Origin of the sequence: Solibacillus isronensis (assembly GCF_900168685.1) — a bacterium.
In the GTDB taxonomy this organism is placed as follows: Bacteria; Bacillota; Bacilli; order Bacillales_A; family Planococcaceae; genus Solibacillus; species Solibacillus isronensis_A.
The window spans coordinates 1,095,761-1,557,133 of the sequence record NZ_FVZN01000014.1 but is presented as its reverse complement, the minus strand read 5'-3'; the positions used below and the strand labels follow the sequence as shown (position 1 = coordinate 1,557,133).

The window sequence follows — 461,373 nt, the reverse complement described above, 5'->3', positions numbered from 1 at the left end:
TGGTGATGCATCAGCGCATATTCCAAACCCAGGTGACCGTCCAACTTATGCGCCAACTGCTCAAGTAGCATGGCAGCAAGGTGAAACTGCAGGTTACAATATTTTTGCACAAATTAAAGGTGCTGACCTGAAAGAATTCAAATTTACTAACTCAGGTACTTTAGGTTCTTTAGGCCGCAAAGACGGTATTGCTACAGTTGGGGCAAACAATACTCAATTAGTAGGTTTACCAGCATCATTAATGAAAGAAGCTTCAAATATCCGCTATATGACTCATATTAAAGCGTTATTTGGCCTAGCATATTAATTAGTTAAGACATACCCGAAAGTCACTTTCTTTCGGGTATGTCTTTTTATTTTTGCAAAAAACAACAAATTTTAACAAATAACTATTATAATGGTAGTAAATGTCGAGAAAGAGGTGTAAAGATGAAAGATTTTGATACATCGAATTCTTTGTTTATTTTAAATGAACAGCAACTCGAACAATTTAAACAGCTTGAACATTACGACTACTTTTTCCATTTAATCCGCCATGACTTTGCACATTTATCTTTCGCAAAATACAATGTAAGCGATGTTTGGGTTTACTTTTATTTTGAAGAAGAGCCGGTCATCAATTCAGAGCATGCGCTCATTTTTCTGCTTCGTAATTTTATATTGAATGAAGTACTTATCAGTACAAAATTTAAACGACTGAAAAAAGCAACAGTCGGATCATTTACTAAAGCATTAATGGCTTCGGTAATGACCGTCAATCTATTTTTAGATTATTTGCGTGAAGTACTCGAAACATTACCAAAAGAACAATATGATCTATATATGAAGTTTGAAAACAGTTCTAAGCAATTATTTAATGGCCGCTTTTATGAATACGAACATTACCCCAAAAAACTCGTCCAAATCGAAACAACAATTATAAAAAGTTTGCGTGATTACCTGGCAGACAACGAAACGAAATATGCTGACAGTAAACAAAAAGTCATTCGTTTTATGGACCAATTTTCAATTATTAAACGAGAGCTGTACGAACCGTTATCTTTGAAAAATTAGGAGGTGAATAAAACGATGGGGAAGCAACTTAAGTCATTGCAGCTTGACCATTATCGTTCACAAACATTTTCATCAATCGATGCACATTATGAGGCATATACAGCAATGTTTGAATCATTAGTAGAAGAGGGAAATATCGAAAAGGTGAAGGACTTTCTTCGATTTGATAGTGAGCCTTTTATTTTATCCAATAGCAATTTAAAGATTTTGCAATTGTTATTGGACGCAGAACAGCATATCAAACAAAATCTTAAAGGGTGTTTAGCAAGCCTCTATTTGGTCATTGGACATTGCTATTATTTCAGTATTGATTTTGAACAGGCAAAAAAATACTACCGACTTGCGAGCAGTTTCGCATTGGAAGATGAAAATCTCTCATTACTGTCAGTTGCAATGAATAATTATTATGCAACACAAATGGATGAATTACCAAAGGATATCTTTTGGGATATTAGTAAGATTCCAGCTGTCTTTTTAAAGATGGGAAACCCGGAAGATGAAAGGTTCATGCTCGTCCGTTTTATCACTCATATTGAATTGTCCCTGCAGATAGGGAAAGTGGAGTATGCAAAAAAGTTATTTAATGACTATTTTAAAGAGTACCCGTTTGAAAAGTTTTCCCGTATAGATTTGCATGTCCGTGTACTTAGAGGGAAGTTTCTTTTTGAAAATGGCCGATATGAATGTGCAATAGAAGTACTTCATGAGGTGCTCCTTCTGTGTATGAAAGCTAACAGCCATAAAGATTTAGTGCAGGAATGCTATAAGTTTATTACCCAATCATATAAGCTGATAAATGAAGAAACTCTTCTAAAAAAGATGGAGCAGTACCAAGCGCGTTTTTACCGCAAAATTGAAACAGATAAACGCTATATGGAAAAATATATTAAAACGTCAACAACCAACGAATTTGAATTGGACAAAAGTTTTATATCGCCATTACAGCAGTTTCAGCTCGCGGGTACATATCTATTAAAATCGACAAAAGATACGGGGTATACGCTCGTGCTAGTTGATTGTAAAGTGGTGGAGAATGAAAAAGAGAAGTTAAATGAAATAATCCATTTAATCAATGAAGAAATGATGGAAGAGATGAAAGAGGTCATCATTACGAGTACGCGCCTTGATGAATCAACAATCGGCTATATTATTCAGCTATCAGAAGAATGTACCGATACATTGTGCGCAAAGGTTTTCTATAAAATCCGTGAACATTACCCGAAAAACGAAAGCGTGCTGGAGGCCATCTATTTTGCATCGGTAAATAATAAAGAAAACAAATTACCGAGCTACCAAAAATGCCTCGATTTAGCGTATGCGTATATTTATTATGAAATTTACAAATAAGATTTAACTGTAAAATACGAAATATTCTAAAAATTACTTTCGTATTTGAATGACTACCTATAAAATAAGAGTAGTACATCAAGGAGGTAATGCCATGTTAGTGAAACAAAGATATGTAAAGAAAAAAGATGTAAGTTATGTGAAAGAGACGGATCCTATCAAAGACGTACTCGGTCAGTTAAATGACAACGGCTACAGATGCATCCCGGTATTGGACGAAGCGGGTGAAAAATTCGTCGGAAATATTTATAAAGTCGAAGTACTCGAATATAAATTAAAAGAAGGCGACATGAAAGCCCCGGTTAAAGCACTTACTCAAGAACCGGATGCATTCGTCCACGAAAACAGTTCATTTTTTGAAGTATTCCATTCAATTAAACAATTGCCTTATTTGGCCGTTGTTGATACGAAAGGGAATTTTGCCGGCATTTTACCTCATTCGAAAGTATTTGAGCTGCTGGAAGAGGCGTGGGGCTACCGTACAGGAAGCTGTGCCATTACAATTGCATTGCCTGACACGGACGGCATTTTAATTAGAGTCCTGACTGCGGTTAAAAAGGTGTGGCCACTGCATTGTGTGTTCTCTCTTGATGATGATACGACTTATTTGCGTCGAGTGGTTATTACGCTTGCAAAAGGTGCGAAACAATCAACAGTGGACGAGCTGGAGGCAGCCATCTTAAAACAAGGTGCCCGCATTATTGATTTGGAAGTATTTGATAAAGAAAACTTTTAGTTATAAAGCGATTCGTTCAATAGAGCGAATCGCTTTTTCTACTGCAATAAAATAAAATTAATACTAAATTTTTTGTAATCTTATATCAATACTTAATGCATGTCTATACAGTCTGTTTTCTGCATACGGATTCGAAGTTATTATCAATTTTCCGTTGTCGAAACTTAGAACTTGTTCCTTCTTTGCAACTACCTCGAAAAAATCTACTAAATAGTATTTAAACCCATCTCCTTCTTTATAGCACCAAACTTCATCGGCTTTTAATGGATGAAGTCCTATCTCATTCAGAAAATTTTCTACAAATTCATTTATCTTAATTGTTTCCGCATAAAACATACAATCCTTGCAATCACAATGGCCGGTAGATCCAACTGTTGGTCTATTTTTATAAAGCAGTTCGTTTAGTTGTTTAACGTTCATAGAGCACTCACTTCTTCCTCTTAGCTAAATTGATTGGTTAATATAAATGATAGTTTATAGAGAAACTAATCTCAATGAATCAGTTGATTTAATTGTGTACTAATACAGAAATCGAAAAAATTAAGAGGGTTTTGCCAATTTATAGCGAAATGTATGTAAAAAGGGGATTTGCTGAAAGGAGAACTATAATGTTTATCCAAATAAATGAGGAAAAAATAGAATTCACTAAAATAGAGATAATTGTACTAGAACAGGGAATTACCGACTTATATGAGAGTTTTGATAAAAAAACGCTTGGTGAACTTACGAAACAAAAGAAATATGAGCATTTAAAAGACTTTGTTAACGAGCAAAAACACTTAAAGGATATGCCGGCCGGTGCAGCGATAAAAGCGCTAAAAAAAGACGGGAATCATTTTTACAGGCAGTTTTTGAATAACTACGGTGATCTAATATACTCCCGTTTTGTCGTCAGCGGTGATGAGAATTTATTGAAACAACGGGGTGTTTATACGATTATTGCAAATAATGAACTGAAATTTTGCGGTGTATGTGCAAGAACATTTAAAGAGCGCTTTAATCAGCATATTGGCAATATATATGCAAAAGGTTGCTATCGGGATGGAACGTCTACCCATTGCCATGTGAACGCGAAAATAACACAGCTTTTGCCGGCAAGCGATGTGCATTTTGCAATCTATCCGATGGAGAACGAAAAAGCGATGAATAAACTGAAGAATTCGATTGTCAAACGTTTCGAACCTGAATGGAATTTACGGTCCAACAGAGAAGTATTCGAGTTAACATCGTCATTATAAATAATTCTGCCTAAATCTTGATAGATAAAGGCAGAATTTTTTCATTTTACTACATTTTTCCGGTTTCATTTTCGACAAAAAGTGGGAATAGTAAGTGAAAAAAGTAGGTGATGATCATGCAGGCAGCATTAAAACATTACAGGCAAACACACAGCGAATACAAATGGCTGCATTTTTTGGCGGCTGTCGTATTAGTCTTCACATCCGTATTCTGGTTCGTACTTCCATACTTCATGATTAATTACGGAAAATATACGACAAATGTATTCCAGCAATCTTTGTTGTTAATTGCCTTGTATACAGTACCTTCCATCGTTGTAACATTGCATTGCTGGTTTATTAACTTTAAAGCAGCACTTCGATGGAAAAAAAGCTATCCTAAGGAATGTGTATGGCGCTGGTCGATAAAATTCCAACTCATTACTATTTCCATAGTAGTCTTATTTACCTCAGTTATTTATTCCAGTCTTTTTATTATTGATATGATTCGATAATAAAATCATCCTTCTTTCTCAAATGTGCAAAAGTGCCTTTCTATGTATAAAAAAGGAGCAATTATTTTCAAATACTAATAACGCGGCACTTTCGCACATTTATCTTTCACATTATTCCCAAAACACTGACAAAAAATATTCATTTAAAAAAGCAAGTAATGTATGGGGAAATTTGGTACGATGAAGGTATCAATGTTAAGGAGAATGAAGCAGCATGAATACAGATTTAAATATCCTTTTAGCGTTCGGTGCCGGGTTTTTAAGTTTTATTTCACCATGTACGCTACCGCTCTATCCTGCATTTTTATCCTACATAACCGGTATGACACTCGATGAGCTGAAAACCGAAAAAGGGATGATGCAAAAACGCGCAATTTTACATACTTTATTTTTCCTGCTTGGGTTTTCGATTATATTTATCGCTATCGGATTTGGAACATCATTAGCGAAAGATTTCTTTTTCCAGTACCAGGATTTACTGCGTCAAGTCGGCGCTATTTTAATTGTCGCATTCGGTTTAATGATTGTCGGCCTTCTGCAGATTGACTTTTTAATGAAAGACCGCAAATTTCAGTTCAAAAACAGACCATCCGGTTATTTCGGTTCGATGCTGATCGGTCTTGCTTTTGCAGCGGGATGGACACCTTGTACAGGTCCGATACTGGCAGCAATTATTACGCTTGGCGGAACGAATCCCGATTCGGCAATGTGGTATATGGTCGCATACTACTTAGGTTTTGCAATACCATTCTTTACATTGTCATTCTTCATTTCACGAATGAACTGGATTCGCAAGCATAGCCAAAAAATTATAGTGGTTGGCGGCTATATTATGATCGCAGTCGGCATTTTATTATTCTTTGACGGGTTGACTTACATTATTAATATTCTCTTGCCGATTTTCGATGGTTTTAAAGGATTCTAACAGTTCCCTGCTTATAAAGACCGTGCTATACTAAGGGTAGAAACATAAGTGAAAAAGTGTGCATGATCCATTCTGTTATCTTGTTTACACGATAATTATTCGTTCATGCAAGAGGAGGAATATGATGTTCGACAGTATACCTTCTCACTATTTATTAATTGGTTCGACGATTATGGCAGTCATAATGGGCTCTTTCGTAATGTTCATAAGACTGCGTGCACAAAAAAAGCCGGTCTCCACGAAAAAAATACTCATTCCGCCTTTTGCGATGTCAACAGGCGCGCTGATGTTTATTTTTGAGGAGTTTCGTGTAGCGCCAATTCAAATAGTAGAAGCGGCCGCGCTAGGCTTGTTATTTTCATCTGTATTAATCTTAACGTCGAAGTTCGAAGTGCGAGACGGCGCAATTTATATGAAGCAATCTAAAGCATTTCCATTCATATTAGTGGGATTATTAGTACTACGTATTATTCTGAAATTAATATTTGCCGAAACATTCGATGTCGGTGAGCTTGCAGGTATGTTCTTCATCTTGGCATTCTCGATGATTTTGCCGTGGCGAATCGGTATGCTTATTAAATATAAGAAGCTTGAAAAATCGCATATTGTCGCATAGAAAAGACTGTCTCTAAAAGTTTTATACTTTTAAAGACAGTCTTTTTTCGTCTATGCCTCAAATAAATGATCATAATTCGTCGTATCAATTTTCATTTCATCGAGTTTTTTACGCAAAAACTTATGGTCGCGTTTTGGCGAAGCAATAATATAGCCACGAATAATTAAGTCCAGGTCAATTTTTGAGGCACGCTCATTCAGTGCAATTTCACCGATTTTACCGGCAATCTTTTCTTTGGCAACTTGGCGGAATAGCTCTGGTACAGGACTGACAAGCTCGGTAAGTAATTGTTTTTCATCTTCACCCCAAAGATGAAGCGTTTTATCTAAGTATATGTTTTGCCAATCTAGATCCGATTTTCCGTCCTGTTTCGGCAGGGCCTTCAAAAACTTGCGGAACATAAAAAAGCCGCCAATCCCCATAAGCGAAATCAATACTACAACCCAAAATAGAATAAACCATAAAAACCAGCCATCTAAGCCCACAATGTTCACCTCATTACTAAAGATTGTTTCTGAAATTTGTTCTACTAAACTACTGGTGATAAACCTCATTATTGTCTATTATATAAGGTTTTGTAAAATTTTTCATCGTAATTGTCCCTTTTTTCGGTAAATCATGACATATATAGGGCAAGGAGGTGATAAACATGAACGAATTCGGATTTTTATCTGCAACATTGACAGTATTTTATCAGACAGGCCTTGATGAATTTAACGAGCCGATTATTAAAAGTTCCACATACCGTAACTTGGAAAGAAATGCGACAGCACAGCAATTATACACTGTTGCAACAACAATCGTCGGCTTAACAGATTACGATTATATCGAATCTGTGAAAACGCAGAAAGACAGTGTTACAGCTTAATAAACCTTAACTATGAAATGGAGGTGATTCCATGGCACAAGTTTTACAATTAACATTTGCCAACATTGCAGGGAATACGATGACGATCAATATTAATGATCCGAAGCCGAATTTAACGGAAGCTGAAGTGAATGCTGCGATGCAAACAATTATTGATCAGGCAGTGTTCTCGAAGGACGGATTTTTGTACAATGTGAAAAAATCAGCACGTATCGTTGAGCGTAATGTCACAGCGATTGAACTGAACAGCTAATAGCAAGGCCGGTGAAGTGTGATGCTTTGCCGGCTTTTTCAAATGAAAAAAGGAGGGATTTTAATGGACCAGTGGATAGCGATTCTTCAGGAAGTAACATTTCCGATCTTTATATCATTTTATTTACTGTATCGGATAGAAACAAAGCTTGAAGCGATTCATACAGCACTCGTATCCTTACATCATCCTGCAGACAGAGCATGAAAAACTCTTCACAATGTTGACACACATCCTTTCTTCCGATAACTATTGAGAATATACTAAATATTGGGTAAGATGAGAGTAATGTTCAAAGAGTGGAGAGAGAGAAATGAAAACGAAAAAAATAGTATTCGCACTTATGCTCTTGGCAGCAACTGTTCTTACAGCATGCAGCAATTATCAGTTTAAACCGACGACCAACTTTGAAATTAGCGGGTTTACGATGACCGATCACCGAAACAATGAAGTGACATTGGAAAGCCTAAAAGGGGAACCATGGCTGGCAATGTTCATCTTTACAAGCTGTACAACCATTTGCTCGCCAATGACAATGAATATGACCCGTGTGCAGGACCACCTTGAGAAAAAAGGGCTGGAAGATTATAAAATTGTCGCGTTTTCAGTAGATCCGGACTACGACACACCGGAGCGTTTGATGGAATATTTATCACGCCATACACCGGTAGACGAATCAAAATGGCATATGCTGACAGGGTACGATCAAAAATTTATCGAGCAATTTGGCAGAAACTCATTTAAAACACCTGTCCAGTCAATTGAAGGAAACGACCAAGTTATCCACGCTGATACATTTTTCCTAGTTGACGAAAAAGGAATCGCCGTGAAAAACTATTCAGGTTATGGCACGGGAGAAGACGGTGTTCCATATGAAACGATTGCTAGTGATATGGAAGCACTCATTGACGAACGTCTAAAATAATAGTGAAATGTATGATTAACTTGCGAAAAAAGTATAGCTGCTTTTTAAGCAAGTTTTTTTGTGGAATGAGGAGTTTTCTAATAAAAATTATAATGTGCTAATAAACCTGGAAATTTTCTAATAAGTTGCGGATCTTCTAATAAAGAAGCGAGATATGCTAATATCAGTTCCTGATTAGCTAATAAACACGCCAACTTTTCTAATATCACCTGCAAAAGTGCTAATATAAATAAATTTCTTCTAATAAAAAGCACAATGGTATCAACCGAAATTGTTTCAATCCATAAATTGAGAAAGCAATAAATAAAAAGAATTTTCAAAACTCAAATTCTATGATATAGTATACGAAATTACATACTGTGTAAGTTACGGTGCTTGTGAGAACAAGCTGAAAAGGGAAACCAGTGAAAGTCTGGTGCTGTCCCGCAACTGTAAATCGGAGTTCGTGATATTCAACCACTGTCTATTGATGGGAAGGATCACAAGAACGTTGATGATGAGCCAGGAGACCTGCCGGAAACTAGTACACGCCAATACCTACGTGGAAATAGGTGGTGATTTTGTGCGAAAGTGAGACAACATCCTTTGATAAAACAAAGGTTTCTTTTGTCAATCTCTTAAACATTCACACCCCTCTTTCATTTGGAAAGAGGGGTTTTGGTTTTTATGTAACAAATTTAAGGAGGAATTGTTTATGAAAACAGCAGTAATTGGCTACCCGTATATTGGACAGAATCGTGAATGGAAGCGTATAACAGAGGCATTTTGGAAAGAACGATTAACTTTGGAAAGTTATAAGCAGGAAATGAAAAACTTACGTATCGCTCAACTTCAGCAGCAACAGGATTTAGGGCTGGATATTTTAACAGTAGGAGATTTTACATATTATGACCGCATGCTTGACTTAGCCGTTATGTTTAATATGATTCCATCAAGATACGATCACCTATCCATTCACCATCATTTAACAGCGTATTTTGCAATGGCGCGCGGTGCTGAAAATGTGGTGGCATGTGAAATGACGAAATGGTTCAACACGAATTATCACTATATTGTACCGGAATACGAGGGACAGCAACTGGCATTGCAACACAATGTTTACGCGAAATATATTCAGGAGGCAATCGAAGTATTCGGCACAATCCCTCGTGTGACTATTATCGGTCCTTTTACCTTTTATAAACTTACAAAAGGTGTAGGTGACGCACAAAAACAACACTATATTCAGCAGCTGGTGAATGTGTATAAAGAGTTGCTTCAGTCGTTGGAAGCAAGCGGTGCAACTTCGATCCAGCTTGAAGAACCAAGCCTTACAAAAGACCTTACTTCCGAAGATATTGCATTAGTTCAGCATTTCTATCATCAAGTATTAAAAGGGCTGACTGTTGAAACGATCTGCACAACATATTTTGAAGCGTTATCCGACTATGAAACATTGATTAATTTGCCTGTTGATGGCTTTGGACTGGACTTTGTTCATGGGAAAATTGAAAATATAGCATCGTTAAAAAAATTTGCTTTCCCGAAAGATAAAGTTTTATATGCCGGAATTATTAATGGTCGGGATATATGGAGAGCCGATTTGCAGAAGCAGTTGGCACTAGTAGCGGAAATACGTTCCTATGTACCATTTTCACCAATACATCTACAAACCTCGTGCAGCCTTCAGCATGTGCCAGTTACAACAGCGGGAGAGGATGGAATTATGCCAGAGCTGCAAAATGCTTTAGCATTCGCCAATGAAAAAATAACGGAACTGCAAATGATTAAAGGGAAGATACTTCACCTGGAAGTTCCTCATAACCAGGCTTTTTTAGAAAGCGAAAAAGCAATTCGCACTTTGTCACTGCATGAATCAAGACAAAAGGAAGCTATTCATGCACAAGTAAACGCATTAACACCGGAAGCATTTAAACGAGCAGAGAACTACAACAAGCGTAGTAAGCTACAACGTGCCTTTTTACAGTTACCTGACTATCCTACAACAACAATCGGGAGTTTCCCGCAATCCGCAGAAGTTAAGAAAAACCGTAGTTTATGGCGTAAAGGAGAAATTACAACAAGAGATTATGAAGCATTCAACGCGAACGAAACCGCACGTTGGATTTCGATTCAGGAGCAACTTGGCCTAGATGTTCTCGTCCATGGAGAATTTGAGCGAACAGACATGGTCGAATTTTTTGGTGAAAAATTAAATGGCTTTGCGTTTACGAAAAACGGATGGGTAGTTTCGTACGGATCGCGCTGTGTAAAACCGCCAATTATTTACGGAGATGTTGAATGGAAAGAACCTATGACAGTAAAGGAAGTAAGTGCAGCACAATCACTTACGGAAAAGCCGGTCAAAGGGATGTTGACGGGACCCGTTACAATATTGAACTGGTCATTTGTAAGAGATGATTTAGCACGCTCAGAAGTAGCTTATCAAATCGGTTTGGCACTGAGAGAAGAAGTAAGGGCACTTGAAAATGCGGGAATCAATATTATTCAAGTAGACGAACCTGCCTTGAAAGAAGGTATGCCAATACGTAAAAGTCTGCATAAGTCTTATATCGATGCGAGTGTAGCCGCATTTAAATTAGCGACAAGCGGTGTGCGTGAAACGACCCAGATTCATACACATATGTGTTATTGTGAATTTAACGATTTTATCGATGTAATAGAATCATTGGATGCGGATGTGATTTCAATTGAAACGTCACGAAGTCACGGTGAGCTGATAAAAGTACTAAAAGAAACACCATATGGACTTGGAATTGGCTTAGGTGTATATGATATTCATAGCCCGCGTATTCCAACTGTGGAAGAAATGGCAACCATTATAGAAAACAGTAAAAAAGTAATCGCAAAAGAACAATTTTGGATCAATCCCGATTGTGGCCTGAAAACTCGTACGGAACAAGAGACCATTGCATCATTGAAAAATATGGTGGCCGCAAAAGAGCGACTAAAACAGTTGAATTAGGGGCGGTTACTATGAGACGAATGAAAAGAAATTACAACCCTGTGTTTTTGACAGCTATAATGAATGGCTTTACAGAAAGTTATTCAAAAAGCCTTAAAGAGTTACGTGATGAGCTGATAGCGACATACCCAGCGGATGCAAAGGAGATTCAAAAAGCATATTATTTTGTAAAAGCAGAGTTAGTAGGATGAAAGAATTTTTTATAAACAAATAGAAAATACAATGCCCATTGCAATATGCAATGGGCTATTTGTAATCGTGATATCGAATTAAAAAGTCCCTTTAAATTTCTCGGGCTTTACGACATAGCCTTCAATAATAAACCCGCAATCGGTACATATAAGGTACTCAATATTGCATCCTAAACTTAATTTATTAACAGGTGACATAACACTGTACCCGCTATGTTTTCCTCTACCTAATTCAGTTGCACCACATTTTGGGCAATTACTTACATTTTGCGTTTGATTCATTTTCACCATTCCTTCAGTTCTTTATTACCGGTTGACATATGAGCGTTAATTCAATAAAAACACTTGTATGATCGCTAAAAACAAACCACAAATTACAGGGGAAATATTCAGAAATAAATATCCGTTTGATTGACTCGTGCATTTTTCAAAAGGGTCTTTTGTTGGAGAACCCAGGTAGCGAATGAACCTCTGAAAAGTTGACTGTTTTTGCGCGAGTTTTGTTACGGGTATGTCAATTTTATAAGAATCAAGTATATTGGTAAGCTCTTTTTCTTTTTTAAATTCCTCGTTCATGGTGGAAATCCTCCTTTAGTTTGGCTTTTAAAGCCTTTATAGCATGATGCAGCCGTGATTTCACCGTTCCGACCGGGATATCTAAAATTAAGGAGATATCTTCCTGCGGTAAATCTTCATAAAATGCAAGCAAAATTACTGCTCGCTGTTTATCCGGCAAGTTGGAAATCGCCTGTTGAATGACCAGTGTGTCCTCAGCTTGCAGTGTCTTTTTCTGAATGGGTACAAGAAATGGCATGAGTGTTTGCCATCGCTTACGTCGGTTCAGCTTATTTATCATAAGACGGTAGGCAATCTGAAATAAGAAGGACTTTACCTTACCTCGGTGCTGATCATACTGAAATTTTTTCGTTTGCAGCACTTCAAAGCTGTCGTGAACAATATCAACGCTCAATTGCTCATCTTTTGTATAGCGGTACAAAAAACAGTACAGTGGCTCCTGCAATTGAGCGTAAAGCTGTGCCAATGCTTCTTTATCGCCAATTTGAAAAGCTGTCATCAGCTCTTCATTGCTCGCCATCATAAATGTCACCAAAGCGGGCTTTAATACTTTTTAGTGCAAATGATATACGCATAACTAAATAAACAACCATTACAATAACCCATGCCTGCGCCTGGTTTGTAAAAAACTGAACATAAGGATTTACAATTGTTTTGCCAAATGAAAGTAATATGTTCAAAGCTTGCACACAGACGATTGTGTAAACAGCTAGAATTAAAGTAACTGCATCAAATACATTCCAGCGCAAAAAGATAGTTGTCTTAGCATAATTGATCTTCTTGTTTTCCCTTACAATATGTTTTCTGAAAAAAGGAATTAAAATTGAAAATAAAACTAACATCTCAACCGCAACAGCAATTAACGAAACTTTAAAACCGGTGCCCATATCCATTACTCCTCACCTCGTTGAATTTTGAATTATTCCGATTAATTTTTTATGCTTTCAATGACTATACAAACAGGAGGTGAGAAAGGTTCAAAAAAATTATAAAATAATTATTCCGTAACAATTTCCGGTTCTTGTATTTTTTGCTCATTCATTTCCTGTAATCGTTTCGTATATTTCTGTATAACAACACTAATGTAAAAGAACATCCCCGTTAAAATACCGGAAAACACCCAACTTGCTACTCTTTTATAAATCAGCATATCCCCATAGCTGTCAATTCCGTATTTCCGTAGCAGAAAGACCGTAATTCCTGCCATAACAAGTCCTCGAACAATGAATACAAGCTGGATCAGCTGAAACCATCCGAAAATCCCCTTTTGAAAGAATAATGTTTTACTGTCCTTTCGTGCATAGCCTTGCAAATACGCAAAATCAATTGCAACATACAAAGGAAAAGGCTTTTTTATAATAAATAAAATTACATAGAGAAATGTGTAAAAAAGTCCTAAATAAACATTATTCCAAATCATTTGCTCTGCTGAACCTGACAATAAATCTACCGTAGTACCTATAAGCATCGAGCCTAAAATAAACAAGCCCGTCACATTAAACTGCCGATCTTTTGCAAAGCGGTAAACAGTATAAATTATCCCGGGAACAGTGGACAGCAGCATCGCGACATAGTCACCAAAAGGCTCTCGTCCAAACTTCCATATTGCATAGGGTAAAGCTGCATAAAACAGTAGATCTAGTAAGATAAGATATTTATTCGACTGTGAATTATTCGCCATGAAAGCCTCCATTATCATTAAAAAAGGTATTTGTTTTTTTATATTATCGAAGATTATCCGACGCTATATTTTATAGAAATAAAACCTGAAAAAAGCAACCAAGCAAATGAAAGACACTTAAAATCAGCTTGCAATAACTCCTTTCTATTCACTGTAATATTATGTATATTCTTCTACGTATTACCTTTAGTAAAGTTTCAAAATTTTAATTTAATAGAGGGGTAGAGGGAAAAGGATTGAGTGAACAAAAAGTAAGTAGGTGCTAAAATACTATTAGCTTTTTAAAATATTTATGTTACAATAACTTTCAAATAAAATAATTTCCTTCGGGGTCGGGTGAAATTCCCAATCGACGGTGATGAGTTTATCTCTAAGCCCGTGAGCCACTTTATGTGTGCAGGATTTTGGTGCAAATCCAAAGCCGACAGTTATAGTCTGGATGGGAGAAGGAATGGCAACACATTTTTAAAAATTTGATTTTAAATGTGATTTTTTGCTATACACTTTTCCTGTCGCGCCTTTGTGACGGGATTTTTTATTTTATTGAAAAAAATAATTTCCTTCGGGGTCGGGTGAAATTCCCAATCGACGGTGATGAGTTTAACTCTAAGCCCGTGAGCCACTTTTGTGTGCAGGATTTGGTGCAAGTCCAAAGCCGACAGTTATAGTCTGGATGGGAGAAGGAAGCAATGTCAGTAGTTTTTTGAAAAATAACTTCAAAAAGCTTATTTGATGATGCTCAATTTTCCTCTCATCGAACTCCGAATTCAATCGGGGTTCTTTTTTAATTTTAAAAAGAGGTGAGCAGGATGTTTACAGGAATCATTGAAGAACTAGGGACGGTTGAAACGATCAGCCAGTCCACACAAGCGATGGAACTAGCCATTCGCGCAAACAAAATTCTAGAGGATGTTCAACTCGGGGACAGCATTGCCGTTAACGGTGTCTGTCTAACAGTGAAACAATTCTCTCCATCCGTATTTTTAGCGGATGTTATGCCGGAAACCGTCAAAGCAACGAGCCTCCAGCAATTAGCAGCAGGTATGCCTGTCAATCTGGAACGGGCAATGTCGGCGAATGGTCGTTTCGGCGGGCATATTGTTTCGGGCCATGTTGATGGAATTGCAACAATTCAACGTAAAAGACCCGTCGCCAATGCAGTTTATATTGATCTGGCGATGGAAAAGCATTTGATTGCTGAATGTATTAAAAAAGGCTCAATTACAGTGGACGGCACGAGTTTAACAATTTTTGATGTGACAGACACATTCATTACCATTTCCTTAATCCCTCATACGTATGAACAGACTGTATTAGGCTCTAAAAAGCCGGGAGATGTTGTGAATATTGAAACAGATCTAATCGGAAAATATGTAAAAAAACATTTACAAAATCAAACAGAAAGTACAATTACTATGGACTTTTTGCAACGTACAGGATTTTAAAGGAGTGGTGACAAAATGAATACAATTGAAGAAGCAATTCATGCATTGAAAAACGGTGAGGTTATTATTGTGTCTGATGACGAGAACCGTGAAAATGAAGGAGATTTTCTAGTTTTAGGAGAATTCGCTACACCGGAAAATATTAATTTCATGGCGCTTTATGGAAGAGGGTTAATTTGCACACCGATTTCATCTGCAATTGCAGAAAAGCTTTCCCTTCATCCAATGGTGCAAAGCAATACCGATACATATCAAACTGCTTTTACGATTAGTATCGATCATATCCATACAACAACAGGTATAAGCGCATTTGAGCGTTCTAAAACAATGTTAGCATTACTGGATCCTGCAACAAAACCGGAGCATTTTCATCGTCCGGGCCATGTGTTCCCGCTCATTGCAAAACAGGGAGGCGTGTTGGAGCGCCGCGGTCATACGGAAGCAGGCGTTGATCTGGCGAAGCTATGCGGTTCGAATAAAGTAGCAGTCATCTGTGAAATTATGAACGAAGATGGTTCAATGGCCCGCATGCCGCAGCTCGAAAAGATAGCACAAAAACATAACCTGAAATTTATTACAATCGAAGACTTAGTTCAATATATAAAATTAACTACCGTATTGGTATAAAAAGGAGCAATTAAAATGGGAAAAACATTTGAAGCACAATTAGTCGGAACAGATTTAAAAATCGGAATTGTCGTAGGGCGTTTCAATGAATTTATTAATGATAAATTATTAAGTGGTGCAATTGACGGTTTAAAACGTCATGGTGTTGACGAAGCAAACATTGATACAGCATGGGTTCCAGGTGCTTTTGAAGTACCGTTTGTAGCGAAAAAAATGGCTGAAACAAATAATTATGATGCAGTTATCGGTTTAGGTACGGTCATTCGCGGGTCTACAACACATTATGATTATGTATGTAACGAAGCAGCAAAGGGAATTGCAAAAGCGGGCCTGGATACTGGAGTTCCGGTAATTTTCGGTATTGTTACAACTGAAAATATCGAACAGGCAATTGAACGTGCTGGTACGAAAGCAGGCAATAAAGGCTACGACAGCGCAATGTCTGCAATTGAAATGGCAAACTTGAATAAAATGTTTTAATAAAAATAGTGTTCGCCACTCCAAAATTTTGGAGTGGTTTTTTCTTTACGTTCAATAACAAGTTTACAAATTATTTCCTGTAGATTACTATTACGTTATACGATATATCGCGTGACATAATAGTTGGAGGAATGAATATGTCTTATAATGGTGGACCGATGACTGAAGCAATGTATTACGTATTATTGACGTTAATGCGTCCAAATCATGGTTATCAGTTAATGCAATCCATTACAGAAGTATCAAAAGGCCGTTTAACAATGGGGCCCGGAACGTTATATGGCGTCCTGTCACGAATGCAAAAAGACGGGTTAATCGCTTTGGCAAAAGACGATGGGCGGAGAAAAATATATGAAATAACGAAAGAAGGCGAGCATGCATTAAGAATAGAATATGCTCGTCTAAAATCTCTAATTTTCGACAGCAGTATATTAGAGGAGGGAAACGATGACTAAAATAGTGCGCAAAATACGACCAACCAACTACTGGCGAATTGGAGAGCACGAAAACTGGTTTTCGGATATGTCGTTACAGGGTCTCCACCTTCATAAAATGGGAACTAATTTAGCCCATTTTAAAAAAGGGGAGCCGAAGCGGATTGAATACCGGATTGAAGTGACAGACAGGAAATTAATTACCTATGAGCAAATTGATCTGTACGAGGAAAACGGCTGGAAGTATGTCACAAGCTATCAATGGTTTCATGTTTTCTCTTCGCCAACTGAAGAAAATGCACCCGAAATCCATACAGATCCTGCAGAACAGGCATTTACGTTACAGCGGCTAAGTAAAAAACTCGTATTTAATTTAGTATGTTTTTCTCTAGGAATAGCCCTCATTCTGGGGATGCTTATGGCGATGTGGTTTTTGGATGGAACACCGGTCTTACGGTTAGTCGAGGGATATGTCGTTCAGCAAAGTATCCTTACACTTGTCTATATTCACTATGTTTTTTACGCGATACGAACTATATTGGCGATTAAAGAATTGAAAGAAAGTTTAAAAGAAGGCAAAGCCATCAATCACCACGCCCCCTGGAAAAAAAGTTTGCGGAAAAATAGTGCGATTTCGGTTGTCCTTATAGGAATTATTCTTTTAAGCGGCTTACTGCCATTTTACCAATTGAAAAAGATGGATAGCTATACACTGCCAACGAATGACGAAAACTTGCCGTTTGTCCGTTTAGCCGATATCGAACAAAATCCACAGCTAACAAGGGATAAATCTTATAGAGATGAAGTCGATTGGGCGAACCGCTATACAACAAATTGGAGTATCTTTGCACCCGTGCAGTTTGAAACGGACGAAAATGGAATAATTAAGGATGAAATGTGGTTGGATAAAAGTGGTACATACTCACCGAGCGTTTCTACTGAAATATACAATTTAACATTTCAGGCGTTCGCTAAACCATTGCTGTCTGACTTGATGGAGTGGCATACATACGGTGATGAAAGGGAAAGTTTCATAGAAAGGAAACACCCTGGCTTTGATCATCTTATTACTCGCGAGGATGAAGATTGGAAACAATTAGTTGCATCAAAAGATAAAGTGGTCATGTATATACGTTATTACGGATATGCAGAGATGGATGTGATAGTGGAAAATGCAGCTCAAAAAATAATGCTGCTTGCCGATAGTTAGTTCCGAGCGGCGGTGTAAAAGGCAATCCTGCAGGGTGGGGTTGCCTTTTTGCTGTGTATAATTTCAATTTTTTTATTGCGTCAGGGAATGCGGGAATGGTTTCATGGTCCTAATTATTTATTTACAAACATTCCCTACTATTCTATTGTTAGGTCAGACATATGAGGAGGGAGAGCGATGAAAGAAATAGTACGAAGAATAAGGCCAGGCCAATATTGGCGTATCAAGGAACATGAAAGCTGGTTTTCAGATATGTCCGAGCAAGGGCTGCATTTTTATGAGATGGGCACATATTTTGCCAAGTTTAAAAAAGGTGATCGTAAAAGAATGGATTACCGGCTGGAACTGGCAAAAAATAAATATATATCGAATGAAAAAATTCAGTTATACGAAGAAAGCGGCTGGGACTATATTGCGAGTGACCGCAATTTTCACGTATTTGCAGCACCGACTGAACGTAAAGCAACTGAACCTCCAATAGATCGAGAAGAGCAAATCTCAATAGCAAAAAAAGATTTTAATAAAGCATTAATTAATTTTATAGTTAATTTAATTGTAATTATTGTAATCACTACGGTCTTCGTTAAAACTATTGAAAACGGAAATATTACTGTTTTGCAACTGATAGATGGATATATACTTACCCCGTTGTTAGTATTATTTGTTAGTTTCATACAAATAATTCCGATAGGTAAAAGTTTATTTGGAATCAATCGTTTGCGGTATGAACTTAAGGCTGGGCTACTAGACAATCAACAAAAACCATGGGAAAACTTTTACTGGTCAAGTATAATCTTCAATTTCTTATTATTAGTAATTACATTAACTATTGTGTTTATACCGATTTACCAAATTTGGAGTATGAAAACAAGCTCTTTACCAGAAGAAGATACAGGGCTGCCAATTGTCCGTCTTGCTTCAATTGAAAATCAGCCGCATCTTAAAAGGAAGCCATTTTACTTCGAAGGCGAGGATTTGGGAAGCACCTACTCATCACAGTGGAATATTTTTGCTTCTGTACAATATGATTCAACAGAAATGGGTGTTATTCAGGAAGGGGAATGGTACGATCCAAATCATGCATATCAACCATCAATCTCATCGGAAGTTTATAAGCTGCGGTTCCATTCCCATGTTAGCTCATTAGTTAATGAGTTAATAATCAAGCATACATATGGAAGTGAACCTGCAAGTTTTAAAGAAAGAAAACACACAGCTTTTGATCGTCTGCTGATTCGGGATAATTCTTTCCATAAAGATTTCCTTTTTGTAAAGGGTCGATCCGTCATGTATATCAATTATAAGGGTCAGGTTGAAGAGGATGTAATCATAGAGAAAGCTGCTGAGAAAATGGCATTGCTTGCTGACGATTGAAGGAGTCGCTAGTAATATTCTAATAAAAATGTAAATCATCTAATATCGATTTGACATCTTCTAATAAGTTGCCGGTTTTCTAATATATAAGGCAATTGTTCTAATAATGCTCTTAGAAGTTCAAATAAACATTCGGAAAATGCTAATAACCTGTTGAAGTTTTCTAATAAATATAAAATTCTTCTAATAAAATCAGTCACCGGTCATATCATCAGAATGCATACAAGTAACGCCACACTAGTAATCCATTAAACTTAAAATTCCCCTAGCTTCATTTGGATGAACATGTTACCATATTTAAAAATTCAGAAAATGAAGGTGAGTAAATGGAGAATCTTGTGTTCTTTATCATTGCGTGTGTACTTCTGATTGTATTGCCGGGTCCTGATACAGCGATCGTTACGAAAAATACGATTGTTAATGGACAAAAGGGCGGATTTCAAACAATGGTCGGCTCTTGCGCGGGATTAACTGTCCATACAATTGCAGCAGTTGCGGGGCTATCGGCGATTATCGTGAAATCAGCCGTGGCATTTACAGTGCTGAAGTACGTTGGAGCAGCCTATTTATGCTATTTGGGTATAAAAACATTGATGAGCATGCGTGCTAAAAAGGCAGATATAGAGGAAATGACGGACATTCCGGAAATTGAAGCTAAAGGCAATTCGTATTTTAAGCAAGGACTCATTACGAATATTACAAACCCTAAAGTAGCAGTATTTTTCCTGACATTTTTACCGCAATTCCTATCAAAAGGCGCAGAACCGTTTTGGCCATTTTTGACGATGGGGATCATCTATATTGTCTTAACATTTATTTGGTTTGCGCTCTATGTATTTTTATTAAACAAAATCCGCAATTTTATGAAAAAACCTGCTACACAATCCGTAATCGAAACGTTGACTGGAGCTGTTCTTATCGGTTTTGGAATCAAACTTGCATTTGAAAAGCAGACTTAAAAATAACTTTGCTTAATCCACATTATCTTTAAACGCAATAGCTCATTTACAGCTTATTCTTTTTTAAAGAAGGGTATAGTTCCCTAATTCTAGAAAAAAGGATGATGAGAAATGGGCTTGTATATTACAATGTGGATAGCCATGATCGCTGTAATCGTAGTAAATGCGCTATCCAATACACTGCCGTTAAACGGGCAAACGGCATCAGAAATTACGAATCGATTAGAAGTATTATTTACGCCAGCAGGCTACGTATTTTCCATTTGGTCGTTAATTTATGTACTGCTTGTCATATGGCTGATTACGATATACCGCAAAGTGAAAGACAATCGTTTCAAAGGAAAAGTAGGTATTTTATTTATCATTAGCTGTATATTTAATATTGCTTGGCTGTTCAGCTGGCATTATGAACAGTTTATACTATCCATTATCGTAATGTCCTTTTTGTTATTTACACTCATTGCGATTTACCTGCAGTATAAAAACACGGAAAAAGGTCTTTCAGAACGTTTTCCGTTTTCATTTTACTTAGCATGGATATCCGTCGCGACAATCGCTAATGTAAGCTATGTGTTAAAACATCATGGAGTCGATTTGGGGATTTCAGAGGTGATCGGATCACTCGTACTTGTCGGGGTTGCGGTCATTCTCGGTTATATGGCCGTTGCTGTTTCAAAAGATATTTTCTTTACACTCGTCATCGTTTGGGCACTAATCGGTATTGCTGTAAAAACAGATGAACCAACAATGCAGAACGGTACAATTGCGTTAACAGTAATATTAATTATTGCGGCGCTCATTCGCTATATGCGTATGAAGACAAAAAGGCTTGCCTAATGAATAAGGGTTGTAGTATTAGTCGGAAATGACTTTTACTACAACCCTTTATTTTATGACGTTATTTAAAAAACACTATCGACATAAAGCCCATGTAAAAACATAATGCCAGCGCAAAAGTCATGGCAGCCGATACAACGACCGGCAGCTGTTTAATATAACTTACGATGACAAGACCGATGAACAATGCAGTCAACAGGAAAAATCCTAACCCAATCCCCGTCATTTGTAAATATCCGCGCATGCCGGCTTCAATCGAGCTACGGTAGAACATTTCAAAAAACGGCGAGATTTCCTGCACATAAAAACTCGGTGGCTGTTGTTCACTATAGAGCGCGGTGATGAATAAAATCAATACGAGCAATACTGTTTCGATTCTTACCCACGTACGCGGTTCAAATAATGGCTTGTCCATTTTTAGTTTAATGAGCAGACTGTTTGCTAAAATAATAACAGTCAAAGGTACGAGCAGAACATGCTTAATGAATAAAAACTGTCCATAATTGCTCGACCAGCTTGTCACATAGCCAGGTACGATTGTGTCAGTCATAAGGACACCTGTTAATGCAACAGACGTAAAAGCTACGAGCGCAACAGGGGAGAACCATTTCAAAAAGGCGTCCCAGTTTTGCGCATCTTTTGAGAAAAAGCTCATTAGAATTAAAATGCCGAGCCATACACTGACAGCAAGGAGATGAACAAAATCCAGTACCGATCCGACAATGCCTGTCATCGAACTCGCATGACTAATATAGCCAATTGCCGCCATAAAGGCGATTAAAATAAAAATTGACATGACCGCTATAAGCTTCGAAGGTTTTTTCATAAACTGGCGAATCATTATAAGCAAAATAATCGTAAAGCCAGTGACCGCAAGCCAAGAATGACCAACTTTAAATTTCATAAGGAGCATGCCCAATGATTCGACGAAGCCGAACTGCGGTGTCAAAATTGTCAGCAATTGAATATTCGGTACAAATGTGACAACCGGCAATATGACCGCATTACCAATAAGCCACTTGGCTGAAATATCAATTTTCGGACGAACTGTTTCAGGGACACAGTATAAGATAAATGTCCCCATAAGAAGAGCTAAACTAATATAGAGCAAAAATTGACTGAAAATTGTCAATGCCATCATTTTGTATTTTTCCGTCTAGCAATAGTAAAAATACTTACTATTATAATAAGAAGTAAAATGGCTCCAACAATGTATAGTAATGTATTGTTTGATGTTTCTTCCTCATCTGCCGCAGTCGTTTCAGCTGCTTCATTTTGAACCGTTTCGTTTACTTCCGCTTGCTCTTCATTATCTTCTGTAACTTCTTGTTCGACCGGTTCTTCTGCTACAGGTGCATCAACCGTAAAGGAAAATTGTCCTGACAATGGGTGGCCGTCTGCACTAATACTATTCCACTCAACTGTATAGTCATCATTTGGTAATGGAGTATCAAAAGTACCTGTTAATACACCATCGACTAAATCCATCGAAACTGTTTCTATTTCATCGCCGTTACCCGACATGACTTTAAATGTACTGCCGACTTCAACTTTCCCGGCGTATGTAAGTTCGATCGACTGCAATGGTTCAGTTACAACTGCTCCATCCTCGGGGTTAGTTGTGTCTAAATACGTATGTGCTGCTGCGTTCGGTACTGCTATGAATAATGCAGCAAGAATCGATAATAATATTGTTCTCATATTAATATGATTCTCCTTTCATATGTTTTTTTACTCAAATCATATTGTAGCCGAACAATAAAACAAATGCACTGTTTCCGCTTTTTAAACTCGAGTAAATCCAAGTAAGAGAGAATTATTATGCTATAATATTGTCACAAATGAAAAGGGGATCAACATGCAACATTTTGTAGAGGATATTTATTTAAAAGGACATAAAGGGGCCGTTCTGCTTTTACATAGTTTTACGAGCAATGCGAAAGAGATGCACTATTTGGCGAAAATGCTTCATAGTAAAGGGTATACGAGCTACGCGCCAAATCTGGCAGGGCACGGAGCATCACCGGAACAATTATTTGCAAGTTCTATGGAACACGTATGGGAACATAGCAGACAAGCTGTACAATTTTTAATCGATGAAAAATATGAAGCGATTACGGTAATTGGCCAGTCATTAGGTGGTGTACTAGGAATAAGACTGGCAAATGAATTTCTTGAAGTGAAGGCGTTATGTATTATTTCTTCACCAGTATTGGAGCGGCCTGTGGAAGGTTTGGAACAACGTGTTGTCTATTATTCCAAAAGGTATTTACAAAATAGAGGAAGTTCTGAACAGGAACTGCAAAAGTTTTTAGACGATCACTTTCCAAGACCTGCTGAAAAAATGATTGCGCTGCAGCAGTTTATCGTTGAAACAGGCAAACAGCTACATTTGCTGAAACAGCCGCTATTCTTGGCAAAAGGTATGCAGGACGAACCGGTTTTCCATCAAAGCATTGACCTGATTGAAAAGACTGCCATTAGTAACGTCATTACGAAAAAACACTACGGCAACAGCGGTCACCTTATTACATTAGGAAAAGAACGCCAATTACTGGCTGAAGATATTATTCGCTTTATCGAAGGAAAAGAAAAAGGAACTGTCTAACTTTAGACAGTTCCCCGTGTTATTCTTCTTCGTTGTTAAACCATAGTGGGTCATTATCATCAACATCGCCATTATAATTAATAAAAATCTCTTCGCCGGCTTCAATATCTTTATAAGCAAAGAAATCGAATGTTTCGTTGTCGAAATTAATTTCATAAGTGGCATTCGGCTCATATGAATGATTAAATAGCATTCCGTAGCCTAATAAGATTGCAGAGCGTCCAATGCCAAATTCAAACGCATAATCCGCAAGATTTGTTTTTTCAATATGTTCATGCTGCTCGTTTGGATAGCTTAGTACCGGTGCTTGGTGGAATAACGTTCCTTTAGGAATTGCATTAATCGCAAAAATGCCGCGATTATATTCCCCATCACTTATCGGAGAATTTTTTACTTCGATCATATTTTTCGCCTTCTAACTTTTAAGATTCTTTCCTACTGTAACATGTATTATAGAAGAAAGGTTGTTTTATTACTTATTTACATAAATAATTCATTGGAAGGGTGAAGTTCATGCAAAAACTGCATTTTGAAAGAGCATGGGATAAAACGATTTCAGCTCAGGACCGATTATTAATCGAGCAAGCTTTTCATCAAACAAAAGAACAGGATGAGTGTATTTCCTGTTACATAATTCGTACGGCCATCAATCATAAAAAACAGCTGCTTATTATAACGCTAATTCATAACCGGACAGATCAGCAACTTAATTTCCGTAATAGGGAAGTAAGTATTATAACAGAAGCGGGGAAATTTACTCAAAATTTTACAATTGATGCACTGGAAATTCCTCCATATTGTTCAATGCCGTGGACTTTCATTTTCGACGAAAGTATTAATTTTCAATTCACAGAAATAAAACAGATGGATATTGAAATATAATGGAATTGAGGTGAAGGAATCGATGCATGAAATGAATGCAGGAATTTGGCTCACATTCGTAACCCCTATCTTTTTAGTCAGTACGTTATATTTTACACTGTCATTTTTACAGCACTTGAAAGTCGACAATGATCGATTAATGACACAATCGAAGTGGGGTGCAGTCATCTCACTGGCGATTGCATTAATTGTACCCGCGATTTATCAAATTGTTGTTTATTATCAAGTCATGCATTAGTAACCATACTAAAAACCAAAAAACCGCTATGGAAAGGTGCTGCACCCCAAAAGTTAGAGTAAAAACTAACTTTTTGGGGTGATTTTTTTATGGCTAAATATAGTGAAGAATTTAAATGGAGCGTTGTGCAAGAGTATTTAGAAGGTTCATTAGGGATGAAATTAGTTTCGAAAAAATACGGACTTTCTGATCATTCTATAGTCAGACGTTGGGTACGTGCTTACAAAGCGTTTGGACGTAAAGGATTAGCTGTTAAGAAAAAGAAGACGATTTATTCTGTTCAATTCAAAGTGGATGTATTACACTTTATGAAACAAACAGGTGCTTCTTATCAAGAGACGGCGATTCAATTTAGGATGAATAACCCGAGTGTAATTGCCAATTGGAACAGTAAATTTCTTAAAGAAGGGATAGAGGGCCTGCAAGAAAAAGCAAAGGGGCGCCCATCTATGTCTAAAAAAACAAAAACAACATCAATTAAAAAAGAAAAAGAAATGTCACGTGAGGAGCAGTTGGAGCGTGAAAATGAACTGCTTCGATTGGAGGTCGCCTATTTAAAAAAGTTGAAAGCTTTTCGAGAGAACCCGGATGCCTTCCTCGAAAAGCACAAGCAGTGATTGCCTTTGAACTCAAAGAAGAAGGATTCCGATTAAAAGATGTATTGAAGCGTGTCGATTTACCAGAAGCAACGTATCATTATCACATGAAACAAATGGCGAAAGCAGATCCAGATCAAGCTTTGAAAACGTTGATAATAGAGCTGTTTGAGGAACATGAAGGTCGTTATGGCTATCGTCGAATTCACTCACAGCTAAAGGCGAAAGATTATACGATTAATCACAAAAAAGTGCAAAGAATTATGCGGGATTTGAATTTGAAATGCGAGAAATTTGGACGTAAATCACGTTATAAATCTTATAAAGGCACTGTTGGAAAAATCGCAAAAAACCGATTAAACCGACGTTTCTATACGCCATACGCCCTTCAAAAACTAGTGACTGACGTAACTGAATTTAAATGTACAAATGGTGAGAAACTTTATTTGAGTCCCCTAATGGATTTATATAATGGAGAAATTATCGGTTTCAGTATGTCCAAGAGGCCGACGCTTGAATTCGTCATGAAATCACTGGAACAAGCGCTCCCAATCATTCAAGAACGAGCTGAATATCGTACAACAATTCACTCAGATCAAGGCTGGCATTATCAACATAAATCATGGGTCAAAACCTTAAAGCAGAACAAGATTTTCCAAAGCATGTCTCGTAAAGCAACGTGTGCAGACAATGCCGCAATGGAGAACTTCTTTGGCTTATTAAAACAGGAAATGTATTACGGGGAAGAATTAGTCTCCTACGAAGTGTTACAAAAGAGAATTGAGCAATATATCGATTACTACAACAATGATCGAATTAAACAAAAACTGGCCGGCATGAGCCCGATAAAATATCGGACACATGCCAGCCAATTAGCTGCATAATAAAAACTCTAACTTTAAGGGGTCACTACCGGCACTGACCTAAATTAATGAGACAAATAAAAACACCTTTCGTTGAAAAACGGGTATTAAACCTAGTAAATCAACGTGGAGGTGTTTTTTCTATGGGTACAAGAGTAAGCTATCCAGCAGAAGTGAAAATGAAAGCAATCGAAATGAAGCTGTCAGGAATTCCTGCAAAGCAAATAATGGATGAATTGAATATTAAAAATGTTAGTCAATTAAAAACATGGATGAAATGGTATAAAACTGGCGAAATATATCGACTTCATCAGCCGGTGGGGAAACAATATTCTTTCGGAAAAGGGCCTGAGTTTGATTCAGAGGAATCCCGTTTACAGGCTGAAAATCGTTATTTAAAACAGCAAGTGGAAGTGCTAAAAAAGTACAAGGAATTGGAAAGGAAGTGGTTGGACAAGCATTTGTAGAAGTAGTAGAGGCACTTAGAGGCCAAATTTCTATACAAAGAATCTGTGAATTAATGGGTGTGGCAAGGGCCACGTATTATCGTTGGAGAAAACAAAAAGGTGCGCAAACGACAAAAGAAAAACGAGATCAAGATGTTGGTGAAAAATGTGCAGCACATAAATATCGGTATGGTTATCGTAAAATCGCAAGTTTCTTTCCGGATTTAGCCGAGAAAACGGTTCAAAAAATCATGCAAAAATATAATTGGTCGTGTCGTGTTAAAGTGAAGAAACGTAAGCGTACGGGGCAACCAACAAGTATAGCACCGAATCATTTAGAGCGTGATTTCCACGCTACTGAGCCACTTCAAAAGCTCGTAACCGATATTACTTACTTGCCTTTTGGTCAATCGATGTTATATCTTTCAAGTATTATGGACTTATACAACGGCGAAATTATTGCGTACACAATTGGAACGACACAGGATACACAATTCGTAGTGGACACATTGAGTCAAGTAGAAGGAATCTCAAGTGAGGCAATTCTTCATAGCGATCAAGGGTCGGTCTATACATCTTACGAATATCAAAAACAAGTAAAAGAAAAAGGAATTACCATGAGCATGTCCCGTAAAGGCACGCCAGCTGATAATTCCCCAATCGAAACGTTTCACTCCTCGCTAAAGTCCGAAACGTTCTATCTCGACGGAATCCACAGCACAACGAATGCATGTGTGATTCGAATCGTCGAAGAGTATATAAACTATTATAACAATATCCGTATTCAAACGAAACTAAACAACCAGTCGCCGGTGCAATACCGTCAACTGGCTGTTTAGAAGGTGTTTTCTTACTGTCTCAAAAAAGGCAGTCAGTGCCACCAAATAGTGGTTTTTTCTTTTTCCAACTTCTAATTTTCCCTATAAATCACATAATTAATTTGTAAGTAAATACAAATAAATACGGTTTTTTACGTTAATTCGCTAAAAGCATACTATTCCAGTATGAATTGTTCAAATTGACTATTGACTTTAAATAAATGCATCTGTAAACTAACGAATTAAGAATACTGAATTGCAAGAAAATTCTATAACTAGTAAAGGAGAGTTGTTATGGGAGCAGTTGCACATATTGATGAAATCGCGGAAAAGCTTGCCGAACAGTTTGAACAAACAGCTGTAGAAAGAGATAAAATTGGAGGAAATGCTAAATTTGAGCGAGATCTAATACGTGAAAGCGGACTTTTGAAACTTTTAATTCCGACAGAATACGGTGGTTTAGGCGGGAATTGGCATGATGTGTTTCAAGTCGTTCGGACAATAGCACGTGCGGATAGTTCACTGGCACATGTTATTGGCTATCATTTTATCAATCTCGTTACACCGCATTTATGTGGGTCACAAGAGCAGAAAGAATTTTATTACCGTGAAACGGCAAAACATAATTATTTTTGGGGAAATGCGTTCAACCCGGTGGCTATTCAACTGAAGGCAGAAAAAACAACAACAGGCTATGTGTTGAACGGTGTAAAAACGTTCTGTTCTGGCAGTGTCGATTCAGATGTATTATTAGTATCGGCGTTAGTGGAAGGACAGGATGAGCCTTTATTGGTCGTTATTCCTAGTAAACGGATAGGTGTAGATATAAAAGGTGATTGGGATAATATGGGCCAACGCCAAACAGACAGTGGAACAATTTTTTTCAGCGATGTGGAAGTACATGATGAAGAAGTGTTGCAGCAAGGCTTTTACGCTAGCGAATTTTCACAGCTGCGTCTGAATATCGCTACATTTATTTTAAACCATGTCTATTTAGGAATTTCAGAAGGTGCTCTTCAATCAGCGCTTACATATACAAGAGAACAAACTAGACCGCGCGACATTACACAGACTTCGGCGATTGAAGATCCGATTATCCAACATCATTACGGCAAGTTTTATGTACAGGTTGAGGCAGCGAATCTAGTTGTAAAAAAAGCGGATCAATTATTACAGGAGCTTTGGAATGAACCTGAAAAAATCACTCCTAAGCATCGCAGTAATCTTGATGATGCACTGCAAACAGCTAAAATCTTTACAACGCAAGCAGGGCTCGATATTACATCAAAAATTTTCGAAGTAATGGGCAGCCGCGCTACTGCAGGCCGTTATGGGTTTGACCGCTATTGGCGTAATTTGCGGACAATGACATTGCATGTTCCGGTTGATACGTCGATCCAATCATTAGGTAGAAAATTTCTGTTAGGAGAGTGAGTACATGGTTCAATTATTGGAACGTCCAGTGCCACAACAAAAACCTATATCTACGGAAGATCGTACCGAGAAGAAAACGAAGATTAAAGTCCAGAATATCGATTTCAGTTATGATGCGACAACAAAAATTTTAAATAATATTCAGCTTGAAGTGCAAGATGGCGAGTTTCTCGTATTTATGGGACCTTCCGGATGCGGTAAAAGCACATTGCTCAGAATGATGGCAGGGCTTGAACCATTTTCAACTGGCAATATCGAAATAAACGGCAAATCCGTAAAGGAAACTCACCCTGACTGCGGTGTCGTTTTCCAGGATTATTCCTTATTTCCTTGGCTGACGGCACAGGCGAATGTCATGCTTGCATTAAAACAGCGGAATAAAAAAATGCCGAAAAAAGAACTGGCACATATCGCGGAGCAATATTTGACACTTGTCCATTTAGGGCATGCCGTAAAAAAATATCCTGGGCAAATGTCCGGTGGGATGAAACAACGTGCAGCCATTGCACGAGCATTAAGCTACGGTTCGGACTTACTGCTCATGGATGAACCATTTGGCGCTTTGGATCCTGTTACACGTATTCAACTGCAGGATCTGCTTGTTCAAATTAGTGCCGAGCAAAAACGCACAGTCGTGTTTGTTACACATGATGTTGACGAAGCCATTTATTTGGCGGACCGGATTGTCATCTTTGCTCCGGGAAAAAACGGTGCGGTAACGAAAAGCATCCAAGTACCGATTGAGAAAAAAGGGACTGATCGTCAAAAACTATTTGAAAACAAGGAATTCCGTGCGTTTCGTGAATCCCTTTTAAATGAAATGAATGAACAGATCGTCAATAGTTTAAAAACGGAAATAGCAGATGGAGCAGGAATATAGGAGGATCGTTAAATGAAAAAAACAAATCAGAAATGGATCGCTTCCCTCGCACTAACAGTAGGTTTACTTGCTGCATGCGGAGATGATGAACAAATTTCAAAAGGGGCAGCCTCTGACGACTATGAAATCACGGTTGGTTTAAGTCAGTCTGCTGGTGGAACACTTGTCGACATCGCTCATCAGGAAGGCTATTTTGAAGAAGAAAATATTTCAGTCAATCGTGTTGGCTTTGCAAACTCGGCAGACGGACTGAATGCACTGCAGGCGGGGAAAATTGATGTCGGGTTAACATTCGGTACAGCAGGCCCATTAACATTTATCGCAAACGGTTCGGATTTCTCCATTATCGGTGGACATCTGGAAGGCGGACACCCGATTTTAACAAAAAATGAAAACGCAGGGCAATATACTTCACTAGAAAGCTATAAAGGAAAAAAAGTAGGAACTATCAGGATCTTTACATCGGATATCGTTTTCCGTTCTGCGCTTGAAGATGCAGGTATCGACTGGAAAAATGATCTGGAAATCGTTGAATTCAAAACAGGCAGTATGTTGCTCGAAGCGGTAGCGTCAGGAAAAGTGGACGTTGCAGTATCAGCGAACTCATTCTACGCACAGGCGGTAGATATGGGGCTAGAAGCAGTTGCATGGAGCAATGATTTACAGGAAGGGCATGTATGCTGCCGTGTCGTAACACGTTCGGAATTATTGGCGGAAGAAGATGGGGAAGCGTATAAACGTTTCTTAAAGGCACTTATTCGCGCGGAACGTAAAAAGATTGAAGATCCTCAATCAGCAGTAACTGCTGCCAAAGAGTATATGAAAGTGGATGAAAAAGTAATTGATACGATTGTAAACGACAGCCACTCGAATTATTCTTCTGATCCAAGCAGGGAGAAAGTAGTTCAAATGTGGGAGCAGATGAAAGAAATCGGCTATGTTGAAAATGTGGATGATATTGATGTAAACGAATATGTAAATATCGATCTATACGAAAAAGCATTAAATGAACTAATCGAACAATATCCGGATGATGCATATTACAAAGATCAGCTCGTTCGATTTAATGAACAAAACATTTAAGGGGTGGGATGGAATGCTCACATTTTTTAAACGCTATAATCTTACTATTTTGATAGGAATTATATTTATTGTAGTTTGGGCACTTGTCACAAAATATGCGACATGGATTAATCCGGTAATATTCCCGCAGCCGCTAACGGTTATTGAATCCTTTTCCGCAAAAATCGGTGAACTTTTAACCGGTGTTGTGAGTTCAATGAAACTACTAATACCAGGGTTCTTCGGAGCTTTGGTGACAGGAATTGTAGGCGGTCTGTTTTTCGGATTGAACAAACGGTCACGTGAAATATTAATGCCTTACTTTCATGCATTAAGTCCGATTCCGCCAACATTGTTCATTCCATATGTCATTGCAATTTTACCGACTTTCCAAACGGCCTCGATGTCCCTAATTTTTATCGGCGCATTTTGGCCAGTGTTTTTAGGAACAATCCATGGTGTCCTGCTGATCGAAAAGCATTATCTTGACAATGCGAAATCTCTTGGTTTAAAAGGACCGACGTTTTTACTGAAAGTCGTGTTACCCGCAAGTGCACCACATATTTTAAGTGGTGCGAGTACATCACTCGGTATGAGCTTCCTGATCTTAACGATCGCCGAAATGTTCGGTGCTTCATCAGGAATGGGCTTTTTCATCCAGTATTACAGTGACTTCTCACAATATCATTACGTGCTTGCAGGCATCATTTTCAACAGTATTATCATTGTCGCAGTCATGATTGCATTTGAAAAACTGAAAAAACGCCTGCTGTTCTGGACAAATTTAAAGGCAGATGGCAAATGAAAAAACTTTTACTTATAGTACTTCTGCTTGCCGGCTGTAGCGCCCAAGCGAATGAAACGCTGGATGTAACATTAAACGCCAGTAAATTTGAGCTCGAAGCATTCGAACCTGTAACAATCACAGCAACCGTAATGTATAACGGTGAACCGATTCAAGACGATGTGGAAATCGAATTCGAACTGATCAATCCAAACGGGAATTCTATTGGTTCCGTGAAGCCGGATGCTAGCGGGGACGGGAAGTATACGATTGATACGAGCTTTGACGGTACCGGCACTTATAAAGTAATTTCCCATGTCAGCTATGGTGAACTGCATGAAATGCCGGAAATCGAGGTGAAGCTAAAATGAAAAAATGGATACAGTTATCATTAGTCGCTGTTCTAATTGTTGCACTAAGCTATGCCATTATTTCAAATACGTCCAAACAGAAGGCAGCAGCAAAAACCGAGGAAATTGTGCTTCAATCAACTTCCGGTAAGCAATTTGCCATTCCGGAAAAAGGCAGCTACATTCTTAATTTCTGGGCAACCTACTGCCCCCCGTGCGAAAGGGAAATGCCCGCCTTAAAAGCGGCGTATGAAACACTTCAGTCTCACAACATTGAGCTCTATGCAGTCAATGTGGAAGAACCGACAAGGCTGGTCAATCAATATTTAGCGAAATTCGATTTGCCGTTCCCGATTCTTTTAGATCGTCAAGGGCAGCTGAAAGAAAACTATGAAATTTTAACATTGCCGACGACGTTATTTTTACAAGATGGAAAAGTTGTACACACCGTAAAAGGTGAACTGACAGAACAGGAATTGCTTACACTTACTCAAAAATTTCTTTATTAAAGGAGAATCTTTCATATGACATTTATAAATCAGGAAACAATCGCTCTCCATACAGGTCAAACAGTTGATCCGGTAACACGCTCACGTGCAGTTCCGCTGTATCAGACAACTTCATATGTTTTTGATGACACGGAACATGCAGCAAACTTATTTAAATTGCAGGAAAGCGGCTATTTATATTCGCGAAATGCCAATCCGACAAATGCTGTATTTGAAGAACGTCTAGCTGCACTGGAGGGCGGTGTCGGAGGATTTGCGGTCGCTTCAGGGCAGGCGGCGATCTTAATTGCCATTCTGACTGTGGCACAGGCAGGCGATGAAATTGTAGCAACAAATGCTCTTTATGGCGGTACGTATACAATGTTCTCTAAAACATTGCCTCGCTTCGGTGTAACAGTACGCTTTGTCGAAGGATCTGACTTACAGGAAGTTGAAGCAGCAATCAATGACAAAACACGTGCCGTATTCACTGAAACTATCGGCAATCCGAGCTTGCAAATTGCAGATATTGAAGGATTGGCTCAAGTAGCCCATCGTCATGATGTACCGCTTATTGTCGATAATACATTTGCGACACCTTACTTATCGAAGCCGATTGAGTTTGGAGCTGATATTGTTGTACATTCCACAACGAAATTTATCGGCGGCCATGGCACGTCTCTAGGTGGCGCGATTATTGATGGCGGGAAATTTGAGTGGAAAGCGCCTCGATTCACGAGCTTCGTTGAACCGAATGAATTAATCGGCAACCGTTCATTTGTGGAAGCAGCTGGAGAAAAAGCATTCATTACGAAGGCACGCTTTGAGCTAGGGCATGATTTAGGTGCAACATTATCACCGTTCAATGCATGGCTTTTCATTCAAGGTCTTGAATCTCTGGCAGTGCGCGTTCGTCAGCATGTTGTGAACGCACAGGCAGTTGCAGAATATTTAGCGGAGCATGATTTAGTGGAATGGGTAAATTATCCGACACTACCTGGTAATGACCCAAGCAATTTAGTAGAGAAGTATTTACCAAAAGGAGCGGGGTCAATATTCAGCTTTGGTATCAAGGGCGGACTAGAGGCAGCAAAGGCATTTATTAATAATGTTCAGCTTCTTTCACATGTTGCCAATGTTGGCGACTCGAAGTCACTTGTCATTCATCCGGCAAGTACATCACATTCAAGACTATCACCGGAACAGCAATTGGCAAGTGGTGTAACACCTGGTCTGATCCGTTTATCAATTGGTTTGGAAGATATTGAAGATATTAAAAACGACTTGGCACAAAGCTTGCAAAAAGCTGCCGAAGTTGCTCAAATAACAAAATAACAGGGGGATTTAAAAATGGCGATTGCAGTTGTAGTAAATGATGAAGGTATTGTAACACCGATTGTGGAAGGAACGATTTTACGTATTATTCAACAGGATCATTCTGTAGAAGATTTGCGTAATCCGGCACTTGATTTAACAGAAGGACGCCGTGGCGCAACATTACGTAAAGCAATTGAGCTGGGAGCGACAACTTTTGTTGCACCGCCAGAAACTTTCTGCGAATTATCTTACAAAAAAGCAAAGGAAGAGCAAATTTCATTTATTAACATTCCGGCAAATCAATCTTTTGCACAGGTGTCAGAACAGTTGAAATCAGGCACAATTCAACAATCCAACGAATTACCGGCTGATGAAGTAGTAGCAAGTGCACCGGTTACAAAATAAGGAGGAATTAAAATGACAAAAGTAGAGTTTATTACAATGGCGCCAACTTCTGGCGATAGTGAATATGTGGGGAACCAAACGTCAAATAAAGGTGCACAGACATGGTCAGGTGTCGGTGTTGATTCGGATCGTGAACCTTCTGTAGATTATATTACAAAAGTTGCCCAGGCTGCCGAAAAAGCAGGCTTCTCGACATTATTGTTACCGATTGGCGGAAGCTGTGTTGATTCATTGGTTGCTGCATCGCATTTGACTGCACATACGAAGACATTGAATTACCTGATTGCAGTTCGACCTGGGTCTACTGCGCCTACACAACTGGCAAAACAGTATTCATCAGTCAACTACTGGACGAATAACCGTGTATTTGTCAATGTCGTAACAGGCGGTGCGCCAAAAGAACTTGAAAATGACGGGGACTTCTTATCACATACAGATCGTTACAAGCGTACACGTGAGTATATTGAAATTTTAAAACGCCTGTTTAACGGGGAAACGTTTGATTATAATGGCGAGTTCTACACATTAAAAGGAGCGAATTTACCATTGCCTGTTAAAAATGCACCTCCGATTTTCTTCGGTGGTTCATCACCGATTGCAAAAGAAGTTGCAACAGATGTGGCTGATGTCTACATGCTTTGGGGCGAAACATTGGAAACGACAAAAGAAGAGCTGGAAACAGTTGTTAAACTGGCAAAAGAAAAAAATCGCGATCTTTCATACAGTGTTTCATTCCAGGTTGTATTGGGTGAAACAGAAGAAGCTGCGTTTGAAAACGCGAACAAAATTATTAGCCAAGTCGACCCGGAAGTATTGGAAGCAAAACATGCCAATACAGTAAGCAACGGAGCAGTAGGTGTAAGCCGCCTTCATCAGTTGATGCTTGAGTCAAAAGACAATAACTTCGTAATCGCACCGAATATTTGGGCAGGGTTAACACAAGTGTTGTCGGGTAACTCGATTGCGCTTGTCGGTACGCCACAGCAGGTAGCTGAGCGCATCGTGGAGTTCGTTGATTTAGGCTTCGACAAAGTGTTGTTACGCGGTTTCCCGCATTTGGAAGTAATTGAAGAGATTGGCGAAAAGGTCATTCCACTTGTTCATGAAATATTGGCTAAACGCGAAGAGCAGTTAGTGTAGGAGGTACGCAAAATGACGAAAAAACAAATGAAATTAGGCGTCTTTTTAATGGGTACAGGGCATCATATCGCTTCATGGCGTCATCCGGATGCACAGGCTGACGCAAGCGAGAATGTCGAGTTTTTTAAAGAGGTTGCTGTAAAAGCGGAGCAAGGGAAATTAGATATGCTGTTTTTAAGTGATGGTTTATCCTTTAATGAGCTTTCACACCCGGCAGAACAAGTTCGCTTTGAACCACTTACATTACTAAGTGTCTTATCAACAGTGACTAAAAATATCGGTTTAACAGCTACTGCCTCAACAACATACAATGAGCCATTTCATATCGCGCGTAAGTTTTCATCGCTTGACCATTTAAGCGGCGGACGTGCTGCATGGAATATTGTAACTAGTTACTATTCGGCAGAAGCGAGCAACTTTAACCAGGATAAGCATCTGGATCATTCTTTACGCTATGAACGGGCAGATGAATTTGTCGAAGTAGTAAAAGGATTATGGGATTCTTATGAAGATGATGCATTGGCACGCAATAAACAGACGGGTGAATATATTACAAAAGGCAAGCTGCACACTTTAAACCATAAAGGTGAGTATTACGCAGTACGCGGCCCGTTAAATTCATCTCGTCCTCCTCAAGGAAGACCGGTTTTAGTGCAGGCTGGATCATCGGAATCAGGTACAACACTTGCGGCACAACAAGCGGATGTTATCTTTACAGCACAGCAAACGCTTGAAGACGCACAACAATTTTATAAAAAATTGAAAGACAAGGCAGTTGCTGCAGGACGTGACCGCGATGATATTAAAATCATGCCGGGTGTATCGATTTACGTGGCGGAAACAAAAGAAAAGGCCTATGCCAAATATGAGGAACTGCAACAGCTGATTACACCGGAAATTGGTCTGGACTTTTTAGCAGACTATTTAGGTGTTGATCTGTCACAACATGACTTGGATGGCCCATTGCCGAAAGACATTCCTCCGACAAACGGTAACCGTAGCCGTCAGCAGCTGATTATCGAACTGGCGGAACGTGAAAATCTGACTATTCGTGAGCTATATTTACGTATTGCCGGTTCACGTGGTCATCGCATTATTTTTGGTTCACCTAGTGAAATAGCCGATCAGTTAATAGAATGGGTAGATCAGGAAGCTGCAGATGGCTTTAACTTAATGCCTCCGTATTTCCCGGGTGGCTTTACCGATTTTATTGATTTAGTTATTCCGGAGCTTCAAAAGCGCGGGGTATTCCGTACAGAATATGAAGGTAAGACACTACGTGAAAATTTAGGGCTAAAACAAGTCCCATCCCGTTATACTTTACAAAATATTTAGGAGGTGTGAATCATGACAAAAGCGATTTTAATTAATGGTGGAAACAGTGTGGCATCCCGATTAACAGGCGTTCAGCAATCAATTGAATCATTGCTAGAGCAACAGGGCATTTCGTATGAAACAATTCAGGTTCATCAGTTGCCTGCAGAAGATTTAATTACTGCAAACTATGCAAGTGAAGCAATTGCTGAAGAAATTGTCAAAGTAGGGGCGGCCGATATTGTATTTTTCCTGACACCGATCTATAAAGGTTCCTATACAGGCATTTTGAAAACATTCATCGATTTACTGCCGCAAAAAGGACTGGAAAACAAAATTGTCGTACCAGTTGCTATCGGCGGGTCAATCGCACACTTATTGGCACTGGAATATTCATTGAAGCCGGTACTATCGATTCTAGGGGCGACAACAATTTCAAGTCCAATTTATATCGTTGATTCACAAGTAACAAAAACTGACAATGGCTTTACATTGGAAGAAGCAGCGAAAGAACGCATCGAAAAGGTGTGGGAAAGTGTTGCACCCAAAAGTAAAGTAACTGTATAAAATGAACCTCGCAAATGGAGTCACTCCTTTTGCGGGGGTTTTTTATTGAATGAATAACCCTCACTAATTGTCATTTTATAAGATAACTGCTTTTCATTTACCGTAAAACAGGGAATACTCTCAGTGGATTGAGCTATTAAAAAAGGAGAGGATTCTATGAATTATAAAAAGGTTACAATTGCAGGAAGCGGTGTTTTAGGTAGTCAAATTGCATTCCAATCCGCATTTTTCGGATTTGAAGTAAGTGTTTATGATATTAATGAGGAGGCAATTACTAAGGCAAAACAGCGTATGGCTACATTAAAAACAACATATGGCCAATATTTTCAAGACGTTGACCGTGCTGAAAAAGCGTCCGGCAGTCTTCAGTATTACACTGATTTAGCAGAAGCAACAAAAGATGCAGATATTGTAATCGAAGCAGTGCCGGAACGAATAGAAATCAAACAGAAATTTTATGAAAACCTGGGGAAAGTGGCACCTGAAAAAACAGTCTTTGCTTCCAATTCCTCAACATTATTACCAAGCCAATTTGCTGAGTTTACTGGCCGTCCGGAAAAGTTCCTGGCATTACACTTTGCGAATTCTATTTGGCAAAACAATACGGCGGAAGTAATGGGACATCCCGGAACAGATATGCAGTATGTTGAACAAGTGGCAGATTTTGCACGTAATATCGGCATGATTCCGTTTGTGCTGAAAAAAGAGCAGCCTGGTTATATTCTTAATTCATTATTAGTACCGTTTTTATCTGCGGCAATGGAGCTTTGGGTGAAAGATATTGCAGATCCGCAAACAATCGATAAAAACTGGATGGTTTCAACAGGATCGCCACGCGGACCATTTGCAATATACGATATCGTAGGAATGGAAACACCATATAATTTAAACTTAATGCGCGCAGAGCACGATCCGGCAGCAAAATTAGTCGCAGAAAAAATTAAACACGAAATGATTGATCAAGGTAAAATGGGCGTTTCAACAGGCGAAGGTTTCTACAAATACCCAAATCCTGCCTATATGGATCCTGATTTTTTAAAATCGAATTAATACTAAACGTACGATACCACCTAATTCTAACCCGTGAAGGAATATATGCTTCACGGGTTTTTTATTGAAATAAGTGTATGCTGATTTTGCTTAGGCAATATCGCAAAAACCCATCCATTTCATTCAAAGAAATGGATGGGTTACCTGTTATCTCGCTGTATATTTTTTAATCGCCGGGATGATTTCATTACCGATCAGTTCGATATTTTTCATTACTTTATCAAAAGGCACACCGCCAAAATCGATTTGGGCCATGAAGCGCTGCATGCCAAACAATTCGTATTGGTACAGCATCTTTTCGATAATTTGGTTCGGACTGCCAACCATGAGTGCATCTTCCACTTGCGGTGCCTGTTCCACCTGCCAGCGCGGATAGCCTTGACCTCGAATCGCCTGGAACCCGCCGCTTAAATGCGGATGCATCCCATCAACCGCTTCTTTTTCCGTTTCCGCAACATAAAACAGACTCGTTGTTGCAATCGGTAAAGACGTTGCATCAAAACCACTGCGATCTGCTGCTTCGCGGTATGCATCAACTGAAGCTTTAAAGTTTATCGAAGGTCCACCTAAAGTTGTCAGCATCATTGGAATACCCATATAACCGGCTTTAATCGCACTTCCGGGAGGACCGCCAACAGCCCGCCAAATCGGAATCGAACCATTTAACGGCTGAGGTAAAATATGTGCATCCTTTAAAGCTGGACGAAATTTCCCATTATAATTTACTACCGAATTGTCATTCAACTGTTTTAACAGGGCGAGTTTTTCCTCAAAAATTTCCTCATAGTCACGTAGACTAACCCCGAACAGTTCATGTGCGCCAACCCGGGAGCCTCGTCCTGCAACGATTTCTGCACGGCCATTGGAAATTAAATCGATTGTCGCAAAATCCTCGTAAACACGGACTGGATCCGCAACGCTTAACACCGTGGCAGAGCTTGCCAGTTTAATGCTTTTCGTTGCCTGTGCAATTGCACCAAGGACGACTGAATGAGCCTGGGTTGTGAAATATTGCTGATGACTTTCGCCGACTGCAAATACATCAATTCCTGCCTGTTCTGCCAATTGGCTCGCTTCGATGATTTCCTGAAGGCGCTGCTGGGCAGAAATGCGTGACCCTGTTAAAGAATTCGGAATATGGTCACCTAACGTATATAGTCCAAACTCCATCCCATTTTTTTCATTGATTCGATATTGTTCCATAATCATTGCCCCCTTATAAAATAGGCTTCAATTTTGCTGTAATTTCTTCACGCTGTTGTTCTAAAAAATCCGGTAAATCCAATTGTTCACCGAGCGAGTCCACATCACCATCGCGTAAAAAGCCGGGTCCATCTGTCGCAATTTCAAACAAGATGCCATTGGATTCACGGAAATATAGGCTTTTAAAATAGAAGCGGTCGACAATACCCGAGGACAAAAAACCTCGTGCTTTTACTTGCTCATCCCAATACGCCAGTTCTTCCTCATTTTTCACGCGGATAGCCAAATGGTGAATGCTGCCGCGGCCAGGTTTTTCCGATGGTCCGTCCTGTTCGACAATGTATATTTCCCCAAACATTTCATCATTGATCGATTGGAGGAGGGCAGACGTTTCATTTTGAGTTTTCAATTCATATCCAAAGATTTCTGTTAATGTTCGAACCAGTTTTCCTTTATTTTTCACGGTTATTTCAACAGTGCCCATCCCTTGTATTTGATGTTCGACCGGAACCGGGGATTTTTCATATGTCTCCCAATGTCCCACTCTCGTATTTGGTGCAGCTATAAGTGCCAAACGTAAACCTTCCTCATCTTCAAAAAGGAGGGCAGGGCGACCGGCAAACGATGTAATGCCATCATGTTTAACGGCAAACTCATCCAGACGTTTTGCCCAATACTGCAGGCTATCGACGCTTGGTACGATCAAACCGATTTTTGTAATGGCATTTGTGCCTCGGTGAGTGCGTCCAACTAAAGGAATCTCGAAAAATGAAAGCTCTGTACCCGGACTGCCTGTTTTATCACCATAAAAGAGGTGGTACATTGCTGTATCATCCTGATTGACCGTCACTTTAACACGGCGTAATCCTAAAATATCACGGTAAAATTTGTTGTTTTGTTGGGCATTCTTCGTAATCATCGAAATATGATGATGTCCTGGAATTGTATACATGTTTATTCCTCCAATAATTATTTGCTGCGCTGTTTCTTCGTTGAACAACATTTCAACGAAAAGGCGACTGAATAAGATTTTCTTAAACATTACTTTACTACTCTACTGATACGACGACAAGAATAATATCTCGAATTCAAAATAAATAATAATTGTAACTATTTTCCTTTTTCAACGTCTATAGGTAAAGGAAATCAAATTACTAATCATTAAAGAAGGAGATATTATGAAAAAACTACTTGCAACAGGATTATTGCTTTTCTTGGCAGGATGTCAAAACAACGAACAAGCCGGGACAATTGAACAACAGGAAAAAGATCCTGTACAAACTGATCGTGTCATTGATCACAATGGTCAGGTAGAGAATTTGGAGTTATTGCATCAGTTTTTAAAAGATACCGATGAAAATAAACAAACGTCATTGGAGATGACGCGCTATACGATTGAGGGGGCGCCAATTTACTGGAAAGTTGAATTTGAAGAAGGGCAATATAATATCGTAGTCGATAACCGGGAAGATAATTTTGGAAGTAAAAATATTGAAAATTATAAATGTGATAAATTAAGTAAAGATGTTACGGGTTCTTTAACTGATTATAATTTTGAATCATGTGAAGGTGGCTATGAAATCAACTTATTATCGGTAATAAGTGAATAAACATATAACAAGAGGCCGACAAATTCCTTTTCAGGAGATTTTGTCGGCCTTCACATTATTATATGTTATTGGCAATTTCCAATGCCTGTGTAAAGTCTTCAATCAGATCATCTTCATTTTCCAAACCGACTGAAAAGCGCAGCAAACCATCAGTAATTCCGCGTTTTGCACGTTCTTCAGGTTCCATCGCTGCATGACTCATTTTGGCAGGGTACGATAAGATCGATTCAACACCGCCAAGACTAACCGCAAATACCGGAATTTTCATCGCTTCCACAAAAGCTTTTGCAATCTCATAATTCGGTAAACTAAACGATAATACCGCACCTGCTGAAGTTGCCTGTGCAGCATGAATTTCAAATCCTGGGTGAGTAGGGAGGCCAGGATAATATACTTTTTCCACTAACGGATGTGCATGTAAAAATTGTGCGATGCGCATTGCAACACGTGATTCCTCGTTAAAACGTACTGCCGTCGTCTTCATGTTTTGAATTAGTGTGTAGCAATCCTGTACACCGAGAACAGAACCGAATGAATTTTGAACAAAATAAATTTCATTGCCCAGTACTTCATCTTTTGTTACTACAAGGCCAGCTACTATATCGGAATGCCCTGATAAAAATTTCGTAGCTGAATGAATAACAACATCAACACCTAATTCAAGCGGTTTTTGATGCAGTGGTGTCATGAATGTATTGTCTAAAAACGTAAGTGCACCGTATTGTTTTGCAATTTCAACTACACCACGAATATCTGTGATTCCTAATGTAGGATTCGAAGGTGTTTCCATATAAATTAATTTTGTTTCCGGACGTACAGCTGCTTTTACTGCTTCAGTATCGGTAAAGTCAACAAATGTATGGGTAATACCATAGCGCGGCAATACTTTTGTAACGAAACGGTACGTCCCACCATAAACATCTTCGGTAATAACGATATGGTCGCCTGCAGATAAAATCATAAAGCAAGCAGATACAGCTGCCATACCTGTGGCAAATGCAAACCCTCGATTACCGCCTTCAAGTTCGGCAATCGCTTTTTCCAATGCCGCACGTGTCGGGTTTCCCGAACGAGCATAATCGTATTCGCCAAATTCATCGATCGATTCCTGATGGAAAGTCGATGATAAATACATCGGTACGTTTACTGCACCTTTTTTATCGGCATAGCCTTCACGGATCGCGCCATGAACTAATGCTGTTTCAATGCGGTTTGTCATGCAAATTCACCTCGTAACGAATCGAAAACTTGTTTTAAGTCTGCGATTAAATCTTCTGCTTCTTCAATACCTACTGAGAAACGAAGTAATCGGTCACAAACACCTCGTGCAACACGTTCCTCATATGGCATATCGGCATGTGTTTGAGTAGCAGGGTAAGTAATAAAGCTCTCCACGCCGCCAAGACTTTCTGCAAATGTGATCAGTTTGATACCTTTTAAAAATGGGTTGACCATTGACGAATCTTTCACACGGAAAGACAGCATACCACCTTTTCCTGTATACAGTACATCTGTCACAAGAGGTTCATCAGCCAAGTATTCCGCCACTTTTTTTGCATTTGCATCATGCTGCTTTAATCGTAAATGCAATGTTTTCAGCCCGCGAATCAGCAGCCATGAATCCATCGGTGAAAGCACCATCCCAATGCCGTTATGATAGAATGCTAACTTCTCACATAATTCAGAACCTTTTGCAACGACTAGACCCGCCAATACATCATTATGTCCGCCAATATATTTTGTTGCACTATGTAAAACAATGTGTGCACCTAATTCAAGAGGACGCTGGAAAAAAGGAGTGTAGAAAGTATTGTCTACAATTAGCAATAAGTTGTGTTTTTTTGCCAAAGCCGCATATTCCACAAGATCGATTTCCTGCATTAACGGATTTGTTGGAGTTTCGATAAACAATGCTTTCGTATTTTCATTGATTAAACTTTCAACTTCTTCCACATTAGTAAACGGATTATAAACCGGTTTAATATTATAGTTTTCCGCAAATGTTTTGAATAGACGATATGTTCCGCCATATAAATCTTCTGGAACAATTAATTCATCGTTCGGTTTAAATAATGACATGACAAGTTGTACTGCCGCCATTCCAGAACTGCAGGCAAATCCAGCATCCCCGTTTTCCAAGTCTGCGATTCCTTGTTCGAGGATTGTACGAGTAGGATTTTTTGTACGTGTATAATCATAGCCTGTCGATTCACCAATGCCTGTATGCTGATAAGCTGTCGACATATAGATCGGCGGATTGATCGCACCTGTTTTGGCATCACTTAAATTTCCGAGCTGTACTAATTTTGTTTCAATTGAACGTTGTGACATGAATACACTTCCTTACATGAATTTGCTAAACATTTCGAATGAATCGAGTATTACATCAATTTATCATGAACAGGTGAAAGGGACAATAGGAGAAACGAGTATTAAGTAGAATAGGGGAATAATTGAATTAAAAAATAAAAAATCCTAGAATACATTTGATTTGTAGACTAGGATCAGATAATTTTATTTAGATTGCTCGTTTTTTAATAAATCACGAATTTCTTTTAACAATTCTTCTTTAGCATCCAGTTCCGGTGTCGGTGCTTCCGCAACTTGCGCTTCTTTTTTACGATTTAGTTTTGTCAGTAATCGTAAAGCCATAAAAATAGCAAATGCGATAATAATGAAATCGATAATCGATTGAACAAATACGCCCAGTGCAACTTGTGCTTCACCCGATCCAAACTTCCATTCGTTTGTCAGATCAATTCCGCCTGTAAGCATACCGACAAGCGGCATAATAATATTTTCAACCAATGATGTAACAATTTTACCGAATGCTGCACCAATAACAACTGCAACCGCTAAATCGATAACATTGCCCTTCATTGCAAATTCTTTAAAGTCTTTCCACATAATATAGCAACTCCTCATATCTTTATTAAACAATGTTTAATTTTATACATTGATAATCTAATTTTCAACAGTGAAAATTACCTGCTTTTTTAGTAGAATGAAAGTTAACAACATTATTTCGTCTTAAAGATTGGTGGCTTATATGGCAAAAAGCAAGAAAAAGAACCCTTTACTCTCCCCGAAAACTAAATTATTATTAATAATTTTGCTTATCCCCATCACTTTAACAGTTTATATTGTAGCTTATTTCAGCTGGCAGCAATTTCGTGGTTGGCCATTTACTGATAAAACAGTGTATCAGCAAATCCAGGAACAATTTGATTTGGAAATTCCAATTGAATATATCCCTGTCTATGTCGCAGCCGAACAAAAATACGGTGTCCCGTGGACGCTTTTGGCAGCGCATCACCGCGTAGAAACCCGTTTTTCCACAATGAAAACTCTTATTTCACCGGTTGGAGCAGAAGGCCATTTTCAGTTCATGCCTTGTACTTTTGTAGGCTGGCAACATCCTTCGTGCAAAGATTTAGGGCAGGGGGAAATTCCGGATCATGATAAAACGAATCCAGCAATTATAAAAAAATATGGCGGGTATGGGGTAGATGCAAATGGAGATGGTGTAGCTGATCCGTTTGATATTGAAGATGCCGTATTCAGCGCAGCCAAATTTTTATCCATTGCCGGTGTAAATGACGGGCAATTGAAAAAAGCGATTTTTCAATATAATCATAGTGATGAATATGTGGAAGACATTTTATACTACTATAAGATGTACCGAGATTACGGCAATCAGTTGAAACAATTTGCTCTTAACGAGGACAATTAAAAAAAAGTGTGACGTTATGTCACACTTTTTGCTGATTATTCTAGATGCAGATTTACAATTAAGTCGCTTTATGCATTGAGCGCATGATAAAGCTTACGATAAAGATTAAAACAATGGCACCGATTAATGCGGGGAATACATAGAAATCAGAAACTTTCCAGCCCCAGTTCCCTAAAATCATGCTACCGATCCATGATCCGACAATACCTGCAATAATGTTACCGATAATACCACCCGGTACGTCTTTACCTAAAATGACACCCGCTAACCAACCTAGAATACCTCCGATAATTAAAAACCAAATGAAACTCATCATACTGTCCAACTCCTTTGTTTAAAATTATTGAATAATAATTGCATCTAGTTATTTATTTCCTATCATGCAGAAGCTTAAACATTTTTTTAACTGGAAGTTTTTAAGCAGATCCCGAAATTATGGAAGTAATATTACTTTATATAGAATAGTAATTTGGTTGTTTTTATTTTATATAATTGATGCACCTAAACATGATTTTAAATGACCAAGTGCCCATTTATGACCGATTTCATTAAAACTTGCAACGGCATGTTCTGGAATTGTAATTTTATAGCCTAAATTATAGCTGTCCACCGCGGTATGCAAAATGCAAATATCAGTACATACTCCAACAAGTATAACTTCTTCCACATTGCGTTCACGAAGTAAAATATCCAAATTTGTACCTGCAAAAGCGCTATATCGGGTTTTATCAAATGAAATAACACGATCCTGATAAGTTTCATATAGCTCTTTTACTGAACCATAACGTTCACGGCCTTTAGTTCCTACAATATTATGGGGCGGAAATAATTTTGATTCAGGATGATATGGATCGTTTTCCACATGTAAATCGTTAGCGAATACGATTACATCATTTTGTTCAATAAACTGTTCTATTAAAGTACTAATATTTTTTTCTATTGCCTGTCCCGGTTTATCGCAAGTTAATTTTCCATCATCCGCTACAAAATCATACGTGTAATCAATTACGATTAAAGCTTTTTTCATTCGTCTTTCACTCCTTTTTAAGTTGTAACGTTATTATGCCATGGTTACTGAAAAAATGTAGGTAAAATCACTGATTAAATATTCTAAATATTTTGATTTTTAATGTTTGATGATGTATAGTTAGGTTATCAAATAAATGGGGTGATTAATATGGATATGGCAATAAAGAAGAAGCTGGACCGTCAAGGGTTAATTTTTGTAGGAATCCACAGTTTAATCATTTTGAATTTTGCTATTGAATTATTATTACTCTAATAGATTACGATACTTAATAGAATCTAGCCTGAATAGGCGCTAGGTTCTTTTTTATGGAGAAAAAGATTCGCGGTCAATAAATATGTACAAAAAATTTTAAAAATTCACTTTTTGTAAAAAGTGTGACGAAAGAGTAAAAAGGCAACATCAATGAGGATGAAAGCGATTGCAATAATTTCAAACTTTTTGAATTGTATAAAAAATTCAAAAAATAGTGTTGACGTTCTAGTTCATTTCGTACTATGATAACAACAATTTAGTACACCACATCACTCAAGCGACATTCTGATGTGAGCTTACAAGGTGTAAAACATTCGATACTTTCTGATTATAAAATTTCGAATATTCGAACTTTATATGAAAAATCGAACATATAAAAAAACAGCTAGAGTAAAAGCATTACGTTGAGGGGCGTTTAAAATGAGAAGTGACATGATTAAAATGGGAGTCGACCGAGCTCCACACCGTAGTCTTTTATACGCTACAGGTAAAGTAAAGGCGAGAGATTTAGAAAAGCCATTTATCGGTGTATGTAATTCTTATATTGATATTATTCCAGGCCATGTCCATTTGCGAGAATTCGCGGACGTAGTAAAAGAGGCCATTATTGAAGCAGGCGGAATTCCATTTGAATTCAATACAATAGGAGTCGATGACGGAATTGCAATGGGTCATATCGGGATGCGCTATTCATTGCCATCACGTGAAATTATTGCCGATTCAGCTGAAACGGTAATTAACGCACACTGGTTTGACGGAGTGTTCTACATACCAAACTGTGACAAAATTACACCCGGTATGTTAATGGCAGCTGTTCGTACTAATGTACCTTCAGTATTCGTATCAGGAGGACCAATGGAAGCGGGTACTTCTTCTTCAGGTAAAACATTATCATTAACGAGTGTTTTTGAAGGGGTCGGTGCACATAAAGCAGGTACGATGACAGCTGAAGAGCTCCTTGATATCGAGAACAATGCATGTCCAACATGCGGGTCTTGTTCGGGAATGTTCACAGCTAACTCAATGAACTGTTTGATGGAAATGCTAGGCTTAGCATTACCGGGTAACGGTACAATCGTTGCAACAAGCGAAAAACGTAAAGAATTAATTTACGAAGCAGCGAAACATTTAGTACGCATGATTAAAGAAGATGTAAAACCACGTGACATTGTTACAAAAGAAGCGATTGATGATGCATTTGCTCTTGATATGGCAATGGGCGGATCTACAAATACAGTGCTTCATACACTGGCAATCGCCAATGAAGCAGAAATTGACTACAACATTGAAGACATTAATAAAGTAGCAGAACGTGTTCCTTACATTGCAAAAATTATGCCGGCATCGGACATCTCGATGAATGACATTGCAAAAGCTGGCGGTGTTCAGGCGATTATTAATGAATTAACAAAAATTCCAGGGGCAATTCACCCTGACAGACCTACAATCGCAGGTGTTTCTATGCGAGAGCTTGTGAAAGATTATGAAATTACTAATGATCGTGTCATTCGCACAAAGGATAATCCATATAGTGCTGTAGGAGGACTTTCCGTATTATTCGGAAATATTGCCCCTGAAGGCTCGGTAATTAAAGTAGGAGCGGTTGATCCTTCGATTAAAACATTCACAGGCGAAGCGATTGTATTCGACTCACAGGAAGAAGCACAGCAGGCAATTGATGACGGCCGAGTACGAGAAGGACATGTAGTTGTCATTCGTTATGAAGGTCCAAAAGGCGGTCCGGGTATGCCGGAAATGCTGGCACCTACTTCTGCTATCCAAGGGCGTGGGCTAGGAACGAAAGTCGCACTCATTACAGATGGCCGTTTCTCAGGTGCATCACGCGGTATTTCAATCGGCCATATTTCTCCTGAAGCTGCTGAAGGCGGGCCGATCGCACTAGTCGAAAATGGCGATACAATTATTATTGATTTGCCAAGCAGAACAATCAATTTACAAGTTTCCGACGAACTTCTTGCAGAGCGTCGTCAAAACCTAAAACCATTTGAACCAAAAATTAAGCGCGGCTGGTTGGCACGTTACTCTGCTTTAGTAACAAATGCTTCCCAGGGCGGCGTAATGAAAATATAATCTGAATACTTTAAAACGTTGATGAGGTTAAAGGATATAGAGTCTTGTATCTACCAGAGAGCCGGTATTGGTGGAAGCCGGCGATACAACTATATCCGACATCCCCTCGGAGTGAGCTATTAAACGCATTCGCCATTAGATAGCTCCGGGCATATTCGAATTGCTCGTTATTAATGAACCGTTCTCTTTGTTTAGTTGCACAAATTTCCTAATGGGAATTTTGAAATAAAGGGGCTCAGGCGGTTCGCGAGGTAACTAGGTGGACACTGTTTCTTTTTAGAAGCACATGTTCATCCATGTTATAAATGAGGGTGGTACCATGAAAAGTCTTTTTCATCCCTACGTAAGAGGTTTTCTTTTGCGTGCGGAGATAAAGGCTTTTTCTTTTTATCAATTTATAAAAATGATTAACCATATAAAGTTTTGAAAAAGGAAGGAGAAATTACTATGAGTGCAAACGTTTCAGTAAATCAAGAAATCGAAAAGCCCGAAGAACAACAAGTAACAAAACCGAGAGACGGTGCGGATATTTTAGTGCAGGCACTGCATGAACAAGATGTTGATATTATTTTCGGTTATCCGGGTGGGGCAGTATTACAAATTTATGATGCTCTTTACCGTAATCCGATTCGTCACATTCTGACACGCCACGAACAAGGTGCGATCCATGCGGCAGAAGGATATGCACGTGTTATGAATAAACCGGGTGTAGTAATTGCAACATCAGGACCGGGAGCGACAAACCTCGTAACAGGTATTGCCGATGCGATGATCGACTCGATTCCGTTAGTTATTTTTACAGGGCAGGTTGCGACATCCGTAATCGGTACAGATGCTTTTCAGGAAGCGGACATTATGGGGATTACAACACCGATCACAAAACATAACTATCAGGTGCAGGACGTAGCGGATATCCCTCGTATCGTAAAAGAGGCATTCCATATTGCCAATACAGGACGTAAAGGACCGGTTGTCATTGACTTCCCGAAAAATATCTCACAAACAGTATTCCTGGATGAAATTAAAGCTCCGGAAGATATTTATTTACCGGGTTATCAGCCGACAACAAAACCGAATTATCTTCAAATCCAAAAGGCAATTCAAGCATTAAGTTTAGCTAGAAAACCTTTAGTGCTGGCAGGTGCCGGAGTATTATTCGCAGATGCACGCGAACAATTGACAGAATTTATTGAAAAATATAATTTACCGGTTATTAATACACTGCTTGGTTTAGGCAGCATTCACGGACAGCATAAACAATTCTACGGAATGGCTGGGATGCATGGATATGCAACTGCGAATGACGCGATTACAAAATGCGACTTATTAATCAATATCGGTGCACGCTTTGATGACCGATTAACAGGAAATTTAGCAACATTTGCACCGAACGCTACGATCATCCATATCGATATCGACCCGGCAGAAATCGGAAAAAATGTACCAACTGATATTCCGATTGTTGCGGATGCAAAAGAAGCATTATTTGCACTGTTGAAAAAAGACTTCCAAGGACCGGATACGACAGAATGGATCCATTACTTAAATGATAGCCGTGATAAATATCCGCTTTGGTATGAAGAAGATGGAGAAGAAGTATTACCGCAGCAAGCAATTGAGATCCTTCATAAATTGACGGACGGAGAAGCGATTATCACAACGGATGTTGGACAGCATCAAATGTGGGCAGCCCAATACTATCATTTAAATAATCCGCATAACTGGGTAACATCAGGCGGTTTAGGAACGATGGGCTTCGGTTTCCCGGCAGCGATTGGTGCACAGTTTGCGAAACCGGAGAAGAAAGTTATTTCGATTGTAGGAGATGCAGGTTTCCAAATGACAAACCAAGAGCTTGCATTACTAAAAGAGTTTAACTTACCAGTAAAAGTAGTAATCCTTAACAACAGCTGTTTAGGAATGGTACGTCAATGGCAGGAAACATTCTATGATGAGCGTTATTCACAGAGCTTAATGCCTATCCAGCCGGACTTCGTAAAACTTGCCGATGCATATGGCATTAAAGGCTACCGCATTGACAATTTATCAGAAGCAGAAGCAATCTTTGATGAAGCGATCAATTCTGATGAACCGGTTGTTATTGACTGCCGAGTGAAGCAACTTGTGAGCGTATTCCCAATGGTTGCGCCTGGTAAAGGATTACATGAAATGATTGGAGTGAAGAAGCCATGAAGCGAGTGCTGACAGTAACAGTAATTAACCAAAGCGGCGTATTGAACCGAGTGACTGGCTTATTAATGAAACGTCAATTCAATATTGAATCGATTACAGTAGGTCATACGGAGCAGCCGAATTTTTCGAAAATGACGTTTATCGTCCATGTGGAAGATGAGAATAAAATCGAACAATTAATCAAACAGCTTTCGAAACAAATTGATGTATTAAAAGTAAACGATATTACTGAAAAAGCAATCGTTCTTCGTGAGCTGGCGCTTATTAAAGTAGTTTCACCGCCAAACTTGCGCCTGGAAATGAATGCAATCGTTGAGCCATTCCGTCCGCAAGTTGTCGATACATCAAAAAATGTCGTGACATATGAAGTAGTTGGTCACCCGGAAAAAATCGATGCATTTATCGAGTTACTTCGTCCATATGGCATTAAAGAGTTAACACGTACAGGTGCAACAGCAGCTATCCGTGAAGCACAAAAAATCGAAAGCCCGCAATTATCGATTTTAAAATAAGCAAACGGCAAATATTATGTCAAAGATGGATCCGTTGTATGTAGTGGAGGTGGCGACTCCTAGGGGATAAGCACGAGGGAGAGAAAGGAACAAAAACTAAGAGCGACACGTCCTGTGGCAACGTTTTTGTGACCAACATCGTGTTGGCCTCGTGCCCCTGGAAAGCGTCCACCGCAACGGAATACAACATTACTCAATTGGTTTTAAACAGGGTGGAGGATGTCATCTGAAGCCCGAATTACAAATAAAAAAACATTCAATTAATTGGAGGAAATGAAAATGTCAAAAATGTATTATGAAAACGAAATTAACGAGCAAGTATTACAAGGTAAAAAAATCGCGATTATCGGTTATGGTTCACAAGGCCATGCTCATGCGCTTAACTTAAAAGAATCAGGTTTTGATGTAGTAGTAGGTATCCGTCCAGGTAAATCATATGATGCAGCAAAAGAAGATGGCGTAGAAGTTAAATCAGTAGCAGAAGCTGCTGCAGAAGCGGATGTAATCCAAATCTTACTTCCGGATGAGCGTCAAAAAGCAGTATACGAAGCTGAAATCGCACCACATTTAACACCAGGTAAAGCGTTAATGTTCGCACACGGTTTCAACGTACACTTTGGTCAAATTCAACCACCAGCAGATGTAGACGTATTCCTAGTAGCTCCAAAAGGCCCAGGTCACTTAGTACGTCGTCAATTCACTGAAGGCGCTGGCGTACCAGGATTATTCGCAATCCACCAAGATGCGACAGGTCAAGCTCGTGATTTAGCTCTTGCATACGGTAAAGGAATCGGTTCAGCACGTGGCGGATTACTTGAAACAACATTTGCTGAAGAAACAGTTACTGACTTATTCGGTGAGCAAGCAGTACTTTGCGGTGGTACAACTGAACTTGTTAAAGCAGGTTTCGAAACATTAGTTGAAGCAGGTTACCAACCAGAATTAGCTTACTTTGAAACATTACACGAACTTAAATTAATCGTTGACTTAATGTTTGAAGGCGGTATGGCAACAATGCGCTACTCAATTTCTGATACTGCAGAGTGGGGCGATTATGTTTCAGGTCCACGTATTATCGACGCATCAGTAAAAGCTCGTATGAAAGATGTATTAACTGATATCCAAGACGGTACATTTGCGAAACGCTGGATCGCTGAAAACGAAAACGGTCGTCCTGAATATACAAAATTCAAAGAAGCTGGCGCAAACCACCAAATCGAAGAAGTTGGCGAAAAATTACGTGCTATGATGCCATTCATCAACCAAGGAAAACAAAAGGTAACAGTGAAATAATATGAGAAAAATTGACATTTTTGATACAACATTGCGCGATGGAGAACAATCGGCTGGTATTAACTTAAATACAGCAGAGAAAGTAGAAATCGCAAAACAACTAGAGCGTTTAGGTGTCACAATTATTGAGGCGGGATTCCCTGCCTCATCTCCAGGTGACTTGGAGGCGGTATCGTTAATCGCAAAAACGGTGAAGAATTCAATCGTCACAGGTTTAGCACGTGCTGTGAAAAGCGATATCGATGCAGTTTGGGAAGCAATTCGCCATGCTGAGCAGCCACATGTTCATACGTTTATCGCAACAAGCCCGATTCATATGGAATATAAGCTTAAGAAAAATCCAGATGAAGTAATTGAGCAAGCTGTCACTGCGGTAAAGTATGCAAAGGAAAAATTCTCACTTGTAGAATTTTCTGCAGAAGATGGTTTCCGTTCAGACAAAGAATTTTTAGTTCGTATTTGCCAGGAAGTTATTAAAGCTGGTGCAACAACGATTAATATTCCAGACACAGTTGGTTATGCATCACCGGAAGAATACGGCGCTTTATTCCGTTATTTACGTGAAAACGTGATCGGGGCAGAAAAAATAAAATTCTCTGCTCATTGTCATGACGATTTAGGAATGGCAGTTGCAAACTCATTGGCAGCCATCGAAAACGGTGCAGATCAAGTAGAATGTACGATTAACGGTCTAGGTGAACGTGCAGGAAATGCCGCATTAGAAGAAATCGGTGTTGCCCTACATATTCGTAAAGACTTCTACGGTGTTGAAACTGGCTTGAACTTAAAAGAAATAAAACGTACATCACAGATGGTAAGCCGTTTAACAAACGTAGTCATTCAACCGAACAAAGCTGTTGTCGGTAAAAATGCATTCGCACATGAATCGGGTATTCACCAGGATGGTGTACTGAAAAACCCTGAAACATATGAAATCATTTCACCGGCACTGATCGGCGAAGACGATATTCCGTTAGTTTTAGGAAAACACTCAGGCCGCGCAGCATTCCGTGACCGTGCCGAAACAATGGGCTTCCAGCTGTCGGATGAAAAACTGAACAAAGCTTTCGCTGAGTTCAAAAAATTAGCGGACCGCAAAAAAGAAGTAACAGAAGAAGATTTAACAACGATTTTAACTGAGCAGCAAGTTTCAATAGAAGATGTTCCGTTATTTGAACTTAAATCGGTTCAAGTTCAATACGGTACAGAAAATATTCCAACAGCTACTGCATCAGTTATGACACCTGATGGCGAGTTGAAAACAATCGCCTCAACAGGATCAGGTTCAGTCGAAGCCATTTTTAATACACTTGAACAGCTTGTTGGAGGTAAAGTCAATATTTTGGACTACCGAGTACAATCAGTCGGTAAAGGACGCGATGCACTTGGAGAAGCGGTCATTAATTTAAAATATAACGGCTATACATCAACAGGACGTGACTCAGCACAAGATGTGCTGGAAGCAAGCGCAAAAGCGTATTTAAATGCAGTAAACAGACAATTGATCCAGCAGCAAGTACGCGATAAACAAGAAGTTACGGTTTAATAGAATAAAAAGGTTGTTCCTGTAAAGGAAAACAACTAGCAAGCTCATTATAAGAATAATAGCGCCATCTTAATTGGTGGCGCTTCTACATCAAGTTACTTCACGTAGAAAGAAAGGTGTTTTACAAATGGAAAAGAAAATTACAGTACTACCAGGTGACGGCATTGGTCCAGAAGTTGTTGCAAGTGCAGTAAAAGTATTACAAGTAATCGGGAAACGTTTTAACCATACATTTCATTTAAACTATGCTTCAATCGGCGGAGCTGCAATTGACCAGTACAATAATCCATTACCGGAAGAGACAATTGCGATGTGTGAAGCAAGTGATGCCATTTTATTAGGTGCAGTAGGTGGTCCGAAATGGGATAACAACCCGCCAGCATTGCGTCCGGAAAAAGGTTTACTAAAAATCCGCAAGCACTTTGATTTATTTGCGAATTTACGCCCTGTGAAAGCATTCCCAAGTTTACTTGCATCTTCTCCATTAAAGCGTGAAGTTGCGGAAAATGTAGACTTAATGATCGTCCGTGAATTAACAGGAGGGCTATACTTCGGAGAGCCACGTAAGAAAACAGATGCAGGTGCTATTGATACATGTGTGTATTCCCGTGAAGAAATCGAACGTATTGTTGAAAATGCATTCGAATTAGCACGTTTACGCCGTGGAAAACTTTGCTCGGTAGATAAAGCAAATGTACTGGATACATCCCGTTTATGGCGTGAAATTGTAGAAGAAAAGAAAAAGCAGTACCCAGATGTAGAAACAGAACACAACTTAGTTGACTCAGTGGCGATGAAACTGATTACTAACCCGGGTCATTATGATGTCATTGTTACAGAAAACTTATTCGGCGACATTTTAAGTGATGAAGCTTCTGTTATTACGGGTTCACTTGGTGTATTACCTTCTGCATCAATTCGCGGCGATAATTTTGGACTTTATGAGCCTGTACATGGTTCAGCTCCTGAAATTGCAGGTCAAGGTGTTGCGAACCCGGCAGCAACAATTCTTTCAGTAGCAATGATGCTTCAGTATTCATTCGGCTTAAAAGAAGAAGCTGCAGAAATCGAACGTGCTGTTGCAGCCGTATTCGAAGATGGCTATTATACAGCCGATTTAGCTCAGGAACATACACGTACATTATCAACAGAGGAATGGACAGAAAAAGTACTAAACGAAATCGATGCAAGCTTCGTTTCAGACAGCATTATGATTTCATATAACTAATTTCAATCGAAAGAAAACTGTTGATGGTTTTGAATATCAACACTATATATGGTTAAGGAACGGTGAGAACTATGGGGAAAAATATTATTGAAAAAGTGTGGGAACAGCATGTCGTACATCGTGAAGAAGGAAAGCCGGACTTACTTTATATCGACCTGCATTTAATTCATGAAGTAACAAGTCCTCAAGCATTCGAAGGACTACGCCTGGCAGGACGGAAAGTGCGTCGTACAGATCTATCGTTCGCAACAATGGATCATAACGTACCTACAAAAAACCTGCCGACGATTAACGATCCAATCGCAAAAAAACAAATTATGACACTTGCTGAAAATGCAAAAGAGTTCGGCATCGAATTAGCGGATATCGGTCATCCGGATCAAGGGATTGTTCACGTTATTGGACCGGAATTAGGTCTTACACAACCTGGTAAAACAATTGTTTGCGGTGATTCACATACAGCAACTCACGGTGCATTCGGCGCAATCGCATTCGGAATCGGTACTTCGGAAGTAGAACATGTACTTTCGACACAAACATTATGGCAATTAAAGCCGCCAACAATGGAAATCCGTGTTAACGGTGAACTTGGTATTGGGGTAACAGCAAAAGATATCATTTTAGCAATCATTGCAAAATGGGGAATCGGTGTCGGTACAGGACATATCGTAGAGTATACAGGTGAAGCAATCCGCAAGCTTTCTATGGAAGAGCGTATGACAATCTGTAATATGTCAATTGAAGCAGGAGCAAAAGCAGGCCTGATTTCACCGGATGAAACGACAGTTGAATTTTTACGCGGTCGCCGTCATGTTCCTCAAGGTGAAAAATTTGAGGAAGCGGCAAAATACTGGTTAAGTCTTGCTTCTGATGCTGATGCAACATATGATGTTGTTCTTGAAATCGACGCTCAGGAAATTGAACCGATTGTAACTTGGGGTACAAATCCAGCGATGGGTGTCGGCGTTTCGAAAACAGTTCCTACTGCTGCTGATTATGACAATGAAACGGATAGATCTGCATTAAACAAAGCACTGAAATATATGGATTTACAAGAAGGCCAAAAAATTACGGATATTGAAATTCAACATGTATTTATCGGATCTTGTACGAACTCCCGTATTAATGACTTACGTGCAGCTGCTGAAATTGTAAAAGGCGAAAAGCTTGCACCGGGTGTAAAAGGGATTGTAGTTCCTGGTTCTTGGTCGACAAAACGCCAGGCAGAAGAAGAAGGGCTACATCAAATTTTCCTTGATGCCGGTTTTGAATGGCGCGAATCAGGCTGTTCTGCTTGCTTAGGGATGAATGAAGATGTTATTCCAGCGGGTGAGCGTTGTGCTTCAACATCTAACCGTAACTTTGAAGGACGTCAAGGTGCAGGTGCCCGAACACATCTTGTATCACCAGCGATGGCAGCAGCTGCTGCAATTCACGGACGTTTTGTCGATGTTCGTAAGCTACAAAAGCAGGAAGCATAAGGAGAGATCAGCATGAAACCGATTAATATTGTAAATAGCATCTATGCACCACTTGACCGTAAAAACGTCGATACAGACCAGATCATTTCGAAAGAATTTTTAAAGCGTATTGAGCGTACTGGTTTCGGACAATTTGTATTTTACCATTGGCGATTTGATAAAGAAGGAAATCCAGTCGAGGATTTTGTATTAAATAAACCGGAATATAATGGAGCGGAAATTTTGGTGGCCCAAGATAATTTTGGCTGTGGTTCTTCACGTGAGCATGCACCGTGGGCAATACTGGATTATGGCTTCCGTGTTGTGATCGCACCAAGCTTCGCGGATATTTTCCATAACAACTGCTTCAAAAATGGAATTTTACCGATTAAGCTGAATGAAGCCGAATGTGATGAGCTTTTAGAAAAAGGCCTCGCTAATGCTCAGGCGATTGAAGTAAATTTAGAGAAACAAACTGTCACAACCGGTTATGGTAAAACATATTCCTTTACGATAGATCCATATTATAAACAGATGCTGTTAAATGGCTGGGATGAAATTTCGTTGACATTCCAATACGAAGAACAAATCGCGGCATTTGAGAAAAACCGCATTGCCTATTAAACGAAGACTCACTTCGAATGGTCCTATTGACTGTTTGAAGTGAGTTTTTTTGAGGAGAAGGAAAAGTTTAAACATATAAGGAAAGCCAATTTGGAAACGATCAACACTTGCATTAAATTTGAGGCGAGCCGTGTTTTTCTGATATATTTTCTCGTCTTCTATGAATTATATTTCAAATATTGGGCAATCTAATAATAATATTTTTATAAATGATTGGAGAATATATATGTCTTCTGCAGAAACCGTTAAGTGGATCACCGAACAGCTCGCGAATACGAACGAATTAACGAAGAAGACCTTAGAAGATGAAGGAAAACATGCTTTGCTATTTTATATCAAGCCATTGATTAATATGGAATTGCTACAGCAAGTCATTATTAAACCCTTTTTCGAAATGACGACAGAAACAAAATTTATCCAATATTTGAAGGCATTGCCGCAGTACCAGGAAAGCAGTTCTAAAGAACAGCTGCAAATGGAATTATTAAGCGGGAATATGCTCATTGTTATTCAAAATGAATATTATTTGCTGGATTTGAAATTTTCCACAAACGATCAGGTGAATACAACATCCGTGGAAATGACAATCCATGGCTCGCAACTCGCGCTTAGCGACAATCTCGCAACAAATATAAATATCATTCGTACGAATTATCATCAGCAATCTTTGTATGTGGAATATTTAGTTTTAGGAGAAGTCAATCAGCAAAAGCTCGCCATTATTTACGATCAGGAAAAAGTAAATAAAAAGGTATTAAAGGCGATTCAGGAAAGACTCCAGAAAATTGATAAACGACTCATAACCTCTACAACGCAATTGAATAATTTTTTGAATAATAGACGTATCTCGTTATTTCCTCATATGATTATGACGGAACGACCCGACCGCATCGCATATAATCTTTCAGGCGGCAAAGTTGTCCTGCTATTGGATGCAAATCCTCAAGCACTTGCAGCACCAGTGTATTTTTTCGATTTTATGACGACAATGGAGGACAATTACCACACATTTTTTATTTCTTTTTTTTTAAGAATGCTTCGCTATATCGGGTTAATCATTAGTCTGCTTTTGCCGGGCCTATATATTGGCATTACATCATTTGCACCGGAAGTATTCAGAACGGAACTGGCACTGACAATCGCCGGCAGTAGAATTGGGGTTCCATTTTCATCATTCATAGAAGTGCTGTTTATGCTCCTTTTTATGGAAATGCTATTAGAAGCAAGTATTCGGCTCCCGAAAGCTGTAAGTGCTACTGCCACTACTGTAGGCGGATTAATTTTAGGTACTGCCGTAACAGAGGCATCACTTGCATCAAATGTCATGGTTATCCTAGTTTCCGCTGTAGCGATCTCAACCTTTGTCATACCGGTAAATGAAATGGCGTTTGCAATTCGTATAGTACGACTATTTTTTATCATTACGACAACGATCTTTGGATTAGCAGGATTAACACTTGGCTTATTTGCATTTATTATGTATTTAGTAAGTATTGACAGCTTTGGAGAACCATATCTAAAAATTTCCCCTTCAAAAACGAGCAAGGGAAAATCAGGAGGAAATACATGAGTCGATTTTATTACTACTTAATATTGATTAATATGGTGGCGAATATTATCGCTTCTGTCCCTGCAATTCTTCTCCATTCCCATAAGGATGGGGCGGTTTCTTCGATGATTCTGGGGGCAATAGCAGGCGTCGTTCTTGTGACGATATATACACGCTTTTTTATTTCCTTTCCCGGAATGACGTTGCCTGAACTACTGCAAAAAACAACATCCAAATGGTTTTACTTGCCGTTCGTTTTCTCGCTTGCTGTCCTATGGTTTACAGCAGGCTTAATTACGTTAATAACCTTTACATTTCTTCTTATCCGTTTCTTGACGCCGGAAATGCCCATTATTCAAATTTGCCTGACGATTATTTTGGCGGTCATCTTTGGCTGTGTTATGAAAACAGAGCGTGTTTTCTATACAATTGAAGTAATAATACTCATAACATGCCCACTAATTCTTTTAATCTTTTTTAAAGCGTACAGTGCCCAAAATTTAAATTGGGATTTTGTAAAGGAAGCTGCTTTATATATCAATCAAATGCCTAATTTTCATTCATTTTCCGCCTGCTTTTTTTTATTTTTGGGGGCGGCCAATCTGTTTGTTTTCAATCGCTTTTTTACAGGGAAACAGACTTTTGGCTTTAAGCAAATTATGATACTTGTGTTCATATCGATTGCGACTTTATTTACAACATACTTTATCCCAATAGGCTTCAATGGTTTTGAAAATATTGATGAGCTTGTTTATCCGTGGATTATGACAACTGACTCGTTAAGGATGGATTTTTTTGTAATTGAGCGTGTACTATTTATTTTCCTGCTGTTTTATTTGGGCATCGCTTTTTTAAGCATTCTTATCCATTGGCATGCAGCGATGGAATTTTTGAAATTCGTCTTTAAGCTGGAAAAAATAAAATATAAAGGAAAGATTGTTGGCACTTTACTTCCAATACCGTTTTTCATCGTTATTTCTTTAGTAATAGTGCGTAAAATAAATGAATATCAGCTACACCATTACACGAAGTATTTTTATAACATATTAGTATTTATATTCCCTATAATGGTCGTTCTATTTTTCTTTATAAAAAGGAGGATGAAAAATGCCGAATCCCTTTATAAAAACTAAATTCGCCATTATACTCTTTTTTTTCAGCCTCTTTTTTTTGACAGGATGTGCATTCAAAGATATTGATAAAAGTGTATTTGTCGCTATGATTGCAATTGACAAATCAGATGAAGAGGATAAGCCTTATAAAATAACGTTGAAGCTTTATGAACCAACCGGCTCCTTTAAAGAAGCGACACAGCCTGGCTATTCGTATCTCACACAAACAGGTGAAACTTTATCTGAAGCAATCCGCATCTTACAATCATACTCCGATAAGGAACTTGAATTTGGCCACTCCAAACTAATTATTATTGGTGAAGAGCTGCTGAAAGAGGATAGAAGTAAAGAAATATTGGACTTTTTGTTAAGAAGACCGGATATACAAATGATTTCCTGGATAGCTGTTGGCAAACCGAGTGCAGAAGAAGTAATCAAAATAATTCCGCAAGGGGAAACAGTCGCATACCCGGAACTTTTCAATTATTTTGATCATAATGGAACGACAAGTCAATATATTGTTACAACCTATTTATTTGATTTTAGAAGAAATATGGAAGAGCGCGGAATTGATACAGTTGTTCCAATCATCAAAGTTAGTGAGGAAGGGAAACATTTTGAAATTAATAAATCGTTGGTATTAGCGGACAAAAAGGAACCATTTGAACTCGATTATTTAAATACTGCGATATTTAATATGTTAACGGAAGAAACGAAACATGCAGATTTTCTTATAAAAAGAGATGATGAACATTTTATCGCAAGAATTGATACAATCAAACCAGATTATAAAGTAAACATCAAAAAATCCGAAAACATCGAATTGGAACTGAAAGTCGGTTTATACGGCTATATATCTGAATCCAAAAAACCGCTATTAAATCGAGATTTGCCCAAATACAATAAACTATTGAAGGAAGAGGGCGAGGAGATAATCACTGAATTTATTACAAAAATGATAGAAGAGGGTTATGATCCGCTTGGATTTGGAATTGATTATAAAGGGAAAGTACTTCACAACCGACGCATGAGTGACACGGAATGGGAAGAGGCATATAAAAATGCGCAAATAAAAGTGACGGTAGCACCCGGTCTAAAAAGTACTGGGACGATCCAATAGGGAATGGTTGTGCTAAATTTGCTCAGCAAAAAATCGATTGTTTTGCCAAAAAGCGACAATCGATTTTTCTTTTAAAACAAGTCTGCATAAACTATTTTTATCAAAATTTTTACATATTGTTAAATTGCCACCCAATGTCCTTTAGACACTTCGACAAGCTTCGTATTATCCACATCAAAACGATTAGAAATAAGTTCTTCTTCTGACATTACACGACGGTTCTTCTGTTTCTCAATCACTGGATCTGGAATGGGTATCGAATCAAGCAACATTTTCGTATACGGATGCTGCGGATTTGCATAAAGCTCTTCACTTTCGGCTAACTCGACAATTTTCCCTCCATACATTACAGCAACCCGGTCACTTATATGCTTCACCATCGATAAATCATGGGCAATAAATAAATACGTTAATCCGAGTCGCTGCTGCAAATTTTTTAACAATTCCACAACTTGCTTTTGAATAGAAACATCCAATGCAGATAATGGCTCATCACAGACGATAAACTGTGGTTCAACGGCAAGGGCACGTGCAATTCCAATTCGTTGGCGCTGACCGCCGCTAAATTCATGCGGATAGCGAAGTGCATGCTCCTTTTTCAAACCAACAAGTTCCAACAATTCTTCTACTCGTGACCGGCGCGCTTCCTTGGAAGGGGACAGTTTGTGGACATCCAATGCTTCTCCTATAATATCCAGCACTTTTTTTCTAGGGTTTAAACTTGAATATGGATCCTGGAAGATTATTTGCATATGACGACGCATACTTTTCAGTTCGCTTTTCGTTAATCGACTAACGGGTACGCCTTTGTAAAGCACTTCACCGTCCGTTGGCTCATGTAGCTGCAGCAGTGTACGGCCGGTTGTTGATTTTCCGGACCCTGATTCACCAACAAGCCCTAACGTTTCACCCGGGAAAATTTGAAAAGATAAATCGTTCACTGCTTTTAATACATTGCCTTTTGCCAATTCGAAATGTTTGGATATATTTTTAACTTCGACTAAAGGTACATTAATATTCAAATCAGGCGATAAGTTTGGTAGTTCTTTCGGCTGCTTCGGTTCATGAAGCTTTGGTAAAGCTTTTAACAGTCGTTTCGTATAAGGATGCCGCGGATTAGCAAAAATCTCTTCCGTTGTACCTTGTTCAACAACCTCGCCTTCCTTCATGACAACAACCCGGTCGCACATTCCCGCTACGACACCTAAATCATGAGTAATCAATATAATAGATGTACCAAATCGCTGCTGCATATCCTTCATTATCGATAAAATTTGAGCTTGAATTGTAACGTCAAGCGCTGTTGTCGGTTCATCGGCAATAAGAAGGGAAGGATTACATGCTAATGCCATTGCGATCATTACTCGCTGTCGCATTCCGCCACTAAATTCATGAGGGTACTGATTATACCGTTCTTCGCTATTTTTTATTCCGACTAATTTTAGTAGTTCAATTGTTTTTAAATATGCTTCTTTTTTTGAAAGCCCCTGATGCTTTATAATACCTTCCGCAATTTGGTCTCCAATACGAATAGTAGGATTCGTAGAGGTCATCGGGTCCTGGAAAATCATACTAATGTCTTTTCCTCGGATCGCTTCCATTTGATTTTCCGTTTGGGTAATTAGATTTTTCCCTTGGAATTCAATCGTTCCATCTTTTAAAAACGAAGGAGGGGAAGGAAGTAAACGCATAATTGAACGGGCCGTTACACTTTTTCCACTACCGGATTCTCCTACAATTCCGACTGTTTCACCTTCATTTACATGAAAACTTACGCCTTTAACGGCTTCAAATTCCTGCTCTCCAGTTATAAAAGATACACGTAAATCCCTTACTTGAAGCAACTTTTTGCTCATAAAATGCTCATCCTTTATTAAAAATAAAATAATTTCATTGACTTCTGAATGTTCGTTCTACATAATACATTACTATACAGGTAGGGATTATACAATATTAAAAGTGTGAAGATTCTTTACACAGTATTAAGGTGGAGAGAATTGGTAGGAAAGGAGCTGCTTTAGTTACATGCAGCATTTATTTTTTGAAAGCTTTCAAAAAAATGCTTCGAAAAAAAGTTATTATTTTGCTTTCGTGCTGCTCGGTCTTTTCGTACACATTTTTACAATTCCGTTCTATTTAGTAAATCGATCTAAATCAACGTATGCGGAAAAAGCTATGAATGTGAAGAGACAATTAATAGAAGACGAGAAAGTATTCGAATGGCATAAGCAATATGAAGTAGAGGAACGGACAAAAGCTCAGTTTTTCAATCAAAAAGTCGATGAGCAAACGATCATTCAAGCTGCGAAAGCGCTTGCTCAGCAAAAGTTGGAGCGTGAAGTAGAAAAAAGACTTGCAGCAAATGGAGTAGTGGAAAACTCCTATAAAAATTATTTTAGTACACTATTAAAACGTCCTAACTTTTTACTGATTACGATAATTCCTGGTATTTTGATGTATTCTTTACTACTCATAACGAGTAATCCATTTGCTCGCTTTATTTTTGAGCGCTTATTACAAAGTGTGTTCGTTATCATCGGGGTGGCGACACTCGTGTTTACGATTTTGTATATTTCACCGTTTGACCCCGCCCGCAATTTGCTTGGGGTGGAGGCAACACCTGCACAAGTCGAAAACTTTAATAAGCTATACGGGTTGGATCAGCCTTATTTAGTGCAGCTTTGGCATTCACTGTCAGGTCTGTTCACATTCGATCTAGGGACATCTTTTGCCGGAAAGGAAGATGTCACGCAAAGCATATTAAACAAATTTCCGGTAACACTTGAAATCGCAATGTTTTCATTATTGATGGCGATTGCCATTGCAATTCCGGTCGGTATTGTATCGGCAGTACGTCCGAATTCATTTATCGATTATGTATTCATGTTAATCGCGTTAATCGGTTTATCGATTCCAAGTTTCTGGCAAGGGCTGATTTTTATTTTGACGTTCTCGCTTGAATTAAAGTGGTTCCCTGCGACGTATAATCCGAGCAATTGGATGTCGATCGTTCTGCCGATTGTTGTTCTCGGAACATCGATAACTGCATCGATTGCCCGTATGACAAGATCAAGTATGCTGGAAGTGATCCATGAAGATTATATTATTACAGCAAAAGCAAAAGGGTTAAGTGAAAGGAAAGTAATTACTAAGCACGCAATCCGAAATGCGATGATTCCGATTATTACTGTTATTGGACTGTTGTTTGGTGGAATGCTCGGCGGTGCGGCAGTAACGGAGAAAGTATTTAATATTAGCGGTATCGGAAGTTATATTGTCGACAAGCAGTTTATTCCGGATATTCCGGCAATTTTGGGTGGGGTTGTTTATATTGCAATCACCATTTCCATTGTGAACATGCTGATCGATATTTTATACGCTTTCTTTGACCCGAGAATTCGTTCGAAAATGAAAAAATCTTAGGAGAGGGTAACGACGTGAAATTTATATCAGACGTAAAACTGCTGTTGAAAATAACACAAGAGTATGTAAATGCACAGTTTACCATTGCTTTTTCTGCGATTTTTTCATTGCTGTTTTTACTTTATAGTTTTAATTTTTCAGAAGGTGTATGGCGTCCATATATAGTTGTATTTTTTGCGATTTATATTGGTACTACGATATACGTATGGCTCACATCACTGCTCATTAAGAAGGATTTAGCGAAGCATCGGGAACTGACAAAGCGTACACGTCTTCTTGGTATCCCGTTGATCCTTACGATTTTTGTAGGGAATGTATTTGCTGCTGGGTTCGGTTTTATGCTCGCATCGAAAAACAAAACGGCAGAATATACTTTTGCGGTTTATGCTTTTATGACGCAAATATTCATTATCCTGATTTCGGGATTAAATTTGTTCAAACCATATGTAGTGGATACATTTGTTCTTGCAATGGGCGGGTTTATCCTTTTGGCATTGCTGTATTTAGCAGCTGCTGTTTTAATCGCAAAGTTTGTTACGGTTGATACAGCGCCTAAATGGATGCTGCCGCTTGGAATTTTTCTGCTAATCCCAACATTGACAGGCAATTTCTTCTCGCTGTTACTTGGGATTACGTTAATTCGTAAAGCGCGAAATGCAGATCCGTCCGCAGTAGAGAAATGGCAAAAAACGTGGAATAAGATCCTGCGTAATACGATGGCGGTATTTGGTCTGTTTTTCATCGTTTTCATGTTCAGTTTATCGGTTGTCAGCTCATGGACATTCGATTATGACTTTGCGGTTGAAAACAATTATGCGGTATTGCTGCAGACACCGACACTTGAATATCCGTTAGGTACCGATAATTTCGGCAGGGATTTATTTTCCCGCATTGTGTTCGGTGCGCAAATTTCATTAATCGTTGGTTTTTGTGCAACAATCATCCCGGCAATAATTGGCGGGGCGCTCGGTGCGATTTCTGGCTATTACGGAAAAAATACCGACAATATTATTATGCGTGCACTGGATATTTTATATGCAATTCCAGGAATTCTGCTGGCAATTGCAATCATTGCCGCATTTGGCGCAAATACGACAAATTTAATCATCGCATTAAGTGTCGGCGCTATTCCGACTTATGCGCGGACAATGCGGGCAAATGTACTGCAGATTTCAAACTATGAATTTGTTGAATCAGCCCGCGCATTAGGGGCAAATGACCGCTCGATTATTTTCAAGCATATCGTTCCAAATGCGTTGGCACCTATGATTGTCAAAGCAACATTAACAATCGGAGGAGCCGTTATTTCAACTAGTAGTTTAAGCTTCCTCGGATTAGGTATTGAACCGCATATACCGGAGTGGGGCAATATTTTAAAAGTTGGAAGCACGTATTTAGAGTCACATTCATATTTAGCGATTTTCCCGGGGCTATGTATTATGCTGCTCGTTTTATCGTTTAACTTTTTCGGCGATGGACTGCGTGACGCATTGGACCCAAAATCTAATTAACTTTTTGGAGGAATTTTTCATGAATAAAAAATTATTTACGTTAGCATCAACAGCAACAGTGGCAGCAGTAGCATTAGCAGGCTGTGTCGAAACAAAATCGGATGTAAAAGAAAATGATTCAGCAACTACTGAAACAGCTGGGGCAAAGCCAGTCATCGAATTACTTGGTATGGCTTCTTCAGAGCAGGACATGAATATTGTGCGTGACCAATTAGTGAAGAACGGTTTCGATGTGAAACTGAATATCCAGCCGGATTACGGTTCATTTACAGCACAGCAAGATGCGGGCAACTTTGACATTGCCATTTCAAGCTGGACGACTGTAACGGGTAACCCGGACTATGCAGTACACGGCTTATTCAAAACAGGTGGGGACTACAGCCGTACTTCAGATGAAACAGTCGATAAATTAATCGATGAAGCGAGTACATTAACAGGTGATGAAGCAAAGGAAAAATATAAAGAGCTTGAACAAGCTTTAGTATTCGACAATGCCTATATTGCACCATTATATATTTCTCAAAAATTCCAAGGTATTTATAAAGCGGAAGTTAATCCGGATACAGTACGTCTGCCAAAATCACGTGCTCAGGCATGGGAGACAATTTCATTCAATGAAGAAGGTAAAAATGCATCAGAAACATTGGTACTTCACCAAGCGTTGGCATCATTGACTTCTCTTGACCCGGTTAAAGCAAACGATGGCTCGATCAATACATTAAACACGAATATGTACGTTCGTTTAGTGAATTTATCAGATACGGATGAAGTCGTATCAGATGGCTCACTTTCTTACGACCATGCAATTGCTGAAAACAATGAAGAATATTATTTCGTACTGCGCGATGATATTAACTTCGCAAAAGTGGAAGGCGAAAAAGCAGTTGATACAGGTGATCTAGTATCAGCAGAAGATGTTGTATTCTCATTAAACCGTGCAAAAGATGAAACTTCGGTACCGGATCACCGCACATATTCAATCCATGAAAATATTGATACAGTGGAAATCGTATCAGATATTACATCATTGGAATCAGTGAAAACAGCAGATGGCAAGTCTGTTTTAGAAGAATTATCGGATGAGCTGCCAGCAGCGATTTCTGAAGTAGTGACAGATGAAAAAGATGTAGACAATGCAGCAGGGAAATACCAAGTTGTTAAATTGACAACACCAAATCCTTTCCCGCAAGTATTAAACTACTTAGCGCACCAATCTGGCGGTATTGTATCTGAAGCTGCGGTAACTGCAGTGAACACATTTGATGTAGCAAGCTATGACCCGAACACGGATATCGCTTACGGTGATCAATCGACTGTTACAGAAGGCGCAAGCTATGCAAACCATTTAGCAGCATCAGGCCCATATATTTTAGTGAAGAAAAATGACTATGAAGCAACATTCGTGAAAAACCCTGCATACCAGGCGGGAACTGAAAACGAGCCAAAAATTGAAAACATCAGCGTTCGTTTCATCCAGGATAATGACAGTGCACTATCAGCATTGCGTAATGGTGAAATCCACGTATTACAATCAGTTCCTGAAACGAAAACAGATGTAGTTGAAGGCGATGAAAACTTAGAATTAAAAACAGCTGACAGCAATGCCGTTTCATACTTATTGTTCAATACAAGCGGTCGTGAAACTGCGAAATCTGCAGACTTACGTAAAGCAGTTCTTCACTCAATCAATCAAGAAGAGTTCATCAGCTACTACCAAGGTAAGAAAAAGCCGGCTGTATCAACAGTTTCACCTTTAATTGACACAGGTTTAAAACTGGAAGCAGACAGCGCAAAAGTAAAAGAGTTCTTAAAAGCATATAACGAATCAAAATAACATTAAAAACCGAAGCAGCCTATGAAAGTTGCTTCGGTTTATTTTTTTAACGGATGTTAAATGATTATGAAACTTGCGGGGATAAATAACCGACTTGCAATATGTGTTCAAACGCTTCTTTTTTAACGGGTTTGGAAAATAGATAACCTTGAATTACATCACAGTCATTTTTCTTTAGAAATTTGAGCTGTTCAAACTCTTCCACACCTTCAGCGACCACATTCATCTCCAGCGACTTCGCTAAATTCAATGTAGCACAAATAATGCCGTTATCTACTTTGTCCTCGTTATTAATATTATCTATAAATATTTTATCGATTTTAATTTTATTCGGTTTAAACTTTCGAATCGAAGCTAAAGATGCATAGCCGGTACCAAAATCGTCAACCGCAATCCGAATTCCGAGGTCTTTTAAGCTTTGAATCGTTGAATATACACTCGATTCTATATTCAGCAATGTATCTTCTGTAATTTCGAATTCCAAATAGAACGGATCAATCCCGAAACGCTCCAATTGTGTTTTCACATGTTGATACAACCCTTTTTTCATAAATCGGATAGGAGGGATATTTATTGCTATCGGAATGATTGGCAGTCCTTTTTCTTTCCATTCTTTAAGAAGCTGGCAAACCTTTTCAATCACCCAGTCAGTAATCCCGTTGATCATATGGTTTTCTTCCGCCAATGGAATAAATTCTCCAGGGGAGACTAATCCCCATTCTTTATGGTTCCAGCGAATTAACGCTTCAGCTCCGCAAAGAGAACCATTGCCTGTTTCCACTTGCGGCTGGAAATGCAACTCAAATTCCTCATTTGAAATAGCTTTTCGCATATCACGATCCAAAGCATACTTTTTATAAGTAGATATATCTCCTTCATCAGATGAAAGCTGATAAGTACTTTTCCCTTCCTTTTTAGCTTTATAAAGTGCAGTGTGAGCATTTTTCAAAAGGGTCAATTTTTCCTTGCCTTCCTCGGGATAGAAAGTAATGCCGATACTAGTCGAGATATTTAACTCGTAATCCTGAATGGTGAACGGTTCTCTAATTTTTTTGATGACCGTTTTGGCGTATTGAAGCACTTCTTTTTTATTTACGAAATTTTTTATTATCATAATAAAATCATTGCTGCTTAAACGTGCAAGATAGCTGTCTTTAGGCATTATTTTTTCAAGCCGGTCTGCAATAAATTTTAATGTTTCATTCCCGATAAAATAACCGAGTGAATCATTGATGATATTAAAGCGGTCCAGGTCGAAATAAAGAATGGCAAATGGATCATCACTTTCGCACATGTCATCCAATTTTTTAAATAGACTTTGCTGATTTGGCAGACCTGTAAGATTATCAAAGTTGGATAAGTAATTTATTTTATGTTCTTTTTCTATTTCATAAGTAATATCCGTGACTAACCCGAATATATTCGTTATTTGGCCGTGATTATCAAGCCGGGGTACAACTTCTTCAAGCAGCCACTTTGTATTACCGTTTCCGGAATTAATCCGATAAATCCACTGGAAACTTTCACCGTTCATCATTTTCTTTTTACCGTTTTCCAACTCTGGAAGATGCACGGGCTGGATCATGTTATACCAGGCTTTTGAATCCTCATATAGGGTAGAGAGGGGAATCTCCAATATTTCTTCCAATCCTTTTGAAGCGAAAAGGAATTTACCACCTATTTTTTCACGCATCCAAATTCCTGATGTGAGAGTATCAAAAATTGACTTATATTCTTCGTTCTGCTCGATCAGCTGTTTTTTTAGCAATGTTTGATATGTTTCATCTTTAATAATTCCGAAGATTTTAGCTGGTTTTCCTTCTTCAGCAAACACTTCAGCATGTACTTTGAAATGTTTTAATTCTTTTGTTTTCCTATGATAAACCCGAACTTTATGCGTATAATGTTCGCCGTCACTAATGGATTTCTTTAAATATTGTAAAGATATATTCAAATCTTCAGGATGTATTTGCTTGAACGGCTCATCAATACTTATATATTTTTGATCATCAATTCCGAACATATTGTAAAAATTTTTTGAACAGATCAGTTTATCTTCATTGAAATAATATTCCCAGCTTCCGATTTCTGCTATTTGCTGAGCATAGTTCAAGTGGTTTTCCCATAGCATCAGTTCCTGTTTCATCACAGCTTTATCTGTATTATCGGTAACGATCAAGTAAACACCGACAACATCTTCTTCGATGATTATCGGAATGAAAGTCAGATCGAGAAATAATGTTTTATTAAGATTATTATTAATTTCAATACTACATTTTTCAGCATGGCCTTGTAATGCTTTATTAAATGTATTTTCAAGTATATCTACGTTTTCACCATACAAAAACTGTTGAAAATCCTCGTGATTTACTACCGGCTTACCGAGTAAAGCTTGGAGTTTTTTATTATTGGAAGAAAGTACTTTACCGAATTTAGATAATACAATAACAATATTCGGATGATTATTCGTAAGAGATGTAAAATAATTGAAAAAGTCTATATTCACTTCTTGATTGAGATTTCGACCTGAAAATAATTGATTGAATTTTTGATAGTTCATATCATTTTCCATTAATTTTTCCACCATCCCTCTATAAAATCCATTTCATTGATCCGTAAGTGTTCATAACACCAATTTGTTAATCGAATTTTACACTATATGATAAAAAATTACTATTTTCGATATTATAATATATTTAATCATAAAATTTGACGAAAATGTAGGTAATATGAGTATTTAATAAAAATTGGAAAAACATACAACAACTAGGTATTTCGTGCTAAACTGATTGTACAGTTTACAAAAGGAAGGTAGTTTATACGTATGAAAAAAACAACAAAATATATGGCACTTTTTACAATACCGGCTATCATCATTACTGCACCTGCAGACATAGATGCTGCAAATGATTGGCAAGTTGAAAATACGGAAAATCTCATAGATCAGATTAATCCATTTAGCTCTACATACGAATATTATTTAAATGAGGCAAGAAATGCTTATTATTTATTATCGGATTATCAGCAGAACCAAGTCCGCAATTCGACAACACTTTTATATTATTTAGGAAGTAATAATGATCATCAATACGTGCTGACGACGTTTACAAATAAAATGGCTGCCATCACTGCACGAAACAGTTCTTTTTTGCGAGATATAGAGGAAGCAAATCGCTATTACCATTCATTGACGACTTCTCAGCAAGCGGTAATCCCAAATTATTTATACTTACAGCTTCAAAATTATATGGAAAACATGGCAAAAATGAAAGCAGTACAACTTAAACTTGAACAATTATCACTACAGGACAGCAATTATGTTTACAATTATGAAACTACCATGCAGGCATATCAATTACTGCCATATGATTTTCGAATGTTGATAACACCACTTATGAATGAGAAAAAGCTTGAGTATGAGACTTATTATTCTCCAACAAACAATCGTTCAATCGCACAGCAAGTAATAAATGAAATTTCTAAATTGTCGACAAGCTCCACAATGGAACAAGTAGCATCCGTACGTGTAAAGTACAATGGATTAACTACTTTACAGCAAAACTTTGTCTCTAATTACCATGATTTACTGTATATCGAAGAAGTACTGCGCAATACATCTTATGGCTGGGACCCTTATTATGAGGATGAAAAAGGCAAGCCAAGCGAATATCCGACAAATATAGAAGTTACAAACAAAGGTCAAATGTACACGGTAGTAATGCCTGTTTCCAAAATGAATCGTTATACAAACACGAAAATAACCGTTTCAGATACTATTACACTATCAATCCCTAATAAAGCTGTGCGCAAAACAAATAATGATGACGTTTTGACAATGACAATTGAAGAAATGAATGAAGAATCCATTCTGTTTACGGCAAATATGTATGATGAAAGCTTTGAATTTTCTTCCTATATTGATATAGAAGTAAAAGGCTTGCCTTCATCAGCAACAATTGTTCGTTTGCATGACGGAGGGGAGTATATAGCAACACCATATAGAAAGATAGCAAATAAATTTATAATAAAAACGAAAACATCCGCACAATTCACAGCTACAAATAGTCGAGTGCAATTTTTTGATATTCATACAGATGGACATCGGTACGAAATTGAGCAGTTGGCGAAACGTAAAATCGTATCAGGAGTAGAGAATGGATTATACAAACCAAATGCTAAAGTCACATTAGCACAATATGCTGCTATGATTGCTCGTTCGATGAATATAACTTCAAGTGAAAGTTCTACATATCAAGATGTCCATGGCAAGTGGTATGAAAGCTCTATAGAGTCTCTGTTGGAAGCGGGTATACTCGAGCAACCAAACTCAAATTATTTTAATGCTGAAAAAGTTGTAACACGCAAAGAAGCGGCTGTTTTATCAATACGATTGCTTCAATATGCAGGAATCAACATTTCAGATCCTGTTTTAAATAAAATTCCATTTACCGATTTTAAACAGCTTTCAACAGCTGACAGTTATTTTGTTGCCGCCGCATATGAATTAGGGATATTTGGTGGTAAGGAAAATGGCCAATTTGATCCGAATGGAAAATTGACGCGTTCACAAATGGCAAAAGTATTATACAAAACATTACAGATCGCAAAGATGATTTAATTTGAACGACAAATTACAGTAGATAGGACATTTAAAAAGCCGTTTTTCTCTGAGAGATAAACGGCTGTTATACTGGGCAGAAAGAAAGGTGCTTATAAAATTTCAGCTTCTGTCCCAACCTTTTTTATTGTGCTACTCGACGGTATTCTTTTATTGTCCCATCTGCAAATTTAATTTCTATTTCCACTTCAAAAAAGCTGTCTGGTTGTTCGAATTTTTGCAGTACTTCATCAATTACTTCATCATCTGGTGTATCCTTATCGAATGTGAAGCCTTCGAAAATCGGAACCAATTTGTTCGTTGCTTCATTACCTTCTAATTTTGTTTTGTTAACTTCATCTTCAATTTGGGCTTCCGCTCGAGATGCTTCATTTTCATAACTCACTTCATAACTTTTATCATCCGCATACTGGATATCCAAATCAAAGTGAGTAAAGTTAAATGGGGCATCAGTTGTTTCTGTTACAGTACTTGTCTGATTCATTGTATTTTGTTCTGTCGGTGCATTTTCAGGCAAATTGGTTGCTTCTTCGCTGTCACCACAGCCTACTAACAATGCAGTTGTACTTAATGCGCAAATTAATGCAAATTTCTTCATGAATGTAAACCACCTTTCTTGTAACTACTGTTAAAATACCCGATAAATCAAAAATTAATCAGCTTAATATTATTTTGTAAAATATAGTTATTTTTGTTTATGTCATATTATCTATAGCGAAGAATTAGTACAGCAATAGAAAATAAAATAGGTACACCAATCAATAATTTAAATGCCAAAATATTCTATATTTAAATAAATTTATGTTACACTTATCACGTGAAATAGATTTTAATGGAAAATGGCCTTTCGATAAATTTCTCCATTGTCTTTCCAATTTATTTCATAAAACCTATTGGAAATGAATTTCTGATGCAGGAGGATGTTTGAATGAAAAAGATGACTAAAACCGTTTTGGCTACAACATTGGGGACTACATTGATGCTAACATCGATTATGCCTGCCGTTAAAGCTGATGAAGTAACACCGGATATAAGCAGCTGGGCACTCGGTACATTAAATGAAGGTGAGAAATACGGAATTTTCCCGATTGAATGGTACTATGATGGCTTCCGTACAGCAATTACGACGGAGCGTTTAGATTCATTAATTAAACTCACTGAACAAAAAATTGCAGGTTTAAATTTGGATAAAAATGAAAGATTCAAGCCAGTCGCGATAAAAGGTGATGGTACACGAGGCGATGTTATTAACCGTCTTTATAATATTGCCGGACAATACAAATTAGATACAGTTGAAGATGCTGTTACATATATGCAGAAACATAAAATTTTACAAGGTTCGGAAAAAGGCTTGATGCTCGATCAAAAAGCAACAACACAACATGCGGTAATTTTTGCCGTACGACTAATCCAGAATACTTTTGAACAGGCAAATGCCGGTGCGAAAGGTGTTGCATGGGTAGTGGAAGATGAAGATACAAAAGTGTATATGCTTGGGTCTATTCATGTAGGAACACCGGAAATGTACCCGATGCATAAAAAGTTAACAAAAGCCTTTGAAGAGTCGGACGGCCTTTTCGTTGAGGCAAACTTATTAGATCCTACCGGTATGGATTATTATATTGAAAAGGCAATGTTTAATGATGGACGTACGATTAAAGATGTTGTAAGTGAAGACACATATGCGAAACTTCAAAAGGTTGCAGAACAGCTTGAAATGCCGATAGAAGAGCTGGAAATGCAAAAGCCATGGCTGCTTTCAAATAATTTTTCGTCGATGATGATGGATGGGGCATTTGGTTTAACAGCAGAAGAAATGGCGATGCATGGAGTAGATATGCAGTTTTTATTAACAGCTTACTTACAGCAAAAACCTATTTATGAGCTGGAAGGTATCAATGCACAAGTTGATATGTTTGAAGCATTATCGCCAGAAGCACAGGAAGAATCGTTAGTAGCCGCTCTCGACGGTATTTTGGAACCTACTGAACAGTCTGAGGAAGATGTTCAGTTAATGGCAGATTGGTTCACGAATTGGGTCAAAGGTGATGTAGAAAAGTTTGCGGAAAGCTTAACAGAAATGGAAGGGGACACATCTGAGTTCAATCAGATGCTTTTCGGTAAACGTGATGCAGAAATGGCCGCAAAGCTTGTGTGTGTATTGGAAGAACAAAAAGGGACATTCTTTGTCGTTGTCGGCGCGGGTCACTTTTTAGTTGATAAAAATATCCGCTATCACTTAGAAGAAAGCGGTTATGAAGTAAAACCATTTTATCAATAAATTAAAAGCGCATGGAGCTGGTTACGAAAGTAACTGGTCCATGCGTTTTATTTTTGCGAATTACATAAAAAATGTAAATTATGATTGTAATAAATTAAGCAAAGGTCTGCCGGCAACTATAAACCATCGATTAGAAACTATCAACATTATTTTCGAGTAATAGAATTAATAATGTAAAACGAGATTTCCTTAGTGTATTTTCAGATAAATTTAATAAGAAGAATTGCATTAATTCTCTCAAGTTGTAAAAATATGTTGAATTTTCAAGTCATAATAGTGTACCCTTGTTGAAAATGATTATCATTCGCATAGTAATGAATAATATAAGGGGTGAGAAGAATTCAAACGAACGATTTAATAAAATTTTTCGCTAACTCAGCGATTCAATATGCAGATTTATTTGTAACAAGTTTAGCTCCTAATGTACATGATCACAATCGTAATACAGCACCATGTTTAAATGGACTCGTTATTACTCTGTCGGGTAGCGCAAATTTTTCACTTAATGGGGAAGTATACGCGATACATAAAGGGGTAATCCTTCATGCCGGACCTAATATGGCGATTGATATTAAAGTTACAAGTAAGGAACCATGGCATTATACGGTACTGCATTATAAAATGTTAAACCGTCCTTTTTCAATGGATATAGGCCATTTTGAAATCGCTACTGGTCATCATCATAAAATGGATTATTTCGTCCATCAATTAATCCATTTCGAAAAAATACCTGGTGATATGAACCGGCTGAAATGTAAATCTCTGTTCCTGCAGTTGGTGGAATTCATCGTTATTTGCGCAAAAATGCAAACTTCAAACAATGTAGTGGACCAGGCGATTACATATATGACTGAACATTATAATTTACCTATTACAATAGCAGAAATCGCGGAGGAGCTAGAGTGTGATCGTCGTCGATTTGCCTATTTGTTTGATAAGCAAATCGGCATGTCACCAATACAGTTTTTAACGGAGATCCGATTAAAAAAATCCCGGGAATTACTGCGTACGACATCAATTCCGATTAAGGAAATTGCTGAACTAATCGGTTATCAGGATGCATTCTACTTTTGCCGAGTATTTAAAAAGCAATATCATATGACACCGACAAATTTCCGAAAGCAATATTTAACTGTTTGAGCAAAAATCCATTCCTTTTGCAAAAAACTCTATGTACGTAAAAACAGCCGTTTGATATCATCGACATTGTAAATAAAATGATAATGATAATCGTTATCAATAAAACGAGGAGGAAAGAATAATGAAAAAATATCGTACATTAATTAGTGCAGGGACAATTGCATTAATGCTTGCTGCATGCAATGCAAATGAAGAGGTGGATTCGTCATCTGCAGCTGAATCAGAAAATAAAACAGAACAAGTTACAAATGACGAAAAAGCTGTTGCAGATGAAGCAACAGTACAAAAAATAACTTATTTAGAGCACGACTATGAAGTGCCTGCAAAAGTAGAAACAATTATTGCAGCAAGTCTGGAAGCGATGGAAGATGCAGCAGTACTTGGTGTAAAGCCTGCTGGTGTTATTTCTATGGACGGTAAGACAATTCCTAAATACTTGGAGTCAGATTTAGCAGGAGCAACTGTTGTCGGTTCAAAAAAAGAACCAAGCACAGAGGCAATGCTTTCTTTAAACCCTGATGTAATTGTAGGAACGAGCAAGTGGGATGAAGCACAAATGTCGAATTACAACAAAATAGCAACGACATTCCCTTATTCTCATATTTCTATAAACTGGAAAGAGAATTTATTATTATTTGGCCAATTAGCTGGCAAAGAATCAGAAGCACAGAAAGCACTGGATGACTATGATAAGCAATTGGCCATTACGAAAGAATCGATTGCCAACAGTGAGCTGAAAGATAAAAAGGTTGTAATCATCCGAGTAAGAGGCGGGTTGTCGGTCTATCCTGCAGGAGTATATTTAAACCCTTCTGTTTATGAAGATTTTGGCTTTACCGTACCGGAAGAATTGAATTCAATCGAAGCACAAACAACGATTACATATGAAACATTGGCAGAGTGGAACCCGGATATGATTTTCCTTCAATTTGCTGGTGATGAAAATAAGGATACTCCTGAATTATTGCAGGAGATTTTAGATAATCCGATATTTAACAGTACAACTGCTGCTAAAACAAATAATGTGCATGTTAATCTAATTGATGCAATGGCACAGGGAGGGACAGCTTGGTCAAAAATTACCTTCCTGAAAGCATTTAATGAGAACGTATTAAAATAATTACGAATTATTCATTAGACAGCTTCAGAGAAGTTAGAACAGACTGTACAATATTTCTGTGAAAGGGCTGTGCCGGAAAGGTTTTCCGGGCAGCCTATTTCTTTTATTCAATAAAAGGAGGCCTATAGTTTTGAATTTTTCATATCGGCATTTCATTTTATTTTCAGCAATAATGCCAATTCTGATTGTTGTTGTGACACTCATGTCGATTTCGATGGGTACAAAATCAATCGCGCTTGAAACGATTATTGATGCATTTATCCGTTACGACAAAGAAAATATCGATCACCAAATCATATGGTCTGGTCGGGTACCAAGAGCGCTCGCTGTATTATTTGTCGGTGCATTTTTAGCAACAGCAGGTGCTATTATGCAAGGGGTTACACGAAATTTTCTTGCGTCTCCATCAATAATGGGCGTAACGGACGGCTCAGCTTTTTTCATTACGATGGCCTTTGTTTTCTTGCCAGGGATTTCAAGTTTTAATTTAGTCCTCCTTTCAATGCTAGGTTCACTTTTTGGCGGTGCACTTGTATTCGGTTTCGCATCTTTAATTAAAAATGGGCTATCTCCGGTAAGATTGGCAATTATCGGAACGGTAATCGGTACGTTCATCAGCAGTATCGGAACGGCGATCGCAATGTATCATCAAATTTCACAAACGATAACAATGTGGTACAACTCAAAAGTACATATGGTAGAAATGGAATTAATCTATTTATGTGTTCTAATTGGTATGATTGGACTATTACTGGCCATTTCATTGGCACGCGCTGTGACAATTACAGCACTTGGCGAAGATGTTGCGGTCGGCTTAGGTCAGAACACAAGAATAATAAAGGTATTGAGCATGTTAGCTGTTGCTATATTGACGGGGACTGCTGTAGCTCTTGTCGGGAAAATCGCTTTTGTAGGACTAGTCGTCCCTCATATTGTAAGAATGGTTATGGGCGTCGACTACCGTGTAATTATTCCTTGTTCGGCTGTAATGGGTGCCTTTTTCCTTGCAGGCTGTGATCTCGTAAGCCGTTACATCAATTTTCCGTTTGAAACACCGATTGGAGTAGTAACTGCACTAATCGGGGTACCGTTTTTCTTATATTTAATTCGACGTAAAGGCGGGGAAAAATATGCCGCTTAAAAAAACAAAATGGCTGTTTATAATTGGCACACTGTTTTTCATGCTTCTATTAGCAATGTATATCCATTTAACAAGCGGCGCGTTTACGATGACGACACCGGAAGTATTTAAGACTTTACTGCGGATTGATTCGACAGAACAATTTGATTTAGTCATATTTGATTTTAGGTTGCCCCGAATAATTACGGCAGCACTTGTCGGTATGGGCCTTGCAATGGCTGGTGTTGTGCTTCAGGGGATTACAAAAAATGCGCTTGCTGATCCGGGAATTATCGGAATTAACGCAGGTGCAGGCTGTGCAATTGTCATTTTTATGTTTTTCTTCCATATCGAGCTCATTGATGTCGAAATTAACAGCCTTATAAAAATATTAATTGTTCCGATTTTTGGTTTTGTAGGAGGAGCAATAGCTGCAGCAATTATATTGGTCATTTCATATAAACATGGACGAATGGATATGCAAAGGCTGATATTAACAGGGATTGCGATTAACACCGGCTTTAGTGCGGTTACTTTATTCTGGTCATTGAAAATGGATGAAGGGGATTATCAGGCGGCCGCTATTTGGATGAATGGATCCATTTATAATTCCAACTGGTATTTCGTTGTTGCAATGATGCCATGGCTGATTATTTTAGGTATTTATATTTACCGGAAAGCCTATTTGCTCGACTACTTTCAATTGGAGGAAGAGACGATTACTAGTCTTGGAATTAGTATTGAAAAGGAAAAAATTAAACTAATGCTTGCAAGTGTCGGACTTGTCAGTGCCTGTGTTTCCGTTTCAGGAAGCATAGGGTTCATTGGATTAATGGCACCGCATATTGCAAGACAGCTAGTCGGAATTCATCATCGCTATATGATGCCGGTAAGCCTTTTTATAGGGGCAGTATTGCTTGTGTTTTCAGATTATGTAGCAAAAACGGTCTTTTCACCTGTAGAACTCTCTGTCGGGATAGTCGTATCGCTTGTCGGGATTCCTTATTTCCTTTATTTACTTATCAAATCGAAAGGGTGAGATATATTGTATGCATTTGAAGTAGAAAGCTTAACGACAGGTTATGAGAATACAAGAATTATCGAAAATTTAAATGTTCGCATTCAAACAGGTAAGATTACAACGATTATCGGACCTAATGGATGCGGTAAATCTACTTTATTAAAAACAATCGGCCGGATTTTAAAAAAGGAATGTGGCGAAATTTTTCTGCAGGATGAAAACATGAATACGATGTCTACTAAGGAAATCGCAAAAAAACTGGCATTACTCGTACAGTCTCCGGCAGCACCGGGACAGCTGAAAGTACATGAGCTTATTTCGTATGGACGCTATCCTCACCGGAAAAATGTTGGACGCCTTACAAAAGAAGACAACGAAAAAATTAATTGGGCTATGGAAGTCACAAACACTTTGGAGTTCCAAAACCGTGAAATCGCAGCACTTTCAGGTGGGCAACGGCAGCGTGTGTGGCTGGCGATGGCTTTGGCGCAAGAAACCGATATTTTACTGCTGGATGAACCGACGACATACTTGGATATGGCACATCAACTGGAAGTGCTTGAAATTGTTCAGCAACTCAATAGAACGTTTGGCTGTACGATAATTATGGTGCTCCATGATTTGAACCATGCTGCAAGATTTTCAGATGAACTGATCGCTATGAAAAAGGGGGAAGTGCTTCATACAGGCACTCCTAAACAAATAATGAAAGCCGACATACTAAAAAGTGTTTTCCAGATTGACGCTAAGATTATGATTGATCAGGAACATCAGGTACCCGTCTGTTTTTCATATAATTTAATGAAATAGGTGAATTTAATGCAATCAAAGTACAATGGCTATTCCTATATTGTGGACATTTACGCACCGAATGAAATCCCTCCGGCAGAAGGGTTTCCGGTAATCATCGTGTTGGATGGAACACGCTACAGTAAACTGATGTATGAAACAATGTCAATGCAGTTGCGAAATAGGAAAAAAACATTGGTTGATCCTGCAATTATTGTTGGTATCGGCCATGATGAAAAGGATATTCCAAAACAGCGATTTTATGATTTCACGGCACCGGCAGTTCATTATCATTTTCCTGTTCGCAGGGGGAAAGTGATGCAGGAGCTTCCGGCTGGAGGAGCAGTACAATTAATGGATTTTATTTTGCAGCAAATTGTACCGATGCTTCAGGAAAAATATGCAGTTCACGATCAGAAAATATCACTGTATGGACACTCGTTAGGCGGATTATTTGTATTGTGGAGTTATTTAATTTATCCGGACAGCTTTTATAAATATGTAGCTTTAAGCCCATCGATTTGGTGGAATGATCATGAGCTTTTTCGGACAATTCAACAAGTGGAAAATCCTATTGAAGCACCTATATTCATAGGAGTCGGAGGGAAAGAGGGCGATATGGTTGATGATGCGCAGAAATTTGTTGCAATGGCTTCTGAGAAATGGACTAACTGTGAATTTTATATAGCAGAAAGCGAAAATCACGCATCTGTCATTCCGACTACAATGAGCCGGGTTCTACGATTTTTAAGATCAGATGACTAAGCAGGTGGAACAAACGGCTGTTTTATAACTAAATAAACTACGGTTGAATTCTTTAGCTCTACTTCAAATTGATAAAAATCGCCCTTTTACTGTTAAATAAAAGGGCGATTTTTAGTATGGAATGTTTTAAGACGGAGACAATTGCACCGAATGTTTTTATGTAGATATTTAAGGGAATAGATGACTATCACGCTTCAATCATCGTTAGCTACATGGATACAGTAGGAGGAATGGAAAATGGAAAACAAAGAATCTGAAACAAACAAAAAATCATATAACCGCTTACCTGATGAACGTAAAGACGAGAAAGTAGAAAAATTTGATGAAACGAATCACGTAAATGTACAAAACGAATCAATGAAAGATGATTTATTGCTTAAAACAAACAAAGAATCGTTTAACCGTTTACCGGATGAGCGTGATGATAAGAAAATGGATAACTATAATGAACGCAGTCATGTCGAAGGAAACGAGGAAAAAAAAAGCCTAGAAACGAATAAAGAATCGTATAACCGCTTACCGGATGAGCGTGATGAAGCAAAAATGAAAGACTATAATGAACGCAGCCATGTAGAAGATAACATGAAACAGAATCAAACTGTTGAGTCGGTGAAAGAATCATATAACCGTTTGCCGGATGAACGTAATGATGAAGAGATGAAATCTTATAATGAACGCAGTCATGTAGAAGGTAATCAACAACAAGAAACAAATGTTGAAACCGAGAAAGAATCGTATAACCGTATACCTGACGAGCCAGTTCAGGAAACATCCGTACATGAAAAATATAAAAGTAATAACAAATAAATTTATACGTAAAAAAGCATCGAATTAAAAATCGATGCTTTTTTGTTTAACTTCTAAGTTGATACCAGCTGAAAAGCATAGCGATTAAACTGATGCCCAATAATATCCCGCCAATAACAAGGGATGCATTGGCATAACTCGTTTTTATAAATATGTATTCATTTGTATCTGACATACCCCCAAGAGAGTGTATCCAAATTGAGCCAAATGAATTGGCAATTCTTCCGTTAAAAATAATTAATAGTAGTCCAATGAGCGCAAATATGCTGCTTAATTTAAGCAAATCCGAATTTTTGGTTGAGTTTTTCATGTTATGCCTCCACTGTAGGTGTTCGATATGTGTTTATAATGTCGATTAATTGCGGAAATTGTTCAACGGTATGATGAGCTTTTTTTATTTCTTCAAGTTGGGCGAAATCAAAGTTAACTGCAATGGCTATTAAATTGTTATCAGTCGCTGCGTTAATATCGGATGCGCGGTCACCAACGACAAAACCGTTGACTATATCCTGTTCTTTTTTTATTCGTTCAACAAGATGGGATTTATTTTTTGATGGAATTATATCAATACTATAGCATCCCTTTATCCAACGTTCTAAATTATAAGTAGATATAATTGCTTGTAAATAAGGCGTTTCGCCATTACTTGCAATAAATAATGGGTAAGATTCACTCAATGATTGAAGTGTCGGCAATACGTTTTCATAAAGGGCACCGTTTCCTTGTCGGATTTCTTCAATAAGTGCAGCCTGAAAATAATGATTGCTCTTTTCACGAATTTTATCGGAATGATCGGGACATAACGATTTCCAAACAACATTAAGAGGGACACCCATTATTTCTCGGTATTTCTCAATAGGTGTAGCACCTGACCATAGATTATTTTGACGTAAATACTCAAATGTACGCTCGAGCGCCGGTTCTAAAATAAGATTTGTTTGAAATAAAGTGCCATCCATATCAAAAATAATTGCTGTTTGCATTATCATCACCTCGTATTAATTGTATAGCCAAATGTTTCACCGTTTTTTAAATTGAGTTCGTGCCCATTAATAACGACAATCTCATCGGTCAGCCATTGAATATTTGCTTCTTCGGCATGCTTTTCATAATAAATCTGCTTTTTAAATCCAAAAGGACCATCGAGTTCTCCTCGGACACCAAACGATCCCATCGCCCCTGCATCAAAAGCATAGAAATCCAAAGTATAACCCATCTTTGGTGAAAAGGATGTTAACAGATGTTCTGTACCGCCAAATGAATAGACAACGATTTTTAATGCGAAAAATAAAATAATGATCGATGTAAATACAATGGAGGTTGTATTCACAACAAAGGTAACCGCTTTTTTTAAGCGTGATAATTGTTTATATTCCTGAAGTAACGTATATATAATTAGCACAAAAAGAAGAGCGACAACGATAAGTGTTGTATAGGAAAACGTCCATAAAGTAGTTCGCATTAAATAAAAGCAAACTCCGATAAAGGCAAGACATAAACTGAAGATCATAATGGCAGACCAAAAATTCCGCAAAAAAGCACCTCTCAATAAACTGGAAAATAATGTTTTAACATTTGACGCTGATAAAAATAGAAAGTTGCAAGAAAAAAACAGCCGTTTCCAAAATAGCTACGGCTGTTCATTAATAATTATTGTGCTGGGTTTAATTCAAGTTCCACTTTAATCTTAATATCTTTACCTACTAATACGCCGCCTGTTTCAAGTGCTGCATTCCATGTAAGGCCGAATTCTTCACGGTCAATTTTTGTTTCCGCTTCAAAACCATAAACTTCAACACCCCATGGGTTTGTTCCTTTACCGCCATATTCCACATCAAATACTGCCGGTTTTGTTACATCTTTAATCGTCAAATCGCCTGAAACTTTATAATCGTCACCATCTTTTGTGATGTTTGTCGAATTAAACTTAATGTCAGGGAATTGCTCAATATCAAAGAATTCCGCTGATTTTAAGTGGTTGTCACGATCTTCATTGCTTGTATTAATACTTGTTGTATCGATAGTAATATCAATTTTTGCCGATGTTAAATCTTCTAAATTATCAACTTCTACATCCGCTGAGTAATTAGTAAACTGACCTTTTACTTTCGACACCATCATATGCTTGACTTCAAAACCAATTGTTGAGTGTGCCTGATCGATTTGCCATTTTGCCATGATAAATTCCTCCCAACTATTATGAAACTCAAGAAATTCTTTACCTTGAATTCGAGATAAATTTACCATATCAGGGTAAAGGTGTCAATTAAAATATAAGACTATTTAAATAATTCTAACATTTTACAATGCGTTAATTTTCCATCATCAATTTAGCGATAACTTCATCAAAACCGTCATTCCGTTTTAGTAATTCATCGATGACGAGTTTTTGGCGTTCTTTCGAATGACCTTGGCTCAATTTTGCAGCAGCTTCAATTGTGCTTATTCGTAATTTGAACGGCACAATACCTTTCAATAAGCCGGTCATATATTTGGAGTCGACATCATTTACATCATAGGAGCTATTTGGAGTTTCATACTTCTCAATTAAATGGTGAAGAGATCTTCGGATTTCTTCCTCATCCTCCATCATTTCGACAAGACCCTTTACATGGACAGATACATAATTCCATGTTGGTACTGAATCTTTTGTTTCGTACCAGGAAGAGGAGATATAGCTATGAGGTCCATTAAAAACTGCGAGCACCTGTTGATCGAGAATATCTTTCCACTGTGTGTTGGCACGTGCAAAATGACCATATAGAAACTTTCCATCTTCACTTAAATAGAGCGGTAAATGAGTAGCTTCCGGTACCCCTTGATGAATAGAAACAACTGTCGCAAAACTATATTCTTTAATAATCTGACGAATCTTTTGCTCATCTGTTAACTGATACTGCTTTGGAATGTACATCGTTTTCCCTCACAAATGTTTTGTCATAATAAAATCGATTTGTTCTTCTTCACCCATGAAAAATGAATGGGAGCCTGTTTTTTCAAAGCCCGCTTTTTCATAAAATGCAATGGCATTCATATTTTTTTCCCATACACCGAGCCAAATTTTGTTTTTATTCATTTCATTAGCCAGTTTGATCGCTTCATTTATCAATACTTTCCCTAAACCGAGTTTCTGAAAACGGCTTAGAATATAAATTCGCTCTACTTCAAGTGCATCCGGCCCTAATTGTTCGGACTGGGCTTCATCTATATTAACTTTTAAATAACCTGCAAGCTCTTCATTTACATACAGTAACTTAAATAGTGAGTGTTTATTTTCAAGCTCAGCTGTCAGTTTTACTGCTGAAAAAGCTGTGTTCAAATACGTTGTCATACTTTCCTCGCTATTTTGCTCATGAAATGTTTCGTAAAATGTATCGCGGCTGATTGTTTGTAAAGTTTCTAAATTTTCAATGGTACATTGTATTAGTTGAATGTTCATTATAATTACTCCTTAATAAATGTGTTTTTTCTATGCTTACATTTTCCCAATCTTTTAAAGAGAAGTAAACCGATACTTTGGTAAAAAATAGTTGAAAACTGTATTGACAAAACATTCTATCTATTGTTATAGTTGGATTAACTAATGGAGAAAGATGGTGATGAATATGACTAAATTACATGAGATTGAATCAATGCAATTATGCTTGTCATATGACATTCGCCACAAAAGTGCCTTCTAATATAGAAGAGTCACGCTCCTTTACTGTGCGTATGAAACCTTATGACGGGCAAAATTGCTGGTCATAAGGTTTTTTTGTTTGCCTGAAAAACAAAAATACTATCATACGCCATTAGGAGGCAATTCCATTGAATTTACAACAATTAGGTTTTACAGCATTTTTTGATACACAACTACAAACATTAACGATTGATATGACAACAAAGCTTGTTGGACGCGTCATACTCGAACATAAACATTCTTACCGTGTCCTGACAGAACAGGGCGAATATTTGGCAACGGTATCCGGAAATTTTGCATACCACGCCTTTTCAAGAAAAGATTACCCGGCTGTTGGCGATTTTGTCGTTATTGAACAAATGCCGGGAGAAGAGCGTGCCATAATTCATCATTTATTTGATCGAAAATCCAAATTCACAAGAAAAATGGCAGGTCTAGAAGTCGATGAACAAATCGTGGCAACAAATGTTGATCTCATTTTACTTGGTATGAGTTTAAATGATGACTTCAATATACGCCGTTTGGAACGCTATTTAGTAGCTGCATGGGATTCAGGGGCAACACCGGTTATCGTATTAACAAAAGCGGATTTATGTGAGGATGTTACGCCGTTTTTAAAAGAAATTGAATCGGTTGCTTTCGGTGTGGATATTTTGACGGTGAGTGCGCAGACAGGTGAAGGAATGGTTTCATTACATGCGTTGTTAACTGAAGGGAAAACTGCGGCATTACTCGGTTCTTCCGGTGCAGGGAAGTCAACACTTACGAACGCTTTATTAAACACAGAACAAATGAAAGTGTCCACAATCCGTGAAGATGATGCAAAAGGCCGCCATACGACGACACACCGGGAACTTGTTGTTCTACCATCCGGTGCTTGCCTGATTGACACTCCAGGAATGCGGGAGTTGCAGCTATGGGATCAGGGGGACAGTCTAAATGCAAGTTTTTCCGATATTGAACAGCTTACGGAAAACTGCAGATTCCGCGATTGTAAGCATAAAAATGAACCCGGTTGTGCTGTATTGCAGGCAGTTGAAGAAGGAGCACTTGAGGCTGCAAGGTTAACGAGTTTCTATAAACTGCAGCGGGAACTTGCCTATATCGAGAAAAAGGCGAATACGGATGCCCAGCTTGCGGAAAAACGTAAATGGAAGCAAATATCAAAAAGCATAAAGAAAATGAGATAATTTATAAGTAGATGCACAATTTTTGTGCATCTGCTTTTTTATGTAATTAGGAACTTTGTACAGTCATTGATTGTTAGGAAGATTGAGCTATAATAAGTGGAGTGAATGGATTACAGCGTTATTATTTTATTGTTGTTTAACATAGTCGAACCGGATGAAGATTAGTAAAAAAAGTATTTAAAGTATTATCGCTTACTTATCAGGTAAGCGGTATTTTCGTTTTCAATGTAATTACATTCCTCACCCGAAAAGTGAATAGATTCCTTTAAAATATGCATTTCTATGTCTTAAATGCATATTTACAGGGAATAGTAAAATAGTAGAAAAAACTAGTAATTTATAACATTTAATAGTTGTTTTCTCTTAATAATTAAAAATGAAAAGAGATGAATTTCATGACAGTCACTGGTATCTTAACCGTCACCTTATTTGCATTGAACATATTGTTTGCCCTCGTATTAATATTCATCAGCCGAAAAAGCGCTTCATCAACATGGGCATGGTTATTCGTGCTCTTTTTCTTACCAGTTTTTGGTTTTATTTTATATTTACTATTAGGTCGAAATTTACAGAAGAAACATTTTGTAAGGTGGCATGCGGTACAGCAGGAGGAAACACTGGAAATATTCCAGGATCAAAAAAATGCGTTGGAAGAGGGAACATACGAATTTCCGAATGCCATTACTAAAAAGCATGCACCATTAATTAAAATGAACGTTGATTATAACCATTCATTATTGAGTTCGAAAAATGATGTCAAAATACTTTCGGAAGGGAAAGAAAAATTCCGTTCGGTCATTGAAGATATCGAAAATGCAAAACAGACCATTCATATTCAATACTATATCTATAAAATGGATGATGTCGGGAAAAGTATTTTTAATGCGCTCGTTAAAAAAGCAAAAGAAGGCATTGAAGTACAGATGATGTACGATGATTTAGGTTCGCGTACATTACGCAAAAAGGATCTGAAAAAATTAACGGATGCCGGTGGGCAGGTGGAAGCATATTTTTCATCGTATTTTAAGCTGTTTAATCCACGTATAAATTTTCGTAATCATCGGAAACTCATTATTATTGACGGGAGAGTCGGATATATCGGCGGGTTTAATGTCGGGAACGAATATGCCTGTTTGGATGATGAAATCGGGTATTGGCGCGATACGCATTTGAGAATCGAAGGCAATTCTGTCTATAACATGCAGGCACATTTTCTATTTGACTGGTATCAGGCAAGAAAAGAAGAGCTGACTGAAATCGAACAAAGATACTTCCCGACGTTTACGGTTGATGCAGACACACCTGTTCAAATTGTGTCGAGTGGCCCTGATACGGATTTTGAATCGATTAAAAACAGCTATATCCGGATGATTTTAAGTGCCAAAAAGTATGTTTATATTCAATCGCCATATTTTGTACCGGACGAACCATTTATGCATGCGGTTCAAATTGCTGCTTCTTCAGGTGTTGATGTGCGCATTATGACACCCGAAGTAACCGATCATGCTTTTGTATATGGAGCCAATTCAGCATACAGCGGTGACTTGTTGGAAGTTGGCGGTCGGGTATACCGTTATAAAAAAGGTTTCCTTCATGCAAAAATGATTGTAATTGACGATGAAGTGGCGACAATTGGAACGGCCAATATCGATGTTCGAAGTTTTAGCCTGAATTTTGAAATTAACGCCATTCTATATGATGCTAAATTGGCTATACAATGCAGAGAGCTGTTTGAAGCAGATATTAAGGACAGTTTTGAATTAACGAAGGAGCAATATGAAAAACGCAAAACTTGGACGAAAATACGAGAATCCATTTCGCGGTTATTATCACCAATTTTATAATGCTGGAGCTAGCCGATAAGACAGGCTAGCTTTTTTATTTCTAAAACCGAAATATTTTCGAGCATTTTAACTTATTTTTTAGTAAAATAAGAATTGAAATATAATTCAGAAAGTAGGTAATAGAATGGTGAATGTTAAATATCCTGAAGTTTGGGATTTAGATGTGTTTTTCCCTGGTGGTAGTGCTTCTCCACAATTAATCGAGCATATTGAAAGTTTGACTCCTAAACTAGAAGTATTAAAAGAGAAGATCGACAAATTTGAAGTTCCACAAAATAGTGATGCTGCACTAGAAATCCAATCGATATTGGAAAGCATTAAAGAAGTGATGCTCCACATTTCTCAGGCAGGGGCGGTGCTGTCTTGCTTAACTGCGCAAGACACGACTGATCGTGATGCATTATTGTTGCAAGGCCAATTATCCGGTATTGCGGCAAATTCATCGCCAATCTTAGAAAGTTTCAATCAAAAATTGGGTAAAATTGAACAGTCAACTTTCGAAGCATTATTGCAGACAGAAGAATTGGCGCAATTCGAATTTATCTTAACGGAATGGCGCGAAAAATCGAAAGAATCATTATCCGAAGAAGAAGAAGCGCTAATTTCAGCTTTAGGTGTTGATGGGTACAGTTCTTGGGGCCAACTTTATAACATGTTGATCGGCGATATTAAAGTGGAAGTAGAAGTGGATGGCGAAAAGAAACTATTGTCAGTTGGACAAGCGAACAATTTAAGTTCACATAAAGACCGCACAGTGCGAAAAGCGGCATTTGAAGCATTGGAAAAAGTATTTACAGAACGTGAAGAGTTCTTTGCAAAAACATTGAATCATTTAGCAGGTTTCCGTTTAGCCGTTTATAAAAAGCGCGGCTGGTACTCAGTAACAAAAGAGCCGCTTCAAATTAACCGTATGAAGCAGGAAACAATCGATGCGATGTGGGGTGCCATTACATCTCGTAAGGCGACATTTGCAGGTTATTTACAGCATAAAGCAAATCTATTAGGTACAGAACAATTGGACTGGTTTGACTTTGACGCACCGGTTACGGATTCATCAGCAACTATGTCTTACCAGGAGGGTGCCGAGTTCATCTTAAAACATTTCGGCCGTTTTGGTTCGGAAATGGAAAGCTTTGCACGTACAGCATTTGAAGACGGGTGGATCGAAGCAGAAGACCGTGATAATAAACGTCCTGGCGGTTTCTGTACAGGAATGCCATTATCAGAGCAATCTCGTATATTCATGACATACTCCGGCTCGATGTCAAATGTTTCGACATTGGCACATGAACTGGGACATGCTTTCCATTCATATGCACTGCGTCCGGTACATCCGTTGAACCGCCGCTATGCAATGAATGTTGCTGAAACAGCTTCAACGTTTGCAGAAATGATTGTTGCAGATGCAGCAGTTGAAGAAGCAACAACTGAACAAGAAAAGATTGCATTACTGGAAGATAAAATTCAACGTTCTGTTGCCTTCTTTATGAATATCCATGCGCGTTACTTATTTGAAACTCGTTTTTATGATGAGCGCAAAAAAGGCATTGTATCAACGAAACGCTTGAACGAACTTATGGAAGAAGCTCAAATTGAAGCACATGCAGGAGGATTAGGTGAAACACATCCGCACTTCTGGGCATCTAAAATGCACTTCTATATTACAGGTGTACCGTTCTATAACTTCCCGTACACATTCGGTTATCTGTTCTCATTAAGCATTTACGCGAAAGCAAAAGAAGAAGGTAAGGGCTTCGAAGAGAAGTATATGGCTCTGTTGCGTGACACAGCTATCATGACAGTCGAAGAATTGGCAATGAAGCATTTAGGTGAAGACATTACGAAAGAAGATTTCTGGTTAAAAGGAATCGCACTTTGTGAAAAAGATGTTGAGGAATTTATTGCGTTAACATCTAAATAGGTTGCAAAAAGGGGCTGTGAAAAAACAGCCCCTTTTTTATATCCTATTATAATATCAATAAACTTATAGCGGTTTTTTGTGCAGCGTAAAACCTACTGTATCCGCATCACGTATAGTAATCGTATACGTACCGCTTACTTGATCGTGCTTTACATCAATATTGTCCAATCCTTTATCATAACGGAAAAGAATTTCGCCTTCAGCCGATTTATAGACGACATGCAAATCATCGCGTTTCACTTCAAATGTAGGCGTAAAGTCTGGATTGCGGTCAGTGAATTCATTGATAAACAATTTGGCACCTTGTTCAACAAAATCTTCCCGATTCTCCGGTGGGGCAATCGCTTCATAAATATTATGGACCGATGCGTCGAGCTCAATATATTTACCGTGTTCAAATTCCTCGTCAATTGCTCTTTGAAGTTGGGGAGTCTGCTCTTCGTTAAGTGATTCCGCAATTTTCTCATATAACTCCTTCATGAGCATTTTTGTTTTCTTTTTGTCTGATGCAATCGGAGTAGCCTGCAAGAAAGTTTCCATAAAAAACTTCGCCGGTTCGCCATCCGATTGCTTATCCAGTACATAAATATTTTCTTCGAGCGGATCATAATTCATTCGAATGAGTGCACATTTTTGTACACGACTGGATGCATCAGGCAAAATATTTTCGATCGTTTTCAAATGCAATGTTTCCAAATCAATCTGTACTGCATCTTTTGGATCCAGCTTTAACAGAAGAATATAATCTTCGCCAATAAGTTCAATATGCGCGACAAATACCGAACCGTTACTGTTCGATACCGTTTGCATAATTTGATACAGTTTATTTGATAAATCATTGGCCAGTGATAAGAAGTGTGTGTCATCAGGATATTCTACATAACGGTTCATTTTCGTCAAAATATCATTATCACGGTCTAAAAATTTACATGCAACAGATTTCGGGCTATTCATCGTCGCATCTATGTAGGATTCAAAAAACTGATTGTACACTTCAGATTGGAGTGCGGATAAATCCATTGTTTCACTTGCGGACACAAAACGGCTTTGCTGCATATCCAGCAATGTAACAGCCATCCGTTTCATTTGGATTGATAATGTTGTTTCAACTTCATTCATCTTTACATAACTCCTTTTAAATTCCGATTTTTAAAGTATAGCGGACATTATGAATTTTTGCACGGGCTCAAACTTAGTTTACAAACGCGAATATATGTGTTATGATAGTTTTTGTGCTATTTTAGATAGTGCTATAAATGAATTGGCATTTCTGCTAGTGTTTTTGAAGATACTTATTCACACTGGCGCAAGCTTCAGGGCTGCAAGGACATAGTAGCAGGTTGGGACTATGTTGCTTAAGTTAGAAGAGATTAGTAGAATTTTACCGCGGTTAAAACTGGAGTTGTGCACTCCGAATAAATATAAATTCCCCGGATGATCGGGTTGAGACTTTCATTTATTTATAAATCTATCTATTAAATACTAAAGGGGTCCCCAACATTTGGGGGCCCCTTGTCCAATTCTCAGAATAAAAACCATCCAAATCGGTTTGGATGGCACATTAAAAAAAGTAATAAATGAACAAGGTGAACCGAAAATAACTTTCCACGGTCTGCACTATACTCATGCAACAATTCAATCCCAGCTTTTAATAAAATATCTCAAAATTTGAATGCACAAAAGTATGCATAAATTTATTAGGGATATAGTAGTGACAATAATTTCCATTCACATTATGATTAGTGTGAAGGGAGGAATAGTTATGAGTTTAATTTTACGTTTGAGTAATGGTGAAAAGATAGAGATGAAAGCCAGTCTTAAGGAATTTGAAGAAATGTATTTACAAGATGACGGTCGCTTTCATTCTGGTTATATAAGATTCGTGTTATATGAGGGGAAAGAAGAGCAATCAGAATTAATATTTACAAACCACATTGTTTCTATAGAAGAAGTTAAGTGATTCTCAAAGTCATATCCAAACGGGTGTGGCTTTTTATGATCACTCAAACATTGAAAGGCGGTGAATACATGACAATTGATGATACGCGAGATAAATTAAATGCTGTTCATCGTCCGATGAAGAATAAGAGATACCCTAGAAATATGATGAATAAAGGATTCTAGGGCGTATTGATGCTGCTTAGTGCATAATAAAGTTATTAGTCCGTGAAGCATAAAGAAGTCATATACCCAAGCATTAGTAATAATCCAAGACCCATAACAATGTCCATTTTTTAAAACCTCCCTTAATATAACCTACAATATCTTCCTTTTTTATTGTACAATGTTTACAATAAAGATGAAACTATTTGTTATAATATTCGTATATATAAGTAAGAGCGTTTTAAAATTATACATAATAAAAGTGGGTGATAGACTTGAAGAAATGGATTTACAAATCTCTCGTTGTTTCTGTCGCGTTATTATCGTTTGGTTTAATTACACCAAAACATGAAATTTGGGCGAATTTTGATGAAGATCGTCATGGCAAATCGGTATTGGATCGTCCAAGCGACAACCATATTTCAGCTGCCTATCAGTTGGATGATATTATCGTTGATGAAAAACCGCTGCCAACTACGGATGACTTTGTGTCTGCTGCAAAAGAACAATCATACATAAAATTTGGAACAAAAGTCGGACCGGTTATTGAACAACAATTCGAAACGGATATTTTTCCGAAAATCGAAGAGGCTATTGCAATGACAGTGGAACGAGTTGGCGATGAAAAACTGCGTAACTTAACGGTTTCCGAAAAACCAAGTGGTGATTACTCGGAAAAAATCTTCCACATTGTGGACAGTAAATCAAAAACTGACGTAATCCGTTTCCATGTACGAACAGAGAACCGTCCTTTTGATGGCTACTACTATAATTTCCACTATCATACGTTTGAAGACAACTACTCAAAGCATTACGACCTTGGCGAAATTTACTGGAGCAAAAACACACCGCCTAAATGGTTATCATAGCAAGATGCGGCACCCGCCTAATGGTCGGGTGTTTTTTTGTGTACACTAATATTTCTCACAATACTAGCTTCTCAAAACTATGCTTTCCATCCATTACCAAAAGAAATCTAAGGGACAAAAGCTTAAATAGTCTCCGATTGGCCAACCTTTAATTTAAGGAGTGGTAATCTTGGAAAACAGATTTTTCTTAGGTTTATTTAATGGCCTGATTTTAAGTATTATTTTATGGACGTCTATTTTCGGATGGATAAAAATAATAGCTGGGTTATTATAAGTAGGAAAAAATATGCGAAGAGATGAGCTTTTTACTTAATCCCAAGATAAAGTTCTGAATAAGCTAAAAAGACCAGGTACTCATTACTGAGCCTGGTCTTTTGCTTTTGAATTATTTCTGAATTACTTCTCGTTATTGTTGTTATTGTTGTTTTTGTTTTTTTGCTTTGCGTATTCTGAGAAATCAGCTTCTTTCCCAGCTTCCATATTATAATTCGGTCTGTTTGTTGCTCTTGTATGAGTAACGGTTGCATTGTCCTCTTCATCAAGGTTTTTCATTAACAACGGAATGCATGCAAGACCGGCAAGACCGACAAGTGCATAAACAATTCGTGATAATCCGGCAGTTTGTCCGCCAAATAAAGATGCGACTAAATCAAATTTGAAAAAGCCGATAAGTCCCCAGTTAATTGCTCCAATAATTACAAGTACGAGGGCAATTCTATATAATGCTCCCATTTAAAACATCTCCTTTATTTTAGATAAAGAAGTTCATTCGGTATGTAAAAAACACATACTAAAGAAATTCAAGTATCTATTTCTGCTCGTATTTTTCCCGGGAACCGTTTGTTTATACTTCTTTTTTTAAAAAGAAAATGTATCAAAATACGAATAAAAATGTCCCTGTGAAAATAAAAATAATTAAAAATAGGAATTAATATCTGTCTCAACGAAGTAGAAAATATATAGTTCTGATTTCGTAATAAATAAAGCAAAAGTTATTTATTTAACGTTGGTAATAGAGTATCCGGCGATTTATCATAATATTACTAAACGGCTGGAAAAAGAACCTTTATTTTTTTGAGTAATTTACAAAAAATTTAAAAATTAAAGGTGAATTTTTATGTAACTCGAGGTATAATATTTGTATACTATAGTAAAAAGGAGGACTGCCGATGATAACCGGTCAGTTAGGGCGAGCATTCCAATTAGCGGAAAAACATAAGCTCGACGTAAATACAATTTTGGAATTAACAAAAATTATTGCGAAAGAAGTAAATGGTACTCAAAAAATTGAGGACAAAATTTTACTGCAAATGATTCAAATTCTGGAAAACAACAAAACAATTCTTAGGGAGGCAACATAAAAATTGACGCAAACTATTGAGCTATACGATGACTTAGACACATTTGACTAAAGGCGCTACTCAGCAGACGAAATACGAGTAGCGCCTTTTATTGTGCAATTTTTTATACATATTGTTTTATTTGAATCATTAGTAAATATTCGCTTAGTAGGCTTTTAGAGCGATTTTAAAGATTCACGTGTTTTTCTCAACATAAGTCTATATAATAAACGGAGAACATTCTTTAGGAGTGAAAATATTGGCACATGCAGATCATACATACTTAAATTTATTGCAATATATTTTGGACAACGGTACCGATAAATCTGACCGTACAGGAACAGGGACACGCAGCGTATTCGGCTATCAGATGCGCTTTAATTTACAGGATGGTTTTCCGCTTCTAACGACTAAGCGCGTACCATTCAAGCTCGTAGCTAGCGAACTACTATGGTTTATTAAAGGCGATACGAATATCCGCTATTTACTTCAGAACAATAACCATATTTGGGATGAATGGGCATTTAAAAAGTGGGTAGAATCAGAAGAGTACAGCGGACCTGATATGAGTGACTTTGGACGACGCTCCCTTATTGATGAAGCGTTTAATCAACAGTATCAAAAAGAGCTTTCTTCATTTTGTGAACGCGTATTACATGATGATGAATTTGCTTCAAAATACGGAGATTTGGGTAATGTTTACGGAAAGCAGTGGCGTAATTGGACAACTTCAGAAGGTGAATCGATTGATCAGTTACAGGATGCAATCGATTTAATTAAACATAATCCGGATTCGCGTCGTATTATCGTGAATGCATGGAACCCTGAAGACGTGATTGATGCAGGGGGAAAGGGCAGTAAGGCGGCCTTACCGCCATGTCACGTGATGTTCCAGTTTTACGTAGCTGACGGGAAATTGAGCTGTATGCTTACACAGCGCAGCGCAGATACATTTTTAGGGGTGCCTTTCAACATTGCGAGCTATGCATTGCTGACGCATTTAATTGCCCATGAATGTGGACTTGAAGTAGGCGAGTTTGTGCATAGCATGGCAGATACCCATATTTATTCAAACCATTTTGAACAAGTAAAAGAACAGCTTACACGTGAGCCGAAGCAATTGCCGATTTTAAAGTTAAACCAAGAAAAGCAATCGATCTTTGATTTTGAAATGGAAGATATTTCGTTGGAAGGCTATCATCCGCATCCAACAATTAAAGCACCGATTGCGGTATAGAGGGGGATATCAATGATTTCATTAATCGTTGCGCATGATGAAAACCGGGTCATTGGCTATCAAAATAATCTGCCGTGGTATTTACCGGGTGATTTGAAATATTTTAAAGAAATGACAATGGGCAAACCGATGATTATGGGCCGTAAAACATACGATTCAATTGGACGACCTTTGCCGGGACGCCGAAATATTGTCATTACAAGAAATGAAGACTTTACAGCAGAAGGAATTGAAGTGGTACGAAGCCTGGAAGAAGCTTTGGCGCTTGTTGAAGGGGAAAAAGAAGTGATGATCATTGGTGGTGCTCAAATATTTGAGCAGTCGATGACGATTGCCGATCGTTTATATATTACGTTCATCAACCATAGTTTTAAAGGGGACACTTATTTCCCATCATATGATGACTGGAAGAAGGTCTCATGTCTCGAGCCAATCGAGGCAGAAGACGGATATACGTTCCAGTACTGTATTTATGAAAAATAGCTGTTAAAAAAGGACTTGCTGAATCAATTTTTCAGCAGGTCCTTAACTTTTTATATTAAATAAATATATACACAAGCCACCATACATCCACAGCCTGCAATGACGAACAAATGCCAAATTGCATGATTGTACGGAAGGCGTGTCCACGCATAAAAAATTGCACCAAATGTAAATAGCAGCCCGCCAATAAGCATGAGCATAAAACCATCAAACGTTAAATATTCATATAATGGTTGGATGGCGAAAATGATAAGCCAGCCCATGAAAATATAAAGCATCAATGATAATTTTTCGAATCGATGAATGAACAAACATTTGAACACAACACCTAATATAGCAATAAACCAAATAATGCACAGCATGACAATGCCCGTCACACCCCCGATTGCTACAAGTAAAAACGGGGTATAAGTACCAGCAATCAATATATATATTGAAGAATGGTCCAGTATAGAAAAGAACCGTTTATATTTTTCCGGAACACTATGTAATAATGTCGACATTAAAAAAAGTAAAATCAAAGATGAGCCAAATATAGCATAGGAAGTAATATGTACTGCGGTGCCGTTTACTGCTGAATGAATAATTAATAGTATACAAGCAGGTATGCTGATGGCAAGTCCGATACCATGCGTTATGGCATTCCAAAGTTCTTCTTTCCAGTTTTTATAGTCAAATGCGTCTAAATTGTGCATGAGTCATCACGCTCCTTTATATTAGTATAATTCTTATTCAAAATATTCGTGATAGATGGATGTCATGATGTTATACTGCTATATGTCATATGAAAATAGTGATAAACTGGGTCATTCTTCAATGACAAATGTCATATTGGTAAACAAATATGATTTCTTTATAATAGTAAGGAAGATAGAAAAAGGATGTGTTTTCTTTGAGTCAAATTCATATCGTAACAGATTCAACTTGCGATTTAACAGACGCGGAAATTCAGGAACATGGAATTCATGTAGTACCACTAACAGTTCAAATTGATGATAAAACGTATACAGATCGTGTAAATTTGCAACCGGATACATTTATTAAATTATTAAAAACAGCAAAAGAACTTCCGAAAAGTTCTCAACCGTCTCCTGGTGTATTTAAAGAATTATATGACGAGCTTGGAAAAGATGGTTCAAAAATTATATCAATTCATATGACAGGGAGTATGAGCGGTACATATCAGTCAGCCAATCAAGCTTCTCAAATGACTGATTCTGATGTAACTGTCATTGATTCGCGTTATATTGCTTTTGGGTTGGCATTCCAGCTTCGTGAAGCAATCCGTCTACGTAATGCAGGTGCTACAGTGGAGGAAATTGTTGCAGGTGTGAATCGTGTACGTGAAAACACACGTCTTTTTGTTGCATTGGACACATTGGAGAACATGGTAAAAGGCGGCCGAATCGGAAAAGGTAAGGCAGTCGTAAGTTCTTTATTGAACATTAAGCCAGTTGGTCACTTAGATATTGGGGAAGTGACAATTTGTGCAAAACCGCGCAGCTATAAGCAAGTGGTGAAATATTTAATGAGTGAATTTGAAAAAGATACTCAAGGTAAAAAAGTGGCAGGTGTAGCCATCTCTCATGCGAATGCAATGGATACATTAGTGAATCCGTTGATCGAACAGGTAAAAGCAACAGGCTATACAGGACAAGTTGAAGTTGCCTATACTTCACCGGTTATTAGTACACATACAGGTGAAGGTGCAATCGGCTTTATTTATTATACAGAATAGTTAAAAAGTAATTCTAAAGAATCTAAACTTTAGAATTACTTTTTTTATAAAATGAAAAAATATTTTCTGATATATCACTATTTTTATAGGCAAATCATTCCTAAAGGTGGGGAAAATATTTTATAATGGAATAACAAAATAAAAAGGGGGAAGTTGCATGTGGCGGTTAGTACTCACATCATTAGCTGTCATTTTCTTGTCCGCATGCTCCGTTACAATTGACCCAAAAATAGAAGAAGCACAACAATCCGACAATTCATCCAATGAGAATAATGATTTGTCCATATCAGAAGAAGAAGCAGAAAACGAAGAAACAATTAATACGAGCTTTTTTGATATTATAAATGATGTATTTCAACTAGACTGGTCTGATCGTAAGGAAGAAGATGCACAATCGGTTTTTTATTTAGCATTAGGTGATTCGCTTACGCGTGGTGTTGGAGACGAAACCCAGGATTATGGCTATACGATACGTCTGCAGCAGGAGCTGGAAAAATGGCCGATGGTAGAGGAAGTGGAACTCGATAATCGAGGTAAAAATGGTAGACGCAGTGACCAGCTGTTAAGTCTACTAGAACGTGGTCACTATGAAGAGGAACTGCAAAAAGCAAATCTGATTACGATTACGCTTGGCGGTAATGATGTAATGAAAATAGTTAAAAAGAATTTGTTTTCAATGAAAAAGTCTATGTTTGATAAAGAATTGCCCCGATTTGCTGAGCGCTACGAGCAAGTCATTGCAGAAATTCGTAAAGTAAATCCTGATGTGCCAATTATTTTAGTTGGATTTTATAATCCCTTTTCAATCGTAGTCGATGAGATTACACCTTTTGATCCGATTATTTCGGAATGGAATGATGAAATCGAAAAGCTTGCTGCCACAGATGAAAATGCGTGTTTCGTATCTGTAGAGGATTTATTTGTCTCAAATGAGGATATGGTATATCATGTAGACTTCTTTCATCCGAATAGCACAGGATATGATCGTATGACAAAACGCATCATTGAAACAATGCAACAATGTGATATTGAGCAGATGTCAGACGGTTTATTAGGATTTGAGGAGTGAGAAGATGAACAAATGGAAAGTCGCATTTTTATTATTGGCTGGAGCAGTACTCATAACATTTGCCACATTGCTCTATTTAATAACTGCTGACGTTAAACAAGCAACAGGACAGCCACCACTCCCTGTTGAGGGCAATATATTGACTGTGGAAACGACAGCTAAAGAATTTGAAGCAATTGCAAAACAATACTTATCGGAAGCTATGAACCAGTCACCGGTTCCGGTAGAGCTCACAGTGGATGATAAAATTTATTTATACAGTACTTTAACTGTTTTTAATATCGATTTGCCGATTCAGATGGATTTCATTCCAGTTGTAAATAACGGTAATATTACACTGAGTCAAGAAGCTGTCCACGTCGGCAAAGTAAATATTCCTCCGAAAACCGTCCTGAAAATGATTGATGATGCGGTTAATTTTCCAAATTGGATTACGGTGAAACCAAATGACGAAGAAATTTATGTGGATCTGTCACGAATAAATATCGCAAGTGGTTCCAGAGTGCGGGCGAAGGAAATTGATTTACCAAATGATAAAATAGAGTTGGAAGTAGTTATTCCAAACCAGACGAAGTAAAATAGGAGGTAATTTTAATGGCATATGAAAAAGCGACATTTGCAGGGGGCTGCTTCTGGTGTATGGTAAAGCCGTTTGATCAACAGCCCGGTATTATAGAAGTCGTTTCCGGTTATACAGGCGGGCATGTTGAAAACCCGACATACGAGCAAGTATGCAGTGAAACAACGGGCCATCTTGAGGCAGTACAAATTACGTTTGATCCTGAAATTTATCCATACGAAAAACTGGTTGAACTTTATTGGACACTGATCGATCCTACAGATGCGGGCGGTCAATTTTATGATCGCGGCGAATCATACACTACGGCGATTTTTTACCATGATGAAGTCCAAAAGCAGATTGCAGAATTATCCAAGGCCAAACTGGAGGCAAGCGGAAAATTTAAATCACCGATTGCCGTTAAAATTCTGGAAGCAAAGCCATTTTACGCGGCAGAAGATTATCATCAGCAGTACTATAAGAAGAACCCGGCACATTACGAACGCTATTCGGTTGGTTCAGGGCGTGCAGGATTTATTGAAAAATACTGGGGGGCGAAATAAATGAATAAAGAGCAACGTTTAAAAGAGTTAACAGAAATGCAGTATCATGTTACACAAAACCAAGGAACGGAACCTCCATTCCGCAATGAATACAATGACGTTTTCGAAGATGGTATTTATGTGGATATCGTTTCAGGAAAGCCTCTTTTCAGCTCAAAAGACAAATATGATGCAGGGTGTGGCTGGCCATCATTTTCAAAACCGATTGAACAAGTAGAGGTAACTGAGCATTTTGATACGTCGCACGGTATGCGTCGTGTGGAAGTCCGCAGTAAAACAGCCGATTCCCATTTAGGGCACGTATTTCCGGATGGTCCGCAAGAATTGGGCGGATTGCGATACTGCATCAATTCAGCAGCATTGCGCTTCATTCCGGTTGAGAACCTTGAAAAAGAAGGTTACGGTGAATATAAATCATTGTTTGAATAATAAAAACTCGCTTATGGAATATCCCATAAGCGAGTTTTTTTATATTAGATTTTAAATTCATTGACAACACTTCGCAGGTGATCTGCTTGTGAAGCCAGTTCCACGGCCGATGCATTGATTTCTTCCATGGAAGCAGAACCTTTAGATGCGGCAGCTGCACTGCGTTCCGTATTGACAGCAGTATTGTCTGCAATTGCGGCAACATGTACGAACGAAGTTGTGACACCGTGACTATTATTTAAAGTCTGTTCAATCTGAACAACCATCTGTGTTAAAATATCAGATGTTCTTTCTGTTTGCAGTAATATATTTTGTAAAGAATGAGTCGTCTCATTCGTCACTTCCACACCACGAATTACTTTTTCTACCCCTGTGTGGTTTTGCTCGATAATGGACTTGACCTCTGTTTGAATAGATCCAACTATTGCCGAAACTTCTTTTGCTGCCTTTTGGGATTGTTCGGCAAGTTTACGAACTTCAGCCGCAACAACTGCAAACCCTCGTCCATGTTCACCGGCGCGAGCAGCCTCGATTGCCGCATTTAAAGCAAGTAAGTTAGTTTGTTCGGCAATCGCTGTAATTGTACTAATAATCGAAGTAATATTTTTTGATTTTTCCCCTAATTTTTCAACCGTGTCAGAAGTAGTTGCCATTGTTTCCTCAATTTCAAGCATGACAATTGATGAATGGTTTACCGATCTGCTTCCTTGATGAGCGGCTGCTTTCATTTCAGATGCAGCTTGCTGAACTTCTAGTGCTTTTTCGTCTAATACATGCATCGATTGTTCCAATTTCTGCATTTCATTACCTGCACTCCCGATACTGTTTAAAATTTCACTGCTATCGCTTGCGATGTTCATCGTAGAATCAGCAATGAAATCAATTGTGCGAGCGTTTTCATCTGCAAGGGCCATTAATTCCTGCGAACTTCCGGATACATTATCGGCAAGATTTGAAACGCGTTTAACCAATGCAGAAATCGAGTCGATTAAAATATTCGTGGAATCTCCTATAATAGAAAATTCGTCCTTTGTTTTAACGTTTACACGGCGTGTTAAGTCACCGCCAGCCTGGGCAATATCCAGAATTGATTCGTTGATCTTTTTCGTATTTCTTCGGATTGACTTCGATAATATATAACCTAATGAAATTGTTAAAATAACAGCAACTCCTGTTAAGGCAGAAATCATTATTTTAGAGGCGAATGCAAACTGTTCCAAGTCTGAAATAGTTTTTTCATTGCGCTGTTCAAGTATTTGAATCAGTTTGCCTGTATTTTCATCAATATAACCTTTGAAGTTTTGGCTTCCGCTATTTGCGAAAAGTCTAGCGGCATTTTCATAGCCATATTTTTGACGGATTTCAATAGTCGATTTAGAATAGGATAAATAATTAGCGTAAAACTGTTGGATTAACCCGACGATTTTAAGCTCTTCCTCCTGATTTTTAAATGACGTTTCAACGGATGTTAAATTTGTATGTATTCGTTCCTTTGTCTCTTCATATAATTGAAGAAATTTTTCGTCGCCTGTAATTAAGTAAGTTTGTTCATGGCTTGAAAGCTTCGCAATATCGGAAGCTAAATTATTAATATGCATTTGCTGCTTTAAATTTTCTGCTGCAAATTCTCGCAAGTTATTTTCCAAGTTTGTTATATTAATATACGACAAAATTTGCATAGAGATAATAATTGCCATTAGAATAGTGAAAGTAATTAATATTTTCCCTCGTATTAGGTGAAAGAAGTGAAGTAGGGCTTTCGGTTTAATAGGAGTTTTCCTTTGTTTTTCTTTTTTAGGTTTAGTTTTTTTGCTATTTCGCAAATAATTCACCACTTTCTGAAAAATCAATATTTAACTATTTTACTACAAGAATGGGGAATTTACACTATATATTGTGAAAAAATGTATAAAGGAGGGGAAATTTTGAAAAAATCATTTTATCATTTTGCACTAACATTTCGAGGGGGAGAGTGGTCGGACGAAAAGGTACGTTTTGCCGAAAGTATGTTTCTCGATCACGCTTTTCCAAAAATGTCCGACAGCTTTGATGAACTTACGAATTATATTGAATTTCAATCCGATGAATATATGACAATAGGTGCCTTTGACCAATTATGGAACCTGTATGAAAATAAATTTTCAGTATAAGCAATGTTTTGCATGCAATACGCCAGATGGGGTATAGTGAAATTAGATGCGCCTTTCGTAAAAAAAATCGTTATTTTGTCCAAATATTGTTTTTTATGCAAATTTTTTTGTGATGCAAGACGTCTAACGATTGAATGTTTATACGAAAACGTTTACAATTTAAAAGAATTATGATGAAAAGAGGTTTTTTGATGAGCGTTCATATTAATGCCAAAAAAGGCGACATTGCAGAAATTGTATTATTACCAGGAGATCCATTACGTGCAAAATATATTGCCGAAACATTTTTAGAAGATGTTGTACAATATAACGAAGTACGTAATATTCTTGGATACACAGGTACGTATAAAGGAAAGCGCGTTTCTGTACAAGGGACAGGCATGGGTGTACCTTCAATTTCAATTTATGCGACTGAATTAATGCAAGAATACGGTGTACAAAAACTAATCCGTGTAGGTACTTGTGGTGCGATTCAAAAAGACGTGAAAGTACGTGACGTTATTATTGCACAAACATCATCTACAGACTCAAACATGAATCGAGTTGTTTTCGGCGGTACAATCGACTATGCACCAACTGCAGACTTCGATCTATTACTAAAAGCTTACAACGCTGCTAAAGAAGCGAACTTAAACGTACGTGTAGGAAATATCTTCACTGCGGATATGTTCTATTCTGATGAAGCACAAAACGAAAAATTAGCGCAATATGGCGTATTAGCTGTTGAAATGGAAACATCAGCACTATACACATTAGCAGCGAAATTCGGTCGTCAAGCTTTAACAGTACTAACAGTATCTGACCACATCTTAACAGGTGAAGTAACTTCATCTGAAGAGCGTCAAACTACGTTCAATGACATGATGGTTATTGCGTTAGAAGCGGCTATTCAAGACTAATTACAAAATCATAAGCACTTAATAGGTCAACTTGCGCTTATTAAGTGCTTTTTTTATTTGCAGAAACTTTAATCTTGTTTGTAATCCACCAAGGAAACAGAAAATGTTTTTAATTAGTATAAAAAACGTCATCTTACGAATAGTAAAATGAAGCACGTAACCGGCTTGGATAATCATTTAGATAACGAGTAGCAAAAACATATCATACAATTATGATGTGTTTTTATTTTTGTAATAAGGCGTATAAAATTTCAAAAATTTTCTTAGCGGATGTTTGGCATATCGAATTTGTGATATGGGCAAACTGAGATACCGACAATTTTAAAGCACATAAAATGACGGCCAAAAAAGTTAAAAGGAGTGAGGGGATGAGTCAGGAAGTAGCGAAGAAATTTATTGATCGAATCTCAAGCACAGTGGATCCGTTAGCGAATATTGTCACGGTTAGTCTGTTTTGTGAAAATGCCATTAACCATTTGATTCAGGAAAAGCTGCCGAAAGTACGAAGCTTCAAGGATCAGACAACTTATATCCCGATGGCGAGCTCCAATTACAGCACAAAAGTATATTCTGTTTATGCATTAGGCTTAATTGAACAAAAATTGTTCGAAAACTTATGGTTGCTGAATTATTGGCGCAACAAAGCTGCACATAATATTAGTGTAGATATTAAAGCTTTGCCGATGAATTTTCACATTTTTGATAACAACCTCAAAATCGAAAAAGACATGAATGAAAACGAAATTGTCATCGGGATTGCCCTTTGCACGTACAAGGAATTGCATGTGTTCTTAAATGAACAATACGGTATTAAGTTAAATTGGTGAAGAATAAAAAGTGTCTATGCCTGTAGACACTTTTTATTTTATCCGTCATTTCTAAAAAAATGCACTCTATCCATACAATTTTTTCAATCCATAATAAAATTTATTTAATCTTATTTCCCTATATAAGATATTAATACACCAAATTAGGGTATGGATAGGAGAAGTTTATCTAGGAAGGGTTGAAATCATTTGAAAAAACGATACTTATTCGCGATGTCTACATTATCAATAGCACTAGTTGCAGGATGCGGAGATACTGCAGAACCGGTTGAAGGTACAGATAGCGAAGCCAATTTAACATTACAGCAAGTATATGAGAATGCCATGCAGCGCCAGCAAAATTTGAAAAGTGTTCATGCGGAAACAAAGATGGATCAGGTGACGAGCTTCGTGATGGATGGTCAGACGATGGAAATGACAAGCAACTCAAATTTGGCGATGGATATTCAACAAAATCCGATGGCGATGTATTCAAAAGGAACAGTTGAGATGGATATGGGCGATGATCAAATGGAAATGCCGATCGAAATGTATATGACGGAACAAGACGGTTTTTACTTATATAATGGCGATTCGAATGAATGGCTGAAAATGCCTGATGAACAATATGAACAACTTTTAGCGCAAACAGGTGCCCAGGCAGATGCGTCAGAGCAACTCGAACAGCTTGAACAATTTATCGAAGATTTCAGCTTTGAACAGGATGATGAGAATTATTTGTTGACGCTGAACATTGAAGGGGACCAGTTCAAGCAGTTCATACTTTCACAAATGGGTGCTAGCTTAGGTGAATCAGTGGAGATGAATGGTGAAATTCTTGAAAATATGTCATTTGAAGATTCACAATATAATATTGTAGTAGCGAAAGATACGTTTGATATAAAAGAAATGGATATGGATCTGAAAATCATCACAAATATTGAAGGTCAGGAAACAACGATTGAAAATGATGCGAACATTGTCTATTCGAAATTTGATGAAGTAAAAGAGATCAATATACCGAATGAAGTTTTAAACGAAGCTAAAACTGAATAACAATTCAAGCAGCGAGGCCGCTTTATGGCGGAATTCGCTGCTTTTTTCTATTTAATATGAAATGAAATAAAAAAATTGACGTCTATCCTTTTCTAGTCGCTTGTAAACTGATATTATTGGTATAGTGTGACATCAGACAGTGTAAAAATGAGAGTGGTGAAATTGAAATGGATGAACAAAAAAGAGATGAGGATCAAAACGGTTTAAACGAAGAGCAAATTACAAAGCCGGCAGGGAAATATTTACGAATGAAACCATTTGCATTCATAATGGTCATTTTCCTGACAATTTTATGTACAGCCGGTTTAACAATTTTTGCATTAACATTCGGTGAAAAGAAAGTTGTGGAAGTAAAGGAACCGGTGGAACGGGCGGAATTTAAAAAACTTTATGATGCGTATGATGCACTTCAGCAAAAATATTATGAAGACGTAAATGAGGAAGAAGTGGTATATGGTGCAATCAACGGAATGTTTGATGCATTGGGAGACCCTTATTCTGATTATTTGAATAAAGATGAGGCAAGTTCATTTAATGAAAGCCTGTCTTCAAGTTTTCAAGGAATTGGCGCGGAAATCCAAGAACGAAATGGATATATAATGATTGTTTCCCCAATCAAAAATACACCTGCAGAAAAAGCCGGTTTACAACCGAAAGATATGGTACTGGCAGTTGACGGGAAAAGCGTCAAAGGCATGAGCTCTACAGAAGCTGTGTTATTGATTCGCGGTGAAAAAGGTTCTGAAGTCACTCTGACGATTCAACGCGGGGATGCTGAAAGCTTTGATATGACAATCGTGCGTGATGATATTCCTGTAGAAACTGTATATGGTGATATTGATGAAGAAGGAATTGCACACTTCCAAATTACCTCTTTCAGCGAAAAAACAGCAGTGGAACTTGAAAAGCTGCTAATTGAATATGAAAAGCAAGGGATGAAAGGGATTGTTTTAGATGTACGCCAAAATCCAGGCGGCTATTTAAAGGCGGCAATCGATATTTCTAACTTGTTTGTTGAAGAAGGAAAAACAATCGTTCAAATTCAAGAAAGAGATGAAGCGCCACAAATCGTAGCTGCGGACAATCGTTCTAAATATAATCTTCCCATAACAGTATTAATCGATGAAGGAAGTGCTTCTGCTTCTGAAATTTTGGCAGGTGCACTAAAAGAATCTGCGGGAGCCCAAATCGTTGGATTAAACTCCTTTGGTAAAGGGACAATGCAGGAAATCATTTATATGGAAGACGGAGCAAACTTGAAGTTCACAACAGGCAAATGGTTAACTCCAGACGGTAACTGGGTGAATGAAAAAGGAATTGCACCGGATGTGAAAGTTGACTATCCGGATTATGCTTCATTACCATATATCGATCCGAGCCAGCAATATGAACAGGATGCCAATCATGCGTCAATTAAAACAGCTGAGCGTATTCTGGAAGTATTGGGATATGAGCCAGGTGAAGTCGATACAAAATTTGATGAAGAGACTGAAGCTGCAATAAAAGCATATCAACAAGATAATGAATTAGAAGTAACAGGTATTTTAACAGGTAATACAACATATGCCTTAATGGATGCCATTAGCGAAAAGCTGAAAACAGAAGATCCACAAATTTTAAAGGCGAAAGAATTACTGGAAATTAAGCCTGAAGAATCAACAAACGAATAAAAAATGCGGGCTGGCAAAAAGTGCAGAAACACTTTATTGTCAGCCCATTATTATAGGAAGTGGAAATATGAAGGATGTATATTTATTTAGCGGATTTTTAGGGAGCGGGAAAACGTCCATGTTAACCGACGTCATTCGTCAATTGAAAGAAGCCAATTTGAAGCCTGCTGTTATTATGAACGAATTAGGCAAGCTGCCATTCGATTCACAGGCGGTGGAACAGGATGTACCGTTGAAGGAAATGTTGGAAGGCTGTATTTGCTGCAGCGGAGCGGAAAAAACAGAAGCACAAATTCAATCGCTTTTACACGATCAGGATTTTGATGTACTTATAATAGAAACAACCGGGGCTGCACACCCTGTGGAAGCACTGGACGCCGTCTATTCGCCTCTATTTGCAGATAAGTTAAATATTAAAGGAATTGTGACGGTGGCGGACAGTCGGTTATGGTTAGACCGATCAAGCCTTACTCCGCAAGTTCGATCTCTATTTATGGAGCAAATTCGTCATGCCCATCTTTTATTGGCCAATAAAACGGACTTGCTTACGGAATCGGAACAAGCGCAAGTTGTTTATGAACTGCAAGGGTTTAATTCAAATGCCTTTATCCTTCAGACGACAAATGGTCGTGTTCCGTTAAAGTTATTGCAAAATATGCAGTCAACTGCTCGTATATCAAAAGACGATATCGTAACAGCCCGTATTGGTGAAAGCTTTAATTTAGGCTCACGACTCGTTCGATTTGATACAAGCTTTACACAAGAACAGTTTGAAAACTGGGTGCGCTCATTACCTGATACAGTTTACCGTATGAAAGGCTACGTTCCGATTGAGGGAATCAAAAATCCGATGCTGTTCCAATATGCTTATGGAATGGTCCAATGGCTGCCGGAATATATAAAAATGGAACCGAACTTAGTCATCATTGGTGAAAACATTAAAAATCTAGAAATTATCTCTCTATCATAATTCGTCAATAGCTTTTCATATGAAATGTATGAGGAAATTGGATAAATTTATCGCAAATTACGAATAAAATATAAGATTTTAAGGCTAATAATTTGGTAGATGGATAGTTTACCAATTTATAGGCCTTTTTTTCTTCGATTTTTCAGTTACGATGAAGTCACGAAAGGAGGCGTACAAAATGAAAAAATTAATTCTACCATTTTGTGCAGTAATACTTTTTGCAACTCAAGCACCCGTTGCGAATGCAAGTTCAAATGCAACTGAAGGGGGCAAATCAACAGCAACTTCAAATCACATTCAATTAGCGAATGACTATAATATAAAACTTAACAATTTCTATAAATTTGTAAAAACGACACCTCAAAATTGGACAGGTATTAAAAAACCAGCTTCAACAGAAGTAAACAAAGAGACTACTAAAGAGGCTGATAAAGAAGTTATTAAGGAAACAAACAAAGAGGTTAGCAAGGAAGTAGAAAAAGAGCCAACAAATGTTGTAAACAACGAAACTCCAAAAGCTCCTACAACGTCACAAACACCTGCTACACAATCTAAAACTGATCAGGCACCAGCTCAAGAACAAAAAGAAACGACAGCTACTGATCAAATCTTAGCGATCGAAGAAAAAGTTGTTGCATTAACGAACGCAGAACGTGCTAAAAACGGTTTAAGTGCATTACAAATCGACCGCCCATTAATGGCAGCAGCACGTGAGAAATCTCAAGATATGAAAGATAAAAACTACTTCTCGCATACATCACCAACATTCGGCAGCCCGTTTGACCGTTTGAAAGCATTAGGTATTGCTTATAAATCTGCCGGTGAAAACATCGCCAAAGGTCAAAAATCACCTGAAGAGGTTGTACAAGCATGGATGAATTCAGAAGGTCACCGAGCAAATATTTTAAATAAAGACTTCACTCATATTGGCGTAGGCTATGTGCAGGGCGGTAATATTTGGACACAACAATTTATTAAAAAATAATTTGCTGATGCTATCCTTTTCGCAATGAAGAGGGTAGTTTTTTTGGTTATTTAGTTATTGATTGAATTCTTGAAACAATAAAAATACTTTTATCGAATATTTATTATTTCTTTTGGCCTTTATAATTTTATATGCGAAAACACCCATTTTTAGAGAAATGCTTTATAAAGTGCTAAAATGTGCTACAATATACGGTATACTTTTAAAAGCCTTTTAAAAAAAGGTGTAGAAATCGACGGAATAGAAGTGATAATAAGTAAAATCATTTTTTTAGAATAATAAAATTAGAACAAATAAGAATATTAAAAATGAACTATTAAAAAGCATTGAAAATAAAATATCACATCAAATAAATAAGATATTTATCGAAGCATGTTGAAATGTCATGTTGCATAAAATAGATGCAATGACAATTGCTTTGTTAGGAGAAATTTATGAACGAAAAAACAATTATTTTAACAGGCGGGGGTACGGCCGGTCACGTATCACTAAATGAAGCGATTATTCCTTCATTACAGGAAGCGGGGTATAATGTCCATTATATAGGCTCTCATGATGGGATTGAAAAGGAACTTATAACAAACGCTTTTCCTTCATTACCATATCACAGTATCTCGAGCGGAAAGCTGCGTCGTTACTTTTCAGTACAGAATTTTACAGATCCGTTTAAAGTAATGGCAGGGGTTACACAAGCCTTTTCGATAATCAAAAAAATTAAACCGACTGTCATCTTTTCTAAAGGCGGATTTGTTTCAGTGCCTGTCGTTATTGCGGCAAAGTTGGCAAATATTCCGGTGGTTGTCCATGAATCGGACGTGACGCCTGGATTAGCGAATAAAATTTCATTGCCGTTCGCGTCCCATATCTTTACGGTTTTTAAAGAAACGATGAAACATTTACCGAACGATAAATCGACTTGCACAGGCTCGATCATTCGTCAGCAACTATTTGAAGGAAATCGTGAACGTGGCTTGGCATTATGTGGCTTCACAACAGAAAAAAAAGTTCTGCTTGTCATGGGTGGCAGTTTAGGGTCAGTCATTATTAATGATGCGCTTCGTGAAAATTTGCCTGTACTACTTGAAAAATATCAGATTATCCATTTATGCGGTAAAGGAAACGCCGACAAAAAACTTGAAAATCTGCAAGGCTACTCTCAGTTTGAATATGTGACGACAGAATTGCCTGATTTACTGTATGCTACAGATTTTGTTGTATCGCGAGCAGGTTCAAACTCGATTTTTGAATTTTTAGCATTGCATAAGCCGATGTTGCTCATTCCTCTTTCTGCTGCAAAAAGTCGTGGAGATCAGATTTTAAATGCCAACTTATTTAAAAAACAAGGCTTTGCACAAGTATTGGACGAGGAAAAATTGACAAAAGAATCACTCATGCAAGCGATTCAAAAGCTTGAAGAGAAAGCGGAAGAAATGATCGACCATATGCTTGAAGTCGAACATCCGAAAACACCGAAAGAAATGGTTGCCTTAATTACTCAATATGAAAAATAATAAATAGAAAAGGGGTTACCTAAAAGTTCATACTTTTAAGGTAGCCCCTTGTTTTGTTTAAGGAATATTTTTGACGCCTCTTACATATAAGCGTAAAGAAGGTTATCACGTCACTAGTGAAAATTTCCTTTTTACATTGCCTGTTCTTCTGTTTCCTCGTGCGTATTTGCAGTTGTTAAATAGAACAGATCCTTTGGAATTTTAAAAAGACGGAATTTATTTACGCCTTGATTAATTTCTGTGAAAAGAGATGGATTTGATTCCGCAGCATCTACTACATAAGGTAATTTTAATGCTGCTGCTTGTGAGCGTGCATTTTCTTCCCGGATGCGTAAGAAAACTGTATGGAAATCATAATCGAAAAATAGTTCATTTAAAAACGCTAATTTCGCTTTCTGATTATAACCGATGCCTTGATATGGCTTGCCGATCCATGTTCCTAAAAAGCCGGCGCCATCTTGGATATCAAAAATACTGATTGTTCCGATTGGGGCACCCCAATCATCTACAATTGTACGTGAAATCGTTAATCCGTTTTGTTCTTCTTCTATTAATTGTTTAGTCATAAATAAATACTCTTCAGCTGAAGTCGCTTTCTGACGTACGAATGGAAACACAGACGGATGACGTAATAATTCGTATAATTCTGCTGTTTCATGAAGTTCTCTTTGTTTTAACATGTGAAACGCCTCCTTTTAAGAAGAAAATGGTAGAGCCTGTTGTTAAAGAAATGGTGCAAATAATCTTCTGATGCTAAAAGGTTCTTTATCATAAGGCAGTAGTCATTTCGAGCTTGATCTTACCTAAAAGAATTTGACGTTAAACTATTATGCATAATTCGTATGTCTCGCTCTATCCTAGACAATTAATAACAATATCGAAATAAGAAATATATCTACAGTTTATTATAATATATTCTCTTGACGCAACTTTCAAGCTCGAAAAAAACATTTTTTTCTGCTAAAAGTCGATATATTCAGAAAAGTGCGTAAATAAAAACTATTAATGACAAGATGAATTTTTTAAAAGTATAATATAATAAAATAAGAGAGAACGCGGAGGCACAAAATATGAATATCCAACTTACAAAAGTTCATGGTTCTGGAAATACATTTTATTTATACGAAGCATTATATGATGAACAATTTAATTTTGTGAATATCACAAAACAATTATGTCAACCATCAAATAATGGTGGTGCAGATGGCTTATTATTGGTGCTTCCTTCTTCTGTTGCAGATGCAAAAATGCGCGTTATCAATGCAGACGGATCGGAAGCTTCGATGTGCGGGAATGGATTGCGCTGCGTCGCACGTTATGTCTGTGAAAAATTAAATGTTAATGAAGCGGTTATCGAAACAATGCATGCCTGTTTGAAAGTGAAACGAGAGGATTCCATTTTTGAACAGCTTCCTACATACTCTGTAGAAATTTCGCCCGTTTCATTTGAGTTATCATCATTACCAATGAAGGTAGATAACAAAAAACAATTGCGCCATGAAATTATACCTGCTTTCTCAGAAGAAATTCCTTTTACTGCGATTTCTGTACCGAACCCGCATTTAATCGGAATCGTTGATAAAAAATATATCGAAAATACGAGACACCAACAACAGCTCGCATCCTATTTGAACAGCGAAAATGAATATTGCCCTGATGGGGTAAATGTCAGCTATGTCCAGCCATTATCGCCTAATGAAATATTTGTCCGAACTTATGAGCGGGGTGTAGGCTTTACAAATGCTTGTGGTACTGCAATGACTGCTTCTGCACTAATAGCCTCTATTGAAGGTTTCGTTACGAATAGTAAAGTAACCGTCTATAACCCAGGTGGCTTTGTTCAATGTGAAGTTTCAACTAATGAAGGAAGCTGGGAATTAGCACTTATCGGAAATGCCACGGTATTAGGGGAATATGAGTTTGAAATTCATGACGAAAAAATACAGTTGGTTCATGTTCAGCCATCTGAAGAACAAATCCAATATGAGAAATGCAAACTTTTTGTGAATGATAAAATAGAAAGCTTTCTGTAAAGATCAGTAAAGTAGGGGGACAAGGATAATGAGTTCCATTTTTTCAATGGATCTATTGAATTTGTTATTCAAAAATAGTAATGATGCTGTGTTCTTTATGGAAAAAATAGATGAGAAGTATCGTTATATTTTTGTCAATGATGCTGCAGTAAAATTAATTAATACGAATCCTTGCGGCAAAACGATCGAACAGGTAATCCCGTCCCATATGGCAAAAACGATTATTCACCATTACGACTTAACAATCGAACAAAATAAACAAGTTGAATTTGAAGATTTCACTTATGAAAGAATGAACGTTCGAAAACAAAGAACGACAACTATTCCAGTAGTACAAGACGGGAAAAATTATATTTTGGCAATGACAAAAGAAGTATCGATGAGTCTTGATTTAGAAGATAAATATTTATTTATGCGGTCCTTATTTTCTAATTCATTTTTATCAACGATATTAATTTCTAATGACCTGCAATTGCTAGAAGCAAACACAAAATTTATGGATGAGTTTAATATTCAAGTAGAAGATGCGTCCCGTACAAGTATATTAGACATGCCTTTTTTAAAAAGAAAAATGGCCAAAAAATTAAAAAGCTATTTGAAACGTGCCCAGCTTGGGGAAAATGTTCAATCAAAAATGCTGTTCTTTATCGATAAACATAATGAACAGCGATGTTTTACTGCTTCTTTTTCCTCGCTGACAAGCAACGGAGAAAATATTGCCGTATTTATTATATTGCAAGAAATAACAGAGTTTATAAAACAAGGACAGGCTTTACGTACCGCATCGCACGGCCTGGAAATGTTCAAAAACGCGATCAATTCATTTGCAGACGTAATTTTTACAGATGCTGACGGAAATATAATAGATGTAAATGAAAGAGTTGTTAAAAATACAGGCTTTACCCATGAGGAACTAATCGGTATGCCACACCATTTTCTTCATTCGACGTATCACCCTGATACAACTTTAATGAGTAATTGGCAAAAAGTCAGTAAAGAAGAAATTTGGCGTGATGAAGTGTGCAACCGTAAAAAGAATGGCGAGATTTATTGGGTGGACTCAACTATGATTCCTTTGAAAAATGAACTAGGGGATGTTGAGCAGTTTTTAATGGTTCAATATAATATTTCATCTGAAAAGCAATTAATGTCCGAACTATATATAATTGAACGTAATTTCAGAGCAATTACTGAAAATACGAATGATTTTATCGTCGTAACAGACCGTTTCGGCAAAATTAAATACGCTTCACCTTCCTATTCAAGGAAACTTGGCTATCGGGAAGATGAGCTGATAGGTGTACCGTACGATCGATTGCTGAAGCCAGAAAGTGTCCAACTGTGGCATGAAGCATTGAACCCGGAAACGGTTGATATAGTAGAAGAACAGAAAATAGAATTGCTTTTATATAAAAAAGATAATAGCACGATATGGACGGAAGGGAATTATACGCTAACGTTCGATCTGGCAAATCATGAAATTACGGAAATTGTTATGGTTTCAAGAGAAATTACCGAGCGCAAGCAGCTGGAAGATAAATTAACATATTTAGCGTATCATGATAGCCTGACACAGCTAGGTAATCGCCGGAAACTGTACAAGGACTTTCCGCTGCTTAAGACCGAAGCGGACGAAACAGGCACTTGCCTGGCGATTTTATATCTAGACGGTGACAACTTTAAACAAGTAAATGATTTATATGGTCATGATGTAGGGGATGAGTTTTTAATTCAATTCGGGAAATCGCTCGTTCGCAGTGTGCGGAATGAAGACCTTGTTATAAGGTTGGGTGGAGACGAATTTTTAATTGTTTTAACAGGGCTGTCCTTTTATGAAAAAGAACGCTCTGTTCAACTAGCTCATATAATGGACAGGATCAAAGAAAATCTGCAAATCGGATGGATGATTAGAGCGGCTCATTTTTCACCTACTGCCTCGATGGGTCTATCAATTTATCCACAGCACAGTTTAAGTTTGGATGTGCTAATCGATTTGGCAGATCAGGCATTATATAAGGCGAAACAATCTTCCAATTAGCACGTTCTTCATATCCAAATATCACTTGCAAGAATACGGAAATTTACTCCGTATTCTTTTTTTATTGTAAAATACAAATGGTACACTATTGAATAGATATTGTTGATAGAGAGGGAAGCTGATGAACCAAAAGATTCTAATAATAGAAGATGAAAAAAATATTGCACGTTTCCTTGAACTGGAGCTTAAGCATGAGCAATTTGAAACTGTAGTTGCATATGATGGGAGGACTGGTCTGGAATTGGCGGAAAGTGAACAATTCGACTGTATTTTACTCGATGTCATGCTGCCTCAATTAAACGGGATAGAAGTATGTAGGAGAATCCGAAAAACAAGCGATGTACCGATTCTGTTAATTACTGCACGGGATGAAGTCATGGATCGTGTTTCAGGATTGGATGCAGGAGCGGATGATTATATTGTGAAGCCATTTGCGATAGAGGAACTACTAGCACGGATCCGTTCGATTTTGAGGAGAGTACAGCATACTCAAAAATCTAAACAACTCATTTTAAGAGACTTGGAAATCGATGTGCATGCATATGAAGTAATATTTGAAAATAATAAAATTGAGCTTACACGAAAAGAATTCGATTTATTGAAGCTGCTTGTGGAGAACAGAAATCATGTATGTACACGTGAGCGTATTTTAGAAACAGTTTGGGGATTCGATTCAGAGGTAGAAACTAATGTAGTCGATGTATATATTCGCCATTTACGTTCAAAACTGCAAACAGAAAATACTCCGTACATTGAAACTGTACGTGGTGTTGGATATGTGATGCGCGGGTGAGGATGATGAAAAACAAATTACTGAACCTTTCATTAAAATCAAAGTGGATGCTTGCAGTTGGTGTCACGATTTTTGTAAGCTATGCCCTTATATCTGTTGTACTGTATATCGCATTGCAAACATGGCTGATTCATAATGAAGAAAAAAATGCATTGCGAACGGTTGATGATATGACAACCTACTTCGAATCACAAGGGAACACTGTTACAGTACAGGCACTTCAAAACAACACCGCATTGATGAAGGCCATTTTAAACCAAGAACAAACTGTACGGGTTTTTAATCTGGATGGTATTGAGGTAATGCGGATCAATGATGCTGCGCCGGCTGCACAACTGCCAAAAAATCAAAATTATTTCTCAACAATGATTGAAAAGCAGACGATTTCAGGATCTGAAAGCTATGTGATCCACAGAGTCGTCCAAATCGGACAATTTCAAGGGATTATGCAACTGATTCACCCGTTAGCAGCATTTCAGTCGATGATGAATTATATTTTGACGACAATTTTTATTATTGGTTTCGGGGCTATTTTATTTTCGGTTATGATCAGCTATTACTTAGCGAATATGCTTATGAAACCGCTTGTCCAATTAAGGGACGCAATGAGTTTTGTCAGAAAAAACGGGTTTACTGCACAACCTAAATTTGATTATTCGGCAAAAGATGAAATTGGCGATTTACTTCATATGTATCGTACTTTAATGAATGAACTTGAAATTTCATTTACAAAGCAGCAGCAATTTGTCGCAGACGCCTCGCATGAATTGCGAACACCGATTCAAGTTATTGAAGGTCATTTATCATTAATTAAACGTTGGGGTAAGGATGAACCGGAAGTAATGGAAGAATCATTAAACACTTCATTAACCGAAATCGCGCGAATGAGGAAAATGATTGAAGAGCTATTGCAATTGGCAAGAAGGGAACAAGCGGATGAACAGGCTTCTGCTGATATAGAACAAGTATACGAACAAGTAAAAGAAGAATTATTGCAACTGTATACTAACGCTGAGTTTCACCTGACTGTTAATGGGGATAAAACGGCTGCTTCCATTACCGAACATGCTCTAGCGCAAATCTTTAGAAATATTTTAAGTAATAGTATACGATATAATAGCAATGTTCCAAATCTTCATGTAACAATCGATTATAACGAATTACAGTCGCCTATTTCAGTTACGATAGAAGACAATGGTATCGGTATTTCTGAACAGCATTTACCACATATTTTCGACCGGTTTTACCGGGTGGATGCATCCCGAACAAATAAAGTTGCAGGTACTGGCCTAGGGTTAAGTATTACGAAAATGCTCGCTGATAAATATGAAGTGGAAATTGATGTCGAAAGTAAATTACAGAAAGGTACCTTTTTTTACCTTAAACTTCTTAAAAAATGAATAATTTTAGTCAATCTAATTACTATTTCAATAGTTCACGAAAAAAATTGCTTAATTTGATAAAAAGAGTTGTATTTTTTGTGAAGAGTAGTAAGATTGAGATGGAAAAAATGTTCTTCCGCCGTTTATAAATGTGCTTTTAGTCCATGTGGAAGAATGATAAAATATTATTTGCTTTGTTTTGGTAGATAAAAAGAGGGTACTTAATTTATCTACTTACAAAAGAAGGTAATTTTTGTATTGTGATATACAATATTATACCTTTTTAAGTAAATTATTGGAACAGCCATAAGGCAAAATTTGGAGGTTATTTTCATGTCGAACAATGTATTACCTGCAGGTTCTCCATGGTCAGCGTTTTCTGGTCCTAACTTAGGTTATGTATTAGAGCAGTATGACTTATTCCTGCAATCTCCTGAAGAAGTGGAACCGGAACTAGTAGAATTATTCCAAGCTTACGGTGGTCCTGTTTTTGCAGATGGTCAACAACCGGTTGCAACAGCAGCAGTAACAGGTACTGGAGACTACAAAAAAGTATTAGCCGCAGTTAAGTTAGCAGAATCAATTCGTGAATACGGCCATTTAGCAGCAGACTTATACCCATTAAAAAATCGTCAATTAGATACTTCACGCATTGAAGAAAGCGTATTCAATTTAACAGCAGCAGATTTACAAGCTATCCCTGCATCAGTATTTTTTGCAAATGTTCCTGCAGGTGTTACAAACGGTAAGGAAGCAATTGATTATTTAAAATCTGTTTATACAGATAAAATCGGTGTGGAAGTTGCACATTTACAAAATGCGGAAGAACGTGCTTGGATCGAAGCTCAAGTTGAAGGCGGAACATTCAAAACAACGTTATCTGCTGAAGAAAAGAAAGCAGTATTAGAGCGTTTAACACGCATTGAAAACTTTGAAAAATTCATTCATAAAACATTTGTTGGTCAAAAACGTTTCTCTGGAGAAGGTTTAGACACTCAAATCATTTTATTAGATGAAATTATCAAATCATCTGAAGCTAAAGGTGTAAAAAACGTTCGTATTGGTATGGCTCACCGTGGTCGTTTGAACGTATTAACTCACGTATTAAATAAACCATACGATATGATGTTCTCTGATTTCGCCCACGTTTCTAACGATCTTTTCTTCCCTGAAGATGGTAAATTAGAAATTACAAAAGGCTGGACTGGCGACGTTAAGTATCATATGGGTGCATCTTACACTCATGATTCTGGATTGAACGTTAAATTAGCCTACAACCCGTCTCACTTAGAAGTAGGGAACCCGCTTGTAATCGGTTCTGTACGTGCAGCTCAAGATGATGTATCAGCAGCAGGTGTTGCTAAACATGATCCATCAAATGCATTTGGTATCATCCTGCACGGTGACGCGGCATTCGCTGGTCAAGGGATTGTAACTGAAGGCTTCAACTTCTCTCAAACAGAAGGATTCACAACAGGTGGTACAGTTCAAATTATCGCAAACAACATGATCGGTTTCACAACTGAGTTACATGATTCACGTTCATCTAATTATTCATCTGACCCTGCAAAAGGCTATGATATACCTGTTATTCATGTAAACGCTGACAGCCCTGAAACAGTGGCAGCTGTTGGTCGCTTTGTAGCGGAATACCGTGCGAAGTTCAAAAAGGATATCGTAATCGACTTAATCGGTTACCGCCGTTACGGTCATAACGAAACTGATGATCCAACAGTAACAAACCCTGAAACATATAAATTAGTTGCAAAACATGAACCAATTCGTGCATTGTATGGTGCAGAATTAGCTGAAGCTGGTATTTTATCTGCTGATGAAGTAAAAGCTTTAGATGCTGCTATTTATGCGGAAATGCAAGCGGCGTATGATCATGTAAAAGAAATGGCTGAAAAAGACGAGCATTTAACGCCTAATATGCCGGAAGAACTAAAAATCGAATTCCCTGAAATCGATACTAAAGTAGATGCTGAGCGTCTGGCTAAAGTAAATGAAGATCTACTTGTATTTGCAGATGGTTTCGAACCGCAAAACAAGTTAGGTAAAATTTTAGCAAAACGGCGTGATGCATTCGCTGATGGTAAAATCGACTGGGGTCATGCTGAAACATTAGCATATGCAACAATCACACAAGATGGCACACCGGTTCGTTTCACTGGTCAAGATGCACAGCGTGGTACGTTCTCTCAACGTCACTTAGTATTACATGATAAAAACAATGGTTCTGAATTCACACCATTACATCACATTGAAGGTGCAAAAGCATCATTCACAGTTTACAACTCACCACTTACAGAAGCAGGTGTAGTAGGCTTTGAATACGGGTACAATTTAGAAAACCAAAATGTACTATCTGTATGGGAAGCACAATTCGGTGACTTTGCAAACATGGCGCAAGTAATGTTTGATAACTTCATCTCAAGTGCCCGCGCTAAATGGGGTCAAAAATCTGGATTCGTACTTCTTTTACCACATGGTTATGAAGGTCAAGGTCCGGAACACTCATCAAGCCGTATGGAACGATTCCTGCAATTATCTGCAGAAAATAACTGGTTCGTAGCAAACTGTTCAAATGCAGGCAACTACTACCACTTATTACGCCGTCAAGCTGCATTATTAGGTACAGAAGGTGTACGTCCATTAGTAGTGGTTTCTCCAAAATCACTTTTACGTCACCCACTTGCTGCAGCTACTGCTGAACAACTTGCAACTGGTCGCTTCCAGGAAGTAATCGAGCAAGAAGGTTTAGGCAAAAATACAGAAGCGGTTGAAAAAGTAGTACTTGGTACTGGTAAAGTTATGATCGATTTAGCAGAACGCGTGAAAGACGGCGAAGGGCTTGATCACTTACACATCATCCGTGTTGAACAAATTTATCCATTCCCTGCACAACAAGTGAAAGATATTATCGCTCGTTTCCCGAATGTTAAAGAAATCGTTTGGGTACAGGAAGAACCGAAAAACCAAGGTTCATGGACATATGTTCTTGAAACATTATATGATATCGCAGAAGGCAAAAAAGTTCGCTATGTAGGACGTCCTGCAATGAGCTCAACTTCTGAAGGCGATGGCGATTCACATAAAGCTGCACAAGCTAAATTAGTGAACGAAGCACTTGAAAAGTAATAAATGATTTGTTTAAAAAGAGCTGCTTCTATTTAAAATAGAAGTGGCTTGCTATACAATGAATGTGTAGCGTAATTAAAGGAGGATATGAACGTGGCTGAAATTAAAGTCCCTGAATTAGCAGAATCAATTACTGAAGGTACAATTGCCCAGTGGGTGAAAAAAGTTGGAGATCGCGTAGAAAAAGGCGAATTCATCGTTGAGTTAGAAACTGATAAAGTTAATGCTGAAATCATCTCTGAAGAAGCAGGTGTTTTAAAACAAATTTTAGCTGAAGAAGGCGATACTGTACTAGTAGGACAAGTAATCGCAGTAGTTGAAGCAGGCGAAGGCGCAGCACCTGCACCAGCTGCAAAAGAAGAAGCACCAGCAGCTCCGGCTCCAGCAAAAGAAGAAGCTCCTAAAGCAGCAGCACCTGCACCAGTTGCAGTTGAAGAAACTTCAGGTGAGCGTGTAATCGCTTCACCGGCAGCTCGTAAATTAGCTCGTGAAAAAGGCATCGACTTAGCAGCAATTTCACCTGTTGACCCACAAGGTCGCGTACGTGTACAAGACGTTGCAGCACATGGTACAGCACCGGCGGCTCCTGCAGCACAATCTGCTCAAGCTCCAGCTGGTAATGGTCCAATGATCTTTACACCAGCAGCTGATACAGACCGTGTTACAGTTGAAAAAATGAGCCGTCGTCGTCAAACAATTGCAAAACGTTTATTAGAAGTAAAACAATCAACTGCAATGTTAACTACTTTCAATGAAATTGATATGACGAACATTATGGCATTACGTAAACGTAAACAAGATGAGTTCGTGAAAGCTAACGATATTAAATTAGGCTTCATGTCATTCTTCACAAAAGCTGTAGTAGCAGCATTAAAGAAATATCCATATGTAAATGCACAAATTAACGGTGATGAAATTCACTTAAACAACTTCTTCGATATCGGTATTGCTGTATCAACTGAAGAAGGTTTAGTAGTACCAGTTGTTCGTGATGCAAATGCGAAAAACTTTGCTGAAATCGAGAAAAACATTGCAGAATTAGCTGGTAAAGCACGCGACAAAAAATTAGGCTTAAACGACATGGCTGGCGGATCATTCACAATCACTAACGGTGGTGTATTCGGTTCATTAATGTCAACACCAATCATGAACGGTACTCAAGCTGGTATTTTAGGTATGCACTCAATCGTAAACCGTCCAGTAGCTGTTAATGGTGAAGTTCAAATTCGTCCAATGATGTATGTAGCATTATCATACGACCACCGTATTATCGATGGTAAAGATTCTGTTGGCTTCTTAAAAACAGTTAAAGAAATGATCGAAAACCCAGAAGATTTATTATTAAATTCTTAATAGTATATACTCTACTAATGCGCAATACTTTACGTATTGCGCATTTACTTTTTTTACCGTTAAATTTCAGAAAAATGAGTGTTGACGGAAATGTCGCAATAATGTAATATAAACATATCAATTTCATATCAAAACCTCACACTCTCGTGAGGTAGAGGCGCGATACTTAACAGTTTTATATGGAGCCATGAGCTGGCTGTGAAATATAAGAGAAGGAAATATCGCCGAAGTGTTGTAAACGCTCAATTTTACAATGCTGGGTCTGCAGTGAATAATTGCAGAACTGTCTCAATCATCTATATCCCTGATGGTTGAGTTGTGCTATCTCAAAATGGGAACTGTAGAGGATTCGGGCTAATTATAATTTAAACGACCTAAAGTTCTTCTTTTAGGTCGTTTTTTGCATATATAACGCCCGAAATTTAACAAATAAGGAGAGAATTTCTATGAAAAAGAGACTATTAATTTTGCTGACTGCCATGACAATGCTATTGCTAGCAGCTTGTGGTTCAAGCGATGAAGGTACTACAAGCAGTTCTGATTCAGACAAAAAAGTGATTAAAATCGGTATGGAAGCAGCGTATGCGCCTTTTAACTGGTCACAAAAAGACGATGCCAATGGCGGAATTCAAATTTCAGGTTCAAAGGAATATGCAGCAGGCTATGATGTGGAAATTGCGAAAAAAATTGCAGAAGGTCTGGACATGGAATTACAAATTGTTAAAACAGACTGGGATGGCTTAATTCCATCATTACAATCAGGTGCGATTGATCTAGTAATCGCTGGTATGTCACCAATGCCTGAACGTAAGGAAGTAATTGATTTCACAGAGAATTATTACACAAGTGACTATGTCATTGTTGTAAAAGAAGACGGCCCATATGCTAATGCAACTTCATTATCTGACTTTGCAGGTGCAAAAATTACAGGTCAGCAAGCGACAACACACTATGATGTAATCGATCAAATCGAAGGTGTTCAAAAACAAGTAGCGGCAACTGATTTTGGTGCAATGCGCGTGCAATTGCAGTCAGGCGCAATTGATGGATATGTTTCAGAACGTCCGGAAGGTATCTCTGCTGAAATGGCACTGAATAATATTAAATACATCGTACCTGAGCCAAACTTTGAAGCAGACGAAGCGTCAACAGCTGTAGCAGTAGGTTTGAAAAAGGGTTCAGATTTACGTGAACAAATTAACAAAGTTTTAGCTGAAATTTCGGAAGAAGAGCGTCAACAGTTAATGGAAGACGCAATTGCAAATCAACCAGCAGCACAATAATCGTGTAGCATTAACAGTTTTAATGAGGTTGTCTTGCCGGCAAACGGAAGACAACCTTTTTCTATTAAAATTATGGTTTCATACATAAATAGTAGAAACAAAGAAAGAAATGGAGGACAAGGCGATGGCATTTTTAGAATCATCATGGAACTTGTTTACGGACAACTGGGATTTATTTGTACGCGGAGCTTGGACTGCACTTCTCCTGGCAATTATCGGGACAATTTGTGGAACACTAATCGGATTTTTCATCGGAATTATGCACACAATTCCACAACGCAAGAAAAATATTAAATCAGCTATTCTGAAAGTCATTAATTTTATTTTAACGGCTTATGTGGAAATTTTCAGAGGTACGCCAATGATGGTACAGGCGATGGTCGTATTTTACGGTCTTGTCTATTTAGGAATCGATATTGACCGCTTTTTAGCAGCTTCCATCGTAATTAGTTTAAACACAGGTGCCTACATGGCTGAATATGTGCGTGGGGGTATCGTATCGATTGATAAAGGCCAATTTGAGGCTGCACAAGCTATTGGAATGAATCACCTGCAAACGATGATCCATATTGTTCTGCCGCAAGTTGCACGCAATATTTTACCTGCAACAGGGAACCAGTTCGTAATGAATATTAAAGATTCATCTGTATTAAGTGTTATTTCGGTAGTGGAGCTGTTCTTCACTGCGAATTCGATTGCGGGCAGTAACTATAAATATATTGAAGCGTTCTTTATCGCAACGGTATTATACTTTATTATGACATTTACTGTAACTCGTTTCTTACTGTTGTTCGAGAAAAAGATGGACGGACCGTCTTCATATAAAGTAGAGCTCATTACAGGCAACAAGCTAGATAAGGATGGTGAATAAAATGACAGTTGTAATTGATATTAACCATTTAAATAAAAAATTCGGCGATCATGAAGTATTGAAAGATGTCAATTTCCAAGTAAACAAAGGGGAAGTCGTAACATTAATCGGTTCTTCAGGTTCCGGGAAGTCAACACTGTTACGCTGTATTAATTTACTGGAAACTCCAACTGCAGGGGAAATCATCTACAATGGTGAAAATATTTTAAATGACGGTCATCAAATTGAAAAGTATCGTACGCATTTAGGTATGGTATTCCAGCAGTTCAATTTGTTCAATAATTTGGATGTTCTAAATAACTGTATTGTTGGCCAAATCAAAGTGTTAAAGCGATCAAAAGATGAAGCAGAACGGAATGCGATGAAATATTTGGAGCTTGTCGGAATGAGCGCTTATAAAAATGCGAAACCGAAACATTTATCCGGTGGACAGAAACAACGTGTCGCAATCGCACGTGCACTAGCGATGGATCCGGATGTAATGCTGTTCGATGAACCGACATCAGCACTTGATCCTGAAATGGTAGGGGAAGTATTAAAGGTAATGCGCCATCTGGCAGATCAAGGGAATACGATGCTGATCGTGACACATGAAATGGAGTTTGCCAAGGAAGTATCGGACCGAATTGTTTTCATGGATAAAGGGGTTATCGTTGAGGAAGGCCCTCCGGAACAATTGCTAGTAAACCCAAAACACGACCGGACAAAAGAGTTCCTGAAACGAACACTACGGTAATAGATAAAAGTGAGTGTGAAGTTGCAGTACTGTTGGATAAGAAGAATTCCGTTACTAAGAAATAACGGATGTTTTGAAAATTGATTGGAATGAAGGGCGACTCCAGCGGGAACAGCACGACGCCTGAGACTACAGGCTCAGGCCGTGCCCGCGGAAAGCGTCCCGAAATGGAAATCAATTTTCAACGCTCAGCAAAAAAAGCTATTTTTTCTCTCAGAGAAAAATAGCTTTTTTGGGTTATGTGCCCCTTATTTTCGTGAGTTCCATTCGCTTATTAAAATAAATACAATTGCAAAAGCAATTACAATTGCGAAAAACCACATCGGAAGACTACCAAATGCCATAAATTCCACCTCTGTTTGTGAGTTTAACATGGAAAAGTTGTTCTATCAAATATAGGAAACAGCGATAAATTAAAACTAATTTGATGAGGTAGGCTTCTATGTGTTTATATTAGAAGCAAGAAAAGTCGATTTTTACTACAACGCGCTTTCCACTGGCAGGAAAATCATATAAAATAGGAGAGTATCGATATTAGCTAAAAGTGAGGGAACAACATGCTACATTTAAATTGGAAAGATGCACCGACAATTCGCACAGTAAAATGTGTACATACAGATGCATCGAAATATTTAGTATCAAACGTATTAACAGTAGGCAAAGAATATGAAGTGAAAAATGAAACTGAAGAATTCATCTTTGTAATCGACAACACAGGTGAAGTTGGCGGATTCTATAAAGAATACTTCGCTTAAAAATTAAAGGTGTGCGAAAAGTCATAATGGCTTTTCTCACACCTTTTTTATTTCTGTTCTAATATCGTATGCTCGATTTCATGGCGCTTTTCGTCTGTCTGTACATGTACACGTAATGTATCTTCAATATCGTGCAGCAATTGCATCTGGGTTTGTTTAAACCGGTCAATATCACTATGGGATAATGCTGGTCGATTCGCTGCTTTTTTGGACACTTCAAGCATCTTGCCGTTTTTACGCATCAATTGTTCCGATGCATCCATTAAACGTTGCTGAGACCGTATCGCACGTCGCTGATTGTTCATATTTAATAACATCGCTATTTGAGACTGCCATAAAGGGATGGTCGTCATAATCGAACTTTGAATTTTTTCGATTAACATTTGATTCGTTTGCTGAATCATCCGGATTTGAGGTGCATATTGTATTGCCACTTCACGCGATAATTCAAGATCATACATACGGCGATCAATCCACTCGATTTGCATTTCAATATCTTTCAATTCATGCTGTTTAAACGGATTGTGTCCATCTATAATTTCTTTTTGCAGTGCAGGTAAGACAACATCTCGCATATGCTGTTTTTTAATTTCCAGTGTGGCAATATAAACATTGATTTCCTGGAAATAATCTTCATTGATTGCATAGAGTTTATTTAAAAACTGGTAATCGTTTAATAAAGCATTTTGGTTATATTCCAGTTGGATGCTTAAGCGATCAATGCGTTTACTCAACTTATTGTAATGGGTCATAATTTCTTGAATAGACTGTGTGGAACGACTGAACAGTTTAGCAAAAAAACCTTTTTCCTGTTCAATTAATGCATCCGGGTCAATCATCTCCAAATGCTGCATTAAATCGGATAAAACTTCACCGACTTTCCGTACATCTTTGCGCTGAATATACTGCAGCATCTGGGTCGTGAATTTTTTCAGTGCTTCTTGTGCAGGTAAACCAAATGCCAGAACCGTTTCGTAATTTTTCGGCTCTAAATTTTGGGCTAATTGCAGGGCCCGTTGTTTCATATCATTTGATAATGATGCGAAAAGCGGTGAGGCTGCATTTTTTGCAACATTCACCGCAAACTGTTCCTTACTTACTTGCAAGTCAACATTTTCACTCGCTGTAAAGGCATCAAATGGATTATTGGTCATATTCATTGTTACTCACCGCCGATTTTTAATCGATCTTTACGCTTTTCATTCGACAATTTTGCAAAGTCGAGTTCGATTTTTAAGTTTTCGATATCCGAAGATAAAGCACTTTTCAAATCTGATTCCATCGTAATTTGTAGCTCTTTTAAAGTTCTGCGCGTATCTTCCAACGCTAAGTGCACTTCCGTACCGGGCACTTGTTCTTTTGTCAGTAACGTGTATTTATCAGAAAGCTGAACGGCTGACGGTAAGTGTGCATAGAAGAAATCTTCCACTGCATAAAACTTGTGCGGGTTTGTCTGCACAATATTGATAATGCGTTTTGCTAGTTTTGACATTTCATTTATTTGCTTAAAAGAACGTACCGAACGCACTCTGACATACTGCTGATTTAATGCCTGAATATGTGAACGGGCCTGTTTTAATTGTGCTTCGATTAAATTGTATTCCGATTTTGAAAGCCCAACTTTTTTACTTTGTGTCGTTTTTTGAATGGCGTATGTTACTTTATTACTGATGAAATATGCTGCTGCTCCAAGAGGTAATGCCAGCATCGTTGTTATGCCGGTAAAATTAACAAACGTAAGTGTAGCCGCTGTCGAAAAAACTAATACATTAATTAGATGTCGTGTTAGAAAATTTATAGGACCAAGCATTGTCATACCTCCTTTACTCGATACTATTGATACGTATGAAACGTAAAAAAGTTTCAATATTACTTACTTTATTGCAGAAAAATCAGCGGAATTAATTATTTCAAACCACGTATTTCATAAGAAATTGTAATGGCGGCTTTTCATTAATCGTAACAAGTTTTGGCTCTATTAAAAAGTAAAAAGATTTGAAAAGCTGAACAATTATTATGATTTCCATTCTTCCCCTAATTATAATGAGCATTATTAGACATCGCGGACAAAAGTGTTTAAAATATAGAGAAAGAAAGGATAATGTATATGTATAAAATTATTTATATGAAGGCAGATTATGAGCCTTGGTGGCAATTTGACGGTTGGGAAGAGTATATCGTATCAAGGGAGCAATATGATACAGAGCATCAATTCCAAATGGCATTGAATCATTTGCTTGCTCAATTTCGCAACAAATATGAGTTTGAAGCACATAAAAATGAACGATTTTATGCATTTTGGTCAGAGGATGAATGTGAATTTTGTGAAGCCTGTGATGATGATGCCCAAATTTATCATGGCATTATTGTATTAACGCCAGAAGCGATTACACAATAACTACATTTGATTGAAAATTTGCTTAATTTGCCAAATGGTAATTGACAGTCATAATTATGATATATATACTATATTTAACAATTGAAAGATTGACCGAATACAATGGCTTCACATATTACAAACAGTAATCGAGTTAGTGGATCGGTACTCTTGTAATATGTGTTTTTTTATTTGGTTTTTTAATTGTTAACTTTTATTTTTGGAGGTATTTATTGATGAAACAAGGTACAGTAAAATGGTTTAACTCAGAAAAAGGTTTTGGCTTCATCGAAGTAGAAGGGGAAAACGATGTATTCGTACACTTCTCTGCAATTCAAGGTGAAGGTTTCAAAACATTGGAAGAAGGACAACAAGTGGAATTCGAAGTGGTAGATGGCAACCGCGGACCACAAGCATCTAATGTAATCAAACTATAAAAGTACAAATTCCGAAGCTGCGTATCATTGTACGCAGCTTTTTCTTTGCTATTACACATATTTGAATAGAATGCTATAATTTGGAAGAAGTATAAGGGAGGTTGCGATATCGATACGAAAAGTACATAATACAGTTGCTAACAATAATAGGACGTTAAAATGGGGAACAATTATTATATTAATATTGGCCAGTTTATTCGTACTGTTATACGTGCAAAAACAAAGAGAGCAGTCAGACAAACAAGTGAACGCACTGGCGGATAGTGAAAGTAATTTCAGATCGATAAGCGAAACATATTTAAAAATACATCAATATGAGCTTTTTTATCGGGACAATTGGATTCGCTCAAAAGAAGCTGTAAAATCTTCTGCATTAAGTGAAGCAATATCTAAATTTACGCTTATCGATTATTTACAGCAGCAAAATATTACACTAAGTGATGAAAAGCGCCAAATTCAGCTGAAAATATTAGATGAGCAGATTACATATGATATGCAAAATCCACTATTGAAACTGTATTTTGAAAAGATGTTCCAAGAGCTTGATATTAGCAAACAGGACTATATCGAGGAATATTTACTTGTTAATAAAGAACATGATATTTTATACAGGGAGATGCATGATACTGGTAAAGGCTTGGTTTTGGATGAATGGGGCACTTCAAGCTATCCGGTTAGTGACCAGGAAGAACTGTATACAAAAAAGATGGGAATATCATTCGATTACCTTGAATATTTAGCAGAAAGCGAATTCGTCCATATCGAGCCTTCGATTACTGATTTGGAATTGCCTTTTACAGTGGATTCTTATCATTTCAAGTTCGCTAAAACTCGGGAGGGGGGTATTGTTCTAACCTCAAGAGATTTTAATATAATGGGTTTAACAGATGAACAGAATACCTTAATTCACGAAGTTAGTGAAAAAAATAACCTGCAGGAGTTGGCGCGGTATAATTTCAGTCAATATAAAGAAGCTTTGCAGCAAGAAGCGGCATTAGGAAATGAAAATGCACCGGTTTCAAACGAACTGCTGGAACTATTCATTGTCGTGGAGCGGAGTTTGGATATGGAGCTTGATGAAGTGGCAAATTATCAGTTCGGTAAAATACCTTCATATGACAACAACCAGCTGCGGAGACATAAAGATATTACATTACAGTTGTATGAGTATGAAAATTATTATTTAGATGAGAACGTTCCTGGTAAATCCTATGCTTACCGAATCGCCAATGAAGAAGTAGGGGCGATGTATGGTTTATTAAATTATTTGAAACAGGATTTTGAAGTTGAATTAGATGAAGCAGCACGTTCAAATGCACGATTACAGCTTGAAAAGTCGCTAGATGAGCAAATGAAAAATCCTTATTTTAAAAAGTATATGGATGATATACTCCAGACATTTGATATACCATTATCCACGTATATAGATGATTATTTATTATTGAAAGAAGAATATAAACTTCTTTTACAGTTAATGAAAGATCAAAATATCGGTCTTGATCATAAAGGTCGATATAATAAAGGCTGGATCGAAGCGCGCTACAGAATGGCTGCAGATTTTACATGGGAAGATAAATTTGAGAAAATGTGGTCGATGGATGATGAAGAAATTGTGGAACCACTCGAGCCGCAGCCTGATTTATCATTTCCTTTACCGGTTTATACACCACAAATAGGTATAAATAAAGAAGGACAATATGCTTTCACTTCTATATCAACGCTTCCGTTTTATTTAACCGATGAACTGCAAACATTATTTGATTTACTTGCCGAAACGTATGATTTACCGGTCCTTTCCCGTTATTCAATCACACAATATATAGACAAACTGGATCAATTAAAGGCTGATGAAACAAAGAAAAAGCAATTGCTTGAAATTCTCGACATTTATAAAAATACGATTATCGAATAAGTTTCCAAATAAAAAGAAGGAGTGCAGAATAGCTGCCTCCTTCTTTTCGTTTATTAGCTTAAGCCTTGTGCATCTTTCCACTCTAGATACTCATCATATGTTAATGGTTTATCTAAAATAGAACCGTCTTCACGGATTTCGATTACTCGGTTTGCGATTGTTTGAATGAATTGGTGGTCATGTGATGTAAAGATCATCGCACCTTTGAAGCGGATTAAGCCTTCATTCAATGCTTGGATTGACTCAAGGTCCAAGTGGTTTGTTGGCTCATCCAATAATAATACGTTCGAGTTTGAAAGCATCATTTTAGAAAGCATACAGCGCACTTTTTCACCACCGGATAATACAGACGGAGATTTCTTCACTTCTTCACCAGAGAACAGCATACGGCCTAAGAAACCACGTAGGAACGATTCTGTTTCATCTTCAGGAGAATAAGGGCGTAACCATTCAACTAATGACTTTTCGTTACCGCCGAAGTATTGGTCATGATCCATTTCAAAGTAGCTTTGAGATGTTGTTACACCCCATTTGTATGTGCCGGCATCAGCTTTTTGACGATCCATTAAGATATCCATTAATGCTGATTTTGCATTCGGAGAACCTAAAAGGATGATTTTATCTTCTTTGTTCATAGAGAAGCGGATATCTTTGAATAAAATTTCGCCATCTTGTGAAGCTGTTAAGCCATCGACTGTTAATACGTCATTCCCGATTTCACGACCAGCTTGGAAGTTAATGAACGGGTACTTACGGCTTGATGGACGGATGTCATCCAGCTCAATTTTATCAAGCATTTTTTTACGAGAAGTTGCTTGAGAAGATTTCGATGCGTTTGCAGAGAAACGTGCAACGAATTCTTTTAATTCTTTAATTTTTTCTTCTTTTTTCTTGTTTTGGTCTGCCATCATTTTTTGAGCTAATTGACTAGACTCATACCAGAAATCGTAGTTCCCGACATAAAGCTGAATTTTACCGAAGTCTAAGTCTGCGATATGTGTACATACTTTATTTAAGAAGTGACGGTCATGGGATACAACAATTACTGTATTCTCAAAGTTAATTAAAAACTCTTCCAGCCATTTAATCGCTTTTAAGTCCAAGTGGTTGGTAGGCTCATCCAGCAGTAATACATCCGGTTTACCGAATAAAGCTTGCGCTAATAATACTTTTACTTTGTCAGAACCTTCTAAGTCAGCCATCATCAAGTAATGCATGTCATCGCCGATACCTAGACCGTTTAAAAGAGTGGCAGCATCAGATTCTGCTTCCCAACCGTTCATGTCAGCGAATTCGCCTTCAAGTTCAGCGGCACGCATACCATCTTCATCTGTCATTTCCGGTTTCATGTAGATTGCGTCTTTTTCAGCTTTTACTTCCCAAAGACGTTTGTTACCCATTACAACTGTATCTAATACGTTGAATTCATCGTATTCGAAGTGGTTTTGCTTTAATACTGAAAGACGCTCATCTTTACCCATTGATACGTGGCCTTCTTGTGCCTCAATATCACCAGATAAAATTTTTAAGAATGTCGATTTACCAGCACCGTTTGCTCCAATAAGACCATAACAGTTACCTGGTGTGAATTTAATATTTACATCGTCAAATAATTTACGGTCACCATAACGTAGACCTACACCTGATACTTGAATCATGCAAGTACCTCCTTGAATTGTTTCTTTGTATTTTCGATTGCTTAAAAAAGAGAATTCTCTTTTGCACACAATGTTTCTATTATAGCATGTCTTATTGTTAAATTAAATAACAGCGCATCGGAAATAAACGAATCTTATAAAGCAGAATCATTTAGTTGTCACACATTTTTAGTCCGTTTTACTATCGAGTTATTAAAAGAGAAACGAGGAACGAATATGAAGCAATTATCAAAATGGAAATCTATTTTCATTATTTTTTCCATTATACTTGTTTCCATCAATTTGCGTCCGGCCATTACTTCTGTAGGTCCGATTTTATCGACAATTAGGGAAGCTTTACAAGTTTCAAGTACCCATATGAGTTTACTGACATCGATCCCGGTATTTTGTATGGGTTTATTTGCACCTCTGGCCGTTCCAATACAAAAAAAATACGGTTATCGCTGGTCGGTAACAATTTTAACTGCGTTAATCGGTCTTGCTACGGCGGCAAGAATCCTAATTTCGAATTATAGTGCACTTGTAGTAACGAGTTTTTTGGCAGGTTTTGCCATCGCTATTATTAGTCCGATTATAAACGCCTATATAAAAGAAATATTTCCGACAAAAATGGAACCGGTTATTGGAGTCTATTCCTTTGCGATGGGTTTTGGGGCTACGTTAAGTGCTGGGTTCACAGCCATTATTTATAAAACTTTTAATGGGAATTGGGCACTGGCATTAGGAATTTGGGGTATTTTGGCTATTTTAGCGATGATCAGCTGGTTCACAACAGTAAAAGATTCCGGTGTTGCGTCCATCACAAGTCTTCAAACCGAAAAAAAACGGAACCCTTGGAAAAATAAAGTAGCATGGTCGATCCTTTTATACTTCGGTTTCCAAACATCGCTGTTCTTCAGTTTGACGACATGGCTGACATCCGTAGCGTTGGAACAGGGGATGCCATTGTTAACGGCGGGTTCTGTTTTGACATTGATGACAATCGTTCAGTTAGTAGGTAATTTACTCATTCCGTCTCTCATTAACCGTTATCCTAATCGAATCATTTGGCTGCATAGTTTAATTATGATTGGATTGGTCGGTTCGGCCGTATTCTTTATCAATGAGACTTGGGCAATCTGGATCAGCGCGGTTGTATTCGGTTTTGTTCTAAGCGGATTATTCCCGATCGGGTTAATGCTACCTTTAGATGAAGCAAAAAACAAAGCCGAAGCAAACGAATGGAGCTCCATGGTATTGTCGGGCGGTTTTATGATGAGTGCAATCGTCCCGCTTATCATTGGGATTGTGTATGATGTGACCGGTACTCATTACGTTACGAAGTGGATTATCGTCATATTATTCGCTTTTATGTCACTTTCGATCATTGGAATGCAAAGACAAAAGAAATCAGTATAATGGGAGGAGTGTCTGAATCCGTTCAGTCACTCCTTTTTTTAAAGTCGCGTTAGTTTACATAATCTTGTTATGGTAAAGTAGAAAAAAAAAATGGTTTTATTAGAAAATATCGGGGAGTTATTAGAACAATTAGAGGAGATATTAGAAGAATTTAAGAAGAAATTAGAATAAAGCGTTCAACTCACTGCTTTTAACTGAGGGTTCGTTAAGGGAGTATTACGCATTGGATTTTATTAGAACAACCTAGAGCTTTATTAGAAAATGTCTTGATGATATTAGAACATCAAGAGGGGATATTTGAACTTCCTTAATACATATTAGAACATTACCAGGATATATTAGAAAATCAGAATTTTATTAGAATAAATAAAATGATATTAAAACATTTCCAATTATATATAGAAAATACAACAATGATACCGCCTTATCTCTCATAAGAGAAGACAATAGGGAATAGCCCCTTTGAAATACTATTGATTCAATCGTACATATTATCCGACACTACATTATAAAAATTTTACTACCAAATAAAGCTCATAAGAAATAAAGGAACCCAACAAATAATGCAAATAAATTGTTTGCCTATTTAGAAAGGGTTCTATTTTTATATGTCGAAAATATTGGAAATAGGGGACATAAGCTTATCAGTTAATATAAACAGTTCTATAAATATATTATGTAAACTAAACTTTCTTTTACGAACTTTTATTTGCATGTATAATAAAGAAATTGAAGTTATTGAGGAGGGATTATGATTTCACTAGCATTACAACATTTAAAAACAAATTTTGGGTATGACTCTTTCCGTCCTGGTCAAACCCAAATTATCGATAATGTATTAAATAACAACGATACGCTTGTAATTATGCCGACAGGTGGCGGTAAATCCCTTTGCTATCAGATTCCAGCACTGTGTATGGAAGGTACGACACTTGTTATTTCACCATTGATCTCCCTTATGAAAGACCAGGTAGATATGCTTGTATCCAGCGGAATTTCAGCGGCTTATATTAATAGTTCGCTAAACTATGAAGAAGTGCAGGATGTGATGTATGGTGTTCAAAGCGGTAAAATTAAATTGCTTTATATCGCACCGGAACGACTGGAGAATGAGCGTTTTTGTATGGAACTATCTCAAATAAATGTGCCACTATTGGCAATTGATGAAGCACATTGTATATCACAGTGGGGGCATGATTTTCGTCCAAGTTACCGTTCAATACAGCAACTGCTGCATTTATGGAAAAAGAAACCGACCGTTATTGCATTGACAGCAACGGCTACTGAAGAGGTAAGTGCAGACATTCAACAGCTTCTTTCCATTGAAAAAGAAAATTCATTCATTACCGGATTCGCACGTGAAAATTTATCATTTTCAGTTTTACTTGGAGAAAACAAAGAAGCTTATATAAAAAAATATGTGAAAGCAAATGAAAATGAAGCAGGGATTATTTACGCAGCCACTCGAAAATCAGTCGAATCCGTCTATGAAATGCTGAACAAAGCCGGTTTTGCAGTAGCAAAATATCATGGTGGTATGTTTGAAGAAGACCGTACATATGAACAAAATCGCTTTTTAAATGATGAAGTTCAAATAATGGTCGCTACTAATGCATTCGGAATGGGGATTAATAAAACAAATGTACGCTATGTGCTTCATTACAATATGCCTCGTAATATGGAAAGCTATTATCAGGAGGCGGGCCGTGCAGGGCGTGATGGACTGGATAGTGAGTGTATATTGCTTTACAGCTCTTCCGACGAACAAACACAGCGTTTCTTAATAGATCAGGCACAAGATCGCTCTCGAATTCCTTTTGAACTGCAAAAGCTTCATGCGATGATCGATTACTGTCATACAGAGCGCTGTTTACAAAGTTATATCATTGAATATTTTGGAGATGAGGCGGGACAAGATTGCGGCAGATGTGCGAATTGCACAGATAACCGTCCACAGCTGGATGTAACAACTGATGCACAGAAAGTATTGTCCTGTATTGTAAGAATGGGGCAAAAATTCGGTAAACAATTAACCGCTTCAGTATTGGCTGGTTCGCGCAGTAAGAAAGTACTTGAATTCAATTTCCAAAAGTTGCCGACATACGGCATTTTACGTGCAATGAATGCGAAAGAGATTGCCAGTTTCATCGAGTTTTTAATTTCAGAAAAGCTGATTGTCGTAAATAATGGACAGTTTCCGACGTTGTCCATTTCTGATGAAGGTAAAGAAGTACTGCTTGGTCAAAAACAGGTGTTGCGTAAAGAAGCACGTATTATTGAATCAACAGTAGAGCCAAACGATCCTCTATTTGAAATTCTTCGTAAAATACGGAAAGAAATTGCCGATCGTGAGAAAGTTCCACCTTTTGTTGTTTTCTCAGATAAATCTTTAAAAGATATGTGTGTCCGTAAACCTAAAAACAGTACACAATTTTTAGAGGTAAGCGGTGTAGGGGAGAGCAAACTAGAAAAATACGGTAAAACTTTTATTGAGGCGATTATTGCAAATTCATAATGTATTGTTAAATAATTACAAGGTTGACGATTGCTCGAAATTAAACTTTTCATAATTATTTTAAAGATATCCAGTTTATTCTAAAAAACACTTTTTAACGAATAAATTCAATTTACTCATTAAATTTGCTATCTCACTATACTAAAGGAATGTATTGCCAAGCGCAGTACATTCTTTTTTAACTATTTTACGGTTTAAATCATTAAACTTTAAGTTAAGATATTGTAAAAATTCTGTATTCATAGTTTAATAAGAATATTCAGTTAAGAAGTGTAGGTGAAATATTGAATATACTAGGAGAACGCATCAAAAAGCTGAGGAAACAGAAAAAATTAACTCAAACCGAGTTAGTAGGTGAACGTTTAACGAAAGGTATGCTAAGTTTAATTGAGAACGGTAAAGCACAGCCTTCAATGGAGAGTCTCCGTTTTATTGCCAAAAGATTAAATGTCGATGTCGATTATCTGCTGGATGACGGGACACTCACAATGCTTAGAAACTTGTATACTACAATCGAAGAAGATGTAGAGCGTAGAAAACTTATACGCGACCCTAAAGAGCTCCAATCACTTACGATTAAAATAATCGAAAAAATTGAACCTTATTTATCGGAAATTCAAGGCACGAACTATGAACAAATTCGTTTAAGAGAAGTTTATTTTTTAATGAATCGTACAATTAACAAGGCCAAATCACTCGACGAATATTGGAAGTTTATCGATCAGTACGAAGAAATCCATGCATATAGTCGAATGCTTCGTTGTTATTTTTATTTATGCCAGGCTGCGATCGACCAGCGTAACTACAATGAAACATTAGCTATTTTAAAGCAAGGAGAAAAACGTATCGAACCATATGAGCTGATGATGGATCCGATGGTAATCCTTGATTTGTACTATAATTTAACGATTTCCTATTCAGCAGCTGATGATACGAAAATGTCTGAACACTATTTACAAAAGGCCTTAAACATGGCAAAAAAGAAGCAAATATTTTATCGTATGGACCGCTTTTATCATTTGTTGTTTATTCAATCGATTGCGAAAGAGGATATTAACAAGAGTAAAGAGTACATAGAAAAATTAATGCTTTTATCAGAGTTTGCTGACGATCCATCGATATCGGTACGCTATTTATACAGCAAGCTGCATTATATGAACATTGTTGAAAAGAAATACGCACAAATCGTTCCGGAAATTGAACTTTATAAATCAAAACTGCAGGATTACTTATTTTTATTTAAAAATCCTATCTTCATCGGTGAAGAAATGTATGCGGAATTTAAATTGCAAAACTATTCTAAAGCACTCCAAATCGGTACTGCTTTAACCATTCCTGACTACTTACACCATCCCATTGATTTAGCTAAATATTATCAGTTCTTTGCTGTACGGGCATTAGCTTCTTACTATGAAAAAGATGAAGTTGCCGCAAAACGTGATATCATTTTCGCGAAAAATGGCGTTGAAGACTTTCCTGAGACGATTTACAAAAAATTTATTTACAAAGCTTTCAATGAAATTTTCATTTAACTTTAACAACACTATAAAAAAACGTACCGCTCGAAATATCGAATGGTACGTTTTTTATTATATTGAAAGATTAGCTTTCTTTCCAGTGAGCATCAAGAAACTCATCGCGCCCGGATTTGGCACGGTCTTCTTTATAATGTGTTTCTTCTTTTTTGTAATAATCTTGATGGTAGTCTTCTGCTGGCCAAAAAGTTTCTGCCTGTTTAATTTCAGTTACGATCGGCTTTTTAAAACGTCCGCTTTCCGCCAAATTTTTCTTCGACTGCAATGCAGCCGCATACTGTTCATCGCTATGCGTAAAAATCACTGTTTTGTATGATTCTCCACGATCGTGGAACTGTCCGCCAGCATCTGTCGGATCAATTTGCATCCAGTATATATCCAATAGTTTTTCATAGCTGAAAATCTCCGGGTTAAATTCAATCTCGACAACTTCCACATGTCCAGAGTCTCCACGCTTTACATCTTCATATGTAGGGTTTTCCACATGTCCACCCATATAACCGCTCGTTACTTTTTCGATGCCATCCCATTGATCAAATGGTTTGACCATACACCAAAAACAACCACCTGCAAATGTTGCCTTTTCCATTTTGAATCACTCCTCATAAACCAGTAAACATATTCAACGAGTACTTTACCTGAATAAAGCAGTTAAATATGCTGTATTCTAACATGGATAAGAATGACATTCAATTTATTAATCTTTTAATAGCATATAATATTCTGTCGCGTAATAAAAATAAAGAAAAAAGATATGCTGACATTTGATTAGTTAGGAAGAAAAAGTGCATAAAATGGTATACTATAAGTAATTTGCAACTAAATTTAATGTAAATCGTCTAAACTTCACAGAAATAGAAAGGAAGTTGTAGGAATGGAAGAACAGACGCGTCAAACACGCTATCGGAAGAAAAAAATGCGTAAAGGCCGGGTAATATTCGTGGTTGTATTTCTTTTACTTTTAAGTGTAATTGGATATAGCTATGTACAATATAATAAGGGGAAGGATTTGGCTAGCGATAAAAAAATTGAAGTAGAGGGTTTTGAACCAGATGATAATCATCCGACTATAGAAAATTACTTAGTCTTAGGTGTTGATACTCGAGGTGAAGAAAAATCGCGTTCCGATACGATGATGCTGCTTTCCTGGAACAGAAAAACGAATGATATGAAGCTCGTATCATTTATGCGCGATATTTATGCGGACATCCCTGGATATCAATCATATAAACTAAATACGGCCTATTATTTAGGTGGGGTTCCGTTACTTCAGGAAACGTTAAATAATATGTTCGATATACCAATTCACCATTATGCCATGATTGATTTTAAAAGCTTTGAAACACTAATTGATATATTAGCTCCAAACGGTATTGAGATGGATGTTGAAAAAGATATGGGCGGATTAATCTATGTGGAACTTAAAAAAGGCCTTCAAAACCTGAACGGTAAAGAACTGCTCGGTTATGCCCGTTTCCGTGGTGATGCTGAAGGTGATTTTGGACGTGTAGCACGTCAGCAAAAAGTAATTGAAGCTTTAAAGGATCAGCTATTTTCACCGAAAAACGTAGCGAATATTCCTAAATTCATCGGTGCTACTCAGGGTTACATTACGACAGATTTAACAAGCAAAGACCAGCTGACAACTGCATTAAAAGCCGTGTCTGGCGGGGAAATCAATGTTGAAAAAATGACGATTCCAGCAGAAGGTACTTACAAAATTAACAACTACCGACATGCTGGGGAAGTACTGGAAATCGATGTGGCAAAAAATTCGCAAATTTTACATGATTTTTTAAATTTAAACGAGTAAGCGTTATATGTCCATTGGTTATTCATGCTAAAATAAAGTATAAATTAAATATTGTTGAAATATTGAGGTGGTCTTTTGGAGAGAAAAAATGAAATGAATAAAATGAATTCATTACCCCAGGAAACGTCTAAATTTTTCTCTTCTAAATTTATTCGATTTTTAGGTGGTAAAAATTTATTATTCTTATTAGTGATCATCTTATTAGTTGGCTGTACGGTATTCGTGTACGATAAAATTTCCTTTATATTCGAGCCGTTACATGTATTATTTGAAGTCATCATATTACCTGGTGTACTAGGGGTCATCTTGTTTTACTTATTACGCCCGCCATTGAAGCTATTAGTGAGATGGAAAGTGCCGCGCGCATTGGCGATTCTAATTTTGTATATTATAGTAATTGCTTTGATCACTTTACTTGTGTTACTTGTTTTTCCGTTTTTACGTGATCAGTTTACTAACTTAGTACAAGAATTCCCAGTAGTTTTAATGGCCCTTGCAAATGATTTATTAGCATTTTTAAATAACTCTCATTTCAGCGAGTATTTTGAAAAAATTAACTTTGACTACAATCAGATTTTAACGGACTTTACAGATAGTTTTATTACAACGGTGAAAGTAACTTTAGGTAGTTTAGCCACTGGTGTAGCTACTGGTATAACAGGCTTCCTATCAACAGTTACAGGCATCATTTTATCGCTGGTCATTGTGCCGTTTATCACATTTTATTTATTATATGAAGGCGACAAAATGCCGCGCTTCATCTTACTCCTATTCCCGCCACGTATGCGTGAGCGAATTGGAGATGTATTGCACGATATGGACAAGCAAATTAGCTCCTACATACAAGGCCAGATTTTAGTATCGTTTTGTATTGGTGTCATGATGACAATCGGCTTTTTAATTATCGGAATGCCATATGCTTTATTACTTGGCTTCCTCGCAATGATCACAAGTGTTGTTCCATATTTGGGACCAGCCATTGCAGCGACACCTGCCGCAATTATCGCGATTGTGAATTCACCATGGCTGTTAGTAAAGTTAGCTATTGTATGGACAATTGTACAATTAATCGAAGGGAAGTTTATTTCCCCTCAAATTATGGGTAAATCATTAAGTATCCATCCTATTACGATTATTTTTGTATTATTAACAGCTGGTTCTTTATTTGGAGTTCCAGGTGTCGTGCTAGGTATTCCTGGTTATGCTTTAATAAAAGTTCTCATTTCACATACGTATCGACTCTTTAAAGAACGCTACAATCGTTTCCAGTCAGACGAGACGAACCTGTATGAAGAATTGAAATAAGATTAAACAGGAAATTGTAAAGATGGGGTATGTTAAAAGCGTAAACTTTTAACATGCTCCCTTTTTAGGTTCTATAATATTTGTTGGGGTATTCAAACAATTTCACAACTAAAAAAAGCACAAAATCACACTTTTTTATATACTTGAATTGTCGAGAAACAAGCAATAGAAAGGTGATTTGTGCTGTATGAATTTTAACATGAATATCCCAGGATTAAAAGATGTAGAAATTACAAAAATTGAAGAGTTAGAGATGGGTATGGCAATTTCGATTGAACTTCCCCGTCAGGCACATCAATGCCCAGCCTGCCAACAATGGACTACGAAAGTACATGATTACCGGATTCAAAAAATTAAGCACTTAAAATGGTTTGAGCGAATGACCGTAATCTTTTATAAGCGCCGTCGTTATGCATGCGGTTGTGGAAAGCGCTTCGCTGAAAAAGCATCCTTTATTGAGCGGTATCAGCGTTTTACAAAAGAAGCGAATCAAGCGTTAAGCATTCGCGCAATTAAAGCGAAGACATTTAAAGAAGCAGCGGAGGTTACGGGTACCTCTAGCACAACCGTAATTCGTCGCTTTAAGAAAATGGTGCATAAAGAAATGGTCCAAGGTGTTCAATTGCCGAAAGCGATTGCGATTGATGAATATAAAGGCGATACCGACGCAGGAAAATATCAATTAATTATAGCGAATGCCGAAACCAAAGAACCGATCGATATTTTGCCAAACCGCCGAAAAGAAACGATTAAAGATTATTTGAAGCGTTACGGAAGTGAAGTGGAAATCGTGGTGATGGATATGAGCCCTTCCTTTAAATCAGCGGTCCGCCAGTCTTTAGGTAGACCGGTCATTGTGGCAGATCGCTTTCATTACTGTCGTTATATTTATTGGGCACTAGATTCGGTTCGTCGAGAAGTTCAAAAGGACTGGCACGAATACGACCGGAAAAAGTGTAAAAGAATGCGGCATGTGCTCTATAAACGTCCAGAAAAGCTGAAAGAAACGGATCAATTTTATTTAACCCGCTATACAGAGATGTCTCCTATTTTAAAAGCAGCGTATCATCTAAAACAAAGCTACTGTGAATGGTTTGATCAGGCAAAAAAAGAAACCGATGTATCAAAGATTAAAGAGGGACTATTTCAGTTCTACAAACAAGTTGAAGAATCAGGGATTCCTGCATTTAAACGTGCGATTCAGACATTTAAAAATTGGCAGACAGAAATCTTAAATAGCTTTACATTTGGTTATTCAAATGGCTTCTTAGAAGGCATTAATAATAAAACAAAAGTGATGAAACGGAATGCATATGGATTCAGACGTTTCGATCACTTTAAGGCAAAGATTTTATTAAATTTGAAGTATAAAAATTTGGGTGGTCATGTGGGATGAAATCTGTTTAGAATAATTTCACCCCAACATTTGATTTAGAACCCCTTTTTAAAATCTTTTACCAATTACATATTTAAATGGAGGAGTATACATGTTAAGCAAATGGCTAACATCACTAGAAGAGAATGGCGTAAAGGTTGAGACTGTCATTGAAAAGACAGAGCTTGTAGAAGGGGACATATTAAACGGGTCCGTTTATGTGACAAACCTTACTGAAGACGAAGAGGATAAAATCGATTACATTTCATTATTAGTTCTTTGTGAAGAATTGGATGGCGAATTAACAATCGTCGGGAAACACTCGTTTCAGCTAGTGGGTGGGATCCGATCAAAAGATGGCGAAATTATTCCATTTGAGATTATTCCAGATGAGCGCTGGGTATGCGGAAAAGATGAGCAGCTCATTTTGCAAACGACCGTTGTATTTTTAGATGGAGTCGCTATCGAAGAGCAAGGTGTTATTTCATATAGCGCCATTGAATAAAAGAAAAGGCGTTGCTGATACTTACATACAGCAACGCCTTTTTATTTATAGTTTTATTGTGGATAGTCGTTTAACGGCTTCCTGGAGCTTTTCAACCGGCTGCACTAATGCGAGACGCATATAGCCTTCACCGGCTGTGCCAAACACCGTACCCGGCACCATAACGACACCAGTTTGTTCGATTGCTTTATAGGCAAAGTCGATACATTTTATATCATAAGGATATTTTGCCCAAACAAACATCCCGCCATCACTCGGCGCAACTTCCCAGCCGATTGATGTTAAGCCTTCCATAAGTGTTTTATGACGGACAGAGAAGGTTTCTCTCAGTACACTCGTAACTTGCTCGGCATTATCCAACGCTAAAGCAGCTACTTGCTGAATCGGTTCGAAAATACCAAAATCCAAGTTCGACTTCAGCTGTTTCATAATCCCGACTAATTGTGCATTTCCAACTATGTAGGCAATACGAGTACCAGCAAGACTGAAGCTTTTCGATAAAGAGTTAATTTCCAGACCGACTTCCTTCGCACCTGGTGTCGCAAGGAAGCTGATTGGCGCATCTCCTTTAAAGTAAAATTCGGAATAGGCCGCATCATGCAGAACGATAATATTATACTTTTTCGCGAATGCCACAACTTCTTCAAAATACGCGATTGATGGCATGGCTGGTACCGGGTTACCCGGCAAGTTTAAAATTAGTAATTTTGCTTTTTGGCGAATCTCTTCCGGAATGGCTGTTAAATCCGGCAAATACTGATTTTCCTTTGTTAGTGGCATATAGTAAGGTGTTGCACCTGCCAAATGTATCCCTGCATCATATGCGACATATGCCGGGTTTGTCGTAAGTACGACATCTCCAGGATCGCAGAACGCTACTGGGAGATGGACTAAACCTTCCTGTGAGCCAATTGTTTGGACAACTTCAGTTTCCGGATCTAACTCAACATTGTTTACTCGTTTATAATAGCGACATACCGCTTCATTGAATGTTTGAATACCCGTTAAAGTATAGCCGTAAGAAGACGAGAGTGCCGTAAGCTCAGACATTTTTTGGCGTAAAGTCTCTGCCGGAGCAATATCAGGGCTCCCAAGGCTTAAATCAATGAGTTCCGTTCCTTTTTGCTCTTGCAATTTAGCATGTTTTTTTAAGTCCCCAAATATAGCCGGCACAAATAAGGACATTTTTTTAGACGGTTGGATATTCAATCTTTAACACTCCTTAAAACTTTCAATTGTAAGCACCATTTTATCATACACATCACGTATAATGGGGATGAAATCAGAAAAGAGAATTAATTCACTACATAAAGCACGAAACCGTAGTGGAATAGCAATATAAGTACTGGAAAATATTATTCCTAGGAAAATAAATGATTACGAGGTGTAGGATGAAAATCTATTCATTAAGCGGGCCAAGCGGTACAGGGAAGAGTACGAGTGCTTTACAATTTGCGCATGACAATGAAATTGAGGCCATCATTGACGACGGTATATTGATCGTAAACGGTGAAAAAGTCGCGGGGACATCCGCCAAATTTGAAAAAAACACATTAAAAGCAGTGCGCCGCGCTATTTTGGATGATGACATACATAAAGCGGAAATACTGGAGGCGATTAGCTCCCATGAGGTGAAATCCATTTTACTGATCGGCACATCCGACAAAATGACGAAAAGAATTGCAGCTCGGTTACAGTTTGGGGAAATAGATGAGTTTCACTATGTTCATAATATCCGAACGGAAAAGGAAATTCGCATTGCCAAGTACGTGCGGGAAATTCAGGGCAAACATGTTATGCCTGTTCCATACCGCCAAGTAGAACAGAACTTTTTCAAACGCCTTGTTCAGCGCGGAAAGGAAATTTTCTCTTCTTCACAAGTTAAACTCGGAGAAACGACGATCGTACAGCCGGATTTCCACCAAAATAGTGTGTATATTTCTCGGAATGTATTTAACGATGTGTTGGACCATGTACTTGAAAAACAGGATAAACTGGCAAAATTCGAAATAGCCAATATCCAAACAGATGGCGTACCGCAAATGACAATAGGGCTTTATTTAAAGTCACCTGTTTCCTATGTTGTGCCGGATTATCTATATGAACTTCAGAAGGAAATTTCAGAGGAATTTTCCTTGCATTTCGGTATTGAACCCGAAACGATCCATGTGCAAATAAAAGGAATTAAGTGAATGGTAACAACAGGAGCTGACAAGTATATGTCAGCTCTTTATATAGGAAATATTGTATAATAATTAAGTAGTTTCTATTTTTAGATGATTAAGTATATTCTAATTATTAAGTACTGGTTGGACCAAATCATTTAAAGGTTCACGATTATAGTAAGGGGGAAATGAAGTGAATTACATTGAACAGTTACAGCAAATTTTATCACAGGAGCAAGTGACAACAAATGAAGTGTTACGTACACAACACGGGAAAGATGAGTCTTATCATGAACCACATTTACCGGATGTTGTTGTCTACCCGAAAACTGCACAGGAAGTAAGCGAAATTGTAGCACTTGCAAATGAACAGCGAATTCCAGTAGTGCCTTTTGGTCTTGGTACAAGCCTAGAAGGTCATGTGATTCCATATGAAGGCGGAATCTCTTTGGATTTATCGCTGATGAATGCCGTATTAGAAGTACGACCGGAGGATTTTCTTGTAAAAGTCCAACCAGGTGTAACGCGCAGCCAGCTGAATAAAGAATTAAAAAAATACGGTTTGTTCTTTTCTGTTGATCCGGGTGCCGATGCGACATTAGGCGGTATGGCTGCAACGAATGCGAGTGGAACTACTTCTGTACGCTACGGCATTATGCGTGACCAAGTCCGTGATTTAGAAGTCGTTTTAGCAAATGGGGATGTAATCCATACTGGGGGATTGGCCGCGAAATCTTCTTCAGGCTATCACTTGAATGGTTTGATGGTCGGTTCCGAGGGGACACTTGGGGTCATTACTGAATTGACATTGCGGGTTTTCGGGATTCCGGAAAGAATTGTTGCGGGCCGTGCGACATTTGAGACGATCCAGCAAGCAGTCGATGCTGTTGTTTCATTGAAACAAGCCGGAATACCAATGGCCCGTATGGAACTTGTCGATAAACAAAGTATTGAAAAAGTAAACTTTGCTTCCGGAACAAATTTCCCTGAGACTCCAACGCTATTTTTAGAATTTCATGGGAATGAAGCAGGTTTGCAGTCAGACGTTGTTTTTGCGACAGAATTATTGAACGACAATGGCTGTATCGAGCTGGCTTTTGAACAGGATGAACGTGCGCGCAATCATTTATGGGAGCTTCGTCATAATATGGCTTATACATATATTCATTCCGCACCAGGGAAAAAGCTGATGTCTACAGATGTTGTTGTACCAATCAATTCATTGCCGGACGCTATTCAAAACTCCCGTGAAAAAATTGAAAGCATGCAGATTGATGCGGGTATTGTCGGACATGTAGGAGACGGCAATTATCATATATTGCTGATGGTAGATATGGACAGTAAAGAAGAGATTGCGAGAGCAAAAGAACTGAATGAACATGTCGTTGAATACGCCCTGTCACTTGGAGGTACTTGTACGGGAGAACATGGTGTTGGTTATGGTAAGAAAAAGTATCAGCAACAAGAACACGGACTTGCTTATTTGTGGATGAAAGAGATAAAACGTATATTTGATCCGAACAACATTATGAATCCAGGCAAAATTTTTCTTGATTAGGTTCTGTTGAAATATAGCCGTTTGTCGAAAATCGCTTTATTTATAGAACTTAAATATAAAACAACTGATTACAAGGAATTCAACAGCATTTGACAAGCGTCCTGTGAAAAACAGTTCAAACGACTTTGTATGTTCTGCACGAATAAGATCGAATCCTGTAATTTTAATTTGCATGAAAAAAACTGCCCCGCGCAAAGGAGGCAGTTTTTTTATTGTTTTGGAAGCTGTCTTGTGAAAACAGGCTGACGTTTTTCAACAAATGCACGAACACCTTCAGAAAAGTCTGTTTCGGAAACAAACGGTGTTGATCCTTCCCATAAAGCAGGGGCTGAATCCACACATTCCTTAACCGAACGTTTTACTGCTAATAAAGAGTCCGGTGACATACCGGCAACAAGCTTACCCATACGGATTGCAAAACGGTTCAGATCTTTTTCGGCAACTAAATAATTGAGCATTCCGGCTTTAAACGCTTCTTCTGCTTTATACATGCGTCCTGTGAATACAAAATCCTTCGTTGCGGAAGGTCCGACCAAATCGACTAAACGCTTGGCGAATTTATTATTCAATGTAATGCCAAGCTTACCGACCGGGATCCCCATTTTCGCTTTGTCCGAGCCGATACGAATATCACATGCAAGGGCAAGCTCCAGTCCAGCGCCCATTGCCGGTCCGTTAATGACACCGATTACCGGAATCGGCAAGTTTTCGATTGTCGAAATCGTTCTCTCCATATGCACGAAAGCTTCTTCCGCTTTTTCCAGCGAAATCGAATTAAATTCTTTAATATCCGAACCTGCTGTAAAGTTCTCGGCGGAACCGCGTAATAACAGTACTTTGTTTTTAGGATTTTCCAATGTGCGCAATGCGATTTTTGCAAGCTGATCCCACATATTCGCCGTTAATGCATTTTTAAGCTGCGGACGATGAATCGTAATAATGGCGAGCCCCGCAGTTTCCTGATATATGATTTTCGCTTCTTCCGCTTCAAGTCTTGTCGTACGTACTTGCATTTATGGTCCCCCTTAACTATGTATACATAGTCATTATAGACGAAAAAATATACAATAACATGCATTCCGGGCGGTTCAAGTAAATATATCGAATATTCAGCAATTTCATGTATGAAATCCATGTAATTCTTACCACTTCGCATGTTACAATATAAAGAAAGGGGCGAAAAATGTGGAAGAAATCCAACCGTATGTTAAAGCGTTTACAGCTTACTTGAAGTCATTAAATAAATCCTTTCATACGTCGAAACAATATACATTGGACGCAAAGCAATTCGCGGAAATCATTCAGCATGAGGATCAGATTAATGAAGCATTACAACTTTATTCAAAAACGATTCAGGAAAAGTATCCTTCGTTCAATTCGGTCAACCGCAAATTCGCATCCATTCGCCATTTCCTTACTTTCTTACAGCTGCGCGGTGTGATTTCCGTATATAACGAAGAAATCATTGCTCCGTTAACAAAGCAGGAAACGGAACTGAATGTGCTAAAGGAAAAGCAATTTAATCGGGCATTAGCCTATTGGCCGAAACAATATGAAATTGCCTTGAATGAGGAACATGAATGGCTTGCATTACGCAATACTGTCATTGTGTTTACCGTTGCGGAGCTTGGTATTAAACCAGCAGAGCTTGTGCGGATGGAATGGAAGCATATCCATGCCGAAAAGCGTGAAATTATTGTACTGGCTTCTAAAAGTTACCGAGTTTTACAGTGTTCAAAAAAACTACTCGAACTGCTAGAAGACTATAAACGCCATACAATTGAATTCATGCCGCTAACGGAGCATTCACCGTATGTTTGGCTAGGTGTCGGTAATAAAATGGGGGAGCCGGTCACCGTCAAAACGATTGAACGGATTTTTAAAGCGATGTCCGAACAGCTCCATTTTAAAGTGACCGCTACCAATATGCGCTACCACGCAATTCAAAAACTATTAACAAAAAAAGAGGATCCGAAAGTTTTGTACGAGCAGTTCGGCTATGCGAGAAAAGGCGTCCTGCTTGAACGAGAACAACGATTCCCGAAAAACGGCTAGTATATACTATGATTGATGAAAGATTGAGAGGGAACATGATGGCAATTTCAATGATGGAAGCATATACGATAGAATTACTGAAAACTTATCCTTATACATTCGAACAAGTAAAACACTTTATTGAAAATGATGAACTTCATTTATTAACAGATACTTATGATATAGATCCAGAGAGTTTAAAAATCTTATTGAATGAAAATGCTGAAGAGATGGAACAGGCTTTTGCAGGGCACTATAAGGTGAAATTTGTAACGATCAATGGTTTGAAAAACTTGCTGCGCATGCGTTTTCAAATATCCGATAACCAGTACGAATTGTTGCCTGAAGGGAACGGTCTGCAATCGTTACAAGTCGATCCAATCACTGAACAGCAAATTCGCGGAATGCTTTCTTCAAACTGGAAAGTCGAGCGTAACGGGGAACTGATTACATTATTTGTCTAGTTAATATAAAAAAGGGATACGGGAACAGTCAATCGACTAACCCCATATCCCTTTTATCGTTGTCGTCGCCTGTTTATTTTCCCGTAATAGCTAATTGAATATTTATAAACTTGGTTTAAAATAAGCAGTGCCAGCGTCAATAAGCCGATAACCATCAGTATAAGTGCGATCCATTCAAAGAAAGTGAAACTAAAAATTTCGGAAATTTTAAATGGCTCTGCCAGCATTTCAATGACCAGGTTCATTCCGTATATACCGGAAATCATACTGAATATCGTTAAAATAAAAATCAGTTTATTTAACCGGTCTGTTGAACGGTCTTCCTGGATACGGTATAGTTCTTCAAGCGTTTCTTTCGTCTCGCGGTAAAGTCCGTCAATACGGAATACTTTCCTGAAATAATGCGAGATTTCCTTCCCCTCTGTACGTGCCGATACCTCTGTAAAATAATACCTCGATGCAAACTTCGTAATCTGTTCAATTAACTCCTTTACAATATCCTTATCTTTTGAAAATTTCAATTCACTATGTTCGAATACGAGCTTTAACAACATCAGCTTATAAAAATAGTGAATAAGCAGTGTGTAGTAAGAGACTGAGTGAAAGCTGTTTAAATTCTTATACATGCTTTTGTCATCTACGGATGATAGGTGAATATGGCCTTGCAATGTTGTAATAATATGAAATTTTGGTGCCCATCTTTCGTAGCAATGTTCCTCAACAAAGCGTTTGATATACTCCTCATTTGTACTCGAAATATAAGGACCCCCTTTGCTATCCCGACCATTTAATTGTCCTGCTCGATACAGTAAATATTCATCAATTTCTTCGTCTTCTCCCATATGGAAAAAAGCACTGACATACATACGCTCATCTTCGAAAAATGGTATTTTGCTTATGTTTTTGTGTATGGATGAATAATCAACAAAATAATTTTCCAAAAACGGGGCGATTTTTTTTAATAATAATTCATCTGTATTGTTAAAGACAAAATTGTCGTAATATATTTCCGTACCAAGCTCTTCTTCAATTTTTGGCCGCAACACTCTAAAGAAATGACCGAATGATAACGCGGCATTCATATCCACATCATCTGCCAATTGAATTCTCAATGCTAAAATCCCAATACCAAATGGACACAGATTAATATCCGCGCTTAATAACGTAAATGGAATTTCATCGAATGCCGTCTTCATTTTTCCTTCGCAATGGATTTTTTTCGAGTAGCGGTTGAAGTTTCGTACGGAAATTTCGTCATTCAATAATTTCTCTTCCATGAAAGGATAAAAGAATTGCGTTAACAATTGGGGGGAAACTTTAATATCGGTTCCGTAAAGTGTTTCGTTAAATTCCTCTTCATCGATCGTAAAATGATAAAATTTGTTGCGCTTTAATACATGCTGTAACTTTTCAAAATCGTACTGTCGATAATTGAAAGGATAATAAAAAACATAGTGGGTTTTTAGCGAATTCATCCTTTCACCTCCTGGAACATCTATTCCCAAAATTCGATAAATTTAACCAAAAAGGGCTTCGACAAAAATCGCTCTCAGACGATTCGACACGGGTCATCATCCACGATTCGACATTTCACTTCGTCTGAGAGCGAAATCACGAAACGAGAACGTATGTTTCTTTTCGTTGTCGAAAAACCGCTTAAATCACTTAAATTAGCAATAATGTTCCCAAATATAAATTTGGGAACATTTTTTATGCTATAATAAGAGCTAAATAGAGGGGGATTGGACGAAAATGAAGCTGCCGAAATTTTTACGTGATTTTTTGATTTACTTAACAACAATTACGGGAAAGTCCCAAAGAACCCGAAAAGAATATGAATATGATCTAATTTTGTTCATGCGCTTTCTAAAAGCGATCGAAGAAGATATTCCGTTGGACCGTTTACATACTCTCGATATTTCTGAAGTTACAATCGATCAAATTAAAGAAGTGTCTCTTGAAGACTTATATTTGTTTATGGAATATTGCGAAGTACAGCGCGGCAACTCTTCAGCAGCCCGTGCTCGTAAAGTAGCAACATTAAAATCATTTTTCAAATACCTAAAAGGAAAGCGCCGTCTAATTGATGAAAACCCTGCAGAACATTTGGAGACACCAAAAATCGGCCGACGTCAGCCGGTTTATTTAAACTATAATGAGGCAAAGAATTTTATCGGGGCTGTTCAAACACAGTCGTACAGTGCACGCGATGAATGCATGATGGTCTTTTTCCTGAATCTCGGCATTCGTGTTTCCGAGTTATGTTCTCTCAATATTGATTCCATCAATGGCCGGATGCTGACGGTGATCGGGAAAGGGAACAAAGAACGACATGTGTATTTAAATGATGCGTGTATGAACGCACTTGAAAAGTACCTACAGGAGCGGCATGCCTATAAAGGGGAAGGAAAAGAACCGCTGTTCATCTCTCAAAAGGGAACACGTTTTGCGAGACAGTCGATTGCACGGATCGTGAAAGTGATCAATGCCAACAGCCAGTCACCGAAAGAAAAGCTGACACCGCATAAACTTCGACATACTTCCGCGACAATGATGTATAAATCCGGAGCGGACATTCGAACATTGCAGCATATTCTTGGCCACTCCAGTGTTGCAACAACGCAAATCTATACACATATCGAAGACAAACAAATTCAGGAAGTACTTAAAAACAATCCATTCAATAGTTTATAATAATAATATTATGTAAACTAAATAAACATGGAGAAAGAACTTAAATAGGTAAGGCGATCGGCACGCAATAAAAAACACCCATTTTCTATCCAAGAGAAAATGGGTGTTTTTTAATCAATTAATCTAATTCGTTTTCATGTTTATTCAATTGTATTGGACTCATTGCTTTAAAATCATTGCCGGTTGGATTTTGGAATAGTCTCAGATCAAATTCGGAAGCGACTGCAAAGAGATGATCGAATATGTCCGCTTGAATCGACTCATACACAGCCCAGTTGATATCGTTTGAAAAGGCGTAGATTTCAATTGGTAATCCAAGTTCACTCGGCGCTAATTGTCTCACCATCGTAGTCATGTTTTTATGGATTCCTGGGTGGTTTTTTAAATAGTTGCTAATATACATCCGGAATAACCCGACATTTGTCAGTGCTCTACCATTCACCTGATTGCTAGTATCGATACGATGTTTAATATTGTAATCTGTAATTTCCTGTTGTCTCGTATCAATATAATCCGTAAGATAATGGATGTTTCGCAACTCCTTGATCTTTTCCTCCGAGCAAAACGCGATACTTGTCGTATCAATAAAAATCGAGCGTTTGATCCTTCTGCCACCAGTTACTTGCATACCTCTCCAGTTCTTAAAGGAATCCGAAATCAATGCATAACTAGGGATCGTTGTAATGGTTTTATCAAAGTTTTGGACTTTTACTGTGTTTAATGAAAGATCAATGACATCACCGTCCGCGCCGTATTTCGGCATTTCAATCCAATCACCTACCCGCACCATATCATTTGATGTTAACTGGATTCCTGCGACGAGACCTAATAATGAATCTTTAAAAACAAGCAGTAGTACAGCTGACAGGGCACCTAGTCCACTTAGGATAATCAACGGATTTTCACCGATTAAATTTGCTATGACCAAGATAATCCCGAGAACATAGACAATGATTTTCACGACTTGAATATAGCCTTTGATCGGTTGTACTTTCGAAATTTCAAATGTTTGATAAATATCATGCACAGCATTTAATAAACTGCCTAACAAGCTTAATACAACGATTATGATATACGTAATGGCTCCTTTTTCGATAAGGGCTTGATACGTAAAGGCTTCAGCAAAATAATAAATAATGATCGCCGGCACGATATGCGATAACTTATGGAACACCTTCTTTTCCAACAGAATGTTATCCCACTGATACTTATTGTTATTCACAATATGTGTAATAAAACGGATGACGATCTTTTTCGTGATGAAGTTTGCGATTAAACAAATGATTACAATAAATATAATCATAAGCGCTACTGAAAGGTATTCAGCAAATAATGGACTTAATCCAAGTTCAATAAGTTTTTTGTAAATAAGGTTCATCTAATTCCTCCCGACTCCTATGGTAACAAAGAAGTCGATAAGATGAAATGATTGTCTACTGCGGATTCCTGATAAAAATCATTGTCGAAAAATTTAAAAAAGTCAAATAAAAATTCAGATAATTCATTGACACTGTTCATAAACTGTTATATATTTAATTTACAAATAAAAACTGTTATATAACAAAGGGGAGAAAAACAATGAGTTATTTTGAAAAAGGATATCAAATGTATGTAGAGAAGTGCGAGCAGTTTGGATTACAGCCGGTGAATTTCCGATATTACGTAAATCAGCTTTCTCATCAGCAATTACTTGCGTACAACGGCTATGCAATGGAACAGGAGATGAGACAAAATGATTAGTCCTCAAACCGAAACTGTTTATTATAAGGATGTAATGCCGATTCATTCAATCGAACTTGTGAACATTCACTATATCCAGCCTGATCTGATGATGGAAATATCCCACATATGTGCAAACTACGCCATGCTGCATCGAGGTGTCTATGAAATTACAACTTAATCTACTGTATTAAATCAACCTACGAATCCTTTGTAGGTTGATTTTTTTGTTATAAAAATTAAAAAAGCTGCTTCGTAACCGAGTTACAAAGCAGCCGTTTATTAATCAAGCAAATAACTTTCAATTCGTAAAAACTCTTCCTCATCAATATTGTCCATATATTTATACAGCAAATCGAGGTCGACTTTAATTTCATCTTTATGTGTTAAATAAAACTGTTCTGTTAAATGAGAAATAATTAACGGAACCGCTTTTTGATGGTTAAACCGGTGTAAATAGGTTGATAAAAAATCCTCATTCACTGCGATATCTGTATTCAGACCTAGCGCATTGAAATCGACATAATTGATATGTGCTGTTAAAAACTGTTCCGTCAAATGCACATTATATTGGCAAATGTAAGACCAATCCAGCTCATTTTTATATTTATTCAGCCAATGAAGCTCCGCAATGGCAGTGAATAACTGCTTTTGTTCGTCACTATATGCCTTAAATTTTTTATCCATTTCAGCATTCGTTAATCGTCGGTCCCCATAACGGTTATACTTCTGACTGACTAGTGACGGAATACCTTTCACTAAATGCTCACTGCCAGCCCATTTATACGAACCGCGGTCATATTCGAAAAGCTGCAAATCCATATCCGGGATTTCATCGGCTTCCGGTAAATAAATAAGCTCAAATGAATTATAAAAGACGTTGCCTTCAATAAAATCATCCAGCTGGTCGACAAAGTCCGGATTCAGACGCTTTTTGCTCGCCATTAAAGTTGTTACTAGATAACGTTTAAAGGACATCGACAACCGCTCAAGTACCGGTTTGTTGTACTGAAGTGCTTCCAGATCCACTTCAGGCAAATAATCGATTAAAAACTGCTCTGATAGTAGCGGATTCGCATAACTCACATACGTAAACGGCAAGTAATGAAAATAAGCTGTTAAGCGTGAAGGATGCAACTGGACAGCCTGATGGCACCAGTTTCTATAAGCTTCTAAAAATACTCGGTCATATGGAAGCTGCTCGTAAACAGTTTCATCATTCGATTCCAGCTGTTTCACAATGGACAGATCATTAAAATCATCTACTGAAAACTGTGCAGGGAACGGGATTTCCTGAAAAGCCTTATTTAAATGGAAAGTTGCTTTTGGCTTCGTCGAAACAAAACTGTACGTCCCGATTGCTCCGCGCTCCTCCAGTAAGATATAGGCAAGTTCCTGGCGTTCATCCCGTGTTAAGTCACAGTCTTTTGGAAACTTTACTGCTGCAAAATATTGCGCTTTTGCCAAGTCATAATAGAACTTGTAGTCGCCTTCTTTTGTATAAGGTTCCTTTGATTCATTTTGCTGCCAGTAGAGGAGGGCTCCTTGTATCGGACTTCTATTTGAAAACGTAATATTCGCGATTGAAAAGATATTTTGCGCCAATGCGTCATCATACAGAACTTTAATAAACTCGATCTTTTTAATTTTTAGCATGCTAAGACACCTCCGTTCCTACTATTATATACTTGAATCATAGAAATTCCGAAAAAAAAGTTCGCAAAATAGGTTTAAGGATGTTTTGACGTGGTATATTACTTGTAAGTAAAGTTGCGGTCACTGAAGAGTATATGTAAGTTAACCACTAGTTTAGATTGTTTATATGATGATTTCTATTAGCTTCGTTGTATGCGTTTATCAAGCAACATTCACAGTATATTGTAGGCAATTAATGAACAAAATGCTTTAACGAAGATTTTCGAAAGATGCCAACTAAAGTTAGGCGAGCGAAATGCATACACGAATTGAGATATACCATTGAAAATTTCAGCTCAAGCGTTTTATAAGATGTTAAACTAACGTACGAAACATTACAACTTAATAGGCAATACCGACCGCAACTTTACTCCTTTCACTCCTTATGCCATAAGGAGTGTTTTCTTTTGTGCAATAATGGCTATAATATACGTAATGAATTGCTGATAGGAGAATGACAATGTGGAAGATACATAATGGGAAACTGATTCAAACAACGGATGAATCAAGAATCCGGTACAAAACGCGAATGAGCGCGGCAATTATTAACAGTTTAAAGCAGCTTGCCGAAAAATATGACACACATATCGGTTATTTATTGGAAAACGGTTATAGTAATTTAATCGACTCCGGTTCAATTGTTTACGATAAAAAAAACCGGCCTAAAGATCGCATCGAATTCCGGACGACATGCGATAAAGAATTACTGGATAGCCTGAAGGAATTTGCAAAGGATCATAGCCTGAACTTAAACGACGTCATTGAAGCAAGTGTTGCGTATATCAATTATGAGGATGTTAAACACGCAAATTGGCGTTACCGTGTAGAAGTTTAATAAGTAGGTATGAATGAAATAGTCATTTAAAATTAAAAGCTTAGCTCCGAAATGGGCTAAGCTTTTCTTTATACCATATTTTACAATTTTCGTTTAATTGGTGCTATACTATGGAAATCTATAAAAAGAATAAGGAGGTTAGTAGAAATGTTCAAATTCAGTTGGGTAGGGAGCGAAACGCATTTTGTTGATTTACCGCATCTTCAGCAATACAAAAACCTTACGATTGGACGGTTTGGCGGCAATTCATCAGCAGGACAATATAAAAACGAGGATGGTTGCATTGTCTGGGTGAATGAAGAACAGAACTGGGAATTTGTCATGATTTTGGACGCTCATAACAGTGCAGAAAGTGCAGAACTTGTTGCAGAGACTATTACGAAAGAAGAAGATAACCTGACTTCAATTTTTAACAAGCCACTTTCTGAAGCTTTTCTGGAATTAGATCATCATATCCTATATATTTTTCAAGATCCGCTCTTTTTAGCCCGTTGCCGTGAAATACATGGGGAAACGGCATGTCTGATCGTGTTAAGGAAGTATAAATATATTTGGTGGTTTTCAGTTGGGGACTGTATTCTTCATTTATTTCATCCTGAACTGGCTGACATGCAGGAATATCAGTTAAATCAAAGAAATTTCTACGAATGGATCGGGAATGTTAATACATTTGAATTGGATGTACCGTGTTACAGTACGGGTCGCAGAGAATTGCGAAAAGGGATGAATCAGCTTTTTATGACAACGGACGGATTAACGGAATGTCCCCATACTACATTTGATAACCCGAAGGAAATTATGGAGGTATTTGACCATTCCCAGTCTCCACACGATTCTGTATGGCAGCTATTAAAGGAGATTGAAGCAAAGGGCGTACGGGACAGTACAACGATTGTTTCATGGACTGTTGATATTAATCAACATGCAACTGAACCGAGTAATAAATAATCATTTAAAGGGGTTTTATATATGTTTAAAGTAAAAACAGATTCTATTACAGGTTATAAAGAAAAGGATATTCATTATACTGTTTTAAGTACCGATGAGCATGCACCAAAATTGGCGATTTTGCTTCCTGGAGCCGGCTATACCGCGCAAGCACCACTTCTTCATTATTCGACGGGTGTATTTTTACATAAATCGGTGGATGTGCTGCAGGTGAATTATACGTATAACGATAAGTTTTACGATCATTTCTCTATGGATGAGCTCGTTGAAGCAATTAAATTTGACGTTGGTACAATCATTGATAAAGTTTTAGGAGAGAAATCATATGATGGCTATTATCTTGTTGGAAAATCTCTAGGAACGATTGCTATGGCTTCACTGTTAGATAGGGAGATCTTTTATCATGCAAAAGCTGTATGGTTAACGCCGCTTCTTAATCGGGATGACGTTTTTGAATCGATGGTACACAGCCGTAACGAAAGTCTTTGTTTTATTGGAAATGATGACACGCATTACAATGCGGAAAGATATCGTCAATTCGACAATAATCCAAAGCTGGTGACGAAATTACTCGAAGGAGCGGATCACAGTCTGCAGTATAAGAGCGATCCTGTCCGGTCAATTGATCTATTAAAAACGGTTATCAAGGAAATCGATGCATTTTAAATCGAGTAGGAGGGAGTGATTAACTCCCGACCTCTCACACCACCGTACGTACGGTTCCGTATACGGCGGTTCAACTAAGATGAATAACGTAAAGTTTCATAACGAACTTGCAGACTTTTCAGCCCTTGGCTCTCCCAATAGGAATTGCCGAGGGTTCTGTGTAATATGGGGCTATTTGAAATGCGCCAGTACCCTTTTCGGGTATTTCCCCATTCATATGCTTTCCCATAAGGTACTTTTAGGCGAATGAGATTTCTGACTCTTGTTCGAGGTTTCTTCCAATTCTTCCACAGACACATACGTAGTCTTCGTTTTATCCAACTATCTAATGTTTTAAAGATAGAGTGTGTATCCGCTAAAGCAAAATATCCACACCATCCTATTAAATATTGGTTTAACTTTTCGATTCGGTATTCCATGGAATATGGCATCTTACGTGAGGTAATTTCTCGTATTTTCTTCTTCATTCGGACGAGACTTGATTTCGCAATGCGAACCTTAGGTTCTTTATGAAATGTGAAACTAAACCCTAAGAATTTGCGTTTCCATGGGCGGTCTACGGCTGATTTCTTTTCATTAACTTTTAAACGAAGTTTTCCTTCGATAAATCGTTGTACGTTCTTCATTACTCGTAATCCTGCACGTTCTGTTCTCACATAAATATTGCAATCATCTGCGTATCGAACAAATTTAAGTCCACGTTTCTCTAATTCTTTATCTAATTCATCTAACACAATGTTTGAAAGTAATGGACTTAAAGGGCCACCTTGTGGTGTTCCTTCTTCTGTACTTGAAACTACTCCATTTATCATGACACCGGCTTGGAGATATTTGCGAATAAGTTTTAATAATGGTTTATCTGAAATTCGTTTCGCTAATGTTGCCATTAAACGGTCATGGTTGACCTTGTCAAAGAATTTCTCTAAGTCCATATCAACGACCCATCGGTGTCCCTCTTTTAGATAGCTTTTCGCTTTTCGGATAGCGTCATGAGCGCTTCGATTTGGGCGAAACCCATAGCTATGATCCGAGAATGTTTGGTCATATTCCTTTGATAAAATCTGCGAGATGGCTTGTTGAATCAAACGGTCTGTTACGGTTGGAATCCCTAATAAACGCACGCCACCGTCTGGTTTCGGGATTTCGACTCGACGTACTGGTTGCGGTTCATAGGTTCCATCCAAAATCTTCGATTTAATGGTATCCCAATTTTCGAGGATGTGCTGTCGTAAGGTTTGTACGGGCATCATATCTACTCCATGGCTCCCTTTATTCGCTTCAACTCGCTTTAATGCTTGTATCATGTTTTGCCGTTCCAAAATTTGATTCAACATCACCATTTCGTTCCTTTCCGTGAATAGCTGTTCTTCTTTTGCCCAACTGGACTACACCCTCCGCAAATACCCTCGTGGGATTCACCACTACTTTCTAAGCGTGAGGTTTCCTCTGTTTTCTGTGTTCATACATCCAGTTGGAAAGCCAAGGGCTATTCTCTCTTAATCGTTCGGTCCTTCCAAGTAATTCTAGACTTACTTGTACTATGACCTCTGCTGACTTCTGACAGTTCAGCTACTTGTCACCAAGTAGGTTATGAAGGGTACTTCGCATTTCTGTCAGACCTCCCCGGGTAAGCGCATGCACTTTCACACCGTCTATCCGCCTCATTTACTCGATATGACCTTCGACAGAAGGAGCTTTGTTTTGTTCAGCAAACTCGCTCAGCCATACCTAGCCTTATATGAGATTCGTGTTCCTCGGACCGGTGTTTTGCCGCCAGCTTCCTTCAGATTCCGCGTCACCACGGACACCCTTGCTCTTGGCTAACCTCTACTTCTGTCTTCGGGGCTCGGGACTTGCACCCTATAGTTCATGCGCATGCCGGGCACACTGAAAAAAGCCTTCCACCAATACGATGGAAGGCTTTCAATTTATTCTAAGTTATCAATTGCGTACTGAGCTTCTTCAGCTGTAAATTTTTCTCCGTATTCGGAAATCAATTGATCGTAAATGGCAGAGTCAGACATCGCCATTGTTTCAGCGTATGATTTTGCTTTATCTAATGCATTTGCTTTCCAGTCAAACTCCAGGTTATCGATTGCATATTGCGCGGCTTCTTTAGGGAAACCTTCTCCATACTCCGAAATTAACTGATCATAAATACCGGCTTTAGACATTTGCATTGTTTCCGCATACATTTCTGCTTTTTTCAACGCAGATTTATATTCACGCGGTACATTATCTTCTTTTGCTTCCTCTTTTGGCTCTTCTTTTACAGCTTCTTTTGTATCTGCAGCTTGTTCTTTCGGTTCAGTTGTCGCTTCAACTTTTGTATCTGAATCCACTTCAGATGTTTCTCCATCACTGAACACTGCAATGATTACTATTAATATAATAAGGGCTAAAAACCCGCCACAACCAAGTTTAAATACTTTTTTCAACGCGGTAAATCCTCCTTTTTGATTCTATCTATATATTACAAGTTATCGTAGGATAATAATACTGGTAATATTTTTATATATAGCAAATGTTTATTAATTAATCGATATTTATTCAACGAAATGTGGCAAATTTATTATAAATACTGTTTCAAGGGTGCTCTAGATTGATAATAATAGGGAGAAGCTGTAGCTTATTTACATGTTAAGGGCGTGGAATAAAGGTAACTTTTATAATAAAAAAGGTACTTTTGCAAAGAGTTACAAAAGTACCCAAACTATATTTAAGGTTTTAAAACAACCTTTATACAATCTTCCTGTTTTGTATCGAATATTTCATACCCATACTTTGCTTTTTCAAGAGGGAGGACATGTGTAATAATATCACCTGCATTCACTTTACCATCAGCGATTAAGTTATATACATGAGGCATGAGATGAACAACAGGGGCTTGTCCAGTGCGTATTGCAACATTGCGTTGGAATATGTCTCCGAGTGGGAAAGCGTTGTATCGGCCACCATAAACACCGGTAATTTGGATCGTTCCTCCTTTGCGTACTGCTTGACTGGCTGTCACAATCGCTCCCATAGCACCACTTTGCAGTTTTATACCACTTGCCAGAAACTCTAATGGTGTCATTTTTCCGCTCATCCCGACACAATCAATAACTACGTCCGCGCCGCCTTTTGTAATCTCTTTTAAATATTCACCACAATTTTCATGGTCTTCAAAATTAACGATTTCAACTTTATTTGTCTTTTTAGCGTGTTTGAGACGATATCCTACATAGTCAACTGCGATTACTCTTTCTGCACCTTTTAACCAAGTAAATTTTTGCGCCAATAGTCCAACAGGTCCGCAACCAAGAATAACAACTGTATCTCCTTTTTTCACACCGGCATTTTCTACACTCCAAAAAGCAGTAGAGGCAGCATCAGCAAGGAGAACGAGACTTTCATCAGGAACTTCAGATTTCTCCGGAATTTTAAAAGGGAGGAAATTGCCATAGGGAACACGCATATACTCGGCCTGGCCTCCAGGAAACCCTCCTGTTGTGTCTGAATAACCGAAGTAGGCGCCCATTTCACCATTGTCATTCGCATTATCACATTGACTTTCCAGCTCGTGATTGCAATACCAGCATTGACCGCATGCGACATTAAAGGGAATGACAACCCGGTCACCTTTTTTTACCTTCGTCACATCCTTGCCGACTTCTTCCACAATTCCCATTGGTTCATGGCCAACAACATAATCTTGGCCTATATTTGGTATCATTCCATGCATCAAATGCAAATCTGATCCGCATATGGCTGTTGTTGTGAGACGGATTATAATATCATCGGCTTTTTTTATTTTAGGGTCTTTTACTTCCTTGACCTCAACATTTTTTATACCTTGAAAAGTAACAGCTTTCATTAAAAAATCCCTCGTTTCCGTTTACTTTTTTGGTGGGGTAGGGAACATTCCTTTGCGGTTCATGCTCTTAGGAAATAGATCCAACTGGGCAATACTTATCGCATTTTCAGCAGATTTAATATCCAACTCTTTTTGACCTTCCAGATGATAAGGCTTCAGCCATTCTTTTTTCATCATAAGCTCAGAAATCTCAAAATATAGATCAATCATCACATTCAGTTGCGTTCTCATAATTTTTTGTAGTGCCGGGGAAGCTGTTTCGGTTAAGGCGATTGAAAGATTTCGAATTCCCGTCTTTGTTGTAAGCAAAAACTCAAGCGCAACTCCAGAATCCGTTAGTTCAGGCATTCCAATTGAATTGATCGGATCTAAATAGTCTTCCATAAAATTGACCTCCTAATATACCAGTTCCGATTTAGAATAGAGCTTAACCATTGCGGCAAGTGCTGGGGTAGATAATTTTACATTTTTGTCTAATAAGGCTCTTAAATCATCATCAAAGACGACACCTTGACTTAACTTTGATTTAAGTAAACTAGTTGTCATAAAGTTTATAACTTCATGAAATTCCATTGTTTCATGAAGAGCTAATTTTTTCTCTAACATGTTAAACACACCTCCAGATTTTTCTTTAAAAAGTCTACCCTGGAGCAATTCCCTTTATACAAATTCGTATTTTCTGTTTTGTTTTGGGTTTTTAAAAAATGGTGGGGCTTGTTATCCTGGAAGCTTTAAAACAGAGCGCGGATTTCGAAAGATTCAAATACTTTTAATACCATTTTATCAATTAACTAGTATACTTTAATTGTAAAGAGGAAAGGCAGGATTTAACGATGAACACAGAAATATATTTTGTGAGACACGCACATTCAGTTTTTGATTTAGAAAATGAAGAATCTAGAGGATTATCCGACAAAGGTAGAAATGATGCTGATAAAGTGACAGAAATACTGAGTTCAGAATCCATTGATTATATCGTATCCAGTCCATACATGAGAGCAATTGAGACTGTAGAAGGTCTTTCGAAATTGATTGACAAAGAAATTGAAAAGGATGACCGTTTTAGAGAAGGTTGTTTAACTGCGAATGATTATATTTTTGAAGATCCAATAGAAGCATTTAAATATGCGTTTGAAAATCAAAATTTCTCTTATCCGGGTGGAGAAACTAGTCGTGAAGTTAAAGAACGGGGAATTGCAGCATTATATGAACTATTGCATAAATACAAAGGGAAAAAATTGCTATAGGAATCCATGGAAATATCCTGACAAATATTATGAATCACTTTTGATGATCGTTTGATATTAGCTTTTGGAAGACTACAACAAAACCTGACATTTATAAACTAACGGTTAATGAAAGCAACCAATTAGTAAATAAAGTTCGCTTATGGAATGGAAATTTTGAGAGAGAATACTAATTTTCATTCGAAGATTATCATTGTTCCACGGACTTTAAAAATTACGGCGGAAGGAGAGGAAAATGAAAAAAATAATTATCTTTAATCTATTATTTTGTATAATAGTAATTTTTGTTAATTACAATTATTTTAATTCTAAATCTCGGAGCGCGATCGCATACAACTATGCGAAAAGCTATATTGAAACGAACTATGGCATTGCTAGAGAAAATTTAAAATCTGAAGAAATCGATTACATGAGAGGAATGGGTTTGTTTGAATTAGAAGTTATAGATATAGAAACTCAAAATTATTACTTTTTTGAAGTGGATATTAACGATGACTATTCTTTATATTATATAAAAGATCTTACTGAGCTTCATCGTAAAAATCATCCTAAAGATCAAGTTGATTAAAGAAGCGCGGACAGAGATGAGTTGATTGGATGCAAAGTTGGAGAAACAATAGTCACATATATATTTGTTGATGTACAAAAAATATATAAAAAAAATTATTTTTTTAAGCTATTGAGGTATAAAAGCTGAAATAGCTTAATTTTATAATCATAAGAGAAAGTTGCTCCAATTAAATGTATGAAGTAACGTAGAACGTAGATATATAAAAAGGCGACAGGAACAATGTATATTTTATTTAATGTTAATTTCTAAAATAGGGACACGGTCATAATATATATTATAGGAAGTTAAGTCTCGTTTCAAAAGTATACTTATAACAGTGAGACAAAATGCGTTTTTTGCTGAAATAGCCATAATATAACCGGACCCGTTATATTATGGCCATTTGTTTACTTTTTCAGTTGGATCGTCACGCTTTTATATAACTGTATATAGATAAACTCATCATCAGCAAAATACTCCAACGCGTTTTGTTTACTTAATTGTTTTTCTGAGCCTGGTATTAATGTAATTGGCAACTTCAATTGTGCCGGCTGTTTAAATTCCACGTTTTTTCGGTTACTCGTCATTTGAATATGTAAACCTCTATTAATATATAAATCTACCGTTAGTTGTTTATAATGTTCATCTACATACAATTCGATTCCATCCGCGCTTTTAAACACAATTGGCATACAATCATCTTGCTGATCTACTGTCGCTACCCAACTGTCACCAAACGTATTTAACAGGACTTCCAAGCAATTTTCAGCAGTTTCAAATGATAATGAATCTTCACTTACTATATCCGCAGAAATTGATTTCTGAATGCTTTCAGTCGTTTGATCTGCATACAAGACTTCTAATGTCGTATCAGTTTCATAGATTCGTATAACTTGTTCCGCGCTTAGCTGTGTCAATTCATCAGCATCTAACGCCAATTGATACAAATAGCCATTATGAGAATCATTCCTGAAATACAAAAATCCATTTATATAGAAACAAAATTGAATTTTAACAATAAGTTTCTGTTTTGTCTGAAAAGGATCATCAGCAAAGTTCATTTCATACAAATGACCATTTCGAGGATGAGCATAATATAAACTAGTATTAACGAGACAGCCATCATATAAACGATGAATTGCTTCAAATTTTTTACTTGTACACATTGGATAATGATTTTCATTCCATTCATGATCAAGACGCATTTTCTCATCCGCAACTAAAAAATAACGATAGCGAACTTCTTTACCAGGAATCGAACCGATATCATCCCAAGTCACGTCCACATGATACCAATGATCATCAATCTGAACCATATTCCAAGCATGCCCCTCTGTTCCCTCACCCGCCGCTTTTCCGATCACATAATAACAAGGGATCTCCAGAGCTTCCATCATCTTTTCAAATAGAAGCGCATACGCCATACAAACACCATGTTTTTCATTCATAAACGTATACACAGCAAACGGCGATCCATCTGTATGACGTTCATAGCTATACGTTCTTGCAATATAGTCATGAACAATGAAAACCTTTTGCAGCGCAGACATGTCTGGATGAATTCGCTTCTTAATAATGGCTTGAATTTCATTAACGATCCATTTTTCTTCCTGCCGCGCCATCCGGTAACGCATTGTAAATTCCACTTTAACCCGATTCTTTGTTAATTGGCGATATTTATAGCTGCGCTTTTCACAATGCTGGGTATAAAATGGCTGTTCTAGATGGCACTGATCAAAAGCTTCCTTAATTAAAGAATCGATCGGCATTGGCAGCTGGCCGTTAATATGAAGCGTAAACTGCCTGTCCATGCGCTCCATATGGGCAATAAGCGCCGGCAGCAACTGTTTTGCTGTAATGGTCGTTGTTTTAATTGAATTTCCTTGCCTTTTATACTGTTCATAGCTTTCAAAATACGTTTTCACAATCTGTCGATACTCCTCTTATAACGCTTCCGTTTCATCTTCTTCAAATGAATTGAGCTTAACAAATATTTCAACCATTTTCCCATCCATTTCAATGATTTTCTCCAAATGCATCCCATTTTTCAATGCAATTCTTTTAGATCCTTCATTACCTACTTGAATCGCTGAAATATACCGGTGCAACCATATTTCTTCATCTGCATATTCCGCAAGAGCATGTGCTGCTTCAAACCCGTAGCCTTGTCCCCAATAAGCACGTTTAATCCAGTACCCGAGCTCAATTTCAAATGTATCGTCAATGACTTGTGCAACAAGCCCCGCGTGTCCGATAAATTCTCCGGTTTGACGATGGATCAGTTTATGTAACCCGTAATCCCCAAAGTTTTGATACTGTTCAATCATACGTTCGATCAAATGAATCGCATATTGTTTGTCCTTTATTTGTCCATTGCCAATAAATTTCATCATGAAAGTGTCCGAAACGAGGTCTATCACATGAGGAAGATCCTTTTCCGTATAACGTTCAAATGTTAACCGCTTTGTATTCAAATTCAACATTGTATCCCTCCGATTTAATACTTTTTTGATTATTCATTTATAATATCTCGGGTTTTTTCTCATGTATAGTCAAAATATTATTATTTCACTTTCATTTTCTGTAAATAACTAGTTTTCTTTTCTTCAAATAAACTCCTTACGATAAAATAAAAATTTTCACATTGTTAGTATATCAGATTTTTACTATCCCTTTTGTGTTATAGTACAATGTACTGAATTACTCGAAATCAGCATGAATTACAGATATTTTAGGTATCGAAATATAATATTGTGCTTTATGTATTTTAATTTCTAGCTAAAATATGTTTTTCATTACTTTCCTTTTCGCAAATAATAATCCTTTGTAAATTTCAAAAACATCTCCTTCAATTTTATCTCCTTAAAACTTGATAATTCTACTCCATTCCCATTTTAAACATTCCAACTTTTCTGAAAAAATGTTATTGCATTATATTCTATCCCCTCTTACAATGAGTACTATTAACGGAATCAAATAGTAATATGCCGTTTAAAACAGAATAATTTTTCATAAGGGGGAATTCCGTTGAGTCAATTAGGGGACAAAATCTCAGCGAAATGCGATGGCATTAACTATGACAAAATCGATCGCATGGAAACATTTAATCAGTTTGTAAAGAAGAAAAACACATTTTTATTCGGAATAACTATAACGTTTTTGACATTTTACATCTTACTACCGGTACTGGCATTCACACCTGTGTTACAACAGAAGGCTGTTGGCAGTATTACTTGGGTATGGGTATACTCGCTTGCCCTGTTCATTATGACAATTATTTTATGTACACTCTACGTAAAAATGGCATCTAAATTCGATAAAGCTGCAGCTGCTGTTTTACAAGAATATGAAAAGGCAGGTGCATAACGATGAATCTCGTTTCAGCAGGTTTCTTTATTGGTATCGTAGGGTTAACACTGATCGTTACATATATCGCTGCTAGGAGAACTTCTTCAGCAAGTGATTTCTACACAGCTGGCGGTGGTTTAAAAGGTTGGCAAAACGGATTTGCCATTGCTGGCGACTACTTATCTGCGGCCGCGTTTTTAGGGGTTTCCGGAGCGATTGCATTAACAGGCTTTGACGGCTTCTTCTTCTCTGTCGGATATGTCGTAGCAAACTTAGTTCTTCTATATATAATAGCAGAACCGATGCGTAATTTAGGACGCTATACATTGGCGGATATGCTGACAGCTCGTTTTAATGAAAAACGGATTCGCGGTGTAGCGGCTACAGGTACGATTATTATCGTCATTTTATATATGATTGCCCAATTAGTTGGTGCCGGTGCATTAATTAAACTTTTATTCGGTATCGAGTATTGGATGGCTGTTTTAATAGTAGGTGTCATGATGACGACGTATGTACTGTTCGGCGGAATGACGGCAACGAGCTGGGTACAGATTATTAAAGCAGGTCTATTATTGTTCGGTACGACATTACTAGCATTTTTAGTATTCTCGAAGTTTGATTTCAATTTAGTGAAAATGTTTGATACGGTCAGCACAAATTACGGGGACGAATATTTAGTGCCTGGTATGAAGTACACATCTACGATCGACTCAGTTTCGATGATGCTTGCGTTAGTGCTTGGTACATCTGGTTTACCGCATATTTTAATGCGATTCTTTACAGTAAAAGATGCGAAAACGGCCCGTGCATCGATTTCATGGACAACATGGATTACGGCGATCTTCTTCTCGCTGACAATTTTCTTAGGTTTTGGTGCAATGCATTTCGTCGGATTTGATAAAATCATCGCAGAAAATGCTGCAGGTAACACAGCTGCCCCACTGTTGGCAGAGTTTTTAGGAGGCAATATTTTACTATCATTCATTTGTGCGGTTGCGTTTGCTACTATATTAGCGGTTGTATCCGGTTTAGTATTAACAGGTGCATCGGCGATTTCGCATGATATCTATGGTGAGATTCTAAAAGAAGGGAAATTAACGGAAAAGCAACAAGTATTAGCAGCAAGAATCGGTTCTATTTCCATTGCGATTGTTTCGATCCTTTTAGCATTATTTGCACAAAGTTTAAATGTTTCCTTCCTAGTATCGTTTGCATTTTGTATCGGGGCATCGGCAAACTTACCGGTTATCCTTTATACGATCTATTGGAAGAAATTCAATGCAAACGGCGCGGTTGCGGCAATGGTAACTGGTTTAGTATCGTGTCTAGTATTAGGTGCGCTCGGTCCAAACATTTGGAGTCCTACAGGAAATGCAATTTTTGTTGGTGAACCAATCGTAAATTTAGCGGTTCCTGCCATTATTACGATTCCTTTAAGCTTCTTTGCAGGATACCTAGGTTCGATATTAACAGCACACAAAGTGGAACAAGCAGAGGCAGAACGTGTTTATAAAGAGATCCGCGTTAAAGCACATACAGGTATTTCTGTACAAGATGTTTCCCATTAATTATTAGAAGAAAGTAAATTAGAACAATAGATTTTAATAAATAAAAACTGTCTCGAAAATATTTGCTATTTCCGAGCAGTTTTTTGCTTTTTTATACCATTTTTTACATGAATATAACTTTTCGAATATACTGAATTTATTTTTTTGTAAAATAAATCATTTTTTAAATATTACTTTTACTTATAGAATTGAATAATATTTTCTTATAATTAATTTTCTGATTTTTTGTAATTATTTAACGTTTTGACCCCTTCAAACCCATGTAAATACTACCTTTCCATCGATTATCCAAAATATAACAATTTAATATTCTCCTCTTAATGTATTATTTTTTCTCTATTAAACTTATTTTTTCAAAAAATTTTTCCACATAATTTATTTAAAAAGTGTTGCAATTTTGTTACAGCTAAAATAGAATGAAAATGTAAAATCCTAAAAGCAGAATTTTACGTACATTAAGCAGTAATAATTATCACAAAATGGGGGAATGTTTATGGGGAATAATCAAAAGCCAATTATTGATTATGAGAGAATTGCATCGCAGCAATCTTTCAGGCAACTGGCGCGGAAAAAGAATTCATTTTTATGGTCGATTACCGCAATCTTTTTAGTACTTTATATGTTACTACCAATCTTAACTTCGTTTACAGAAATCTTACATCAAAAAGCGATTGGTGATATTACATGGGTATGGCTTTATTCGGCAGGGTTGTTCGTAATGACTTGGGGATTAGCTCACTTCTATGTAGCACGTGCTAACAAATATGACGCAGAAGCGAAATCGATTATTGCGGAATATGAAGGAGGTAGAAGCAAATGAGTTTTACAGCGATATTCTTCTTCGTAGCAATCGTAGGTTTAACTTTAGTCATTACTTGGTGGGCATCTAAACGTACATCTAGTGCGTCGGATTTCTACACAGCTGGCGGCGGATTAACGGGCTGGCAAAATGGTATGGCCATTGCTGGTGACTACTTATCAGCAGCATCATTCTTAGGTATCGCGGGTTCGATTGCATTATTCGGATTCGATGGCTTCTTCTTCTCGATCGGTTACCTAGTAGCCTATTTAGTAGTTTTATATATCGTAGCAGAGCCATTACGTAACTTAGGCCGATTCACATTAGCCGACATGATTACAGCTCGTTTCGATAAAGCAAAAGTTCGTGGTACAGCAGCATTATCTACAATTACAATCGTATTGTTCTACATGATCGCTCAGCTTGTAGGTGCAGGTGCACTTATTCAATTACTGTTAGGTATTGAATACTGGATGGCGGTACTTTTAGTTGGTGTCATGATGACAATTTACGTATTATTCGGTGGTATGACAGCAACATCTTGGGTACAGATCATCAAAGCATGTCTATTAATGTTAGGTACCGTTATTATTTCATTCTTAGTATTAGCAAAATTCGACTTCTCTATTGCGAACATGTTTACACAAATGACAACGGCAACAGAGCATGGTGAAGCTTACTTAAATCCAGGTTTACGTTATACAAACGGTATTGATACAATTTCAATGCTGTTGGCATTAGTACTTGGTACAGCGGGTCTTCCACACATCCTAATGCGTTTCTTCACAGTAAAAGACGCTCAAACAGCTCGTTCTTCAGTAATTTGGGCTACTTGGATTGTTGGTTTATTCTATGTATTAACGATTTTCCTAGGTTTCGGTGCAGCAGCATTCGTTGGTAAAGACGAAATCGTAGCAGCGAACCCGGCAGGTAATATGGCTGCCCCATTATTAGCACAAGCGCTTGGTGGCGACATCTTATTCTCATTCGTGTGTGCGGTAGCATTCGCGACAATCTTAGCGGTAGTAGCAGGATTAGTACTTTCTGGTGCATCTGCCCTATCACATGATATTTACGGTCAAATTATAAAAAAAGGTAAAGTTACTGAACAAGAAGCGGTTAAAGCAGCGCGTATCGGTTCAATTATTATCTCAATTGTTTCGATTCTATTAGCTTTAGGTGCTCAAACATTAAACGTTGCCTTCTTAGTATCGTTAGCATTCTGTATCGCGGCATCAGCAAACTTACCGGTAATCATCTACACAATCTACTGGAAACGTTTCAACACATCAGGTGCTGTTACAGCAATGTTAACAGGTTTAATCTCTGCATTGATTTTAGTTGCCGTATCTCCTAACGTATGGAATCCGGTTGAAGGTAAAGCAATCTTTGTTGGTGAACCGTTAATTATGTTAACGAACCCGGCATTAATTTCTGTACCTCTTGGTTTCTTAGGCGGATTTATCGGTACATTAATTTCTAAAGAAAGAAATGATCTGAAATACCGTGAAGTTGAAGTAAAAGCTCAAACAGGTATTTCTGTACAAGACATTTCTCACTAAAAATAACCTTCCTTTCTTTGACGAGTTGAGGAAAAACGAATCAGCTTCTAACAATGTTAGAGGCTGATTTTTTATAACTTTACTGTTTTCATGAAATCTCCCCTATTCTATCTTGAGGAGTGAAGCGATGACGCTTGGACAACATTTACGCGTATTCATTTGTGTCGTAGTGATGGGCTGTATTGTCGGCTTTGTACTGAACGGGAAAGAAATTGAGACGGAATCCCCTTATATCGATTATGTAAAAGCGCAGCAGTGGCCTTTTAACGAAGAGTTGCTCATTGGTGAAGTATTTGATGGCCATTATGAATTGACGTATTGGGAGTACTTTACCGCCCGAAATGGCCAGCATGTCGTCCAGTTTACAGGAAAGAACGATGAACAGCAGGATATTTACCAGTTTGTCGTCGAGGAAGATTACACGGAATTTACGATCGGAGCGGTCAAGCAGAATAATATCCTTTTACCGCCTGATCAAAAATGGAATTTTGTCAAAACGCTCACGACTAAAAAAGCGTCAAAATCCGGAGAATTTCTTGCCGGAATTTGACGCTTTTACTATGCTTTTATTCTATTAAAAACAGGAATATTCTCCTTAATATTTCATGGTACAATAGAAAAGCAGCATCCAGCTGACTCCTTTTGTAAAGGAGGTGTACTACTGTGTCTTATCCATCACGCAAAGAAAAGGCTAAGGCTGTTTCGGAAAAAAAGCGTAAGGAAAAACTCGCCATTTTTCGTTATGCGACAGACATTTTTCGTATTGTCGATACCATCTATCGTTTTTTCCGAATGATGCTGTAAAAAATTTATTTTCACCACTTAGACTAGCCATCTAGGTGGTGTTTTTAATTTCTATTAAAAAAGGGTAAATAAAAAAGCGATTGGGGGCCACCCAACCGCTCTGTACTACTGTAGATCCATCACGCATGAATCTTACTAACTTCATTGTATGAAAGTATGCCTTTCATGTCAATGAATTACTTTTATCATATGTTTTAATTCCGGCTAATATACATAAAACCCTACTCTGTCTTTTCAACATAGGCGCGGCAGATTGCCCCATCACCTTCTGTATCAATTCGTAGTGAACCGTTTGAATAACGGTCCGCTCTCGTTAAGGATGTCACTGAAATTGTTTCCTGTATACCTTTTTCGGTTTCGATTGTAAATGTATTTCTAAAGTTAACAACTAAAATTGTATAAATACGATGCGGGTTCGATTTTAACTCTTTTAATATAACGACACCGCGTTTTGCACGGTTGCCAAGTTCAAGTTCCGACAACAGCATTCGTTTAACGGCACCGCGCTGTGTGACGATAACGAGTTCTTGTTCCTGCTCCGGATTTAATAATGCAACCGCTGCAAGATACTCGCCCTCTTTAACAATAATCCCTTTCACTCCTGCTGTTTTTACCCCTGTTACCGGAAGATCTTCCATAGGGAATCGGATTGTATAGCTCGTATTTGTAGAAAGCAATACTTCTTCCTTATCTGTAACAAGACGCGCAAAAATCATCTCGTCTTCACCTTTTAAATTCATTGTCTTAATCGGTTTCGAATAACGAGTGACGATGTAATCGGCAAGTGCCGAACGCTTAATTTGCCCCTCTTTTGTAGCGGTAAATACATACATATTCGGTTGCTCGAACGTTTCAATACCGATGACTTCGATAATTTCTTCATTTGAGTCGATCGGCACAATACTTGAAATATGCTGTCCGAGATCTTTCCAGCGAATATCCGGCAATTCATGTACCGGCTGGTAAATGTAATGACCTTTACTCGTAAACAGGAGTAAATGATGCTGCGTATTCAAGTTCGCTTCATACAGCAAGTAATCGGAATCCTTCATAGCAAAATCCTTGCCGTTTGACGCACTGTGTGAACGAAGGCTTGTCCGTTTTACATAGCCGTCTTTTGTCACGGTTACGACAACTTCTTCACTTGGCACCAATACATCGCGCGTTACTTTAATTTCTTCGATTTCTGCTTCAATTGTAGAAAGACGAGGAACAGTAAAACGTTTTTTAATATCGTTCAATTCAGATTTAATAACACGGATCAATTTCTTTTCGTCCTCTAAAATAGCTTTCAGTTTCACAACAAGCTCATGTAATTCATCTTGCTCTTTTTGCAGTTGTGTAATATCAGTATTTGTTAAACGGTAAAGTTGAAGGCTGACAATTGCTTCAGCCTGTTCTTCCGAAAAGCCGAATTTTTCGATAATGTTATTTTTCGCATCGCGTTTATCTTTCGATGCACGGATTGTTTCAATCACTTCATCTAAGATGGATAAGGCTTTCATAAGACCTTCAACGATATGTAAGCGATCTTCTGCTTTTGTTAAGTCATATTGGGATCTGCGGCGAACGATTTCCTTCTGGTGATCAATGTACGCATCCAACATGAGCGGCAATGTCATCATCATCGGACGACGGTTATGAATCGCAATCATATTGAAGTTATATGAAACTTGCAAATCCGTTGATTTTAATAGGAAATTTAAAATCCCTTGTGCAGGCACATCTTTTTTCAGCTCTACAACAATTCGTAAACCGTCACGGTCCGATTCATCGCGAATTTCGGAAATACCGTCTAAACGGCGATCATTTACGCGAAGTTCGTCCATTTTACGGATCATGTTGGCCTTATTTACTTCAAACGGGATTTCGGTAATGATAATTTGCTCTTTATTGCCTTTTAATTGCTCAATTTCTGTACGTGAACGGACAATGATTTTCCCTTTACCTGTTTCGTACGCTTTTTTTATTCCGTCAACACCTTGAATGATCCCGCCCGTAGGAAAATCAGGACCTTTAATAACGGTCATCAGTTCATCGACTGTACAGTTTTTGTTGTCCAGACGCATTAAAACCGCATCAAGTGCTTCCTGCAGATTATGTGGCGGAATATCCGTCGCATAACCGGCCGAAATCCCTGTTGCGCCGTTGACTAGTAAATTCGGGAATCGAGATGGCAATACAGTCGGTTCCATATCCTGATCATCAAAGTTTGGTACGAATTCAACTGTATTTTTATTAATATCACGTAATAGTTCTGCGGCAATTGCCGAAAGACGTGCTTCCGTATAACGCATTGCGGCTGGCGGGTCACCATCGACAGAACCGTTGTTACCATGCATCTCGATCAGCATATGACGGCTTTTCCAGTCCTGACTCATACGGACCATCGCATCATATACCGAAGTATCACCGTGCGGATGATAGTTACCGATTACATTACCGACTGTTTTTGCCGATTTACGGAACGGTTTGTCAAAAGTATTACCTTCATGGAACATCGCATATAATATACGACGCTGTACAGGTTTTAACCCGTCTCGTGTATCCGGTAATGCTCGGTCTTGAATAATATATTTGGAATAGCGACCAAAACGGTCACCCATTACTTCTTCTAAGGGCAGATCTTGAAATTTTTCTACAAAACTCATTATTCGTTAACCTCCTCATGCTGGATGAATTCATTTTCTAAAATGCTTGCATCCTCTTCCATGCCGAAGTTGACGTTTGATTCGATCCATTTACGGCGGGGCTCTACTTTATCGCCCATCAATGTTGTAATACGACGTTCTGCACGTGCACCATCTTCAATTTTCACACGGATTAATGTACGTGTTTCCGGATTCATCGTTGTATCCCAAAGCTGGTCGGCATTCATCTCACCTAAACCTTTATAGCGCTGAATAATATAGCCTTTGCCGATTTTTTTCGTTGCGGCACTCAGCTCCTGTTCAGTCCAGGCATACATAAGCTCCTGCTTTTTGCCCGACCCTTTTGATACTTTATAAAGAGGCGGTAACGCGATATACACTTTTCCTGCTTCGATAAGCGGACGCATATAACGGTAGAAGAATGTCAGCAATAATACTTGAATATGGGCACCATCTGTATCGGCATCGGTCATGATGACAACTTTATCGTAAGCGGCATCTTCCACCGAGAATTCAGCTCCGACACCGGCACCGATCGTATGGATAATCGTCGCGATTTCTTCATTTTTCATAATGTCCTGCAGCTTGGCCTTTTCGGTGTTGATTACTTTACCGCGCAATGGCAAAATCGCCTGGAATGTACGGTCACGACCTTGCTTCGCCGAACCGCCCGCAGAATCACCCTCTACCAGGTATAATTCATTTCTTGAAGCATTTTTCGACTGTGCAGGTGTCAGTTTACCAGACAGAAGCGTACTCGATTTTTTCTTTTTCCCGTTACGGGCGTCATCACGTGCTTTACGTGCAGCTTCACGCACTTGTTGGGCACGGATTGCTTTACGTACTAAAGAAGCCGACAGCTCGGCGTTTTCTTCAAGTACATACATTAATTGCTCTGAAACAACGGTATCAACGGCTGAGCGTGCTTCAGATGTACCAAGCTTCCCTTTTGTCTGGCCTTCAAATTGCAGCAGATTTTCAGGAATACGTACAGAAACAATTGCTGTCAGGCCTTCACGAATATCCGTGCCTTCCAGGTTTTTATCTTTTTCTTTCAGTAATCCGATTTTGCGGGCGTATTCATTAAACACACGTGTCAATGCTGTTTTAGCACCAGTTTCGTGGGTACCGCCATCACGTGTACGGACATTGTTAACAAACGACAAAATCGTTTCGGAATAGCCGTCGTTAAATTGCAGTGCAAATTCCACTTCAATTTCCTGAATGATGCCTTCTACGTACTTAACCGGATGCAATACATCTTTTTCTTCGTTTAAGTATGTGACGAACGCTTCAATACCGCTTTCATAATGGAAAATTTCATGCTTTCCTTCTCCGCGCTCATCGATCAGTTCAATTTTTAAACCTTTTAATAAAAACGCAGATTCGCGTAAGCGCTCTGCCAATGTATCATAATTATATTTAACGACTGAAAAAATCGATGGATCCGGCAGGAAGTGTACGAGTGTTCCTGTTTCCTTCGTTTTTCCAATCATATCAAGTGATGTAGCCGGTTTTCCGCCTTGTTCAAAGCGCTGGCGGTAAATTTGACCATCACGATAAATTGTTACTTCCAGGAATGTTGATAAGGCGTTTACAACAGATGAACCAACACCATGTAAACCGCCACTTGTTTTATAGCCGCCTTGTCCAAACTTTCCGCCTGCATGAAGGACGGTGAAAATAATTTCAGGGGTTGGTTTACCCATTTTATGCATACCTGTTGGCATACCACGTCCATGGTCACGCACGCTAATACTGTTATCTTCATGAATCTTCACGATGATATGATGTCCAAATCCAGCAAGCGCTTCATCCACTGCATTGTCAACAATTTCATACACTAAGTGGTGAAGACCTCGACTATCTGTAGAACCAATATACATCCCTGGTCTTTTGCGTACGGCTTCTAAACCTTCTAATACTTGAATGGCATCTTCATTATACGAAATACCGGTTTGGTTTTTTACCAAATGTAATCCCCTCCAAAAATACAAACAAACGTTCTATTTACTACCTAATCGTACGCTCAAATATGCATGATGTCAATGTTTAAAGGTACTGATTTAGGCTTTGCAAAGATTAATTGTATCATCAAAAACGAACCTTTAAAAGCATATCCTTCAGCAGCAAACAATAAAATGTAACTTTTTCCCTGTTTTTTTACGGTGGGCGAAAAAATAATACCTCTTTCCTTCTATTAAAAAACATTGTAAAATATTCAATACATACTATTAGTACCAAGTAGTAATTCTGAATTCGAAAGGAGCACAACACTTGATCAACGCGTTAATTATTATTTGTGCTTATTTAATCGGTTCCATTCCATCAGCTTTATGGATTGGCAAAATTTTTTACAAAACGGATATTCGACAACAAGGCAGCGGCAATTTAGGAACGACCAATACATTTAGAGTATTAGGCAAAAAACCGGGCATCGCCGTATTGCTTATTGATATATTGAAAGGAACGGCTGCGGTATTGCTTCCGTTATTGCCGTTTTTCGCAGACAGCACTGTCCATCCTTTAATCTTAGGTGTCATCGCGGCTGCGGGCCATATGTTCCCAATCTTCGCTAGTTTCCGTGGAGGAAAAGCGGTTGCTACGAGCGGCGGCGTTATTTTAGGCTATAATTTACCGTTATTTTTAATCTTAATCATCGTATTTGTCATCGCCTTAAAGTTAACTAAGATGGTCAGCTTGTCATCTATGATTGTATCCGCTGCAGCGGTTATTTATGTAATTGGTCATTGGATGATAACAGGTGAATATGCATTATTCATTTTAGTTGTCGTTCTGGCTGGCTTCATTTTTTACCGTCACCGTGAAAATATTAAGCGGATCAAAGCCGGTACTGAACCGAAAATTAAAGGATTTTAAACGATTGACTGAAGGGGTTTCCTTTCAGTCTTTTTTTGTACCTAAAATTTAGAACGCGAGCTTTGTAAGTTTTTTTTATTTACTGCATAATGGCAGTAGAGGTGAAATATATGGAAATCAGACTATCAGAAAAAGCACTCAATTGGTTTAAACAAGAGATGGAAGTAGAAAAAGGCGATTTTATTCGCTTTTATGCACGATATGGAGGTTCTTCACCTTTTCATGAAGGGTTTTCGTTAGGGATGACACGGGAGCAGCCGCATGAAATAGGTATTGAAACGGTTGTGGAAGATATTCATTACTACATCGAAAAATCCGATGAATGGTTTTTTAATGAACATCATTTAGTTGTAGATGTCGCCGATTCATCCGATGAATTAACTTATTCGTATGAAAAATAAATGCCCTGTTTCCGCTTCCTGATACGAACAATTTGCCGCTCAAAAAGTTCAAATGTTTCGAATTTATTGTAAATCCATTTTTGCCGATTCAATCGTTATAATGAGTAAGGATTATATCGAGGATTGATGAGGGATTACATGTGAAAGTGAAACAGGAATTTTATTGGCGCTGCGTATTTTTTATTGCAGGCATCATTGTTTTATCATTAGGCGTCGCATTGACGATTAAAGGACAAATACTTGGCGTTGGGTCATGGGATGTCCTCCATATCGGACTACAAAAAAACTTTGGCTTAACGGTCGGTATGTGGTCTATTATTTTAGGCTTGCTCATTCTGGCTGTCGATACGTTTTTCACGAAAAGATTGCCGAAAGTCGGAACTTATTTGGACATGTTCCTGACAGGGATATTTATTGATATATTTTTGATTGTATTACCGGATGCGAATACGCTGTTAGAACAAACATTGGCGTTTGTTGTTGGCGTTGTCCTGCTGGGCTTCGGCTGCGGGATGTATATGGTCGCAAACCTTGGTGTAGGACCTCGTGATACGTTAATGCTGTTGTTCGTGCATCGTCTTGGTTGGAGTGTCAACCGTGCACGTACGACAATGGAAGTAACGGTTGCTGTACTAGGTTTTGTATTGGGCGGACCAGTCGGAGTCGGTACGGTATTTATGGCGTTCGGCTTAGGGCCTGTCGTACAATGGGCGCTCAAATGGAACGGAAAGCTGTTCCACCGCGCAGCAGGTGTCGAAAGTGTTGTTATATAAATAATGAGGAGAGCAAACATTATGCGTTTGCTTTCTTTTTTTTACATTTAAATTATTACAATTTTCAAAAAATACTTTCGCGACAATGGAAAAAAGTGCATAGTAGTAAGTGGAGGTGTTTTTAAATGATACATATTGAAAATATCCATTTATATCGCAATGACAAACAGATTTTAAACGATTTAAGCTGGCATGTACAAAAGGGGCAGCATTGGGCCATTTTAGGGTTAAACGGCTCCGGCAAAACAACGTTGCTGAAAGTAATTAACGGCTATATTTGGCCAAATGAAGGTAAAGTCCAAGTACTGGGTGAAACATATGGCAAGACGTATATACCGAAACTGCGGACGCGGATCGGCTGGGTCAGCAATGCGATGATCGATAATTTCAACTGGCAGGATAACGCGATTGAAATCGTGCTCAGCGGCAAATTTGGTGCCCTTCGCCTATTTAATGATGTGACGGAAGAAGAAATTGATCATGCGGTTTCTATAATGAAGCATTTTCACTGTGACCATTTAGCGAATAAATCATTCGAGCATTTGTCACAAGGTGAACGTCAGCGTGTCCAAATAGCAAGGGCCATTATGGCAGATCCGGAAATTTTAATATTGGATGAGCCGTGTGGCGGTCTGGACTTAATCGAACGGGAGAACTTGCTCCAAACGATTGAACAGATTGCTGAAGCAGAAAACGGCCCTACCCTTATTTATGTTACGCACCATGTAGAAGAAATTTTGCCTTGTTTTAGCCATGTGCTTTTAATGAAAGACGGAAAAAATGTCGAAGCCAATGCACGCGAAGTTGTTTTAACAGACGAATTATTAAGCGATTTCTTCGGGCGGGAAATCAGTTTGCAGATTGAACGCGAACGTGCCTGGGTCGCAATTAAATAAAGAAGTTGGATGCTAAGTAAAAGTATATCGTTGAATAAGAAGAAAATTCTTTATTAGAAACCGATATTTATAAAATTGATTGGAATGGAGGGGAGGCGACTCCAGCGGGAATAGCGTGACGCCTGAGACTACAGGCTCAGGCCACGCCCGCGGAAAGCGTCCGACCCGGAATGGAAATCAATTTTTAACGTTCAGCAAAAAAAGCTATTTTTCTCCTAGAGAAAAATAGCTTTTTGGGTTAAGTTACAGTTTTAAATATATAAGCATTAAATATGATATTCAATATTTTCATCGACGTAATGCCATTCATACGGCGTTTCTTGGTATACGTAGTAGTTCAGCCAGTTGTAGAACAACAGATGTGAATGGGCACGCCAAACATTTTTCGGTGCCTGCAGCGGGTCATTATTTGGGAAATAGTTGACCGGAATTTCCGTATTGTCCGGATCCTTCTCTATATCGCGGAAGTACTCATCCGATAATGTCGTTGCATCATATTCCAGATGCCCTGTAATCATAATATGTTTATTGTTTTTCGATTGAACGATAAACACGCCTGCATCATCCGAGTAGCTTAGTAAGCGCAAGTCAGGATGGGCACGCACTTCATCAATCGAAACCGATGTATGGCGTGAATGCGGTGCCACATACTCATCACTAAAGCCCCGCACTAAATCTACTGTTAAATCCGTGATCACATGGGAATAAACACCGGAGCATTTTTTCGGCAATTCGAATTTTCCGATGCCAAAATGGTGATACAAGGCAGCTTGGGCGCCCCAACATATATACATGATCGAAGTGACATGTTCATTTGCCCAGTCCATAACATGCGTAATTTCATTCCAGTAGCCTACATCTTCAAAATCCATTTTCTCTACTGGCGCTCCTGTAATAATAAGTCCATCAAAACGACGGTGCTTCACTTGATCAAACGTCCGGTAAAAAGTATCTAAATGCGATTTGGAAACATTTTTTGATTCGTATGTAGCCGTGTTTAAAAATGTCACATCTACCTGTAATGGTGTATTACCGAGTAAGCGCAGCAATTGCAGTTCGGTTTTCTCTTTTTCAGGCATTAAATTAAACACTAAAATATTTAACGGTCGAATTTGTTGTGTTTTCGCACGGTCTTCCTCCATGACGAAAATCTTCTCTTTTCTAAGCAGCTCACCCGCCGGTAAATGTTTTGGAATATTAATCGGCATTCCACTTTCCCCCTCATAAACTTTTTCAATAAACTTTTAATAATCTGTCGTGTTCAGGCAATGCATTGTTTTACGAGCGAAACGAACCGTTCCAGAACAATATAAAAAGCCCCTCTCACTCCAGCAAAACAGAATTGAGAGGGGCTTATACCCGTTCTTATCTGCCAAGGTCAACACCTTGCTGGAAGTAGCACCTTTCTAGTTGGACTAGAGGTTGCTGAAGCATCATAGGGCCAAGTTCCCTCCGCTTCTCTTGATAAGACTATTAAATTGTCATTAGTGTATCATGTACTTTGTAATTTTGCAATAATTCCAAAAATATTATTTTACTCTTCCTGCAGCCGCTCTTTTTCTATAGTAAATAAGATTGTCTCCAGTCGCTCATCCCAAACACGTGTCAATGTATTGTATACCCGTACAAAATGCCTGTTTTCTTTTTGATCAAACAATAAAAAACATATCACCGGTATATCATTTATCTGGAGCGATTCCGTTGAAACAACACTTGTTATATAGTGCGGTACTTCATCTTCCGCCACCGGTTGTTCGGAAAGTTGCTGTTGAATGAACTCAATCAGCACCGTCTCTTCAATCGCTTCGATTTCTTCTGTTTCGATTGTCGGGAAAGGCTCCGGAAACTCTTCCAAATCTGCAAATTCTTCCAGATCACCTACCAATGGCCGTTCATGAATCGGGCTGTATTGAACAAAATAACTTGTTTCTTCAAGTTCCTCTTCAAAAATGCCCGATTCCAGCTGTGTTTTCCCTTTAGCAGTTAGTGCAAATTCCTGTTCCTTCACAATCATGCCCAGTCGTAACATTTTATTCGTCAAATCATGAATAAATAACGGTTCCACCAATAAAATTTCGGCTAAAAGCTCCACATTATTAAGCTTCGCCTTCTCAAATGAAATGAGCATCATCTTCATTAAAATATCCATGGCATTACGCATTACCGGGTGATATTTCACTTCCAATGTGTGAATTGGAATGGCGTATTGCATTTGCTTTTTGATTTCAATGGACGGGTTTTGGATGAGTTCTTTCTGCAGCTGTGTAACTGTACTTTGTAAATCCATTCAATCCAATCCCCCTGTTTTTACACAGCAAAATAGCCGTCCTGCTCTTTTACTGTCGTTAATACATGTGCATACATATCCCGTGTTTTCGCGCTCTTTGGACGCTTTGTAAACATTTCGGTACTGCCGACCATAATGAGCAGTTCCCGTGCGCGGGATAAGGCAACATTCAGGCGTCGGTAATCTTTCGCAAACCCGATTTCTCCGCGCTCATTGTCATGATTCCGCACCATGCTGACGATAATCACATCCATCTCCATCCCTTGGAATTTATCAACAGATCCTGTACGGATGTGTAAATGCGGTACACTGATTTCCTGTTCGATCAGACGATTGATGCGTTTCACCTGCTCCGCGTAGAATGAAATAACGCCCACCGATTTTAATGCGTCTTGAGCAATCAGCCCTTGTGCTTTCGCCTGTTCTGTTGCGGCATTTAATTCAAGCAGCTGCTGTTTAATCTGCTCCAGCTCCGCTAAATTGAATAAACTCGAACCTTCTTTCATACGCTCTTCAAAATACGGCTTGGCATTCGGAATATCAAGCCATAGTAAATGGTGATTTCGTGTAATTTTTGATGTTTCAAGGAAATGATCACGTACGGCATCTGAATCGTCTAAACCACATTGCAGCTGTTCGGATTCATTTTCGTAAAACGGTGTGATAGTTGACATAATATTTTTATGCATACGATATTGGAGTGCGAGCATCGTTTTGTTTTGCGATGGCAAATTGTTATAAAGACGCTCGAACAATGATTCTTCCAGTAACTTTTCAAGCTCCCGTTTTTCTTCAAATGTTGTACTTTCTTTCACAACTTGCTCCAATGTCTCTTCAAATGTCGCATCGCCTACAAGCGGCGGCAACTGGTGATGGTCTCCAACTAATATGATTTTTGCGCCTTTTAACATCGGCAGTAACAGTTCCGGTGGTGTTGCTTTCGAAACTTCATCAATAATTACGACATCAAAAGTCGGATAGTTGTCCATAAACTCTTTATTTGCCGATGCAACACAAGTTGTCCCGATCACATTGGCATGTTTCACATACAATTTGCGGATTTCGTCCAAGTCATGGGCATTGGCATTTTTCAGTAAACCGTGCCATTCTTTTTGGAGTTCTGCCGTTACCGGAAGCAAACTGATTTTTACTTCAAGCGTCTCGATCTTTTCTGTAAGTAGCCCGATCTTTTCGTTTACTTCAATGATTGCCTGCTCTGGGTTCAGTTTTGTCAGCTGTTCGAGTTCTGTCCGGCGTTTTTCAAGCTGGACGCCTTCGCTGTTGATTCCTTTAAAGCGAACTGTTAACTGTTCGACAGACTCAGTACCAAGGGCAATCTGTTCATCTAACACTGCCAGTTCTTCCGCTTTTTTGTTCAGTTGCAGCTCAACCTTTTCACGGTTTTGGCGTTGTGTTTCGGTTTTCATCTGATCCAGTTCATTTGTTGCAAGTAGTTCTTCAAGCTCATCTGCGGAATGGTTCAACGTAACCGATGGATCAATTTTTTCATTGATCGCATCCATTTGGGATTTTACCGTGGTTGCCTCTTCTTCCAGCTGCTGAAGTTGCAGTGCTTTCACATCATTTTGCTCTTTAAACTGAAGAATAATCTCCTCTTTCAGCTTCTCGAAAATAAGCACCGTTTCACGGATCGCATCCATATATTTATTGTTCAGCTGCTCGATATATTGCATGCGCAAATGAATCCCCTGGATGGAGCGAGTGCCGTTTTGAGCATTTACACGACGGTCCCTAAAAGCGATACTCAGCTTCGTCAAAAACTCCTGAATTTCTTCCAGCGTATAATGATGCCCCATATCCAGCCTGTCCGGCGTTACATGGATCCCTAACGCCGTTTCGCTGTAGTGCAATGCCTTTTCCAGACGTTCTTTCACATCTTTGATTGGCTTATACTGCTCCATTTGCGGCTGAATTCGATCCAGCGCTGTAAGTAAACGGTCCATTGCATAGTTTCGGCGAATATTGTATTCACTCATGAACGCTTCAATTTCGTATACTTTTTTCAACGAAGCAATTTTATCTACAAGCAGATCATACTGTGACGTTTCATTGGCCTTTTCAATTTTCGTTTTAACAGCATCAAAACGCTGCTGGAATTGATCCAGTTGGGCTTTATAGTGACTTTGCGTTAGTTGCTGCTGGAAGTTTTCTCTCGCTTCTTTCAACTGTTGTGCTTGTTCTGTCAATTGCTCGACAGTTAATCCGTCTTTTACCTGCTGTTCAAAATTCGCTACGGTTTCGGCTACTGTGCTTTGTGTTGCCTGCAGTTTTTCCAGTTTGCGTTCATTGTCTTCCAGTTCTTTTTTGCATTCGGTCAATTCTTTTTTTAATGCCAGAATCTTTTCGGCCAAAACATGCAATTCTGCTTTTGCCGATTCTTTTTGTTCAATTTGCAGTTCAAGCTCTTTTTGTTTTTGCTCAAGCGCGGCGATCCCATTTTGAGCTTCATTGATTTCATCATTTAATAGCTGTTCTTTTCTTTCATGGAGCGAAATTTCATGCCCGATTGCTTCAAATGTCTGCTCCTGCCAATACGACGCAACATTTTCTTCAATGAACTTTTTCCCTTCTTCTTCAATGCTTTCTGTACGGCCGTAACGCAAGATCCGGATATCTTTGTTCGATAAAAGCCGGCTTAATGCATTGTCTACCGCTAAGTTTGATTGGGAAGCAACAAGTGTTTTCAAACCTGCTTTTGCATTTTGATAGCAAATTTCCGAAATTACCGTCGTTTTACCAGTACCCGGCGGACCTTGGATGACATAAAGATCTTCGGAACTCATCGCCCCTTCGACTGCCTGCTGCTGATACGGATTCAGCCGGTTATGGAAATCGAGAGGAACCGTTTTTCTGCGCTCGGCGATGACAGGTTTATCTTCAAATAAAATCGTTTCAAGGTTCGCATTTGCGGCCAATCCTTCTTTTAACCGCTCAAATCCTTTTAACAGGCGTTTTAGCTGTGATTTCGTCGCAGCATTGGAGAATTCGATATCTTCTGATTGGAACTGAAGCTCATTTCTCCGCGCTAAATTGCTGTAATACGGTTTTAATGCAATTTCAACGGTATTTTCGTTGCGGCGGATTTTAGCAACATCCCCAATTTCCTGAACATAGCCGCGCAAACGCGCACTAAGGCCCTCCAGCTGTTTCCACTGCTTTTTATCGAGGTTGTTAATGCGAACGGTCATATGAGAAAAATCGGCATCGAACGTGACACTTGAAAAACGGGCATGAATATCTTCAATATCCGCATTTTTGTTTAACACTTTTAAATAGCCTTCCCAGCTGCTGATCCGCTTATTGACATAGTCAAAGCGTTCCTGTGCAATCGGCAGTTCATCAATGGCTTTTAGGAACGGCTCCTGGTATGTATGGCCGCTAATACGGGATGCAACGAAATGGATTTTCATTGTGGCGCGGCGATTTGTGACAACCGGTGTCCCTTTGCCGCGTGTTCGAAAGCTTTTCGCCACAAGACCGTTTTTCCGGTCAAATACACAGTCCATGATGACGACACGTTCTTCAAACTTGTTTTTTAGTTTTACGTTTTTATCATTATCGAAAAAGATGCTCAGATGTGTTTGCTCTGCATCGACCGATACTTTTTCAATCGCGACAATGAAATATTGCTGTAAATTAAAAAAGGCGTGTTCATCTGGAACATGCTCCTTCATCGCATCACGTGCCGTATTAGTCAATAAAATATGACAGCGGGTTTGAATATTTGCGATTGTTTTTGGTGCCATGAACACACCTCCCTCATAGTTTTTTTATATACAGTTCCGTTTGGTCGTATATGATTATAACAATATTCGTCAGTTCGTTAAAGAAAAAATGCCCTGTTATCAATTTAACAGGACATGTCGATTAACTTTGAATTTTCGCAACTTCCGCATATTTGGCATCCCATGCCGCGTCAATTTTTTTCAAAGCGACCGGACGGAAGTTTTCCTTTTTCACTAAAATATGTTGAGACTTCGCCGTTACTGCAACGGTGCCGTCTTCATGCAGAATTTCATAGCCGTATGTAGTGCGCAGCTTCGTATGTTCCTCAATCCATGTGCGAACCGTAGCCGTTTGTCCATAGCGCATTGCCGCTTTATATTGAATCGAGAAATCCATAACAGGCGATAAATAGCCGTCTTCTTCAAGCTTCGCATAGTTAAACCCTAGATCCTTCACAATTTGCGTACGCCCGATTTCGCACCAAATGATGTAATTGGCATGATACACAACACCCATCTGATCTGTCTCGGCATAGCGTACTTCTACTTTTGTTTCTGAAATAAACATTCTCTTCACCTCTAGAGGTATTATAGCGCTAAAGTGAATGAGTTGTAAGGATAATGAATCGATATTCTGTTTTTAATAGGGTAATTGATGAAGTGTTTAAACTAAACCAGTAATCCAATATCATCACGCTTCTTTACTTTTTCTTTCAATTTCCAAATACAGCAATTTTGGAACAGTTTTCCTCCAGAGCTCTGGTATACTGATTTTACTGTACGAATCACTTTACAGCTGGGGGAATTTAAATGGACACAAGAGAAACTTTACAGATAATTTTAGAGTTTATTGACGAGAATATTACTGAAAATATTAGTCCGGATATTTTGGCTGCACAAGCGGGCTATTCAACATGGCATTTCAGCCGAGTATTCCAATGGGGTACCGGATATTCGGTGATGAACTATGTCCGGAACCGCCGACTTGCGTTTGCCGCACATGAACTTTCTTCGGGCAAGCGGATTCTCGATATTTCGATAGAATATGGGTTTGAAACACACTCTGGATTCAGTAAAGCTTTTCGGCGTCATTACGGCTGTTCACCAGGAACTTACCGTCTGCATGCGCACAGTAATCGTCCGTTTCCGCCAAGCCTTGCCTGCACGTACAAATACTTTATTGGAGGAATTGTTATGGAACCTAAATTTGTCACACTGCCTGCTATTAAACTAGCTGGTTATGCCATTAAAACGACGTCAACTGGCGGCGAAAACTCAACTGCCATCCCGGCTTTTTGGGACGACTATATAAGTGGCGGAAGAATGGAAAAACTTCATTCGGAAAACTTTATTAAAAAGCACGATGAATACGGTGTATGCTTCCCGGAAGATCCGATAACCGGAGAATTTGAATATGTAATCGGGGTCGAACCAAAAGACGGTGCTGAAATTGCTGGCGAATACCATGTTCGTGAAGTATCTCCCGCAACGTATGCTGTCTTTTCAACACCCCCTTCTGATGCCTCAAACTTTGTAGCTGCTATTCAAGGCACATGGAATTATATTTTTAATGAATGGTTCCCTAAGTCTGGTTACGAGTACGCACCTGGTTGTAACGATTTTGAATTGTACGATGACCGTTGTATGCTTGATGAAGGAAAAGTTTGTGATATTTATATTCCGGTTGTTAAGACACAAAAATAAAATTTGAAATAGTCATTAACTGCAGTTAAGAAACATATATTATTATAAGTGGTCATTTTTTGGACTTGAGTGGTCGCTCAAGTCTTTTTTTGTTGTATTTACCAAAGAAAAAGGTGAAATATTTGGTTCCTTCCTTCTAATTAATCGTTATCTATATTGCTTCATATTATATTTAAAAAATGGAGTTGATCTTCATGGCGATATGGATTGACATATCCACTTTAGAACATCAATTAAAGCTAATGGATGACAATAAACTTATAAAAGTTTACCCAATTGCAGTTGGAAAAATATTGACTCCAACACCTTCTGGAACTTATACCATTATCAATAAACAACTTAATCCTCCTGCACCATTCGGCGTGCTTTGGATGGGATTGTCTCAACCTCATTATGGTATACACGGAACGAATAACCCGTCTTCTATTGGTAAGAACCGCTCACATGGATGTATTAGAATGTTTAATCACGATGTTCTAGAACTATCATCTAGAACGCCTATTGGGACGAAAGTTTTAATTCATACGTAAACCTTATAAAGTTTTCTGAAATAGTTTTAAACTATTATTATATTGGGAATAACAAAAATAGAAACTTAAAAAGGGGTAATTATCATGAACATTAAAAAATTATTAGGTGTGCCATATGCAAATTTAAAAACAGCGAAAGTATTTGTTAAACCAGGGCAAGTAGTTGTTACATATAATAAGAAAACATACTTTATTGTAAAAAAAGATGTATTTACAAATATTCTTCATCCATTAAACTACAATGCTATTAATTCTTGAGAGATAATTTTATCTCTCTTTTTTATTTGTCTCCGTCAATTTTCTAATACCATACAGTATGGATAAATATAAAATAAATTTTCATACTAACTCTATACTTTAAAAAGGATGTGACTTTTGTGGAAGAAACGAAATTTGCCGATTTGGATCGCGATAAAATCGGAGAAATTAAGAAACTGGAACAAAAATTAAATGTTACTTTGATTGCTTATGATTTATCCCCGAGTCATCAAGCTCATCATGAGGACGCCCCAATTGTAATTAATCCTTCTTAATGTAAAAAAGCCTTCGCATTACTTGCGGAAGGCTTTTTTAAGTTGAATGCTTGCCAACTACACTTACTACCCCTTTATTTGATCAAGAACTGTTCGGAATGGCTGCCGCTCACCCGCTTGCCTAAAATCTTTAAAGGGATTGCCTATGCTATTTAAACGCGCCATTACATTCGGTATCGTGAAAAAATCGGGCGTTAATTTTTCATTTACTTCTTCCCATAACAACGGTGTGGCGATTAATCCTTTATTATTGCCGCGTGCTGAATAGGGTGCAACAATCGTTTTCCCTTCCCTATGCTGGACATAATCCAAATAGAGCCTCTTTCCTCTGTTTTTCTTCATCCGCTCGATTGTGAACGAATCAGGATATTGCTGAACGAGGAATCGGCATATAAACTCCGTAAATACACCCGTTTCTTCATAGGAGAACTTGCGAGGCGGCAATGGAATATAAATTTGCATACCTTTACCGCCTGACGTTTTGACAAAGCTTGTCAGGTCAAAATAATCCAAAATCGATTTGAACTTCAATGCAGCATCTACCGCCATTCCAAATTCATTAACAGATGGTGGATCCAAATCAAAGACAATTTCTGTCGGCTGTTCTGTAGTAACCGGCTGAAATGGAATATGAAATTCCAATGCGAGCTGATTGCCCAACCACAATAGGGACTCAATATTATTACATAAAATAAAATGGGTGTCGTCCACTAACTTTGTCGTCATAAAACCCGGCAATTTATCGGGATAGTTTTTCTGGTAAAAGCTTTCTCCGGGAACCCCGTGCGGATAACGGATGACTGTCAATAGCCGGTCTTGCAGAAAAGGCAGCATCATCGGGGCAACCGTCTGCAAATAATATAAGTAATCATCCTTTGTAATATTGGTTGCAGGAAATACCGGTTTATCCGGACTTGTGACTGTTACATTTTCCGGAATCGGGTTTAACTGTCTTTGCATTTGGTGCCAGTTACAATCTGAAACCTCCAGATGATGCTGGAAAGAATGAAAGCGCGGTTCTCTCAATTTACTGCCGTCAAAATCAATACAGACAACGGTAACGCAAATTGAAGGAGGAATTTCAAATATACTTTTCGCCACCAGTGTTCCATTTGTTTTAAAAAAGGCGATCAATGTTTTGCTTTCTTCTTCAGATAAACCATGTTTAAACGACACAATTTCCATAAGCATATCTTCTTTATAAATTGCACCATTTAAGAAACCGTTTGACTGATCAAATTTTGTAAGAATGACATTTACATGCTTCCAGTTTTTTATTTTCAGCCAGCTTTTCGTTCTCGTATCTTCCAGCCATTTGCTGTTGCGCTTCTTAGCGATAACTCCTTCCCCATTATGGGACTTTACTGTTTGCCAAAGTAAATGCGGATCTTCAAATACATCGATCATTTGCAGTCTTCTTGAATCGCTATATTGAACCGTTCCAGCTAAATTAAGACGTTCAAAAAGATCGGATAGTAATTGTTTTCTTGTTGTTAACCGACTATTTCCCTTATCTTTCCCTTTTAGTTTCAGGAAATCAAACACAATATAATGACAGGGGAATGTATCTGCATTCGATTCAATATTTTTTAGGTTCGTCATTTTTCCCCGCTTTTGTACAAATGAGAATTTACTTTGAAAGTTGTTTATTAAGTAAACGACTTCCCCATCAAAGGCAAGCGGTAAATAAGCTTTGATTTTGTCATAAATACTTTCACAGTAACAAATAATTTCAGGGAATTTTTCATTTAAAATGTTTCCATTTCGACTTTTCAGTATTGGTGATTGATTACCTTTTTCCCAAGTTAAAACAGAACGATAACCGTCATATTTAGTTTCGTATAACCAGTCATCACCTAATGGAATTTCCGGTGCATCGGTTAATAACATTGGTTTCACATAAAGGCCAACTTTCGTTTTACTATTTATCCTTTGTTATTTTTTCAAAGACAATACATAAATTAAATTTTTAGTCCCATAGTAAGGAAAAATGAGGTGACAACATGCATACTGTCTGGAAAGGTAGTATTAGTTTTGGCTTAGTAAATATTCCTGTAAAACTTCATGCGGCAACTGAAAATAAAGATGTTAAACTTCGCCAGCTCCATAAGGAATGTCATACACCAATCAGCTACAAAAAGGTGTGTGAAGGATGTCAAGCAGAGGTAAAAGACGAAGATATCGTAAAGGCGTACGAGTATACGAAGAACAAATTCGTCGTTTTGGATGAAGAGGACCTGGAAAACTTGCGCAAAGAAAATGAAGATAAATCAGTAGAGATTATAGACTTTGTGAAGCTGGAAGAAATTGACCCGATCTATTTTGAAAAAACGTACTATTTATCCCCTGACAATACGGGCGGAAAAGCATATGTCCTATTACGAAAAACGTTGGAGGAATCCGGTAAAATCGGTGTGGCTAAAATTACGATTCGATCGAAAGAGCAACTGGCCATTGTCCGTGTTTATAAAAACACATTAGTGATGGAAATCATTCATTTCCCGGATGAAGTCCGAGATGTCGGGGATGTTCCGAATATACCGAGTGTTGAAGCAGTCGTGCAAAAGGAACTTGATACAGCCCTTATGCTTGTTGAACAATTGACAACCGAGTTCGATCCGACCAAATACACGGATGATTACCGGACGGCACTTATGCAGCTGATCGAGGAAAAGAAAGCGGAAAGTACTGTTGTCGCAAACGAAAAACGACCGTTGCCTGATAATGTGACCGATTTAATGTCCGCATTGCAAGCATCCCTTGATAAAACGAAGAAGCCGAAAACGAGAAAGCGAACAACTACTACAAGAACAAAGAAAAATGCATAAATTAAAGCCCATTTCCAACGAAGAAATGGGCTTTAAATCGTTTCATTTTATTTTACTGCTGCCGTTATTAACAACTCTTCGATTGCCTTCTCGATATCTAGGAATGAAGCATCCGGCTCAAAACGTTGGATGACATGTCCATTACGGTCTACAAGGAACTTCGTGAAGTTCCAGCGAATATTGCGGCCGATTAAATAATCCGGATAGTTTGTTTGAATTGTATTGTATAAATGTTTTTGCTGCATTGTCTCACGAACAAATTCTGGACAATCAACTTCGTGTTTTAAATAATTGAATAGCGGATGTGTTTCGTTGCCATTCACATTGATTTTATCAAACACTGGATATGTAACACCGAACTGTAGCTTGCATTGTCTTGCGGACGTTTCCCCGTCTTCCGGATTCTGCTCGCCAAATTGGTTGCATGGAAATGAAAGAACTGTGAACCCTTTATCTGCATAGCGTTCATATAGCTTTTGCATGTCTTCATATTGAAATGTAAATCCGCAACCGCTTGCCGTATTCACAATCAACATTACTTGATCTCGATAAGTTTCCATCGAAAGGATCTCACCATTTGTTTTTTTTACTAAATAATTATAAATGCTCATTATGTCATTCTCCCTACAACGTTTAGTATAAAACTATCATATTACATACTTCCCTAAAGTACAAAATAACTAACCTAAAAGTTATAAAAAGATTAAGATTGGCTACTTTAAGTAAAAATGGGCAAAATTAAAGGCGCATAAGATTCCGAAGAATCATGCGCCAAATCATTCGATGGCTAACCGACCATCACTAATAGTATCACCACTTAAATTTACTTTTATACATAATAATTTAACAATAAACTGTTTTTTCATCTTTGTTCCAGAGTAAATTACACGCAGCAGGGTATTCATATGAGTAACACGGGAATGATAACGTTGTATGAAAGGAGCGAATAAAACATGCCAAGAAAACTGGTAGCTGCAATAAAAGAGCATGCAATTCCCTTTAACAAACAAAGTTTAAATAAAATTGTCGAGTCGATTGGAAATGCCAAAATTGTGATGATCGGGGAAGCTTCGCATGGTACATCGGAGTTTTATACAGTCCGCGCCGAGATAACGAAATTGCTGATCAATCAAAAAGGTTTCAATATTGTCGCGGTGGAAGGAGACTGGCCGTCTGCACAGGCAGTGAACCGCTACGTAAAAGGTTATGAAGAGGATAATGCAAATGCTGCTGCAATTTTGAAGGAATCTTTTAATCGGTGGCCACAATGGATGTGGGCAAATGAAGAAGTAGAACAATTTGTAGAGTGGCTAAAAGATAAAAATAATGCTTTGAGCACTAAAGTCGGATTTTATGGCATTGATTTATACAGTCTCTTTGAATCGATGGATGAAGTGATACACTTTTTATCTAAAAACCCTAAGTACAAAGCAGATTTTGAACATGCAAAGAAAGCATTTTCCTGCTTTGAGCCTTACAACAGAATGCCAGAGCACTATGCTCTATCCACTGCTCAATTTACGGATGAATGTGTCCGTGAAGTCACTGATTTATTGAGGTCGCTACGAAATAATAAGGAACAGTACTCGAACAAACATGAAGCAGATTTAAATGTCATGATGAATGCGCTTGTCGCCAAGAACGCCGAAACATATTACCGTGAAATGATGCAAGATGCCATCTCATGGAATACACGCGATTCGCATATGGTGGAAGCGATCAACGAATTATTGAAGTACCACGGTGAAGATGCCAAAATCATTATTTGGGAACATAATACGCATATTGGGGACGCTTCCGCCACAAGTATGAAAGAAGATCAAATGATCAATGTCGGTCAACTTATCCGTGAACAGTATGGAAAGGACAATACTTATGCCATCGGATTCGGAACATATGAAGGAACGGTCATCGCTGCTGACAGCTGGGGAGATCCTCTACAAGTAATCCCAGTTCCCTCTTCCAAACTCAACACATGGGAAGGACAGCTCCATGCAGCTGGAGGGCAAGATAAGGTATTGATTTTCACTGATGAAAATCGGGAATTATTCAATGACCGGATTGGGCATCGAGCAATTGGTGTCATCTATCACCCTGAATATGAAGCGTACGGAAATTATGTTCCGTCCAACGTCGGTTCAAGATATGATGCCTTTATTTACATTGAACAGACAAAAGCATTAAAGCCATTATAAAGTAAGCCTACGTTTATCGTATGGCTTGCTTTTTTAGTTCTTACCTATCTAACTTATTGCATAATTTAAAGTCACCAGTGAACTTGAAGTTTATTACCATTTGGATCATAAAAATGGAAAAAGGCATGACCATTATCTTCTTTGATCTCCTCTACCTTAACTTGATGATCAATTAAGTGTTGATGAAATTTGGATAGTTCAGGACTGGTAAAGCCAATGCTGAATTCTTGTTTATTATCGATTGTAAAATGTGAAAATGTTTCATCTCCAGTAGGAACTAAAATCAGTAAGAAAGGTCCTTCATTTATCTTTAAAATTGCTCTTTCCTGGGTATTGTCTAGTAATTGGAGCCCTAATACATCTCTATACCATTGTGCAGACAATTCCAGATGTCTTACAGGAATTCGAATATAATGTACTTGGTCAATAAATGATTTACTCAAAGCAAGTTCTCCCCTTTATTTTGTCGGCTACATAAAAGAATTCCATTTTTACTTGCATTTTCCCTTCTGATTATTGAATTTACTAGTCTTTTAATTCCGTATATAACCACTATCCCCTTCCATTTTATTCTATAATAGTAAACATACTAATCTTAATAAAAACAGGAGGAACTTATGATTAACGAAGCTACACTAAACCAAGCATCCGCAGCAGCTCAATTTGCTTTACTCCTATGGCCAGGCAATGATTTACATGAATTCGTACAAAACATGGAAGACATTATTAACAATCCGAACAGTTCCGTTTTCTTAGCATTTGATGATGAAAAACCGGTTGGATTTGCACAATGTCAGCTTCGTTTTGATTATGTCGAAGGAACACAATCCAGTCCGGTTGGTTATTTAGAAGGCTTATATGTTGAAGAGTCCTACCGAAGACAGCATTTTGCACAACATTTAGTACAAGCGTGTGAACAGTGGGCTAAAACAAAAGGATGTTCAGAGTTTGCAAGTGACTGTGAATTGTCTAATGTAGATAGTTTAAATGTTCATCTCAAATTAGGCTTTACAGAGGCAAATCGCATTATTTGCTTTACAAAAAAACTATAAAGGGAGCGGTTGATTGTGGATTTTAAAAGAATGGAAGCAACTGATTTAGCAATATGCACAAAAACATTTATCAAAGTATTTAATGCAGAGCCATGGAATGACAACTGGAACTATGATAGTGCACACCAGTATTTATCGGATTACTACAATACCCCGAACTTTCTAGGCGTAATCGCTATAGAAAATGGCGAACTGCTTGGCTTCATAATGGGAGTGCAACGGAAATGGTATAGTGGCGATGAATATTTCATCCATGAAATGTGCGTCGATCAGACATTGCAAAATAAAGGTATTGGTAAAGCGATGCTGAACTATTTGGAAATCCAGTTGAAAGATAGATCAGTAGAATCGATGACACTGCTCACAAACCGTAATATACCGGCAGAAAAGTTTTATAAAAATAATGGCTTTGAAGAAATTGAACGACTCGTCTTTTTATACAAGGAGATAAAATAGTACGTTCCATTAAAAAATTGGCTTACCTATTCGGGTAAGCCAATTCGATAAAAATCAAATTAATTTGAAAGCGCAATTTTGATATGAGCGAAATGATGTTCCTCATGCCATGCCAATTTTGCCACTTTTGCGGCAACTGTGACCGGCCCGTTTGTTTCATGGGTAAATTCCCGCTTAAGCTGGTCTTCAGTTAAATGTTGACCTAACGAAACGATGCGCTCGTTAATACCTTCAAGCATTTTAATCGAGCTTTCTACAGGTAAGTCATTGTCTGGCAGAACAGCCCACTTTTCTTCATTAAATCCCGGTACTGTCGGATTGTCATCCGTTAGTGCCAGCTTTAGTCGCTGATACATGTTCAGCTGTGAATCGGCAATATGATGAACGAGCTGACGCACTGTCCACGCACCTTCACGGTAAGTTTTATTTAACTGCTCTTCGTTTAATGAATCAACAACTTCTCTTAAACGTGTCGTAAATGATTCCGTTTGTTGTAACCATTCCTTCACATTGTCAAGTGTCACCTGATCAGGTACTTGCAATGGACCAATCGGAAATCTTACATCCATGTTAAAACGCCACCTTTACCTTTTTACTCATTAATGTTTGATTTTGTCGTCTTCAAATAACATTGTCCCATTCTCTTTTAGATTGTTATGGAATGAGAATGCTTTTTCGAGGATATGCGGTGTTTGACCGCCGACTTTCTCTTTTGCCTCTTCGAAATAAGCACGTAATTGTTCTTTATATTTCGGGTGTGCAATTTCAATCAATTTCTCTGCACGCTTCACTGGTGGAAGACCACGAAGATCGGCATAGCCTTGCTCCGTTACGATTACATCCACATCGTGCTCTGTATGGTCGATATGTGAAACGAACGGAACGATTGTTGAAATAGCACCGTTTTTCGCTAATGAAGAAGTTACGAAAATTGTAATGCGCGCATTACGTGCAAAGTCCCCGGAACCGCCAATACCGTTCATAATTTTCGTGCCGTTTACATGTGTCGAATTGACGTTACCGTATATGTCTACTTCAATTGCTGTGTTAAAAGAAATAACACCTAAGCGACGAATTACTTCCGGATTATTCGAAATTTCCTGTGGGCGGAACATGATTTTATCCTTGTACTTTTCTAAGTCTTCCGCTAGTGATTCCACACGCTTTTTAGAAAGTGAGAATGCCGTACCTGCAGCAAATTTAACAATCCCCGCATCGATAAGGTCAAACACACCGTCTTGCAGTACCTCCGAGAATACTTCAAGATCTTTAAATTGAGATTTTTGCATTCCGTTTAATACGGCATTCGCTACCGAACCAACGCCTGATTGAAGCGGTGCTAAAGATTCCGGTAAATTTCCTACTTCCACTTCATTTGCCAGGAATGCTAACAAATTATCGGCAATCTTCTGTGTTTCTTCGTTTGGCTCGAATAATGGTGAAGGAATATCCGGCTGCTCCGATAAAACAATTCCCTTTACTTTCTTAGGGTCTACTCTAATACCGATTTCACCAATTCGATCCCCTGTATTATAGATAGGAATTTCTTTACGCTCACCTTGCGCTTTTTGAACATAAATATCATGAAGCCCTTCATATGCTTTTGGGGCAGTTGTATTAATTTCGATAATGACATTTTCAGCTTTTTCTACAAAGATCGGTGAGTTCCCTACAGAACCTGTTGGAATGACTAAACCGTCTTCTGTAATTGCTGCTGCTTCAATGATTGCATAGTCAATTTTACCAAGTGAACCTTTACGAACTTCTTCCGCTGTATGTGATAAATGCTGATCAATATAGAAAATTTCTCCGTTATTGATTTTACCGCGCATAATCGCATTACCTTGATAAGGCACACGTAAGTTGATGATTCCTGCTTCAGCCATTGATTGGTCAGCAGTTGGCCCTAATGATGCACCTGTATAAAGATTTACTTTAAATTTTTCTTGCTCTCCTCGTTTAGAAAGTGCAAGCGGAAATTCTTTTGGCTCTCCGAAAAGCGTAAAACCACTCATACCCAGATTCATGCCGTCTTCAATCCAAGACGCGGCTTCCTCTGCTGATACAACTTTGTTTAAAAACGCTTCATTTCTGATGAATTGACTTAAATCTTTTCCCATTAACAATCACCCCAAAATAGTATTTTTAGTTCGTTGTTACGATGAATTTCTGTAAATCCATATAGCCAATTAAAAAATCCGTTACACTATATTTTTTAATCGCCTTATCTACATTGTAATGAGAGATTCGTCTTTCGTCCATTAGATACTTCCTATAATTTTGATAGAAAAAAACTATAGTAAATAAAAAAGCCGATTTAGGGAGTTTTCTTTCACTTAAAAACCTATTTTTCTGCAACATTAATCTATTGACAAATGGCTGTTTTTCACATTCAACGATTTGTCTTACGGTCGAAGTTCCTGTTTTGCGGCAACATTTTCACATAAACTCAATTCATAAAAAAACACCTCTTCTTAAAAAGAGGTGCAGAAAATATTAGAACTGTTTCATCCATTCCAGGAAATTTGCAATGACGCCATCTAAAAATGCGATTGTTGCTTCGTCTGTCAGTTGTCCTTGCGCATCAATTTTTTCATGAACGACCCCAATATAAACTTCATTACCTGGTAAAACCGGAGAATTTAGACCGATTGCAAATAAAATATCGCGTAAATGCATTTGAGCTTTGACAGAACCTAACATCCCCATTGATGAACCCATAATCATAGATGGTTTGCCGTTCATTACTTTATCCACTCGGCTTAGCCAGTCGATCGCATTTCCTAAAACACCGGGTATTGTAGAGTTGTATTCAGGTGTTATCCAAAGCACTGCATCTGCTTCTTTTACTTTTGCCTTAAAGTTACGTACAGCTTCGGGAGCTTCTATTTCGATATCCTGGTTGTACATTGGTAGAGGTGCTAAATCCAGAATTTCCAAATCAAATTTATCAGCATAACGACCCTGAATATATTTTGCGATTTTTAGATTGTATGATTCTTTTCGGATACTTCCTACAATTGCTACAACTTTCATATAGAAAAAAACCTCCATTATTATAGATTTAATCGATAGTCTTGCTTCGGCATTAACCTTAAATGGGCAATGATTTTAGTTTGTGATTTCCGTTTATAGATATACCCAACATCCTAAAGTGACGAAACCAATAAAAAACACGTAAAAGTTTATCAAAAAACTTTTACGTGTTGCTGGTTATTTTATTACTTAATGATGGGCGTGATCAATTGCCTGGTGAAGCAAGTTGATAACATGGTCATCTGCACTTGTATAGTACAGTGTCGTCCCTTCACGCCTGAACTTTACTAAACGCAAGTTCTTTAAAAAACGCAATTGGTGGGAAACCGCCGACTGGTTTAAATCGAGCTTTTCCGCAATGTCATTTACCGAATGTTCTTCACAGCATAGCATGTTTAAAATACGGATTCGTGTCGGATCGCTTAACGCTTTGAACGTTTGCGAAACGACAAACAATGTTTCTTCATCCAATTCATGTTGGGTTCTTTTTTCCATTGTCATACGATTAAACACTCTTTTCTCCTATACGCCAGGCATAATTGATTAATGATGATGGTGATGATGCTGATGGCTTACATCTTGCTTTGCTGTACAATAAACCGAACGATCATGCAGATGCGTATTTGTTTCTACTTGAATCGTTACATGATGAATATTCTGATGAAGCAAATCATGTTCAACTTTATCTAAAAGTTGCTCGCTTTCTTTAATCGTCAAGTCGTCGTTTACAACAACGTGGCAAGACAAGGCATTTAATCCGCTCGTAATTGTCCAGATGTGCAAGTCATGAAGCGCTGTTATTTCATCATACTTTTCAATCGTTTGAATGATTTCATCGACAGTTACATCCTGAGGTGTACCTTCCATTAAAATATGCAATGAAGCTTTCGTTAAATGATATCCGCTTCGAAGCACAAGTGCAGCTACAAAGACGCTCGCCAATGGATCCGCCCACCCCCAATCAAAGAACAGGATAAGTAAAGCGGCAACAATGGCACCGATTGAACCGATCATATCGCTGATTACGTGCAAGTACGCGCCTCTCATATTTAAGTTTTCTTTCGTATCCGCACCGCGCATCATAATCCATGCGACTAAAATATTTACCACCAATCCGATACTGCTGATGATGAGCATTCCGGTTGAAGCAACTTCAGGAGGATTCATAAAACGTCCAATTGCTTCGTAAAAAATAAACAGGGCGATGATAATTAATGTCAGACCATTCAGTGTGGCCGCTAATATTTCAATACGTTTATAGCCGAATGTTTTACTGGCGTTTGCTACTTTTTGCGCAAATATAATAGCCATTAATGCAATTCCAAGTGAAACGGCGTCACTTAACATATGTCCTGCGTCAGACAGCAGCGCAAGACTGTTCGTCAGCACCCCACCGATCGCTTCGACAATCATAAAACCGGTAATAATTAAAAAGGATACAAAAAGCACTTTCTTGTTCGTACTATGTGAATGATGGTGATGATGGTGCTCTCCCATTTAAAACGCCCCCATTTATCTTTTATATATGAACATATACTCATATATTAACTTATTATGATTTATGATAATTGTCAATTACATATGCCCATATATGGTGAACCTCTCACAGAAATGTCATTTTAACGGAACAGGTTATACCGAAAATCAGCAATTAGTTTAGTTGCAAGGAGCAGCTAAACTATTTTCTGTACATGAGATGAATCTGATCTGCAATATATGCCGCAGTTAAATGCCCGCCTTCTTTTAACCACCAAGAAATCACGCCAACAATGGAAGCTGCTTTTATATGGCTGTCGACAAGAGAATTCGATGTAACACGGTCACTGTTCAGCCTTCTTGTATCAATTAATTGCTTCATTAATTGAAATAGCACTTTTTCAAATTGTTCAAACTGGAAAAGTAATCGTAAAGCATGTTTTTGTGAGGCCAAATAATTGAGCAGCTCAACTAAATGTTCTTTTTCATTTAATAAATGGATATGGTTTAAATCCGTTATTTTTTCTGTTACTTCATTGAAAATTTCCTTTGTTAAATCATCCAGCAAATGATTAATATCTTCATAATGCAAATAAAATGTTGTCCGATTTAACGTAGCTTGCTTTGTTACTTTTTGTACAGATAACTGGTTGAGCATTACCCCTCCATTCAATAGTTCAAATACCGCTCTCTTCAACATTTCTTTCGTACGGATTGTACGGGGATCCATTTTCTTCATTTTTATCATTCCTGTCTATTAAATGCTAGTATATCTACAGATTTTGGGTATTTGTCGATTAGTCAACAGTTCGTGTTTTATTGTTTATAGTCAAATGCTTGTTTTACTTGTTATGATACTTTTTAGACAGATTGTCTATAAAGTAATCGTAGCGTAAGGAGCTTTAAAATGCAAAATGATTTATCAGAACAAACAAGAAAAATATTGCTGATCGTCATGATCGCTGGCTGTTTCTTCTCCACATTAAATCAGACGTTACTCAATGTCGCTTTAAGTGACTTAATGAACACCTTTTCAGTATCACCTACAACAATCCAATGGCTGGCAACCGGATTTATGCTCGTAAACGGAATTTTGGTTCCAATTACTGCTTTTTTAATGAAGCGCTTTTCAACACGCCAACTATTTATTAGTGCGATGCTCTTTTTATTGGCCGGTTCTGTTGTTGCAGCTTGTGCAGTGAACTTTGGCATGCTTTTAACAGGTCGAATGATCCAGGCTGTAGGAGCAGGTATTATTTTGCCATTAATGATGACCGTCATTGTCTACTTGTTCCCTGAAGAAAGAAGGGGCGCAATTATGGGGAAAGTAGGTTTTGCCATCATATTTGCACCTGCAATTGCCCCGACGCTGGCAGGTTTTATTATTGATTATTTATCATGGCGCTGGCTGTTTATCAGTTTAATTCCTTTCATCGTTATTATTATTGGCTTAGCGTATAAGTACTTGATGAATGTAAATGAAGGCGCGAAATCAAAAATCGACTTGATTAGCTTACTTTACTCAACGTTCGGCTTTGGTTTCTTATTGTTCGGCTTTAGTAGTGCGGGAAGTCGTGGATGGGATGATGCGGTTATTTTATCAACGATCAGTGCCGGATTGATCATTATCTTTCTGTTTTGCCAACGTCAACTGTCTTCACAGGATCCTTTACTGAATTTATCGGTATTCCGTTATCAAATGTATTCCATGACGACAATTGTCAATGTCGCAATAACGATCATTATGTATGCAGATCTGATTTTACTGCCGATGTATTTACAGGATGGACGTGGATTTTCTGCGTTGGATGCAGGGCTGATCTTGCTTCCAGGGGCGATTATTAATGCTCTATTATCACCAGTTACAGGAAAACTTTTCGATAAATACGGTGCGAAACCACTATTTATATTTGGATTACTGTTAATCGCGATTTCGATGTGGCTTGTTATTGACCTATCTTCTACCACTTCATATGTATATATTTTAGTACGTACTATTGTTTTACGGATCGGGTTAGCATTCATTACAATGCCTTTAAATACAGCTGCGCTTAATGCCATTCCGAGAGAACTGGCATCCCATGGGTCTGCTGTGAATAATACAATCCGTCAACTCGCAGGGGCAATCGGAACAGCAGTTATCGTAACAGTGTATTCACTACAGTTAACAGACTCTTCGGTACTGGCAAATGAAAGTTATGCAAATGCGGCAAGCTCAACATATTTCTATATGTTCATATTAGCGATCATTGCCTTTATCATCGTACTTTTCGTTCCAAAGCATAAACAAAAAAACCCAATTCAATAAGCAAATTAAAAACTGGTGAACCTCCGCAATTGGGGTTCACCAGTTTTTTTACCAATTTCGCGCTTCATTGGCTACATACAGTCCGACTGTTTTATTTTGCTTCCAAACATTATTCCAACGTTTCAACGGAACTGATGCTTCCCCTGCAAATGGTGCGATTTCGACCGTCATCGCAGGGCGGTCTTTTACTTTTGTAAAGTAATCTTCAGATGCCGCAATCGGTTCATTTTTTTTGGTTACAGGCATCAACTTATAACCGGTAATGTTCGATACCCCTTTTACCAACTTTTTCGTTCGGCTGAATTTTGTTTTCGTTTGGCTCCAATAAATAATCTGTCCGGAAGAATGATATGAAACATACGCTAAATGATTACCGCGATCGATCAGTCGTTTGATTGCGAGCGCTTCCGGTTCTGTATTTGGCGCTTTTCCTTTATATTCTTTGAATGAAGGCTTTGTCTTTTTAATTAAATGCCAGTTTACATTAAATTGACGATTCAAATCGACACCGTTAATGTTTGCTTTCCAGCGATTAAAATTGGTGCTGTTGTTGTTCATCGCTTTTAGTTTTATCATCGATGTTTTTACTTTGCCGCCTTGTGAAAGTGTTACTCCATCCGGATTCACCATTGGCACAAATACGATGCTCACTTCACTTAATAGTTTCTTTACATCGTATTTTTCAATTTTCGTTCCGTTTACATATGCCTTAACATACGTATCGATCATTTCCATCAACACATTTGCCGTCATATGTTCCCGTCCGTGGAAAGACGCATCCAGTAATATTTCCTTGTCACCTGTTCCAACTTTTAATGAATATAATGGTCGTCCCTCAACCGATTTTCCGATTTCCTGCAATTTCGTCAGTGACGGATACATTGCTGAAACAAGCTTTAGCTTTGCTGCCACTTCGTCATAGGGAATTGTTTTCGCACCATCAACTAATTGGATATAATGAACGTCGGTTAAAGAAATGTAAGCTGATTTGGAAGAATATTTGATTACTCCGGACTTCCCTTTTATCGCTTGCAGTAATAGTTTGTCTCCTTTTGCAACAGTTTTTATGAACTTGCCCTGTTCATCTTTCAGTTCCGTATTCTTCTTCGCAACTACTTGCACAGGATATTTGCCAAGCCCGATTGTGTCTGAAGCGGCTTCGGCAGAAATCATATTAAAGCTGAAAATCGCTGCAACTACTAGACTTAACAATATTAACCTTTTCATCTCATGCCTCCTTTTATGTATAGCAAAACTTTTCATCTATACCCATTACTTTACATTAAAAAACAACCTGTAAGAAATGACTTCTTACAGGCTGTGTGTATTAATTATCTTTTACATCTTTACGATTTTTCTTCAGCATTTTTGATAATACTTCATACACAATCGGTACGATGATTAATGTTAATAATGTTGATGATAATAAACCACCAATTACTGTTACAGCAAGGTCTTGAGAAATCAGACCGCCGCCAGCTCCACCGAATGCCATTGGTAACATTGCACCAATTGTTGCAATCGCCGTCATTAAGATCGGACGTAAACGAGTTGCACCGGCTTCAAGTATCGCTTCACGCATGTTCATACCTTCATGCTCCATACGGATAATACGGTCAACAAGTACGATTGCGTTTGTGACTACAATACCGATTAACATCAGTAATCCCATCATAACTGAAACGGAAATTGTAAGACCTGTTGCGAATAATCCAATCCATGAACCGATAACAGTAAATGGTAATGAGAATAAAATCGCAAATGGTGCTAAACCTTCACCGAATGTTACTACTAAGATGAAGTAAACAATCGCAATAGCTGCAATCATTGCAACACCTAGTTGAGTAAATGTTTCAGTCATATCTGCCGCAACACCACCTACACCAGTTGTAACGCCTTTCGGTAAATCTAAATCAGCAATTTTTTCATCTGCTGCAGATGTTGCTTTTGAAATATCTTTATCTGTAATCGTTGCAGATACTGTCGCAAAGTATTCACCTTTTTGACGAGATAATGAATTTAAAGTTGTGCCTTCTTCAAGTTCAACAATGTCACCAATTGTCATTGTCTGACCAGTTGCCGTTTGAATCGGTGTTTCTAATAATTCATCAATATCTGCTGCTGCAGATTTTGCTTCACGTTGAACAACTACATTAATATCAGCGCCGTCACTTTCGACAGTTGTCAGCACTTCTTTAGCTGAATTTGTTTGTAAAGCCATTAAAATTTGAGCAGTAGTCAGACCGTATTGTAATACATTTTCCTGATCTACTTTAATTACATTTTCTACATATGGTGCAGAAGCATTAGACTCAATTTCATCAAGTCCTTTAACATCAACTAGAACATCTTCCACTTGAGCAACAGCTTCGTTTAGCTTATCTAAATCTTCACTGTATAGTGTGTAGCTCACTTCATTTGATGACATACCCATCGCGAAGTTCTGAGTTTTCCACTCGCCTGATTGACCAATGTTAAAGATATAGTCTTCTACTTCTTTTTTAGCTTTCGGGAAATCTTCCATATCCGGATCGAAAATCGCATAGATTAAACCACCGCCTGCACCGCCGCCAGTCATCATTGCAGCAGCATCAGTAGAAGGTTCAGTGTTCACCGATAATTGTAAAATATCGATGTCTTTACGCTTCATTAATTCTTTCTCTACTTCTTCAATGTTTTCAAGTGTTTCATCCATCAATTCGCCAGTACCTGGTGTGTATGTTAAATACATCACTTTCTCTTCTTGAGAGCCCATGAAACTAAAGCCGATTAATGGTGTTAACGCTAGTGAACCGACTAATAGAACAACCGCAATAATTGATGAAATCCATTTATGGTTTAATGATTTCTCCAAGAAATTACGGTATGCTACTGCAAGCTTACCAACTTCTTTATGCTGACTTTCAGATTTTTCACCGTAAATTTTCTTACGGAATAATGTGTGTGAAAGTGCTGGTACGATTGTAATCGCTACGATTAATGATGCGATTAATGCAAATGACATTGTTAATGCGAATGGTACGAATAATTCTCCTACCATACCGCCTACAAATACAAGTGGTGCGAACACCGCAATTGTTACTAATGTTGAAGACATGATCGGCTTGAACATTTCAATTGTTGCTTCCCGAATTAACGCACGGCCTTGTAATTTCTCTTCTCTCAAGTGCATACGACGATAAATATTTTCTACTACTACAATCGAGTCATCAATTACCCGTCCGATCGCAACAGTAATCGCTCCAAGCGTCATAATATTCAATGTAATATCCAACCAATGCAATGCCATTAATGCCATGAATACTGACACTGGAATGGAGATGATTGAGATGATTGTTGATTTAAAGTCACGTAGGAATAATAGGATAATCAATACTGCGATTAAACCACCAAACACCGCTTTTTCAACCATGGTAAAGACAGAATCTTCAATTGGTTTCCCTTGGTCTAAAGAAATATCGATTTTAAGACCAGAAATGGCTTCCTGCTCTTCTTCAATTAAATCTTTTACTGCATTTGCTACAGTAACCGTATTGGCATCCTGACCTTTTACAATTTGAATTGCAATCGCATCTTTACCATTCGTACGAGATACGGATTGCACTTTACCTACTTTTTCGATTTCAGCAATATCCCCTAGTTTCACAAAAGGTACCGGGTTTGTTTCAGAAGGTGTAACAGGAATCAGCATTTCCTTTAACTGTTCTTCTGTTTTGAACTTGCCGTCAACTGCAACAGCTTGCTCGCCATCTTCAAACTCGTATAATCCTAACGAGACTGCAAGGTCACTTGCCTGGATCATTTGCTTAACAGACTCTTCCGTCAAACCAAGTTGTGCCATCTTTTCTTCATCATATGTGAAGGCTACTTCTTCTAAATGTTGACCTGTAACTGTCGCAGATGCAACACCGTCAATTTTGTTTAGTTTTGGTAGAATCGTTTTCTCTACTGTTGATGTCAGTTCAACAATATCTTCTTCCGAACTACTTACTGATAATGCAATAACAGGCATCATGTTCATACTGATTGCCATAATTGAAGGCTCTTGTGCACCTTCTGGAAGCTCAATATTATCTAAAGCAGCTTGTAATTGACGTTTCTTTTCATCCATATCCACGCCATACTCATATTCCACCTGAACTTGTGAAACATTTGATGAAGATGTAGAATATACAGCCTTTACATCTTCTAAACTTTCAACTGCTTTTTCATAAGGAATTGAAAGATCATCCATTACTTGCTCTGGTGTTGCACCAGGATAAACACCCATAACGATTAAGAATGGGATCGAAATATCTGGAATCGACTCCATTTTCATACGTGTGGATGAATAAATACCGGAAAACACGATTATGATTGTTAGTAACCATACGGCAAGCTTATTTTTTAATACGAAATTAACTAAGCCTTTCACGGTTCCACCTTACCTTTCTTGACTATATGTAACCACCATTCTATAATAATGACTAGTCGGTCACGTGTCAATTGAAAGGAGCTTTAAATTATTATGACAAGAAAACAATTGATCATTGATTCTGCACTTCATTTATTTGCTGAAAAAGGGATCGAAGCTACGTCAGTACAGCAAATTACCGACCATTGCGGCATTTCCAAAGGTGCATTTTATTTATCCTTCAAATCGAAAGATGAGCTCGTTTTTTCTATAATTGAACATTTTATGAACAATATAATACGGGAAGTTGACCAAGCAGTCAGTGAAGGACAAACCCCTTCAGAAAAGCTCCATATCTACTTTGTTCAGACAATGAAAGTGTTATCACAATATGCGGGGTTTGCGGATATTTTGATGAAGGAAAATGTTTCTGCCATCAATAAAGCATTAATTGAACGAATTCATTATTATGTAGAGCTTTCCAATAAAAATTTGGAGAAGCTGTTATTCGAAGTATTTGGCGACCAAATCGAAGGAAGACAATATGATTTAGTCGTTATTATAAACGGGATGGTTCAATCGTATATGCAGTATCTTTTCGATTCATGCCAGCCATTCGATTCGGGGGAATTTGCGGATTCACTCGTTGAAAAGACGACTTTATTAGCAACGAAAAGCAAAATCGCTCTGCTGCAACACCCTTCGCAGTTTTACAAACGGATCGAAAATTATTCGAGTGAACATTTAATGGAAGATCTGTTGTCACTTCAACAACAGACAACGAACAATTTAGAACTCGATTCCATACAGTTATTAATAGAAGAACTGAAAAGTGAAAATCCAAGAAATGCGATCATTATTGGACTTGTCGCCAATTTAGAGAAAAACGAATGCTTTAATTGGATTACATTATATTTGAAAAAGCAGTACAGTTAAAACGAGAGGGACCCAATAAATATGGATCCCTCTCGTTTTAGTTTTCGCTGTTTAAGAATCGGATGATTTCTCTTGCTACTGTTTGAGCATCTTCCACCATACCGAGATGCCCTGTATTTGTTTTTACTTTTTCCACATTCGGGTTCGATGTCGTAATCGGTGTAACCGCTTTGTCCTGTTCTCCTTCAATTACAAGAATTGGGATTGGTAACGTATCGACAAGATCACGTTGGTTTGGACGTGACTTCATTGCACCAAGTGCCGCAACGAGCCCTTCTTCCTTTGCTTCATAGGCAACTTCTTTTGCAAACAGGACATCTTCCGTTTTTGCATCAGGCGCAAGGAAATTATGAATAATTCCGTCGACGAACGATCCAGTTCCATGTTCCTGAATCTCTTCTTGTTGCTTCGTCCTCTTATCGATTGCTTCCGGTGTGTCCGATGAGTCGGATGAATACAGCAAGACAGCCTTTTCGATTTTAGAATATTGTTTCTCGATTGCAGCTAATGTAATATAGCCACCCATCGAATGCCCGATCCAATAGGCCTTTTCAACTTTTTCAGCTACTAATACATCGATAATATCCTCGGCATAGCGATAAACTGTATATTCCCCTTCAGGCATTTCACTTTTACCGTGCCCTGGCAAATCGATTGCGATTACGTCGAATTGTTTTGTTAATGGTTCCATAATTTTTTCAAATATTGCTGTACTCCCTAAAAATCCATGTACTAATACGACAACTTCTCCTGAACCATTTCGAGTATAATTTAACATCTAATCAGTCCTCCCCTTGTTTCATCTCTTATCCTTTTCCGTATTTCTTTAATAATAAACAAAAACAGCCATTTGAGGTTGGCGTAGAAGATACGATTATTGTTGATTTTGAAATCAACTAAAATTTTTTGCCCTCCATACTTTAGTACATAAACGCGTTGAAGCGTTTGTTCGCTAAAGTAATTCGTAAAATAAAGAGTGTCCATCAATGCAGGTTGTACATATAAACGAAATGATTGATAAGAGTCGCTTTAACGCCTTCCATCTTTCCCTTTTGCCATCCTGTGTTTGCGGGACTTAGGCTAGGAGGCGGCGGAACCGCTATTCTATTTGTTCAGAAAATCAAAAATACCTAGTTGCCTGCAATAACTATCTAACTCTTTCACAACCATAACTAAAATGAAATAATTCATTAACAGGATACTGTTCTATTTCCTTTTATTTCATCGTACAATTTCCATGATGCATATTCTTTTATAGGAGGTAAACATTTGTCTGAACCATTTGAATTCAAGGTATCTGCAGACAAAATTCCACAACCGATTCGTGAAGACGGAGAAGGTGCTACTGATCCTGGGCCACGTGATATTTTACGCGCATTAGAAAACCCAAATATGCTTGTACCGCCGGAAACGGATGCGGGAACAGTCCCAAATCTACGCTTTTCTTTTTCCGATACACATATGACCTTAAAATACGGTGGCTGGTCGAGACAAATATCAATGCGTGAACTTCCTGTTGCTACGACGATTGCTGGCGTTAATATGCGTTTAACTCCCGGCGGCGTAAGAGAGCTACATTGGCATAAGGAAATAGAATTTTGTTTTATGACTGTTGGTAGTGCAAGAATTACAGCGGTCGATCAAAACGGAAAAAACTTTATTGCCGATGTAGGAGTTGGTGATTTATGGTACTTCCCTCCTGGTATTCCTCATTCCATTCAAGGACTTGAAGAGGGCTGTGAATTTTTATTAATGTTTGATAATGGTATGTTTTCAGATTTAGACACGTTCACAATTTCCGACTGGTTTGCACATACTCCTAAAGATGTACTATCATCTAATTTTGGTGTACCAGAAAGCGCTTTTCGAAACATTCCTAAGCAGGAAAAATACATTTATCAAGGAGAGGTTCCAGGTCCTATTGAGGAAGTGGCAATTCCAGATCCATTCGGTACAAGAAATTTTACACATAGTTTACTTGGTCAGGAGCCCATTCTTTCACCAGGAGGATCAGTGCGTATTGCAGATTCAACAAATTTCCCAGTGGCACAGGAAATTTCAGTAGCGCTCGTTGAAATTCTTCCAGGGGCAATGAGGGAATTACACTGGCATCCAAATAATGATGAATTTCAATATTTCTTATCTGGTCAAGGTCGTATGACAGCATACGCTGCTAACGGGGTTGCACGAACTTTCGATGTGAGGTCAGGAGATGTAGGCTATATCCCTTTTTGCTATGGACATTATATTCAAAACACAGGCAATGAAACCCTTTGGTATATAGAAGTATTTAAAAGTCCTAACTATGCGGATATTTCATTAACACAATGGATGGCGCTAGTTCCTAAACAAATCGTTAGTAGCAATTTAAATGTAGGACCTGAATTAATGGACTCGTTACGTAAAGAGAAATGGGCTGTTGTGAAATTCCCTGGGTATACTTATCAAGATTTTGAGTAGTTACTACAAATACGGTTTAGAAATATTCTCGTATCTCTAAACCGACAAACACTTTCCGCGAACTCCTATAGGAGATGTCGCTTTTTTATCCTCCATATTAATAAATATTTATTTAGGAACTACAGGCACCCAAAGATCATTTCTAGGTTTGTGCATTGGTGATAATAACACTCGATACAAGATACTTTAGCTAGTTCATATTCAGAATTCGGCAGCCACTGTGTATAATTGCGACCTAGCATTCTTATTACTCGGAAAAAGAGCCGTTAGTAAAAGTACATTTATAAAAAAAATCTCACCTTAACATTAACATAAATATCCAATTTTATTTAAAGATTTATTCCATTAAATGGCCTTATAAGGAAAAACGCAATCTTCTTATTTAAAAATCGCGCCAAATTGTTAAAAAATACATCCATTATCTCAATAAAGATTTAATGGATGTATTTTTATATACAGATAAAAGTTTGATTATATTATCAAACTTAAATTTTCTAAACATAAGGTCTAGTTTGTTTTAGTATACTATTCACACTATATTAGTGTTAGCTTAAAATGGCTGTTTGTTAAACATAGGATTTCTTTCGTCTAAAGGTCGGTTTGACTTCTGCAAACAATATCGCAAAGAAGATAAGGACACATCCAACAAGCATTCGCCCTGTCAGAAGTTCGTTTAAAATCAGCACAGAGAACATCGTACCGAACAATGATTCGGTCGATAATATAATGGCAGATTTCGTCGGGTTTGCATATTGCATTCCGATATTTTGGCATACATACGCAACAGCAGTACAAAATATCGCCAAGTAAACGATGATTCCCAAACCTTCTGAAGTATACGTCGTCGGTACTTCCCCGAGTATGATGACACTTACTACACTTAGGACAGTTGCTGTATAAAACTGAACAATCGTCAGCGCTAAAGCATCTTCCGTTTTTACAAAAACATTAGTGTAAAAAATATCGAAAGCGAATCCGACTGCACAAAGAATCGATAAGAAGTCGCCGATATTGATCGTCAACGAATCCTGTAATGATAAAAAGCCGATTCCGACAACGGCCACACCAGCTGCGATAAACTCGAACCGGTCAATTCTTCTTTTATAGATGACATAAGCGATAATTGGAACAATAATGACATTAATCGCTGTCAGGAATGCATTTTTAGAAGCAGTTGTATATTCCAAACCCATTGTCTGTAAGGCAAACGCGATAAATAAGATTGCACCAAGAACTGCACCTTTCCATACTACTGACTTTGAAATAAGTTTTAATTTTTTATAGAAAATGAAACTTAAAATAATAGAAGCCAATAAAAATCTTCCGGCCATCAATTGAAATACAGTCCAATGTTCAAGCCCTTTTGCCATTCCTACAAAACCGCTTCCCCACATAACAGCGGTGATGAGCATGAGCAGCTCACCTTTAAATTTTTGCATACGATTCCTTCTCTCTTTCGAAACTTCTGTTTAAAATTAATATGTATAATTGTTTATTGATGAACAAACTATTATTACCATAAGCAATCTTCCATGAAAAAGAAAGCGAAAATTCAAAATCTATCCAAACGATCAAATAAGTTAGAATTTTTTGCTTGACCTAGGATTGTTAAAAATGGTTTTTTATTAGCTTAAGGGTAGTTAAATTTTAGTTTAATGTTACTTTTGTTCGGAGAGGTGATAAATAAAAAAATTATATAGTGTCGGATAATATGAATTCTTGTGTAGTGAGTATTGCCTTTGATTTTGAAAATAATAGTAAAATTCCCGCTTATTTTTTTATTCTCCAATGCTTGGACTACTATATCAATAGCAATTTGCCGTAATATCGTGTAAAATAAACTTTTAGAATAATTTAGGGACGTGAACAGTTTGATTAAAATTGAAATGCCAAAACCAGATTTAGTAATTCGTCAACGCGAACAAGTGTTAAAACCAGGTGATGTGGAAATTACTCCATACTTCGGATTTATTGATTTCCATAAAATTACGCGTGATAAAGGCGGAATCTTCTTCTTCTACAATGAAAAGAACGAGCTTTTATTCGTAGGGAAAGCACGTAAAATCCGTCAGCGTATTAAAAAGCACTTTGAAGACAATGTATCTCCAATGAAAAACCACCGTGCTGAAATCCACAAAATTGAAGTATATGAAATTGAAGATCCAATGGAACGTGAAATTTACGAAACATATGCGATCAATCAATTCCAGTCAAAATACAATATCGATAAAGTATTTTTCGAACGCGCATAAACAGATGAACACCTTGCCTATACCGGCAAGGTGTTCTTTTTATTACTCTGCTTTAAAATCAAGCATTTCGTTGATTTTCGATAAATCTTCCATAATGCCTTTTTTCTGGTTGGCAATACCGTCATACCATTTATTTAAAATGTCCTGCATGCCCTTTTCGATTTCTTTTCCTTCCGATACGAGCTGTACCATCACGTCGATAACTTTTGTACGTTCTTCATAAAACTTGACGCGCGCCGGAAAATCTTTGCCGATGTTTTGCTTGAAAATATAGCCGAGTTTAATAATTCCGTTATTCATCAGCTGCTCCGAGTAAAGTGTTGAGCCGACAACTGCTAGACGCTCTTTAAAATCCGGATCTTCTTTAATATAATTTTGCATCAAAAGGGCTACCTCATCAGCAAATGATTTAAGTTTGTTGCGCTGGCCATCCATCAGATCTTTTGATTCCTCAAAAATATTAATCATCAGCTCTGTATGTTCAAGCATATTTTTCACTTTATTTAACGGTTCTTCACTAGCTCCGTTTAGACGAACTTGAATTGTACGATATACATACTGGCGTTGTAAGTAAGCCGACAGTAATATAATCCCATTGTAATGAACGCTTGCTTCGTAATGTTGTTGTGTTATCATAGTAAAATCCTCCAACCGGTATGTCTATACACTGTTAACAATACCACATATTCATTCCCTTGAAAGGAAAAAATTCAAACTATTTTCACTTTTTATATAAAAAAACTCCCGGAAAAGCTCCGGGAATTTCCTCTATCGATTACACCAAGGCATAACCGATCAGTTTATTAAATTCATTCCAACTTGTCAGACGAGTATAATCTACCGCCTGATTGTACGACTGATTTTTTACAATAACTTTTGTTGTACTTCCCGCCAATGTATTTAAAACAGCCGGCTTATCATCTACATAAACGTCTAGTTCCAGACTTTTAATGATATCGATTTTCTCATGGTCTGCCATCCCGCAGTAAAAACGCTCCTCAACCACCGGGAATCCTTGTGCTTTTACCCATGCACGGGTCTGTTCACAATACCCTTTCGGACGAGACGTTATATAATAAATTTCATGTCCTTCATCTGCCAAAGCATTTAAAACTTCCTTAGCCCCTTCAAAGCTTGGACAGTCCGTGAAATAGATTTCTTCCATCGTATCTTTCCACATCTGGCTGCCTTCTTCGTTTGTTAATCCAAATGGTGCGTGAATTTCAACAGTCGGGATTGTATCGAAAATATCTTCGCCAATCGTCTTGTTCAATTTCTTATTATATAAATGAAATGCATGTCGACGTAAATCGATTAACGTATCATCAATATCAAAACCAAATTTCATTTATCTCACCTAACTTAATACGAGAAAAGCTTCATGGAACTTTTGCTCTTTTTCTATTTGTATAGCCTGAATTTTTTCGATTTGTTTTTTTCGTGCCGTTGCGCAGCTGACAAAATCAAATTCCTCATTTTCCAGCAGCATTTGTGCAAGCACATGGGCATCCATTAACGAACTATTTAATCCGTAAGCGCCAGTCGGGGTCATCGTATGAACAGCATCCCCAATTAATGCGACACCTTCTTTTCCCCATTGTTCGGTCGTACTGCTGAATACATCAAGCAGCACAAAGTCTTTCCATGACTGGATATGCTCCTGTACGACGGGTGCCAATTGAGGAAATGCTTTTACGAGTTTTTCTATAAACAGTATAAACGGCTGTTTGCGTAATTCCGGATAGCTTCCCTTTTCGATATTCCAGCCGATTTGAACAAATCCTTTTGCCTGCGTAAACAAAGAAATTTGCATGCCGTCAACTAACGCCATTTTAATCGAAGGAGTCCAATTTTCAGGTGCCGGTATTCTCGCCCAAAGCAAGTCATAGCCATGATCACGGATCGTTACATCCAAATCCGCCAATTTTCTAACTGTTGAATAGCGCCCATCCGCACCGATGATCAGCTGTGCTTCAATCGTAATATCCGCATCACCTTGTTTAGCGCGAACAGCTGTATATTGTCCATGCTCGTTTTGAATAAGCTCTTTAACCGTCGTATTCAATAAATAGCTAAACGTTGGATAGCCTTTTGCCTGCTCGATAATTGCATGAAGCAAATGAGCCTGCGGAACATGGATGCCTAAATGGCCTACAGCCGGATCCGGTTCAATTGTTTTAAACTTTTCACCACTCATCCAATATTCCAAAGTTTCCATACGCAGCAAACCGAGCTGTTCAATTCGTTCGAAAAGCTCGTACTGTTTTAGAATCCGCTCGCCTTCCTCATTTAAATGTTCCCCGCGGAATGCCTTCGCAAAGTCATTAGTCCGCTCTATTAAAAGAACCGACACATTATTTTTCGCCAATATATTGGCAAGCAATGCACCGCCCGGACCACCGCCAACAATGCAAACATCCACTTTTCTATTCATGTAAACCAGCCTTCTTTGGATAGGCTATAATACGCAAATCTTCCCCGATGCAAGTGACTTCACCGAATTCAAGCTGGCTTGCCAAATCGATTGTTTCCACATCAGATCCGGTAAACGGCGTAATGGAGTTTTTCCCACCCAATACTTTCGGAGCGACATATACCATATACTGGTCGATGAAGCCGCCTCGTAAAAATGATGCGTTCACATTGCCGCCACCTTCAACAAGCAGATGCGTAATGCCCTTTTTATATAATGCTTTCAACATATCCTCTATGTTCAAGCCTGTTAATTCTTTTTCAACACGGATAATTTCAACACCGATACTTTCCAGCTGCTGTGCCTTTACTGCATCTGAATCAAATGAAGTGACAATGATTGTACGAGCTTCGGTCGTATCCGCAATATGCGCATCAACCGGTGTTTTCAACGTACTGTCCATGACTACTCGAATCGGGTTACGACCTTGTCGATTATCCTTTAGACGTGTCGTCAGTTTCGGGTTGTCATTTAAAACTGTTTGAACACCTACTAATATCCCGTCCACTTCATGACGCAATTCATGAACATCCGCACGTGCTTCTTCACCTGTAATCCATTGTGAGTGTCCACTATATGTGGCGATTTTACCGTCAAGTGTCATCGCAAATTTTGCAACGACAAATGGACGCTCTGTCAGCATATTATGAATAAAACGCTCATTCAGTTTTTGAGCTTCCTCCTGAAGAACTCCAACTTCCACTTCGATTCCCGCTTCACGCAACAGTCGAATACCACGGCCTGCCACTTCAGGGTTTGGATCTTCAGTTGCAACAACAACACGTTTAAATTCGCTTTCCTTCAGCAGCTTCGCACAAGGTGGTGTTTTGCCGTAATGCGAACACGGTTCCAGTGTGACATAAATTGTCGCATCTTTTGTATGCTCCCCTGCCATGTTCACCGCATGTACTTCTGCATGGGGTTCCCCTGCTTTTCGATGAAGTCCTGTACCGACGATGACGCCATTTTTTACGATAACGGCACCGACTAACGGATTTGGATTTGTATTCCCTCTGGCACTTGCCGCCAATTGAAGCGCAAGTTGCATATAGTCCTGATCAGTTTTCATATGAAATTCTCCTTACACAGTTAGCTTTTCAACCATCGCGATATGCCCAGACTTTTCTACTTTTGTTTTCAAGTACTGTTCATTTGTTTCCGTCAGACCGCCCCATAAAGGAATATGGCCATCCGCAAGTAATCCGCTGTCCTGCAGTGCCGCAAGCTTTTTCGGATTGTTCGTAATGAGTGTTACCGGTTTTGAACGAAGCACCTGTAGTACACGGATTGCATCATCATACGAACGGACATCATCTTCAAAACCGAGTGCATGATTGGCCTCCACTGTATCAAACGCTTCTTCCTGCAATAAGTAAGCTAACGATTTTGAAAATAGCCCAATACCGCGCCCTTCATGATCCGCTAAATAAAAGATTGCGCCACAGCCATGTTCAACAATCATTTTCATCGATTCATGTAACTGATAGCCACAGTCACAACGCTGTGAACCGAAAATATCACCTGTATGACAAATACTGTGCATGCGGATCAATGCATTATCCTGGTTGGCAAAATCTCCATACACAAGTACAGAAGACTGCTGGCCAAATGCTAAATGCATTGACGATACAGATTCTACTACCTGTTCTTTCGTCTGATTTTTTTCAACAGTCGTCCATGAATACCATTGGAACGTTGCTTCTAAATTTTCTTGTTTTATAGGTAGCTTTACCGGTCCGACTACTGCAATATTTTGCAGATCATCACGACGGACAAGCTGAATTTTATCTTCTAAAATAGCCATTAATTGTTTCATCTGATCACCTTTGATTTTTATTAAGTTACTTTATGTAACCTAGTTTACAATAATAAGCGTATAACGTCAAATAAGAGATTGGTATCTAATCTAAAAACAACATCTTTCTCACAGAGAAAAATGTTGTTTTTTTGGTGAAGTAAAATATCTGTTTCTTCTATCATACAGACCTAAAACGGTTCTGGCTATTAGAAATGATAATCTTCTATTTTTTTCATCTTTTGCGCAATAATACTTACTGCTACAAATGTAATAAGTGAAGCGATGATTGGAATTGTAACGGAATGCATGCCATAAATATTTTCCGCAAAGCGGTAGATGACAATATATAATGTCAGACCGACAATCATCGAACTGATTGCCCCGTATTTATTTGCTTTTTTCCAGTACAGTCCAAATACGACACTCCATAAAAAGGCTGATTCCAGTCCGCCGAACGCAAACAAGTTCAGCATGATTAATAGCTCCGGCGGTTTAACAGCGAAAATAACTACCGCTATCCCGATAATGCTTGTCACCCAAAAGCTGCGGTTTTTAATTTGTGCATCACTTGCTTTCGGATTGATATAGTTTAAATAAATATCTTTTACAACTGTTGAGCTTACTAGAATCAGCAATGCATTAACCGTCGACATAATGGCTGCCATTGGTGCTGCGAGTACGATTCCTGCCAGTACCGGCGGCAGCACTTCCAATGTCAAAAGCGGCATGACTTTATCGCCGACTTCAATTCCCGGCATAACCGGACGTGCAAATACACCAATTAAATGCATGCCGAACATGATTGTCCCGATTCCGATTGTACCTATCAGAATTGCTTTATGTAAGCTTTTCGAATCTTTGTAGCTCATCGCACGTACTGCAATTTGAGGCAAACCGATGACACCTAGTCCAATTAAAATCCAAAATGTCGATACATACAATGGTGTCAGATTTTGTTCTGCACCATATGGCGTCACTAAATTCGGATTTTCTGCAACGAGCCCTTGCATGATTGTGTCAACACCACCACCGGCAATGACCGTTGCAATCAGGAGGATAACTGTACCAACAATCATAATGGACCCTTGCAATGCATCCGTTAACGCAACAGCACGGAAGCCGCCGATAATTACATATGCCAAAACGGCTACCGCAAAAATGAACAATGCGTTTGTATAGGAAAGTCCCGTCAACGATTCAATCAGACGCGCACCACCTACCCATTGCGCTGTCATCGATGCAAAAAGGAAAATGATGATGCTGATTGCAGATAAAATAACGATCGTATGGCTGTCATAGCGTTTCTTTAAAAAGTCGATTAAAGTAATGGCTTCAATGCGGCGTGCAACAATCGCAAATTTCTTGCCGAGCACCATTAATACAAAATAACCGGCCGGCAGCTGCGCCATAGCTAAAAGAACCCATCCAAGACCTGTATTATAGGCAACACCCGGTCCCCCGATAAAGCTTGAGGCACTGCCATATGTCGCCATCATCGTCATCGCCAGAATGAACCCGCCCATTTCGCGCCCACCTAAAAAATACTCCTGTAAAAACGAATTAGATGTACGTACTTGGCGATTTGCCCAAATACCGATGCCAAAAATGATAATTAAAAATATGAATAATGGAATAATAACCGACCAATGTATCATTTTTGCTCGTCCTCCTCTTCAAGGGAAATGTCTTTGAAGAACAGCTTCATCGCCAGCCAGGTTGCGATAATCATGAAAATTGTTCCTGCGATACAGCTAAAGAAAAACCATGCCGGGAATCCGAATACATAATCATACTCCAGCGGGTCACCGGAACCGAGCCCATATGCAAACCCGAACCAGATTGCAAAATTGATGATGACTAAAACGACACCGATCAATGCTTCTTTATGTGCGATTTTAAAACGCTTATCCTGCACATTAAACATCCTTTCTGTATACCATTGAATTTGTTTTAACTTCAGATTCATGAGGGAATTTTAACTCGCTCTAAAGTGGACATCCATCTTTCAGAGACTTAACCTCTCTATTCTACGTTGCCAAACCGCGAATGAAAAGACTTTATCGACGATTTGTCTAGCAAAAACCGAAAAAACGTCGCCTAAATTTATTAGACGACGCTCGATTGGAAATTACAGTAATTCTTTGCGTAAATCTGCTGGGGATTTTGGTGATAATAAACCGTACGGAATGTCGAATACAGTTTTTGCACCTTTATCTCCTTTGGCGTGCAATTTGAATGCAGCGCGTGCATAGGCAACGAGAACACTTGATGTGAACATCGGATTCGATTCAAGCGTTAATGAAAACTCCATAATTTGCTTGTCTGATTCGCCTGATTGACCAGAACGGATAACAAACCCGCCATGTGGCATACCTTGATGATTTTCTTTAAATTCCGCCTCTGTAATAAAGTTCACAGTTGTATCATAATCCGCAAAATAGTTTGGCATTTCTTTAATTTCTTTTTCGATCGTTGCTGCATCTGCACCTTCAGCTAATACAACAAAGCATTCTCGGGCATGTTTTTCACGTGTTGTCAGCTCAGGATTTTCACCATTTCGCACACGGTTAACCGCTTCTTTAATCGGTAAGGTATATTGCACTGCATTTTTTACACCTTCAATGCGGCGTACTGCGTCTGAGTGACCTTGACTTAAGCCGTCACCCCAGAACGTATATGTATTTCCATCAGGCAGAACTGTTTCACCTAATAGACGGTTCAATGAAAATAGCCCCGGGTCCCAGCCAACCGAAATGATCGAAACAGTGTCACTTTTTTGTGCAACAGCATCGACTGCATCAAAAAATTCCGGAATTTTTGCGTGTGTGTCATAACTGTCGATCGTGTTGAACCATTGAGCAAAATGCGGAACTTGTTCAGGTAAATCTTTCGCAGAACCACCACATAAAATCATGACATCAATCTGTTCCTTGTAATCAGGTGCATCATCCACTAAATAAACCGGTACATTTGGTGATTGAATGGCAACTGAAGCAGGATCTCGACGCGTAAATACAGCTACCAATTCCATGTCAGCATTTTGACCGATTGCTGCTTCCACGCCTCGACCTAAGTTTCCGTAACCTACAATACCAATGCGAATTTTACTCATTATTTATTCCCCCAACTTAATTATTCGACGTTTATTCTTTACATACTGATGTAAATTCAGAATTTTCGTCTAAATTATATTTCATCATACAGTTTCATATTTATGAATACAATAATTTTTGTGTTTTTCACAAGAAATGTTATATTTCGCGTAAAGCTTGTATTATTTGCTGAAAAGTGTTTTCATTTTCTATTTAGTTAAATTTTTGATATACTGATAAAGTAAATAAATAGACTAATTGGGGGAGAAACATGAAGAAATTATCAGCGGTTTTATTAGCATTCACACTTGTATTTTCAAGTGTAGGGACTACGATTTTATTTGCTAATGATGCACAGTCAGTTGAAGCAAAAGGTTACAAGTCAGGTAAAAAAGGCTTCAACAGCAACAATAACAATACTAATATTCAAAAAAACAATAATGATGCAACAAACCCGACAACAACAAAACAAAATAACAATACAACGAAAAAAAATGATTCAAATACAGCTTCATCAAACAAAGGCGGATTAATGAAAGGCTTAATGCTTGGTGGTTTAGCCGGATTATTATTCGGTAGCTTATTTGCCGGCATGGGTATGTTAGGTAACATTTTAGGTCTGTTAATCAACGTAGCAGCAATTGCGGCGATTGTCTTCTTCCTAGTGAAGATTTACCAGTTGATCAAACGCAAAAAAGATAAAGAGGTTACTGATTCGTGGAAAAACTAACATTACTTGAACAAGATTTAATTAATGCCGTTTGTCTGTTCCATGCAAAATTCAAAAACACAGCACCTGAAGAAGTGGAAGCGGAGCTGATGTATGATGATGTTGCCGGATATTCGGCGGAAGCTTTCTACAACGGACAATTGGAAGTATACAACTCTGTGAATTTTATCATGGCACTTCGTCTGTATATTGATGAGCAGCTTGGCCGTGATTCAATGTCAGCACGTATCACTCTTGATATTGATGATGAAGAAGGCATGATTGCTCACGTGGAGTTTTAATTCAACAATATAAGACCCGTCACTCTCTAGTTGGAGAGTAGACGGGTCTTTTTTGTTATGCAGTCGGCTGTACTTCCGGTGTGTACTTCGTCGTAAGTGATTTATAGCTTACGATAAACGCAATCAGTGCCAACACAGAAGCAACGACTAAATAAATGACAAGGGTTAAAGCATTCGATGATAATAACGAAAGATCACCTAATGAAATAACCGATTTAAATCCTGAAATCGAATACGTAAATGGTAAATATGCACTTACAGCCTGTAAATTTTCAGGAAGCATCGGGATCGGTAAATTCGAACCTGTAATCGATAATTGTGCGACAGCCAGTACAAGTGCGATAAATCGCCCGATATTGCCTGCAACCGATACAAGGAAAAAAATAATCGACATGAAAACAATGCTGACAAAAATTCCGAATAAAATAAACTGCACTACATGATCTACCGATAGCTGTAATACGACTAATGTAAATATCGTAACCAATACGGCCTGAATTGTAGCAAACAGTGCTAATTGCAGCCATTTACTGACAAACCAGCTTATTGCAGACTTTGGCAATACAGCCGGCTTTTTAAAGTCCACAAACATGGACAATACTAGCATACCTACGAATAATGCCAATGATAAAATATACGGTGCAGTTGAATCACGGTAATATTCATATGCATTGACCTTCTCCCCTGCCAATGTGACCGGCGAAGAGAACATCGCAATATTATCATCGGTAATTCTTAATGCCGCCACTTGCTCACGACCGCCTTCCAAACCAGTCGCCAATTCCGATGAACCTGCCTGAAGACGGTTGACCCCATCATTTAATGAAGTAACGCCTTCTGTCATCGTTTGCCAGCCAACTGCAACGGTTTCATTACCTGTGCTGATTTGTGTTAAACCGCTTTTCAGGCTGGAAACACCTGCACCTAATTTGTTCCATGAGCTCGTTAGCGATGCATTACCATTTGCTACTTGTGATGCACCACCCGCTAAAGTAGATGCACCTGAAACGACTGCTGTCTGCCCTGCAACAAGCGCATCGATTCCTTTTACCGCTTTTTCTTGTCCAGCAGTTAATGAACCAATGCCGGCCACAATTGTTTTTTGACCGGCAATTGCATTTTCAAGACCTGTTGTCAATGCAGGCATGGATTGTGCAATCTGGTTGGCCCCATTGCTTAATGCATTGGCACTTTGAACAGCTACTGGATAAACTGTCCCAAGTTCTCCCAAGCCTGCACTTAAAGCAAGTAAATTCTCACGGTATGCCTCCATACCTGGTGCTTGCGCCAAACTTTGTAGTAATACTGCACCTTGCGCCATTTGTTCAATATCCGACTGTTTCGATTGCAATACGGTAGCCAGCTGGTTCAGGCCTTTTGCCAACCCAGGATTCGCCTGCGTGCCATCTCCTACAGCAATACCTGCGTAAAGCTGGTTCGCTCCTGCAGAAAGCTGCTGCAACCCATTCAGGAGGTTTTCGGAACCAGGCTGTAATTTCTGTAAGCCTGTATAAATTTCCGTTGAACCGCCTTTTAATGAATTAAGTCCAGCTAATACTTGCTGTGATCCGCCTTTTAACTGTGTAGCACCTGATGCCACTTGACGTGAACCGGACGCTAGCTTGTTAATATCGCCCGTTCCCCCATTGATCGCAGAAAGAATCTGGCCTGCCCCCGCATCAGCCGTTTTCGCACCGGCAGCAAGCTTATTAATATCTGCCGATTTTTCCGTCAACGATGTTAACAATGTGTTCGTCCCATTTGCCAGCTGTTCAGTGCCATCCACGATTTGCTTCGAACCATCTGCTCCGGATGCAAATCCTGTTTCGATATCCGTAAATCTGGAGAATACCGTTCTGGCATAAGTCGCTGTAATTTTGTCCCCTAATTGTTCGCGAAGTTTTTCAACAGCACTGTTTGTCACTTGCGCTCCCATGAAGTTTAATCCTTCATTTTGGATATAACGCAATTCAGGTACTTGAGGATTTGCATCAAGAACGGTTGTCACCTTTTGTGAAAAGTCTTCCGGTACTTCTACCACTAGGTAAAATTCCTGCTTATCCAACCCTTCCATCGCTTCTTCTTCCGTCACAAAATGCCAGCCTAATGAGTTACTTTCCTTTAATGTTTCCATTAAATCATTGCCGACATTGATTGCTTGACCACCAGAAACCCCGCCTGAATCCTTATTGACGAACGCAACCGGTAAGTTATCCAGATTGTCATACGGTCCCCATGTAGCTGACAGAAGAACTGCTACGTAAACAATTGGAATGAGCATGACACCGATCAACGCAATGAGTAAACCTTTACGATTTTTCAGTGACTGCAATTCCTTCCCAAACAACTGAAACGACCCCATAAAAACCCCCCTTTTTATAAAAATAGTCCTATACGAATGAATGAATACTCATTGCGTATAACAATAATATATTCTAAGTTTTTACATATTTCTACTAGAAAATGTAAATATTTTCTTATTAGTACGTGAATTTTGTTCATATTAATATTCAATAAATAGGACAATATAATCGTTAAATAACATTCTATTTCGGGACTACCTTTATTTATCTGAATATTCTAATTTTTAATGTTATTGAGTACCATGTTGAATGGTTTAATTTACATAATGATTTTTACAAAAAAAATAAATAAAAAAACCACTAGATTGGTTGCCCAAATTAGTGGTTTAGCTCTGTTGACTTATTTTTCTGCTGGCGCAGCTGTATCTACAATGCGACCTTCAGTAGTAAACTTAATTTCTTTCATTGATAGTAATTGTTCTTTTAAGTTTTCCCAATCCGATAATCCTAAGTCTGTTACACGGCCTTCACCATATGCTTTTTCAAACGTGCTGAAGCCGTCTCCGCCTTTAGCTGTGAATGCATTTGTAGCAACTGTGTAAGTTTCGTTATCCGCTACATCTACATATGCTTTTGTTGCTTCATCATAGTATTTTAATGAAACGACACGAGAACCCGCTTCTTTAGAAGAATCGTATTCTAGTTTAGCACCTGAGATATGCAGGAATCCGCCATTTTCTTTAGGAGCATCTTTCACAGAGTGTTCAAATGCTGCTTTTAATTCAGCACCTGTAACATCCATTAATGCTAGTGTATTACCAAACGGCAACACTGTAATAACTTGTCCAGTCGTAATATTGCCGGCAGGAATTGCAGCACGAATACCGCCGCCATTTTGCAATGCCATTACAACTTTTTTATCCGTATACTGTTTCGCTTTTGCAAGCATACCGTCTGTAATGATATTACCTAATACCGTTTCACTATTACGTACACTCACTGGATTATCGTCTGATGCACGAGGGCTCACTAAATCTTCTGCTATAGTAACGCCGATTTCTGCTTTAGAAATTGCGTCCACTTTCTCTTTAAATGGAGCAAGCATTTTTAAACCTTCAGCGTCATCTGCAAGTTTACCGATTTCAACTAATTGACCGTCATGTTTAACGATGACACCATTTTCGTCAAATTCAACATTCACTGTACCTAGGAATCCAGCATACTCTTTCGCTTGAACGATTAATGTTGCGTCCTTTTTCTCACCAACTGTATTCGTATCAACTACGACTGGCTCTTTAAGCTCTGTATGTGAGTGACCGCCTACGATAATATCAATTCCAGGTACTGATTTTGCTAGAATTTGATCATTGTCATATGCAGGGTTATCGTCAAATCCGATATGTGTTAAAGCAATAATTTTATCGACACCTTTATCTTCAAACGCTTTTACCGCTTTTTTCGCTTCGTCGATGTAATTTTCAAATGCTACACTGCCTGGTGAAGCGATGTCTTTTGTTTCTGCTGTCGTTAATCCGAAGATCCCGACTTTTTCGCCGTTCACTTCTTTAATCATACCAGCGTAAATTTTGCCGTTTTCTGGCTCGCTTGATACTAAATCGGAGAACATACCTGTAAACAGGCTGTCTTTTGTAAAGTCAACATTCGCCGTTAAAACCGGGAATTGTGAAGCTTTAATGAATTCAGCTAATGCTTTATGTCCTTCTGGTGAAGAACCTAAGTCAAATTCATGGTTCCCTAATGTGATCGCATCAAATTTCAATGCATTTAAAAACGGGAGATCAGCTTGTCCTTCAAATTCGTTGAAGTATAAAGTTCCACTGAAAACGTCACCTGCATGCAATAAAAGCGCATCCGGTGTTTTTGCGCGTTGTTCATTAACCGCCGTCATTAATTTTGGAAATGCATCAACACGTCCATGAGTATCGTTCACATGCATAATTGATAATTTATAATTGTTTGTTTCTGGTTCTGGCTGTGGTTCAGGTTGCGGTGCTGGTGCAGCTGCTGCAAGCATTGTTGCCAATACGCTTGACAGTTCACCACGAGTAAGTTGTTTCGTAGGGTTGAATAAAACCTTAGCTTCTGTTAATAGAGTCGTTGCATCAATCGGATATACCGCAGAAACGTTCGTTAAAATTTTCGCTAATTGATTATGTGTGATTTTATCCGCTGTACGGAATGTGCCGTCTTCATAACCATTTACAAATCCAGTAGCCACTAATGCCGCGATTTGACTATAATACTGGTTTGACGTTTTAATATCTTTAAAGTTAGGATTTTTTACATTTGTTGTATCAAGTTTAAGAGCACCCGCAATCATCTTCGCAGCTTGTCCGCGAGTAACGGTTGCATCTGGTTTAAAAGTACCGTCTCCAAATCCTTTTACAATACCTGCAGATGTTAAAGCATTGATCCCTTCTGCATATGGATGGTTAGCTGTTACATCCGTAAAAATTGTCTCTTCTGCCATAACACCTGTTGCTCCTACAGCTACTGCCGTAAATGCTGCCAAAGCTGTTGCCGAATACATTCTTTTTTTCTTCATCCAAAAGACCCCCCCAAATTTTTAACCTACCTTTTGATAGTAACTAAATATTATAAAAATTTCCACATTTTCCGGAAAATTTTACTGTTAATTAACAAAAAATATATTCTTTAGGTCCTTTTTACATAAAAAAAGACAAAGCCAATCGAGATTGACTTTGTCTTTCATGTTATAGAATGGAATTATTGTTGTGCAGCTTTAGCACGTAATACCATTTGTAGGATACCACCGTGACGGTAGTAGTCTACTTCTACTTCAGAGTCGAAACGAGCTAACGCTTTGAACTCAGTTACTTTTCCTTCTGGAGAAGTTGCAGTAACAGTTAGGATATCACGTGGTTTAACATCATCAGTTAAGTTAACGTCGATTGTTTCGTCACCTTTTAATCCTAAAGTTTCAGCTGAATCGCCAGCCATGAATTGTAATGGTAATACGCCCATCATTACTAAGTTAGAACGGTGAATACGCTCGTAAGATTGTGCGATTACAGTTTTCACGCCTAGTAAGAATGTACCTTTAGCAGCCCAGTCACGAGATGAACCCATACCGTAGTCGTTACCAGCTAATACTACTAAGCCAGTACCTGCTTCTTTGTACTTCATGCAAGCATCGTAAATGTACTCAACTTCGCCTGTTGGCCAGTAAGTAGTGAAACCACCTTCTGTACCTGGAGCGATTTGGTTACGGATACGGATGTTAGCAAATGTACCGCGCATCATTACTTCGTGGTTACCACGACGAGAACCATAAGAGTTGAAGTCACGGATTGCAACTCCGTTTTCGATTAAGTACTTACCAGCTGGTGTATCTTTACCGATTGCACCTGCAGGAGAGATGTGGTCAGTAGTGATAGAGTCACCGAACTTAGCCATTACACGCATTCCAGCTAATGTTTGGATAGCACCTGGCTCTTTAGAAAGACCAGTGAAGAATGGTGGGTTTTGGATGTAAGTTGATTTTTCATCGAATGTATATAAGTTTTCAGTTGAAGTTTCGATTGCATTCCAAGCTTCGTTAGCAGTGAATACTGTTTCGTATTCTTTTTGGAATAATTCACGAGTTACAACTTTATTTAATACTTCGTTAACTTCTTCAGTTGAAGGCCAGATATCAGCGAAGAATACTTCTTTGCCTTCTGGAGTTACAGCGATTGCGTCTTTTTGTAAATCGATATCTACAGTACCCGCTAAAGCGTAAGCAACAACTAATGGTGGTGAAGCTAAGAAGTTAGCTTTTACTAATGGGTGTACACGACCTTCGAAGTTACGGTTACCTGATAATACAGAAGTTACGAATAAATCGTTTGATTTGATTGCATCTTCGATTTCTGGTAATAAAGGACCAGAGTTACCGATACATGTTGTACAACCGTAACCAACTGTGTTGAAACCAATTTGGTCGAAGTAGTCTTGTAAACCTGATTCTTCTAAGTAGCCTGTTACTACTTTAGAACCTGGAGCTAATGAAGTTTTAACCCACTTAGCAGGTTTAATACCTAACTCAACAGCTTTTTTAGCAACTAAACCAGCAGCTAATAATACGTATGGGTTAGAAGTGTTTGTACAAGAAGTGATCGCTGCGATTGCTACCGCACCTGCTGGGATTTCAACAGCACCGTCTGCAAAGTTAGCAGTAGATGTTTTAGCGAATTCTTCTTCAGTTAAACCGAAACCTTGAGTACCTTGAGGAGCTACTACAGACTCACGGTAAACGCGTTTCATTTCAGTTAAAGGAATTAAATCTTGTGGACGCTTAGGACCAGAAAGGTTAGCTTCGATGTCCGCTAAGTTAATTTCTAAAACGTCAGTGTAAACAGGCTCTAAGTCCGGGTTGAAGAACATGTCGTTAGCTTTTAAGTAAGCTTCAACAACAGCAATGTGCTCTTCGTCACGGCCAGTTAAGCGCATGTAGTTTAATGATTCTTCGTCAACTGCGAAGAAACCACAAGTAGCACCGTATTCTGGAGCCATGTTTGAGATTGTAGCACGGTCAGCTAATGGTAATTTAACAACGCCAGGTCCGAAGAACTCAACGAATTTGTTAACTACGCCACGAGCACGTAATACTTGAGTTACTTTTAATGCTAAGTCAGTAGCTGTAGTACCGTTTGGTAATTCGCCTACTAATTTAACACCGATAACATCAGGAATTGGGAAGTAAGATGGTTGACCTAACATACCAGCCTCAGCTTCGATACCACCAACACCCCAACCTAGAACACCGATACCGTTGATCATAGTTGTGTGAGAGTCAGTACCAACTACTGAGTCAGGGAATGCTACTAAACCTTCTTCTGTTTCGTTAACGTGAACGATTGGAGCTAAGTACTCTAAGTTAACTTGGTGTACGATACCAGTTGCTGGTGGTACAGCGCGGAAGTTATCATAAGCAGTTTGAGCCCATTTTAAGAAGTTATAACGTTCAGCGTTACGTTCGAACTCTAAATCCATGTTCGCTTGTAATGCTGCTGCGTTACCGTATTTGTCTACTTGTACTGAGTGGTCAATTACAAGGTCTACAGGAATTGCAGGGTTGATTTTAGCTGGGTCTCCACCCATTTCTTTCATTGCAGAACGTAATGAAGCTAAGTCAACTACTACTGGAACACCAGTGAAGTCTTGTAATACTACACGAGAAGGTTTGAATGGTACTTCAGCATCTGCATTGTGATTACCGAAGTTAGCTAATTCATTAACGTGCTCGTCTTTAATTACATAGTTATCGTATTGACGTAATACTGATTCTAATAATACTTTAATTGAATAAGGTAGGCGTGATACTTTTGCGATACCAGCTTCTTCAATTGCAGCTAAACGGAAATAGTTATAAGTTTTACCGTTAACTTCAAAAGTCGAACGACTGTTGTGTAAGTTTGCCATGTTGTGTTCCCCCTAGTTTTTCTTAATTGAAAAGGTTGTAATGCTCTTTTCTCCACAGTCAATAATAGCTTACTTTCATACATAAGTAAATTGCATTATTATTATCTTTTGCGATAAGTTAAAATTATGACCTATCGGAAATGCCATTTTCTTCTGCAATACCTTTAGAAATCCTACTTTGTCAGAAAGTTCTTCTCACACGGTATTCCTCAACAATTTCATAATACATTTTAAATGACATACTTTTTAATACGTATGTGTACAAACTTGAATAAAAGCAAATTTATTATTGTACTAAAATAAAGTTATTAGTTTAATTTGAGCCAGCGCTGAATGAAAGTTGACACAATGCTGCGCAATTTTTCATTCCGATTGGCAAATTTTAAATAGAAGTAGAGCGTTTTCGCCAAGTTCAGCTGGTTTGTTCTCGCTTTAAACCATAGTGCGTCATAGCCGCGCTCATAGGCGACCATTTCCAGCTGGTCAAACTGCTGTTCAAACCATTCAATGAACAGTTCTTCGTCGATCTTTTTGGCTAACAATGCCTGAATGATATTGCAGAAACGTTCTTCTTCGTCATCGACAAATACATAACCCTTCCAAATATTTGCGCGAATTCCCTGCAATATTTGGGCAGTGAAGCGGATTGGATAAAGCGGATGCACAATAATAGCATCAATTAACTCCGTTGTATTCGTAACGCTATGTGCCCAGCCCGACTTCGTATCAACGAAGCTTCGCAAATCCTGCTCTTTCGTTAACAGTGCCACCGCATTTTGTGCAAGCAGTTCCAACTGCTCACTCGTTAAAATGACAAGCTGTCGATCGGCATTCACGATTGCCGCTAAATAAAGGGCCGCATAGGAACGCTGAAAAACGGAAGTTGTCCCCTTTTCACCGATATTATAAAGTAAACCGTCTGTTGAAGAAAGTTTGCTTACAAAATCGGCGATAACCGTTTCACCGAGTGCATTTTCCGACAACAGCAAAATGAACAGACGATAATTCAGCTGGTCACGGATTGCTGCTTCTTCATGACCAATTGTCTCCAGTATATCATTCAGTATCGACGGGTGCTCCTGAATAGATTGTTTTCGCTCTTCCGTCGTCATTTCAAAAAACTTTTCATAATCTTCCACTAACAAAAAGACGCCTCCTAACCAAATGCCTAACAATATTGTAAGAGACATACGATCATTTGACTAGGTAAAAGCTCTTCTAATAGACGCACACCTTCTGAATATACCCTTTTTTATAAAACAAATGCATCTTCTGCTTCAAATAATTCATTTACTTCAATGACACGATCCGAAAAGCGGTCTACAACATTCAGATCGACGGTATTGAATAAATTTGTTAATACAATTGAAGTACATTCAAACTGCTTCTGCTTTTTAGTTTGTGCGAATTCTTCTATAAAACGCGATGGTAAAAAGCTGGAACCGTCCGTTACGAACAGCAAATCCGCTTTTTTAAATTCACTTTTCTTTAACAGCTTCAATGCTTCCCGTAATGGCAGTTCATAATTTGTACCTCCACCGATGAAGCTGTCACTGAACTGAATGAGATCCTGGGTCTTTGCCTGACCTTTTCTGAAAAATTTAATTTCCCCCACATTTGTTGCAAAAGGGATAATCGCAAAATCTCTTTTCTGTTTTTTGGCGATGTTCAGCAAAGCAATACAAAACGCCTTACTTTGGGCTTTAATCGATGTCATGGAACTGCTCTCATCCATGCACACAATGATCGGTCCTTTTCCTTGCCGATCTTTTCCCTTCTTATTATAAACGAGTGTTTGCTGCTCGCTTAACCGCTTTAAAAAATCGAGTTTGCTATGTCCCAGCATGTAGTTCCCTAATTCCGACGGCAACAGCCGGGACAGCTCATGCCCAAAAGTCACCGATTGATGCTGGATCGTCTCTTTTTGTTTAGACTTCTGTTTTCTTGTCGCAATTTTTTTAAACCGGCCGACTAATTCGGCAATTTTATGCAATTCTTTTCGCTCGCTAATCATTCTCGCCAGTTTAAACTGATCGCTCAAAGGTACTTGATCCATTTTTTTGCCGTCCATCGTCCCGACTTTCATAACCGCTGTTTTTGTATGATGGATATTCTTTTTGTTTTCCTGCAGCATCATGCCGATCGACGTTTTAGATATCTGCTTTAAATATTCCCTTTTTTCCGGTAAATCACTTATCACGTTTGGCGTTTGCTGCTGCTTTTGAAAGGCTTCCAGTTGCTCGATCTGAAATGGATTTTTTTGCTCCTCATAATATTGGAAGCTTTTAAGAAGCTGTTCTGCAATGCTGACGGAAGTAAGGACACTTAATAGCTCGTCGCCCTTTGTCAGCTCATGCCATTGGATGTATTCTTCATTTTTCAGCAGCTCTTTCATAAAATCAAATTGCATTTTATCCAGTTGCATTGCATTTTCATTTAATACAGGCGCTTTATAATAGAAAGCATGCCAGCAATCCCCGATGATATTCGTAAAGCCGGGAACAATTTTTTCTCCTGCAATGCAGCTGTCATTCAACAAAGTCGCCATTTTCAACAATTCGTTAAACCGTGCCTTTTGCTCTGCGCTTCCCTCAAAAACCGTTCGGCTGTAGATTACATGTATGTTCTCACTCAAAAAGCATCCCACCTTCTGTATTCTTTAAAATCCGATAACATCTGAAGTTATTCGAAGCAATTGTTTATGCATTTCCGTTTTAAGGCTGTTTAATTCCGGACGACTCGGGATTTGACGACTCATATTTTGTACTTCCATAAATAATGTTTTCCCCTGCAGAAGCAGTTGACTCAGCTCCGATTTGGCAAACGGGGATTTTTGAAGCATCGCATTTCTCGCAGTTAAAATAATCATCTCAAACTCGGTCGATGTCCTGTGAATAAATGCTTCGACCGTATCAAAGGCCACTTCTTTAATAATTTGTTCTGTTAACGATTTTTGTTCAACCGTTTCCCATAAAATATTCGTCAAAATTGACAAGTCTTCCCGAATCACTTCTGTACGCCCGTCTAAATATGCTTTCGCTTTTAAAACCGACAGTGACTGTTTAAAACGTCGATCGGACGGACGAATGCCTTCATCTTGAAGTGCCTGCCTAATTTTAGCGAGTACTTTAAAAATCGTATCCGAAATCACAACCTGATTCGTCTTTTGCTGATATTCATAAAGCTCGTCCAGTGTTATTTTTGATACTTCTTTCTCACTATCGTCCTTTAGCATTGCAATAAAGGCTGCTTCTTCACGAATATAATTTACTTCATAGCGCAGCAAAAAACGGTCGAATAATGCCTCCAGCCCTTCCCCTTCTTCGATATATTCATTGGATGAACCGACCATGGTCAAAAGCGGAGAAGCTATCGGAACCCCGTTGTTATAATAAATTCGTTCATTGATCAGTGTCAGCAGTGAATTCAATATCGCGGAGTTTGCTTTAAATATTTCATCAATAAAAGCAAAATGGGCTTCCGGCAGCATATTAGTCACATTCCGTTTGTAAATTCCCTGCTCCAAATCTTTTAAAGAAAGGACACCAAACAATTCTTCAGGCGTACTGAAAGGCGTCAATAAATGCTGAAAACAATGACTTCCCTCTACAATGGAACCAAGCATGGACGATAGCACACTTTTCCCCGTCCCCGCCGGACCGATAAATAGAAGGTGCTGCCGTGATAATAAGGCAATTAATAGTGCTTCAATTTCTTCTTCCCGATCATAAAAACGTTCATTCAGTTGCTGACGAATTGTTTGCAGCTGTTCACACATTGATTGACCACCTTTCCCTTTTTCCGTAAATCCGTTTACCCGCACATTTATGTAATCCTCTCCTTATAACGTTACACTTCCTGTACGGTTTTTAAACCTTTTGCCTGTTACATTTCTTCCTATAAATAACTAGGAATATTTCAGGTGACTTTGCACTATTTTAGTAAGAGCATATGAAAAAAATCTTTTCATGTTTTTACACAATTTTAGTTGCAAATGATTAATTTTGTTATTTTACGTGAACATATTACATATAGCATGTTTTGTAGGAGGAATCGTATGGCGTTAGTAAGAGTGTCATCTTCAATTTTTTCACGCATTAAAACTATTCAAAAAGCTGTGCAACGAACAACGAGCCATGATGAAATTATCGTTGCATCCGGGACATATAAAGAAACTTTAACTTTTGAGGAAAACAGAACGGTTGCAGCACAAAAGGATGCAACTGTCTGCTTAAAAGGATCTATCGTGATCGCTGAGTCTGCGACAGTCACATTTGAGAACATGACGATTCAACCTACAACGCAAATTTACGTCGAAGGTGATATTATATTAAGAAACTGCGTTATCCAAGGTGGACGTACGAATGTACTGTTAGCAATGAACGGCGGAACATTACATTGTGAAAATACGATATTCAAGGACGCATCGGATGCAGCTGTCACATTAATTTATAATAGTGCTGCCCATTTTGAACATTGTCATTTTGAAAACAATAAAAAAGTCCATATATTAGCGGAAAACTCAACGCTTCATTTAACAGATTGTACCCTTTCAAAAGCAAACCAGGCACTTTGGGTTAAATCTAATGCAAAGGCATATTTAACTCGTGTGAAAGTCCAGCACCATTCCGGCACACAGCTCATTATCCAGGACCATGCTTTATTGGAAATGGATGCCTGCGAAGTAATGCATGGCGAAGGTAATGGTATATATGCATCAGACCATTCAAACATTCATTTAACGAAAACAGCAATCCAACACCATCACCTACCCCAAATCTGGATGCAAAGAAGTTCCCTAAACGTGACAGATTGCCAAATTCAATACGGCAAGGAATCCGGTATTATTTTACGGGACTATTCTGAAGCAATAATCGAGAATTCATTGATTGCTTTTCATAAAATTGCAAATGTCCAGCTATTGCTCGAATCTTTCCTTAATATGACGAACTGTGAAGTATACAGCTGCCAAGGCGTCGGGATTCATATAAAGGAAAAGTCGATCGCCAACTTCAATAGTACGGTGTTTGCCTATAATGTGCTGCCGCAGCTTTTCATTACCGAAAACTCTATTTGTACAATAAAAGATGCGACAATTCAGGAAGGAAAACAGATTGGGGTTTATACAGAAAAAGGTGCTTCTTGTTCAATTGTTTCCAGTACAATTACAGGTCATAAAAATGCTGCGCTAACGGTAATGGAGGCGGAATTATTCCTATTAAATACGACGGTTCATCATAATAAAGGCAATGGCATTTTAGCGGTCAATCATGCAAAAACCTCTGTGGACAATTGTCATTTCAATCACAATGACCTGGCACATATAGCCGGGAAAAACAACAGTACGGTGACGATTTTCCAAAGCGAATTAATTGGCGGCAAAAGTATCTTTGTAATGGATGAATGTGAACTTGAGGTTACTGAATCGGTTGTTAAAGGTGGTACGGGAATTCAAATTGAAATGGTCGGCAAAACGAATGCTAAAATTCAGCATTCCCAAATTAGCGGCGGCGAAACAAACGGGATTGTGGCGATGAAAGATACATCGGTCCACATTATCGAAAGCCAAATTTCGTGTCATAAAATGCCGCAAATCATCATCAATGACAGTTCTCTTGTGTTAAAAGACAGCGAGTTGATGGAAGGAGAGCGTAACGGTTTAATTATTGAAAACCATGCAGAAGCGTTGATTCAGGATACATTCATTTCCAATCATATGTATTCACAGATATGGATTGACTCCGAATCTTCTGTTGAGCTGAATGCAACACAGATTATTGAGGGACATGAATCCGATATATTTGTGCAAAATAAATCGGTTCTCCATGCTTCGAAATGCATTATCCAAAATGCGAAGTTTGACTTTAATATCCAAGCAGTCAACTATTCCAAAATTTATCTGTCCGAAACAATGGTCGACAACTCGTTCGGTTCAAAGTTTTACAGTGAAAATAACAGCGAAATTTCGTCGAATCTGGATGAAATCAGCTAACGGCATTACTACTTGCGACTTTTTCAGTTGCAGGTAGTTTTTTAGTGTCAGCAAAAAAACAATCTACCCTCATTTGGATAGATTGCTATATTTAAATTATTTATTTCACAATCCCACTGACAAATTCAGTAGACGGATAATACATATTTTTAACAATGACGTTTGCCCCTAAGCATTTCACCGCAGGACAATGGCAATTGATAGATTTGGAAATATTTGAATCGAGCCATCTCTTGTAAATTTGAGTTAATGATTCATTTTTAATATTTCCGAACGCCTGACCGTCATCCGAAAAATCGGTAACCGAAATATCACCTGAGAATATATTCAGGTTCATTCTTGAACGACCGTCAACATCATTTCTCATTGTTGTATTCGATGCATTATTAATTCGGTTGATTAATTCGATATCGCGCTCATCTCGGCTGCACGGATAGAACGGCAATGTTCCGAATAATACCCAAATATCTTTATTTCTGTAATCTAGGATTTCATTGATAACTGTTCGATATTCATCCAAACCGATCGTTTCTAAACTTTCAGCGAAATCACTTGCATACATCGGGTGAATCTCATGACGTTTACATAGCATTTCATTGGCTACTTCATGATGGATTTTCTCCATAAATGGCACCGTGTTGCGGTTTAACATTGTTTCTGCGGAAACGAACATGCCGCCTTTTGATAGTTCTCTCGCGTTGTCAAAAATATTGCGATATAAGTTCCCTCTATACTCAACTGATGGCGTTTTTTCCATCATAGCAAATCCTGTTTCAACAAATTCCTTTTCATCACACCAGTTATGCGAAATATGCATTACATCTAAATAAGGTGCAACCAGTTCATAATGTGACATCGGTAAAGTAAGGTTGGAGTTAATTTGTGTCTTAATCCCCCTGCTTTTCGCATATTTCAATAGCGGTAACAGGTTATCCTTAATTCCCTTTTTAGTTAGTAATGGTTCTCCACCTGTAAAACTCATTGTTCGTAACGTTTCAACCTCATCCAGTTTCCGAATAATTTCGTCTGCCGGAATGGCCGGTAATTCTTTCGTTAATAACGTATATCCTACTGCACAATGCGAGCATCTCATATTACATAAGTTTGTTGTTGTAAACTCTATATTAGATAAAGTTAGCTTACCATGTTGATCGATATCAATATATGGTTCCCATTCATCATGAGGTTTAAAAAATGTATTCATTTAAATACTTCCTTTCTGCGAGTACAATTTTCTCATAAAACCTTTGTATTGGAAAGGCTATTATTAAGGACGACACTCTTAAAAAGCAAATGGCTGCACGAGATATCATCCCGCGCAGCCAATTTTTTAGATTTCGATTTTTTCAGGTAATTCCGGAATATCTGATACTATATCTTCTTCGGTTAACCTCAGCTCAAACTGGTGGTATTTTTCTTTCAAATTCGGCTGTGCCAACATTGCATCCGGTTCTGTTGCAATTGGTGTTTCATAAGTAAAATTAACTGTTGCAATACGATCAATCGTCTGATGAAGTTGCCTTTTTTCCTGTTCTTTAATCGGCAAAACTCTTTCCAGTAATAGAGGCTCAATCGCATCTTTTATAAAGCTCTGTGCTTCGGCAATGCAATTGAATTCAGCCAGTTTATTTACAGAGGCTGTCATGTTGGCCCGTTCACGAATCCGCTGTGCTTCCAATTCGTTTAACTGATTGTGTATTGATAATAGCCGATTTTCCACCAGCTCGTTCAGTCGGCTTTGTACTGAATCCAGTTTTTCAAGAACAAATTGTTCGTATTTTTTAATGAACACCAGTTTCTGTTCACAATTTTTCTGGATTTTATTCAACGTTTGAATTTGCTCTGACAAAAGCGGTGTAAGTGCACTATCTTCTAACGGAAATGTGAGCGTCATCCCCGTTTGTTTTTTGAACTGCTTTTCAAGTTGTCCATATTCCATTGAGTATTCTACATGCAATTTTCGGTAATCACGCACGTTTTTTTGATAAAGCACTGCCATTTCCTCATACATATCGATGATCGGATCCCGTAAATAGGAATGGCTTTCCAGTGTTTGTAACAGCTGAAAAAGTGTTTGAACTTCCTTGAACACTTTACTGACCGATTCATATTGTTTGTCCAGTGAGTCGATGAGCGCTTTATCCTGTTGTAATTGCGCTGGATCGCTATTAAAATCACTTTGGTGCTGAATTACATATTCAAATGCCGATACATACGGTTCTCTAGCAGGAATTGTATTAATTTCTACACGAAGACGTTCCAGCCACTGAATAAATCGCTCCGTTATATGGCGCGTCTTTTTTTGCTTGTTATCAATTAACTGGAACATCAGCTGGGATAGTTGTGTAATACGGGAATCAATAAGCAGCTGTGTACTGTTCGTATTACGTGCTTCCTGGGCCTGTAAAGCTGATACCGGGACATCCTCTCCTATAAAGTAGCCGTAACGTTCTTTCTCCATATCAAGAAAGGCTTCCACTTCCCCATCTACGCGGTCAATCCCGTTAACGACTAAATGAGCAGTAATCCCCCTTTTGTTCAGCTTTTCGATAAAATTCAATTCAGTTTCCGTAGCCGGCGAACCCGCTTGCAGTACCCAGAAAACTTCATTGCAGCGCTGTAATAGAGCTGGTGAAAAGTATGCTGTATTTTTTGCGCCGGCTTCGAGCGCAACAGAGTCGACAATTGTCACTTTTTTTAACAGCTCACATGTTATATATACTTCCAAATAATCCAGATGCTTACGAATTATTTTGGCACTTTCCGTATTTGAAATAGTGAAAAATGAGAGGTTGGCAATATCAAAAGTCACTTCCATGCCATTTGAAAATACGGCTTTTATATATTCCTTATCACCGTATTTTAAAAATGTATTGGTCCTCGTCGGTTCTGATGGGCGGTCTTCCAGCAGATTTCTGCCGATTAAGCTGTTGATTACGGTCGTTTTCCCAACCCGTTCTTTTCCGAGAAAGAGCACGATTGGCTGACTGTTAGCATCATCTATAATCTGTTTTAAACGGGTTGTCGTATCTTTTACATAACTATTTTGAGACAGAATACTATGCAAAGGTTTTAACCGTTCAATTAATTGTTCCAACGGATTATGTTCATCAAAGTTGTTTAGCTGTGCGCTGAATCGCTCATTCATACGGGTCACTCCTTTACAAACAATTGTTATTCTATTATAAACGCAGTCATTTCCATGTGGACAAGTAATTACGAAATTCGAAATAATTGGTTCCTCATACTTAATCAATAAAACGTCGACTAGGTATTAACACATGGAAATTTTATTCAGGAAATTAAAATCCATCATAATGTTGCTATTGCCGGGCTTGATTTGCATGCTATTATAGTAGAAGAATATTTAAAAGGAGCTACACAATATATGTACAATATCCGTGAGCAATGGTTTGGGAATGTACGCTCAGATGTGCTGGCAGGACTTGTTGTCGCACTTGCCCTCATCCCTGAAGCAATTGCTTTTTCTATTTTAGCCGGTGTAGATCCGATGGTCGGACTCTATGCCTCATTTGTAATCGCTGTAACAATCAGCTTTGTCGGTGGTCGTCCTGCGATGATTTCCGCTGCAACAGGAGCAATGGCTCTCGTTATCGTCTCGCTTGTTAAAGACCATGGATTGCAGTATTTACTCGCTGCAACGATTTTAACTGGAATTATCCAAATCATTTTCGGAATGCTGAAAATTGCACGCCTGATGAAGTTTATTCCGAATGCGGTAATGATCGGCTTTGTGAATTCATTGGCGATTTTGGTATTCATGGCACAAACACCGCACTTTATTGGCGGCGACTTCGTTACTTGGGCGTTTCTTCTGGCGACAATTGTACTTATTTACGTAATTCCTTTTGTCATTAAAGGTATTCCCGCCCCGCTCATTGCCGTAGTTATTTTATCGGCAGTAGCTATTTATTCAGGCTTTAATTTAAATACAGTCGGAGATATGGGAACAATTACACAATCATTGCCATCATTTTTAATACCTGATATTCCTTTTAATTTTGAAACGTTAATGATTATTTTACCTTATTCATTGGCTCTGGCTGTTGTCGGATTGGTCGAATCATTACTGACTGCATCAATTTTGGATGATATGACGGCTTCTGAAAGCGATAAAAATAAAGAAGCGCGCGGACAAGGGATCGCCAATGTTATTAACGGTTTCTTCGGTGGTATGGCCGGCTGTGCGATGATCGGACAATCTGTTATTAACGTAAAATCCGGCGGACGTGGCCGACTCTCCACTTTTGTTGCTGGTGTATTTTTAATGTTTTTAATACTCGTTTTGGGCGATTATGTCGTTCAAATTCCAATGCCGGTACTTGCCGGTGTAATGGTTGTAGTATGTATTACCCAATTTGACTGGCAATCATTCAAATATGCTGTGACAGCACCGAAAAAAGATGTGTTTGTTATGCTTCTTACAATCGCGGTTGTCCTGTATACACATAACTTAGCGTTAGGTGTTGTAGCAGGTATTATTGTCAGCGCCCTGTTTTTCGTAAACGAAATCTCACGTGTAAGTATTTCACAGCAAGGGAAAACATACTTTGTCAAAGGGCAACTATTCTTCGCTTCAACGGAAGGTTTTATTAACTATTTCAAAACTGTTCAAGATGAGCAGTCATCAATTGTCATCGACTTCTCACTATGTAAAGTGTGGGATGACTCGGCAATCGGTGCTTTAATGAAGGTGAAAGATCAGTTGAAAGCGAAAAATATAGAAGTAACCTACTTGAATATTGATGAGTCAAGTAAACAGCTATTGAAGAAGTTAACCGGTACGACATTAATCGATTAGGAGGTGGCTTATGTATCAACATATTTTACTGGCCGCTGATGGTTCGCAAAACTCGATACGTGCGGCAAAAGAAGCTTTAAAAATAGCCCAAATAAATGCTGAAACATTGGTGACCATCATTTTTATCATCGATATGGAAAAAGCGAAGACGGATGTATTGCATTCAAGCTCCATCGAAAGTCTTTACATGGAACGTCGTCGAAAGCTCGTACCGATCGAGGAACTGTTCAATGAGCATCAAGTCCGTTATAAAGTGGAAATCATTCACGGCTCACCAGGACCTGAAATCATCAAATTTGCCAACACGCAAAATGTCGATTTAGTGGTGATCGGAAGTCGCGGATTAAACAGCCTGCAGGAAATGGTGTTAGGCAGCGTATCACATAAAGTGATGAAGCGCGTGCAATGCCCTGCAATGCTTGTGAAGTAAGGCAAAACTAAAAAAAGAGAAGACAAAACATTTTTAGTGCGACTAAAATGTTTTGTCTTTTTTTTATGTATAACTGATATAATTGGGGTCAACAGGTCAGATTCAAGATGAGGTGGGAATTGTGTTTTTCTTAAAGCCTAGACTAATTAAAAATGATAAGAAATATAATGCGGAATTGTTATTTAAAGATGTTTCACCAGATCAATGGGATCAGGATCATTTAACGAAAGCTAATTTGGATTATTCAATAGATAGTGTTCGTCTCGTCAATGAGTACGCTGAAAGGTTAATCCATACTGAATTTGGACAGCAGCTTTTAAAAGAGCACTCAGATAATTTTATCACTCGTATTGGTGCCTATTTAGGCGAAGTAATAAAAAATCACAAAGACGGGCAATATCGCTGGTTTGATTTTAATTCAGTAAAAGAAAATACCGTACATTTAAATAATTATGTATTGAGTGTTGAAGATGAGTCTGTTCTTTATTCTAAAAAAATGGATAACGTATTGTGCCCCATCTTTGAAGTGAAGCGATATTTTGAAGGTAAGTCTAATTATAATAATTTTTTAACATATGTAGAACAAGCGATAAAAAACTAGAATTACTGGGGAGGAATTATTAATGTCCACTGAAGCTCTAATAGTACTAGCCATAATATCAACTGTAATATGGATTACTGTATCTAAAGAAGCGATAAAACCTATTAAAGAGGTTGATAGACGAAAGATGATCACTTTATTATCCGCAGGAACATTAACGGCAATTATATTAACTGTATCCCTTTTTCAGCATTTATTGTTCTAATTCGATTTAACGTGCATGCGTAAATTAAAAAATTACAGAGGAGATAATTTTGAAAAAACTTCTTTTATTACTCATTGTTCCAGTTATTATTTGGTTTGGATGCAGTACTACTGTAATTGCAGAGTTTGCTGTTGTTAAGGAAATAAAGGAAAATTCGATTATCATAGAAAATTGGGGAGGAGAAACAAAAGAAATCGCTATTCCCAAAAATCATGATTATTCTTTTGAGTTAGAAAAAGAGTATTTTTTTAATTACGAAATCAAGAAAAGTAAAAAGGCTGTTTTAATATCTGCAGAACCGAATGAACCTTAAACTTCTGACACAGCCTGTTGTTGTTCCAAAATATATTCCTCAATTCCAGCAAAATAATCCTCACTTCGGGTTATATAATCCTCACTTGCTCATGCTTAATCCTCAATTCTTGTTTGTTAATCCTAACTTTCAAGTTTATAATCCTCAAATCGATTATTTATAAAAATTGGGGTCAGAAACTCCGTGTCCTTTTCCTGTGGGAGCCCGCCCCCTCTTTTACCTTTTGAAACAATGGCAATTCGTTGTATGGTCATTCACCATGCCTACTGCCTGCATATAGGAGTAGCAAATTGTGCTGCCGACAAATTTGAATCCGTCTTTTTTTAGCTGCTTGCTCATACGGTCGCTTATTTCTGTCGTAATCGGTACTTGCGCGGACGATTCCCATGAATTGATCAGCGGCTTACCATCAACAAAAGACCAAATATAATTTGAAAAGAAGCCGTATTGTTTTTGAATAGCCAAAAAGCTTTCAGCATTCGTGACGACACTTTTAATTTTCAGCCGATTGCGGATAATACGTTCATCATTTCTTAATGCTTCAAGTTTATCTTCATCGTATTGTACAATCTTTTCCGCATCAAACTGATCAAATGCAGCCAAATACCCTTCTCTTCTTTTTAATATTGTCAACCAGCTTAAGCCTGCCTGTGCCCCTTCGAGACAGAGCATTTCAAACAGCTTCCGGTCGTCATAAACGGGGACGCCCCACTCTTCGTCATGATATTTCACATAAATAGGTTCATCCAGCTTTACCCAACTGCAACGCTCCATTGTACTCACCTCTTTTTAACCACTGTAATCCAACTCGTTTGCAATCGCAATCAATTTTTGTTACGCTTACCTTACGAACGTCAGGAAGGTGATAATGTGACTAAAGAGAAAATAATACAGTCCGCTCTGCTTAATTTCAGTGAACATGGCTACAGTGGCGGATCACTTGCCCAAATCGCGGAAGAAGTAGGAATACGAAAACAATCGATCTATACGTATTTTAAAAGTAAAGATGCGCTCTATCTATCGATTTCGAAACAGGCAATGGAAGCTGAACTGTTATTTGCAAAAGAATTTATCGCAAAACATCTACAACTTCCTGTCGAAAAAGTATTACTGCCATTTCTGCAATCTTTTCAGCAACGCTTTGAATCATTTGCGGAAACTAAATTTTTCATGCGTTCGATTTTCTTAATGCCGCAACATTTGGAGCAGCAGTTAAGTGAACAAACGTACATTTATTTGGACGAATTAGAAAGGCTATTCACGGATTATTTAAAAGAACAAAAATTGTCCGTTTCAGCGAATGAAGCAGCAATCGGCTTTTTGGCATTGCTTGATAGCCTTTATGTCGAAATGCTTTATGGTGGAAGTGAACGGTGTGAAAAGCGTTTGCAGGCAGGATGGACAATATATTACAGAGGAATAAGAGCTGAGGTGTAGACATCATGACAAAATACTGGATACTCGTCCTATTGGCAGGCATCATTGAAATTGTTTGGGCGATGGGACTGAAATACGCACATACAGTGTGGCTATGGGTTGGCGTTGCCGCATTAATTGTAATATCATTTTATATTTTAATTATCGCAACAGAAAAACTGCCGGTTGCAACCGTTTATGCAGTGTTTACGGGAATTGGTACTGCCGGTACAGTCATAGCGGAAACGGTCATTTTCAACGAACCGTTCAGCTTAACAAAAATCGGCTTTATTGGATTATTATTAATCGGTGTTATTGGGTTAAAACTCATTTCAAATGAACCGGAAGAAGCGAGGGATGCATAATGGCTTGGGTATATTTAATTTTTGCCGGTCTTTTTGAAGTCGGCGGTGTTATCGGAATGAACAAAGTTGCCCAGAAAAAATCATTCGGCTCCTATGCATTTCTGATCGGTTCCTTTATTTTCAGTTTCTCGCTCCTTTCAATGGCAATGAAAGAATTGCCTATGGGAGTTGCCTATGCTGTATGGACAGGGATCGGTACAGTCGGCGGCACGCTTGTAGGGATGTTTATCTATAACGAATCCAAAGACTGGAAGAGAATTCTATTTATTTCGTTTATTATTATTGCGGTTGTCGGATTAAAAATTACGCAGTAGAATAGAGTTAGCAGAAACAATGTGTACATTTTATGAATATTTTCGTAGTTTGTGCACATTGTTGTTATATTTTGGAGGCCATTGTGAGAAATTTATTTCAAGTAGTCCCAATTCCAATCAGTGGGTTAATGCTCGGTCTGGTTTCATTGGGAAATTTATTTTTAAGTATGGACAAAGCCACTTTCGGTCACGTCTGTTTTTTTATAGGAATCTTTTTATTTCTATTAATTATTGGAAAACTGATTTTTGCGTTTTCCAGTATCCTTGCTGAAATGCAAAACCCGATTATTGCGTCAGTATCCCCCACTTTTACGATGGGGACATTATCGATAAGTAGTGGTTTGCACTATTACGGTGTAAGTGAATTCGTTATACATATGATCTGGATTCTTGCTGCAACGACTCAAATCTTTATTATCTTTTACTTTATTCGAACATTCATTTGGAAAAAACGGATTACGATTTCGGATGTTTATCCAAGCTGGCTTATTATGTTTGTCGGAACAGCTGTTATGCCTTTAACAGCGAGTGATCTTTCAGGTGTCTTCACAAAAGCGATTGTTATTTTTGCGATATGCGCCTTCATTGTGTTAGTGCCGATTCTTATTTTCCGTGTATTTATTAGAAAAGATTTGCCGGAGCCTACGATTCCGATGCTGACGATTTTAACCGCACCCGCTTCGATCAGTTTAGCTGCATATTTCCAGCAGTTTGAAAGTCAATTCGGGATTGTTCTGACATTATTCATTTTCGCGCAAATATTGTATCTTTTAGTACTGTCGAAATTACCGAGCGCATTACAGCTACCTTTTTATCCAAGCTATGCTGCCTTTACGTTCCCATTAGTTATTTCTGCTACTGCCACTTATGGTGTCATTCATTATTTCGAGCAAAACGGGATGTCGACAAGTTGGCTGGAAACGTATTTTTATTTTCAATTAACATTCTCTGCAATTATTGTATTTTACGTTTTTATCCGCTATATCAACTACTTGTCCGTTCAAGTACGACAACAGCGCAGAGTCATTCGAGAAGAAAAAGAAGCCATTTCATAATTCTTCCGCAATAGCGAAACATTCCCCCTTTATGCATCGTATACTACATAAAGGGGGGATTTTTTTGAAAAGAATTATTTTTGCACTATTATTTATTTTAATTATACTCGTGTTAATTTTCTACTGGCTTGACTATGAAATGAATGCAGCGTTAAAAAATGAGGCAGACGGTTCAAATGAATATGTTGTCATCTTAGGCGCAAAAGTAAAACCAGGCGGCATCCCTTCCCAGTCATTAAAAAACCGTTTAGATGCGGCAGTGGATTATCTTCAAAAATATCCCACTGTAAAAGCGATTGTTACAGGTGGCCAGGGTGCCGATGAAGATCGAACGGAAGCGTCGGTGATGGCTGATTATTTAATCGAACATGGGATTGCTGAAAGTAGAGTTTTATTGGAAGATCAGTCTACAACAACATATGAAAATTTGTTGTTCGCAAAAAAAATGTTGCCCGCAAATATTGTAAGCATCACGATTATTTCAAATGATTTCCATTTGAAACGAGCGACAATTCTCGCCCGAAAACTCGGTCTAAAGGCAGATGTAGTGGCAGCTCCTACTCCAAAAGTCGTCAATACAAAATCACGTATTCGCGAACGTCTTGCGATCATTAAGGCCTATACGAGAGGCCAATAATTTTACATTTGCCGTTCAATTCGTTATCGTAAACTGTAACGAACAGTTGAGGTGAATTTCAATGAAACTTAGTATATTAGATCAAGTACCTATCTCCAAAGGCATGACATCAACCGAAGCACTAGCTAATGCAGTGAAGCTTGCCCAACTTGGTGATGAGCACGGTTATGAACGAATCTGGTTTGCGGAGCACCATAACACAACTTCCCTTGCCAGCTCCGCGCCTGAAGTAACAGCTGCCTATGTTGCTGCGAAAACAGAGCGTATCCGTGTAGGAACGGGCGGCATAATGATGATGCATTATTCTCCATATAAAGTGGCTGAAGTGTTTAAAACATTGGCAGCGTTGGCACCAGGTCGTATAGATTTCGGTGCAGGCCGCGCTCCTGGCGGGGATATGCCCGCAATGACTGCGCTTGCAAGTGGACGCAGACCTGACCTGACGGAACAATATGATAAACTCGAAGTTATTTTACGTTTAATGAATGAACAGCGTACAGGTGAAGCGGTTTATGATAATGTTGTAGCCGCTCCTTTCAAAATACAGCTTCCGCAAAGCTGGCTGCTTGGATCAAGCGGACAAAGTGCGAAAAAAGCTGGTGAAGCGGGCGTCGGCTATTCCTTTGCCCAGTTCTTCAATGGACAAATGTCTAAAGGGATTTTCGATGCATACCGTAACAGTTTCCAGCCTTCATACTTTATGGAACAGCCACAAATTATTACGACTTATGCAATCAGTGTAGCTGAAACGGCTGAAGAAGCGGAATACTTATCGATGCCGATGCAAATTACCCGCCTGAACTTAATGCGTGGTAAGCTCCTGACTGTACTTTCTCCTGAAGAAGCAAATGACTATCCGCTTACAGAAATGGATAAAATGATTTTGGAAGAAAACCGTTCGCTAATGCTGATCGGTTCTGCCGAAGATGTTGCGAATCAGATTAGAGAAGAACAGGCATATTACGGCTTTGATGAAGCGATGATCAACTGTAATCTATATACGATCGACCAGCGTCTGAACAGCTACCGTCTATTAATAGAACAGTTCAATAAATAATATAGTTTTAATGAAGTAGTGCCAATTGATTCGTCAAGGGCACTACTTTTTTGGTGAGGTCGGATTCATTTCAGTGCAGCTGGTAATCATCAGTAGCATTACAAATAAAAAAGCAATCCAAACTTTACATATCGTAAAATTTGGACTGCCTGTAATTTTCACTTCAACCTGTTTATACTGTAGCAGTCGTCGTTACTGGTTGCGGGGCAATTTTTGCGACAATCACACTGTTTACCGCATTAATATAGGCCATTGCAGATGCTTTTAAAATATCAGTATCTGCTGCTTTTGCGATATAATTTTCACCGCCGTATTCGATAATAATTTTTACTTTCCCTAACGCTTCTTGGCCGCGTGATACGGAGCTGATGTTGTATTCGACAAGCTTAACTTTAATGCCTGTAACATCCGCTATCGCTGAGTAAAGGGCGTCAATCGGACCGGAGCCGACCGCACTTGATTTGAATACATCTTCCCCGCGGCGGATTTTTACGCTGGCAGACGGGAAGGCAGCGTTTGAAATAATCTGTAAGTCTTCAATATCATAAAACTGATCAGAGTATGATTCCTTATTTGGATTGTTCTTCTCTGTTTTTTCATAGTAGCTTTCAACAATGACATATAAATCATGGTTGTAAACTTCTTTTTTCGAATCAGCTAATTTCAGGAAGCTTTCAAAAATGCCTTCAAATTCCTCATCTGAGAAATCATCAAAGCCAAGTTTGGACAGCGCATTTTTCACCGCATGACGACCAGAGCGTGCTGTTAATACTAGCTCCATATCATCTAGACCTACATCTTCAGGATGAACGATTTCATATGCATCACGTGATTTCAGTAAGCCGTCCTGGTGAATACCTGATGAATGGGCAAAGGCGTTATCTCCTGTAATCGCTTTGTTCACTTGCACATCAAGACCCATAAAGCTAGACACTAAGCGAGATGTATTCATAATTTCTTTCGTATTAATATCTGTAAACACATCGTAAACGTCACCGCGTGTTTTAATCGCCATAACGACTTCTTCTAATGCAGCATTTCCGGCACGTTCACCAATACCGTTCATCGTCACTTCTATTTTATCGGCACCGTTTTTGATCGCCGCTAACGTATTGGCAGTCGCCATACCTAAATCGTTGTGACAGTGAACTGAAAGCAGTACGGAATCGTCCAGGTTTTTCATTCGGTAGTTCAGTTTGGCAATCATCTCGCCCCACTGTTCCGGTTCAGCATACCCGACTGTATCCGGTACATTGATCATTGTAGCGCCGGCCTTCATGACCGCTTCAATCGTTTTCCAAAGGTATTCAAAATCAGAGCGGGATGCGTCTTCCGTTGAATATTGTACTTGTGGCAGTAACGATTTCGCGTATTTTACCGCATCTACCCCGATTTGCAGGATCTGGTCTTTCGATTTACTGAACTTTTTCTCCACATGAATATCGGATGTCCCTAAAACCATATGGATCATTGGATTATTGGCATATTTCACTGCATTATATACTGAATCAATATCATCTTTAACAGCACGGGCAAGTGCAGTGATCATCATGTTTGAATTTTGGCCAACCTTCTGTGCCACAGCTTTTACCGCTTCAAAATCACCTTGTGAAGACGCTGGGAATCCGGCTTCAATAATATCAACACCGAGCTTTTTTAACTGCTGGGCAATTTCCACTTTTTCATATAAATTCAGTTTAGCCCCAGGCACTTGCTCACCATCACGTAATGTCGTATCAAAAACCCAAATTTTTCTACTCATTCTCATAACCCCTTTTCTTCTCAAATGATTTTAAAACCGAAAATAAAAATAAAAAAACTCGCCTCTATGAAAAATTTCCATAGAGACGAGGTTAGACTCGCGGTACCACTCTAAATTGAATGTCCATTGCTGAAACATTCCACTTAACGACAAATAGTTTGCCTGTCTTTTAACGGAGACTTCCGACTTCCCTACTTAATTTCGGGTTGTAGCTCATGGACGAGTTCAACAGTTGTATCTGCCAGTTTGCACCACCCACTGGCTCTCTTAAAGTATACAAGCTATTTACTACTTCCAATCATTGCCTAAGATATTACCTTGAAATGAAGTTTACCGGCAATGAAATAAAATGTCAACACTTATTATCAGAAAATTTAAATTTCACTTTAGCGTAATGATGTTGAAATTCGCCAGGGATAACGTCTTACGCGCAATAAAATAAATTAAATTTTATCGCCATTGAAAATTGAATTTTTAACAATCGCATAATCAACGTTACGGATTGCAGATAATGTTTTACCACCTGCATATGAAATTGATGACTGCAGATCTTGTTCCATTTCAGTTAACGTATCAAAAATCGAACCTTTTGAATCGACGTACATTTTCTTGCCTTCAACGTTTTTACGCTCGCCTTTTTGGAATTCCGATGCGGAACCGAAATATTCTTTCACTTGTTTGCCGTCAATTTCCACTGTTTGGCCAGGTGATTCTTCGTGACCTGCAAATAGTGAACCGATCATCACCATTGATGCCCCGAAACGCACTGATTTAGCAATGTCGCCATGTGTACGAATACCGCCGTCCGCGATAATCGGTTTTGAAGCAGCTTTTGCACACCAGCGAAGTGCTGCCAACTGCCAGCCGCCTGTACCAAAACCAGTTTTAATTTTCGTAATACATACTTTACCTGGGCCAATCCCAACTTTTGTCGCATCCGCACCTGCATTTTCAAGGTCACGTACTGCTTCAGGAGTACCGACATTTCCTGCAATTACAAAGCTGTTCGGTAAATGCTTTTTAATATGACCGATCATTTCGATGACTTGGTTTGAATGACCGTGTGCGATATCAATCGTAATATAATCCGGTACAAGCTTAGCATCTTTTAGCTCTTCGATAAATGTATACTCTTCATCTTTTACACCGACAGAAATCGATGCAATCAAGCCTTTGCTCTGCATATCGCGGATAAATTGCGCACGCTTTTCAGGTTGGAAACGGTGCATAATATAGAAATAGCCTTGAGCAGCTAATTTTTCTGCTAATTGCTCATCAATAATTGTTTGCATATTTGCCGGAACTACCGGAAGTTTAAATGTATGGTTACCCAAAGTTACTGTTGCATCGCATTCTGTACGACTTTTCACTATGCACTTTGCAGGGATTAATTGAATATCTTCATAATCAAATACTGTATCTATCATTTCACTACACTCCTAAATACGAACATTTTTCGTGTTTTTTATAATAATCATTCGACATCTGTTACTTTACAAAACAATGAAAACGTTGTCAACCATAAAACGAATATTTTATTTAATTTTAATATAAATGTTCGGTTTTTAAGGAATCTAAACAAATTTCTTCATTGTAAACGTAAAAAAATTTTAATTTTCCCTTGTTTATAAATAACTATTGTCCACTGACTCCATGCAATGTTTTAATAGAATTATTGAAAAGGAGTCGATGAATTGATGTTAGTGAAATGGTTGAACGTTCAGAATTAATATTGAGCTGAAAAATTGGCTCAATAATCAATCATTATTGGAGCTGAAAAACATTGGAACATTTATTAAACTGCATGAAAATTATCGGGGACGATACAATACAACGTACACAATTAACACATCGTATTGAGCTAGTAAAAACCTTTCAAATTGAGAAAGGTATGAAAGTACTTGAAATCGGATGCGGGCAAGGTGACACTACTGTTGTATTGGCAGATGCCGTCGGAGAAACTGGCAGTGTCGTTGCCATCGACATTGCCTCAACTGAATATGGTGCACCAATCACATTAGGTGAAGCAGCAGAAACGATTTCACAATCCCCATTAGGACATCGAATCGATTTCCACTACGAAACCGACTTTTTGCAAATGGAGTTCGACGAGAAATTTGATGTCGTTGTTCTATCCCATTGTTCATGGTATTTCGAAAGTAGCGAACTGTTAAAGAATTACTTTCAAAAGATCAAGCAAGTGGCAGATCGTATCTGTTTTGCTGAATGGGACATCGATTATACATCGGACGATCAGCGTGCGCACTTTTGCGCAGCCAATATTGCGGCGCTCTATACAGCATTTACAGAAAATGAAGGGAATATCCAAAATCTCTTTCATAAAACGCAAATAAAGGAACTTATGCTTAGCGAAGGCTTTAAAATCAATGTTGGACAAACAGTCGATGCCAGCTATTTGCAGGACGGATCTTGGGAAGTCGACTACAGCAATTACTTGCTAAATGAATTTTCGGAAGTTCCGACTAAAATTCAGTCCTTAATCCATAGTTATGCCTATTTAATGAATGAGCAAACAAAGCCTCTACTTTCGTTAAATAGTTTTGTACTGTGCGCTGATTTGTAAAATACCGTTCCAATTGGAAACGAAATAAAAACCACCAGTTGAACTGGTGGTTTTCTCTGCGCGTGAAACGCTGGGTTACTGGCCCACGTCTAAAGACGCTCTGAAAGGTCTGCCAACCGCACTACGTTTCCGACTACCGCTAAAGCGGTGTACTTATTTTTTTCTTCGATTTAGTTCTTCCCCTGTGAATGGGTCAATAAATTCTTTCATTGTCATCTGATCTTCCAGCAGATCTTCCTGCAATTGATTTTTTATATATTCTTGAATGACTTTTCTGTTTCGCCCTACTGTATCCACATAATATCCTCGACACCAAAATTTTCGGTTGCCATATTTATATTTCAAATTTGCATGTCGATCGAATATCATCAAACTGCTTTTCCCTTTAAGATAACCCACAAACGCAGATACACTAAGCTTCGGTGGAATACTCACTAACATATGTATATGATCGGGACACGCTGTAGCTTCAATAACCTCTACGCCTTTTCTTTCACACAGTTGACGTAATATTTTACCGATATCTGCTTTTATTTTCCCATAGATCATTCTTCTTCTGTATTTTGGCGCAAACACGATGTGATACTTACAATTCCATGTTGTATGTGCTAAACTTTTATTATCCAATATTGGAGCTCCTTTCGTACGTAATCGGTTGACCAGACCTGATTTTATTGTACGACTGGAGTATTTTTTTTGTCCATAGCTAAAAGCTTTTTAGAACCCCCCGCATAGCAGGGGGTTTTCGTTTCCATAAAACAAAAGAGGCTGGGACAGAATTAGTTTCAGTTCACGCAAAAAGAGAAATTGCACAATGCAATTTCTCTTTTTGCGCTTTATAAAGAAAATATTCGGAGAGGCATTATCCTCTTACCGCATATTTCCTTAAATTTGTGGCCATTAATGCCAAGCCTATTTCGTTAGTAACCTTCGATTTTCCACGAACTGAAAATCGGCGGAAACACAAATTAGCCTTCAAGAATCCAAAAACTGGTTCCACGTCAATTTTACGTTGACGATAAATGGCAGCCGTTTTTTCTTCTGAAAGCTTCGCTCTTACTTCTTCTTTTTGTTGTTCCCAATTCTCGTTAATCATGAGTCTACGATTTTTCCCTTCCGCAGCTTTCGTACATTTTGTACGGAAAGGACATCCTGTACATTCTTCACATTCATAGATTTTAAATTCTCTTTGGAAACCTGCTTTATCCGTACGAACAGAATTATATTGGAATCTTAATCTCTTTTCATTTGGACAAATGTATGCATCGTTTTCTTTCTCATACACCCAATTGCTTGTCTTAAAAGGATCATTTTTGTATTTTCGCTTCTGTTCATTCAAGTACTGATTAAATGTAATGAGTGGTGTTCGTTTTCGATTGTTAAGAATATCATGGTAATTCTGTTCACTGCCGTATCCGGCATCCGCTACAATATGTTTTGGTAGCTCAAAATAACTTTCCTCAATTTTATTAAGAAATGGAATAAGTGTTTTCGTGTCTGTTGGATTTGGAAATACATCATAAGCGAGTGTGTATTGACCTTCAGTAGCGATTTGTACATTATAACCTGGCTTCAATTGGCCGTTTTGCATATAGTCATCTTTCATCCGCATAAATGTTGCTTCGTGATCTGTCTTTGAATAACTGTTGCGTGTACCAAACACTTTAAAATCCTTCTCATATTTCTGTTTTCTTATAATCCAATCATGTACTTGTTTGAGTATTTGCTTCGGTGTTTTTCGTTCGCTACGTAATTTTTTTCGCTCAATGACATCATCAGAATGCTCTATTTTGCTCGTATAGTCGTCGACTACTTCTTCTAGGTGATGTGCTACTTGTGTTAACTCTTCTATTGATAACTGTTCATCCGTTTCACGTTTGATTTCAGGAATAATTTGATGTTCCAATAACTCATCGTAAAGTTTATTTGATTTTCCTACGAGGTTGGTATGATGTTTTTCCACTGATTTTTTCCAAACAAATGTGAACTTATTGGCATTTGCCTCAATCTTTGTGCCATCGATAAAAATCGCTTCTTGATCAATGAGTTTTTCTTCAACTAGCTGACAACGGAATTGTACAAAACATTGGCGAATGAGTTCCTTCATATTGGGATGTACACGAAAACGGTTAATAGTGCGATAACTTGGTTCATATCCTTGGGCAAGCCACATCATACGGATACTGTCTCTTGTCAGATCCTCTATTTTTCTTCCTGAAAAAGTGGATTGTGTGTAACCGCATAAAATCAGCTTTAGCATCATACGTGGATGATACGATGGACAACCAGTATGGTGAATAAAAGGAGCGAAAGCTTGGTTCGGTATGCTTTCGACCAAATGGTGGATGGAAAAGGCAATATCATTATTATGTAACTTTACTTCTAAATCTAGCGGTAAAATAAGTTGATTCATGTTATAATCTTTAAACATAGGGACACTTCTTTCGTTTAAAATTTGGTGGTAGGATACTTAAATTTTAACAGAGAATGTCCCTTTTTCACGCCTGAAATTATGCAGAGATTTACTTGATATAGAAGAAAAATTAGTTGTTCGGAGTGAAGGCGGCGACTCCCAGGGGACAAGCACGTGGGAGAGACTACAGGCTCGAGCCGTGCCCCCAGGAAAGCGTCCGCCGTAACGGAGAACAACGGCTACATAGTAGACACACAATAATAAAGCCGTTCAAACTTTACTCATCGTAAAACTTGAACGGCTTTTGATTTTGAGGCGGGTTTTGTCCCAGCCCCTTTTTTACTTTTCGCAAAATTTTATTCTATGCAAGATCAACACTCAAATCCTTATACCAATATGTTCTACTAGCTGATTTTACGAAATAAACACTTTTTTAGTGAAAATTCAATTACTTTTCCGAAGAATATTAAATTCACATCAACTAATAGTTTTCAATGACTCCACCTATTGATGAAGCTTTTATAATCGGCTCTTTTAATATATCTCCTATTTCTTCCTTTGTTCCATAAACAACTGCCCCTAATATTTCTACATCCTCTAACTTGATATTTTTCATCTTGTTATAAACTTTCTGATGATCAGGAGAGATACTAATTTGCAGTAATTCTAGAAATTGTTCGTACTCACCTTCTAAATCATGGATTGAAATATAAGGACTGTTTATTGAGAATCCCAGTGCTTCTTTTTCTCTAATAAATGTTGAAGACCAATCATATTCTTTTGCCTCTTGTTGAAACTCGTTTAATTGTTCACTACTATAAGTATCTATCCAAAACCATGTCATTTCGGGAAGCTGTATGAAAAGCTCACTTGGTTTGTAAGGCTGATCAAAAGATAGCGCTACTTCATAAATTTTATTACCTTGCATAAGTTCAATCTGTTCTTTATCATCTTTATATTTTTTGTAGGATACATTCGGATGGAAAAACAGCATTTCTCGCCAACCATTTTCTTTATAGCCAAATTGCCAATCTTCACCTGTAATACCTATTTTGCCACCTGAGCCCCTAGATATTAAAACAGATGGAATCAGACCAAATGAGTATTGTTTTCGTTCGATAACGACCGGTTTGATTTTAAAGTCTTTTGAAATTTCATAGTTGCTTATACCACCTAATATACCTCTTGAATCAACTGTTTCACTTATGTAACCGTTTGGCGTGCTGAGACGGACATAAGCATCCCACTGCTTAAATGCCTTTTCACTATAGTTTGCCATAATTGCAGAATTAGCTATGTTTAAAACACCGAATACAAAAATAGAAATGATAATAACAGTAATAATTGTCTTCAATTTCCCTCTTCTTACTGCTTTCTTGATTTTCTTTTCATCAAAAAGATCATCCGGAAAATCATTCATGTAGCTCCCTCCACTTCTTTTGAAATTCTTTTCTTGCTCGAAATAAATAAGTTCTGACCGTTTCTTCCTTCATGCCCAATAATAAAGCAATCTCTTTATAACTAAGTTCAAGTTCATACTTTAATAGTAAAAGTTGTTTAAAGATTTCTTGAATACCTTCCAATACAATTGTGATTTCATGCTTCATTTCAAGCGTTAATACACTCAGTTCCGTATCCTGGTCATCAGCAAAATTGTTCCAGAAACTATTATCGTTAATCAAAATAATTTGTTCCTTGCCCTGTTTCCTTAATAATTTTTTAAATTCATTCATGGAAATCGTAAAAATATAGGAAAGCGCTTTATGGGAAGGAACAGCATTGCTATAAGCAATGAATTTCGTATAGCTTTCCTGAACAATATCTTCTGCATCTTCATGACTACAGCCGTTCTTTTTTAAATAAAAATAAATCATCTTTGCTTGCTTTTTATATATTTCCAACAAGAGATGCGAATCCATAGGTACTCCTTTCTAAAGCTTTCACTATTAAAGAGTCTCTTTTCATCAAAAAGTTTACAAAAAATAAAAAAATTTTTTCTAATGAGAATTTCTTGTATTGAAACCTAGCATACGCCCTTTATTAAAATAAAAAAAGCTACTCTTCGATTGAAGAATAGCTTTCGTTAATTGAAGTAGAATTAATGGGAAAATGACATTAGAGTATTTATAGCCATTAAATAAATAAAATATTTAAGAGCTAAATAATTTGATCATTAATCAATTGAATTAGCTATGTCTAACAAGCTTTCAAGAGGAACTTTATCCGATACTCGTTTAATTTACATAATTATAGACTTTAAAATTAATTTAAGCATTATTAAAAATCCTAAGCATCAATTGTTCAGTAACTATGGTTCCTAGTAACGATATTGTAGGTTTAACTAAAATGCATACTCAGGACACCAGGTGGCAAACTACAATCATGGAGGTGTGTATAGTGAGTTCTAACAATAAAAACAATCGCAGCACTAGTGATGAGCAAGCAATAAGAAAAAATTTATCAAGGGAGCTTGATCACGAACTGGCAAACGAACCATTGACAGCTGCCGAGAGACTTAATAATAAGAAAACGAAGAAGCGACAATAGCCATATGCCTCCATCTAATTTAAGGTGGGGGCTATTTGATGTTTACAATGAAAAAACTCAAAAGCTTTTCTGACGACATCTCAAGCAAGTTACAAGTCGATTCTACTTTCCATAGCATTTCTCTTCTTTTTATCTCCAAAATATCTCCAAAGATGATATGTAGACCAAAATAATGTCGGAAAAATAATAATTGCAAGTGATGAAACATATGGCTTTTCCAAAAAATACAGGACTAAGATGATTAAGAATGGAACTAGAAGAATCCAGTAACGTATATCTTTGAAAGTATTAAAACTCCCCATCTGATCCTTTTTTCAACCATGTGATATTCAAGTAGAGCAAGTTAATTTATGATTTTGATTAAGATCATCGTTTACTATTTACTTTAGTATATGAGAACGGGTAGTTAATTATAGGTTTGCCAAAAATGATTTATACTGTAAAATTTAGAAAATAAATATATTTATAGGCGGTGTAAACAGAAGATGAACTCCCCCATTGTGAAACAGTATAGTAATGAATATCAAGCTCAAGTGGTAGATTTAATTCTTCATATTCAGCAGCAGGAATACAACATTCCGATAACTAAAGATGATCAACCCGATCTGTTCAAAGTAAAAGAATTTTATCAGACAGGAAATGGTAACTTTTGGGTAGCTATCTATAATGATAAAGTAGTTGGTACAATAAGCCTTTTAGATTTAGGTAACCACCAAGTTGCATTAAGGAAGATGTTTGTGGATAAAAATTATCGCGGAGCAAAATTTAAAACCGCAAGTCTTTTGTTAAACACTGCAATCGAATGGGCCAAAGAACATTCAGTAGAGGTTATCTATCTAGGAACTACACCTCAATTTTTAGCCGCTCACCGATTTTATGAGAAGAATGGATTTACAGGAATTAATCCTAACGAATTACCTGAGAGTTTCCCTATATTACAAGTGGATAAATTATTTTATCAGTATTTCGTTCAATAGATGAGTACTGAGAAAAAGTATTAATGGTTTTAAAATAAAGGAGATATTGCCGTTGAATAATAAACTTAGTAAGTTAATCGCCATAGTTGGAAGTATTCTTATTCTAACTATTGGCGGTATAACATTTAACCAAATTTATAAGAATCACCAAGCAAATGAACTTATTATTGAGAAGTGCTTTGAAAACTTCGATCAGGTGGAAGAAGTTGTGATAAAGAAAGACGGATTTTGGTCTCCGGTGATTTGTGAAAAAAAATAGCATAAAAGATTTTAAATTAAAGTCTTTTAATGCTATCAAATACATATGGTTCCACTCGTTCTTTATAAAGAGCACCGATTTTGGAAATACGTTATTTACTTTTATTTCTTTTTCTCTCTAGAAATATCGGTGCTATATTTAATAAGATAGAAATACTCGTTAAAAACCATAATGCCCTTTCCATACCTGGTACTACATCTTCTATAGCCGCCCAATCTTTTACTTCCACCCAATCCGAAATCAGCGTGTATTCGGCACAGAGGGTAAGTGCTGTAAATGATAGCCCCATTGCCATCGCAAGTTTGTAATCCTTACCTGTAATGTACATAAACAAGTTTATAAAAGTTGCCACTATTGCAATAATTCCTATTAATAACCACATCATTTTGCCTCCAAACCATTTTACTTACATTTCTAATATAGACATGAATTGTAATAATATGGTTCCTCGATTCAGATAAAACCCTTTTTTACTCCATTCGATTAATTTTATCAAAGTAGTTTGTCATGGTTAAACTGCATTTCAAGTTAGGTTAAGAGTTACTAAAAAAATCTGGGGGTGTTAGGGTTAGCATACTATATGCTATGCGTACGGCTCCCCTTTTGAAGTCTATTAGTAACAATGAATGAGCACCAATAAAAATGGCTCTTGATTTTTGCCTATGTTTTCTACTTATTAAAATTGAGTAAATATAAAAATAATAATGATTAACGTTATTACAATAATACTTATTAAGGCTTTCAATTTTGTATTGCGAATTACTCTCTCAGTTAATTGAGGTTCTTCTTTGAACATCCCGCGTTTTCCCCATAATAAACTTTCTTCTGGGTAGAAATAGGTCCATATTAAAACTCCATATATAATAATAATCGATAAAAATACCCCCACCATTTTCAATACCTCCCGAGATTATCCTGTACCTAATATACGATTACATTACTTATTAGTTTCAATATATTTCCTTTTACCAACTCAACTCACCTTACCCCTAATTTTTAATATGTCGGTGAATAGACCCGCCCTGTATCGGTATCAATCACAAATGCCACCTGAAGAGTTGCATCATACGGAATACGGCTAAATTGATATTTTGAACAAAAAAACTGTGCAATTTCTATGCTTGAGGTTGCCTGCTTTTTTGCTAGTCTATAAAATTTGTTTAACTGCTCTAATGTATAGCTTGGTCCGGATAACAGCACTTGCTGATCATACCCATCCATTTCAATTAACATATTTAATCACTACTGGTTGCTAGCCAGCCATATAGCTTGAATTTTATGTATCATGAACTCTTTGCCTACCTAATTTCCCCTCTTGTAACCTCTTCGTATTCAGGATGGCCATGCTGCGTGCAGCCAAACAGCTGACAGCCGCCGTTGGGATACATATCGTAGTCAAAGGGAGGCACATAACCATTTTCCAAGCTCCGCCAAAGCGTTTCGAGAGTGTGATGCTGTTCGGTTAATTCATTTATGCACTCGTCACGATCCTGCGCTGTCCAATGCTCTTCCAGCTCCCTTTGCTGTTCATCCATTTGTTCTTCTTTATTCTGTTGAATTGCTTGTTGAATTATTGCACGGCAAGCATCGTAGTCCTCTAATTGCCACAAGGTATAAGCATAGCGACTGACGCAATAAGGTGAAATATAATAGCTGTTCCATTCTTTTTCAAATTGTGCTCGTGCTTTCTTGTAACAACTAAGCTCTATGTAAACATCTGCAATTTCAATGGCACCTGTGTAATCATCCGCTTCATCATTCCATTTAGCTAAAAGCGTCTTTGCCTTATCAATATGACCTGCATACAGCCAAGATACGACCTCGTGTAATTGCGTAATTCCTGAATCACCATCACAGCGAGAAAAGACTTTCGCTGCTTGTTCAAATTCACCGAGCTGAAAATGCGCCATTGCTAAATTATAGGTCGCTTCCTCCGTCTCTCTATAGCTGAGCGCCTGTAGTAAATAATGCTTTGCTTCATCATATTGTTTGTTATGTAACGCAATTTCACCGAGCAACATATATGGAAACGAAGACTTTGGGTTAAGGACGAGTAATTGCTCTAATAATGCCCTTGCCTCATCTCGATTCTCTTCCTCACGCAACATAATCCATGCCAAATTGTTAAGACTCTGAACAGACGGTGTTTCTCTTGCCAGCTTTTTAAATAGTGAAAATGCTTCATCATAATTGTTTTGCTCCAACAGCATAATCGCTCTCTTATTTTCTGAAATGATGTTCTCCCACCTTTCTCTGTAATTAATTGGCCCCATTAGTCGAAGCTGTTGCCCTTACCTGCGATAACCCTTAATCTAGACGTTCAAGCAGCTATATAAATATAGATATACAGAAATTATAGATAAAATTAAACAAGCACTCCAAACACAGCCTAATAACTTTTGATTATGTATATTTCTTCCTTGATGTAATTTTTCTAAGAGCTGAACCAAATTTAGAAACCATAGGATCGAGAACAATAAAGCTGATACCAGATATAACAGTTCCATATTAACATCATCCTTTACGAGAGAATCACTTAGCGCTTATCCTGAAAGTAATCTCCAATTTGAATCATCTTTTCGATAATTTCTCCATCATCTTTCTGTAGTTGAATTAATTATTTTACAAAAAGCCTCTCGATTTATAAATATATACTTCAGTTTAAAGAAGCTTTAACTTCCTTTTTATTTCTAGAATTATTTCATCGATACTATTTCTTTCAGTATCTAAATATTCTCCAAAATCATATTGATTAAAAGCTTCTAAGCATTTATCGGTTTGTTGAAAACACCAGTTGCCTTCTTCCTCTCCACGTAGTCTTAACCTTTCGTAAATCGTCTCTTTACTTGCATTTAAACAAAAATGATACGTTTGTTCATCAATATTTTTAAATCCGTTGTATATGTAATGAAAGTATTCAATTTTCCTGATCGTCATTGGTACAATTAGATTGATTTCATATTTAGTAATTAACTTCTTTGCCATATCGACTGTTAACTCTTTCCACAAATCCAAATCTTGAAAGTCTCCTGTGGGGGTTTCTGTTCTTTTCATATCAATGGGAATAACATTTCTTAACATATAACCTATTTCTTCCGGATCATAAATCATACTATTTTCGACTTCGTTCACGAGCCTATTTGCAATTGTAGTTTTACCTACGCCAAATGCTCCATTTATCATTATTATCAAAACATCACCTCCCTAATTATTCTTCTACAAGATTATCAATGCTTCTTGTATTTCAGTTTCATATGTTTCTTACCTGATAAAATTTTTTCACCGTATTATGAAAAAACACAAGTCCTTTTCAAAAATCGCGTAAATAGGCTATTAATTATCGGTGTCCATCTTCCTTGCTTGGATATAACCATAATAGACACAAGTGCCATGGGCCGATAAATCTTTCACTTCCATTCCGCAGCTCTCATAAAATTTGAAATTATTTGCTGAAGTGTGCGCAAACCAGTCCCCATGCGGAAGTTTTTGAATACATAACTCAACAAGTTTTTTACCTATCCCTTTGCCCCTATATTCCGATAAAACGACTAAATCCATTATATTCGCTGCCATGATTTGATCGGATATCACTCTCACCATTGCAATCATTCTCTCATTATCCCAGACAGTAAATGCCCAAGTTGAATTTTTAAAGATTAGTGAGTACTTTTCTTTTTGCCATGATGGAATATTTTTTGCCCATCCAGCGTCTTTAAACAAGGTCTCAACAAAATCAGCTGGAATCCCTTCAGTACCTTCTCTAATTACGAAACCATTAAAATATTGATACACTTGCGTTGCCCCTTCCAAGATAGATATTACTTAATGATTTGATATGAAGGTGTAATATCCCTCTAAATTGTTTGTAATTATTTTCGAAGCTTTACTTTGCGAATAACTTCAGTCTAAATAAAAAAAACAGACGATCTAGAATTGCAATTTAATCAATTCCAAACGTCTGCTAATTCAAATTAAGGTGCTAATAATTCTTGAATTTCTTCCAGCATTTTTTGAGCTGCTAAAATGCCGCCTGCTGTATTCCAAACAGCATCACTCACGCTAATCGCTTTTCCATTTTTTACTGCGTTAAGATTTTGCCATAATGGATCAGCTGTCCATTCGGCTTCTGTTGCAGATGCTGAATCGTCGCCTGTTGGGAGATAAGTAAAGTAGAATAGCAAATCTCCATCCATTTGAGGTATTAATTCCTTGCCAACTTCTACTGCCATTTGATTGTCATTAGTAAATAAATCCGCTTGCTTTTCTACGCGATTAAAGCCTAATTCTTTTAAAATAACTCCTGAAAACGAGTCTGTGAAATAAATTCTGGAAGTGCCTGATAAGAAACGAACGACAGAAACAGATTGATTTGTTGCATCACCTAAAGCTTCTTTTGTTTCTTGAATCTTAGCATCATAATTCGCCAATACTTCTTTGCCTTTATCTACAGCATTAACTGCTTCTGCATATAATGAGAAATTATCTTTCCATTGACCTGTTAATGTTTCAGCAAAAACAGTCGGCGCAATTTTACTTAAGTTTTCATAATCAGCTTCTTGACGAATTTTATTACCGATAATTAAATCTGGCTTTAACTTAGCAATCGCTTCTAAATCGATTGCTGTTTCTTGCCCCACAACTTCTACTCCGTCCATTTGATCTGCAATATGTTCATACCAAGGTTCACCTGACCATGAAGATACTGCGCCAACGGGTTTAATTCCCAAAGCAAGTAAAGCTTCTGTACCTTCATTTGTTAGTACGACGATTTTTTCAGGTGTTGATGTGATAGTTGTAGAACCCATCACATGTTGTACTGTATATGAGACAGATTTTCCCTCTGCAGGCTCCGCACCGCTTGCCTCCTTCGTTTTTTCTGAATCGCTACATGCAGCTAGAACACAAACTGTTAATAGTAATAAAATTCCTAAAACTTTACTAAATGATATTTTCATACTTTTTTTCCTCCGATATGTATGTTAGTATTATTGTGCCAACAAATAATTGATAATGATTATCATTATCTAACAATTTAAATCATATTTGACTAGGAATCTTCTGTCAACAATATTTTTTAAATATTCATTCTACTCAAAGGAATTCATATGATGAAAAGTAACTTATCGAAAATAATTCTATTATTATTTGGTTTTATTGTGATGATAATAGGAGTTGTGCTAAGTATTACATACGGCTATGCTAATACTAATCTGCATACAACTTGGGAAGCATTTTTCCATTTCAACAAAAGTAATGAACATATCATTATCATTAATCATCGGTTACCGAGGGCGCTTATTGCCATTTTTGTTGGGGCTTCCCTTGCAATTGCAGGTGCTTTGCTTCAAACAATGACAAGAAATCCTTTAGCCTCTCCAGGTATTTTAGGAATTAATGCTGGCGCCGGCTTATTTGTAGTACTTGCTCTAAGTGTTTTACAAATGACAAGTCTCTTTAGTTTCACATTAGTCGCATTTTTAGGTGCGGCTGTATCGGCCCTTAGTATTCTAGCGATTAGTTCTGTTGGTCATGGAGAAATGATGCCTATGAACTTGACTTTAGCTGGGACTGCCCTGGGTGCATTGTTTTATTCCATCACTCAAGGGTTGTTAGCGATCAATGAAGCACAGCTCGATCAGGTATTATTTTGGCTTGCGGGATCTGTACAGGGAAGGGATATCCAAATGCTATGGACAGTACTGCCTTTTTTTGCTATAGGCTGGCTAATTACTGCGATTATGGCGAAACAATTGAATTTGCTGTCTTTAGGTGAGGATGTCGCAAAAGGACTAGGATTGAATGTTTTAAAAACCAAGTTATTAATTGTATTCATCGTTGTACTACTGGCTGGTGGTTCAGTTGCAATCGCTGGACCAATAAGCTTTATCGGTTTAATCATCCCGCATATTGCACGCAAAATAATTGGAACGGAACATCAATGGTATATACCGTTATCTGCACTATTTGGAGCAATACTATTACTGTTTGCAGATTTAGGTGCACGTTATATCATCATGCCACAAGAAGTACCCGTGGGTGTCATGACTGCCATAATTGGTACGCCAATCTTTGTATATATAGCGAGAAAGGGATTTAATAAAGGATGAAAAAGTTACTGAACTTACAATCAAATTATTTTTCACAATTAGTAGATTACAGCGCTGTAAAAAAGCTTTTAATATTAATGCTTATAGTAGTTTTAACGTTTATTTTCAGTTTATCCGTTGGTGATTCCTTTATTTCCCCGCTTAAAGTTATTGCAATACTCTTTGGCAATGGATCTGAATTTGACACATTAATCGTTCAGGAATTTCGAATGCCACGAATTTTTGTCTCAATATTTGCTGGTATGGCGTTAGCAATTTCGGGTGCAATTTTACAAGGAATTATTCGCAATCCTTTGGCATCACCAGATGTAATCGGTATTTCAGCTGGTGCAGGAACGGCAGTCGTTGCATTTTTAGCACTTTTTAGCGATGCTACCAATTCACTAACTGTAAGTATAGAATGGATGCCGGTTGCGGCGTTTATAGGTGCATTAGCTACGGCACTACTCGTCTATAGTTTAGCGTGGAAAAATGGTGTTTCAGCGACACGACTCGTCATGATCGGAGTTGGCATAGCTTCATTAATGCAGGCAATTACAACCTTATTGATGATTATCGGCCCGATTTATCAGGCAAGCAAAGCAAATGTATGGATTACCGGCAGTGTGAATAGTGCAACTTGGCAACAAGTGAAAATAATTATTCCCGTAGTCACTTGCCTGTTCATCATTACCTTACTCGTTTCTCGTCATTTAAATTTACAGCAATTTGGCGACGATGCGGCAACGAGTCTTGGACAACATGTTCAAAAAACGAGACTGGCACTATTACTTTTGTGTACCGCTCTTGTAGGGAGTGCCGTCTCATTTGCGGGTACAATTGGGTTTGTAGGATTAATGGCTCCCCATATTGCTCGTAAATTAGTAGGATCATCCTTTGGTTCACTAATTCCAGCCTCCGCTTGTATCGGTGCGATACTAGTTATACTAGCTGATACAATTGGTCGGAGCTTGTTTGATTCTATTGTTGTTCCTGCTGGGGTATTTACTGCAGCAATTGGAGCACCTTACTTTATTTATTTGTTAATTAAAATGCAAAAAAAGGTAGGCTGATAAGAATGATTGAAACAAAGCAGCTTCAGTTAAATTACGGTGAAAAAATTATTATCGAGCCTTTAGATTTAGTTTTGCCTAAAGGAGAAATCACCGTATTAATCGGTGCAAATGGTTGCGGGAAATCTACACTTCTGAGATCCATTGCCCGATTATTGAAACCGCAAAGCGGATCCATCCTTTTAAATAATGAGGATATTACGAAATTGTCCGCAAAAGATACTGCTAAGAGACTGGCCATTTTACCACAGCAGCCAATGGCACCTGAAGGTTTAACTGTACTCCAATTAGTGAAACAAGGACGATTTCCGTATCAAAATTGGCGCAAACAATGGTCTAATGAGGATCAACTTATTGTTGAACAAGCGATTGCTGCCACAGGTTTAACGAAGTTTAAGGATAGCGAAGTTGATAATCTTTCCGGTGGACAAAAACAACGTGCATGGATCGCCATGACTTTGGCACAACAAACAGATATTATTTTACTTGATGAACCAACAACCTATTTAGATGTCACACATCAAATAGAAGTATTAGATTTATTGTACAAGTTAAACCGAGAAAAGAATCGAACAATCGTAATGGTACTGCATGACATCAATTTGGCTTGCCGCTATGCTACCAATATTATTGCCCTCGTCAATAAAGGCATATATGCACAAGGAAAGCCAGAGGACATTTTCACAATAAAGCTTGTTCAAGATGTTTTTCACCTGAATTGCGAGATTATAGAAGATCCAATCTACGGAACCCCTATGTGCATTCCTTATGGAAATACAAAATAGCCAAGGCATTGTCTTGGTTATTTTTACTCGAATACACATTTGCGTAATAAGTGGTATTTATAAATTGAGCCATTAATCGCAAAAAGAGCCTTTCCCTATTCAAGGAAACGCCCACTGAAAAAAGTCTTACATAACACAAAGCTAATTTAGTATATAACTAGAAAATCTTATGATTCTTGAAAACCCACTGTTGCCATAATAAATATAACAAGATAGCCAACCAAACCAACTATATTTAATCCTAGTAAGGTAAGTCTGAAATAACCTTTCACACCGAACATGGCAAACAAAAATCCTAAAATACCAACTCCAAATGGTAAATATAAATTAGGTGTCACCGTCAACCCAAATTGAACATTTTTTGCTCATTAAGGATGAACACTTTTTATTCGTTAAAGATTCTTTGTTGATGTTTTAAACGATGACTTTCATTGTTCATATGAATGACCTCGACTCTGTGTAACAGGCGGTCTAAAATAGCAGTCATCATCCCTTGGTTATCCACTAACTCTGTCCATTCTTCTGGACTTCGATTTGATGTCAATATTAGCGAACTTTGTTCGTATAGCTGATGTACGAGTTGAAAGAATAAAGTGGCTTCCCGTTGATCTAAAGCCATATACATCACATCATCGATAATAATTAAATCTGACGCTCTCAAACGTTTTAATTGGATTTGTGAGCGATGTGTAAATTCCTCTGTTTTCAATAACTGAATTAATTCTCCCATTGTTATGAAATAGACTTGAAAGCCTTTTTGAATGGCTTCAATGCCTAAGCCTACGGCCAATAACGTTTTCCCTGCACCAGGTGGTCCTAAAAGAATTAAATTGTAACTTTGCTCTAACCATTGGAACTCTTGTAGCTGTTTCATTTGGCGCTCTGTAATCGCTGTTTGCTCCTCTAACTGAAACATATGCAACGGCTTATGGTATGGGAAACGTGCCCACGATAAACGCTTTTCGATACTCTTTTCTTCTCGTCTTCTAAGCTCTAATGTTGTTAGCTCATCAATGAATTCTAAATACGTCCACGATACTTGTTCCGCTTGGCGGAGAAGCTCTGGGAGCCCCTCAGCCGTTTCTGCTAAACGTAATTGCTTAAATGCCTGTTGGATATCTGCCACACTTTTACTCATATTATTTGCCTCCCATACGTTGAATGTATTCTTTTAAATCTCTCGTTTGAACTGCTATTGCTAGCGATTCTTTTGATTCTTTTACAGTAGTTATTGGCTGCTCTGGTTCAATTTTTGTTCGCTTAAAATAGGCGACCACATCTCGAAACTCATTTGCGCTATATAACTTTTCTTGAATACATTTATCAATTGCTGCAGAAATCCATTCTGGGTTCTCTTTCGCAATTTTTTGGAATAACAATAATTGATCTCTACGATATCGACCGTATGTATGACAAACATCTTGAATATATTGCTCGGCTCCTTTATATGGAAATAAAGTGAGCACATTACGTTGTAACTCATCGAGCGACTTAGAGCGATCACGTCCATGATTTATATTTTTTATCAGTTTGCCTTTTTCTAAACTAATGGTATGTTCCGTAAGAATTTCGCCAGTATGCGGTACTAATATTTTTAATTTCTGCCCTTGGGGCACTATTTGTATGACTGGATAGTTCGTATATGTTCCCAGTGGAACGGAATATCGATTAGATGCGTACCGAACTGTGTTGTCCTTGTTGACATTCCTTGTTATAATTTCTGTATGGTTGCTTTCTAATTTAGGAAGCGGTGTAGAGATTTTTCTTAAGTGTTGCTTTTCCAGGAGAAACACTTCGAAAGGTCTCTTTTTTGTTGTATTGTGCACTTTATAATTCCCTGTACGTTCTAACCATTTTAAAGACCTATCGTTCCAGTCCTCAAGTGTTGTATAAATTCGATTTTTAGCGAAATTATATTTTACGTATTTTACAACACTCTCTATTTTGCCTTTCGATTCGGGATCTGCTTTGCGGCACAGATAGATTTTAAATTTCCGGTCTTTTACGTATTGTTGAAACTCCTGAGTTAAAATAAGATCCCCAGCGTTTTCACTTACCGCAATTAAATTGTCTTGATCGTAAACAATTTCATCCGTTATACCGCCATAAAACTGAAAAGCTTTTTCATGACAGTCTATTGTATCTCTTGTTGTAAAAGGTCGATCTAACCACACCGTGAATTTATGCCGGGAGTGTGCTAACACAAAGGCAACGAAATATAATTTCACTTCTTTACCAACCGTTGTTTTTTGAATGGTTTGTCCCCAATCTACTTGTAATTGCTTCCCTGGAGGCAGCTCAATGACGGCTTCGTATTCGCGAGGTTCATCTACTTTTTCAATTTGATAAATTTCACGAATTTCATTTACATAACGCCTAACCGTACTTTCTCCTACATCAATCGTTGGGAATTTTTCTTGTAGCCAATCTAAGACTTGCGCCCCCGTTAAGCTAGGAAACTCAAGTAACCAACCTACAATCCAATCTTGGTATTCATCCAGCTTCTTTTTGCGTCCAGTCTGACTAAATTCATTTACTGCATCTTCAAATGACATATCTAAATATTTATACACGGTGTTACGTGATATTTTTAGTCGTTTTGCGATTTGTGCAACCTTAAATCGACGATTGCGTAATTGATGAATTTCGATATGTAACACAAGCTTCTCCTCCATTAGTACAGCCTCCTTATAAACTGATAATTCCAGTTTACAGGAAACTATTAAATTGGTGAAAAAGTGTTCAATTGAAATGAGCAAAAACTGTTAAGTTTATTTTAGCGGTTACATTAGGAGCAACAATTAAGTTAAAAATCTTTTCCTCCAAACGAAAAGGCATTTCGTTAAATAGTGAAATTAATACCAAACATAGAAGTGCCGATATTACTGAAAAAATTATTCTCAACAAACATCACCCCATTTTCCCCATTAAATTATTTATTGGAAATCCATTCATAAAGAATATCAGGTAAATTTTCTTCATTTTCGTGCCCTCTGGATTTTATGTTAAAGCCATTCTTTTCATAAAATCGCCGCGCGTTTTCATTTACTTCAAATGTATATAATATTAGTTTCCCACTTGACTGTTCTTTTGCCTTATCAAGTAATGTTTGACCTATACCAAACCCTTGATAATCAGTATGAATGTAAAGCTGGCTGATCTCCCTTTCATTATAGGCAATCATTCCAACTACTTTGTCATCTATTAGCACTACATCTATTTGATAATGTTCAAGCAATATATTATTTAAAAAATATATATGACTATCAAAGGTATGCATTTCTTTCTGACCAATAGCCCGTTCCTTACTTTCTCGCCACATCTCCACAGTCTGTTCAGCATATTTTGGGTGATATTGCGTTATTATTATATTATGCGGTTTCACTATATTACCCCCTTAGAGTTTTCAGTTTCGCATGCCCGTGCTGTTATACCTTTTTTCTCTTTTTAATGAAAGTATAGATATTTAAAATAACTCCAATAACAAACATAACTATTGCATTGAATGCCAGTACTAACGCATAAATCCTCCTGCAAAAGCGATCCCTTTTCCTGTATTATCTGGATCGGTATTGGTTCTATTAAAATAATCAATTCCTAAAGCCACGAAACTATATACGATTACCGGAACTAACAGGGCCATAATAATTGCCGAAGCCCATAAAGGGAATTTCTTTTTACGGTATAAATACACTGCTAATCCATCACTTAAAATAGACAGTATTATAACTAGCCAAACAATAGAATCTCCGCCCATAATAATTCCTCTTCTTAACGGCATTAATAAACGGCAACTCAGTTCTGTTTTCTCAATTATATTCCATATTTACTCGCCCATTTGTGCATAATCAGATTAGAAAGTGTAATTTCAATAATAGGATCTTCAGCAATATTTAAAGTTACCTCTCTATCATGCGGAATTAAATACAACCCAAAAGAATCTCCATCTTTAAAGTTTAGTCCAGATGTACCAGATGCATATAATTTGAAAGTGTCGCCACGGTAAGTTGCTTTGGCAGTTGCAAATAAACCGAAAGTAAATCCACCCTGTACTCGTTTATGTGCAATACCTGATACCAATGTTGCACCATGTAAATTATATTTACCTCTTGATCTAAAAAACACTTCGTAATTTTCTTCATTTGAAATAAAGACATCCGAAATGTAAATCTGATGTTCACCATCATCATAAAGTATTTTTCCTTTGTTACTTTCAAGGTCACTTAAATCAATTAATACAGAATACTCACCATCTATGGGTTTTAATTCTAGAGAATAAAACTTTACGTTATCACTAATATCCCCCATTCCATAAAACCATAGATTAATAGCACCGGTAATCCATAGAAGGAATACAGTGATGGGAAGGCCTATTATTATCACTTTTAATAGTAAACGTTTTCGTTTCATGACTTCCCTCCCTCCTGGTAAAATACATCACCGCTTAATTTAATAGGTGTTGAACCTTTTAATCCATTTCAATGTACTTACGGCTTTCTATAAATTTGAGAACGGTGTAAGAAATAATTAATATTATTCCAATCAAAAATGCTATAAGGAAGCCAAATGTCCCAACAAAACCGACCCATCCAATAGTGAATGTAAAGAAAAATAGTTGATAGCATAAACCAGCTATTATTATTGCAATAGGTACATTAAATGGGAATAATCGCTTCCAACCAATACTTAATAAGAAAGATGACAATATTATTATAGCTAAAATGATTTTTTGTAATATCCCCCAACGGAATCCTGCGCGAGACTGCCCTTCTTCACCAAAGGCAACCTGTGTATTTAAGTCATAGAGCGTCATCCCGGCTGTAAAAATTCCGACCATTAAAATAATAATGAATGTCACCCAGTTTATCGTTTTTAGCGTATTGTTGTTTTTCATTTTTCCTCCTGAACTTTAAATTTATTTACTTACCAAAAGAAAAAAGCAAACTATCTTATATTTTGTTCTGCTAAACTGCTTGATGTTGAAGATTGAGTGCCCTTTTTAACAAGACTCTCTCATTCTATTTCCATTTTACAATTAAAAACCAAAAATTTCCTGAATTATTCTTAAATGAATGTCAGGCTCATTAACAAAATTTTAAGAACGCAAAAAACGACAACCCTTTAAACCATGGTTGTCGTCTTTAAATTTGTATTATTAATATTTAAACAACATTGCTACCATTTCGTGACCAGCTCCAATAGTCCAGAATAATACAATGTCACCACGTTTAATACGGCCTGTTTCAATTCCTTCATTTAAGCAAATGAAGGGACTGCTAGTTGACGTATAGCCGTATCTATCCCCTATATATATAATCTTTTCTTCTGGAATATCAAAGTGATTTTGTATTTTCAAGATGTTCGATAGGGCAAATTGCGATAAGCAAAACGAATTAACATCTTCAATTTTCAAGCCGTTATCTTTCAGAAGTTCCTCAATCATCTCACATGCGACCGGAATTGCCATCGCACCGTCAAACGGTGTAAAAACGATATGCTCTTTCTTGCCGATTGTTTGAGAAAAGCCTTCTTTTGGATAAATTATATTATTTCTATTCGCTGAATCCACTTCGTATACCGCATCAATAAACCCGGTATCTTCATCTGCTGTCTTTTCTAGAATAACGGCAGCTGCTGCATCTGAGAAGTTGGCATATGTAAATGCCTGTTCGGGATTGGAAATTAAACTGTTAGCGTCAGAACCAATAATTAGCGCGCGGTTAATACGTCTGTTTGACATCATATAATGTGAAGCATTTTCCACTGCGACCGTCATTCCAGCGCAATTGGCATTACTGTCAAACATCATTGTATGATTCGATCCACCAATTTCATGGTGCACAAACATCGCATTTGTAGGTAACGTATGCTCAGGCACTTGCGTAGAAAACACAATCATATCAATATCTTTTCCCGTTAATTGAGCCTTTGCTAAAACTCGCTTAGCCGCTTCAATTCCCATTGTCAGGGAATTTTCATTGTTGTCGATAATATAACGTTTATTTCTTCCCATCGAAGTCAAGAAGCCGGTAACATCTTCTCCTTGCTCTTTAAAATGCTCTAAGTAAAACTCATTCGCCACTAAATTTTCAGGATGATAAATAGCAACGTTATTTATTTTAATATTCGCCATGCTATGTATTAACTCCTTACTGAACTTATTGTTGTTTGATTTATTTAATTAATTCAACTGTTGCATTTGTAAGTCCAGCCGCATTTGCCAGCCGACTTAATTGCATTTTTAACGTTAAATTATTTTCTACTGTAAATTTCACTTGTTTGAACCCTGTTGTTTTATACATTTTCATAACTTCTGTTAAATTTGCTGTCATATCAGCATTCAACAATTGCATTTGTGTACAGTCAACTTCCAAATCAAATGCAGATGGTGTGATGGCTTTCATTTTAGAATTATAGTCTGCAACGAATGCATTCGCATCTTCAATTGTCATTTTGCCATTCACAAAAATATTTACTACTTTTCGTACTGTGTTTACTTGGATACCTGTTTTTTTCATGTTCAATTCTCCTGTTACGTTTGTTGTATTTGTAAAGACATTTTATATGTATAAAGCTACATTAATTGTAGGGCGATTGAATTATATCAAGATAAATTATAAAACAACAATAGAAACGCCAAACTTCCTTTCACAATACTTTAAAATAGTAATATTGAACTAAAATAATATCCCGATTTTAATAACTTAGCACTAGCTATCTATGGAGTACCCTCTTAATTAATTGAAGAATCAGTAATTTTTAACCTATTCGAAATCCTCATCATCATTTCTTTCTAAAACAAGAGCAATTAACTAAATCATTAAAGAACAGCATTTATGGACATATTGGCGTTCCAAAAAAATCTAAAAAATTTTGAAACTATTTCTCGTTTTTTCCGTCTGTACGGGGCATTTCGAAATAAAGGAGATTAAACGATGAAGAAATTACTTATATTCATTAGTGGGCTTGCACTGGCATGTAGCTTGCCTATAGGCGTAACAGCAAACACAAAGCAATTTTCTGACGTATCAACACAATACTTTGCCGAGGCGGTTTATGATTTAGCTGAGCGCAATATTATTGGCGGCTATGCAGATGGAACATTTAAGCCTGAAAATTCTATTACACGCGGACAGGCCGCAGCCATTATTGTAAAATGTTGAAATTTGATACATCCCATGTAAAAAATCCTGACTTTAAAGATGTCTCAACAAACAATGGCTATTATAAGGCGATTGCGACACTTGCACAAAAAGGCATTATTGGCGGTTACAGTGATGGGCGTTACGGGCCGAATGATCCGATAAAACGTGGACAAATGGCATCAATTATTGTGAAAGCATTTGATTTACCACGCTCAACAAATATTGAAAATCCCTTTAAAGATTTAGAAATTTTCTACCTACCGTCACATGGTGCAGCTCGTTCCCTTAAAAGAAGGGACATCCACACTCATTGTCCGAGGCACAAAAGCGAATAAAGAAGTAAACAAAAAATACTATGTACACGTGAAAGAAGAAAATGGTGAGCTCAAGCCAACATTAAAGCAAACTGATGATTATTTACCGACAAAAATCGACTTATCGTTATATGAATTAACTAATAAGACCGTTAATAACATAACGCTGTCTACAATGGAGGGGCAAAGGTTATCGGACAACGTACCATTCGAAAAATATAATGATTACTACGTTTCAGTTGTGATCGATAAACCTGGTCAATATATCGCAACGCTCGAACTTGCGGACGGTCAGCACATCCGCTATGCAATTGAGGCTAAAACGAATCCTGACAGCTTTTTCTATACAATTGAGACATTAAAAGAGCAGCTTTCCGATACGTACACAGAATTAACACCAAACATCGGAAAACACAAAATCACCACGAAAAACTACGAGCAAATTGCAAGTATTACACGAGGTCCCGGCACAAACACCTTCCATGCCGAGCTCACAGGCCAAAAAGAAGGATCAGTTATTATGGAATATGAAAATAGCATTGTAATGGAAACTGCCGTTCAAACCGGCCTAAGTGTCGTTGTCAAAAAAATTGGAGTTATTTGGAATGTAGATATTGGGTTTAACGGATTTACTACGGATATGTGATCACTGTTTGGTATGTAAAGTTCTAAGACCATTCCTTCATCAGGAAGTAAGTATTTGTCGAATGGAACGAATGCGACATATTGAAAATATTAATCAAGAGGAATAAGTTATGAATAAGATAAGAAAAGCAAAGGTCGAGGATGTAACGACACTGACAGAAATAGCGTTTAAAGCAAAAGGGTATTGGGGTTATTCTGATGATTTTATGAAAGCATGGAAAAATGCTTTAACAATCACAGTGGACGATATCCAGTCAAAAGTGATTTATCTGCTAGAAGATGATATGGCTATTAAGGGGTTCTATTGTTTGTGTATCGAAACGAATGAATTAGAAACCTTATTTGTAGCCCCTACATACAAAGGACAAGGGTTAGGGAAGAGATTATGGAATGATATTTTACTGAAGGCAAAAGAATATGGAGTAAGTAGCTTCCAATTTAAAAGTGATCCAAACGAATATGAATTCTACATAAAAATGGGTGCAAAAAGAATAATTTATGTTGAATCAACAGTTATACCTGGGAGGATATACCCTCTTATGGAATATACGCTTGCACATCTTCCAACAAAATAACGTTTTCTTATAAAAGTTAGGGAATGGCAGCTTTAGGGCACGAATGTTGTTTTATCAACTTTTCGTGCCTATTTTTTTAATAGAAATCCGATTGTTTTGTAGAAAAATCCCCAATTTATTTGAATAAGATATTATTCTTTGTGTTATTGTGGATCAATATCTATTTCACCTAAAATTGATATTTATTTGTCAATTTCTTTATACATGTTGATACCTGCTACTTGAAAACCCAGGTTATTATACAAATTTATTGCATGTTCATTGTTTCCAAAAACATGTAATTTTAAAAAAGCAATTTTACGAACAGCTAAAAGGGATTCAACTTCAGTCATCACCTTTTTTCCAATCCCTTTAGAACGAAACTCTTCTTTGAGGTAAATTTCATATAAAAAGGCACTTTTGCTTTCTTCTACTATTTTTATCCATACATAACCAACCACTTTTTCACTTTCTATAATATTATAGAATTCATGGTTTTCAGTGTTGAATCCGTTTGGCAAATACCCATTTACCGCTTTTTCCGCTCTAATAAAAGAAGTTTCATTTATTATTTCAAATGTATTTTCTTCAAGAGTATAAGCATACCTCTCCGTTTTATCTTTTATGTATGTATCGAATTCATCTTTATTCATAGGTATTAACCGCACCACATACTTAAACAACTTCACGCCCCCTTAAATTTTAACAACCACGAACTAAACTTTTAGTATTTCTCGATTTTAATAGTTATTTTTACTCTCTCTTCGCTATTTGTTTCTGTTTCAGAAACATTCTTGACGGAGTCCTCCACAATTTGTTGAATCAACGTACCTTCAATTTTTGAATCTTTTGGGTAACCTACTGCAACTGTTGATTCACCCCCACCACCATCTATCATTATTGCAAGTGCATCACTATCAAGTTCCGTTTGCTCTGTAATCGATTTTATTATTTCATTTTGTAATTCCGCAAATAAGGTATTATAAGAAACTACAACTTCCTGCTCGCTTTCGATTACCTCGATATTGTTACATCCACCTAACAGGATTGAACATAATACAACCCCTGAAATTATAGCTTTTTTCAATCTTTCTACACCCCTTTTGTATCGATTCATATATTAAAAGTTCTGGTTACTATAACGAAATAATTTCAAATAAGTTCCTTTTGAAAGAAAATTTACCTGTTTATTAATATAAAGCGAACATTATTTCTTATTGCTATCACTAAACAATCTTACAGCAAAAAAATCCCTCCAATCCAATTAGCTGAATTGAAGGGATCTTTTAAGAAATTATAAACGCGGATCGATTGTATCGCTTTCTAACGCAAGTGTCGCAAGTGCACATTCATGTACACGGTTGCTGCTTTCCAAACTTACAAAGCGTGAAATACCTTCCATCCCTAATTTAAATTCCAATAAAGCATTCTTCATTTTGCGGGAAGAGTTACGCTGTTTTAACTTCTTCATCGTAACATCATTTGTATAGTCCATGCCATAAATGATTCGTAAATATTCACGGCCACGCACTTTTATAGCCGGTTGCAGTAATTTCCCATTATGATAAGCGAGGAAATCAAATGGCTTAATAACAATACCTTCGTGACCATTTTCAGTCATGTCCTTCCACCAATTTATTACTTCCTGTTCATCCTGCTCGCTTTCAATCAAACGGTATTCTGTCGCTATAAATAGCGAGCTGTTTTCGGCCAAATACGCATTCATTTTCATATGCCAGCTATGAGACTGGTGAAAGTTTGCTGATGAGCTATGTGCAAGAATATGGAACGGTGCTATTTGTATGCCTGAAAGCTCATTCGTTGGCCAGCAATAATTTCTGAAAACCGCGTCGAAGCGTGCAGCATTTTTATATTTATCGGTATATTCCTCCACCCAGCTCGTCACGTCCACATGCTCTGTTGCTTTCAACTTTTCGATAAGTTTATAGCGATCCATCAACGCATTTTCAGCGACCGTTTCATATTGTTGATCGATTAAGCTTTGTGCTTTTAAATTCCAAGGTAAAATTTCGGCGTCCATTAAGACGAAATTCGTATTAAATTGCTCGAAGTAATTTTTACCGATTAGCTCAGCATGAATTTTCTCCACCATCTGTTGCTGCTCTTTTTGTTCAAAAAAGGCTCGGCCTGTACGTGTTGTAATGTAGCCCAGGCTTTCACTGTTAATGAGCTCCTTTGCAACTTCTTTATTTTTTGCAATAAAGATGACAGCGCGGCTGCCCATATGCTTCTTCTGGGCAATCATTTTTTGAATACCGTTTTTCTTATAGTAATGAAACGCCTCTGCAGGGTGTTCCAAGTAATCCGGTAACGCTGATGTTTGGGGTGTTGGACTCATTGTTGGCGGAATGTAAATCACCTGCTCCAAGGGTAATGTATAGTGAGAAAATGTATCCATTGCTGCCAATGCATTTTCTTTCGGGATTGTTATTTCATACCCTCTCGTTGTATGAACCGCAAAGCCATTTATAAATTGAGCAACATTTGGCGGGCTGAACCGTTTATTTTTCGCCTCTAATATAGGGTTGTCCTCAGTCCCGGCATAATTCGCAAATGCCTTCACACTTTTGAATGTCTGCTCAGGATATTGAAATGCCGTAAGCTCCCCGCCGAATACAACACCTTGGTCAATATTAATTGTTAGGTTTGCTTTAAACGGCTGTACTTTCACATCATGTCCCCAAATGATCATCTCGCTCGTTTTATGCTGCGAGAACCAGTCACCGCGAACAGGCTTACTGGAGCTGTCCGTTTGCTGATTATCACCGTAACGGCAAAAATCAGAAATGCGTTTAGATTCTTTACCGATGTAATGGTCCTTTATGCCGGCGTGTGTAACAACAGCTTTTGTCCTATTATTTTTCGTTAAAATATAATGTGATGGTGCCTTTAAAAGCATGTTAGCAAATCGCTCTTTTAGTGCCTTAGCAGCCTCTTCGCCATGCACCTTTTCATACTCGGTAAATTCTTGCTCGACAAGTTCATCCCCATGATTAAGAGATACCTTTTTCCCTTCCAACCAGCGCGCTATTTTCCAGCCATGATTGCTGTCTGTCATATAGCTTAATCCTGCTTCAATCTGATTCAACCAAAATTGCATTGTTTCAATTGATTTAGGGCCGCGGCTCATAATGTCGCCTACAGAAATTAATCGGCGGCCAGCTGGGTGAACATATACATCGCCGCGCTGCTCATAGCCAAGCTCCATCAAGAGCACAAGCATCTCATCATAACAGCCATGAATATCCCCGATAATATCAAAACCGCTTTCGATTTCTAAATTAAGCTTATTCGGTTCTCGCACTATTTCGACGCTTTCGTCATTTACTTTATAAATTTTGGCAAATGGCTCTTTCTTTATTGCTTTCAACTCATATTTCAACGTATTAAATTGCTGAAGCACCCGTTTACGACCTCTAGGGTTATCACGCAACTCATCACGTGCAAGCAGCTGCTCTTTTGATGTATTCAAAATTAGCGCTAAAACAGGTACATGATTACGTTTGGCAATTTCAAAATATTTGGCGCGTTCAAAGCCGCGTAAATTCGTGGCATCAATTACCGATATTTTATTTAATTTTGCACGTGCTTCCACGACCGTATGAAGTGTATGGAACGCCTGCTCGGAAATGCGCTGATACTCTTCATAAATAATATCCTCGTCATCTTTTGATACAGAAGAAAGGTCGATAAAATCGATATCCGCCACAAGCCTACGATAGTAGTCAGAGCTAATAATCTCGCTTTCAAGAAGCTGACCAGAATCGACTAATGATTGCAGTAATGTGGATTTCCCGCTATTTGATGGACCTATTAAAAGTACGATGGCCCCGTTTGGAAGTTTAAATTGCATGTGAATCTCTCCTTGTCATGATACACATTTGAGTAGGAGCACCATATTGTTCATGTACAGAACCGATCCCTTCAAATTGTAAATCATAGTTTGGCGCAACTGCTTTACACCATGCCTCAAACTGCTTGCGATTCCATTCAAAGCGGTGATCATCGTGGCGCATGTCTTCAAGTTCGTAAACCGTATTATACTCTGCGTTTGGTGTCGTAATAATTAAATGCTTAGGCGTATAATTTTGTGTGATGAGCTGCATAATTTGAGGCAGTCGTTCCTCATCAATATGCTCAATGACCTCACATAAAATAAATACATCCGCCTCTGTAAACTCGTTATCCTCATAATAAAGTGATCCCCACTTAATAATAGGTGGCGCGGCAAATTGCTGGTTGGCAAAACGTTTTTGCATTTTAGCAAGTGCATGATTACTAGGATCGACACTGTACAGCTTTGAAATCGATTCGATTTGCGCAAGAAGCATCGATAATTTCCCTTCTCCTGCCCCCATATCGATAACCGTTTTAGGTTTTAATGCTGTAACTGCCTCGGCAATTGTTTCATAGCGACGCGTATTTAAAGATGGTTTATTGACTTTTTGCTCATTTTCTTCTGTCATGTACAATTGCTTAAATCGCAACGCTTTTTTGTAAATAAACTCACGCATCGGATGAGTTTCAAGCCAGCCCTCACCGTAGTTTTCCAACCGCTCGCGCTCTGCTTCATCAATAAAGTAATGTTTATAGTCATCCATAACCGGGATTAATATAAAAATTTGTTGAAGTGCTTTCTTTAACGTAATGGTATTTGCAAGCGTTAAGAATCGGGCACGTTTAGCGTCAGTCATTGTGTTAATCGTTACTTCATAGCCTAACGGTTCCCATATGTTTCGGATTTCTTCGTCTGTGAGCCTTGATGAAATGGGACCAAATTCAAATGTAAACGGAAAGTCCATTGCTGCAAATTGGATATATTCTTCCTTAGGCTTTCCGTTCAGCGCTGTGCCTAAAGCCGAACGAATAAGTGATAAGAAAATGGTACTAACAGCAAATTCACGGTCATTAATATAATGGGTAATATCAAATGCTTCATTGTCTTTTACAAGCGCCAATGAATCGGGTGTTACAAAGATGGAAGCGTATAATTCGTCATCTGTCATTTTATGATATACAAATCGAACTGCATGCCCTTTTACTTGGCGTTCATAAACGGTTGCCGGGTTTTTCGCCAGTAAATGCGAAATTACTCTCGCATGCGGATTTTTTGTGTAAATAGATAATTGCATAATGTAAATGTTCTCCTTTAGGGATAATTACTAATTTCTATTATAAATGAGTGCTTGGTGAAATGTTTGTAAATTATCAATTTGTTGTTCAGGCTTTGATTACTGCCAAAGGAAAAAGCCCGCATTTTCATACAGGCTTTGTTATAACTTTTTGAAATCCTTCAACTCTCGATGAACATCCGCCAAAATTTCACCGGCCGACCCTTCCAACACTAAGTCAAATGAATAATGTGCGCTAGTGGACGTTTGCTCAAGGTTAATATAGACGAGCTTCCCTTTCGACATGCTAGGCAGCTGGTTGACAGGATATACTTCCAAACTTGTGCCGATCACTATAACAAGGTCCGCATCGTGTATTTCGTGAAGCGTACGGTCCCATGCCTCAGTCGGTAATGATTCACCAAACAGCACAACATTCGGCCGTAATTTTCCAGGACAATATGTGCAAATACTATTATTCAGAAACTGCTCTTTTGCATGTGGCTTGCCGCATTTTTGGCAGCGGATTGTTACAATATTTCCATGCAGTTCCGCTACATTTTTACTTCCGGCCTGCTGATGAAGCTGGTCGACGTTTTGAGTAGCGATAAGCGAAACAAGTCCGCGCTTTTCGAAGTCAGCTAAAATTAGATGTCCTTGGTGCGGTTCGCAATTGTCCAATGCAGTAATCCTCATCTGGTAAAACTCGCGGAATTGTTCAAAGTTCTTTTGCAGACTTTCTGTAGAGGCAACAATACGCGGATCGATATTTTGCCACAAGCCTGTTGACGAACGAAAATCCGGTATGCCCGATTCGGTGGACATTCCGGCACCTGTCAGCACGACCGTCCGATTCGATTCTTTCATCAAGTGAGCCAGTGTTTCAACCGTCATCCCGATTTCCCTCCATCTCAATCTCATTCACAACTTCCAGCAATGTATTTGTCAAAAGTGCGAAACGTTCAATGATATGTTCTTTTAAAATATGCTCATGTTCTGCGTGAATACCGTCACCAACTAGTCCAAGACCATCCAATGTGGGCGTGTATAATGACGTGAAATTGCCGTCGCTTGCACCTCCGACTGACGCTTCATCCACATCAAAACCAAGCTCCTCGGCTTCTTCCTGCGCAATTTCGAACAATTCTTCGCTGTCTTCATCACGTTCCATCGGAGGCCGGTTAATTCCCCCATCGATTTCGATTTTCGTACGCTGATCATATGGTTTAAGCTCTTCAAAATAATCATCGATACGTTCCTGCTCTGTTCGTGTAACCGATCGGACATCAACCCCTACATGCGCCTCATCAGGAATAACGTTCAATTTACCGCCGCCCTGAATCATCCCGACATTCAGCGTTGTCCCCTTCTCGTAATCGTTAAGTGCATCTATATTCAGGATTTGCCTTGCTGCTTCAGTAATCGCGCTGACACCATCTCGCGGATTATTGCCTGCGTGCGATGCAAGCCCTCGAATGTTCAGCAAATACCTGGAAGTCCCTTTCCGCGCAATTTTCAGTTCGCCCGAAACGGTAACAGCTGGCTCCAGTATAAAAGCGGCCACTGATTTTTTCGCTTCTGCTTCAATTAGCGCTCTGGATGTAGGGCTTCCGATTTCTTCATCACTGTTCAGGAAAAACACAACCCGACGCTTCAACGGCAGATTCATTTTTTGAACATATTTAAAAAACCAAATCGCACTGACTAGACCTGATTTCATATCCAAAATACCAGGACCAAAAATTTTATCTTCTTCCTCCCTGTACGGCAAAGCCCCTTTGTCCCAAACAGTATCATAATGGCCGATCATTAAAATCTGTTCGGTTCCTTCGCCCAGTTCAAAACGGAGATGATTACCGTTATGCTCCATCGCATATTCCGTTGCCATTACGTGAAAATAGTCATAAAACATCGACTGGAGTACATCTTTGCACAGATCAAGCAGCTCTTTGTTTTGCGAAGGTGAATCAGCTAATACTAAGCGTTTAATATCGTCTTTTATATCCTTTTCATGCAATGTAAAAAAATCGAATGCTTCCATAACAACGCCTCCTTCATTTTCTATACCCAAAAATGCCTAAGTGACATTCACTTAGACATTCGAAGTGGGAGACTTTTTGCTCCCGGCAATTGATAAATAGGCGACAAATACTAGCATTAATAAAATACCGACATACTGCCAGTTATACAATGTCGCACCGAGCCAGACAACGGAAATCGCCATTGCCGTCAACGGTTCGATACTCGATAAAATACTCGTTTCAACTGGTGATATGTATTTCAGGCTTGTTAAAAATAAAATATAGGCGAAGGATCCCAAAATGCCCGTAGCAATAATGATGACTACATTTACCGGATCCAGCAGCAACAGCCATTGCTCCGTTTTCCAAAGCTGCCCCGTTACCGAGAATATAAGCCCGCCTATGATCATACCCCAGCCGATAATTATGATTACCCCTACTTCAGCCATTAACCGAGCAGGATACAGTGTATAAAATGCGTACGTAAATCCTAACAGCAGTCCCCAAACAAGCGCTTCATTGCTCACAAGTAACCCTGAAACCGAGCCATTTGTCAGCAATAGAAACAGCCCGACAAGCGTACCGAAAATACCGATCAGTTGACTGCTTGGTGGAAGAACCTTCCCAATAATCGATGTATAAATAACGATAAAGATGGGCGCTAAAAACTGCAGTAGTGTTGCAATGATCGCATTGCTTACTTCTATCGACTTTACAAACGTAAATTGTAACCCTACCATTCCAATCACACTGAAAATAAGTAATTGTATGGAATGGTTACGGTTTTTCCAAATGGAGAATACCGATTTTCTCTGCATAGCTACAATGCTAAGTATTAAAATACCTGAAATCGTTAACCGTACAGCAAGCATAAACTCAGCGGTCATGGCCGTTTTTTGCAGGAGCCATTCCATCATCGGACCGGTAGCCCCCCAAAACATCGAACCTACTATAATCATCGCTATGCCTTTCAATCGTTCCACAAATACTACCTTCTTCCAACGTTCTATTCATAATAAAATTTTATCATGATTCCATTGTTGGGAATATAGTACTTATTATTTGATTAGCTCAATCCAGCCACTTTCTTTAATCGTTACACGGGGTGATGCGTACTTTGGGGGTTCGTAGGAAAATACGGTTTTATCAAAATCATCCTTTACAACAAACACATTTAAAAATTGGATTTCATTAATTAATTTTCGGATATGTGCCTTATCATACATATCACTTTTTTCATTCATTAATATAAGCAGTTCATTCTTTATACTCAATACGTCCCGTTCATTTGCTCTGCGTATAACACTTTTAGGCATTTTAAGAAATTCGTCGATTTTCATTAAGTTCTTTTCCATCTTTGTCTTCCTTTCCCTCATGGCAATACTTGTGTAAATCTTCTTTTGTTGTTATTTACCCAATTTCACCAAATTCACCCCTAATTAATCACCAAGAGGAAATTTTAGACCGCTTATTTGCCTAATATAACAAGCTTTTAAATTGAATGTTAATCCGTATTTTTGAATATATATTTATTGAATATTAGGTTTATGCCACAATAGAGAACACCCCCTCATCCCCTAATTTGCACCGAAAGATGATAAAAGGCATCGAGAAAAGAATACTCGATGCCTGTAAGAATAATTTATTTGATTACATGCTCTTTAATTTTTCATATTCAAGCTGTAATTGTTCAATACGCTTACGTCCTTCTTCACGATTACGTACCGTTTCTGCCTGAATTTGTTTTGTTTCTTCAATACCGGAAATTATCGTTTTCCAAGTCGTTTCGATCGTTTCGACTTTAATGCTCGGACTGCCTGCCTGACGAGCAATGTTCACCGAATTTTGACGGACATTTTCTGCGTTTCGTACAAGCATTTCATTCGTACGACGGTCCAGTTCAGCCATCGAATCCGAAACAAGCTTTTGACGCTGCATTGTAACGGCGTGGATCAGACCTTGTTTGAAAATCGGAATTGTCGTCACAAATGCGGAGTTGATTTTTCCGATTAAATGGTTGTTCCCTTGCTGCATTAAACGAATTTGCGGCGCAGACTGGAATGATACTTGCTGAGCCATTTCAAGATCGTAGCCACGTTGCTCCAATAATTCGATTCCGCGTGTAACCGTTTCGAGCTCCATAATCGCTTCATGATCACCGGAATCCGCTTTTGCCGATAATGCAGGCAGCTGCTGACGTAAATCATTTACTTTAATATCGATTGCCGCAATATGCTCACTTAACGTATGGAAGTAGTTTAAATTCTCATCATACATTTGTTCCAGCTGTACGGTGTTTCGTTTCATTTCCACTTCGTACTTCTGAATTTCGTTATAAACGACATCGACTTCTTTGTTCATCGTGTCATATTTGGATAAAATACGCTCCAATTGCTCTTTGCTTTTCGAAAATAGCTTTTTCAGGAAGCCTTTTTTCTGCTCCTCCTGAAAATCCTGGGGATCAAAGCGGTCCATAATTTTATTTAAATTGTTCAGTAATGTAGTCGATTTCTCTAAATTGCTTTGTTTAATTGTAGCGAGCATACGGTCTGAAAATGTTGAAATGCCCTGAGCCGTTTCTTTACCGAATTCGAGAACCGCGATTTGGTTTTTCACGTCAATTTTTTCTGCAAGCTGCTGAACTTGCGGCTGTTGTTTTAACTGTTCCTGACGCTGACGGATTTGAGAAAGCTCCTGTTCCGAAACAAGTTGTTTTTGTGGTTGTTCGACAATATCAGTCGTTTGTGCCGGCTCTTGCTCAGCACGTTTATTTAAATCTTCAAATAATGGATTTTCAGCCATGTTCGATTCCCCCATTCTATGTATTACTAGTATTTACGTAAATTTTAATGAAAAGTTTCACGCTGCTGTTGCTAATTATAACGCAAAACATTGTGAATATTCTAATTTGAGCCTACCCAAAAACAAATGCATCGCTTTTAGACAACAAAAAATGCCCTTTTATGCGCAAAAGGACACTTTTTGTAAGTCTACTATTGGGGGAGAGACTTCACACCCACACAAGCTTTGCATGAGTCTAAAGATAAATTACCCCAAATCGGTCAACCTAAAACACTTTTTTATAATTCCAATGATTTTTTTCGAATCGGTTTTAAAATTAAACCAATGGCAAAAATACAGATGGCAATGACAACTGCCGAGTAAAACAGGCCGCCATAACCATTTTGTGCTGCCATGACCGTTACTTCATTGACAGAATTCAAAATGACTTCTTTTAGCGTAGGATCCTGAATATTTTGGACGACTGTCATCATTTGTTCCTCGGTAAACTGACCGCCCGCCGCGAACTGACTGCCTACTTGAGCAAGCTCCGCAGTTGCCTGTTCCGATAAATTCGCCTGTTGTACATTTTGCTGCAAAATTCCTTGGAAATCGTTTTTAAATAATGTTGGAATTTCGCTGAAGCCGCGCGCGATAAATCCTGCATAAATCGTTGGCGCGATCGTCATCCCGATTGTTCTGATTAACGATAATGACGCTAAAGCCGTCCCTTTATTTGCTTCGAGTTTTTCAGTCGCCAAAATGTTCAGTGGTGCACCTAGAAGTACCCCCATGCCGACACCGCCAATTACGGATGCAATGACAAACTGCCATTTGGCATCAATCCAAGTTGGGAACAGGAAAAAGCCGATAGCCGCAACGAGACCTGAAAACAGGACCGCTAAAACCGGGCCTCTTTTATCGACTAAAATACCGCCAACCGCTGCCCCAATACCTGCAGCCAGTGCTAGCGGTGTCATCCAGTACCCGGCATGCTCGGATTTAATACCCAATACTTGCTCCGAAAAGGCTGGAATGAAAATCATTGCAGCAAGCATCGCACCAGATAGAAGACCTAACAGCAATGTCAGTAAATAAGTCGGCTGACGCATTAACGCCACCGGTAAAATCGGGTCCCCTCCACGGCGCTCAAGACGAGTTTCATAGAAATAAAGGATAACAAGTACGATAATTCCAGCTAGTAAATACGGATATACTGTCGGTTCGATAAGAGAGCTGAAAAAGTTAATCCCCTCAATATTTGTCAGCCCGTACATAATCCCTAAAATCGCGACAGAAAGCAGAACTGTTCCCGTCATATCAAGCTTGCCGGGTGCTGCATCTTTCGTTTCTTCCAGTTTGAGATAACCCATGATAACAAGGAAAATCGCGATCGGCACATTTATTAAAAAAAGCCAATGCCAGCTGCCTGTCAGATCCAAAATGACACTTCCGATATTCGGACCTAAAACAGCGGCAACCCCATTCATCCCGCCAAGCAATCCCAATGCTTTCCCTTGCTTTTCCGCAGGCAGTGTACTTACGACATATGAAGTACCGATAATAAAAATACCGCCTCCACCCATCGCCTGGATAAAGCGGGAAATTAAATAAAACGTAAAGTTCGGGCTAAGTGCAACGAGAAGTGAACCAAGACCAAATAACGCAATTTCCACAATAAACAGTTTCTTGCGTCCATAACGGTCCGAAAGTTTCCCTACGATCGGAACACTGATAGCCAACCCGAGTGTGTACAGTGTAACACCCCAGGCTCCCCAGTTTGCTTCGACATTAAACGAGCTGTTAATCGTTGTCAGTGCAGCACTGATGATTCCATTATCGAGTGCCGCCATAAATACGCCAAGTGCAAATAACGTAAGCACCCATGTTTGCGAAGTCTTTGTATTTGTCATAAAAAGACACCTTTCTTTTTAAAGTATCTATTATTATACTGCTAATTTTGAATTTGCATAAGAAATAATACCATTAAAAGGAAAAAATGCCCTGCAAAATTTTTTACAGGGCATCCATTGCTATACTAATAGTTGTTTCGCATTTTGAATTTGAAGTGCCACTTGCTCAAAACCTGTGCCACCTAACGAATTACGCCGGCTCACAGCAGCTTCCGGTGCAAGTACTGCGTAAATATCTTCTTCAATTAATGCTGATTCTTTCTGCATTTCTTCCAAAGGCAGATCCAGTAAGTAGATTCCTTGTTGGATACATGTAAATACAAGCTTTCCTGTTACTTCATGCGCTTCACGGAACGGCATACCTTTTGTCGCCAAATAATCCGCAAGCTCTGTGGCGTTCGAAAAGTCTGAATGTACCGCACTGTGTAGACGCGCTTTGTTGACCGTCATCGTACGAACCATACCTTCGAATATTTTCAGTGATCCTAATACCGTTTCCATCGTATCAAACATGCCTTCTTTATCTTCCTGCATATCCTTGTTGTACGTTAACGGCGTACCTTTTAAAACTGTTAACAGCCCCATTAAGTTCCCGTATGCACGGCCTGTTTTCCCGCGAATCAGTTCCGCCATATCCGGATTTTTCTTTTGTGGCATAATAGATGATCCTGTTGAGAATGCATCATCCAGCTCGATAAATTTAAATTCATCCGTTGACCAAATAATGATTTCTTCCGCAAAACGTGATAAGTGTGTCATCAATAGTGCTGAATTTGATAAAAATTCAACGATAAAATCACGGTCACTTACCGCATCCATTGAATTGGCATACACTTCCGCAAAACCTAGCAGTTCAGCTGATTTCAAACGGTCGATTGGGAATGTTGTACCTGCCATTGCCCCGGCACCTAAAGGTAAAATATCAATGCGCTTCATAGATTCTGTAAAACGCTCTTTATCACGTTGCAGCTGCCAGAAGTACACCATTAAATGATGGGCAAAACTAATTGGCTGTGCACGTTGTAAATGCGTGTAGCCAGGTGCAATCGTATCCACATTCTGCTCTGCCTGCTCGACAATCGTTTTTTGGAAGTGCTCGATTAAGCCGATTACTTCAGGTACGCGTTTCTTTAAGAATAAGTGCATATCTGTTGCGACTTGGTCATTACGTGAACGCCCAGTATGAAGCTTCCCGCCAACAGGACCGATCAGATCAATCAGCATTTTTTCAAGATTTAAATGGATGTCTTCATTGGAAACCGAAAACTCCAGTTCACCCGCTTCGGCTTTTACTTTTAATTGTGCAAGACCGTCCAGAATTTTCTCGACATCTTCTTTTGGTAAAATATTTTGTGCACCAAGCATTGTGACATGTGCTACAGAACCTTCAATATCTTCCAACACTAATTGCTGATCAAAGCCAATTGATGCCCCGAATTCGTCAACCCAGCTTTCTGCAGACTTCTGGAAACGACCGCCCCATAATTTTGCCATAGTAGTTTCACTCCTCAACTTATGTTCCTAATAATAGAAGAAGCGACTCGGGTTCCGAATCGCTCACTTCATTAACCGTATATCTAATTATTTATTTACTGTTTGTTTTGTGCTTTTTGCTACTTCTGATGCAACAACTGTTGGCATACCCCATAATTCGATAAAGCCTACAGCAGAAGCGTGGTTGAATTGGTCATGTTTTGAATATGTCGCCAATTCTTCAGAGTATAGTGAATTTGGAGATTTACGTCCTTCAACAATCGCATGGCCTTTGTAAAGTTTTACACGAACTGTTCCGTTTACATACTTTTGCGTTTCTTTTAAGAACGCTTCAAGAGCAGTACGGATTGGGTTGAACCAAAGACCGTTATAGATAATTTCAGATAGTTTTTGTTCAATAATTGGTTTGAAATGCGCCAATTCTTTTACTAATGTAATATCTTCTAATTCTTTATGCGCTGTTAATAATACTTTCGCACCTGGAATTTCGTATACTTCACGAGATTTAATACCAACTAGACGGTTTTCAACGTGGTCGATACGGCCGATACCGTGTTCACCAGCAATTTTATTTAATTCTTGAATTAAGTCTGCTAGTTTCATTTGAATACCGTTAATAGAAACTGGTTTACCTTCAACGAATTCGATTTCAACGTATTCCGGTGTATTCGGTGCTTCTTCCAATGAAACTGTTAAACCGTATGCTTCTTCTGGTGGTGCAACCCAAGGGTCTTCCATTACGCCAGCTTCGTTTGCACGGCCCCATAAGTTTTGGTCGATTGAGAATGGTGAATCGATTGTTGCAGGAATTGGAACACCGTGTTTTGCTGCATATTCGATTTCTTCGTCACGGCTCCAGCCCCACTCACGTACAGGTGCTAATACTTCTAGGTCCGGATTTAATGCTTTAATCGAAACTTCGAAACGTACTTGGTCATTCCCTTTACCAGTACAACCGTGTGCTACTGCATCGGCATTTGTTTCATTTGCGATTTCTACTAATTTTTTAGAAATTAATGGACGAGATAAAGCAGAAACTAATGGATACTTTTGCTCATACCAAGTGTGTCCTTGTAATGAGATTAATGCAAAGTCTTCTGCAAACTCATCTTTTGCATCGATCATATATGATTCAACAGCACCTACTTGAAGTGCTTTGTTACGGATAAAATCTAAGTCTTTACCTTCACCAACATCAAGACATACTGCGATTACGTCCCAACCTTGTTCTTTTAACCATGGAATTGCTACTGATGTATCAAGACCACCTGAATATGCCAATACGACTTTCTTGTTCGCCATGTTAATTGCCCCCAAATGATGTATGTTTATACATTGAATTAATAGTTTATACACGAATAGTAACACGTTATAAAAATAAACGCAACTGCATTTATATAAATTTTTTCACTTTTTGATACAATCTAAAAACATTGGTTCCGGAAGTTTTCACAAGCTCTCGTTCATGCATAAATATGCTATTAATTGCAGCAGATTTCAAAAGAGAGCATTTCAATTTTTATGATCAAAAATCGAATGCTCTCACACTTACTTCTTATTAAAGAATCCTTTGCCGACAAATTCTACAACTGCCGGTGCTACTGCATATAATTTACTCGTTACACTCATAATACGTGGTAGATTCACTTCACGCGGACGTTTCCCGATTGCATGGACAACTTCTTGCGCGACTTTTTCAGGGGGCAACAGAAATTTCCCGATTGCTTCTTTATAAGCGTTCGTTGCATCGGCTTTCTGAATAAAAGGTGTATCGATCGGCCCCGGATAAATTCCGGTAACATGTATATTGTATTCTGCCAGCTCCAGACGAAGGCCATTCACAAAACCGGTAATTGCATGTTTACTCGCTGCATAAACACTCGCTTTTTTCGTAGCGACCTTGCCTGCCTGTGAGCCGACAAAGATAAAATGACCTTTCTTTCTCTCAATCATTGCCGGTGCCAGACGTTTTGCCAAGTAGATCGGTGCACGAACATTTACATCAAGCATCTGGTCGATTTCCTGGTCTGCTAAATCAACTGCACTTTCAAAATAACCTAATCCGGCGTTTAAAACGGCGATATCAATTGGCGGTAGTTGCGATACGACTTCATCTATATGAGATGGAATTCTTAAATCCGCTTTGTATGCAATCGCCCCTATCCCATTTAAATAGTTAATGGCACTGTCATTTCTTCCAGTTGCATAAACGGTATGTCCTTCTTTTACAAGCATTTCTGTAATAATGCGCCCGATACCGCTTGTCGCACCTGTAATAAAAACTGTTTTTTTCATAGCTTCCCTCTTTATTATCTTATTTTTAGGTAATATAAAAACTAGTAAATGGCTATTTACTAGTTTGGGTAATGCCGAATAATTCACTTAAAATGTCTTTTGATACGAGCACATCCGCCAATGTATAGGTATCAAGCACAGCCAAATATGCTTTTAATGCTTGTTGTAAAGCAAATTTCAGCCTGCACTCCGGTGATATTTTGCAAAGGTTCCCTTCCGGATTGAAACATTCAACAAGGTGAAAGTCATCTTCTGTTTTGCGAACGACATCACCAATATTGATTTGTTCAGGTTCAAGTGCCAGACGAATGCCGCCTCCGCGCCCGCGAATCGTTTCAATATAGCCATGTTTCCCTAAATCATGGGTTACTTTCATTAAATGATTTTTGGAAATCTGATACGCATTAGCAATTTCCTGAATCGTAACTAAATTTTCTCTGCCCCGTACACCTAAATACATGAGCGTACGTAAAGAATAATCTGTATATACTGTTAACCGCACGCTGTTCACCATCTTTCTTCAACTTAAGTATAACATTTTAAACAAAATGTTCGAATAGAACGGCTTATGTTTATCGATGAATTCATTATAATGTTTTGTGTCCATTTTGTTAAAGATGTATTTTTTATATATGTTTGTGACAGATATGTTAAAGATGTATTTTTGATATTGCTTTAGCATTTTTTTAGCAGTATATTGATGTTGCAAGAAACAAACAACCAAATTTGAGGGGACGTGCAATGTATGTTAGCACAACAAACTATTAATATTATCAAATCAACAGTACCTGTATTGGAGGTACACGGATTAGCAATTACTAAAACTTTCTATGCAAACTTATTCAGAGAAAACCCGGAATTACTAAACATTTTCAATCATACAAACCAAAAGAAAGATCGTCAGCAAACAGCTTTAGCAAACACTGTATATGCAGCAGCAGTTCATATCGATAACTTGGAGGCAATCGTTCCGGCTGTTGTCCAAATTGCACATAAACACGTAAGTTTAGGTATTTTACCGGAGCATTATCCGATTGTCGGTAAATATTTATTAGAAGCGATTAAAGAAGTTCTTGGAGATGCGGCGACAGATGAAATTATCGACGCTTGGGGTAAAGCTTACGGCGTAATTGCTGAAGTATTCATTTCAGTGGAAGAAGATTTATACAAAGCAGCGGAAAATGCTGGAGGCTGGCGCGCATTTAAAGAATTTACAATTGCAGAAGTTGTGGAAGAAAGCGAAGCAGTTAAATCATTCTATTTAAAACCAGTTAACGGCGAAAAATTACCACCATTCAAAGCTGGCCAATTCATTACATTGCGCACACAAGTACCAGGTGAACAATACTTAATGAACCGCCAATATACATTAACAGACGGCTCGGAAGATTATTTCCGTATTTCTGTAAAACGTGAAGATGATGTAACACCAAACGGAATTGTTTCAAACTTCCTACACAACGCAGAAATCGGTACAAAAGTGGATGTAAGTGCTCCTGCAGGTGTGTTCACATTAGTAGAAAATGAAAGCCCAGTTCTATTCATCAGCGGTGGAGTAGGTGTAACACCATTACAAGGAATGCTTAAATCAATTGAAGGCCGCCAAGCATCATTTATCCAATGTGCACGCAACGAAAATGTAGCGGCATTTAAAGAAACTATCGAAGAAAACGTTGCAGCGACAGACGGTAAATATAAAGCGGTTTATTCAGATTTAGACGGCTATATTACTAAAGCGCAAATCGAGGAATTCCTAGTTCCTGGAACAGAAGTTTATGTATGTGGACCAACTGTATTCATGGAAACTGTAATCCAATACTTAGTTGAGCTAGGTGTACCTACCGAGAAGATTCATTATGAATTCTTCGGTGCAGCGATGGCGTTACAGATTAAGAAAACAGCTTAATTTATGATGAAGAAGAAAATGCCAGTTTCCGGTAGCCATACCGGTGACTGGTTTTTTGTTTTTTACTGAGTGTGTTTCTAATAAATTAGTGAGATGTTCTAATAAACGCGTAAAAGTTCTAATAAAACACCGATCTTCTAATATAAGTTGCCGATGTTCAAATAAGTGGTCAAGATCTTCTAATAAGAGGTCGGGAACTTCTAATATGTGAGTCTGATGTTCTAATATATCGGAGGAAGTTCTAATAAAAGCTGCAGACCACATTTTTTAATATGCAATCATGAAGTTTTAATGATCAAGTGCGCCGGTTTTAGTGCGATGTTCTAATAAGCTGCCGCGAACTTCTAATATGTGAGTCGGATGTTCTAATATATCGAAGGAAGTTCTAATATATACAGCAGACCGCATTTTCTAATATGCAATCACGAAGTTTTAATGATCTTGTGCCCCAGTTTTCTAATAAGTTAGCACGATGTTCTAATAAGTTGCCGAGAACTTCTAATATATCAGCACACTATTAAAAAATTTCATCTAAAAATTATAAGTCCGGTGTAATACCGGACACATTTTTAAAACAGGCTGATAAAGGTTTCCACAATTAACGGATCAAAATGTTTCCCTTTATTTTCTTCAATAAATGCCAATGCTTTTTCTTCCGGCCAGGAATCTTTATACGGTCTCCGTGTTGTTAACGCATCAAACACATCAACAATCGATACGACTCGCGCTTCAAGTGGAATCTGCTCGCCTTTTAGCTGGAATGGGTAGCCCGTTCCATCCCATCTTTCATGGTGATGCAAAATAATATTTTCGGCGACTTCCATACTCTTGATAAAATCATAATTGATTTCCTTGGACATTTTGTTAAGAATGTCTGCCCCTGTCAACGGATGCATTTCTATTATTTTTCTTTCATAAATGGACAATGCTCCTGGTTTATACAAAATCCCTTCTGGCATACCCGCTTTTCCGATGTCATGCAGTATACTGGAATGAATCACATTGTTCATATAATTAGATTCTAATTGAAGGTTGTTTTTCTCATTGTGTGCCTTCAAAAGTTTTTCCGTCAATGCCTGAACTCTTAGTAAATGCTCTTCCGTTCCGGGATCACGGATTTCACAGGAGATGGCCAGCACTTTCAATAGTTCTCTCTGTACTTCAATCTTCTTGTCTTCAGATAAGTATAAGCCCTCTTCCAACTGTTCTAACGCGCGAAAAACTCCTATATAAAACCATTCATCCTCAATTTTGAAAGGCGTAATGGTAATAGATGAATGCCAAAGTTCCCCGGATTTCTTTCGATTCACAAAAATTCCTGACCAAGGGATATGCTGCTTTAAAGAATCTTTCATTGAACGATACGTTTCTTTGCTCGTAAGTTTCGATTTAATAAAGCCCGCTTTTATACCGATGATTTTATTTCTTTCAAAACCTGTTACCTCTTCATATGTATCATTGACTGCTAAAATAATATGGTCACTGTCTGTAATCAGTACTGCATCCCCCAATTTCAAAAAGCTTTTTAATTGCAAAGGTAACTGCAACATCGTTTTCATAAACAGCCTCCTGTTTCATTTAATTTCATGTATAACATCGTGCTGACTCGTTATGTACGCATATGGAAATATTATACTGATAAAATAAAATTAATGCGCTCCTGTTCTTGGTGAAAAATGACACTTTTACTACTCTTTATATCGAATTCTTAATATTTAGAATTTTTACCGATCAACTGTAGACGGTTTGTGGGTGTTTGCAAATAAATAATAAAACGTCAAAACCAATCATGAATGAAAGGTTTTGACGTTTCGAACGGAGAATATAAGTGGTAAACTAACCGTCAACCAAACACTACTTACAGCTTCCCGCAATACTCTTGACTCGCAGCTACGACAGCATCTACCCCACCTGTCTCATAAGCCTTCGTTAAATCACTGCTAATCCCTATAGCGACAGCACCTGCATCGAGCCATTCCTGCATATTGTTGGCACTAATCCCGCCTGTCGGCATAATTTCTACATGAGGCAACGGCCCATTCACCGTACGGATAAAGCCGGGTGAGAAATGGTTCGCCGGGAAAAGCTTAACGATGTCACAGCCCGCTTCCAGTGCAGTTACTATTTCATTTAAAGTCATACACCCTGGTAAATAGGGTATTCCGTAGCGGTTGCATAATTTAGCGATGTCCGCATTAAAGCTCGGACTGACAATAAATTTCGCACCGCATAAAATGGCATGTCTTGCCGTCTCCGAATCTAACACGGTTCCAGCGCCTATAATCGCATCTAAAGAGCGGATTTCTTCAAATACTTCCTGAACAAACGGTGTTGTATATGTAAGCTCTATAAGGCGAATTCCTCCTTGTACAGCACCTTGAATAATTTCTGTCGCTTCCTGCACCGAGCTTCCGCGAATGACCGCTACAATTTTATGTTCTTTCAGTTGGTGAATCACTTCATATTTTTTCATCGGGAACCCTTACCTTTCAACTAGCGTTTTCTGTCCTAAAAATACTTCCACATCTGTATATTCCGGCAAACCTTCATTGTCACCCTTTACCGTTGTCACCATTGCACCAACAGCATTCGCCAGACGAAGACGCTCGGTCACATCATAGCCTTTTATCAGCCCGAAAATATATGCCGCATCATAACCGTCACCAGCACCTACCGTATCGACAGGTTTAACTTCAAATGGTTCCGCAATATGCCATTGTCCGTTTACATAAGCTTTCGATCCATTTGCCCCGTCCTTAATGACGAGTTCTGAAATATTATACTGTGCGGCAAACTGTTCAAATGACGTAGTACCGATAATCATTTCAATTTCGTCCAGCCCGGTCAATAAAATGTCGACATACGGGAAAATCTCAAAATAGGCAGCCCTTGCTTGCTCCAATGTCCAAAGTTTCAAGCGGATATTCGGGTCAAAAGATACCGGAATGCCTTTTGCTTTTGCGATGCGTAAAATAGCCAGTGCAATTTGCAGGTTTTGCGGTGCAATGGCCAGAAACACACCCGTCAGATGAACATACGCTATATCATCAAACATCGATTCCTCGATATCCTCTTCGGTCATTGTCAAAATCGGTGACTGATACCGGTAGTAAAATGTCTTCCCGGAGCCATTTTCCAATATTTCTTTAAAATTCAGCGATGTCGGATAACCGGACACATGCTCCACATAATCCATATTGATGCCTTCACCGCGCACGGTGTTATAAATATATTTCGAAAATTCATCCCCGCCTAATCGACTCATCCACTTAACAGGAAGCCCTAATCTGGCACAGCCAATGGCAAAATTCAGTTCGGCCCCGCCTAACTTGCGCTCAAATGAATTAACATAGCGTAACGGACCTGTAGCCACCGGATTAAATGTAATTAGCGCATCCCCTAAAGTAAAAATATAGTTTCGTTCCATGAGCTTTCCCCCTGCCTTCATACAAGTAATTGTTGAAAGAAAGGCTGTCCTATAAGTAAATGACTTTTGGACAGCCTTAATTCTTCTATTAAGTTAGAAGCTTCTCTATTGCTTCTCCCGTCGGTATTAGCGAATACGTATCTCTGTTTCTTTATCAAAGAAATGCATTTTATCCGTATTAACAGCAAAATTGACTTTTTGTCCTGCTTCAATTGTTTGTTGCGCATCCGTCAATGCTACAACTTCCTGGTCGCCGATTTTGAAATACAGCATAATTTCAGAACCTGTTAACTCCGCAACTTCGATTTCATATTGAGACACAACAGAAGGATCAAGCTCCGCCGTCTCTTCCCCTACAAAAAAGCTCTCAGGACGGATTCCTAAAATAACTTCCTTCCCGACATAACCTTGCTGACGAAGCATCGTCATTTTATCTTCCGGAATTATTATTTTTCTGTCTCCCAGCTGGTAATAGCCATCTTCTACACGTCCATCTAAAAAGTTCATGGAAGGTGAACCGATAAAGCCGCCAACAAACACATTTTCAGGATTATCATAAATATACTTCGGTGCCCCTACCTGATGAATAATGCCGTCCTTCATTACGACTATACGGCTCGCCATTGTCATCGCTTCTGTCTGGTCATGTGTTACATAAATTGTCGTTGTCCCGATACGACGGTGCAATTTAATGATTTCAGCACGCATTTGCACACGCAGCTTTGCGTCCAGATTTGACAGCGGCTCGTCCATCAAGAACAGCTTCGCATCCCGTACAATGGCACGGCCCAATGCAACACGTTGTCTTTGGCCACCAGATAAAGCTTTCGGTTTACGGTTCAAGTAATTTTCGATGCCCAAAATTTTCGCCGCATTACGTACTCGCTCATCGATTTCCGACTTCGGCAGCTTACGTAATTTCAAACCGAATGCAATATTGTCATAAACCGTCATATGCGGGTACAATGCATAGTTTTGGAATACCATTGCGATATCGCGGTCTTTTGGTGCGATGTCGTTTACACGCTTATCATCAATATAGAAATCCCCTTTTGAAATCTCCTCCAAGCCTGCCATCATCCGTAAAGTTGTCGATTTTCCGCAACCCGAAGGACCAACAAAAACGATGAATTCCTTATCCTCGATATGCAAGTTAAAATTATCTACAGCGGTTACTTTATTATCGTAAATTTTATAAATATTATTTAATTTTAATTCTGCCATTTCCTTACCCCCTCGATCGATTCCTTGTGAACACTGCTAATGTGCTTCTTAATTTAATAGTAATAGAAAACGCTTTCAGAAATAATTTAAAATTTTTAGATAATTGTTTAAAATCTTATAATATATGGCATAAATGCACATTTTGATTTACTACTGCGCTCTTTTAAGCTTGTTCATACCAGTCTTGTATATTACGTATACTATCGGCAATATGAGGATCGCGCGTATTTTCCAAAAGAATATTGATGAACGGCTTCTCCTTCTTCAGCCTTTCCGCTAAATACTTATAATCGAGCTGGCCGGTTCCGACTGGCACCATTACAATTTCACCATTATCCAAAATGAAATCTTTCGCATGAACGATCACAATACGTTCGCCGAATAATTCGAAGGCTTCATCTATTACCGAATGCTGATCATGGACATTTTCCAAGCTCATAAAATTCGCCGGGTCATAAATGACTTGCATATTCGACGACGGTACATCTTCCAATAAACGCTTCATCCGCTGCGGTGTGTGAATCGGGTGATTGATACCGCCTTCAATACCGACGATGACACCAAACTTTTCTGCCTCTTCTACGAGTTCTTGCACACTTTTTACAACTTCCTTATAAGCTTCTTCGGTAAAATTATCTTCGCTGTAACCGAGTGACGGAATGACACTGCCCGTTTCTGTTCCGACAATACTGCAGCCGAAATCATGCGCAAAACGGATATGTTCTTTAAAGCGATCGAGCTGCCGCTGTCTCTCAGCTAAATCCGGATGAATCATATTAATATAGCAGCCTAAAACAGCAATGCGAACATCGTGCTGCTGAAAAAGTGATTTTACATAATGCCCATACCCTGGTGATAATGACCCTGTACTTGTAGAAAATTCCGTAATGGATTTTGCAAGTGCTAGCTGGACTGCAGAAAATCCTCTTTGCGCTACGTTTGCCGCAAGCTCCTGTAAGTTTTCTGCTTCCAGATCATGTGCACGAATACCTAAATTAGCTTTCATTATTTCCACATCCTTTAGTAAAAGCCGTATCAGCATTGCGTGATACGGCTTATAATTATTTCCTATTAATTTAGTAGTTATCTTGCCAGCCAGCCGCCATCAACGGCTAAAATATGACCGTTCGTATAATCCGAAGCACGGCTTGCCAAGTATACGACAGATCCCATCAAGTCTGCAGTCGTAGCCCAACGTCCTGCAGGAATACGTGATAGAATTTCCGTGCTGCGTTTTTCATCCTGGCGAATCGGCGCCGTATTATCTGTTGCCACATAGCCTGGAGCAATCGCGTTAATCTGCACATTATGCTCTGCCAGTTCATTGGCAAATGCCTTTGTTAAACCGGCGACGGCATGTTTACTCGCTGTATATGGCGGAACAAATTTGCCGCCCTGGTACGAAAGCATCGATGCGATATTGATAATTTTCCCGCTCTTTTTCTCTACCATTACTTTCGCGACTTCCTGGCTTAATAGGTATAGACTGTTTAAGTTAATTTCCATCACCGCATCCCAGTCCTGTTCCTGGTAATCCAGTAATGGTGAACGGCGGATTGTACCGGCATTATTCACTAAAATATCCACTGTGCCATATTCTTGCAGGCAAGCTTCCAAAGCAGGTTTGATAATCGTACGATCGCTTAAATCACCCTGGTAAAACGTTACCTTTTGGCCTGTTTCGTTAATTAAACGCTCTGTCTCACTCCAGTCCGCGCTGCGCGCAATAACAAAAATGTCTGCTCCCGCTTTTGCTAAAGCGACGGCATATGCCTGGCCTAATCCTTTATTGCCGCCTGTTACAATGGCAACTTTTCCTTTTAAGCTAAAGTAATCTAATGAAAAACCGGCTACTTCCTGTGTCATCTATTGTTCCTCCATTCGCTTAGCGTAAATCTTCCATTTTTACATGGTCCATGTCGTCATACGTAATGTTTTCTCCGCACATTCCCCAAATGAATGTATAGTTGCTTGTCGCTGTACCTGTATGAATCGACCAGCTTGGCGAAATCACAGCCTGTTCATTTTTCAGAATAAGATGACGTGTTTCGTCCGGTTGCCCCATAAAGTGGAAAACACGAGTATCAGCTTCCATATCAAAATACAAATACACTTCCATGCGACGTTCATGCGTATGAGCAGGCATTGTATTCCACACACTGCCCGGTGACAGCATCGTCAAGCCCATCTGCAACTGGCAGCTTTCACAAACATTCGGATGAATATATTGATAGATTTTTCGTTCATTCAATGTTCCCGGTGTACCTGCTTCTAACGGTTTAATATTGTTAATATCAATTTTCACCGTCGGGTATGTATGGTGTGCCGGTGTTGAATTGATATAAAATTTCGCCGGATTTGCCGCATCTTTTGAACGGAACAGCACTTGCTTCGTACCGCGGCTTACATATAATCCATCACGGCGCTGCATGTCGTATTCAATACCATCCAATACAACAACCCCGTCACCGCCAATATTGATGATGCCTAGTTCTCGGCGCTCTAAGAAGTAACTTACGCCTAATTCTTTATCCAGTTCAATCGTCAGTTCCGTATCCGCAGGTGTTACCCCGCCAAAAATCATACGGTCCACATGTGTGTATGTTAAATGTACCTTTCCAAGTTCAAATAGTGTTTCCACTAAAAAATGCTCACGTAATTCGTCCGTATTGTAACGTTTAATCTCTTCAGGGTGATTGGCATAACGTGTTTCCATTTTGCTACCTCCTCCGGTTAATGAACAGTTTTAATCATCTAGGTCTGTTTTTCTTAACCTCTGCTATTGTTTTCTGAATATTGTTACAACCCGATTATAAAAAACGATGTAAGGGTTTACAATGTTACGTAACGATGTCCTTAAAATATCAAACGCTTTTCTTAAATATTTGTACACATATGCACGGCGTTCAATCTGAAATACAAAAAAGCTAGCGGCATCTATACCGCTAGCTGACATTCGGATTCAGTTTCTTTTTAAATTCGGCCGGGGTATGGCCAGTGTATTTCTTAAAACAAATACTGAAATATTGCGGGTTACTGTACCCTACCTGCTCACTGATTTCATATGTTTTCAAACTTTCTTCTCGCAGCAGCTCCATCGCTTTTTTCATGCGCAATTCCAGTAAGTAGTCCCCAAAATTAAACCCTTTTTCGAGTTTAAACAGATTGCTTAAATACGGTGCACTTACATGAATCATTTTGGCCAGTTTCTGCAATGTTAATGTGCTGTCCGAATAATATTCATTCATATAGTGAATTGCGAGATCAACATGGCTTTTAAACTTGCTTTCCTCTTTTTGATAGAGAATTTCCGACCATTGTTGAATAAGTTCCCGAATAATTTGTATCATATCGTGCAGTGAATTCATTTCCATTACTGCCTTATATACATCAGCCGAATGGGTCGATGTTTCGTTTTTACTCCAGCGGTCGATTTCAAATGATAACAGTGTTGCATATTTTAGTGTCATCACTTTCAGATCCGCGAGCGATAACGATTGATAATCGATGATGGCGTCATGAAACTCTTCAAGCAGCTCCTCCACCTTTTCCGGAACTCCTTGCTTAATCTGTGCAATCAGTTTCACATCAATCGCTCTTAAATTTTCCGCTGTCTGCTCACCATTCGTCACTTTATCGTCAATTGAAAACAATTTGCCTGTCCCCATAATATAGCGCAAATCCAACGCCATTTTCGCCTCGATGAACGAACGGCCAATCTCGAACAAATTCGTATATGGACGCCCATATGCCAGCGTTACATCCGGCAGCTGTTCAAGCAAGAATGTTGCCAGGTCTACTGCCTCTTCTGCTTCATCATGTCCGATCAGCAGTACCCATTCATTGTCCTCGACCGACAGCAGATGAAATTTCTCTACATCAAGCTTTGTTGAAGCAAGCTGAACAATCTGCTCCTCAAGCAAATGTCCTTCGCATCCATCATGCACAACAATTGCCGAATAGCATGTCCCGTCTAAGTGTACATCCAAATCTGAAAGCGCTTTTTCGATATCGGTCTCTGTATCACCATCTGCCATGAGCTGTTTAAAGAATTTCTGTTGCCGTATTGCACGCGATTCCACGAGCAACTGTTCATTCGAAAACGTTTCGGACCATTCAGCGAGTGCTTCCTTCACCTTTTCCAGCAGCAGTTCCGAATCGACCGGTTTCAGTAAGTAATCGAATGCCTTTAACTGTACAGCCTGCTGCGCGTAACTAAAATCCTCATAACCGGTTAAAAAGATAAATTTTGTCTGTGGGCAGATTTCTTTTAGTTGTCGCGCCATATCGAGCCCATTCAAAAAAGGCATATTAATATCTGAAATGACGAGATGTGGCTGCTGTTGTGCAATTAGTTCAAGTGCCATTTCCCCGTCACTTGCTTCTCCTACAACTTCTATCCCGTTTTCTCCCCATGGAATCGTCTGGCAAATGCCTCGACGAATAATGCGGTCATCCTCTACTACGATTATTTTATACATCCTTTGTCAAGCCCCCTGTTGTCACCGGAATAGTAATAATCATCGATGTTCCTTCACCATATTTGCTTCGGATTGTGAGTCCGTAAGCTTCCCCGTACTGCATTTTAATCCGGTCATTGACAGACTTTATGCCAATTCCGATATATTGCTTCTGCTCTTGATAATTCAGCTGCAGCTCCGCATGAATCGCTTCAAGCCGCTCCTCCGAAATTCCTGTTCCGTTATCCGAAACTTCCAAATAAACATAGTTTGCGTCACGGTACCCTTTAATAACAATCTTGCCTTGTCCGCGCTTTTGTTTTACGCCATGATAGATCGCATTTTCAATTATCGGCTGCAACGAAAGTTTAACAATTTCATTTTCCAAAATGCTGTCTTCCACATCGATTTCATACGTGAAATCATCCCCATAGCGCATCTCCTGGATGATTAAATAGTTTTCGATATGCTCGATTTCTTCTTTGACCGAGATAATTTCTTTCCCTTTACTAATCCCGATACGGAAAAAATTCGATAACGCCGTGACCATCTGGCTCGCTTCTTTTGTCATGCCCATGTCACAAAGCCCTTTAATCGAGTAAAGCGTATTATAGAGGAAATGCGGATTGATCTGCGCATGCATAATCGCAAATTCCAGCTGGCGTTTTTCTTCCTGCTCCAAAATCACCTGGTCCATCAACACGTTAATCCGGTCGATCAGTTCGATAAAGCCGCGGTTTAACACTCGCATCTCTTTTGGTCCTGAAATTTTTTCTTCCAGATAAAGATGATTTTCATTTACGAGATCCATCTGTTTCGCCAATTTCTGAAACGGTTTTGACATATAGGAAATAAAAATATTCGTTACAAATACGACAAGACCAATCATGATGATAATTAAAAACACGGCGAATATTTTTATATACTCCACTTTGTTCAGCAGATCATCTTCAGGAACAATTGCTGCGATTTTCCAGCCATTGGACTCAAGCGTATCGTAAATGACAATCATTTCCTCATTGTCTTCATTTGTATATGTAATTTGATCTTTTGGAGTTGATAACTGATGCAGTTTCTGAAATGTCTCATCATCAAGCGTATATTTTGATTCAAGTTCCTTCGACTGGTATATTCCGTCTTCTGAAATGAGCGCCAAATAACCATTCTCCCCGATGAGTGATCGACTCAGCACCTTTCCGAAAAATTCCTCCCGAATATTAAAGAGTACAATGCCTCTTTTCTCGAGATCATTCAGTTCCAAAAGCTTGTACATCGACATCACCGCATTTCCGGTATGGAACGCTACGTCTTCATGTACATTTTTCCATTTAAAATTTTCACTATCTGCCCGGTAATTCACGAAAAAGTCATCATAATCAATAACAGGTTTCCTCGTAAATTCGCTTTGATAAATCAAAAATTCCCCTTCGTTCAGATCAATCGTAGCCGACTCCAAAATTGTACTGTAACGCCCGTAAATAATTTGCAGATTTTTATCGATCGGAATATAATCTTCCGGTACGATTTGCTCCTGCTCCTTCATCAATAAGTTGACGAGCCGTGTATCATAGGATATGGATACTAGCTGCGAAAACAGATCCGAAAGGGTATGGTCTAAATAGTTCTTTGTCTGATAAATCGTATCGTTCATACTTTGATACGTATTCTCTTCAATTTGGGCCGTTGCGATATATGTCGACACACCGCCGGTTACTAAAATACAAATAATCACAATCGGCAAAAACAACATATTCATCGTTGTTTTAAATGAATGAAAAATATATTTATACAAAAATGTCCTCAGTCGTTCCAGATGCCACACCTACCAAACATTCCATTCTCATATAAGAATAAGATATTTCAAACATAAAGCACATACAAATAGAATAAAGTAGTAGAATCCATATTTTCTTTATATTCCAATTATTCTAACATAACATGTAAGCACTTTACATTTATTTTTTCAAAGGCAAGAAAAAAGTACCCTTGATTCGGGTACCTTTTCTTTACTATTATTATTTTGCCGTAATATCATGCAACGCCATGCTTGCTAAAATGAATGCGCCCATACCGTGTAAATCGTTTTCTGAAGTCGGACGGTCCACATAATAATCGTATACCCCTGCTGATGTGCCGATGCAGATGCCTTTTAGATTAGCCACATCCTCCTTCACATCCACCATATGTTCGATTAACCCATCATAAGCTTTATTAACTACTGTTTGGTACGAATCATCAACTAACCCCAGTTTAATCGCTTTTGCAATGAAGTAAATAAACAGGGACGAGCATGAAGACTCCAGCCAGTTATCGGTACGATCGCCCTTATCCACGATTTGATACCATAATCCCGATTTCTCATCCTGGAACTTAGTAATGGCAGGCACTAGATCTTTCAATGACTGGACGATTTCTTCCTGACCGCGTGCACCGTTGATCAGTTCCAATATATCGACGAGTGCCGTCCCGTACCACCCGACTGAACGCCCCCAAAATTCCGGTGAACAGCCTGTTTCCGGGTCTGCCCATGGTTGTGCTTTTTTCTCATCCCATGCGTGGAACAGTAAGCCCGTTTTCTCATCTTTCATATTTGAACGCATCAGTTTTTCCTGACGTACAACATTCAGCACAAGCTCTTCTTCGACAAAATGGTTATTGTACATAAGCATAAACGGACCTGCCATAAACAACCCGTCCAGCCACATTTGGTAAGGATATTTATCTTTATGCCAGAAGCCGCCCTCTGTCGTCTGGTTTATCGAATACAGCAGATGTCGGAGTTTTTTCGCTGCAACTAAATAACGACGGTCCTTCGTCTGTTCATATAATGGGAACAGTAAAATGCCGGCCTGCACAGAATCCAGCTCATCCCGCGCAAAGTATAAGTTACCTTCTTCGTCGATCAGGCTGTCGATATAGCCTTTTATATAGTCAAAGTACTGCTGATCACCTGTCACTTCCCATACGCGAAGCATGCCGTATAAAAATACCCCCTGATGATAGTGGAAAGAATTCGCCGGTGGCAGCTGATCCGGTGTATAAGTATCCATAATTGCCTTGCATGCTTTTTCCGCCAGTGCAAGCGGTGTATTAACCGTAATATTTTCGGATGTCGTTCTCATTTGTGCCATCTCCTTTAGCTTTTTCGCCATCTATATTTCCAAAAAACAAAGGGTGTGGTTGAAAGACCGCACCCTTTTTTGTATTATTTGCCGAAGTGCTCTGAGTATTTAGCTTGCGCAGCTTCCATCGCACCCGCCCACTCATCTAAAAATTCCTGTGGTGACGCTTTACCACTCATAACCGATTGTATTCCGGAATCGACCGTACCATCCAGGATTGAACGGTATTCTGGTAAATAGAATGGCGGCTTATAAAGAACTGTGTTCGGATCATCATACACTTCAAATGCTGTTTGAATATGAGGTGAATTTTGAATCCAGTCTTCTTTTAACACGTCACTGTTCGTCGGAATCTGACCAACTTGCTCATTCCAGAAACTTTGACTTGCAGCCGAGTTCAGGAATTCAGCAAATTTCCATGCTTCATCCGGATTGTCTGTTCCGTTGAAAATTGAAATACCGATTGTATTTCCGCCTTCTGCCACGTAGTTGCCGTTTTCCGATTTAGGCAGTGGGATTGCCTGGAACTGATTTTCTTCCAATGCTTCTTTGTGCTCGCCGAATGAACCGATGTTGTGCTGTACCATTGCCACTACACCTGTATCAAAGCCAGCGATCATTTCTTTATAGCCGTTTGTAATATCGCTTTTCGGTGTGTATTCTTCATATAACGATAAATACTTTTCAATAAACTCGACATTTTTCTGATCATTGATCGTTGCTTTGCCGTCTTCCGTTAAATAATCTTCAAACCCGTTGTACGCATACATCATACGCTGAATTTGGAATGAACCGCCTGCACCGCCACGGATAGTGTAGCCATAGCGATTATTCGCTTTATCCGTCATTGCTTCTGCAGCCGCATAAAACTCATCCCAAGTCTCAGGAATTTTTACTCCTTTTTCTTCAAACCAGTCTTTACGTACCCAAAGGATATCCAGGTTTTGAGTATAAGGAATTCCATACAGCTTTTTATCCGCTACGATATCCTTATTGAAATTCAGTGCCCCTTCATTGATCAGACCGTTCAGCTCCGAATCTGCAAAGTAATCATCCAATGGAAGTAATGCTTCACGAATTGAGAATTCAGGTAACCAGCTCGTTTGGACAGATGCCAAGTCCGGTGTATCGTCCGCTGCAATGGCTGCATCCATTTTTGATTTTGCCGAGTCTTTCGGTAATCCGACATACTCCACATCAATCTTCGGATTTTCCTCTTCAAAACGGGAGATTAACTCCTCCCAAATCGGTGTACGCTGTGGTCCGGCATTTTCATCCCAGAACGTAATTTTTACCGGCTTTCCGTTTTCTGCAGACACCTCTTTTTTACCCGCCGACTCATCATCCCCGCAAGCGGCCAATAATAGTGCTGTTGCAATCGTACTTACTGCAATCGATTTTCTGAACTTGCTTTTGAACATCAACCTTCACCCCTTATGAATTCATGTACAATTAACCTTTTACTGCTCCACCCATACCATTGACTAAATGCTTTTGTGCATATGCAAATAAAATTACTGCCGGAATTAAGGCAATGACACTGCCTGCTGCCAACGCACCATAGTTGACATTGAATTCGCCCATCATCGTACTCAGACCGACCGGCAAGGTGAACCGGTCCTGACGATTCGTGAGCATTAAGGCAATTAAAAACTCATTCCATGTATAAATGAATGTGAATACCCCTGTTGCGACAATACCAGGAAGAAGCAACGGGAACACGACGTGACGGATGGACTGAAGCTTCGTACAACCATCAATCATTGCCGCTTCCTCCAACTCTTTCGGAACGTTTGCGATGAACCCGCTCATCAATATGGTCGTAAACGGAATCTCAATTGCCGTATACGTAATAATTAAAGCGAGTGGACTGCTGATCAGACCTAAATTTTTGAAAATGATAAACAACGGAATAATCATCATTGATCTCGGAATAAATTGCGTACATAACAGCATTAGCATAAAGGCACGTTTTCCCTTGAACTGATAACGGGCCAATGCATAGCCGGATAATGTTGAACAGATCAATACGACAATCACTGTGCTGACGCCGACGATCAAACTGTTTTTCATGAATGTGGCAAACCCGACATTATTCCACGCCATTACGAAGTTTTCCACTGTCGGATTAAGCGGCGCATATTCAAGCGGACGATTCATAATATCTCCCTCAGGCTTGAACGCCGTATTGATCGTCCAGTAGAGCGGGAAAAGGGTAAAACTTAACAACATTCCGAGCGGAACATAAAGTGTCAGCAACTTATCTATTTTTTTATTTTTAGAAAACATACGTTATCACTCCTTTTCATAGCGAGATAATTTCAGATAAAGCGCTGCGAAAACTAATAGAATACCAAACGAAATGACTGTAAGCGCTGAGCCATATCCAAAGTTACTGCCATGAACAGCTAATTCTGCAATATACATCGTCAATGTCGTTGTTGAATGTGCAGGACCGCCGCCTGTTAAGTTGAAGATCAGGTCAACGTTATTAAACTCCCAAACAACTCGCAGCAGTGTCGTTAAAATAATTGTGTTTTTCAACTGCGGCAACGTTACGAACAGGAATGATTTCCAGCGACTTGCCCCATCTACCCGCGCTGCTTCATACAATTCTTGCGGAATACTTTGCAAACCTGCCAAAAGCGTAATCGCAAAGAATGGAATCCCTCTCCAAAGTTCGGCAATGACTACTGCACCAAATGCTGTAGATGTACTTGCCAAAAAGGCTTGCGGTGAATCGATAATACCTAAACGCATTAGGATATCATTCAAAACACCCATATGTTCGTTGTACATTAGTGACCAGATAACAGAAGCCAGTACACCTGAAATCGCCCATGGAATGAAGGCAACGGCACGTATAATCCCTCTAAATTTAAACGTTTGGTTCAGCAACAGTGCCAAAATCAAACCAAATACCAATTGAAGCCCCACTTCTGTTACAACCCACTTCAAACTGTTGAGTAAGCTCGGGAAGAACAGCTTATCACTGGTAAAAATATTCACGAAGTTATCGAGCCCTGCGAAACTATTATAGTAAGGTGCCGAAATATCGTAGTTTTGGAAGCTATAATAAAATACCATTCCAATCGGGTAGAAAAGGAAACTTACAACCATAAGTACGGCCGGCGTAATGAATAGATAAGGAACCAACTTCGCCTTATTAAATTTACGGACTTTTTCGCTTTTCTTTTTTTCCAATACTGGTTCATTTACTTCTGGGGAATAACTCATTAAATTTCCTCCCTTCTTACACATTATTCTAATTGAAAACGCTTTCCCGAAATATTCAAAATATTAAGATGTTAGATAAAAATTTTAAGAATCTTCACATTTAGATGTCATAAAAAAAGCGCCGAGCAAGTTTTTCACTTGCTCAGCGCTTCTGGTTTGGGCATGATATTTTCATATTGTGCATATTCATTTTCAATGGCTTCACTCCACTCTCCCAGGAACTGCTCAATCGTCTTCGTCCCGCTCAGCACTTCCTGTAGCCCCGGTTCAACAATCGTATACCGGATGGCGTTGTACCCAATTAAATAAAAAGGCGGTTCGTACATTTTTGTTTGCGGATCTTCATAAACAGAAAGCGCTGTTTGCAAATGCGGGGAATTTAGCACCCAATCTTCCTGCAGCACTTCCTGATGTGTCGGCAATTGTCCGACCCGTTTGTTCCAATGGCTTTGTCCCTTTTGCGACGCGATAAAGGAAATAAATGTCCACGCCTCTTTTGGATGTTTCGTACCCTCGAACATCACCATGTCCATCGTGTTGCCTGCCTCGACAGTGTAGTGACCATCGACTGACTTCGGCAATGGCAATGACTCGAACTGATCCGAAGACAGCACTTTTTGATGTTCTGCATAAGAGCCGATATTATGCTGGATTAAACCAACAGCCCCATGCTCAAAATCATCAAGCATTCCTTTATAATCCTTCACAATATCATTTCTGGATGTATGCAAATCATAGAGCGACAAATATTTTTTCAGAAACTCCACATGGCGCGGATCATCAATCGTACTTTCACCATTTTCGATATACGTCGAAATCCCGGAATATGCATACATCATCCGCTGCAGCTGCAGTGACGACCCTTCCCCTCCGCGAATGCTGTAGCCGTATTGTTGCAGCTCTTTATCCGTAAAGGTTTCAACGGTATGAAAAAAGTCATCCCAAGTTTCAATCGTTTCCAGACCATAGTCGGCGAGCCAATCTGTGCGAACCCAAAGAACATCCATATTTCGTGTGTAAGGCAATCCATACAATTTTTGATCCTGTGTTAAATGTCGATTGTAATTAATGACAGACTCCGCAATTTTGTCTCCTTCCGCCCAATTTCCAAAATAAGAATCGAGTGGCACCAATGCTTCACGGTATGTATATTCCGGTAACCAGCTTGTATAAATACTTCCTACATCCGGCAATGACTGCATCGCGAGTGCCGAATTGAATTTCGTTTTCGCAATATCCTTCACGAAGCCTTTGTACTCAATATGAATATGTGGATACTCCTCTTCAAAAGCGGCGATCATTTCTTCCCAAATAGCATTTCTTAACGGACCGGCATCATCAAACCAAAAAGTTAATGTCACATCTTTTGGCGTGCCATCCACTTTTTTTGCTTCCTCACTTGAACAACCCGCCAGCAAAAACAGTAAAAAAATGGGGAAGACATATAACAAATAGGTTTTTCTTAAGCTGCTCAATGTAATTCCCCCTTAACGCCAGCTAGCTTATAACATTCGTCATTTGGACGAGTACTTCATCCTTTGCCGTCTCTTTTGAATGACAATGTTCCATTATGATGTTTTTACTATTCATTATTTCAAATGCCGGCCCTTTCTGTTGCTGGACCGTTACATGCTCAAACAACACATCTTCTGCATTGGAACAGAAAAAACCACGCTGTTTCATCGGTTCCAGATCCATCATCATTGCCGGCAGATCCGGTTCTGCACCCGACTTCATTGCAACACGGATATGGCTGAATGTTATATCCTCAACCGGCATTTCAGGTAAACCGTATAAGAAACCCGCTGCTGCCGTTACGTTTGTTGCAGTAATATTTGAAAAATGAATATGCCTGAACTTCGGTGTCAGCGCTGTCACAGGCTGTGCACTTTTATCCGAAACATAAGGCTCCAAACCTCGTGGACCGTGATAATAGTATAAGTTTAGTATAAACGGACAAATGACATTATTCATCACAATATTGCTTACACGGATATTTTCAATCGTACCTCCCCGCCCGCGCCGTGATTTAAAGCGAATGCCACGGTCTGTTCCTTCAAAAATACAGTTTGATACGACGACATTTCGAATGTCCCCGCTCATCTCACTTCCAAAGACAACCCCGCCGTGACCGTGCAGCATCGTACAGTTCGTGATCGTAATATTTTCACAAGGAATTGCACGCTCCGCATCCTCGGTACCCGCTTTTATCGCAATACAGTCATCCCCGACATCTATCGAACAATCGGAAATTTTCACATTGCGGCATGATTCAGGATTTATGCCGTCCGTATTCGGGGAATTCGCCGGATTAATGATCGTAACTGCCAAAATCGTCACATTATCACAATCATTCGGATGGATGGTCCAGCTCGGAGAATCGATCATTTTCACCTGCTCGATATGCACACGCTCACATTGGTCAAAGCTCACTAAATTAGGGCGTGGATATGCAAGAGAATCCTCTTTAAACAGCTTCCACCAGTAGGCCCCCTGTCCATTCAATGTGCCAAAACCGGTAATTGCAATGTTTTCCGCATGACAGGCATAAATACAGGACATAAATACATCACGACTCGCCCCTTCCCAGCGTGAAGAAATAACTGGATAATCCGCTCGATCATTTGAAAACAAAAGCTCGGAACCTGCCTCCAAATGCAGATGCATATTACTTTTCAATTCAATCGCACCAGTAACAAACACTCCGGCAGGCACATAAATCGTTCCGCCCCCGCCTTGTGAACAAGCATCTATCGCACGCTTAATCGCCGATGTATTATTGGCCCATCCATCACCAACTGCTCCAAACTGTTCAATATTATAAACCGCCGTACTTTGCTGCTGCATCGTATCCCATCCTTTGTATTCCAATCTTGTTGAGATTAGCATATAAAATCTTACTAATTGAAGTCTAGCTATAGATAGGAAATGCTAAAAAAAGTACGGGAAAGATAGTAAAATATTGTAGGTTTTTGCGAAGTTTGAAACCCGTACATAGTGGAATTTTTAGTAATTTTTGATTTATGGAAAAATTAAATATAACTTTTAGACTATGCTATAATCATTCAGGAATTATATTAACATTAAGTATTATAACAGGAGGAAATTAAATGAAAAAACTTGCAATATTAATGTTTAGTTTACTTTTCATATTGACTGCATGTGGAGATTCAAAACAAACAATTTCACAATCTGCAGATAAAGAAAGTAAAACTGATAAAACTGAAGAAAGTGCGAATACTGAAGAAAACGCCAATGCAAAATTAGAAATTGAAGATTCAGGATCTAATGTATGGAGCGACTCTATTGACTCTATTTGGATCAATACAGCGGCCATTTTTAAAAACACAGGCGATGTACCGGTTGATATTGGTGAAACACAAATGAATTACAAAGGGAAAGACGGTAGTATATTAGGCACTTCAACTATGATTTATGCCGTTCCTGCAATTGTTCAGCCAGGAGAATCAGCATTTATCGTAGAAGGCACAACACTAAATGAAGAAACATCACTAGACAATTATTCTGAAACAACATTTAACTTTAATTTTGAAGCAACTGAAGAAGATTCAAACTTAATGGAAGTTAGTGCAGTAAAAGGGATTTCAAGTGACTACGGATATAGTGTTACAGGTATTGTTAAAAACCCTACAGACGTTAAGCAAGAAGATGTACGTCTAGCGGCCATTTTATACGATGCAAACGGTAAAATTTTAGGCGGATTATCTGGCAGTGTTGATGTAGGACTAGCTGCTGGCGGTGAAGCAGGTTTTGAACTTAGCTACCCACCATTACCAGATAACATCGGTTCAAAGGTAAATAAAATCGAAGTAAAAAGCTACGGCTTCACTTGGTAAACGAAGGAGTATATAGGATGAAAAAATCATTATTTATTATAAGTACAGCGCTATTATTTTTAACGGCTTGTGGCGCAGAAAACGACAAGAAGCAATCGGATCAGGAACAAAGTATCGAAGTAGACAAAGGCTTACTTGATGTGGAATTAACATTACCTGCTGATTTTTTTGAAGATGAAACGCCAGAAGAAATCGAGGCTGCTGCTAAAGAAAAAGGTGTTAAAGAAGTTAAAGTAAATGAAGACGGTACTGTTTATTACAAAATGAGCAAATCTGCACATAAAAAAATGATGAAAGAAATGGAGAAGGGTGTAATTAGTTCGGTTGATGATTTAGTCAATGGCGAGGACTACGAATCGTTCAAAGAAATTTCATATAACAAGGACTTTACAGAATTTGATGTAACAGTGAATAGTGAAAGCTTTGAAAATAGTTTCGATTCATTTGGACTATTCGGATTAGCATATGTCTCCATGATTTACAGCGCATTTGATGGCAAATCCAGTGATGAACTTAAAACAACCGTCAATATCATTGACGAAAAAACGGGAGAAAAAACGGATACAATTGTATTCCCTGATGATATCGAAGACGATACTGAAAATAGTGATGCAACGTCTGAAGAATAAGGTTTCGTTTTAATAAAATACAGCTCAGTAAACGATTTTTAAATAAATCTTACTGAGCTTTTTTAATTACCAAAGTAATTTAGTCTGCTCTTGTATTATTATCTCAAAATAGATTTCAAACAACATCCTTAGCAAATCATGCCCTCTTATTTCCACGGCCAAATTATTCCCATCCATGGGCCGGTTCCAATTCCTTCTGGAACGAACCACTTAAGGTCTCTCCACATGTAACCACAAAAGTCCCCTCAATAAGATCTTATATCTTTTAAATAATTTAAAAAAATATATATTGTTGCGTTAAAACGCAACCAGGTGGATTTTTCTTTAGAGCTCTTAATAATCAAGGCAATGAAAATTATTATTCAGCACCGTTTGTCCCCTTTTCGGATTTTGAAAGACATATATAAGGCAAGAGAGTAATGATGCAGATTGGGTCGGAAGGCATGAGCTTATTAATAAATGGTGTGTGTCAGTAAAGGTTGAAAATGCGAATGAACAATTATTATTCAATTCCTTTTATTAGTCCAATTCTATACAAAAAACCCCCTAATAGTTTAGGAGGTTTAAGTAAAGTGTTCAATTAACATTCTAAGGATGGTGACATATGTGAATTCAAGTTATTTACTGCTTTGAAGTAATCAGCTAAATATCTAATCAATGATTTGCTATTAGTAACCTGTATTATTTAAAGATTTATTCTCTTTTTTTGTAGCCTGACGGGAAATGTCACTTTTTTTATAAAAATGAATCCCATCCCGCTCCTCGATCTCGACCATACCTTGATCAACCAAGTAGTCAAACTGCCCTAATGTTTCCGATAGTGTCAGCCCAAGCTGCTGTTGGTAAATTCGTTCGAATAATTGAGTTGTCATTTCAAAGTTAGTTTGCGGTGTATTAAGCATGCCGTAAACTTTTAATGCGCGTTGTCTTTGTTTTTCCAACCGTTCATCAATGAGCGGTTCGATATTTGTCAGTTCTCCGCCATGACCTGTATACAATTTCGATATTTCTAAATTTTTCAGGCGTTTAAGTGATTCATTATATTGCAGCAATGATTTAGGTCGCTCCATCGATAAATCAAGCGGTGGCTCAACTAATGGATTCGATGATGTACGTTCCAGCAGTAAATCCCCGCCGATACATTCGCGGGTATCCTCTTCAACAAAAATAAGATGGCTTTGCGCATGTCCGGGTGTTTCATATACTTTCAAACCGGGATGACCTGGCACTTCATCGCCCTCTTTTAAATAGCCAGTCAACGGAATTGTACCGAATAGTTCAATTTCGCCTTTAACATGTAAAATACGGTCTACATATTTTTCCGGTACGCCCTGCTCAATTAGGAGCTTTTTGAAAAATCGCTCATGATACTGCAGAAATTCCGGCTCTTTTTTCATCCAGTAATCAACATATTGATGCCCTAACACTTCCGCCCCTGGAAATGCATCGATCCAACCGGCATGATCCGGATGATGATGTGTCAGCACAACTTGTTCCACGTCTTTCATATCATAACCTGCAGCGCGCAAACCCCATTTAATCGCTTCATACGCTTCTTCTGTTTTCGGCCCTGCGTCAAATAATGTCAGTGCGTCTCCCTTTACTAGAAAAGCATTTACATCCCCCACCGCATATGGTGTAGGTATAACAATTTTATGTACTTCCATATTTTAATCCCCTTTATCTTAATTCAGCAATCACTCACCCCTTCAAGTAGATGATAGCTGTTTGTTTTGTTTAACCCAGCTGCTGGTCCAAAAGCCAGCTGAATAAAGATAAGCCTCTGGCAGATGTCACAGATTTTAAATTGAATTTAATGAGGAAGTCAGCCTAAAAACGCCGCATCCTGCGACAACGGCTGACTGACCCACGTACTGTTGGCCTAAACTCAAAAAAATCTGGACGCAATTACGCCGAAGCGTAATTGATTCGCTCGTAATGAATGACTATTCATTTATTTTAACTCTTTTTCCTTTATTCGTCACGTCAAAGGTTGACAGTTTTTCAATACAGCACTATAATTTTGGATAATTCAAAATTTACAGGCAATGATAAAGCCAAGTAAATTATTTTAAGGTTGTAGAGAGTGCCGTCTTTGCTGAAATCGGCATAACCCGCTGAAATAATTGAACCTCCTTTTGAGCCGTTATGACAACATAACCGTACCCTTTGCGATAAAAAGGCTGAAGCTGCACACATTATGTGTGAATAAAGGTGGTACCGCGGAAATCAATGCATTTTCGTCCTTACTGATTGTAGGGATGGAAGTGCTTTTTTATATTTCTTTTACAAATGTTTAAAGGAATCGGATTTAAAAATCGGAGGGATACACTATGCAAAAAGTTATATTTATCGGCGCAGGTTCGATGGCAGAAGCGCTCATTCACGGATGGATTAAAAAGAATGTCATCAACCCGCATGCCCTGTTCATATCCAATCGGTCCAATAAAGAACGACTAAAAGAATTGGTCGAAAGCTACGATGTCAACCTGTTGGAGGACCATACACAATTGCAGGATGCGGATCTCGTCATTTTGGCAATGAAACCGAAAGATGCCCGCGCTGCAATGGAAATTATCGCATCACATCTAGGTGCGGATACGGCTATTATATCGGTGCTCGCTGGTGTAACCATTGAAACTATTGAACAGTATCTCGGCAGCCGTTCGATAGCTCGTGTGATGCCAAACACTTCTGCAACAATCGGCATGTCTGCATCCGGTATTGCATTCAATCAGCATGTAACAGAAGTGCAGCGTGCACTTTATATTCAAATGCTTGAAGCGATCGGCATAGTCATTGAAGTTGAGGAAGAAAAGCTTCATGCAGTTACAGCGCTTGCCGGAAGCGGCCCTGCCTATTTATACTATTTGGTTGAAGCATTTGAACAGGCCGGCGCTGAGTTTGGGCTATCAAAGGAAGTCGTGCGGGAACTGATGGTACAGACAATAGCCGGTTCAGCTGAAATGCTGAAATCCGGAAACGTTGAACCTTCAATATTGCGTAGAAAAGTAACGAGTCCAGGTGGAACGACAGAAGCTGGAATCAAAGCCCTTGAATCGATGTCCTTTAACGAAGCGATTGTGAACTGTGTCCGAAGTGCAGAAAACCGCTCAAGAGAACTGGCACGCGGGGAATAAAAAAGCACCCACTAGTTTAACTGGTGGGTTACTTTTCCTGGGAAATACTTCAATATCTCACCTTGACATATCGAGAATTCTAGATATATAATTACACGCATGGAACCTATTGATGTATTCAAAGCATTATCTAATGAAACAAGACTCAATATTCTAGAGTGGTTAAAGGAACCCGAGAAACATTTCCCAAAACAAGGCGCTCACCTACCTAAGGAGGTAAGTTACAAGGGTGGAGTATGTGTTGGGGATATTCAGGAAAAGGCCAAAATTTCTCAATCTACGGTTTCGAGCTACTTAAATATGATGCAAAAAGCTGGTTTACTTGAGTCGATTCGCCATGGACAATGGACTTACTACAGACGTAATGAAGACTTTATTCAACAGTTGGCTGAATACTTTAAAACAGATATCTAATGGGATTTCTGTTTTTTTATCAATACTTATATCGATTTTTCTAGATATACAATTATACCGAAAAGAGGATTTCATCTATGCGCTTTATATTTTATATATTTGCTTTTTTAGCTGGAGCAGCACTTAGCTTTGAAGGCGCGATCTATGCTGAACTAGGAAAAACAATCGGACAAATAGAAACAAGCTTTTATAACTTCTTTATGGGCTCAATCATCATGGGGCTATTGTGGCTCTTTTTTGGCAAAGGCAGGATTTCCTATACTTTGGAGGCACCTAAGTGGACATTACTTGGAGGGCTCTTAGGTGTTGTTTATTTAACTTCCATTGTTGTAAGTGTCCCATTCGTCGGTGTTGGCATAACAATGGTTGCGGTCATCATCGGGCAATTAGTGATGAGTATGACGATTGAACACTTCGGTTGGTTAGGTAGTAAGAAAAATAAGATTAATAAAGAAAAAATATATGCAGTTATTTCAATGATCATTGCACTTATATTAATAAATTAGGAGGTATGGCCATGGGATTATTTATGATTCTATTCACGCTGATTGGCGGTATCACATTAAGCGCACAATCATCTATCAATGGTACATTTAGTCGAAAAGCTGGAACAATTGAAACAACATTTTTAACCTTTCTTACTGGGACAATGTTTTTGACCATATTTATTTTATTTTTTGGCAACGGAAATCTGCTGGGAATTTTAGATGCGCCAAAATGGCAATTAAGTGCAGCGTTTTTAGGTACGATGTATTTACTTTTGACAGTTATAGCAGTACCACGAATTGGAGTGATCGCAACCAGTATTGCTGGAATCACTGGTCAACTTGTAGTCGGAGTAATTATTGATCATTTTGGATGGTTCAATAGTTTAGTCATAGAATTAGACGTTAAAAGAACATTTGCCTTACTCTTTATGTTTATCTCCCTATATTTTATCTATAAAGGGAATAAACGCACTAGCGACGATACTGTTGCATAAGAGTGAAATATTCTCTATAAATAAACAATTTGAGGCAATCTTCATCTTATGAAGATTGCCTTTATAAAAAACAGTAATTACTTTAAGTTCGAATTTAGAAAATACTGTTCAATTTTTTGATTATAGTAACTAAAATGGCAATAAGGAATACAATAAGGCTATTTATTAGTAGATAGCCGGCAAGATTTAACCCGTAGAATATAGCAAAGGCATCATTAATAAATAAGGTTAATGCAATTCCAAGTCCGCCAAATACACCTGCCAGTAATAATATTAAAAATGCTGCTGAGTACAGATTTTTCTCTTTTTTGAAGACTATAAACCCACTAACATTTGCGATAATGATTAAAAAGATCATTAGTATGATGAAAATATTACCCATTAATCTCCCCTCCATATACATACTTTACCAGTTAAACTGAAAACTTGTTAAGAATCTCCCATAATGAAATCAATCTGACTTCCAGTGCTTCTCTAAGGCAAAACATTATAACCATTACGTTAGTATAATCTTTTATGAGGAATAGCATGTTCAAAATACAAAGGATATAATAGCAGTAAAAAAGGAGATGATTACTTTTGGATTACGAATTAGAGTTAACGAACATTATAAAATCAGAGCAACTTATGATGTCGATTTTAAAAACCGTGCAAGAATTACAATTAAATGATTGCTGGGTCGCAGCCGGTGTTATTCGAAATAAAGTCTGGATTACTTACATAATGTACAAACAGAAATAAATGATATTGATGTAATATATTTTGATGAGTTTCATAGTTCAATAGAGTCTGAAAAAGCTTTAGAATCCAAGTTGCAAAAAAGTATGCCTCATCTGCCCTGGTCCGTAAAAAATCAAGCCAGAATGCATGTTAAAAACAAACTTTCTCCCTATTCATCATCATTTGAAAGTGTTGCTCATTTCCCTGAAACTCCTACTGCAGTAGCCGTTCGTTTAAATAACAATCAAATAGAAATCTTAGCTCCTTATGGCTTAAATGATTTATTTGAAGGACTAGTTAGACCTACGCCTCCATTTAATCAAGATTCCAAATTACATCCTATCTATTCAAATCGAGTACAAAGTAAAAATTGGGGTTCTATATGGAATAAGTTAAAAATTGATTCGCAATAAAAGTCAGCAAAGGGTCGTAATGATCCGAGCTTTACTTTTCACTACTCATATCTCACGAAAATTAATCCGTGATATAATTTTTAATATAATTCCCTGCATAAATTATTATAATTAAAGCAGGAAAATATCCGTATATGGATACGAGCGCAGATCCTTATGAAAGTAGCGCCCGATGATAAATTTTATTTTTAATTCTATTCATGAATTTCACCTTTTTAAAAAACAAAAATTTTGTCAATCATTTCTTGATATAATTTCATTCAACATCTCTCATATTAAGGAACGAGGAGATGATGACATTGTCAAATAAGAAAAATAACGAAAGCAAACAGGCAAGTAATGATCAATCTAAGCTAGGTACTCTTTACGAGATCGCAAAAGAATTTTCACCCATACTTTCAACCGATGCCAAATCCAAAATTGAAGAAATTGCTAAAGATTTCTTCCCTGCAAATGATCAAACTAACCGAATGTCCAATGCTTTTGCTTCAATGAAATCACAACCGAAAAGCCAGGAAGAAATTGCGAAAGAATTCCTTCCTACAAACAATCAAACAAATCGAATGTCCAATGCTTTTGCTTCAATGAAATCACAACCGAAAAACCAAGAAGAGATTGCAAAAGAGTTCCTCCCTACTAAAGACCAAGCATTTAAGCATGATAATGGTGCGAATTTCGATAAGCGGAACCCAAATTCATAATAAATTTATTAGTAAAGCCTGTGAGATTTTTTCACGGGCTTCTTCACTTTAATTTACTTTTTTCAATAAAGCTGGGAAGGTACCCCTCTCTTCTGCTAAATGAATAATTAATTATTTCAAATTACTCTTTTTCCTCCCTTTTGTTCTCTTTTCCCATCTCTTTCTTCTCTTTTTCTTTCTCTTTCTTCTCTTTTTCTTTCTCTTTCTTCTCTTTTTCTTTCTCTTTCTTTTTCTCTTTCTCTTTCTTTTTCTCTTTCTCTTTCTTCTTCTCCTTTTTCTCTTTCTCCTTCTCTTTTCTCGCTTTATCATTCTCCTTCTTCTCTATCTCTTTTTCTTTCTTCCTCTGTTCTTCCTCTTTCTTCGCCTGTTCTTTTAGCTGTTTGCCTAATAGAGGTAAGGCAAATTCTTTTTGGTTAAACTCTGTAATAGATTCAGTCAAAATTTCCTTGAAAACCTTTGTGACAGTAGTTCCGCCAGTTCCTAACAAATAATGATTTTCATCTGTTTGATCATAGCCCATCCAAATTGCTCCAACTATTTCCGGCGTATATCCAACAAACCAGTGATCCTTTGCGCCACCAAAATTCGCAAAAGGAAGCTCTGACGTTCCCGTTTTACCTGCTACTTCCCATCCATCTACTTGAGCATTTTTTGCTGAACCTTCTTCAACAGCACCTTTAAGCATATAAGTAATTTCCTGGGCGACCAAGGGCTTCGTAACGTTCGTCTCATTATGATGCCACTTGGCAATGACCTCGCCATCTGCATCTTCAATTTTTTGTATAGCGTGTGCTTCTACCATTATACCATCATTAGGAAATACGGAAAACGCCTGAGCCATTTGTAAAGGAGATACCCCTTCACTTAAACCACCAAGTACTAAACCTAAATTATGATCCTCTTCTTTTAGTTGAATACCAAAACGCTCTACCGCATTTATACCGTATTTCAATCCCATTTTATTTAATAACGATACCGGTGGGATGTTGTATGAATTCACCAATGCTTCATACATCGTTACTTCCCCGTGGAATCGTTTGTCGTAGTTCATTGGTTGATACCCGTCAATATTAATCGGTGAATCTGATAATTTATCATAGATTTCATAGCCTTGTTCCAGAGCAGGAGTATATGCCGCCAATGGTTTCATAGTGGATGCAGGTTGACGTTTTAATTGAGTAGCGCGATTAAACCCTCTAAAAGTATGGTCTCCCCTTCCGCCAACAAGTGCACTGATTCCTCCAGTTGATGGATTGATAAAGATTGCTCCACTTTGGATCAGCTGGTCAGATTGCCCTTCCGGAAACATTTCATTATCCTTATATACCTGTTCAACCGTATTTTGTATTGCAGGATTCAGTTCTGTATAAATATGAAGTCCACCCGAAAGAACCTCATTTTCTGTAAGCCCGTATTGTTCGATCGCTTCCTCAATAATATGGTCGACATAATAAGGATATTTCCCTTTATACTCATCAATCTTTTTGGCCTCTAATACAATCGGTTGTTCTTTTGCTTTTTTCGCCTCGTTTTGAGTAATGTAACCTTCCTTTTCCATCAATGCTAGAACAAGGTCTCTCCGTTGAACGGATTTATTCAAATCTTTTATTGGTGACAAAAGAGATGGCGCTTTAATCAACCCCGCAAGCATAGCCGACTCACTTAATGTTAATTCACTGACATCTTTGCCGAAATACGTTTGGGAAGCCCGCTGCACGCCCCAGGCTCCTTCACCAAAATAAATCTGATTTAAGTAGCGTTCCATAATTTCGTCTTTATCGTATGTTCGTTCAATTTTTTTCGTTAAAATAAGTTCTTTTAACTTTCTCGTATATGTACGTTCCTGTGTTAGAAAGACGTTTTTAGCCAACTGCTGTGTAATCGTACTTCCTCCCGCCACAATTTCTCCGCTCATCGTGTTTTGTGTCATTGCACGTACAATTCCTATAATATTAATTCCATTATGCTTGTAAAACTTCTGGTCTTCCGTTGCAATTACAGCTTGAATAAGATGTTCCGGAATCTGTTCTATATTGACTCCATCTATTTTGGAACCTGTAACTTTACTGGCTGCCTCTCCATTTTGATCATAGATAATCGTTGGCTGTGGCGTAGGTTCTTCTAATTTACTGACATCGCTTGTCCAAATAAAAATATTAAATATGAGTAAACAGCATAATAAAAATACTGAACCCACTACTATAACTTTCATTATTATTTTTTTATCTTTAACCTTTCGCCATATCCGCCCGGTTAATTTTTGTTGCTGTCTTCTTTCCACTCTTTTCACGTTTCGTTCCACCTTTTAGTCTTACGATTCAGCTTCTGCATAAAGGCTATTGTTAGTTAGGGAATATGCATAGTCAATAGAATTTTGTTAAACCGCTACTTTGTCCTCTATTAAAACCATTGCGTTCATAACATTTTTCCTACATAATGCGGGCGCTAAAATGAAAAAGGACGCTAATTCTTGTTTAAGAATCTCGTCCGATTAAAGTAATACACTCCTGAATATATCAAACCTTTTCTGTTCTTGGTGTGAAATTAAGTTTGTATTAATCCCATTCCGTTAGACCATTTAAAAACACTTCAAAATTAGGAGCAAGATCAATAATTTTTTCTTCGTCAGTATCAATAAAAATCACAGGAGGTTCCGCCTTTTTATTTCTATAATCGAGAGCTATCCATGAGTGGCCGTCTCCGGAAATCAATACAACATTCTCAGGTAGTTCCCATTCTTGAATCAAATACTCACTTTGTAATATCCCTTTATCCATTCCCAATCCAATCCCAAGTATGTAATCAACATTAACATGATCTTCAGCCCATGATGTTGGTATATTAGTTGGGTATGCATTAAATTTTATATAACCTCCATTTTGTTGTTTCAAAATATTTATGTAGGAATTAGGCAGCTTTATTTTTAATAATTCTTCTGCTTTTTTTACCATTTCATCTGTTAACAGCTCTAATTTATAATAGTCGTTTTCCTCTTGCCAAATATTTTTCATTTTTAATTCCTCCATTAAATATATGCATACCCTTTTGCTTACCGATTTACTGTTTAATATAGGTTATTAACCCCTAAAAACCAATTATTCAAATACTACCTTTATTTAAAATAATCTCTATACGCACTGATGAAAGCTTCGGGTGAGGATTTCACGGTATACGTATATACACCTTGCAGCGTATGCAAATAGAGAATCCCCCCTTGTTTGGCAATTTCCCGGTAAGAAAAATCCATCACAATGTTAATCGGAAATTCTCGATGCTGAGTAACGACTTTATCATTGTATAAATAAATGATTCGGTTATGTTCCACTTCATACTGTTCAGTACCTGTCACGGTTCTTTCTACTTTAAAATAAGGATGTTGCGCGATCAAATTCATGGGAACCTCCTAAAGCAAAGACTTACTGATAATATTAGCACAAACAGCATACTTATTTGGTGAAACGGACACACCAATTAATTAAGCTAAAAAGGCAGAATTCGTCTTTTTGAATTCCGCCCGCTCGTTGGATTTAGAACGCCTCCACACCAAAATATTCAGTTAATGGTTGCTGTCTCCCGTTTTCATGCCATTCTTCATATTTGCTAAAGACCTTCATCACGTCGCCTCCGTAGCAGCATTCTACTAAATAATGAACTGCAGCGGCACTTCTCCAATAATTCAGCATAATTGAAGCTAATGATGTCTGATTATAACTGCCTGCTCCAAAATCATCATTTATGCGATGTATCTCTGAAAGATCTCTTATATAGAAATGAATAGTCATCTCGAATATCGACTTCATAAAAGTAGTCGTTTTCCGTAACGGTATCTTTCACTTCTATTTCAAACAACCCCATGCCTCTACGGAAATTATTTTCTACTAAAATGATATTTCCCCGTTCAATCCCATAGTTCGTTTCCATGTAGTTCTCCACATAATGGAATACTACCGCGCCTCGAGATTTACTATTAAAATAATTGAAAGCAACAAAAACCACAACTATACAAAATAATAAGTTAAAGAGAATTATTTTTTTCAAGAGCCTTCCCTCCGCAGTCTAAAATTACAATTTATAAAATTTTAGTGGAAAGAAAAAATAGTAGAGCGATGATTGGAAGGATGATAATCGTAATTAAGGCTTTCTTTTTAGTATTTTGAATGGCACGTTCAGTGATTTCAGGTTCTTCTTTGTATAATCCTCTTCGTCCCCATAACAAGCTTTCCTTAGGGTTTACATACGTCCAAATCGTAACCCCGTATAGCAAAGCCCATGACAATATAACCAATATCACCTCTCATCACCGTCCCAACTTGTATAATAACTAATATACGATTGAAATTGCCATTAGTTTCAAAATTTTTACAGTACTTATCAAACTGATCAATAAAAAACACTCAGTTTAAAAAATAACTGAGTACTTCGGAATGTGAATTATTTAATTTTCCCCTTAAGCGAACCGGAACTTTCTACAATAGCCCATTCTTAATCCGCTTCACAATACTGAATGTCGTATAAAGTGAAATCGGCCCTAATACCGCGGCAATGATCAGCCACATCGTTAAGCCATCTGTTGCCTTCAGCATGTCCAAGTTTGTTCGTATGTACACAACGACCCCAAATAACAGAATATAGCTCATGACATTTGGAAAAATAACTAGCAATCGTAATACTTTCGGTGAAATTGTCGGTTGCTGCATCATTCATCCCCCCTTTTCTCCATTATAGCGGAAACTTTCTGTATTTGAACAAAATTCTCTTAAAAAAGTAAAGAGGCGTATAGTAAACATTCACCCCGTTTACTACACACCTCGATTCAATTTATCTATTCCATTTCCAGCAATTCGTTTTTCCGCCACTCGTATTGGCTGAAATCATTCGCTAAATAGCTGTTTTCGAAAATCGCTTGAGCTTCCTCCAAAAATGGAATGAGATCATGCTTCAAAAATCGGGCACTTATATGATTCAACAGCAAATGTCTCGCTTGTGCCTCTTTCGCGATTTTGGCTGCTTCAGTATTCGTCGCATGTCCATACTTGCCCGCCAGTTCAATTGTGGAATGGTCAAAGGTTGCTTCATGTACGACAACATCCGCATTCTGTGCTAAACGGATACTGTTTTCGCAATACTTTGTATCCCCTAAAATTGCAACAGTGAACCCTTGCTGTGGTGGTGACGTCACATCACTGCTTTGGACAACAGTCCCATCCTCCAATTGTACTGAATAACCTGCTTTTAATTGACCTAATAACGGACCTTTTGGTACACCTAACGTCAAAGCCTTATCGATCAGCAGCTCACCCTGCATCGGCTTTTGTTCAATCCGGTAGCCGAAACATGGGACAACATGCTGAAGCGGCAGTGCACGTACCGAAAACTTCTCATCTTCAAATACGATTCCATCTTTTACTTCGACAAATTCAATCGGATACGTTAAATGGGTTTTCGATAATTGTAATGTTTGTTCAATCCATTGTTGTAACCCAGCCGGCCCATAAATTGTAAGCACGTCCTCCCCACCTAAAAAGGATCGGGAACTCAAAAAGCCCGGCAGCCCGAAAATATGGTCGCCGTGTAAATGAGTAATAAAGATTTTATCGATTCTGCGCGGTTTTATCGTTGTATGCAAAATTTGGTGCTGGGTCGCTTCCCCGCAGTCAAACAGCCAAATAGAGCCCCGTTCTTCCAACAGTTTGAATGCGATCGAACTCGTATTACGTTCTTTTGAAGGCATCCCTGCACCGGTACCTAAAAATTGGATTTGCATGTCATTTCCTCCTAACACGAGTTTAGTTTGCCTCATGTAGAAGCTTTTTACTATCGTTGTATTCATTATAGGTCGCAAATAAGTTTATGCAAAGAAAAAATGGGGCGGAAAAAGAAATGACCATGTGAAATGATAAAACTCCCTCTCTTCATCACTTGTTTAGCAGAAAAAACTAAGTTTAGCTTCATTATTCCTTATTAAGAACCTCCATCTTGGCTAAACTGACTACTCAACTAATCCTTCCCTATAATTAAACATATAATAATGAAATAAACGATTGGAGTTGAGAAAATGAGCCTCATTTTATGGATGACGGTATTATCCGGAACATTAATAGCTGTCTTTGCAGATAATAAAAAATGTAATAAGAAAAACACTTAACGAGAAGAGACCCTTTCCTGAAACTGGAAAGGGTCTCTTATGCATGAACGTTCTTCAATTAAAACGTGCGCTCATACCAAGCTTTAGCTTTTTGTACTTCATTCATCGTCAGCTGGTGACCGTTCGATTCCCATTCCAATGTCACGTTCGCTCCTGCATCCGTTAAGTAACGCTCCAGATCAATTGCTTCTTGCTGAGGGCAAATCGGGTCATTCACTCCTGCTGCGATAAATACTTGTGTGCCGTCTTGTTTCGCAACAGTTGCTTCGTGATTCGGAACCATTGGATGATGAAGAACCGCACCTTTTAATGCATTTTCATATTCAAATAACAGATTTGCTGCGATATTTGCACCGTTTGAATAACCGATCGCAATAATGTTTTGACGGTCAAAACCGTATTCGCTTGTTTTCTCGCCGATAAATTCATACAGTTCTTTCGTACGGAAAGCCAAGTCTTCCATATCAAAAACGCCTTCAGCTAACCGTCGGAAAAACCGTGGCATCCCGTGTTCTAAAATATTGCCGCGTACACTTAAAACCGATGCTTCCGGATCAATGATTTCTGCAAGTGCAAGCAGGCTGTTCTCATCTCCGCCTGTACCGTGCAACAGTAAAAATACCGGCTTGTCTTCTTTACCTTTATTAAAAATATAGTTCATCGGACATTCTCCATTCTCGTTTTGATAGTCGTATTATTCGTATTCTTTTTCGATAGTTTTTGTTGAGCGTACTGTATCAATCGGACGTACAACACTTTCAATATAGTCTCGTTTGCTTTCAAGAAATGGCGGTAATGAAAGAATTTCCCCTACTGTTTCATATGGCTCATCGCCCATGAATCCTGGTCCATCTGTTGCCCATTCAAATAAAATCCCCGGCGCTACACGTGCATAAAGTGATTCAAAGAAGAAACGGTCTACATAGCCTGACGTACCGAACCCGAAGCTTTCAAGACGCCCGATCCATTCACGCAACACGGCTGTGTCTTCTACACGGAATGCTGCATGGTGAACTGTACCGAAACCTTGACGACCTGGCTGTAATACCGTATTGTGCTCGACAATAACAGATGCCCCGTTTCCGCCTTCTCCTACTTCAAATAAGTGCAGTGAATCTTCTTTGCCTGTTTGACGCATCACTAAGACTTTTTCAAGAACTTCCTTGAAATAATCATAGTTCGAAACGCGTACATGAATCGGGCCTAATCCAGTAATCGCAAACTCTAATGGAATCGGACCTTTTTGCCAAGGTGTACCAGAAGCGATCCCTTCATTGTTTTCATCTGAAATGAGCATATATTGCTGATCATCGAAATCGATGAACGATAATGTTTGCTTACCGAATAATGGTTTAATGCCTCCATGCTGTACTTTCAGACGGTCAAAACGTTTCACCCAATATTCCAGTGCTGCATCATTTGGTACACGGAAAGCTGTTTTGTAAATTTCGTCCGTACCGTGACGACCTTTCGGAATTCCCGGGAAATCAAAGAATGTCATATCTGTTCCTGCAGAACCTTTATCATCCGCGAAAAACAGGTGATATGTTTGAATATCATCCTGGTTGACAGTTTTTTTCACTAGTCGCATTCCTAATACATATGTGAAAAATTCATAGTTTTTTTCTGCACTGCTTGTAATGGCTGTTACGTGGTGGATTCCTTTAATATGGTTCATCTGTATTGCCTCCATTTTTCTCGATATCGAGATATTAGTTTAAGAAAAATGCACCGAGCCCGATGCTTGTTTATCACTTTAAAGTTTGTCCGCATGGTGTCCCACACGCTTTAAATAGTCTGTTAAGTTTTGCAGTTCTTCATCCGATAACACATCAAAAATCGATGCAATCTTTTCTTCATGCGATGGGAAAATCGATTCAATCATCTGTTTTCCTTCATCCGTTAACGAAACAAACGTAACACGGCGATCTGTCGGACAGGCAACACGTGCAACGAGATTTTTTTTCTCCAGTTTATCGACGACATACGTAATACTGCTGCTTGCGATTAATACTTTTTTACCGATGATTTGAATAGGCTGATCTCCTTTATGATAAAGCAATTCCATCACGGCAAATTCCGTTAAATTCAGATCATGCTGCTGGATATCTTTTTTCGTCGCTTCTTGAACGGAAGTTTGAGCCCGATGCAAAACAGTAAATGCTTTTAATTGTTTGTCATATTTACTCATAAAGTACCCTCCTCCCTGTTATCACGAATTCATTTATCTTTAATTCGAGATAAATATACCATGTATAAAATGCAGTGTCAAACAAAAAACGTTCCAATCCAGTTCTACACTGAATTGAAACGTTTCTTCTATTCACATATTAAAACTTGGCGTTCGAATTTCCCTTTTTTCAATACGGCTCTATCGATAATTGTTAAACCGGCTTCACGAATTTTATCGTCCATCGACTCGATTGTCACAATGATAACCCGTTTTGCGATCCTACGGGCATTTGTAATGATGCTTTGCTGCAGCTCACCTGTAATATGCGTAAATAAATTGTATGGCATATCAATAATTGCCACATCATAGCCTTCACTTGCCTCTTCAATTGGACCGATTTCCACATTCGGTTCATAGCCGAAGTGACGAAGATTAATCCGGGAACCCCACACAACACGTTTATTTATGTCGCGCCCTTCAATTGCAATGCCCATACTCATTGCTTCCACAAGCACCGTACCAATACCGCAGCAAGGATCGATCACCTTTAATCCGTCCGGAAATGGTACCGCGATATTGACAATCGCACGGGCATCCCGTGTACTCAGTGCAGTAGAGTACATTTCAGGCTTTTGCATATGCTTTAGCCAAACCGCTTCACCGTATGTAAGCTCGCCTAAATAATAGCGCTCCTCGTGAATAACAAGTCCCAATACTAAGTCCGGCTTAACAAGTTCCGGTTCGGCATTGATTGCTGAGCTCAGGCGAATCATATAGTCGTTTCGAATCGCTCTGTTAAGTTTTGGCTTAATCGCATCATCACTATTATTTAAACAGTGAATTTTGAACGTCTTTTGTCCAAGCTTCAGCTGTGCCGCCATTTCTATCAGCTGCTCTATTGAACTCGCTTCATGGAATACGGTTAATCTTGAACGCATATACGGACTACGACTCGGCTCTATTTTTTCTTGGCTAATTAGAACATTTCCTTCCACGTGAAAGTTAAAAAATGTGCGCATTTCCAAACGTGAAAGTTCATATTCATCTCTTTGCCAAGTAAAACTATATAAGTATTTTTGCTTCATTTATTTCTCGACTTTCGATAATAATTGCGCAACAAATTGGTAAAGCATTTCACAAACTTCAGTAATCGTCATCTTCTCATGGAAACCTTCTATGCAGTCGAACGCAATGTTCAGTTCCCAAAGCCCTTCTTGACCGGAGAACGCTGCACTGCTGCTTCCTAACGCGGATTTCACATTGTCTTTCAAATATTGACGAATTACTTCACCATGTTTCTTTTGCAGTTTCAAGCCGAATAATGCCGTATACAGATTAAATGCATCATCAAATTCAAGTGCTACCGCATCGATGCGAATATCGTTGAATTGTGCACATTCCACATAAATAAATTCACCTTGATTGTCCTTTAAATAGTGGATTGGTGTTGATGCAAATGCATTACTTTCCGCTGTAATTGTATCTTCTGTTTCTTTACTGCATCGTTCTAATACTTCTAAATGTAATTGTACCATGATTATAATTCCTTTCGATTCCATATTCGCCCATTAAAAAATCACCTAGTCCAGTATACATGACTATTGTTTAAAGCGCATTAGAAAGAAATTTCTTTCAAAATGGAAAACCGTGTTTTTATGAATGATGCATTTTTTCTTTATGCTGAACTTTCACGAATGCCGCACCCGATTTCATAAATGAATAAAGAACTACGATACAGAAACTAAACAATAATGTTCCTGTAAAGACAAAGCCTGATGTTCCTACTAAATCAAGTGCACCTAATAGTGAAGACCCTGCGACTACTCCAATGGAGAAAAACGCATAAAAATAGCCGTATGCTTTCCCGCGAGTCTGTTCAGTCGTTGCTTCAATTAATATGGCATTAATAGAAGGGAATAAAAATGCAAACCCGATGCCATACAGTGCAAGTATTGCATACAGCCATGACATTTCCGTTGTCAGGCCGATGCCGATTTGAGCAAGTCCGAGTAATAGCACTCCGACGAACAATGTCACTTGCGGATTCAAATAATCGAAAATCTTGTTCGTCGGTAAAATAAAGATCAAGACAGCAACAATTCCGAATACACTTAGTAATGTACCGGATACTCGCGAGCCATACCCTAAATCCTGTACGTAAATCGGCAATAAATACGCGAGAACACCTTGTGAAAACATAAGGAAAAATGCGCCGCCATATGCCTTTAAAATACCGCTGTTCCAGTTCAACTTTTCGGTTACCTGCTGCTTATTCCGTTTTGGTAACGGTGATTTGCGTAAAAACACGAACAGGCCAACCAATAAAACAATGCCGTACAGTGCAACGATTCCAAGCACATTCGGCACTGAAATTTTGCTTGCCAGAATACCGCTTGAAGCAGGACCGACAATTGCCGCAATGCCGACAAACGAACCTGTAACCGCACTTCCGCTTCCCTGTTCGTTCGATGCACGCATATTCGCAAGCAGTGTAAATGCTGCTGGAGTAATAAACCCGCTACTAAACCCGTGAATACAGCGGACAATTAAAAGTGCCGTCGCATTATCGACAAGCTGGTAGCATAATAGCGAAATCGCAGACGTCAACAAACCGAATACTAATATACGGAATGCCCCAATTTTATCGGTGAAAATACCGGAGAAGATATTGCCGAATGTATTCATAAATGAATAAAGACCAACGACAATCCCCGCGATAAATGTTGTCGCGCCGACCGATAATGCATATGTACTCATAATCGGCAGCTGGACGAACAGATCGAAAAACGAGAAGAAAATGATGGCATAGACGAGCCAATGTTTCGGAAATGGCTTTGTATGTAATAATGGCTGCATTTTCTTCAGTTGATAGTCGAATAGAAAATTGCCAAATGGAATAAATGCGACCAGCACGCTTAACAATGACCAGCCGATATGCCATTGAATGCGCAGTTGCACGATGACGATTGCGAGAAAATAAACCATAAAAATACCGCCGTGTACGCTGCCGTTTACCGTCACAAATTGCGGTAAATCTGCGAAATACTTAAGCGGCATGGAAATAAGTAATAGCGTAATGAGCGAAATCCCATCGAGTAAGCCCATTATTCGTAAAAACCGGATCGGATGTATACGCATAGTGTCCTCCTGAAGCATAATATCAACCCTATTATAGCATGGGTCTTTCGTAGTTACCTCACTAAATGAAAATTATTCTCATAATACTATGTATGAGTTTCGGAGAATTTAAACATTGCAAGCTGTATAAAGTTTCCACTTTAACTCAGCTTGCGTTCACTTTGTATGATCCTCCAGAAAATCCTTGCTGAAGCTTGTTTTTGATGCGTAGCTTTTTGATTTCACCCGGACACCGCGTTTAATGGTCCCTTTTCCGAACTTCTTTTCAATATTTTCGACAAGTTCCAAAATCGGCTCATCTTTAATATGCTGTTCAAAATTAAACAGACTGAGCTGCTGGGTCAATTCGGATTGATCGACAACATTGGAAACGGTAATCCCGATCAGTCGGACAGGTGTTTCATCCCAGTTTTCGGTAAACAGTTTCCACGCGATTTCAAATATTTCATCTGCCTGATTAACGGCGTTCCGCAATGTTTTACTGCGCGAAGCATTTTGCCAGTCGAAATTGCGTATTTGAATCGTCACCGTTGTCCCCGCCAAATATTTTACTTTCAGACGTTCGGATACACTTCTGCTCAGTTTTTCAAATGTTTCTTTCAAAATATAATATTCGGTTTCATCCCTTGGAAGTGTCGTCGAATTCCCGACGCTTTTCGTATCAAATATAGCGTTCGGGTCAACCGGCCGCGAATCAATGCCGTTTGCACGTTTGATAAGTCGAGCCCCATTTTTCCCTAAATTCCGTATTAACAGCCGTTCATCCGCTTGCGCCAAATCACCGATTGTAAAAATATTGAACGTATTTAACTTCTTCGCTGTTTTCTCCCCTACCCCATGCATTGTCACGACTTCCTGGGGCCATAAAAGCTCCGGAAGCTCGCGAATTCTCAGAATCGTAATTCCGAGCGGTTTTTTCATGTTGGAAGCTGTTTTGGCGAGGAACTTATTAGGGGCAATACCAATCGAGCACGGCAAATCAAGTTCATGTAAAATACGCAGCTGAATTTCCTCGGCTAGCTGGAGCGGATGCTGTGATTTCGAGCGTTCCGTTACATCTAAGTAGCCTTCATCAATTGATACAGGTTCCACTAAATCAGTATAGCTTCTCAATATGGAGAAAATTGCCGCACTAGCTGCCCGGTATTTTGGGAAATCAGGAGGCAATAACAGTAGTTCAGGACATTTTCGCTTTGCTTCCCCGACATTCATCGTCGTATAAATCCCTTTTGCACGGGCTTCATAAGAGCTTGTTACAATAATGCCGCGGCGTTCCTTTGCATTCCCCGCAACAGCAATCGGTTTCCCTTTCAAACTCGGATCATGAGCCTGTTCGACAGAAGCATAAAAACTGTTCATATCTAAATGAAAAATAATTCTCGCCGCCATTTTCCCCACCTCCTTTTACTGAGCAGATTGTTATGAATACTATTTTACTACATTATTAATGTTCCGGGGTAAACGCTGAATCCAATAAATAAGAGGAAATTCTGTTATTTTCAATTTAATTTATAAGTTCTAAAATAATTGGAACTTTTATCGTTAGCTTCGCCAAAACGGGCCGTTACTATTAAATAGAGACATAAATTCCCGATATTTACTTCCAACATACCTTATACAAAACAGCAGTAACCAAAAATTCCCCATTCCCTAAATCTTTACAGATAAAGGAATGGGGAATTTCATAAATTAAATTTTTTTACTATATTTAATTGTTTTAAAAAATTTTCCGTATTAAGCTGTTACGTCACGCTTCATAAAGTAACCGAATGTAATCGCGAGGAAGACAATCGCATACACGATATTGACAATTAATGAGAACGTAAACGTTAAGCCTTCAATCATCGGCATACTTCCCGGTGCATAATAGGATAAATCATTCGCAAACCAAATGTATTTCGCAAAATCATATTGGGCGATAAACATTGTTGCTGTAGAACCCATTAACAAGATAAACAGCGATAAACTTACCGCTAACGTACTTGAACCAAAAATTGTACCGATCATGAATGCAAATAAGATTGTCATAATAATCGAGCCAAGCGAATAAAGCGTCGTTTCAACAAATGTATTCTCTACCGTTTCCTGTACAACTTGCCCATCAACGACCGATAACGCAATTGCACTGTCGGTACCGAACAATGCCATCCCGACAATTAGAGCGACAACGATTCCCGAAGCAAATAAAGCAATACCATAAAGAATCGATGCAACAAGTTTTGAAAGTAAGATTTTCCATCGTGCTACAGGGCGAGTCAGCAACATTTTTATCGTACCAGTACCAAACTCAGATGAAACGATACCTGCCGCAATAACGACAGTAAATATGCCTGTTACCATAATTGTCAAAGTTAACGATAAGTCCATATGTTCCGTAAATGTCATAGCATTTGATGGTGGTAAATCATTGGCGATACGGTATTCAATCATCGCAATTTCTTCCTTGAAATATTGCTCATCTTCCGGCATTAAATCTTCTGAAGCAAGCATTTCTTTCGGATGTGCCAATAATTCTTCATTAGCTGCCAAGCGTGCTTCTTTTGTACTTGAATCCACATCATAATATTTGTTCATCCCTGCAACAAATACGATTAACACAATTAAAAGACCGCACATGATCCATGCATTTTTTTGCGACCACATTTTAATCCATTCATTTTTAACGTATTGCATCGATTGCACCTCCACCTGTCATCTCGATAAATTGATCTTCAAGACGTTTTTGAATCGGCTGGATCGTATATAGATCAATGCCTGATTCAACTAGTTTACGAATAAGTGCAGGCACTTCTTCTTTTGTCAGATTGACTACATAGCCGCCATTCTCTTTAGTTAACGGCTCTTCAAACATCGCCTGAAGCTGATCCGGTTGACCGACTTCAATGTAATATTGTGCTGCCGCGACATGTTGCAGTTCACGAATATCAATCAGCTCACCATTTTGGATAATCGCGATCCGGTCTACCATTAACTCGATTTCGGATAAAAGGTGACTTGATACAACGATTGCGACATTATCTTCTACGGCAATTTTACGCAAATACATGCGGAATTCACGGATACCGGCAGGATCGAGACCATTTGTCGGCTCATCCAAAATTAAAAACTTAGGACGGTGCAGCATCGCCTGTGCCAGTCCGAGGCGCTGACGCATCCCTAGCGAATACGTTTTAACTTTTTCATGTATACGATTTTGCAGACCGACTTGAGCTACAACTTCATCAATACGCTGTTTCGTTACTCCTTTATGCATACGGGCAAAGTGCTGCAAGTTTTTATACCCTGACATATATTTATACATTTCCGGGTTTTCAACGATTACACCGATATTACTGATTGCTTCTTCATAATTTGTCGAAAGCTTTTTCCCATCGATGATTACTTCTCCTTTTGAAGGATACATTAATCCCGTCATCATGCGGATTGAGGTTGTTTTACCAGCTCCATTTGGTCCCAAAAAACCAGTGATCTGACCCGGATAAAAGTCCAGGTTCAAGTCTTTAATAATGTGTTTGCCTTTAATCGTTTTGTTCAAATTTTTAATTTCTACAATTGGCTGTGACAATTGCCCACACCTGCTTTCTGCTAATTCTTCTATTACAAGCATTTATTTGCGTACCTGGATGCTATATGTAGTGGCATGAATGACTTACATGTAATAGATTCTAATTACTATACTGGGTGAGTATGGAAAAAGTTTCATTAAATTATAATTTTAACTACAAAAAACCTCATCAGGAACTTCTGATGAGGCGAAAACAGTTATTAATATTCTCCAACCCATTCGTCTTTTAAAAGACCATATACCGCATGATCGACATAGTGATTGTACAGCCATTCCGCCTGACGGATTGTCCCTTCATGCATAAAACCAAGGCGCTCCGCAATATGACGACTTTTCGTATTGTTAACAGCAGCATGAATTTCGACTTTTCCAAGCTTATATTCGTTGAAGGCGATATCAATGATGCCTTTCACAGCGCGTGTCATTATGCCTTCCCCTTGATATTCTTCATCTAAAAAGTAGCCGATCTCGCATTTTTTCAGAGACCAGTTAATCGTGTTGATCGATACTTTCCCGACAAATTGCCCTTTATAAAAAATCGCTGTATCCAGACCTTCACGCTTTGCAAATTTTTCTAAATTCATTGCAGAAAAATCGCGTGTATCTTCAACAGTTTTTGTATTATCAACCCACCCAAGCCATTCACGTAAATAATCACGTGAACGGTCAATGAAAGCAAAGATTTCTTCTGCATCATTTTGTGTTATTAATTTTAATTGAATTTCATTATCTACTTCATAAAAAAACATTACTATCTCTCCAATCTAAGCTCCCATTTAAAACAATAAACCCTTTTTTATTTTCTTATCATATAGAGCTATTTCCGAATATGCAATTAAAATATGTAAACCTTTAATGATTTGTGTAAGTTTACCATTTTCGTAACGTTAATTGTGCACTTTCTAAAGAAAATTCGCAATATTCCTGCTTAGTAATTTGATAAACTAATTATGAGGTGTTTTTATGGAAAACAATGAACAAGCTTGGGGAAAGCTATTAAAATATTATCGCCAGAAAAAGAAGCAAAAACAGGATGACGTTGCATTCGGCATTTGTACCCCTTCATATTTAAGCCGGATTGAAAACGGAATCGTTGTTGCAGAACATTCGATGTATGAGCAGCTGTTTGAAAACTTGGGCATCGATTTCAACAAACTCGAACAACAACTGAAAAGCCAAACCACTTTTTTGGAGCAGTTATACGAAAAATTATTGTCGAATGCAGAGTTTACTGCTGGTGAAATCGAACAATTAACCGTTATGCAAAACGATGAGCCGCCATTTGAACAGCAGCTGATGGCAAAGCTTGTATATGCTCGTTTCCTTTACTCGATAAAAGAAGATGATAGGGCGAGAACAATACTAAATGAAATCAAACCGTTCGTCAGCTGGAAAAAAGACCGGATTACACAGCTATTCGTAGCGATTACCGCTTTCGGTCATCTTTCTTTTCAGGAATTTGAACAGTTGTCCATTAAAGAAGAGAACGATCAATTGGCGCAACTTCTATCCAATACCCACCCATTTGAACTCGCCAACTACCATTATCATATCGCTTTTGCAAATCACCGAAGCTATAAGTTACAAAAGGCACTCGAACATGTTGAACTGGCACAGCAGTTTTTCACCCATCAGTATAAACCGTTATTTCAATTGAAGCTTTACTCCATGAAGGGTGTGATTTTCAATGATTCACATCGATTCCAGGAAGCGCTCAAGGAGTTTGAAGCAGGGCTTAATTTGCTTGCGAATGTCCCATCAATTCAAACACCGATGCAATGGAGCTCACTGCATAACAATATCGCGTATTGTTACGAATGCCAGGAAAATTATATGGAAGCATCCAAACATTATAAATCGGCAAATGACTACGATGAAGACTTGCATTCAGCAATTAACTGGATGCGCACATGCTTTGCGCAGAAGGATTTCAAACAGTTGAATATACTGTTAAAACGCTATGAAGAACAGCAATTTACTGTTCCCCATCATATTTATCAGCGCAGACTATTAGCGTATGCGGTTGAAACTGAATATACGATCCACGGGTTGAAATTGCTGGAGGATGAAGCTTTTCCGCATTTCAACGAACAACAGTATTATTCGCTGATTCTGTTCTATGCTCCATTATGGGCACAGTTTTACGAGCAGCTCCATGCCTATAAACAGGCGAGCCACTGCTTTAAGCAGGCATTATATGCAAGTGAAAAAATACGGCAGCGAATGAGCAGTTAAGGGGGTGATGATTTGGAGTTAAGAAAAGAGTATTTTTATTTGTGGTTCGGTTTTGGCGCATCCAAACTGGGCAGCTGGATTTACTTGATCGCGCTCAATCTATCGGTCTGGCATTTGACCGAATCACCGGCAGCTGTTGCCGGCATCTATATCATTGGCCCGATTGCCCGCATTTTGTGCAGTTTTTTTGCAGGCTCCATCGTAGACAGAACGAATAAAAGAATCATTTTAATTGTTTGTGATGTTTTCCGCGCTGGTATCGTTTGTTTGATGGCGCTGCTTTCGGAAATTTGGCTCATTTACGGTTTGATCTTTTTGGCCAATATCGCGGTCTGTTTTGCCAATCCAAGCAGCACATTTATGATTACAAAACTTGTTTTACCAAATGATCGCCTGCGCTTTAATGCCATCAACAGCATGCTCGGTTCAGGGAGCTTTATGATCGGCCCTGCTTTAAGTGGTGCCATTATTGCCATGAGCAGTACCGCTACGGCGATGTTGGTGAATGGGTTTATGCTTTTGTTTAGCGCATTTATGATGTATTTGCTGCCAAATCAAGAGGTCAAGTCGTCCACTCAATCAACGGTACTCACACTTGCTGTTATCCGAGATGATTTTATCATTGTTTGGAAATTTATCTCACAAAGGAAAACGCTGCTGAAATTTTTCGTTTTATATTCAACAGCACTGATGATTTGCTTTTCACTTGATTCCCAGGAAATGTCTTTTTTAAAAGATTTTCATAAAGTGACGGATTCGGTATACGGCATCATTGTAGGAATCACAGGAATCGGTGCCATTGTCGGTGGCTATTTGGCTGCCCGATTCGTGAAAAAGCTGTCTCTTGTTTCGTACATCGGCCTCGGGTTTACATGTACGTTACTTTCCTACTTTATATTTTATTTTTCATCTAATTTAATGATTGCGGTCGCTGCGTTTATTTTGCTCGGACTGTTTATGGCATTCAGCAATGCGGGCTACGCGACATTTTACCAGCAGACCATCCCGACTGAATTGATGGGACGGTTCGGCAGTTCTCTTGGGCTGATTGAAAGTGTGATGCAGATCACTTTAACCTTGATTATCGGATTCTTGGCGGAAATCTACACGATTCAGCTGACAACAAGCACCTTTGCTTTAATCGGTGTTGTCATTGCATGTATCGTCTATTTCCATCTGTTAAACAACAAACCACTGTTTGCAAAAGAGAAGCTAACATAATATTGAGACACCCTCTTCAAAGGCTATCGTGATTTCCAATAACGGTAGCTTTTTGTTTATTGATTTCTTTTTGCAGATCCAGCGTACTATTTGCTACACTACTTCTAGAAGAAAGAAAGGATTTTATTATGACATTACAACAACTTAAATATGTAATTGAAGTAGCAAAAAACCAGTCAATTAGTAAAGCTGCCCAAAACTTATTCATTAGCCAGCCTAGCCTTTCAAACGCATTAAAAGAGCTTGAACAAGAGTTAGGCATTACTATTTTTTTACGGACTAGTAAAGGGATAACTATCACCGCTGAAGGAACTGAATTTTTGGGCTATGCGCGGCAAGTTGTCGAGCAAGCGGAACTTCTGGAAAAACGGTATGCAAACGTTCAGCCGTCCCAACAGCATTTTTCCGTTTCTTCACAACATTATGCCTTTGTCGTGAGTGCATTTGTACGCCTCTTTGAAAATTATGACCGCGATGAATATGAATTTACGCTTCGTGAGACGAGAACGTATGAGATTATAGAAAACGTAAAAAATTTACAAAGTGAAGTCGGTGTTTTATATTTAAACAATTTTAACGAAAAGGTCATTCGGAAATTTTTAAGGGAAGCCAATTTAGAGTTCTATCCATTATTTGAAGCGAAACCACATGTATTTATCCATATAGGACATCCGCTGGCACAGCAAAAATCTGTTACGTTGGAGGATTTACATGCCTACCCGTACTTATCTTTTGAACAGGGCGAATTTAATTCCTTTTACTTTTCAGAGGAAATATTAAGTACCATTTCACGCCCCAAAAATATTAAGGTTAGTGACCGTGCCACACTTTTCAATTTATTGATCGGACTTAATGGCTATACCATTTCAACAGGAGTCATTAGTCAGGAATTGAATAAAAATATATGCTCCCTGCCTCTGGAAGTCGATGAAACAATGACAGTAGGATATATCGTCCATAAACATGTGACTACTAGTAAACTCGCTGAAATCTATATCAATTATTTAAAAGAAACGATCAAAGATGAATTAAAAGTATCTTCCCGCTATAGTTTTTAACTATACCGATTGATATTTTTTACGTGTTTCAAATACCACCCTCCACGATGGTATGATTAACCCAACTTAAAAAGTTGTATGACCAAGGAGGAAATGAAAATGTGTGAAAAATTTCAAATAGTAGGCAGTCTATTAAGACAGAATGAATTATTAAATTATAAAAAACAAATTGAACAACGTGATGATATTACATACCCTTTTTATAAAGATTTTGAAGGCTATGAACAAGTTGAACTTGCTTCTATTCAAGACATTGTAAAAAAAGAAATCGAACATAACATTACGGTTGTGACAGATGGCGAGCATTCGAAATCATTATGGCATTTAGACTTTGCCTGGGGTATTGAAGGTTTCGATCGCTATATCGCAGATCATGGTTATTTCTTTAAAGACTTCGATGGCAATTCCCACTACGAAACACGCAAAGACATCGGTTTACGCATTACGGGTGAACTAAGCGGGAAAAACCATCACTTTATCGAAATCTATAAAAAACTGAAGAAAAGTGCCGGCGATCACCAGACAAAACTATGTATCCCGTCACCTTCCCATATTTTAGGTGAGTTATCTTTTTCGAATAATTTTGGACCAGATGCATTTTATAAAACAAAAGATGATTTAAAACAAGCGTTAGCAAAAGCGTATACAGAGTTTGTGGAAGAATATGCAGCAGTTGGCGGAGAAATATTACAATTTGATGATTGCTTATGGCAACTTTTTGCTGACGACAACCCGAATTCACCATTTACGGGCGAACAAATTAATCATGAAGAAGTTCAAGCGTTAGCAACTGAATTTATTGAGATAAATAATCAAATTATTGAAGTGGGCCATCGTTTAGGTTTAAAAATGTGGACACATAATTGCCGCGGTAACTACGACTCACGTAATATGGGTGGTGGTTCTTACGTTAAAATCGCTAACCTCTTCTTAAAACAACTGAATTATGACCGCTTCTTCTTAGAGTGGGATGATGACCGTGCAGGTTCTATTGAAGCACTCGCTGTCTTCAAAGATAAACCGAATGTAGAAATTGTATTAGGGCTATTATCTTCTAAAACGAATACTTTAGACAATGAAGATCGCATTATTAAAATGCTTGATGAAGCGTCTAAAATTATCGACAAAGATCGTTTGTTCATTTCACACCAATGTGGTTTCGCTTCCTGCGATGGCGGCAATGAGCTTACAGAAGCTGAACAATGGGCAAAAATTCAGCAAGGACAACAACTAGCATTGCAGTACTGGAGCTAAATATAAATATATAATTTTCAATATGAAAAACACGCAAATTCACGGTTTCCTTGAATTTGCGTGTTTTCCGTTTTTTATAAATTTTGGATTTGCCTAATTATTTTTTCCGAACTTTATAAAGAATAAACAGCAGTATAAACCATAACGGTGTTAACAGCAGTGAAGTTCTCGTAAACTCGGAAATGCCCATAATAACTAGTAAAAACAGGAAGAATGCCAATATTAAATAATTGATGAATGGTGTTAAAGGTGCTTTGAAAATTGAAGTTTTATGTAAATCCGGATGACGCTTTTTGTAAATAATATGCGAAATCAGAATAATGCTCCAAACCCAAATAAAACAAATCGCACTAATTGTTGTCACGATACTGAATGCATCGTCCGGCATGAAATAGCTTAGCAATGCACCGATCGATACTACGACCGCAGAAAATAAAAGGCCATTTTGCGGTACCGCATTTTTGTTTAATTTACCGTAAGCTTTCGGTGCTTGTTTATTATTACTTAAACTGAACAGCATGCGGCTCGTTGAGAACATCCCGCTATTTCCAGCAGAAGCAGCTGATGTCAGCACAACGAAGTTAATTAAACCTGCTGCAATCGGAATACCTACCAATGCGAAAACCTGAACGAATGGCGAGCTTGCTGCGCTTAAAGTATCCCAAGGATTGATTGTTAAAATTACGAATAATGCCCCTACATAAAACAGCAGTATACGAACGGGAATTTTATTGATAGCAGATGGGATATTCTTTTGCGGGTTTGCCGTTTCAGCAGCAGCTACCCCTACTAATTCAACACCAACGAATGCAAAGACAACCATTTGGAACGCCATTAAAAATCCAAATGTACCATTTGGGAATAATCCGCCATGCTCCCATAAATTCGATACAGCCACTTTGCCTGTATCTGTTTCAAAACCAATGATCAACAATACAATGCCTATTGCAATCAACGCAACAATTGTGATGATTTTAATTAACGCAAACCAAAACTCCAGCTCTCCGAACAGTTTGACCGTCAATAAATTCAAAATAAGTAAAACAACTAAACATGCGATAGCCGGCACCCATTGCGGGATGTCGAACCAGTACTGCGTGTACATACCGACAGCGATAATGTCTGCCATTGCCGTCATAATCCAGCAGAACCAGTAAGTCCAGCCGGTAATATAGCCTGCCCAATCCCCTAAGTATTCAGTGGCGAATTCGGTAAATGATGCATAGCCGCCTTTTGATAAAAGCAATTCGCCAAGTGCACGCATGACGAAAAATAGTGCGATTCCAACGATTAAATATGCAAAGATAATAGAAGGTCCTGCAAGTGAGATCGCTTTACCTGACCCTAAAAACAACCCCGTTCCGATTGTTCCTCCAATCGCTATTAACTGAACGTGGCGATTTTTCAGGTCGCGCTTTAATTCTTGTTGTTCCAAAACGATTCCTCCAAAGGATAAGTATTTTGTCTGTTTACACAGCGCAAAATAATAAGTACTTCATCGCGGTCCATCAAGTAAATTTTTCTGGAATTAAAACAGGGACTGATAATATGTCAGTCCCTGTGTCTAAGAATAATCGATTTCGCCTCTGCAAAATCGCGTCCAGATTTTATAAAATCTGTGACATCTATCGAGGGCTTTTCATTAAACAATGGATGTTTCATACACCTAATGTAAAAAAAGCGTCTCTCATTACTCTTCTGTCCTTTTGCCTGAGATTGTGAACCCTTCGGCGACGCGGATTATCGCGCTCTCTCCAGAAACTGCTCCCGTCAGTAGTTTTATCCACGACGATCTACGCTTGATATGTATGCAATTAGTTGCCTATTGGTCCCTGGCATCTTCCAGTTTCCTATAGTTCGCGTTCAATACTATTATTGTACGAAAATAATACTACCAATTTTTTGCCCGTCTTACAATGGACAATCGGAACCGTTTATTATGTAAATAGCAATTTATCCTTATTCCCAACATAATGTTTTCTTCTTACAGAAAATTTATGACCAAAAAAATATTACACCGAAAATTCAATATTTTCAGTGTAATATTTATATAGAGGAATTGGTAGCCCCTCGTATTACTGTATTCGTTTACTGCAATTTTTCCTGAACTGTTGAATCTTCTTCATATGTTATTCGATTGATATCGATCAGCTTACCTTTTGTTGTGTCTGTCTTTTTCATTTTGACGACATACGTATTGTCCAAAGCAATTTCTGTGCAAGCGATGTCTTTCTCGCTGCGAATATCTTCAGGATAGTTTAAGGTAATGACTAAAGTATCCCCATCTTTTTCGATTTTTTCAATTTCTCTTCCACAGCCATCCGAATATCCTGTGACAAACAGTACTTCCTCTGTTTCAAAATCAACAGATGGAACCGAATCAAAACCAAAAATATCGGCCCAAGTAGTATAAAGCTTTTCATCCTGCACGATTGAAATACTTGTACCGACCTCAGGAGGGATTGAATCTAAATGAAACAGTAATTCATATTCCACTTTATTTTCATCATTGACTTCCTTCACAGGTTCAGTTGAATCGGATGATGTTTCTTTTTCTTTCGTATTACATGCTGTAAGGAGCAGAATTATTCCCACGACCAACATGTAACTTATCCACCTCTTCATTGACAATCACCTCATCCCTTTCCTAATTAGTCGTATAAAAAATCAAGAAGTTACAAATTTTCCTCATTATATTTGTTAATATTGGTTAATTTAAACTTACGTGAGAACGTTAAATAAACTAATAATTCAGCAAGTAAGCTTTTATTATAATATGGCGTATAATGTAGTTGTTTATCTAACTATTACACCATTCTCTTGGAGGGTTTGTACAAATGAGTACACGTATTGAAAAAGACTTTTTAGGCACATTAGAAATTCCAAAGGACGTTTATTACGGCGTTCAAACAACTCGTGCATTAGAAAATTTCCCGATTACTAAAATGACAATGCACCCTGAATTAATTCGTGCATTTGCCATCGTAAAGAAAAGTTCGGCACTTGCAAATGCCGCTATCGGCAAATTGGACCCAGTAATTGCTAATGCAATTGCACAAGCATCAGAAGATATTATTTCAGGACTATTACATGACCAGTTCGTTGTAGATCCAATTCAGGGCGGAGCAGGCACTTCAATGAACATGAATGCCAATGAAGTAATCGCAAACCGCGCACTGGAAATTTTAGGGGAAGAAAAAGGTACTTATTCAATCATTAGTCCTAACAGCCATGTCAATATGGCGCAATCAACAAATGATGCATTCCCATCAGCTATTCATATTGCTACAGTTTCTACTCTAAATAATTTAATTATGGCGATGGAAATGATGCGTGACAGCTTTATCAGAAAATCAGTAGAATTCGATTCAATCGTTAAAATGGGTCGTACGCATTTACAAGATGCTGTACCAGTTCGTTTAGGCCAAGAATTCGGTGCATACGCTGCCGTTGTTTCTCGTGACATTGCTCGAATTAAAAAAGCGCAGCAAACAATGCTGCAAATCAATATCGGAGCAACTGCAATCGGGACAGGTCTGAATGCGGACCCTGAATATATGAAATTGGCAGTAGAAAACATCGCGACTTACAGTGGTTTCCCGTTCATAAAAGTAGACAATTTAATCGATGGTACACAAAACACCGATACGTACGCTGAAGTATCATCAATGTTAAAAATCGCCATGATGAATATGTCGAAAATCTGTAATGACTTACGCTTAATGGCTTCAGGTCCAAAAGCCGGATTTGCAGAAATTCGCTTACCTGAACGTCAACCAGGTTCTTCTATTATGCCGGGTAAAGTAAATCCGGTTATGCCTGAAGTCATCAACCAAATCGCATTCCAAGTAATCGGTAACGATGTAACAATCTCACTTGCTTCAGAAGCAGGACAATTTGAGCTGAATGTAATGGAACCAGTTCTAGTATTTAATCTGCTTCAGTCAATCGAAATTATGACAAACGGCTTTACAGTATTTACAAAATACTGCCTGGATCATATCGAAGCAAATGAAGCGCGTCTACATGATTTTGTAGAGCGTTCAATCGGTGTTATTACAGCACTGGCACCACATTTAGGCTATGAACGATCAAGTCAAATTGCACGTGAAGCTCTGCATAGCGGCAAATCTGTACGCGAACTTTGCTTAATGTACAACTATTTCACGCTTGAGCAGCTGGATATTATTTTAAATCCATTTGAATTAACGCAACCAGGTATTGCTGGTGAACGAGCATTTGAAAAACAACAATAAAATCTAAAACGAAAGCTCCGCCGAAATATCCCCGGCGGAGCTTTTTTATTTAAGTATAGAGTACTTCTTTTGCGAGTAAAATCGCTCGCTTGCTGACTTCCAACTTGTCGCCGTCCGCATTCAGCTTCACGACACCATTTGGTTCATCAAAGATGGATTTCAGCTGTGCTTTCGGTTTGACTCCAACCATGATTGGTCCTCTTTCGGCCTCACCTGTTCGGAGCTTTTCCTGCTCTCGTGCGACACCTTGTTCTTCTCCGATTTTCGGAAAGGCTGTAGTTAGTTGCTGTAAATTTTGGGGACGTGTCTGATTATTTAAACTTGAACTCCCTGTGCCAACAGAACGAATCATAAAGATCCCCCTTCATCTATCTTTTCTTACTTTTTCGTATATCAATATCCGCGTATATTTCTACTTCCTGTAGTGCCTGATTAGCAAGCTGATCCGCTTCACCGTTTAATTTGCGGTCAATATATTGATACTCCGGTCGAATGCCAAGTTTTTGGAGCTTTGCATCGATTTTATCGGCCCATGTTGTGAGAACACTATCGGTTACTGCCCATTCGCCGTTCATTTCATTAATGACGACTTGCGAATCGCCGTAAACCTTTATTTTTTGATGATGGACACCCATTTCCTCTAGCTGTTCAACCGCAAGATTTAATGCCGCATATTCCGCTTCATTGTTTGATGTTAAATACTCCGCCAGCTGGTTCGTCCGCAGGCGATAGTTTTTGCCATTCTGTTTATAATAGACGACAATCCCTAAACCGGCCAGCTTTTCTTCTCTATTAAAACCGCCATCAAAATATACTTCCACTTCGGTAGGTTCTGTTTCAAGTGATTTTAAATATTTTTTCAGCTCTTTTAATGTCCATGTACTGTCATGTTCATCCGTCATCACAATTTTTTTTGTGCGACCCGTATTTTCCATATCCAGTACAAGCGTATAGGCATGCGCTGCAGGAATTGCCTCACTTCGCCATGTTATTTCCTGCTTTGCTTTTGTAATGTATTGCCATTCAATCGTCAATTCCAATCGGCTCTCCCCTTCCATTTGTCGTTTGCTTCAAATCTTCTTTGTAGAACCAGTTAATACACAATGTACTAACCATTATGCCAACTATAAACGGTGGTGATACAAAAAATAAAAAATACGCGCTGACGACCGGTGCTTTCATAAAGTATCCGAATACGATTGGCTGCAGAAAACAAAAAATAAAGCTTGTTAAGTAAAGTGCCCGTTTGCTGTAATTTTTACGCATGATGTACAGCACATAATACCAGGGAATTACGACAAAAAAATAAATCGGCAAAACATAAATAATGATGGACGCGGCCGTTCCAAATGTAATCATTTGATTTACATAAGGCAATGAAAATGCGATAAAGACAATGACCGCCATGACATAAGGTAAAAAACCCGTTAAAATGATTTGCCAACTCTTCATCACATTCCCCCTATTTTTCATCATTATACCAAACACCATTTGCCTATACAAAATTTGCTTTTACGGGTATAGTACAGGGGGTGATAAAATGAAGATAAAATTTTATGAAAATAATGAAAAACGTGTACTGGGCATAACATTGAAAGATTCAGCATTTGCCGAGGACAATAATATGGCACTACATGTTTGCAAAAACGAAGCGGATATTATCGAAAACCGCCAACAGCTTGCCTCACTGCTGCAAACTGATTTATCCGGGTTTGTATGCGCCAATCAAACACATAGCGCAAACTTCTTCCGTGTGGAAAAATCCGAAATCGGCAAAGGAGCTACCGACAACACAACCGCTGTTCCCGATACCGACGCACTGTATACGTACGAACCGAATGTCGTGGTCTCAAGCTTTACCGCAGATTGTGTACCGGTCTTATTTTATAATGAAAAAACAAATGTCATCGGGGCTATTCACTCCGGGTGGCAAGGGACGATTAAAGAAATTACATTGAAGTTGCTGCAGCATTTACAGCAAGAGGAAAATTGTGATTTAAGTGATTTGAAAGTAATGATCGGGCCTGCAATCAGCCAGGAAAAATTCGAAGTGGATGCCGATGTGCAGGAAAAATTTAAAGCACTCGGTTATGCAGACGAATTTATGTACTGGAATGATCAAACAAACAAATTCCATATCGACAACCAGTTAACCGTGAAAAAACAGTGCATGCTTGCAGGTGTACCTGAAGAAAATATTACGATTGACCGTATGTGCACATTTATAGACGATGATGGATTTTCCCATCGCCAGGACCGCTCAACAGGCAGACATTTGAGCTTTATTATGCGGAAGGAATAGATTCTTTTAAGAAGAATATGCGAAAAACGGAACACCTACAATTCAGCAGGTATTCCGTTTTTAATTTTAAAGAAGTTAAAAAACATAAAAACTGGAAAGGTCATGGTGCTACCAATTCAACCTTAATTCTATCTGGATCTTCAAAAAATACAGCGTAATAATTTTCCCCTCCTGCATAGGGATGTTTATCCGTATAAAGGATCTTAACACCATTCCCTTCTAACTTTCTCGTCATATCATCTACCTCTTGACGGGAGCTTGCATGGAAAGCCAAATGGTTTAGGCCAACACGACTTCTATGGTAAGGTACATCCAAAAACCGTTCTTCAGCTTGAACGAATACAATATATGTAGCTCCGAGTTTCCAACTATGTCCGCTTTCCCACGATTGAAAAGGTTCATATCCCAATTCTTCTAAAAACCACCCCCAAAAATTGATGGAACTTTTTAAATCAGAAACGTATAGTTCAATATGATGAATATGTCCTTTTGACATTGGATGACTTCCTTTCTATTAACAAATAAACGTAAACTATAAAAATTATCTTAAATGCGGTGCTTTTTCGTAAAGTTCTTGTAAAAACAGTTTAAAGTTCTTTGGACGTAAACATAATTCTTCTGATAAACCACCCTCATCAAAAGTAATGAAAATATTTTTACCCTTCACATGTATTTTCGTAATATCAGTTATTTTAATAGTATGACTTGCTATACTTATACTAATTTTTATTTCATCGTTTTTTAATATTACATACCTAGTTAATGAAAAATATAAGCCAAACAGTATGATTACTATGAACAATGCGACTACATAATACCGGTCCTCAATTCCTTGCGATCCTAAATAATATCTACCCCCATAATTACTACCATCATTTGCAGAATAATACCTCCATGCACAAAATAAAAGCGTTAAAACAGCCCAAATTGTTTTAATTTTAATGTCCATATTAGGCCTCACATAATATTTCATCTATAAAACCTCTATTATTTTAATATATACGTCTTATTATCATAAATTTCCATTTAACGTTCATTGTAATAAATCTCCTGTTAACATTAGCATATTGTTATGATAGTTTAAACTGAACTTCAATTTATAAATATATGATAATAGAAGGGGAATCCATTCTCCCAAGTATTTACAAAGTTAAAGCAGATGAAGATCGTGTCTATGAAAAACTCGAAAAATTTTTCAATTTAGCGACAAAGCAAATAGACTCAACTAATTAAAAAAGCACGGCTCTTAAAATTATAAGGGTTGTGCTTATTCATTATGTGAGGTTATTCATTAATCAAAGGCTCATCCCAGTTTTTTATACTATTTAGGTGAAGACTTAGGCATATAAGTATTGCCTGCTGCTAATATTACCTTTGTTTCAACATCATAAATTGCATATCTGCCCCTGAATTCTTTTTCGGTGTCTTTAAAGGAATAAAAGAAATAAAACTGCCTTTCAGGACTAACAGCTTTATGGTAGCTAATATCTATATCCGGATAAGGGCGAATACTATTTCCATAAAAAATTAAGTAGTTAAATTCTTCTACCTCACTAAATAATACCTTTTTTCTAAAACTGACAAATGCATCAGGCATATCTTTAAAAAGTTTAGTATCCAAATTCCGATGCCTTTGCTCTTGCTTTGGCATTTCGATATACTTCTGATAATATTCCTGATGAACCGGATACTTCAGCTCTCTTATCGCTTTATAAAATTCATCTACAGTTTCACTAAAAACCTTTTCTTTATTTGAAGAATTTATATACTCATTATCTGAATACGCAGCCTTTGAATTTACAGAATTCGCCATTAAAAACGAAAGACTAATCGTTAATATATAAGCAATGAAGGTTAGCTTCTTCAATGATGTTACTCCTTTTTAAAGGTAACTTACCCAAAAGGATTTCCAGCTATCCTGCTATATTCTACAAAAATGCCAACACATTGCCACCTACTTTAACAGCCACCATTTCATTCAAAATAGAGGCAATTTAATTTCTGAATGTGAATCATTCATCTTATCCGATCTTTTAGATTTTATCTGATATGTAATACCAAAAATCATATTGAAAGCAAAAACAAGATGCAATGGATTAAGGATAATCCAAGCCTTGTCTACTTCTAATGCCATTTGCAATAAAATCCACAAATTCCACACGACGAAATATGCCACAATCATGGGCCAACTAAAAACTTTGTCTAGCATAAAACCCCTCCACTGACTTGGTCCTACAATAGCAGCACTTATTCCATTGTTCATAAAGTCCACTTTTTTGTAATTTTAAACTACTGTTATATTTCATCAACCACTTTAATTGCTAGAATTCCCCTTCTGTCTTAAACAATTTACATATGATTTAGATTTATACATTGTAATACGATGTACATTGGATTAATATGTATTTAAAGGCGGTGATTGTAAATAGTGGAAAAAGAAATGATGAAAGGGAGTATCGATATTTTACTGCTATCGCTACTGGCAGAACAGGATCGATACGGCTATGAAATGACAAAGCAGCTTCGGGTATTGAGCGATGAAGCCTATTCTATGAATGAAGGTACGTTATATCCGGCGTTAAAGCGTTTAGAACAGCAGCGTTTTGTGACGAGTTATTGGCAAGACGAGGCTTCCGGGAAACGTCGGAAATACTATGCTATTACGGATGTGGGACGTGAACAATTAAAGCAAAAGTTATCGAGTTGGGAGCAGTTGACCCGTTTAATCAAACGAACGGCAGGTGGATTGTATGGAAGTCGTTAAGCAATATGTTGAAAAAATTGTAGCGAATTTGCCAATCAATGATGAAGAACGTGTATCGATGAAAGAAGAATTTGAAAATCATATTTTAGAACATATCGATGAATTACGAATGGTTGGTTATTCCGAACAGCAAGCCATTCAACAAGCTTTGCAGTCGTTTGGTGAAGCGCATCACATTGAAAAAGAAATGAAAAAAGTATTGTTTCCGCATTATAAATGGATACGCTTTTGTGCAGCGATTATATTTACAACTTTTACACTGTGTATCAGCGCCCACTTTATAACTAAATGGCTGGAGCCACGCAATGCTTCACCGATTTCCACCGATGTGGTAGTGATGCTGCTTTTCATTTGTACACTCGTATTCGGTATATGGGAGCTATTATATAATGAAGCAAAAAAGGCATACAAAACAAAATGGCTGAATGTGACCACAATTTTTATCATACCGACATTTTTGTATGAAATCATTGTATATTTGCAATTCCAGCCGGATACTTTAGAAGATTGGTTACTTCAAGATGAACTGTTAATACCACTATATGTAATCTTTTATGTTGTAGGGCGCCAATTATATACGTATAGTATAGGCGAAAAAAATAGGGGTTGAAATGCCAATGGGAGTCGCACTATTAATTATTATTGTTGTCACAGCGATTGGCCGAGCTTTAACTAAAGGTCAATCAATAAGAAGAAAGCGAATTGTATGGGGTATCTTGATCATGATTGGATTAAACCCGTTTGTTTCCTGGCTAATTGGAATTTGTTTCGCTATTTTTGCCGGAGAAGGCTTTGCAGGAATGGGCATAATGGTCATACTGCTTATTGGACTGTTTATTATTGGTGGTTTAATTTTGATAAGTGGCCTATTAACAAAGGTAGATATCAAACAAGCGTCTCCAAAATAGGAGACGCCGTTTCAAATATATTAAATCTTAGTAATTTACTAAAGGTTTTCAATTTTCTCCACATCCGCTGCAGTCAGTTCAAAATCGAAAAGATCCAGATTAGCTGCTTGGTTTTCACGGTTGTGTGATTTAGGGATAACGACCACACCGCGCCCGATTTGGTATTTTAATAAAACTTGAGCACCGGATTTCCCATACGCTTCACCGATTTCCTCCAAAACTTCATCTTGGTGTTCTTCTGTTTTCATCGGTCCCCACGCTACAGGTGTAATCCCCTCTTCTTGTAATGTATCAAGAAGTTCTTTGTTCTTTTCTTTTAAATTAATTTGTATTTGATTAACGGCCGGCTTCACTTTCGCAAATTCTTTCAATTCATCCAGATGATTTTTCTTAAAGTTCGAAACGCCGATTGCTTTTAGTTTGCCAGCCTCATAATATTCTTCAAAAACTTCCCAAGTATTTTTTAGCTGTTCTTTGTCTTCGATCGGAGCATGAATCAAAAGCAGATCCAAATAGTCTGTTTTAAAGTTTTTTAGACTATTGTCGATTGCTGCTCTTGTCGATTCCTTTGAAGAAACATATTCTTCTCTTGCAGGAACTTTTGTCGTAATGAACAACTCTTCTCGAGGCACTGTGCTTTCCGCTAAAATTCCCCCGACAAGCGCTTCGTTTCGATAACTAATAGCTGCATCTATTGATCGATATCCCAGCTCAAGTGCTGATACAAGTTCAGGAATATCATTTTTTAATTCACCGGTATAGTCATTATTTTCTTTACCATACGTATTAGTACCAGTACCAACAATCGGCATTTTTAATCCATTATTAAGTGTGATGTATTCCATAGTTTAGGCACTCCCTTTGTATCTCTATTAATGTACAAAATATATTATAACAAAGTATGGAATTTTCAGAAATCAATAAGTGCGTAGAAATTAAAGATTTGCCCTAAATACCTTTATACCTCGGGTTTTCCTTCGTAAGAACATGTATTGATATGACTGTTGATTTAACCGAGTTTGTAATACCGCTGTCCCCTCTACTATATTCAGCTGTTTCCCCATTCTCTGGTACTTTTTCATTCTGATACTTTCTGCAAATTAAATAATCTAGTGCCTAATAATTGTGTACTGTTCATTTGTAAATATTTCGAATGAACTCGAAATGTAATTTACTGTTCATCTCCCGTTCATATTCACTCTATAAACTATGGATGTAAAGAAGAGATCGGAGGAAATTACAAATGAATATTGCGTGGAAAGAAATAAAGAAAAACAAAGTAAGATTTTTAATTTTAGGTTCAATTATTTTTCTTGTTAGTTTATTGACCTTTATAATATCGGGTTTGGCGAATGGATTATCGCAAGACAACGCTTCGTTAATCAAAAATTTGCCAGAAGGTCAATTTTATATGAATAAAGAGGGAGATGAAACTTACAATCTTTCAAAAATAGACAGTGATATACAGAATGAAATTATAAATAAAGAAAAAGATGCAGTGGCATTCTCAATTCAAATGGGTTTTTTAAATAGCGAAACTGACAAACAACATAGCGTTGCCTTTGTTACGTCCACTAATTCAGAGCTATTTAAAAATGTTGAGGCCGGGGAGATTATATTAGACCAATCAATGGAGGATAAAGGGATAAAGGTTGGAGATGTCTTAACGAATAATCAATTTAGCGGTGAATTTAAAGTTAAGGGTTTTGTTGATCAGAAGAAGTTCAGTCATGCCCCTGTTGCATATATAAATATGAAAAATTATCAGGAAATCTATCGAGTTATGGAAATGCAATTGTTATTTATACCAGGTGGAGAATCTTCAGAACAATTCACGGGCCTACAATCTTTTTCGAACAAGGATTTTCTCAATACAATTCCAAGCTATAATGCAGAACAAATGTCTTTAAATATGATTGTCTGGTTTTTAGTTGTAATTAGCGGCATGTTGTTTGCCATCTTTTTCTACATGATGAATATTCAAAAAGTCGGTTTATATGGGATTTTAAAGGCAATTGGCATGAAAACAAGCAGGCTATTCAAAATTATGTGGACACAAATGCTTTTTATTACGATAATTTCGCTTATATTGTCCATTTCATTCAGCCAAGTATTTAATATAATTGCACCTGAAGGAATGCCTTTCCATTTAACATTTGAAACAACCGTACAACTATCTTTAGTTTTCCTATTCATCGGTTTTATCGGGGCTACACTCTCTGGAATACAAATCAAAAAAATCGAACCATTACATGCAATACAACAAGGAGAGGCTTAATATGACAATATTTTTAATTGAAGATTTAAGGAAAACATTTATTACGGGGGAAATAGAAGAAGAAATACTTAGAGGAATTAACCTTACTCTTAAAGAGGGAGAGGTAACAGCATTAGTAGGCGCATCAGGTTCCGGTAAAAGTACGCTCCTTACTATAGCTGCTGGATTACAACCCGCATCAAATGGGCAAGTTATTTTCGATGGAAACAATATGACTACAATGAGTTCTGAACAGGTTCGAAAAATACGGGCCAGTAAATTTGGGTTTGTCTTTCAGTTTGCTCATCTTGTTCCTTTTCTCACAGTTGAAGAGCAATTAATTTTGATGCTGGATGTTTCTGAATCTAACTTAAGCAAACAATCAAAAATTGCAGAAGTTCGTAACATTCTGCAACTTGTTGAAATGGATCATAGAAAACAGGCCTACCCCTCTTCTTTATCAGGGGGGGAAAAACAACGGATCGCCATTGCCCGAGCTATTATCCATAAACCGAAAGTTCTCTTCGCAGATGAACCAACAGCCAGCCTAGATTCAAGGAAGTCTAGAGATGTTATGTTGTTGATTCAAGAGTTAACTAAAACTTTAAATATTGCTACATTAATGGTTACCCATGATGAAGAATTACTTTCATTTGTAGACCATGTGATAAAAATGAGTGATGGAATGGTTTTGCAAAGTGAAGAGTAAATTGTGCAAATTTTAAAGCAGGATCAATTTAAGCAGAATATTAATGAACAGCCTGGATGTTGCATGGCTGTTCATTTGAGATGGTTTAAAGTAGACAAAAATTTTTCTAAAACAGGAGTATAAGAATGACAACAATTCTAATTGTAGATGACGACATCAATATATTACAACTTGTAAAAATCCATTTAGCCGAGGCAGGATTCAAAGTTGTTCAAGCAAAAGACGGGACTCAAGCATTAGCAGTTCTAAAAAGAGAAGGATGTGATTTAGCAGTAGTCGATGTGATGATGCCTTTTATGGATGGTTATGCACTAACAAAGGTAATTCGAAAAAAATATGATATTCCAGTCATCCTTTTAACAGCTAAGAATCAAATTGAAGATAAGGAAGAAGGATATAAATCAGGCACAGATGATTATCTAGTCAAGCCGTTTGAACCAAAAGAATTACAATTTAGAATAGAAGCTTTACTACGACGATATGATAAGCAATCCGATGAATCTGTTATTCATTTAGGTAATACAACTATAAATAAAAAAAGCTATGAGGTTCAGTTTGGAGAACGGACGATTCTGTTACCCTTAAAGGAATTTGAACTGCTGTACTTCCTGGCTAAAAATTCTATGCAAGTATTTTCTCGAGATCATCTAATAGAACACATTTGGGGTATAGATTTTGAAGGAGATGAGAGGACAGTAGATGTTCATGTAAAAAGATTAAGGGAACGTTTTTCTAAATTGACAGATGATTTTCATATTAAGACTGTGCGCGGGGTTGGCTATTCATTGGAGGCAACCCGCAAATGAAATCTCTTTATGTAAAGTTTGTTGTGTTCACCATTGGAATTATGATTTTTAGTGGTATATTTGCCTTTTTAATCTCGAATACGTATTATCAGCAAAAATTAAAACCATTTAATGACCAAAAAAACACTAAAATTGCATTGGAAATTGCTGAATTTACCGGTAATCAACCTGAATTAAATCTTATAGATTATCTTGAAAATATATCTTCAATAGGATATCAACTATTCCTCGTTGACAATTCAGGAAATGAACTTTATTTTGGTGCACCTTTCAGGGATAATACTTTGTCCAATTCAACTAAAGAACAAGTACTTAACGGCAATATTTTTCATGGTATATCAAATTTCCCCCAGGAAACATTTGTAACAGGATTTTTTGCGAACGAATTAAAGAATACGATTGGTGTTCCATTGACACATAACGAGGAAAAGTATGCCCTCTTTCTAAGACCGGATATTAAGCTTCTATTTAACGAAATGCATATTTTATTCGGGTGGCTGCTAGCTTTGGCGATTATGCTGAGCATTATAATGGTAATTTTTATTACAAAATATTTAGTTAATCCAATCTCAAAGCTTACATCCGCAACTAAAACGCTCTCAAACGGAAATTACAATGTTGATCTTGATACTACCCGTCATGATGAATTAGGAGAACTTTCACTTAGTTTTTTACGAATGGCCAGCAGACTGGAACAATTAGATGCAATGAGAAAAGAGTTTATTTCAAACATTTCTCATGATATTCAGTCACCCCTATCCAATATTAAAGGATATACAAACCTATTAAAAAGTGATTCAACGAGTCCTGAGGATAAAAGTAATTACATTTTAATTATCAATGCGGAAATTGAAAGACTCTCTACATTGACGAAACAATTATTGCTTCTCGCTTCTTTGGATCGCGATGAGGATATTTTGAAAAGAAAAACAGTTAATATCGGTAAACAGATTAAGGAATTAGTACGGAACAATCAGTGGCAAATAGGTGAAAAAGGGATTACACTCGGGTTTACATTACCGGATGTAGAAATCACCGGAGATCCGTCCTTACTAAATGCGGTTTGGGACAATCTGTTAACCAACGCCATCAAATATAATAAACCGAACGGCACGATTGAAATATCAATTGAAGAACAAGGAAAATCGGTATTGGTAATCTTTGAAGATACGGGTATAGGAATGAATGATAAAGAGAAAGAAAGAATTTTTGACCGCTTTTATCGAGTAGATACCGCACGGACGCGTTCAGTTGAAGGGACAGGACTGGGACTATCAATAGTGGCTGCTATTGTAACTTTACATGGTGGATTAATTCATGTGAACAGTATTGAAAATCGTGGAACCAACTTTGTCGTAGAATTGCCTGTCACGCAGTGAAAATATAAAATGTTACAATCTACAATTCCCCATTCTACCTAAAACAAGAACTAACAATTTGTATCAGATTAAACATAGCAATAAGAAGAGAGACACAAATTCATATGTGAATTGTGTCTCCACTTCCCTGTTAAATATTCCATTCATACCAATAAACCCGCTACAATTCCCCTTTAAAAAGATCCGTACTGTGCGGTACATGTTTTTTGGCAGCCGGGTCAATATACAACCGTGCTGCACTGATGGCAACCGGCGCTTCACCGAATCCCGTCGCAATCAATTTCACTTTTCCGTCGTATGTTGTGACGTCCCCGACCGCATAGATTCCTTCGATATTGGTTTCCATTTTAGGATTTACGACAATAGAGTTTCTCTCAATTTCTAAACCCCATTCTTTAATTGGTCCTAAAGAGGATTTAAATCCATAGTTTACAATGATCTCGTCAATTTCAAGTGTTTCCTTTTCTCCTTCTGCATTGCGGATGACAATTTGGTTAATGCCATTTTCATCGCCAAACAACTCATCAGGCATATAAGGCGTTTTTATTTCAACACTTGAATTAAACAGATTTTCAACACTATGCTCATGCGCTCGGAACTGATCTCGTCTATGCACAAGTGTAACTTTCTTAGCAACTGGCTCAAGCATAAGCGACCAGTCAATAGCTGAATCCCCGCCACCGAAAATGACCACATTTTTACCTTTGAATTCACTTATATTGTGGATGAAGTAATGAAGGTTTTTACCCTCGTAGTAATCGGCTCCTTCAACTTCCAATTGTCTTGGCTGGAATGCACCAAGACCTGCTGTAATGATGATTGTTTTTGAATAATGTATTTCTTTGTTAGTTGTAAGCTTAAATGTTCCGTCTTCCAACTTATCAATAGCTCCAACGCTTTGACCAGTTACGATTGCCTGCTCAAAGGCTGACATTTGTTCTTTCAGATTATTGACAAGTTCCTGTGCGCGGATTTTTGGAAATCCTGCGATATCATAAATATATTTTTCCGGATAAAGTGCTGCAAGCTGCCCGCCTAATTGTGGCAGACTTTCAATTAACTTAACTTCAAGCTGGCGCATGCCTCCATAGAATGCCGTAAACATCCCTGCAGGACCTCCACCGATAATCGTGACATCATATACCTTTGAATCTTCATTCATATTATTGGCTCCAATCATTATAAGAAATTAGAGTGCTATTTTTATTAAACGATTTAACACTTCCATTGTACGTTTCCACAACAATTATTTTTAAAACAAATGCTTTATGACTATGTTGGAGTATTCTTATAAAATTTAAACTTCAATATTGATTGTTATCCTTGCGCATTTTCCGTCAAACTCATTAGCATTCTTTATTCAGAATAACGCTTGTTTTACAATTTCACACGCTGCAGTCTTAATGCATTTAATACAACCGAAACGGAACTGAATGCCATTGCTGCGCCTGCTACCCATGGAGCGAGGAAACCGAGTGCAGCAATCGGAATGCCGATGACATTATAGGCAAATGCCCAAAACAGGTTTTGTTTAATGTTCGTCATCGTTTTACGGCTCATTAAAATCGCATCGGCTATACTGTTCAAATCTCCGCGGATTAATGTAATGTCAGCCGCTTCCATCGCTACATCTGTACCCGTACCGATCGCCATCCCGATATCAGCTACCGCAAGTGCCGGTGCATCGTTAATCCCGTCACCAACCATTGCAACATTACGACCTTGTTGTTTCAAGTTTTCGATTTGCTGTGCCTTTTGTTCCGGCAGCACTTCTGCAATTACTTCATCAATGCCGACTTCTGCTGCAATCGCTTTGGCAGTACGCTCATTATCTCCTGTAAGCATAATGACTTTCAAACCAAGCGCGTGCAAACGTTTTACCGCTTCAGCAGATGTTTCTTTTACCGTATCCGCAACGGCAATAATCGCTGCAAATTCTTTGTTTATTGCAATAAGCATCGCAGTATTCCCTTGCTGTTCCAATGAAACCAGTTGCTGTTCGACTGATTCATCGATACTAATTTGTTGGTCTCTCATAAGCTTTCTCGTACCGACAGCAACTTCTGTATTATCTACTTGTGCTTCAATGCCTAGTCCAGGAAGTGCCTGGAAGCTAGAAACAGCCGAAAGCTCAATCCCGCGCTCTAATACACCTTCAACAATTGCTTCTGCCAATGGATGCTCGGATTGTTTTTCTGCTGATGCAACAATGCGGAGTACATCATTTTGATCAAAATTATTGAACAGTACAACATCTGTCAGCAACGGCTTCCCGTTTGTAACGGTTCCTGTTTTATCAACTACAATCGTATCGACAAAACCTGTCTGTTCAAGATGTTCGCCGCCTTTAAATAATATGCCAAGCTGTGCGGCACGTCCTGAACCGGCCATAATCGAGGTTGGTGTCGCCAAGCCGAGCGCACATGGGCATGCGATAACAAGTACTGCAATCGTCGCTTCAAATGCCTGGATAAATTCTCCGTCAATCAGCCACCATAATATGAATGTTACAACGGCAATCCCTACAACAATCGGCACAAAAATATTGGAAATTTTATCGGCAAGACGCTGAATCGGTGCTTTAGAACCTTGAGCCGACTCGACGATTTTAATGATTTGTGATAATGCTGTTTCACTGCCAACCTTTAATGCCTTCATTTCCAGTGCACCATTTTTGTTCAGTGTTGCACCATAAACGAAATCTCCGACGCTTTTTTCCACCGGCAAACTTTCGCCTGTCAGCATCGATTCATCCACAGCTGAAGTTCCGGAAACGACTTCCCCATCGACAGGAATTTTTTCACCTGGCTTCACTCGGACAATATCATTAATGCGTACTTCTTCAAGCGGTACAGATTGCTCGATGCCATCACGGATTACTAGTGCTGATTTCGCCTGCATCCCCATCAACTGCTTGATTGCCTGAGATGATTTACCTTTTGCACGTGCTTCAAACAGCTTTCCTAATAAAATCAGTGTAATAAGCACCGCGCTCGTTTCAAAATACAGGTGCGGCATATGACCGCTAGGATGGGCAAGCATTTGATAAATACTGTAAAAATAGGCCGCACTCGTTCCCATCACGACGAGCACATCCATATTTGCAGCACCACTGCGCAATGATTTATATGCTCCCACGTAGAATTGCCAGCCAATAATAAATTGAACAGGTGTTGCTAATACTAACTGTACCCAAGGATTCATAAGAATGTCAGGTACATATAAAAAGCTCGTAAATGAAAAATGGGCAACCATCGTCCATAATAGCGGCAATGATAAAATGGCCGCCGAGATAAATTTAATCGTTTGCCTTTGAATTACTTTCTCCCGATGATCAACAGGATTACCTTCAACGACTGGTTGAGCACCATAACCGATCTTTTCAATCCGCGCAATAATATCGGAAACCGAAACTTGTGATGGGTTAAATTCGATCGTCGCTTTTTCCAACGCCAAGTTCACATTTGCCGAAGCAATCCCGTCCATTTTTCCGAGCACCTTTTCGATTCTTGCCGAACACGCCGCGCACGTCATTCCATCGATTGTGAAATCCGCTTTCTCTTTGACAACATCATAGCCAAGTGCCTGAATCTTTTGCTCAATATCCTGTGCTTTAATAACCGTTTCATCATATTGAATCGCTGCTTTTTCAACCGCTAGATTGACGTTCGCCGATTCGACCCCTTCCATACGATTCAGCCCTTTCTCAATCCTTGCCGAACATGCCGCACACGTCATACCTGTTACTTGCAATGTCAGTTCTTTCGTCATATTCTCACCTCTTCATACCTCAAGGGGGTATAAAATTTTGTAAAAAGAGAGGTTCTCTATAGTAGAGAACCTGAATCAATACCACAATACTTAAACAACGTCATAACCTTGTTCATCAATCGTTTCTTTGATCTGCTCAACAGTAACAGTATCTTCGTTATACGCAACCGATACCTTTTTCTCAGCAAGATCCACTTTTACTTCCTGTACACCAGCTAATGCGCCAACACTAGTTTCTACAGATTTCACACAATGACCGCAAGACATACCATTAACATTTAACGTTACATTTACCATACTTGAACACTCCTTATTTTTTCATCATTTTTTGAATAGTTACGACGAGCTCGTCCAAAACTTCTGTATCTCCTTCATTTAGACGATCTACGACACAGCCCTTTAAATGACCTTCAAGCAAAATTTTTGCGACACTGTTTAAAGCCGATTGTGTTGCCGATAATTGTGTAATGATATCATCACAATACACGTCTTTATCAATCATGCCTTTAATTCCGCGAATTTGCCCTTCGATTCGATTTAATCTCGTCGTTAAATCTTTTTTTATCGGTTCAGGATGATGACTTTTACGACAGCTTTCTTCATGTGTTTCCAATAGACTATCGTTTTCATGAATCATTCGATCAATCCCCCTTACTTGATTTCAGATTATCATACCTATAAGGGGTATGTAAAGCATAAAGAAAAAACGTTGTAGTTCTCTAAAAGAACCCCCAACGTTTTATTTTTCAAACACACCATAATGAAACTTGGCTGTTATTCGTACATCACGCTGAAACTGGTATTTTTCAAACCAGTCCGATTTATAGTGTGCCTTTAACACGACGCGCTTTTTCGCTACACGTTTTGCTTCAGCCACCCATTCATCAGTCAATGTCAGGTGCTTTCCGGCATAGCGCAGCGCTTCAAAATTCGTTGATTCTTCAATGACTTCCTCGAACATCGGATCCATGTAGACGACATCAAAGCTGTCATTTTCTTGATTCTTTAAATATTCCAGAGCCGTGGAATAAACCACTTCGATATTTCGCATGCACGCAGTTAAAGGAAGTTCTGTCGTATCATAATTTTGCATCCCTGTTTTTACAATAAACGACACATTTTTATCCGCTTCTACACCGATCACTTTACCTTTTTCACCTACAACATAAGCAGCCAATAAGCTGTCAGCACCGATCCCAAGGGTACAATCCAAAAATGTATCCCCTTTATGCAGTGCACAAGCAGTAAGCAATGGTTCGACTTCACCGCGAGCGACACGTTTCAGACGAAATGCGGCAGAGTTTGGATGAAAAAAGAAAGGCGCCTCGGCACCTTTCGCATAGTATTCAAAACGATTTTTTCCCGCAACAATGACATTGGCATCGTACACTTCGGAAAGCTTACGAACCGAACGTTTTTGGCGCGGAACAATTTTTGCCTGCAGCTCCTTACTAGCAAATTCAACTAACTGAAGCGATTGCTCGTCCGGTCTGCCTGCAGTTGTGACAATCGTTACTCGGCACATACTTGTTTTAACACATCTGATAAATGATCACGGATTTGTTCCATTGGATGACCTTCGATTTGATCACGTGGAATGAAGTAAGCTAATTGACCATCTTTTAAAATCGCCATTGATGGTGAGCTTGGCGGCACTTCATCAAAGTATCCGCGCATTGCTGCAGTCGCTTCCGGGTCTTGACCAGCAAATACTGTTACTAGCTGATCCGGTTTCACATCTGCTACTGCTTCACGAGCAGCAGGACGTGCTAGACCTGCCGCACAACCACAAACTGAATTGATTACGACTAAAGCTGTTCCCTTTGTTTCAGCCATAAATTCGTGTACACTATCTGCCGTTGTTAATTGCGTAAAGCCTGCGCTCTCAAGTTCTGTACGCATTGGCTGTGTTACTTGACGCATATATTCATCATAAGCATTTGTCATTTTTCATAACCTCTTTCTGTTTATATGTATTCACAACGCTCATTATATCAATGAAATTACGAGTTGTACAAAAATTGGATTTCTACTATTTTCGAATGGTCTTCTACTCACAAAATCCGAATGAATAATCATACATTTTAAGTTTAGTCAAATATAAAGTATTTCATTTATGTATATAATTTTTATATTTTACAAATTATTGAATTATGCTTTTTTAGCATGTTTCGACATATATCTCTTCCGAAATAAGATAGGATGAAACAGTTGTCATTTTATTTTAACAAAAGTTTAAACCTACCAACTACTACTGAAGGGAAATTTATCAATGAAATTTTTACTATTAAAAAAGCTACTAAAACTACGAATTGAGACAAAAAGAAAACTAATGTACAAAAAAGCAAATGATTTAGGATTCACTCATCCGGAAGTCGTGAATTGCAGTCAGGAACTGGATGAATTACTTAATAAGTATTCGGATATTGCCGCTTAATTAAAATGAAGGATTACATAATGTTTCGCTTCTAATTGAATTTGAGTTAATATCGATTTATTGCATATAGTTCATTGAATACCAATGAACTATGTGCCTGTTTTGTGAAATCCCTTTTTCTAACACTACAATCTCCCTTTTATAAATAATATAAATATCCCTCTCCCCAATAGAAAACCTTTTCAGCAATATTATAATAAACGTTTTTCAAAGTTACTGATTTTGTATATCCTATGAAGGCTTATCAAAATTAAATCGGGGTATACTCACCGTAAATGATAATTTATTTATCATTTTTTTATTGCAGTTAGGGGGAATATAATTGGATATCTCTTTGTTACTCGAGTATGGGTGGGTATTATTATTGTTAATCGGCTTGGAAGGATTGCTTGCTGCAGATAATGCCCTCGTCTTAGCCATAATGGTTAAACATTTACCTGAAAAAGAACGGCGAAAGGCTCTATTTTATGGTCTAGCAGGTGCCTTCATTTTCCGTTTCGCTTCTTTATTTATCATAACGTTTCTTGTAGATGTATGGCAGGTCCAGGCTATTGGTGCTCTATATCTATTATTTATAGCGATCAATCACATTATAAGGAAACTATACTTTAAAAATAAAGGACCAAAAAAGGAAAAAGAACAGAAAAAATCTGGTTTTTGGGGTACTGTAATTAAGGTCGAATTGGCGGATATAGCATTTGCGGTTGATTCAATCTTAGCAGCAGTAGCTCTTGCAATGACGCTGCCTAATACGGATTTACCACAGATTGGCGGCATGGACGGCGGAAAATTCCTTGTCATATTTGCAGGGGGATTAATCGGATTAATCATTATGAGGTTTGCTGCAAACTTCTTTGTGAAACTACTTGAATCTAAACCAGGACTAGAAATTGCAGCATTTGTAATTGTCGGATGGGTTGGTGTCAAACTTGCGGTATTAACTTTAAGTCATCCGGATGTAGGTGTCATTTCTTATGAGTTTGCCCATTCCCTTGAGTGGAAACTAATATTTTATGGAGTGTTAATTGCAATCGCAATCGCTGGTTGGTTTTTATCAAATGGCTCAACAAAATCTTCTAAAGAATAACTTCACAAGAATAGCTGCAACCCACACTTATTTCTGTGCAAAAAAATAACCCTCCACAAATTAAAAGTGGAGGGCTTTATTTATTTTGTTTTAACATAATCCGAAATTCCCTTTCTTTTTATATACATACATTTTAATTTGTTTAATCTAGGTTTACTCTTCACAATATTTTCAAAAAAGTTTGTTGCCCCCATTTTTTTTAAAGCTTGCATCACTTATTCACCTCCTATTCTTAATATAACACAAATAGTCAGAAAATTCCACAAAATTATCAAATAAATGATAATACTTTTATATATTCGATAATGTTATATATATATTCTATGCTTCTAACCCTCTTGCTTTTTTATTTACCGGATGTACGGCTAAAATATTATCTACAATAAAATTTCGTTTTGCATGACGGGAAAAACAATATGCTTGCACATGTTCTCCGGAAATTTTAATTAGCTTTATTCGACGCTTTGTTATTGACTGATCTTTGGCGATGTACATAATATCCAAAATTTGATTCTGTTGCATCGCTTTAATTAATTGTTCCCTCATTCATTACACCTCTCTCTCCATTTATTATAGAACAAGTGTTCTGTATTTACAATTATCAAAAATACCCAATTAATGAAAGTTCACTGCCACCTATTTAATTAAAAAAAACAAAAAAAGATCGTATGTATGGAATTCACAATTTCTTTCCATGCTGATTAATTATTGTTTGCCACGATTTTGTTCGGGAATAGGAACAATACTTTACTTCAATTTTTAGGAGGGGGAATATTGGAAAAGTTTGATGTCATTGTTGTAGGTTCTGGCCTGGCTGGTTTAACGGCTGCCCTTGAACTAAGTGAAAAAGGAAAATCTTTAATTGTTTTGGAAATGAATCATGTAATTGGGGGAAGGACATCTTCATGGGATGAAGATGGGATGTTAGTCGAATCCGGTTTACATCGACATATTGGCTATTACAAGGCTTTACCAAAAGTACTGAAAAAAGCTGGCGTTGATGTTGATGACATCGTCCAGTGGGAAGAACAAATCGATATCCGTATAAAAGGAAGCAAGGAAAACAAATCATTTGGAATTTCTCCGGTTTTCGGTCCGATAGAAACGTTAAAAGGGATTATCGGCAATAATGATATTCTGCCGCCTGGGGATAAACTTGCACTAGTGCCCTTTTTCACAGATGGATTTTTACAATATACTCAAAATCCAGAAGAATTGGACCAATACAGTTTGAGGGAATTCGCAGAAAAGCACAATATTAGTGAAGAGGCATTGCATAATCTTCTTATCCCTTTGAGTACAGGCGTATTTTTCCTGCCTCCTGAAAGATACTCTGCAAAAGTATTTTTCGGTCTTTTCCTTCCCGGAGTGAGCCGGTTTTATAAGTTGAGAATCGGTTCATATCTTGGAGGGATGACAGAGGTTTTGGCTAATCCGCTTGCACATCATATTACTAAGAACAACGGCGTTATCCGTACAAATTCACCTGTGAAAAACTTGGTCATGGATCAGGATACGGTTACAGGAGTGCAATTGGAAGACGGCCAGGAGTTAATGGCAAAACATGTCGTTATTGCTGCAAATCTAGGCGGGGCCAAAAAGATATTGAAGAGCCATTTTCAAAACAATCCGTTCTTCGAAAATATTTTCCGTTTACCGACAATGCCTGCTGTCACTATTCAAATGGAGTTTGAACAGCCCGTACTTCCCGTCGATCGTACAACATTTGGTCCCCTTACTTCACTTGCCAGCTTTGCCGAGCAGTCCAGAACTACGTTTAAACACGTACCGGGCAGAATGTCGATTATTTTGACACCACCAGAAAAGTTCCTCAACATGGACCATAAACTAATTTTGGAACAGGTGCAGAAAGACGGCAAAGAATTAGGGCTGGATCTGGAAACAGGTTTGACTAATTACCGCGTAATCAGCCATCCTGAAGATTTTCACAGCTTAGAACCGAATTATGATCATTTACGTCCTGATCAACAAACGCCCATTAAAGGACTTGTTCTAGCTGGTGATTATACACGTCAACCATTTTTCGCAACGATGGAAGGAGCTGTTACTTCAGGTGAGAATGCAGCCCGACTTATTTTAGAAGAATAATTTTTCTCTCTTTAATCCCTCTTTTTTGAGGGATTTTTTTATTCCAAAATAGATTAACCTGTCGAAACACTCACTGTAATAACATAATGCTCTTTATTATGTTAAAATATTAAAATTCGAACATGAGAAGGCAGGTCCACCGATGAATATTTACCCTTATCAAAAGAAATATGCAGTGCAAATTGCGGCACTGCTCAATGATTTTTTACCATTTGAATTAGAAACGACCGATACAGTCGATCAGGCTGGAGGCATTCGTTATGTAGCCGTTAATGAGCTAGATGAAGTTGTCGGTTATATTGCGGGTTATGAAATAAAGGATTTCAACAAGGAGTTCCCCTACTTTCATGAAGAGCTGCAATCGCTAAAGGAACTGGCCGCATCGGGCATCAGTTATTATACAAGTCATTTTGTCGTCCATCCAAACGAGCGGAAAAAAGGAATAGGAACAAAACTAGTACGTGCTTACCTCGAAGCCGCACAGCCGATTGCAAAAACAATCGTTACGGTTGGATGGGTACAATCCGATACAAACCGCTGGGCAGCTGAGCGACAATTTACAGCACAGGGTTTTGAACCATTTATTTATATGCCGCGCTATTTCGAGCCCTATCAAGTCGATTGCCCAAGCTGCAAAGCTATTTGTTATTGCGATGCACATATTTTTGTGAAATAAGCGTTGTCTCAAAAAATTGTACCAATAGAAAAAGCAGAAAGGTTGATTTAACAACATTCCTGCTTTTTTCGACTTTTATTTAAGGAGCTTATTTTATTAATTCTTCAATTAAGTTAAAAGATTGTCTATCTTGTACAGTATTTATTTGCTATTTTTTTATCCATAGCGATTATCTCTAAAATAATGTTTTGAGTATTTTCAACCAACCAAAATACAAGATCTTCAGCAGAAGTCTCGTTAGCATAAGTACAATACTTTACATTCTTTCATCACGCGGGAGGAATGACACGATTAACTAGCAGTATAAAGAAAAGCAATCCTATGCCAAAGAAAACAAGGGAAGCGAAAAACGCAGGTCCTCTTTTAAAAACAAAGTTCTCTCTTTCTTGAATAATTCCTGTTATGCCAGCATTTCTCGCCGTAAAGAAGTCCGAAAAAGGTCCTCCTCCACTTGTTAATAAAAAAAGCAATCCGCTAAATACTGCACCTAAAATTCCCATTATCTCAATAAATCGAACTGAGAACGTAATTGCAACAATAAAGGTAATTACTGCCTCGATACATAAGGTAAGAAAAAATAGCAAACTATTCTTTTTGTTCATAATTCTTCAACTTCCCTTGTTAATACTTTTAATTTTGAAGTAAATTCATTTTACATAAATATTCCTAATCGATCTAATTTTACCATATAAATCAAAAACTAGTACCTTTGTATTTAATGTTTTGGATACGTTATTCGTTCTTGTTGAAATTAAGAATTGTTATAACTTGTTATGTTAAATTGGAATATTTTAGTTTCAAAATTATATTTTTTAATATGCCATTGTTTTTTTAAAAGAATTAAAAGTTCTTGCCTAAACTACCTTGCGACGTTTGGTAACCAAATTAAAGTAAAAAGCAGCCAAGACTTTGTAATAGTCTTAGCTGCCGATCATTTGGGAACATATATGCAGACTTTTAAAATCCTTGTTGTACTAAAGCACCGGTAATTGTAGAAATAAATTAAAAGAACATATTTCCGCATCAATAGAGCAAAATAATCTTGAGGTGTTTCTATGGTAACTCCCAAAAGAAGAATTATTTTATTTATTATTTGTGTAGTGATTTTTAATATAAGTATTGCTCCACTTTATTATGCAGAAGAACCAGATGAAACTAAACGATTAGAGAAAAAAATTGAAGAACTTAAAATACAATTAAAAGAAGCGGAAAATCGGCTTCAGAAACTTGAACCTTCCAAACCCGAAATTATTTCTGACCCTCCTTGGAAAGAGCAACCTTTCCCATCAAATATGGTCCAAATTTCAGAAGTGATTAAAAATGGAACTAAAATTTCATTTGATGTAATAGTAAATAAACCAGAATATAAAAGACCTGCTTATGAGGAACACTGGTATAGCACGACCGGAAGATGGAGTTATATTCCTAGTAGAATTCATTATGCCCTACACCGATTATTTACTAATTATGATATTGGACTCTCTGGTTGGTATGATTTCGAACACAACATGGGATTATCTATTCCAATGTTTCAAAATGAAAATGATCTGGATCTATATATCGTCGCATTTCAGACCGAAATTACAGATGTTTATACACTAGGAAATCAGGTCGTTGTTGTCGGTCACCCAAAAAGAACTGGTGTTCAGGCAATTACAATTAAAACAAGGGCAATAAATCCATCTAATAAAGAAGAACCTTTGCTTGTTCAATTAACAACTCAATCAGGCGATGAAATTGATTATTCATTAATTTCTTATATGCCTCCTGATTTTTGGTCAAAGAAAAAAGAAATATTAAATGAGCGTAAACGTTAAAAAGACTAAAAACTCTTGCATGAAGAGTTTTTAGTCTTTTTTAGTATTAGTAAGAGTTATTACAACCTGTTGTAAATTGTTTTTTACTTTTGTCTTTTTTTGTAGCATATTTATACGTTAACCGGACCTTTATTAATGTTCGTTAATGACTCATTCACTGCAAAAATTTTGCTGTTGATCGCTGTAATACCAAAACCATTTAGACGCTTTGAATGCATATCCAAGTAAGCTGCAGCAGTTTCCTTTGTTTCAAATAAGTAAATACCACCCGCTTCGCCAGCTTCCGCATCCTCTGTCCAAATTTTCCAAAGCATGCCTTCTTCTTCGTTAATACTTTCTGCCAACCCTTTAAACCCGGCAGTCATTTCTTCGCCGAATGGACCATCCATTTTAAAATCTACTTGTAAAATATATGCCATTAGAGTGCCTCCTTTTTTCTAAACACTTACACTTACTTCTTTTATCCTCCTGCAAAATCCTTCTTTCATTCGTTATTCCTGTACCTCACAATGCATCGCGTCTTTAGCTTCATGCCAGGGCACACTATAACCCTTCCCCTTTGCACAAAAAATGCTGGAAGATGAATATTCCGAATCAGCGTTTTTATTGTAGCCAATTTGTTCTATGATTTCATCGCTATTATGGCATACATCATAACCATCAAATTGCAGTGTTAACGCCCCTTTTCCATTTGTATAAGCGGAAAATTGAGCAGCATAATCCATAAAAGTTGCTACAGGTGCACGTCCGTGTAATGTCACGGTATCTTCGGTTAAAATCGGTGCTGCAAATGTCCCGCTTGCCTGTTGGATATCCGACATCATCCGGCCAATATGGTCGTTTGACGCTTTCATCTTAAATTGGTAATAAGGCTCCAACAGTACATTTTCTACTTGTTCTAGCCCTTGTCGCAATGCTCTAAACGATGCTTCACGGAAATCTCCGCCTTCTGTGTGCTTAATATGTGCACGTCCAGTTAGTAACGTAAAATGAATATCAGTTACCGGAAAACCTGTAAGTAATCCGTGATGATCCCGTTCAAATAGATGCTTTTCTATTAACCGCTGATGCCCGACAGATAAGTCATCGGCATGACACTGGTTCGAGAATGTGTTGCCTGCTCCGCGCGTGTTTGGTTCCATTTTCAGATGCACTTCTGCATAATGCTTTAACGGTTCAAAGTGGCCATAGCCGACTGTAGGCGCAGCAATCGTTTCTTTATATAGAATTTGCGGCTTGCCGAAGTGCACGTCAATTCCGAAGCGGTCCTTCACCAGTTCGGTTAATACTTCGAGCTGAATCGCCCCCATAACATGAACCGAAATTTCCTGGAATTTCTCATTCCATATGACCCGTAAACTCGGTTCCTCCGCTTCAATTTCACGGAAAATCCGGTGAAGTTCTTTAATATGTAGCGAACCTTCATACATCACTTTTGCCTGCAATGTTGGAATCATTTCAAATTGCGCAGTATTTGTTTTCGTAGCCCCAATTACATTACCGATAATCGGCGTCGCCAGTCCCTTCACCGCAAAAATATCACCCGCCTGCACTTGTTGAACCATCGTAAAACTACTGCCGTTGTATAGCCGGATTTCCGTTACCTTTTCTGTCGTTTCACCGAATGTAAATTCATCACGTACTTTTAAAACGCCCGATAATGCTTTCATAAATGTGAGACGCTGCTGATTGTCATGACGAATTTTATAGATCTTACCTTCAAATGGTCCGTTCACATCAAATGTTGTTTCAGTCAGTTTTGTAATCGTTTCAAAAAAATCCAGTACCCCCTCATCTTTTAAAGCAGATCCCGACATACAAATAAATGCCTGTTCCTTCTGAATCATCTGCTTTAGCTTTGCGGTACAATCATTCTCCGTTAATTCGTCTGCAAAGTATTTTTCCATCAGTTGCTCGTCACGTTCCGCAAGCCACTCTTTTACAAAAGTATCAATTCCATTATTAAACAGTAAGGCATTTGGGGATAAGTCTTTTTTAATCACAGCCATTACTGCATCAACATCTGCTCCTTCACGGTCCACCTTATTTAAGAAGATAAATGTCGGAACATGGTGCTCCCGCAGCAAATGCCAAACCGTTTCCGTATGCCCTTCAATTCCATCGACCGCACTGATAATGACAATGGCAGCATCCATCACATGAATCGCACGCTCCATTTCCGGTGCGAAATCGATATGACCTGGTGTATCGATCAGGGTATACACTTTCCCGTTGTAGTCAATCCGCCCCTGCTCAGCAAAAATCGTAATCCCGCGCTGCCGTTCAATGGCATGATTATCTAAATATGCATCTTGGTGATCGACCCGTCCGCGCTTTTTAATCGCATTTGTATGATAAAGCAATTGTTCGCAAAATGTTGTTTTCCCAGAATCAACATGAGCGACTATCCCGATTGTAGTATGCAATAGTATTCCTCTTTCTTTTTCATGATTTTTGAATCACTGTACGTTATTCTAGTGAAAGAAAATAATTTCTCATTTCCTCTGGCAGTTCTTCTATATTAATAATCTCCAATTTTGTAGTACCAGGAGTTGTTTGGATCAAGAAACTTTTCTCATCAAACTCCAGTATTGTAAACTGTTCCACCATATTCAGACTAAATTCTTTCTGTATGTATTCAACAATCTCGGCATCGAACTTTTTTTCCTCCATAAATAGCGATGCCGGATTTTCAGAATTTCTTAAAGTTTGCATCAGTTCCAAAGAATTGGAAGGGTTCGTTAACAACCGCTCAAATATTGGGATTGATACAATAATTAATAAAGCAATGACTGCAACTGCTTTTTTCATATAATACCTCCAGTAGGTGTATAGCTCGCAAGTACTTACATTTTAACAGAAGATGGATGATTTTGATTCAATCATAGAAAAAAGCCACTCTCCTAGTACTTCGAGTAAAAGGAGAGTGGCTTGTATATCGTTTATCCATTAAAAATGGAAATCATCTTCACAAATAATCAGCTCTTTCGGGTCATACGGTTCAATATGGACAAGTGTTGTCGCATAAGGATTTAAATGTTTCACTTCATTTTCAATTTGTTCTGTAATGGCATGTGAATCACGGACATTTAGATTAGGATTTACACTCACCGTAATATCGACAAGAATTAAGCTGCCGTGCTGTCTGCCACGTACATCGGTAACATCGCGGACACGCGGGATTTTCGAAACACGTTGTTCAATCGAACTGATCAATTCCGTATCAAATCCGTCCGTTAACGAGAACACCGCTTCTTTAAAGATTTCGATTGCTGTTTTAATAATAATTAAACCGATAATAAAGGCGGTAATCGTATCGACGATCGGGAAACCTAATATCGCTGCTGTAATACCGATTGCTGTCCCGATACTGACAAAAGCATCAGAGCGGTTGTCATAGGCTGCCGCTTTAACAGCAGAACTGTTAATTCTTTTTGAGAGGTTTAGATTATATTTATATACTGCAAACATGACTGCTGCACTAAAAACAGCAACAATAATTGTTAAAATGGAAGGATCCTGATCGATCGGATTAGCGATTTTCTCACCTGCCGATATAAGTACTTCGATACCGACATAAATCATTATAAATGATGCAACAAGTGAAGCGATCGTTTCTGCACGAAAATGTCCGTATCGATGGTCATCATCAGGCGGGCGCTGGGAAATTCTGAGTCCGATCAAAACGGCTACTGAAGCAATAATATCCGTTGTATTGTTTAATCCATCAGCCTTTAATGCTTCTGAATCTCCTAAATAGCCTGCTGCTAACTTAAGTGCGCTTAAAAATATGTAGGCAATAATCGATAAATAGGCACCTTTTTCGCCAGCTCGTAAATTTGTATATTGCTCCAAAATGTTTCCTCCCTGAAAAACTTCTTTAAACACGAAAGAGGTTACCTCGCACAAAATCGAACGGGATAACCTCTTTTACATATCGTTAATTATAGTATACCAAAAAGTCGGGGGAAAACATACATTCAAGAAAAATATTATATAATTATAACTTTATGCTCACTCTAAACGACACCTGTCAATTATCATAGTTTTCGGTTTTGTCTGATGTAACGGCATATATGTGAATAATTTGGCCCTCTTCCGACAGAACGATGCCATTCAATTGACCTGTAAAATAACAACCACCGTCTATTCCAATATATTTTTGATCTTTACTAATCCAAATATCATTGCAGCCATGAATATGTTGTAATGGTGTATGACCGAAAATATTGATATACGGTGTTTTATTTTCATTTTTATAATGCTGGCGAATCCATAAGAAATTTTCATCCTCCGTTTCATCAACAGTCGCAAAACTTGAATCAAATCCTGCATGTGTCAACAACAGATTCCCTGCGATTTCAAATAATTTGCCGTTATTTAAAAAATCCAATTCCTCCGCAAATTTCTCTTTAATGATCTGCGCTTGTTCAATAGGATCAAGTTCACTTACTTCAACCGGTAAATACTTTAAAAATGAAGCCATTGTTTCCCGACCACCGTATTTGTAATAAAATGCGTGTTTTTGCCCAGGATTATCGAGAAAATCCAACAGCATCATTTCATGGTTTCCTTTACAAAATATAACCTGTTCCCCATACTGCCGCTTTAATTCCATTACTTTTTGCACGACCTCATAAGACCGTGGACCCCGGTCAATCAAATCTCCGAGTAAAACAAGGCTATCCTTGGGATTCCAATACGTTAATAACTTTTCAAATGCTTTATACTGGCCGTGGATATCACTAATAATAAAGTAATTTTTCATATTGCACCTGCTTTTCTACAACCTATTTTACGCTACCTACCGCCATATACGGTTAACAACTGTTTGTTCATTACTAAACTCTATTTCAAAGACATCAGGATTCGACAGTTGCTTCCATTCGTCAAATCCAAAATGCGGTTGAAAATGATTGAGTAGTAATGACATTATATTGCCGTGCGTAACGATTACCACTGACATATGAGCACTTTGTTTTAATTCTTCTACAACTTCATTTATGCGTTTTGCCGCTTCATTACTTGATTCCCCGCCAGTAAATTTTAAATCCTTATTTACATACGTTTCTTTCAAATTTTCCAGCCAATCGGGAAGATCTTCACTACTTAATAACCGTTCACTTAACCGATGATCAATTTTGAAAGGAATATTATTTCTTCGGACAAATGGTTCTATTGTATGTAATGCTCTCGTAAATGGACTTGATATCACAAGTTCAATTGGGTACTGTTCCAAAAAATTTGCTAGCTGTTCACTTTCTTCTTTCCCAGCCATGGTTAAACACGCGTCCGGTGCTTGTCCTTCAGCTTCACAATGACGAATTACATACAGCTTCATAATTGAAATCTCCTTGCACTTCATTATAAGACTTACTACCACTACCTTATCTATAGCCTCTTACTCTTATACAGTATAAACTAATACATACAAATAATAGAAGACATGAGGTAACAAAAAATGGAAGATTGGATAAAAAATTTACCAAGCCCTGCAATTGAGCAGATTCTTGAAACTGCCTTTCAATGGTTTGTTGTGGTAGACAGAAATGCCAAAATTATTTATCTGAACGAAGATTACTGTAATTTTCTCGAAGTAAAACGTGAAGAAGCAATCGGAAAGCATGTTGCAGATGTCATTGAAAATACGGAAATGCATCTCGTCCTTCAAAAAGGAACACCCGATATTGCAGCACCTCAATATATTAAGGGAACCTATATGCTTGCCAATCGAGTCCCCATTATAATTGACGGTGAAATTATAGGCGCATTCGGAAGTGTAACGTTCCGCGATCTAAATGACTGGAAAAAACTAAGTTCTCACGTTCGAAAGACATTAGATCAAATTGAAACAAATATGAAACAATACCGCGAATCATTTTATAGCCTATCCGATATTAAAGGTACTTCCAACGCAATGCGAAAAATAAAAGAGACGATAAGGATGATTGCCCCAACAAAATTGCCTGTTTTAATCGAGGGTGAAACTGGGACAGGAAAGGAAATGTTTGCCCAGAGTATCCATAGATTATCCGATCAGGTAGATTATCCTTTCGTAAAGATAAATTGCTCCACTATACCGAAAGAGATGCTGGAAGGTGAATTATTTGGAAAGTGGGATTCTTCTACACAACGTTTAAAATCAGGAGGAATTCAAAGAGCACAAGGCGGTACCTTATTTATTGAAGAGATTAGCGAACTTCCAACAACTTTACAGGCAAAAATTTTAAAAGTCATGCAGGATGAAAAAGTTCAACCTGCTGGGACGGATGAAGAAATTCCCGTTGATATTCGCTTAATAGTAGGTTCAAATATATCACTTGCTGGACTGGTGAAAGAAAAACAATTTCGGGAAGATTTATTTTATCTTATACAAGCCATTACATTGCAAATTCCCCCTCTCCGTGATCGAATAGAGGATTTGCCTGAATTAATACACACTTTTATGCACCAGTTTAGTTCCGAAGTGAGCCGTCAGGATATGAAACTTAGCCGAAAAACATGGATGTTGCTACAACAGTACAATTGGCCAGGAAATGTACGGGAACTCCAAAATGTTTTACAAGCAATGATTCATTTATCAAATGGAGAACAAATTAATGAAGATGCATTGCCAATTTATATTCGACGACAAAAACCGGAATATACCCGACTTAATGGAACCTTAGAAGAAATCCTTTTTCAGGTGGAAGAACAAATTTTACAAGAATACCTCGAAAACGAGAAAGATAAAATGCGAATTGCCGAGAAGTTGGGTATAAGCCGATCAACACTTTACGAAAAAATAAAAAAACACAACTTATGACCTAAATTCCGATATTATGGATTAAATTCCGAAATATCGGATTTTTTTATTTTCTATTCCCTCTGTTTTTATGCCCTTTCAGTTAATAATGTCCGATTTTCCGGAATCATCTCGTTCAAAATTCCGTCACAATTCTGATACACCATATTGTGTTCGCAACATTATTCTGTTTTAATACGAATTATCACGCTTTAAGGCGATATTTTCTAAAAATACATTCTATTGGAGGTAACAATATGAAACACATTTTCACTTCTGCAGATGAAGCATTAAGTCAAATTCAAGATGGTGCAACTATCATGGTTGGTGGCTTTGGATTGGTAGGTATTCCTGAACAACTTATCCTCGCACTTGAAGAAAAAGGAGTAAAGGATTTAACGGTAATTTCGAATAATTGTGGTATAGACGATTGGGGTTTGGGACTTTTATTAAGAAAGAAACAAATTAAAAAGATCATTGCATCTTATGTAGGAGAAAATAAGGAGTTTGAACGCCAAGTACTATCCGGTGAAATTGAAGTGGAATTAACTCCTCAAGGCACTCTTGCTGAACGAATCCGTGCAGGCGGTGCGGGTATTCCAGCCTTTTATACACCAGCTGGAGTCGGGACAATCATCTCAGACGGAAAAGAAGTTCGAAATTTCAATGGGAAAGATTATGTTTTAGAGACAGCACTTAAAGCAGATTTTGCAATCATCCGTGCCGCGAAAGCTGACCAATTAGGCAATCTGATTTATAACAAAACCGCTCAAAATTTCAACCCTATCATGGCTGCAGCTGGTGAAATTTCGATTGCAGAAGTTGAGGAGATTGTGGAAACCGGAATGTTAGATCCAAATATGATCCAAACGCCAAGCATCTATATTCAAGGCATGCTTCAGGCAAAACAGGAAAAAAAGATTGAAAGATTAACAGTACGTTAATAAGAGAGGAGAATTTAAAATGACTTTATCTAATAGAGAACGTATTGCCATTCGGGCTGAAAGAGAAATTGAACATGGTAACTATGTCAATTTAGGAATTGGCATGCCTACATTAGTTGCCAATTATATATCTTCGGATAAAACCGTCATCCTGCAATCCGAAAATGGTTTGCTAGGAATCGGGCCATATCCAACAGAAGATCAAGTTGATCCAGATTTGATCAATGCCGGAAAAGAGACAATAACAACAATACCTGGCTCCTCTTTTTTCACGAGTGCGGAATCTTTCGCAATGATCCGTGGCGGACATATTGATGTTGCTATTTTAGGGGGAATGGAAGTTTCCGAAAACGGGGATTTAGCCAACTGGATGATCCCAGGAAAGATGATTAAAGGTATGGGTGGTGCGATGGATTTAGTACATGGTGCCAAAAAAATTATTGTAATTATGGATCATGTGTCCAAAGATGGATCACCAAAAATAAAAAAAGAGTGTTCTTTACCTTTAACAGGCAAAGGCGTAGTCAACAAAATTATTACGGAAAGAGCTTTGATTGAAGTGACATCACGTGGTTTAGAACTGAAAGAAGTATTTGAAGGATATTCAGTTGAGGATGTAATTCAATCAACGGAAGCAAATTTAATTGTTGAGAATGTAAAAGAGAGCGTTTCTATTTAACTGTTTTCCTGCCAGATAAACGATGTAATACACCATAAATAAGAGATTCTTTCATATGGCAATTTCCCAAAGAATAGAACTCTTACTACTATTGTACGAGGGGGATTTATATGGATTTGTTAGTTATTCTATTGGCGCTTGGACTATTAATGTTTGCTGCCTACCGCGGTTATTCCGTCATATTATTTGCACCAATCTGTGCGCTTTTAGCGGTTGTATTAATTGCACCAAGCAATGTTTTACCATTTTTCTCAGGTATATTCATGGAAAAGATGGTCGGATTTATTAAATCATATTTTGCTGTTTTCCTATTGGGAGCTATTTTCGGAAAAGTTGTAGAAATGTCAGGGATTGCTGAGTCAATTGCCAAAACAATTGTCAACTGGCTTGGTGCGAAACGGGCAATGCTCACGATCGTATTGCTTGGCGCCATCTTAACCTACAGTGGAGTGAGTTTATTTGTAGCGGTATTTGCGATTTATCCATTTGCTGCACAAATGTTTAGACAGGCAAATATTCCTAAACGTTTAATTCCAGGTACGATTGCTCTTGGTGCATTTACCTTTACAATGGATGCACTGCCTGGGACACCACAAATACAAAACGTTATTCCAATCGCCTTCTTTAAAACGGATATTTATGCAGCACCGGTTCTAGGAATCATAGGGGCAATTGTCGTTTTAACAGCTGGATTACTATACTTGGAGGCTAGAAGAAAAAAAGCCGAATTAGCTGGAGAAGGTTATTACGGGTTTGATTCGGAAACGGCCGTTACGATTCACAGTGCAGAAGTAAAGGATGAGCCTGCTCTTCCCGATTTAACAGCCAAACAATCGCTGTCTAGACAAATTCTGGCTTTTGTTCCGCTTATTTTGGTTGGGGTTACCAATAAAATATTTGTTACAAGTATACCTAAATGGTACCCGAATGGCTTTGACTTTGAAGCACTTGGCTTGAGTGCCTATAAAGTGGATGTTGCAACATCTGCTCCTATTTGGGCGATTATTATGGCGTTGATTGTGGGAATTATATCATCTATTGCCTATGATTTTAAACGGGTATTTAGTGGTTTTAAAGATGGCGTTAATACAGCGATTGGAGGGTCGCTGCTGGCGACTATGAATACCGGCGCTGAATATGGATTTGGCGGGGTCATTGCAGCTCTTCCAGGATTTGCGAAAATCAGCGACGGGATATCCACAACATTTACAAATCCACTTGTCAATGGTGCAGTTACGACCACTACTCTTGCCGGTATGACGGGATCCGCATCAGGTGGTATGGGAATTGCCTTGGGAGCAATGGCTGATAAGTATAATCAGGCGATTATTGCCGCTAATATTCCACCAGAAGTAATGCACCGCGTAGTGGCAATGGCTTCAGGGGGCATGGATACCCTACCGCATAACGGAGCGGTTATTACCCTGCTGGCAGTAACGGGACTCACGCATAAACAGTCATATCGGGATATTTTTGCGATTACGATTATTAAAACGTTAGCCGTATTCGTAATCATCGCACTTTATACATTCTTTGGATTAGTATAATAGAACGGTAGTTATTAAATGGCTGTTTAATATACCGAGAGTTTTAAGTCGTGTTTCGGAAAACAAATTTAAACGGAGTCAGCTCTTTTGGCTCCTCATCTAGGAGGCTTTTTGGGTGGTAAAAGATAAATTGGTATTCATTACTGGTGCAGCACAAGGTATAGGATTTGAGATTGCGAAAGAGTTTTATACAAAAGGTGCTACTGTCGTGCTAACAGATATAAATGAAGAAAAAGTGAAAGAGGCAGCAAGCACCCTTGGAGAACGAGCAATTGGACTTAAATGTGATGTAACAAAAGAAGAAGAAATTATAGCAGCAATTGATGAAACAGTACAGAAATTTGGTCGAATCGATATACTTATAAACAATGCTGGTATGCAACATGTTGCAATGATTGAAGATTTTCCGACAGAGCGTTTCGAACTGTTAATAAAAATAATGTTAACTGCTCCATTTGTATTAACTAAGCATGTGTTACCGCATATGAGAAAACAAAAATTTGGCCGTATTATTAATATGGCTTCCATTAACGGACTTGTTGGATTTGCAGGAAAAGCAGCATATAATTCTGCAAAACATGGTGTTATTGGCCTCACAAAAGTTGCGGCACTTGAAACTGCATCAGAAGGCATAACGGTTAACGCTATTTGTCCAGGCTATGTAGATACACCACTTGTTCGAAATCAATTGCAAGACTTAGCAGCAACACGCAATATACCTCTCGAAAACGTATTGGAAGAAGTGATTTACCCACTCGTTCCTCAAAAAAGATTACTTGATGTAAAAGAAATCTCTGATTTGGCTCTATTTATCTCAAGCGAAGGAGCAAAAGGAATGACTGGTCAGGCTATCGTTTTAGATGGCGGGTACACAGTGCAATAATTAATTCAAGGATGTTCACCTCTGTTCCCGGAGGCCGCATTCTTTAGCATGGCTTGTGCTTCGAAATCCAAGCTATCTTCGCTTTGTGGGGGTCCTTAAGTTTCACGTAGAGACCTTTATTAATAAATGGATGCCAAATTTATTAAAGCAATGCAGGTGTGTAGAAATTTTTTTACCTTTCAACACACCTGTTTCCTGTTTGTTATCTGTAAACAGGCGATCAAAAAACTGCTGGAGGGATATTTGAAATTTCCTGTGTAGCTGCTTACTTCCTACCTTATCAGCTATTGTTAACTTGGCCTTCTGATCTTGTCCTCTGTTTTGATGCGTCGGATAATATACGTTTTCGTACTGTTAAAGCTCCCTTATTAATTCGTACTAATTTTTTATAATCTTCAGCAGTTGATTCATTGCTTTTTTTGCTTCCGGAATCGGAAATACCGGAAAAACATGGTTCATTTTTGGGTATTCGTAGTATTGAATTGCTACTCCCTGTTCTTTTGCTTTATCGAGAAGCATATTTGCATCGACTAGCAGTAGTTCACCCGTGCCCACAAAAGCGGTAATTTGTCCAATGTCTATCAGTTCTCCATGTACAGGACTTATTTTGTAGTCGGTTAACTCTAAGCCATCCGCCCATAACCTGCCAAGCTCCTGTGCGCCTATCACTCCAAGCATCGGATCGAGTTTTTCAAGTTCTTTATAGCGCGGGTCCTCACCCCGTACATCGAGCCATGCGGAATGTAGAACAATATGCTGTGGCTGTTTTTTGGAACATCGCTTTACATCCTGTGCCAACGCCAACGCCAGCCCGCCTCCTGCTGAATCCCCCATAAAAATAAACGGTGCATCGTATTTTAAAACGAGATGATCATATAAGTCGTGAATGGCAGTAAAGCATTCTTTATGCGTATGTTTAGGCAACTTCGGATAAATCGGCACAACAATCGTGAAATTTGTCTCCTGTGCAAGCTTTACTAAATAACGCCAATGAAAAATCAGTGGATCATTAATATACGCTCCTCCGTGGAAATAGTAGATGACCTTTTCCGGTGTTTGCTGTTCATTAATTGTGTAATAGTGAATGCCATTCAATTCGTCTTTCTTTATTTGATGCTGATCTCTGAATTTAGCATCGAGTTCATACGGTTTCTCGTTATGCTTCATTGCAATAAAATCATCGAGCAGACGCAAATCCATAAACTTTTTCTTTGTTCCGCGCAGTATTAAAAATTTCTCAAACAACACACTTTGCACGCTTCGCATACAATGCCTCCATCCTATTTTTTCTACTATGATTCTTATCCATTCGACTAAAATTGATTGATTACCTTCTAATCGGATAAACGTTTCTATTTATCCTTATGCATACTTAGTACCTATTAGAAAAAAGTGTCGATTGTTTTAAGCACATTATTATCTCAATAAAACAAATCGCGATATAATTCTGAAACTTTTTCCCGACTTATCCGTAAATTAGGTAATAAATTCTAAAGGAGGGAATGATGGTGCTCATTGGATTTTACAGTGCTCTAATAATTTTCACTTTATTATTCATCATTGCAGCTTTCTTTTTTATACGGCAGTTCGTAAATAAGAAATCCTCCCCCTATAACATGAATACTTTTATGCTTGGTGTGCTAACGCTGTTCATGCTGATTGTAACGGGTATTTATGGATATGATTTTTATCATCTACAAGCGGGCAATCAGAAATTTGCGGAGGGGATTTGTGAAATCAACTTTGTAAACGGTCATGGGAGAAGTATTGATACGACTGAAGTAAAGATTGAAGATAATCTTTATAACATAAAGTCCGGTACTTACAAAGATCTACCTGATGGGCGTTATAATTGTGAACTTTCGTATTTACCGATTTCAAAAATTGTGACACAGATCGATATTCAGTCAAAAGGAGAGGAAGGAAACTAATATGGTTGATTTAGATTTTTTAATTCAGTACGGATTCATATTAATTGTGGTTTCAATTACAACACTACTATTATCTATGTATTACAGGAAAAAACCGAAAGTGGATAAAGGGTTTAAATTTGCCTATCATGCCCTTTCATACCGCCGAAAATTTTTACGCACGATTTATTCAATCCCGTTTTGTATTTTTCCGTTAGCGATCATTTATTATTTTGAAGGGTTTTCCGCTAACTTTATATTTGTTACGCTGTTGCTAGTGATCGTATTGGTTTTTCAAATGTCATACAATTACATAAAGTGGAAAAAAGAAGATTAAAAGCCTGTGTTCATCTGAAAGCAGGCTTTTTTTCATTATTTCACTCCGCTCGAACCAAAGCCCTTATCACCGCGCTCCGTATCCGACAGCTCGTCTGCTTCTTCAATAAAAACTTGCGGAACATATTGAATGACTAGCTGGGCGATTCGCATTTGTTTTTCAATCGTAAACGGTTCTTTCCCGTGATTGATTAAAATCACGCCGATTTCACCGCGATAGCCTGCATCGATTGTACCTGGACTATTTAACACCGTAATCCCATGTTTGAGGGCCAATCCGCTACGTGGGCGTACTTGCGCTTCTGTTCCCTCCGGCAGTTCGATTTGAAGACCGGTTTTAATTAACCCGTATTCACCAGGCAGTAAAACTCTTTTTTCAACCGCACTTAAATCCATCCCTGCATCCCCTTCCCGTGCCTGTTTCGGCAATACAGCATTCGGGTGGGTTTTCTTAATTTTTAAATGAATCGACATATTCAACCAACTTTCTCATTTATAAAATCTATTTACATGCAGTTATAACAAAACCATATTTTCTCTTTATTTTCAATAGGGAGTTTTCTAGAATTCTTAATGGATTTATGTTATCTTTCTTTAGGCTCTTTACTTTTATGTTGTTAAAGCTTATACTCAATTCAACTATATATTGTGTTTTTTTATCACGGTACTACTAAATGTAGTTTAAAAGGGAAGTTTGGTGTGAATCCAACGCTGTCCCCGCAACTGTAAATGCTGACTGAAGACGAATAGACCACTGTGCAGTGCATGGGAAGGTATGTCTGACGGATGAAGCAAAGCCAGGAGACCTGCCGCGTTAAAACTACGTACATTTCTTCGGGGAATAGGAAATGGAGGCGCTCTTTTACTCGTTTCCATTTCAAGCTATCCTGTTTTCCGGGATAGCTTTTTTTGTTTTTTCTGCATGTTCCCCCATGACATGTGCACCACAATTACTAGTAATATTTAAATAGCGAGGGGTTCTATTATGAAACTTTATACGAAAACAATTTGTCCAAAATGCCTATGGGTAAAATCGGAGCTCGATGCTGCCAACTTGGAGGTCGAGGTTATTAATATTGACCATGATGAGAGCGCAAAACAAATAGTACTCGATGCAGGTTTTTTGTCTGTGCCGTTATTTGAAATCAACGGTGAATTTATCGCAGAGCCGACGTCAATTATCGATCGCATTTCTGAAATGACCGCATGATCATATTTGCTTCACGAACTGGTAATGTACGATCCATTGTGCAAAAACTCGGCTTGCCCGCAAAGGATCTGGCGGAAGTAGAGAAAATGGATGAACCGTATCTTCTATTTACGTATACGGATGGATTAGGCTCTGTTCCCCCTATCGTCGACCAGTTCATGACTGCGAACTTTGATCTATGCAAAGGAATTATCGTAAGCGGAAACCGTAATTTTGGTCATGCTTTTTTCGGCCGTGCAGGTGACCTTTTAGCTGCACAATACGGAATTCCGTTAATCGAAAAAGTGGAAATGCGAGGAACTCCGGCGAATTATGAAGCGATTACAGATTACTACTACTCCATTTGGAAAGAGGCATCGAAATGAAACAATATTTAAAATTAAATAACGATATTCTAAACCGTTACCGTGCTACCGGTGAATTGGATCTGGCGAAAGACAAAGAAGCAACACGCCGCTATTTCCTGGAAGACGTGAATGTCCGTTTACGCTACTTTATCGATATCGAGGAAAAAGTGCGTTATTTAGTCGATGAAGGCTATTACGAAAAAGAGTTTTTGGAATTGTACTCGATGGACTTTATTAAACAAATGTACAAAAAAGCCTATTCCTACAAGTTCCGGTTTCCTTCATTCATGAGTGCTTCGAAGTTCTACGAAAGCTATGCGATGAAAAGCCGGGATGGAAAAGAAATTCTGGAAAAGTATGAAGACCGAATCGTTATTATCGCCCTGTATTTAGCACAAGGCGATGAAGCGTTGGCTGAAAAGGCCATCGAAGCGGTAATGACTGCCTACCAGCCGGCAACCCCAACTGCCCTAAACAGCGGGAAAAAAGCGCGCGGTGAGCTAGTCTCATGTTTTAAACTAACGATGGACGATACGATGAACTCAATCGCCGAGAATATCGGCTATTGTCTTGAACTTTCCCGCTTAGGCGGCGGTGTCGGGGTAAACTTGACCGATCTGCGTCCATTGGGAGATCCGATTAAAGGAATTTTAAACCGTGCGAGCGGGGTTATGCCTGTTGCGAAACTGCTGGAAAATTCGTTCTCGTATTCGAATCAGCTTGGCCAAAGAAATGGTTCCGGAGTCGTCTATCTAAATGTTTTTCACGGTGATATTGAAGCGTTCATCTCTTCCAAGAAACCAAATGCCGACGATAAAATCCGATTAGCTACACTATCTACAGGCATTATTCTTCCCGATATTTTCTTTGAACTGATGCGCCGAGATAAAGATATCGTCTTGTTCAGTTCTTATGATATTTATAAAGAATACGGCAAACGCATGTCGGAAATTTCGATTTCGGAAATTTACTATGAGCTATTGGATAATCCGAACATCCGTAAACTGAAACGATTAAATGCCCGTAAATTGTATACGGAAATTAAAAAAGCGCAGTTTGAATCGGGTTACCCGTTCGAAATATTCGATGATAATGTCAATAATACACACCCATTAAAGGAAATCGGGCGTGTGAAGATGTCGAATCTATGCACCGAAATTCTTCAATACCAGCAAACAAGTATTGTTACCGATCAAAACGAGCCGAATGAATATGGCCTTGATGTTTCTTGTAACTTAGGTTCAATTGACATTCATGAAGCAACTAAAGTTCAGGATTTCGGACAGCTTGTCGATACAGCAATGCGTCTTTTAACGAATGTTTCAACGATGACCGATATCGTCAACGTCCCTTCTGTGTCGAAAGCCAACAAAGTGATGCACTCTGTCGGATTGGGTGTTATGAACTTGCACGGACACCTTGTACAAAGCGGAATCCGTTATGGTTCCAAAGAGTCGATCGAATTTATCGATGCGTTTATGGAATCACTGAACTATCACTCGTTAAAAGCATCAATGGAAATCGCGAAGCAAAAGAACGAAACGTTTTATCGATTTGAGGAAAGTGATTATGCGAGCGGTGTTTACTTTGAAACTTATATAAATAAAGAAGAAAGAGAACTTACTCCTGAAGTGATTAAAGCACTTGGGGGTACACCGATTATTACTCAAAATATGTGGCAGCAGTTGAAGTCTGACGTATTGGAGTATGGTTTATTCCATTCATACAGACTTGCGATTGCTCCAACTGGCAGTATCTCCTACATCCGCAGCTGTACCGCTTCCATCGCCCCTGTTACAGAACGCGTGGAAGTTCGTGACTATGCGGACAGTCGAACAATTTATCCTATGCCGTTTTTAACGGATGATAACCAGGAGCTATATACCGAAGCATATGAAGTAAACCCGTATGAACTGATCGACCTTTACGCAGCCGCGCAAAAGCATGTCGACCAGGGAATTTCCATGACACTATACGTAACGGATCAGTGGAACACAGAACAATTGGCAAAAGCCTATATTTACGCGTGGACGAAAGGCATTAAAACCGTATATTACGTACGCCAACGTTTACTAACAATTGAGGAGTGTGTCGCATGTCAAATTTAACGTATAAAGCGGTCAACTGGAATACCCCTACGAGTGAGCTCGCTCGCATTTTTTGGGACCAGCAATGGAAACAAATATGGTTCCCCGAAGAAATTGCAGTCAGTAAAGACGTCAAACAATGGAAGGAATTCGAACATCAGGATACATACAAAAAAGTGTTCGGCGGCCTGACATTGCTTGATACGGTACAAACGAACATCGGCATGAATGAAATCGCCAAGTACACGCCCGATTTCCAGGAGAAAGCGGTGTTAACCGTCTTCGGATCGTTTGAAGCAATCCATGCAAAATCTTATTCTTATATTTTTACAACATTATGCACAAACACGGAAATTGACGAAGTTTTCGAATGGGTGCAAAAAAATGAGTTTCTTCAATATAAAGCAAATCGCATTGGCGAAGTATACACCGATATAAAAGAAGATGACCCGGAAAGCTTATGGAAGGCAATGTTCGCTTCCGTTATGCTGGAAAGCTTCTTATTCTATTCCGGCTTCTTCTACCCTCTTTATTTAGGAGGACAAGGTGTACTGCGAAACAGTGCGGAAGTGATTAGCTTAATCTTGCGTTAATATCGTGGCGCAAGTAAAACTCTTTGAATTCAGGGGATATCCTAACGTTAAGTCGAGGACAATCCTGAGCCAAGATTGATAGTTAAGAGATTGAAAACTATCAATAAGGTGCAACGGTCATCGAAAGCACATGTTTTTTACATGGAAGCTAGTAGAGTAGGATACAAGTCAATTATGGTATCCGAAGCGGAGAGATATAGCAAAAGCTATATATGATATGATCTGATCTTATAAGAAATTATAAGCTGCAAATCGCAGAAGTAAGAATGACGAACTTACTTGAACAACATGGACGAATCAATTCACGGAGTAGCGGTCGGCTTTTTCGCGCAGAACATTTTCAAAACGTTTTCAGCGGAAAAACAGCAGGAGCTAACTTTGTGGGGCTATGAATATTTACTCGATTTATATCAAAATGAAATGAAGTATACCGATGATTTATATGCAGAAACGGGTCTTTCCCCTGAAGTGAAAAAATACGTGCGCTACAATGCGAATAAAGCACTTATGAACTTGGGGCTCGACACGATGTTCCCTGACGAGGAAGTGAACCCTATTGTGATGAACGGAATTTCCAATACTGGGTCAACCTATGATTTCTTCAGCCAAAAAGGAGCAACTTATGCGGTGGCTAAAGTGGCCCCTATTACGGACGATACATTTAAATTCTAAAAAAGAAACGCTATACCAAATATCCGGTATAGCGTTTCTTCCTATTTAATATGCTTCTTTCACCCATTCTTTAAAAATCGGGTCATGTGTTGAAACTATCGGTTGGTAATTGGCCCCTTCGTGTATATATTGAAAGGCAGCATTAACTGCCTGCATGGCATCATGTGTTGCACCTTGTATAAGTTTCAGTTTACCTTGCTCATAGCGGGCATCCCCTGCTACAAAATATCCGCAAAAACTCGTTAAACCATTATCTCTTTGCTTTATGCGCCCTTTAAAATCAATCGTACGTTTCTTTGAACCAATATGGCAAAAGACAGCCACATAAGCCCGGTCATTAAAATCTGCGAAATCATAAACCGGAATGTTATTGTTGGCAAGTCCATCCATTAAAATAGACTGTAAATTCAGCTCTTGGTCGGTATATAATGTAACCGCATTTCCATAACCCATCAACTGAATTGCCCAATCCGCTGCCATCGGTGTATGTCCGATTACTGCAATTGGTCCATCATATTGTTTGAAAGCTGGCGGGTCATACTGTATTTTTTCCGAGATGTGCGCATGTTCGATTCTTTTTACTTCACTAAATCCATTGCCGGTTGCCGCAATGACAGTTTTAGCTAGAATCGTTTGCTTAGATGTCGTTACATAAAACAATTCGTCAATCTTTTCAATTTCCTCAACAATTTCTCCAAGGAACACATTAGCTTTACTTACTTTTAATTGTTCAATCAGCGCTTTTTTATAATTCTGTGCCAAAATCCCAAACTGACCGGGAATATCGTAAATCTCATAGTTTAAAAATAGATTCAGTCTTCCCCCCAGTTCATGATTGCCTTCAATTAATACCGTGTTCATCCTTCTAGATGCACTATAAAATGCACTGAACATTCCGGCAGGACCACCGCCGATTACACAAACATCGTAAATCATCGCTCTCCCCCATTATTACTGTACAAAAATATCTTTATGTACTTGTTCGCTATTCCCTTCTATCGAAAAACAAGCAGCACCATTCAACAAATAACTCCATAGCTTGTCGTATGGCTGTTTATGGAGCGAGGAAATCAAACAGGCAATAGCAACACCGTGAGAAACGACAGCGATTCTCTCATAAGGTAACTGTAATAAATACTGGTGAAATGCGATCATTCGGTTCGTTACGTCTTGAAAAGATTCCTGAGTCGTATTGATAAACATTTCAGGGGAATTCATGTAGCAACAATACTGTTCATCCTGTTGAAGTTCCTTAATGTAGCTGCCTTGCCAATGCCCTAAGTTGATTTCACGCAAATTTTTATTTTTTTGAATGATATGGTCAGGAAACATGAGATGTGCTGTTTTTACTGCCCGAGTGAGATCACTGGAAAATACGATTTCCGGATTCCATGTAACGGACATTGCCTGTTCCATTCCTTTTGCCGTTAATTCCGAGTCGAGCCATCCTTGCAGCCGCCCTTCTTTATTCCAGACAGTTTCTCCATGACGGTAGTAGTTAATGATTTTTGACATAATTCGTTAGTTCATCCTTGCACTTTGTCCAGATTTCTTCACTTTTGACAGCGATTCGAAACCATTTACCGTCAAGACCGGCATAGTTTCTTGTATGGCGCAAAACGATTCCCCGCTCCAATAAATATTTAAACATTTCATCCGGATTATATTGTTCCTGCAATTGAAACAGCAAAAAATTTGCTGCACTGTCTGATACTTTACAACCAAGTAATTGTAAGTCCGCCACCATCTGACTGCGTAATTTGCTGCTTGTTTTACGGGATTCCATTACAAAATCCTTGTCGTGTAAACAGAGACAGCCGATTTCATTTGCGATGGCGCTTACATTCCAGTGGGGCAAGTAATTTCGTAGTTTTTCCGCGTTTTGTCCGATAACATAACCAAGACGAATGCCAGCCAGTGCGTACATTTTCGTCATGGAACGTACGACAATTAAATTAGGATAAGTGTTCACTAATGAAACGACACTCTCCGATTCATCGGTCCAGTCCATGAATGCTTCATCGACAACAAAATTACAATGCGGAAATTTTTTTATCAACTGTTCAATCCAATGTTTTTTCAGTAATACGCCTGTAGGATTATTCGGATTGCAAATATAACAAGCATGGACCTGTTTCAGCTGTTTTTCCAGCAATTCATTGTTAAACCGATAGTGACAAAAATCCTCTGCCAAAATAGAATGAATGACACAATCCTGCTGTTTTAATGTTCTTGCATACTCCGAAAATGTTGGCTGTAACAGAGCAATGTCCTTTCCTTTGAAATACTGCGCCAAAGCCATTAAACATTCTGCTGCACCGTTTGTCACAACAACGTGATGGACTGCCACTTTGTGAAATTCTGCTGCTTTAGAACGAAATGGTTCGGCTTGTTCATCCGGATATCCGGCAATTTTTACAAAAAGGTTCGGCCACTCTTCCTCTACTTGCTTTGGTAACCCCAGATAATTGACATTTTCACTAACATCGATTACCTGCTCCGGCATTTTTACATTCATCGCTTTATACAACGCAGCTGCATTAGCTCCATGCGCAGGCAATTGCATACACTATTCCCCCTGTTATCACAACACACCATGTACATACATACATGTGCTGGATCGCTTTTTTAATATGTATTCTTTGAATCGTTTCATATGGTTCACCCATATAAGCTCTAAATGATTCCACCCCGCCATAACGGTTATACCCGCCTAATCGGATTCCTAACTGAACGGCAGTAGCAGCTTCCAAATATCCGCTGTTCGGGCTTGGATGTTTTTTTGCATCTTTTAGCCAGTTTTTAAAGCGGTGTTTTAGCGGCTGTTTCATTTCACACTTCGTAAATAGAAGTAGGAACCACCCGGAAATTCTGCTGGGCAAATAATTCGCAACATCATCCAATTTAGCAGCAGCATATCCAAACTCCCCATAGCGTTCATTTTTATACCCGATCATCGAATCCAGCGTATTAATCGCTTTATAGCACCATGCACCGGTTGCCCCGAAACATAACGCGTACATGAGCGGTGCAGTCACGCCGTCACTCGTATTTTCCGAAACTGTTTCGATGACACCTCGTACAATTTCGGGTTCATCCAAATGTTTCGTATCACGGCCCACAATCCAGCTTAAATAGTTCCTTGCGTCGGGTAAATCGTTCGCTTCCAAGGAATCGTAAACGAGTATCGCTGCTTCTTTTAACGATTTCTGTGCCAGGGCTAAACTAATCAAAAAGATTTCGACCGCCAACCAAAGCATAAAATGAACTTTCATTGCGAGAATAACAACTAAAAACACTGTTCCCGTTGTAATACTTACGGTGAGAAAAACCGTCAGCAAGCCTTTTATCAGTCGTTTACCGCCATGATTCCATTTCCTTTCGAAAAAAGTAATCATGTTGCCGATATAAATGACGGGGTGCGTCCATTTTTTCGGATCCCCAACAATGCAATCGATGAGCACTGCGGTTACACAAATAATAAAATACATCGTGTCCCTCGCTCCTTTATTCAATTGATATAAAATGAAAATTCCAGAGCATAATTGATGCTCTGGATAAATTGTAGCATTTCATTAATGATGATGGTGGTGTTCATATCCATGTTCTTCTGCATATTTGCGGAAATTCTCTAAATCGATCATACCTGTAGAAGTACCGTCCAGTGCCTGTTCCATGCGCTCCAACAATACTTTCTTCAAATTAGGATGGTAGCCGAAATAATTTGCAAGTAAAAAATCGACATCTTCATATTGCTCTGTAAACTGCTGGACCATTTTAGCCATTCGTTCCATCAACACGCCTGTAAACAAAAAGTATGGTAACATCACAATCTTTTTGGCACCGAGTCTGATACAACGCTCAATCCCTTGTTCTACAGATGGAGTCGTCACGCCCATAAACGCACTTTCTACGATTGGAACGTCCAGCTTTTCCCACAACAAACGGGTAATTTTATAGAAATCGCCGTTTGCATATGGGTCACTACCGCCACGAGCAATGAGTAAGATAGCTGTGTCTTCATGTTTTTCATCAGGATTGAAGCCGACTTCTGATAATCGGGACTTAAGAATTTCGAAAATCTCTTCGTGAATCCCGATTGTTTGACCATATGTAAAGCGAACATCCGGAAAATGCTCTCTAGCATGTTCGATTTCGGCTGGAATATGCAGTTTTGAGTGTCCTGCATGTAATAGGATGATCGGTATTACATGAACTTCATCCGCACCCTTTTCAATACATAGCTGAATTCCATCTTCAATGTTCGGGGCTGCAAACTCTAAAAAACATGTTTCAACAAGAAGTGCTGGGTCAATGTACGTTTTCATCTGCTCGACAAACTGACGTACTTCCTCATTCCCTGCCTCCAATCTGCTTCCGTGGCCAACAAATAATACTGCTTTTTTCATTGGTCCTCTTCCTTTTTTATATTTATCGATCCCTTTAATCCGATTTTCATGACGGATTCTTTCCCCGTGTTCCACCGAATAAATAATGGATGATTCTTCAGCGGTATCCTGCACAATGGCGCGTGAGGTTTCCTCGTTTTGAACGGAATACCATGTTCCGTTCGGATAATCGATGACAACGCATTTATCTTTACAACGCCCATTACATCGGGTACGCGATGTATGAATCATTTCATCCAGTCGATTTTTGCGAATTTCATCCCGGATTTGCTGTGTTACTTCTTCCGCACCGGCACCCATGCAAGTCGCCCCGTTACAAATTAACAGATGACGCTGCATTTGTGCTAAGTTCCAAGTTGTCATAGAATCCTCCTTCTTCTAGTTGGTCAAAGTACGTTTTATTTTTGTGCACGAATGCGGCAAACTTATCTATTGATGACGAATTGTACTTCTCTAATATATTTTTCACAACATCAATTACTATATTTTCCGGTACTTTTTTTAACAACAGTTGCCCGGAACTGGCACGCCTCCCCATTGGAATCGCGCCACCGTAAATGTCCACTTTGCCATTATGAAAAATGAGTGCCAGGTCATCCTGGACCGCATTATAGCATGCTTTTGTACATGCATTAAAACCGATGCGAACTCTGTTTTTTAACGGCATTTGTTCAACTTGTTCCAGCAAGTCCTTTGCAAGTGGTAAACCGTCTAACAAATCCCCATCACAAAAGTCACAACATTTAAATAATGCACTTGGTGTTTGGGATGCCACATACAAATTCACTTCCGTTAATTTTTCCATCGCCTGCTCCACATTTGAACGATGAACAGTAACGATAAAACTATGGCCGGCAGAATATTTTACAGCGCCTGATTCTTCAAGATTCGCTAATACAATCAGCTGATCACTTGATAAGTGTTTGTTTATTAACCCGGGCCGTACAATTAATGCGATATAGTCATCCATTGCTTTTAACTTTGCAAAAGTCTTGTTCGGCATCGGCAGCTGCAACGCCTTCTCGAAATTTTTCTTAGCATATTCCTGCATATATAAACCGCCCCCATTCATCAATTACACTTATTGTGACTAGTTAATACCCTTTGATTGTGAAAGTTCAGAATGAATCCGGGTAAAGACCTTTAGCAATAATTTCAAGCGCTTCTGCCACTCGAACACCTTCTGATGCAGCCGATAATGGCAGAACAACAAAATGCTCATTTTGTACTGCCGGTGTTTGGCTCAGTGCAGAATCATTTTTCAGGAAATTAATTTTTTCCTCTGCTGTTGTAGAACCGTAATCGATGACAATGATAGCTTCCGGATTACGCTCAACCGCATCTTCTTTTGAAACCGTTGCCCAGTTTTTCTCGATATCCCCAAAAATATTATTTGCTCCGGCCATTTTAATTAAAGTGTTCATAAAGTTCTGTGTTGCTGTAAATACATCTTTATCCCCACTATCAAATACTAGGACATCGATTGGCTTGTCCATTGCAGGAATTTTTTCTGTAATCTTTTCAATATCTGCGTTCATATCTTCTATCAATGTTTCACCGCGCTCTTCAACACGGAAGATTTTTGCGATATTATGAATATCCGTATAAATATCCTCTAGCTCCGGCGCGACTTTTACAGAGGAAGACTGCAGGTAACTGCCAATTCCCAATTGTTCCATTTCTTCACGTGACATGACGTTTTTCTCATTGAAGGCACTTGCCCATCCACCATAAATGAAATCGGCTTCTGACGAGATGATCTGTTCTTTCGAAGGATATTGTTCAGCCATTACCGGAACTTGGTCATATGCTTCCTGTAATGGAGGATAAATCTGGTCATCCAAGTAAGCTGTTCCTACCATTGAATCTTCCAAACCAAGTGCAAGCATCACTTCCGTTACATGCTGGTTAATGGAAATCGCTTTTTTTGGTGCTTCATCATATGTAATGGATATGCCTTCATTTTCAATTGTTACTGACTGGACCGTTTCCTCGGTATCCGCTTTTGCCTGTTCTACAGTTGGCTCATCGTTTGAACATGCCCCTAAAATTAATGCGGATGCCAAAGCAAACGGTGCCCAAATTTTTTTACGTAGTTTCATTGTGTTTCTCCTTTTGTATCTATCTTTGTATTCGTATAAAAAAACAAATGCATTTTCTCTGTAAACGGATTTTTGGAAATCCCTGCATCAATTTTAAATACTTCTTTTAACATCGTTGTCGTCAATACATTTTCCGGTGTACCTTGAATATGTAATGTTCCACCGTTCATAACAATCAACTCATCACAATAAGCAGCAGCTAAATTTAAATCATGTAACGCCGCAATAATCGTAATCGGTAAATCTTTGACTAAATCCATTAAATGAAGCTGGTGTTCAATATCCAAATGGTTTGTCGGTTCATCCAGGACAAGAATGCTTGCCTGCTGTGCCAATGCACGTGCAAGCATGACCCGCTTTTTCTCCCCTCCCGATAAATTGCTAAGTGTACGGTTCGCCAAATGGGCAACATTGGCTAATTCCATACTTCTGTCCGCAATCAACACATCTTCAGAGTTATCCGCGCTAAGCCACCCTTTATATGGGGTACGTCCCATCATCACCAAATCTCTTACAGTAAAGTCAAATAATACAGTTGACTCCTGACTAACGACCGCCATTTGTCTCGCCAGTTTTTTCGGGGAAATATCCCAAACTTCCTGCTCATGTAAAGTTACTTTGCCGGATGATTGTTTCAGGTGACGGTACAAAATCTTAAGCATCGTTGATTTTCCGCTGCCGTTCGGACCAATAATCCCTATAAATTTTCCTTCGATGATTTCCAAAGAAATGCTTTTCAAAATGTCCTTTTCATCCACCGAATATTGAACTTTATGTAGCTGGATCATTTTATTCTCCTTCCCCAAATGCATAGCGCTGACGACGAAGCATCCAAATAAAGAATGGGCTTCCCCATAATGCTGTAATAATCCCAATCGGCATTTCTTCCGGTGCAATGGCTATACGTGCCCCCATATCCGCCCATATGATAATAATGGCCCCAACCAGCGCACTCAGCGGTAAAACGACTTTATAATTGGACCCGACAATCATGCGCACAATATGCGGGACAATGAGACCGACAAATCCGATACTCCCGCTAACCGCAACAACAACGCCCGTAAGTAATGACACGATAATAATAATGAACAGCCTGAACCGTTCAATATTGATCCCTAACGTCGAGGCTGTTTCTTCACCAAGCAACAGTGCGTTCAGTTGACGGTAGCTCAGTAGCAATAACGGAAATACAATACAAAAAGTAATAAAAGGTATTCCGATATTGGACCACTTTGCCCCCCCTAAACTGCCAAGCATCCAAAACATGACAGCCTGAACACCGCCTTGTTCTTTTGAAATCATTAACATGAAGTTTGTCATGGCACCCAACACCATGGAAACCGCTATACCCGATAACAGCAATCGAATCATTGAAGTTTTCCCGCTTACGCGGGCAAGTAAAAAGACAATCATTACGGCGAAAATGGCACCTAGAAATGCGGCAAACGATAAGGCAAATATACCGAAAAAACTGAAGGCCCCGAATAAAATGACCGAAGTCGCCCCGACGGAAGCACCCGAGGATACACCTAATATGTATGGATCTGCAATCGAATTCTTTACTAAAGCCTGGATTGCTGCGCCCGATATTGCTAGGGAAGCCCCTACTAAAAGTGCCAATAACACGCGCGGTACACGAATTTCCCAAATGATGACTTGTTGGGCATTTGATGCATTTGTTTCACTCAACATTCCTGTTTTATAAAGTAATACTTCAATAATTAACTGGGGTGTGATTCCTACAGAACCTACCATAATCGCTCCTATAATGGATGCTAAGAGCACAACGACTAGAATAGGCATCCATAGCCAAAATTTATTTTTGTTCATTTTACTTTACCGGCTCCCAACTAATAATCGCCGCATAAAATTTATGCCGGTATACAATTCTGTCTTCCTCTTCTGTAACATACCGGGCAAGCGCTTCTTTTACATGCTGCCAATCAAATGAATCCGTTAAGATTTTTTTACTTTGTGCCGCATACAATGCATCATAACTTTCATAGGAATACATGCGTTCCAATGCCAACATTTCGCAATCTGCATAAATCCCTAACTGATACAGCATATTTAAAATTTCAATATAATCTCTTCTCGGATATTTAATCTCATAATGATATTCTTTCGCTAACACATCATAATGTGGCTGTGTCGGTCCTGTCGTTAACCCTATGATCGCTCGTTTCTTTGCCCGGTCATTCATTTTCAGCAGTGCCTTATTCATTTCATATATCCGGTAATAGCAATTGACACCGATGACTATATCATGATGTTCGACATCGGCTTCTTCCCACTTTGCATGAACAAAATTTACCGCATCGTCTTCTATGAAATACTGCTGCAAGTAGTCCAAAACACTCCTTGAGCCATCAACTAATGTCAGTTTTCCGACATCTTCTCTTAGAGGAAATGTATAATTCCCCCAACCGGGGCCCATTTCCAGACAGCTTGCCCCCTTAGGTATGTACTGACGAATCTTCTCATAAATTGGAACGGCATGTGCATCCGTTTGCTTATAGGATTTTTTTTGCATTGATTGGGCCCAAAAGGCTTCTTCCAACGCATCATTTTTCATCCGTTCCGGCATATTCCCATGCCAGTCGAGCATCCCTTCCTTCCAGAGCTGCTCAAAATCTATTGCGAGCGGCCCATGTAAAACAGCCATCAACCTCACCTCTTTTCAACTGTAGTTTCCGAAATAAACGAATAAATCTTCTCCATATCCAGATGCTCCCGCACATGGCGGTCCAGCATTTCATACGCTTGTTCGCGCCGTTCAAAATCGGATAAGACATCTCCTGAAATGGGTTCGATCCCTTTTTGCATACGGATTACATTAAAATAATCACGTGTGAATGAGCGATTTTGGAAAATCCCGTGTACATATGTACCAAATACTTGCTCCGTATAGACACCATCTGTCCGACCGTCATAAAATTGGATGAAAGGCTTCAACGGTTTCGTTGCTACACTGCGACCTAAATGGATTTCATAACCTTCAATCTCATGACCTGTACAGCTTCTTCCGGAAACTTGAAGTGTTTGCTTACGATCGATAAATGTTGTTTCAATCGGCAGCAGACCTAAAGTCAAGTACGTTCCGCCAGTGCTTTCAACCGCCTGCTCATCAAAAATCATTTCACCGAGCATCTGGTAACCTCCACATATACCGATAATACGGACATGTTGATGCGCTAACTGTAAAATTCCTTGCATCAACCCGGTTTGCTGCAGCCATAAAAAATCTTCCACCGTATTTTTAGTTCCCGGTAAAATTATGACATCCGGATTTTTTAAATCGCTTAGGTTGGTAACAAAGCGCACACCTACCCCCGGTTCTTCAAACAAAGGATCTATATCGGTAAAATTGGAGATGCGTGGAAACCGGATGACAGCGACATCAATCGCAAATTCATGCTGCTGTGGCTTTTTCAAGCGCAGGCTGGATAGCGCCATAGAATCTTCAGCCTCAATTTGAACATCAAAATAAGGAATAACGCCAAGTACAGGAATCCCTGTATACTCTTCCAGCCACTCGATTCCATTTGTCAGCAGTTCTTTCATGCCACGAAATTTATTGATAATGATTCCTTTGACACGTGCTCTTTCCACATCGTCCAATAACATCAGCGTTCCGACAAGTGATGCAAAAACACCGCCCCGTTCAATGTCGGCAACTAAAATAACAGACGCATCGGTTTCATGAGCCATTCGCATATTGGCAATATCACGGCTTTTCAAATTAATTTCCGCGGGACTTCCCGCACCTTCCAAAACAAGAACATCATAGTTCTCCGATAAACGTTCAAGTGATGTACGAACTTCAGGCATGACCTCTTCTACAAATTGTTCACGATAACTGACCGCATTCATATTTGCAAAATGTTTACCATGCAGAATCACTTCTGATACCATATCCCCTTTTGGCTTCAGTAAAATCGGATTCATATCCGTTGTTGCGTCAATTTTTGCAGCTTCCGCCTGAACCCCTTGTGCACGTCCAATCTCTCCACCGTCTTTCGTAATATACGAATTAAGTGCCATATTTTGAGATTTAAACGGCGCAACCCGGTAACCGTCATTAACTAAAATGCGACATAGTGCTGTACATAGTACACTTTTCCCCACATCGGATGAGGTGCCCTGAATCATGATTGCCTGCACTAAAACTCCAGCCCCTTCATCGCTGTGACGTCCTGCTCGCTGTAATAATGTTTTGTCGCATCAACGGTTGATACCAGATCAGCCATTGCAATCAAATCCGGATGTGCTGATCGTCCTGTAACGACTAAATGCATTGTGGCCGGTCGATTACGGATTACTTCAATTACTTCTTCTAAAGGTAAAACATCATCAATCGGGAATTTTGAAATCGCCAATGCATTATTTAACTCATCCAAAACTAGTAAATCAGTCGTTTCATCCTGCAACTCTTTTTTTACAATTTGCCAAGCCTTTTTTAACGCTTCTCTATGTTCTTCCGGTGTTTTTGTCCATGTAAAACCAATGCCGAGCTGAACGGTTTCGACACCTAATTTACGAAGTGCAATTTGTTCTCCATATGTACGTTGCGGCGATTTAATAAACTGAAAATATTTCACATTCATACCACGCCCGATTGCACGCAACGTCACACCTAATGAAGCGGTTGTTTTGCCTTTTCCTTCACCCGTATATACGAGCAGCATTCCTTTTCTCGCCATGAAATTGCCCCCTTATACCCAAGTTGTTTTTTCAACAAATGGTGTCCGTTTTTTCTCCGTAGATACCGGTTCTTCCGGATAACCGATACATAACGTACCGACAAGGTGTTCGGCATCCGATGCCCCGATAAATTCATGCAAAGCCGTGTCATGTACAAGACCGACGCCGCGTGTCCGCCACACCATGCCTAAACCGAGCGCTTCAGCCATTAGCCACATCGACATAATCGCACTGCTGACAGCGAATTTATTGTCCAGTGTCGCACCATCATCTCCGTCTACTACAGCAGAAGTGACGACAATGATGAGCGGTGTCTTTGTAACCGCCTGCATCGAGCTTTCCACCAAGTTTGGTTTTGTCGGGAAGCGCTGCTGTAAATAATCGAGTGCTACTTGTTCAAAACGCTTTAAACTGTCTCCCTGCAATATGTAAAATCGCCAAGGTTCGCGCATGCGGTCATTCGGTGCATACGTAGCTGCTTCCAATAATTGTTCAATTTTTTCCCGCTCTACTTCCATTGGTAAAAATTGACGAACCGCACGTCGTTTTTTTAATGCTTCTAACATGTTGTCTCAATCCTTTCATTAAACCATGCAATTTCTTCACGCATTCCTACGACATCCCCGACTAAAATCATCGAAGGGTTAAGCATTTTTTGCTGCTGAATCTGTTCGGAAATCGTCTCTAATTGACCTGTAATTGTACGCTGATTGCTTGTTGTTCCCCATTCAATCACTGCAACAGGTGTTGTCGGTTTCTTTCCGTGTGTAATAAGGCTTTTTGTAATATGTTCGATATTGCCAATACTCATATAAAATGCAATCGTATCGATTTGTGCGAGACTTGCCCAGCTTAAAAAATCCTGCCCCTTTTCCTCACGGCCATGCCCGGTTACAATCGCAAAGCTTGTCGCATAATCGCGATGTGTAACAGGTATGCCTGCATATGCCGGTGCCGCGATTCCTGCAGTAATGCCCGGGACAATTTCAAAATCTATTTTCTCGTACCGAAGAATAGCTGCTTCTTCTGCGCCTCGTCCAAAGACGAATGGATCGCCGCCTTTTAGACGGACAACCTGCTTGTTCTGCTGTGCTTTTTCTACCAGCACACGATGAATTTCGTTCTGGATCAGGCCATGCTTTCCCGGTTCTTTGCCACAATAAATTAATTCACAGTGGGGTGTTGCGTGTTTTAAAATTTCGGGGTTCACTAATCTGTCATATAAAATGACATCCGCTACCTGAATGCACTCTAAAGCACGGATTGTCAGTAATTTCGGATCACCCGGTCCAGCACCCACTATATAAACAAATCCACTCAATTGACTTCTCCCGCTTCAATCTGACGTAAAAACTGCGCACATTTTTCCTCATTCTTTTGCTCAATCCAATCCAGTATTTCAGGTTCAAGTAATTGAGCAAGCGCTGCTTTTTTGGCATCGCCTTCATAATTTTTAAGAATGAGTAGACGCGCTTCCTTTAAAAATGCAACATACTGTGCATAACTTTCATCGTATTGTCCCTCTAAGTCCCTTTTTACTTTTCTGGTAAGTGCCGGACTTGCACCGGTTGTCGAAACTGTGACAACAAAATCTCCTCTGCGGACAACGGCAGGGTTCATAAAGTCCATACGTCCTAAAGCATCTGCACGATTTAATAACTGCCAATGCTGTGTCGCTTCTTCCACGGCATCGTTTACCGATTCGTCATTAGTTGCCGCAAAAATGAGAGCTGCATCGTCTAAATCAGCCGGTTCAAAACGTTTTTGTTTCCAGACTGCTCTGCCTTCAGTTATATAAATCTTTAACCTATCCGTTACTGTCGGACTGACGATGGTAATGTGGGCATTCGTAGGTAATAATGCTTCCACTTTTTGACGGGCTACATTGCCTCCACCGACAATTACCACTTTCTTATAATCGATATTAATCATTAACGGAAAATAACTCATACGCTTACCTCCAAACAAGCTGCCAACCAATTTTTCACGAGTTGCGGATTGGATGCGAAATGAAAATGTGTATATCCAGCGACTAGATTTCCATGTGAGTACCCTTCCTGTTTCGCCCCAAAGCGTCCTTTTGTGAAATACGCAGGTGTTTCGTGATTTCCTTCATAAACGGAATAATGGAATTCGTGCCCTTTTGCAAACTCCTGTTCACCGATTAAAAAGTTCCCCTCCACACCGGTAATTTCTCTGTAGCCTAATGCCGCCAGCTTATTTTGCATACGAACGATCCCCGGAATGACACCAAGCATTTTGTAGCCATTTCCTTCACGGTTGAAAATTTCTTCCGTTAAATACATGAAGCCGCCGCACTCAGCAAGTGTCGGTATTCCTTTTTCAATCGCTAATTTGATCGAATTTTTTGCCTGTTCATTCTGTGCAAGCTTGTCTGCAAATTCTTCGGGGAACCCTCCGCCAATATATAAACCTTGTGCCTGTTCAGGAACCGGTTCATTGTCAAGCGGCGAAAAGAAATGCAGTTTTGCACCGTTAGCCTTTAGTAATTCAAAATTTTCTTCGTAATAAAAATTGAATGCTGCATCTTTTGCAACCGCTAAATGAATTTCTTGCATGTTATCTTGTGATTCAAAAATCTTTGAAGTCTGGTCCAATTCGGCCGCTTTTGTGACTTGTAACAATAAGTCCAGATCGACCGTTGCTTCGATAGCTTCTGCAAGCTCATCGAAATATGGATCGAGCTCTCCTCGTTCAATTGCCGGAACTAAACCTAAATGGCGGCTCGGCAATGCCGGCACCGCACCTTTTTGCAAATAGCCGAGAACTGGGACATTGCATTCATGCTCGATCGCTGTTTTAATAATTTCATAGTGGCCTTTACTTCCCAACTGATTGGCAATAACCCCAACGATCTGAGCATTCTCATCCAACTGCTGGAATCCTTTTACAACAGCAGCGACACTTCGGGCCATACTCGCTGCGTTGAGAATTAAAATCACCGGACTGTTTGTAATTTCACTAATATGTGCCGCCGATCCTTCATTCGATAATGGCGACTTCCCATCGTAAAATCCCATTACCCCTTCAATAATTGAAACATCTGAATCCATACTGTTTCTCGAGACAATTGTGCGTACAACATCCTCTGACATCATATAACTGTCAATATTGCGTGAAACCCGCTTCGTTACAGCTGTATGATACGTAGGATCGATATAATCCGGACCACATTTAAAACCTTGAACAGTTAAGCCGCGCTTCATCAGTGCACGCATAATCCCAATTGTAAATGTCGTTTTTCCTACGCCACTTCCAGTTCCAGCTAATACGAATCGATTCATTCCGTTACCTCCTCATCAAAAGTAATTCGTGCAATTGAGATGGTTGCATTGCCGCATTTCTTTTTTTCCAGAAGCCAATCTGTCGCATTGGCACACCGTAATGCTGCAGGTTCACTGACTCCGTATGCCCCTGTAAATTTAAAGACCGTTTCAGATGGATTTTGCAGCGGCATTTCATTCAGCTCTGCCGGTGTATACGTAATAAACTGCCAGTTGTTCCTTGCCGTTACTTGCAGGAAACCGGGCTCATCCTTTTTTAAATCGATTGTCGCGATTGCCTTGACGCTTTTTTTGCTCAGCTTCAGTTCTGAAAGCGTTTCATCAATTAATTGTTCAATTTCTTCGGCAGATGTCCCTCGATTACAACCCATACCTAATACAATGGATTTTGGGCGGTAAATGACACCGTTTTCAAGTAATACTTCTTCCTCTTTTTCGATAATGCGATCGGTAATAAGCAGTGTCGCATGTGGTTTTGCCGCTATCGCTTCTTCTGTCGTGCTGTAAATCTTCAGCGTATCGGGCATCGGTGTCTCATGCAGCCACCAATTTTTTTCACCGGTTTCCTGCACAATTGCAACCTGTTCCTCATTCACTACCGAAGCACTGACGGGCGTTAATTTCTCTTCACTATCCCAAACCCATCCGTACCGTGCACCAAATAAATCTACCGCGATTGTTTTTTGCACATCTGATGCTGTTGTTACAATCGGAGTCGCATCGATCGCTTGTGCAAACTCATTTGTCAGGGCATTCGCGCCACCGATATGACCGGAAAGAACACTCACGACATATTGTCCTTTGTCGTCCACAACGAGCACACCCGGATCTTTCTTTTTGTCTACTAGAATCGGGGCAATCATACGGACTACTGCACCAAGGGAAATAATCAGTATCATCGACTTATATGCTTTAAATAATGCAGGGAGCAGCAGGCGCACCGTCCCGTCAAATAGCTGAATATTTTTTTCGTCCTCATCGCCCTGTTCGAATTTCTTCATATAATATACATCGACATACGGAAACTTCTCCGCATACTTTCGCGCATTCGCAACACCGTGCTTAGTAATGGCTACAAGTGCATAAGGTTTTGTTACGCGAACTTCCGGTACTTCCCCTTCACGTAAGTTAATCATCGACTTTCACACCTTTACGGAAACCATGTGTAAATGTGGCATCGTATAATTTTGAACGGTAATCTTTCTCATGGATAGTCGGATCAAGTGCCCAGCCGGCTAAAATCATCGCATGTTTGCGAATGCCATTTGTGCGCATCGCTTCATCCAGTTCGGCAATTGTCGTACGAACAATTTTTTGATCCGGCCATGAAGCACGTTGAATAACGGCAACCGGCGTATCATCCGACCAGCCCGCAGCCTGCAGCTCTTTTGTAATCTTTTTCGTCAATGTGGCACTTAAAAACATCGCAATCGTGCAATGATGGCTTGCCAACGCTTGCAGTTTTTCACGCTCAGGTACCGGTGTACGTCCTTCTGCTCGTGTTAAGATCAAAGTTTGCGTTAAGTCAGGTACCGTCAATTCGGCTCCTACGGCTGCGGCTGCAGCAAAGACAGAACTCACCCCTGGAACTACTTCATAGCCGATATTATGGTTTTTTAACAATGCAACTTGCTCCATTGTTGCTCCGTACATTGCCGGGTCACCCGTATGTAAACGCACTACCGTTTTCCCCGCATTGACGCGTTCTACGATGCAATCGACCATCTCCTGTAAATGCATGCCTGCAGTACGGATCACTTCTGCATCCGCTCGGGCTTCGGCAACTAGAGTTTCACTAACTAATGAATCTGTATACATGACAACATCGGCCTGTTGAAGCAATTTAAGGCCTTTCACAGTAATTAATTCCGGATCGCCGGGACCTGCACCTATAATCCAAATTTTCTTCATTATTTTCGCACCACCATACATGATAAGTAATTGAGCTCCGCGCCACGCAATTCATTCGTATTCCAAATTATTTCTTCATCTGAGGTTACTTTTGTCACGACATGCGTTTTTTCAAGTAAGTTCATCTCTTTAAGTAAATCGAACATGTCATCCAATACTTTCGCTACCTTAATGAACACAATCCCGTCATGTGTCTCGATAACACGGCGCATCTCTGCCATATCCGAAGTTGCCGGAATCATTGCTACATGGTCATCGCCGTCTGCCAATGGAATGCTTAAGCGATTGGCCGTTCCATTAAACGAAGAAATTCCAGCAATCGACTTCATCGGGACGTCGGGATGCATTTCCTTCATCAATTTCATCAAGTGTATATATGTACTAAAAAGCATCGGATCTCCTTCTGTTACAAAAGCGACATCCCGACCTTCTTTTAAATGTGCATAGATTTTATCTGCGGATTTAGACCATGCTTCCTGCAACGTATCCTCGTCTTTCGTCATCGGGAATACAAGCCCAAGCATTTCCTTTTCCGCCGGATTGACGTACACATCGATTATTCGCTGTGCATACGATTTACTGCCGCGCAATTTTTGCGGATAGGCAATGACCGGGCATTCTTTCAGCATTCGAAAAGCTTTTACTGTAATAAGTTCCGGATCTCCTGGTCCAACACCTAATCCGATTAATGTACCGATTGTCATAATTCCATTCCTTTCTTTGCTGTTACGATAAAAATTGGATTTAACGGCTCAAAACGCGTTAAATTTAAAATTGGCTTACTTTTTGATATTTGTGCCTGCAGTACAGAAACATCACAGTTGAACTTTTTAAAATGTCCCATAGCTTCTGCCAAGTTTTCAATGGTCGCGATGTTCATCACAATGCGGCCATTTGGCTTTAATCGTTCGACACATAGTTTCAGTAACTGCTCCATATTGCCGCCGTTTCCACCAATGAAAATGGCATCCGGATCAGGAAATTCTTCTAATCTTTCTGGTGCTTTTCCTAAAACAGCTGTAAAGTCCGTACGGTGAATATTCTGATTTTGAAGACAGTTTTCCAAATCCGCTTCATTTTTTTCGATCGCATATACTTGACCTTCACGGGCAATTTTCGCCATTTCAATGGCAACTGAGCCTGTACATGTCCCGATGTCCCACGCGATACTTATTTCTTTTAATTGCAGCGCTTGTAGACAAAGTACACGGATCTCCTTTTTCGTTATGAGCCCTTTATCCGGTTTTCGCTGAATAAACTTGTCATCATCAATACCGATTGACGCACGATCTACAGCTTCACGCTGCTTTAAAATAACGACATTCAATGGTGAAAATTCGGCATTCTCCATTTCATCCAAAGAAAGATGACGACATCGTTCAGTTGGACCTTCCAAGTTTTCTGCTACAAACGCATCGTATTCGGTCATGCCGTACGCTTTTAAATAGTGGGCAATTGCATTCGGTGAATTTTCTTCATCTGTCAATATCGCTATTTTTTTTCGGCCATCGATTTTTTGGGCAAGCCCTTTCAATGATCTCCCGTGAACACTCGTTAAATAGGCATCCTGCCAGCTTTCCTGCATTTTTGTAAATGCTAATTGAACAGAGCTTGCATATGGGTAAATTTCTAATGGGAGCTTCTTCGCCAAAACTCCTCCTAATCCGTAAAACAACGGGTCGCCTGATACTAAAATGACGACGTTTCTCGTTTCTGCCTGCAGCTTTTCCACGAGTCGTGAGAGTCCACCTTTTATCATGATCTTCTCGCCGGTGTAATCCGGAAAAAAGTCAAGATGACGTTTACCACCAACAAGTACTTCACTTGAATTGATCCAAGCGATATATTGAGGGAGTAAACTTGCTGGACCGTTATCCCCGATACCAATCATTTTCATCCAATTGTTCAATATTCTCAGCCTTTCCCAGCATGTCCCCGTTCATTGCATACAGCGATGTGGAAACACGTAATTTCGCTTTCATATGATCTAGTGCAAAGTAACAGCAGTTTTTACAAAGCGCTTCAAAAAATTGGTCATTCCCCTGCATGATTTCCCCTACTTGTGATGCCGTATTCGCATGTAATATTTGCTCGATTATTTCTGTATCAGCTCCAGCTTTTTTCGCGATTTCAGCCAAAAACGGGAAACTGATAGGTGCACTTTTTGAATGCACCATCATGACACCCTGTGCTACCTTAGAAAATTTCCCCATCATCCCGACAAGCGATACTTGGGGAATCTCTTTACGAGCAATATGCTTTAATGTAAATCCGACAAAATCTCCCATCTCTATAAATGCTTCTTCCGGTAAATGCGGATATTGCTTCATTGCATATTTTTCACTGCGACCTCCGGTTGTAATGACTAGATGGTCACAGCCTGCTTCTTTTGCAACACTGATTGCCTGCACGATACTTGCCATATAGGCAGAACTTGAAAAGGGCACGACCGTACCGCGCGTACCTAATATAGAAATGCCGCCCAGTATACCAAGCCTTGCATTTAACGTCTTCTTCGCAATTTCCTCACCGTCCGGAACGGAAATAATCACTTCGACCCCTTTGTCAATCTGGAAAAGTTGAATCGCTTCTTCGACGACACCATGAAGCATTTTTCGTGGAACAGGGTTAATTGCCGCTTCACCGACAGGGACGGGCAGTCCTGCTTTTGTCACACGACCGACACCGATTCCACCGTCCAGATGGACACCGCTTTTTTCTACAAAGCGAACCGTACTTTGAATGCGTGCTTTATGTGTTGCATCCGGATCGTCCCCGGCATCCTTAATCGTTTCACACATCACTTCATTGTCTTTTACTGCAAAGGATGCCACCGTAAATGTGGCATCCTTCCCGACAGGTAAATGAATCGTTACATGTTCAGGAACTTCTCCGGTCACAAGTGCGTACAAGGCAGCCTTTGTCATCGCAGTTGCACAAGCTCCTGTTGTATAGCCGTGACGCATTTCCGACGGATCTTTTTTATTTCGCTTCTTTTGCTCGTTCATCTGCCATGATTGAGATGGCATTTAATGCTGCGACGGTTACAGTACTGCCACCTTTTCTTCCTACATTCGTAATAAACGGAATACCTTCTAAAATCGCTAATTCCGCTTTGGATTCTGCTGCCGAAACGAACCCAACCGGCATCCCAATAATTAAATCCGGCTTTGCAAGGCCTTCTTTAATCAGGCGAATCAGTTCAAGTAAAGCTGTCGGGGCATTACCGATTGCATAAATACCGCCTTCCTGCAGTTGCGTCGCCTTTTGCATCGAAATAATGGCACGCGTTGTTCCAAGTTTTTTTGCTTCGATTGATACATCCTCATCTGCGATATAACAATGTAAATCCCCGCCATGTTTTTGGAACCGTTTGCGTCCTGATCCGCTTTCAATCATCTGAACATCGGCAACAACATGACGTCCAGCTAAAATAGACTGAATGCCCGCTTCTATCGCATCATCCGTAAAAATCATGCTGCGCCCCAATTCGAAGTCTGCCGAAGCATGAATAACGCGGCGAACGACAAGCCATTGTTCATCTGTAAATGAATGTTCACCCATTTCTTCTTTGATGATTGCAAAACTGTAGTCATATATTTTGTCCGGGTCTACTGTAAGTGGTACGAATTCTGTATTAAAGTTCATATTTGCCATTGTTATTTGCCTCCTAATTTTTCAAACACTTTCTCGAATGAAGTGCATACATTTTCATATTGGATTTTTGGTCTTTTAATTAAAATAACGGGAATCCCAAGCTCTAAAGCCGCCTCCATCTTCTCGTCGACCGATCCGACTTTTCCGCTTTCCTTTGTAATAATGAGCGTTGTGCTGAATTGCTCGTAAAGCGCTTTATTCAATGCTTTAGAAAACGGTCCTTGAATTGCGATAATATCGCGCTGTTTCACACCAAGTGCATCGCATTTATCCATATTCTCTTTATTTGGCAGCATCCGGCATACGAGACGAATATTTTCGTTCTGTATTAATTGCTCTGTAAAAACGGCAAGCGTTTTACTGCCTGTCGTCAACATAACTGTTCCTGAATGTGCGGATGCAACAATTGCCGCTTCTTTATATGTTTCCACTTCCGTCACGAGCGGATTTACATAGCTCTGCTGAGGACGTTCATATCGGATATAGGGAATACCCGTTAAATCTGCAGCAGCCATCGCTGTTTTTGAAGCCTCTTCTGCATACGGATGACTTGCATCCACAACCGTTGTTACGTGTCGTTCTTCGATCAGTTCCTTCATTTGCTGCTCATTTAAACGGCCGACATGATACGGAACTTTCGCTTCCTGTAGACTTGCAGCAGCAGAATCCGTAACAACAGTCGCTACCAAATCATAGCCAGCTTTCATTAACTGAACCGCCAGCTCTCTTGCATCACTTGTTCCTGCTAGAAATAAAATCATCAGTTCACCTAATCTCCACAAGGGGCTTCTTCCACTTTAATTTTGCATGACATGTCGACATAATTGAAATTCATTATTTTCTTCACACGTTTGAAATATTTGAAGAAACGTTCATTCGGATGCGCATGTTCTTTATAGTCCACAACAATGTCTGTTAGTAAAGGAATCAGTTTTTCCGGATCGATTCCTTCTAAAACAGGTTGTGCGGCATGAGCTGTTCGTCCTACTGGCTTGGAACCGATAAACAAATCGAACTTTTTCTTGCGGTATACAATACCGATATCATCAAAAACCGCGCGATAACATGCCATACCACATCCATTAAAACCGACGTGCAGCTCTTTCGGCATTTTAATGCCACCGAGCGTTTCCATGATCTGTTCGGCATATGGAATGGATTCCGCTTTTTCCCCGTAACAGAAATCACACGCCTTGACGATTACTACGTCACCGACCGGTTGAACGAGTAAACCTGTTTGTTCCACTGTTTTGACCAGTTTTTCAGGCGAATCGGTCGGTACCTTCAGTACAAGACGGTGGTCAGGCGTATACTCCATCGTACCTCTTTCTCCGACAACCTCTGCCAATGTAATCATTTGATGGGGTGTAATCATTTTATTGGCAACACCCGGTGATACAGCAAACTCAAAGATGGATTCCACCTGTTGCTGCACTAAAAAAGGGTTTTCTTCAACTTTTACAGCAGATGTTTCTTTATGTACGAGCGTTAGTGCTTCATTTGCCAGCTGTAATGCATTTGCTTTAATATCCGCTGCTGGTTCAACTGTTTTTTTCTCGATTGCTACAATTTTTTCATACCCGGTCTTCGATTCACCCGTTTCCTGATCCAATGCCCATGGTTCCGCTTCTTTTTTCAATCGCTGGTGCGGTTTTAACAGCTGTTTTTCATCACCTAATGTATATTTTCGCTGATAGCCGCGCGGTGTAATGATTTTATTGTCATAGTAAAATGTTGAAGAGTTCCCCACGACGACCGTTGTCAGCATTCCGATATCATGTTCCAGCATCTCTGCCAATGTTGTTAACACAATATCCTGTGTATCCCGGTAAGCAGCTTTTACTAGTCCAACAGGTGTATCAGGAGAACGATACTTCAGCAAAATACGCTGTGCTTCAACAATTTGTCTTGTGCGTCTGCCGGATTTCGGATTGTAGAACGCAACGACAAAGTCTGCCATTGCAGCTGCCTCAATCCGTTTTTCGATGACCGTCCACGGTGTTAAGTGGTCACTTAAACTAATTGTGCAAGAATCATGCATAACAGGAGCGCCTAGTAAACTTGCACAGGAGTTAATCGCAGATATTCCCGGAACTACTTCCACTTCAATGCCTTCTTTTGCAGTCCAGCCCTTTTCGATTAATACTTCGTATACGAGCCCTGCCATTCCGTATACACCCGCATCCCCACTGGAAATAACAGCAACTATATGACCGGCTTCAGCCTGTTTTACAGCTTCCTGGGCACGTGATACTTCCTCTGTCATTCCTGTACTGACAATGGTTTTCGCCGTCACTAAATGCTCGATCAGTTCCACATACGTCTTATAGCCCATAATATGGTCACTTTGCTGTAGAGCATCGACTGCGCGTTTTGTTATATGCTCCCGATCTCCAGGACCAAACCCTACAACAAAGATTTTTCCTTTTTGCATGTTAACACCCTCCATTTAATAAATAAAAAATGCCCGTACCTCTCGTCAGAAAGAGGTACAGGCATGTGAAATTAATACTTAAAAAGTATAAAAAAACACAAAAACAATTACTTGTTTCGCCTATACTTTTCCCTCCGAAAAGTAAGTATCGTTTAAATAAGCAGGTTTCCTGGCTTAAGCTTCGTTTTACTTTCACATCTTCCCATCATTACGACAGTGATTTATTGTGATTTCATCAGCTATTACAGTAGCGGGGGCTGCATTAGTCTTTCACTAATTTCCCTTTTACCTTACAAAATTCTGTAAGCACTTATTTAAATTGCAAATTATTAAATTATTATAAAAATAAAAATAACATAGTCTTTTAAAAAATGATAGGGTAATAATTATCTCAACAAGCTTTTTTTGCATAAATGAAGTATTTATTATTCGTTTATTAGGTGTTTTGTACATAAATTTACTATCTAACTAATCAAAGATTGTTTAATTTCAATTATTCACTTTATCATTTACCTGTCTCGTTCATTTAGCTTTTTGACATTTGCTACGGCATTTTCAATAGATGCCACCGCAATAATGTTAATATTAAGCTGTTCATCATTTTTTACTTTCTTCGCCTCTTCTTCATTTTCCACAGGTAAAAGAATATGAGAAAAACCGCTTTGTTCAGCAATCAAAGTTTTCGCTTTTATCGAACCTATTTCCTTCACATTTCCTTTACTATCAATCGCTCCTGTTACGGCAACCGGAACATTATTGTTGACTTCACCTTTTTCAATAAGGGCGCTTAACACAGTGGCAAGTCCTGCACTATCACCTTCTATATCTTCTCTTTCTAAAAATCGATTTATGGCAGAAGAGCTCTCCGATAAATAGGTAATGACATTTTCCTTCATCGTCTCAAAATGTTTCTCGGCGGGACGTACATAACTTAATAACTCTTCATTTTTCGAACGGTACCGGATTCTATTCGTGACGACTTCCGCATCCAAAACTTCTTTATTAGTTGAAAATTCCACAGTATAAATTAAGTAGCCCAAATCTGTTATATATGGTGTTTCAATAACTTCTACTGCCAATACATTGATACCTGAACCTTCCACAATTTCAAAAGGCTCAATATATGAAATAAGAAAATAAGTATATTTTTCATAATCAATCAGTCGGCTTTCAAATATAGTTAATAAAGCCAGTATATAAAATATCGCTAAAAAAGCAGCTTTCAACTTCTTGTCATTCCGGTAAAGAAAAAACCCGAAAATTGAAATACCTAAACCGACTATAATAAAAATAATAAATTGATAACCGTTAATCTTACCGAAATAATATGTGAGTAAGCCTGTTATGTATAAAACGAACGGCAGTATCATTAAAGAAATGCGTTTCAATTTTTCAGCTCCTTGCTAAACTACAATTGGACTTCCAAAAATAATCCAATTGGCTGTTTGTGTACATTTGGTTGATCTTAATAAATGCTTTAATAATGTTGCTTCAAATTTCTTCACGTTCCATTCATACCGGTATTTCTTATGCCAATCTTCTACTTCTATGTAATGTAATTCTTTTAACCACGTTAATAGTTGCTCATCCGTCAGTCCCTTTTCCAGTAATGCATCAATAACTGGTAACATGCGTTCATCTTCCTCATCGATTAAAGCGTATTCAGTATGAAGGCAGCTTTTTAAACTTTGTAATGCTCTGTATACTAATTGGGAATCCATCATTAATGGATGTCTAATCGCTTCTGCTAATAAGTCACTTCCATGTGCAACCGCATGAGCCCAGCCCTTCGTATTGTCGAATCCCCGGTAATCCTTCTCAAGTAATAAATATTGAATACTCCGGTGAATAGCCTCAACAATGAGTTCTTCAGGCAAACTTCTATTTTCACGATCTTTCTCTAAAATAAGGGTGATAACAAGTGCCGAAAACGATCTTGTAAATAAATCATCAGAAGGATCATTGTCTGTAATATTTAAATAAAGATGCGCGTCATCCAAACATGTTTTTAATATGGTAATTAATTGTTCGTCAGTAAATTGTTCATTCAGAATTAATTCGCAAAATCCCTGATAAATTAAGTTATCACGTAAATAGCCATCCGTATTTCCGATATTTTTCAGCATAAATTCGATTAATTCGTTAAAATCTACTAAGTCCAGATTAATCGATTTATTTACTACTCCCTCTAAATGTTCCTTCATCACCAATTAAATTGCTCCTTTTATTGCGCTATTTCAAATAGTTTTTTTAATGGCTCAGGGATTTTTGCAACTTTCTTCTTTTCTAAATTGAAAAAGCATCCTGATTGCTTTCCGGTACAATGTGTATGCTTCTCCGTTGTAATTTCCAACTCCATTTCCCAACTCGATTGCCCGATTTTTACCATCCAGCACCGTCCGACCGGTTTATCGAAAATTGTTAAAGGGGCTTTATATTCGATCTCTGTTTTCATCAAAATCGGGGAGATTTGCACTGCCATCATTTCCGCTAATGAATAATGATCATTTAAAAAAGCCATCCGTAAATCCTCAAACCACCGTACATACACAATATTACTTACAATGCCCATTGCATCGATATCATAGGCGTTAATTTGAATCGGTTGTTCTGCTAATAATATTCTCATAATGTTCCCCCCTATTTTTCTTCTTCATAACGAACCATAGTCCAAAAACCGATATCTTCAAAACCAATCCGCTTATAAATGCGTCCGGCAGCCGGATTATCATAGAACAGGCAAATTGATCTTCCTTCAGCGAGCAGGTCTTGGCAAAGTTTTAACATGCAGTGTGTCGCATATCCCTTTTTCCCGTAACCTGGTTTCGTACCGACGCCTACAATCATTGCAGACTGAGAATTTTCTGCTGTTGTTGATGCTGAAGAGACCATCACACCTTGTTCATCACGAATAATATAAGTACGCCCCGTTTTAAATTTTTCCGCGCGCTCTCTTCCTTCAACACTAAATGTACCCGTTGAAAATTCCGGAATCGATTGGAGCATTTCAATATTTTCTGCGTACTCACTTGGCTGTAAATACGTCACATTTGAAAAATCCAATTCAGCAGTCGGAACCGTCAATTTTGTACATTTTGCATAATACGTTTCACTGTCCCGTCGAATACCGCGGTCAATCCATTTTTTTAATGGAGCGACTAAATGCTGTAGTCCCGATATTTCGATCCGACCTCGGTTTTCGTTGATTATTTTGGCAAACCCTTCGACATCATAGTTCCCTTCACTATACGGGATATAGTTCTGATCATAGCGCAATAATATCGCTTTTAGCCGATTACCTTCAAATTGCCCCCATAAATCCTGGATGTCAGATTCCATTCCATATGCTTCAATATCACCGATGATAAATAAATTTTCTGCCGGCTTTTTATGTACAAGTGCCAATGTAGTTTCAAGGTCTTCGTTTGTTACCTTTCGAATCATTTTACTTGCCTCCTATAAAGTACGTTTTCGAGCCTTCACGATAAAGGTCGTTGGAAAGTGACTTGCTTTATGAAGAGAATAATACTTTTCGGAATACGGAATTTCTTCACCTTTTGCATGTACCGGAATATCACTTTCAATAATTTCTACAAGTTCAAAGTCTGCTTTTAAAAGTGCGTTAATAAATGTCGCCATTTTATATTTCGGTATTTGCATTGGCGCATCTTCCCCTTTAAATGACGTTGTTTCAATATATCCTTCACGCTGGTAGGAATCCGTTAAAATAAACTGGTGGTCACGGCATTTAATTTGATTATAGAAAGGGTGTTCCCAGCTGAAAATGAATTCGCCGCCTTCTTTTAAGTAGCTGTGAATTAACTTAAACGTTGCCGGAAGATCACTTGACCAGCCAATCGCATAAATGGAATACACTAAATTAAAATAATTTTTCGGCAAACCGATTTCTTCTTCCATTGGAGCCGTAAATAAGTTTGCGTCGATACCGTTTAAAGTTTTCTGCGCAAGATCCTTTTGGGCACTCGAAAAATCAACACCCCAAAGCTCCTTTGTTCCATTGTTGTTCATATATAAAAGAGAATGACCGCTTCCAAATCCTACTTCCAGCACTGTTTTCCCGGCAACATCTCCGATTAAATTCAGTTCCTCTTCTGTTTGTGCTAAAGGTCCATAGCTCGGCAACGCATCTCCTCCAGCAAAATGCTTCGCTACAATATCCCAGCTTTTTTTATTGTTTTCGATAATTGAATTCAAGAATGTCATTCCTTTCGGCAACGTTTGTGTACGATGATAATTCAATACTAGATGTCCCAATTAAACCACTTTATTCCATATGTTACAATCCGACAATTTTTCTAATTTGAGTTATGGTTCGTTCTGTACTTTGTGATTTTGTGTTAATAGTTGAGAAACGATTATTATAAAAACTTCACCATTTTATAAAAACGTTACCAATTGAACTGTATTTTACCTAATACTGATATGGTATGAAACTTTCTTCCCTGTGCATTCTAATGTCATAAGGAGGCGATAACAATGGCAAACAACAACAGCTCAAACAAATTGCGTGTACCTGGTGCACAACAAGCAGTTGACCAAATGAAGTACGAAATTGCACAAGAGTTTGGTGTTCAACTAGGACCAGACGCTTCAGCACGTGCTAACGGCTCTGTAGGTGGCGAAATTACGAAACGCCTAGTACAGATGGCGGAGCAGCAATTACGTGGAAATTCAAACAACCAACAATAATTAACGAAAAGGAAGCGCTACATATTTGTAGCGTTTTCTTTTCATTTTGGCTTTTAAAGAAGATTACATACAAAGACAAATCAAAATCAAATGAAACTTTTACAGCTTTCCAACGTAAAAGACAGTAATAACCATTTATCCCCTTTTCTTTAGGGATTGGATAAGTTTAGCTGTGTTTTATAAAGGAGGAAATGTCCTATATGAATATTTATGGTTGGATCGGTTTGCTCGGAATTATTTTCTTTACTTTAATTCCTTTTTTTAATAAAGCGCATAGAACTCGTGAAGAAATTCAGAAAGCCATTATAACGATTACGATAGTATCCGGAATTATGATTGCTGTTTTAGTTTTTAATATAAATTTCCTCACAGCTTTCCTACTCGGTGTTCTGGCTATGATTTTGTTTGATCGTAAAACCTATACAAAAAAGAGATTAACGATTTATGGAGTCATTATTTTAATTGCAGGAATTGCAGCATATGCTCTCCTCCGGGATAACCCCAATTATGTAATTCAACATTTAGAGGAAAATCCGGAATCCAGCTCTTTATATCTCGCTGAAAACGGCGAACCTGTCATTACTTATCATTCAACTGACATAAGGCCATTAGCAAGTACAGTAAAAACCCTTATTGCCCTAGAATATGCCATGCAGGTCGAAGAAAATAAAATTGAAAAAGACCAGAGAATACCATTGGTCGACTTGAATCGTTTTTATTGGAAAAATACTGATGGGGGCGCTCATGAAGCATGGTTAGAAGCTGTGAAACAAAATGGGGGCATCCAAAATAATGAAGTCACTTTGCATGATGTTGCAAAAGGGATGGTTACGTATAGCTCCAATGCCAATACAGACTATTTAATTAATCTGCTCGGTGTTGATGCGATAAATCAACGGAAAACAGAGTTAGGCTTAACACAGCATGAAGACGTTTATCCAATTGGCAGTGCACTCTTAATCCCGGATTATATCCAAAAAGATGGGATGTCCGAAAAAGAATTAATCAAGGCTCTCCAAAATTTATCAATGGAAGACTATCGTAATTTAGCTCAATCGATAAGCCTCCAAATGAAAACAGGCGAAATTAAGGCAAATGAGACTACATTTGACTCATCCCCTGCCGTACAAAGAGTTTGGTCAGATCGGTTAATTGGTGCTTCTGCCAATGATTACGGGAAACTGCTCGCACTTATTTCCAATGACGAGCTGCCACCAAATGCGGCTGAAACAATCCGTGATCTAATGGAGTGGCCGATGCAATTAAATGAAGAAAATTATAAAAAATATAAACATATTGGTTCAAAGGGCGGTTCTACGCTGTTCGTATTAAACAATGCGATGTATGTGGAAAACCTTAAAGGAGACCAGTACGAAATTGTCCTCTTACTAAATGATTTAAAATTTCATGAACATTTCTTATTAAGGAACAACCGGAAATCATTTGAATCAAAGCTTATGAATGATGCTAATTATCGTGATGAGGTACTTGATGCGCTTTCAAACTAAGTTTGGTTTAATTTTATAAATGCTGTTTTAATCCAAAAGATGCTTTGCCTGATTTGGCTAAGCATCTTTTATAATTGATGATCGCCGGATTCTCTTTCACTTTCCGTATACAGCTCTTTATACATAATAGCTATCAGGATATAAGTAAACAAAGGTATAATATAATCTCTATTAATGATTGAGTTATTCCTGCTTTCCCCTTCTACTATTAATTTTAGCCACAAAAAAACTGCACCCCATATTTGGGATGCAGTTTATCGTTATAGCTTTAAAATTAAAGTTTTACGATGTTTGTAGCTTGTGGGCCACGTTGACCGTCTTCGATTTCAAATTCAACTTTTTGACCTTCGTCTAAAGATTTGAAACCTTCGCCTTGGATTGCTGAGAAGTGAGCGAATACGTCGTTTCCGCCTTCAACTTCGATAAATCCAAAACCTTTTTCTGCGTTAAACCATTTTACTGTACCTTGTGTCATTTAAATGACCTCCATTTAATTAAATTTAATAAGATCACAATTCCTCATAAAGAAAAAAATTCACATATTACAAAAAGTACTAAATAAAACACGAATACATTTTGTAATAGGTGAATTTATTGTTGTCTTGTAACATTTCTTATTAACATTAGTATATACCATATTAATTCATTTGTCTATGCATATGAAACAATTCTCTACCTTTCAAAAATAATTCTTGTACAATCTATGTGTGGAAGTAGATTTATTTAGTATGAACATTAACCATTACTAGACATTATTCTCAAAACTACAGTATCATTAAAGGCATCAACTACTTAACGAGGTGTTCACTATTATGGCAGCTAAAAAAGTATTATCAAACGAACAGCAGGAACAACTTCTTTCAACATTGAAAGCACGCTTTTTACAGCACATGGAACGTCATCCGAATATCGATTGGGAAAATGTCCAGACAAAGCTTGAAGCAAATCCGGTAAAACTGTGGTCTCTTAATGAAATGGAACGTACAGAAGGTGAACCTGATGTCGTTGCATATAACCATGAAACGGACACATACACATTTATGGACTGCTCAGCAGAAAGCCCTAAAGGACGCAGAAGTATTTGTTATGACCAGGAAGCATTGGATGCGCGCAAGAAAAACAAACCGGAGGACAGTGCTATGAATATGGCCGCGTCAATGGGAATTGAAATTTTAACGGAAGTTGAATACCGCTCTTTGCAACAGCTTGGGAAATTCGATTTAAAAACATCCAGCTGGGTTTTGACACCTCCGGATATCCGTAAACTTGGCGGAGCAATTTTCTGTGACCGTCGATACGAGACAATTTTCATGTATCATAACGGTGCTGACTCGTACTACGGTGCGCGAGGATTTAGAGGATCTCTTACTGTATAATTTATTAATTTCAACTTAAAACAAGCCGTTGTCATACATACTGACAGCGGCTTGTTTCTATTATAGATTATAAAAATCCCGGTACAGTCCTTCCAAGTTCCGGTTGATCGGATTCACTGAGTGGATTTGCACACCATTTTTTAGTAACCATTGAAGATAGGTTTCAATTGCAAAGGCAGCATCTGTAATGAGCAGATTATCTTTAATTTCATATGGAAGATGACTCTTTTTCATCACTTGAGGAAGATCACTATGATATGAATACTTAATTTCGTATTGTACTACTTCCTTATTTGAATGCAAAGGATCTGTATAAAGTTTTCCTTCTTTAATAAACCAGATCGTATCCGTCAAATCCTCCAGTAAATCCAGGTTGTGCGTCGAAATGACGATACTGATTCCTTTTGCATGTAGCACTTCTATCAATTGTTTTAATTCAATAATGCTTGTCGGATCCAGTCCATTAAAAGGTTCATCCATTAAAATGATAAGCGGCTTCGTCAATATACTTAACGCAATCAGCAAATGTTGACGCATCCCGTAAGAATAAGATTTAACGGGCTGATGCACATATGAACGGATGCTGATCAACTCTATAACATCTTCTATTTCTTGTTGCGGTATATGGTAAATGTTCGCCACAAATGACAGATGATCATAACCGGTTAACTGCATGTACAAGTAATTATCACTTGGCAAAAAGGAAATATATTTAAAGAATTCAGGTTTGGTGTTGGAAATATTGTTTAAATGAACAGTGCCCTTATTAATCTTTTCCAATCCTAATACCGAGCGCATTAATGAAGATTTACCTGCCCCATTTGGTCCAACGATTCCGATTATTTCACCGGTACCGATTGAAAACGTAATATTATTAAGTACCTGTTTACTTTTGTATTTCATTTCAAGTTCGTTCACCTGCAATACCATTATGATATCACCTTCCTTTTAAATAAAAGCCCCATACAGAACAATAGGCTGCCGCTGATCAGTAAAATGACCGCACCCGTCAGGAAGTTCACTTTTCCGTTGTTCGCCTCAATCGATTTCCAGCCATCTACAATATTCCATGTATCAAAATATACAAACGGATTATACATACTACTTGTTAGTTCAATATAATGGTTCCCTGCAAAGTACCCGGCAATGACAGCCAATCGGGATTAGCACAAGCCATTATTCATTCCCCCTCCTTCCCCTTTAGCATGCTGAAAATATAAATTCCTCTTTGAGCAGACTTGCCTAAATCGGAGGGCTTATCCTATTCAAAGAGGATATGAAAATGATTAGATTCAGATTTTACCGATTACTACTGGTCTGCGTTACTAAGCGGTGCATATGGATCTGTTTTCAGCGTGCCTGAAAAGAAGGAATAGCCCGGCTTCCCTACTGCATAGCCACGATTATACAAATAACCAGAATACGTTTTACCATTCCTGGTAACCGTTACCCACATCGATTGTGTCGTTGTATATGGCACTTCTTTTGAATACCAAAGTGTATCGGATGTTACAGAAACTTCAGGCGTCAAACTTTCAGCTGCTTGGATACTTGAAATATTTACGGATACACTTAAAGAAATTGCTGCTAATAAACTTAAACTTAACAATTTAAATTTTTTCATCATTGATTCCTCCTCTGTTCCTATCCCAAAGCCTGATTGCTATATATATGAATCATCTAATTACTTAACTTATCCTCCACCAGTTCCAATAATCCACAGTTCTAAAGTTGTGATTAATAAATCTACCATTTTGTCCCCTCCTTTGTATTAATTTTACAAACTATCCGACAAAAAGTGTATAATATGCCTAAAAGAATAATTTAGGTGATGAAATGAATAATTATGGGGAAGTTATAAAAAAAATCAGGGTTGGTAAAGGGTATTCACAACAATATGTCAGCGAAAAAATATGCTCACAGGGCAACTATTCAAAGTTCGAAAAAGGAGAAAACAGAGAAATTAAGTTTTCGATTTTGAAGGAATTTTTGGGGCGGCTCGAAATGTCCTATGAGGAGTTTGAATACATAAGCAACAATTATGAAATGCATGACCGGCAAAGGATTATGAAGAAGTTTTACAATCAAACATATAATTCCGAAAATGCGCTGCTCCAAATGATTGAAGAATGCGTAGCTTATTTACAGCAAAATCCGAATGACAATTTAATCATGAATATTCAAACTTTAATGGAAGGGATGCTCGTTTTGGCAAGGTCCAGTGATTTTGTTCTGGCTTCTGAAACTATATCTCCTATATGGAACGATCTCTCGCAACGAAATACACTGTACTTAGCTGATATTTATTTGCTGAACGCAATTTTATTTGTATTTCCGATTTCTACTGCAACCGAAATAAAAGAATTTGCTTTTCGCCATATCGACAAGTACAACGGATTCCAAAATATTAATAAGTTAAAAATAAACTTTCTGATCAACCTATCGCTTATTAATATAAAAGGAAAAGACTTTGAAATCGCATTCCATCTATTGAATGATGCAATCAGTAAATGTAAATCCGAGCAGCTTTTTATCAACTTGTCGATCTGTTATGTGAGAAAAGGCGTTTGTCTAAATAATTTAAACGGAGCGGATGAAGGTTTTATTGAGAAGGGGTTAACGCTACTTCAACATTTAGAGCAAGCCGAACTAGTGAAAATGTTGGAGAAGGAAATAAAGAATAATTTAATCGTTAAATAATATAAAGCAATTTAAAAAGGGCTGCCGGTTAAGCACGGCTGCCCTTTGAATTTATTTTTTATTAGGTACGTTCATTTTACGCTCTAATAATTTAATGCGGTATTTATAAATCGCATAAATTACTACCAGAACAATAATGATGATGACAAACGGCTGTAAGTACTGCTTAAACAAATCCCCTGCCTGCTCCCAGTTTTCCCCTAGCTTAATGCCTAAATAGACATAAAGCGCAGTAATCGGAAACATCGCTAAAAAAGTGTAGATTGTAAATTTCCATACATTCATTTTTGTCATCCCGCATGGTACCGAAATTGCGGTACGGACGATTGGCATGAAGCGTCCGAAAAATGCGACACCTGCGCCATATTTAGCGAAAAACTTGTCCGATGCATTCACTTGTTTTTCATTAATCAAGAAGAACTTCCCGTACTTCAGGACAATTGGACGACCACCATAACGCCCTACCGCATATAAAGTCAACGGTCCGATTGTTCCGCCAACCGTTCCGGCAAGCACCATTAACCAATAGCTATATTCCCCTTGAGCAATCCAAAATCCGGCCATCGGTAATATGACTTCTGCAGGAATAAACTCAAAGCAAAGTGCCAGTAACACACCGAAATAGCCAAACCCTTTAAAAAACTCAATCATTGATAGAATGATTGTATCTAACAACAAAAACAACTCCAATCATTTGCAATATCCAAAGTTAAATTCGACATAACCCGATTTTAACTCCAAAGTCCACTTCTACATTCACTTAGCATACAAAAACTTTAACCGATTCACAATAGAAATTGTGAAAACATGCCGTTATTATGTATGATCTTCTTTAGAATAGAACGTCCTCTCCTCACAAATGTTGCCTAAACCGCAAAACTTTTAATTTTATAGCAGTGTATGTCTATGCAAAATGCGATATGTCAGAGCATTTTTAGTATGGCCTCTTCCTAAACCGTGCAAATATAAAAACAAACAGGCGAAACCATATGTACTCTGGAATCACCTGTTCTACTAGTTAAATTAATGTTTTTAAGTCATGAATAAATTCATAAATAAAGTAACAGCCAAACCCGAACAATAATAAACCTGCAATAATGGAAGTCCATTTAATCATCGCTCGGTTCATGACTTTCCTTGTCAGTGAAACAATTGTTAAAAGACCAATATCATGCAGTAAAATACCTGATAAAATGCCTAGCGCAACAATCAAAAATTGATTGGCTCCTTTTCCTGCATAGGAGTCAGCCAAAACTGCTCCAAATACAGAAATCCAGAAAACGAGATTCCCCGGTGATACAGCAACTAATAAACCATTGCGGTACGTTGATAAAAAGGATTTATTCGCTTTCTCTCCAACTAACGCAATATCTTTATCTGCATTTTTTATTGAATCGAAAGCCAAAACAAATAAAAAAGCGGCTCCGATTAACCAAAGCGGAAGCTGAATATATGCCAACGATAAAAATTTAGCCACCCCAAAATACAAAGCAATGATTAAAGCTAAATCAATTGTCATTCCGCCAAGCCCTACCGCCCAACCATGCATAAACCCATTTTTTAAACCCTGTTTCGTCATTTCCACTGTAATGGCACCAACCGGCATTGCAATGGCAAGACCAATCATGACATACGCAAAATATAAACTCATTCGACCACGTCTTCCAAGAAAAATTCCTTCTTACGTCCGTTTTATAAATATAATTATATTTGAATATTTATAAATATTCAATCACTTGCAGGCTTTTCCTAGTGAATTCCAGTATTGATTTATTTCCGGAAATCTATTATGATGGCATTAATTTATGAGAAGGAGGGATTTTTCTATGTTTTCAATTCGTTTACGCTAAGCTGGCAATAAAAAAGCAAACCCATTAGAGATGGGCTTTTTTGTCATGCTTGTAAACGATGAAATCATAGGGATTCCTCTTTAAACGGGAGATTTCTATATTTTTTCGCAGCAGGCATACATATGTCTGCTTTTTTATTGCGTTTTAGACTCATTTTACAAAATGGAGGGCTAAAACTATGCAGATGCTATTATTCTTTTAATACGGGCGAATTACACAAACCGCTCGTATCGATAAGCTATCGGTACGAAATTTTATATTTCGGAGGTAGCAATAATGGAAAACTTAAGCTTTGAACTGAAAAATATACACGTACAATTTTTAGATAAGGATATACTTACAATTCCGCAGCTGGCCATTTATCAATTTGACCGCATTGGGATTGTCGGTAAAAACGGTGCCGGTAAAAGTACTTTATTAAAATTATTAACTGGTCAGCTCATTCCACAACAAGGGAATGTAAACGCACATGTCGATTATTACTATTTTGAACAAACATCCCCTGCCGTTACACAGGACAATATTGATATCGCGCTTGCCTATAAATTGAAGGCTGTCGATCCTCATAGCGGTGGTGAACAAACGAGGTTGAAGTTAACACAGGCATTCAGCCATTACTACGAGGCAATGCTTTTCGATGAACCGACAACGCACTTAGATCAGGACGGCATAAGATTTTTGCAGGAGCAACTCCGCTATTATTACGGAGCAGTCGTCATAGTCAGTCATGATCGAAACTTGTTGGATAGCGTCGTTACGTCAATCTGGGAAGTCAATGATGGGCATGTTACGGTCTATAGCGGGAATTATTCCGATTATGCAGCGCAAAAAGAACGGGAAAAACAGGAGCAAGCTGCTGCCCATGAAAAATATGTTCGCGAAAAGGCACATCTGGAGAAGGCTGTTGCTGAAAAAATGAAAAAGGCCGAAAAAATTACCGAGGCTAAGAAGATGTCGAAAAAAGAAACGAAGGCCAAAGCGAATCGTATGTTTGAAACAAAATCTAAAGGAACTAGCCAAAAATCGGTTTACCGCTCAGCTAAAGCAATGGAAAAACGGATTGAACAGCTACCTGTAGTCGAGAAAGTAAAAGAAGATGTGCCACTTCATTTTAAGCAATCGAAAGCACTGGAACTTCATAATAAAGTACCGATTATGATGCAAGATCTTACTTTAGCAATTGGAGAGAAGATACTGTTGGATCAAGGTCAACTTCAAGTTCGCCTTCAGGATAAAATAGCTATAACAGGTCCGAACGGCAGCGGAAAATCAACCTTGCTGCAGGCAATTATCGAAAGTCACTCAAATATAGATCTTTCACCTAAAGTTAAAATCGGTCATTTTTCACAGCTTGCTTACCAAAACTTACCGGATGAGACCATTTGGAATTTTATAAAAACACGAAGCAAATATAGCGATGCGTTTATTCGCACTGTGTTGCATCAAATGCAGTTTGAACAGAATGATTTACAAAAGCGGATCACTGTTTTAAGCGGGGGCGAACGGATTCGATTGCTTTTAAGTCAGCTGTTTTTAGGTCAATATAATATTCTCCTGCTTGATGAGCCGACCAACTTCCTTGATATGGCTACAAAAGAGGCGTTGGCAAAGTTTATCCAAGCCTATGACGGCACTATTCTTTTTGTTTCCCATGATGATTATTTTATGAAGCAAGTGGCTACAAGAATTATAGAAATAAAAGATAAAGCATTAATTGAAGTGTAATTTTACAGTCTTTATGAAAGATACAATTCTTTCATTTCCAAACGATGTGCACTAAAATAATTCGTATGGTAATGATAGTAAGAAAAGGAAACGAGCCATTTATTATTTGGAGGTCATCACATGGAAATAGGTATTTCAACATTTGCAGAAACTACACCGGATGTTTTAACAGGTGAAACAGTAAGTCATGCCGAGCGACTGCGACAAATCGTCGAAGAAATTAAACTTGCGGATACGGTAGGACTGGATGTGTATGGTGTCGGAGAACATCACCGCGAGGATTATGCAGCATCAGTTCCTTCTGTCGTACTCGCTGCAGCTGCAATGCAAACAAAAAAAATTCGACTGACGAGCGCTGTAACGGTGCTCTCATCGGACGACCCGGTACGTGTCTTCCAGCAATTCGCAACACTTGACGGACTATCGAACGGCCGCGCCGAAATTATGGCTGGACGCGGTTCGTTCATTGAGTCGTTCCCCTTGTTCGGCAACGATTTGAACGACTATGATGCGCTTTTTGAAGAAAAACTCGATCTATTATTAAATCTTCAGGAAAATGAGATTGTGTCATCAACTGGCCATTTCCGTCCATCTATTCCAGGACGCGGCATCTACCCGCGCCCTGTACAGGAAAAGTTACCGATTTGGGTGGCAAGCGGCGGTACACCACAATCTGCAATCCGTGCTGCTACCTTGGGCTTGCCGTTAACTTTGGCGATTATCGGAGGAAGTCCCCTGTATTTTGCTCGCATCGTTCAACTGTATTATGATGTGGCGAAAAAAGCAGGCCATGATATTTCGAAGCTGCGTGTCGCTTCCCATTCACATGGGTTTATTGCAGATACGACAGAACTTGCAGTAGAGCAGTTTTTCCCTTCAACAGCAGCGGCTATGACGAAACTTGGCCGTGAACGTGGATGGGCTCCGTACACACGCGAAGCTTTCGATGATGCCCGCAGCTTGGAAGGCGCGCTTTATGTAGGTGATGTGGATACGGTTGCAAAGAAAATCATCTATCTTTACGAACATGTCGGCATTTCAAGATTTTTCCTGCACATGCCCGTCGGTTCCATGCCGCATGACCAAGTGCTGCATGCCATCGAACTATTAGGTACGAAAGTTGCACCAATTGTACGTGAGGAAGTAGCAAAATTAAATAATAGATAAGAATGTTAGTTAATGGGTTGTGCAGTATTTCACTGCACAGCCCATTTTTTATGACGTTTGCTTTTCCCCATTTACCCAAAACTTTTCGACTATATTAACTAGAATAATAACGAAATTGCTTAAAATTCTGAAAATTATTGCAATTAGAAATTTAATAAATTACAATAACATGAATTCAATAGAAAGCTGAGGTTACATCATCATGGGAGTTTTACAGAAGATTGGTAAGTTTGCAGGAAATACATTTGCGATTTGGGTACTCGTTGCAGCTGGTTTAGCGATTTGGATACCTGAATATTTCACATGGATTGGCAGTTACATCACTATATTATTAGGAATTGTCATGTTTGGTATGGGGATGACATTAAAATTAGATGATTTTAAATTAATTCTTCAACATCCGAAAGGTGTTATTATCGGAATCGTTTCCCAATTTGTTATTATGCCGTTACTGGCATTTGCGTTAGCCAAAGTTTTCAATTTACCGCCAGAAATTGCGGTTGGCGTTATATTAGTAGGTTGTTGTCCAGGGGGTACGTCATCAAACGTTATGACATTCCTCGCAAAAGGAAATACGGCATTATCTGTTACGATTACATCATGCACAACATTATTAGCACCGTTTGTAACACCTGCTCTCATCTACTTATTAGCAAGCGAATGGTTACCGGTTTCATTTATGGCCATGTTTATGTCAGTAATTAACGTTGTGTTAATTCCGATTATTTTAGGGATTCTTGCACAGTTCTTATTTAGACCAATTGTAGAAAAAAGTGTTGATATTCTTCCTACAGTATCAGTTGTGGCAATCGTGATGATCGTTGCTGCTGTAGTAAGCGGAAGCCGCGATAAAATTTTAGAAACAGGATTAATCATTTTTGCCATTGTTATTTTACATAATGGTTTGGGATACTTACTAGGATTTTTAGTAGCAAAACTATTTAAACTGAAATACGATGATCAAAAAGCAGTATCGATTGAAGTTGGGATGCAGAATTCAGGTTTAGGAGCGCAATTAGCGATGGCCCACTTCGACCCAGTATCAGCCGTTCCGAGTGCGATCTTCAGTTTCTGGCACAATATTTCCGGACCAATTCTTGCTACTTTTTGGGGTTCAAAAGCGAATAAGAAGGAAAACAATAAATAGTTATTACATAAAAAGAGGTACGAATGCATTTTGATTCGTACCTCTTTTTGTTTCGTTTATATGTCTTGTAGAAATTAATTTATCATTCTATTTTGTGACTTGTATACTTCTTCCGGTACATGATTTCATTTTATAAAAAAGAACCAATCTATTCTTTCAAAAATAACTTATATTGTACTAACTTAACTTCTTTACCTATGTATAATTCCGTACCTATACGGCTTTCTTCTGTGAATCCAACCTTCTTCAGCATTTTTCTTGAACGATGATTTGTTTCATGTGTCTCTCCGTAAAATGTAGTGATTCCGAATTGTTCATTTGCATAGTTCATTAATTTTTTTATCATTTGTGTACCAATACCAACATTCCAAAGAGTACTGTTTCCAATAGCAATACCAATTTCAGCACTATTATTTTTTATTTCGGCTAAATCCGCATAACCGATAAGTCTATTTTTATATTCAATTCCAAGACGAATCATTTCTTTTTGTTGATTTGCTACACAACGTTCCCACCATTTAAATAATTCCATATGATCTCTATTTTTCTGCCATCCATTTGCTTCACAAAATTGTTCATCCCTACTCCAATCAACTACAGCATTGAAGTCTTCTAATTTCAACTTTCTAAAGTAAATTTCATTTCGATTAATATCCATTATTCACCTCCGCCATTATGATTTCCGCCACGCACGAATCGTTTGTAGTTCCATATTTTATATATTAAAATATGAAAACCCTTGCCGTTTAAATGGCAAGGGTTATTTCATTTAAACTAAACCTGCTATTAATAGTTATTAATCTGATATTCGTTCATTTTATGAGCTAAACGAATTGTTACTTGAGCTAATTGTGCATACGTAACTTCACTAGTTGGCTTCAGCTGATTATTTTCAGCTTCAAGTAATCCCATTGCATATGCTAATGCCACGTGACCACGTAATTCCTTATCTACTAGTGCGGCATCACTGTATTTCAATTCATATATATCACTCAGTTGAGCAGGTTTATTTAGTTTCAATGTACCAATGACCCATTTAGCCAGCTCCTGATTTGTAAGAGCTGTCTTAGGATTAAATGTTTTAGTAGATGCATCAAGCATTCCCATTTGCAATGCACGTGTGACAAATGCATATGAGGCATCGTCTGGCGAAATATCAGTAAATGATTCGTCAGCTGTTTCAAGCTCATTGTAACTCGAGCTGTAATACATGTAGGTTACCGATTTCAGTAATACTTTTAATGCTTCCTCTTTAGTAATAGGGGCATCTGGGTTAAACTTTTCATTTACTTCTAAAATACCCGCATGAATTAAATAATTTAATTCTTCGGCAGCTTTTGGATGCTCGATTTTCGGCTTGTCCGAATTGGCCATTCCATAAGTATCCAACCATTCACCTGTTTTGGCATCAATGCCCGCGGACGCCCCTTCTTTGAAGACTGGCTGGTATGCTAGACTATAATGCTGCTCATTCCCCACTTTTGGATGATTCACATATTGCAGCTTCAATTTCATCTCATCTTTCAACATTTTTGTTGCTTCCTGTTCAGATAAAATATCAGTTGCTGCCGGCCACTCCAAATCACCATAATCGCTCATATATAAGTTCACTAAAGCACCTGTTTTGGCATCAACACTTACTGAGATATTGTCACCTACTACCGATAAGCCGTTCACGATGCGCGGGAACGTAAAGTTATAACTATTATTGTAAGTTTCGTGGTAGCCTTCATTAACAGGCAATGCATATTTGTGCGCTGATGAAGGAATCCATTCTTTCACAAGAGCAATCGCTTTATCCAATGCCTGTTTTTGTGTTAATTTCGCTTCTTCTTTACTGTCATCATTGTCTACTTCTAGATTACTTTTAATATCGCTGTAATGAATGAATTCACCTGTTGCTTTATCAATTGTTAGCACAGTTCCTGTTCCACCATTACGATAGTTATACATATATTGAATATTGAATACTTCTTTACCAGTCTCCGTTGTTGTTTCTTCAACTGCCCCAATCTCCAGTTGAACACCTTTTATATCTGTTGCAAGCAATTTCTCAGCCAATGCTCGTGCCTGATCTGCTGTCATGTTCGGCTGTTTTGCCGCTAATGGAGCAGAAACAATCGGTGTAATTGATTTAGCGGATAATGTTGAAGAGAGCCCGTCCAAAGTTAACCATTCCCCTGTTTGTGCATGGATTCCTGAAATAACCTGGCTATTTGGTTCATATACAAGCTTAACTTTGTGATTCCCCGTTGAATAATCCGGTATAATTGTGTATGACAACTGTGCTTTTAAGGCATCTTGCAAGCGATTAGAAATGGAAGATTCATCTTGTTTTTTGGATGGATCATCATACGTGAAATTATTTTTTGGAGAGGTTGTTCTATAAAATGATGATACTGTGCCATCTCCTAATACTCGGATATTAATAGTTTGATCTGAAATTGGAATACCTGAATTTTTCTTCTCATAAATAAATGAGTATTCAACAGGCTGCGTTAAAATAGATGGTGAGTAATAATCATGTGCGTTTGACACAAGCTCATAACCTTCGCCTTTATTGAACTTTTCCATAAATTTATCCGCTGCTTTTTGCGCTTCTTCTTTTGAATATTTCGCCGGGAACAATACATCCTTTGTGTTTACTGGTTGATAGTAGAATTGTTCTAACTCTAACGTATCTCCCACAAAAACAAAGTTTCCATGTTCATATTGGTCGTCGATATTCTTTGAGAAATACAGTTCATAACGCACCGTAGTGTCTGTTGGATGTGAGAATCCTGCCCCAGTACGAAAATCTTTTTCAGATACATTTAGAAACTCGTTTGGAAATAATTCTCGGAAACGCTTCATTAAATCAGCTTTTGTTACCGTTGTATTCGTTTGTGCGACTTGAATCGGCAAAGTCTCCATACGATCATTTCCAATTGTTGAAGCACTAGCAATTGGTGCTAATAACCCAACAGACAGTGCTGTTGCAGTTATCATGGCACCCGCCTTTTTAAAAGTTACCACTCTTCATCCCCCTATCTCTTTTTCGTAAACACCTGTTTACACTTACATATTACGAATTAAACTTACAATAAGTTTCACAATTGTTAAATTTTAACTAGATATTACAAATCTCCAATTCCTATCAACCATATATCTAAACGTTTTATTAATAACATAAAAAATATTTCCTCCCTTTTTACTCTTTTTAAAAACATTACCAGTTATTGTGGCGGTAATTTCAAATTATTCCTAAATGAATAAAAAACACCTATTTTGAAAAATAGGTGTTTTTAATCTTTCTTTTATTTTTAAGCAGCAACTCTTATTTTTTTTCGTTTTGTTGGATCAAGTCGTTTCTCGAGCCATAATAGTAAAACATCTGCCAAAATTGCCATTACAGCGGTCGGAAGTGCGCCCGCTATAATAATAGCTGTTCCGCTCGTAGCATTTGTACCTCGAATGATAATATCACCAAGTCCGCCTGCCCCGATAAACGCACCGATTGCAACAATTCCGATTGCCACGACAAGGGCAATACGAATACCTGTTATAATAACGGAGAGGCTCAGAGGCAGCTCCACCATATACAGGATTTGAAGTTTTGTCATCCCCATACCGCGCCCTGCATCAGTTAGGCTTCGATCAATATTCCTTATACCAACAAACGTATTTTTAACAATCGGCAAAAGAGAATAAAAGAACACAGTCACAATAACCGTCGTTTTTCCGAGACCTAAAACGAGCATAATGATCGCCATTAATGCAAGCGCTGGAATCGTTTGAATAATATTAGCAAGTGTAATGACCGGTCCTGAAGCCTTCGGAAATTTCGAAATCCAAATCCCTATTGGAATACCTATTATGGATGCAAGCAATACACCATACACAGACAACTGAAAATGTGCGAGAAATTGTGAAAATACATAAGAACCATTTTCTCTCATATAAAAGAAAAATTGTTCAACTACCGATAGCTGTGTCATATCTGTCATGGTGTATCATCTCCTGAAAAATAATCATGTTCCTTTAGGAATTCCTCAGCAACAACTGCCGGTTCAATTAAATTATTGTCAGCTAAGAAATTCAGGCGCTGCATTTCTTCTGTGGAAATTTTGCCAACTAGTCGTTGCAGAGCCTTTCTTACTTCAGGCTTTTTCTCCAATAATTCCGTATCTGCAAATGGTGATGCATCATACGCCGGGAAAAAATGCAGATCATCCTCTAAAACGGTTAAATCATAGGAAGCGATACGTCCATCAGTCGTATAGCCAAGCACGACATCTACTTCGTTTTGAGCAACCGCATCATATACTAGACCAATCTGCATCGGGAAGACGCGTCCAAATTTAAAGCCATAAGCTTCACTGAATGCTTTATACCCATCGCCATCACGGTTCATCCATGACGTATCAACACCCAACTGCAAGTCCTGAGCCACTTTTTTTAAGTCGCTGATTTTAGTCAGCCCGTATTTTTCCGCTGTTTCCTTCGTTACCATAAAAGCATACGTATTATTGAATCCATATGAATCGAAAAATGTCATTTGATAATCTCTTTGAAAAATTTCCTGTACCATCTTCAATGCTTGTTCCGGATCACTGACAGGTTCTTGTCCAAGGGCCCCCGTTAAATCCGTTCCGGTATAGCGCACTGCCGAAATATTCGCATCACCGTTTAGCATCGCCTGATGTAGCACAACAGCAGAGCCTAGATTTTTGATCAACTCTACTTCTTCATCAGTGTAATGTTCAAGCATCCCTTTCACAATATAAGCAGTAATTTGACCTTCTGTGGAAACTACCGATCCTACACGTAATTTATCATCTTCCTTCCCACAAGCGCTTAAAACAATGACAGACAGTAAAAGCAGTAAAAATTTTTTCATGATGTTCGCCCCCCTTGCATACGGAGCCCCTTCGGAATCATGAAGCGTTCAAAACGACTTAACAGGAAGTCCACAAGCAGGGCTAAGGCAGTTACTAACAATGCCCCTCCTACTATGAGCTCTGTTTTATATAAATTCAGTCCATTAAAAATAAAATCCCCCAGTCCGCCAGCACCAATATATGATGCTAGTGTCGCCCAGGAAATAACATAAACTGCAGATAAGCGGATGCCCGACATAATAATTGGCATCGCAAGGGGTAATTCAACCATTCGCATCGATTGCATCGGTGTCATGCCCATTGCTGTACCGGCCGCTTTAATATTTTGATTAACTGATTGCATCCCGATAAACGTATTATTCAATATTGGCAATAAAGAATAGATACATAAGGCAACAATTGCCGGCACTTTACCTACACCTAAAAAAGGAATCATAATTGCTAAAAGAGCAAGTGACGGTACGGTTTGCAGGACACTTGTAACCGTTAGAACGATTTTTGCAATTTTCTTCGTTTTCGATAACATTATGCCTAGAGGAACGGCAATGGCCACTCCTAATAATAGAGCGCTAAAAGATATGTAGAAGTGCTCCCATGTTTTAAGTAAAATATCGGCACTATTTTCCGTAAAAAAGCTCATCATGCATCCATCAGCTCCTGTTCCTCTTCTCCCCAAATCGTATCGTAAACAATATCTACGATGTTAGCGCGAGTAATGAGGCCAATGAGATGTTGCTGATCATCAACAACCGGAATATTATTCAGATTGAGATTTAAAATACGACGCACTGTGTCCTGAAGTTTGGAACCTGTCTTCATGAAAATAACATCCCGATTATAAACTTCTGATACACTTTTTTTCGTGCGCGAACTCCCTGTTAAACTTTCGACTGTTAAAAAACCGAGTAATCGATTTTGACCATCTGTAACAAATAACGTATCTACACGTGATTTAACCATTAAGCGAATCGCCTCATCCAAGCTGCGTTCAACGGTAATTGAAACCGGTTTAATCATCACTTCATTTACCGTTTTCACATTCGGTTTTTGCTGGATTAAACGATGGGAACCGATGAATTCTTTAACAAAGTCATTGGCCGGATTTGCTAGTATATTGTCAGGAGTATCAAATTGCACCAGCTTTCCTTCATGCATAATAGCGATGCGATCGGCAAGCTTAATCGCTTCATCCATATCATGCGTAACAAAAATAATTGTTTTATCCAGTGTTTTTTGGAGCTCTTTAATTAAGTCCTGTAATGTATCGCGTGTAATCGGGTCAAGGGCACCGAACGGCTCGTCCATCAAAATAATATCCTGTTCAGCTGCAAGAGCACGAATTACACCAATACGCTGTTGCTGCCCGCCCGAAAGCTGGGATGGATAATAATCCAGATACGTTTCAGGTAAGTTAACCAATGATATAAGGTACTTTGCCGTTTCGTCACGCTTTTCTTTTGACCACTGAAGCAGCCGTGGTACAAGCGTAATATTTTCACGGATCGTCATATGCGGCATTAAACCAATTTGCTGAATGACATAGCCGATACTTCTTCTAAGAGTGACCGGATTCATTTTCGTAATCTCTTTCCCGTTTATTGAAATCGTTCCGCTAGTAGGCTCTACCATGCGATTCAGCATACGAAGGGCTGTCGTTTTACCACTACCGCTCGTACCAATAAATGCGATAAACTCCCCTTTTTTAATATCAAGAGTTAAGTTATCCACCGCAACTTTCCCGCCACGGTATACCTTGCGTAAGTTTTCGATATGTAGCATAGAGCTCATTCCTTTTCACATGAATTATCGTATTTCCCTATTTTGATAAAATACTTTATTTATATACCCTGTTTTTCAAAATCGTAACAATGCAGACATTTAGTTGGCAATTTTGTAATGGTGAAATTTATTCCGTAATTTTTATTAAAATTATTTAATATTTAACTATTTTTTATATGCAATTAAATTTTTAGTTAAATTTAGAATTGACAAAAATATAAATTAAGTTAATAATTTATAAAATAAGTAACAACCTATAATATAAAACAAGTTGTTACATTCCAAAGGGATAAAGGGAGAGTACTATGTATTTGAAAAAAATAGGATTATTTTCAGTAGCAGTAACCGGCCTACTTTTAGCAGGTTGTAACAATCAAGAAGATAGCAGTGCAACAATTGAAGAAAAATTAAATTACACGATTAATGGTATTGAACCGGGAAGCGGCACAATGGAATTGGCAAACAATGCTTTACAAGATTATGAAAACCTAAATGACTGGAACCTTACTGAAAGTTCAACAGCAGGTATGTTGGGTGAATTAGATAAGGCTTATAAAAATGAAGAACCGATTATTATAACAGGCTGGAACCCTCACTGGATGTTTGCAAAATATGATCTGAAATATTTAGAAGATCCTAAAAAGTCATTAGGCGAAATCGAAAATATTAATACAATTGTTCGAAAAGGCTTTAAAGAAGATTTCCCGAATGCCTATACAATTGTGGATCGCTTTTATTGGGAGCCTGAAGATATGGAAACTGTCATGACAGATGCCCAAAATTCGGATTTTAAAGTGGCTGCGAACAAATGGGTTGAGGAAAATTCGGAAACGATTGCAGAATGGACTTCCGGGGTTGAGAAAGGTAACGGAGAAGAAATTAGTATTATTTCTACTCCTTGGGACACAGAGGATGCTTCATCACATGTCATCGAAGCCATTTTGGAACAGCATGGTTTCGAAGCTGAAATCACTCCTGTTGACCCTGCGATTATGTTCCAAGCAATATCAACAGGAAATGGTGATATTTCATTAGCCCCTTGGCTGCCAATTACACATGAATCCTTTTATGAAAAGCACAAAGATGACTTTATTGATTTAGGGGAAAACTTAAAAGGTGCACGCCTTGGTTTTGTTGTCCCGACATATATGGATATTGATTCCATTGAAGATTTAGCTGCAAAAGAATAATACAATTAGCTAAGGCATCGAGAAATAATCTCGGTGCTTTTTTATATAGAAGGGATGCAATGCTAAAACATACCGATGCCCTTTATTAATATCAGATAATTCAAAAATTTCCCGCGCAATAATTCTTGAAATCGTTAATTACTGGTGGATAACTTACAATATTTTGCGTTATGGCGAAGGAGTCGGGACCCGGTTTTCTAATAAATCCGGAAATCTGCTAATATATTTTTATTTGTTCTAATAAATTTGCGAAGTTCTAATATATTTCACGTTTCTTCTAATAAGAGAGTCAAATTTTCTAATATCCCACTCAGATCTTCAAATATCCAGCGCACTTCTTCTAATATACGTCTCAACTCTTCTAATAAAATCCCAGCGCCGTTCCCCAACATTCAAAAAAAGCTGCCCAAGTAACTGCTACTTGGACAGCTTTCTAATTAAAATGGCATTCCCATAATTGCTTTTGGCTCAAGAAATTCCTCGATACCATAATCGCCCCATTCACGGCCAATACCAGAATGTTTAAATCCGCCAAATGGTGCCGAACGATCCGTTTCACTATTGTTAATACGGATTTGCCCCGCTCGGATTGATAAAGCGACTTTTTTCAGTTCTTCTTTATCATTTCCGAATACATAACCGGCAAGTCCATAAATCGTATCATTGGCAATATCAATTGCTTCGTCTAAATCTTTATACTTGATGACCGACATAACAGGACCAAAGATTTCTTCCTGTGCAATTGTCATATCGTTTTTCACATTCGTGAATACCGTAATTTGTGAAAAGAATCCTTTATCGATTCCATCTGGTCTGCCATGGCCACCAATCACAATGGTTGCACCCTCTTCTTCACCTTTTTTAATGTAGGATTGAACAGTCTCCCATTGGTCTTTGGAAACTTGCGGACCCATAAATGTATTTTCATCTTGTGGATCCCCTACTGGAAATTCCTTCACTAATTCTTTCATTGCTTCAATAAATTCATCATGCATTTCTTCCGGTACAATCATGCGTGTTGCAGCCGAACATACTTGCCCTGTATTCATAGCAATTTGTCCTAATGCTGTTTTTGCTGCTTCTTTTACATCCGCATCTTTTAAAATTACGAAAGGCGATTTGCCGCCAAGTTCCAATGAAATATTTTTAATATCTTCTGCAGCATTTTTCATTAACCCGCTGCCAACTTCACCAGAACCGGTAAAAGAAACAATGTCTACATCAGGATGAGTACTGATTGCCTCACCTACTGTTGAACCCGAACCGTTGACAAGATTAAAGACACCTTTTGGAACACCTGCTTTATCCAAAATTTCCGCCAGAATGACTGCTGCAAATGGTGTTTGGGAAGCAGGTTTTACTACCATTGTACAACCGGCTGCCAATGCACTGGCAAGCTTTGTGGAAATCTGATTTGTCGGGAAGTTCCATGGTGTAATCAGTCCTGCTACACCAATCGGTTCTTTCTGAATATATGATTTCTCTCTTTCTTCAGTAAACTTAAACGTTTTCAATTGTTCTGCCGCCTCTTTAAAGTGCGTTAGCCCCATCTTATAATGGATTTCCTCCGATTTCGTAATAGGCGCACCTAATTCAGCGGTCATTATATTCACTAAATCGTCTTTACGATTTTCATACTCTTCAGCTATAGCTTCTAAAAGCTTAATTCGCTCGTTCACTGACATTTTGGAAAAGGTAGGAAATGCCTCCTTCGCCGCCTGGACTGCTCGATTCACATCTTCTTTAGTTCCGCTGCTAATCTTACCTACTACTTCCTCTGTCGCAGGGTTAATAACTTCAATTGTATCTGTTCCAGTAGAATCAACCCATTCTCCATTGATGTATTGTTTTGTATGATTTAGCATAATCAAACTCCTTTATAAATCGACTTATTAAAAATATTCCCTCTGTGCTTGTCAGTAAACATTTGAACTTCACCCTAAGTACAAAAAATTCGAAGACTTTAGTAGCACTTCGAATTTTTCAAACAGCGTTATCTATTCATTTATTGCAAGTAATTGCTTGGCGATTTCCTTCACATCCGGATCTTTTGTTTCTTTTGCAAAACGTACAACAAGCTGTTCGATTTCCGTACCTTGCCAATGTGCACGATCGAATGAATGCAATGTCTGAATCGCCATATAATGCAAATGGTCGTCAGTAGTTTTTAGTGCTTGCCCTATAAATTCCAGACCAAGCCCATTATACTGATCCAATTCTTCAATAAGAGATAAAACGATAACTTTCTGATCGTTTGTCAGTTCATTGAAATCTCCAAAAGAATGCGTAATTCCTATTAGCCGTTCGATAATTTGCGCATCCTTCGCGGCAAATAATGAATAATAATATTGTACGTTTTCCGGATTATTCTTTAATTTCTCAAATACGATGTCCGAAATATCTGCTTTATAAAATTTGGCTACTGCTAATGCCTTCTCCTCATTCTCTTGGTCATTTTGCAGTATTTCCAACGCTTCCTGCAGCCATAATGGATTTTGGGCAATTTCTTCTATGTTTTCTTCAACCGTACGCTTTTCATGCGGCTTCCAGTTAGAAGAAAAGCGATTTTCCCATATTTCCTCATCATATTGCAAGTACTCAAGAATTTGTGTCAAAATAAAAAACTGGCTGAATGTCAGACAATGTGTTTTCGCATGATGTGTATAACGCATCAGTACTTGACCTGCATACTCATATTCATCCATTGTTTGATAAGCCCCTTCGTATAAAAGAGCTAAAATTATTGTCCCTGCACTGTCAAATATTTTCCCGGAAATAATTTCTTCGTGCAGTTCAATATCAAGCTTCCCTTTTTCAGCACACATTAAAGAAGATGCATTACCAGGTACGGTATTTTTTAATCCTTCCAGCAATATCCACTGTCGGATATCTTCATTTGAGGCATCCAGGAAATTCAGTGCTTCGAGTTTCCCCCAGTCCGAAACATTTTGCGCAATATTCCACACCGTCGGATTACTGTTTATCGTGCCGTTTGTTAACGCAAATAAAGCTACTCCAGTGAATTCTTCATGTAATGCAATCACTTTCAATCGTTCCTTATACTCTTCACATTTAACTGTTCCTAACACAAGAAGCGCGAATTTCACAACTTCACGATGTGCTGCATGTTCTAGCAGCCAAATCGCCTCAGCTTTCACTCGATTTTCATCTTTTTCAGCTTCAGAAAACAGCTCCAAAAATTCATGGAAATAGCTGATAACCTTCTCATCTTTAATTTTTTCATAAGTTGCTTTCCGTGTTTGATCACCTGGATTTACGACCTGTTCTAAAAATAATTTGATCAGCTTTTTCGTATAAAATGGCGTTACTGCCTCCTGATGAAGCTGGTCAGCAAATCCTGGTGCAAATTTCGGATGATGTTCATCATATAAAAACTCGTCATCCGGCAAATCTTTTGTTATAAGTTGCTCATTCTGGTGAAATTGTTCTTCAAGGAATGGAACTATATACTCCTTATTTGCCCAAGGTAAAAATTGCAGTTTCATCGCTTCATGGAGCAGCTGTTTTCCATCCACTTTAACCGTTACATTCAATTTAACAAAGCCGCCTATTTTTACATAAACTTTATGGGTCTTACCGCTTTTGGATTGAAAAGTTCCTTTCATTATAGAAAATGGCATGATATGCGACCAAATTGATTTCCGCAAATTTTGTGCAATCATTTGACCATCTACCTTTAAAACTTCTTCCATCATGCCATTCATGACTTCTATTTGATGGCCTTGAAACTCCAGGACCCAGTGTTTTTCTACTTCTTTTGCAATGTCATTTTTGGCATTGCGCATTTCCCGCTTAAACTCTTCTTTAAATCCCATTTACTTGCTACCTATCCCTCTCGTTTCTATATAACTATCATAACAATTTTTGTTAACTATTTGTTAAATAGTTGCAAACTAACAAAATAATATTACAAGTATCGATTTTATTTATGAGAATAGTCAGATAAAAAGGACTAGCAAATGTACTAGTCCCCAAAATATATTATTGAGTTTTTATAACTACTTTCCCGTTATGATCTCCATTGATTACTGCATCAAATGCCTTGCCAGCCTGTTCTAACGAATAACTGTAACCTACAACAGGTTTTAGCTGTTCTGTTTCTAGAAGCTTTGCCACACCATATATCAGTTCCTTGTGTTCTTCTGCCGAAACATTAAACAGTACCATACCACGTACATCACATTCTTTTTGCATCACAAGACGAGGATTAATTTCAATTTCCCCACGGTTTCCAACGATAACGATGACACCGTGCTTGGCAAGCATCTGCAAATCGGTTTGCAGATTTTCGTTTGCCAGAAATTCGATAATGACATCCGGACCTTTGCCGTCATTGGCTTCAAGTACAGTTTCAATTGTTTCTTCTTTAATATGATCTAGCACAACATCCGCGCCCGCTTCTTTTACTAGTTGTTTCCCGGAATCACGGCTTGCTGTTCCAATTACTTTTGCCCCTAAAGCTTTTGCAATTTGAACAGCCTGTAAACCTACTGCGCCACTTGCTCCATGAATGAAAACCGTTTGCCCTGATTTCACTTGTGCTCTTCCTACCAACGCTCTGTAAGCTGTCAATGCTGGAATTCCTAACGCGGCTCCCTGTTCAAATGAAATGTGTTCCGGAATCGGATGAACGAAGCGGCTTTCACAAACAATCTGTTGTGCTAATGTACCAGTCGACTTACCATTCGGCAAGCTCGCGATAAATACTCGGTCTCCTGCTTTTACGTTTGTCACTTGTTCTCCAACTTGCTCAACAATCCCTGCCCCGTCCAGGCCTGGCGTATATGGCAGGTTCGGTTTAATCGCATATGTACCTGTAGAAGTATAAACATCGCTAGGATTCACACCCGCTGCATGAAGGTTGATCAGTACTTCATTTTCGGCTGGAGTAGATACCTCAGTTTGCTCCACTACTAAATTTTCAGATGTTCCAAATTGATTGATTCGTATTGCTTTCAATAACTTCACCCCATCATCTATATTATATTAAGAATATTAGAAAAATTACGTTTTGTATAGAGATAGCTTCGCTTAAATACATATTTAAATAACAATGTAATATTTTAATTGTTTCAGTTGTATGGATGGTATAGAGGAGGCGAGAAATAATAAAAAAAATTATTTTATTGTTAGCAGTAATGGTGCTATGTTACGTACCAACTGCTTCTGCAAAAGAAAGCATGGCTACACCGTCAGGGATTCTTTACACCGAGCTAAAGGAACATGTGGATGAATATGCTTCTAAATACATTGGGACGACTACAGCAGGAGCCAATGTGCTAATTGTGAAGGACGGAGAAATTTTCTTGAATACGGCGTATGGCTATGCTGATGTAGAAAATCAGGTGAATATCACAGCGGATACTGTATTTGAATGGGGTTCCGTTACAAAGCTTCTCGTATGGACCAGTGTGATGCAGCTAGCAGAGCAAGGAAAATTAAAATTAGATGAAGATATTCGCACGTATCTGCCGGAAGGATTTCTGACGAAAATACGGTATGATGCCCCTATTACCATGTTGAATCTGATGCACCATAACGCTGGGTGGGAAGAAAAATTTACAGATTTATTTTATATGTCAGCAAATGATATAAAACCTTTAGAAGAGATGCTTCACATTACTGAGCCTTATCAGGTGCATAAACCCGGAAGTGTTGTTGCCTATTCAAACTATGGTGTAGCACTCGCCGGTTTTATTGTGGAACAGCTGGCAGAACAGCCTTTTTATGATTATGTAAATGAACATATTTTCTCGGTGTTAGGTATGAAGGACACAACGCTTCATCCGACACAGGAAGATAACACGAATGTTGCTACAAAAAGAGATGAAATTTACGGTTATATTATTAACAATGGTGGCGAGTTTACTATTTCAAAAAATGAACGGATCTATATCGGTTTATATCCAGCCGGTAGTGCAATTGGTACGATAACCGATGCAGCTAAATTCATGCTGGCACTTATGCCGGCAGACGGAGCGAAGAGTCCTTTGTTTCAAAACAATCGGACATTAGATGAAATGCTGACAACTAGTGACTTTTATGACGATGGCATCTCACGAAATGCACATGGTTTTTGGAAAGGCTTATATACAGTTGATGTATTGGAACATGCAGGAAACACAGACAGCTTTTCAAGCAATTTCTCTTTTTCAAAAGATGAAAATATGGGAGTAATTGTTTTCACAAATCAGGGGGGTGAAGCCGGAATAAGTTATGGTTTGCCGACACTTATATTCGGTGAGTATTCTAAAGTAGAAGGCAAGCAGACAATGCCAAATGCGCAGGAGCTTGAAGGAAATTACTATATGGCAAGGCTACCTTATAAAGGTTTTACCAAGTTGTATAGTGCACTTAGTATTGGCCGTTTTAAAGCGACAGACTCAATCAGTATAGATGCTTTTGGGATGAAACTTGAACAAATCGCTCCGTATTTATATAAATCTTTAGATAATTATCGTATATACTTTCATGTCACGTTGAATGATGGAAATGTGGAAATGATTTCAATGCCGACAAGTGATATTCTACCTGTCACTCAAAAAATGAAAATACTGAATCTGTTCAGTATCGTAGCGGTAGCTTTTAGTGGTCTGTATACACTCATTATTTTATTAATTTTGTTCATCAAAAAGATTATAAACCGAAAAAAAGCAGTCCGAGCTGCTGTTGCAGAAAAATGGGAAATACGATTGCTATTCGCGAATACTATCCCTTTTATTAATATAATTGTTTTAGCTTACAGAACATTAAATTATGCGTCTTATACAACCTTGAAAATTCATTTTTGGGTCAACTATGGATACATCGCATTCGTAGCCATTAGTCTGGTAGCAATATTTACTGGTTGGAAAAAAACAACGACAACTCGTTCTCAAAAAATACGCTATGCATTTTCTTGTATTTCGGCGTTACTTCTTGTCATCTTAATTATAGGCTGGGAGCTTTACTATTAAATTGTTCTATTTCTTCAACATACAAAAGCAGATGTTCGAATTTACTTCGTCATCTGCTTTTTTTTGAGTTACTTTAATTTTTCTCCTCAAGGCATTGGTAGACAGCCATCATCTCTTTTTTATTTAACTCACGAATTCGATTAAAAATAGGAATTTCTGCAACAGCTTTTGTATAGAAATTGTTATCAACAATTTCACTTACCGTTCCGGTTAACCAAGTTTTCACTTGTATTCCTTCTACTAGTTCCTTCAAACCTTCATTATTGATGCCACTAGCATTACAGCTTACACATGGAATTGTTAATTTAGAGACCCCATCGTGCAGCCCATCTTCAGAGAGTGCTTTCTTTCCTTTACAGAAAGGACAAGGATTGCTTTTCTTAATTTTGTTTATTTGCGTAACAAGTTTTTTGTAACCGAATGCTTCATAAACATATGTTAGTTTTTTATACTTTCCATTCGTGAAATACTTGTCAATGATCGTTTCTCTCGTTTCATCGATATTACCAAAATCACAAATGGTTACGCGGTTATTTTTACTGATGGCCTCAATATTACCTTGAATGCTGTCCCAAAAAGGCAGGGCATTTTGTAAAACTACTTCATATTGCGCAAAACTTGCCACTTCAATTTCAAATAATTTCAATGCCACTTGGATTTCTCGAGGCAGTAAAGAGACATCTTCTGTTAAAACCATATCGCCACCAACGATTGATTTTATTTTGTCCAGTATCGGTAACGGACCTACTGTTTTTATTACTTTATCAAGCGGCAGCTTTATAATCTCACGAATATCAGTATCACTATACTTCAGCTGTTTCTGATGATTCAGCACAGAGCCTTCACAAACCGGACATGTAATCATTTCTTTCGATTCTTTCATAAGTTCTTTAATAGGTGATTTCGAAATAAACATATACATCCCTATAATTTGATTAAAACCTTGCCATGTTCTTCTTGCCTTGTCCGCTTTATCATAGAAGGAATTTTTCCAATAACCGTATAAAAAAGTGTCCTTTTCGGCTTCTGTCATCTCGTTATAACTTTTACTTATATCCTGACCGAGTTCGTTCTTGATTTCTTCAAAAAGGAATTCCAATTTCGAGTATTTATAATACTTTAATACTTCCATCACGTCCGGATGCAATAAGCCCTCCCAAAATGGGACAGTCTTGTCCTGAACAACAACATCAAAATCAAATTTCTCAATAACCCTGCGACCAGAACAGCTTGGACAATGATTGTCTTGATGATAAAGATCGAAGCTTCTCGTATCTTTGTTTGTTGGATGCGCGGCTACAATATGATTGATCAATCCACCCATTTCATATAGGAAGCTATATTGACTATATAATTGGCGTTCCAGATCAATCGCAATGACCGGAGCTATTGTAGCAGACTCGTATTCACCATAAATTAAACGAGCCATGGATGATAAGGTTTTGAGAATACCACCTTTATAAATATTTTCTGCATTTTTAAAATAGGCAACATGCTTTTCTTTTAAATAATGAACACCGTTTTGTTGGTTAATAGCTGAGGGAATTTGCTCCGGTACGTTATTTGTGCTGTTTTGCCCGCGATAATAATCATCATGACTCATTATCTCTAAATATTCGACTGGTTCAATTTTTCTTTTTCCAAAATCAACGATAAAATCTGAGTTCCCCAGCATATACGAATTGTGTTCAATCATTATGATCGAAACTGATTCATCTTGAAGTATGACTCTTATACTATCAATGAATTGATTTAAAATATTTTGCGACAAACCTTTTGAAGGCTCATCAAAAATAAATAATGTATGTGGATTTTTAGTATTGGCATAAAGCTCTGAAACTAAATGAACACATTGGAATTCACCATTCGATAAAGACTGCGTTTTTCTTTCTAATGTCAAATAACCAAGTCCAAGTTTGATTAACAGGCTCAAACGTTTATGAGTGATGTCTCCTTCAGGCAATTCCTCAATAATATCTTCAATCGAGCGCTGAAAGATATCCTCAATTTCTTCACTATACTTCGTTATTTTTCTTTTAATATCAAGAAAAGTGGCTACAGTTGAACGGCTTGTAATCGATTGGTTTCGATTTTGCCCGACCATTACAATTTTATCTTTCGGGTATCTTTTCAGAAAATCCTTTGCTATACACTCATTGACAAGTGTAGATTTACCACAACCGGATTCTCCCGTAAAAGTAACGATTCTATTTTTAGGAATCTGAATTTCAGCCATCTGAATATTACGGCTATATAACTCCTTAAAATAGTAGTAATCTGTTGGCATTGCCTTATTCAGTTCATAATTGATTGGTTTAGGACGAGGAGATTCTTCTACAATTTTTCCACCGTATTTCCCACTGCCCGGTCCGAAAAACAACTGCTCTCCCGTAACATCGAGCACTGTGTCTGAATGGTCAATGAGCCAAATTTGGTTTTTGTAACCTAGTTGTTTTATTTGTTCTAAAATTTTCAGTAATGTTTGATGATCAAGACCTACAGAGATTTCATCGATGATAATAACGGTATTTTCACTTGTAGCCATAAATTCAGCCAAGTAAAGTCGCGTTAATTCCCCCCCTGATAATGTGCCCATTATACGATTTAACGTTAAGTAACCAATATTCATATTGATAAGATTTTTAAGGATATGTTGTTTCTCTTCACTAATATGTAACACTTCTTTTAATGCAAGCATGGATTCAATACTTAATTCGTTAACATCAGCAATATTATGTGGTTGATTAAATAACTCGATTCTTTTTTGGAGAACTTCCGGATTATAGCGTTTTCCTTCACACTTTTTACATTCAATGTTCTTAGTCGTACCGCGTCCTTTACATGAAGAACACCAGCCTAGTTCATTATTAAACGAAAATACTTCAGGAGAAAGATCAAATTTTTCGGCAAAAACATCGCGAATCTCTTTAAACACGCCAGTATGTGTACCGATAGTTGAGCGTGGGTTAGAGGATATAGAAGACTTTCCGAGGAAAAGTACTAAAGGCAATTCTTCCATTTTAATAGCACTAAAATTTGTCTCCATTATATTGGGGAATAGATATTGATATTCGGACTTTGGCAATAATGAAACTAGTCGTTTCTTGGACTCTTCCCCGATCGTTTGACAAAAAGTTGTTTTACCAGATCCAGAAAGACCAGCAACACCTAACGATTTATCGACTGGTACTACTGTATCTAAATTAAAAATGTTGTTTGCAATTAGTTGATTGATTTTCATTTTGTGATATCGCACCCATTCTTTTGATTTAATATTACCGCGGTCCAAAATTCCTGAAAAACTACTATATCATAACACCCCTTCTATTACTCAGATGTTACTACACCTATTAGTAAAAATAAAAGCCCAATTTCCCATCATTGCGAAGGAGAAATTGGACTATTCCCGCTACACCTTTATAGACTGTAGCTATTGAAAATTTCTAAACAACCTTTTACTTAAAAAATTATCGGAAATGTAAATATAACGAAAGCTGCCCATAATCCGTATACCGGCAAATACTTTGTAACAGCATTTTGGATAGCGTTTGGACCGGATTTATTTTGCAGATAACGCATATAAGAAATCATAATCCATAGTAGATTTGCACAGATTAGTATATTTACACCTAAAACAGCAACCCTATTAGGTGTAATCCCATAAGAGGTAAGTCTGAACATGATGGCTGATAATGCGACACTGTCAATGATAAGCGCAACAACGATTAAAGCGAAATTGACATAGTCGAAGATGCTCTTTTTATCGTCCGAGTCCTTCTCGGTAATAGAAAATATTGTAACAGCCAGTACGCCAAGTAGTATTCCGTTGAAAGCGATCAGGAAATCTCGGTCCAAAAACGGATTTTTACCGACCGATAGGACAGTTACAAGGTATACAAGCAAAGTAATTAATACTAACGGGCTAAAAATTTTAGCTATAAATGGAGTTATATTTTTGGCAAGCTTCAAATTCATTGAAACGAGGTGAACACCTACAACTGCAAGTGCCGCTGCCCCAAATAAAACGATATTACTAAAGTAGAAGTCCTCAATATCTAGGCCAATGAAGCTGAATAACTGCAACGTTAATAATGCAAGAAACATTCCGCTAACTGCCATGCTGGCGTAAAGAATGCCATATTCTAAATTAAATTTGATATAAGCTAATCTTGTACTGCTATTTATATAATCATTTCCTGTATATGCAAGCCCTAATAATACCCATAAGAAAATCGGGAAATGTAAATATGCTAAAATAATGCTATCGTCGTTAAAATTTAATGGCAGCATATTCAAATAAATTCCTGAAACTAAGAACATTGCCACTAACGAATAAATGACACTTCTTTTAGGTTTATGCTTGTAAACAAAGTAGGCAGCAATAAAGGGAATAATACCAAATGCCAGATTAATCGGAGCAATCGATTCCTGTTCGACAAAATGGAATATAATTCTTGTGCATACCCCTGCCATGATCGCTAATATACCCATGAAGAAAAATCCATTTTGAAACGATGAAGATTTTTTTATATTTTCTTTTTCGCTGAAATTCAGTCTTTCATACCAAACACTTAATATTGGAGAATCAGAGTTTTGTTCCCAAGCCTGTTTGAATGACTTGGAAAAAGCTTTCGGGTCTTTTCTATACATTCTCTCTAGTACATCGGGTTTATTAATGTTTTCAATAACCAAATTATTACTTTCCATTGTTTTCCCTCCTCTAATTATTGTCTTACAAAATTCCCGATGTAATAGTTAACTGTCTTCATCACTTTTGTATTCTAAAATATCTCCAGGCTGACAATCCAACGCCTTACAAATAGCTTCTAAAGTTGTTAACCGAATTGCCTTTGCCTTCCCATTTTTCAATATAGAAAGGTTTGCCATCGTAATCCCAACCCTTTCCGAAAGTTCTGTTACGCTCATTTTCCTTTTTGCCAACATCACATCAATATTAATTATAATTGCCATTGTTATTCACCTCAGACCGTTAAATCGTTTTCAGATTTAATATTAATTGCTTCTTGTAAAAGTTTTTGAAGAACAGCTGCAAAGACTGCAATTACCAATGAAGCAAAAGGAACAATTAATCCGACAAAGATAACTCCCGGCGCGTCATCCAATTCCGCAAACACATAAAATAGCGGCAAAACTAATAAATGTAAAACACTAATCGTTATCGCACAATATTTTATTTTCTTTAGCGGTTTCACAGCTAAATCGGAGAACGCTTTATTATTGTCGATATAGCGTAAAAGTAGGAAAGCCTGATACAAAGCAAAGAAAAAAGGAATTGCAGAAGCATCGAAAACGATGTAAACATAATATTTTACAAAAGCAAACTCCGGAAGCATTTTTGCTGCTACACTTGCCAATTCAGGTACTAAAAAGATACATAGCGCCAAAACAGGAATTCCTAAAAAAACAACAGCAACTTTTAAAAACAACGTAGTTACTTTTTCCATAAATCGCACCTCACTTATTTATTTTCATTTTTGATTTTATTACATAATTTATCGTAAATCAATAAAATTATATCTATTTTCATGAAGTTTTTATTGCATATTAGTGTTTTTTATTTAATGTGAATTATGTTCTCCCAAACAAAAAGCTTGGAAAAAACCTTATTAATTAAGGCTTTCCAAGCTTTTACTTGTTGCTATTTATTATTTTCACTTTGCCCCTTTTATTTTAGGAAGCTTAAAAAGTTAGAGAATGACGCTACAAGGTCTTGGTAGTAACCAACCACTTTATCTTTTAGTGCGATTTTTTCACTTTGATCTTGTTCTGGTTCAGGATCTACACTAATTTCTTCCATATCAGTTTGTTCGGGGTTTTGTACCGGTTTTGAAACAGTATTCTCCACTTCTTCAGTTACCTGCTCTGGTGTTTCAACAGTTGAAGGTAGCTCCTCAGTTTCTTCCACTACTGGAGTTTCCAGATTTTCTTCAGTTTCTGTTGGTAGCGCTGTATTTTCAACCGGGATATCTTGAGCTGTATCTTCCTCTACAGTTGTTGGTACCGTTTCATCAATATCAGAAGAAACATCAGTTGCTTCATCAATTACTGGAATATTTTCAGATTGTTCATTTGATTGTTCAGAATCGACATCACTTAAATATTGTTCTATATGAGTTTGGTAGTAGTTTATTAAGCTTTGGTAACTGTTATCGATAAATTGATAAGATTCTTCTACCCATGTAGTAAAGTCATCATCTGGTGTACCTTCTTCTGCTTGATCATCATCAGTTACTGGTGCTGTCGGTTCTTCTACTTGCTCTTCTTCTGATACCGGTGTTTCTGTCTCATCAGTTACATCTTCTTCTGTTAGACCATCTTCAGTCACCGGTGTTTCTGTTTCTTCAGTTTCACCTTCTTCTGTTTGATCCTCTTCAGACACTGGTACGGCCGGTTCTTCTGCTGCATCTTCTTCTGTTGGAACATCATCAGTTACTGGTGCTATCGGTTCTTCTGTTGTATCTTCTTCTGTTGGTTCCTCTTCAGACACTGATGCTGTCGGTTCCTCTGTTACATCGTCCGATTGACCATCTTCTGATACCGGTGTTTCTGTTTCTTCAGTTGCACCGTCTTCCGCTTGATCATCATCAGTTACTGGTGCTGTCGGTTCTTCTGTTACATCTTCTTCTGCTGTTCCCTCTTCAGGCACCGGTGTTTCTGTCTCATCAGTTACAATTTCTTCTGCTGGTTCCTCTTCAGTTTCTGGTTCTTCTGTTACATCTTCAGCTTGATCATCGTCAACCGCTGGTGTATCTACGGTTACATCATCTTCAGTCACCGGTGTCTCCGGCTCTTCTGCTACACCATCTTCAACAACATCATTCGTTGTATCATCTGTATTATCTTTAACTTCTAATTCTTCCGTAGTTTCGGTTTTTTGCTGGGCAACTTGACTGACAAGCTTCCCTTTTTCAGGAGAACCTGGCAGGCTCTTTGCAAATTCAGACACTTTCTGACCATGATTTTTTGCTTGTTCAATAATTTCCGGATTAACTTCCTTTGCATCCAATTCCGCTGCAGAAATAGGTGCACCTGCCGCTAAAAACGATGCAGCTATAAATGACGTTGACATCACGAGTGGCGCTACTTTCTTAGAAAAATTTTTATTTGCTGTTTTAGAGTCCATTTGTTTTTTATTCATTACTTGATCGCTCCTAATTCGTATTTTGTACTGATAGGATGGATTTTTCATTGATCCAGGTATTGATCGTTTCACCTCTGATTGAACCGAGTAAAATGATTCCTCAATTTTTTTGGCAGCACCATCTACTGCCTGTCTAGAATATAACAAAATTATATTACGATATTGTTTTACTCTGATTAAAAGAGATGATGTCTCCGTTACGAATTTTTTGAATTTTGCAATATACGAAATAATAAATACAGCGAAAATCAAGTTATTTTTATTGAATGGTTACGCTTCCATATTTGTTCTCTAGGATATTTCATGAATTTCCCTTTACTATGTAACGTGGTGAATTTATTTTACATATATCACGAAACAGTAAAAATTGTCTAAACAATAAAGACATTTTTCTGCCTATTATTACCGATAAAAAAATAAAAAACTTAAAGCACCCTCAAAATATTAGTGTTTATCCCGTAACACACCTTGATTATTATGTATCATTCATTTTTACATTCCTGTAATACTGAGGATTTCTTTACATCATCCAAGTCCACATAAATTAAAAAGGCATTTTAATAATCCAAAGATGCAACTAACTCCTTAGATATCAAAATGCCTCGCCAACTATTCTATTCATTTAAACAATCCTTTTGGTTGTACAAAAACCGTATTTTTTAAAGTTTTAATGGTAACTTCATAAAGGTGCTGCTTAAGGTCATCCCGATTTTCCATTCTCGTTTGCAGTGAAGAATATGAAATGATAGGTTCAATTCTTTTTAAAACTTGAACAATTTCATTTGGATCAAATTGCTCGACCATAGTTAACCTCCCCTCTATTTTTTACTCCTTTCATGGTTTGTCTTTGTGAGGTCGTTCGATAATAAGTCAATTGAATTTCGTAATGAATCAATTTTGCCTTCGAATCGCATTAATAAATAAATCGCAATGGTAATTGGAAATCCGAAATTCCCTAATATTTGAAAAAGCTGGCCCTCAATCATTCCTCTCCCTCCCTTCTCTTAATATGTTTATTGATTTATGAATCATCTTAGAAATAGCTTGTTGGGATACATTGTAAAGCTTCGCAATTTCCTTCTCAGTTAACTCGTTTACATACCGATAATACAAAACTTGTTTTTGCTTAGTATTTAAACGTTTTAACAAAGTTATTAACATTTCATCACTCAACAAGCTCTCTAAGTCATTCTCAAAAATGGTTTCAAATTGTATATAAGAATTTTCATCTTGAACTGTGTCTACCATTGCCAGGCTTTCATTAATAGGTGCATCCAAATTTAATTCATATTTTTTATTGTACTCTCTTACCTTTGAATCAAATTTTCTGGATTCATATCTAATTGCTTTTTTTATATAGGCGATACGTATAATCAGTTTTTCAAAGTATTTGAACTGTTCATTAAGAGAATCCGCATTAGTACTTGTCGGATCCTGTAAGTATGCATTATACAGTTTGTTATATTCTTCAATCTCTAAGAACCTTTTAAACACATTACTATTCACGACATCAGGATTTAAAATCTTCATTCGTCATACCCCTTATCTTTTTAGTCATAAAACATAACCTCTGTTCGTTTTAAATTAAAAAGATCGAATAGAATGCTTATCCCTTACTATATAAAGGGGAATTTCCAAAGAATAATACAACCAAAATATAAAATTATAGGGTTTTAAAATTACTTTTAACGATTGTTATCTCCAAATAAACGACGCATTCGATTATAAAAGAGGAGCACCAGACGTAGGAGTTGGAATCTTATTACGACTGGTGCCATCATTTTATTACACCAAATGTTACTGTTCCTGTGAAAATATCATTTTATCCCCCACCAATTCCTACTATCCATAAATCCAGAGCGATAATAATTAATTCAATCATTTTCTCACCCCCCCTTTTTTACTTATTTTACATAAATTACTCTCTGCCAACTTATAATATTAGTAAATGAATATTTGGAGGGTATTATGAACAATTACGGGAAAACATTAAAAAAAATTAGAGTTGGCAAAGGGTTTTCACAGAAATATGTTTCCAACAATATTTGTACACAAGGTAATTTCTCCAAATTTGAACTAGGGGAAAATAAAGATATTAAACATTCAACCTTAAGTGAATTTCTAGTAAGAATAGAAACTTCATATGAAGAATTTAGGTATATTGATAATAGTTATACCATGCCTTTAAGGGATGAAATTATTAACAAATTTTATAATCAGACATATAATAATTCGGAAAATTTATTGCAATTACAGAGGAATTGTATGTCATATTTAAAGGAATTTCCTGAGGATAAACTTATTAATAAAATATTTATCATTATAAAAAGTTTAACAATACTAGCAAATACTAACGACATTCATCATGCAAAATTACTTGCCGAGCCCATTTGGATAGAATTATCTCGCAGAGACGAATTGTACTTGTCCGATATTTTTTTACTAAATTCTATACTTTATATTTTTCCAATTGAAACCGCTGTCGAAATGAAAAAATTTGCTTTTCGGCATATTGAAAAATACAAAAATTTCCAGAATATAAATCGTATAAAAATAAATTTTTTAATTAATCTATCCTTGTTATATCTAAAAAATCAAGATTATAATATGGCTTTAAAACAATTAGAAAACTCTATCGAACTATGTAAAATAGAAAAGCTTTTTATTAATCTGTCCATATGTTATATACGTAAGGGAATTTGTTTAAATAATTTGGGCCATTGCGGATTATATTGGCAAAATAAAGGGATGAATATGTTGGAAGCTTTAGACGAGATCGATTTGCTTTCTATTTTAGAGACAGAAGTCGAAAAATACTCAAATTAATTTTATTTTAATACAAGGAAATGTGAATCAAAATTAGTTGTTCAGAGTGAATGCGACAAGTGTGATTGCTGGTGCCTCATAGAAAGCGTCCGCCGTGAGTGAATAGAAAGGCTACAAAGCCACAAAAACAGCCGTTCGAATTTGAACGGCTTTTGATTTTGTATTAGTTTATTGTATCTTCCGGCAAATCTTTTAATTCTTTCTCTTTATACATCGCTCGATCGGCTTCTTTAATCATCTCATCTAAATTTGCATCTAAAACTTCTATTGTGAAGTATGATCCAATACTTGCCGAAACATTAATTATATGTTGATCTAAAATCATTGGTTTCTCAAGTGCAGATTTTATTCTATCCGTAATCTTTTTTACGATTGATTGATTAATATTAGCCGTTAAAATGACAAATTCATCTCCACCCAATCGGCAAAGTAAATCCGTCTCTCTTAATATGCCATCTATCCTTAAAACAATAATTTGCAATAATTGATCCCCAACTTCATGGCCATATGTATCATTTATTTTTTTGAAACCGTTCATATCAAGGAACAATAATGCAACTGAGTCGACATTTTCATGCTTCATCAAATCAAACTTTTCCTTAAGCATTAAACGGTTTGCTGCTCCGGTTAAAGGATCGTGGTAGGCTAAGTCCTGTAACTTGTCGTTGGCCTCCCTCACTTTAAGAATGAAAACAATGAGGAAAATGGTAATAAATATTCCAAACAGTACTAAATAAATAAAGTCTTCCTTGATGACGTTCGGAAAAATTTCATCGTGAAGGTAAAAAAATGAATAAAATGTAAGAATAATCGACGCGACCCCTGCCATCAAAACTGCTTTTATCTGTTGATAGATGGCACTTAACGGAAGTGCGAGCCACATGAAGAGATAATTTACTATATACGGTGAATCGTTAAGCAGGTAATAAAAATAAATATACATACTGCCGATCATTACATACATTGTAAATTTGGCGTTCACTTTCATCTGAATCAGCAATATCATGATGAGCCCAAATACTCCAAAAAAGATTGCTGGAGGAAATATACTCTCTATTCCTTCAATAAAAATATTAATTATTATATGTGTAAAATAAAAAATACTTATTAATAGAAGCAATAAGGAATTTCTCCGATGCATTTCAATCATAATTCACCTTCCTCTAACATCCGTATTGGGCAGAAATTATTATAATCATTTATTTTATTATAGCTTATTGAAGATTTCATTGCTGTTGAATAATAATTAACTAAAAAGAAAAGATCTCTCGACAGTTCATTGAAACTGATGAAAGACCTCCCTTAAAATCTATATTCGTATTTTAAATACTTTATTCGTAATCGGGGCAAGGAATTTAACCCCTTTTTTCGTCATCATATCGCCTAAAATATGAGATAAATAAGCCATAGTTGAGATAATCGCTAAATTTTCCGCACCCGTACTTAATTCCAGCAGATGGGACATATATGCCCAAAAGACCACTGCCCATATTGTATGGGTAAACCCTCGATGCGGTAACCATCCAGCTGCACCTATGTATACAGCAAACAATACGAGCCACCATAGCTCATCTGTAATTGCATAATATATAAGGAATAAACTTAACATAGTCATTAAAATATTTTTCAGTGTTTCCTGACTTCTCATGGACATTGCAATAATAATGGCCCCCAACGCTAAAAACAGCAGTTTATTTTGTTGGGTAAACCATTCACTATCAAGAAAAGGCAAAAGATTTAAGTAGGCTGCCAAGGACAGAATCATTATGATTCCACCGACCATTTGTCCGCCCTTTTTTATTTGTTTCGCCGTCTTCGTTACATGTTTATTCAACAGGTTGTTTCCGTCCAGATCCGGAGCAAGTGAAGCGACAGCGGAAACAGCTAAAACGACCGGAATCATTTCTGGTGCCTGACTGACTGATGCCACGGCCCCGATTCCTAAACCAATTGTTAAATGTGTTCGACCTTTCATGTTGTCACCTCTTTGTTGTAAAGTCTTTTAGCGGAATTTACCGCGAACTTCTTATGTATTCAAAGTGTTCATTGTACTTAACGAAGTTCTATTAATCAAGTTTTTTTCTTACAGGAACCTGCTTCACTTTATGAGCAGCTCTTTTGTTTTATTACTTACCGATTGTTCAACAATTCAAGTCAGCCTTTGAGCGCGGTTGTATATAAAAATACTGCAGAGCATGATTAATGAAATAATCGCAAACATATAATCTATATAAACTGTTAACAGCCAGCCACCGATAATAGGTCCAATAAATCCTCCTATATTTTTAAATTGTGATGCACCAAGATAGGTTCCCTTCTGATCCTCAGGTGCAATCTCCTCAATAACCGCATTCATCATCGGAAAACAGAAAATCTCACCGACCGAAAACACAATCATACTCGCAATGAACATCCAAGAGCTGTCAGAAACCCCAAACAGAAATAATCCGATCGCAAAAATGACGACACCGATTTTCAGCCTGTAAATTGAGATTTTTTCACTTAAAACAGTTAAAGGTAACTGAAAAGCCAGTACCGTAATGGAGTTTGCGACGATCACATAGGAAAAGAGCTTCACTCCATCCTCCACATTCATGTTAATGAATTGCGGAAGTGTCGAGTTGAACTGGGAATAACCGACCGTAATCAAAATACCTCCCGCGATAAACAGCAACAGTTTCTGGTCATGGATAACCGCTTGTAGTACTGTTCGGATTTGCTGTTTTGAACTAAGTCTTTTTTGCTTCTTTTCATAGCGATTTAACACGACGAGTAAAAATATGCCATACAACGCATACATTATACCGGTAATCATAAACGGTGTCGCTGGGCTTGATAAGCTTGCGACCCATACTCCGAGCAAGGGACCCATAACAGCCGCAATATTAATGGCCGTGTAGCGTACGGAAAATAACCGTCTTTTTTTTGCATCTTCCGTAAAATCAATCATCAGTGCTTGAGTACCCGGTTCAAAAAATGAGCGGCATAACCCATTCACAGCATTTAACACGACAAAGTAAACAGCTGAAGGAGCTAACGCAAATCCACCGAATGTAAGGCTCCATATAAATACCGTAATAATAATAACCGCTTTTCGTCCGAATCGATCGGTTAAATAGCCGCCGATTAATCCACCGAATGTTGAAAACAGTGGGGCAATTCCAATTGTAACCCCGATTAATAAAGGAGAGGCATGTAGTTCATTATGTAAATATAAAGCTAAAAACGGGATTGCCATAAAGCTCGCAGTCCGTACAAAAATCGTCCCACTTAATATGATCCAAACAAGTGGATGAAAATAGTTAAAAATCCTTGCCATAGCCTGCCTCCTGTAAATTTTTAGAGATAACTTCCATTATACAGAGTTTGCGTAAAGAATATTTCTTTAATATGAAATTTCTGTATGGTTTTACTTATCAATTTCAAGATAATGGTATAATGACTGAAAATAGTAGGTTGGGAGGTTTTATGTAAGTGAAGCTGACAAAAGAAGAAAAGTCTTGGATTTTATACGACTGCGGGAATTCTGCTTATTCCATTGCGATCACTACCGCCCTTTTCCCCATTGTCTTTGGGATGTTTCAAGGTGTGAACAACATGGATTTAGGCTATTTCAATTCACTCGCAAGTATACTTGTCGCCGTTCTTAGTCCTATATTAGGAGCCTTTGCTGATTATAAGGACAAGAAAAAACGTTTCTTCACATTTTTTGCGTTAGTCGGAATTATTTCTACTCTTTCTTTTACATTTATTTCACCGGATAGCGGGCAATGGCAGCTCTTAATCGTCATGTACATTCTTTCATGTATCGGCTTTGCCGGTGCCAATATTTTCTATGATTCTTTCTTAGTCGATGTAACGACTGATGAGAAAATGGATAAAGTATCATCCTCCGGCTTTGCTTTCGGCTATATTTCAAGTGTCATTCCATTTGGGATTAGTTTAGTCGTCATCTTAATTATGGGGATGGATGCAGCGATCGGTTATCAAATCGGATTTTGTATTACCGCGCTATGGTGGGGATTACTGACTATTCCGATGATTAAAGATGTCAAACAGCGCCACTATATAGAACCCGAACCAAATCCCATCGGCAATAGTTTCAAACGATTAGGTCAAACCTTTTTAAATATTAAAGACTATAAAATAGTATTCATGTTTTTAATCGCTTATTTCTGCTATATAGATGGTGTCGATACAATTATTAAAATGGTTGTTCCGTATGCGACAAGTGTTTTAGGCTCCGATGGGCTAAATACGTTTATACTTTTGGCCATTTTACTCGTAATTCAAATTGTAGCGTTTCCTTTTGCGTTGCTTTATGGAACGCTAGCAAAAAAATATTCGACACGGGCATTAATTATTGTCGGGATTACGACTTATATGATTGCTTGTATTGCAGCATTTTTCATTTCAGAATTGTGGCATATCTTTATATTAGGGATTATGATTGGATCTGCACAAGGAGGGATTCAGGCACTTAGCCGTTCCTATTACGGGAAAATTATTCCGAAAGAGCGCTCAAATGAATTTTTCGGTTTCTATAATATTTTCGGGAAATTTGCTGCGATTATTGGTCCTTTTTTAATGGCGCTTACAACAACGATGACCGGTGATGCCAGATACAGTATTTTATCAATTATCCCTCTATTCATCATCGGGCTCATTGTCTTTTTAATGTTGCCAAAGGATGCGCATGAACAAACTAAATTAGCAGGGTGATCTAATGCAGAAAATAAGTAATCATGTAATTGTCGTTTCATATGATGCCTTTTCTAAAGATAATTGGGAAAGTGCGGCATCGAAACCGAATTTAGCAAAACTGATTGAACGAGGGGCATCCACAAATTTATTAAAAAGTGTGTACCCTACCCTCACCTATGTCATACACAGTTCGTATGTGACAGGTGTCTATCCAGACCGGCACGGGGTTTTCCATAATAATCCGTTCCAGCCGTTCGTGCCTGAGCAGAATCAAAACTGGCACTGGTTCCGCAGTGATATCCAAGCTCCAACTATATATGAAGCAGCACGAAAAAAAGGACTCACAACAGCCGGTCTTTTGTGGCCGGTATCAGGAAAAGCGGATATTAACTTTAATATCCCTGAAATAAAAGCGGTTAAAAATGAAAACCAGGCATTGAAAATACTGAAAAGCGGCAGTAAATTTTTTACGTTGCAAATGGAAATGAAGTTCGGAAAAGTTCGGCAAGGGATTCAACAGCCTTATTTAGATGATTTCACAACGCTATGTGCAGTAGATACGATTAAAAAGAAAAAGCCGAACCTACTTTTAATGCACTTAATTGGCCTCGATGATACAAAGCATTTACATGGAACAAAAGGGCCTCATATTGAAGAAGTCATTGAACGGATGGATCGCCGGATTGGAGAGCTCGTTCAGGCAACAAAAGAGGCGGATATTTATGAAGAAACGACTTTTATAATTGTCGGAGACCATAGTCAGCTCGATGTTCAGTACAAAGTGTATTTGAATCGGATTTTATACGAAGAAGGTCTGATTTATGAGGAAAATGGCAAATGGCATTGGCGCGCGTATGTTCAAAGTGCAGGTGGAGCCGCTTATTTACATGTACAGCCAGGTGATGCGGAAGCAGAACAAATAGCACTTACTATTTTACAGGATGCAGCACGGAATGAATCTTACGGAATCGAAGCCATTTTAAGTACGGAAGAACTGCAGGAATTTCATATAGCCAGTCAGTTTCGCTATATGATTGAAGCAAAAGAAGGGTATGCGTTTGAAGACCATTTACAGGAGGCTGTCATTGACTTACATGCACTCGGAAAAAAGTATGCGACACATGGCTACTCCCCAAACAAACCCGACTATACGAGCAACCTGATTATTTCCGGCAATGGTGTTATAGCCGGTTCTAACATTGGCGAAGCTTGTGTCGTTGACATCGGTCCGACAATTGCGCATATTTTAGATCTGGACTTTGGTAATACTGATGGCAGAGCATTGACTGAAATTTTCAAGAGATAATAGAGCTTGGCAATCTTCCCTATTAAAAAGCTCTGTATAGAAAATCCCTTTTGAATGATTAGAATCAAAAGGGATTTTTATTTTATAAAATTTGTTAATGACAACCTCACCTAAAAACCTGTGGAACTATCTATAGGTGTATCCTGACCGTTTATTTTTACATTAATTGAATCATATTGTGCATCACCACGAGTAATTTTATAGACGTATTGTTTTAACTCGCTATTTTCTTCGTTTTCGGTATCCAATTTTATATCTAATATGTTTTCTCTCTCTTCAAGTTCAGCTGTTACTGATCCGTCAGATTGAAAAATAATATATTTTACATCGCTTTTACTGTCATTAACTAACTGCAATGTATAGTCGGTATCAATACTCTCTTGTACTTTTTGGGGAATCTTTTGAACTTCAGTAATACTTAATTCTGATGAATTACAAGCTGCTAATAATATTGCTGAAACAAACATTAACGATAATAGTTTTTTCATATTAAGTCCCCTTCCTTGATTGGCCATCTTTTTAATCATCTTTTATTTTGCTTTCTTGGAAGTTAAGCAATTTTTAAACGATAACTATTGTCTTTTGTTAACCTCCATTACAATGAACTGCGGCAAATAACTTGGCGTACATCCTTTTGCTACTTTATCATCTTTGTAAAGGCCTATATTTTTACCGAGTTCAATACAGCGTGCACGATACTTTTCCTCATATACACCGATCCAGCCTGCTGTAAGATTCATCGCCCATTGAACTTCCGATTCTTCCTTGCTAATGTTCGCTTCTATTTTAGAAAGCAAGTCTGCTGTATTATCAGGCGGTGTTTGTCCCGTCCATCTCAGTCGCGCCTGATAATACCAGAAAGCTCGCCTTTGAAGAGCAGAATCGCTGTTTTCCCATGACTCCATCATTGCGATTGTTTTCTTACCTTTCATAAGCTGATTTGCCATTAACCAATCCATTAAATTATTTCGCTCACCAAAAGCATGCATTTGCATATCCTGATCAAATTTAGTTAGCACCGCTTGTGAAAGAAGTTTTTTGTCCATAATTAAAATTGCCAATAATCGGGGCAAATACGCCTCAGTTGACCACAGTTCCATTGCTAATTCATGATCTTTTTTTATATCTTTGGCAATTTTGCGTAAGTCGCCTAACTTAGTTTGACTATTGATCTGAAGTAAGATATTTTCTGCTTTTGAAGAACATTTAATTTCACTCATTTTACATAGCTCCTCTACTAAAGAATCGATTCTTATTAAAAAGAACCAAACATATTGGTTATATTCAATATGTTTGGTTCAGAGAATTAAAAATATCACGTTTATGATTTCTTTTTCGGAAATAATGTATACGATAATGTAATTACAAAATCAACGGCAAGAATAAGCAGCCATACATGACTGAATTTATTGATCCCTTCATTGTCAAAAGGGAAATTACTTTTCTCTCCATCGAACCACGTTCCGAATAACTCATTCAAGGGCGTTTGCTGCAAACTGTCTGAAAAACCGACTGCAATAGCAAATCCTATATGAACAAGAACAAAAACTACGAAATGCCCCGCAAATTGCTTCCATTCTTGTAACGCATAAGCCTTACCATACAGTTTAACAGGTTGGATTGATTCATCGATTGGCTCTCCCCTTCTTTTAGCCACCCACCTTTTAATAAAGGCATCGAGTTTTTTAAAGTCGGATTTCCCGAATGTCATTGCGTATACAATAATGATGACGATGATAATTTGATAAATCGAAAATTCACCTGTTCGCTGATAATCGAAATAAGCCAAAAGTGCAATCCATAAATCATTCACAATAAAAATTACAAAAACGACTAAACTCAGCTTTTTCAGCTGAAACCAGTAGCGCAATAGCAAAAAAGCAATCGCACATACCCAGAAAACAACTTCTGCAGTAATGAGGAAAAACCACTTATAATCCAAAATAAAGTCCATTACTTCCTCCTTTAAAATCGGTTACTTGATCTATCCATTCTTATAATACTTGAAAATGTAAGAGATTAACATTTATTCCGCAAATTCGTTCACTTTAAATTCTGACTAATCATAGAAGAAATATTAAGGTATGATGAATGAGTAGAATACATTTTTACATTTTGATAGAGGAGCTGAATGTCTTGAAAAAAAAGCCGATTTATGTGGAAACCGTAATAGACAGCTCGATTGAAGAAGTATGGCATTATACACAGCAGCCTGACCTGCATGAACAATGGGATTTACGTTTTACATCCATCACCTACAATGAAAAGCAGCATGAGGAAGCACCTCAAACTTTTACATATACAACTAAAATAATGCCGGGACTGTCAGTAGGTGGTTGGGGTGAAAGTAAAGGAACACATGAGAAAGCAAGTGGCGTTAAAACCTCTTCTCTCCATTTCGGAACACCGCAACTGATTTCCCCAATCAAGGAAGGTCGCGGCTACTGGCAGTATATTCCGAATGGTGACCGTGTAACCTTTCTAACCCAGTATGACTATGACGTTCGGTTCGGTCGATTCGGGCAATTATTTGATCTGCTGTTCCGCCCCGTTATCGGTTGGGCAACTGCACTTAGTTTTAATGTACTGGCAAGATGGATTGAAAGTGGAGAAAAACCGGCAACCCAATACCGGCGATTTTTCAGCTATTATTTACTCTGCTTCCTGTTCAGTTTTACATGGTTCTATCAAGGTCTCATTCCGAAAGTGTTGATGAAGCATCCGCTTGAAATTGAGATGCTGATGAAACTGTCACCGCTAACGTTAGGTCAAGCATCAACGGCCATTATTTGGATAGGTATTTTGGAGATGATCATCGGGTTACTCTTTTTAATCCCGAAATTGCAACCGCTGCTGATAAAGGCGCAAATTTTATTATTCCCATTGCTGACATTAAGCGCAATTATTGCTGCACCTTCTGTTGCAACCTCACCATTTAATGTCGTTACATTTAACATTGGTTTATGGATTGCTTCAATTATTGCTCTACTGCTTACAAAAGAATTACCGACAGCAAGATTCTGCAAACGAAAAAGAGGTGCTTAATATGATTTACAAAACATTGCTGGCCAAAGACTTTCACAGGCTGCATCCAAAACTGCAGGAAAGGTACCGCCTTCCATTTGGCCAACCCTTTCATGCACAAGGAACAATGCAAGTCATTCATTCCGGACCGCGTTTTTTACGACCGATGTATCAACTGTTTACGAAAACAAACTTCCTTTTTCCCGAGTCCGGGAAAGAAATTCCGTTTACAATAACGAATACCGCAAGAATGAACAATGATAAGGAAGCCGAAGTCTATTGGGAGCGCACTTTCTATTTTCCACTCGCAACACGCAAGTTCAATGCGACGATGACAGTCGATTTGGAACGGCAAATCGTAAAAGATTATTTAGGGGATCCTGCACTCTTTTACTCCGATTTAAAAATGGATGTTACAAAGGACGGTTCCTTAATGATCCGCTCCGCAGAACAGCGTGCCGTAATCAGTCAGAAAGAAGTTGGTTTGCCAAAGAAACTGACAGGCCGAGTTGTTGTAACGGAAGGGTATGATGATGTGCTCGATGTGTATACGATTCATGTCTCCATTTATAATGATCTTATCGGAAGGATGATGATGTATGCTGGTCAATTTACGCCATGTGCTCAGTAGACCTTTAACAATCATTGGCCTTGTTTGTATGGCTTTGCTTCTATTATTTAACGAACCAACATCCATATATTATTATTTGACGCTAGCTCAACTTATCTTTGTACCAGTCATGCTGGAACAGTTAGTTTTGCTGAAAAATTGGCAAAGACTCATTATAGCAACCGGTCAGTTTGCAGTTACAATACTGTATTTCACACAAAACGATTTCCTCATCCTGCTTTGTGTACTTGCCTACTTACTAAGTACGCTTATTGTTGCCTCCTATGGGATTAACCGGTTTTTGAGAAGAGGCTTTGTCAATACAGCGGAAATGATGATCGATATCGGTCTAATTTATATTGTGATGGGTGGACTGTGGTTTTTGGCATTCCATCTGCAGTTGAATACAGGGTTCAGTCCGATTATTACATGGCTGACCGCTATTCATTTTCATTACTCCGCCTTTCTGCTATGCATTACAGTCGGATTGATTGGGCGTCTTCATATGACCCGCTATTACAAGTTTTGCTGTGCAGTCATCGCTGCAGGACCAATGCTAGTAGCAGTCGGGATCACTTTGTCAAGGATCGTTGAAATCATTTCGGTTAGCTTATATGTACTCGCCATTTTCAGCATCAGCTTTATGAAATGGCCATTGCCGCGTATGCAGCGTCTCTTCATCCGCCTGGCATTTCTGACATTATGCTTTACAATTATTTGGTCGTTTTTATACGCTTACAGCAATCTATCAGGAACGAATCTTGTAGATATTCCGGATATGCTGGACTTCCACGGTCTTTTAAATTGTTTAGGATTTGGTATCGCGATTGTGATTGGTTGGAGTCTTTTTGTCCCACCGACAAAGCATTACGGTTTTGCATTCCCGGTCAGTAAAATTCGCGGGCGATTTTCCCCAACAAACAAACCGGTACGTGGATTGGTCGATGATATGGCGTCTTATGTTAATAAAGAGGAATTTCCTGAATTAGTTAGTGAGTTTTATGAAAGTACTACACAATTTGAATTAAAAGCGTCTGTTCAATGGGCTACATGGTTTAAACCTTTTGCTTTTGTGTATCAGTTCATCAGCAGGAAAATGGGACAGCTGAATTTACCGTTTTCTTCAAAAACGATTATGATGGACGGTGAAATTTGGCAAGTTGATCCGCATCATGATGGCCGAGAAAAACCGCGCGTTTGGCAAAGATCGGTCAATGGTGACCCGGTATTCAATGCAATATACTCCACGCATCAAGATGCATCCAATACCTATATGAATATTGCATTGCCTCTGCCCTTCTCTTCAATGCACGGTATACTGCAGCTTTCCGTAAAAGACCGCGCACTGTACTTAACAAGTGATGGGCAAGGCGATGCCGGTACGTATTTGGCGATCGGTTCTTATATATTTAAACTGCCGTTACATGAGTATTTTGTAATTAAGGAACAACAAGGAGCCCTTACCGCAACCCATCAGATGACACTGTTTGGTATGAAGTTTTTACAGATTGATTACTACATACAGAAAAAAGCTGATAGTTAAGATACGACAAAAAAGCTACCATTTCCTAAAAAAGAAAATGGTAGCTTTACTTTTTAATGCCCTAATCATTCAATTATTTTGCTTCTTGTCTCTTAATAATAAAGGGTGCTGCCAATAAAGCAAGAATAAGGATAATGCCCAAATAACCGATTAGAGGATAGAAATAACTCACTAGGCCAGTAAAGCCCACAAAACTTGCCAAATAGCCCACAATCATTGTAATCGTAAAGAATTTTTTAAATTTCTGTGTCCCTGTTTCCGCAAAACGTGCTGAGAAAGAAAAGAACATTCCTACCGCAGTATTATATATCATGCAAAAAATAACTAATGACATGATAATACCTAGTGTTGGCGATAAATTACTAACAATTCCCAGCATTGGCATGTCCAGTGTACCAACTTCTTCGATTTTTGAGAAAATCGCTAAATGCATTAATAGAATCAGAATACCTAAAACAAGTCCTCCAACTAATCCGCCTAGCGCTGCTGTTTTTGGATTTTTTTCAGCTCCGCCCATCACAATGGACATCGAAGCTCCAACTGCGATATTAAATGACACGTAATTAATACTGGAAATAAACCAGTTTGGTAAAGTAGTCGGTGTTGCTTGCGCTACGTCGTTTAACGATGCAAAAGTTCCATTCATCGTTAGAAAACTGTAAATCGCAATAAATATTACAAAAAGAATGAGAAATGGTGTAATGCTTCCTATAATGGCAACAACCCGTTTTACTTTCAAAAACCCTGTTAATAATACGAGTATTGTCATAAGAGTCGTACCTACAAAGACCGGTAAGCCAAACTGCTGATTTAAGTTCGAACCGGCTCCAGCTAGCATCACGACACCTACGCCAAACAACGTAAAAATAAGAATAAAATCGATTACAATTCCAAGATATCGCCCGCTTATTCTGTAAATAACATCTTTATGTGATGTCGTTTTTGTATAACTGCCAAGCCATACTAAAAGCATTCCAATGCCTGAAAATAATACCGTTGATAAAATGGCTCCGAATATCCCGAGTATTCCAAAGCTCGTAAAGTATTGCAGTATTTCTTGTCCAGAAGCAAATCCGGCGCCTACGATCACGCCAATAAATGCGCTTCCAATTTTCAATATATTTTTCACACGTCTAATTCCCCTTTTAATCCTTCGATCAATATGTATTAAATTAAATGAATTACTAAGGCTATGTTGTTCCCCATTTCAAATTTTCCGATTATCATAGCCCTTTTCAGATTTCTCCCTAAATGCCCCCCTCCAATATAAATTTAACTACAATTTTTATATTATATCATACCACTATTACAATATTTTATTATTCCAAATATTCATTTTTTATAAAACGAGTAGGAAAATGGAGATAGAGATTCGTAAAAAAACATCTTTCTCAAATGAGAAAAATGTTTTTTGTTTGCGATTATTAAATTTTATAAGAAGAATCAACCCGTTGCATCTGTACGGTCAAAGTGGCGACCTTTTTTCAACGCTTCAACAAATTCTGAAATTCCTGTTGTGACACCAGGTGCATTCGCATAGCCTTTATCTAAAATTTCGGTTGAAGCATACCCCAATGCTTTATAGTGGTTGAAAATTTCATCAGCAAATCGTTGTACTTTACGTTTAGGCACGACACTATCGAAAGTCGCGGCAACAATTAGACCATCATAAAGTACAGGAGATGCGGTTTCCAGCGTGTGATCAATTTCACGCTCACCGATTCTTCCTTGCTTATCGCTGATCAACTCTACTGTAACGCCCTCGTTTTCCAAAGGAGTAATCAGTTCTTCCAAATTGCTGTTTGTATCAACAATAATACCGACTTTTTTCGACTTTAAGAATGGTATCTGATTTTTTAAGATACTCACAGCATCAGATGGCTGTTGATCGGCAACTTGCTGGATCGATTCGTCTGGTGGTGTAACACCGATATTTTGTGCAATTTGTTCAGCCATTGCACGGTCGACACGAGCAAACATATCGACTGCTGCTTTGCGGATTTCAATTGTTTCTACTTTCCCCAATTCAAAACTGAAAGCATTGATAATATGCTGTTTTTCCACATCTGTTTGGCTTAACCAGAATTGACGCGCTTGGCTATAGTGATCTTCAAACGATAAGCTTCGAGCACGTACTTTTCGACCTTCGATTTTTTCCTGGTAATGAGCATAGCCGCCTTCATTTTGCGTCACTACATGCGGTGTATTGTTTTGCAAACTGTTTTTCCCGTATGCAACACGCCCTTTATTAATCGTCATTCGACCATAACCATCACGCTGATTATTATGGAATGGGCATACAGGACGGTTGATCGGCAACTCATGGAAGTTTGGTCCGCCTAATCGAATCAGTTGTGTATCGGTGTAAGAGAATAAACGTCCTTGTAATAACGGATCGTTTGAAAAATCAATTCCCGGTACAACATGTCCTACATGAAATGCAATCTGTTCCGTTTCTGCAAAGAAGTTATCAGTATTTCGATTTAATGTCATTTTTCCGAGTTTGCGAAGCGGAATCAATTCTTCCGGCCAAATTTTTGTCGGATCTAAAATATCGAAATCAAACTTGAACTCATCTTCTTGTGGAATCAGCTGCACAGCAAGTTCATATTCCGGATAATTTCCGGCTTCAATATTATCGAAAAGGTCACGGCGATTAAAGTCCGGGTCTTTTCCTGCGATTTTTTGAGCTTCATCCCATACTAAAGAATGAGCGCCGAATACAGGTTTCCAATGGAATTTTACGAAGTGGGCTTCCCCATTGGCGTTGACAAAACGGAAAGTATTTACACCAAACCCTTCCATCGTACGGAAACTTCTTGGAAGCGCTCGGTCAGACATTTTCCACATAGTCATATGTGCGGTTTCTTCATTGCTTACGACAAAATCCCAAAAGGTATCATGGGCACTTTGCGCTTGAGGAATTTCATTATGTGGCTCCGGTTTTACTGCATGAATTAAATCCGGGAATTTAATTGCATCTTGAATGAAGAAAATTGGGATATTGTTTCCTACGAGATCATAGTTCCCTTCTTCTGTATAAAACTTCGTCGCAAATCCTCGTACATCACGAACTGTTTCTGCTGAACCTCGTGAGCCTGCTACTGTTGAAAATCGAACAAAGACAGGTGTTTGGCGACCTTTCTCTCCTAAAAAATGAGCCATCGTTATATCTGATGCATCGCCATAACTTTCAAATACACCATGAGCCCCCGAACCTCGTGCATGTACTACTCGTTCTGGAATACGTTCATGGTCGAAATGGGTCATTTTTTCACGAAAATGAAAGTCTTCCATTATTGTTGGGCCACGTTCACCTATCGTTAATGAATGCTCGTCATTCGTTAACTTTAATCCATGATTCGTAGTTAACGGCTGCCCTTCATCTTTCGTAGTAAACTGTTTCAATTGCTCGACTTTTTTATTGTTGTTCTCCAATTTACATCCTCCTCATTCCAAAAATAGCAAGTTCCACAAGATTAGTTATACTCAACCATCTCTGTTACTTTTCTACCCTATTTTCCGAAAAGTAGTCCTATGAAATATAATCGTAATATTTTAATCTTAGTCGAAATGGCGGAACATATTAGGTAACACCCCCGCCAGCAGGTTTCCCGATACCGTTGATGACGGACATGCCAAATGAGCATAGCCCCGGGTTATATGATTTGAATAATTAATTTCTGCTTTAGCATTTAAATCAGACCCACTCTATCACACTTCAAAAAATCATCCATTTACTGAGTAAAAGGATGATTTTTTGTACTATTTATTTCTTATTACTTGGCAATGCTATTTGATCAAATTTATCAACAAGTTTCCGCAGCCCCTCGCTTAGTTCTTCTCCGCTCATCGGCACGCCATGTCCTGTAACCGCTACAGAAGGATTTAATGCTGCCAGAATTTTTACTGATTCAAAAGCTGCGGCCCAGTCCGGCGTCAAATACTTCGGGGGTCCGTTCACTTCTTTTTCCTGGGTAAATACTTTATACAAGGATTCCTGTTTGACCGTCACAAATGCATCCCCTGCAATAAGTGCTCCGTCGCGCTCCCTAAATAACGAAACGTGTCCTGGTGTATGTCCCGGTGTATGAATCCACTTAAATCCTTCCATAAAAGGTACGGTTCCATCTGGAGGAAGCTCCTGGACAGATTCCCCTAAGTCAATTGCTTCATTCGGGAACATCGGGGACATTTTAGCGACTAATCCGCTATCAACAGTGGGGTCCGGCTCCGGATAATTTTCTAAGCCAGTTAAATACGGCAGTTCCAGCTTGTGAGCGAAAACCGGTACTTGCCAATGTTCAACAAGTTCAATGATAGCCCCTACATGATCAAAATGCCCGTGTGTTAAAATAATTGCTTTCGGTTTTGCATTTTTCCCATATCTTTTTTCAGCCACATCAATAATTTCTTGTGCGCTTTTCGGCATCCCGGCGTCTATTAAAACAAACCCGTTATTATCAGGACTGCTATAAAAAATAATATTTGCAATTTGAATCGTGTGAACATATAGGTCGGGCAATAGCTCTTCACTTACACCACTTTTAACAGATGAGGCTGGTATAAATTTATAGTCATCACCGTAATTCATTTGTTTATCCAAAATGAAAACCCCCTTCATAAAATTTTTTCTGAATTTTCAACAGTTATTCCAATATACCCGTTTTCACGATTTCTACATCTACTTTCGGGGAAATATCCTCTGATTTATTGACAAGTGATGAATAATAGCATAAAATGACATTTTCTTCTTGCCCAAGCTTAATTTCTTTGCGACAAAATCTGATGAATGGAGGAATTGCTTATTAAGTCGTTTACTTTCCTGCTTTATTTCCATTGTTTGTGTCAACAAGACTTTCCCCTTTTTGACACAGTATAGGAAATTAATAAAAGAGTTATTCATTTTAGTTAAAGTCGGGAAAATTGGGTAATATAAAGAAAAAGCGGTGCTATATTTAAAAGCGGATCCTAGTTATTATTATCCCTTTCGAACTAGTCACACCTTATTTCTACGCAAAAAAATAATCAAGAATGTTTATTTTTTTCAAACTGGGCAATACATTTATATGTCACTGAACGGAGGTTATAAAATGAAAAAAGTAGGCATTGTTTTTTGGAGCTCATTTACTTTAGTAATGCTGGCTGTACTAGTTGGTGTAATCGCTCCACAAACTTTAGAAAATGTCACCAAGAACATTCAAAATTTACTTACTTATAATTTTGGCTGGTATTATTTATTAGTCGTTGCAATTATTATTGCGTTTTGTGTTTTCCTCATATTGAGTCCTGTTGGAGCCATACGTCTTGGTAAGCCGACTGACCGGCCGGACTACAGCAATGCATCGTGGTTTGCGATGCTATTTAGTGCGGGTATGGGAATTGGTTTGGTATTCTGGGGAGCTGCAGAGCCATTATCGCATTTCGCTATTAGTTCTCCTGAGGCTCCTGAAGGGTCCCAACAAGCATTAAAAGATTCATTTCGTTACACATATTTCCATTGGGGAATTTCTGCCTGGGCAATATACGGAGTAGTCGCATTAGCATTAGCCTATTTCAATTTCCGAAAAGGCGCACCAGGTTTAATCAGCTCCACACTGTTTCCTCTTTTCGGTGAAAAAACAAAAGGTCCACTTGGTCACACAATCGATATAATTGCAGTTTTCGCTACCGTGGTTGGCGTTGCAACAACACTCGGTTTAGGGGCTCAGCAAATTAATGGTGGTCTTGCATATTTATTTGACTTACCAATAAACTTCACTGTCCAACTGATTATTATTGCAATTGTTACTGTATTGTTTATAATTTCTGCTTCTACTGGTCTTGATAAAGGAATTCAAATTCTAAGTAATGGGAATCTTTATTTAGCGGCGGCCTTGTTACTATTAACACTGTTTCTAGGTCCTACCGTATCCATTATGAATGATTTCACATCCGGTCTAGGAAATTATCTGCAACACTTTGTACAAATGAGTTTACGTATGGAACCGGGAGATGTTGGCAGTCGTGATTGGATCAACAGCTGGACGATTTTCTACTGGGCATGGTGGATGTCCTGGTCGCCGTTTGTCGGTATTTTCATTGCACGTATTTCAAAAGGACGAACGATCCGGGAATTTTTATTGGGTGTAATTTTAGCACCGACACTTGTTAGTATTTTCTGGTTTGCAACGTTCGGTACAACAGCGATTGATACGTATCTTAATAAAAATGAA

General features: G+C 38.2%; 459 protein-coding genes, 5 pseudogenes, 8 riboswitches and 2 other annotated features (2 of these 474 only partly in view). Of the genes and pseudogenes, 222 read left to right on the top strand and 242 right to left on the bottom strand.

Going from position 1 to position 461,373, the window contains the following annotated elements; all coding sequences use genetic code 11:
* The 4 genes from B5473_RS16250 to cbpA form a co-directional block, all read left to right on the top strand.
* Positions 1–307, top strand: partial view of an NAD(P)/FAD-dependent oxidoreductase gene (locus tag B5473_RS16250; protein ID WP_079527029.1) — the end only. 881 nt of this gene lie to the left of the window's left edge; only the last 307 of its 1,188 coding nucleotides appear in the window; the start codon falls outside the window, past its left edge; it ends in the stop codon at positions 305–307.
* 122 nt (positions 308–429) lie between these two features.
* Positions 430–1,053, top strand: coding sequence for a serine protease (locus B5473_RS16245; protein WP_079527027.1), 624 nt, complete (start codon positions 430–432; stop codon positions 1,051–1,053).
* Between the two features lie 15 nt (positions 1,054–1,068).
* Positions 1,069–2,400, top strand: coding sequence for a dehydrogenase (locus B5473_RS16240; protein ID WP_079527025.1), 1,332 nt, complete (start codon positions 1,069–1,071; stop codon positions 2,398–2,400).
* A gap of 94 nt (positions 2,401–2,494) precedes the next feature.
* Positions 2,495–3,136: a cyclic di-AMP binding protein CbpA gene (gene cbpA / locus B5473_RS16235; protein WP_079527023.1), complete on the top strand. Its 642-nt coding sequence runs from the start codon at positions 2,495–2,497 to the stop codon at positions 3,134–3,136.
* 63 nt (positions 3,137–3,199) lie between these two features.
* On the opposite strand, the gene B5473_RS16230 is transcribed toward cbpA, so the two are convergent.
* Positions 3,200–3,556: a hypothetical protein gene (locus tag B5473_RS16230; RefSeq protein ID WP_079527021.1), complete on the bottom strand. Its 357-nt coding sequence runs from the start codon at positions 3,554–3,556 to the stop codon at positions 3,200–3,202.
* A 188-nt stretch (positions 3,557–3,744) separates the two neighbouring features.
* Here B5473_RS16230 and B5473_RS16225 point away from each other — a divergent pair, with 188 nt between their 5' ends.
* The 4 genes from B5473_RS16225 to B5473_RS16210 all read left to right on the top strand — a co-directional run bounded on the left by B5473_RS16225 (position 3,745) and on the right by B5473_RS16210 (position 6,409).
* Positions 3,745–4,374, top strand: coding sequence for a hypothetical protein (locus B5473_RS16225; protein WP_079527019.1), 630 nt, complete (start codon positions 3,745–3,747; stop codon positions 4,372–4,374).
* A 116-nt stretch (positions 4,375–4,490) separates the two neighbouring features.
* Entirely contained in the window at positions 4,491–4,868 is a 378-nt protein-coding gene (locus B5473_RS16220) for a hypothetical protein (RefSeq protein ID WP_079527017.1), read from the top strand.
* A 214-nt stretch (positions 4,869–5,082) separates the two neighbouring features.
* Positions 5,083–5,793, top strand: a complete 711-nt coding sequence (locus tag B5473_RS16215; RefSeq protein ID WP_079527015.1) for a cytochrome c biogenesis CcdA family protein — start codon at positions 5,083–5,085, stop codon at positions 5,791–5,793.
* A gap of 124 nt (positions 5,794–5,917) precedes the next feature.
* Complete coding sequence (locus B5473_RS16210) at positions 5,918–6,409, top strand: CcdC family protein (RefSeq protein ID WP_079527013.1); 492 nt, start codon at positions 5,918–5,920, stop codon at positions 6,407–6,409.
* Positions 6,410–6,459: 50 nt separating this feature from the next.
* On the opposite strand, the gene B5473_RS16205 is transcribed toward B5473_RS16210, so the two are convergent.
* Positions 6,460–6,894, bottom strand: a complete 435-nt coding sequence (locus B5473_RS16205; RefSeq protein WP_079527011.1) for a DUF2621 domain-containing protein — start codon at positions 6,892–6,894, stop codon at positions 6,460–6,462.
* Between the two features lie 164 nt (positions 6,895–7,058).
* On the opposite strand from B5473_RS16205, the gene B5473_RS16200 reads away from it, so the two are divergent.
* From B5473_RS16200 to B5473_RS16175, 6 genes are all read left to right on the top strand, one after another.
* Positions 7,059–7,277 carry a DUF1659 domain-containing protein gene (locus tag B5473_RS16200; RefSeq protein WP_079527009.1) on the top strand — a complete coding sequence of 73 codons (219 nt, stop codon included), beginning with the start codon at positions 7,059–7,061 and terminating at the stop codon, positions 7,275–7,277.
* A gap of 31 nt (positions 7,278–7,308) precedes the next feature.
* A complete protein-coding gene (locus tag B5473_RS16195; protein ID WP_079527007.1) occupies positions 7,309–7,530 on the top strand; it encodes a DUF2922 domain-containing protein in 222 nt (73 codons plus the stop codon).
* 63 nt (positions 7,531–7,593) lie between these two features.
* A complete protein-coding gene (locus tag B5473_RS16190; RefSeq protein ID WP_008403759.1) occupies positions 7,594–7,734 on the top strand; it encodes a YvrJ family protein in 141 nt (46 codons plus the stop codon).
* Positions 7,735–7,840: 106 nt separating this feature from the next.
* Positions 7,841–8,452: an SCO family protein gene (locus tag B5473_RS16185; RefSeq protein ID WP_079527005.1), complete on the top strand. Its 612-nt coding sequence runs from the start codon at positions 7,841–7,843 to the stop codon at positions 8,450–8,452.
* A gap of 352 nt (positions 8,453–8,804) precedes the next feature.
* Positions 8,805–8,984, top strand: a riboswitch (cobalamin riboswitch).
* Positions 8,985–9,146: 162 nt separating this feature from the next.
* On the top strand, positions 9,147–11,417 hold the full coding sequence (gene metE / locus B5473_RS16180) for a 5-methyltetrahydropteroyltriglutamate--homocysteine S-methyltransferase (protein WP_079527003.1): 2,271 nt from the start codon (positions 9,147–9,149) through the stop codon (positions 11,415–11,417).
* A gap of 11 nt (positions 11,418–11,428) precedes the next feature.
* Positions 11,429–11,608 (top strand): hypothetical protein, encoded by a 180-nt coding sequence (locus B5473_RS16175; protein WP_079527001.1) that lies wholly within the window; start codon positions 11,429–11,431, stop codon positions 11,606–11,608.
* A 78-nt stretch (positions 11,609–11,686) separates the two neighbouring features.
* On the opposite strand, the gene B5473_RS16170 is transcribed toward B5473_RS16175, so the two are convergent.
* The 5 genes from B5473_RS16170 to B5473_RS16150 all read right to left on the bottom strand — a co-directional run bounded on the left by B5473_RS16170 (position 11,687) and on the right by B5473_RS16150 (position 13,865).
* Positions 11,687–11,890, bottom strand: coding sequence for a transcription initiation factor TFIIIB (locus B5473_RS16170; protein ID WP_079526999.1), 204 nt, complete (start codon positions 11,888–11,890; stop codon positions 11,687–11,689).
* A gap of 45 nt (positions 11,891–11,935) precedes the next feature.
* The gene (locus B5473_RS16165; protein ID WP_079526997.1) at positions 11,936–12,184 is read right to left on the bottom strand and encodes a hypothetical protein; all 249 of its coding nucleotides are present in this window, start codon (positions 12,182–12,184) and stop codon (positions 11,936–11,938) included.
* Entirely contained in the window at positions 12,168–12,707 is a 540-nt protein-coding gene (locus B5473_RS16160; protein ID WP_439848479.1) for an RNA polymerase sigma factor, read from the bottom strand. The genes B5473_RS16165 and B5473_RS16160 overlap by 17 nt, the downstream gene beginning before the upstream one ends.
* Positions 12,691–13,071, bottom strand: coding sequence for a group-specific protein (locus B5473_RS16155; protein WP_254865352.1), 381 nt, complete (start codon positions 13,069–13,071; stop codon positions 12,691–12,693). Before B5473_RS16155 ends, B5473_RS16160 begins: the two co-directional genes overlap by 17 nt.
* Positions 13,072–13,181: 110 nt before the next feature.
* A complete protein-coding gene (locus B5473_RS16150; protein WP_079526995.1) occupies positions 13,182–13,865 on the bottom strand; it encodes a VC0807 family protein in 684 nt (227 codons plus the stop codon).
* Between the two features lie 318 nt (positions 13,866–14,183).
* Positions 14,184–14,320: riboswitch (FMN riboswitch) on the top strand.
* A 99-nt stretch (positions 14,321–14,419) separates the two neighbouring features.
* A riboswitch (FMN riboswitch) is annotated at positions 14,420–14,554 on the top strand.
* Between the two features lie 120 nt (positions 14,555–14,674).
* Between B5473_RS16150 and ribE the strand changes: the two genes are divergently transcribed.
* From ribE to B5473_RS16110, 8 genes and pseudogenes are all read left to right on the top strand, one after another.
* Positions 14,675–15,310 carry a riboflavin synthase gene (ribE, locus tag B5473_RS16145; RefSeq protein WP_079526993.1) on the top strand — a complete coding sequence of 212 codons (636 nt, stop codon included), beginning with the start codon at positions 14,675–14,677 and terminating at the stop codon, positions 15,308–15,310.
* A gap of 15 nt (positions 15,311–15,325) precedes the next feature.
* A pseudogene (ribB, locus tag B5473_RS16140) lies at positions 15,326–15,934 on the top strand (3,4-dihydroxy-2-butanone-4-phosphate synthase); the annotation flags it as partial.
* An 18-nt stretch (positions 15,935–15,952) separates the two neighbouring features.
* Complete coding sequence (ribH, locus tag B5473_RS16135) at positions 15,953–16,417, top strand: 6,7-dimethyl-8-ribityllumazine synthase (protein WP_079526989.1); 465 nt, start codon at positions 15,953–15,955, stop codon at positions 16,415–16,417.
* Positions 16,418–16,554: 137 nt separating this feature from the next.
* Positions 16,555–16,872 carry a PadR family transcriptional regulator gene (locus B5473_RS16130; protein WP_079526987.1) on the top strand — a complete coding sequence of 106 codons (318 nt, stop codon included), beginning with the start codon at positions 16,555–16,557 and terminating at the stop codon, positions 16,870–16,872.
* On the top strand, positions 16,865–18,061 hold the full coding sequence (locus tag B5473_RS16125; protein ID WP_079526985.1) for a DUF2812 domain-containing protein: 1,197 nt from the start codon (positions 16,865–16,867) through the stop codon (positions 18,059–18,061). Before B5473_RS16130 ends, B5473_RS16125 begins: the two co-directional genes overlap by 8 nt.
* A gap of 177 nt (positions 18,062–18,238) precedes the next feature.
* Positions 18,239–19,435 carry a DUF2812 domain-containing protein gene (locus tag B5473_RS16120; protein WP_079526983.1) on the top strand — a complete coding sequence of 399 codons (1,197 nt, stop codon included), beginning with the start codon at positions 18,239–18,241 and terminating at the stop codon, positions 19,433–19,435.
* 326 nt (positions 19,436–19,761) lie between these two features.
* A complete protein-coding gene (locus tag B5473_RS16115) occupies positions 19,762–20,394 on the top strand; it encodes a LysE family translocator (protein ID WP_079526981.1) in 633 nt (210 codons plus the stop codon).
* A 111-nt stretch (positions 20,395–20,505) separates the two neighbouring features.
* Positions 20,506–21,231, top strand: a complete 726-nt coding sequence (locus B5473_RS16110) for a TspO/MBR family protein (protein ID WP_079526979.1) — start codon at positions 20,506–20,508, stop codon at positions 21,229–21,231.
* A gap of 61 nt (positions 21,232–21,292) precedes the next feature.
* On the opposite strand, the gene B5473_RS16105 is transcribed toward B5473_RS16110, so the two are convergent.
* Positions 21,293–22,372, bottom strand: coding sequence for a copper resistance D family protein (locus tag B5473_RS16105; RefSeq protein WP_079526976.1), 1,080 nt, complete (start codon positions 22,370–22,372; stop codon positions 21,293–21,295).
* Positions 22,369–22,932 (bottom strand): copper resistance CopC family protein, encoded by a 564-nt coding sequence (locus B5473_RS16100; RefSeq protein ID WP_079526974.1) that lies wholly within the window; start codon positions 22,930–22,932, stop codon positions 22,369–22,371. The genes B5473_RS16105 and B5473_RS16100 overlap by 4 nt, the downstream gene beginning before the upstream one ends.
* A 157-nt stretch (positions 22,933–23,089) precedes the next feature.
* On the opposite strand from B5473_RS16100, the gene B5473_RS16095 reads away from it, so the two are divergent.
* Positions 23,090–23,839: an alpha/beta hydrolase gene (locus tag B5473_RS16095; RefSeq protein WP_079526972.1), complete on the top strand. Its 750-nt coding sequence runs from the start codon at positions 23,090–23,092 to the stop codon at positions 23,837–23,839.
* Positions 23,840–23,858: 19 nt separating this feature from the next.
* On the opposite strand, the gene B5473_RS16090 is transcribed toward B5473_RS16095, so the two are convergent.
* Positions 23,859–24,242 carry an SET domain-containing protein gene (locus B5473_RS16090; RefSeq protein WP_079526970.1) on the bottom strand — a complete coding sequence of 128 codons (384 nt, stop codon included), beginning with the start codon at positions 24,240–24,242 and terminating at the stop codon, positions 23,859–23,861.
* Positions 24,243–24,352: 110 nt separating this feature from the next.
* Here B5473_RS16090 and B5473_RS16085 point away from each other — a divergent pair, with 110 nt between their 5' ends.
* The 17 genes from B5473_RS16085 to B5473_RS16005 all read left to right on the top strand — a co-directional run bounded on the left by B5473_RS16085 (position 24,353) and on the right by B5473_RS16005 (position 38,473).
* Positions 24,353–24,721, top strand: coding sequence for an SLAP domain-containing protein (locus B5473_RS16085; protein ID WP_079526968.1), 369 nt, complete (start codon positions 24,353–24,355; stop codon positions 24,719–24,721).
* Between the two features lie 22 nt (positions 24,722–24,743).
* On the top strand, positions 24,744–24,959 hold the full coding sequence (locus tag B5473_RS16080; protein ID WP_079526966.1) for a hypothetical protein: 216 nt from the start codon (positions 24,744–24,746) through the stop codon (positions 24,957–24,959).
* Between the two features lie 89 nt (positions 24,960–25,048).
* Entirely contained in the window at positions 25,049–25,576 is a 528-nt protein-coding gene (locus tag B5473_RS16075; RefSeq protein WP_079524328.1) for a helix-turn-helix domain-containing protein, read from the top strand.
* Positions 25,573–26,439, top strand: a complete 867-nt coding sequence (locus tag B5473_RS16070; protein WP_079524327.1) for an IS3 family transposase — start codon at positions 25,573–25,575, stop codon at positions 26,437–26,439. The genes B5473_RS16075 and B5473_RS16070 overlap by 4 nt, the downstream gene beginning before the upstream one ends.
* A gap of 122 nt (positions 26,440–26,561) precedes the next feature.
* Positions 26,562–27,703 (top strand): IS3 family transposase gene (locus B5473_RS16065; protein WP_139377712.1). Its coding sequence is split into 2 segments (ribosomal slippage): positions 26,562–26,835 and positions 26,835–27,703, totalling 1,143 coding nucleotides; the frame shifts between segments, so codons are not numbered across the junction.
* Between the two features lie 273 nt (positions 27,704–27,976).
* The gene (locus tag B5473_RS16060) at positions 27,977–29,116 is read left to right on the top strand and encodes an acyl-CoA dehydrogenase family protein (protein ID WP_079526964.1); all 1,140 of its coding nucleotides are present in this window, start codon (positions 27,977–27,979) and stop codon (positions 29,114–29,116) included.
* A gap of 4 nt (positions 29,117–29,120) precedes the next feature.
* Entirely contained in the window at positions 29,121–29,996 is an 876-nt protein-coding gene (locus tag B5473_RS16055) for an ABC transporter ATP-binding protein (protein ID WP_079526963.1), read from the top strand.
* Between the two features lie 12 nt (positions 29,997–30,008).
* Positions 30,009–31,079 carry an ABC transporter substrate-binding protein gene (locus B5473_RS16050; RefSeq protein WP_079526961.1) on the top strand — a complete coding sequence of 357 codons (1,071 nt, stop codon included), beginning with the start codon at positions 30,009–30,011 and terminating at the stop codon, positions 31,077–31,079.
* 13 nt (positions 31,080–31,092) lie between these two features.
* Complete coding sequence (locus B5473_RS16045; RefSeq protein WP_079526959.1) at positions 31,093–31,863, top strand: ABC transporter permease; 771 nt, start codon at positions 31,093–31,095, stop codon at positions 31,861–31,863.
* Entirely contained in the window at positions 31,860–32,213 is a 354-nt protein-coding gene (locus B5473_RS16040; RefSeq protein WP_079526957.1) for a FixH family protein, read from the top strand. Before B5473_RS16045 ends, B5473_RS16040 begins: the two co-directional genes overlap by 4 nt.
* Positions 32,210–32,701 carry a redoxin domain-containing protein gene (locus tag B5473_RS16035; protein ID WP_079526955.1) on the top strand — a complete coding sequence of 164 codons (492 nt, stop codon included), beginning with the start codon at positions 32,210–32,212 and terminating at the stop codon, positions 32,699–32,701. The genes B5473_RS16040 and B5473_RS16035 overlap by 4 nt, the downstream gene beginning before the upstream one ends.
* Before the next feature lie 15 nt (positions 32,702–32,716).
* Entirely contained in the window at positions 32,717–34,015 is a 1,299-nt protein-coding gene (locus B5473_RS16030; protein ID WP_079526953.1) for an O-acetylhomoserine aminocarboxypropyltransferase/cysteine synthase family protein, read from the top strand.
* A 15-nt stretch (positions 34,016–34,030) separates the two neighbouring features.
* Positions 34,031–34,402, top strand: coding sequence for a chemotaxis protein CheY (locus B5473_RS16025; RefSeq protein WP_079526951.1), 372 nt, complete (start codon positions 34,031–34,033; stop codon positions 34,400–34,402).
* A 12-nt stretch (positions 34,403–34,414) separates the two neighbouring features.
* Positions 34,415–35,542 (top strand): LLM class flavin-dependent oxidoreductase, encoded by a 1,128-nt coding sequence (locus B5473_RS16020; RefSeq protein ID WP_079526949.1) that lies wholly within the window; start codon positions 34,415–34,417, stop codon positions 35,540–35,542.
* A gap of 12 nt (positions 35,543–35,554) precedes the next feature.
* Entirely contained in the window at positions 35,555–36,877 is a 1,323-nt protein-coding gene (locus B5473_RS16015) for an LLM class flavin-dependent oxidoreductase (protein ID WP_079526947.1), read from the top strand.
* A gap of 12 nt (positions 36,878–36,889) precedes the next feature.
* On the top strand, positions 36,890–37,423 hold the full coding sequence (ssuE, locus tag B5473_RS16010; protein WP_079526945.1) for an NADPH-dependent FMN reductase: 534 nt from the start codon (positions 36,890–36,892) through the stop codon (positions 37,421–37,423).
* Between the two features lie 156 nt (positions 37,424–37,579).
* Positions 37,580–38,473, top strand: a complete 894-nt coding sequence (locus B5473_RS16005; RefSeq protein ID WP_079526943.1) for a 3-hydroxyacyl-CoA dehydrogenase — start codon at positions 37,580–37,582, stop codon at positions 38,471–38,473.
* 147 nt (positions 38,474–38,620) lie between these two features.
* Here the strand turns inward: B5473_RS16005 and B5473_RS16000 are convergent, their stop codons facing one another.
* Together B5473_RS16000 and B5473_RS15995 are read right to left on the bottom strand one after the other, a co-directional pair.
* Positions 38,621–39,676: an LLM class flavin-dependent oxidoreductase gene (locus tag B5473_RS16000; RefSeq protein WP_079526941.1), complete on the bottom strand. Its 1,056-nt coding sequence runs from the start codon at positions 39,674–39,676 to the stop codon at positions 38,621–38,623.
* 13 nt (positions 39,677–39,689) lie between these two features.
* Positions 39,690–40,628: a ring-cleaving dioxygenase gene (locus B5473_RS15995; protein WP_079526939.1), complete on the bottom strand. Its 939-nt coding sequence runs from the start codon at positions 40,626–40,628 to the stop codon at positions 39,690–39,692.
* A 226-nt stretch (positions 40,629–40,854) separates the two neighbouring features.
* On the opposite strand from B5473_RS15995, the gene B5473_RS15990 reads away from it, so the two are divergent.
* Positions 40,855–41,286, top strand: a complete 432-nt coding sequence (locus tag B5473_RS15990) for a DUF4362 domain-containing protein (protein WP_079526937.1) — start codon at positions 40,855–40,857, stop codon at positions 41,284–41,286.
* A 58-nt stretch (positions 41,287–41,344) separates the two neighbouring features.
* On the opposite strand, the gene B5473_RS15985 is transcribed toward B5473_RS15990, so the two are convergent.
* The 3 genes from B5473_RS15985 to mscL form a co-directional block, all read right to left on the bottom strand.
* Positions 41,345–42,505: an aminotransferase class I/II-fold pyridoxal phosphate-dependent enzyme gene (locus B5473_RS15985; RefSeq protein ID WP_079526935.1), complete on the bottom strand. Its 1,161-nt coding sequence runs from the start codon at positions 42,503–42,505 to the stop codon at positions 41,345–41,347.
* Complete coding sequence (locus B5473_RS15980; RefSeq protein ID WP_079526933.1) at positions 42,502–43,617, bottom strand: methionine biosynthesis PLP-dependent protein; 1,116 nt, start codon at positions 43,615–43,617, stop codon at positions 42,502–42,504. The genes B5473_RS15985 and B5473_RS15980 overlap by 4 nt, the downstream gene beginning before the upstream one ends.
* Before the next feature lie 183 nt (positions 43,618–43,800).
* Positions 43,801–44,193, bottom strand: a complete 393-nt coding sequence (gene mscL, locus B5473_RS15975; protein ID WP_079526931.1) for a large conductance mechanosensitive channel protein MscL — start codon at positions 44,191–44,193, stop codon at positions 43,801–43,803.
* A gap of 142 nt (positions 44,194–44,335) precedes the next feature.
* Here mscL and B5473_RS15970 point away from each other — a divergent pair, with 142 nt between their 5' ends.
* Positions 44,336–45,019 (top strand): lytic transglycosylase domain-containing protein, encoded by a 684-nt coding sequence (locus tag B5473_RS15970; protein ID WP_079526929.1) that lies wholly within the window; start codon positions 44,336–44,338, stop codon positions 45,017–45,019.
* Between the two features lie 58 nt (positions 45,020–45,077).
* On the opposite strand, the gene B5473_RS15965 is transcribed toward B5473_RS15970, so the two are convergent.
* Both B5473_RS15965 and B5473_RS15960 read right to left on the bottom strand, forming a co-directional pair.
* Positions 45,078–45,335 carry a GlsB/YeaQ/YmgE family stress response membrane protein gene (locus tag B5473_RS15965; protein WP_079526926.1) on the bottom strand — a complete coding sequence of 86 codons (258 nt, stop codon included), beginning with the start codon at positions 45,333–45,335 and terminating at the stop codon, positions 45,078–45,080.
* 168 nt (positions 45,336–45,503) lie between these two features.
* Positions 45,504–46,046 (bottom strand): cysteine hydrolase family protein, encoded by a 543-nt coding sequence (locus B5473_RS15960; protein WP_079526924.1) that lies wholly within the window; start codon positions 46,044–46,046, stop codon positions 45,504–45,506.
* Positions 46,047–46,721: 675 nt separating this feature from the next.
* On the opposite strand from B5473_RS15960, the gene ilvD reads away from it, so the two are divergent.
* The 11 genes from ilvD (at position 46,722) to B5473_RS15905 (ending at position 61,029) form a co-directional block, all read left to right on the top strand.
* Entirely contained in the window at positions 46,722–48,392 is a 1,671-nt protein-coding gene (gene ilvD, locus B5473_RS15955) for a dihydroxy-acid dehydratase (protein WP_079526922.1), read from the top strand.
* Positions 48,393–48,839: 447 nt separating this feature from the next.
* Positions 48,840–50,585 (top strand): biosynthetic-type acetolactate synthase large subunit, encoded by a 1,746-nt coding sequence (gene ilvB / locus B5473_RS15950; RefSeq protein ID WP_079526919.1) that lies wholly within the window; start codon positions 48,840–48,842, stop codon positions 50,583–50,585.
* The gene (gene ilvN / locus B5473_RS15945; protein ID WP_008403681.1) at positions 50,582–51,097 is read left to right on the top strand and encodes an acetolactate synthase small subunit; all 516 of its coding nucleotides are present in this window, start codon (positions 50,582–50,584) and stop codon (positions 51,095–51,097) included. The genes ilvB and ilvN overlap by 4 nt, the downstream gene beginning before the upstream one ends.
* Positions 51,098–51,376: 279 nt before the next feature.
* A complete protein-coding gene (gene ilvC / locus B5473_RS15940; protein ID WP_079526917.1) occupies positions 51,377–52,390 on the top strand; it encodes a ketol-acid reductoisomerase in 1,014 nt (337 codons plus the stop codon).
* Position 52,391: 1 nt separating this feature from the next.
* The gene (locus B5473_RS15935) at positions 52,392–53,936 is read left to right on the top strand and encodes a 2-isopropylmalate synthase (RefSeq protein WP_079526915.1); all 1,545 of its coding nucleotides are present in this window, start codon (positions 52,392–52,394) and stop codon (positions 53,934–53,936) included.
* A gap of 127 nt (positions 53,937–54,063) precedes the next feature.
* Complete coding sequence (gene leuB, locus B5473_RS15930; RefSeq protein ID WP_079526913.1) at positions 54,064–55,164, top strand: 3-isopropylmalate dehydrogenase; 1,101 nt, start codon at positions 54,064–54,066, stop codon at positions 55,162–55,164.
* Between the two features lie 71 nt (positions 55,165–55,235).
* Positions 55,236–56,645, top strand: a complete 1,410-nt coding sequence (gene leuC / locus B5473_RS15925) for a 3-isopropylmalate dehydratase large subunit (RefSeq protein ID WP_079526911.1) — start codon at positions 55,236–55,238, stop codon at positions 56,643–56,645.
* 12 nt (positions 56,646–56,657) lie between these two features.
* Positions 56,658–57,248: a 3-isopropylmalate dehydratase small subunit gene (gene leuD / locus B5473_RS15920; protein WP_079526909.1), complete on the top strand. Its 591-nt coding sequence runs from the start codon at positions 56,658–56,660 to the stop codon at positions 57,246–57,248.
* A gap of 226 nt (positions 57,249–57,474) precedes the next feature.
* On the top strand, positions 57,475–58,818 hold the full coding sequence (locus tag B5473_RS15915) for a spore germination protein (protein ID WP_079526907.1): 1,344 nt from the start codon (positions 57,475–57,477) through the stop codon (positions 58,816–58,818).
* Positions 58,815–59,930: a GerAB/ArcD/ProY family transporter gene (locus B5473_RS15910; RefSeq protein WP_079526905.1), complete on the top strand. Its 1,116-nt coding sequence runs from the start codon at positions 58,815–58,817 to the stop codon at positions 59,928–59,930. The genes B5473_RS15915 and B5473_RS15910 overlap by 4 nt, the downstream gene beginning before the upstream one ends.
* Positions 59,905–61,029 (top strand): Ger(x)C family spore germination protein, encoded by a 1,125-nt coding sequence (locus tag B5473_RS15905; RefSeq protein ID WP_079526903.1) that lies wholly within the window; start codon positions 59,905–59,907, stop codon positions 61,027–61,029. Before B5473_RS15910 ends, B5473_RS15905 begins: the two co-directional genes overlap by 26 nt.
* A gap of 119 nt (positions 61,030–61,148) precedes the next feature.
* Here B5473_RS15905 and B5473_RS15900 read toward each other — a convergent pair whose 3' ends face one another.
* A complete protein-coding gene (locus B5473_RS15900) occupies positions 61,149–62,885 on the bottom strand; it encodes an ABC transporter ATP-binding protein (protein WP_079526901.1) in 1,737 nt (578 codons plus the stop codon).
* Between the two features lie 169 nt (positions 62,886–63,054).
* Between B5473_RS15900 and B5473_RS15895 the strand changes: the two genes are divergently transcribed.
* Genes B5473_RS15895 through B5473_RS15885 form a run of 3 tightly spaced genes read left to right on the top strand, consistent with a single transcriptional unit; the run spans position 63,055 to position 67,797 of the window.
* Positions 63,055–64,452, top strand: a complete 1,398-nt coding sequence (locus B5473_RS15895; RefSeq protein ID WP_079526899.1) for an ABC transporter permease — start codon at positions 63,055–63,057, stop codon at positions 64,450–64,452.
* 14 nt (positions 64,453–64,466) lie between these two features.
* Entirely contained in the window at positions 64,467–65,963 is a 1,497-nt protein-coding gene (locus B5473_RS15890) for an ABC transporter permease (protein ID WP_079526897.1), read from the top strand.
* A 19-nt stretch (positions 65,964–65,982) separates the two neighbouring features.
* Positions 65,983–67,797: an ABC transporter substrate-binding protein gene (locus tag B5473_RS15885; RefSeq protein WP_079526895.1), complete on the top strand. Its 1,815-nt coding sequence runs from the start codon at positions 65,983–65,985 to the stop codon at positions 67,795–67,797.
* Between the two features lie 64 nt (positions 67,798–67,861).
* Here B5473_RS15885 and B5473_RS15880 read toward each other — a convergent pair whose 3' ends face one another.
* Positions 67,862–70,369: a sensor domain-containing protein gene (locus B5473_RS15880; protein WP_176142091.1), complete on the bottom strand. Its 2,508-nt coding sequence runs from the start codon at positions 70,367–70,369 to the stop codon at positions 67,862–67,864.
* Positions 70,370–70,621: 252 nt separating this feature from the next.
* On the opposite strand from B5473_RS15880, the gene B5473_RS15875 reads away from it, so the two are divergent.
* A complete protein-coding gene (locus tag B5473_RS15875; protein WP_079526890.1) occupies positions 70,622–72,415 on the top strand; it encodes an S-layer homology domain-containing protein in 1,794 nt (597 codons plus the stop codon).
* Between the two features lie 124 nt (positions 72,416–72,539).
* On the opposite strand, the gene B5473_RS15870 is transcribed toward B5473_RS15875, so the two are convergent.
* On the bottom strand, positions 72,540–73,013 hold the full coding sequence (locus B5473_RS15870; protein ID WP_079526887.1) for a YusW family protein: 474 nt from the start codon (positions 73,011–73,013) through the stop codon (positions 72,540–72,542).
* Between the two features lie 330 nt (positions 73,014–73,343).
* Here B5473_RS15870 and B5473_RS15865 point away from each other — a divergent pair, with 330 nt between their 5' ends.
* From B5473_RS15865 to B5473_RS15830, 8 genes are all read left to right on the top strand, one after another.
* Positions 73,344–74,696: a TraB/GumN family protein gene (locus tag B5473_RS15865; protein WP_079526885.1), complete on the top strand. Its 1,353-nt coding sequence runs from the start codon at positions 73,344–73,346 to the stop codon at positions 74,694–74,696.
* Between the two features lie 330 nt (positions 74,697–75,026).
* Entirely contained in the window at positions 75,027–75,836 is an 810-nt protein-coding gene (locus B5473_RS15860) for a helix-turn-helix domain-containing protein (RefSeq protein ID WP_079526883.1), read from the top strand.
* Positions 75,837–75,957: 121 nt separating this feature from the next.
* Positions 75,958–76,956 carry an ABC transporter substrate-binding protein gene (locus B5473_RS15855; RefSeq protein WP_079526881.1) on the top strand — a complete coding sequence of 333 codons (999 nt, stop codon included), beginning with the start codon at positions 75,958–75,960 and terminating at the stop codon, positions 76,954–76,956.
* A 130-nt stretch (positions 76,957–77,086) separates the two neighbouring features.
* Positions 77,087–78,097 (top strand): FecCD family ABC transporter permease, encoded by a 1,011-nt coding sequence (locus B5473_RS15850; RefSeq protein WP_079526879.1) that lies wholly within the window; start codon positions 77,087–77,089, stop codon positions 78,095–78,097.
* Complete coding sequence (locus B5473_RS15845; protein WP_079526877.1) at positions 78,087–79,115, top strand: FecCD family ABC transporter permease; 1,029 nt, start codon at positions 78,087–78,089, stop codon at positions 79,113–79,115. The genes B5473_RS15850 and B5473_RS15845 overlap by 11 nt, the downstream gene beginning before the upstream one ends.
* 6 nt (positions 79,116–79,121) lie before the next feature.
* Complete coding sequence (locus B5473_RS15840) at positions 79,122–79,907, top strand: ABC transporter ATP-binding protein (RefSeq protein ID WP_079526875.1); 786 nt, start codon at positions 79,122–79,124, stop codon at positions 79,905–79,907.
* Between the two features lie 9 nt (positions 79,908–79,916).
* The gene (locus B5473_RS15835; protein WP_079526873.1) at positions 79,917–80,651 is read left to right on the top strand and encodes an alpha/beta hydrolase; all 735 of its coding nucleotides are present in this window, start codon (positions 79,917–79,919) and stop codon (positions 80,649–80,651) included.
* Between the two features lie 237 nt (positions 80,652–80,888).
* Positions 80,889–81,458, top strand: coding sequence for a hypothetical protein (locus B5473_RS15830; protein ID WP_079526871.1), 570 nt, complete (start codon positions 80,889–80,891; stop codon positions 81,456–81,458).
* A 46-nt stretch (positions 81,459–81,504) separates the two neighbouring features.
* Here B5473_RS15830 and B5473_RS15825 read toward each other — a convergent pair whose 3' ends face one another.
* From B5473_RS15825 to B5473_RS15800, 6 genes are all read right to left on the bottom strand, one after another.
* Positions 81,505–81,768 carry a translation initiation factor 2 gene (locus B5473_RS15825; protein ID WP_079526869.1) on the bottom strand — a complete coding sequence of 88 codons (264 nt, stop codon included), beginning with the start codon at positions 81,766–81,768 and terminating at the stop codon, positions 81,505–81,507.
* Position 81,769: 1 nt separating this feature from the next.
* The gene (locus B5473_RS15820; protein WP_079526867.1) at positions 81,770–82,441 is read right to left on the bottom strand and encodes an HAD hydrolase-like protein; all 672 of its coding nucleotides are present in this window, start codon (positions 82,439–82,441) and stop codon (positions 81,770–81,772) included.
* A 5-nt stretch (positions 82,442–82,446) separates the two neighbouring features.
* A complete protein-coding gene (locus tag B5473_RS15815; RefSeq protein WP_079526865.1) occupies positions 82,447–82,992 on the bottom strand; it encodes a DUF5412 family protein in 546 nt (181 codons plus the stop codon).
* A gap of 116 nt (positions 82,993–83,108) precedes the next feature.
* Positions 83,109–83,636: a YceI family protein gene (locus B5473_RS15810; RefSeq protein ID WP_079526863.1), complete on the bottom strand. Its 528-nt coding sequence runs from the start codon at positions 83,634–83,636 to the stop codon at positions 83,109–83,111.
* 133 nt (positions 83,637–83,769) lie between these two features.
* On the bottom strand, positions 83,770–84,372 hold the full coding sequence (locus B5473_RS15805; RefSeq protein ID WP_079526861.1) for an FMN-binding negative transcriptional regulator: 603 nt from the start codon (positions 84,370–84,372) through the stop codon (positions 83,770–83,772).
* Between the two features lie 9 nt (positions 84,373–84,381).
* On the bottom strand, positions 84,382–84,897 hold the full coding sequence (locus B5473_RS15800) for a GNAT family N-acetyltransferase (RefSeq protein ID WP_079526859.1): 516 nt from the start codon (positions 84,895–84,897) through the stop codon (positions 84,382–84,384).
* A gap of 368 nt (positions 84,898–85,265) precedes the next feature.
* Here B5473_RS15800 and rsgA point away from each other — a divergent pair, with 368 nt between their 5' ends.
* From rsgA to B5473_RS15785, 3 genes are all read left to right on the top strand, one after another.
* A complete protein-coding gene (gene rsgA, locus B5473_RS15795) occupies positions 85,266–86,327 on the top strand; it encodes a ribosome small subunit-dependent GTPase A (RefSeq protein WP_079526857.1) in 1,062 nt (353 codons plus the stop codon).
* 395 nt (positions 86,328–86,722) lie between these two features.
* Complete coding sequence (gene cls / locus B5473_RS15790; protein ID WP_079526855.1) at positions 86,723–88,171, top strand: cardiolipin synthase; 1,449 nt, start codon at positions 86,723–86,725, stop codon at positions 88,169–88,171.
* Positions 88,172–88,295: 124 nt separating this feature from the next.
* Positions 88,296–90,092 carry a M3 family oligoendopeptidase gene (locus tag B5473_RS15785; RefSeq protein WP_079526853.1) on the top strand — a complete coding sequence of 599 codons (1,797 nt, stop codon included), beginning with the start codon at positions 88,296–88,298 and terminating at the stop codon, positions 90,090–90,092.
* 63 nt (positions 90,093–90,155) lie between these two features.
* Here the strand turns inward: B5473_RS15785 and B5473_RS15780 are convergent, their stop codons facing one another.
* Positions 90,156–91,211 carry a nucleoid-associated protein gene (locus B5473_RS15780; RefSeq protein ID WP_079526851.1) on the bottom strand — a complete coding sequence of 352 codons (1,056 nt, stop codon included), beginning with the start codon at positions 91,209–91,211 and terminating at the stop codon, positions 90,156–90,158.
* Between the two features lie 643 nt (positions 91,212–91,854).
* On the opposite strand from B5473_RS15780, the gene B5473_RS15775 reads away from it, so the two are divergent.
* On the top strand, positions 91,855–92,052 hold the full coding sequence (locus B5473_RS15775) for a hypothetical protein (protein ID WP_079526849.1): 198 nt from the start codon (positions 91,855–91,857) through the stop codon (positions 92,050–92,052).
* 418 nt (positions 92,053–92,470) lie between these two features.
* Positions 92,471–93,064, top strand: a complete 594-nt coding sequence (locus tag B5473_RS15770; protein WP_079526847.1) for a YpjP family protein — start codon at positions 92,471–92,473, stop codon at positions 93,062–93,064.
* A 396-nt stretch (positions 93,065–93,460) separates the two neighbouring features.
* On the opposite strand, the gene B5473_RS15765 is transcribed toward B5473_RS15770, so the two are convergent.
* Positions 93,461–93,796, bottom strand: coding sequence for a DUF378 domain-containing protein (locus tag B5473_RS15765; protein WP_079526845.1), 336 nt, complete (start codon positions 93,794–93,796; stop codon positions 93,461–93,463).
* Positions 93,797–94,233: 437 nt separating this feature from the next.
* Here B5473_RS15765 and B5473_RS15760 point away from each other — a divergent pair, with 437 nt between their 5' ends.
* The 3 genes from B5473_RS15760 (at position 94,234) to B5473_RS15750 (ending at position 96,124) form a co-directional block, all read left to right on the top strand.
* Positions 94,234–94,425 (top strand): ABC transporter permease, encoded by a 192-nt coding sequence (locus tag B5473_RS15760; protein ID WP_079526843.1) that lies wholly within the window; start codon positions 94,234–94,236, stop codon positions 94,423–94,425.
* A 238-nt stretch (positions 94,426–94,663) separates the two neighbouring features.
* Entirely contained in the window at positions 94,664–95,641 is a 978-nt protein-coding gene (locus B5473_RS15755; RefSeq protein ID WP_079526841.1) for a thymidylate synthase, read from the top strand.
* A 12-nt stretch (positions 95,642–95,653) separates the two neighbouring features.
* Positions 95,654–96,124, top strand: coding sequence for a dihydrofolate reductase (locus B5473_RS15750; RefSeq protein WP_079526839.1), 471 nt, complete (start codon positions 95,654–95,656; stop codon positions 96,122–96,124).
* A 50-nt stretch (positions 96,125–96,174) separates the two neighbouring features.
* Here B5473_RS15750 and trhA read toward each other — a convergent pair whose 3' ends face one another.
* Positions 96,175–96,819 carry a PAQR family membrane homeostasis protein TrhA gene (gene trhA / locus B5473_RS15745; RefSeq protein WP_079526837.1) on the bottom strand — a complete coding sequence of 215 codons (645 nt, stop codon included), beginning with the start codon at positions 96,817–96,819 and terminating at the stop codon, positions 96,175–96,177.
* A gap of 197 nt (positions 96,820–97,016) precedes the next feature.
* Here trhA and B5473_RS15740 point away from each other — a divergent pair, with 197 nt between their 5' ends.
* From B5473_RS15740 to msrB, 5 genes are all read left to right on the top strand, one after another.
* Positions 97,017–97,862 carry a DegV family protein gene (locus B5473_RS15740; protein WP_079526835.1) on the top strand — a complete coding sequence of 282 codons (846 nt, stop codon included), beginning with the start codon at positions 97,017–97,019 and terminating at the stop codon, positions 97,860–97,862.
* Positions 97,863–98,019: 157 nt separating this feature from the next.
* A complete protein-coding gene (locus B5473_RS15735) occupies positions 98,020–98,931 on the top strand; it encodes a GDSL-type esterase/lipase family protein (protein ID WP_079526832.1) in 912 nt (303 codons plus the stop codon).
* Between the two features lie 4 nt (positions 98,932–98,935).
* A complete protein-coding gene (locus B5473_RS15730; protein ID WP_079526830.1) occupies positions 98,936–99,508 on the top strand; it encodes a YpmS family protein in 573 nt (190 codons plus the stop codon).
* A gap of 17 nt (positions 99,509–99,525) precedes the next feature.
* Complete coding sequence (gene msrA, locus B5473_RS20525; RefSeq protein ID WP_139377751.1) at positions 99,526–100,053, top strand: peptide-methionine (S)-S-oxide reductase MsrA; 528 nt, start codon at positions 99,526–99,528, stop codon at positions 100,051–100,053.
* Positions 100,054–100,482 carry a peptide-methionine (R)-S-oxide reductase MsrB gene (msrB, locus tag B5473_RS20520; protein WP_139377750.1) on the top strand — a complete coding sequence of 143 codons (429 nt, stop codon included), beginning with the start codon at positions 100,054–100,056 and terminating at the stop codon, positions 100,480–100,482.
* A 44-nt stretch (positions 100,483–100,526) separates the two neighbouring features.
* Here msrB and B5473_RS15720 read toward each other — a convergent pair whose 3' ends face one another.
* A complete protein-coding gene (locus tag B5473_RS15720) occupies positions 100,527–102,314 on the bottom strand; it encodes a methyl-accepting chemotaxis protein (RefSeq protein ID WP_079526828.1) in 1,788 nt (595 codons plus the stop codon).
* A gap of 93 nt (positions 102,315–102,407) precedes the next feature.
* On the opposite strand from B5473_RS15720, the gene B5473_RS15715 reads away from it, so the two are divergent.
* From B5473_RS15715 to B5473_RS15680, 8 genes are all read left to right on the top strand, one after another.
* The gene (locus B5473_RS15715; RefSeq protein WP_079528767.1) at positions 102,408–102,632 is read left to right on the top strand and encodes a YozE family protein; all 225 of its coding nucleotides are present in this window, start codon (positions 102,408–102,410) and stop codon (positions 102,630–102,632) included.
* 191 nt (positions 102,633–102,823) lie between these two features.
* A complete protein-coding gene (deoD, locus tag B5473_RS15710) occupies positions 102,824–103,531 on the top strand; it encodes a purine-nucleoside phosphorylase (RefSeq protein ID WP_079526826.1) in 708 nt (235 codons plus the stop codon).
* 368 nt (positions 103,532–103,899) lie between these two features.
* Positions 103,900–104,358 carry an RND transporter gene (locus B5473_RS15705; protein WP_079526824.1) on the top strand — a complete coding sequence of 153 codons (459 nt, stop codon included), beginning with the start codon at positions 103,900–103,902 and terminating at the stop codon, positions 104,356–104,358.
* A 213-nt stretch (positions 104,359–104,571) separates the two neighbouring features.
* Entirely contained in the window at positions 104,572–105,393 is an 822-nt protein-coding gene (locus tag B5473_RS15700; RefSeq protein WP_254865350.1) for a DUF6612 family protein, read from the top strand.
* 167 nt (positions 105,394–105,560) lie between these two features.
* Complete coding sequence (locus B5473_RS15695; RefSeq protein WP_079526821.1) at positions 105,561–107,063, top strand: lmo1851 family serine protease; 1,503 nt, start codon at positions 105,561–105,563, stop codon at positions 107,061–107,063.
* 67 nt (positions 107,064–107,130) lie between these two features.
* The gene (locus B5473_RS15690) at positions 107,131–108,033 is read left to right on the top strand and encodes a CobW family GTP-binding protein (RefSeq protein WP_079526820.1); all 903 of its coding nucleotides are present in this window, start codon (positions 107,131–107,133) and stop codon (positions 108,031–108,033) included.
* 178 nt (positions 108,034–108,211) lie between these two features.
* Positions 108,212–109,018, top strand: a complete 807-nt coding sequence (locus tag B5473_RS15685) for a CAP domain-containing protein (RefSeq protein WP_079526819.1) — start codon at positions 108,212–108,214, stop codon at positions 109,016–109,018.
* A 434-nt stretch (positions 109,019–109,452) separates the two neighbouring features.
* On the top strand, positions 109,453–110,529 hold the full coding sequence (locus B5473_RS15680; protein ID WP_079526817.1) for an undecaprenyldiphospho-muramoylpentapeptide beta-N-acetylglucosaminyltransferase: 1,077 nt from the start codon (positions 109,453–109,455) through the stop codon (positions 110,527–110,529).
* Positions 110,530–110,660: 131 nt separating this feature from the next.
* Here B5473_RS15680 and B5473_RS15675 read toward each other — a convergent pair whose 3' ends face one another.
* Positions 110,661–111,209: a GNAT family N-acetyltransferase gene (locus B5473_RS15675; protein WP_079526815.1), complete on the bottom strand. Its 549-nt coding sequence runs from the start codon at positions 111,207–111,209 to the stop codon at positions 110,661–110,663.
* Positions 111,210–111,599: 390 nt separating this feature from the next.
* On the opposite strand from B5473_RS15675, the gene dapF reads away from it, so the two are divergent.
* The 10 genes from dapF to B5473_RS15625 all read left to right on the top strand — a co-directional run bounded on the left by dapF (position 111,600) and on the right by B5473_RS15625 (position 124,914).
* Positions 111,600–112,562 carry a diaminopimelate epimerase gene (dapF, locus tag B5473_RS15670; RefSeq protein WP_079526813.1) on the top strand — a complete coding sequence of 321 codons (963 nt, stop codon included), beginning with the start codon at positions 111,600–111,602 and terminating at the stop codon, positions 112,560–112,562.
* A 28-nt stretch (positions 112,563–112,590) separates the two neighbouring features.
* Entirely contained in the window at positions 112,591–114,600 is a 2,010-nt protein-coding gene (locus B5473_RS15665; protein WP_254865349.1) for a diguanylate cyclase domain-containing protein, read from the top strand.
* A 121-nt stretch (positions 114,601–114,721) separates the two neighbouring features.
* A complete protein-coding gene (locus tag B5473_RS15660; protein ID WP_079526809.1) occupies positions 114,722–115,393 on the top strand; it encodes a response regulator transcription factor in 672 nt (223 codons plus the stop codon).
* A gap of 5 nt (positions 115,394–115,398) precedes the next feature.
* The gene (locus B5473_RS15655; protein ID WP_079526807.1) at positions 115,399–116,793 is read left to right on the top strand and encodes a HAMP domain-containing sensor histidine kinase; all 1,395 of its coding nucleotides are present in this window, start codon (positions 115,399–115,401) and stop codon (positions 116,791–116,793) included.
* Between the two features lie 315 nt (positions 116,794–117,108).
* Complete coding sequence (locus B5473_RS15650) at positions 117,109–119,916, top strand: 2-oxoglutarate dehydrogenase E1 component (protein ID WP_079526805.1); 2,808 nt, start codon at positions 117,109–117,111, stop codon at positions 119,914–119,916.
* A gap of 93 nt (positions 119,917–120,009) precedes the next feature.
* Positions 120,010–121,269, top strand: coding sequence for a 2-oxoglutarate dehydrogenase complex dihydrolipoyllysine-residue succinyltransferase (gene odhB / locus B5473_RS15645; RefSeq protein WP_079526803.1), 1,260 nt, complete (start codon positions 120,010–120,012; stop codon positions 121,267–121,269).
* A 144-nt stretch (positions 121,270–121,413) separates the two neighbouring features.
* Positions 121,414–121,601, top strand: a riboswitch (Lysine riboswitch).
* Between the two features lie 114 nt (positions 121,602–121,715).
* Entirely contained in the window at positions 121,716–122,552 is an 837-nt protein-coding gene (locus tag B5473_RS15640; RefSeq protein WP_079526801.1) for a transporter substrate-binding domain-containing protein, read from the top strand.
* Between the two features lie 124 nt (positions 122,553–122,676).
* The gene (locus tag B5473_RS15635; protein ID WP_079526798.1) at positions 122,677–123,423 is read left to right on the top strand and encodes an amino acid ABC transporter permease; all 747 of its coding nucleotides are present in this window, start codon (positions 122,677–122,679) and stop codon (positions 123,421–123,423) included.
* A gap of 1 nt (position 123,424) precedes the next feature.
* Positions 123,425–124,159, top strand: a complete 735-nt coding sequence (locus tag B5473_RS15630; RefSeq protein WP_079526796.1) for an amino acid ABC transporter ATP-binding protein — start codon at positions 123,425–123,427, stop codon at positions 124,157–124,159.
* 557 nt (positions 124,160–124,716) lie between these two features.
* On the top strand, positions 124,717–124,914 hold the full coding sequence (locus B5473_RS15625) for a DUF6501 family protein (RefSeq protein WP_079526794.1): 198 nt from the start codon (positions 124,717–124,719) through the stop codon (positions 124,912–124,914).
* A 47-nt stretch (positions 124,915–124,961) separates the two neighbouring features.
* Here B5473_RS15625 and B5473_RS15620 read toward each other — a convergent pair whose 3' ends face one another.
* Both B5473_RS15620 and B5473_RS15615 read right to left on the bottom strand, forming a co-directional pair.
* The gene (locus tag B5473_RS15620) at positions 124,962–126,074 is read right to left on the bottom strand and encodes a toxic anion resistance protein (protein ID WP_079526791.1); all 1,113 of its coding nucleotides are present in this window, start codon (positions 126,072–126,074) and stop codon (positions 124,962–124,964) included.
* A gap of 2 nt (positions 126,075–126,076) precedes the next feature.
* Positions 126,077–126,724, bottom strand: a complete 648-nt coding sequence (locus B5473_RS15615; protein ID WP_079526789.1) for a 5-bromo-4-chloroindolyl phosphate hydrolysis family protein — start codon at positions 126,722–126,724, stop codon at positions 126,077–126,079.
* A 297-nt stretch (positions 126,725–127,021) separates the two neighbouring features.
* Here B5473_RS15615 and B5473_RS15610 point away from each other — a divergent pair, with 297 nt between their 5' ends.
* The 3 genes from B5473_RS15610 (at position 127,022) to B5473_RS15600 (ending at position 129,640) form a co-directional block, all read left to right on the top strand.
* Positions 127,022–127,312, top strand: a complete 291-nt coding sequence (locus B5473_RS15610; protein WP_079526787.1) for a DUF1033 family protein — start codon at positions 127,022–127,024, stop codon at positions 127,310–127,312.
* Between the two features lie 215 nt (positions 127,313–127,527).
* Positions 127,528–127,728 (top strand): cold-shock protein, encoded by a 201-nt coding sequence (locus B5473_RS15605; RefSeq protein WP_079526785.1) that lies wholly within the window; start codon positions 127,528–127,530, stop codon positions 127,726–127,728.
* 211 nt (positions 127,729–127,939) lie between these two features.
* Entirely contained in the window at positions 127,940–129,640 is a 1,701-nt protein-coding gene (locus tag B5473_RS15600) for a hypothetical protein (RefSeq protein ID WP_254865348.1), read from the top strand.
* A 53-nt stretch (positions 129,641–129,693) separates the two neighbouring features.
* Here B5473_RS15600 and B5473_RS15595 read toward each other — a convergent pair whose 3' ends face one another.
* Positions 129,694–131,298 (bottom strand): ABC-F family ATP-binding cassette domain-containing protein, encoded by a 1,605-nt coding sequence (locus tag B5473_RS15595; protein WP_079526783.1) that lies wholly within the window; start codon positions 131,296–131,298, stop codon positions 129,694–129,696.
* Positions 131,299–131,514: 216 nt separating this feature from the next.
* Here B5473_RS15595 and B5473_RS15590 point away from each other — a divergent pair, with 216 nt between their 5' ends.
* From B5473_RS15590 to B5473_RS15580, 3 genes are all read left to right on the top strand, one after another.
* A complete protein-coding gene (locus B5473_RS15590) occupies positions 131,515–132,696 on the top strand; it encodes an MFS transporter (RefSeq protein ID WP_079526781.1) in 1,182 nt (393 codons plus the stop codon).
* Between the two features lie 751 nt (positions 132,697–133,447).
* Positions 133,448–135,211, top strand: a complete 1,764-nt coding sequence (recQ, locus tag B5473_RS15585) for a DNA helicase RecQ (protein WP_079526779.1) — start codon at positions 133,448–133,450, stop codon at positions 135,209–135,211.
* Positions 135,212–135,495: 284 nt separating this feature from the next.
* Complete coding sequence (locus tag B5473_RS15580) at positions 135,496–136,743, top strand: helix-turn-helix domain-containing protein (protein ID WP_079526777.1); 1,248 nt, start codon at positions 135,496–135,498, stop codon at positions 136,741–136,743.
* A 70-nt stretch (positions 136,744–136,813) separates the two neighbouring features.
* On the opposite strand, the gene msrA (B5473_RS15575) is transcribed toward B5473_RS15580, so the two are convergent.
* Positions 136,814–137,335, bottom strand: coding sequence for a peptide-methionine (S)-S-oxide reductase MsrA (msrA, locus tag B5473_RS15575; protein ID WP_079526775.1), 522 nt, complete (start codon positions 137,333–137,335; stop codon positions 136,814–136,816).
* Positions 137,336–137,620: 285 nt separating this feature from the next.
* Here msrA (B5473_RS15575) and B5473_RS15570 point away from each other — a divergent pair, with 285 nt between their 5' ends.
* From B5473_RS15570 to B5473_RS15555, 4 genes are all read left to right on the top strand, one after another.
* Positions 137,621–138,559 carry an LCP family protein gene (locus tag B5473_RS15570; protein ID WP_079526773.1) on the top strand — a complete coding sequence of 313 codons (939 nt, stop codon included), beginning with the start codon at positions 137,621–137,623 and terminating at the stop codon, positions 138,557–138,559.
* 93 nt (positions 138,560–138,652) lie between these two features.
* Positions 138,653–139,864, top strand: a complete 1,212-nt coding sequence (locus tag B5473_RS15565; RefSeq protein ID WP_254865347.1) for an AI-2E family transporter — start codon at positions 138,653–138,655, stop codon at positions 139,862–139,864.
* A gap of 187 nt (positions 139,865–140,051) precedes the next feature.
* A complete protein-coding gene (locus B5473_RS15560; RefSeq protein ID WP_079523641.1) occupies positions 140,052–141,260 on the top strand; it encodes an ISL3 family transposase in 1,209 nt (402 codons plus the stop codon).
* A gap of 91 nt (positions 141,261–141,351) precedes the next feature.
* Positions 141,352–141,744: a cysteine synthase gene (locus B5473_RS15555; protein WP_079526769.1), complete on the top strand. Its 393-nt coding sequence runs from the start codon at positions 141,352–141,354 to the stop codon at positions 141,742–141,744.
* Positions 141,745–141,789: 45 nt separating this feature from the next.
* Here the strand turns inward: B5473_RS15555 and B5473_RS15550 are convergent, their stop codons facing one another.
* Positions 141,790–142,953 (bottom strand): aminotransferase class I/II-fold pyridoxal phosphate-dependent enzyme, encoded by a 1,164-nt coding sequence (locus tag B5473_RS15550; protein ID WP_079526767.1) that lies wholly within the window; start codon positions 142,951–142,953, stop codon positions 141,790–141,792.
* A 182-nt stretch (positions 142,954–143,135) separates the two neighbouring features.
* Here B5473_RS15550 and B5473_RS15545 point away from each other — a divergent pair, with 182 nt between their 5' ends.
* Both B5473_RS15545 and B5473_RS15540 read left to right on the top strand, forming a co-directional pair.
* Positions 143,136–143,936, top strand: coding sequence for a hypothetical protein (locus B5473_RS15545; RefSeq protein ID WP_079526765.1), 801 nt, complete (start codon positions 143,136–143,138; stop codon positions 143,934–143,936).
* A gap of 166 nt (positions 143,937–144,102) precedes the next feature.
* Positions 144,103–145,467 carry an FAD-binding oxidoreductase gene (locus B5473_RS15540; protein WP_079526762.1) on the top strand — a complete coding sequence of 455 codons (1,365 nt, stop codon included), beginning with the start codon at positions 144,103–144,105 and terminating at the stop codon, positions 145,465–145,467.
* Positions 145,468–145,676: 209 nt separating this feature from the next.
* Here the strand turns inward: B5473_RS15540 and B5473_RS15535 are convergent, their stop codons facing one another.
* Positions 145,677–146,480 (bottom strand): enoyl-CoA hydratase/isomerase family protein, encoded by an 804-nt coding sequence (locus B5473_RS15535; RefSeq protein WP_079526760.1) that lies wholly within the window; start codon positions 146,478–146,480, stop codon positions 145,677–145,679.
* A gap of 172 nt (positions 146,481–146,652) precedes the next feature.
* Between B5473_RS15535 and B5473_RS15530 the strand changes: the two genes are divergently transcribed.
* Together B5473_RS15530 and B5473_RS15525 are read left to right on the top strand one after the other, a co-directional pair.
* On the top strand, positions 146,653–147,522 hold the full coding sequence (locus B5473_RS15530) for a tyrosine-type recombinase/integrase (protein ID WP_079526758.1): 870 nt from the start codon (positions 146,653–146,655) through the stop codon (positions 147,520–147,522).
* A 38-nt stretch (positions 147,523–147,560) separates the two neighbouring features.
* Positions 147,561–147,965, top strand: a complete 405-nt coding sequence (locus B5473_RS15525) for a hypothetical protein (RefSeq protein ID WP_079526756.1) — start codon at positions 147,561–147,563, stop codon at positions 147,963–147,965.
* A gap of 53 nt (positions 147,966–148,018) precedes the next feature.
* Here B5473_RS15525 and B5473_RS15520 read toward each other — a convergent pair whose 3' ends face one another.
* The gene (locus tag B5473_RS15520) at positions 148,019–149,440 is read right to left on the bottom strand and encodes a sugar phosphate isomerase (protein WP_079526754.1); all 1,422 of its coding nucleotides are present in this window, start codon (positions 149,438–149,440) and stop codon (positions 148,019–148,021) included.
* 277 nt (positions 149,441–149,717) lie between these two features.
* Here B5473_RS15520 and B5473_RS15515 point away from each other — a divergent pair, with 277 nt between their 5' ends.
* The gene (locus B5473_RS15515; protein WP_079526752.1) at positions 149,718–150,659 is read left to right on the top strand and encodes a tyrosine recombinase XerC; all 942 of its coding nucleotides are present in this window, start codon (positions 149,718–149,720) and stop codon (positions 150,657–150,659) included.
* A 118-nt stretch (positions 150,660–150,777) separates the two neighbouring features.
* On the opposite strand, the gene B5473_RS15510 is transcribed toward B5473_RS15515, so the two are convergent.
* Entirely contained in the window at positions 150,778–152,037 is a 1,260-nt protein-coding gene (locus B5473_RS15510) for a mechanosensitive ion channel family protein (RefSeq protein WP_079526750.1), read from the bottom strand.
* Positions 152,038–152,237: 200 nt separating this feature from the next.
* Here B5473_RS15510 and B5473_RS15505 point away from each other — a divergent pair, with 200 nt between their 5' ends.
* Together B5473_RS15505 and B5473_RS20720 are read left to right on the top strand one after the other, a co-directional pair.
* The gene (locus tag B5473_RS15505) at positions 152,238–152,399 is read left to right on the top strand and encodes a transcriptional regulator (RefSeq protein ID WP_079526748.1); all 162 of its coding nucleotides are present in this window, start codon (positions 152,238–152,240) and stop codon (positions 152,397–152,399) included.
* Positions 152,392–152,559: a hypothetical protein gene (locus tag B5473_RS20720; protein ID WP_176142090.1), complete on the top strand. Its 168-nt coding sequence runs from the start codon at positions 152,392–152,394 to the stop codon at positions 152,557–152,559. Before B5473_RS15505 ends, B5473_RS20720 begins: the two co-directional genes overlap by 8 nt.
* Positions 152,560–152,660: 101 nt before the next feature.
* On the opposite strand, the gene B5473_RS15500 is transcribed toward B5473_RS20720, so the two are convergent.
* Positions 152,661–154,034 (bottom strand): nucleoside-diphosphate sugar epimerase, encoded by a 1,374-nt coding sequence (locus B5473_RS15500; protein WP_079526746.1) that lies wholly within the window; start codon positions 154,032–154,034, stop codon positions 152,661–152,663.
* Positions 154,035–154,533: 499 nt separating this feature from the next.
* Between B5473_RS15500 and B5473_RS15495 the strand changes: the two genes are divergently transcribed.
* From B5473_RS15495 to B5473_RS15485, 3 genes are all read left to right on the top strand, one after another.
* The gene (locus tag B5473_RS15495) at positions 154,534–154,908 is read left to right on the top strand and encodes an rRNA methyltransferase (protein WP_079526744.1); all 375 of its coding nucleotides are present in this window, start codon (positions 154,534–154,536) and stop codon (positions 154,906–154,908) included.
* Between the two features lie 147 nt (positions 154,909–155,055).
* A complete protein-coding gene (locus B5473_RS15490) occupies positions 155,056–155,856 on the top strand; it encodes a protein phosphatase 2C domain-containing protein (RefSeq protein WP_079526742.1) in 801 nt (266 codons plus the stop codon).
* A 21-nt stretch (positions 155,857–155,877) separates the two neighbouring features.
* The gene (locus B5473_RS15485; RefSeq protein WP_079526740.1) at positions 155,878–156,522 is read left to right on the top strand and encodes an alpha/beta hydrolase; all 645 of its coding nucleotides are present in this window, start codon (positions 155,878–155,880) and stop codon (positions 156,520–156,522) included.
* 74 nt (positions 156,523–156,596) lie between these two features.
* On the opposite strand, the gene ltrA is transcribed toward B5473_RS15485, so the two are convergent.
* The 5 genes from ltrA to B5473_RS15455 form a co-directional block, all read right to left on the bottom strand.
* On the bottom strand, positions 156,597–157,859 hold the full coding sequence (gene ltrA, locus B5473_RS15480; protein WP_079523941.1) for a group II intron reverse transcriptase/maturase: 1,263 nt from the start codon (positions 157,857–157,859) through the stop codon (positions 156,597–156,599).
* A gap of 591 nt (positions 157,860–158,450) precedes the next feature.
* Complete coding sequence (locus B5473_RS15470; protein WP_079526738.1) at positions 158,451–158,960, bottom strand: Ltp family lipoprotein; 510 nt, start codon at positions 158,958–158,960, stop codon at positions 158,451–158,453.
* A gap of 281 nt (positions 158,961–159,241) precedes the next feature.
* A complete protein-coding gene (locus B5473_RS15465; RefSeq protein WP_079526736.1) occupies positions 159,242–160,378 on the bottom strand; it encodes a zinc-dependent alcohol dehydrogenase in 1,137 nt (378 codons plus the stop codon).
* Positions 160,379–160,399: 21 nt separating this feature from the next.
* On the bottom strand, positions 160,400–160,762 hold the full coding sequence (locus B5473_RS15460) for a spore coat protein (RefSeq protein ID WP_079526734.1): 363 nt from the start codon (positions 160,760–160,762) through the stop codon (positions 160,400–160,402).
* A 12-nt stretch (positions 160,763–160,774) separates the two neighbouring features.
* Entirely contained in the window at positions 160,775–160,984 is a 210-nt protein-coding gene (locus B5473_RS15455; RefSeq protein ID WP_079526732.1) for a spore coat protein, read from the bottom strand.
* A gap of 227 nt (positions 160,985–161,211) precedes the next feature.
* Here B5473_RS15455 and B5473_RS15450 point away from each other — a divergent pair, with 227 nt between their 5' ends.
* Together B5473_RS15450 and B5473_RS15445 are read left to right on the top strand one after the other, a co-directional pair.
* Complete coding sequence (locus B5473_RS15450; RefSeq protein WP_079526730.1) at positions 161,212–161,625, top strand: histidine phosphatase family protein; 414 nt, start codon at positions 161,212–161,214, stop codon at positions 161,623–161,625.
* 235 nt (positions 161,626–161,860) lie between these two features.
* On the top strand, positions 161,861–162,193 hold the full coding sequence (locus B5473_RS15445; protein WP_079526728.1) for a histidine kinase: 333 nt from the start codon (positions 161,861–161,863) through the stop codon (positions 162,191–162,193).
* 389 nt (positions 162,194–162,582) lie between these two features.
* Here the strand turns inward: B5473_RS15445 and B5473_RS15440 are convergent, their stop codons facing one another.
* Together B5473_RS15440 and B5473_RS15435 are read right to left on the bottom strand one after the other, a co-directional pair.
* A complete protein-coding gene (locus B5473_RS15440; protein WP_079526726.1) occupies positions 162,583–164,100 on the bottom strand; it encodes a transglutaminase domain-containing protein in 1,518 nt (505 codons plus the stop codon).
* Positions 164,101–164,118: 18 nt separating this feature from the next.
* Positions 164,119–164,658 (bottom strand): GNAT family N-acetyltransferase, encoded by a 540-nt coding sequence (locus B5473_RS15435; RefSeq protein WP_079526724.1) that lies wholly within the window; start codon positions 164,656–164,658, stop codon positions 164,119–164,121.
* Between the two features lie 544 nt (positions 164,659–165,202).
* Here B5473_RS15435 and B5473_RS15430 point away from each other — a divergent pair.
* The 6 genes from B5473_RS15430 to B5473_RS20715 all read left to right on the top strand — a co-directional run bounded on the left by B5473_RS15430 (position 165,203) and on the right by B5473_RS20715 (position 170,259).
* On the top strand, positions 165,203–165,541 hold the full coding sequence (locus B5473_RS15430; RefSeq protein ID WP_079526722.1) for a DUF485 domain-containing protein: 339 nt from the start codon (positions 165,203–165,205) through the stop codon (positions 165,539–165,541).
* A gap of 2 nt (positions 165,542–165,543) precedes the next feature.
* A complete protein-coding gene (locus tag B5473_RS15425; RefSeq protein ID WP_079526720.1) occupies positions 165,544–167,094 on the top strand; it encodes a solute symporter family protein in 1,551 nt (516 codons plus the stop codon).
* 493 nt (positions 167,095–167,587) lie between these two features.
* Entirely contained in the window at positions 167,588–167,914 is a 327-nt protein-coding gene (locus B5473_RS15420) for a DUF485 domain-containing protein (protein ID WP_079526718.1), read from the top strand.
* A complete protein-coding gene (locus B5473_RS15415; RefSeq protein ID WP_079526716.1) occupies positions 167,911–169,455 on the top strand; it encodes a solute symporter family protein in 1,545 nt (514 codons plus the stop codon). The genes B5473_RS15420 and B5473_RS15415 overlap by 4 nt, the downstream gene beginning before the upstream one ends.
* A 127-nt stretch (positions 169,456–169,582) precedes the next feature.
* Positions 169,583–170,005, top strand: coding sequence for a hypothetical protein (locus tag B5473_RS15410; RefSeq protein WP_079526714.1), 423 nt, complete (start codon positions 169,583–169,585; stop codon positions 170,003–170,005).
* Between the two features lie 113 nt (positions 170,006–170,118).
* Complete coding sequence (locus B5473_RS20715; RefSeq protein ID WP_176142089.1) at positions 170,119–170,259, top strand: hypothetical protein; 141 nt, start codon at positions 170,119–170,121, stop codon at positions 170,257–170,259.
* Between the two features lie 221 nt (positions 170,260–170,480).
* Here B5473_RS20715 and parC read toward each other — a convergent pair whose 3' ends face one another.
* Positions 170,481–172,910: a DNA topoisomerase IV subunit A gene (gene parC, locus B5473_RS15405; RefSeq protein WP_079526712.1), complete on the bottom strand. Its 2,430-nt coding sequence runs from the start codon at positions 172,908–172,910 to the stop codon at positions 170,481–170,483.
* Positions 172,910–174,883, bottom strand: a complete 1,974-nt coding sequence (gene parE, locus B5473_RS15400) for a DNA topoisomerase IV subunit B (RefSeq protein ID WP_079526710.1) — start codon at positions 174,881–174,883, stop codon at positions 172,910–172,912. Before parE ends, parC begins: the two co-directional genes overlap by 1 nt.
* 304 nt (positions 174,884–175,187) lie before the next feature.
* Here parE and plsY point away from each other — a divergent pair, with 304 nt between their 5' ends.
* The 4 genes from plsY to B5473_RS15380 all read left to right on the top strand — a co-directional run bounded on the left by plsY (position 175,188) and on the right by B5473_RS15380 (position 177,860).
* Complete coding sequence (gene plsY / locus B5473_RS15395) at positions 175,188–175,790, top strand: glycerol-3-phosphate 1-O-acyltransferase PlsY (RefSeq protein WP_079526708.1); 603 nt, start codon at positions 175,188–175,190, stop codon at positions 175,788–175,790.
* Positions 175,791–175,900: 110 nt separating this feature from the next.
* A complete protein-coding gene (locus tag B5473_RS15390; protein ID WP_079526706.1) occupies positions 175,901–176,191 on the top strand; it encodes a HesB/YadR/YfhF family protein in 291 nt (96 codons plus the stop codon).
* 146 nt (positions 176,192–176,337) lie between these two features.
* The gene (locus B5473_RS15385) at positions 176,338–176,964 is read left to right on the top strand and encodes a YczE/YyaS/YitT family protein (RefSeq protein ID WP_176142129.1); all 627 of its coding nucleotides are present in this window, start codon (positions 176,338–176,340) and stop codon (positions 176,962–176,964) included.
* 125 nt (positions 176,965–177,089) lie between these two features.
* Positions 177,090–177,860 (top strand): ABC transporter ATP-binding protein, encoded by a 771-nt coding sequence (locus B5473_RS15380; protein ID WP_079526702.1) that lies wholly within the window; start codon positions 177,090–177,092, stop codon positions 177,858–177,860.
* Between the two features lie 266 nt (positions 177,861–178,126).
* Here the strand turns inward: B5473_RS15380 and metA are convergent, their stop codons facing one another.
* From metA to B5473_RS15360, 4 genes are all read right to left on the bottom strand, one after another.
* Positions 178,127–179,068, bottom strand: a complete 942-nt coding sequence (gene metA, locus B5473_RS15375; protein WP_079526700.1) for a homoserine O-acetyltransferase MetA — start codon at positions 179,066–179,068, stop codon at positions 178,127–178,129.
* Positions 179,069–179,222: 154 nt separating this feature from the next.
* Positions 179,223–179,331, bottom strand: a riboswitch (SAM riboswitch).
* Between the two features lie 63 nt (positions 179,332–179,394).
* Positions 179,395–180,147 carry a nucleoside-diphosphate sugar epimerase gene (locus B5473_RS15370; protein ID WP_079526698.1) on the bottom strand — a complete coding sequence of 251 codons (753 nt, stop codon included), beginning with the start codon at positions 180,145–180,147 and terminating at the stop codon, positions 179,395–179,397.
* A 20-nt stretch (positions 180,148–180,167) separates the two neighbouring features.
* Positions 180,168–183,914 (bottom strand): AAA domain-containing protein, encoded by a 3,747-nt coding sequence (locus B5473_RS15365; protein ID WP_079526696.1) that lies wholly within the window; start codon positions 183,912–183,914, stop codon positions 180,168–180,170.
* 121 nt (positions 183,915–184,035) lie between these two features.
* Positions 184,036–184,461, bottom strand: a complete 426-nt coding sequence (locus B5473_RS15360; RefSeq protein WP_079526693.1) for an acyl-CoA thioesterase — start codon at positions 184,459–184,461, stop codon at positions 184,036–184,038.
* Positions 184,462–184,703: 242 nt separating this feature from the next.
* On the opposite strand from B5473_RS15360, the gene B5473_RS15355 reads away from it, so the two are divergent.
* From B5473_RS15355 to B5473_RS15345, 4 genes are all read left to right on the top strand, one after another.
* On the top strand, positions 184,704–185,597 hold the full coding sequence (locus B5473_RS15355; protein WP_079526691.1) for an AraC family transcriptional regulator: 894 nt from the start codon (positions 184,704–184,706) through the stop codon (positions 185,595–185,597).
* Positions 185,598–185,791: 194 nt separating this feature from the next.
* Positions 185,792–186,127 carry a L,D-transpeptidase gene (locus tag B5473_RS15350; RefSeq protein WP_079526689.1) on the top strand — a complete coding sequence of 112 codons (336 nt, stop codon included), beginning with the start codon at positions 185,792–185,794 and terminating at the stop codon, positions 186,125–186,127.
* Between the two features lie 84 nt (positions 186,128–186,211).
* A complete protein-coding gene (locus B5473_RS20710; protein ID WP_176142088.1) occupies positions 186,212–186,385 on the top strand; it encodes a hypothetical protein in 174 nt (57 codons plus the stop codon).
* 119 nt (positions 186,386–186,504) lie between these two features.
* The gene (locus B5473_RS15345) at positions 186,505–186,660 is read left to right on the top strand and encodes a uroporphyrinogen-III decarboxylase (RefSeq protein WP_079526687.1); all 156 of its coding nucleotides are present in this window, start codon (positions 186,505–186,507) and stop codon (positions 186,658–186,660) included.
* A gap of 66 nt (positions 186,661–186,726) precedes the next feature.
* On the opposite strand, the gene B5473_RS15340 is transcribed toward B5473_RS15345, so the two are convergent.
* Entirely contained in the window at positions 186,727–188,559 is a 1,833-nt protein-coding gene (locus B5473_RS15340) for a DNA ligase D (protein WP_079526685.1), read from the bottom strand.
* Positions 188,560–188,663: 104 nt separating this feature from the next.
* On the opposite strand from B5473_RS15340, the gene B5473_RS15335 reads away from it, so the two are divergent.
* The gene (locus B5473_RS15335; protein WP_079526683.1) at positions 188,664–189,488 is read left to right on the top strand and encodes a non-homologous end joining protein Ku; all 825 of its coding nucleotides are present in this window, start codon (positions 188,664–188,666) and stop codon (positions 189,486–189,488) included.
* Positions 189,489–189,535: 47 nt separating this feature from the next.
* Here the strand turns inward: B5473_RS15335 and B5473_RS15330 are convergent, their stop codons facing one another.
* The gene (locus tag B5473_RS15330; protein WP_079526680.1) at positions 189,536–190,099 is read right to left on the bottom strand and encodes a glutathione peroxidase; all 564 of its coding nucleotides are present in this window, start codon (positions 190,097–190,099) and stop codon (positions 189,536–189,538) included.
* Positions 190,100–190,441: 342 nt separating this feature from the next.
* Here B5473_RS15330 and B5473_RS15325 point away from each other — a divergent pair, with 342 nt between their 5' ends.
* Positions 190,442–191,683: an erythromycin esterase family protein gene (locus tag B5473_RS15325; RefSeq protein WP_079526678.1), complete on the top strand. Its 1,242-nt coding sequence runs from the start codon at positions 190,442–190,444 to the stop codon at positions 191,681–191,683.
* A gap of 71 nt (positions 191,684–191,754) precedes the next feature.
* Here B5473_RS15325 and B5473_RS15320 read toward each other — a convergent pair whose 3' ends face one another.
* Positions 191,755–192,126: a VOC family protein gene (locus B5473_RS15320; RefSeq protein WP_079526676.1), complete on the bottom strand. Its 372-nt coding sequence runs from the start codon at positions 192,124–192,126 to the stop codon at positions 191,755–191,757.
* A gap of 174 nt (positions 192,127–192,300) precedes the next feature.
* Here B5473_RS15320 and aac(6') point away from each other — a divergent pair, with 174 nt between their 5' ends.
* A complete protein-coding gene (gene aac(6'), locus B5473_RS15315) occupies positions 192,301–192,735 on the top strand; it encodes an aminoglycoside 6'-N-acetyltransferase (protein ID WP_079526674.1) in 435 nt (144 codons plus the stop codon).
* Positions 192,736–192,750: 15 nt separating this feature from the next.
* Positions 192,751–193,191 (top strand): GNAT family N-acetyltransferase, encoded by a 441-nt coding sequence (locus B5473_RS15310; protein ID WP_079526672.1) that lies wholly within the window; start codon positions 192,751–192,753, stop codon positions 193,189–193,191.
* Positions 193,192–193,250: 59 nt separating this feature from the next.
* Here the strand turns inward: B5473_RS15310 and B5473_RS15305 are convergent, their stop codons facing one another.
* From B5473_RS15305 to B5473_RS15280, 6 genes are all read right to left on the bottom strand, one after another.
* Positions 193,251–193,760, bottom strand: a complete 510-nt coding sequence (locus B5473_RS15305; RefSeq protein WP_079526670.1) for a YfiT family bacillithiol transferase — start codon at positions 193,758–193,760, stop codon at positions 193,251–193,253.
* A 30-nt stretch (positions 193,761–193,790) separates the two neighbouring features.
* Entirely contained in the window at positions 193,791–195,311 is a 1,521-nt protein-coding gene (locus B5473_RS15300) for a succinate CoA transferase (protein ID WP_079526668.1), read from the bottom strand.
* Between the two features lie 376 nt (positions 195,312–195,687).
* Positions 195,688–196,227, bottom strand: a complete 540-nt coding sequence (locus B5473_RS15295; protein WP_079526666.1) for an NADPH-dependent FMN reductase — start codon at positions 196,225–196,227, stop codon at positions 195,688–195,690.
* Between the two features lie 189 nt (positions 196,228–196,416).
* The gene (locus tag B5473_RS15290) at positions 196,417–196,728 is read right to left on the bottom strand and encodes an ArsR/SmtB family transcription factor (protein WP_079528762.1); all 312 of its coding nucleotides are present in this window, start codon (positions 196,726–196,728) and stop codon (positions 196,417–196,419) included.
* A 42-nt stretch (positions 196,729–196,770) separates the two neighbouring features.
* Entirely contained in the window at positions 196,771–197,724 is a 954-nt protein-coding gene (locus B5473_RS15285; RefSeq protein ID WP_079526664.1) for a cation diffusion facilitator family transporter, read from the bottom strand.
* A gap of 181 nt (positions 197,725–197,905) precedes the next feature.
* Positions 197,906–198,442 (bottom strand): TetR/AcrR family transcriptional regulator, encoded by a 537-nt coding sequence (locus B5473_RS15280; RefSeq protein ID WP_079526662.1) that lies wholly within the window; start codon positions 198,440–198,442, stop codon positions 197,906–197,908.
* A 168-nt stretch (positions 198,443–198,610) separates the two neighbouring features.
* Between B5473_RS15280 and B5473_RS15275 the strand changes: the two genes are divergently transcribed.
* On the top strand, positions 198,611–200,011 hold the full coding sequence (locus B5473_RS15275) for a DHA2 family efflux MFS transporter permease subunit (RefSeq protein WP_079526659.1): 1,401 nt from the start codon (positions 198,611–198,613) through the stop codon (positions 200,009–200,011).
* 48 nt (positions 200,012–200,059) lie between these two features.
* Here B5473_RS15275 and B5473_RS15270 read toward each other — a convergent pair whose 3' ends face one another.
* On the bottom strand, positions 200,060–201,238 hold the full coding sequence (locus B5473_RS15270; RefSeq protein ID WP_079526657.1) for a M14 family zinc carboxypeptidase: 1,179 nt from the start codon (positions 201,236–201,238) through the stop codon (positions 200,060–200,062).
* 100 nt (positions 201,239–201,338) lie between these two features.
* Positions 201,339–204,425 (bottom strand): efflux RND transporter permease subunit, encoded by a 3,087-nt coding sequence (locus B5473_RS15265; RefSeq protein WP_079526655.1) that lies wholly within the window; start codon positions 204,423–204,425, stop codon positions 201,339–201,341.
* A 93-nt stretch (positions 204,426–204,518) separates the two neighbouring features.
* Between B5473_RS15265 and B5473_RS15260 the strand changes: the two genes are divergently transcribed.
* The gene (locus B5473_RS15260) at positions 204,519–205,340 is read left to right on the top strand and encodes a TetR/AcrR family transcriptional regulator (RefSeq protein ID WP_079526653.1); all 822 of its coding nucleotides are present in this window, start codon (positions 204,519–204,521) and stop codon (positions 205,338–205,340) included.
* Between the two features lie 37 nt (positions 205,341–205,377).
* On the opposite strand, the gene B5473_RS15255 is transcribed toward B5473_RS15260, so the two are convergent.
* Complete coding sequence (locus B5473_RS15255; protein WP_079526651.1) at positions 205,378–206,118, bottom strand: alpha/beta fold hydrolase; 741 nt, start codon at positions 206,116–206,118, stop codon at positions 205,378–205,380.
* Between the two features lie 491 nt (positions 206,119–206,609).
* Between B5473_RS15255 and B5473_RS15250 the strand changes: the two genes are divergently transcribed.
* Positions 206,610–207,800 (top strand): oxalate decarboxylase family bicupin, encoded by a 1,191-nt coding sequence (locus tag B5473_RS15250; protein ID WP_254865346.1) that lies wholly within the window; start codon positions 206,610–206,612, stop codon positions 207,798–207,800.
* Positions 207,801–207,908: 108 nt separating this feature from the next.
* On the opposite strand, the pseudogene B5473_RS21160 reads toward B5473_RS15250, so the two are convergent.
* Together B5473_RS21160 and B5473_RS15240 are read right to left on the bottom strand one after the other, a co-directional pair.
* Positions 207,909–208,027, bottom strand: a pseudogene (locus B5473_RS21160) (AraC family transcriptional regulator); the annotation flags it as partial.
* Between the two features lie 339 nt (positions 208,028–208,366).
* Positions 208,367–209,239 carry a DMT family transporter gene (locus B5473_RS15240; RefSeq protein ID WP_079526649.1) on the bottom strand — a complete coding sequence of 291 codons (873 nt, stop codon included), beginning with the start codon at positions 209,237–209,239 and terminating at the stop codon, positions 208,367–208,369.
* A 432-nt stretch (positions 209,240–209,671) separates the two neighbouring features.
* On the opposite strand from B5473_RS15240, the gene B5473_RS15235 reads away from it, so the two are divergent.
* Positions 209,672–210,052 carry a nucleotide excision repair endonuclease gene (locus tag B5473_RS15235; RefSeq protein WP_079526647.1) on the top strand — a complete coding sequence of 127 codons (381 nt, stop codon included), beginning with the start codon at positions 209,672–209,674 and terminating at the stop codon, positions 210,050–210,052.
* A gap of 42 nt (positions 210,053–210,094) precedes the next feature.
* Here B5473_RS15235 and B5473_RS15230 read toward each other — a convergent pair whose 3' ends face one another.
* From B5473_RS15230 to B5473_RS15195, 8 genes are all read right to left on the bottom strand, one after another.
* Positions 210,095–210,688 (bottom strand): transcriptional regulator, encoded by a 594-nt coding sequence (locus B5473_RS15230; protein ID WP_079526645.1) that lies wholly within the window; start codon positions 210,686–210,688, stop codon positions 210,095–210,097.
* A 139-nt stretch (positions 210,689–210,827) separates the two neighbouring features.
* Entirely contained in the window at positions 210,828–211,400 is a 573-nt protein-coding gene (locus B5473_RS15225; protein ID WP_079526643.1) for a 5' nucleotidase, NT5C type, read from the bottom strand.
* Positions 211,401–211,409: 9 nt separating this feature from the next.
* Positions 211,410–212,486, bottom strand: a complete 1,077-nt coding sequence (locus B5473_RS15220) for an FAD-dependent monooxygenase (RefSeq protein WP_079526641.1) — start codon at positions 212,484–212,486, stop codon at positions 211,410–211,412.
* Positions 212,479–213,594 (bottom strand): bifunctional diaminohydroxyphosphoribosylaminopyrimidine deaminase/5-amino-6-(5-phosphoribosylamino)uracil reductase RibD, encoded by a 1,116-nt coding sequence (gene ribD, locus B5473_RS15215; protein WP_079526639.1) that lies wholly within the window; start codon positions 213,592–213,594, stop codon positions 212,479–212,481. The genes B5473_RS15220 and ribD overlap by 8 nt, the downstream gene beginning before the upstream one ends.
* A gap of 12 nt (positions 213,595–213,606) precedes the next feature.
* Complete coding sequence (locus B5473_RS15210) at positions 213,607–214,341, bottom strand: GTP cyclohydrolase II (RefSeq protein WP_079526637.1); 735 nt, start codon at positions 214,339–214,341, stop codon at positions 213,607–213,609.
* Between the two features lie 188 nt (positions 214,342–214,529).
* Complete coding sequence (gene panF / locus B5473_RS15205) at positions 214,530–215,975, bottom strand: sodium/pantothenate symporter (RefSeq protein ID WP_176142128.1); 1,446 nt, start codon at positions 215,973–215,975, stop codon at positions 214,530–214,532.
* Complete coding sequence (locus B5473_RS15200) at positions 215,975–216,247, bottom strand: YhdT family protein (protein WP_176142127.1); 273 nt, start codon at positions 216,245–216,247, stop codon at positions 215,975–215,977. Before B5473_RS15200 ends, panF begins: the two co-directional genes overlap by 1 nt.
* 204 nt (positions 216,248–216,451) lie before the next feature.
* Positions 216,452–217,435 (bottom strand): diaminopimelate dehydrogenase, encoded by a 984-nt coding sequence (locus tag B5473_RS15195; RefSeq protein ID WP_079526631.1) that lies wholly within the window; start codon positions 217,433–217,435, stop codon positions 216,452–216,454.
* Positions 217,436–217,686: 251 nt separating this feature from the next.
* Between B5473_RS15195 and B5473_RS15190 the strand changes: the two genes are divergently transcribed.
* Positions 217,687–218,145: a hypothetical protein gene (locus B5473_RS15190; protein ID WP_079526628.1), complete on the top strand. Its 459-nt coding sequence runs from the start codon at positions 217,687–217,689 to the stop codon at positions 218,143–218,145.
* Positions 218,133–218,426: a YxcD family protein gene (locus B5473_RS15185; RefSeq protein ID WP_079526626.1), complete on the top strand. Its 294-nt coding sequence runs from the start codon at positions 218,133–218,135 to the stop codon at positions 218,424–218,426. Before B5473_RS15190 ends, B5473_RS15185 begins: the two co-directional genes overlap by 13 nt.
* Positions 218,427–218,481: 55 nt before the next feature.
* Here B5473_RS15185 and B5473_RS15180 read toward each other — a convergent pair whose 3' ends face one another.
* From B5473_RS15180 to B5473_RS15155, 6 genes are all read right to left on the bottom strand, one after another.
* Positions 218,482–220,788, bottom strand: coding sequence for a YhgE/Pip family protein (locus tag B5473_RS15180; protein ID WP_079526624.1), 2,307 nt, complete (start codon positions 220,786–220,788; stop codon positions 218,482–218,484).
* Positions 220,789–221,129: 341 nt separating this feature from the next.
* Positions 221,130–223,295: a 5'-nucleotidase C-terminal domain-containing protein gene (locus B5473_RS15175; protein ID WP_079526622.1), complete on the bottom strand. Its 2,166-nt coding sequence runs from the start codon at positions 223,293–223,295 to the stop codon at positions 221,130–221,132.
* Positions 223,296–223,477: 182 nt separating this feature from the next.
* Entirely contained in the window at positions 223,478–226,174 is a 2,697-nt protein-coding gene (gene acnA, locus B5473_RS15170) for an aconitate hydratase AcnA (RefSeq protein ID WP_079526619.1), read from the bottom strand.
* A 308-nt stretch (positions 226,175–226,482) separates the two neighbouring features.
* Positions 226,483–227,313: a DUF2785 domain-containing protein gene (locus B5473_RS15165; protein ID WP_254865399.1), complete on the bottom strand. Its 831-nt coding sequence runs from the start codon at positions 227,311–227,313 to the stop codon at positions 226,483–226,485.
* Positions 227,314–227,426: 113 nt separating this feature from the next.
* Positions 227,427–228,809 carry a vWA domain-containing protein gene (locus tag B5473_RS15160; protein WP_079526615.1) on the bottom strand — a complete coding sequence of 461 codons (1,383 nt, stop codon included), beginning with the start codon at positions 228,807–228,809 and terminating at the stop codon, positions 227,427–227,429.
* Positions 228,810–228,833: 24 nt separating this feature from the next.
* A complete protein-coding gene (locus B5473_RS15155; protein WP_254865345.1) occupies positions 228,834–229,997 on the bottom strand; it encodes an AAA family ATPase in 1,164 nt (387 codons plus the stop codon).
* Between the two features lie 234 nt (positions 229,998–230,231).
* Between B5473_RS15155 and B5473_RS15150 the strand changes: the two genes are divergently transcribed.
* Positions 230,232–232,166: a right-handed parallel beta-helix repeat-containing protein gene (locus B5473_RS15150; RefSeq protein WP_079526613.1), complete on the top strand. Its 1,935-nt coding sequence runs from the start codon at positions 230,232–230,234 to the stop codon at positions 232,164–232,166.
* A 100-nt stretch (positions 232,167–232,266) separates the two neighbouring features.
* Here the strand turns inward: B5473_RS15150 and yfkAB are convergent, their stop codons facing one another.
* Together yfkAB and B5473_RS15140 are read right to left on the bottom strand one after the other, a co-directional pair.
* Positions 232,267–233,370, bottom strand: a complete 1,104-nt coding sequence (gene yfkAB, locus B5473_RS15145) for a radical SAM/CxCxxxxC motif protein YfkAB (protein WP_079526611.1) — start codon at positions 233,368–233,370, stop codon at positions 232,267–232,269.
* A gap of 126 nt (positions 233,371–233,496) precedes the next feature.
* Complete coding sequence (locus B5473_RS15140; protein WP_079526609.1) at positions 233,497–235,314, bottom strand: dynamin family protein; 1,818 nt, start codon at positions 235,312–235,314, stop codon at positions 233,497–233,499.
* A gap of 240 nt (positions 235,315–235,554) precedes the next feature.
* Between B5473_RS15140 and B5473_RS15135 the strand changes: the two genes are divergently transcribed.
* The 5 genes from B5473_RS15135 to B5473_RS15115 all read left to right on the top strand — a co-directional run bounded on the left by B5473_RS15135 (position 235,555) and on the right by B5473_RS15115 (position 238,537).
* Positions 235,555–236,988 carry a SulP family inorganic anion transporter gene (locus B5473_RS15135; RefSeq protein ID WP_079526607.1) on the top strand — a complete coding sequence of 478 codons (1,434 nt, stop codon included), beginning with the start codon at positions 235,555–235,557 and terminating at the stop codon, positions 236,986–236,988.
* A gap of 10 nt (positions 236,989–236,998) precedes the next feature.
* Positions 236,999–237,418 (top strand): universal stress protein, encoded by a 420-nt coding sequence (locus B5473_RS15130; RefSeq protein WP_079526605.1) that lies wholly within the window; start codon positions 236,999–237,001, stop codon positions 237,416–237,418.
* An 82-nt stretch (positions 237,419–237,500) separates the two neighbouring features.
* Positions 237,501–238,019, top strand: a complete 519-nt coding sequence (locus tag B5473_RS15125) for a hypothetical protein (RefSeq protein WP_254865344.1) — start codon at positions 237,501–237,503, stop codon at positions 238,017–238,019.
* A 22-nt stretch (positions 238,020–238,041) separates the two neighbouring features.
* Entirely contained in the window at positions 238,042–238,224 is a 183-nt protein-coding gene (locus tag B5473_RS15120; protein WP_079526601.1) for a hypothetical protein, read from the top strand.
* Between the two features lie 49 nt (positions 238,225–238,273).
* Positions 238,274–238,537, top strand: coding sequence for a glycosyl transferase (locus tag B5473_RS15115; RefSeq protein ID WP_079526599.1), 264 nt, complete (start codon positions 238,274–238,276; stop codon positions 238,535–238,537).
* A gap of 216 nt (positions 238,538–238,753) precedes the next feature.
* On the opposite strand, the gene B5473_RS15110 is transcribed toward B5473_RS15115, so the two are convergent.
* Positions 238,754–239,311: a DNA-3-methyladenine glycosylase I gene (locus B5473_RS15110; RefSeq protein ID WP_079526597.1), complete on the bottom strand. Its 558-nt coding sequence runs from the start codon at positions 239,309–239,311 to the stop codon at positions 238,754–238,756.
* Between the two features lie 96 nt (positions 239,312–239,407).
* Here B5473_RS15110 and B5473_RS15105 point away from each other — a divergent pair, with 96 nt between their 5' ends.
* The 6 genes from B5473_RS15105 (at position 239,408) to B5473_RS15080 (ending at position 243,381) form a co-directional block, all read left to right on the top strand.
* Positions 239,408–239,974: a TetR/AcrR family transcriptional regulator gene (locus tag B5473_RS15105; protein WP_079526595.1), complete on the top strand. Its 567-nt coding sequence runs from the start codon at positions 239,408–239,410 to the stop codon at positions 239,972–239,974.
* A gap of 5 nt (positions 239,975–239,979) precedes the next feature.
* The gene (locus B5473_RS15100; RefSeq protein ID WP_079526593.1) at positions 239,980–240,318 is read left to right on the top strand and encodes a DMT family transporter; all 339 of its coding nucleotides are present in this window, start codon (positions 239,980–239,982) and stop codon (positions 240,316–240,318) included.
* The gene (locus tag B5473_RS15095; protein ID WP_079526591.1) at positions 240,318–240,632 is read left to right on the top strand and encodes a DMT family transporter; all 315 of its coding nucleotides are present in this window, start codon (positions 240,318–240,320) and stop codon (positions 240,630–240,632) included. Before B5473_RS15100 ends, B5473_RS15095 begins: the two co-directional genes overlap by 1 nt.
* A gap of 83 nt (positions 240,633–240,715) precedes the next feature.
* A complete protein-coding gene (locus B5473_RS15090) occupies positions 240,716–241,687 on the top strand; it encodes a TDT family transporter (protein WP_079526589.1) in 972 nt (323 codons plus the stop codon).
* A 64-nt stretch (positions 241,688–241,751) separates the two neighbouring features.
* Positions 241,752–242,324 carry a YdcF family protein gene (locus B5473_RS15085; RefSeq protein WP_079526587.1) on the top strand — a complete coding sequence of 191 codons (573 nt, stop codon included), beginning with the start codon at positions 241,752–241,754 and terminating at the stop codon, positions 242,322–242,324.
* A gap of 61 nt (positions 242,325–242,385) precedes the next feature.
* Positions 242,386–243,381, top strand: coding sequence for an LLM class flavin-dependent oxidoreductase (locus tag B5473_RS15080; protein WP_079526584.1), 996 nt, complete (start codon positions 242,386–242,388; stop codon positions 243,379–243,381).
* Positions 243,382–243,553: 172 nt separating this feature from the next.
* Here B5473_RS15080 and B5473_RS15075 read toward each other — a convergent pair whose 3' ends face one another.
* Entirely contained in the window at positions 243,554–245,143 is a 1,590-nt protein-coding gene (locus B5473_RS15075) for a 2-isopropylmalate synthase (protein WP_079526582.1), read from the bottom strand.
* Between the two features lie 78 nt (positions 245,144–245,221).
* Positions 245,222–245,454: a binding site (T-box leader), on the bottom strand.
* Between the two features lie 132 nt (positions 245,455–245,586).
* Positions 245,587–246,567: a GMP reductase gene (guaC, locus tag B5473_RS15070; RefSeq protein ID WP_079528754.1), complete on the bottom strand. Its 981-nt coding sequence runs from the start codon at positions 246,565–246,567 to the stop codon at positions 245,587–245,589.
* A gap of 380 nt (positions 246,568–246,947) precedes the next feature.
* Between guaC and B5473_RS15065 the strand changes: the two genes are divergently transcribed.
* On the top strand, positions 246,948–247,727 hold the full coding sequence (locus B5473_RS15065) for a class I SAM-dependent methyltransferase (RefSeq protein ID WP_254865343.1): 780 nt from the start codon (positions 246,948–246,950) through the stop codon (positions 247,725–247,727).
* Between the two features lie 153 nt (positions 247,728–247,880).
* Here the strand turns inward: B5473_RS15065 and tnpA are convergent, their stop codons facing one another.
* The 4 genes from tnpA to B5473_RS15045 form a co-directional block, all read right to left on the bottom strand.
* A complete protein-coding gene (gene tnpA, locus B5473_RS15060) occupies positions 247,881–248,354 on the bottom strand; it encodes an IS200/IS605 family transposase (RefSeq protein ID WP_139377748.1) in 474 nt (157 codons plus the stop codon).
* A 235-nt stretch (positions 248,355–248,589) separates the two neighbouring features.
* Positions 248,590–250,158: an IS1182 family transposase gene (locus tag B5473_RS15055; protein WP_079526576.1), complete on the bottom strand. Its 1,569-nt coding sequence runs from the start codon at positions 250,156–250,158 to the stop codon at positions 248,590–248,592.
* Between the two features lie 463 nt (positions 250,159–250,621).
* Positions 250,622–251,560 (bottom strand): anti sigma factor C-terminal domain-containing protein, encoded by a 939-nt coding sequence (locus tag B5473_RS15050; RefSeq protein WP_079526574.1) that lies wholly within the window; start codon positions 251,558–251,560, stop codon positions 250,622–250,624.
* Positions 251,553–252,041, bottom strand: a complete 489-nt coding sequence (locus tag B5473_RS15045; RefSeq protein WP_254865342.1) for an RNA polymerase sigma factor — start codon at positions 252,039–252,041, stop codon at positions 251,553–251,555. Before B5473_RS15045 ends, B5473_RS15050 begins: the two co-directional genes overlap by 8 nt.
* Before the next feature lie 496 nt (positions 252,042–252,537).
* Here B5473_RS15045 and sspO point away from each other — a divergent pair, with 496 nt between their 5' ends.
* From sspO to B5473_RS15025, 3 genes are all read left to right on the top strand, one after another.
* Positions 252,538–252,687 carry a small acid-soluble spore protein O gene (gene sspO / locus B5473_RS15040; RefSeq protein WP_251688123.1) on the top strand — a complete coding sequence of 50 codons (150 nt, stop codon included), beginning with the start codon at positions 252,538–252,540 and terminating at the stop codon, positions 252,685–252,687.
* A 485-nt stretch (positions 252,688–253,172) separates the two neighbouring features.
* On the top strand, positions 253,173–253,664 hold the full coding sequence (locus tag B5473_RS15030; RefSeq protein WP_079526566.1) for a GNAT family N-acetyltransferase: 492 nt from the start codon (positions 253,173–253,175) through the stop codon (positions 253,662–253,664).
* A 52-nt stretch (positions 253,665–253,716) separates the two neighbouring features.
* Positions 253,717–253,923: a hypothetical protein gene (locus tag B5473_RS15025; RefSeq protein WP_079526564.1), complete on the top strand. Its 207-nt coding sequence runs from the start codon at positions 253,717–253,719 to the stop codon at positions 253,921–253,923.
* A gap of 91 nt (positions 253,924–254,014) precedes the next feature.
* On the opposite strand, the gene B5473_RS15020 is transcribed toward B5473_RS15025, so the two are convergent.
* The 7 genes and pseudogenes from B5473_RS15020 to B5473_RS14985 form a co-directional block, all read right to left on the bottom strand.
* On the bottom strand, positions 254,015–254,305 hold the full coding sequence (locus B5473_RS15020) for a hypothetical protein (RefSeq protein ID WP_079526563.1): 291 nt from the start codon (positions 254,303–254,305) through the stop codon (positions 254,015–254,017).
* 294 nt (positions 254,306–254,599) lie between these two features.
* Positions 254,600–254,815: a hypothetical protein gene (locus B5473_RS15015; protein ID WP_254865341.1), complete on the bottom strand. Its 216-nt coding sequence runs from the start codon at positions 254,813–254,815 to the stop codon at positions 254,600–254,602.
* A gap of 104 nt (positions 254,816–254,919) precedes the next feature.
* Positions 254,920–255,144, bottom strand: coding sequence for a hypothetical protein (locus tag B5473_RS15010; protein WP_139377747.1), 225 nt, complete (start codon positions 255,142–255,144; stop codon positions 254,920–254,922).
* A gap of 77 nt (positions 255,145–255,221) precedes the next feature.
* Positions 255,222–256,196, bottom strand: coding sequence for a tetratricopeptide repeat protein (locus B5473_RS15005; protein ID WP_079526558.1), 975 nt, complete (start codon positions 256,194–256,196; stop codon positions 255,222–255,224).
* 388 nt (positions 256,197–256,584) lie between these two features.
* Positions 256,585–257,106: an AAA family ATPase gene (locus B5473_RS14995; protein WP_254865398.1), complete on the bottom strand. Its 522-nt coding sequence runs from the start codon at positions 257,104–257,106 to the stop codon at positions 256,585–256,587.
* Between the two features lie 154 nt (positions 257,107–257,260).
* A pseudogene (locus B5473_RS14990) lies at positions 257,261–257,715 on the bottom strand (GNAT family N-acetyltransferase).
* Positions 257,716–257,894: 179 nt separating this feature from the next.
* Positions 257,895–258,878 carry an ABC transporter substrate-binding protein gene (locus tag B5473_RS14985; RefSeq protein ID WP_079526549.1) on the bottom strand — a complete coding sequence of 328 codons (984 nt, stop codon included), beginning with the start codon at positions 258,876–258,878 and terminating at the stop codon, positions 257,895–257,897.
* 150 nt (positions 258,879–259,028) lie between these two features.
* On the opposite strand from B5473_RS14985, the gene B5473_RS14980 reads away from it, so the two are divergent.
* The 3 genes from B5473_RS14980 to B5473_RS14970 are packed head-to-tail and all read left to right on the top strand — an operon-like array spanning position 259,029 to position 261,867.
* Complete coding sequence (locus B5473_RS14980; RefSeq protein ID WP_079526547.1) at positions 259,029–260,030, top strand: FecCD family ABC transporter permease; 1,002 nt, start codon at positions 259,029–259,031, stop codon at positions 260,028–260,030.
* On the top strand, positions 260,027–261,082 hold the full coding sequence (locus B5473_RS14975) for a FecCD family ABC transporter permease (RefSeq protein WP_439848472.1): 1,056 nt from the start codon (positions 260,027–260,029) through the stop codon (positions 261,080–261,082). Before B5473_RS14980 ends, B5473_RS14975 begins: the two co-directional genes overlap by 4 nt.
* Before the next feature lie 5 nt (positions 261,083–261,087).
* Positions 261,088–261,867 carry an ABC transporter ATP-binding protein gene (locus tag B5473_RS14970; protein ID WP_079526545.1) on the top strand — a complete coding sequence of 260 codons (780 nt, stop codon included), beginning with the start codon at positions 261,088–261,090 and terminating at the stop codon, positions 261,865–261,867.
* A 167-nt stretch (positions 261,868–262,034) separates the two neighbouring features.
* Here the strand turns inward: B5473_RS14970 and B5473_RS20705 are convergent, their stop codons facing one another.
* From B5473_RS20705 to B5473_RS14930, 9 genes are all read right to left on the bottom strand, one after another.
* On the bottom strand, positions 262,035–262,205 hold the full coding sequence (locus B5473_RS20705; protein WP_176142085.1) for a hypothetical protein: 171 nt from the start codon (positions 262,203–262,205) through the stop codon (positions 262,035–262,037).
* A gap of 47 nt (positions 262,206–262,252) precedes the next feature.
* Positions 262,253–263,005, bottom strand: a complete 753-nt coding sequence (istB, locus tag B5473_RS14965; protein ID WP_079523243.1) for an IS21-like element helper ATPase IstB — start codon at positions 263,003–263,005, stop codon at positions 262,253–262,255.
* A 1-nt stretch (position 263,006) separates the two neighbouring features.
* Positions 263,007–264,527 (bottom strand): IS21 family transposase, encoded by a 1,521-nt coding sequence (gene istA, locus B5473_RS14960; protein WP_368483368.1) that lies wholly within the window; start codon positions 264,525–264,527, stop codon positions 263,007–263,009.
* Between the two features lie 272 nt (positions 264,528–264,799).
* On the bottom strand, positions 264,800–265,252 hold the full coding sequence (locus tag B5473_RS14955) for a GNAT family N-acetyltransferase (RefSeq protein WP_139377746.1): 453 nt from the start codon (positions 265,250–265,252) through the stop codon (positions 264,800–264,802).
* A gap of 129 nt (positions 265,253–265,381) precedes the next feature.
* The gene (locus B5473_RS14950; RefSeq protein ID WP_079526543.1) at positions 265,382–265,624 is read right to left on the bottom strand and encodes a hypothetical protein; all 243 of its coding nucleotides are present in this window, start codon (positions 265,622–265,624) and stop codon (positions 265,382–265,384) included.
* Positions 265,625–265,680: 56 nt separating this feature from the next.
* On the bottom strand, positions 265,681–266,277 hold the full coding sequence (locus B5473_RS14945) for a hypothetical protein (RefSeq protein ID WP_079526541.1): 597 nt from the start codon (positions 266,275–266,277) through the stop codon (positions 265,681–265,683).
* Between the two features lie 58 nt (positions 266,278–266,335).
* Positions 266,336–266,761: an RND transporter gene (locus tag B5473_RS14940; protein ID WP_079526539.1), complete on the bottom strand. Its 426-nt coding sequence runs from the start codon at positions 266,759–266,761 to the stop codon at positions 266,336–266,338.
* A 261-nt stretch (positions 266,762–267,022) separates the two neighbouring features.
* Positions 267,023–268,000, bottom strand: coding sequence for a ketoacyl-ACP synthase III (locus tag B5473_RS14935; protein WP_079526536.1), 978 nt, complete (start codon positions 267,998–268,000; stop codon positions 267,023–267,025).
* Positions 268,001–268,040: 40 nt separating this feature from the next.
* Entirely contained in the window at positions 268,041–268,385 is a 345-nt protein-coding gene (locus B5473_RS14930; protein ID WP_079526534.1) for a hypothetical protein, read from the bottom strand.
* A 417-nt stretch (positions 268,386–268,802) separates the two neighbouring features.
* Between B5473_RS14930 and B5473_RS20970 the strand changes: the two genes are divergently transcribed.
* The 4 genes from B5473_RS20970 (at position 268,803) to B5473_RS14920 (ending at position 270,546) form a co-directional block, all read left to right on the top strand.
* The gene (locus B5473_RS20970) at positions 268,803–269,030 is read left to right on the top strand and encodes an S-layer homology domain-containing protein (protein WP_254865340.1); all 228 of its coding nucleotides are present in this window, start codon (positions 268,803–268,805) and stop codon (positions 269,028–269,030) included.
* Positions 269,024–269,347 carry an S-layer homology domain-containing protein gene (locus B5473_RS20965; protein WP_254865339.1) on the top strand — a complete coding sequence of 108 codons (324 nt, stop codon included), beginning with the start codon at positions 269,024–269,026 and terminating at the stop codon, positions 269,345–269,347. Before B5473_RS20970 ends, B5473_RS20965 begins: the two co-directional genes overlap by 7 nt.
* A gap of 28 nt (positions 269,348–269,375) precedes the next feature.
* Positions 269,376–269,972, top strand: coding sequence for a hypothetical protein (locus B5473_RS20960; protein ID WP_254865338.1), 597 nt, complete (start codon positions 269,376–269,378; stop codon positions 269,970–269,972).
* Between the two features lie 109 nt (positions 269,973–270,081).
* On the top strand, positions 270,082–270,546 hold the full coding sequence (locus B5473_RS14920) for a GNAT family N-acetyltransferase (protein WP_079526532.1): 465 nt from the start codon (positions 270,082–270,084) through the stop codon (positions 270,544–270,546).
* A 182-nt stretch (positions 270,547–270,728) separates the two neighbouring features.
* Here the strand turns inward: B5473_RS14920 and B5473_RS14915 are convergent, their stop codons facing one another.
* From B5473_RS14915 to B5473_RS14850, 14 genes are all read right to left on the bottom strand, one after another.
* Entirely contained in the window at positions 270,729–271,178 is a 450-nt protein-coding gene (locus tag B5473_RS14915) for a GNAT family N-acetyltransferase (protein WP_139377745.1), read from the bottom strand.
* Between the two features lie 71 nt (positions 271,179–271,249).
* Positions 271,250–271,612, bottom strand: a complete 363-nt coding sequence (locus B5473_RS14910) for a topoisomerase (protein ID WP_079526527.1) — start codon at positions 271,610–271,612, stop codon at positions 271,250–271,252.
* Positions 271,613–271,819: 207 nt separating this feature from the next.
* Complete coding sequence (locus B5473_RS14905) at positions 271,820–274,399, bottom strand: AAA family ATPase (protein WP_079526525.1); 2,580 nt, start codon at positions 274,397–274,399, stop codon at positions 271,820–271,822.
* Positions 274,389–275,678, bottom strand: coding sequence for a methyltransferase domain-containing protein (locus B5473_RS14900; RefSeq protein ID WP_079526523.1), 1,290 nt, complete (start codon positions 275,676–275,678; stop codon positions 274,389–274,391). Before B5473_RS14900 ends, B5473_RS14905 begins: the two co-directional genes overlap by 11 nt.
* A 141-nt stretch (positions 275,679–275,819) precedes the next feature.
* Positions 275,820–276,551, bottom strand: a complete 732-nt coding sequence (locus tag B5473_RS14895; RefSeq protein ID WP_079526521.1) for an NAD-dependent deacylase — start codon at positions 276,549–276,551, stop codon at positions 275,820–275,822.
* A complete protein-coding gene (locus B5473_RS14890; protein WP_079526519.1) occupies positions 276,541–277,698 on the bottom strand; it encodes a M20 family metallopeptidase in 1,158 nt (385 codons plus the stop codon). The genes B5473_RS14895 and B5473_RS14890 overlap by 11 nt, the downstream gene beginning before the upstream one ends.
* Positions 277,699–277,749: 51 nt before the next feature.
* A complete protein-coding gene (locus tag B5473_RS14885; protein ID WP_079526517.1) occupies positions 277,750–278,661 on the bottom strand; it encodes a DMT family transporter in 912 nt (303 codons plus the stop codon).
* 75 nt (positions 278,662–278,736) lie between these two features.
* On the bottom strand, positions 278,737–279,033 hold the full coding sequence (locus B5473_RS14880; protein ID WP_079526514.1) for a hypothetical protein: 297 nt from the start codon (positions 279,031–279,033) through the stop codon (positions 278,737–278,739).
* Positions 279,034–279,328: 295 nt separating this feature from the next.
* On the bottom strand, positions 279,329–280,480 hold the full coding sequence (locus B5473_RS14875) for a toxic anion resistance protein (RefSeq protein ID WP_079526512.1): 1,152 nt from the start codon (positions 280,478–280,480) through the stop codon (positions 279,329–279,331).
* Positions 280,481–280,758: 278 nt separating this feature from the next.
* Positions 280,759–282,372 carry an MFS transporter gene (locus tag B5473_RS14870; protein ID WP_079526510.1) on the bottom strand — a complete coding sequence of 538 codons (1,614 nt, stop codon included), beginning with the start codon at positions 282,370–282,372 and terminating at the stop codon, positions 280,759–280,761.
* 120 nt (positions 282,373–282,492) lie between these two features.
* The gene (gene argH / locus B5473_RS14865) at positions 282,493–283,866 is read right to left on the bottom strand and encodes an argininosuccinate lyase (RefSeq protein ID WP_079526508.1); all 1,374 of its coding nucleotides are present in this window, start codon (positions 283,864–283,866) and stop codon (positions 282,493–282,495) included.
* An 87-nt stretch (positions 283,867–283,953) separates the two neighbouring features.
* Positions 283,954–285,168 (bottom strand): argininosuccinate synthase, encoded by a 1,215-nt coding sequence (locus B5473_RS14860; protein WP_079526506.1) that lies wholly within the window; start codon positions 285,166–285,168, stop codon positions 283,954–283,956.
* Positions 285,169–285,414: 246 nt separating this feature from the next.
* A complete protein-coding gene (locus B5473_RS14855; RefSeq protein ID WP_079526504.1) occupies positions 285,415–286,161 on the bottom strand; it encodes an SDR family NAD(P)-dependent oxidoreductase in 747 nt (248 codons plus the stop codon).
* A 52-nt stretch (positions 286,162–286,213) separates the two neighbouring features.
* Positions 286,214–286,663: an RrF2 family transcriptional regulator gene (locus tag B5473_RS14850; protein ID WP_176142084.1), complete on the bottom strand. Its 450-nt coding sequence runs from the start codon at positions 286,661–286,663 to the stop codon at positions 286,214–286,216.
* Positions 286,664–286,906: 243 nt separating this feature from the next.
* Here B5473_RS14850 and hmpA point away from each other — a divergent pair, with 243 nt between their 5' ends.
* Entirely contained in the window at positions 286,907–288,067 is a 1,161-nt protein-coding gene (gene hmpA / locus B5473_RS14845; RefSeq protein ID WP_079526499.1) for an NO-inducible flavohemoprotein, read from the top strand.
* Between the two features lie 569 nt (positions 288,068–288,636).
* Here hmpA and B5473_RS14840 read toward each other — a convergent pair.
* The 15 genes from B5473_RS14840 to B5473_RS14770 all read right to left on the bottom strand — a co-directional run bounded on the left by B5473_RS14840 (position 288,637) and on the right by B5473_RS14770 (position 306,384).
* The gene (locus B5473_RS14840; RefSeq protein WP_079526497.1) at positions 288,637–289,626 is read right to left on the bottom strand and encodes an HD domain-containing phosphohydrolase; all 990 of its coding nucleotides are present in this window, start codon (positions 289,624–289,626) and stop codon (positions 288,637–288,639) included.
* A 299-nt stretch (positions 289,627–289,925) separates the two neighbouring features.
* Positions 289,926–290,540 carry a bifunctional 2-keto-4-hydroxyglutarate aldolase/2-keto-3-deoxy-6-phosphogluconate aldolase gene (locus B5473_RS14835; protein WP_079526495.1) on the bottom strand — a complete coding sequence of 205 codons (615 nt, stop codon included), beginning with the start codon at positions 290,538–290,540 and terminating at the stop codon, positions 289,926–289,928.
* Positions 290,541–290,549: 9 nt separating this feature from the next.
* On the bottom strand, positions 290,550–291,494 hold the full coding sequence (locus tag B5473_RS14830) for a sugar kinase (protein ID WP_079526493.1): 945 nt from the start codon (positions 291,492–291,494) through the stop codon (positions 290,550–290,552).
* Between the two features lie 126 nt (positions 291,495–291,620).
* Positions 291,621–292,718, bottom strand: coding sequence for an ABC transporter ATP-binding protein (locus tag B5473_RS14825; RefSeq protein ID WP_079526491.1), 1,098 nt, complete (start codon positions 292,716–292,718; stop codon positions 291,621–291,623).
* 163 nt (positions 292,719–292,881) lie between these two features.
* Entirely contained in the window at positions 292,882–293,724 is an 843-nt protein-coding gene (locus B5473_RS14820; protein ID WP_079526489.1) for a sugar phosphate isomerase/epimerase family protein, read from the bottom strand.
* Positions 293,725–293,801: 77 nt separating this feature from the next.
* Positions 293,802–294,584: a 2-dehydro-3-deoxy-D-gluconate 5-dehydrogenase KduD gene (gene kduD, locus B5473_RS14815; protein WP_079526487.1), complete on the bottom strand. Its 783-nt coding sequence runs from the start codon at positions 294,582–294,584 to the stop codon at positions 293,802–293,804.
* A gap of 19 nt (positions 294,585–294,603) precedes the next feature.
* Positions 294,604–295,434, bottom strand: a complete 831-nt coding sequence (gene kduI, locus B5473_RS14810) for a 5-dehydro-4-deoxy-D-glucuronate isomerase (RefSeq protein WP_079526485.1) — start codon at positions 295,432–295,434, stop codon at positions 294,604–294,606.
* 229 nt (positions 295,435–295,663) lie between these two features.
* Positions 295,664–297,199, bottom strand: a complete 1,536-nt coding sequence (locus B5473_RS14805) for a response regulator (protein ID WP_079526483.1) — start codon at positions 297,197–297,199, stop codon at positions 295,664–295,666.
* Entirely contained in the window at positions 297,192–298,934 is a 1,743-nt protein-coding gene (locus B5473_RS14800) for a sensor histidine kinase (RefSeq protein WP_254865337.1), read from the bottom strand. The genes B5473_RS14805 and B5473_RS14800 overlap by 8 nt, the downstream gene beginning before the upstream one ends.
* A 259-nt stretch (positions 298,935–299,193) precedes the next feature.
* Positions 299,194–300,300 (bottom strand): glycoside hydrolase family 88/105 protein, encoded by a 1,107-nt coding sequence (locus B5473_RS14795; protein ID WP_079526479.1) that lies wholly within the window; start codon positions 300,298–300,300, stop codon positions 299,194–299,196.
* Between the two features lie 83 nt (positions 300,301–300,383).
* Positions 300,384–301,721 carry an ABC transporter substrate-binding protein gene (locus B5473_RS14790; RefSeq protein ID WP_079526477.1) on the bottom strand — a complete coding sequence of 446 codons (1,338 nt, stop codon included), beginning with the start codon at positions 301,719–301,721 and terminating at the stop codon, positions 300,384–300,386.
* Positions 301,722–301,752: 31 nt separating this feature from the next.
* Positions 301,753–302,589 carry a carbohydrate ABC transporter permease gene (locus B5473_RS14785; RefSeq protein WP_079526475.1) on the bottom strand — a complete coding sequence of 279 codons (837 nt, stop codon included), beginning with the start codon at positions 302,587–302,589 and terminating at the stop codon, positions 301,753–301,755.
* Between the two features lie 6 nt (positions 302,590–302,595).
* A complete protein-coding gene (locus B5473_RS14780; protein WP_079526473.1) occupies positions 302,596–303,537 on the bottom strand; it encodes a carbohydrate ABC transporter permease in 942 nt (313 codons plus the stop codon).
* A gap of 134 nt (positions 303,538–303,671) precedes the next feature.
* On the bottom strand, positions 303,672–305,012 hold the full coding sequence (locus B5473_RS14775) for an ABC transporter substrate-binding protein (RefSeq protein WP_254865336.1): 1,341 nt from the start codon (positions 305,010–305,012) through the stop codon (positions 303,672–303,674).
* Positions 305,013–305,034: 22 nt separating this feature from the next.
* A complete protein-coding gene (locus B5473_RS14770; protein WP_079526471.1) occupies positions 305,035–306,384 on the bottom strand; it encodes a glycoside hydrolase family 28 protein in 1,350 nt (449 codons plus the stop codon).
* A 263-nt stretch (positions 306,385–306,647) separates the two neighbouring features.
* On the opposite strand from B5473_RS14770, the gene B5473_RS14765 reads away from it, so the two are divergent.
* Together B5473_RS14765 and B5473_RS14760 are read left to right on the top strand one after the other, a co-directional pair.
* Positions 306,648–307,394, top strand: a complete 747-nt coding sequence (locus B5473_RS14765; RefSeq protein WP_079526469.1) for an FxLYD domain-containing protein — start codon at positions 306,648–306,650, stop codon at positions 307,392–307,394.
* A gap of 17 nt (positions 307,395–307,411) precedes the next feature.
* Positions 307,412–308,023 (top strand): hypothetical protein, encoded by a 612-nt coding sequence (locus tag B5473_RS14760; protein ID WP_079526466.1) that lies wholly within the window; start codon positions 307,412–307,414, stop codon positions 308,021–308,023.
* Between the two features lie 668 nt (positions 308,024–308,691).
* Here B5473_RS14760 and B5473_RS14755 read toward each other — a convergent pair.
* Positions 308,692–309,690 carry an MBL fold metallo-hydrolase gene (locus B5473_RS14755; protein WP_079526464.1) on the bottom strand — a complete coding sequence of 333 codons (999 nt, stop codon included), beginning with the start codon at positions 309,688–309,690 and terminating at the stop codon, positions 308,692–308,694.
* Between the two features lie 372 nt (positions 309,691–310,062).
* Positions 310,063–310,274: a binding site (T-box leader), on the top strand.
* 82 nt (positions 310,275–310,356) lie between these two features.
* Here B5473_RS14755 and proC point away from each other — a divergent pair.
* From proC to B5473_RS14735, 4 genes are all read left to right on the top strand, one after another.
* Entirely contained in the window at positions 310,357–311,163 is an 807-nt protein-coding gene (proC, locus tag B5473_RS14750) for a pyrroline-5-carboxylate reductase (protein WP_079526462.1), read from the top strand.
* 99 nt (positions 311,164–311,262) lie between these two features.
* Positions 311,263–311,577 carry an ArsR/SmtB family transcription factor gene (locus B5473_RS14745; protein WP_079526460.1) on the top strand — a complete coding sequence of 105 codons (315 nt, stop codon included), beginning with the start codon at positions 311,263–311,265 and terminating at the stop codon, positions 311,575–311,577.
* Positions 311,578–311,654: 77 nt separating this feature from the next.
* Positions 311,655–312,083, top strand: coding sequence for a DMT family transporter (locus tag B5473_RS14740; protein ID WP_079526458.1), 429 nt, complete (start codon positions 311,655–311,657; stop codon positions 312,081–312,083).
* Between the two features lie 11 nt (positions 312,084–312,094).
* Positions 312,095–312,559: a DMT family transporter gene (locus tag B5473_RS14735; RefSeq protein WP_079526456.1), complete on the top strand. Its 465-nt coding sequence runs from the start codon at positions 312,095–312,097 to the stop codon at positions 312,557–312,559.
* Positions 312,560–312,653: 94 nt separating this feature from the next.
* Here B5473_RS14735 and B5473_RS14730 read toward each other — a convergent pair whose 3' ends face one another.
* Positions 312,654–312,917 (bottom strand): 3-isopropylmalate dehydrogenase, encoded by a 264-nt coding sequence (locus B5473_RS14730; protein WP_254865335.1) that lies wholly within the window; start codon positions 312,915–312,917, stop codon positions 312,654–312,656.
* 221 nt (positions 312,918–313,138) lie between these two features.
* Here B5473_RS14730 and B5473_RS20955 point away from each other — a divergent pair, with 221 nt between their 5' ends.
* The 3 genes from B5473_RS20955 to B5473_RS14720 all read left to right on the top strand — a co-directional run bounded on the left by B5473_RS20955 (position 313,139) and on the right by B5473_RS14720 (position 314,393).
* Complete coding sequence (locus B5473_RS20955) at positions 313,139–313,300, top strand: nucleotidyltransferase family protein (protein WP_254865334.1); 162 nt, start codon at positions 313,139–313,141, stop codon at positions 313,298–313,300.
* Positions 313,267–313,692: a nucleotidyltransferase family protein gene (locus B5473_RS20950; protein WP_368483390.1), complete on the top strand. Its 426-nt coding sequence runs from the start codon at positions 313,267–313,269 to the stop codon at positions 313,690–313,692. The genes B5473_RS20955 and B5473_RS20950 overlap by 34 nt, the downstream gene beginning before the upstream one ends.
* A 293-nt stretch (positions 313,693–313,985) precedes the next feature.
* Positions 313,986–314,393 carry a cohesin gene (locus B5473_RS14720; RefSeq protein WP_079528743.1) on the top strand — a complete coding sequence of 136 codons (408 nt, stop codon included), beginning with the start codon at positions 313,986–313,988 and terminating at the stop codon, positions 314,391–314,393.
* A 121-nt stretch (positions 314,394–314,514) separates the two neighbouring features.
* Here the strand turns inward: B5473_RS14720 and B5473_RS14715 are convergent, their stop codons facing one another.
* The 17 genes from B5473_RS14715 to B5473_RS14630 form a co-directional block, all read right to left on the bottom strand.
* A complete protein-coding gene (locus tag B5473_RS14715; protein ID WP_254865333.1) occupies positions 314,515–316,605 on the bottom strand; it encodes a transglycosylase domain-containing protein in 2,091 nt (696 codons plus the stop codon).
* 343 nt (positions 316,606–316,948) lie between these two features.
* Complete coding sequence (locus tag B5473_RS14710; RefSeq protein WP_079526450.1) at positions 316,949–317,404, bottom strand: SMI1/KNR4 family protein; 456 nt, start codon at positions 317,402–317,404, stop codon at positions 316,949–316,951.
* A gap of 101 nt (positions 317,405–317,505) precedes the next feature.
* Complete coding sequence (locus B5473_RS14705) at positions 317,506–317,787, bottom strand: hypothetical protein (protein WP_079526448.1); 282 nt, start codon at positions 317,785–317,787, stop codon at positions 317,506–317,508.
* 133 nt (positions 317,788–317,920) lie between these two features.
* Positions 317,921–318,076, bottom strand: coding sequence for a hypothetical protein (locus tag B5473_RS14700; protein ID WP_254865332.1), 156 nt, complete (start codon positions 318,074–318,076; stop codon positions 317,921–317,923).
* Positions 318,077–318,122: 46 nt separating this feature from the next.
* Positions 318,123–318,314 carry a hypothetical protein gene (locus tag B5473_RS20945; protein ID WP_254865331.1) on the bottom strand — a complete coding sequence of 64 codons (192 nt, stop codon included), beginning with the start codon at positions 318,312–318,314 and terminating at the stop codon, positions 318,123–318,125.
* Positions 318,315–318,859: 545 nt separating this feature from the next.
* On the bottom strand, positions 318,860–319,090 hold the full coding sequence (locus B5473_RS14685; protein WP_079526444.1) for an acyl-phosphate glycerol 3-phosphate acyltransferase: 231 nt from the start codon (positions 319,088–319,090) through the stop codon (positions 318,860–318,862).
* Between the two features lie 125 nt (positions 319,091–319,215).
* Entirely contained in the window at positions 319,216–320,157 is a 942-nt protein-coding gene (gene rnz, locus B5473_RS14680; RefSeq protein WP_079526443.1) for a ribonuclease Z, read from the bottom strand.
* A 439-nt stretch (positions 320,158–320,596) separates the two neighbouring features.
* A complete protein-coding gene (locus B5473_RS14675) occupies positions 320,597–321,199 on the bottom strand; it encodes an alpha/beta hydrolase (protein WP_079526441.1) in 603 nt (200 codons plus the stop codon).
* A 33-nt stretch (positions 321,200–321,232) separates the two neighbouring features.
* A complete protein-coding gene (locus tag B5473_RS14670) occupies positions 321,233–322,216 on the bottom strand; it encodes a ring-cleaving dioxygenase (RefSeq protein WP_079526439.1) in 984 nt (327 codons plus the stop codon).
* A 78-nt stretch (positions 322,217–322,294) separates the two neighbouring features.
* Positions 322,295–322,729 carry a MarR family winged helix-turn-helix transcriptional regulator gene (locus tag B5473_RS14665; RefSeq protein ID WP_079526437.1) on the bottom strand — a complete coding sequence of 145 codons (435 nt, stop codon included), beginning with the start codon at positions 322,727–322,729 and terminating at the stop codon, positions 322,295–322,297.
* A 128-nt stretch (positions 322,730–322,857) separates the two neighbouring features.
* On the bottom strand, positions 322,858–323,730 hold the full coding sequence (locus tag B5473_RS14660) for a TRM11 family SAM-dependent methyltransferase (RefSeq protein ID WP_254865330.1): 873 nt from the start codon (positions 323,728–323,730) through the stop codon (positions 322,858–322,860).
* Positions 323,731–323,796: 66 nt separating this feature from the next.
* Positions 323,797–324,246, bottom strand: a complete 450-nt coding sequence (locus B5473_RS14655) for a protoporphyrinogen oxidase (RefSeq protein WP_079526433.1) — start codon at positions 324,244–324,246, stop codon at positions 323,797–323,799.
* Between the two features lie 118 nt (positions 324,247–324,364).
* The gene (locus B5473_RS14650; RefSeq protein ID WP_079526431.1) at positions 324,365–325,849 is read right to left on the bottom strand and encodes an MFS transporter; all 1,485 of its coding nucleotides are present in this window, start codon (positions 325,847–325,849) and stop codon (positions 324,365–324,367) included.
* A gap of 156 nt (positions 325,850–326,005) precedes the next feature.
* Positions 326,006–327,238, bottom strand: coding sequence for a DNA polymerase IV (locus B5473_RS14645; RefSeq protein ID WP_079526429.1), 1,233 nt, complete (start codon positions 327,236–327,238; stop codon positions 326,006–326,008).
* Positions 327,239–327,583: 345 nt separating this feature from the next.
* Complete coding sequence (locus B5473_RS14640) at positions 327,584–328,522, bottom strand: ABC transporter permease (RefSeq protein ID WP_079526427.1); 939 nt, start codon at positions 328,520–328,522, stop codon at positions 327,584–327,586.
* A complete protein-coding gene (locus B5473_RS14635; RefSeq protein ID WP_079526425.1) occupies positions 328,509–329,414 on the bottom strand; it encodes an ABC transporter ATP-binding protein in 906 nt (301 codons plus the stop codon). Before B5473_RS14635 ends, B5473_RS14640 begins: the two co-directional genes overlap by 14 nt.
* Before the next feature lie 200 nt (positions 329,415–329,614).
* Positions 329,615–330,163, bottom strand: a complete 549-nt coding sequence (locus tag B5473_RS14630; protein ID WP_079526423.1) for a GNAT family N-acetyltransferase — start codon at positions 330,161–330,163, stop codon at positions 329,615–329,617.
* A 214-nt stretch (positions 330,164–330,377) separates the two neighbouring features.
* Here B5473_RS14630 and B5473_RS14625 point away from each other — a divergent pair, with 214 nt between their 5' ends.
* From B5473_RS14625 to B5473_RS14610, 4 genes are all read left to right on the top strand, one after another.
* Entirely contained in the window at positions 330,378–331,649 is a 1,272-nt protein-coding gene (locus B5473_RS14625; protein ID WP_079526421.1) for a sugar-phosphatase, read from the top strand.
* A 12-nt stretch (positions 331,650–331,661) separates the two neighbouring features.
* Positions 331,662–332,870 carry an MFS transporter gene (locus B5473_RS14620; protein WP_079526419.1) on the top strand — a complete coding sequence of 403 codons (1,209 nt, stop codon included), beginning with the start codon at positions 331,662–331,664 and terminating at the stop codon, positions 332,868–332,870.
* Between the two features lie 128 nt (positions 332,871–332,998).
* A complete protein-coding gene (locus tag B5473_RS14615; RefSeq protein ID WP_079526417.1) occupies positions 332,999–333,928 on the top strand; it encodes a LysR family transcriptional regulator in 930 nt (309 codons plus the stop codon).
* Between the two features lie 99 nt (positions 333,929–334,027).
* Positions 334,028–335,182 carry a cobalamin-independent methionine synthase II family protein gene (locus B5473_RS14610; RefSeq protein WP_079526415.1) on the top strand — a complete coding sequence of 385 codons (1,155 nt, stop codon included), beginning with the start codon at positions 334,028–334,030 and terminating at the stop codon, positions 335,180–335,182.
* Between the two features lie 97 nt (positions 335,183–335,279).
* Here the strand turns inward: B5473_RS14610 and B5473_RS14605 are convergent, their stop codons facing one another.
* Positions 335,280–336,617 (bottom strand): amino acid permease, encoded by a 1,338-nt coding sequence (locus tag B5473_RS14605; RefSeq protein WP_079526413.1) that lies wholly within the window; start codon positions 336,615–336,617, stop codon positions 335,280–335,282.
* Positions 336,618–336,870: 253 nt separating this feature from the next.
* Positions 336,871–336,950, bottom strand: a riboswitch (glycine riboswitch).
* Between the two features lie 320 nt (positions 336,951–337,270).
* The gene (locus B5473_RS14600; protein WP_254865329.1) at positions 337,271–337,786 is read right to left on the bottom strand and encodes a dehydrogenase; all 516 of its coding nucleotides are present in this window, start codon (positions 337,784–337,786) and stop codon (positions 337,271–337,273) included.
* 233 nt (positions 337,787–338,019) lie between these two features.
* Between B5473_RS14600 and aspA the strand changes: the two genes are divergently transcribed.
* Positions 338,020–339,438 carry an aspartate ammonia-lyase gene (gene aspA / locus B5473_RS14595; protein ID WP_079526408.1) on the top strand — a complete coding sequence of 473 codons (1,419 nt, stop codon included), beginning with the start codon at positions 338,020–338,022 and terminating at the stop codon, positions 339,436–339,438.
* Positions 339,439–339,487: 49 nt separating this feature from the next.
* On the opposite strand, the gene B5473_RS14590 is transcribed toward aspA, so the two are convergent.
* From B5473_RS14590 to B5473_RS14580, 3 genes are read right to left on the bottom strand one after another with little or no spacing between them, the layout of a single operon-like run.
* Positions 339,488–339,790 carry a DNA primase gene (locus tag B5473_RS14590; protein WP_079526406.1) on the bottom strand — a complete coding sequence of 101 codons (303 nt, stop codon included), beginning with the start codon at positions 339,788–339,790 and terminating at the stop codon, positions 339,488–339,490.
* Positions 339,791–339,806: 16 nt separating this feature from the next.
* Positions 339,807–340,478 carry a DUF771 domain-containing protein gene (locus B5473_RS14585; protein ID WP_079526404.1) on the bottom strand — a complete coding sequence of 224 codons (672 nt, stop codon included), beginning with the start codon at positions 340,476–340,478 and terminating at the stop codon, positions 339,807–339,809.
* Positions 340,462–340,890 (bottom strand): ATPase, encoded by a 429-nt coding sequence (locus B5473_RS14580; protein WP_079526402.1) that lies wholly within the window; start codon positions 340,888–340,890, stop codon positions 340,462–340,464. Before B5473_RS14580 ends, B5473_RS14585 begins: the two co-directional genes overlap by 17 nt.
* Before the next feature lie 88 nt (positions 340,891–340,978).
* On the opposite strand from B5473_RS14580, the gene pgeF reads away from it, so the two are divergent.
* A complete protein-coding gene (gene pgeF, locus B5473_RS14575; RefSeq protein ID WP_079526400.1) occupies positions 340,979–341,740 on the top strand; it encodes a peptidoglycan editing factor PgeF in 762 nt (253 codons plus the stop codon).
* 100 nt (positions 341,741–341,840) lie between these two features.
* Here pgeF and B5473_RS14570 read toward each other — a convergent pair whose 3' ends face one another.
* The 4 genes from B5473_RS14570 to B5473_RS20700 form a co-directional block, all read right to left on the bottom strand.
* Entirely contained in the window at positions 341,841–342,236 is a 396-nt protein-coding gene (locus B5473_RS14570) for a VOC family protein (RefSeq protein WP_079526397.1), read from the bottom strand.
* A gap of 45 nt (positions 342,237–342,281) precedes the next feature.
* A complete protein-coding gene (locus tag B5473_RS14565; protein WP_139377743.1) occupies positions 342,282–342,689 on the bottom strand; it encodes an EbsA family protein in 408 nt (135 codons plus the stop codon).
* 372 nt (positions 342,690–343,061) lie between these two features.
* Positions 343,062–343,607, bottom strand: coding sequence for a hypothetical protein (locus tag B5473_RS14560; protein ID WP_079526393.1), 546 nt, complete (start codon positions 343,605–343,607; stop codon positions 343,062–343,064).
* 111 nt (positions 343,608–343,718) lie between these two features.
* The gene (locus tag B5473_RS20700) at positions 343,719–343,949 is read right to left on the bottom strand and encodes a hypothetical protein (RefSeq protein WP_176142083.1); all 231 of its coding nucleotides are present in this window, start codon (positions 343,947–343,949) and stop codon (positions 343,719–343,721) included.
* 219 nt (positions 343,950–344,168) lie between these two features.
* Between B5473_RS20700 and B5473_RS14550 the strand changes: the two genes are divergently transcribed.
* The 3 genes from B5473_RS14550 to B5473_RS14540 are packed head-to-tail and all read left to right on the top strand — an operon-like array spanning position 344,169 to position 345,412.
* Complete coding sequence (locus tag B5473_RS14550; RefSeq protein ID WP_079526388.1) at positions 344,169–344,504, top strand: PadR family transcriptional regulator; 336 nt, start codon at positions 344,169–344,171, stop codon at positions 344,502–344,504.
* On the top strand, positions 344,491–345,114 hold the full coding sequence (locus tag B5473_RS14545; protein ID WP_079526386.1) for a permease prefix domain 1-containing protein: 624 nt from the start codon (positions 344,491–344,493) through the stop codon (positions 345,112–345,114). The genes B5473_RS14550 and B5473_RS14545 overlap by 14 nt, the downstream gene beginning before the upstream one ends.
* A 7-nt stretch (positions 345,115–345,121) precedes the next feature.
* On the top strand, positions 345,122–345,412 hold the full coding sequence (locus tag B5473_RS14540; RefSeq protein ID WP_139377742.1) for a hypothetical protein: 291 nt from the start codon (positions 345,122–345,124) through the stop codon (positions 345,410–345,412).
* Positions 345,413–345,450: 38 nt separating this feature from the next.
* On the opposite strand, the gene B5473_RS14535 is transcribed toward B5473_RS14540, so the two are convergent.
* Complete coding sequence (locus B5473_RS14535) at positions 345,451–346,257, bottom strand: aldo/keto reductase (RefSeq protein ID WP_079526381.1); 807 nt, start codon at positions 346,255–346,257, stop codon at positions 345,451–345,453.
* Between the two features lie 398 nt (positions 346,258–346,655).
* Between B5473_RS14535 and B5473_RS14530 the strand changes: the two genes are divergently transcribed.
* The 4 genes from B5473_RS14530 (at position 346,656) to B5473_RS14515 (ending at position 350,563) form a co-directional block, all read left to right on the top strand.
* The gene (locus B5473_RS14530) at positions 346,656–347,690 is read left to right on the top strand and encodes an FtsX-like permease family protein (RefSeq protein ID WP_079526379.1); all 1,035 of its coding nucleotides are present in this window, start codon (positions 346,656–346,658) and stop codon (positions 347,688–347,690) included.
* A 1-nt stretch (position 347,691) separates the two neighbouring features.
* Positions 347,692–348,378 (top strand): ABC transporter ATP-binding protein, encoded by a 687-nt coding sequence (locus tag B5473_RS14525; protein ID WP_079526377.1) that lies wholly within the window; start codon positions 347,692–347,694, stop codon positions 348,376–348,378.
* A 125-nt stretch (positions 348,379–348,503) separates the two neighbouring features.
* On the top strand, positions 348,504–349,184 hold the full coding sequence (locus tag B5473_RS14520) for a response regulator transcription factor (protein ID WP_079526375.1): 681 nt from the start codon (positions 348,504–348,506) through the stop codon (positions 349,182–349,184).
* Positions 349,181–350,563, top strand: a complete 1,383-nt coding sequence (locus B5473_RS14515; RefSeq protein ID WP_079526372.1) for a sensor histidine kinase — start codon at positions 349,181–349,183, stop codon at positions 350,561–350,563. Before B5473_RS14520 ends, B5473_RS14515 begins: the two co-directional genes overlap by 4 nt.
* A 160-nt stretch (positions 350,564–350,723) precedes the next feature.
* Here B5473_RS14515 and B5473_RS14510 read toward each other — a convergent pair whose 3' ends face one another.
* The 6 genes from B5473_RS14510 to B5473_RS14485 all read right to left on the bottom strand — a co-directional run bounded on the left by B5473_RS14510 (position 350,724) and on the right by B5473_RS14485 (position 356,281).
* Positions 350,724–351,725, bottom strand: coding sequence for an NAD(P)/FAD-dependent oxidoreductase (locus B5473_RS14510; protein ID WP_079526370.1), 1,002 nt, complete (start codon positions 351,723–351,725; stop codon positions 350,724–350,726).
* A gap of 215 nt (positions 351,726–351,940) precedes the next feature.
* Positions 351,941–354,334, bottom strand: a complete 2,394-nt coding sequence (locus tag B5473_RS14505; RefSeq protein ID WP_079526368.1) for a heavy metal translocating P-type ATPase — start codon at positions 354,332–354,334, stop codon at positions 351,941–351,943.
* 90 nt (positions 354,335–354,424) lie between these two features.
* Positions 354,425–354,631 (bottom strand): copper chaperone CopZ, encoded by a 207-nt coding sequence (gene copZ, locus B5473_RS14500; RefSeq protein WP_079526366.1) that lies wholly within the window; start codon positions 354,629–354,631, stop codon positions 354,425–354,427.
* Positions 354,632–354,644: 13 nt separating this feature from the next.
* Positions 354,645–354,971, bottom strand: coding sequence for a metal-sensitive transcriptional regulator (locus B5473_RS14495; protein WP_079526364.1), 327 nt, complete (start codon positions 354,969–354,971; stop codon positions 354,645–354,647).
* A gap of 102 nt (positions 354,972–355,073) precedes the next feature.
* Positions 355,074–355,859 carry a class I SAM-dependent methyltransferase gene (locus B5473_RS14490; RefSeq protein ID WP_079526362.1) on the bottom strand — a complete coding sequence of 262 codons (786 nt, stop codon included), beginning with the start codon at positions 355,857–355,859 and terminating at the stop codon, positions 355,074–355,076.
* Positions 355,847–356,281, bottom strand: a complete 435-nt coding sequence (locus B5473_RS14485) for a BrxA/BrxB family bacilliredoxin (protein ID WP_079526359.1) — start codon at positions 356,279–356,281, stop codon at positions 355,847–355,849. Before B5473_RS14485 ends, B5473_RS14490 begins: the two co-directional genes overlap by 13 nt.
* A gap of 325 nt (positions 356,282–356,606) precedes the next feature.
* Here B5473_RS14485 and B5473_RS14480 point away from each other — a divergent pair, with 325 nt between their 5' ends.
* Positions 356,607–356,771 carry an aspartyl-phosphate phosphatase Spo0E family protein gene (locus B5473_RS14480; protein WP_079526357.1) on the top strand — a complete coding sequence of 55 codons (165 nt, stop codon included), beginning with the start codon at positions 356,607–356,609 and terminating at the stop codon, positions 356,769–356,771.
* A gap of 322 nt (positions 356,772–357,093) precedes the next feature.
* Positions 357,094–357,858, top strand: coding sequence for a TerC family protein (locus B5473_RS14475; protein WP_079526355.1), 765 nt, complete (start codon positions 357,094–357,096; stop codon positions 357,856–357,858).
* A gap of 80 nt (positions 357,859–357,938) precedes the next feature.
* Here the strand turns inward: B5473_RS14475 and B5473_RS21115 are convergent, their stop codons facing one another.
* Together B5473_RS21115 and B5473_RS14470 are read right to left on the bottom strand one after the other, a co-directional pair.
* Positions 357,939–358,073, bottom strand: coding sequence for a hypothetical protein (locus tag B5473_RS21115; protein ID WP_303047323.1), 135 nt, complete (start codon positions 358,071–358,073; stop codon positions 357,939–357,941).
* A 106-nt stretch (positions 358,074–358,179) separates the two neighbouring features.
* The gene (locus tag B5473_RS14470) at positions 358,180–358,404 is read right to left on the bottom strand and encodes a transcriptional regulator (RefSeq protein ID WP_079526353.1); all 225 of its coding nucleotides are present in this window, start codon (positions 358,402–358,404) and stop codon (positions 358,180–358,182) included.
* A 228-nt stretch (positions 358,405–358,632) separates the two neighbouring features.
* Here B5473_RS14470 and B5473_RS14465 point away from each other — a divergent pair, with 228 nt between their 5' ends.
* On the top strand, positions 358,633–359,967 hold the full coding sequence (locus B5473_RS14465; protein WP_254865328.1) for a hydroxysqualene dehydroxylase: 1,335 nt from the start codon (positions 358,633–358,635) through the stop codon (positions 359,965–359,967).
* Between the two features lie 142 nt (positions 359,968–360,109).
* The gene (locus B5473_RS14460; protein ID WP_079526351.1) at positions 360,110–360,643 is read left to right on the top strand and encodes a GNAT family N-acetyltransferase; all 534 of its coding nucleotides are present in this window, start codon (positions 360,110–360,112) and stop codon (positions 360,641–360,643) included.
* Positions 360,644–360,912: 269 nt separating this feature from the next.
* Here the strand turns inward: B5473_RS14460 and B5473_RS14455 are convergent, their stop codons facing one another.
* Entirely contained in the window at positions 360,913–361,245 is a 333-nt protein-coding gene (locus B5473_RS14455; RefSeq protein ID WP_079526349.1) for a hypothetical protein, read from the bottom strand.
* 453 nt (positions 361,246–361,698) lie between these two features.
* Here B5473_RS14455 and B5473_RS14450 point away from each other — a divergent pair, with 453 nt between their 5' ends.
* On the top strand, positions 361,699–362,460 hold the full coding sequence (locus B5473_RS14450) for a hypothetical protein (protein ID WP_079526347.1): 762 nt from the start codon (positions 361,699–361,701) through the stop codon (positions 362,458–362,460).
* Between the two features lie 110 nt (positions 362,461–362,570).
* On the opposite strand, the gene B5473_RS14445 is transcribed toward B5473_RS14450, so the two are convergent.
* From B5473_RS14445 to B5473_RS14420, 6 genes are all read right to left on the bottom strand, one after another.
* Positions 362,571–362,879 carry a monooxygenase gene (locus B5473_RS14445; protein WP_079526345.1) on the bottom strand — a complete coding sequence of 103 codons (309 nt, stop codon included), beginning with the start codon at positions 362,877–362,879 and terminating at the stop codon, positions 362,571–362,573.
* A 72-nt stretch (positions 362,880–362,951) separates the two neighbouring features.
* Positions 362,952–364,886 (bottom strand): GTP-binding protein, encoded by a 1,935-nt coding sequence (locus B5473_RS14440; protein ID WP_079526343.1) that lies wholly within the window; start codon positions 364,884–364,886, stop codon positions 362,952–362,954.
* A 43-nt stretch (positions 364,887–364,929) separates the two neighbouring features.
* Positions 364,930–365,271, bottom strand: a complete 342-nt coding sequence (locus tag B5473_RS14435) for a hypothetical protein (RefSeq protein ID WP_079526341.1) — start codon at positions 365,269–365,271, stop codon at positions 364,930–364,932.
* Between the two features lie 138 nt (positions 365,272–365,409).
* Entirely contained in the window at positions 365,410–366,315 is a 906-nt protein-coding gene (locus tag B5473_RS14430) for a cation diffusion facilitator family transporter (RefSeq protein WP_079526339.1), read from the bottom strand.
* Between the two features lie 178 nt (positions 366,316–366,493).
* Positions 366,494–367,228 carry a metallophosphoesterase family protein gene (locus tag B5473_RS14425; protein ID WP_079526337.1) on the bottom strand — a complete coding sequence of 245 codons (735 nt, stop codon included), beginning with the start codon at positions 367,226–367,228 and terminating at the stop codon, positions 366,494–366,496.
* A gap of 36 nt (positions 367,229–367,264) precedes the next feature.
* Entirely contained in the window at positions 367,265–367,801 is a 537-nt protein-coding gene (locus tag B5473_RS14420) for a histidine phosphatase family protein (RefSeq protein ID WP_079526335.1), read from the bottom strand.
* 120 nt (positions 367,802–367,921) lie between these two features.
* On the opposite strand from B5473_RS14420, the gene B5473_RS14415 reads away from it, so the two are divergent.
* The 5 genes from B5473_RS14415 to B5473_RS14395 all read left to right on the top strand — a co-directional run bounded on the left by B5473_RS14415 (position 367,922) and on the right by B5473_RS14395 (position 373,297).
* The gene (locus tag B5473_RS14415; protein WP_079526333.1) at positions 367,922–369,265 is read left to right on the top strand and encodes a sigma-54 interaction domain-containing protein; all 1,344 of its coding nucleotides are present in this window, start codon (positions 367,922–367,924) and stop codon (positions 369,263–369,265) included.
* Between the two features lie 236 nt (positions 369,266–369,501).
* Positions 369,502–370,188 (top strand): CoA transferase subunit A, encoded by a 687-nt coding sequence (locus tag B5473_RS14410; RefSeq protein WP_079526330.1) that lies wholly within the window; start codon positions 369,502–369,504, stop codon positions 370,186–370,188.
* A gap of 19 nt (positions 370,189–370,207) precedes the next feature.
* Complete coding sequence (locus tag B5473_RS14405) at positions 370,208–370,867, top strand: 3-oxoacid CoA-transferase subunit B (protein WP_079526328.1); 660 nt, start codon at positions 370,208–370,210, stop codon at positions 370,865–370,867.
* 110 nt (positions 370,868–370,977) lie between these two features.
* Positions 370,978–372,414 (top strand): GntP family permease, encoded by a 1,437-nt coding sequence (locus tag B5473_RS14400; protein WP_079526326.1) that lies wholly within the window; start codon positions 370,978–370,980, stop codon positions 372,412–372,414.
* A 115-nt stretch (positions 372,415–372,529) separates the two neighbouring features.
* On the top strand, positions 372,530–373,297 hold the full coding sequence (locus tag B5473_RS14395; RefSeq protein ID WP_079526324.1) for a 3-hydroxybutyrate dehydrogenase: 768 nt from the start codon (positions 372,530–372,532) through the stop codon (positions 373,295–373,297).
* 378 nt (positions 373,298–373,675) lie between these two features.
* Here the strand turns inward: B5473_RS14395 and B5473_RS14390 are convergent, their stop codons facing one another.
* Positions 373,676–374,563, bottom strand: coding sequence for an alpha/beta hydrolase fold domain-containing protein (locus B5473_RS14390; RefSeq protein ID WP_079526322.1), 888 nt, complete (start codon positions 374,561–374,563; stop codon positions 373,676–373,678).
* A gap of 350 nt (positions 374,564–374,913) precedes the next feature.
* Between B5473_RS14390 and B5473_RS14385 the strand changes: the two genes are divergently transcribed.
* Together B5473_RS14385 and B5473_RS14380 are read left to right on the top strand one after the other, a co-directional pair.
* Positions 374,914–375,228, top strand: coding sequence for a cobalamin biosynthesis protein CobN (locus B5473_RS14385; RefSeq protein WP_139377741.1), 315 nt, complete (start codon positions 374,914–374,916; stop codon positions 375,226–375,228).
* Position 375,229: 1 nt separating this feature from the next.
* Positions 375,230–375,544 carry an ATPase gene (locus B5473_RS14380; RefSeq protein ID WP_079526320.1) on the top strand — a complete coding sequence of 105 codons (315 nt, stop codon included), beginning with the start codon at positions 375,230–375,232 and terminating at the stop codon, positions 375,542–375,544.
* 35 nt (positions 375,545–375,579) lie between these two features.
* On the opposite strand, the gene dut is transcribed toward B5473_RS14380, so the two are convergent.
* Positions 375,580–376,017 carry a dUTP diphosphatase gene (dut, locus tag B5473_RS14375; protein ID WP_176142082.1) on the bottom strand — a complete coding sequence of 146 codons (438 nt, stop codon included), beginning with the start codon at positions 376,015–376,017 and terminating at the stop codon, positions 375,580–375,582.
* Positions 376,018–376,188: 171 nt separating this feature from the next.
* Positions 376,189–376,371, top strand: a riboswitch (cobalamin riboswitch).
* Between the two features lie 157 nt (positions 376,372–376,528).
* Between dut and B5473_RS14370 the strand changes: the two genes are divergently transcribed.
* The 5 genes and pseudogenes from B5473_RS14370 (at position 376,529) to B5473_RS14350 (ending at position 380,452) form a co-directional block, all read left to right on the top strand.
* On the top strand, positions 376,529–376,753 hold the full coding sequence (locus B5473_RS14370) for a glutaredoxin family protein (protein ID WP_008406611.1): 225 nt from the start codon (positions 376,529–376,531) through the stop codon (positions 376,751–376,753).
* Positions 376,750–377,118: a class Ib ribonucleoside-diphosphate reductase assembly flavoprotein NrdI gene (gene nrdI, locus B5473_RS14365; protein WP_079526316.1), complete on the top strand. Its 369-nt coding sequence runs from the start codon at positions 376,750–376,752 to the stop codon at positions 377,116–377,118. The genes B5473_RS14370 and nrdI overlap by 4 nt, the downstream gene beginning before the upstream one ends.
* A complete protein-coding gene (gene nrdE, locus B5473_RS14360) occupies positions 377,115–379,208 on the top strand; it encodes a class 1b ribonucleoside-diphosphate reductase subunit alpha (RefSeq protein WP_079526314.1) in 2,094 nt (697 codons plus the stop codon). The genes nrdI and nrdE overlap by 4 nt, the downstream gene beginning before the upstream one ends.
* A pseudogene (locus tag B5473_RS14355) lies at positions 379,196–379,777 on the top strand (ribonucleotide-diphosphate reductase subunit beta); the annotation flags it as partial. The gene nrdE and the pseudogene B5473_RS14355, both read left to right, overlap by 13 nt.
* A 291-nt stretch (positions 379,778–380,068) precedes the next feature.
* Positions 380,069–380,452: a ribonucleotide-diphosphate reductase subunit beta gene (locus tag B5473_RS14350; RefSeq protein ID WP_254865327.1), complete on the top strand. Its 384-nt coding sequence runs from the start codon at positions 380,069–380,071 to the stop codon at positions 380,450–380,452.
* Positions 380,453–380,497: 45 nt separating this feature from the next.
* On the opposite strand, the gene B5473_RS14345 is transcribed toward B5473_RS14350, so the two are convergent.
* The 29 genes from B5473_RS14345 to B5473_RS14205 all read right to left on the bottom strand — a co-directional run bounded on the left by B5473_RS14345 (position 380,498) and on the right by B5473_RS14205 (position 407,198).
* Entirely contained in the window at positions 380,498–381,388 is an 891-nt protein-coding gene (locus B5473_RS14345; protein ID WP_079526312.1) for an NAD(P)/FAD-dependent oxidoreductase, read from the bottom strand.
* Between the two features lie 15 nt (positions 381,389–381,403).
* A complete protein-coding gene (locus B5473_RS14340) occupies positions 381,404–381,967 on the bottom strand; it encodes a histidine phosphatase family protein (protein ID WP_079526309.1) in 564 nt (187 codons plus the stop codon).
* On the bottom strand, positions 381,951–383,018 hold the full coding sequence (locus tag B5473_RS14335) for a pyridoxal phosphate-dependent aminotransferase (RefSeq protein ID WP_079526307.1): 1,068 nt from the start codon (positions 383,016–383,018) through the stop codon (positions 381,951–381,953). The genes B5473_RS14340 and B5473_RS14335 overlap by 17 nt, the downstream gene beginning before the upstream one ends.
* The gene (gene cbiB, locus B5473_RS14330) at positions 382,993–383,943 is read right to left on the bottom strand and encodes an adenosylcobinamide-phosphate synthase CbiB (RefSeq protein ID WP_079526305.1); all 951 of its coding nucleotides are present in this window, start codon (positions 383,941–383,943) and stop codon (positions 382,993–382,995) included. The genes B5473_RS14335 and cbiB overlap by 26 nt, the downstream gene beginning before the upstream one ends.
* Before the next feature lie 84 nt (positions 383,944–384,027).
* Complete coding sequence (locus B5473_RS14325; RefSeq protein WP_079526303.1) at positions 384,028–385,224, bottom strand: CbiX/SirB N-terminal domain-containing protein; 1,197 nt, start codon at positions 385,222–385,224, stop codon at positions 384,028–384,030.
* Positions 385,175–385,912: a sulfite reductase gene (locus tag B5473_RS14320; RefSeq protein ID WP_079526300.1), complete on the bottom strand. Its 738-nt coding sequence runs from the start codon at positions 385,910–385,912 to the stop codon at positions 385,175–385,177. Before B5473_RS14320 ends, B5473_RS14325 begins: the two co-directional genes overlap by 50 nt.
* Positions 385,913–385,979: 67 nt before the next feature.
* Positions 385,980–386,963, bottom strand: a complete 984-nt coding sequence (locus B5473_RS14315; protein ID WP_079526298.1) for an ABC transporter substrate-binding protein — start codon at positions 386,961–386,963, stop codon at positions 385,980–385,982.
* Positions 386,960–387,751: an ABC transporter ATP-binding protein gene (locus B5473_RS14310; protein ID WP_079526295.1), complete on the bottom strand. Its 792-nt coding sequence runs from the start codon at positions 387,749–387,751 to the stop codon at positions 386,960–386,962. Before B5473_RS14310 ends, B5473_RS14315 begins: the two co-directional genes overlap by 4 nt.
* Before the next feature lies 1 nt (position 387,752).
* The gene (locus B5473_RS14305) at positions 387,753–388,793 is read right to left on the bottom strand and encodes a FecCD family ABC transporter permease (protein WP_079526292.1); all 1,041 of its coding nucleotides are present in this window, start codon (positions 388,791–388,793) and stop codon (positions 387,753–387,755) included.
* Between the two features lies 1 nt (position 388,794).
* A complete protein-coding gene (locus B5473_RS14300; protein WP_079526290.1) occupies positions 388,795–389,628 on the bottom strand; it encodes a class I SAM-dependent methyltransferase in 834 nt (277 codons plus the stop codon).
* A 5-nt stretch (positions 389,629–389,633) separates the two neighbouring features.
* Positions 389,634–391,115 (bottom strand): cobyric acid synthase, encoded by a 1,482-nt coding sequence (locus tag B5473_RS14295; RefSeq protein WP_254865326.1) that lies wholly within the window; start codon positions 391,113–391,115, stop codon positions 389,634–389,636.
* 11 nt (positions 391,116–391,126) lie between these two features.
* Positions 391,127–391,666 carry a cob(I)yrinic acid a,c-diamide adenosyltransferase gene (locus B5473_RS14290; protein ID WP_079526286.1) on the bottom strand — a complete coding sequence of 180 codons (540 nt, stop codon included), beginning with the start codon at positions 391,664–391,666 and terminating at the stop codon, positions 391,127–391,129.
* A gap of 12 nt (positions 391,667–391,678) precedes the next feature.
* Entirely contained in the window at positions 391,679–392,233 is a 555-nt protein-coding gene (locus B5473_RS14285) for a nitroreductase family protein (RefSeq protein WP_079526284.1), read from the bottom strand.
* Complete coding sequence (cobA, locus tag B5473_RS14280) at positions 392,227–392,988, bottom strand: uroporphyrinogen-III C-methyltransferase (protein ID WP_079526282.1); 762 nt, start codon at positions 392,986–392,988, stop codon at positions 392,227–392,229. Before cobA ends, B5473_RS14285 begins: the two co-directional genes overlap by 7 nt.
* On the bottom strand, positions 392,985–393,617 hold the full coding sequence (locus B5473_RS14275) for a precorrin-2 dehydrogenase/sirohydrochlorin ferrochelatase family protein (protein ID WP_079526280.1): 633 nt from the start codon (positions 393,615–393,617) through the stop codon (positions 392,985–392,987). Before B5473_RS14275 ends, cobA begins: the two co-directional genes overlap by 4 nt.
* Positions 393,614–394,972, bottom strand: coding sequence for a cobyrinate a,c-diamide synthase (locus tag B5473_RS14270; protein ID WP_079526277.1), 1,359 nt, complete (start codon positions 394,970–394,972; stop codon positions 393,614–393,616). Before B5473_RS14270 ends, B5473_RS14275 begins: the two co-directional genes overlap by 4 nt.
* Positions 394,969–396,108 (bottom strand): cobalt-precorrin 5A hydrolase, encoded by a 1,140-nt coding sequence (locus tag B5473_RS14265; RefSeq protein WP_079526275.1) that lies wholly within the window; start codon positions 396,106–396,108, stop codon positions 394,969–394,971. Before B5473_RS14265 ends, B5473_RS14270 begins: the two co-directional genes overlap by 4 nt.
* Positions 396,101–396,883, bottom strand: a complete 783-nt coding sequence (gene cobM, locus B5473_RS14260) for a precorrin-4 C(11)-methyltransferase (protein ID WP_079526273.1) — start codon at positions 396,881–396,883, stop codon at positions 396,101–396,103. The genes B5473_RS14265 and cobM overlap by 8 nt, the downstream gene beginning before the upstream one ends.
* Positions 396,883–397,587 carry a precorrin-2 C(20)-methyltransferase gene (gene cobI / locus B5473_RS14255; protein ID WP_079526271.1) on the bottom strand — a complete coding sequence of 235 codons (705 nt, stop codon included), beginning with the start codon at positions 397,585–397,587 and terminating at the stop codon, positions 396,883–396,885. The genes cobM and cobI overlap by 1 nt, the downstream gene beginning before the upstream one ends.
* Positions 397,584–398,780 (bottom strand): precorrin-6y C5,15-methyltransferase (decarboxylating) subunit CbiE, encoded by a 1,197-nt coding sequence (cbiE, locus tag B5473_RS14250; RefSeq protein WP_176142081.1) that lies wholly within the window; start codon positions 398,778–398,780, stop codon positions 397,584–397,586. Before cbiE ends, cobI begins: the two co-directional genes overlap by 4 nt.
* A complete protein-coding gene (locus B5473_RS14245; protein WP_079528736.1) occupies positions 398,755–399,891 on the bottom strand; it encodes a cobalt-precorrin-5B (C(1))-methyltransferase in 1,137 nt (378 codons plus the stop codon). The genes cbiE and B5473_RS14245 overlap by 26 nt, the downstream gene beginning before the upstream one ends.
* Positions 399,866–400,540, bottom strand: a complete 675-nt coding sequence (locus B5473_RS14240; RefSeq protein ID WP_079526266.1) for a precorrin-8X methylmutase — start codon at positions 400,538–400,540, stop codon at positions 399,866–399,868. The genes B5473_RS14245 and B5473_RS14240 overlap by 26 nt, the downstream gene beginning before the upstream one ends.
* Positions 400,541–400,542: 2 nt before the next feature.
* On the bottom strand, positions 400,543–401,301 hold the full coding sequence (gene cobK, locus B5473_RS14235) for a precorrin-6A reductase (RefSeq protein WP_176142126.1): 759 nt from the start codon (positions 401,299–401,301) through the stop codon (positions 400,543–400,545).
* A gap of 8 nt (positions 401,302–401,309) precedes the next feature.
* The gene (gene cobJ / locus B5473_RS14230) at positions 401,310–402,974 is read right to left on the bottom strand and encodes a precorrin-3B C(17)-methyltransferase (RefSeq protein ID WP_079526264.1); all 1,665 of its coding nucleotides are present in this window, start codon (positions 402,972–402,974) and stop codon (positions 401,310–401,312) included.
* Positions 402,975–403,116: 142 nt separating this feature from the next.
* Positions 403,117–403,303, bottom strand: a riboswitch (cobalamin riboswitch).
* A gap of 180 nt (positions 403,304–403,483) precedes the next feature.
* Complete coding sequence (locus tag B5473_RS14225; RefSeq protein ID WP_079526262.1) at positions 403,484–404,362, bottom strand: S16 family serine protease; 879 nt, start codon at positions 404,360–404,362, stop codon at positions 403,484–403,486.
* A gap of 15 nt (positions 404,363–404,377) precedes the next feature.
* On the bottom strand, positions 404,378–405,178 hold the full coding sequence (locus tag B5473_RS14220; protein ID WP_254865396.1) for a DUF2785 domain-containing protein: 801 nt from the start codon (positions 405,176–405,178) through the stop codon (positions 404,378–404,380).
* A gap of 20 nt (positions 405,179–405,198) precedes the next feature.
* Positions 405,199–405,603: an acyl-CoA thioesterase gene (locus tag B5473_RS14215; RefSeq protein ID WP_079526260.1), complete on the bottom strand. Its 405-nt coding sequence runs from the start codon at positions 405,601–405,603 to the stop codon at positions 405,199–405,201.
* Positions 405,604–405,614: 11 nt separating this feature from the next.
* Positions 405,615–406,418: a GNAT family N-acetyltransferase gene (locus B5473_RS14210; RefSeq protein ID WP_079526258.1), complete on the bottom strand. Its 804-nt coding sequence runs from the start codon at positions 406,416–406,418 to the stop codon at positions 405,615–405,617.
* Positions 406,419–406,430: 12 nt separating this feature from the next.
* On the bottom strand, positions 406,431–407,198 hold the full coding sequence (locus B5473_RS14205) for a class I SAM-dependent methyltransferase (RefSeq protein WP_079528731.1): 768 nt from the start codon (positions 407,196–407,198) through the stop codon (positions 406,431–406,433).
* Between the two features lie 273 nt (positions 407,199–407,471).
* On the opposite strand from B5473_RS14205, the gene B5473_RS14200 reads away from it, so the two are divergent.
* A complete protein-coding gene (locus B5473_RS14200) occupies positions 407,472–407,684 on the top strand; it encodes an alpha/beta-type small acid-soluble spore protein (protein ID WP_008406565.1) in 213 nt (70 codons plus the stop codon).
* A 200-nt stretch (positions 407,685–407,884) separates the two neighbouring features.
* Positions 407,885–409,192 carry a serine hydrolase gene (locus tag B5473_RS14195; protein ID WP_176142080.1) on the top strand — a complete coding sequence of 436 codons (1,308 nt, stop codon included), beginning with the start codon at positions 407,885–407,887 and terminating at the stop codon, positions 409,190–409,192.
* 274 nt (positions 409,193–409,466) lie between these two features.
* Here B5473_RS14195 and B5473_RS14190 read toward each other — a convergent pair whose 3' ends face one another.
* The gene (locus B5473_RS14190) at positions 409,467–409,667 is read right to left on the bottom strand and encodes a cold-shock protein (RefSeq protein WP_008406560.1); all 201 of its coding nucleotides are present in this window, start codon (positions 409,665–409,667) and stop codon (positions 409,467–409,469) included.
* A 337-nt stretch (positions 409,668–410,004) separates the two neighbouring features.
* On the opposite strand from B5473_RS14190, the gene B5473_RS14185 reads away from it, so the two are divergent.
* Positions 410,005–410,568: a DUF4256 domain-containing protein gene (locus tag B5473_RS14185; protein ID WP_079526254.1), complete on the top strand. Its 564-nt coding sequence runs from the start codon at positions 410,005–410,007 to the stop codon at positions 410,566–410,568.
* A gap of 60 nt (positions 410,569–410,628) precedes the next feature.
* Here B5473_RS14185 and B5473_RS14180 read toward each other — a convergent pair whose 3' ends face one another.
* The 3 genes from B5473_RS14180 to B5473_RS14170 all read right to left on the bottom strand — a co-directional run bounded on the left by B5473_RS14180 (position 410,629) and on the right by B5473_RS14170 (position 412,192).
* A complete protein-coding gene (locus tag B5473_RS14180) occupies positions 410,629–411,486 on the bottom strand; it encodes an ABC transporter ATP-binding protein (protein ID WP_176142079.1) in 858 nt (285 codons plus the stop codon).
* An 11-nt stretch (positions 411,487–411,497) separates the two neighbouring features.
* Positions 411,498–411,725 (bottom strand): hypothetical protein, encoded by a 228-nt coding sequence (locus B5473_RS14175; protein ID WP_079526250.1) that lies wholly within the window; start codon positions 411,723–411,725, stop codon positions 411,498–411,500.
* A gap of 152 nt (positions 411,726–411,877) precedes the next feature.
* Complete coding sequence (locus tag B5473_RS14170) at positions 411,878–412,192, bottom strand: hypothetical protein (RefSeq protein ID WP_079526247.1); 315 nt, start codon at positions 412,190–412,192, stop codon at positions 411,878–411,880.
* A 212-nt stretch (positions 412,193–412,404) separates the two neighbouring features.
* Here B5473_RS14170 and B5473_RS14165 point away from each other — a divergent pair, with 212 nt between their 5' ends.
* Positions 412,405–413,268 carry a helix-turn-helix domain-containing protein gene (locus B5473_RS14165; protein WP_079526245.1) on the top strand — a complete coding sequence of 288 codons (864 nt, stop codon included), beginning with the start codon at positions 412,405–412,407 and terminating at the stop codon, positions 413,266–413,268.
* A gap of 51 nt (positions 413,269–413,319) precedes the next feature.
* On the opposite strand, the gene B5473_RS14160 is transcribed toward B5473_RS14165, so the two are convergent.
* On the bottom strand, positions 413,320–413,919 hold the full coding sequence (locus B5473_RS14160) for a DedA family protein (RefSeq protein ID WP_079528728.1): 600 nt from the start codon (positions 413,917–413,919) through the stop codon (positions 413,320–413,322).
* Between the two features lie 367 nt (positions 413,920–414,286).
* Entirely contained in the window at positions 414,287–414,919 is a 633-nt protein-coding gene (locus tag B5473_RS14155; RefSeq protein WP_079526243.1) for a LysE family transporter, read from the bottom strand.
* A gap of 475 nt (positions 414,920–415,394) precedes the next feature.
* On the opposite strand from B5473_RS14155, the gene abc-f reads away from it, so the two are divergent.
* The 3 genes from abc-f to B5473_RS14140 all read left to right on the top strand — a co-directional run bounded on the left by abc-f (position 415,395) and on the right by B5473_RS14140 (position 419,157).
* The gene (gene abc-f / locus B5473_RS14150) at positions 415,395–416,843 is read left to right on the top strand and encodes a ribosomal protection-like ABC-F family protein (protein WP_079526241.1); all 1,449 of its coding nucleotides are present in this window, start codon (positions 415,395–415,397) and stop codon (positions 416,841–416,843) included.
* A 120-nt stretch (positions 416,844–416,963) separates the two neighbouring features.
* The gene (locus B5473_RS14145) at positions 416,964–418,010 is read left to right on the top strand and encodes an LLM class flavin-dependent oxidoreductase (RefSeq protein ID WP_079526239.1); all 1,047 of its coding nucleotides are present in this window, start codon (positions 416,964–416,966) and stop codon (positions 418,008–418,010) included.
* Positions 418,011–418,212: 202 nt separating this feature from the next.
* Positions 418,213–419,157 carry a bile acid:sodium symporter family protein gene (locus B5473_RS14140; RefSeq protein ID WP_079526237.1) on the top strand — a complete coding sequence of 315 codons (945 nt, stop codon included), beginning with the start codon at positions 418,213–418,215 and terminating at the stop codon, positions 419,155–419,157.
* A gap of 148 nt (positions 419,158–419,305) precedes the next feature.
* On the opposite strand, the gene B5473_RS14135 is transcribed toward B5473_RS14140, so the two are convergent.
* The 6 genes from B5473_RS14135 to B5473_RS14110 form a co-directional block, all read right to left on the bottom strand.
* Positions 419,306–419,815: a GNAT family N-acetyltransferase gene (locus B5473_RS14135; RefSeq protein WP_079526235.1), complete on the bottom strand. Its 510-nt coding sequence runs from the start codon at positions 419,813–419,815 to the stop codon at positions 419,306–419,308.
* A 128-nt stretch (positions 419,816–419,943) separates the two neighbouring features.
* On the bottom strand, positions 419,944–422,172 hold the full coding sequence (locus tag B5473_RS14130; RefSeq protein ID WP_079526232.1) for an S-layer homology domain-containing protein: 2,229 nt from the start codon (positions 422,170–422,172) through the stop codon (positions 419,944–419,946).
* Between the two features lie 287 nt (positions 422,173–422,459).
* The gene (locus B5473_RS14125) at positions 422,460–423,143 is read right to left on the bottom strand and encodes an ABC transporter permease (protein ID WP_079526230.1); all 684 of its coding nucleotides are present in this window, start codon (positions 423,141–423,143) and stop codon (positions 422,460–422,462) included.
* Positions 423,140–424,036, bottom strand: coding sequence for an osmoprotectant ABC transporter substrate-binding protein (locus B5473_RS14120; RefSeq protein ID WP_079526228.1), 897 nt, complete (start codon positions 424,034–424,036; stop codon positions 423,140–423,142). The genes B5473_RS14125 and B5473_RS14120 overlap by 4 nt, the downstream gene beginning before the upstream one ends.
* Positions 424,033–424,680: an ABC transporter permease gene (locus B5473_RS14115; RefSeq protein ID WP_079526226.1), complete on the bottom strand. Its 648-nt coding sequence runs from the start codon at positions 424,678–424,680 to the stop codon at positions 424,033–424,035. The genes B5473_RS14120 and B5473_RS14115 overlap by 4 nt, the downstream gene beginning before the upstream one ends.
* On the bottom strand, positions 424,677–425,816 hold the full coding sequence (locus B5473_RS14110) for a betaine/proline/choline family ABC transporter ATP-binding protein (protein ID WP_079526224.1): 1,140 nt from the start codon (positions 425,814–425,816) through the stop codon (positions 424,677–424,679). Before B5473_RS14110 ends, B5473_RS14115 begins: the two co-directional genes overlap by 4 nt.
* 305 nt (positions 425,817–426,121) lie before the next feature.
* Here B5473_RS14110 and B5473_RS14105 point away from each other — a divergent pair, with 305 nt between their 5' ends.
* Complete coding sequence (locus B5473_RS14105) at positions 426,122–427,006, top strand: glycine betaine ABC transporter substrate-binding protein (protein WP_079526222.1); 885 nt, start codon at positions 426,122–426,124, stop codon at positions 427,004–427,006.
* 437 nt (positions 427,007–427,443) lie between these two features.
* Here the strand turns inward: B5473_RS14105 and B5473_RS14100 are convergent, their stop codons facing one another.
* The 3 genes from B5473_RS14100 to B5473_RS14090 form a co-directional block, all read right to left on the bottom strand.
* A complete protein-coding gene (locus B5473_RS14100; protein ID WP_079526219.1) occupies positions 427,444–428,871 on the bottom strand; it encodes an aldehyde dehydrogenase family protein in 1,428 nt (475 codons plus the stop codon).
* A 132-nt stretch (positions 428,872–429,003) separates the two neighbouring features.
* Positions 429,004–430,842 carry a hypothetical protein gene (locus B5473_RS14095; protein ID WP_079526217.1) on the bottom strand — a complete coding sequence of 613 codons (1,839 nt, stop codon included), beginning with the start codon at positions 430,840–430,842 and terminating at the stop codon, positions 429,004–429,006.
* 166 nt (positions 430,843–431,008) lie between these two features.
* Positions 431,009–431,995 carry an NADPH:quinone reductase gene (locus B5473_RS14090; RefSeq protein ID WP_254865323.1) on the bottom strand — a complete coding sequence of 329 codons (987 nt, stop codon included), beginning with the start codon at positions 431,993–431,995 and terminating at the stop codon, positions 431,009–431,011.
* A gap of 158 nt (positions 431,996–432,153) precedes the next feature.
* On the opposite strand from B5473_RS14090, the gene B5473_RS14085 reads away from it, so the two are divergent.
* Positions 432,154–433,983, top strand: a complete 1,830-nt coding sequence (locus B5473_RS14085; protein ID WP_254865322.1) for a serine hydrolase domain-containing protein — start codon at positions 432,154–432,156, stop codon at positions 433,981–433,983.
* Between the two features lie 73 nt (positions 433,984–434,056).
* Here the strand turns inward: B5473_RS14085 and B5473_RS14080 are convergent, their stop codons facing one another.
* From B5473_RS14080 to B5473_RS14045, 8 genes are all read right to left on the bottom strand, one after another.
* Positions 434,057–437,224, bottom strand: coding sequence for an ATP-binding cassette domain-containing protein (locus tag B5473_RS14080; protein WP_079528722.1), 3,168 nt, complete (start codon positions 437,222–437,224; stop codon positions 434,057–434,059).
* A 218-nt stretch (positions 437,225–437,442) separates the two neighbouring features.
* Positions 437,443–438,690: a DUF4153 domain-containing protein gene (locus B5473_RS14075; protein ID WP_079526213.1), complete on the bottom strand. Its 1,248-nt coding sequence runs from the start codon at positions 438,688–438,690 to the stop codon at positions 437,443–437,445.
* 48 nt (positions 438,691–438,738) lie between these two features.
* Positions 438,739–438,954: a helix-turn-helix domain-containing protein gene (locus B5473_RS14070; RefSeq protein ID WP_079526211.1), complete on the bottom strand. Its 216-nt coding sequence runs from the start codon at positions 438,952–438,954 to the stop codon at positions 438,739–438,741.
* A gap of 11 nt (positions 438,955–438,965) precedes the next feature.
* Positions 438,966–439,448, bottom strand: coding sequence for a DUF2975 domain-containing protein (locus B5473_RS14065; RefSeq protein ID WP_079526209.1), 483 nt, complete (start codon positions 439,446–439,448; stop codon positions 438,966–438,968).
* Between the two features lie 221 nt (positions 439,449–439,669).
* Positions 439,670–441,142, bottom strand: coding sequence for a hypothetical protein (locus B5473_RS14060; RefSeq protein ID WP_079526207.1), 1,473 nt, complete (start codon positions 441,140–441,142; stop codon positions 439,670–439,672).
* A 621-nt stretch (positions 441,143–441,763) separates the two neighbouring features.
* A complete protein-coding gene (locus tag B5473_RS14055) occupies positions 441,764–441,949 on the bottom strand; it encodes a hypothetical protein (protein ID WP_079526205.1) in 186 nt (61 codons plus the stop codon).
* A 14-nt stretch (positions 441,950–441,963) separates the two neighbouring features.
* Positions 441,964–442,131 carry a YvrJ family protein gene (locus tag B5473_RS14050; protein ID WP_079526203.1) on the bottom strand — a complete coding sequence of 56 codons (168 nt, stop codon included), beginning with the start codon at positions 442,129–442,131 and terminating at the stop codon, positions 441,964–441,966.
* Positions 442,124–442,675: a sigma factor-like helix-turn-helix DNA-binding protein gene (locus B5473_RS14045; protein ID WP_079526201.1), complete on the bottom strand. Its 552-nt coding sequence runs from the start codon at positions 442,673–442,675 to the stop codon at positions 442,124–442,126. Before B5473_RS14045 ends, B5473_RS14050 begins: the two co-directional genes overlap by 8 nt.
* Positions 442,676–443,113: 438 nt before the next feature.
* Between B5473_RS14045 and B5473_RS14040 the strand changes: the two genes are divergently transcribed.
* Positions 443,114–443,971 carry a transcriptional regulator gene (locus tag B5473_RS14040; RefSeq protein ID WP_079526199.1) on the top strand — a complete coding sequence of 286 codons (858 nt, stop codon included), beginning with the start codon at positions 443,114–443,116 and terminating at the stop codon, positions 443,969–443,971.
* A gap of 163 nt (positions 443,972–444,134) precedes the next feature.
* Here B5473_RS14040 and B5473_RS14035 read toward each other — a convergent pair whose 3' ends face one another.
* The 3 genes from B5473_RS14035 to B5473_RS14025 all read right to left on the bottom strand — a co-directional run bounded on the left by B5473_RS14035 (position 444,135) and on the right by B5473_RS14025 (position 447,290).
* The gene (locus tag B5473_RS14035) at positions 444,135–444,977 is read right to left on the bottom strand and encodes a GGDEF domain-containing protein (RefSeq protein WP_254865321.1); all 843 of its coding nucleotides are present in this window, start codon (positions 444,975–444,977) and stop codon (positions 444,135–444,137) included.
* A 303-nt stretch (positions 444,978–445,280) separates the two neighbouring features.
* On the bottom strand, positions 445,281–445,946 hold the full coding sequence (locus B5473_RS14030; protein WP_079526195.1) for a metal-dependent hydrolase: 666 nt from the start codon (positions 445,944–445,946) through the stop codon (positions 445,281–445,283).
* A 174-nt stretch (positions 445,947–446,120) separates the two neighbouring features.
* Complete coding sequence (locus tag B5473_RS14025; protein ID WP_079526193.1) at positions 446,121–447,290, bottom strand: MDR family MFS transporter; 1,170 nt, start codon at positions 447,288–447,290, stop codon at positions 446,121–446,123.
* Between the two features lie 155 nt (positions 447,291–447,445).
* Here B5473_RS14025 and B5473_RS14020 point away from each other — a divergent pair, with 155 nt between their 5' ends.
* Both B5473_RS14020 and B5473_RS14015 read left to right on the top strand, forming a co-directional pair.
* Entirely contained in the window at positions 447,446–448,693 is a 1,248-nt protein-coding gene (locus B5473_RS14020; protein ID WP_079526191.1) for an MFS transporter, read from the top strand.
* Positions 448,694–448,697: 4 nt separating this feature from the next.
* Positions 448,698–449,981: an alkaline phosphatase family protein gene (locus B5473_RS14015; protein WP_079526188.1), complete on the top strand. Its 1,284-nt coding sequence runs from the start codon at positions 448,698–448,700 to the stop codon at positions 449,979–449,981.
* A gap of 110 nt (positions 449,982–450,091) precedes the next feature.
* On the opposite strand, the gene B5473_RS14010 is transcribed toward B5473_RS14015, so the two are convergent.
* From B5473_RS14010 to B5473_RS14000, 3 genes are all read right to left on the bottom strand, one after another.
* A complete protein-coding gene (locus B5473_RS14010) occupies positions 450,092–450,469 on the bottom strand; it encodes a peptidylprolyl isomerase (RefSeq protein WP_079526186.1) in 378 nt (125 codons plus the stop codon).
* A gap of 84 nt (positions 450,470–450,553) precedes the next feature.
* Positions 450,554–451,201, bottom strand: coding sequence for a DNA alkylation repair protein (locus tag B5473_RS14005; protein ID WP_079526184.1), 648 nt, complete (start codon positions 451,199–451,201; stop codon positions 450,554–450,556).
* Between the two features lie 101 nt (positions 451,202–451,302).
* Positions 451,303–451,935 carry a hypothetical protein gene (locus tag B5473_RS14000; RefSeq protein ID WP_079526182.1) on the bottom strand — a complete coding sequence of 211 codons (633 nt, stop codon included), beginning with the start codon at positions 451,933–451,935 and terminating at the stop codon, positions 451,303–451,305.
* A 182-nt stretch (positions 451,936–452,117) separates the two neighbouring features.
* Here B5473_RS14000 and B5473_RS13995 point away from each other — a divergent pair, with 182 nt between their 5' ends.
* Genes B5473_RS13995 through B5473_RS13985 form a run of 3 tightly spaced genes read left to right on the top strand, consistent with a single transcriptional unit; the run spans position 452,118 to position 455,158 of the window.
* Entirely contained in the window at positions 452,118–453,026 is a 909-nt protein-coding gene (locus tag B5473_RS13995; RefSeq protein ID WP_079526180.1) for a DoxX-like family protein, read from the top strand.
* Between the two features lies 1 nt (position 453,027).
* Positions 453,028–453,636 carry a DUF4166 domain-containing protein gene (locus B5473_RS13990; RefSeq protein WP_079526178.1) on the top strand — a complete coding sequence of 203 codons (609 nt, stop codon included), beginning with the start codon at positions 453,028–453,030 and terminating at the stop codon, positions 453,634–453,636.
* Positions 453,605–455,158, top strand: coding sequence for a YndJ family protein (locus B5473_RS13985; protein WP_079526176.1), 1,554 nt, complete (start codon positions 453,605–453,607; stop codon positions 455,156–455,158). The genes B5473_RS13990 and B5473_RS13985 overlap by 32 nt, the downstream gene beginning before the upstream one ends.
* A gap of 73 nt (positions 455,159–455,231) precedes the next feature.
* Here B5473_RS13985 and B5473_RS13980 read toward each other — a convergent pair whose 3' ends face one another.
* Together B5473_RS13980 and B5473_RS13975 are read right to left on the bottom strand one after the other, a co-directional pair.
* A complete protein-coding gene (locus tag B5473_RS13980; protein ID WP_079526174.1) occupies positions 455,232–456,287 on the bottom strand; it encodes a YkvI family membrane protein in 1,056 nt (351 codons plus the stop codon).
* Positions 456,288–456,601: 314 nt separating this feature from the next.
* On the bottom strand, positions 456,602–458,596 hold the full coding sequence (locus tag B5473_RS13975) for a catalase (RefSeq protein ID WP_079526172.1): 1,995 nt from the start codon (positions 458,594–458,596) through the stop codon (positions 456,602–456,604).
* Positions 458,597–458,724: 128 nt separating this feature from the next.
* On the opposite strand from B5473_RS13975, the pseudogene B5473_RS20940 reads away from it, so the two are divergent.
* A pseudogene (locus tag B5473_RS20940) lies at positions 458,725–458,838 on the top strand (manganese catalase family protein); the annotation flags it as partial.
* Between the two features lie 89 nt (positions 458,839–458,927).
* On the opposite strand, the gene B5473_RS13965 reads toward B5473_RS20940, so the two are convergent.
* Entirely contained in the window at positions 458,928–459,764 is an 837-nt protein-coding gene (locus tag B5473_RS13965) for an MBL fold metallo-hydrolase (RefSeq protein ID WP_079526170.1), read from the bottom strand.
* A 487-nt stretch (positions 459,765–460,251) separates the two neighbouring features.
* Here B5473_RS13965 and B5473_RS13960 point away from each other — a divergent pair, with 487 nt between their 5' ends.
* On the top strand, positions 460,252–461,373 hold the 5' portion of the coding sequence (locus B5473_RS13960) for a glycine betaine uptake BCCT transporter (RefSeq protein ID WP_079526168.1). 417 nt of this gene lie beyond the right edge of the window; 1,122 of the gene's 1,539 nt are visible here — the first part of the coding sequence; the start codon lies at positions 460,252–460,254; the stop codon falls past the right edge of the window.

What these genes read in the sequence shown, in the direction of transcription:
- B5473_RS16245 (WP_079527027.1), top strand. Translation starts at nt 430, where the DNA reads ATGAAAGATTTTGATACATCGAATTCTTTGTTTATTTTAAATGAACAG.
- B5473_RS16240 (WP_079527025.1), top strand. Translation starts at nt 1,069, where the DNA reads ATGGGGAAGCAACTTAAGTCATTGCAGCTTGACCATTATCGTTCACAA.
- cbpA (WP_079527023.1), top strand. Translation starts at nt 2,495, where the DNA reads ATGTTAGTGAAACAAAGATATGTAAAGAAAAAAGATGTAAGTTATGTG.
- B5473_RS16230 (WP_079527021.1), bottom strand. Translation starts at nt 3,556, where the DNA reads ATGAACGTTAAACAACTAAACGAACTGCTTTATAAAAATAGACCAACA.
- B5473_RS16225 (WP_079527019.1), top strand. Translation starts at nt 3,745, where the DNA reads ATGTTTATCCAAATAAATGAGGAAAAAATAGAATTCACTAAAATAGAG.
- B5473_RS16220 (WP_079527017.1), top strand. Translation starts at nt 4,491, where the DNA reads ATGCAGGCAGCATTAAAACATTACAGGCAAACACACAGCGAATACAAA.
- B5473_RS16215 (WP_079527015.1), top strand. Translation starts at nt 5,083, where the DNA reads ATGAATACAGATTTAAATATCCTTTTAGCGTTCGGTGCCGGGTTTTTA.
- B5473_RS16210 (WP_079527013.1), top strand. Translation starts at nt 5,918, where the DNA reads ATGTTCGACAGTATACCTTCTCACTATTTATTAATTGGTTCGACGATT.
- B5473_RS16200 (WP_079527009.1), top strand. Translation starts at nt 7,059, where the DNA reads ATGAACGAATTCGGATTTTTATCTGCAACATTGACAGTATTTTATCAG.
- B5473_RS16195 (WP_079527007.1), top strand. Translation starts at nt 7,309, where the DNA reads ATGGCACAAGTTTTACAATTAACATTTGCCAACATTGCAGGGAATACG.
- B5473_RS16190 (WP_008403759.1), top strand. Translation starts at nt 7,594, where the DNA reads ATGGACCAGTGGATAGCGATTCTTCAGGAAGTAACATTTCCGATCTTT.
- B5473_RS16185 (WP_079527005.1), top strand. Translation starts at nt 7,841, where the DNA reads ATGAAAACGAAAAAAATAGTATTCGCACTTATGCTCTTGGCAGCAACT.
- metE (WP_079527003.1), top strand. Translation starts at nt 9,147, where the DNA reads ATGAAAACAGCAGTAATTGGCTACCCGTATATTGGACAGAATCGTGAA.
- B5473_RS16175 (WP_079527001.1), top strand. Translation starts at nt 11,429, where the DNA reads ATGAGACGAATGAAAAGAAATTACAACCCTGTGTTTTTGACAGCTATA.
- B5473_RS16170 (WP_079526999.1), bottom strand. Translation starts at nt 11,890, where the DNA reads ATGAATCAAACGCAAAATGTAAGTAATTGCCCAAAATGTGGTGCAACT.
- B5473_RS16165 (WP_079526997.1), bottom strand. Translation starts at nt 12,184, where the DNA reads ATGAACGAGGAATTTAAAAAAGAAAAAGAGCTTACCAATATACTTGAT.
- B5473_RS16160 (WP_439848479.1), bottom strand. Translation starts at nt 12,707, where the DNA reads ATGATGGCGAGCAATGAAGAGCTGATGACAGCTTTTCAAATTGGCGAT.
- B5473_RS16155 (WP_254865352.1), bottom strand. Translation starts at nt 13,071, where the DNA reads ATGGGCACCGGTTTTAAAGTTTCGTTAATTGCTGTTGCGGTTGAGATG.
- B5473_RS16150 (WP_079526995.1), bottom strand. Translation starts at nt 13,865, where the DNA reads ATGGCGAATAATTCACAGTCGAATAAATATCTTATCTTACTAGATCTA.
- ribE (WP_079526993.1), top strand. Translation starts at nt 14,675, where the DNA reads ATGTTTACAGGAATCATTGAAGAACTAGGGACGGTTGAAACGATCAGC.
- ribH (WP_079526989.1), top strand. Translation starts at nt 15,953, where the DNA reads ATGGGAAAAACATTTGAAGCACAATTAGTCGGAACAGATTTAAAAATC.
- B5473_RS16130 (WP_079526987.1), top strand. Translation starts at nt 16,555, where the DNA reads ATGTCTTATAATGGTGGACCGATGACTGAAGCAATGTATTACGTATTA.
- B5473_RS16125 (WP_079526985.1), top strand. Translation starts at nt 16,865, where the DNA reads ATGACTAAAATAGTGCGCAAAATACGACCAACCAACTACTGGCGAATT.
- B5473_RS16120 (WP_079526983.1), top strand. Translation starts at nt 18,239, where the DNA reads ATGAAAGAAATAGTACGAAGAATAAGGCCAGGCCAATATTGGCGTATC.
- B5473_RS16115 (WP_079526981.1), top strand. Translation starts at nt 19,762, where the DNA reads ATGGAGAATCTTGTGTTCTTTATCATTGCGTGTGTACTTCTGATTGTA.
- B5473_RS16110 (WP_079526979.1), top strand. Translation starts at nt 20,506, where the DNA reads ATGGGCTTGTATATTACAATGTGGATAGCCATGATCGCTGTAATCGTA.
- B5473_RS16105 (WP_079526976.1), bottom strand. Translation starts at nt 22,372, where the DNA reads ATGATGGCATTGACAATTTTCAGTCAATTTTTGCTCTATATTAGTTTA.
- B5473_RS16100 (WP_079526974.1), bottom strand. Translation starts at nt 22,932, where the DNA reads ATGAGAACAATATTATTATCGATTCTTGCTGCATTATTCATAGCAGTA.
- B5473_RS16095 (WP_079526972.1), top strand. Translation starts at nt 23,090, where the DNA reads ATGCAACATTTTGTAGAGGATATTTATTTAAAAGGACATAAAGGGGCC.
- B5473_RS16090 (WP_079526970.1), bottom strand. Translation starts at nt 24,242, where the DNA reads ATGATCGAAGTAAAAAATTCTCCGATAAGTGATGGGGAATATAATCGC.
- B5473_RS16085 (WP_079526968.1), top strand. Translation starts at nt 24,353, where the DNA reads ATGCAAAAACTGCATTTTGAAAGAGCATGGGATAAAACGATTTCAGCT.
- B5473_RS16080 (WP_079526966.1), top strand. Translation starts at nt 24,744, where the DNA reads ATGCATGAAATGAATGCAGGAATTTGGCTCACATTCGTAACCCCTATC.
- B5473_RS16075 (WP_079524328.1), top strand. Translation starts at nt 25,049, where the DNA reads ATGGCTAAATATAGTGAAGAATTTAAATGGAGCGTTGTGCAAGAGTAT.
- B5473_RS16060 (WP_079526964.1), top strand. Translation starts at nt 27,977, where the DNA reads ATGGGAGCAGTTGCACATATTGATGAAATCGCGGAAAAGCTTGCCGAA.
- B5473_RS16055 (WP_079526963.1), top strand. Translation starts at nt 29,121, where the DNA reads ATGGTTCAATTATTGGAACGTCCAGTGCCACAACAAAAACCTATATCT.
- B5473_RS16050 (WP_079526961.1), top strand. Translation starts at nt 30,009, where the DNA reads ATGAAAAAAACAAATCAGAAATGGATCGCTTCCCTCGCACTAACAGTA.
- B5473_RS16045 (WP_079526959.1), top strand. Translation starts at nt 31,093, where the DNA reads ATGCTCACATTTTTTAAACGCTATAATCTTACTATTTTGATAGGAATT.
- B5473_RS16040 (WP_079526957.1), top strand. Translation starts at nt 31,860, where the DNA reads ATGAAAAAACTTTTACTTATAGTACTTCTGCTTGCCGGCTGTAGCGCC.
- B5473_RS16035 (WP_079526955.1), top strand. Translation starts at nt 32,210, where the DNA reads ATGAAAAAATGGATACAGTTATCATTAGTCGCTGTTCTAATTGTTGCA.
- B5473_RS16030 (WP_079526953.1), top strand. Translation starts at nt 32,717, where the DNA reads ATGACATTTATAAATCAGGAAACAATCGCTCTCCATACAGGTCAAACA.
- B5473_RS16025 (WP_079526951.1), top strand. Translation starts at nt 34,031, where the DNA reads ATGGCGATTGCAGTTGTAGTAAATGATGAAGGTATTGTAACACCGATT.
- B5473_RS16020 (WP_079526949.1), top strand. Translation starts at nt 34,415, where the DNA reads ATGACAAAAGTAGAGTTTATTACAATGGCGCCAACTTCTGGCGATAGT.
- B5473_RS16015 (WP_079526947.1), top strand. Translation starts at nt 35,555, where the DNA reads ATGACGAAAAAACAAATGAAATTAGGCGTCTTTTTAATGGGTACAGGG.
- ssuE (WP_079526945.1), top strand. Translation starts at nt 36,890, where the DNA reads ATGACAAAAGCGATTTTAATTAATGGTGGAAACAGTGTGGCATCCCGA.
- B5473_RS16005 (WP_079526943.1), top strand. Translation starts at nt 37,580, where the DNA reads ATGAATTATAAAAAGGTTACAATTGCAGGAAGCGGTGTTTTAGGTAGT.
- B5473_RS16000 (WP_079526941.1), bottom strand. Translation starts at nt 39,676, where the DNA reads ATGGAACAATATCGAATCAATGAAAAAAATGGGATGGAGTTTGGACTA.
- B5473_RS15995 (WP_079526939.1), bottom strand. Translation starts at nt 40,628, where the DNA reads ATGTATACAATTCCAGGACATCATCATATTTCGATGATTACGAAGAAT.
- B5473_RS15990 (WP_079526937.1), top strand. Translation starts at nt 40,855, where the DNA reads ATGAAAAAACTACTTGCAACAGGATTATTGCTTTTCTTGGCAGGATGT.
- B5473_RS15985 (WP_079526935.1), bottom strand. Translation starts at nt 42,505, where the DNA reads ATGACAAACCGCATTGAAACAGCATTAGTTCATGGCGCGATCCGTGAA.
- B5473_RS15980 (WP_079526933.1), bottom strand. Translation starts at nt 43,617, where the DNA reads ATGTCACAACGTTCAATTGAAACAAAATTAGTACAGCTCGGAAATTTA.
- mscL (WP_079526931.1), bottom strand. Translation starts at nt 44,193, where the DNA reads ATGTGGAAAGACTTTAAAGAATTTGCAATGAAGGGCAATGTTATCGAT.
- B5473_RS15970 (WP_079526929.1), top strand. Translation starts at nt 44,336, where the DNA reads ATGGCAAAAAGCAAGAAAAAGAACCCTTTACTCTCCCCGAAAACTAAA.
- B5473_RS15965 (WP_079526926.1), bottom strand. Translation starts at nt 45,335, where the DNA reads ATGATGAGTTTCATTTGGTTTTTAATTATCGGAGGTATTCTAGGTTGG.
- B5473_RS15960 (WP_079526924.1), bottom strand. Translation starts at nt 46,046, where the DNA reads ATGAAAAAAGCTTTAATCGTAATTGATTACACGTATGATTTTGTAGCG.
- ilvD (WP_079526922.1), top strand. Translation starts at nt 46,722, where the DNA reads ATGAGAAGTGACATGATTAAAATGGGAGTCGACCGAGCTCCACACCGT.
- ilvB (WP_079526919.1), top strand. Translation starts at nt 48,840, where the DNA reads ATGAGTGCAAACGTTTCAGTAAATCAAGAAATCGAAAAGCCCGAAGAA.
- ilvN (WP_008403681.1), top strand. Translation starts at nt 50,582, where the DNA reads ATGAAGCGAGTGCTGACAGTAACAGTAATTAACCAAAGCGGCGTATTG.
- ilvC (WP_079526917.1), top strand. Translation starts at nt 51,377, where the DNA reads ATGTCAAAAATGTATTATGAAAACGAAATTAACGAGCAAGTATTACAA.
- B5473_RS15935 (WP_079526915.1), top strand. Translation starts at nt 52,392, where the DNA reads ATGAGAAAAATTGACATTTTTGATACAACATTGCGCGATGGAGAACAA.
- leuB (WP_079526913.1), top strand. Translation starts at nt 54,064, where the DNA reads ATGGAAAAGAAAATTACAGTACTACCAGGTGACGGCATTGGTCCAGAA.
- leuC (WP_079526911.1), top strand. Translation starts at nt 55,236, where the DNA reads ATGGGGAAAAATATTATTGAAAAAGTGTGGGAACAGCATGTCGTACAT.
- leuD (WP_079526909.1), top strand. Translation starts at nt 56,658, where the DNA reads ATGAAACCGATTAATATTGTAAATAGCATCTATGCACCACTTGACCGT.
- B5473_RS15915 (WP_079526907.1), top strand. Translation starts at nt 57,475, where the DNA reads ATGTCTTCTGCAGAAACCGTTAAGTGGATCACCGAACAGCTCGCGAAT.
- B5473_RS15910 (WP_079526905.1), top strand. Translation starts at nt 58,815, where the DNA reads ATGAGTCGATTTTATTACTACTTAATATTGATTAATATGGTGGCGAAT.
- B5473_RS15905 (WP_079526903.1), top strand. Translation starts at nt 59,905, where the DNA reads ATGCCGAATCCCTTTATAAAAACTAAATTCGCCATTATACTCTTTTTT.
- B5473_RS15900 (WP_079526901.1), bottom strand. Translation starts at nt 62,885, where the DNA reads ATGAGCAAAAAGTTGCTTCAAGTAAGGGATTTACGTGTATCTTTTATA.
- B5473_RS15895 (WP_079526899.1), top strand. Translation starts at nt 63,055, where the DNA reads ATGCAGCATTTATTTTTTGAAAGCTTTCAAAAAAATGCTTCGAAAAAA.
- B5473_RS15885 (WP_079526895.1), top strand. Translation starts at nt 65,983, where the DNA reads ATGAATAAAAAATTATTTACGTTAGCATCAACAGCAACAGTGGCAGCA.
- B5473_RS15880 (WP_176142091.1), bottom strand. Translation starts at nt 70,369, where the DNA reads ATGGAAAATGATATGAACTATCAAAAATTCAATCAATTATTTTCAGGT.
- B5473_RS15875 (WP_079526890.1), top strand. Translation starts at nt 70,622, where the DNA reads ATGAAAAAAACAACAAAATATATGGCACTTTTTACAATACCGGCTATC.
- B5473_RS15870 (WP_079526887.1), bottom strand. Translation starts at nt 73,013, where the DNA reads ATGAAGAAATTTGCATTAATTTGCGCATTAAGTACAACTGCATTGTTA.
- B5473_RS15865 (WP_079526885.1), top strand. Translation starts at nt 73,344, where the DNA reads ATGAAAAAGATGACTAAAACCGTTTTGGCTACAACATTGGGGACTACA.
- B5473_RS15855 (WP_079526881.1), top strand. Translation starts at nt 75,958, where the DNA reads ATGAAAAAATATCGTACATTAATTAGTGCAGGGACAATTGCATTAATG.
- B5473_RS15845 (WP_079526877.1), top strand. Translation starts at nt 78,087, where the DNA reads ATGCCGCTTAAAAAAACAAAATGGCTGTTTATAATTGGCACACTGTTT.
- B5473_RS15835 (WP_079526873.1), top strand. Translation starts at nt 79,917, where the DNA reads ATGCAATCAAAGTACAATGGCTATTCCTATATTGTGGACATTTACGCA.
- B5473_RS15830 (WP_079526871.1), top strand. Translation starts at nt 80,889, where the DNA reads ATGGAAAACAAAGAATCTGAAACAAACAAAAAATCATATAACCGCTTA.
- B5473_RS15825 (WP_079526869.1), bottom strand. Translation starts at nt 81,768, where the DNA reads ATGAAAAACTCAACCAAAAATTCGGATTTGCTTAAATTAAGCAGCATA.
- B5473_RS15820 (WP_079526867.1), bottom strand. Translation starts at nt 82,441, where the DNA reads ATGCAAACAGCAATTATTTTTGATATGGATGGCACTTTATTTCAAACA.
- B5473_RS15810 (WP_079526863.1), bottom strand. Translation starts at nt 83,636, where the DNA reads ATGGCAAAATGGCAAATCGATCAGGCACACTCAACAATTGGTTTTGAA.
- B5473_RS15805 (WP_079526861.1), bottom strand. Translation starts at nt 84,372, where the DNA reads ATGTACATTCCAAAGCAGTATCAGTTAACAGATGAGCAAAAGATTCGT.
- B5473_RS15800 (WP_079526859.1), bottom strand. Translation starts at nt 84,897, where the DNA reads ATGAACATTCAACTAATACAATGTACCATTGAAAATTTAGAAACTTTA.
- cls (WP_079526855.1), top strand. Translation starts at nt 86,723, where the DNA reads ATGACAGTCACTGGTATCTTAACCGTCACCTTATTTGCATTGAACATA.
- B5473_RS15785 (WP_079526853.1), top strand. Translation starts at nt 88,296, where the DNA reads ATGGTGAATGTTAAATATCCTGAAGTTTGGGATTTAGATGTGTTTTTC.
- B5473_RS15780 (WP_079526851.1), bottom strand. Translation starts at nt 91,211, where the DNA reads ATGAATGAAGTTGAAACAACATTATCAATCCAAATGAAACGGATGGCT.
- B5473_RS15775 (WP_079526849.1), top strand. Translation starts at nt 91,855, where the DNA reads ATGAGTTTAATTTTACGTTTGAGTAATGGTGAAAAGATAGAGATGAAA.
- B5473_RS15765 (WP_079526845.1), bottom strand. Translation starts at nt 93,796, where the DNA reads ATGGGAGCATTATATAGAATTGCCCTCGTACTTGTAATTATTGGAGCA.
- B5473_RS15760 (WP_079526843.1), top strand. Translation starts at nt 94,234, where the DNA reads ATGATAACCGGTCAGTTAGGGCGAGCATTCCAATTAGCGGAAAAACAT.
- B5473_RS15750 (WP_079526839.1), top strand. Translation starts at nt 95,654, where the DNA reads ATGATTTCATTAATCGTTGCGCATGATGAAAACCGGGTCATTGGCTAT.
- trhA (WP_079526837.1), bottom strand. Translation starts at nt 96,819, where the DNA reads ATGCACAATTTAGACGCATTTGACTATAAAAACTGGAAAGAAGAACTT.
- B5473_RS15735 (WP_079526832.1), top strand. Translation starts at nt 98,020, where the DNA reads ATGTGGCGGTTAGTACTCACATCATTAGCTGTCATTTTCTTGTCCGCA.
- B5473_RS15730 (WP_079526830.1), top strand. Translation starts at nt 98,936, where the DNA reads ATGAACAAATGGAAAGTCGCATTTTTATTATTGGCTGGAGCAGTACTC.
- msrA (WP_139377751.1), top strand. Translation starts at nt 99,526, where the DNA reads ATGGCATATGAAAAAGCGACATTTGCAGGGGGCTGCTTCTGGTGTATG.
- msrB (WP_139377750.1), top strand. Translation starts at nt 100,054, where the DNA reads ATGAATAAAGAGCAACGTTTAAAAGAGTTAACAGAAATGCAGTATCAT.
- deoD (WP_079526826.1), top strand. Translation starts at nt 102,824, where the DNA reads ATGAGCGTTCATATTAATGCCAAAAAAGGCGACATTGCAGAAATTGTA.
- B5473_RS15705 (WP_079526824.1), top strand. Translation starts at nt 103,900, where the DNA reads ATGAGTCAGGAAGTAGCGAAGAAATTTATTGATCGAATCTCAAGCACA.
- B5473_RS15700 (WP_254865350.1), top strand. Translation starts at nt 104,572, where the DNA reads ATGTCTACATTATCAATAGCACTAGTTGCAGGATGCGGAGATACTGCA.
- B5473_RS15695 (WP_079526821.1), top strand. Translation starts at nt 105,561, where the DNA reads ATGGATGAACAAAAAAGAGATGAGGATCAAAACGGTTTAAACGAAGAG.
- B5473_RS15690 (WP_079526820.1), top strand. Translation starts at nt 107,131, where the DNA reads ATGAAGGATGTATATTTATTTAGCGGATTTTTAGGGAGCGGGAAAACG.
- B5473_RS15685 (WP_079526819.1), top strand. Translation starts at nt 108,212, where the DNA reads ATGAAAAAATTAATTCTACCATTTTGTGCAGTAATACTTTTTGCAACT.
- B5473_RS15680 (WP_079526817.1), top strand. Translation starts at nt 109,453, where the DNA reads ATGAACGAAAAAACAATTATTTTAACAGGCGGGGGTACGGCCGGTCAC.
- B5473_RS15675 (WP_079526815.1), bottom strand. Translation starts at nt 111,209, where the DNA reads ATGTTAAAACAAAGAGAACTTCATGAAACAGCAGAATTATACGAATTA.
- dapF (WP_079526813.1), top strand. Translation starts at nt 111,600, where the DNA reads ATGAATATCCAACTTACAAAAGTTCATGGTTCTGGAAATACATTTTAT.
- B5473_RS15665 (WP_254865349.1), top strand. Translation starts at nt 112,591, where the DNA reads ATGAGTTCCATTTTTTCAATGGATCTATTGAATTTGTTATTCAAAAAT.
- B5473_RS15660 (WP_079526809.1), top strand. Translation starts at nt 114,722, where the DNA reads ATGAACCAAAAGATTCTAATAATAGAAGATGAAAAAAATATTGCACGT.
- B5473_RS15655 (WP_079526807.1), top strand. Translation starts at nt 115,399, where the DNA reads ATGAAAAACAAATTACTGAACCTTTCATTAAAATCAAAGTGGATGCTT.
- B5473_RS15650 (WP_079526805.1), top strand. Translation starts at nt 117,109, where the DNA reads ATGTCGAACAATGTATTACCTGCAGGTTCTCCATGGTCAGCGTTTTCT.
- B5473_RS15640 (WP_079526801.1), top strand. Translation starts at nt 121,716, where the DNA reads ATGAAAAAGAGACTATTAATTTTGCTGACTGCCATGACAATGCTATTG.
- B5473_RS15635 (WP_079526798.1), top strand. Translation starts at nt 122,677, where the DNA reads ATGGCATTTTTAGAATCATCATGGAACTTGTTTACGGACAACTGGGAT.
- B5473_RS15630 (WP_079526796.1), top strand. Translation starts at nt 123,425, where the DNA reads ATGACAGTTGTAATTGATATTAACCATTTAAATAAAAAATTCGGCGAT.
- B5473_RS15625 (WP_079526794.1), top strand. Translation starts at nt 124,717, where the DNA reads ATGCTACATTTAAATTGGAAAGATGCACCGACAATTCGCACAGTAAAA.
- B5473_RS15620 (WP_079526791.1), bottom strand. Translation starts at nt 126,074, where the DNA reads ATGAATATGACCAATAATCCATTTGATGCCTTTACAGCGAGTGAAAAT.
- B5473_RS15615 (WP_079526789.1), bottom strand. Translation starts at nt 126,724, where the DNA reads ATGCTTGGTCCTATAAATTTTCTAACACGACATCTAATTAATGTATTA.
- B5473_RS15610 (WP_079526787.1), top strand. Translation starts at nt 127,022, where the DNA reads ATGTATAAAATTATTTATATGAAGGCAGATTATGAGCCTTGGTGGCAA.
- B5473_RS15605 (WP_079526785.1), top strand. Translation starts at nt 127,528, where the DNA reads ATGAAACAAGGTACAGTAAAATGGTTTAACTCAGAAAAAGGTTTTGGC.
- B5473_RS15595 (WP_079526783.1), bottom strand. Translation starts at nt 131,298, where the DNA reads ATGATTCAAGTATCAGGTGTAGGTCTACGTTATGGTGACCGTAAATTA.
- B5473_RS15590 (WP_079526781.1), top strand. Translation starts at nt 131,515, where the DNA reads ATGAAGCAATTATCAAAATGGAAATCTATTTTCATTATTTTTTCCATT.
- recQ (WP_079526779.1), top strand. Translation starts at nt 133,448, where the DNA reads ATGATTTCACTAGCATTACAACATTTAAAAACAAATTTTGGGTATGAC.
- msrA (WP_079526775.1), bottom strand. Translation starts at nt 137,335, where the DNA reads ATGGAAAAGGCAACATTTGCAGGTGGTTGTTTTTGGTGTATGGTCAAA.
- B5473_RS15570 (WP_079526773.1), top strand. Translation starts at nt 137,621, where the DNA reads ATGGAAGAACAGACGCGTCAAACACGCTATCGGAAGAAAAAAATGCGT.
- B5473_RS15565 (WP_254865347.1), top strand. Translation starts at nt 138,653, where the DNA reads ATGAATAAAATGAATTCATTACCCCAGGAAACGTCTAAATTTTTCTCT.
- B5473_RS15560 (WP_079523641.1), top strand. Translation starts at nt 140,052, where the DNA reads ATGAATTTTAACATGAATATCCCAGGATTAAAAGATGTAGAAATTACA.
- B5473_RS15555 (WP_079526769.1), top strand. Translation starts at nt 141,352, where the DNA reads ATGTTAAGCAAATGGCTAACATCACTAGAAGAGAATGGCGTAAAGGTT.
- B5473_RS15545 (WP_079526765.1), top strand. Translation starts at nt 143,136, where the DNA reads ATGAAAATCTATTCATTAAGCGGGCCAAGCGGTACAGGGAAGAGTACG.
- B5473_RS15535 (WP_079526760.1), bottom strand. Translation starts at nt 146,480, where the DNA reads ATGCAAGTACGTACGACAAGACTTGAAGCGGAAGAAGCGAAAATCATA.
- B5473_RS15525 (WP_079526756.1), top strand. Translation starts at nt 147,561, where the DNA reads ATGGCAATTTCAATGATGGAAGCATATACGATAGAATTACTGAAAACT.
- B5473_RS15520 (WP_079526754.1), bottom strand. Translation starts at nt 149,440, where the DNA reads ATGAATTCGCTAAAAACCCACTATGTTTTTTATTATCCTTTCAATTAT.
- B5473_RS15515 (WP_079526752.1), top strand. Translation starts at nt 149,718, where the DNA reads ATGAAGCTGCCGAAATTTTTACGTGATTTTTTGATTTACTTAACAACA.
- B5473_RS15510 (WP_079526750.1), bottom strand. Translation starts at nt 152,037, where the DNA reads ATGAACCTTATTTACAAAAAACTTATTGAACTTGGATTAAGTCCATTA.
- B5473_RS15505 (WP_079526748.1), top strand. Translation starts at nt 152,238, where the DNA reads ATGAGTTATTTTGAAAAAGGATATCAAATGTATGTAGAGAAGTGCGAG.
- B5473_RS20720 (WP_176142090.1), top strand. Translation starts at nt 152,392, where the DNA reads ATGATTAGTCCTCAAACCGAAACTGTTTATTATAAGGATGTAATGCCG.
- B5473_RS15500 (WP_079526746.1), bottom strand. Translation starts at nt 154,034, where the DNA reads ATGCTAAAAATTAAAAAGATCGAGTTTATTAAAGTTCTGTATGATGAC.
- B5473_RS15495 (WP_079526744.1), top strand. Translation starts at nt 154,534, where the DNA reads ATGTGGAAGATACATAATGGGAAACTGATTCAAACAACGGATGAATCA.
- B5473_RS15490 (WP_079526742.1), top strand. Translation starts at nt 155,056, where the DNA reads ATGTTCAAATTCAGTTGGGTAGGGAGCGAAACGCATTTTGTTGATTTA.
- B5473_RS15485 (WP_079526740.1), top strand. Translation starts at nt 155,878, where the DNA reads ATGTTTAAAGTAAAAACAGATTCTATTACAGGTTATAAAGAAAAGGAT.
- B5473_RS15465 (WP_079526736.1), bottom strand. Translation starts at nt 160,378, where the DNA reads ATGAAAGCTGTTACTTTTCAAGGTATAAAAAATGTTGAGGTCAAGGAA.
- B5473_RS15460 (WP_079526734.1), bottom strand. Translation starts at nt 160,762, where the DNA reads ATGGAAGACTATTTAGATCCGATCAATTCAATTGGAATGCCTGAACTA.
- B5473_RS15455 (WP_079526732.1), bottom strand. Translation starts at nt 160,984, where the DNA reads ATGTTAGAGAAAAAATTAGCTCTTCATGAAACAATGGAATTTCATGAA.
- B5473_RS15450 (WP_079526730.1), top strand. Translation starts at nt 161,212, where the DNA reads ATGAACACAGAAATATATTTTGTGAGACACGCACATTCAGTTTTTGAT.
- B5473_RS15445 (WP_079526728.1), top strand. Translation starts at nt 161,861, where the DNA reads ATGAAAAAAATAATTATCTTTAATCTATTATTTTGTATAATAGTAATT.
- B5473_RS15435 (WP_079526724.1), bottom strand. Translation starts at nt 164,658, where the DNA reads ATGTTGAATTTGAATACAAAGCGGTTAACATTTGAACGTTATACGGAA.
- B5473_RS15425 (WP_079526720.1), top strand. Translation starts at nt 165,544, where the DNA reads ATGAATCTCGTTTCAGCAGGTTTCTTTATTGGTATCGTAGGGTTAACA.
- B5473_RS15420 (WP_079526718.1), top strand. Translation starts at nt 167,588, where the DNA reads ATGGGGAATAATCAAAAGCCAATTATTGATTATGAGAGAATTGCATCG.
- B5473_RS15415 (WP_079526716.1), top strand. Translation starts at nt 167,911, where the DNA reads ATGAGTTTTACAGCGATATTCTTCTTCGTAGCAATCGTAGGTTTAACT.
- B5473_RS15410 (WP_079526714.1), top strand. Translation starts at nt 169,583, where the DNA reads ATGACGCTTGGACAACATTTACGCGTATTCATTTGTGTCGTAGTGATG.
- parC (WP_079526712.1), bottom strand. Translation starts at nt 172,910, where the DNA reads ATGAGTTTTGTAGAAAAATTTCAAGATCTGCCCTTAGAAGAAGTAATG.
- B5473_RS15390 (WP_079526706.1), top strand. Translation starts at nt 175,901, where the DNA reads ATGGAAATCAGACTATCAGAAAAAGCACTCAATTGGTTTAAACAAGAG.
- B5473_RS15380 (WP_079526702.1), top strand. Translation starts at nt 177,090, where the DNA reads ATGATACATATTGAAAATATCCATTTATATCGCAATGACAAACAGATT.
- metA (WP_079526700.1), bottom strand. Translation starts at nt 179,068, where the DNA reads ATGCCGATTAATATTCCAAAACATTTACCGGCGGGTGAGCTGCTTAGA.
- B5473_RS15370 (WP_079526698.1), bottom strand. Translation starts at nt 180,147, where the DNA reads ATGGATTTACAAAGTACAGTTACACAGCTGCAGAAAGAACTCATCCAA.
- B5473_RS15365 (WP_079526696.1), bottom strand. Translation starts at nt 183,914, where the DNA reads ATGGCACCAAAAACAATCGCAAATATTCAAACCCGCTGTCATATTTTA.
- B5473_RS15360 (WP_079526693.1), bottom strand. Translation starts at nt 184,461, where the DNA reads ATGTTTATTTCAGAAACAAAAGTAGAAGTACGCTATGCCGAGACAGAT.
- B5473_RS15355 (WP_079526691.1), top strand. Translation starts at nt 184,704, where the DNA reads ATGGACACAAGAGAAACTTTACAGATAATTTTAGAGTTTATTGACGAG.
- B5473_RS15350 (WP_079526689.1), top strand. Translation starts at nt 185,792, where the DNA reads ATGGCGATATGGATTGACATATCCACTTTAGAACATCAATTAAAGCTA.
- B5473_RS20710 (WP_176142088.1), top strand. Translation starts at nt 186,212, where the DNA reads ATGAACATTAAAAAATTATTAGGTGTGCCATATGCAAATTTAAAAACA.
- B5473_RS15335 (WP_079526683.1), top strand. Translation starts at nt 188,664, where the DNA reads ATGCATACTGTCTGGAAAGGTAGTATTAGTTTTGGCTTAGTAAATATT.
- B5473_RS15330 (WP_079526680.1), bottom strand. Translation starts at nt 190,099, where the DNA reads ATGAGCATTTATAATTATTTAGTAAAAAAAACAAATGGTGAGATCCTT.
- B5473_RS15325 (WP_079526678.1), top strand. Translation starts at nt 190,442, where the DNA reads ATGCCAAGAAAACTGGTAGCTGCAATAAAAGAGCATGCAATTCCCTTT.
- B5473_RS15305 (WP_079526670.1), bottom strand. Translation starts at nt 193,760, where the DNA reads ATGGATGTAAGATTTCCGATTGGTCCATTGCAAGTACCTGATCAGGTG.
- B5473_RS15300 (WP_079526668.1), bottom strand. Translation starts at nt 195,311, where the DNA reads ATGGGAAAAGATTTAAGTCAATTCATCAGAAATGAAGCGTTTTTAAAC.
- B5473_RS15295 (WP_079526666.1), bottom strand. Translation starts at nt 196,227, where the DNA reads ATGAAAGTTGTAGCAATTGTAGGAAGTATCCGAAAAGAATCATACAAT.
- B5473_RS15290 (WP_079528762.1), bottom strand. Translation starts at nt 196,728, where the DNA reads ATGACAATGGAAAAAAGAACCCAACATGAATTGGATGAAGAAACATTG.
- B5473_RS15285 (WP_079526664.1), bottom strand. Translation starts at nt 197,724, where the DNA reads ATGGGAGAGCACCATCATCACCATCATTCACATAGTACGAACAAGAAA.
- B5473_RS15280 (WP_079526662.1), bottom strand. Translation starts at nt 198,442, where the DNA reads ATGAAGAAAATGGATCCCCGTACAATCCGTACGAAAGAAATGTTGAAG.
- B5473_RS15275 (WP_079526659.1), top strand. Translation starts at nt 198,611, where the DNA reads ATGCAAAATGATTTATCAGAACAAACAAGAAAAATATTGCTGATCGTC.
- B5473_RS15270 (WP_079526657.1), bottom strand. Translation starts at nt 201,238, where the DNA reads ATGAAAAGGTTAATATTGTTAAGTCTAGTAGTTGCAGCGATTTTCAGC.
- B5473_RS15260 (WP_079526653.1), top strand. Translation starts at nt 204,519, where the DNA reads ATGACAAGAAAACAATTGATCATTGATTCTGCACTTCATTTATTTGCT.
- B5473_RS15255 (WP_079526651.1), bottom strand. Translation starts at nt 206,118, where the DNA reads ATGTTAAATTATACTCGAAATGGTTCAGGAGAAGTTGTCGTATTAGTA.
- B5473_RS15240 (WP_079526649.1), bottom strand. Translation starts at nt 209,239, where the DNA reads ATGCAAAAATTTAAAGGTGAGCTGCTCATGCTCATCACCGCTGTTATG.
- B5473_RS15230 (WP_079526645.1), bottom strand. Translation starts at nt 210,688, where the DNA reads ATGATAACACAACAACATTACGAAGCAAGCGTTCATTACAATGGGATT.
- B5473_RS15225 (WP_079526643.1), bottom strand. Translation starts at nt 211,400, where the DNA reads ATGAAATTTGGTTTTGATATTGATGATACGTTAATCGATTTACGTCGA.
- B5473_RS15220 (WP_079526641.1), bottom strand. Translation starts at nt 212,486, where the DNA reads ATGAATAGAAAAGTGGATGTTTGCATTGTTGGCGGTGGTCCGGGCGGT.
- ribD (WP_079526639.1), bottom strand. Translation starts at nt 213,594, where the DNA reads ATGAAAACTGATCAGGACTATATGCAACTTGCGCTTCAATTGGCGGCA.
- B5473_RS15210 (WP_079526637.1), bottom strand. Translation starts at nt 214,341, where the DNA reads ATGAAACAATTAATGGCTATTTTAGAAGATAAAATTCAGCTTGTCCGT.
- B5473_RS15200 (WP_176142127.1), bottom strand. Translation starts at nt 216,247, where the DNA reads ATGTTTAATGTGCAGGATAAGCGTTTTAAAATCGCACATAAAGAAGCA.
- B5473_RS15195 (WP_079526631.1), bottom strand. Translation starts at nt 217,435, where the DNA reads ATGAGTAAAATTCGCATTGGTATTGTAGGTTACGGAAACTTAGGTCGA.
- B5473_RS15190 (WP_079526628.1), top strand. Translation starts at nt 217,687, where the DNA reads ATGAAGAAATTATCAGCGGTTTTATTAGCATTCACACTTGTATTTTCA.
- B5473_RS15180 (WP_079526624.1), bottom strand. Translation starts at nt 220,788, where the DNA reads ATGGGGTCGTTTCAGTTGTTTGGGAAGGAATTGCAGTCACTGAAAAAT.
- B5473_RS15175 (WP_079526622.1), bottom strand. Translation starts at nt 223,295, where the DNA reads ATGAAGAAAAAAAGAATGTATTCGGCAACAGCTTTGGCAGCATTTACG.
- acnA (WP_079526619.1), bottom strand. Translation starts at nt 226,174, where the DNA reads ATGGCAAACTTACACAACAGTCGTTCGACTTTTGAAGTTAACGGTAAA.
- B5473_RS15150 (WP_079526613.1), top strand. Translation starts at nt 230,232, where the DNA reads ATGGCGTTAGTAAGAGTGTCATCTTCAATTTTTTCACGCATTAAAACT.
- yfkAB (WP_079526611.1), bottom strand. Translation starts at nt 233,370, where the DNA reads ATGAATACATTTTTTAAACCTCATGATGAATGGGAACCATATATTGAT.
- B5473_RS15140 (WP_079526609.1), bottom strand. Translation starts at nt 235,314, where the DNA reads ATGAATGAGCGATTCAGCGCACAGCTAAACAACTTTGATGAACATAAT.
- B5473_RS15135 (WP_079526607.1), top strand. Translation starts at nt 235,555, where the DNA reads ATGTACAATATCCGTGAGCAATGGTTTGGGAATGTACGCTCAGATGTG.
- B5473_RS15130 (WP_079526605.1), top strand. Translation starts at nt 236,999, where the DNA reads ATGTATCAACATATTTTACTGGCCGCTGATGGTTCGCAAAACTCGATA.
- B5473_RS15120 (WP_079526601.1), top strand. Translation starts at nt 238,042, where the DNA reads ATGTCCACTGAAGCTCTAATAGTACTAGCCATAATATCAACTGTAATA.
- B5473_RS15110 (WP_079526597.1), bottom strand. Translation starts at nt 239,311, where the DNA reads ATGGAGCGTTGCAGTTGGGTAAAGCTGGATGAACCTATTTATGTGAAA.
- B5473_RS15100 (WP_079526593.1), top strand. Translation starts at nt 239,980, where the DNA reads ATGACAAAATACTGGATACTCGTCCTATTGGCAGGCATCATTGAAATT.
- B5473_RS15095 (WP_079526591.1), top strand. Translation starts at nt 240,318, where the DNA reads ATGGCTTGGGTATATTTAATTTTTGCCGGTCTTTTTGAAGTCGGCGGT.
- B5473_RS15080 (WP_079526584.1), top strand. Translation starts at nt 242,386, where the DNA reads ATGAAACTTAGTATATTAGATCAAGTACCTATCTCCAAAGGCATGACA.
- B5473_RS15075 (WP_079526582.1), bottom strand. Translation starts at nt 245,143, where the DNA reads ATGAGTAGAAAAATTTGGGTTTTTGATACGACATTACGTGATGGTGAG.
- B5473_RS15065 (WP_254865343.1), top strand. Translation starts at nt 246,948, where the DNA reads ATGAAAATTATCGGGGACGATACAATACAACGTACACAATTAACACAT.
- B5473_RS15055 (WP_079526576.1), bottom strand. Translation starts at nt 250,158, where the DNA reads ATGTTTAAAGATTATAACATGAATCAACTTATTTTACCGCTAGATTTA.
- B5473_RS15050 (WP_079526574.1), bottom strand. Translation starts at nt 251,560, where the DNA reads ATGAATGATTTTCCGGATGATCTTTTTGATGAAAAGAAAATCAAGAAA.
- B5473_RS15030 (WP_079526566.1), top strand. Translation starts at nt 253,173, where the DNA reads ATGAACTCCCCCATTGTGAAACAGTATAGTAATGAATATCAAGCTCAA.
- B5473_RS15020 (WP_079526563.1), bottom strand. Translation starts at nt 254,305, where the DNA reads ATGTGGTTATTAATAGGAATTATTGCAATAGTGGCAACTTTTATAAAC.
- B5473_RS15015 (WP_254865341.1), bottom strand. Translation starts at nt 254,815, where the DNA reads ATGGTGGGGGTATTTTTATCGATTATTATTATATATGGAGTTTTAATA.
- B5473_RS15010 (WP_139377747.1), bottom strand. Translation starts at nt 255,144, where the DNA reads ATGGATGGGTATGATCAGCAAGTGCTGTTATCCGGACCAAGCTATACA.
- B5473_RS15005 (WP_079526558.1), bottom strand. Translation starts at nt 256,196, where the DNA reads ATGGGGCCAATTAATTACAGAGAAAGGTGGGAGAACATCATTTCAGAA.
- B5473_RS14995 (WP_254865398.1), bottom strand. Translation starts at nt 257,106, where the DNA reads ATGATAAATGGAGCATTTGGCGTAGGTAAAACTACAATTGCAAATAGG.
- B5473_RS14985 (WP_079526549.1), bottom strand. Translation starts at nt 258,878, where the DNA reads ATGAAAATATCATTTAGTAAAGTTTTAGGAATTTTATTACTATTAACA.
- B5473_RS14980 (WP_079526547.1), top strand. Translation starts at nt 259,029, where the DNA reads ATGATGAAAAGTAACTTATCGAAAATAATTCTATTATTATTTGGTTTT.
- B5473_RS14975 (WP_439848472.1), top strand. Translation starts at nt 260,027, where the DNA reads ATGAAAAAGTTACTGAACTTACAATCAAATTATTTTTCACAATTAGTA.
- B5473_RS14970 (WP_079526545.1), top strand. Translation starts at nt 261,088, where the DNA reads ATGATTGAAACAAAGCAGCTTCAGTTAAATTACGGTGAAAAAATTATT.
- istB (WP_079523243.1), bottom strand. Translation starts at nt 263,005, where the DNA reads ATGAGTAAAAGTGTGGCAGATATCCAACAGGCATTTAAGCAATTACGT.
- B5473_RS14950 (WP_079526543.1), bottom strand. Translation starts at nt 265,624, where the DNA reads ATGGGCGGAGATTCTATTGTTTGGCTAGTTATAATACTGTCTATTTTA.
- B5473_RS14945 (WP_079526541.1), bottom strand. Translation starts at nt 266,277, where the DNA reads ATGAAACGAAAACGTTTACTATTAAAAGTGATAATAATAGGCCTTCCC.
- B5473_RS14940 (WP_079526539.1), bottom strand. Translation starts at nt 266,761, where the DNA reads ATGAAAAACAACAATACGCTAAAAACGATAAACTGGGTGACATTCATT.
- B5473_RS14935 (WP_079526536.1), bottom strand. Translation starts at nt 268,000, where the DNA reads ATGGCGAATATTAAAATAAATAACGTTGCTATTTATCATCCTGAAAAT.
- B5473_RS14930 (WP_079526534.1), bottom strand. Translation starts at nt 268,385, where the DNA reads ATGAAAAAAACAGGTATCCAAGTAAACACAGTACGAAAAGTAGTAAAT.
- B5473_RS20970 (WP_254865340.1), top strand. Translation starts at nt 268,803, where the DNA reads ATGAAGAAATTACTTATATTCATTAGTGGGCTTGCACTGGCATGTAGC.
- B5473_RS20965 (WP_254865339.1), top strand. Translation starts at nt 269,024, where the DNA reads ATGTTGAAATTTGATACATCCCATGTAAAAAATCCTGACTTTAAAGAT.
- B5473_RS14920 (WP_079526532.1), top strand. Translation starts at nt 270,082, where the DNA reads ATGAATAAGATAAGAAAAGCAAAGGTCGAGGATGTAACGACACTGACA.
- B5473_RS14915 (WP_139377745.1), bottom strand. Translation starts at nt 271,178, where the DNA reads ATGAATAAAGATGAATTCGATACATACATAAAAGATAAAACGGAGAGG.
- B5473_RS14905 (WP_079526525.1), bottom strand. Translation starts at nt 274,399, where the DNA reads ATGCAATTTAAACTTCCAAACGGGGCCATCGTACTTTTAATAGGTCCA.
- B5473_RS14900 (WP_079526523.1), bottom strand. Translation starts at nt 275,678, where the DNA reads ATGCAATTATCTATTTACACAAAAAATCCGCATGCGAGAGTAATTTCG.
- B5473_RS14895 (WP_079526521.1), bottom strand. Translation starts at nt 276,551, where the DNA reads ATGACGGTTGAAACACTGGCTCACTTGATGAAAGAATCGAATCGGACG.
- B5473_RS14890 (WP_079526519.1), bottom strand. Translation starts at nt 277,698, where the DNA reads ATGGAAGCATTCGATTTTTTTACATTGCATGAAAAGGATATAAAAGAC.
- B5473_RS14880 (WP_079526514.1), bottom strand. Translation starts at nt 279,033, where the DNA reads ATGGAAAAGAACTTAATGAAAATCGACGAATTTCTTAAAATGCCTAAA.
- B5473_RS14875 (WP_079526512.1), bottom strand. Translation starts at nt 280,480, where the DNA reads ATGGCTGAAAATCCATTATTTGAAGATTTAAATAAACGTGCTGAGCAA.
- B5473_RS14870 (WP_079526510.1), bottom strand. Translation starts at nt 282,372, where the DNA reads ATGACAAATACAAAGACTTCGCAAACATGGGTGCTTACGTTATTTGCA.
- argH (WP_079526508.1), bottom strand. Translation starts at nt 283,866, where the DNA reads ATGGCAAAATTATGGGGCGGTCGTTTCCAGAAGTCTGCAGAAAGCTGG.
- B5473_RS14860 (WP_079526506.1), bottom strand. Translation starts at nt 285,168, where the DNA reads ATGGCGAACAAGAAAGTCGTATTGGCATATTCAGGTGGTCTTGATACA.
- B5473_RS14855 (WP_079526504.1), bottom strand. Translation starts at nt 286,161, where the DNA reads ATGAAAAAAACAGTTTTTATTACAGGTGCGACAAGCGGTATCGGGCGC.
- hmpA (WP_079526499.1), top strand. Translation starts at nt 286,907, where the DNA reads ATGTTAGCACAACAAACTATTAATATTATCAAATCAACAGTACCTGTA.
- B5473_RS14840 (WP_079526497.1), bottom strand. Translation starts at nt 289,626, where the DNA reads ATGAAAACGATGTTGCAGTTACCTTTGCAATTAAAAAGCTTTTTGAAA.
- B5473_RS14835 (WP_079526495.1), bottom strand. Translation starts at nt 290,540, where the DNA reads ATGAAAAAATATGAAGTGATTCACCAACTGAAAGAACATAAAATTGTA.
- B5473_RS14830 (WP_079526493.1), bottom strand. Translation starts at nt 291,494, where the DNA reads ATGGAACGAAACTATATTTTTACTTTAGGGGATGCGCTAATTACATTT.
- B5473_RS14825 (WP_079526491.1), bottom strand. Translation starts at nt 292,718, where the DNA reads ATGGCAGAATTAAAATTAAATAATATTTATAAAATTTACGATAATAAA.
- B5473_RS14820 (WP_079526489.1), bottom strand. Translation starts at nt 293,724, where the DNA reads ATGAAAGCTAATTTAGGTATTCGTGCACATGATCTGGAAGCAGAAAAC.
- kduD (WP_079526487.1), bottom strand. Translation starts at nt 294,584, where the DNA reads ATGACACAGGAAGTAGCCGGTTTTTCATTAGATTACTTTAGCTTAAAA.
- kduI (WP_079526485.1), bottom strand. Translation starts at nt 295,434, where the DNA reads ATGGAAACACGTTATGCCAATCACCCTGAAGAGATTAAACGTTACAAT.
- B5473_RS14805 (WP_079526483.1), bottom strand. Translation starts at nt 297,199, where the DNA reads ATGTATAAAATAATCGTAGTAGAGGATGACCGCATTATTCGTCGAGGC.
- B5473_RS14800 (WP_254865337.1), bottom strand. Translation starts at nt 298,934, where the DNA reads ATGAATATGTTGTTTTTGCCGATTGTGATTATTTGTATTTTAGTAACC.
- B5473_RS14795 (WP_079526479.1), bottom strand. Translation starts at nt 300,300, where the DNA reads ATGAGAACGACATCCGAAAATATTACGGTTAATACACCGCTTGCACTG.
- B5473_RS14790 (WP_079526477.1), bottom strand. Translation starts at nt 301,721, where the DNA reads ATGTTCAAAAGCAAGTTCAGAAAATCGATTGCAGTAAGTACGATTGCA.
- B5473_RS14785 (WP_079526475.1), bottom strand. Translation starts at nt 302,589, where the DNA reads ATGTTTTCTAAAAATAAAAAAATAGATAAGTTGCTGACACTTTATGTT.
- B5473_RS14780 (WP_079526473.1), bottom strand. Translation starts at nt 303,537, where the DNA reads ATGAGTTATTCCCCAGAAGTAAATGAACCAGTATTGGAAAAAAAGAAA.
- B5473_RS14770 (WP_079526471.1), bottom strand. Translation starts at nt 306,384, where the DNA reads ATGCAGCAGCAAAGTACGGCGGTTTATAATATTGAACAGTTTGGAGCA.
- B5473_RS14765 (WP_079526469.1), top strand. Translation starts at nt 306,648, where the DNA reads ATGAAAAAACTTGCAATATTAATGTTTAGTTTACTTTTCATATTGACT.
- B5473_RS14760 (WP_079526466.1), top strand. Translation starts at nt 307,412, where the DNA reads ATGAAAAAATCATTATTTATTATAAGTACAGCGCTATTATTTTTAACG.
- B5473_RS14755 (WP_079526464.1), bottom strand. Translation starts at nt 309,690, where the DNA reads ATGGAAGTACATAAAATTGTTATACCTACACCATATGCGGTGGGGGAT.
- proC (WP_079526462.1), top strand. Translation starts at nt 310,357, where the DNA reads ATGCAAAAAGTTATATTTATCGGCGCAGGTTCGATGGCAGAAGCGCTC.
- B5473_RS14745 (WP_079526460.1), top strand. Translation starts at nt 311,263, where the DNA reads ATGGAACCTATTGATGTATTCAAAGCATTATCTAATGAAACAAGACTC.
- B5473_RS14740 (WP_079526458.1), top strand. Translation starts at nt 311,655, where the DNA reads ATGCGCTTTATATTTTATATATTTGCTTTTTTAGCTGGAGCAGCACTT.
- B5473_RS14735 (WP_079526456.1), top strand. Translation starts at nt 312,095, where the DNA reads ATGGGATTATTTATGATTCTATTCACGCTGATTGGCGGTATCACATTA.
- B5473_RS14730 (WP_254865335.1), bottom strand. Translation starts at nt 312,917, where the DNA reads ATGATCTTTTTAATCATTATCGCAAATGTTAGTGGGTTTATAGTCTTC.
- B5473_RS14720 (WP_079528743.1), top strand. Translation starts at nt 313,986, where the DNA reads ATGACATTGTCAAATAAGAAAAATAACGAAAGCAAACAGGCAAGTAAT.
- B5473_RS14715 (WP_254865333.1), bottom strand. Translation starts at nt 316,605, where the DNA reads ATGAAAGTTATAGTAGTGGGTTCAGTATTTTTATTATGCTGTTTACTC.
- B5473_RS14710 (WP_079526450.1), bottom strand. Translation starts at nt 317,404, where the DNA reads ATGAAAAATATTTGGCAAGAGGAAAACGACTATTATAAATTAGAGCTG.
- B5473_RS14705 (WP_079526448.1), bottom strand. Translation starts at nt 317,787, where the DNA reads ATGAATTTGATCGCGCAACATCCTTATTTTAAAGTAGAAAGAACCGTG.
- B5473_RS14700 (WP_254865332.1), bottom strand. Translation starts at nt 318,076, where the DNA reads ATGCTGAATTATTGGAGAAGTGCCGCTGCAGTTCATTATTTAGTAGAA.
- B5473_RS20945 (WP_254865331.1), bottom strand. Translation starts at nt 318,314, where the DNA reads ATGGAAACGAACTATGGGATTGAACGGGGAAATATCATTTTAGTAGAA.
- B5473_RS14685 (WP_079526444.1), bottom strand. Translation starts at nt 319,090, where the DNA reads ATGCAGCAACCGACAATTTCACCGAAAGTATTACGATTGCTAGTTATT.
- rnz (WP_079526443.1), bottom strand. Translation starts at nt 320,157, where the DNA reads ATGCAAATCCAATTTTTAGGTACCGGTGCAGGGATGCCTTCAAAAGAA.
- B5473_RS14675 (WP_079526441.1), bottom strand. Translation starts at nt 321,199, where the DNA reads ATGAACTATATTTTTAATAAAGGTAAAGAAGACAAGCCGGTATTTTTA.
- B5473_RS14670 (WP_079526439.1), bottom strand. Translation starts at nt 322,216, where the DNA reads ATGAACCATATTAAAGGAATCCACCACGTAACAGCCATTACAAGCAGT.
- B5473_RS14665 (WP_079526437.1), bottom strand. Translation starts at nt 322,729, where the DNA reads ATGAGTAAATATGACAAACAATTAAAAGCATTTACTGTTTTGCATCGG.
- B5473_RS14660 (WP_254865330.1), bottom strand. Translation starts at nt 323,730, where the DNA reads ATGCGCACATTTTTTAACTTTCACGTGGAAGGAAATGTTCTAATTAGC.
- B5473_RS14655 (WP_079526433.1), bottom strand. Translation starts at nt 324,246, where the DNA reads ATGGTACAATTACATTTAGAAGTATTAGAACGATGCAGTAAAGAAACA.
- B5473_RS14650 (WP_079526431.1), bottom strand. Translation starts at nt 325,849, where the DNA reads ATGCGTATACATCCGATCCGGTTTTTACGAATAATGGGCTTACTCGAT.
- B5473_RS14645 (WP_079526429.1), bottom strand. Translation starts at nt 327,238, where the DNA reads ATGGCGGCGAGAATTATTTTTCATTTAGATATGAACAGTTTTTATGCT.
- B5473_RS14640 (WP_079526427.1), bottom strand. Translation starts at nt 328,522, where the DNA reads ATGCAATACGTTAAAAATGAATGGATTAAAATGTGGTCGCAAAAAAAT.
- B5473_RS14630 (WP_079526423.1), bottom strand. Translation starts at nt 330,163, where the DNA reads ATGTTTTTTTATGAAGTAGATAATGAAATTCAATTAAAATTAATAACA.
- B5473_RS14625 (WP_079526421.1), top strand. Translation starts at nt 330,378, where the DNA reads ATGGAAAACAATGAACAAGCTTGGGGAAAGCTATTAAAATATTATCGC.
- B5473_RS14615 (WP_079526417.1), top strand. Translation starts at nt 332,999, where the DNA reads ATGACATTACAACAACTTAAATATGTAATTGAAGTAGCAAAAAACCAG.
- B5473_RS14610 (WP_079526415.1), top strand. Translation starts at nt 334,028, where the DNA reads ATGTGTGAAAAATTTCAAATAGTAGGCAGTCTATTAAGACAGAATGAA.
- B5473_RS14600 (WP_254865329.1), bottom strand. Translation starts at nt 337,786, where the DNA reads ATGTTGGTCGTGGGAATAATTCTGCTCCTTACAGCATGTAATACGAAA.
- aspA (WP_079526408.1), top strand. Translation starts at nt 338,020, where the DNA reads ATGAGTACACGTATTGAAAAAGACTTTTTAGGCACATTAGAAATTCCA.
- B5473_RS14590 (WP_079526406.1), bottom strand. Translation starts at nt 339,790, where the DNA reads ATGATTCGTTCTGTTGGCACAGGGAGTTCAAGTTTAAATAATCAGACA.
- B5473_RS14580 (WP_079526402.1), bottom strand. Translation starts at nt 340,890, where the DNA reads ATGAAGAGTTGGCAAATCATTTTAACGGGTTTTTTACCTTATGTCATG.
- pgeF (WP_079526400.1), top strand. Translation starts at nt 340,979, where the DNA reads ATGAAGATAAAATTTTATGAAAATAATGAAAAACGTGTACTGGGCATA.
- B5473_RS14570 (WP_079526397.1), bottom strand. Translation starts at nt 342,236, where the DNA reads ATGTCAAAAGGACATATTCATCATATTGAACTATACGTTTCTGATTTA.
- B5473_RS14565 (WP_139377743.1), bottom strand. Translation starts at nt 342,689, where the DNA reads ATGGACATTAAAATTAAAACAATTTGGGCTGTTTTAACGCTTTTATTT.
- B5473_RS20700 (WP_176142083.1), bottom strand. Translation starts at nt 343,949, where the DNA reads ATGCTAGACAAAGTTTTTAGTTGGCCCATGATTGTGGCATATTTCGTC.
- B5473_RS14545 (WP_079526386.1), top strand. Translation starts at nt 344,491, where the DNA reads ATGGAAGTCGTTAAGCAATATGTTGAAAAAATTGTAGCGAATTTGCCA.
- B5473_RS14540 (WP_139377742.1), top strand. Translation starts at nt 345,122, where the DNA reads ATGGGAGTCGCACTATTAATTATTATTGTTGTCACAGCGATTGGCCGA.
- B5473_RS14535 (WP_079526381.1), bottom strand. Translation starts at nt 346,257, where the DNA reads ATGGAATACATCACACTTAATAATGGATTAAAAATGCCGATTGTTGGT.
- B5473_RS14530 (WP_079526379.1), top strand. Translation starts at nt 346,656, where the DNA reads ATGAATATTGCGTGGAAAGAAATAAAGAAAAACAAAGTAAGATTTTTA.
- B5473_RS14525 (WP_079526377.1), top strand. Translation starts at nt 347,692, where the DNA reads ATGACAATATTTTTAATTGAAGATTTAAGGAAAACATTTATTACGGGG.
- B5473_RS14520 (WP_079526375.1), top strand. Translation starts at nt 348,504, where the DNA reads ATGACAACAATTCTAATTGTAGATGACGACATCAATATATTACAACTT.
- B5473_RS14515 (WP_079526372.1), top strand. Translation starts at nt 349,181, where the DNA reads ATGAAATCTCTTTATGTAAAGTTTGTTGTGTTCACCATTGGAATTATG.
- B5473_RS14510 (WP_079526370.1), bottom strand. Translation starts at nt 351,725, where the DNA reads ATGAATGAAGATTCAAAGGTATATGATGTCACGATTATCGGTGGAGGT.
- B5473_RS14505 (WP_079526368.1), bottom strand. Translation starts at nt 354,334, where the DNA reads ATGACGAAAGAACTGACATTGCAAGTAACAGGTATGACGTGTGCGGCA.
- copZ (WP_079526366.1), bottom strand. Translation starts at nt 354,631, where the DNA reads ATGGTAAATGTAACGTTAAATGTTAATGGTATGTCTTGCGGTCATTGT.
- B5473_RS14495 (WP_079526364.1), bottom strand. Translation starts at nt 354,971, where the DNA reads ATGATTCATGAAAACGATAGTCTATTGGAAACACATGAAGAAAGCTGT.
- B5473_RS14490 (WP_079526362.1), bottom strand. Translation starts at nt 355,859, where the DNA reads ATGTGCCGAGTAACGATTGTCACAACTGCAGGCAGACCGGACGAGCAA.
- B5473_RS14485 (WP_079526359.1), bottom strand. Translation starts at nt 356,281, where the DNA reads ATGACAAATGCTTATGATGAATATATGCGTCAAGTAACACAGCCAATG.
- B5473_RS14480 (WP_079526357.1), top strand. Translation starts at nt 356,607, where the DNA reads ATGAAATTTTTACTATTAAAAAAGCTACTAAAACTACGAATTGAGACA.
- B5473_RS14470 (WP_079526353.1), bottom strand. Translation starts at nt 358,404, where the DNA reads ATGAGGGAACAATTAATTAAAGCGATGCAACAGAATCAAATTTTGGAT.
- B5473_RS14460 (WP_079526351.1), top strand. Translation starts at nt 360,110, where the DNA reads ATGAATATTTACCCTTATCAAAAGAAATATGCAGTGCAAATTGCGGCA.
- B5473_RS14455 (WP_079526349.1), bottom strand. Translation starts at nt 361,245, where the DNA reads ATGAACAAAAAGAATAGTTTGCTATTTTTTCTTACCTTATGTATCGAG.
- B5473_RS14450 (WP_079526347.1), top strand. Translation starts at nt 361,699, where the DNA reads ATGGTAACTCCCAAAAGAAGAATTATTTTATTTATTATTTGTGTAGTG.
- B5473_RS14445 (WP_079526345.1), bottom strand. Translation starts at nt 362,879, where the DNA reads ATGGCATATATTTTACAAGTAGATTTTAAAATGGATGGTCCATTCGGC.
- B5473_RS14435 (WP_079526341.1), bottom strand. Translation starts at nt 365,271, where the DNA reads ATGAAAAAAGCAGTTGCAGTCATTGCTTTATTAATTATTGTATCAATC.
- B5473_RS14425 (WP_079526337.1), bottom strand. Translation starts at nt 367,228, where the DNA reads ATGAAAAATTACTTTATTATTAGTGATATCCACGGCCAGTATAAAGCA.
- B5473_RS14420 (WP_079526335.1), bottom strand. Translation starts at nt 367,801, where the DNA reads ATGAAGCTGTATGTAATTCGTCATTGTGAAGCTGAAGGACAAGCACCG.
- B5473_RS14415 (WP_079526333.1), top strand. Translation starts at nt 367,922, where the DNA reads ATGGAAGATTGGATAAAAAATTTACCAAGCCCTGCAATTGAGCAGATT.
- B5473_RS14410 (WP_079526330.1), top strand. Translation starts at nt 369,502, where the DNA reads ATGAAACACATTTTCACTTCTGCAGATGAAGCATTAAGTCAAATTCAA.
- B5473_RS14405 (WP_079526328.1), top strand. Translation starts at nt 370,208, where the DNA reads ATGACTTTATCTAATAGAGAACGTATTGCCATTCGGGCTGAAAGAGAA.
- B5473_RS14400 (WP_079526326.1), top strand. Translation starts at nt 370,978, where the DNA reads ATGGATTTGTTAGTTATTCTATTGGCGCTTGGACTATTAATGTTTGCT.
- B5473_RS14390 (WP_079526322.1), bottom strand. Translation starts at nt 374,563, where the DNA reads ATGCGAAGCGTGCAAAGTGTGTTGTTTGAGAAATTTTTAATACTGCGC.
- B5473_RS14385 (WP_139377741.1), top strand. Translation starts at nt 374,914, where the DNA reads ATGAATACTTTTATGCTTGGTGTGCTAACGCTGTTCATGCTGATTGTA.
- B5473_RS14380 (WP_079526320.1), top strand. Translation starts at nt 375,230, where the DNA reads ATGGTTGATTTAGATTTTTTAATTCAGTACGGATTCATATTAATTGTG.
- dut (WP_176142082.1), bottom strand. Translation starts at nt 376,017, where the DNA reads ATGTCGATTCATTTAAAAATTAAGAAAACCCACCCGAATGCTGTATTG.
- B5473_RS14370 (WP_008406611.1), top strand. Translation starts at nt 376,529, where the DNA reads ATGAAACTTTATACGAAAACAATTTGTCCAAAATGCCTATGGGTAAAA.
- nrdI (WP_079526316.1), top strand. Translation starts at nt 376,750, where the DNA reads ATGATCATATTTGCTTCACGAACTGGTAATGTACGATCCATTGTGCAA.
- nrdE (WP_079526314.1), top strand. Translation starts at nt 377,115, where the DNA reads ATGAAACAATATTTAAAATTAAATAACGATATTCTAAACCGTTACCGT.
- B5473_RS14350 (WP_254865327.1), top strand. Translation starts at nt 380,069, where the DNA reads ATGGACGAATCAATTCACGGAGTAGCGGTCGGCTTTTTCGCGCAGAAC.
- B5473_RS14345 (WP_079526312.1), bottom strand. Translation starts at nt 381,388, where the DNA reads ATGATTTACGATGTTTGTGTAATCGGCGGTGGTCCTGCCGGAATGTTC.
- B5473_RS14340 (WP_079526309.1), bottom strand. Translation starts at nt 381,967, where the DNA reads ATGTCAAAAATCATTAACTACTACCGTCATGGAGAAACTGTCTGGAAT.
- B5473_RS14335 (WP_079526307.1), bottom strand. Translation starts at nt 383,018, where the DNA reads ATGCAATTGCCTGCGCATGGAGCTAATGCAGCTGCGTTGTATAAAGCG.
- cbiB (WP_079526305.1), bottom strand. Translation starts at nt 383,943, where the DNA reads ATGTATTTTATTATTTGTGTAACCGCAGTGCTCATCGATTGCATTGTT.
- B5473_RS14325 (WP_079526303.1), bottom strand. Translation starts at nt 385,224, where the DNA reads ATGACAACTTGGAACTTAGCACAAATGCAGCGTCATCTGTTAATTTGT.
- B5473_RS14320 (WP_079526300.1), bottom strand. Translation starts at nt 385,912, where the DNA reads ATGCAGGAATATGCTAAGAAAAATTTCGAGAAGGCGTTGCAGCTGCCG.
- B5473_RS14315 (WP_079526298.1), bottom strand. Translation starts at nt 386,963, where the DNA reads ATGAAACTACGTAAAAAAATTTGGGCACCGTTTGCTTTGGCATCCGCA.
- B5473_RS14310 (WP_079526295.1), bottom strand. Translation starts at nt 387,751, where the DNA reads ATGATCCAGCTACATAAAGTTCAATATTCGGTGGATGAAAAGGACATT.
- B5473_RS14305 (WP_079526292.1), bottom strand. Translation starts at nt 388,793, where the DNA reads ATGAACAAAAATAAATTTTGGCTATGGATGCCTATTCTAGTCGTTGTG.
- B5473_RS14300 (WP_079526290.1), bottom strand. Translation starts at nt 389,628, where the DNA reads ATGGCTGTTTTACATGGGCCGCTCGCAATAGATTTTGAGCAGCTCTGG.
- B5473_RS14295 (WP_254865326.1), bottom strand. Translation starts at nt 391,115, where the DNA reads ATGATTCAGGGCACCTCATCCGATGTGGGGAAAAGTGTACTATGTACA.
- B5473_RS14290 (WP_079526286.1), bottom strand. Translation starts at nt 391,666, where the DNA reads ATGGCGAGAAAAGGAATGCTGCTCGTATATACGGGTGAAGGAAAAGGC.
- B5473_RS14285 (WP_079526284.1), bottom strand. Translation starts at nt 392,233, where the DNA reads ATGTTAGAAGCATTAAAAAAACGACGTGCGGTTCGTCAATTTTTACCA.
- B5473_RS14275 (WP_079526280.1), bottom strand. Translation starts at nt 393,617, where the DNA reads ATGAGTTATTTTCCGTTAATGATTAATATCGATTATAAGAAAGTGGTA.
- B5473_RS14270 (WP_079526277.1), bottom strand. Translation starts at nt 394,972, where the DNA reads ATGAATCGATTCGTATTAGCTGGAACTGGAAGTGGCGTAGGAAAAACG.
- B5473_RS14265 (WP_079526275.1), bottom strand. Translation starts at nt 396,108, where the DNA reads ATGATTAACTTACGTGAAGGGGAAGTACCGGAAGTTCGCGTAACAAAA.
- cobM (WP_079526273.1), bottom strand. Translation starts at nt 396,883, where the DNA reads ATGAAGAAAATTTGGATTATAGGTGCAGGTCCCGGCGATCCGGAATTA.
- cobI (WP_079526271.1), bottom strand. Translation starts at nt 397,587, where the DNA reads ATGACAATCGGTACATTAATCGGATTAGGTGTTGGACCAGGAGATCCG.
- cbiE (WP_176142081.1), bottom strand. Translation starts at nt 398,780, where the DNA reads ATGAAAATGATTGGTATCGGGGATAACGGTCCAGCAAGTTTACTCCCT.
- B5473_RS14245 (WP_079528736.1), bottom strand. Translation starts at nt 399,891, where the DNA reads ATGAACGAGCAAAAGAAGCGAAATAAAAAAGATCCGTCGGAAATGCGT.
- B5473_RS14240 (WP_079526266.1), bottom strand. Translation starts at nt 400,540, where the DNA reads ATGGCAAATATGAACTTTAATACAGAATTCGTACCACTTACAGTAGAC.
- cobK (WP_176142126.1), bottom strand. Translation starts at nt 401,301, where the DNA reads ATGATTTTATTTCTAGCAGGAACAAGTGATGCAAGAGAGCTGGCGGTT.
- cobJ (WP_079526264.1), bottom strand. Translation starts at nt 402,974, where the DNA reads ATGCAAAAAGGAAAAATCTTTGTTGTAGGGTTTGGTCCTGGAGATCGG.
- B5473_RS14220 (WP_254865396.1), bottom strand. Translation starts at nt 405,178, where the DNA reads ATGAAGGAACATTTAGAGGGAGTAGTAAATAAATCGATTAATCTGGAC.
- B5473_RS14215 (WP_079526260.1), bottom strand. Translation starts at nt 405,603, where the DNA reads ATGAGAATATTATTAGCAGAACAACCGATTCAAATTAACGCCTATGAT.
- B5473_RS14210 (WP_079526258.1), bottom strand. Translation starts at nt 406,418, where the DNA reads ATGATTCGAAAGGTAACAAACGAAGACCTTGAAACTACATTGGCACTT.
- B5473_RS14205 (WP_079528731.1), bottom strand. Translation starts at nt 407,198, where the DNA reads ATGACATTCTTGAATTCAATTATCGAAAACAATAAAAAAAGCTGGGAT.
- B5473_RS14200 (WP_008406565.1), top strand. Translation starts at nt 407,472, where the DNA reads ATGGCAAACAACAACAGCTCAAACAAATTGCGTGTACCTGGTGCACAA.
- B5473_RS14195 (WP_176142080.1), top strand. Translation starts at nt 407,885, where the DNA reads ATGAATATTTATGGTTGGATCGGTTTGCTCGGAATTATTTTCTTTACT.
- B5473_RS14190 (WP_008406560.1), bottom strand. Translation starts at nt 409,667, where the DNA reads ATGACACAAGGTACAGTAAAATGGTTTAACGCAGAAAAAGGTTTTGGA.
- B5473_RS14185 (WP_079526254.1), top strand. Translation starts at nt 410,005, where the DNA reads ATGGCAGCTAAAAAAGTATTATCAAACGAACAGCAGGAACAACTTCTT.
- B5473_RS14170 (WP_079526247.1), bottom strand. Translation starts at nt 412,192, where the DNA reads ATGAAAAAATTTAAATTGTTAAGTTTAAGTTTATTAGCAGCAATTTCT.
- B5473_RS14165 (WP_079526245.1), top strand. Translation starts at nt 412,405, where the DNA reads ATGAATAATTATGGGGAAGTTATAAAAAAAATCAGGGTTGGTAAAGGG.
- B5473_RS14160 (WP_079528728.1), bottom strand. Translation starts at nt 413,919, where the DNA reads ATGATTGAGTTTTTTAAAGGGTTTGGCTATTTCGGTGTGTTACTGGCA.
- B5473_RS14155 (WP_079526243.1), bottom strand. Translation starts at nt 414,919, where the DNA reads ATGAGTTTATATTTTGCGTATGTCATGATTGGTCTTGCCATTGCAATG.
- abc-f (WP_079526241.1), top strand. Translation starts at nt 415,395, where the DNA reads ATGGAAAACTTAAGCTTTGAACTGAAAAATATACACGTACAATTTTTA.
- B5473_RS14145 (WP_079526239.1), top strand. Translation starts at nt 416,964, where the DNA reads ATGGAAATAGGTATTTCAACATTTGCAGAAACTACACCGGATGTTTTA.
- B5473_RS14140 (WP_079526237.1), top strand. Translation starts at nt 418,213, where the DNA reads ATGGGAGTTTTACAGAAGATTGGTAAGTTTGCAGGAAATACATTTGCG.
- B5473_RS14135 (WP_079526235.1), bottom strand. Translation starts at nt 419,815, where the DNA reads ATGGATATTAATCGAAATGAAATTTACTTTAGAAAGTTGAAATTAGAA.
- B5473_RS14125 (WP_079526230.1), bottom strand. Translation starts at nt 423,143, where the DNA reads ATGACAGATATGACACAGCTATCGGTAGTTGAACAATTTTTCTTTTAT.
- B5473_RS14120 (WP_079526228.1), bottom strand. Translation starts at nt 424,036, where the DNA reads ATGAAAAAATTTTTACTGCTTTTACTGTCTGTCATTGTTTTAAGCGCT.
- B5473_RS14115 (WP_079526226.1), bottom strand. Translation starts at nt 424,680, where the DNA reads ATGATGAGCTTTTTTACGGAAAATAGTGCCGATATTTTACTTAAAACA.
- B5473_RS14110 (WP_079526224.1), bottom strand. Translation starts at nt 425,816, where the DNA reads ATGCTACATATCGAAAACTTACGCAAGGTATACCGTGGCGGGAAAGTT.
- B5473_RS14105 (WP_079526222.1), top strand. Translation starts at nt 426,122, where the DNA reads ATGTATTTGAAAAAAATAGGATTATTTTCAGTAGCAGTAACCGGCCTA.
- B5473_RS14100 (WP_079526219.1), bottom strand. Translation starts at nt 428,871, where the DNA reads ATGCTAAATCATACAAAACAATACATCAATGGAGAATGGGTTGATTCT.
- B5473_RS14095 (WP_079526217.1), bottom strand. Translation starts at nt 430,842, where the DNA reads ATGGGATTTAAAGAAGAGTTTAAGCGGGAAATGCGCAATGCCAAAAAT.
- B5473_RS14080 (WP_079528722.1), bottom strand. Translation starts at nt 437,224, where the DNA reads ATGAAAATCAATCAACTAATTGCAAACAACATTTTTAATTTAGATACA.
- B5473_RS14075 (WP_079526213.1), bottom strand. Translation starts at nt 438,690, where the DNA reads ATGGAAAGTAATAATTTGGTTATTGAAAACATTAATAAACCCGATGTA.
- B5473_RS14070 (WP_079526211.1), bottom strand. Translation starts at nt 438,954, where the DNA reads ATGGCAATTATAATTAATATTGATGTGATGTTGGCAAAAAGGAAAATG.
- B5473_RS14065 (WP_079526209.1), bottom strand. Translation starts at nt 439,448, where the DNA reads ATGGAAAAAGTAACTACGTTGTTTTTAAAAGTTGCTGTTGTTTTTTTA.
- B5473_RS14060 (WP_079526207.1), bottom strand. Translation starts at nt 441,142, where the DNA reads ATGAATAAAAAACAAATGGACTCTAAAACAGCAAATAAAAATTTTTCT.
- B5473_RS14055 (WP_079526205.1), bottom strand. Translation starts at nt 441,949, where the DNA reads ATGGTCGAGCAATTTGATCCAAATGAAATTGTTCAAGTTTTAAAAAGA.
- B5473_RS14050 (WP_079526203.1), bottom strand. Translation starts at nt 442,131, where the DNA reads ATGATTGAGGGCCAGCTTTTTCAAATATTAGGGAATTTCGGATTTCCA.
- B5473_RS14045 (WP_079526201.1), bottom strand. Translation starts at nt 442,675, where the DNA reads ATGAAGATTTTAAATCCTGATGTCGTGAATAGTAATGTGTTTAAAAGG.
- B5473_RS14040 (WP_079526199.1), top strand. Translation starts at nt 443,114, where the DNA reads ATGAACAATTACGGGAAAACATTAAAAAAAATTAGAGTTGGCAAAGGG.
- B5473_RS14035 (WP_254865321.1), bottom strand. Translation starts at nt 444,977, where the DNA reads ATGATATTGCTGATTCAGATGAAAGTGAACGCCAAATTTACAATGTAT.
- B5473_RS14030 (WP_079526195.1), bottom strand. Translation starts at nt 445,946, where the DNA reads ATGAAAGGTCGAACACATTTAACAATTGGTTTAGGAATCGGGGCCGTG.
- B5473_RS14025 (WP_079526193.1), bottom strand. Translation starts at nt 447,290, where the DNA reads ATGGCAAGGATTTTTAACTATTTTCATCCACTTGTTTGGATCATATTA.
- B5473_RS14015 (WP_079526188.1), top strand. Translation starts at nt 448,698, where the DNA reads ATGCAGAAAATAAGTAATCATGTAATTGTCGTTTCATATGATGCCTTT.
- B5473_RS14010 (WP_079526186.1), bottom strand. Translation starts at nt 450,469, where the DNA reads ATGAAAAAACTATTATCGTTAATGTTTGTTTCAGCAATATTATTAGCA.
- B5473_RS14005 (WP_079526184.1), bottom strand. Translation starts at nt 451,201, where the DNA reads ATGAGTGAAATTAAATGTTCTTCAAAAGCAGAAAATATCTTACTTCAG.
- B5473_RS14000 (WP_079526182.1), bottom strand. Translation starts at nt 451,935, where the DNA reads ATGGACTTTATTTTGGATTATAAGTGGTTTTTCCTCATTACTGCAGAA.
- B5473_RS13990 (WP_079526178.1), top strand. Translation starts at nt 453,028, where the DNA reads ATGATTTACAAAACATTGCTGGCCAAAGACTTTCACAGGCTGCATCCA.
- B5473_RS13985 (WP_079526176.1), top strand. Translation starts at nt 453,605, where the DNA reads ATGCTGGTCAATTTACGCCATGTGCTCAGTAGACCTTTAACAATCATT.